Genomic DNA, 403,811 nt, shown 5'->3' on the forward strand with positions numbered 1-403,811 from the left:
GGCCCACCGGACCCCGGCCCTCCGCCCCACCCTCTCGAACACCCCCGCGAGAGCCCGTCAGTTGTGTGACCAACCGTCACCGCACGTGACGGTGGAGTCCCGCCCCAGCGTGTCGCACCGCCCCAGCTTCCGCAGCCGCCACGGCATTTGGCACTCTGTGTCCTCCGGGCGAGGGCCCAGGGGAGGGAAGACGACCATGAACACGATGCCGACCGGAGGTACCGACGTGCGGGCCGGCGACCCCCGCATCGGCTGGAGCGACAGCACCGAACCTCCCGCCCCCGCCCTGCTGCACCGCCGCGACGGCATCCTGCCCGCCGTCGCCGCCGCCCTCTCCGTACGCGGCGCCACCCTCACCGGCACCGCCGCCCGCGGCGACCAGCCGGCCCCCCTGCACCACCTCGTGCAGGACTTCCTCGACACCCTCACCAGCGGCCAGCGCGACCGCTTCACCGGACGGTGCGCCGAGACGATCCTCATCTCCCGGCACCTCACCGCGGCCGACGCCACCCGCAGCAGGCGCTCCGCCCGCCGCCCCATGACCAACGGCGAGGCCCGCAAGTCCCTGAAGCACGCCAAGCTCACCGCCCGCCGCATACGCGAGGACGGTGACCCGCTGCACGGCTCCTTCGCCACCCCCTGCCGCGCCTGCGCCGCCCTCAGCGCCCACTTCGGCGTCCGCATCGTCGACCCGGCCGGCACCGGCGACTGACCCCGCCCCGCCCCCGCCGGGCCCCCGAAGCCAGCTCACCAGCACGACGATCGACAGGGCAGATGCACTCCGACCGCACCTCATCCCCCAGGCCCACCGCACCCCACGGGCCGGGCGGCACCGCACCCCGCTTCCCCGGCGCCGTCGACAACGCGCTGCGCACCGCGGGCTGGCACCCCGGCCGCTGGGACATAAAGCAGGCCGAGATCTGGGCCGACACCCTGCGCGAACACCTCTCCCCCGCAGGACACCGGCACGCCGTCTTCCCCGCCGCCGTCGAAGCCTGGGCCGAGTTCGGCGGACTCCGCATCACCCCCACCGGCACCGGCCGGCAGATCGCGCCGGCCAACCTCCACCTCGACCCGCTCCAGGGCCTGCACCTCGCCCGCACCCTGGGCGACCTCGGCCGCGCGCTCGGCACCGAACTCAGCCCGCTCGGCGAGGAGACCGACACCGCCGCCCTCCTCGCCATCGACACTCAGGGCCGCGTCTACACCCTCGACCACACCGGCGACTGGTACCTCGGCCCCGACATCGACCACGCGCTGACCGCGCTCATCGCCGGCACCCAGCCCGCCCGCCTCACCACCGGCTGACCCCCGCGGCGCCCTTCACCGCGAACACCCAGCGGTTGGCGGCCAGCGCGTCGTCCGGCTCCGGCCGCGGGCCCCGCCCGTACCGGCGGACATGGTCGTACGGCGTCCCCACCTCGGTCCGCCAGCCCCGGCCCGCCAGATCCGCCGCCGAGTCCGGACGCGGATCGCCGTCGAACAGCGCCGGCAGATCCACCCCGAGCCGCTCCCGCGCCTCCGCGTACACCGGGCTGTCCCGCACCGCGCGGGCCTCCTTCAGCAGCTTCACCTCGTACCCGAGCATGCTGTCCGGCGCGCTCAACTCGTCGACGACCGCGACCAGTCGGCGTTCGGCGGCCGCCGGGAGATACAGCAGCAGCCCCTCCGCCAGCCACGCCGTCGGCAGCCCCGGCTCCAGACCGGCGCCGAGCAGCGCCGCCGCCCAGTCACCGCGCAGATCCACCGGCACCGGTACCCGCCCCGCCGACGGCACCGCGCCCGCCCGGGCCAGCACCCGCTCCTTGAAGCCGAGCACACCGGGGCGGTCCACCTCCCACACCGTGCTGCCCGACGGCCAGTCCAGACGGAAGGCCCGCGTGTCCAGGCCCGCCCCCAGCAGCACGAACTGCCGGATCCCGGCCCGCGCCGCCGACCGCAGCGCGTCGTCCAGCACCCGCGTCCGCAGCCCGAAGTACCGCGCCAGGCGCCCCCACACCGGATCGGCGTCCCCACGCGGCACCTCCTCCAAGGACACCGGCCAACGCGCCGACACCGGCGCCGCCCGCACGAAGCACTCCGCGTACGGGTCACGCGCCAGCGCGTCCGGACGGCGCGCCTCGATCGCCCGCGCCGCCGCCACCAGCAGCGCGGTCACCCCCACCCCCGCGTCCACTCCGAAGTCACCGGCACCGGACCGGCCTGCCGCACCGACGGTTGTGATGACCCCTCCTCGGTCGAAGGACACACGGCCCACAGCTCCGGATCCGCACGCGTCGTCAGCCGGGCCCCGTACACCCGCCGCATGAACGACAGGATCACCGGCTCCGGCAGATGCAACGGCGTTGTGCAGTCGGTCAGCACCGACACCTCGAAACCCTTCTGGAACGCCGTCCGCGCCGTCGAATCCACACACACATCGGTGAACACCCCCGCGAACACCAGCCGCACCACCTCCCGCTCCCGCGGGTACGCCTCGAACCCCTCCGCCAGGAACGCGTCGAAACACGCGTACTTGGTGAACACCCGCTCCCGCGCGGCCGGCACCACCCCGTGGAACTCCGCGCCCCTGCTCCCCGTCACGCACTTCGGCCGCCTGCCCCGCGCCCGGTCCCGCCACCGCCAGCTCGCTCCCTGATGCCCGACGTCCCCCAAGAACCGGACGAACACCACCTCCACCCCGGCCGCCCGCGCCTGGTCCACCACCCCGGCCGCGGCCCCCGCCGCATCCGCCAGCACCCCCGGATCGCTCCCATGACGGGCGGCGGCCGACGCATCGCAGAAATCGTTCTGCAGGTCGACCACCACCAGCACCACCCCCCTCACGCCCCCGCCACCAGCGCCTGCGCCCCCGCTCCCGGACCCGGCACCCCCAGCCCCGCCAGCACCCCGGCCACCACCTCACCCGTCGACGCCGAACCCCCCACGTCCGCCGTGCACACCCCCCGCGCCGACAGCCCCGCCAGCGCCCCCTCCACCGCGGCCACCGCCCCCGCACACCCCACGTGCCGCTCCGCCACGGCCGCCGCCGCCCGGATCGTCGCCACCGGATTCACCAGATCACGGCCCTCGAGATCGTCCGCCGAGCCGTGCACCGTCTGGAACTCCACCAGCCCCGCCACCCCCGGCAGCAGATGCACGTTCTCCGTGAACCGGCTCTCCTGCCGCTCACCCCCGAACCGGTCCAGCAGCACCACATGCATGATGTCCGCCCACTCGTTCCCCGCCACCACCACCGTCCTCGGCGGCAGCCCGTGCGCGATCAGATCCCGGTTCACCGTGTCCGGCTGGCACGACCGGATCTCCACCCCGTGCCGCTCCGCCGCCCGCCGCACCCAGTCGTCCAGCGCCCCGTCCAGCAGATGGAACTTGTACGCCATCACCACCCGCGCCGCCCCACCCCCCGGCCACACCAGCCGCGCCCGCGCCAACGCGCAGCCGATCACCTCGTTCGTGATCCCCTCGCTGAACTCCATCGTCCGCACCACACGCCCCGGCTCATGCCGGTTCTCCCCCGTGTAGAACCCCTGCGCCTGATCCCGCACCAGCAGCAGCTCCGGCGCCACCCCGCCCGGCGGACCCCCCAACCCGTCCACCTTCACCGCACGCAACCGCTGCCGCACCAGATACAACGACTGCGCGTTGACCGCCGTACGGAACACCGCCGAGACCCCCCGGCCCGCCAGCCCCCGACAGAACGCCTCGTACTGCGCCGCGTCCTCCTCGGTCAGCGCCGCGACCCGCTCCGGCGCCTCACCCCGCAGCGACACATACGAGTGGTAGACCCGCTCCGAACGCTCCACCCGCACCGGCACCCCCTACGCCCCCGCCAGATGCCCCAGCACCCGCTCGAAGACCCCGGCCACCTCCGCGCCCGTACCCCGCCCCAAGGCGAGCCCCACGACCGTCACCCCGGACCGCCCCTCTCCCCGACCGACCCGCCCCGCCCCCGCCTCACACCGCCGCGCCCACCAGGTGATCCCCCGGAATCCCCGCCTTGTCCGGCGCGTAGAAGTCCTCGATCCCCGCCACCCAGGTCGCCACCGCGATCCGGTCCTCCCCGTCCGGCCCGAACGCGTCGAACAGCGCGTCGATGTTCGGGCCCGCGAAACCGATCGCCCGCATCAGCGCCGTGAACAGCGGCCGCTCGATCACCCCGTCCCCGTCCGGATCACCCAGCGCCGCCAGCGCCTCCGCGAACTCCCGCACCGTCCCCGCGAACCGCTCCGGCGCCAGCACACACGCCCGGTACTCCTCCAGCGTGATCCGCCCGTCCCCGTTCGCGTCCAGCTCCCCCTCCAGCGTCTCCCAGTACCGCTGGAACGCCGCCGACATCCGCGCCCGCGCACCCTCCCCCGAACCCTCCGCCGCCGCCGTCACCCGCGACGCCATCAGCTCGAAGTCCTCCGGGTCCAGACGACCGTTGCCATCCGCGTCGAACAGCGAGAACACCAGCGTCACCCGGTCGATGGCCTCAGTACGCATGACCGACCAGACCCCTTCGTCGACTCGCCCCGAACCCCTCGGCACGCACCGACACACTGCGTCCCCGAAGCCCCCCGCATGCCGCACGCCGGCCACGTTCATCCAATGGGTGGATTCAGCACCTACCGAGGATTGGACGGCGAACACGACATGAGCGGCCACCGCGGAACCCGGCCCCTACGCGGCCGGAATCACCGCCGACACCCGGAAACCCCCCGCATCCGTCGGCCCCGACACGAACACACCGCCCAGCGCCACGACCCGCTCCCGCATCCCCAGCAGACCATTGCCGCCCGACGGCAGACCCGCCGACGCCGAGCCCGGCTCCGGCGGCGAATCGTTCTCCACCTGCATCGCGAGCTCCGCCGCCCGATGAGCGAGCCGCACATACGTCTTCGCACCCGCGGCGTGCTTGTGCACGTTCGTCAACGCCTCCTGCACCACCCGGTACGCGGTCTGCTCCACCTCCGCCGGATACGACCGCAGTTCCCCCTCCACCGACAGCGCCACCACCATCCCGGCCGCCGCCGACTGCCCCACCAGCTCCTCCAGCTCCGACAGACACGGCCCGTCCACCACGACCACCTCGGCCGCCGCCTTCGACGCCGCCTCCGCCGCCGCAGCCCCCACCGCGGCCAACGGCACCGGAACCGGCTCCGGCTCCACGCGCCGCCGCACCGCCTCCCCGGAATCCCCCGACCGCAGCACCCCGAGCATCTCCCGCAGCTCGGTCAGCGCCTGCCGGCCCATGTCCCCCACCAGCGCCGCGTTCCGCACCGCCTTCTCCGGGTCCTTGCGGGCCACCGCCTGCAACGCCGCCGCGTGCACCACCATCAGACTCACCCGGTGCGCCACCACGTCGTGCATCTCCCGCGCGATCCGCGTGCGCTCCTCGCTCCGCGCCCACTCCGCGCGCTCCTCCGCCCGCTCCGCGAGCAACTGCAGCTCCCGCTCCAGGCTGTCCGCCCGCTCCCGCAGGCTCTCCATCAGCCGGCGCCGGGCCCCCACGTACAGCCCCAGCAGCAGCGGAGGCGCCGTCAGACCCAGCGAGGTGGTCACCGCGGCGAACGGCACGAACCAGTCGCCCAGCGTCAGATCACCGCGCGCCATGTCCTGGCGCACCCGCACGAACGTCACGATCATCGTGCCCACCAGCGACATGCCCGCCAGCGCCACGATCACCCGGCGCGGCAGCTCGCACGCCGCCAGCGTGTACAGGCCGACGATGCCCATCAGGAAGCCCATCTGGGCGGGCGTCACCGCGATCGCCACCAGGACCACCGCGACCGGCCACTTCCGGCGCACCAACAGCACCGAACCCGCCAGCAGCCCGAACACGACACCGAGCCACACCGGCACGCCCGCGTCCCGCGCGAACGGCACACCCTCCGCGCCGCACTCCACCGCCGACGCCAGCCCCAGGCCGACGTCCAGCACCGCACCGCGCCGTCTCTCCCACCACCATGGGCCGGTCGGCGCCCTGGTGTGGTCTTCCCCCGTCGTGGTCATGCCCTCCAGCCTACGGGCGCTCCCGGTGGCATTTCCGGTGACTTTCTCCTACCCACCCGGACCACGGACCCCTCCGTCACTCGAACTACTGAACTCCGCCGTACGGGCCCCGGAGGCTCACATTCCGCCCGGACGATATGCAAATGGCACATTCACCAGGCAAAACCTCCAAGTACGCCGACTTCGAAGGCCTCCGCGCCCAGGCGGTCACCCTCCGCCGCCAGGGCATGAGCCTCCGCCAGATCCGCGACCACCTGAAGATCCACAACAACGACCTCCTCAACCGCCTCGTCCACGGCGAACCGGCCCCGGAGTGGACCAAGCGCCCCAACGCCAAGGACGACCTCCGGGAGCAGGCACGGGAACTCCGCCGCCAGGGCTGCACGTACGACCAGATCGAAGCGGCACTGGGTTGCTCGCGCAGCTCGGTGTCGCTGTGGGTGCGGGATCTGCCGAAGCCCGAGCCCCGGGACCCGACCGAGCAGGCGAAACTGGCCGCGCGGAAGAGGTGGGATCACGAGCTGGCCATCCGTGACGAGGAGCGCCGACGGACCAAGGAGGAGGCCCGACGGAGGGTCGGCGCGGTGTCGGAACGCGAGTTGTTCCTGGTCGGCGTCGGGCTCTACTGGGCGGAGGGGGCCAAGGACAAGCCGTACGACCGTCGCGAGAACGTCACGTTCGTCAACAGCGACCCCGGCATGATCACGACCTTCCTCGCCTGGCTCGACCTGCTGAGCGTGGAGCGCGAGCGGCTGCGCTTCACGGTGATGATCCACGAGACAGCGGACGTGCCGGGCGCCGAGCGGTTCTGGGCCGAGGTGGTCGACGCGGACCGCGCCGCCTTCAACAAGACCTCCCTCAAGAAGCACAACCCGAAGACCGTCCGGCGGAACACGGGCGAGGACTACCGGGGTTGCCTCGTGATCAAAGTCCTGAAAAGCGCAGACTTGTACCGTCGCATCGAGGGCGCCTGGTACGGCATAGTGGAGGCCGCGCGCGAAGCCGATCAATCAAATCGGACATAGCACGCTATTCATCCCGGATCGTCTAAGGGTAGGACAAACGGTTTTGGTCCGTTGAATGAGGGTTCGAATCCTTCTCCGGGAGCCCACAGCAGTCACCTTCGAGGTTCGGGTCCCGACCGGCACACCCCCGGCGGGACCCGCTCTCATGTCCGCCAAAAGGCCCCCCGGTATTCTGCCGCCAGTCACCACCTCTTCCCAGAGCCGAAAGGCAACCCCGTGAGCGCCATTCGCCCGGCAGCCGTCGTCGTTCTCGCAGCGGGTGAGGGCACCCGTATGAAGTCGGCCACACCGAAGGTCCTGCACCAGATCTGCGGCCGCTCCCTGGTCGGTCATGTGCTGGCCGCCTCCCGTGAGCTGGACCCCGCCGAGCTGGTGGTCGTCGTCGGCCACGCCCGTGAGCAGGTCGCCGCGCACCTCGCCGAGATCGACCCCGAGGTCCGCACGGCCGTGCAGGAGCAGCAGAACGGCACCGGGCACGCGGTGCGCATGGCGCTGGAGGAGCTGGGCGGCCCGGTGGAGGGCACCGTCGTGGTGGTCTGCGGCGACACCCCTCTGCTGACCGCGGACACCCTGGCGGCCCTCACCGCCACGCACCAGGCGGACGGCAACGCCGTGACCGTGCTGACCGCCGAGGTCCCGGACGCGACCGGTTACGGCCGGATCGTCCGGGACGGCGCGAGCGGCGCGGTGACCGCGATCGTGGAGCACAAGGACGCGACCGACGAGCAGCGGGCGATCGCCGAGATCAACAGCGGTGTGTTCGCGTTCGACGGCCGGCTGCTGGGGGACGCGCTGAAGCAGGTGCGCACCGACAACAGTCAGGGCGAGGAGTACCTGACCGATGTGCTGGGCATCCTGCGGGCGGCCGGGCACCGGGTGGGTGCGTCGGTGGCGGGTGACCACCGGGAGATCGCCGGGATCAACAACCGGGTGCAGCTCTCGGAGGCCCGCCGGACGCTGAACGACCGTCTGCTGACGGCCGCGATGCTGGATGGCGTGACCGTGGTGGACCCGGCGACGACGTGGGTGGACGTGACGGTCGGCTTCGGCCGGGACGCGGTGGTGCACCCGGGTACGCAGCTCACCGGTGCGACGCGGATCGGGGAGGGCGCGGAGGTCGGCCCGAACAGCCGTCTGAACGACACGGTGGTGGGCGTGGGCGCGCGCGTGGACAACACGGTGGCGGACGGCGCGGTGGTCGGCGAGGGCGCGACGGTGGGTCCGTACGCGTATCTGCGGCCCGGTACGCGGCTGGGTGTGCGGTCGAAGGTCGGTACGTACGTGGAGACGAAGAACGCGTCGATCGGTGAGGGGACGAAGGTTCCGCATCTGTCGTACGTGGGGGACGCGACGATCGGTGATTTCACGAACATCGGCGCGGCGAGTGTGTTCGTGAACTACGACGGTGAGAGCAAGCACCACACGACGGTGGGGTCGCATTGCAAGACCGGTTCGGACAACATGTTTGTGGCTCCTGTCACGGTCGGGGACGGCGCTTACACCGGCGCGGGGTCCGTGATCACGAAGGATGTGCCGCCCGGTGCGCTGGCCGTGGCCCGTGGTCAGCAGCGGAATATCGAGGGCTGGGTGGCTCGTAAGCGTCCGGGGAGCGCGTCCGCGAAGGCGGCGGAGGCGGCGTCCCGGCCGGGCGTGGACGAGGGCTGAGGGAAGGCTCGCCGGAAACGGTCGCGTCGAACACGGCGTACCGTGATAAGTGCACAACCGCACCCCTACCAGCCGATTCGGCCCTCTCGTGCCCCGTCGAGAGGTCGCTTGGCCGGCGGCTGGCTGAGAACCTCTGAGGAGACAGTGCTGTGACCGGGATCAAGACGACCGGCGTGAAGAAGATGATGTTCTTCTCCGGCCGCGCCCACCCCGAACTTGCCGAGGAGGTCGCTCACAAGCTCGGTGTGGGGGTCGTCCCCACCAAGGCGTTCGACTTCGCCAACGGTGAGATCTATGTGCGTTATCAGGAGTCGGCGCGTGGCGCGGACTGTTTCCTGATCCAGAGCCACACGGCGCCGATCAACAAGTGGATCATGGAGCAGTTGATCATGATCGACGCGCTGAAGCGGGCGTCGGCGCGCTCCATCACGGTGATCGTGCCGTTCTACGGGTACGCCCGGCAGGACAAGAAGCACCGTGGCCGTGAGCCGATCTCGGCGCGTCTGATCGCGGACCTGATGAAGACGGCGGGTGCGGACCGCATCCTGACCGTGGATCTGCACACGGACCAGATCCAGGGCTTCTTCGACGGTCCGGTGGACCACCTGTTCGCGCTGCCGCTGCTGGCGGACTACGTGGGCGCGAAGGTGGACCGGTCGAAGCTGACCGTGGTCTCCCCGGACGCGGGCCGGGTGCGGGTGGCCGACCGCTGGTGCGACCGGCTGGGTGCGCCGCTGGCGATCGTGCACAAGCGCCGGGACAAGGACGTGGCGAACCAGGTCACGGTGCACGAGGTCGTGGGTGATGTCGAGGGCCGTATCTGTGTCCTGGTGGACGACATGATCGACACCGGTGGCACGATCTGCGCGGCCGCGGACGCGCTGTTCGCGCACGGGGCCGAGGACGTCATCGTGACGGCGACGCACGGTGTGCTGTCGGGTCCGGCGGCGGACCGGCTGAAGAACTCGCGGGTGAGCGAGTTCGTGTTCACCGACACGCTGCCGACGCCGGGTGAGCTGGCGGCGGATCTGGACAAGATCACGGTGCTGTCGATCGCCGGGACGATCGCCAGCGCGGTGCGTGAGGTGTTCGAGGACGGTTCGGTGACGAGCCTCTTCGACGAGCAGTGAGGTTTCTGCAGGTCCTCTGAGGGGCGGCGGAAGATCCTTTTGGGCGCGGCCCCCTTGCCGAGTAGACTGCGACAGTTGCTCGGCGAGGGAGGCCGCGCCCGTGTTTCACGGGTGCCGGTTGTCCGTTATCGACGCGCTCTTCGTAGCAGGCCGTTCGTGGCCGGGTGACCACGTCCCATCTACCTGTACGAGGAGTGATCCGTATGTCCGAGGTCAAGCTCGCCGCCGAGTCCCGCACCGAGTTCGGCAAGGGTGCCGCCCGTCGCATCCGCCGTGAGAACAAGGTTCCCGGTGTCCTCTACGGCCACGGTTCCGAGCCGCTGCACCTGACCCTGCCGGGCCACGAGCTGCTGCTGGCGCTGCGTACGCCGAACGTCCTGATCGCCCTGGACATCGACGGCAAGACCAACGAGCTGGCGATCCCGAAGTCCGTGCAGCGCGACCCGCTGAAGGGCTTCCTGGAGCACGTCGACCTGCTGCTGGTCAAGCGTGGCGAGAAGGTCACCGTCGAGGTCCCGGTCGTCGCCGAGGGCGAGCTGGCCCCGGGCGGCAACCTGCTCGAGCACGTGCTGAACGCGCTGCCGGTCGAGGCCGAGGCCACCCACATCCCCGAGTCCGTGACGGTCTCCGTCGAGGGCCTGGAGGCCGGTGCCTCCGTCCACGCCAAGGACATCGAGCTCCCCAAGGGTGTCTCCCTGGCCGTCGAGGGCGACGCCGTCGTCCTCCAGGTCCTGGCCGCGCAGGCCGAGGAGCCGGCCGAGGAAGAGGCCGCCGCGGAGGGCGAAGAGTCCGCCGAGGCCTGAGCCGTACCGGCTTGAATCATCCGGCAGCCGTCGTCCCCGTTCTCCGGGGGCGGCGGCTGCCGCATATCGAGGAGAGATGGGTCGTTGAGTACCCCCGCGAACGCCCCTTGGCTGGTGGTCGGGCTCGGTAATCCGGGGCCGGAGTACGCGATGAACCGGCACAACGTCGGTTTCATGGCGGTGGATCTGCTCGCGGAGCGGATCGGCGGGAAGTTCAAGCGTGCCGGCAAGGCGCAGGCGCAGGTGCTGGAGGGCCGGATCGGTCCGGTGGGTCCGGCGAACCGGCGGGTGATCCTGGCCAAGCCGATGTCGTACATGAACCTGTCGGGCGGTCCGGTGAACGCGCTGCGGGACTTCTACAAGGTGCCGCTCTCCCAGGTGGTGGCGGTCCACGACGAGCTGGACATCGACTACGGTGCGCTGCGGCTGAAGCTGGGCGGCGGCGACAACGGGCACAACGGCCTGAAGTCGATGACGAAGGCGATGGGCCCCGACTACCACCGCGTCCGCTTCGGCATCGGCCGTCCGCCGGGCCGGATGCAGGTGGCGGACTTCGTGCTGAAGGACTTCGCCTCCGCCGAGCGCAAGGAACTGGACTACTTCGTGGACCGCGCGGCGGACGCGGTGGAGTGCCTGGTCACGGAGGGGCTGGAGCGGGCTCAGTCGGCGTACAACTCGTAGCGTCCGGGAGGTCGGCGGCACCTTGGAGTTGACCCGCCGTAGGGGTATGGCCAATGATCCCGGCCATGCCTGCTGCCTCCGCCACTTCCGCGCGTTCCGGCTCCGTCGTCCGGGTGGGCCGGGTCGTGGCCGCGGGGGTGTTCGCCGCGCTGATCGTGTTCGCCGGGGCCTGGGGGTCCTGGGGGAGCGCGCAGCACGCGATGCTGCCCAAGGGGCGCGAGCGGGGCACGCTGACGGTGACGGACTGTCTGCCGGAGCGGTGTGCGGGCACGTTCAAGCCGCTGTCGCCCGGCGCCACCGCGCGGCCCTCCGTCCGCATCGAGCGGTCGGTGGTGGTGCGCGAGGGGCACAGCTACGACGTCGTCCTGGAACCCGGTACGGACGTCGCCGTGCGCGCGGGCGTCTCCGGTGTGCTGCTGGCCTGGCTGCCGCTCGGCGGCGCGCTGCTGCTGGCCTCGGTGGTGGTCGCGGGCGGCATGCGGATGCCCCGGGCGGCCTGGGTGCTGGGCCTGGCGGGCGCGGGCCTGCTGACGGCGGCCTTCGTGCTGTCCTGAGATAGCCGTCCTGAGAAAGCCGTCCTGAGCCGTCCTGATACGCCGGTGCCCCCGGAGCCGACACGCTCCGGGGGCACCGCCGTACCGCCGCGGGTCAGCCGGTGTTGCGCAGACCCGCCGCGACGCCGTTGACGGTGAGCAACAGGGCGCGGCCCAGGGTCGGGTCCGGCTCCTCACCGGCGGCGGCCGCGTCGCGCTGGCGCTTGAGCAGCGCCACCTGGAGGTAGGAGATCGGGTCCAGGTAGGCGTCGCGGATGCTCAGGGTCTGCCGCAACTCGGGCTGTGCGTCCAGGAGCTGCTTCTCCCCGGTGATGCGCAGCACCTCGGCGACGGTCAGCTCGTGCTCGGCCCTGATGGTGTCGAAGACGTGCTTCAGCTCGTCGGGGACGAGCGTGTCCACGTAGTGCTGGGCGATGCGCAGGTCGGTCTTGGCGAGGGTCATCTCGACGTTGGAGATGAAGTTACGGAAGAAGTGCCACTGCTCGTGCATCTCACCGAGCACGGTGTCCAGACCGGCCTCGCGCAGGGCCTTCAGCCCGGAGCCGACGCCGAACCAGCCGGGGACGATCTGCCGGGACTGGGTCCAGCCGAACACCCACGGGATGGCCCGCAGTCCGTCCAGCGAGACGCCCGAGCCCGGGCGGCGCGAGGGCCGCGAGCCCAGGTGCAGCTCGGCGAGCTGGTCGACCGGCGTGGAGGCGAGGAAGTACGTCGGCAGGTCCGGGTCCTCGACGAGCCGGCGGTAGGCGGCGTGGGCGGCGTCGGAGACGACGTCCATGGCCGCGTCCCAGCGGGCGAGCGCCTCGTCGGACTGGCGGGGCGCGGTGTGCAGGGCGGACGCCTGGAGGGTGGCGGCGACCGTCAGCTCCAGGTTCTCCCGCGCGAGAGACGGGATCAGGTACTTGTCGGAGATGACCTCGCCCTGCTCGGTCACCTTGATCTCGCCCTCCAGGGTGCCCCAGGGCTGCGCGAGGATCGCGTCGTGCGAGGGGCCGCCACCGCGGCCGACGGTGCCGCCGCGGCCGTGGAAGAGGCGCAGCCGTACGCCGTAGCGGTGGGCGACGTCGCGCAGCCGGCGCTGGGCGCGGTGGATCTCCCACTGGCTGGTGGTGATGCCGCCGAACTTGGAGGAGTCGGAGTAGCCGAGCATGACCTCCTGGACGTCCCCGCGCAGCGCGACCAGGCGCCGGTAGGACGGGTCGGAGAGCATGTCCTCCAGGATGGTGTCGGCGGCCTTCAGCTCGTCGGTGGTCTCCAGCAGCGGCACGATGCCGATCTTCGCCCAGCCGGCGTGCAGGTCGAGCAGCCCGGCCTCGCGGGCCAGCACGGTCGCCGCGAACACGTCGTCGGCGCCCTGGCACATCGAGATGATGTACGACTCGACGACCTCGGGCCCGAAGACCTCCAGCGCCCGCTTGACGGTCTGGAAGACGCCGAGGGTCTTGGCGGCGGCCGCGTCGACCGGGGCCGGGCTCGGGGCGAGCGGGCGGCGCGAGCGCAGCTCCTTGGCGAGCAGCTTGGCCCGGTACTCGCGCGGCATGTCGGCGTAGCGCCAGGACTCCTCGCCGAGCCGGTCGAAGAGCTGGCCGAGGGCGTGGTGGTGGGCGTCGGCGTGCTCGCGGACGTCCATGGTGGCGAGCTGGAGGCCGAAGGCGGCCAGGGTGCGGATGACGCGGTCGATGCGGCCGTCGGCGAAGAGGGCGCCCCGGTGCTCGCGCAGGGAGGTCTGGATGATCCGCAGGTCGGCGAGGAGTTCGGCGGTGCCGAGGTAGTCCCGGCCCTCCTCGTGCGGGGTGTTGCGGGCCAGGCGCTGCTTGGTGTTCTCCAGCTTCTGCCGGATCGCGGTGGCCTTGAGCCGGTAGGGCTCCTCGGCGTTGAGCCGCTTGTAGCGGGGGCTGATCTCCGGCAGGCGCGCCAGGTCGGCCTCCAGGGAGTCCAGGAGTTCCCGGGTGGCACCCGTGTAGCGGATGGAGTTGGAGAGCAGGCCGCGGAGCTGGTCGATCATCTCCAGCGCGTCGTTGATGCCGTGCTCGTGCTGGAGGATCAGCACGTCCCAGGTGACCTGGGGGGTGACGTTGGGGTTGCCGTCGCGGTCGCCGCCGATCCAGGTGCCGAAGGTCAGCGGGCGGGTGTCGGGCGGCAGGGTGACGCCGACCCGCTCCAGCTCGGCGGTGAGGTCCTCCAGGACGTCCCCGACGGCGTCGGCGTGCAGCTCGTCCAGGTAGTAGATGGCGTTGCGGGCCTCGTCGGTGGGCTCGGGGCGGACCACGCGCAGTTCGTCGGTCTGCCAGACGAGGTCGATGTTCTCGGCGAGCCGTACGTCGTGGCGGCGGCGGTCGGAGTCGAGGACGGGGGTGTCCAGGAGTTCCGCGATCCGGCGCAGCTTGTTGAGGACCGAGCGGCGGGCGGCCTCGGTGGGGTGGGCGGTGAAGACCGGGCGCACGTTGAGGTTGCGGACGGTGTCCCGCAGGTGCTCGGGGTCGGCGTCCTTGAGCCGGTCGGCGGTGCGGGAGAGCAGACCGCCCTCGGTGGCCCGGCGGGCGCGCAGCTCGCGGCCGCGGTGCACCTGCTCGGTGACGTTGGCGAGGTGGAAGTAGGTGGAGAAGGCGCGCACCAGCTTGGCGGCGGTCTCCAGCTCGGTGCCGCGCAGCAGCTCGGCCGCGGCCTCGCCGTCCTCGCGGGTCAGGCGGCGGACCTTCTCGACCAGTTCCAGCAGCTCGGGGCCCTCCTGGCGGACGAGGGTCTCGCCCAGGAGATCACCCAGGCGCCGGATGTCGGCGCGCAGCGCCTGGCCGTTCGTGGTGGTCTGGTCGTCGACACTGCTCACAGGTGCGGCTCCTTGCGTGTTGAAGCTCATCCGGCGGGAACCCGGACACCCATCCATCACGCGGCAAAACGCCGCATACCGGCCGGAACGTCCGGGAAGTAAACAGAGCGGACCGCGCTGTCCGACCGTCTCCAAGGATAGGTGTCCCGGTGGACGCGCAGGATCTCGGGCTCTTGCCGCCGGCCGAACCGCTGACATACTTACGACGCCGTAGGTTACGGAACCGTAGGGACGTACCGTCCGTTCCGTACCTGTCCGGCACTCTCTCGACCCCCGCCCTCGACCCCACAGGGGACGCGCATGACCTCAAGTAGTTCCGATGTGATCGACGAAGTCCGCGCCGACGGCGCCACCGCCACGCTGGGCGGCGAACAGAAGCGCTCGATCGAACAGATCGCGCTCCTGGTGTTCATCGTCGTACCGTTCCTGGCCCTGCTGGCGGCCGTGCCGCTGGTGTGGGGCTGGGGGGTGAGCTGGCTCGACCTGGGCCTGCTGGTGTTCTTCTACTTCCTCGGGTGCCACGGCATCACGATCGGCTTCCACCGCTACTTCACCCACGGCTCCTTCAAGGCGAAGCGGCCGCTCAGGATCGCGCTGGCGATCATGGGGTCGATGGCGGTGGAGGGGCCGCTCGTGCGCTGGGTGGCCGACCACCGCAGGCACCACAAGTTCTCCGACGCCGAGGGCGACCCCCACTCGCCGTGGCGGTTCGGGGAGACGCTCCCCGCGCTGATGAAGGGCCTGTGGTGGGCCCACATCGCCTGGATGTTCGACGAGGAGCAGACCCCGCAGGAGAAGTACGCGCCGGACCTGGTCAGGGACCCGGCCATGCGGGCGATCTCCCGGCAGTTCGCGCTGTGGACGGCCGTCTCGCTGCTGCTGCCCCCGCTGATCGGCGGGCTGGCCACGATGTCCTGGTGGGGCGCCTTCACCGGGTTCTTCTGGGGTTCACTCGTCCGGGTGGCCCTGCTGCACCACGTGACGTGGTCGATCAACTCGATCTGTCACGCGGTGGGCAAGCGCCCGTTCAAGTCCCGCGACCGCTCGGGCAACGTGTGGTGGCTGGCCGTGCTGTCCTGCGGCGAGTCCTGGCACAACCTGCACCACGCCGACCCGACCTCCGCGCGGCACGGCGTGGAGCGCGGGCAGATCGATTCCTCGGCCCGGTTCATCCGCTGGTTCGAGAAGCTCGGCTGGGCCTATGACGTGCGCTGGCCGTCCCGCTCGCGCATCGATTCCCGCCGCACCGACGACGAGGGTTCCTCCCGGCGCGGGAAGGCTGCCGCGAAGGCGGCATGATTGACGGCGTGGCCACCGACTCCAGCAGCACCCCGAGCAACGACAAGACGCGGCGGACCCGCCGGACCCGGATGACCGGTGCGGAGCGCCGCCAGCAGTTGCTGGAGATCGGCCGGACCCTCTTCGCGGCGAAGGGCTTCGAGGGCACGTCGGTGGAGGAGATCGCGGCCAAGGCCGGGGTCTCCAAGCCGGTGGTGTACGAGCACTTCGGCGGCAAGGAGGGGCTGTACGCGGTCGTGGTGGACCGGGAGATGCGGTGCCTGCTCGACATGGTCACCGGCTCGCTGACCGCCGGCCACCCCCGTGAGCTGTGCGAGCAGGCCGCGTTCGCGCTGCTGGACTACATCGAGGAGTACACGGACGGTTTCCGCATCCTCGTCCGCGACTCCCCCATCCCGCAGTCCACGGGCTCCTTCGCCTCGCTGATCTCCGACATCGCCACCCAGGTGGAGGACATCCTGGGCCGCGAGTTCAAGAGCCGCGGCTTCGACTCCAAGCTCGCCCCGCTCTACGCCCAGGCCCTGGTCGGCATGGTCGCCCTCACCGGCCAGTGGTGGCTGGACGTCCGGCGCCCCAAGAAGGCCGAGGTCGCCGCCCACCTCGTCAACCTCGCCTGGCACGGCCTGGACGGCCTGGAACAGAAGCCCCGCCTGATAGGCCACCGCAAGAGCTAGCGGGTGTCTCGCCGATCAGACCGGGACATCCCCTGGGCCCCCTTCACCGCCACCGCGAACAGGCGCCGGAAAGGCAGGACCGTGCCGTGCGGGGCCGCCGGGTAGGCCTCGCGGAGCAGCTCGCGGTACTCGCCGACGAAGGCGTCCCGCGCTTCCGGGTCGTCGGCCAGCGCGGTCAGGGCGGGGCGCAGGCCGGTGCCCTTGACCCAGTCCAGGACCGGGTCGTCACCGGGGAGGACGTGCTGGTACGTGGTCTGCCAGACGTCGGTGGCGCAGCCCAGGCGGGCGAGGTGGTCCAGGTAGACACCGGGGGCGTGGACGGAGTCGGGGGCGCGCAGGACGCCGGCCAGGCGGGATGCCCAGCGGGGCGTGGCGGCGAGTTCGCGCATCAGGGTGTGCAGCGGGGCATCGGTGTTGTCCGGCACCTGGAAGGCGAGGACCCCGCCCGGCTTCAGCGCGCCGATCCAGTCCCCGAACCGGTTCAGGTGACCCGGCACCCACTGGAGGGTGGCGTTGGAGAACAGCAGGTCGTGCGGGCTCTCGGGCGTCCAGGTGCGGGCGTCGGCGGGGGCGAACTCCAGCGCGGGCTGCTCGGCGCGGGCGCGCTCCAGCATCTCGGGCGAGTTGTCGTACCCGGTGATCCGGGCGCCGGGCCAGCGTTCGGCGAGCAGCGCGGTGGCGTTGCCGGGACCGCAGCCGAGGTCGGCGATCCGGGGCCGCCCGGAGGGCAGGCCGGGGACGCGGGCCAGCAGATCCACGAACGGGCGCAGCCGGTGGCCGGAGTGACGGAGGTACTGGGCGGGGTCCCAGGAGGGCGTCGTCATGACAGCCACCTTCCCGAAGAGTTTCTCTCGATGTCAAGATACTCAGCTTCAAGAGACTTCACGTCGACACAACCACTACACTGATCTCCATGGAGGACGAGGTCGATCGGCTGGTCGCAGCGTGGCGCCGGGAGCGCCCTGACCTCGACGTGGAACCACTGGAAGTGCTGAGCCGGGTGAGCAGGCTGGCCCGGCACCTGGACCGCGCCCGACGGCTCGCCTTCTCCGAGCACCAGCTGGAGCCCTGGGAGTTCGACGTGCTGACCGCGCTGCGCCGCGCCGGCAACCCGTACCAGCTCTCCCCCGGCCAGTTGCTCACCCAGACGCTGGTCACCTCGGGCACGATGACCAACCGCATCGACCGGCTGGCCAAGAAGGGCCTCGTGGAGCGGCTGCCCGACCCCAGCGACCGGCGCGGGGTGCTGGTGCGGCTGACCGACACCGGCCGGGACCGCGCCGACGAGGCACTGGCGGGCCTGCTGGCCCAGGAGCGGGCCATCCTCGGCGAGCTGTCCCGTGCCCAGCGCGGCGAACTCGCCGGGCTGCTACGCCAGTTGACCGCCCCGTTCGACAACGTCCCCGGTTAGGTCGACCGGCCCCACCCCGGCCCGCCGGGCCAGCGCCACGGCGGCCAGCGTGGAGTGCACGCCCAGCTTGCCCAGCACGTTCTGCATATGGGTGCGGACGGTGTGCGGGGAGAGGAACAGCCGCTCCGCGACCGCCTTCCGGCCGAGCCCGGCGACCATGCAGCGCAGCACTTCCCGCTCGCGCGGGGTCAGCGACTGCACCAGCCGCTCGCTCTCGCTGCGGTGCTTGCGCGCCGCCGTCAGCTCCTTGAGCACGCCGGTGAGCAGCGCGGCCGGCAGATGCGTCTCGTCCCGCAGCACGCCCCTGATCACGGTGAGCAGCCGGGACAGCGAGCAGTCCTTGGCGACCCAGCCGGAGGCGCCCGCCTGGAGCGCGAGGGCGGCCCGGTGCGGGTCGTCCTTCTCGGCGAGCACCACCGTGCGCACCCCGGCCTGCGCCGAACGCACCCCGGCGACCAGCGAGATGCCGTCCACCAGACCGTCCGCGTCGCCCGCCTGCACCGGTACGGCCGCCCGCCCGCCGGGCAGGGCCCGGCCGAGGTCGGCGTCGACCAGCAGCACGTCGTAGCGGCGGCCCTCGGTGGCTGCGCGCTCCAGGCAGCGCAGCGCGGCCGGGCCGCTGCCCGCGGCGGACACGTCCACGTCGGGCTCGGCGGCCAGTGCCGCCGCCAGTGACTCGGCGAAGATGCGATGGTCGTCCACGACCAGCACTCGGATGCGAACCACGAAACCCCCTTCCCCAGGCTCCACTTGGAGCAGGGGTCACCCACGGCCCGGCAACGGCGCGGCGGCCGCCGTCGCGGAAACTGCTACCCCCGGCGCGGTCCCCGTACCCGCCCGTCCCACCCCCTGATCGGCCACCCGCCCCCACGGGGACCGCTCTTGGGGTCCCTCAGCGTACGGGCGGCTCCTGGCCAGGGGGAGCCGATTGACGGAACTGACCGGCCGTCGCGTTTATGGTGTGCCGCATGTTTCGGATCGAGACGGAAGTGGACAAGGACCGACGGGATCTGCTGCGCGCCCGGCTGCGGGACACCAACACGGCGGCCTCCCCGGTGCTGGCCGCGCTGCGCGGCTCGCCGGGCGACCGGCACACCCCACTCCACGTGTGGGTGCTGGACGAGGCGGGCGGACTCGCCGGGGGGCTGGTCGGGCACACCTGGGCGGGCTGGCTGCACGTCACGTATCTGTGGGTGGACGCCCGGTACCGGGGCGCGGGTCTCGGCTCCCGGCTGCTGGACGAGGCCGAGCGCGTCGCGCACACCGGCCGGGGCTGCGCGCGCGCCCGCGTGGAGACCTGGGACTTCCAGGCCCCGGCGTTCTACAAGGACCGCGGCTACGACGTGGTGTCCGTGATCCCCGACTACCCGCCGGGGATCACGGAGTACACACTGACCAAGCGGCTCGGCTGAGGCCGCCGGGCTCAGCCCAGGCGGCGGGCGCCCGGCGAGGGGACGGCCTCGAAGACGCGCGGGGCGGTGTGTCCGGCCGCCGCGAACGCCTCCTCCACCGCCTTGGTGAGGGTGTCCACCGCGGACGCCTCGGCCAGCGCGATCGCGGAGCCGCCGAAGCCGCCGCCGGTCATCCGGGCGCCGAGCGCGCCGGCGGCCAGTGCGGTGTCGACCGCGAGGTCCAGCTCCGGGCAGGAGATCCGGAAGTCGTCGCGCAGCGAGGCGTGGCCCTCGGTGAGGACCGGCCCGATGGCCCGGACGTCGCCCGAGGTCAGCAGCTCCACCACCCGCTCGACGCGCCGGTTCTCGGTGACGATGTGCCGCACCAGCCGGCGCACCTCCGCCGCGTCCTCCGCGGAGCCGAGCTGCTCCAGCGCCGCGTCCAGCCCGTCGTACGCCACGTCGCGCAGGGCGTCGACCCCGAGCAGAGCCGCGCCCTTCTCGCAGCCGGCCCGGCGCTTGCCGTACTCGCCGCCGCTGTGGGCGTGCTTGACCCGGGTGTCGACCACCAGCAGCCGCAGGCCCTCGGCGGCCAGGTCGAACGGGATCTGCCGCTGGGACAGGTCGCGGGTGTCCAGGAAGAGCGCGTGGCCCTCCTCGCAGCAGGCCGACGCGGTCTGGTCCATGATGCCGGTGGGCGCGCCGACGTAGACGTTCTCCGCGCGCTGGCACAGCCGGGCCAGCTTCCAGCGCGGCAGGTCCAGGCCGAACAGGTCGTCCAGCGCGAGCGCGATGACGACCTCCAGCGCGGCCGAGGACGACAGTCCGGCGCCGGTCGGCACGGTGGAGGCGAGGTGGACGTCGGCGCCGGTGACCGGGTGCCCGGCCTCGCGCAGCGCCCACACCACGCCCGCCGGGTACGCGGTCCAGTCGTCGTCGGTGCCCGGCGCGAGGCCGTCCAGGACGAGTTCGACGACCTCGCCCTCGACGTCGGCCGAGTGCAGCCGCAGAACGCCGTCGGTGCGGCGCGAGACGGCGGCGGTGACCTGGTGCGGCAGCGCGAACGGCATGACGAAGCCGTCGTTGTAGTCGGTGTGTTCGCCGATCAGGTTGACCCGGCCCGGCGCCGCCCACACCCCTTCCGGTGCCGCCCCGTACAGCTCGGTGAAGCGTTCCCGGACCTGCTGTGCCCCCACTAGTGCTCCCTCTGCGTGTCGCGCGCGAACTCCCAGGCGTCCGCGATGATCCCGGCGAGGTCCGCGCGGGACGGGTTCCACCCCAGTGTGGCGCGTGCGGTCTCGGCCGACGCCACCAGGACCGCCGGGTCGCCTGCCCGGCGCGGGGCGGTGACCTCGGGGATGGGGTGGCCGGTGACCTCACGGGCGGTCTCGACGACCTCGCGGACGGAGAAGCCGTTGCCGTTGCCGAGGTTGCAGATCAGGTGCTCGCCGGAGCGCGCGGCGCCGAGGGCGAGCAGATGGGCGTCGGCGAGGTCGGCGACGTGGATGTAGTCGCGTACGCAGGTGCCGTCGGGGGTCGGGTAGTCGTCGCCGTAGACGGAGATGGCCTCGCGGCGGCCCTGGGCGACCTGGAGGACGAGCGGGATGAGATGGGACTCGGGGTCGTGGCGCTCGCCGTACGGGCCGTAGGCACCGGCCACGTTGAAGTAGCGCAGGGAGACGGCGGCCAGGCCGTGGGCGTGCGCCTCGCTGGTGATCATGTGGTCGACGGCCAGCTTGGAGGCGCCGTAGGGGTTGGTCGGGCGGGTCGGGGCGGACTCCGGGATCGGGACCTCCTCGGGCTCGCCGTAGGTGGCGGCGGTGGAGGAGAAGACCAGCCGGTTCACGCCCGCCTCGCGCATGGCGGCGAGCAGGGCCATGGTGCCGCCGACGTTGTTCTCCCAGTACTTCTCCGGCTTCACCACCGACTCGCCGACCTGGGAGAAGGCGGCGAAGTGCAGCACCGCGTCGTAGGACGGGTCGAGCCACTTCGCGGCGTCGCGGATGTCGCCCTCGACGAAGGCGGCACCGGCGGGCACGCCCGCGCGGAAGCCGGTGGAGAGATTGTCGAGGACGGTGACCTCGTGCCCCGCCTCCAGCAGATGCTGGGCGACGACGCTGCCCACATAACCCGCGCCACCCGTCACCAGGTACTTCATGAACTCGCTACCTCTCGCAGTCGCTCGGCCGCGCGCTCCGGCGGCACGTCGTTGATGAAGACGCTCATGCCGGACTCGGAACCCGCGAGGAACTTCAGCTTGCCGGAAGTGCGGCGGATGGTGAAAAGCTCCAGGTGGAGCGCGAAGTCGTCGCGCGTCACCCCGTCGAAGCCGGGGAGGTCGCCGAACGGCGCCTGGTGCCAGGCCGCGATGTACGGCGTCGGCGCCACGGCCTCGTCGCCCTCCGCACCCTCCGGCCGCCCGAAGATCCGGTCGAAGCGCCGCAAGAGTTCCAGATAGACCTGGGGGAATTCTGTGCGCGCGGCCTCGTCCAGGGCGAGCAGGTCGGGCACCCGGCGCTTGGGGTAGAGGTGGACCTCGTAGGGCCAGTGCGCGGCGAACGGGACGAAGGCCGCCCAGTGTTCACTCTCCAGGACGACCCGGTCACCGGCGAGTTCGCGTTCCAGGACGGTGTCGAAGAGGTTCTCCCCGCCGGCCCCGGCCTTGTGGTCGGCGAGCGAGCGGAGCATCAGCGCGGTGCGCGGGGTGATGAACGGGTAGGCGTAGATCTGGCCGTGGGGGTGACCCAGCGTCACCCCGATCTCGGCGCCCCGGTTCTCGAAACAGAAGACCTGCTTGACGGAGGGCAGATGGGACAGCTCGGCGGTGCGGTCGGTCCACGCCTCCAGCACCAGCCGCGCCTGCTCGTCGGTGAGGGAGGCGAAGGACGCGTCGTGGTCGGAGGTGAAGCAGACGACCTCGCAGCGGCCGGAGTCCCCGGCGAGGGAGGGGAAACGGTTCTCGAACACGACCACGTCGTAGCCGGCGTCCGGGATCTCGCTGAGCCGCCCGTCCCGGCTGGGGCAGAGCGGGCACTCGTCGGCCGGAGGGTGGTAGGTGCGGCCCTGGCGGTGGGAGGCGACGGCCACGGAGTCGCCGAGCAGCGGGTCCCGGCGGATCTCGGAGGCGGTGACCGTGGGCTCCAGCGGACGCCGGTCCACCGCGTCGCGGACGGTGTCGTCCCGCAGGTCGTAGTAGACCAGCTCACGCCCGTCGGCCAGCCGGGTCGAGGTCTTCTTCACGCGGGACTCCTCGCTCTCACTCAACACAAACAAACATAACAAACCACAACCCGACAACGGACGGCACGATCACAATCGAACAAAGATCCCCAACAGAACTGTTCAAATAATGAACGCCGCGGCGTAGGTTCCGCTCTGGATCAGTTCGCGCAACGAAGCGAGTTCTCATGCAGACCCCCCCGACCGGACCCGCGCCCCTGGCGGCGGGCCCCAGCTATCTGGCGGCGGAGCTACGGCTCCCCACCAACTGGCTCGACTACACGATCCTGGCCATCTACTTCGTCGTGGTTCTCGGCATCGGCTTCGCGGCCCGCCGCTCGGTGAAGACCAGCCTGGACTTCTTCCTCTCCGGACGCTCGCTGCCCGCCTGGATCACCGGCCTCGCCTTCATCTCGGCGAACCTGGCGGCCACCGAGATCCTGGGCATGGCGGCCAACAGCGCCCAGTACGGCGCCTACACCGTGCACTGGTACTGGATCGGCGCCATCCCGGCCATGGTCTTCCTCGGCCTGGTGATGATGCCCTTCTACTACGGCAGCAAGGTCCGCTCGGTCCCCGAGTTCCTGCTGCTGCGCTTCGACAAGGCCGCCCACCTGCTCAGTTCGATCCTGTTCGCCTTCGCCGCCATCCTGATCGCGGGCGTGAACCTGTACGCCCTGGCGATCGTGGTGGAGGCCCTGCTCGGCTGGCCGCAGTGGGTGGCCATCGTGGTGGCGGGCGCCTTCGTGCTCGGCTACATCACGCTGGGCGGTCTCTCCTCGGCGATCTACAACGAGGTGCTCCAGTTCTTCGTGATCCTGGCCGCCCTCATCCCGATCACCGTCCTCGGCCTGAAGAAGGTCGGCGGCTGGGACGGCCTGACCCACAAGCTGGACGCGGCCCACGGCCACAACTTCACCACCGCCTGGGGCGGCACCGGCATCGGCAGCGCCAACCCGCTGGGTGCCAACTGGCTGACCATCGTGCTCGGTCTCGGCTTCGTGCTGTCCTTCGGCTACTGGACGACCAACTTCGCCGAGGTGCAGCGCGCGCTGTCCGCGAAGAACCTCTCCGCCTCCAAGCGCACCCCGCTGATCGCGGCCTACCCGAAGATCTTCATCGTCTTCCTGGTGATGATCCCCGGCCTGGTCGCCGCCGCCCTGGTCCCGAAGATCGGCCAGCCCGGCTCGGGGCTCCAGTACAACGACGCGATCCCCTATCTGATGCAGGAGCTGCTGCCCAACGGTGTGCTCGGCATCGCGGTCACCGGTCTGCTCGCCGCGTTCATGGCGGGCATGGCGGCCAACGTGTCGTCCTTCAACACGGTGTTCACCACCGACATCTGGGCCCGCTACGTGAAGCCGGGCCAGGAGGACGCCTACTACGTCCGCTTCGGCCGCTGGATCACCGTGATCGGTGTCGCCGCGTCGGTCGGTACGGCCTTCCTGGCGTCGTCGTTCTCCAACATCATGAGCTACCTCCAGACGCTGTTCTCCTTCTTCAACGTCCCGATGTTCGTGGTCTTCATCGTCGGCATGTTCTGGAAGCGCGCCTCGGCCAAGTCCGGCTTCTGGGGCCTGCTCGCCGGTACCGCGACCGCGATGGTGAACTACTTCGTGTTCTACAAGGAGGGCATCATCTCGATCCCCTCCGACCAGGGCGCCAACTTCGTCTCCGCCATCGCCGGCTTCGTCGCGGGCGCGGTCGTGATGGTCGCGGTGTCGCTGTTCACCAAGCCCAAGCCGGCCGAGGAACTCCAGGGCCTGGTCTACGGCACCACGTCGCCGGGCATGACCGAGGCACCCGCCGAGGGTGACGACGCCTGGTACCGCAAGCCCGCCCTGCTCGGCTGGGGCGCGGTCGTCCTGGCCGCCGCCTGCTACATCCCGTTCTCGTTCTGATCGCGGGAGGATGAGGAAACCATGACCGACGAATCCCCCCGCCCCGAGCACGGCGCGACCGAGCAGGACGTCCAGCGCGAGGTCACCGAGCTGGAGGGCAAGTCCGCCACCGCGGCCCGCATCTTCGACCTGCGGCGCATCATCGGCGGCCTGTTCGTGCTGTACGGCATCATCGTCACGATCACCGGCATCACCGACTCCCAGGCCGCGATCGACAAGGCCGAGGGCGTCAACATCAACCTGTGGACCGGCATCGGCATGCTGATCCTCGGTGTGTTCTTCCTGGCCTGGCTGAAGCTGCGGCCGACCCCGCCGCCGCTGCCCTCCGAAGACGCGGGCGACGAGGAGCCCGTGCACTAGGGCGTGACCGGGACGGAGCCGGAGCTGTGGGACTACAGCTCCGGCTCCGTCGTGTGCGGGGCCGCACCGGCACGGTCCAGCAGGCCGGTGCGGGCCGCGAGGGCGGCCGCCTCCAGCCGGGAGCCGACGCCCAGTTTCATCAGCACCCGCTGCACATGGGTACGGGCGGTGCTGGGCGCTATCCCCATGCCGGCCGCGATCAGCCGGGTGTCCTCGCCGTCGGCGACCCGGACCAGCACCTCCACCTCGCGCGGGGTGAGCAGCCTGAGCAGCCGCTGGCCCTCGTCGTCGGGCTGCACGGCCGGGTTCAGCAGCTCGGCGAAGGCGCCCTGGAGCAGCTGGGGGGCGACGGCGGCCTCACCGGCGCGGGCCTTCAGGATGGCCCGCTCGACCCCCTCGATGCGCTCGTCGTGCCGTACGTACCCGGCGGCGCCCGCCGCGAAGGCGGCCGCGATGCCGCGCGGGGACGGGACCGGGCCGAGGACCAGGACGGCCACCTGCGGGCGCTCCCGCTTGATGCGGGCCACCGGGTCGAACGCGCCCGGCTCGGCGGGTGCCGCGGTGCCCAGCAGGCACACCTCGGGGGCGCGCGATATCACCAGCTCGGCCGCGCCCGCGGCCGGCGCCGCCGCCGCGAGCACCCGGTGCCCGCGCAGCTTCAGCGCCGACGCCAACGCCTCCGCCAGCAGGCGGTGGTCGTCGACGACCATGAGCCGCACTCCCATAGAGCAACCCCCCAGTCCCTCCGATGTCCCGGAAGTTACACGCTCGGGGCGCCTGCCGTGCGGGCTTCGCTCAGTCGCGGGTGCCGAAGGCCACCACGCAGTTCTTGTCCTTGTCGAAGTTCCCGAGCGGCTTGGCCGCGTTCGGCGCCGCCATGAACAACCTGCCCTGGCTGTACCGGTACTCCGAGAAGCCGGGCTGGAGACCGGTCTGCAGGGCGCGGTCGGCCTGGTCGGCGGGCAGCTCCATCAGCGTCGTGGACTTGAAGCTCGCGCCGTCGATGCTGACGATCTGACCCCCCTTGTCGTACGGCGGGTTCTTGTACGCGATCAGGTTGCCGCCGTCCATGCGCAGCGGGAACAGCGTGTAGTCCTCGCCGGCCGCGGCGCGCTGCCCGGTCTGCCTGCCGGTGGCGAGGTCGAAGGCGACGACCTCGTTGGTGCGGCTGAGCTTGCTCTTGCCGCCGCTGCTGTGCGCCTTGGTCGCCAGGTACAGCTTGCCCTGGCCCGCGGCGACGCCCTTGCACTCCTCGACGAGGGTGATGGTGTCGCACTCGCCGTCGTAGGTGTCGCCCGAGACCGGGATACGGGCCAGCAGCCTGCCGGTGCGGTTGTCGATGGAGAAGTAGTCCGAGACCCCGCTGCCGCCGCTCGCGCTGTGCCCGGCGTCCGCGCCGACCACCAGCGGGTCGGTGGAGACGATGCCCGCGTACTCGATGCCGGCGCCCATCTTGTACTCGGAGATCACCTTGCCCGAGATGGGGTCGACGTTCTGGATGCTGAGGGTGCGGTTGCCGTACGCGCCGCACTTGCGGACCGCGACCAGCTTGGTGCCGCCGCCGTAGCCGACGTCGTCGCAGTCGTCGCCGGGCTTGGGCTGCCAGAGCACCTTGCCGGTGCCGATGTCGTAGGCCGCGCCGCCGTCGAGACCGCCGACCGCGACGGTCTTCCCGGCGACGGTGACGTTCTGGAACGTGGTGGCGAACTCACCGGTGCCGATCGACTTGGTCCACAGCTTGGTGCCGGCCCGGACGTCGATGCCCGCGACCTGGGTGCAGCCGGGGCGGCTGGTCTTGGTCGGCATCGAGGGCTGGTAGACGATGCCGGTGCGGCCGTCGGCGGTGACGTGCTCGGTGGCCGCGCAGACCGGGCCGGGGAGCTTGAGCGTCCACTTCTTGTGGCCGTCGGCCGGGTCGTACCCGGTGATCTCGGCGATGCCGCTCTTGGCGTAGACACCGGCGCTCAGCCAGGAGCCGGGCGTGGTGACGACGTTCTCCTCGGTCTTGGGCTGCGGGACCTTGAACAGGACGTCGGCGGCCGGGTTGTCCGGCACCTTCTCCTTGCCGCCGGCCGCGGTGCCGGTGCCGTCCTTGTCGCCCCCGGCGCGCGTGCTTCCGCCGCCTGTGTCGGAGGAACGGGAGTACCAGACGCCGGAGCCGATGATCAGGCCGATGGCGACGACGGCCGCGAGGATGATCAGCGCGATGGCGCGGTTCTCCCTGGCACGGACGTTGTCACCCGCCACGACCGTGGGCGGCTGAGCGGGGTAGCCGTAGCCCGGCTGCTGCGGTGCGGCGGGGTAGCCGTAGCCGGACTGCGGCTGCGGCGGGGCTGCCTGCGGGTAGCCGTAGGTCGGCTGCGGACCGGCCGGCGGGACGGCCGGGGTCGGCGGGGTGGGCGGCTGGTCCTGGGGCGGTCCTGCGGGCGGCTGGTCGCTCATCGTGGGGTACCTCGAAGCGGCTGGTGGGGACGGCGGGCGCGGCGGGGAGGAGGGCGTGGGCTACTTGCCGTAGGCCATCATCAGCTTCTCCTCGGAGTCGTCCTGGCCGCTCAGCCGGTTGGTGGCGATGAAGAAGCGGCCGCCGGACCAGACCGTGGTGGCGTCGAAGAAACCGTTCTCGATCTTCGCCGCGCCGTCCGGGTTCTGGAGCAGCGTGGTGGGCCGGTGCGCGCCGGAGCCGGTCGGGATGGACAGCACCCGGCCGCCCTGGGTGTAGGCCGCGTCGGCGTAGGCGATGAGGTTGCCGCCCTGGAGTCCGACCGGGGCCATCGGGCGGGCGAGCGGGGACTTCACCCGCCACTTCTCCTTGCCGTCGGCGAGGCCGATGGCGATGATCTCGTTCGCGCCGGTGGTGGACTCGGTGGGCAGGTACAGGGTCTTGGCGTCCACCGCGACGGCCTGGCAGTTCTGCAGGCCGCGGTCCAGGGAGAGGAAGCCGCAGCCGGGGGCGAACTTCTTGTCGACCTCGACCTCGGAGGTGAAGCGGCCGCGGCTGTCGAGGGTGGAGATGTTCCACGCCTTCTTGTCGCGGTTGGTCAGGTAGACGACCAGCGGGTTCAGGGAGAAGACGCGCTCGGCCCGCCAGCCCTTGGTGACGACACGGGTCCACTTCGCCTTGCCGGTGGCCGGGTCCAGTTCGCGGATCTCGTCGCGTTCCTTGGCGCCGCCCGCCCCGCAGGAGGCCACCTGGACCAGGCGCCCGCCGTCACCGGCGTATCCGGCCGGGTAGCAGTCCGTGCCGTACTTCTTGAGGTCGTACAGCTTCTTGCCGGTGGCCGCGTCGTAGGCGGTGCCCGACATGTCGCGGCCGGCCATCAGGGTCCTGCCGGCCAGCGTCAGCTCGATGCTGCGGGTGCTGTCGAACAGGGCGGAGCCGTCGGCGACCTGGGCGTGCCAGCCCTTCTTGCCGGTGTCCAGGTCGATCTGCTGGAGCTGGTTGCACTTGGCGCGGTCGGTGGTGCCGTTCATGTACGCGACGACGATCCTGCCGTCGGCGCCGGCGCGCTTGGTGACCGCGCAGACCTCGTGCGGCAGGGTGATCGCGGCCCAGGCGGGCGTGCCGTCCGCGACGCGGAAGCCGACGACCTCCTTGTACGCGGCCTTCACCGCGGTCTTCCCGGTGACCCAGAGGCCGGGAGCGTCCGCGCCGTTGCCGGGGGCGTCGGGGGCGGACTTGTACCAGAGGACCTTCGCCTCGCCGGGCTTGCGGCCCGCGTTGAGGTCCTCGGCGTCCGCGCGGCCGTCGCCTTCGCCGTCGCCGGTGTCGGCGGAGGGGGACGCGGTGGCGGAGTGCTCGGTGTCGCCGCTGGGGTGGGCGACGGGCTTGTCGTCGTCCCCACCGCCACTGGTGACGGCGTACACGGTGCCGCCGACGAGCAGCAGCGCGACGGCCACCGCCCCGGCTATCAGCGCGGTGCGCTTCTTGCCGCCGGGCGGCTTGCCGGGGGCACCGGGGTGCGGGTAGGTGCCGTAGGGGGCCTGCCCGTAGGGGCCGGGGGTCTGGCCGTAGGGACCGGGAGCCTGGCCGTAGGGACCGGGCTGGGCGTACGGGCCGGGGGCCTGCTGGGGGTAGCCGTAGCCGGGCTGCTGGGGAGCGCCGAACCCGCCTTGCGACGGCGGCTGTTGAGGCGCGCCGAAGCCCCCCTGCGGCTGGCCCTGCGGCGGCTGGCCCTGCGGTGGCTGATTCTGCGGCGGGCCGAAGCCGCCGTGCGGCGGCTGACCGGGCGGCGGCTGGCTCATCAGCGCTGCTCCCCCTCGTTCACTGATTTTTAGCCTACGAACCGCCTTTCTATCACCGACCGGCGACAGCACAGGGGCCCGCGCGGACCCCTGTGCCCAAGGGCGAACCACCCCGTGATGCGGCCGTTACGGACCCGCCGGTATGGCCGGATTCCGCCGTACGCGCTACGCGTCCTCCGCCAGCTCCAGCCAGCGCAGCTCCAGTTCCTCGCGCTCGCCGGCGAGTTCGCGCAGTTCCGCGTCGAGTTCGGCGACCTTGGCGAAGTCGGTGGCGTTGTCCGCGATCCGGGTGTGCAGCTTGGACTCCTTGTCGGAGATCTTGTCCAACTGCCGCTCGATCTTCTGGAGTTCCTTCTTCGCGGCCCGCTGGTCGGCGGCGCTCCTCTCCGTGGCGGCCGGGGCGGGCGCGGCGGCGGCCGAGCGCTGGGCGACGGCCTCCTCCATGCGCAGCCGGCGCTCCAGGTACTCGTCGATGCCGCGCGGCAGCATGCGCAGGGCGCCGTCGCCGAGGAGGGCGTACACCTTGTCGGTGGTGCGCTCGACGAAGAACCGGTCGTGGGAGATGACGACCATCGAGCCGGGCCAGCCGTCGAGGACGTCCTCCAGCTGGGTCAGGGTCTCGATGTCCAGGTCGTTGGTGGGCTCGTCGAGGAAGAGGACGTTGGGCTCGTCCATGAGCAGGCGCAGCAGCTGGAGCCTGCGGCGCTCACCGCCGGAGAGGTCGCCGACCGGCGTCCACTGCTTCTCCTTGGTGAAGCCGAACGTCTCGCAGAGCTGGCCCGCCGTCATCTCGCGGCCCTTGCCGAGATCGACGCGCTCGCGCACGCGCTGCACGGCCTCCAGCACCCGCCAGTTCGGATCGAGTTCGGCGACCTCCTGGGAGAGGTAGGCGAGCTTGACGGTCCTGCCGACGTTGACCTTGCCGCCCGCGGGCTGCTCCTCGCCGCCGGAGCGGGCGGCCTCGGCCATGGCCCGGAGCAGGGAGGTCTTGCCGGCGCCGTTGACACCGACCAGGCCGATGCGGTCGCCGGGGCCGAGCTGCCAGGTGACGTGCTTCAGCAGTTCCTTGGGGCCGGCGGTGACGCTTACGTCCTCCAGGTCGAAGACCGTCTTGCCGAGCCGGGAGGAGGCGAACTTCATCAGCTCGCTGCTGTCGCGGGGCGGCGGTACGTCCTTGATCAGCTCGTTGGCGGCCTCGACGCGGAAGCGGGGCTTGGAGGTGCGGGCGGGGGCGCCCCGGCGCAGCCAGGCCAGCTCCTTGCGGACCAGGTTCTGCCGCTTGGTCTCCTCGGTGGCGGCGATGCGCTCCCGCTCGGCACGGGCGAAGACGTAGTCGGAGTAGCCGCCCTCGTACTCGTACACCGTGCCGCGCTGGACGTCCCACATGCGGGTGCAGACCTGGTCCAGGAACCAGCGGTCGTGGGTGACGCAGACGAGTGCCGAGCGGCGCTCGCGCAGGTGCCGGGCGAGCCAGGCGATGCCCTCGACGTCGAGGTGGTTGGTGGGCTCGTCCAGGACGAGGAGGTCCTGCTCCTCGATCAGCAGCTTGGCGAGCGCGATCCGGCGCCGCTCACCGCCGGACAGCGGACCGATGACCGTGTCCAGCCCCTTGGGGAAGCCCGGCAGGTCCAGCCCGCCGAACAGCCCGGTGAGCACGTCCCTGACCTTGGCGTTGCCCGCCCACTCGTGGTCGGCCAGGTCACCGATGACCTCATGCCGGACGGTGGCCTCGGGGTCCAGCGAGTCGTGCTGGGTCAGCACCCCGATCCGCAGCCCCCCGGAGTGCGTGACCCGCCCGCTGTCGGCCTCCTCGACCTTGGCGAGCATCCGGATCAGCGTGGTCTTCCCGTCGCCGTTGCGCCCGACGACCCCGATCCGGTCCCCTTCCGACACACCGAGCGAGACGCCGTCCAGCAGGGCCCGCGTGCCGTAGACCTTGCTGACGTTCTCGACATTGACCAGATTGACGGCCATTTCACTCCTGTGCAGGGGGATCGATCAGCCTTCAAGCGTAGGCCCTGCCGGGTCGGGGGCGGGGCGCGCGGGTGCGGTCACTCTTTGTGATGACGTGATCGACGTTCGGCCGCTACCGTTGACCGCAGGCAGCAGGATCTCCGTTCATGGGAGGCACTATGACCGCCGAGTCCGTAGAGCACCGTCCGCACTGGCCGGTGCCGCCCAAGGACGGCTACACCGTGGACGACCTGTTCACACTGCCGGATCTCCCGCCGCACACAGAGCTGATCGACGGGAGCCTGGTTTTCGTGACCCCTCAACGGATCTTTCACTCCGACACGATCGACATGCTGATCCAGGGCTTGCGCCGGACCGTGCCGTCGGAGCTGAAGGTCAAACGAGAGATCACCGTGGTCCTCGACCGGCGCAACGCCCCCGAGCCGGATCTCTGCGTCGTACGCGCCGAGTCCGTCACGGATCGCCGCCAGACGCGATTCGAGGCTGCCGACGTCCTGCTCGCCGTGGAGGTGGTCTCCCCGGACTCCGAGGCGCGGGACCGTGACACCAAGCCGCACAAGTACGCCGCGGCGGGTATTCCCCATTTCTGGCTGGTGGAGATGGCCGGCGAGGACGACCACCCCGTGGTGCAGGTGTACGAGCGCGGCCAGGCCACCGGAACGTACGCCCTGACCGGCATCCACCACGCACAGGTCAAGCTGACCGCGCCCTACGGGATCGACATCGACCTGACGGAGATCGACCGCCTCTGAGGCTCAGAGAACCGTCGCCCCCGGCACCGGCCCGGCCGCCGTGCGGGTGGTGCGGCAGGTGCCGGAGTCCTCGAGGGTCTGGGCGACCCGGGTCGCGGTGGCCGCGTCCGGGACCAGGAAGGCCGTCGTCGGGCCTGAGCCGGAGACCAGGGTGGCCAGGGCGCCTGCGGTGCGGCCCATTTCCAGGGTGGCGGCCAGCTCCGGGTAGAGCGAGAGGGCGGCCGGCTGGAGGTCGTTGGTGAGGGCTGCTGCCAGGGCTTCCGGGTCGCCCTTCTCAAGGGCCGCCAGGAGGGCCGGGTCGGCCTCCGGGGCCGGGACGGCGTGGCCCTGCGTCAGGCGGTCGAACTCGCGGAACACCGCCGGAGTCGACAGACCCCGCTCGGCCATCGCGAACACCCAGTGGAAGGTGCCCCCGACCTCCAGCGGAGCCAGCTTCTCGCCGCGCCCGGTACCGAGCGCCGCGCCGCCGACCAGGCTGAAGGGGACGTCGCTGCCCAGCTCGGCGCAGATGTCGAGCAGCTCGGCACGCGTGGCGCCCGTACCCCACAGCGCGTCGCAGGCCACCAGCGCGCCCGCGCCGTCCGCGCTGCCGCCGGCCATGCCGCCCGCGACCGGGATGTCCTTGGCGATGTGGAGGTGCACGGCGGGCTCGACGCCCCGGCGTTCCGCGAGCGCCAGCGCGGCGCGAGCGGCCAGGTTGGTGCGGTCCAGGGGGACCGAGGCGGCGTCCGGCCCGGAGCAGGTGATGCGGAGCTCGTCGGCCGGGGTCACGGTGACCTCGTCGTGGAGGCCGACCGCGAGGAAGACGTTGGCCAGGTCGTGGAAGCCGTCGGGGCGGGCCGCGCCCACGCTGAGCTGGACGTTGACCTTGGCGGGGACCCGTACCGTGACGCTCACGCGCCCGCTCCCTTGTGCTCGGCGATCGCCGCGAACTCCTCGACCGTCAGCGCCTCGCCGCGCGCCTGCGGGGAGACCCCGGCGGCGACCAGCGCGGCCTCGGCGGCGGCGGCCGAACCGGCCCAGCCGGCGAGCGCGGCGCGCAGGGTCTTGCGGCGCTGGGCGAAGGCGGCGTCGACCACGGCGAAGACCTCCGCGCGGGTGGCCGACGTCTTGACCGGCTCGGTGCGCCGGACCAGCGAGACCAGGCCGCTGTCCACGTTCGGCGCGGGCCAGAACACGTTCCGCCCGATCGCCCCGGCCCGCTTGACCTCGGCGTACCAGTTGGCCTTGACCGAGGGCACGCCGTACACCTTGGAGCCGGGCGCGGCGGCGAGCCGGTCGGCGACCTCGGACTGGACCATCACCAGGGTGCGCTCGATGCTCGGGAAGGTGGCGAGCATGTGCAGCAGCACGGGGACGGCGACGTTGTAGGGCAGGTTGGCGACGAGCGCGGTCGGCGGCGGGCCGGGCAGCTCCTCGACGAGCATCGCGTCGGAGTGCACCAGCGCGAACCGGTCGGCGCGGTCGGGCATCCGGGCGGCGACGGTCGCGGGCAGCGCGGCGGCCAGCACGTCGTCGATCTCGACGGCGGTGACCCGGTCGGCCGCCTCCAGCAGGGCCAGGGTGAGGGAGCCGAGTCCCGGCCCGACCTCCACCACCACGTCGTCGGGGCGCACCCCGGCGGTGCGCACGATGCGGCGGACCGTGTTGGCGTCGATCACGAAGTTCTGGCCGCGCTGCTTGGTCGGCCGTACGCCGAGCACGGCCGCCAGTTCGCGGATGTCGGCGGGACCGAGGAGGGCGTCGGGGGTGGGGCTGCTCACGGGACTAAGGGTACGGGGCGGCACGGGCGCCGCCGCCCCGGCTCAGCCGCGCAGCCGCGCCCCGCAGTGCGGCCAGGGCGAGGTGCCGTGCCGCAGGTACAGGGTCCTGGCGCGCCGGGTCTGTTCCTCGGGCGGCGCGTCCTGGGGCCGTCCGCTGCCGCCGAGGCCGTGCCAGGTGGCGGTGTCGAACTGGTAGAGCCCGCCGTAGGTGCCCGACGGGTCGACGGCGTCGGCCCGGCCGCCGGACTCGCAGACGGCGAGCGCGTGCCAGTTCAGGCGGTCCGCGCCGGAGGCGGCGGCCGGGCGGGCCTTGGTGCCGACCCGGACGAGCTGCCGGCGCGGCTCGCGGACGACCTCGGAGTGCTCGCGGCGGGGGCGCTGCCGGACGCCGTTGACGGTGCGCAGCAGGTAGGTGGTGCGCCGCAGCCCCGGCCGCCCGGCCTGGTCGACGACCTCGGTGCCCTTCGGCAGCGTGGGGTCCTCGGTGCGGCGCACGGCGTACGGGATCTCCTCGTCGCGCGTCTCGTGGGTGCCGGTGATCCGCAGCACGGTGACGGTCTGCCCGTCACGCGGGAAGGAGGTGCCGGGCACGGAGGTGGTGTCCTCGCCGTGCAGGGTGATCCCGGCCTCGCGCAGTGCCTCGGCGACGGTGGCCGCGTTGGTGCGCAGGGTACGGGCGCGGCCGTCCGCCATGACGGTGACGCTGCGCTCGGTACGGACGTCCAGGGCGAGCCCGGCACGCCCGATGGGCAGCGAGCGGGACGCGGACAGGTACGCGCCCTCCGCCCGTACCCCGAGCTGCCTGAGCGCGCCGTCGACCGTGTCGGCGGTCGTCCACACCACGCGGCGCTCGCCGTCGATGGTGAGCCGGACCGGGAGGCCGTGGTGTACGGCGATCTCGTCGCCGTCGGCGAGCGGGGTGCCGGGGGCGGGCGCGACCACGTCGTGCGGGCCGACCCGGACGCCCTCCTCGGCGAGCAGGCCGGTGACGTCGTCGGCGAAGGTGTGCAGGGTGCGCGGGCGGCCGTCGACGGTCAGCTCGACCGCCTTGTCCTCGGCGACGAAGGCGGCGGTGCCCCCGGCGAGGAACGCGACGACGAGCGCCTGGGGCAGCAGCCGGCGCACCGGCGCCTCGGGCCGTTCGGCGGCCCGCCGTCTGCGCCCTGCCGGTCTCCCGCCCTGCTGTGCCTTACGGGGCGGGGGCACGGCCTCGCGGGCGGGCCGGTAGGTGTCGGGGCGCACGCCGTACGGCAGGGTCAGCGCGCTGTGCACCGACGGCACGGCCGGTTCGTCGCCGAGGGTGCCGTGGGGGCCGTACCGCTCGTACTGCTGGGTCACGCCGACACGCTCCAGGGGGCGTTGGCCGATCGGGCCCCCAGAACCTAGCGGAGCGGGCGTCACTCTCCAAAGCGACGCGACCACTCAGGGTCATGACTCGAACTGGCGCCTCAGTGAAGCCCCGGCACGCCTTCAGTACCCGAAGACGCGCGCGGTGTTGGTGCCGAGGGCGGCGGCGAGGGTGTCCTCGTCGGTGCCGCGTACGGCGGCCATGGCGCGCACGGTGACCGGGATCAGGTACGGGGCGTTGGGGCGGCCCCGGTAGGGCGCGGGGGTGAGGAAGGGTGCGTCGGTCTCCACCAGGACCAGCTCCAGCGGGGCCACGGCCAGGGCGTCCCGGAGGTTCTGGGCGTTCTTGAAGGTGACGTTGCCGGCGAAGGACATGTAGTAGCCCTCGCGGGCGCAGATCTCGGCCATGTCGGCGTCGCCGGAGTAGCAGTGGAAGACGGTGCGCTCGGGGGCGCCCTCCTCCTTCAGCACGCGCAGCACGTCGGCGTGGGCGTCGCGGTCGTGGATGACCAGGGTCTTGCCGTGCCGCTTGGCGATCTCGATGTGGGCGCGGAAGGACCGCTCCTGCGCGTCCTTGCCCTCGGGGCCGGTGCGGAAGAAGTCGAGGCCGGTCTCGCCGACGCCCTTGACCTGCGGGAGCGCGGCGAGCCGGTCGATCTCGGCGAGCGCCTCGTCGAGCGCGGCGTCCCCGCCCGGCTGCCGCGCTCCTTGCCGGGACCACCCGTCGGGGTCACCGTGCACGATGCGCGGTGCCTCATTCGGGTGCAGGGCGACCGTCGCGTGGACGCGCTCGTGCGCGGCGGCCGTCTCAGCGGCCCAGCGGGAGCCCGCCAGGTCGCAGCCGACCTGCACGACCGTGGTCACGCCGACCGACGCGGCCTTCGCCAGCCCCTCCTCGACGGTGCCGGACTGCATGTCGAGGTGGGTGTGCGAGTCGGCCACCTCGACGCCGAGGGGTGCGGGGAGCGGGGGCGGCGCGTTCTTGTCACCGGCGTTCGAAGGCATGCCCCGATCCTACGGAAGGGGCGCGCTAGCTCGCCCGGCGCTGGAAGGGATGCAGCAGGTCGGAGAGGTGCCAGTGGTGGGCCTCCGGCCCCGGCACCGGCTCCGGGACCGGTCGGCGCACGGAGGACACCTGTCCGGCGCGCATGATCCGTACGACGTGCCCGTCGCAGTTCTCGCACACCGGCCGGCTCAGCGGGGACGGCACGACGGCGCCCCCGACCACGTACCGGACGCACTCATGGCCCTCGGTGTCGGTGTGGTGCTCTATCGCGTACGACTGCTCCCAGCCGTGCCCGCAGCGCATACAGGCGAACGCGTACGACTCGTGAACGGCGGCGATCTGCCCGGCGACCTCACTCATGCCCAGCTCCTGCGGTCCACTGGCGCCCCCGGTACGGAGGCGGGGGACGGTTCCCGCCCCTTCGACCAGTGGACGCCCGCTCCGCCCCGAACGCACGCGACCTGTCGAGTGTTGGACCCCCCTTGGCCGACCCTTGCCGAACCGCTCCGCCGAAGCCCCCGATCCCTTTGCCCACCCGACCCCCCGTTTGCCCACCCATGGGGCGCACCCCGGCATACGCGCCGCGCGGGGGGCGCGGGGCCCGCTCAGCCCGCCGAGCGCTTCGACGCCACCACCGCGTCGAAGACGACCCGCTTGGGGAGGCCGGCCTCGGCGGCGACCGCCGCGATCGCCTCCTTGCGGCGTTCGCCGGCGTCCTCGCGGATGCGGACGCGGCGGACGAGTTCACCGGCGTCGAGTTCCTCGGGGCCGGACTCGGGGGCGCCCTCGACGACGACGGTGATCTCGCCGCGTACGCCCTCGGCGGCCCAGGCGGCCAGGTCACCGAGGGGGCCGCGCTTGACCTCCTCGTACGTCTTGGTCAGCTCGCGGCAGACGGCGGCCCGGCGGTCGGCGCCGAAGACCTCGGCCATCGCGGCGAGGGTGTCGTCCAGGCGGTGCGGGGCCTCGAAGTAGACGAGGGTGCGCCGCTCACCGGCGACCTCGCGCAGCCGGGACAGCCGCTCGCCGCCCTTGCGCGGCAGGAACCCCTCGAAGCAGAACCGGTCCACCGGCAGCCCGGACAGCGCGAGCGCGGTGAGCACGGCGGACGGCCCCGGCACGGCGGTGACCTTGATGTCGTGCTCGACGGCGGCCGCGACCAGCCGGTAGCCGGGGTCGGAGACCGACGGCATCCCCGCGTCCGTGACGAGGAGCACCCGCGCGCCCCCGCGCAGCTCCTCCACCAGCTCGGGGGTGCGCGCGGACTCGTTGCCCTCGAAGTACGAGACCACCCGGCCGCCCGGCGTCACCCCGAGAGCCTGGGTGAGGCGGCGCAGCCGCCGGGTGTCCTCGGCGGCGATCACGTCGGCCTCCGCCAGCTCCTTGGACAGCCGGGGCGGGGCGTCCGCGACGTCGCCGATGGGGGTACCTGCGAGGACAAGGGTTCCAGTCACGGGACCATCCTCCCAGGGGCGCCGGGCGGCACGGAAAACGATCGCGTCCCAATCGGTACCGCGCTTGCACGGGACTCACACGGCACGTTTCCCTACCATGGCGCGGTGACCAGTACCGCGTCCTCCACGGACCTCCGGCAGGGCCAGGCGCCGCCCGACGACGAGCGGCCCTCCTGGCAGCGGCGGCTGCGCCGATTCGGCTACGTACCTCCCGCGGGCGCCCCCGCGGCCGACGTACGGGACCGGCTCGTGCCGCCCTACGCGCAGCCCTCGCCGAGGGTGTGGCAGGTGCTGGGCTGCCCGCCGCATCTGGCGGACCGGATCACCCGCTGGTCGGGCTGGGGCGGGCCGCTGCTGGTGACGCTGCTCGCGGGCCTGCTGCGGTTCTGGCACCTGGGCAGCCCGCGCGCGGTGATATTCGACGAGACGTACTACGCCAAGGACGCCTGGGCGCTGGTCCACCGGGGCTTCGAGGTCAACTGGGACAAGAACGCCAACGACGCGGTCCTCGCCACCCACGGCCACCTCGCCGTCCCCACGGACGCGGCGTACGTGGTGCACCCGCCGGTCGGCAAGTACGTGATCGGCCTCGGCGAGCTGATCTTCGGGTTCGACCCGTTCGGCTGGCGGTTCATGACCGCGCTGCTCGGCACGCTGAGCGTGCTGCTGCTGTGCCGGATCGGCCGCCGGATGTTCCGCTCGACGTTCCTCGGCTGCCTGGCGGGCGGGCTGATGGCGGTGGACGGCCTGCACTTCGTGATGAGCCGGACCGCGCTGCTGGACGGCGTGCTGATGTTCTTCGTGGTCGCCGCCTTCGGCTGCCTGGTGGTGGACCGGGACCGCGCGCGGGAGAGACTCGCCGCCGCGCTCCCGGTCGGCCCGGACGGCATCGCCCGCCCGGACGCGCGCATCGCCGACACCTTCCGCTTCGGGTGGCGCCCCTGGCGCTGGGGCGCGGGCGTGATGCTGGGCCTAGCCTTGGGCACCAAGTGGAACGGCCTGTACATCCTGGCCGCGTTCTGCCTGATGGCGGTGTTGTGGGACGTGGGCGCCCGCAAGGTCGCCGGCGCCCGGCACCCGTACGAGGCGGTGCTGAAGTACGACACCGGGTTCGCCTTCCTGGCGACGGTGCCGGTGGCGATCGCGGTGTACACCGCCTCCTGGACCGGCTGGATCCTCTCCCCCACCGACGGCACGGGCGGCTACTTCCGCAACTGGGCCGCGACCGACGGCCGGGGCGGCTCCTGGACCTTCCTGCCGGACTGGCTGCGCAGCCTGTGGCACTACGAGCACGAGGTCTACAACTTCCACGTCCACCTGTCGTCCCCGCACACCTACCAGTCCAACCCGTGGAGCTGGATCGTGCTGGGCCGCCCGGTCTCGTTCTTCTACGAGTCCCCCGGCCCCGGCTCCGCCGGCTGCCCGATCGGCACCACCGACAAGTGCGCCCGCGAGGTCCTCGCCCTCGGCACCCCGATGCTCTGGTGGGCGGGGTGCGCGGCGATCCTCTACGTCCTGTGGCGCTGGGCCTTCCGCCGCGACTGGCGCGCCGGCGCCATCGCCTGCGGCGTCGCCGCCGGATACCTCCCCTGGTTCATGTACCAGGAACGCACGATCTTCCTCTTCTACGCGGTCGTCTTCGTCCCCTTCCTCTGCCTCGCGGTCGCCATGCTGGTCGGCGCGATCATCGGCCCCCCGCATTCCACCGACACCCGCCGAGTGATCGGCGCCACCGCCGCCGGCGTCCTGGTCCTCCTGATCGCCTGGAACTTCATCTACTTCTGGCCCCTCTACACCGGCCAGGCCATCCCCATCGGGTCCTGGCGGGGGCGGATGTGGCTGGACACGTGGGTGTAGCTGGGCAGACACGCTACGAGGGCACGGCCGCCGGCCGTGCCCTCGTGGTCGTTGTTGGTCATTGACGGTCAGTGCTGGCCGCCCTCGCACGGCCCAGGCACGGCCCAGAGGTGGCCCGTGGCAGATTTACAGCGGGCTCAGTCGTGGGCGGCCGGTCAGCTGGACGTGGCGGACGTGCCCGCGGCTGAGGTGGTCCGGATCCTGGTGGAGATCCTGACCAGCAATCCGGAGGATGTGGAGATGGCCCGGCCGGTGGTGCGGGCGGTCATGGAGAGCTGCGGGCCCGGCAGCAGTAGGCACAAACAGCAGCGCCCCCGCCGACTGCCACGGCGGGGGCGCTCGGGTGTCCGGGGGTGGTCAGTGAGCTCTTTCCAACCTGTCGGGCCAGGCCGTCCTCACCCTGCATCTGGCAAGCTCAGCCCGATGATGGAAAAGCCTCACTCCCTCAGTCCAGTCTTTTCCCCATGCGCGCTGAGAACTTCTCGGTGTCCTTTGTGTGCCACCACTCGAACAGGTGGGTTCGCACAAGCATCCCGAGGTAATTCAGGCTCTCTTCGGAGAGGTCTCCGCTCACCAAACTCGCTTCATAACCCTGGTAGTCAAGCGAGACTTCCCAGAGTTGCCCTGAGACGCTGACCTGGATTTCCAGAAGCAATTTAGGGAAGACAGACATCACCTTCACCTCAAGGACTTCAAGAGAGGTTCCTCCTCCCTCGCTCTGCAGTCCTGAAAGCCTTTGGGCGAGCGCTTCCCTTACTTGCTCCGGGGTGGCCATATGGGTCCTCTCAGCACTTTGCCTCTGCACTCGCTGACGCTGCAGCTACGGCCGGGGTTGTGTACTCTACCGTCGCCGTAATGATCCCCTGGGGTGTCAGACCGCCCGGCATCCCTCCAAGGGGGCCCTTGTTGACGACCACCTTGAAGTTCTTCCTCGGCGGCTTCGAGGAGCAACCAGTGCCCACCTTGTATCGGTAGTACACCCCGGCGGTCCTCTCGTAGCCGTTGAAGAGTGTGTCACTGATCTTGTTCTTGAAGCTGGTGCTCCAGCGTCCACGCTCAACTATGTGGTTGTAGCCCCAAGTTTTCGTTCCGCAGCGCAGAGGCATCTTACCCGGGCCGATGTAGAAGGTATAGGCGACCTTGGAGTAGTGCTGCGACTTGCAGGGGTTTGACGCGCTCGCCGTGGCTGCTGCGGGCACCTCGGTGGATGCATTCGCGGGTATAGGTGCGATTAGCAGGATAGCGGCCCCCGCTGCCGCGACGAACGTCGCGGTGGACCTGCGGAAATACATAGCGCGCACGTCTTCTCTTTTCGCTGCCGGATGCTTCTGCATGTCTTCTGTGAGCTTCCTTATGCTCTCCTTGTGAGATTTGTATTCGCAAGGAATCACGGCGTGACCATGTTCACGCTCCGGAGCGGAACCGATACTCTCAGCTGTTCATCTTGCCTAGAATGCCTGGTGCGCTCTGCCACCAGTCGACTTGTGAACCCGGCGGCGCGCAGGCGCTCAAACGCTACGGCCACGTCTTCGGGTACGGGCTGCTCGACCATGAACCCCTGTTGCGGGTAGATCATGAGCCGTTGCTGCGCGCCTGCCAACATGTCGATCACCAGGCGTGCGTCACCGATCGAGTCGATGTAGTCAGCCAAAGACATGGGTTTCGAGCAGTGCGGGAGAGAAGCGGATGTTCTCTCCCGCGTTCCGGGCCCGCGGTTCGACAAGGATGACATCGGCCGGCACCCCCAGTTCCATCGCCCGCTCCCGGTAGTGCTCAGCCTCACCACGCGGCATGCGGTCGCATGGTGAGGCTGGCCTCCTTGGCCACGCGCGCACGCGCGTAGACCTCCGCGCCCTCCGGCAGACCGTGCGCCTGAGCGACGGCGGCCGACGCCGGCACGCGGCTGACGGTCTGAGTCTGCTCACTTCGCTTGTACGTACGTCCGGACGCCACGCGGTCCGCTATGAACGCCACTTCATCGCCGTCTCGCCACTTGGCTTTGTCGTATCGCGCGATGCCGAGCCGCTTGAGCGGGGCCCGCCCACGGACGACCGTGCCGTGTCCACGTGACGACGTGACCAGCCCTTCGGCTTCCAACGCCTTGTAGGCCGCATGGACCGTGGACTTTGAGCTCCCGTCCGCTTCCACCAGGTCCCTGATCTGCGGCAACTGGGCACCGGGCGCGTACTCGACGTTCCGGATCTGTTCGGCCAGTCGGGCGGGAACACGCCAGGTTTCGCCACCCCCGCAGGGGCGCTGCCTGGGGGTTCTCGGAGCGCCACGGGAACGCGCCAGTCGAACGCCACCGGGCCCGCCACCGGCAAATTGGGGCGAACCCCCATATGCGCTGGGAGCCGGGGCGGTTGAGCGAGCGGGGGCGGGTGGGGTTTTCTCGTCTCAGAAGGCCCCGGGGGGAGAGCCTTCGTCACGGTCCCCGTACGCGTGGGGTCCGGCTCCGGTCACGCACCCCGGAGCCGGGCGGACGGGCGGGGACGGGGCGGGTCCGGGCGCACGCACGTCGTCCGGGCCCGCCCCTCGTGCGTGCGCCGTTCAACGTCTCCGTTCGGACAAGTATCGGAAACGACCGCCCCAACTGCCTGTGGAGCACATACAGTTCCGTCCGCACCAACTTTTGAACACGTTCAGGAATCCGGTGCGACCACGGGGACTTCACGGGGAGGAATCGCTTCATGGGCAAGGGAGTCAGAGTCGCGGTCATCAGCGGCGTGTGCGTGACGATGCTGGGCGGGGCCGGTTACGGCATGTACAACATCGCCTCGGCGCTGAACAGCACCGCCACCGGCGGCGTCAAGGCCTTACCGACCGGGCCGCCCAGCCGCGAGGAGGTCGAGCAGACCACCGCGAAGTTCTTCGCCGCCTGGGAGACGGGCCGGCCGGAGCAGGCGGCGAACCTCACCAACTTCCCCGAGGACGCCGAGTCGCTGCTGACGGCGTACGGCTCGGACGCGCACATTACCGACGTGCACATCACCCCCGGCAAGGCGAACGGGGACACGGTGCCCTTCGAGGTGCGGGCGACGGTGTCGTACGGGAAGGAGACCCGGCCGCTGGCGTACGCGAGCCGGCTGACCGTGGTGCGCGGGGTCAACTCGCACCGCCCGCTGGTCGACTGGGACCCCGCGCTGGTGCATCCGAAGCTGGCCAAGGGCGACTCGCTGACCGTCGAGGAGTCCGCCACCCCGCAGATCGACGCCGTGGACCGCGACGGCCAGGTGCTGACCAAGGAGAAGTACCCCTCCCTCGGCCCGGTACTGGACGAGCTGCGCAAGCGGTACGGGGACAGGACGGGCGGCCGGGCCGGGGTCGAGCTGGTGGTCCGGCACGAGGGCAGCGGCGCGGCCGACACCACACTGTTGACCCTGGTCAAGGGCAGGCCCGGCAAGCTGCGCACCACCCTCAGCGCGAGCGCCCAGGCGGCGGCCGAGGCGGCCGTGACCGACTACACCAACTCCTCGGTGGCGGCCGTACAGCCCAGCACCGGCGAGATCCTGGCCTTCGCCAACCACCGCGACGACGGCTTCAACGCCGCCTTCCTCGGCGAACTGGCCCCCGGTTCCACCATGAAGATCATCAGCGCCGCCACCCTCATCGACTCCGGCCTGACCTCGGCGAACGGCCCGGCGCCCTGCCCGCCGTCGGCCGTGTGGCAGAGCCAGACCTTCACCAACCTCACCGGCCTGGCGCCGAACGAGAACGCCACCCTCTCCGAGAGCTTCGCCCGTTCCTGCAACACCGCGTTCGTGAAGTTCGCGGACGAGGTGAAGGCGGACTCGCTGGCCACGGAGGCCGCGCAGCGGTTCGGCATCGGGCGCAACGACTGGAAGGTGGGTGTCCCCTCCTTCGACGGCCGGGTCCCCTCACCGGACGGCCCCGACCGGGCGGCCGGCCTGATCGGGCAGGGCCAGGTCCAGATGAGCCCGCTGAACATGGCGTCGGTCACGGCCACCGCGAAGACCGGCACCTTCCGGCAGCCGGTGATCGTCCCGCTGAGCCTGGACGGCCGCCGGCCCGCCACCGCGCGCGGGCTGGCGCCGGGTACGTCCCAGCAGTTGCGGGAGATGATGAACCGCACCGCGCGCAGTGGCACCGCGGCAGGCGTGATGGCCGGGCTGAGCGGGAACGTGGGGGCGAAGACCGGTTCGGCGGAGGTCGACGGGCAGTCACGGTCCAACAGCTGGTTCACCGGATACCGGGACGACATCGCGGCGGCCGCGATGACGGAGGACGGCGGGCATGGCATCGACGCCGCCGGTCCTATTGTCGCAAGAGTGCTACGGAGTGCGGGCTGAGATCGGCCGGGTCCGGGAGGACTCTAGGCTGTTGAGGTCGTTGGGGACGTGTGAGGGCTGCGGGGACCCCGGGGAGAGCGCGGAGGACTTGGGACTGTGGGCAAGAGAAGGCGTGCCGCCGAACGGCCGAAGCGGAAACCCGCCGTACTGGGCGGCATGATCGCCCTCGTCGTCGGCGGCGCCGGGTTCGGCCTCTACGCGCTGTACGGCGGCGGGGCGTCCGCCGAGGAGGCGTCCACGCTGTCCGACCACAAGAGCGTGAAGACCGGGCCGCCCAGCGCGGTGGAGGTCAAGACGGTCACCTCCCGCTTCCTGACGGCCTGGCAGCGGGGCCGTGTCGCCGAGGCGGCCGCCGCGACCGACGACGCCAAGGCCGCCACCGCGCTGCTCACCGGCTACACCAAGGACGCCCGCCTGCAGCACGTCACCCTCACCGCGGGCAGGGCGACCGGCGCGACGGTGCCCTTCTCCGTCAAGGCGACCGTCTCCTACCAGGGCGTCAGCAAGCCGCTGGCGTACCGGAGTTCGCTGACCGTGGTGCGGCGGGCGAGCGACGGCGCGGCCCTAGTCGGCTGGCAGCCCTCCGTGGTGCACCCGGAGCTGAAGGACGGCGACACCCTGGTCACCGGCGCGTCCGGCACCCCGCCGGTCAAGGCGCTGGACCGCACCGGCGGCGAGCTGACCGTGACCGCGTACCCCTCGCTGGGGTCGGTGCTGGACGGACTGCGGGAGAAGTACGGCAAGACGGCCGGCGGCAAGGCGGGCGTGGAGCTGCGCGTGGTGCGCGGCAAGGCGTCGGAGAAGGCCGGACTGTCGGACAAGACGCTGGTGGAGCTGAGCGAGGGCACGCCGGGCACGGTGAAGACCACGCTGGACCCCAGGTTCCAGGCGGCGGCCGAGCAGCAGGTGGCCAAGCGGGAGCAGGCGTCGGTGGTGGCGCTGCGCGCGTCGACCGGTGAGATCCTCGCGGTCGCCAACAGCGGCCACGGCTTCAACATCGGCTTCCAGGGCTCGCTCGCCCCCGGCTCCACCATGAAGGTGATCACCTCCTCGCTGCTGATCGAGAAGGGCCTGGCGGAGGCGGACAAGAAGCACCCCTGCCCGAAGACCTTCACCTTCGGCGGCTGGAAGTTCCACAACGACGACGACTTCGAGATCAAGAACGGCACCTTCAAGGCGAGCTTCGCCCGCTCCTGCAACACCGCCTTCATCAGCCAGGCGAAGAAGCTGAAGAACGACGACCTGACCAAGCAGGCCCAGCAGGTCTTCGGCCTCTCCCTGAACAACTGGTCGGTCGGCGTGCCCACGCTGGACGGCTCGGTGCCGGTGCAGTCGGCGGCGCAGATGGCGGCCTCCTTGATCGGGCAGGGCGGGGTGCGGATGAACCCGCTGAACATGGCCTCGGTGGCGGCGACGGTGAAGACCGGCACCTTCCACCAGCCGTACCTGGTCGCCCCGTCGGTGGACCACCGCACGCTGGCGACGGCGTCCCGCACGATGTCGGCGAAGACGCTGGGCCAGCTCCGCGAGCTGATGAACTTCACCGCCGCGTACGGCACGGCGGCCGAGGCGATGTCGGGGCTGGGTCCGGACTACGGCGCCAAGACCGGCTCGGCCGAGGTCGACAACCAGAAGAAGCCCAACGGCTGGTTCACCGCCTACCGGGGCGACCTCGCCTCGGCCGGTGTGGTGCAGGCGGGCGGCCATGGCGGCGACACGGCCGGCCCGATCGTCGCCACTCTGCTCAAGCTCGGGGGCTGATCAGTTCCGTACGGGCTCGGCCGTGTAGGTGCGCAGCAGGAACCGGGTCAGCGACTTCACGTCGAACTGGACCACGTCCACGCCCTGCGGGGAGTGGAACTCCAGGACCGCCTGCACGCGCCCGCACGGCCAGACCCGTACGTCCCCGCTCTCGACGGGGGTCCGCAGGCCGTCCTCCAGCAGGGACCGGGAGAAGGTCCACTCGGTGGGGCCGGGCAGGCCGACCTGGACGGAGAGGGGGTCGGCGTCGGGGTCGTAGCGGAGCACCACGCGTATCGCGTCGGGGTCGTCCTCCGCTTCGGTGACGATGTGGGCGTGTGTGTACTGCTCGACTACGGACATCGGGTCGCCCTCTCACGTTCAGTGACCGCAACAAAAGCCGCACAGCCGCTTCGTCTCTAATGTCGCATAATTTCCGATTTCCGCCCCTGGAGGCCGGACGGGAAGCGAGACCACCTCGCTCTTGCAAGGCATTCGCAACAAGCGCTTAAAATTGAACGGTGCATGTACCTGACGGATTCATCGACGCCCCCACCTCCGCTGTCACCGGGGTGGTCGCCGCAGGCGCCCTCGCGGTGAGCCTGCGCGGCGCCCGCCGCGAACTGGACGAGCGCACCGCGCCGCTGGCCGGCCTGGTCGCCGCGTTCATCTTCGCCGTACAGATGCTCAACTTCCCCGTGGCGGCCGGAACAAGCGGCCACCTGCTGGGCGGAGCGCTGGCCGCGATACTCGTCGGCCCCTATACGGCCGTGCTCTGCGTGTCGGTCGTGCTGCTCATGCAGGGCGTGCTGTTCGCGGACGGCGGGCTGACCGCGCTCGGCGTGAACATCACGGACATGGCCATCGTCACGACCGTGGTCGCGTACGCCGTCTTCAAGGCGCTGCTGGCGGTGCTGCCACGCTCCCGGCGCTCGATCACCGCCGCCTCCTTCGTCGCCGCCCTGCTCTCGGTACCCGCCGCGGCCGTCGTCTTCACGCTGATCTACGCGATCGGCGGCACCACCGACGTGTCCATCGTCAAGGTGGCCACCGCGATGATCGGCGTCCATGTGCTGATCGGCATCGGCGAGGCCGTGATCACCGCGCTCACCGTCGCCGCCGTCGTCGCGGTCCGCCCCGACCTCGTGTACGGCGCGCGCGGACTGCGGCAGAAGCTCCGGCTCCGGGTGAACGGCGAGCTGGTCGACGCCCCCGACGCCGCCCCGGTCCCGGCCGCCGCCCGCACCTCCCGGCGCACCGTGTGGATCACCGGCCTGGTGACCTCGCTGGTCCTCGCCGGGTTCGTCAGCTTCTACGCCTCCGCCGACCCGGACGGCCTGGAGAAGGTCGCCCACGACAAGGGCATCGACAAGAAGACCGAGCCGCACCACTCCTCGGACTCCCCGCTGGCCGACTACGGCGTCAAGGACGTGGCGAACGCCCGGCTGTCCGGGGGTCTCGCGGGCGTGATCGGCGTCGGCGTCACCGTCGTCGCGGGCAGCGCGGTCTTCTGGGCGGTGCGCCGCCGCCGCGACCACGACGCCTCTCCCGCGAACACGAGCTTCTGAGATGGGCGCCGGCCACGCCCACAAGCTCTACCGGCACGGACACTCCGCCGTCCACCGGCTGCCCCCGCACACCAAGCTGGCGGCCGTCTTCGCCTTCGTCGTGGTGGTGGTCTCCACCCCGCGCGAGGCGATGTGGGCGTTCGGGGTGTACGCGGTGCTGCTGGCCTGTGTCGCCCACCGGGCGCGGGTGCCCGCCGGGTTCCTGCTGAAGCGGCTGCTGATCGAGGTGCCGTTCGTCGCGTTCGCGGTGCTCATGCCGTTCGTCGCGGAGGGCGAGCGGGTGCACGTCCTCGGGCTCTCGCTGAGCGTCAACGGCCTGTGGGGCGCCTGGAACGTGCTGGCCAAGGGCACCCTGGGCGTCGCCGCGTCCGTGCTGCTCGCCGCCACCACCGACCTGCGCGAACTGCTGCTCGGGCTCCAGCGGCTGAAGCTGCCGCCGCTGCTGGTGCAGATCGCCTCCTTCATGATCCGCTACGGCGACGTCATCACCGACGAGATGCGCCGGATGCGGATCGCCCGCGAGTCCCGCGGCTTCGAGGCGCGGGGGGTACGGCACTGGGGGGTGCTCGCCAAGTCGGCGGGCGCGCTGTTCATCCGCTCCTACGAGCGTGGCGAGCGGGTGCATCTGGCCATGGTGAGCCGGGGTTACGCCGGGTCGATGCCGGTCATCGACGAGGTCACCGCCACCCGTGACCAGTGGCTGCGCGCGCTGGCCCTGCCCTGCTCCGCCCTCGTCGTCTGTCTGCTGGGATGGTTCCTGTGAGTACCGCACTGTCGCTGGAAGTCTCCGGCCTCGCCTTCGCCTACCCCGACGGCCACCAGGCCCTGTTCGGCGTCGACTTCACCGTCCCGCGCGGTGAACGGGTCGCGCTGCTCGGGCCGAACGGCGCGGGCAAGACCACGCTCGTGCTGCATCTGAACGGCATCCTGTCCGGCGGCACCGGCACGGTCACCGTGGCCGGACTCCCGGTCGGCAAGCGGCACATGGCCGAGATCCGGCAGAAGGTCGGCATCGTCTTCCAGGACCCCGACGACCAGCTCTTCATGCCGACCGTGCGGGAGGACGTGGCGTTCGGGCCTGCGGCGGCCGGGCTGAAGGGGGCCGCGCTGGAGGAGCGGGTGCGAACCGCGCTGGAGCAGGTCGGGATGGCGGAGTTCGCCGACCGGCCCCCGCACCATCTGTCCTTCGGGCAGCGGCGCCGGGTCGCGGTGGCGACGGTGCTGGCGATGCGGCCGGAGATCCTCGTCCTGGACGAGCCGTCCTCCAACCTCGACCCGGCCTCGCGGCGCGAACTGGCGGACATTCTGCGGGCGTTGGACGTCACGGTGCTGATGGTCACGCACGATCTGCCCTACGCCCTGGAGCTGTGCCCGCGTGCGCTGATCCTCAGTGACGGGGTGATCGCGGCCGACGGTCCCACGGGCAAGCTGCTCTCCGACGACGCGCTGATGCGGGCGCACCGGCTGGAGCTGCCGTTCGGGTTCGATCCGCGCACGGTGACGTCGGACGCGTAGGGCGTCGGAGCGTCGGGATCTGTCGGGGCCTGTCGGGCCCGTCGGGGCCGAGGAATCCAAGGCCGTACGGCCGTGTTTCACTCGTGAGTGCGGGCGAGGAAAGGGATACGGCGTGGATGTGCGTGTGAACGGCACGGTGGCCGAGGGCTTCGAGCCGGTGGCGGAGGCGTTCGCGGCGAACTTCGCCCGGCTCGGCGAGCGGGGCGCGGCCGTGGCCGTGTACCGGGACGGGCACCGGGTCGTCGACCTGTGGGCCGGCTCCCGTGACGTCGACGGCTCCGCCCCCTGGGAGCGCGGCACCGCGCAGATCGTGCGCTCCGCGACCAAGGGGGTCGCCGCCGCCGCGCTCCTGCTGCTGCACCAGCGGGGTCTGCTGGACCTGGACGCCCCGGTGGGCGCGTACTGGCCTGAGTTCAAGGCGGCGGGCAAGGAGCGCACCCTCGTACGCGACCTGCTCGCCCACCGGGCGGGCGTGCCGGTGCTGGACCGGCCGCTGACCCCCGCGGAGGCCGCCGACCCCGACCTCGGCGCCGCCGCCGTCGCCGCGCAGGCGCCGGTGTGGGAGCCGGGCACGGACCACGGGTACCACGCGCAGACGTACAGCTGGCTCACCGGTGAGCTGGTACGCCGGGTCGCAGGGCGTCCGGTCGGCGACTTCGTCGCGTCCGAGATCGCGGCGCCGGCCGGGGCGGACGTGTGGCTGGGGCTGCCTGCCTCTGAGCAGGCGCGGGTGGGACGGGTGGGGCCCGTCTCCGCGCCCGAGACGCCGGGTGCGCTGAAGGTGCGCCCCAAGCGGGCCGTGGCCGACGCCTACGCCGACCCCGCCTCCCTGACCCGGCGCGCCTTCGCCGCGATCACCCCGCTGCCGGACGAGAACGCGCCCGCCTACCGCTCGGCCGTCCGCCCCGCCTCCAACGGGATCGCCACGGCGGACGGGCTGGCCCGCGTGTACGCGTCCCTCATCGGCGAAGTGGACGGCGGTACCCGGCTGTTCACCCCGGAGACGGGGGAACTGGCCCGCGCCGAGGCGTCGGCGGGCCCGGACCGGGTGCTCGTGGTCGGCACCCGGTTCGGCCTCGGCTTCATGCTCCACGGCCCAGCGTCCCCCCTCCTGTCCCCCACCGCCTTCGGCCACCCCGGCCGAGGGGGCGCCCTCGCCTTCGCCGACCCCGCCTCCGGCGTCTCCTTCGGCTACGTCACCAATGGCTTCCAGGGCGGAGTGACGGCGGACCCGAGGGCCCAGGCACTGGTGCGGGCGGTGCGGAGTTCGCTGGGCTGAGCCCGGTCAGACGTGGATGGGGTGCGAGACGCGCCCGGAGTCCGCGTCGATCTCCTCGTGTGCCTTGGTCAGCAGGTTCATGGCCAGTTCGTTCAGGGCGCGGGCGCCGGCGATCTCCTCGCCGACCCTCGGCTGGTTGGAATCGACCCGGTGCCGGGTGGCGTGCCCGTTCGCCCGGACCTCACTGCCGTCCGCCAGCCGTACCAGCGCCACCGCGCGCGTGTGCTGGTCGTCCTCCTCGAACTCCAGCTCGATGTGCCAACCCACGGCGTTGTGCGTCATCCCAACCACCTCCGAAAACCACCGTGCCCCCTGCTTCCAGGGTGCGCCCGCCTCCGGCGAAGTTCACGTCGGCGCGTTCCCGCGGGGGGCCTGGCCGGGGATTGCGTCACCGGAGGCGGTACCGCATCACCTCCGCCGCCGGAGGCTCAGTCGGCGGTCTTCTCCTCGAAGCTCGCGAAGTAGGCCGCCGCCATGTCCTCGTCCCCGTGGCCCTGGGCGGCCGCGCGGGCGAAGCGGTTGGCGGTGGCTTCGGCGAGGTCGAGGCGGACGCCGCCCCGGTCGGCGGCGGAGGTGATGAGGCGGGCGTCCTTCTCGGCGGTGGTGACGGCGAAGGAGGCCGGGGTGAACTTGCCGTCCAGGATCAGGGCGGACTTGGCACGGAGGTAGCCCATGTCCAGCGGGCCGCCCTCGATGAGGTCGAAGAACGAGCGCGGGTCGACGCCGAGCGCCTGCGCGAGCGCCAGCACCTCTCCCGTGGCCGCGGTGACCGCGAGCACCCAGTTGTTGGCGACCAGCTTGAGCCTGCTCGCGCTGCCCTCCGCCCCGTCCTCGCCCGTCCACACCGTACGGGAACCGACCGCGTCGAAGACCGGCGCGAGGACTGCCCGCCCCGCCTCGGGCCCGGCGGCCAGCACGGTGAGCTGACCGTCCTCGGCGGGCTTGCGGGTGCCGAGCACGGGCGCGTCGTAGAACTCCAGCCCGTGCTCGCGGGCGAACGCGGCGAGGCGGCCGGTGAGTTCCGTCCCGGCGGTGGTGCTCTGCACCCACAGGGTGCCGGGGCGCAACGCGGACGCCGCCTCGCGCATCACGTCCAGCACGGTGTCACCGTCGTACAGCATGGTCAGCACGACGTCCGCGCCCTCGACCGCCTCGGCGGCCGTGCCGGTGACGCGGACGCCGTCCTTCGCGAGCGGCTCGGCCTTGGCGCGGGTGCGGTTCCAGGCGCGTACGGGGAGCCCGGCGGCGGCGAGGTTGCGGGCCATGGCGGCGCCCATGATGCCGGTGCCCAGCACGGCGACGGTCGGCCGGTCGGTGGCGGTCATACGGTGGCTCTCCTTCTCACGGGGTGCGGTCCCACGAGGCGCTGTCGATCATGCCCCTCGCCCCCATCCTGCCCGCAGACCCGGCCCGGCCCACCGTGGCACAGCCGGTCCCGCTCCTACCGGTTGAAGAATTCGACGACTTCCCGGGCGGTCGGCCTGCGGGCGGCTTCGGCGGACTCCTCGACGATGCGCGGGAACAGCACCCGCTCGTGCGCGGCGAGCGCGGCTTCCGGGTCGCCGGGGTGCGCGGCGATCGCCTCACCGAGTTCGGCCCCGTCCAGCATGGCGAGGTTGGCGCCCTCGCCGTTGGGGACGGAGAGGTGCGCGGCGTCGCCGACCAGGGTGACACCGGGCACGCGCTCCCAGCGGTGGCCAGGGGGAAGCGTGAAGTGGGGGCGCAGGACGGGCGGGGTGTCGGCGTCGGTGAGGAGCGCGGTGTACTCCGGCGCCCACCCCGCGTACTCCGCCGCGATCCGGGCGGTGGCCGCGGCGGCGTCGGTGAAGTCGACGCCGTCGAACCACTCCAGCGGGCGGGTGAGCACGGCGTAGGTGTGGATGGTCTCGCCGCTCTCCCGGTGCGCGATGATCGACTGGGCCTCCCAGTCCCGCTCGAACACGGCGAACGATCCGCCGCCGACCATCCTGGCGACGGCGGGATGCCGGGTCTCCACGTCGTAGAGGCAGGTCTCGACGAACGCCTCCCCCGCGTACTCCGGCACCGCGTCGGAGAGCAGCGGCCGGACCCGCGACCAGGCGCCGTCCGCGCCGACGAGGAGGTCGGCGGTGACGGAGGTGCCGTTGGCGAAGGTCACCTCGTGGCGCCCGTCGGCCAGGGTCCGGGTGCCGCTGACCTTGTGTCCCCAGCGGACGGTGCCCTCGGGCAGCGCGTCCAGCAGGATGCGCCGCAGCTCACCGCGCTGCACCTCGGGACGCCCGCCGGTGCCGTCGTCGGCCTTGTCGAGCAGCACGGTGCCGTCCCGGTCGATGAACCGCATCGCCTGCCGGCCCTCCAGCACGATGCCCTGGAACTCGTCCGTCAGGTCGGCCGCCTTGACGGCCAGCTGCCCGTTGTAGTCATGGATGTCGAGCATCCCGCCCTGGGTACGCGCGGCCGGCGAAGCCTCCGCCTCGTACACCGTGGACGCCATCCCGTGCACATGCAGCACCCGGGCCAGCGTCAGCCCCCCGAGACCCGCACCGATGATCGTGACGTGAGTGGACATGGTTTCTCCTCGCTGACGGTCCGCGCCGGGCGGCCACCCGACGAGCACCCCCAACCTCCCGACCCGCCCCGACACGCGGCCGACACCGGTCCGACAGCCCCGACAGCGGACCGACAGACTCAGCCGGCGTGCAGCATCAGCCCGATCCCCACCACCAGCAGACCCGCCGCCGCGATGCGCGGAGCGCCGAAGCGTTCCTTGAAGAAGAGGGCGCCGATGGCCGCGCCGACGATGATCGAGGATTCGCGGAGGGCGGCGACGGGGGCGAGGGGGGCGCGGGTCTGGGCCCACAGGACGAGGGCGTAGGCGGCGACGGAGAGGACCGCGCCGAGGAGGCCGAGCGTGGCGTACGGCTTGAGCTGGCGGACCATGTCACCGCGGACCCGGTAGTACATGTACGCGGGGATGAAGATCCCCTGGGCGGCCATCAGCCAGGCGATGTAGCCGAGGGGGGTCTCCGCGTGCCGTACGCCGATGCCGTCGAGGACGGTGTACACGGCGATGGTGAGCCCGGTGGCCACGGCGGCGCCGATGGCCTTCCAGTCCGGCCGCCGCCCCCGCAGCCCCCACAGGCTCACGCCGGTCAGCCCGACACAGGACACCGCGACCCCGGCCGCCGCCCATCCGCCGGGCACCTCGTGCGCGAACAGGGCGGCCAGCACGGTCACGACCAGCGGCGCGGTACCGCGCGCGATCGGGTACGCCTGCCCGAAGTCCCCGAGCCGGAAGGAGGTCATGAGCAGGGCGTAGTAGGCGACATGCACTCCGGCGGAGACGAGCAGATACGGCCACGCGGGCCCGGCCGGCCAGGGCGCGAACAGCGCCATCACCAGTCCGACGACCAGTCCGCCCCCGGCGATCAGCGTGAACCCGGTCAGCTTGTCGCTGATCCGGTGGGCGATGGCGTTCCACCCGGCGTGGGTGAACGCGGCCAGCAGGACAGCGGCAGTGACGAGCGGCGTCACCGGTCAGGACCAGTCGTCGTCATACCCGGCACGCTAACCGATCACTGAGTGGCCTGTACACGGGGTTTGCCCGGTGCGACCGCCCTGACGCCCGGCTCACGAAGGTCCGCCGTCGCTTCCCCGGCGAGCCCCACGGCGTGAAGACGGACGGCCGGTGGGGCGGGTGCCCCACCGGCCGTCCGTCTTCGAACACGGTCAGGCGCTGACCAGTTCCCGGTCCCCGTCCGGGTCGGAGTCCGTGCGAAGGCCTTCGCCCTCGACGTCCACGTTGGGCAGCGCGCGGTCCAGCCAGGCCGGGAGCCACCAGGCGCGGCGGCCGAGGAGGGCCAGGACGGCCGGGACGACGGCCATGCGGACGATGAAGGCGTCGAAGAAGACGGCGATGGCCAGGCCGAAGCCGATCATCTTGATCATCGCCTCGCTGGAGCCGATGAAGCCGGAGAAGACGGCGATCATGATGACGGCGGCCGCGGTGACGACGCGGGCGCTGTAGCGGAAGCCGGTGACGACCGCCTGGCCCGGGTTCTCCCCGTGGACGTACGCCTCACGCATCCGGGTCACGAGGAACACCTCGTAGTCCATGGCGAGTCCGAAGACCACGCCGACCATGAAGATCGGCATCATCGACATGACCGGCCCGGTCTGCTCGACGTTCATCAGGCCGGACAGCCAGCCCCACTGGAAGACCGCGACGACCGCGCCGAGGGCGGCCAGCACGCTGAGCAGGAAGCCGAGGGCCGCCTTCAGCGGGACCAGGATCGAGCGGAACACCACGATCAGCAGCAGGAAGGCGAGGCCGACGACCAGCGCGAGGTACGGCAGCAGCGCGTCGTTCAGCTTCTGCGACACGTCGATGTTCATCGCCGTGGCGCCGGTGACCAGCAGCTTCGCGTCCGTCGCGGAGGCGATCGACGCGCTCTTGCCCCGGATGGCGTGCACCAGGTCCTCGGTGGTGGCCGACGACGGCTGGGACTTCGGCACGACGGTGATGATCGCGGTGTCGCCCGCCTTGTTGGGCGCCGGCGGGGTGACCGTGACGACGTCCTTCAGGCCCTTGATCTCGTCGCCGACCTTGGCGAACGCGGCCTTCTTGTCGGTGCTGCCCTTGGCGTCGACGACAACCATCAGCGGGCCGTTGAAGCCGGGGCCGAAGCCGTCGGAGAGCAGGTCGTAGGCGCGGCGCTGGGTGGTGGAGACGGGCTGGGAGCCGTCGTCGGGGAGGCCCAGTTCGAGCGAGGCGGCCGGGACGGCGGCGGCGCCGAGGCCGACCACACCGAGCAGCAGCACGGTGACCGGGCGCCGGACCACGAAGCTCGCCCACCGGGTGCCCATGTTGGGACGGCCGGCCTTCTTGGCCGCGCGTCCCCCGCCGAGCAGCTTGCTCTTCTCGCCGGCCGGCTTGACCGTACGGCCCGCGTACCCGAGCAGCGCCGGGATCATGGTGAGCGCGATCAGCACCGCGATGGCGACCGTGCCCGCGGCGGCCACGCCCATCTTGGTCAGCATCGGGATGTTGACGACGGAGAGCCCGACCAGCGCGATGACGACGGTGAGGCCCGCGAAGACCACCGCCGAGCCCGCCGTACCGACGGCGCGGCCCGCGGCCTCCTCGCGGTCGCGGCCCTCGGCCAGTTCGGCGCGGTAGCGGGAGACGATGAAGAGGGCGTAGTCGATGCCGACCGCGAGGCCGATCATCGTGGCCAGGGTGGAGGTGGTGGAGCCCAGGTCGAGCGGGGTGGCCAGCGCGGTGATCGCGGAGACGCCGATGCCCACACCGATGATCGCGGTGAGCAGCGGCAGCCCGGCCGCGATGAGGGAGCCGAAGGTGATGACCAGGACGACGGCCGCGATGGCGATGCCGATGACCTCGCTGGACCCGGTCTCCGGCGCGGTGGTGAGCGCGTCGCCGCCGATCTCGACGGTCAGCCCGGCGTCCCGCGCGTGCCCGGCGCTCTCCTTGAGGGCGTCACGGGAGGAGTCCTCCAGCTCCATCCCGGAGACCTTGTACTTCACCGAGGCGTAGGCGATCGTGCCGTCCCGGCTGACCGCCTTGCCGGTGTAGGGGTCGGCGACGGAGGCGACCTCGGAGCCGGAGGCCAGCTCCTTGACCGTCTTCTCCACCGCGGCCTTGTTGCCGGCGTCGGTCATCTTCTGGCCCTCGGGCGCCTTGAAGACCACGCGGGCGGTGGCGCCGTCGGCGCTCATGCCGGGGAAGCGCTGCTCCAGCAGGTCGAAGGCGCGCTGCGCCTCGGTGCCCGGGATGGAGAAGGACGAGTTCCCGGCGGGCGGCGCGGAAGCGGCCCCCACCCCGGCGAGGGTGAGCAGCGCGACCCACAACAGGGCGACGAAGTGCCGTCGCCGGAAGGCGAATCGGCCGAGTTTGTACAGGTACGTGGCCACGAGGGCGTACTCCCGGTCAGGTCGTGAAAGGCATCTGGGCAGGAAAGGTCAGCCCGGCGACGTGAGCGGTGACGTCAGGAGGTGGGCTTGCTGGGGAGGGGGTCGGTCAGGTGGTGGGGACGCCGAGAGCGGGGAGGATCACGGCGTCGATGTAGGAGCTGAGGAAGTCCTGGGTGGGAGGCTGCTCGTCGATGAGCGCCCGGGTGGCGAACGCGCCGATCATCATGTGCACCACGAAGGGCAGTGCCGGGTTGTCCGGGGCCACTTCGCCCCGGTCCACGGCACGCGAGAGCATCCCGCGCAGCTCGGTCATCTCGGGCTCGATGACCTGCTCCCGGAACGCCTGCAGCAGGTCCGGGTTGGTGTGCGTGGCCATGGCCAGGCCCCGCATGAGGGCGGTGTTCTGCTCCATGGCGCAGTCGTCCTCGCGGTGCACGAGCGCCAGGAAGTCCCCGCGCAGCGAGCCGGTGTCCACGTCGGAGATCCGGCCGGGCTTGCTGTGCCGGATCGCGCGGGCGACCAGTTCGGCCTTGCCGCCCCACTGGCGGTAGAGCGTGGCCTTGCTGGAGCGGGTGCGGGCGGCGACGGCGTCCATGGTGAGGGCGTCGTAGCCGACCTCGCGGAGCAGGTCGAGGACCGCCTCGTACAGCTCGGCCGCCCGCTCGGGCGTGAGTCTGCTGCGACGCGCGGTGGCGGCGTCGGTCATCCGCCTCACCCTCTCCCGCTCATCCGGACGACATGGCTCGCGTACGGGACTCCGTACAGGATGAAGGTACCCCGTCCAGCTACGAAACGAAACCGTTTCGTACGCGTGCGGGGCGTGGCCTGCGTCACGGGCCACGGGTCCGCACGAGTTGCTGTGCCTCGCGCGCCGGAAAAGCATGGATGAGTGAGCTATCTGCGGCTTCCCCACATCAGTGACGATCTGCTGTGCTTCGTGGCCGAGGACGACCTCTGGCTGGCGCCGCTCGACGAACCGGGCCGCCCCTGGCGGCTCACCGCGGACCGCACCAAGGCCGGACACCCCCGCTTCTCGCCCGACGGCAAGCAGATCGCCTTCACGAGCTGGCGCAGCCTGGTGCCCGAGATCCACCTGGTGGACGTGGCCGGCGGCCCGGCGCGGCAGTTGACGTACTGGGGCAGCGCCGACACCCAGGTGTGCGGCTGGACGCCCCCCGACCAGCACGGCAGGAGCGACATCCTGGCCGTCGCCTCGCACGGCCAGCCCTTCTCCTACTTCACCTGGGCCCACAAGGTCGGCACCGACGGCAGTCCCGGCGGGCGGCTGCCCTGGGGCCCGGTCGGTGACATCCAGGTCGCGGACACCGCGGGCGAGCACCAGACCCTCCTCCTCACCGGCACGCCCCCGCACGAACCGGCGTCCTGGAAGCGGTACCGCGGCGGCGCGACGGGACGACTGTGGCTCCAGGGGCGACGGCTGCTGGAGGACATCGACGGCCAGCTCTCCTCCCCGATGTTCGTCGCCGGCCGCATCGTCTTCCTCTCCGACCACGAGGGCATCGGCAACCTGTACTCCGTCGCCCCGGACGGCACCGACCTGCGCCGTCACACCGACCACGACGCCTTCTACGCCCGGCACGCCGCGACCGACGGCGAGCGAGTGGTCTACCAGTGCGCCGGTGACCTCTGGATCGTGGAAGACCTCTCCCCCACCGGCACCCCGCGCAAGCTGGACATCGACCTGGGCGGCCCCGCTCCCGGCCGCCGTCCCTACCAGGTGCCCGCCGCGCACAACGTGGACGGCCTCTCGGTGGACGAGACCGGCCGGGCCAGCGCGGTCACCGTCCGGGGCAGCCTGTACTGGCTCACCCACCGCGACGGCCCGGCCCGCACCATCGCCGACACACCCGGCGTCCGGGTCCGGCTGCCGGAGATGCTGGGCTCGACCGGCCAGCTCGCCTACGTCACCGACGCCGAGGGCGAGGACGCGGTGGCCGTCGCCCAGCTCCCCCGCGCCACCGGCGGCCGCGAGCCCCGGCTGCTCGGCGAGGGCCGGCTCGGCCGGGTGCTGGAGCTGGTCTCCGACCCGGAGGGCGAACGGCTTGCGGTCGCCTCGCACGACGGCAGGCTGCTGCTGATCGACGTGGCGGAGGACGCCGAGAGCACCGAGGGGCGGGAACCCGGCACCGTCACCGAGCTGATCCGCTCCGACAACGGCCCCGTCCGCGACCTCGCCTTCTCCCCCGACGGCGCCTGGCTCACCTGGTCCCACCCCGGCATCGGCCGCTCCCTGCGCCAGATCAAGCTCGCCCGGATCAAGGACCGCCTGATCGTGGACGTCACCAACGGCCGGTTCGAGGACGAGAACCCGGCCTTCACCAGCGACGGCCGCTACCTCGCCTTCCTCTCCTGGCGCGGCTTCGACCCGGTGTACGACGTGCACACCGGCGACCTGTCCTTCCCGCTCGGCTGCCGCCCCTACCTGGTCCCGCTGAACTCGGCCACGCCCTCCCCGTTCGCGCTCAACCCCGAGGGCCGTCCGGCGGCGGGCGGGCTCGATCCGCTGGAGAACGGGTCCGGCGAGGGCGGCACGGTGACCGTGGAGGTGGAGGGGCTGGAGAACCGGGTCACGCCGTTCCCGGTGATGTCCTCCAAGTACTCGGCGCTGCGCCCGGTCGCGGGCGGCGGGCTGGTCTGGCTGCGCTGGCCGATCTCCGGCGCGCTGGGCGAGACCTTCGTCAACCCCGCCGACATCAGCGGGCGGCCCACGCTGGAACACTTCAACCTCAGCAAGGCGAAGAAGTCCGAACTGGTCGCCCACCTGGACTGGTTCGAGGTGAGCGGCGACGGCACCCGGCTGGTCGTGGTGGACGAGGGCGACCTGCGCGCGGTGCCCGCCACCGAGCCCGGCGACAGCGACACCACGGTGTGGATAGACCTGCGGCGCATCCTGCACGAGGTGGACCCCGCCGCCGAGTGGCGCGGCGCCTACGCCGAGGGCGGCCGGATCACCCGGGACTACTTCTGGGACCCCGGCATGTGCGGGATCGACTGGACGGCGATCCTGGATCAGTACCGCCCGCTGGTCGAACGGGTCGCCTCCCCCGACGAGTTCGCCGACCTGATGCGCGAGGTCCTCGGCGAACTGGGCACGTCGCACGCCTACGTCACCCCGGCCCGGCGCAACGAGGGCCCGCCGCACTACCAGCGCCGGCAGGGCCTCCTCGGCGCCAACTTCGTCTGCCGGAACGGCGCCTGGATGGTCGCCCGCATCCTCGACGGCGACTCCTCCGACTCCCGCGCCCGCTCTCCGCTGGCCGGCACCGGCATCCGCGCGGGCTCGGTGCTGACCCATGTCAACGGGCGCCCGGTGGACCCGGTGACCGGGCCCTACCCGCTGCTCGCGGGCTCCGGCGGCACCACCGTCGACCTCACCTTCACCCCGCCGCCGGGCGAGCCGGGCCCCGCCCGCCGGGTGGCCGTGGTCCCGCTGATCGACGACCGGTCGCTGCGCTACCAGGACTGGGTGGCCAAACGCCGCGAGGTGGTACGGGAGTTGAGCGGCGGCAAGTGCGGCTATCTGCACATCCCCGACATGGGCGGCTCCGGCTGGGCCCAGTTCAACCGGGATCTGCGCCTGGAGGTCTCCCGGCCCGCGCTGATCGTGGACGTGCGCGGCAACGCGGGCGGGAACATCAGCGAGCTGGTGATGGAGAAGCTGACCCGGAAAATCCTCGGCTGGGACCTCACCCGTAACGCCCAGCCGGTGTCGTACGCCTCCAACGCGCCGCGCGGGCCGGTGGTGGCGTTGGCGGACGAGGCGACGTCCTCCGACGGCGACATGATCACCGCCGCGATCAAGCTGCTGGGGCTCGGCCCGGTGGTCGGGCAGCGCACCTGGGGCGGCGTGGTCGGCATGACCGGCAGGCACCGGCTGGGTGACGGCACGGTGATCACGGTGCCGATGAACGCGGCCTGGTTCGAGGAGTACGGCTGGTCCGTGGAGAACCGGGGCGTCACCCCCGACCTGGAGGCGCTGCGCACCCCGCTGGACTGGGCCGAGGGCCGCTACGCGCAGCTCGACGACGCGGTGGGGCTGGCGCTGGACATGCTGGAGACGACCCCGGCCGCGGTGCCACCCGACTACAGCGACGTACCGGACCGCTCACGGCCGAAGCTGCCACCGCGCGAAGAGGGGTGAGGGGGCAAAAAAAGAGGGCGGGACCTCCCGCCACCAACAACGTATAGCGCAAGGGGGGCCTTGCGGCAAGGCCCCCCTCATGCCGCAGAATCGCTCGCCGAGCCCAGAACCTGCGGAAATGAGTGATCCACTACATGTGTGCGCTGCTGTCCGAGCGTGAACCCGCGCCGGAGTCCCGCGCGTTCGACCTCCCCGACCGGCTCGCCGCCAAGGCCGACCCGGCACTGATCGCCGCCGACGAGCGGCACTTCGCGGACATCGCCGCGAGCCTGGAGCAGACCGTCGCCGAGCTGTCCGCGAGCCTGGACGCCCTGCGCCGGGCGCCCGGCGGGGTGGGCCGGGAGGTGCTGGAGCGGGACCTGGAGATCCACCGGCTGACGGCCCGGCTGCGCGCCCTGCGCCGCTTCGGCCTCGACCTCTGCCTGGGCCACATCGTGCACGACGGCGACCCCGAGCCGGTCTACATCGGCCGGCTCGGCCTCACCGACAGCACCGGCCGCCGGCTGCTGATCGACTGGCGCTCCCCCGCCGCCGAACCGTTCTTCGCCGCGACCCACGCCCACCCGATGGGCCTTCTCCGCCGCCGCCGCTACCGCTGGACGCGGGGCCGGATCAGCGACTACTGGGACGAGGTGTTCACCGCCGAAGGTCTGGAGCACCACGCGGCGCTGGACGACCAGTCCGCGTTCATCGCCACCCTCGGCACCAACCGCTCGGAGCGGATGCGGGACGTGCTCGCCACCATCCAGGCCGACCAGGACGCCATCATCCGCGCCTCCTCGCGCGGCGCCCTCGTGGTGGACGGCGGCCCCGGCACCGGCAAGACCGTCGTCGCCCTGCACCGCTCCGCCTACCTGCTCCACTCCGACCCGCGTCTCGGACACCGACGGGGCGGCGTGCTGTTCGTCGGCCCGCACCAGCCCTACCTGAACTACGTCGCCGACGTGCTGCCGAGCCTGGGCGAGGAGGGGGTGCAGACCTGCACCGTGCGGGACCTGGTCGCCGAGGGCGCCACGGCGGGCGTCGAGGCGGACCCGGAGGTGGCCCGGCTGAAGTCCTCCGCGGACCTGGTGAAGGGCATCGAGAAGGCGGTGCGCTTCTACGAGACCCCGCCCACCGATCCGCTGACCGTCAGCACCCCCTGGGCCGAGCTGCACCTGACCGCGGCCGACTGGGCCGAGGCGTTCGAGGCGGCGGAGACGGGCGTCCCGCACAACGAGGCCCGCGACCTGATCTGGGAGGCGCTCGTCACGATCCTCCACGACCAGCTCGACAAGGACGTTCCGCAGCAGCTGTTCCGTCGCGCCCTCGCCTCCGACGGCGAGCTGACCGACACCCTCCGCCGCGCCTGGCCCCTGCTGGAGGCGGCCGACCTGGTCGGTGACCTGTGGACCGTCCCGGCGTACCTGCGGATGTGCGCCCCCTGGCTCACCCCCGACGAGGTACGCCTGTTGCGCCGCGCCGACCCGCAGGCGTGGACGGTGTCCGACCTGCCATTGCTGGACGCGGCCCGGCAGCGGCTGGGGGACCCGGAGACCTCGCGGAAGAAGCGCCGCCAGGCCGCCACGGTCGCCGTCGAGCGGGAGCGGATGGCCGCCGTCATCGACAGCGTGATCGCGGCCGACCCGGACGGCGAGGGCGCGGTGACGATGCTGCACGGGCAGGACCTCAAGGACAGCCTGGTCGACGAGGGCGCGCTGCCCGCCATCGAGGCGGACGCGCTGGCCGGGCCGTTCGCGCACATCGTGGTGGACGAGGCCCAGGAGCTGACCGACGCCGAGTGGCAGATGCTGCTCCTGCGCTGCCCGTCCCGGAGCTTCACCATCGTGGGCGACCGCGCCCAGGCCCGGCACGGCTTCACCGAGTCGTGGCGGGAGCGGCTCGCGCGGGCCGGCCTCGGCCGGGTGGAGGTGGCCTCGCTGAGCATCAACTACCGCACCCCCGAAGAGGTGATGACGGAGGCCGAGCCGGTGATCCGGGCCGCCATCCCGGACGCCAACGTGCCCACCTCGGTACGCGCGGCCGGCATCCCGGTCACCTACGGCTCGGTGTCCGGCCTTGACGCGGTGCTGCACGACTGGCTGGCCGAGAACGCGGAAGGCACCGCCTGCGTCATCGGCGATCCGGCGTTCAGGGAGCGCCCCCGCGTCCGGTCGCTCACCCCCGAGCTGGCGAAGGGGCTGGAGTTCGACCTGGTCGTACTGGTGGAGCCGGACGCCTTCGGCGAGGGCATCGAGGGCGCGGTGGACCGCTATGTGGCGATGACCCGCGCCACCCAGCGGCTGGTCGTGCTGAGCGGTACCTAGTCACGCGCCGGGGCGGGGCGCCCGGACGTGCCGGGCGCCCCGCCGTGGCTTTCGCCGGATCTGCCGCGTCAGGCGGTGTGGTCCGGGTCGAAGCGGTCCTCCATGTCCCGCATGCCGCCCTGGGCGCGGTCACGGTCCCGCATGCCGCCCTCGGCGCGGTCACGCTGGGGCTGGTGGGTGCGCTCCTGCTGGTCACGCCCCTGCGGGCCGCGCTGGCCGGCCTTCTCGCGCGCCTGGCCCGCCTTCTCCTTGGCCTGGCCGGCCTTCTCCTTGGCCTGGTCCTGCATCTTGCGGGACTTCTCCTGGAACTGGTCCTTCATACCCATGTGGGTTCACACTCCTGGTGAGAACGGTTTCGGCCCCGGTGGAGCCTCGACCAGATTCACACGGGCGAACACCCTGCGCATGTCGATCAGTTACGCTGCGTAGCGCGGGCCGCCTCGTCGGCCGCGCCGCCCGCGCCCACAAGCCCCGACCGCATCCCGGTCAGCCGGTCCGCGTACCTGCGCATCTCCCGCTGGCCGACGGTGCCGATGAGTGCCGGGAGGTAGCCGCGGATGCCCTGCATCCCGCGCAGCCACCACTGTCCGTACACGTGGGGCGACCGGCGCTCGATGCCGTCCACCAGCCGGTCGACGGCCGGGCCGAGCGGGTAGGTCTTGTTCGACGGCCAGGGCAGCCGCTGCCTCAACTCCCGCATCACGTCGTCCTGGTCGGCGCCGCGCACCATGTCGGTGTCGGTCCAGGACAGGTAGGCGACGCCCACCCGCACGCCCAGGTAGCCGACTTCGCCGCGCAGGCTGTGCGCGTACGCCTCCACGCCCGACTTGGAGGCGCAGTACGCCGTCATCATCGGCGCCGGGGTCATCGCGGCGAGGGAGGCGATCTGGAGCAGGTAGCCGCGGCTCTCGGTGAGCACCGGCAGGAAGGCGCGGGCGGTGACGGCCGAGCCGATGAGGTTGACCTCGATCACCCGCCGCCAGGCCACCGGATCGGAGTCGGCCAACGGACCGCCGGTCGCCACACCGGCGTTGGCCACCACGATGTCGACCTTGCCGAACCGCTCCTTCACCTCGGCGGCCACCCGGCTCATCGCCTCGTGGTCGGTGACATCGGCGTACCAGTGGGCGCTCTCGCCGTACAGCCGCTCGGAGACGGCCTTCAGCTCGTCCTCCTCCAGGCCGACGAGGGCCACCTTGGCGCCGCGCGCGGAGAGTTTGCGGGCCAGCAGCTCGCCGACGCCGCGTGCCGCACCGGTGACGACGGCCACCTGTCCTTCGAGACCGACCTTGCTCATGCGCCCTCCTCCAAGGTGACGGGGATGTTCCCCGTGACGTACATGGTGACGAGTTCCCGTATCCGGCCGGTCACCGCTTCCGGTGCCTCCACCGGGGTCATGTGCCCGATGCCGAACAGCTCGATGAATCCGGCGCAGTCGGGCAGCTCGGCGACGAGCGCGCGGGCGTGCGACGAGGGGGTGAGCCGGTCGGCGGTGCCGTGCAGCACGGCGGTGGGCACGGTCAACTGCCGTACTCCGTGGTCGAGATCGAGCCGGTCCAGCACCGCACCCCAGGCCTGCCGGGCGGTGCGCGGGCAGGCGTGCACGATCCGGGCGCAGGTGTCGACCAGGTGCGGGGCCGAACCGGGGCCCATGGTCGCGTACTTGAGGATCTTCCTGGCCAGGGGCGTGACCGGGCCGAGCGGCAGGGACGAGCCGAGGATGCGCCCGGTGAGCCAGGTGCGGACGCGTCCGGCGCGCAGCGGCACCACGCGCGCCTCGGCGGTGAGCCGTCCGCTGCCGGTGCTGCACAGCAGCACGGCGGCCGCGTGCTCCCGGAAGCGCGGGCGGCCCGAGGCGGACATGATCGTCATGCCGCCCATGGAGTGGCCGACGATCAGGGCGCGTTCACCGGGCGCGAGGGTGGCCGCGAGCACCGCTTCCAGGTCGTCCGCGAGCGCGTCGGTGGAGCACACCGGGCTGTACGGGCTCAGGCCGTGGCCGCGCTGGTCGTAGGTGATGACCCGGTGGTCTCGGGCCAGCTCCTCGGTCTGCGCGGCCCAGAAGGCGGTGGAGCAGGACCAGCCGTGGGAGAGGACGACCGGGGGCGCGCCCTCGGGTCCGTGCACCTCCACGTGCAGGCGGGCGCCGTTGGTGGAGGTGACCTCCAGGACGCGGCTCATGCGGTTGCCTCGCTCGGGACGGCGGTCGGCTTCGTGGTCTCGGGCGCGGGCTTGCGCAGCACCTCGTACTCGGTGAGGTCCACGCGGCGGGTGGCCTGGCGGAACTCGCTGGTGGTGCCGGGCCACACGGTGGTGTTGCGGCCGCCCGCGTCCAGGTACCAGCTCGTGCAGCCGCCGGTGTTCCAGACGGTGCGCTTCATCCGCTCCTGCACCCGGCGGTTCCAGCGGTCGACGGCGGCCGGGCGGGCGTCCAGCGCGGTGCGGCCGCCGAGGGTGTCGAGCTGGCGCATGTAGTCGGCCAGGTAGTTGAGCTGGGACTCGATCATCAGGATCATCGAGGAGTTGCCCAGGCCTGTGTTGGGCCCGATCACGCTCAGCCAGTTCGGGAACCCGGCCGCCGAGCCGCCGCGCAGCGCCTCCATGCCGCCCTTCCACGCCTCGGCGAGCGTGACGCCCCCGACACCGACCACGCGCTCGGCGATGGGCATGTCGGTGACGTGGAAGCCGGTGCCGAAGACGATCGCGTCGACCTCGGCCTCGGTGCCGTCGGCGGCGACCACGGTCGAGCCCCGGATCTCGGTGACCCCGCTCGCCACCACGTCCACGTTGGGCTGGGCGAGCGCCGGGTAGTACGTGCTGGACAGCAGGATGCGCTTGCAGCCGATGCGGTAGTCGGGGGTGAGCTTGGCGCGCAGGGCCGGGTCCTTGATGGCGCGGGTCATGTTGCGCCTGGCGAGCTGCTCGACCAGGCCGAGTTCGTCCGGGTGCTTGGTGAACGCCTGCACCTGGAGTTCACGGATCCCCCAGAGCAGCCCGCGCCGCAGCCGGGCGGTGAAGGGCAGCGCCTGGTGCAGCTTGCGCTCGGCGGTGCCGATGGCCCGGTCCATGCGGGGCATCACCCAGGGCGGGGTGCGCTGGAAGACGGTGAGCCTCCCGACCTCGGGCTGGATCGAGGGGACGATCTGGATCGCGGAGGCGCCGGTGCCGACCATGGCGACGCGCTTGCCGCGCAGGTCGAAGTCGTGGTCCCAGCGGGCGGAGTGGAACACCCGGCCGGGGAACGAGTCCAGCCCCGGGATGTCGGGGATCTTCGGGTCGGACAGCGGGCCGGTGGCGGAGACCACCACGTCGGCGGTGAGCGAGCCGCTCGCGGTCTCGATGTGCCAGCGCAGCTCGTCCTCGTCCCAGGTCATCAGCTTGACCTCGGAGTCGAAGCGCAGATGCGGGCGCAGCCCGAAGTCGTCGGCGACGCGCTCCAGGTAGGCCCGGATGTGCTCCTGCCCCGAGAAGGTGCGCGGCCAGTCGGGATTGGGGGCGAAGGAGAAGGAGTACAGGTGCGACGGCACGTCGCAGGCACAGCCCGGATAGCTGTTGTCCCGCCAGGTCCCGCCGACGCTGCCGGCCCGCTCCAGGACGACGAAGTCGGTGATCCCCTCCCGGCGCAGCCGCACGGCGGCCCCCAGCCCGCCGAACCCGGACCCGATCACCGCCACCCGTACATGCTCGTGCTCGGCCATCCCGACGCCTCCACGCATCCTCGGACTCTGCCAGTGAACACTGGCGCAATGGGACTGTAGAGCAGCTCCGTACTGAGCGGTAGGGGTCGCGGAAAGGAAAGTTACCGCCGGTACGCCATAGGCTGCGGACGTGGCAGAAGACGGCGGACACAGCGGCGGGCAGGCCGGCGGGCGCGAGTACCGCATGGAGGAGCTGGCGCGCATCGCCGGGATCACCGTGCGCACCCTGCGCTTCTACCGCGAGCGCAGACTGATCCCGCCGCCCCGCCGCGAGGGCCGTATCGCCTGGTACGACGACCATCACCTGGCCCGGCTGCGCACCATCGCGGCGCTGCTGGAGCGCGGGCACACACTGAACGGCATAGCCGAACTGGCCGAGGCGCTGGACAACGGCCGGGACGTGGCCGACCTGCTGGGCGTCGCCCCGCCCACCGAGGAGGAGCCGGTCCGGCTGACCCCGGAGGAGCTGGCGGCCCGCTTCGAGGGCGAGGTCACCCCGGAGAACCTGGCGGCCGCGATGACCCTCGGCTACGTCGGCACCGACGGCGACGAGATCGTGCACATCAGCCGACGCCTGCTGGACGTCTCCTCGGCACTGGTACGCGAGGGCATCCCGCTGGCCGAGGTCCTGACGGCCGCGGCCCGGGTCCGCGAGCACGCCGACGCCCTCGCGGCCCTCTTCGCCGACGTGATCGGCCGCCACGCCCCGGAGGACTCCCTGCAACGCCTGCGCCCGCTGGCCCGCAGCGTGGTGGAGGCGGAGCTGTCGCTGGCCATGGACCGGCGACTGAGCAAGCAGGACTAGGGCCCAGGGCCTGTCCGGCGGATCATGGCGCGAACGCGGGTTCTGGCACGCCCATCCGTGACGATCGGCACCACTGCTTCCCCGCCCCCTGATCCGCCGGACAGGGCCTAGCGCTCGTACACCACGGTGACCGGCGCGTGGTCGGACCAGCGCTCGGCGTGGGTGGCGGCGCGCTCGACCCAGCCCTTGACCGCCTTCGCGGCGAGGCCGGGGGTGGCCATGTGGTAGTCGATGCGCCAGCCGGAGTCGTTGTCGAAGGCGCGGCCCCGGTAGGACCACCAGCTGTAGGGGCCCTCGGTCCCGGGGTGCAGGGCGCGGACGACGTCCACGTACCCGCCGTCCCCGGGGCCGAGCACCCGGCTCAGCCACTCCCGCTCCTCGGGCAGGAAGCCGGAGTTCCTGACATTGCCACGCCAGTTCTTGAGGTCGGCCTGCTGGTGGGCGATGTTCCAGTCGCCGCAGACCAGGACCTCGCGGCCGTCGGCTGCGGCCCGCTCGCGCAGCTCCTTGAGGTGGGCGGAGAACTCGCCCATGAAGCGGACCTTCTCGTCCTGCCGCTCGGTGCCGACCTCGCCGGAGGGCAGGTACAGCGAGGCGACGGTCACACCGGGGAGGTCGGCCTCGACATAGCGGCCGGAGCCGTCGAACTCCGCCGAGCCGAAGCCGACCCGGACGCGGTCCGGCTCACGGCGCGTGTAGAGGGAGACGCCCGCGCGGCCCTTGGCGGCGGCGGGCGCGTGCACCACATGCCAGCCGTCGGGCTGCCGTACGTGCTCCGGGAGTTGCTGCGGCTCGGCGCGCACCTCCTGCAGGCAGACCACGTCCGCGGCAGTCTGCTCCAGCCACTCCACGAAGCCCTTCTTGGCGGCGGCCCGCAGTCCGTTCACATTCACCGAGGTCACAGTCAGCACCAGGGCACGATACCGGCACACTAATAAAGACCGACGCCCATTCGCCGCATAGAAGTACGATGCCCAGCATGATTATCCGCCGCGTTCGCTTCGACCACCCCGACGCCGTGAAGCTCAATGACGAGGTCCAGGCCGAGTACCACGTGCGCTACGGCGACGGCGGCGACGCCACGTCGCTCGATCCGGCCGACTTCGACCCGCCCAGAGGCGTGTACCTGATCGCGTACGACGCCGAGGACCGCCCGGTCGCCACCGGCGGCTGGCGCCGCCAGGACCTGAACGGGGAGGGCAACCAGGACGGCGACGCGGAGTTGAAGCGCATGTTCGTCATCGAGCAGATGCGCGGCCACGGCCTGGCCCGCCGCATCCTCGCCGAACTGGAGGCGGACGCCCGCGAGGCCGGCCGCACCCGCATGGTCCTGGAAACCGGCACCGAACAGCCCGAGGCCATCGCCCTCTACACCTCCAGCGGCTACACCCCGTGCACCAAGTTCGGCTACTACCGCCACCACGAGAACAGCCTTTGCTACGCGAAGCCGCTCGGGGCGCCGGGCGGCACCGACTGACCCGGCTCAGTGGCCTGTTGCCGCAGCACAGGCCACTGCTTCCCCCTGTGACGCGCCTGTGACGTGACGGCGATCACTCCACCGAAAGTCGGAACATACGATCAGCTCAGTAGCTGCCGCGCCTTTCGGCCCCACCTGACAGTGCAAGCGGATGCGACTCCCCCTCCTCATCATCCGGGTCCTTTCGTACCTTCTGGAGTCCTTCATGTCTTCGCTCGGTTTCCGACGCAACTCCGCCCTCCGCGCCGGTTTCGTCGCCGCCTCCCTCACCGCCACCGTCCTGCTGCCGGCCGGTGCCGCGTTCGCCGCCGACGGCACGACGGCGAGCCCGCGGGCCGCCACCCCGGCCCCGAGCGGCACGCCGGGCACGCAGGTCGGCACGCCGACCGCTACCACCAAGCCCAGCACGCCCGCCACCACGGCGGCCCCCACCGCGTCCGAGGGCCCGAACGGGCAGCAGGGCCCGGTCCTGACGAAGACCGTCGCGCTGAAGGGCGACCTGACGGCCAAGGTCTACAAGCACACCGACCAGGGCGGCTACTACTCGGCCACCGTCGTCTTCAGGGGCAGGACCCTCGGCGAGCTGCGTGCCGGGGGCAGCTTCGGCGCCCAGCAGATGAAGGTCTTCAACGGCATCAAGGTGACCCTGCGCGCGGACGGCACCATGACCTCCGCCGATGAGTACGTCGGCAACGGCGGTCAGGGCCCCGTCGTCCCGGTCCGCTGCGTCGTCACCGTGACGCGGAGCATCGGCGCCGGCACCGAGGCGCTGGTGACCATCAGCCCCACGGGTCCGTCGGTGCAGTTCCAGGGCGCCGGTGAGACCAGGCTGCTGCCGTACAGCCTGGACCGCCTGCACCCGAAGCTCCCGGCGAGCGCGGGCTTCCAGGCCGAGATCCTCGACCCGAACAGCACCCACCCCCGCCTGCGCACCAACATGGAGGGCGGCGGCCACCCGGCGACCGTCCAGGACTTCCCCAGGCTCCCGAGCGGCTGCAGCTTCCTCTACCCGACCACCTCCACGGGCTCCGCCGGCGGCAGCGCCACCGGTACCACCTCGGCCAACCAGACGACCGTCGTGCCCAAGGGCAGCGTCGCGGCCGGTTACGAGAGCACCGGGACGGGCAACGCCCCCGTGCTGATGGCGGTCGGCGGGGCCGCCGCCACCGGCGCCGCGGGCATCGGCTTCGTCGTCCTGCGTCGTCGCGGCACCTCGGTCGCCGGCCGGATCTGAAACGCCGTTCCCCCGGGTGCGGGCCCGCCGTCCTGAGCGGAGGCCCGCACCCGTCGTTCCGTCTGGAGTCAGCCTCATGCAGCGCCGTGCCATGACCGCCACGCTCACCCTCGCGCTCGGCCTCGCCCTGGCCGCCTGCGGCACGCAGGAGAGCACCGGGCACGCGGTCCCGCCCCCGCCCAGCCCCGTCTCCACCCCGGCCGCCGCGCCCGCCAAGCCGGCGGCGCCGATGGCCCGTTCGCTCCCGGTCCGGGTCACGATCCCCTCGGCGGGCGTCGACACCGGCCCGGTCCTGAAGCTGGGCCTCGCAGCCGACGGCACGGTGGAGGTGCCCTCCGTGGCACAGGCGAGCCGGATCGGCTGGTACTCCAAGGGCGTCACGCCCGGCGAGACCGGCCCCGCCGTCCTGATCGGCCACTACGACACCGTGAAGGGCCCGGCCGTGCTGCGGAACGTCGGGAGGATCAAGCAGGGTGCCCGGATCACGGTCGTCCGCGCCGACGGCTCCTCCGCCGTCTTCTCCGTCCGCACGGTCGAGCAGGTCGACAAGGACGCCTTCCCCACCGACAAGGTCTACGGCGACACGACCCGCCCCGAACTCCGCCTGATCACCTGCGGCGGAGCCATCGAGAACGGCCACCGCCCGGACAACATCATCATCTACGGCGACCTGGTGCCCGCCAAGGGCTGACAGTGCGAGGCTGACCCGATGACCCCGAACACCACACCGGAGTGGGAACAGCGGTGCGCGGCCCTGTGGGACGCCTTCGAGCAGACGGAGGCGGCCCAATTCCGCTCCCGGATGGCCGCGTTGACCGGCGAGCTGCCCACCGGCCACCCCGTGGCCGCCTTCGAACTCGCCTCCGCCTACGACGCCACCGACCTCGGCGAGGACGCCGTCCCCCTCTACCGCCGGGCCCTGGACACCGGCCTGCCCGAGGACCGCCGGCGCCAGGCCGTCATCCAGCTGGCCAGCACCCTGCGCACCCTCGGCCGGCCGGAGGCGGCCGCCGACCTGTTGCTCGCGGAGCGCGCCCACGCCTCGGACCACCTGGACGACGCGCTCACCGCGTTCCTCGCCCTGACCCTCATCGACCTCGGCCGCGAACGCGAGGCCGCCGCCCTCGCCCTGGGCGCCCTCGCACCCCACCTGCCGGCCTACCGGATCTCCGTCGCCCGGTACGCGGACGCGTTGACCGACCCGGCCTGACGGGCGGGAGAACCCGGAAACGACGAGACCCCGTCCGATCAGAAGATCGGACGGGGTCTCGTGAACTCTTCCCGAGCGGACTCGGGAGGAGCGTTACGTGGACCTGAGGGGATTTGAACCCCTGGCCCCCTCGATGCGAACGAGGTGCGCTACCGGACTGCGCCACAGGCCCTTGCAACGAGTGAAACTCTAGCATCCCGATCGGCGTGCTCGGAAATCCGCTCCGGGACTGGTCAGAGGGGTCACTCGTTGGCGGCGCGCGGCCGGTCGCCGTCCTCGTACTGGTCGAACAGCGGGGTGCGGCCCCGCTCGCGGGAGCGGCGGGCGGAGGCGCTGCGCCGGGCGTCGCCCCGCGCGTCCTCCGGGCGCTCCTCGGCCGCTGCCGGGTCGGCCGGCGGGACCTCGGGACGCTGGTCCGGGGTGACCGCGCTGGAGCGGGCCGAGCTCCAGGTGCCGGGGGCGCCCAGGTCCACGTCGGCGCTGGCGCGCGGGGCGACCGGCGCGGTCACGTACGTGGGCAGCGGCACCGGAACCGGGTCCCAGCTCTCGCCGTGGCCGGGGCGGCGCTGCCGCTCGCGCTGCTGGTCGACCCACTCGGCGTGGTCGGTCTGCTCGACCAGAGCGCGCCGGTCGGCGGCGAGGGCGGCGGACAGAGCGGGGTCGGTGTGCGGCCCCGCTCCCTCCTCCGGCTCGTCGGCGACGGCGGCCGCCTCGGCGGCCGTGCGGCGACGCGGCTGGCCGGCCCGCTCACGCAGCCGGGCGGCCGCGTCCTCGGCGCTCCGGCGGTCCATCTGGAAGGCGAACCGGCGCCGTTCCTGCCGGCGCAGATAGCCGATGTACGCACTGAGCAGCACGGCCGGCACGGCGGGCACCCACAGGAGGGCCAGGCCCCCCACCGCGGCGGCGATCGCGCCGAGGGTGAAGGCGAGGAACAGCAGCACGGTGGTGCGCCGTCTGCGGGCGAGCACCTTCGTGCGCTGGGCGCGCGCCGCGGCCGCCTGCGCCGAGGGCGCGCGCCGGGCGGGGACCTGTCCGGGTTCGGGTGCCTGGGCATTGCGGGACGGATGCGCCTGCGCGGAGGGCGACTTGGGGACCGGGGGGGCCGCCTGGTCGCGCGGGGCTTCCGCCCGCACCTGCCGCTCGGGCTCGGTGTCCGCCCGGACCTGACGGCGCGTCGGAGGCACGGCGAAGTCCCGGACGTCCACCGGGTCGGTGGCGACGTCCGGGTCACCGGCGTCCGGCTCCCCCTCCTGGGTGGAGCGCGCCCGCAGGTCCTTGGCGTACCGGCGCTCCATTCCCGCCCTTCCGGACAGCAGCCGGATGGCGGTACTGAAGCGTTCCGTCGGACGGGCCTCGTTCAGCTCGTCCTGCCTACGGAGCCACATCGGCACCAAGTAGGCGGCCCAGGCCCCGACGATGACTGCGTAGATGAGGCCGCTGCTGCTCACGACTCACACGGTAGAGGGATTTGCTCAAGGCCATCCGCCAATTGAGCCGGTGTGTCGCACGATCTGGCTGATATTTCCAGCTTTTTTTGCGACCGATGCGATCAGCGGACCGTCGAAGGGGGGAATTGAATGCCCGGAGACCGTACCGAGATGGTCACCCTGGGCATTAATTCGAACAGATATTCAATTTCCGGCGCTGTTCGCATTCCCCGGCTGTCCGGGCCGCGCCGCGCGGATGCGCCGCCAGCGGTCGACCAGGCCGCCGGGGACCTCCTCGGCGGTGAGCGCGTAGACCATGTGGTCCCGCCAGGCGCCGTCGATGTGCAGATAGCGCGGCCGCAGACCCTCCTCGCGGAAGCCGAGCTTCTCCACCACGCGCCGGCTGGGCCGGTTCTCCGGGCGGATGCAGACCTCCAGACGGTGCAGCCCCACCGCGCGGAAGCAGTGGTCGGACACGAGGGCGACGGCGGTCGGCATCACCCCGCGCCCGGCGACCGACTGGTCCACCCAGTAGCCGATGTGCGCGGAGCACATGGAACCCCAGGTGATCCCGGCGACCGTGAGCTGGCCCACCAGGCGCCCCTGGTACTCGATGACGAACGGCAGCATCCGGCCCGCCGTCGCCTCGGAGCGCAGGTGCCGGATCATCTGGCGGTAGGTGGGCCGGTGCGTGACCGGCCCGGTCGGGGTGGGCGGCGGGATGGTCGCCTCCCAGGGACGCAGCCAGTCCCGGTTGCGCCGGTTGACCTCACGCCAGGCACGCTGGTCGCGCACCCTTATCGGCCGCAGGACGACGTCGCCGTCCACCAGCACCACGGGCCAGGCTCTGCCGGTCAGCTCGCACCCCCGGCGCCCGTGTGGCCCGGTGCGTCGGGCCGGGGGTGGTCGCCGCCGCGGATCTGGTCGACGGCGTGCGTCAGCAGCGGCTCCAGCACGGCGAGTCCGTCGCGGACCCCGCCGCTCGAACCAGGCAGGTTCACGATCAGCGTGCCGCCCGCGACCCCGGCCAGGCCCCGCGAGAGCGCGGCGGTGGGCACCTTCTCGCGCCCGTACGCGCGGATCGCCTCGGCGATGCCCGGTACCTCGCGGTCGAGGACCGCGCGGGTGGCCTCGGGGGTGCGGTCGGTGGGCGAGATGCCGGTGCCGCCGGTGGTGACGACCGCGTCGTACCCGGCCGCCACGGCCGCGCGCAGGGCGGCCTCGACCGGGTCGCCGTCCGGGACCACCTGCGGGCCGTCCACGGTGAAGCCGAGGCGGGTGAGACCCTCGGCCACGGCCGGGCCGCCCTTGTCGGCGTAGACCCCGGCGGCGGCGCGGTTGGAGGCGGTGACGACCAGCGCGCGGTACGGGGTGCCGGTCACGCCCGGCTCCAGTGGCCGGACTTGCCGCCCGTCTTCTCCTCCACCCGCACGTCGGTGATGACGGCGCCCTTGTCGACCGCCTTCACCATGTCGACCACGGTGAGCGCGGCGACGGACACGGCGGTGAGGGCCTCCATCTCCACGCCGGTGCGGTCGGTGGTCTTCACGGTGGCCAGGATCTCCACGCCCTCGTCCGTGACGGCGAGGTCCAGCGTCACCCCCGAGACCGACAGCGGGTGGCAGAGCGGGATCAGGTCCGGGGTGCGCTTGGCGCCCATGATGCCCGCGATCCGGGCGGTGGCCAGGGCGTCGCCCTTGGGCACTCCCTCACCACGCAGCAGCTCGACCACGCGCGGGGACACGAGCACCCGGCCACTGGCACGGGCGGTGCGCGCGGTCACTTCCTTCCCGGATACGTCGACCATGCGGGCCGCGCCCGCTTCGTCGATGTGCGTCAGTCGGTCGTGCGTACTCATGGTGTGCGGTGCTTCCCGTTCGCGGCCCGCCGGCGCGGGCGATGCGCGGGCCTCCTGTGCGCGCCACGGTACCGCCAAGTGGGCTCGGGCACCGGACCGGGACCCGCTCACGGCCCCGCGCGGGGGCGGGGGAAGGTCAGCCGAGCAGGACGACCTCGACCTCGGTGCCGGGCTCGGCCTCCGTCACGTCCTCGGGGAGCACGATCAGCGCGTTGGCGTGGGCCAGCGCGGCGATCAGATGGGAGCCGCTGCCACCTACGGGGGTGACCTCGCCGTCCGCGTAGTTGCCGCGCAGGAACTGGCGGCGGCCCTCGGGCGAGCGCAGCGGCCCGTCCACCGTGAGGGTGGCCCGCGTGCGCGGCCGGTGGACCTCGGGAAGGCCCATCAGGGCGCGGATGACGGGGCGTACGAACAGCTCGAACGAGACGTACGACGACACCGGGTTGCCGGGCAGGGCCAGCAGCGGGATGTGGTCGGGGCCCACCGCGCCGAAGCCCTGGGACTTGCCGGGCTGCATGGCGAGCCTGCGGAAGTCGACCCCGCCGCCCTCCTCCTCGCCGACCTCGGTGAGCGCCTCCTTGACCACGTCGTACGCGCCGACGCTGACGCCGCCGGTGGTGACCAGCAGGTCGGCGCGGACCAACTGGTCCTCGATGGTGGAGCGCAGCACGTCCGCGTCGTCCGCGACCGCGCCGACCCGGTAGGCGATGGCACCCGCGTCCCGGGCGGCGGCGGTGAGGGCGAAACTGTTGGAGTCGAAGATCTGGCCGTGCTCCAACGGCTCGCCCGGCTGGACGAGTTCACTGCCGGTGGACATCACGACGACGCGCGGGCGCGGCCGCACCCGGACCGTGCCCCGGCCGATCGCGGCGAGCAGCGCGATCTGGGACGGCCCGAGGACCGTGCCCGCGGCGAGCGCCCGGTCACCGGCGCGTACGTCGCTGCCGCTGGGCCGGACATGGGCCCCCGTCCCGGCGGGCCGGAAGATCCGGACCTGGCCCTCGGCACCCTCGGGCGCCTGGGCGCGGGCGCGCATCCCGCTCGCCGGGCCGCCGCCGAGCCCGGCGTCCGTCCACTCGACGGGGACGACGGCCTCGGCGCCGGGCGGCAGCGGGGCGCCGGTCATGATGCGCGCGGCCTGGCCGGGGCCGACATGGACCGGGGCGGCGTCGCCGGCGGCGACGTCACCGACCACGTCCAGGGCCGCCGGGTACTCCTCGCTCGCACCGGTCACGTCCGTGACCCGTACCGCGTAACCGTCCATGGAGCTGTTGTCGAAGGGCGGCAGGGACACCGGCGCCACGACGTCGTCGACCAGCGCACAGCCCTGCGCGTCGGGGAGCTGGAGCTCGATGGGGTCGAGCGGGCGGACGGTGCTGAGAATGTCCTCCAGGTGCTCGTCCACCGACCACACGTGGTCCGGTCCGACGGGACGGTTCGCGGCGGTGCTCAACGTTCCTGCATCTCCTCGGCGACGAAACTGCGCAGCCAGGTCCTGAAGTCCGGGCCCAGGTCCTCACGTTCGCACGCGAGACGGACAATGGCACGCAGGTAGTCGGCACGGTCGCCGGTGTCATAGCGGCGGCCCTCGAAGACGACGCCGTGCACCGGACCGCCGACCTTCTCGTCCTCCGCGAGCTGCTGGAGGGCGTCGGTGAGCTGGATCTCGCCGCCCCGGCCGGGCTCGGTCTTGCGCAGTATGTCGAAGACGTGCGGGTCGAGGACGTAGCGGCCGATGATGGCGTAGTTGGACGGGGCCTCCGCCGGGTCGGGCTTCTCGACCAGGCCGGTCACCTTGACGACGTCGCCGTCCTCGGTGCTCTCCACGGCCGCGCAGCCGTAGAGGTGGATCTGCTCGGGGGCGACCTCCATGAGGGCGATCACGCTGCCGCCGTGCTGCTCCTGCACCTCGATCATGCGCTGGAGCAGGGGGTCGCGGGGGTCGATCAGGTCGTCGCCGAGGAGGACCGCGAAGGGCTCGTTGCCGACGTGCGGGGCGGCGCACAGCACGGCGTGGCCGAGGCCGCGGGGGTCGCCCTGGCGGACGTAGTGCATGGTGGCCAGGTCGCTGGACTCCTGGACCTTGGCGAGGCGGTCGGCGTCGCCCTTCTTGCCGAGAGCCGACTCCAGCTCGTAGTTGCGGTCGAAGTGGTCCTCCAGCGGACGCTTGTTGCGTCCGGTGACCATGAGGACGTCCTCGAGGCCCGCTGTCACCGCCTCCTCGACCACGTACTGGATGGCCGGCTTGTCCACGACGGGCAACATCTCCTTGGGCGTCGCCTTGGTCGCGGGCAGAAAGCGGGTACCCAGCCCGGCTGCCGGAATGACAGCCTTGCTGATCCTCGGGTGCAACTCAGTCATGCGCGCCACTCTAACCGGTGCCCTTGGGGGGAAATCCCCTGCTCCGCTTAGGTGAGCGTGATAATCGCGGACCGAAATGGAGGCGGCCACAGGTGGAATCCGACGAACGTGCGAACGACCCCGGGAAGAGGGGTCTACGGCGTGAACTCCTGGCGAACAGAAGGGGGTTGAGCGAGGAAGACCGTCTCGCCCATGAACGTGCCCTCGCCGCGCACGCCCTCGCCGTGCCCGAACTCGCCGCCGCCCGCACGGTCGCCGCCTACGTCTCGGTGGGCACCGAGCCCGGTACGGCAGCGCTCCTGGAGGCACTGCGCGAGCGCGGCACCCGCGTGTTGCTCCCGGTACTGCTCCCCGACGACGACCTCGACTGGGGCCCGTACACCGGACCCGGCTCGCTGGCTGTGGTCCGGCACGGCGGGCGGATGGAGCTGGCCGAGCCCGCCGGGCCGCGCCTCGGACCCGACGCGGTGACGGAGGCGGACGTGGTGCTGCTGCCGGGCCTCGCGGTGGACAGGCGCGGAATGCGGCTGGGGCGGGGCGGGGGGTCGTACGACCGGGTGCTCGCACGCCTGGAGCGCGCGGGCGCGCGTCCGGCGCTCGTGGTGCTGCTGTACGACACGGAGGTGGTGGCACGGGTGCCCGCCGAGGCGCACGACCGCCCGGTGCACGCCGTGGTGACCCCGGCCGGGGTACGCCGTTTCGCGCGCCCCTGAGCGCCCCTGATGCGCGAGAAGGCCCTCCACGCGCGCGTGGAGGGCCTTCATACGGTTGACGCTGTCAGCGACTCACGGCCGCAGGTTCAGCGTGTCCTTCGTGCTGCCGTCGACCGACTTGGCCGAGAAGGACCAGGGCAGCAGATCGCCCTCGGCCCACTTGTCGGTCTGGTCGGTGTAGTGGGCGTTGAAGGCGTGCCCGGAGGCGCCGCTGAGGTTGATCCAGCGGGACTTGTCGAGGTCGGCCAGGTTGACGACCATCCGCATCGACGGCACCCACACCACCCCGTAGCCCCCGGCGGCGTTCCAGCCGGTGGCGTTCACGGTGGCCTCGCCTCCGCTGAGCTTCCAGGGGCCGCGGTTGAGGGCGTACTGGAGCAACTCCGGGCCCTGAAGGCCGAGGGTCTGGTTCTTCAGGAACAGCCGGTGCAGGCGGCCCCAGCTCCAGGTGTCGATGTCCTTGCCGAGCTTGGCGGTCAGCTCCCAGCGGGCATCGATCATGGCGCGGGTGAACAGCTCGTCGCGGTTGTGGGCGGCCGGGCGGTTGCCCGACTTGGGCGCCTGCCACCACTGGCTGTCCGGCTTGTCCATGAGCGTGCGCACGACCTCGAACCAGCGGTCGCCGCCGTCCGGCTGCGCCTGGTCGGCGTCGCGCTGACCGCACTCGCGGACCTTGCTCCGGTCGTCCAGCGGGCCGGTGCTGCCGGCGCGCTCCACCCACAGGCACTGGTTCTTGGCGCGCAGCTCCTTGGGGAGCTTGTCGCCGAAGCCGAGCTTGAGGATGTTGCGCCACACGGCGTTGAAGTAGGCGGCCGCGGCCGAGTCGGCGTCCTGGGTGTAGTCCCAGCCCTCCAGCAGCTTCTGCGCCTTGCGGACCTCGGGGTCGTCCAGGTCCAGCTTCAGCAGCTTGGGCACCAGCAGCTTGGCGATCTCGCTGCTGTTGTCGAGCTGCATCTGGCGCATGTCGTCGGTGGAGACCTTGCCGCCGTCCTTGATCTTGGACTCGATCAGGTCGGCGATGCGCTGGCTGCGGGTGCCGTAACCCCAGTCGGTGGTCAGGGTGTACGGGTACTTGTCCTTGTCCACCACGGCCTGGTTGGCGGTGACGATGTAGCCGCGCTTCGGGTTGTACTCGTACGGCAGCTCGTCCTGGTCCAGGAAGCCGGTCCAGCGGTACTTGGAGTCCCAGCCCGGCGCCGGCACCGAGCCGTCGTCGCCCGTGGCGCGGGTGGGGATCCTGCCCGGCAGGGTGTAGCCGATGTTCTCGGAGTCGGCGTAGATCAGGTTCTGGGACGGCACGTCGAAGAGCGCGGCGGCCTTGCGGAAGCCGGTCCAGTCGGACGCCTTGTCCATGGCGAACACGGCGTCCATCGAGGTGCCGGGGTCGAGCGCGGTCCAGCGCAGCGCGATGCCGTAGCCGTCGCCGCGGTCGGGGGCGGCGGTGTCGACGCCGGCCTTGCGGCCGACCTCGACGAGCTCGTCGTCGCGGTCGGAGAGCAGCGGCATGCCGTCGGCGGTCTGGCGTACGACGATCTTCTTGGACGCGCCCCCGGCGACCTTGATGGTCTCCTCGCGGGTGCGGAAGGGGCGGACCTTGCCGTCGTAGAGGTAGCCGTCGCCGGAGATCTTCTCCAGGTAGAGGTCGCTGACGTCGACGCCGGAGTTGGTCATGCCCCAGGCGATGCTGCCGTTGTGGCCGATGACCACACCGGGCATGCCCGCGAAGGTGTAGCCCGCCACGTCGTACTGGCACTTGCTGGAGACGTTCCGGCAGTGCAGGCCCATCTGGTACCACACCGAGGGCAGCGACGCGGACAGGTGCGGGTCGTTGGCGAGCAGCGGCTTGCCGGTGATGGTGTGCGCGCCGGAGACGACCCAGGAGTTGGAGCCGATGCCCTGGCCGTTGACGCCGACGGCGGTGGGGAGGTCGTCGAGGACCCTGGTGAGGCCGGTGAGCTGGCCGGTGAGGCCGGTGCCGGTGCCTCCTGCGGTGCCGGTCGTGCCCTGGGTACCGGTACCTGTGCCGGTACCGGTGTTGCCCGTCGTACCCGTCGAACCCTGGGTGCCCTGCGTGCCCGTGCTGGTGCCCGACGGGGCGCCGTCCTGCTGGAAGGTCTTGCCCAGCGCGCTGTACTGGCCCTCACGCACGATCGGCTTGTTCCGGTCGTAGGGGTAGTCCGGGTACAGCTCGCGGATCTGCTGCGGGGTCAGGCGGCTGGTCATCAGGGCGCGGTCGGTCTCGTCGCGCATGTTGCCGCGCAGGTCCCAGGCCATCGCCTTCAGCCACGCGACGGAGTCGACCGGGGTCCACTCGGCGGGCTTGTAGTCGTTGGTGAACCCCAGGGCCGCGTACTCCAGGGAGATGTCCTGGCCGTCCTTGCCCTTGAGGTAGGCGTTGACACCCTTGGCGTACGCCTGGAGGTACTTCTTCGCGGAGGCCGACAGCTTGGTGTCGTACTCCTGCTTCGCCACCCGGTCCCAGCCAAGGGTGCGCAGGAACGCGTCGTTCTTGACCTGGCTCCTGCCGAACATCTCCGACAGGCGGCCGGAGGTGAGATGGCGGCGCACGTCCATCTCGTAGAACCGGTCCTGCGCCTGCACGTAGCCCTGGGCCATGAACAGGTCGGCGTCGGAGGAGGCGTAGATCTGCGGGATGCCGTAGCCGTCGCGCTTGACGTCGACGGGACCGGAGAGGCCCTCGAGCGTGACCGATCCCTTGGTCTGCGGGAAGGAGGCACGCACCGTGCTGATGGACCAGAACGCCCCGAAGGCTATGCCTCCGATGAGGGCCAGGACCAGCAGAATCACGACAAGTCGGGCTTTGCGCCCCTTCTTCCTGCCGGACGTGCCGGGCTTGTCACCCGATGTGGCGGTGGTGTTGGGGGGCATCGCTGTCCTTGCTGTCCTCACGCGAGCGGCAGGCGGGGCTGTGACTTTGAATGAGCGCTGGAGCAACCATAGGCGCAGGCCCCGGAACCACTTGACGCGGAGTCGGGAACCAGCGCGCACGGGCGTTCGATCTTGCCAACCCGAGCGTCAAGGAAACGTCAAGAGTTAGGTAAGGTAACGAAGTAGTCGGGTGCGGTCCGCCGCCCCTCGGTGTCTTGTGTACGCGAGCCCACGTGCGCCCCCGCGCGGGCCAAGGAAGGGATGCGCCGCTGACTGTCCACCACCTCAACCAGCTCCTGTTCGCCTGCTCGCTGGTGCTCCTGGTCGCGGTCGCGGCCGTGCGGATCTCCTCGCGCAGCGGGCTCCCCAGCCTGCTCGTCTACCTCGGGATCGGCGTCCTCATGGGCTCCGACGGCGTGGGGAACATCCACTTCGACAACGCCGAGCTGACCCAGGTCATCGGGTACGCGGCCCTGGTCGTGATCCTGGCCGAGGGCGGTCTCGGCACCAAGTGGAAGGAAGTGCGGCCGGTTCTGCCGGCCGCCTCCGTGCTGGCGACGGTGGGCGTCGCGGTGAGCGTCGGCGCGACGGCGGCGGGCGCGCACTACCTGGTCGGGCTGGGGTGGCGGCAGGCGTTCATCGTCGGCGCGGTGGTGTCCTCGACGGACGCGGCGGCCGTGTTCTCCGTCCTGCGCAAGATCCCGCTCCCCTCGCGGGTGGCGGGCACGCTGGAGGCGGAGTCCGGCTTCAACGACGCCCCGGTGGTCATCCTGGTCGTCGCCTTCTGCCAGGCCGGTCCGGTGGAGCACTGGTACATCCTGCTGGCCGAGATCGTGCTGGAGCTGGCCATCGGCGCCGCCCTGGGTCTCGCGGTGGGCTTCCTAGGCTCCTGGGGGCTCAGGCACGTCGCCCTGCCGGCCTCCGGTCTCTACCCGATCGCCGTCATGGCCATCGCCGTCACCGCGTACGCGGCCGGCGCGCTGGCCCACGGCAGTGGCTTCCTCGCCGTCTATCTGGCCTCCATGGTCCTGGGCAACGCCAAGCTGCCGCACTGGCCGGCCACGCGCGGGTTCGCGGAGGGGCTCGGCTGGATCGCGCAGATCGGCATGTTCGTCCTGCTCGGCCTGCTGGTGACCCCGCACGAGCTGGGCGACGACGTGGTGCCCGCGCTGATCATCGGACTGGTGCTGACCATGGCGGCCCGGCCGCTGAGCGTGGTGCTGAGCCTGACCCCGTTCCGGGTGCCGTGGCAGGAACAGGCGCTGATGTCCTGGGCGGGGCTGCGCGGCGCGGTCCCCATCATCCTGGCGACCATCCCCATGGTGAGCGGGGTCGAGGGCAGCCGCCGGCTGTTCAACATCGTCTTCGTGCTGGTCGTCGTCTACACCCTGGTCCAGGGCCCGACCCTGCCCTGGCTGGCCCGCAAGCTGCGGCTCGGCGAGGAGGGCGAGGCGTCCGACCTCGGCATCGAGTCGGCGCCGCTGGAGCGGCTGCGCGGCCATCTGCTCTCGCTCACCATCCCGGACGACTCCCGGATGAACGGCGTGGAGGTGGGCGAGCTGCGGCTGCCGCCGGGCGCCGCCGTCACGCTGGTCGTCCGGGACGGCAAGTCCTTCGTGCCCTCCCCCACGACCGTCCTGCGGCACGCCGACGAACTGCTGGTGGTGGCCACCGACCCGGTCCGCGACCAGGCCGAACGCCGGCTGCGCGCGGTCGCCCAGGGCGGCAAGCTGGCCGACTGGCTGGGCACCGGCGGCACGCAGCACCGGCACTGAGGGTGCTGGTTCTCACAGGTCGGGCGGCGGGGGCCGCCTGTACGATCAGGGCATCTGATCGAACCAACTCTGTCCGATTCGTCTGACGCAGAGCTGGCGCGACCGTATGGCGGCCGGACCTCAGCAGTTCCACCGGTATCTACCGCAGTTCCGCGCGCAAGAGGACGGCTCTCGGTGCCCCCCGCACGGGCGCGCTACCAGGCGGAAGAGAGGCACGGGCCGTGGCATCCACGGTCACCACCGAGCGGTCGGCGCGTCCGGGTTACGGGCAACTGCTGCGCACGAAGGGCGCGTGGACCTTCCTGGTCCCCGGCTTCGCGGCACGCCAGCCGTTCGCCATGCTCACCATCTCCATCGTGCTGCTGGTGCGGCACACCACCGGCTCGTACGGCGCCGCCGGTGCCGCCGCGGCCGTCACCGGGGTCTCCATGGCCCTGTTCGCGCCGTACAGCGGCCGTCTCGCGGACCGGTACGGCCAGCGGGCGGTGCTGATGCCCGGTGTCGTGCTGCACACGGCCGCGGGGCTCACCCTGACGGCGCTCGCGCTGGCGCACGCCCCCCTGTGGGCGCTGTTCGCGGCGGCGGTGCCGACCGGCGCCTCGGTGCCGCAGGTCGGCCCGATGGTCCGGGCCCGCTGGGGCACCCGGCTGAAGGGCTCGCCCCTGATGAGCACGGCGGCGGCCTTCGAGTCGGTCACCGACGAGCTGACCTTCGTCGTCGGCCCGCTGCTGGCGACCGCGCTGTGCACGGCCGTCACCCCGTCGGCGGGACTGGTCACCGAGGCCGCGCTGACTCTGATCGGCGGTCTGCTGTTCGCCGCCCAGCGGGGTACACAGCCGCCGGTGCCGCCGCGTGGCGAGGACACGGAGGACGCCGCGCACGCGCGCGTGTCCGCCCTCCGGGTGCCCGGCGTACGGGTGCTGATCGTGACGTTCCTCGGCATCGGCGCGGTCTTCGGCGGGATGCAGGTCTCGCTGGCCGCGTTCACCGAGTCCATCGGGGAGCCCGGTCTGAACGGCGTCCTCTATGGCGTCTTCGCCGCCGGAAACATGCTCTCCGGGGTGGTCTGCGGCGCGATCGCCTGGAAGTCGTCGCCCCGGCGCCGGCTGATGGCCGGGTACGCGGCGCTCGCGCTGGCCACCTCCGCGCTGTGGACGGTGCACTCGGTGCCGCTGCTGGCCGGGCTGGGTCTGCTGGTCGGCATGTGCATCGCGCCCTCGCTGATCACGGGGTACACCCTGGTGGAGGACCTGGTGCCGGTGGGCGCCCGGACGGAGGCGTTCACCTGGCTGACGGGCGCGGTGGCGCTGGGCCAGGCGGCCGCCGTCACGGTGGCGGGACAATGGGAGGACCGGCTGTGGGACGGCGCCGGGTTCCTGGTCCCGATGGCCGGGACCGTACCGGCGCTGGCGACGATCGTCGTCCTGCGTTCCCTGCTGGTGGCGCGGGCCCGGAACCGCACCGTGGCGCGTGGCGTCGGTCACCGCGAGCCGGTCACGGTGGACTGATCCACGGGAATGCGTCACTATGGAGCATCGTTAGCACTCATTGAGTGAGAGTGCCAGGAGGAAGACAGTGCCGACCTACCAGTACCAGTGCAAGGACTGCGGCGAAGGCCTCGAAGCGGTGCAGAAGTTCACCGACGACGCCCTGACCGAGTGCCCCAGCTGCGGTGGCCCCTTGAAGAAGGTGTTCTCCGCCGTCGGCATTGTCTTCAAGGGCTCCGGCTTCTACCGCAACGATTCCCGCGGTGCGTCGTCGAGCAGCAGCCCGGCCGCGAAGTCGTCTTCGTCGTCCTCGGACGCGAAGTCCTCGTCCTCGTCGTCGTCCACCTCGTCGTCGTCTTCTTCGACGTCGTCCTCGGCCGGCTCCGCCGCCTGAGAACCCCGCCTTCCCGGACCCTGCCGTCATCCGACGGCGGGGTCTTCGGCGTGGGTGCGCGCGGGTGATCCTGGTGGCCGGTTTCGGGGGCCCGTTAGGGTGCTGGGCATGGCGAACGCAGAGATCGGCGTAATCGGCGGGTCGGGCTTCTACTCGTTCCTGGACGACGTGACCGAGGTACAGGTGGACACCCCTTACGGGGCTCCCTCCGACTCCGTCTTCGTGGGCGAGGTCGCGGGCCGCCGGGTGGCCTTCCTGCCCCGGCACGGACGGGGGCACCACCTCCCGCCGCACCGCATCAATTACCGGGCCAACCTGTGGGCGCTGCGTTCGCTGGGCGTCCGGCAGGTCCTCGGACCGTGCGCGGTGGGCGGGCTGCGGCCGGAGTACGGGCCGGGCACGCTGCTGGTGCCGGACCAGATGGTCGACCGCACCAAGACGCGTCAGCAGACCTATTTCGACGGACTCCCGCTGCCGGACGGCACGGTGCCCAACGTGGTGCACGTGTCGCTGGCCGACCCCTACTGCCCGACCGGGCGGAGGGTGGCGCTGAAGGCGGCCCGTGGGCGGGACTGGACCCCGGTCGACGGCGGCACGCTGGTCGTGGTGGAGGGGCCGCGCTTCTCCACCCGCGCCGAGTCGCTGTGGCATCAGGCGCAGGGGTGGTCGGTGGTCGGGATGACCGGGCATCCGGAGGCGGCTCTCGCCCGTGAGCTGGAGCTCTGCTACACCTCGCTGACCCTGGTCACCGATCTCGACGCGGGTGCGGAGACCGGTGACGGGGTGTCCCACGACGAGGTGCTACGGGTGTTCGCGGCGAACGTGGACCGGCTGCGGGGGGTGCTGTTCGACGTGGTGGCGGGGTTGCCGGCCACGGGCGAGCGGGACTGTCTGTGTGTGGGGGCGCTCGGGGGGATGGACCCGGGGATTCCGTTGCCGTAGGTCTCCCGGGGCGGGGCTCCTTCCTCGTTCGGGTGACGGAGTTTTCCACAACCGGTGGATGATCCACGGGCTCCGGCGGGATTCCGCGGGGCGGGTCATCGTGGGGATCGCAGAGCGTTCCCTCGTCACAGGTGGTGATCCCGATGTCCGTGAACCCGAACACCGTCCCCGCTCCCGCTTTCCGTGTGCCACGCCCGCTGGGGACCGATGCCCCGGCGACCCGTGAGGTCCCTTTCTTCCCGCCCCTGCGGGTGCGGGGCGGTGGCGGACCGGCGGGACGGCTGGCGCGGTACCGGGGCCGGGCGGTCACCGCCGGGCTGGCGGTGACGGCGGCCGCGCTGGTCGCGGCCGGCCCCCGCTCCCCGGGCGGCGGTGCTCCGTCGGCCGAGCGGCCCCGAGGGCACCCCGCCGCCGGTCCGGTGCGGGGCCACGGGCCGGGTGAGCTGGTGCGGGCACCCGTGCGTATCGCCGACGCGGCCACGGTGCGGCTGCTGCGTCCCGGTGACCGGGTGGACGTGGTCGCGGCGGAGGAGCGGTCGGCGGCGGGGGGCGGGCCGGCGCGGGTGCTGGCGCGCGGGGCCCGGGTGGTCCGGCTGCCGGAGCTGCTGGAGCGCGTCCCGGGTGAGGGAAGCGTCACTGAGGGGGCGCTGGTCGTCCTCGCGGTTCCGCGTGCCACGGCGGCTCGGCTGGTGGGGGCGAATCCCATGGCCAGGCTGGCGGTGACGCTGTGGTGAGCCGTGGCGGCGGCATCTCCGGAAGCGTGCGGTCATATCGCTCGCTCGGGCGGCGGGATTGGACAGGGTGGCCGCATATTGACGTAGGTTGCGGAGCGCTCTGTTCCCCAGCCTGTGGACGCGACGAGGAGACTCACCGAGGTGAACGCGAAGAAGGAAGCGGCGAGCATTCTGGACGGCTTCAAGGCCTTCTTGATGCGCGGCAACGTCATCGATCTGGCGGTCGCGGTGGTCATCGGTGCCGCGTTCACCAACATCGTGAACTCGGTGGTGAAGGGCATCATCAACCCGCTGGTCGGGGCGATCGGCACCAAGAACCTGGACCACTACAGCTCGTGCCTGAAGGACCCCTGCAAGGTCGCGGCGGACGGCAGCGTCGAGAGCGGCGTGCCGATCATGTGGGGTTCGGTGGCCGGTGCGGCGCTCAGCTTCCTGATCACCGCCGCGGTCGTGTACTTCCTGATGGTGATGCCGATGTCGAAGTACCTGGCCCGGCAGGAGGCCCGCAAGCAGGCCCGCACGGGCAAGACCGAGCCGGAGCCGATCCCCGTGACCGAGCTGGAGGTCCTCCAGGACATCCGCGACCTGCTGATCGCCCAGCGCAGGGGCACGGTGGACGGCGTGGTCAAGCAGCAGCGCCCGGCCGGGCCGGACGTGCGTTAGCGGGAGCCCTCCGTACCGTTCAGAGGTGGTGGGGCGGCTTCTCGTCGAGGAAGCGCCTGAGGTCGGCGGCGCTGTCGCCGGCCGGACGCTCGCCCCACCCCCGGTCGGTGTCGTCCGAGGACTGCTGGTTCAGCGGGTCGTCGAAGACGAGCGCGGCCTTCGGGTCGCGCGGCTCGGGTGCGGGGGCGTCACTCATGTCTCCAGGGTACGGTCCGCCGCCCGGCACACTTCGGCGCCCGCCGAACGGACCCGTTCCTAGGCTCGTCCCCATGAGCAGTCACACGGCGATCGAGCCGAGCATCCTCTACTTCGGCACCCCGGTGGTGCTGCTGTCCACGGAGAACGAGGACGGCACCTTCAACCTCGCCCCCATGTCCTCGGCGTGGGCGCTGGGCCGCACGGTCGTCCTCGGCCTGGGCCGCGAGGGCCAGACCGCGAGCAACCTCCTCGCCCGCCCCGACCTGGTCATCAATCTCCCCGCCCCGCACCAGTGGCCCGCGGTGGAGCGCCTGGCCCCCCTGACCGGCCGCGACCCGGTCCCCCCGACGAAGGCGGCCGGCTGCCGCTTCGAACCGGCCAAGTTCGCCGCGGCGGGCCTTCGCGAAGAGCCCTCCCACACCGTCCGCCCGCCCCGCGTAGCCGAGTGCCCCCTCCACCTGGAGGCCCGCGCCGAACGCATCCGCCCCGACCTCTCCGGCGACTGCGTCATCGTCGAGACGACCGTCCTGAAAGTCCACGCGGCCCCCGAGTTGCTGATCCCCGGCACCCATCACATAGACCCCGCCGCCTGGAGCCCGCTGATCTACAACTTCCGCCACTACTTCGGCCTGGGCCCGGAACTGGGCAGTTCCTACCGCACGGAGACACCGCGCGCGGCCGGTGTCGGCTGAGAAGGGTGTACCGGGGGAGGTAGGGGAGGAAGAGGCGCAAGGGGGCGGAAAAGCCTTGGCGCGCACGGCATTTCGGTCGCCGACCGGGAACTCTTCGGCCGTGCCCGGCGTTTACCCCAGTACGTTTCTCGGTTCCCGGACACGATGTCCGACCGAGGGGCTACGGTATGCACCCACCAGGTGACATGCAGCGACGCCGGGAGACACCTTGAGCGTTCCGTACGAGACGGCGGAGTACGAGTCCGCCCAGTCGCCCGAGTCTCCGGAGGAGCACCTCGCGCGACTCCTCGGCCGTGCCCTGAACTCGTTCGAGCTGCCCGACGAGGTGATAAGAGACCTGGACTGCGCGCTGGCGCACGACAGTTCGCTGCACTCCGCGCACCACAGCGCGGGGCTGCACCGCGAGACGTACCGGCACACCTGGCTGCTCGCGGACGGCTCCGCCGTCACCCTCTGGGAGCTGGCGCACAACACCGCGCCGGGCGAGGAGGCCCAGCACGAGGTGTACCTCGACGAGGAGGAGCTGCACACCGCCACGGCCCGGCTGGCCCTGCCGTACGACACCTCGGACTTCGAGCTGCCGGTGCTGACCGAGCTGGGTGCGGTGCCCGAGCCCCGGCACGCGTACGTGGCGGACAACTCCCCCGACCACGCCCGCAGGCTGCTGCGCCGGGCGGAGAACCCGGACCGTCCCGGCAAGGAGCTGGCGGCGCTGCTGGCCACGGCGGAGGCGCACGAGATCACCCAGGCGTTCGGCCGTCCCGGCCGGACCGCGCGGGCCGGGGTGAGCTTCGCGCTGTACGAGCACGCGTTCCTGCTGCGGGACGGGCGGGAGGTCTCCCTGTGGGAGGTCGAGCACACCGCGACCCCCGACGGCCGTCACATGTGCGAGGTGTACACCACCCCGGAGGCGGCCCGCGAGGCCATGGAGCACCGCGCGGCCCGGCACGGCTGACGTCCCGGCACGGCTGACGGCCCCCGACGCACCGCGTCCCCCCGGCGAGTTCGCCGGGGGGACGCGACCGTGGGGACGGGGCCAGAGGATGCTCAGGCGGCCACCGGCTGCTCGCTCTCCTTCTCCCCCGCCGCCGCGCCCTCGGCCGAACCGGCGGCCGGGGTGCCCTGGGCCGGGTTGCGCATGCCCTTGAGGACCACCACCAGGGCGGTGCTGACGCAGACGCCCGCGGCGATGGCGAGGAGGTAGAGGAACGGGTTGCCGATCAGCGGGACCACGAAGATGCCGCCGTGCGGAGCGCGCAGCGTGGCGTCGAACATCATCGACAGCGCGCCGGTGACCGCGCCGCCCGCCATCGCGGACGGGATGACCCTGAGCGGGTCGGCCGCGGCGAAGGGGATCGCGCCCTCGGTGATGAAGGAGGCGCCCAGCACCCAGGCGGCCTTGCCGTTCTCGCGCTCGGCCGGGGTGAAGAGCTTGCCGCGCACGGTGGTGGCCAGGGCCATCGCCAGCGGCGGGACCATACCGGCGGCCATCACCGCGGCCATGATCTTCATCGCGGAGTCACTGGGACTGGCGACGGCGATCCCGGCGGTGGCGAAGGTGTAGGCCACCTTGTTGACCGGGCCGCCCAGGTCGAAGCACATCATCAGGCCGAGGAGGGCGCCGAGCAGGACGGCGTTGGTGCCGGTGAGGCCGTTCAGCCAGTCGGTCATGCCCTTCTGGGCGGCGGCGATGGGCTTGCCGATCACCACGAACATCAGGAAGCCGACGACCGCCGAGGAGATCAGCGGAATCACCACCACCGGCATGATGCCGCGCATGGCCGCCGGTATGTTCACCCGCTGGATCGCCAGCACCACACCACCGGCGATCAGACCGGCCGCGAGGCCGCCGAGGAAGCCCGCGTTGATGCTGAGCGAGATCGCGCCGCCGACGAAGCCGGGGACGAGGCCGGGCCGGTCGGCCATGCCGTAGGCGATGTACCCGGCGAGCACCGGGATCAGGAACTTGAACGCCATGCCGCCGATCTGGAACAGCAGCGCGCCCCAGCTGTCGGACTGGGTCCACACGAAGTGGTCCATGACGGAGGGCGCCTTGTTCACCGTCCAGCCGCCGATGGCGAAGCCCAGGGCGATGAGCAGACCGCCCGCCGCGACGAAGGGCACCATGTAACTGACGCCGGACATCAGCCACTTGCGCAGCTTGGTGCCGTAGCCCTCGGTGGAGTCCCCCGCGCGTTCGACGGGGGTAGTCGCCGCACCGGCGGGGGCGGTCTTCTCGCCGCGTTCGGCCTTGGCGCGGACCTCGGAGATGAGTTCGGCGGGGCGGTTGATGCCCGCCTTCACGCCGACGTCCACCGTGGGCTTGCCGGCGAACCGGTCCTTCTCGCGCACCGGCACGTCGTGGGCGAAGACCACGCCGTCCGCCGCCGCGATCACCGCCGGGTCGAGCCGGGTGAACCCCGCCGAGCCCTGCGTCTCGACGGTCACCTCGACGCCCGCCTCCCGGCCGGCGTTCTCCAGCGACTCGGCGGCCATGTAGGTGTGGGCGATGCCGGTGGGGCAGGAGGTGACGGCGACGACGCGGAACGGGCGCGCTTCCGTGGCCTCGGCCTCGGGGGTCTTCGGGGTCGTACTGCCCGCCGCGGCGCCGGCGGAGGCCGCCGCCGGCGCCGCGGCGGTGTCCTTGTCGGCCCCCGCGCCGGAGGCGGCCGCACGCTCGGCAGCCTCGGCCGGAGTCACGTCCCCGCGCACCAGCGCCGCCGCCGTCTCCGGGTCGGACACCCCCCGCAGCGCGTCCGTGAACTCGGCGTTCATGAGCTGCCGGGCCAGCGAGGAGAGGATCGTGAGGTGGGCGTCGTCCGCCCCGGCCGGGGCCGCGATCAGGAAGATCAGGTCGGCCGGGCCGTCCGCCGCGCCGAAGTCGATCCCGGCCGCGCTGCGCCCGAAGGCGAGCGTCGGCTCGGTGACGTGCTCACTGCGGCAGTGCGGGATGCCGATGCCGCCGTCGAGACCGGTCGGCATCTGGGCCTCACGGGCGGCCACGTCGGCGAGGAAGCCGTCCAGGTCGGTCACCCGCCCCGTCGCCACCATGCGCTCGGCGAGGGCACGCGCCGCCGCTTCCTTGCTCTCGGCGGACAGGTCGAGGTCGACCAGGTCCGCGGTGATCATCTCGCTCATCGCGGGCTCCTTTGCTCGCGTATCGCCCTGCTGTGTGGGGTGGGCGCACCGTGGATGGGGACGTGGGGATGGGGACAGGGGGCGGCGGACCACCGGAGCGGGCCGTGCACGACACCGGCTCTCATGACACCGGCTCCGTCAGCACGAGGTCGACCGGCACGTCCGACGTGACCGTGACCGAGGCGGGGTCCAGGTCGGCGGGCGTCGGCATCACGCTGCCCGGCAACTGCACCGCCGCGGCGCCGTGTGCCACGGCGGAGGCGAGGGCCTCCGGCCCACTCCCTCCGGCGATCAGGAACCCGGCGAGCGAGGAGTCCCCCGCACCGACATTGCTGCGGACGGCGGCCACGGGGGCGGTGCCGAACCAGGTGCCCTCGCCGTCCACCAGCAGTTGCCCGTCGGCGCCCAGGCTGGCCAGCACCGCGCGGGCGCCCATCGTCCGCAGTTCCTCGGCCGCCTTCACCGCGTCGCCCACGGTGACCAGCCGGCGGCCGACGGCGGCGGACAGTTCCTCGGCGTTGGGCTTGACCACGTCGGGCCGGGCCCCCAGCGCCTGGAGCAGGGCCGGTCCCGAGGTGTCCAGGGCGATGCGGGCGCCGCCGGAATGGGCGCGGGCGACGACGTCGGCGTACCAGGACGGGGCGAGGCCCAGCGGGAGGCTGCCGCAGCAGGCGATCCAGTGGGCGTCGGCCGAGTGCGTGCGCACGGCGGCGAGGAGCGACTCCTCCTCGGCCGGGGTCAGCTCCGGACCCGGCGCGTTGATCTTCGTCAGGACGCCGTCCGCCTCCGCGAGCGCGATGTTGGACCGGGTGGCCCCGGCGACCGGCACGGGTGCGACCTCGATGCCCTGGGCGTCGAGCAGCTCGGCGATCAGGGCGCCGGGCGCGCCGCCGAGGGGCAGGACGGCGAGGGTGCGCCTGCCGGCGGCGGCGACCGCCCGGGAGACGTTGACGCCCTTGCCGCCGGGATCCATGCGCTCGCCGGAGGCGCGGATGACCTCGCCGCGCTCCAGGACCGGGACCTCGTAGGTGCGGTCCAGGGACGGGTTGGGGGTGACGGTGAGGATCATGCGCGTACTACTTCCGTGCCGCCGCGCTCGATGACGGCCGCGTCTTCGGGGCTGAGCCCGCTGTCGGTGATCAGCAGATCCACGTCGCCCAGGTCGCCGAAGCGGGCGAAGTGCTCCTGCCCGTGCTTGGCGGAGTCCGCGAGCAGGACCACCCGGCGGGCCGCGGCCATGGCGGCGCGCTTGACGGCGGCCTCCGCCAGGTCGGGGGTGGTCAGACCGTGCTCGGCGGAGAAGCCGTTGGCGGCGATGAAGGCCACGTCGGCGCGGATCTCGCCGTAGGCGCGCAGGGCCCAGGCGTCGACGGCGGCGCGGGTGCGGTTGCGGACGCGGCCGCCGACCAGGTGGAGCTGGAGGCCGGGGTGGTCGGCGAGGCGGGCGGCGATCGGCAGGCTGTGGGTGACGGCGGTGAGCGTCGCCTCCAGCGGGATCGCGGCGGCCAGCCGGGCCACGGTGGTGCCGGCGTCGAGGATCACCGTGCCGTCGACGGGGAGTTCCGCGAGGGCCGCCTTGGCGATGCGGTCCTTCTCGTCGGCGGCGGTGGACTCGCGCTCGCTGAGGTCGGGCTCGAAGTCGAGACGGCCGGCCGGGATGGCGCCGCCGTGCACCCGGCGGACCAGGCCCGCGCGGTCGAGGGCCTTCAGGTCACGGCGGATGGTCTCCGCCGTCACCTGGAACACCTCGGCCAGCGACAGCACGTCCACCCGGCCGCCGTCACGGGCGAGCCGGAGGATCTCCTGCTGACGCTCCGGTGCGTACATGTCCGCCTGCCTCCGAACCTCGGCCCACCGTCCCGACCCATGCCCGAACGTGTGGTTTCACTGCGAGGCTACGCCCGGGTGTCCGCAAAGTAAACAGGCTCGGGCTTCATTCGGACATGAACGGAACTTCAGCAGGCGGACCCGGACACGCTCAGACCGTCACCAGCTCCCGCTCCTCAGCGGGCTCACTCCCGCCCTCCACATGCTGCGCGGGCCGCTTGGGCAGCGCCGACATCAGCAGGAAGATCACGCCCATGACCCCGGCCACCCACCACAGCGCGTGCTGGAAGGCGCCCACGAAGGCCGGACCGGCCTGCGCCGGGGTGATCCGGTCCGCGATCTGCCCGAAGAAGACGACCGACACCAGGCCGAGCCCGAGCGCGTTGCCCATCTGCTGCACGGTGTTGATCAGGCCGGAGGCCGATCCGGCGTGCTCGCGCGGCACCTCGGAGAGCACCGCGTCGGTCAGCGGGGCCACGATCAGACCCATGCCGGCGCCCATCACGACCAGCGGGAGCGCCATCTGCCATGAGGCGATGGCGAGGCCGTACCGGTCGGACTCCCAGATGTAGAGGAGCACGCCGAGCCCCATCGTCAGGGCGCCGGCCTGGAGCACCTTGCGCCCGAAGCGCGGCACGAGGAACTGCACGGACAGCGCGGCCGCCGTCGACACCGCGAGCGAGAAGGGCACCCCGGTCAGCCCGGCGCGCAGCACGCTCCAGCCGAGGCCGATCTGCATGTACAGCGTCCAGACCAGGAAGAAGACGCCGAGCGCGACCCCGAACACGGTCTGTACGGCGATCCCGGCGGCGAAGCTGCGCACCCGGAACAGGGACAGCTCGACCAGCGGGGAGCCGTCGCGGGCCGCCTTGCGCCGCTCGTAGGCGACCAGTGCGGCGAAGACCGGGAGCGAGCCCGCCATCAGCAGGTGGCCCCAGAGCGGCCAGCCGAGCTCGCGGCCCCGGGTGAGGGGGTAGAGCAGCATCAGCAGGCCCAGGGTGACCAGGGCGACGCCGACGAGGTCCAGCTTGAGGGCGCGGGGGGCGCGGGACTCGGAGATGAAGCGGCGGCCGAGCACCACGGCGGCGATGCCGACAGGCAGGTTGATCAGGAAGATGGGCCGCCACTGAAGGCCGAACAGGTTCCACTCGGTCAGCAGGGCGCCGAGCACCGGGCCGGAGACCGCGCCGAGGCCGACGACAGCGCCGAACAGCCCGAAGACCTTGCCGCGTTCGTGGGCGGGGAAGGTGGCGTGCACGATGGAGAGGACCTGCGGGACCATCATCGCGGCCATGCCGCCCTGCAGGATGCGGGCCGTGACCAGCATCGCCGGGTCGACCGCGAAGCCGCACAGCGCCGAGGCGAGGGTGAAGCCGCCGACGCCGAGCAGGAACAGCCGCCGGCGGCCGTGGATGTCACCGAGCCGTCCGCCGGTGATCAGACCGGCCGCGAACGCCAGCGCGTACCCCGCGGTGATCCACTGGATCTGGCTGAACGAGGCGCCCTCGTCCCGCTGGATGGAGGGGATGGCTATGTTCACGATCGTCACGTCGACGAGGTCCATGAAGGCCGCGGTCATCACGATGGCGAGCGCGATCCAGCGGCGCCGGTCCGCGCCGGAGGTCTGTTCCGTTGAGGTCATGTACGCCAAGCTAGTGAGCCAGTAGGACAGATCGTGTCCTAGATGTGCGGCATGCTCGGACCCATGACGACGGACACTCCGGCCCGGCTGCTGACGCTCCTGTCCCTCCTCCAGACCCCGCGCGAATGGCCCGGCGGGGAGCTGGCCGGCCGGCTCGGGGTCTCCCGCCGTACGGTCCGGCGCGACATCGACCGGCTGCGCGAGCTGGGCTATCCGGTGCAGGCCAGCAAGGGCGCGGAGGGCGGGTACCGGCTGGTCGCGGGCAAGGCGATGCCACCGCTGGTGCTGGACGACGAGGAGGCCGTCGCCATCGCGGTCGGCCTGCGCGCGGGTGCCGGGCACGCGGTGGAGGGGGTGGACGAGGCGTCGGTGCGGGCGCTGGCCAAGCTGGAGCAGGTGCTCCCGGTCCGGCTGCGCCGCCAGGTGGCCACCCTCCAGGCCGCGACCACCCCGCTGACCAGCGGCGACGGTCCCACCATCGCACCGGAGACGCTGACCGTGATGGCGTCCACGATCGCCGGCCACGAGCGGCTCCGCTTCGCCTACCGCGCCGGGGACGGCAGCGAGTCGCGCCGGCTGACCGAGCCGTACCGGCTGGTGTCCACCGGGCGGCGCTGGTACCTCGTCGCCTACGACCTCGACCGCGAGGACTGGCGCACCTTCCGGGTGGACCGGGTCGGCGACCCGTTCGCCACCGGCGCCCGCTTCACCCCGCGCGCACTTCCCTCCGGCGACGCGGCGGAATACCTGCGCCGCTCGATCCAACGACGCAACGACACCTGGGAGTTCACCGTCCGCTTCGCGGCCCCCGCCGACCGGATCGCGGCCCGCCTCCCCCACTGGTTCGGGGCCCCCGAACCGGACGGCCCGGACCACTGCCTCCTGCACGGCACCACCGGCGACCCGGTGGAGTGGCTGGCGGTCCGGCTGGCGATGACGGGGCACGGGTTCACGGTGCGGAGTCCGGACGCACTGGCCGAGGCGGTAAGGGAGTTGGGGTCACGGCTGCTCCGCGCCGTCCCTCAGCCCTGAGGCGCTTCCCAGGCGAAGTCGCCCAGGGCCACCAGGTTGCCCAGGGCCAGGGCGGCCGGGCCCGCCGGGCCGCTGGGCGGGGCCTCGGTGAGGGCCCAGGTCTCCACGGCGACCCGTACGGCCGCGCCCGCCACGGCTGCGGCGAAGCGGAGGTGGGGGGTGGCCGCCTCGGCAACGTTGTCGGTGTCGTCCTCGGCGGGCCTCAGCCGCGCGGCCAGCGCCTCGGCGAGTTCCGTCTCCGAGGCCTGGCAGACCTCCGCCCAGACCTTGCCGAGGGCCGGGCTGGTGTGGGCCATGCGGATCAGGGTGCGGGCCCACTCCCAGGCGGACGCGGAGACGCCGACACCGGGGGCGAGGGTGCGGTCGACGGCGTGCCGGAGGGCCTCGGGCAGGGTGAGGTGGGCCGGGGCCGCGCGGACGGACGCGGTCCAGAGCTGGGCGCCGGCCGCGTACAGCGGGGCCACCGCCTCTTCCTTGGAGGCGAAGTAGCGGTAGAACGTGCGCGGTGCGATGCCCGCCGCGTGCGCGATGTCCTCGGCGCGGGTGGCCCGCAGGCCCTGCCGGACGAAGAGGGTCGCGGCGGCGCGGGCGATCTCCATACGGGTCTCGGCCTTGCGGCGCTCGGTCAGGGAGGCCGCCGGAGAGGCCGGGTACGAACGCCTTCGGGCGGTGGTGCCGGTGTTGCCGGTGTTACGGGTGGTACGGGGGGTGCTCACCTCGGCAGGCTATGCCCCTGTGGCAGAATCTGCCATTCGGCGGGTCACCCCGTGGTTCAGGTGCGGGGTGGCCCGCTTTCCCGTGCCCGCCTCCCGGCACGCGGCCAGAAACTCGTACGGGCGGAAAAAAGCCGGGCCCCGGCGCCGGGGGGGGATGGCGCCGGAGCCCGGCCGGGAAGTCCCGACGCCGGGGGGGATGACGTCGGAACTGGTCGGTGGGCCCGCCCCGGAGGGCGGGCCTTACGTGGCGGTGGGGACGCCGCGCGGTACTCGGTGGGAGTGCGGTCCCCGGAGCCTGGACTCCGGTGCCCGCAAGGGTTGTTCCCGCGCCCGGAGGCGTTGAAGCGACGGGACCGCGCCATGTTGGCACCGCATTCCGCCACCGCGCGTGCCCCCACCCCTCGGGGTCCTACGCCGCCGCGTCGAACCCCGTGTCGTGGGCGAGCTTCTTGAGCTCCAGCAGAGCGTGCTTCTCTATCTGCCGGATGCGCTCGCGGGTCAGTCCGTGCTCCTTGCCGACCTCGGTGAGGGTCCGCTCGCGGCCGTCCTCGATGCCGTACCGCATCTTGATGATCGAGGCGGTGCGCTCGTCCAGGCGGCCGATCAGGTCGTCCAGCTCCTCGCGGCGCAGCAGGCTGAGCACCGACTGCTCGGGCGAGACCGCGGAGGTGTCCTCCAGCAGGTCGCCGAACTGGGTCTCGCCCTCGTCGTCCACCGCCATGTTCAGCGAGACCGGGTCGCGGGACCAGTCGAGCACGTCGATGACGCGCTCCGGCGTGGAGCCCAGCTCGGCGGCGATCTCCGCGGGCTCCGGGTCCCGGCCGTGCTCCCGGTTGAACTCGCGCTGCACCCGGCGGATGCGGCCCAGCTCCTCCACCAGGTGGACGGGGAGCCGGATGGTGCGGGACTGGTCGGCGATCGAGCGGGTGATGGCCTGGCGAATCCACCAGGTCGCGTACGTGGAGAACTTGAAGCCCTTGCGGTAGTCGAACTTCTCGACGGCGCGCACCAGGCCCGCGTTCCCCTCCTGGATCAGGTCGAGCAGGGGCAGCCCGCTGCGCGGGTAGCGCCGGGCGACGGCCACGACCAGGCGGAGGTTGGAGCGGATGAAGACGTCCTTGGCCCGCTCGCCCGCCTCGAACAGCTCCTCGAGCTCCTCGCGGGACGCCTGGGCGCCGGTCTTCTCCTGGCCGTCGAGGACCTGGCGCGCGAACACGCCCGCCTCGATCGTCTGGGACAGCTCGACTTCCTTGGCGGCGTCGAGCAGGGGCGTACGCGCGATCTCGTCGAGGTACATACCGACCAGGTCGCGGTCGGCGATCTCGCCGCCGCGCACGCGGACGCTGCTTGCCGAGTCTGCCGTCTGTCCCCCAGAGCCCGGAGCCTGGGAGGTGCCCCCATTGGCGGACTTACGACGGGCGACGGCGCGGGTTGCCATGCGTGCTCCCTTGCGGTGGTGGCTGGCAGGTGGTCCTGGCGAACGCTCGGCACTCCGGACCCTCCCTCGGGACTCTCCTCGGGTGCCCTGCATCCGTGGGAAACAACGACTGGAATCCGGACAGAATTCCCAACCCACCCTCCGGATTTTCTGATCATGCAGTACCCTGTCGGCCCACAGAGGGGGTGCGCATGCTGCCGAGCGGTACGGAAGTGCAGGTCAGACCCGGAACCGAGGCCGATCTCGACGCTCTGACCGCGCTGTACAACCACTATGTGACTGAGACGGCCATCACATTCGACCTGGCCCCCTTCACCCCCGTGGAGCGCCGCCCATGGCTGCTCTCCCACCCGGAAGACGGCCCGCACCGCCTCCTGGTTGCCACGGACACGGATTCCCGTCACGTCCTCGGCTACGCCACGTCGGGCCCCCACCGCCCCAAGGCCGCGTACGCCCCCTCGGTGGAGACCTCGGTCTATGTGGCCCCGGACGCGACCGGCCGGGGCGTGGGCACCCTGCTCTACGACGCCCTCTTCGCCGCGCTGGACGGGGAGGACGTGCACCGCGCCTTCGCCGGCATCACCCAGCCCAACGAGGCGTCGACCCGGCTGCACGAGCGCTTCGGCTTCCGGCACCTGGGCACGTTCGGCGAGGTCGGCCGCAAGTTCGGCCGCTACTGGGACGTGGCCTGGTACCAGAAGGACCTCAAGTCCGGCTGAGCCACCGGCGCGGTTTCAGCCGAACTGCACGGACCGCTTGGCCAGCCCCATCCAGAACCCGTCGATCACCGACCGGTGCGCGTCGGCGCCGGCCGCGCCGAGCGTGACGAACAGTGGCGCGAAATGTTCGGTCCGCGGGTGGGCGAGCCTTCCGGCCGGGGCCTTGGTCTCGAAGTCCAGCAGCGCGTCCCAGTCACCGGCGTCCAGCGCGGCCCGGCCCCAGTCGTCGAACTCGGCGGACCAGCCCGGCACGCCGGCGTGCCGGAGCGCGGCCAGGTTGTGGGTGAAGAAGCCGGAGCCGACGATCAGGACACCCTCGTCACGCAGCGGCGCGAGCCTGCGGCCGAGGTCCATCAGCCGGGCCGGGTCGAGGGTGGGCAGGGACACCTGGAGGACGGGGATGTCGGCCTCGGGGAACATCTCGACGAGCGGGACGTAGGCACCGTGGTCCAGGCCCCGGTCCGGGATGTCCTGGACGGGGGTACCGGGGGCGCGCAGCAGCTTGCGTACGGATTCGGCCAGTTCGGGGGCGCCGGGGGCGTCGTAGCGTACGCGGTAGTAGTGCTCGGGGAAGCCCCAGAAGTCGTAGACCAGCGGGGCGGTGTGGGTGGCGCCGAGGGCGAGGGGGGCCTCCTCCCAGTGGGCGGAGACCATCAGGATCGCCTTGGGGCGGGGCAGCCCGGCGGCCCAGGCGGCGAGCTGGCCGGGCCAGACGGGGTCGTCGGCGAGCGGCGGGGCGCCATGACTGAGGTAGAGGGCGGGCATGCGGTCGGGAGCGGACGGCTCGGCGGTGTGGTGCATGACGGCTCCTCCCACGGCGGGGTGCGCAGCTTTGCTTTAACTCTCAAGCATTACCCGGCCAGAGTACGCCCGACTAGTTCAAGTTTCAAGAAGGTGGCTCGTACAGTGGGAGACATGAACTCGGCATCCACCCCGGCGACGGCGCCGGCACCCGCTCACCGCTGGCTCACCGACGAGGAGCAGCGCGTCTGGCGGGCGTATCTGCACGCGACCACGCTGCTGGAGGACCACCTCGACCGGCAGCTCCAGCGCGACGCGGGCATGCCGCACGTCTACTACGGCCTGCTCGTCGGCCTGGCCGAGGCTCCGCGCCGCAGACTGCGGATGACCGAGCTGGCCCGGAATTCGAAGATCACCCGCTCCCGGCTCTCGCACGCGATCGCCCGGCTGGAGAAGAGCGGCTGGGTGCGCCGCGAGGACTGCCCCTCGGACAAGCGCGGCCAGTTCGCGGTGCTCACCGAGGAGGGTGCCGAGGTGCTGCGCCGTACCGCGCCCGGCCATGTCACCGCCGTACGGCAGGCGTTGTTCGACCGGCTGAGCCCGGCGCAGCAGAAGGCCCTCGGCGAGATCATGGAGATCGTCGCCGAGGGCCTTCAGCCGAGCGAGGCGGGTGCGGACCTGCCCTGGCTCCGCTGATTCCCGCCGGGGGGGTCGGTGCTAGTGCGCGACCACCGGCACCGGGATCTCGTCCTCGGCACCGTCACCGGAGGCCATCTTGACCGCGCCCGGCTTGCCCGCGTTGACCATGGTGAACGCGATCAGCGAGGCGACCGCCAGGATGCCGACGGCGAACCAGATGGCCGTGCTGTACCCGTGCACCATGCCCTGCAGCTTGACCAGCTGCTGCTGCGGCACCGCGCTCGCGGACGCGATGTGGTCCTTGATGTACGAGGTGGTCGCGGACGCGGCGATGGTGTTCAGCAGGGCGGTGCCGATCGCGCCGCCGACCTGCTGCGAGGTGTTGACCATGGCGGAGGCGACGCCCGCGTCCCGGGGCTCGACGCCCTGGGTCGCCAGCGACATCGCCGGCATGAACGCCGTACCCATGCCGAGGCCGAGCAGCACCATGGCGGGCAGCAGCAGGGCCGTGTAGGAGGAGCCGATCTCGAGCTGGGTCAGCAGCAGCATGCCGAGCGCGGCGAGCGCGAAGCCGGGGCCCATCAGCAGCCGGGCCGGGACCCGGATCATCAGACGGGCGCCGATCTGGGTGGAGCCGGTGATCATGCCCGCGACCATCGGCAGGAACGCGAAGCCGGTCTTGACCGGGGAGTAGCCCTTCACGACCTGGAGGTAGTAGGTCAGGAAGAGGAACAGGCCGAACATGCCGATGATGGCGAGACCGAGGGAGAGGTAGATGCCGCCCCGGCTGCGGTCGGCGACCACGCGCAGCGGCAGCAGCGGCGCCTTGACCCGCTGCTCGACCAGGACGAACGCCAGCAGCAGCACCACGGAGGCCACGAACATCGAGATGGTGACCGCGTCGCTCCAGCCGTCGGACTCGGCGCGGGTGAAGCCGTACACCAGGGAGACCAGGCCGAGCGTGGAGAGGACCACGCCGGGGATGTCGAGCGGGGAGCGGTTGCGGCCGCCCTCGGGCTCGCGGATCACGAACCAGGCACCGGCCGCGGCGACGATGGCGAACGGCACGTTGACGAAGAAGGTCCAGCGCCAGTCGAGGTACTCGGTGAGGAAGCCGCCGAGGATCAGGCCGACGGCACCGCCGCCGCCCGCGATGGCGCCGTAGATGCCGAACGCCTTGGCGCGCTCCTTGGCGTCGGTGAACATCACGGCCAGCAGGGAGAGCGCGGCCGGGGCGAGCAGGGCGCCGAAGACACCCTGGAGGGCGCGGGCGCCGAACATCATCACACCGGTGGTGGCGGCGCCGCCGAGCGCGGAGGCCGCGGCGAAGCCGGCGAGACCGAGCAGGAAGGCGCGCTTACGGCCCCACAGGTCGGCGATGCGGCCGCCGAACAGCAGCAGACCGCCGAAGGCGAGGGCGTAGGCGGTGACGACCCACTGCCGGTTGCCGTCGGATATGCCGAGGTCCTGCTGGGCGGAGGGCAGCGCGATGTTCACGATGGTGGCGTCGAGGACGACCATGAGCTGGGCCAGCGCGATGAAGACGAGCGCCTTCCAGCGGTTGGCGTCGCCCGCGGGCGCGGTGGCCAGCGGCGGCTTGGTGACTGCTTCGGACATGGGGGTACCCCGTTCGGGACTTCGGTCGGACGTGGCGGACATGCGGGGCACGGTCGTACGACGTCTCGTACGCGCACAGGGCGTGCGGGGCCCCACCGGCTCGCCCTCGTCGGCGGCCGGGTGGCATCAGGTGATTCCGGGGCGCGGGCCCGGCGGAGTCGTAGGTTGTGGTCGGTCGGGTCGGTCGGGTCAGGCCTGGCGGAGATCCTCCATGGTCACGGCCGTACCGGGCAGGACGGAGCGGGCCGGGGCCCGCAGCCCGTCGAGGAAGAGTTGCAGGTGGCGGTGGACGAACCGGTCGGCGTCGAAGCAGGCGGTACCGGCCGGGGGCCGGCTGAGCTGGGCGGCGGCGACCATCAGGTCACCGACACCGACGTCGGTACGGAGCTGTCCGGCCGCCTTGGCGCGGTCCATGACCTCGGCGATCAGTGCCTCCACCCGTTCCCGCGCCGCCTCCAGGTCGGGGTGGTTGCGGTCGAAGGTGCTGGAGACCATCGGGCACAGCGCGCTGATCCGCTCCTCGGCGGCGGCGTGCGCGAAGCGTTCCAGCGCGGCGAAGGCGTCGCCGGTCTCGGCCAGGGCGCACTTGGCGGCCTCGGCCGTGCGGTCCATGACGGAGCACAGGACCTCCCGGACCAGGGCGTCCCGGTCGGGAAAGTTGCGGTACAGGGTGGCGTTGCCGACGCCCGCGCGGCGGGCGATCTCGTCCAGCGGCACCTGGGGGCCGTGCTCGACGAACATCTCCCGTGCGGCGGTGATGATCCGCTCCCGGTTGCGGAGCGCGTCGGCACGGGGCCGGGGCGACGCCCTGCGGGCGGAGGGTGCGGTGCGCACGGCGGACACGGCGGGCTCCCCATCTGTACGGGTCGGGACGAACGGACTCTGAGCGTCCGGTGATCCGGGGAGAAGCTCCCCGTTTCGCGCGGACACAGGTCTAAACGGGGAAGCCCTCCCCGGTTATTTCCCTGCCAGAGGGTGACCTGGGTCACATCTTCATCCGGACGTCGCCGATCCCCGTTCGCCCGGTCGATCCACCCCCGACCGCAGGTGATTCACCCGTATTCCTGCCGAAATCCCACGATCGGTCTCTCCCAGCGCGCGACCCCGTCCGCGGCGACCCAGGGTGAGCCCAAGGGCGCAGCCGGATCACGGGGGCTGCCGTGGATCGGGAGGTCCGTGCATGCAGCCGCAGTCGCCCCGCCGCCCCATACGCCCGCGCCGGATACGCCTGCGCCGCGCTGCCGCTCTCGCCTCGGTGACCGTGCTGACCTTCGCGGTCAGCACCTCTGCGGGGTCCGGGCTGCTCGCGGCGCGCACCACCGCCGGGCCGGACGGCCTGATACGCACCGCCGCCCTGGCCCCCTGCATGATCCAGGCAGCGTCCGAGGTCCAGATGACCGAGGGCTTCCCCACCTCCACCGGCTACTCCCGCTCCACCGGTACCGTCCACGCCCTGACCCTGATGGTCGACTTCCCGGACACCCCCGGCGAGGGCAAGGCGATGGACCGCTTCCACGAGTTCTTCCCCAAGACCCAGGAATGGTTCGCCAAGGCGTCGTACGGCCGGCTCGACTACCGCGCCGAGACCCCGATCACCTCCTGGCTGCGGATGCCGAAGCCGTTCAAGGACTACGGCATAGAGCGCGGCGCCCCCTTCGACCCCGGCTACCGGCAGCTGGTGCGGGACATCGTCTCCGCCGCCGACCCGGAGGTGGACTTCCGCTCGTACGACCTGCTGAACGTGCTGGTCACCCCGAACGCCGGCCCCTCCGCCCTGGACACGGTCCTCTCCGTCACCTTCGCCGGCAACGGCGAGGCGCCGGTGGCCGACGGCACCCCGGTCGCCAACGCCTCCTTCGTCTACTCCCGCCAGGACGACGGCTCGGGCGCGTACGCGGACACGGGGTACCGGGTGCTGCCGCACGAGAACGGCCACACCTTCGGGCTGCCGGACCTGTACACGCAGGAGGGGGGCAGCGCGGTCGGGCACTGGGACATCATGAGCGAGGACTGGGGGGCCAACAACGACCTGCTCGGCTGGCACAAGTGGAAGCTGGGCTGGCTCCCGGCGTCCCAGGTGAGCTGCGCGACGGCCGCGGGGAGCGCGGACTACACCCTCTCCCCGCTCTCGGAGAAGTCCGGGGTGAAGCTGGTCATGGTCCCGCTGGACAACAGCACCGCGTACGCGGTGGAACTCCGCACCAAGGGCGGCAACGACGAGGCCGTCTGCAAGCCCGGCATTCTCGTCTACAAGGTCGACGCCTCCGTCGACACGGGCCGCGGCCCCATCACCGTCCACGACGCCCACCTCGACACCGGCGGCTGCACCCACAGCCCCAATGTCCACGCCGAACTCTCCGACGCCCCCTTCGCCCCCGGAGAGACCTTCAAGGACCCGGCGTCGGGCATCACCGTCCACGTGGTCGGCGCGGACCTGGACGGGAAGTACCGGGTACGGGTGACACGCACGCACGCGGCGAAGGGCACGACGGCTGCGGCGGGGCCGGTGCGACCGGGTCGGCGGTAGAGCCGCTTCAGGTGGAAGAACAAGCCATCCGTCCCAGCGCTTACTGAAGGCGGAGCTTCGACCAGGCAGCAGAATCCGGGTGAAAAATGGGCAGTACGCACGCACTCGGGGCCATGATCCAGCCATGTAGTCCCTTTACGGCACTCAATGCGATTGACCGCCACCAGTGCTTCATGGAGGATCTTTCCGAAACCCTCACCAGAGGAGAAACGGGGAGTTCATGAAGAAGTTTGGAAAGTCCATCGTTTTCGGTTTCGTGAGTGCCGCGCTCGCCGTTTGCAGTTTTTCCACCCCGGCGGTCGCATCCGGCTCCCAGGGTGACACCGCTGCCGGCAAGGCCGGCACGGAAGCCACCGCCGGCCTCACGGTCGGGCAGCCCGTCATCCACAAGCGCGGTGACGGCGTGAACCCGCCCGCGGAGCTGGGCAACCCCTCCGAATGGGGTGTGGTCAAGATCGAGCTCACGAATTCGGCCGTTCAGCCGTTGGCGAATACCTGCAAGACCGTCACGCACGGCAAGTGGTGCTATGGATACGAGCTGAATTCGGACGGGAAGAAGTGCTATTCGAACTACATCGCGAACGTGAAGCACAAGAGCACGGTTCGAGCCGATAACATCGACTACGGAAGCGGCTGGGTGGCGAAGGGGGACACTTCGTACGCTCACGTAACTGTGGCTCCCGTCACCACTTGCTATTCCTATTACGACAATGCATGACCGCGACCCCCGCGTTGCGGGGTGAAGTTCTTCTCCACAGCCGGGCGGCAAGTCGTCGGTGAGTGCCGCGAGGAAGATCGCGATATTCCTGACGACCGCCGCAATTCAATGCGCGAGCACGCTGCCCCGAGACCACCTGCCGAACCGCCGGGCAGACCTGCCACCAGAGGCGGGCCGCCGCCGAACCGTGACCCGCTACACTTGCCGCCATGGCGGCTCGGGCCCTCGCGCCCGTCCGCCACGGAGCTGTCGGAAACCAACCGTTTTCCGGCGGTTGTCCGCCTTCGTAGCTCAGGGGATAGAGCACCGCTCTCCTAAAGCGGGTGTCGCAGGTTCGAATCCTGCCGGGGGCACAGGGAAACACCAGGTCAGGAGCCCTTCCGTCCAGCGGACGGGAGGGCTCCTGCGCTTGCAGCACACATATGGCACACATGCCGTGCGCGCGGATGGTGGGGAGCTGTGCAGGATGCCCGACAAGGACGAGCTGGCCCGGCGCCGGTACGAGAAGCTGATCGACCGGCTGGAATCGATGATGCGGGCGTCTCTCAAGCCGCAGCTCCAGGGCTACCACGGTCAGCTGGACCTGAGCGGCGACGATCTTGCGGAGCTGAGCGACCTCAAGGACGTCCGGCATGCAGCTCGGGAAGCGGGACGTCGTCTCGGCTGGAAAACCACCACCCGTCTCGTCGGTGACCGGCTCTTCGTGCTGGATGAGCGGGAGGTACCCGAGGAGATCGAGCGGGTGGCCGGCGACGAGACCGCTGCTGCGATCGACCGAGCCCGGCAGGAGAGCCAGCGACCGCGCGAATGACCTGAGCCGAGGGTGACGCTAGGGGCCGCCCCACCCCGCTGAGCGGTGGGGCGGCCCCTTGTGTTGCGGCTCCCCGGCACGGATCAGACCCACATCACCCGGCATCGTCCTCCAGGGCGGCCACCTCCTCGGCGGCCTTGCGGGCTTTCTTCTCCGCCTTCTCCAGCTTGGCCTTCGCCTTGGCCAGTTGCTTGGAACGGCGCTTGTGCATCTTCTTCGAGACCTCGTCCAGGCGGTCGGGGAAGAGATGGCCATACGTGTCCAACGTCAGGGTCGCGGACTTATGGCCCAGCATCGTCTGTACGACGTTGACGTCCGCGCCGCTTGCGATGGCCAGCGAAGCCGCCGTGTGCCGCAGCTTGTGCGGGGTGACATTAAGGTGCCCCAGCCCGGCCTTCACGACCGCCGGCGCGAAGAACCGCTGACGGAAGTTACGGGCCCGCAGCGGTCCGCTCTGCGGGGCGGTGAAGAGCAACTCCTCGTCTCCCCGCCCCTGGACGTGGGGCTTCAGCTCCTCGGCCAGGAACCGCGGGATCGGTACGGACCGGCGCTCGTGGTTCTTGGGGGTGTCGAGGTAGAGCTTGCCGTTGTCCTCGGCGTATGCCTCGACGATGTGGGCCCGGCAGGCGTCGAGGTCGACGCGGCCCACCTTCAGGGCGGACGCCTCGCCCCAGCGCAGGCCGGTGTAGGCCAACAGCATGATGAACACTCGGTAGGCACCTGACGCGTTGGCCAGCGCGTCGACCTGCATGTCATCGAGGTAAACGTGGTCGGCCGGCGCCGCCTTCGGCAAGGGCACGCCGACAGCCGGGTTGACCGCCAGACGACGAGCCTTGACCGCGTAGCCGAGAACGCGGCTGAGGACGACGTACGCCTTGCGGACCGAGCGGGGGCTGAGCTTCCTGCCGCCGGTCGCCTCGCCGGACAGCAGGTCCGCGAGCCACTCGGCGATGTCCTCGAAGTGAATGCGGTCCAGCGGAGTGGTGCCCCACTTGGGGATCACATGGACGTCGAGGACGCCTCGGTATCGAGCCCGGGTGGAGCGCTTGAGGTGGATCTGCACGGCCAGCCAGGACTCCACCACCTCGGCGAGTTTCACGCGCGCGGCGGCAGGATCACGGTAGGAGCCGTCGTTGAGTCGGGACTCCGTCCTCGTCCGCTCGATCTCGGCGTCGACCTTGCGGGCGAAGGTCTTCATCTTCGGCTTGCCGTCGGGGCCGTACCAGCGCACGCGGTAGCGCCCCGGTGGCGTACGACCCGCCCGCTTGGCCTTCGCCACGGCCCCTGCATACGCCACGTGCCCTATGCGGTCCTCAATCCAGACTCGTGCCAACTAGCACCCCCTCCGGTCGTCGCTGGACGCCGAGGGGAGCGGCAGGAGCAGGGTCGTGGGAGGGGTACCGAGCGCGGTGGCTATGGCGACGAGGTCGTCGATGTCGCACCGGCGACGGCCGCGTTCGGTGCGGCTGAGCGCAGTATTGGTCATCGGGCGGCCCAGTGCGCTGCAACGGGCTGCGAGTTGGTGCTGAGTCAGCCCGCGTACGAGGCGTAGGCGCTCGATGGCGCGGGGGGTGTGAAGGCCGGCGGGGCCTATTTCTACAGGTCGGGTTGCCATGACAGTTAGCTGTAACTTGCGGCCGGGCGTTATGGCAAGAGTTGGTTCTTAAACTCTACAAAAGTCATCCCGGGACCGAGTGGCGTTCCTCTCATCGAATTCCGGCACATCATGAGCCGTTTCGTCGAGGACGCCGTGCTACCTTCCCATCGCGTCGCAAAGATGGGTGATTTAAGCAGGTATCAGCCGAACTATCCAGCGAGCCCTGCGAGTGGCATCTGGCCGCTCCGAGCTATCTCTGAGCTGCGGGGGTATCGGATTCCGGCACCTCTACCGACCGCTTCGCCGCAAAACATTTCATGTTCTGCGGGAGCGATTTCGGCAACCGGGGATACAGCCTTACTGTTCTCGTCTCACCGGCCACACCGAGAGAAGCAGTACAGAGTTTCAGAACCAACTCTGGACTTTTCTCCGGATGGTGTGGCTGTGTTGTCCAGGCACGTTGTCCAAGACCGAAAAGGAGCCCTGTGCCGAACCCTTCTCCCCGCAACACCAACGCCCTTGCCACCGCTGCGGCTGCCCAGCGCGGCCCGCTTGCCACCCCGGCGGAAGTCGCCGCATACCTCGGGGTGCCGGTGAAGACCCTCTACCAGTGGAAGTACCGGGGCGTCGGCCCCCACGTGCACAAGGTCGGCCGCCATCTGCGCTACCGCTGGCACGAAGTGGATGCCTGGGTCAACGCCCACTCCACGTACGACCTCACAGCCTGAAGCCGCCCTTCCAGGACAGCGAAACGGCCCTCGGCGTGCCACCGCCGAGAGCCGCAGAGTCCCTGCCCCGTCGCCCTTGAACGATCGAATCGGTGGGCCGGGCCTTGCCCGCCCGGCCCACCAGGAAGGAACGCCTGTGGACGAATCTACGTCTCCCACCACCCCCGCCGCATCCTCCATACCCGCCTTGCCACCCGTCGCCGGGCCCGGTGAGGCCCCCGCCGCGAGAAACCCCACCGCCGAGGACGACGAGCCAACGCAGGTCGGCGAAGGCGCGCAGCTGCTGGACGAGCTGCGGCAAGCGATCGCGCGGTACGTGATCCTGCCCAACAGTGACGCGTTGACCCTGTCACGCTGTGGGTGGCCGCCACGCACATCCAGCCTGCGCTGCAGCACGCGCCACGTCTCGCTGTGGTCGGACCGGCGAAGCGGTGCGGCAAGTCCCGCCTTCTGGATGTGATCACGGAGACGGTGCGTGACCCGCTGATCACGGTCAACACCAGCCCAGCGGTGGTCTTCCGTGCCATCGGTGACGATCCGCCCACCCTGCTGGTGGACGAGGCCGACACGATCTTCGGCAGCATCAAGGCCGCAGAGAAGAACGAGGAGCTGCGCGGTCTGCTCAACGTCGGCCACCAGCGCAACCGGCCCGCCCTGCGGATCTCCGGCCCGGAGCACAAGCCGCAGGCGTTCCCGACCTTCGCGATGGCCGCGCTCGCCGGCATCGGGGATCTGCCGGACACAGTGATGGACCGGGCGGTGGTGATCCGTATGCAGCGTCGCAAGGACGGCGAGCGGGTGGAGCAGTTCCGCTCCCGCCGCGACATTCCCGCTCTGCACGCCCTGCGTGACCGGCTGACCGCCTGGTTGCGCCCGCTGATGGACACCGCAGCGGATCTGGTGCCGCCGATGCCGGTGCAGGACCGGGCGGCGGACACCTGGGAGCCGCTGGTGGTCGTCGCCGAACTGGCAGGCGACTCCTGGCCGGAGCGAGCACGGGCAGCGTGCGTCGCGATGTGCGCGGCCGAGGTCGGCCAGGACGACGAGTCCAACGTGAAGACGCGACTGCTGAAGGACATCCGCCGTGTCTTCGCGGGCTACGGCGATCCGGACTCCGTGCGGACGCGGGACCTGCTGGAGGAGCTACTCAGGGACCAGGAGTCTCCATGGGCGGAGTACCGCAACACCGGTCTGACCCCGCGTTATCTGGGGATCCTACTGAAGGACTTCGGCATCCAGGCGGCCGTCCTCCGCTTCGAGGGCGGAAGGCAGGCCCGGGGCTTCACGCGCACGCAGTTCACCGATGCCTGGGCCCGCTACTGCCCCGAGGAGCGGCCACCCGGCGGCGGCGATGAGACCACACGTCATGGGTCGGCCGTACACCCGTAAACACCCGTCGCACACGTCGCACCGCAGGTCAGTCCCGTGACGGGTCCGGTAACTGTGACGGGTCCTCCCGTACCACCCCCGGCTCCCGTACTAGCCCTGACCAGGCATGCGACGGGTGCGACGGGTCCGCCCCCTTCCCCACCGGCAGCCCTGCCCTGTGGCTATGACAGCCGTCTCCCCCTGGAGTAACGCTTGCCCTCACGCACCACCCAAGCCCCCGTGTCGGCACTGACTGCCGCGATCCACCTCGGGGTCGCCCTGGTCGGCACGATCGGCTTCGCCCTGTCCTACGACGCCCTGCGGCAGATGGCCGTCGCCATCCACGTCCGCGGAGTCCTCACATACGCCTTCCCGCTGGTGATCGACGGGTTCATCGCCATCGGCGTCGCCGCCCTGCTCATCCTGCGCACCGCACCCTGGCGCTCACGCCTGTACGTCTGGGCACTCGTCGGGCTCGCCACGGTCACCAGCATCTGGGCCAACGCCCTGCACGCCATCCGCCTCAACCAGCAGGCACGCACCGCCGGACTGCACCTGGACGACCTCACCGTCGGCGCCCTGTCCGCCATCGCCCCTCTCGCGCTCGCCGGCGCGGTCCACCTCGACCTTGTCATCCGCCGCCACCCCACACCGCGCGCCCAAGAGGGTGCCGCCACAACAAGTGAAGCCGTCGGCCACAGCCACAATGGCAGACACAGTGCCGAGCCGCCTGCCCCTTCGGACGATGAGACCTCCCTGCCGATGAAGGTGCGGTGCTCGCCCGATATGGCCGAGCGCCCGGACGTGGCGGAGGCAGCAGTCAAGGTGCCGCAGGCCCCGAAGTCGCCCACCAAAGAAGGCGGCCACGAACGCGACGCCGCCTTCGACGAGCTGCTCGCTATCGCCCGCACCGCACCGCTGGGACGCGGGGACCGCGCCTCACGCCGCAATATCGAGGCGGCCATCCGCGCCGCTGGGTACCGCATCGGCAAGGACCGCCTGACCCAGATCAAGGACCACGTGCAGGCCGAACTCGACCAAGCCGCCCGCCAGCGGCAGGCCGAGCCCGACAAGGAACCCGTCGGCGCCCGCTGAGCCCGCAGGCACGCCCCTCACTCGCGCGTTCGACTCCTCCCGCTCATCCCCGCACAGCCCGGCGCGGGACGAGCGGTCTTGGAGCCATGGCCTCTTCCCCACCACGCACGGAGAACCACCCGATGCACGACTCGCACCACGAAGTCCCAAGCATGCCGCAGCAGATGACCACCACCGCCACCAGCGCAGCAAGGTATGACGTTGGACCGTCCAAGGGCCGGTCCAACGCGGAGACCTCCGCCCCGGGGGTGGAGGAGGACCTCGGGCACCAGGGGGTGCCCGAGGCGGATACGCTCGCGGCCACCGTCGACGAAGTCACCCTGCGTCGCGTTGCTCGCCGTCGTACCCGCGAACGCGTCCAGCGCAAGCAGCGTGTCGACGTCCGCTACAGCGTCGACGAGAAGACCCGGATCCTCGCCCGCGCCCGCCAGACGGGCATCGCCGGCGCCCACCTCGTCGGCGCCGTGATCGTGGCTTACCTCGACGGCGATCTCACCGTGGGCCTGGCCGGGCAGCGCACCCAGCTCGACGACTGTCTCGACAAGCTCGACGCCCTGCGGGCCGGAGTCGCCCGCATCGGCAACAACGTCAACCAGATCGCCCACCGCCTCAACACCGGAGACCATCCCCACCCTGTGGACGCCACCGTCCTCGCGCAGACCGAACGCACCCTGGACGCCGTCCGCGCCGCGATCGGCGACATCGCGCAGACCATGAACCACGCCGTCTCCGGCAAGGCGGCCCAGTGATCGCCAAGATCGGCAGCGGCAAGAGCACCACCGGCCTGATCCGATACCTGTTCGACACGAAGAAGGCCAAGGACCACACCGACCCGCACCTGGTCGCCTCCTGGGACGGCTTCGCTCCCGACCCCGGCCGCGCCGACGACTTCGACGCCACAAAGAAGCGCCTCGTGGCCGACCTCGACCTGCGCGTCAAACAAGCCCGCCGACTGGGCCGGGCACCCGACCGGCACGTGTGGCACTGCTCCGTACGTGCCGCCCCCGGCGACCGGCACCTCACCGACGCCGAGTGGGCGGACATCGCCCGCCGGATTGTGGCGGCCACCGGCATCGCGCCACAAGGCGACTTGGACGGGTGCCGGTGGGTCGCGGTCCGCCACGCCGACGACCACATCCACATCGCCGCCACCAAGGTCCGAGGCGACCTGCGCACCGCCCGCCACTGGAACGACTACCTGACGGCCGACAAGGAACTCGCCGCCATCGAGAAGGAATACGGCCTCCAGCGGGTTGTGCGCGGCGACCGCACCGCTGCCAAGCGCCCCACCCGCGCCGAGACGGAGAAGGCCCGCCGCGCTGGCACGACCAGGACCTCCCGCGAACGCCTGCGCACCACCGTCCGCCAGCTTGTGTCCATCGCCAGCAGCATGGAGGAGTTCCTCCACCTGCTCGGCGGCGTCGAAGGCGTCCTCGTCGATGTCCAGCGCTTCCCCTCCGGCGACGTACGCGGGTACAAGGTCGCCGTGGAAGGCGACACCAACGCCGCCGGTGAACCCGTCTGGTTCTCCGGCGCCAAACTCGCCCCCGACCTCTCCTATCCCAAGATCCGCGAACGCCTCACCGCCACCGGTATCGCAGGCGTCTTCACCGTCCTGGACGACCTCGCCGCCTTCCTCCGCTACATGCTTGACGGCTCCACGTCCCGCACCAGCGCAGGCTTCACGACCGCGTGGACCGCATGCTCCCTGACCATTCAGACCGGCGGGCTCCAGCCGGCCCGTGGACTGTTCTGGCACCCCGCCCCTGGTACGTCCGTGGAAGAGGACGTGTGGGTCCACTACGGCTTCACCGGCACAGGGATGTGGATCTCGCCTGCTCGGGGCCGGTGGGCAGTACTGCTGACCAACAAGCTCTACTACACCCGCGACCGCGCGCCACTGACCGATGTCCGCAACGCATTCCGCGCACTCGCCTTCATGTAGGGAACTGGACGAGGGCCGGGTTCTAGCCCAGACACCGATCCGAGAAGCCCCTCCATCTGCGGGAGCCGCCGGCACGGTCGTACCCGCTGACGGACGCCTCGCAAGCAACTACTATTCCGGCATTCGGGCTACGCCTGGGGGGCAGAGTGAGTCTGTGGGATGCTCGCGTCGCTGAAGCGCGATTCAATCGTCGCCGTGAAGCTCGCGAGAGGAGGTGAATCATGAGCTTCCCCGTAGACCTCACAGCGGCGCTCAGCGGCGCCTCGGTCGCACAGTTGCACAGCTGGCGACGTACCCACTTGCTGGAGCCGGAAGTGCAGGACAACCCGGTCCGCTACTCATTCCGCGACGTGGTGGCACTCCGCACGTTCGTATATCTACGCAGCAAACTGCCCCTGCAGCGCATCCGAAAGGCTATGGATCAGCTGCGCAAGTGGGACCTGACCGAGCATCCGGCTGCCTACAAGCTCGTCACTGAAGGAGATTCAGTCTTCCTCGTACAAGAGGAACGTGCCATCGACCTTGTCCGCCGGCCCGGTCAAGAGGTGATCTACAGCTTGGCCAACGTCTTCGCGCCCTTCGAAAACATGCAAGGACGTTCGGTCGCAGACTTCCGCCGTCCTCGGCCACACCTGGAGGTCAAGGAGAACCGGCTCGGAGGATGGCCGACCATCCAAGGGACACGCGTACCGTACGACGCTGTCGCCAAATTGGTCGCCGGAGGCGTCACGCCTGCCGAAGTACATCGTTTCTACCCGACCGTCGAAGTGTCCGGAGCGGCAGACGCAGCAGACTTCCACCAGGAGGTCGTGCAGATCGGCGGTCGCGCCGCATGAGGTTCTTCCTTGACGAGAACGAGACGCCGGCCATCCTGCCCCCTCTGAGCACAGTCTTCTTCCATCACGAGTTCCGCACCGCCCACGACGAGGGGCTGTCCGGGGTGATGGACACAGAACTCATACACGCAGTCAGTGATCGCGGCTTCGACGCGATCATGACGCAGGACCGCAACCAGCTGTCGAACCGGGACGAGCGCGACGCACTCATAGAGACCGGCCTCCACTGGATCGGCCATCGTCAACCGGACGCGGACGGCCTGCTGTACATCGTGACCTCCACGGCCGCCTACCTCGCGGCCATGCCGCACATCCTGGACGAGATAAGCAACGTCACGGGCGCCCACGCCTTCCACGTGCGCAACCTGCCCCTGCTGAAGGGCCAGCGCGTCACAGTCAGCCGCCTCAAGACCTGATCCTTCAGACGCCCTGTCGTCGGGGCAAGTCCGCCCGCGCGGCAGGCCGCCTACGGGAGGGCATTCGGTTCACCACGTCATAGGGGTGGAGGACAACGCTGGAGGTGGCCTTCACAAGCCGGGCCTGGCGCGAGCCCATGCGCTCGTACTCGCCGCAGAGCCCGGACCAGGGGACGGCCCGTGAGGTGATGCGGCCCTACCGTGCCGCGCGCCCGTCGAAGCAGCCGCTTCCGGTTGCGGCCGACGTACGGTTGAAGTACCGAGGGCATTACGCACTCCGGCCGTCCCGCCGGGTCGTCCTCGGCGAGAGACGAACCCCGGGCCGCCCCAGTGGTCGGCGCGGAGACGGGTCGGCATCATGTCCGCCGCGGTCGGAGCAACTCCGCGCAAGCTCATCATGGCAGGGGCCGCGCTGAGCACCCGTGCAGGTCCGCAACCCCGCCGAGGGGAGGCGTGATGACCTTTTCCCGGCTGGGCATCCATCGACGGAACCGAGGAGAACGGACGCTCGTCACGCTTGCCGGCGACATCGGGCCGGCCACGACGCCGCTGCTGCGGGCCGCAGTGGAGCAGTGTCTGCTGGACGGCGTCACCGAGATCGACATCGACCTGACCACGGTCGGCTCCTGCGACGCCAGGGGCTTGGACGTCCTCCTGTCGGCTTCACGACGCGCCAGCCGGGTCCACGCTCGCCTGCGGCTGCACCATCCGTGCGCTCAGATCGGCCGGCTCCTCGATGCCACCGGATCGAATTCGCTGCTCCTTACGGCCCCCGTGGGTCCCGTGCCGCCCGCCGCATCCGGCGACCTCGTGAGTACCGCGACGCGGGCGCCCGAGGACTCTGCTCGTCGGGTGGATCAGCCGGTCCTCAGGGACGGTATCCGCCTTCGCCGGCTGACCCGCTGGCAGGCAGAAGACATGCGCGAGGACATCGCTGACCTGGCTGCGGAGTCCGTCGCGGGCACCGTCGGAGAGGCGTACCACGACCGCGGAGACTTCCTGCACCGCTTGGCGGTCACTGCCCACCGCCCCGGTTTCGCCCTGCTGGTCGCCGAGACGACGGTGCTGGTCGGTTGCGCCTTCGGTTTTCCGGCGGGCTCTGACGGCTCCGACGGCCGGCAGGGCGGCGGAACGCTCCAAGACATCATCCAGCGGCTCACTTCCCAGGCACGGTTCGTCCTCCTCACCCAGGTCGTGGCCCATCCGCACGCTCAACACCGCGACATAGCCCGCCGGCTGCAAGGGCGTCTGCTCACAGACCTGCACTCCTCCCTCGGGGTCACCCTGCTGCATCCTGCCGACCAGGCAGGACAAGCCGCCTTCTCGTCCTGGGGCTGGCAGAACCTGGGTGAGGTCGTGGGGCTGCACGGCGCCGTCGCCCCCTGCGTGCTGACCTTGTCCACCGAAGGACAGCCCTTGGCCCGCCGGTGATGCGGCAGTGCGATGGCTGCGCGCCACACCGCCTGCCACAGCCGGGAGTAATCTGAGACATACCGACAACTTCCGGGCGCACGATCACGGCGGCGCCTTTCCCGGCGCGTGACACGACACGGGCAGCCGGAAACCCCACGGCCCGGAACGGGGGTCGCACGATGAACGCCATCACAAAGCCCGCCGAGGGTACGGCGCCAGGTGAAGGACACTCCTACCGCATGCCCTTGCCCCGGCTGCGACTCACGCCGGACGTCAGCCATGGCCCGCTGGACGGCGCATGGTGGCCGCGCTGCGACGCACTGGAACTGGAACTGCCCGTACTGGTCGGCTCCTTGGATCCGGGTATCGGCACCCTCACCCGCGTGACGGTGGGGACGGCCGCTTGGCCCGATGCCCCGCAGGAGGTGATGACACCCGGCCACGTGATCGAGGTGGTGCTGACCGATTCCGCCGCCGAGGCGCATGCCATCACCGTGGACTGCGGCACCGTGGGGCGCTGGGAACTGCTGGTGATCCCCCCGGACGAGTCGGCCCGAGTGGCCACCCGGCTGCTGGCCGCTGCCGCCCACCCCGCAAACCCCCTGTCGGCTCCGCGCCTGCTGGCACTCGCCGAGAGCGGCCTCGACGGACAGGACACATGGGAGTCGGAAGGAGGAGCCGGACCCAGGTGAGCAGCCCGGCCGGCTCCGCCCGACCGGCGGGCCCGGCATCCACGACCGCATGATGGAGCCATGGCACCGACAGATCCGTTGTCATCCCGGCCCGCCCCCGCCCGAAGCGTGACCGCGGAAGGTGAGGGGATGACAGCAGGACGGCGGCCGGACCGATCCGAAAGCCTCGGGGAAGCGCTCCTCGGCAAGATCCTCGACAGCGCGCACGAACTCCCGCCCCATCTCATCGGGCCCCTGGTCGCCGACGTGCTGGACCGGCTCGGTGGCCGCCGTCCGCAGGTGCTGTTGCAGGACTACGGCCAGTTGGTGCTCGTACCGCTGCCCGGTGAGGGACTCACCGGCGGGGAACCCCAGGTGATCGACGACTCCCAGGCGGGCTGCTGCTTTCTCGACGCCGTCGCTGTCGAGGTGCCTCAGGAGGACGGCGTCCGGGTCCATCTGCCCCTGCTGGACGGCGGTGACCAGGTGGGGGTCATGGCGGTGACGCTGGACAGCGTCGATGACGACGACCGTCGTCTGCTGCTCAGAATCTCCGGCCTGGTGGCCGACCTTCTGGTGACCAAGCACGGCTACTCCGACCTGTTCTTCGACGTCCGACGCGATGAGGGGATGAGCGTCGCCGCGGAGATCCAGTGGTCCCTGCTGCCACCGCTGGCCATGATCATGCCCCGGGTCGCCGTGGCCGGGATCCTGGAACCCGCCTACGACGTGGGCGGCGACAGCTTCGACTACGCGCTGAACGGCGACGTCCTCCACGTCGTCATGATCGACGCGATGGGACACGGGCTGGACGCGGCCACGATGGCCACCGTGGCCATCGGCGCCTACCGCCACGCCCGCCGCGCCGGCATCGGGCTGTCGGAGATCTACGACTTCATGGACCGCGCCGTGGCCGAGCAGTTCGGTCCCGACCACTTCGTCACCGCGCAGATGCTGCAGCTGGACACGACGACGGGGCGGGTGCAGTGGGTCAACGCCGGGCACCCGCCGCCGATCCTCGTCCGCGACCACCACGTCGCACAGCGTCTGGTCGCCCCGACGACCCTTCCCGTCGGCATGGGCGGTTCGGAGCCTCGGGTGAGCGAACTGGGGCTGATGCCCGGGGACCGAGTTCTCTGCTTCACCGACGGAGTGGTCGAGGAGCACAGGAGCGGCGGGGAGGAGTTCGGCGAGGACCAGCTGATCGACTGCGTGAACCAGCTGGAGAGGACCGGCCGCGGCATCCGGGCGGTGACGCGCGCCCTGTCCCACACGCTCAAGCGGGCGCGCGGCGGACAGACCAGCGACGACGCGACGCTGCTCATGGTGGAGTGGCGCCGCTGACCTCTCGTCCCCACCGTCCGTCACCGTCGAGCGGCGGCAGGTACCGCACATCCGTGCGGCCAGCGCCCCTCGCCGCCGGTGAACGCGGAGTAGTGTGGCCAGTACCGAGGGCATTTCGCACACCGGCTTCCACGCCGGGTCGTCCCCGGCGAAGGACGACAGCTGGGCCGCCGCACAGGTGGCCCGGAGACGGGTCCGCATCATGTCGGCGACCTTGTACCCCGCCATGCCGCACCCCGAGCCCGTCGTAGCGGCCCCGGCCGCGCGCCTCGCGCTGAAGACCGACGGCGCCTCCCGCGGGCTGCTGGACGGAGCCTGGTGGCCCCGGTCCCGGGACCTGCTCAGCGAACTGCCGGCGCTCACGAACGTGCTGGACCCCCTGTGGGGCCGCATCACCCGTATCGCCGTCAACCCGGAGCACTGGCCGGTCATCCCCCGCAAGATCCCCGTGAACAGGCACATCGTCAAGGCCGGCTGGTTCACGGCGGAGATCGACCCGCACAAGCTGCTGCTGCTCTCCTACGGCACCGGGCGCTTCGATCTCCTCGTCATCCCGCCCGGGACCGGGGCGGAGTCGGCGGCCCGGCTGATGGCAGCCGCGTCCGACCACGACGGCCCACCCCTGACCGCGAGCGCGCTCATCGCCGCGGACGCGGCCCGGCACCCCAGCGACCAGGCACTGGACCCGGACGAGGCATGGGAGTACGAGGGAGGCGCCTCGGCGGTGTCCGCGGCCGCCACCGGACAGACCGGTACGCCAGGACCTGCCGGCCGGCTGATCATCGGTAGGTGAGGTGGCCGCCATGAACGCCTCCCTGACGGCCATCGCTTTCCTGGTCCTCGTCGCAGTGGCGGCGTACGTGATCCACCGGCTCGGACTCCAGCACGCCGACAGGATCGCGGCGTACCGGTACAGCGCCCCCCGGCCCGGTCGCCGTGGTCGTGGGGCGCCCCAGCCGCACCCCGCACCACCATGGGTCGGCATCCGGGCGTCCGACCGGCCACCCGGCCGCCCCGCCCCACCACCCACCCGGCCCGCGGCGACGCGAGCCCGGGGCGTGGACGCGGGCTCTGGAGCACCCGAGGATCCGAGCATCTGAACCGAGGCGTCATGACTCTTCCACGGCTGAACATCTACCGGCACGACCGGGGCGCGCGGGCCCTGGTCACCCTGGCCGGTGTGATCGACCCCGTCACCGCGCCCCGGGTGCGCGCCGCTCTGGAGCAGTGTCTGCGGGACGGCATCACCCTCATCGACGTCGATCTGACCACCGTCGACCGCTGTGACGACAACGGCCCGCGCGTCTTCCTCGACGTGTCAGAGCATGCCGCCGAGGCCCAAGCGTTCCTCCTGCTGCACCACCCCTCCCCGCAGACCGAACGACTGCTCATGGACACGGGCTCCGATGGTCTGCTCTACCCGATGAGGCCGGGAGGGGCGCGCCCTCAGCGGGCCTGACGTCGACAGAAGCGCGCCAGGGAACGGGCCGCCGGACGGAGGCCGCGGGTGCGCCGGTCAAGCCGTACGCCGGTTGCGCCCCGCGCCGCCCCCTCAGCCCACAGGACCACGCCCGCTACCGGTGTCGAGGAGGATCTGTTCCGCGTCGCTGACGTTGTCCACCCGGACCGCCTGGGCCATCGCGGCACGGGCGGCATCCGGTGCGGCGTCGGGCGGGACGACCAGCAGCGAGAAGATGTCCCGGTCGCCCCGGGTGATCAGGACCGTGTCGTCACCGACCGGGAAGGAATCAACGCGCACCACGTGGTCGTCCACGACGACACGCGTCGGGAGACCCTCCCAGGCAACGGCATCCAGCCCCACACGGGACACGGGGCCGAGGTGGTCGACGAGGGCACTCAACAGGGCGGGCAGCTCGGCGCCGATGTCGCGCGAGCGCGGCCACCACGCGCCGTCGAGCACGCCTTTGCGTGATTCGGTCGTCTCCAGCCGGAGAAGCGCACATCCCGGCCGCACGGCCTCGTGGACGCCACTGGGCAGACGCCGGGGAACAGGTGGTGTATCCGAGCTGGTCATGATGACCACCCGTCTGTAGGGCCGGTGCGACGACGGGACTCCGCCCCGCAGCTGCCACGCTACTCCTGGCGCCACACGCACCGACGCCCGCAAGACCGCCCGCCCTCTCGCCCCGCCCCCGAGGGAACGGATCCAGCACACATGAGGTCGGGAAGCCCCGTGAACACTGGAGAACCACGGAGTGGTGTTTTCCCAGGCCAGAAGCACTCCACCCGACGTTTCCGCAGGTCACAGCCCCGCTCCAGGAAAACTCCTGAAGCGGGTGTCGCAGGTTCGAATCCTGCCGGGGGCACAGGGAAACACCTGTCCGGAGGCCCTTTCGCTCGATGAGCGGAAGGGCCTCCGCGCTTGCCCGGGTCACTTCTTCGCAGCGGCCCGCTTCACGCCCTTGCCTCTGCCGGCGCTCGTCGTGCCGCCGCGCCCGGGCTTCGCGGGCCCGGTCTTCCGCGTGACGGCCTCCTGCGCGGCCGCGGCCGGCGGCGACGGCGCCGCCCGCTTCCGGCCGGTCGGCCACTTGAACTCGATCTCCAGCTCGATCTCGCCGTTGCCGATCTCGATCTCCATCTCGCCCTGCAGGTCGTCGGGGACCCGCAGGCTCAGAGTTCCGGCGCCGAGATCCAGCTCGGCCTCCCCGCCTTCCCGCAGCGCGGTGGCGAGTGCCGTGAGCTGGTCGGCCGCCTCAAGGCGGGACAGCGGACGCTTCTGCTCGAACTTGAGGTCCTTCATGGCGACTCCCATCGCGGGCGAAGACCGGCCGGCCGCTGCCGGTACCGGCCTCCTCCGGCCGGTCGGGCTACTTCCAATCTCGTCTCACCGGGTTGACCCCGCACGTCGGGGCGCCATGCACGGGACCCGGATGCGTTCTACGGTTGTTGAGGGGCCCCGCATCCGTGCTTTCCGTCTCCGGCTCTCTCGGGCCCGGAACTCACCAGAAGGGCATGCGACATGTCCACCGCATCCGACACCCCGGTCCTGGACACCCTGGCCGCCATGACCGTCGACTCGATCGAGCGCTGCGAGCTGCCCCCGGACGCGCTCGTCCTCACGCGCATCGCCGCACTCGCCGCCTCCGACGCCCCGCCGATCTCCTACGCGGCCCACATCGGCCCCGCCCTCGACAGGGGCGTGACCGTGGAACAGTTGCAGGACGTCCTGGTCGCCATCGCGCCCATCGTGGGCACGGCACGCATCATGGCGGCAGCGGCCAACATCTCCACGGCACTCGACATCGCCATCGTCGTCGCCGAGGCCGAGATCGTGGCCCGGGGCTGAGAGCAGCCCCCTCCCCGGTCGAACGGGCCGGGCTCCGCGCCGACTTGTGCCGCGCGGGGCCGGTCCGTTCGCTGAAATACCGTAACTCCCGTGCCACTCGGCCCAGTTCACCCACCGTGTGGCTTGGCACGCCGGTTCATCCATGCCGCCACCACCGCGCCCGACAGGTTGTGCCAGACCGAGAAGACCGCCGCCGGCAGGGCTGTCAGGGGGGTGAAGTACGTCGCCGCCAGCGAGGCCGCCAGGCCCGAGTTCTGCATGCCGACCTCGAAGGCCATGGCCCGGCGGGCGGCGGGGTCGAGGCGGGCCAGGCGGGCGGCGCCGTAGCCCAGGGCGAGGCCGAAGGCGTTGTGGAGGACCACCGCGAGGAAGACGATGGCCGCCGCGGCCTTCAGGGCGGAGGCGCTCGCCGCCACCACGATCAGGACGATCACCGCCACGGTCCCGGCCGACAGCCAGGGCAGCGCGGGGAGGCCGCGGCGGATCACCGGGGCGGCGAGGCGGCGGATCAGGAGGCCGGCCACCACCGGGACCAGGACCGTCTTCAGGATGTCGACGACCATCGGCCCCGCCTCGACGTCCAGCATGTGCCCCGCGAGCAGCAGCACCAGGTACGGCGTGACCAGCGGAGCGAGCAGCGTGGAGACCGTCGCCACCGACATCGACAGGGCCACGTCGCCCTTGGCCAGGAACGTCACCACGTTGGACGCCGTTCCGCTCGGCGTGCAGCCGACCAGGATCACGCCCACGGCCAGGGCGGGCGGCAGGTCCAGCAGCTCGGCGATCGCCCAGCCGAGGCCCGGCATGATCACGTAGTGCGCCACCAGACCGAGCGCGACGGCCCAGGGACGCTTCACCACGCCCTGGAAGTCCTCCGACGTCATCGTCAGGCCCATGCAGAACATCACGACGCCGAGCAGATAGGGCACCGCCTCCCTGCCCCCCGCGAACGTCGACGGCATCAGCATCCCCAGGGCGCCCGCGGCCAGCACCAGCAGGGGGAAGACGGTCACAGCCCGTTTCGCCGTACGGTCGGCGTCCGCCGTACCGGCACCGTCAGTCTTCACCTCGGCCGGAACAACCTGGCCCTCTGAGTCCCGCACTTACCGCTCCCGCGTCCGCCGTCCTGTCCTGGCGGACCACAACCCGCCCGCCCGGTGATCGTGCCAGACGCGCCCCCGTCCGTGTAGGGCACACCTATCGCGGCTCCGCCCCCGCGCACCCCACGCACCGCGTGCTGGCCGGCCGGATCTCCAGTCGTTCCGCCGGGATCTCCACCCCGCAGCGCTCGCAGATGCCGTACCGGCCCTCGCGCAGGCGGACCAAGGCCTCGTCCAGGTGCTCCAGGTGCAGTCGGGCCTGGTTGAGGAGGGAGGAGACGTGGGCGCGTTCGAAGGCGGTGCTGGAGCCGTCCGGGTCGTGTTCGTCGTCGACGGCGACCAGGGCGTTCGCGTCGACGATGGACTGGAAATCCCTGGTCAGGGCGTCGATCTGGGTCAGGGTGGCAGCACGCTCCGCCGCGAGGCGTTCCTCGACGGCGGCGTTTTGCGGCATATGCGTCACCTATGCCTCAGCGTCCGCCTGGACGGCCGTATTCCGGGCCGGGCTGCGGTCCGCCAGCGCCAGTGCCAAGGTCACCGCCACCGACGCCCCCGCCATCGCCGTCATCCCCGTCGCGGGAGAGGTGACCTGCGCCAGCGACCCCGCCACCGCCGCACTCACCCCCTGCATGGTCAGCATCCCCGCCGAGTGCAGCCCCAGGGAGTGGCCCGAGAGGGCGTCCGGGGTCAGGGACATCAGCCGCTCCTGCTGGACCAGACTCGCACCGAATCCCACGGAGGCGACCGTCACGCACACGACAGCCACCGGCAGCGGAGGACGGGCCACGAAGGCCAGGTACGGCACGGCCAGCAACAGAAGCAGCGGTGTCGCCAGGTGCGCCCGGACCGCCGGAGGCAGCAGTCGGCCCACCGTCACGTCCCCCGCCAGCATCCCCACCGCCCCGCAGGCGAACAGCGTGCCCGCCGACTCGGGGGCGTAGGAGACGTACAGCGACTCGCAGCCGACGACCAGGCCGTTGGGGACCCAGAGGCCGAGGTAGGTGAGGCGGCGGGGGCGGGAGGACCAGAGGACGGCGTTGGTGTGCCAGGTCGCCGCGACGGACGGGCGGCCCGTGGTGCGCGGCGGGCGGGCGGTGAGGCCGAGGCGGAGGGTGAGGGCGGCGGCGAGGTACAGGGCGGCGGCGATCAGGAGGCACACGCGCGGGGAGATCGTGGCCAGGAGCAGGCCGCCGGTGGCGAAACCGACCGTCTGGGTCAGACCGTTGAGGATGTTGAAGAGGGAACGCCCGGGCAGGTAGCCGTCCTTGGTGAGGATCTCGTTCAGCAGCCCCCAGCGGACGCCGCCGCCCAGCGCGGCCACCAGACCCGACAGGAGGACCACGGCGAGGAGTACGCCGGGCGGCAGTCCCGGTACCGCCTGGAAGGCCGTGCCCGCCGCGAAGACCGCCGCGATGGCGGACAGCGCCGTACGCGGAGGCAGGCGGTCGGAGCCGGAGAGCAGGAAGGTCGCGCCGACGACCTGCGCCAGGGCCGGCCCGAACATGCTGAGCGCCGAGAGCAGCGGGGAACCGGTGGCCCGGTAGACGAGGGTGCCGAGCGCGAGTCCGCCCATCGTCGAAGCGGCGGTCTGGGCTGCGGCGGCGAGGAAGAGCGGGGTGAACTCCGGAGTGCGGAACAGGGATCGGTAGCTGGGCATGCGGGGAGTCTCGGCCGCACGCGGGGTGCTCGTTATTGTTTCGCCAGAGGGCGAAAGGTGGGGCGGGGCATGGGGTGGTGGCTGCTCGACGCGGACACGCTGGCGCGCAGCCGGTTCGTGATCTCCCCGCTCGCCGAGACCTTCGCGAGCCTCAAGCTGCTGCACGCGGCCACGCCCGCGCACCCCGGCGAGCGGGAGTGGCTGCGCGCCCATCTGCCCGCCTACCGGGCCCGGTTGGCGGCGGACCCCGTCACCGCACGGCTGATCCGCGCCGGTCTCGGCCGTAGCTGGATCGCCGACTTCCTCACCCCCACCCCGCGCGACGGCGAGACCTTCGCGGAGGAGGTCGGCCGGGTACGGGCCGCCCGCCCCGCCGACGCCCGCGCCCACCTGCTGCTCTCCCTCGCCGGCCCGCTGCCCGCCGTGCTGGAGCGGGACGACCTGCCCGAGCGGGCGGCCACGCTGCTGGAGTGGGTGTGGGAGGAGGCGGTACGGCCGGACTGGGAGCGGCGGAGAAGGGTGCTGGAGGCGGACGTGCTGGCGCGGACCGCGCGGATGGGGCGGGGTGGCTGGGCCGGGGTGCTGGACTCGCTGCGACCGGGGACGCGGTGGCTGGGTGAGAGCCGGTTCCAGGTCAACCTCCAGACCTACCCGCCCCGCGAGATCTCCGGCGCCGAACTCGTCCTCGTCCCGGTGACCCCGGTGCTGCAGGGCTGGGTGGCGTGGGAGGGGCGGGAGCGGTACGCGGTGATCTACCCGTGCGCCGGTGTTCTCGCCGGGCAGGCCGAGCGTCCGGTGCCCGCGAGCCTGGGCGCGCTGCTCGGGCCGGCCCGCGCGAGCGTGCTCACCCTGCTGGAGTCCCCCTTGAGCACCACCCAGCTCACCGCGCTGACCGGCCAGACGCTCGGCTCGGTCGGCCGCCATCTGAAGGTGCTGCGCGAGTCCGGCCTGATCACCCGCCGCCGCGCGGGCCGCTCGGTGCTGTACTCGCGCACGGCGGCCGGGGAGGTACTGGTGGAAGCCGGACGCACCGGCCCTGGCTAGGCTGCCCACCATGACGACCAGCGATCACACCTCCTCCCCCCTCGACGTCGAGATCGGTGCCCTTCAGGGCGGTTCCGCCGAGCTGGCCCGGTACGCCGGGCAGGCCGTGCTCGTCGTGAACGTGGCCTCCAAGTGCGGGCTGACCCCGCAGTACACGGGCCTGGAGCGGCTCCAGGAGCGGTTCGGCGGACAGGGCTTCACCGTGCTCGGCGTGCCGTGCAACCAGTTCATGGGCCAGGAGCCCGGCTCCGCCGACGAGATCGCGGAGTTCTGCTCGGCGACGTACGGCGTGACCTTCCCGCTCACCGAGAAGATCGACGTGAACGGCGAGGGCCGCCACCCCCTCTACGACCGCCTCACCGGCTTCGCCGACGCCGAGGGCCACACCGGCGACATCCGCTGGAACTTCGAGAAGTTCCTGATCGGCCGCGACGGCCAGGTCGTCGCCCGCTTCGCCCCGCAGACCGAGCCGGAGTCGGCGGAGGTCGTCTCCGCGATCGAGGCACAGCTCGGTTGACCTTGCCCCTGGGGCAGACGGGAGCGTCCCTCGCACCGGGCGGAGCAGCCGCCCGGTGACGGAGGAAGGCCCTGTGGACCCTCAACCCCTGCTGACCATCGGCGCGTTCGCCGCCCGGTCCCGGCTCTCGCCCAAGGCGCTTCGCCTGTACGCCCGCCTGGGCCTGCTCACCCCGGCCGAGGTGGACGAGGCCAGCGGCTACCGGTACTACCGGGCCGATCAGGTGGAGCGGGCCCGGCTGGTCGCCCTGCTGCGGCAGTTGGACATGCCGCTGGCCCGGATCGCCGAGGTGGTCGGCGCCGGGGGCACTGCGGCGGCTGGGCTGCTGGACGCCTACTGGGCGGACGTGGAGGCCCGGATCGCCGGGCAGCGCGCTCTCGCCGCCTACCTCCGTGGACGGCTGTCGGGAAGGACTTCCGAGATGGACGAGATGTTCGCGGTGGACGTGGTGGAGGTACCCGGGCAGGTGGTGCTCACCGAGTCCCGGCACACGCTGGCCGACGAGCTGCCCACCTGGATCGGCGCCTCGCTGGACCGGCTGGAAGCGGCCGCGCGGGACTGCGGAGGCGTGGCCGGGGCGCCGTACGTCGTCTACCACTCCGAGGTGTCGATGGAGAGCGACGGTCCCGCCGAGTCCTGCGTACCGGTGGCCGACGAGGCGGCGGCGCGGGCGTGGGCCGAGCGGCACGGCGCGCCGCGGGCCGTCCGGGTGCGAGTGGAGCCCGCGGGGCGGCTGGCGCGGACCCGGATCACCAAGGCGCAGGTGGCGCATCCGCAGATCCTGGCCGCTTTCGAGGCGGTGGAGCGGTGGGCCGCCGCCGAGGGGCTGACGGTGACCGGCCCCTGCCGCGAGGTGTACTTCGCCGACTGGGCGGCCGCCGGTCCCGGTGATCCGGTGTGCGACGTGTCGCTGCCCGTTCGCTGACGTGACGAAGCCCCCTCGGCAAGGACGGCGGGCCGGCCGAGAGGGCTTCGGGGTGGTGCGTGTGCTGTTGGTGAAGCATCGGTCAGGTGCTTCTACGCGTGGGGACCGGGGTCGGTCCGTTACGCCTTGACCGAGGCCACGAAGGCGTTCCACGCCGTGGCCGGGAAGGCCAGGACGGGCCCCGTGATGTCCTTGGAGTCGCGTACGGCGAGTTCGGCGGCGGTCGGCGACTTGACCTCGACGCAGGCGCCGTTGCCCGCGGAATAGGAGGACTTCATCCACGTCTCCGTCGCGCCCTGAATCAGTGCCATGTCCACTCCTGTTGCGAGTTGCGGTGGTGCGGTTCGCGCCAACCCATGCGAGCGATTGGCGTGATCGACGCTACCGGTCAACCCCCCTGCCCGCAGGGGCCGTTCACTCAAGCGGGTGGCATATTCCAAGCGAGCCGTCATGAGGGTGGGGCGACGGTGTACGATCCCTCGCCCCCCGTACCGCAGCCCCCGCGGGAACCCGGCCGGAGCCCTACTGGGCGAACCTCTTGGCCGCGTCCTGGATGAACTGCTGGGACCGCTCCACGGGGAGCGCCTGGGCCCGCAGGTGCTCGTACATCACGGCGTACTTCTGCACGTCCGGCGCCTTCTCCAGGTACAGGTCGCTGGTGACGCCCTCCAGGTAGACCACGCTGGAGTCGGCCGCGTCGGCGAACTCCAGGATGGCGTACTGGCCGTTGAGCCCCGGATGCGCGCCGACCTCGAAGGGGAGCACCTGCACGGTGACGTGCGGGAGGCTGGACAGCTCGATCAGGTGCTCTAGCTGCTCGCGCATGATGAGCTTGCTGCCGACCACCCGGTGCAGCGCGGCCTCGTCCAGCACCACCCACAGGCGCAGCGGGTTGCTGTCGTCGGTGACCCGCTCCTGCCTGCGCATGCGGACCTTGACGCGCTTCTCGATCTCGGCCGTGGAGGTCTCCGGCAGCGCGCCGCGCACCAGCGCCTCCGCGTACGCACGGGTCTGCAACAGGCCGGTGACCAGCTGGGGTTCGTACACCCGGAGCGACTGCACGTCGGTCTCCAGACCGATGTACACGCTGTACGGGATGTCGCCGAAGGTGTGCCACCAGCCCTGCTGGCGGGAGTCGCGGGCCATCTCCATCAGCGAGTCGACCACCCTCTGGTCCTGGACCTCGTAGACCCCGCACAGATCGCGGACATCGCGCTGGCTGATACTGCGGCGGCCGTTCTCCAGCCTGCTGATCTTCGACTGCGACACCAGCAGGCGGTCGGCGACCTCTTCGGCCGTCATGCCCTTGAGCTCACGGAGCTTGCGCAGCTCCTGGCCCAGCCGGCGCCGCCTGACAGTGGGATTCACATTGGACGCCACGGGATGCGCACCTCCGGCTGGCTGCCTGTATCTGACACTTTGTGTATCTGCTGTTGAGCAGACTGCCACCAAGGCGGTTTCCACCGCTGGGAAACGTCGGATATGCGGCGCCTGCCCGACAGTTCGGGGTACGCGCCGCCCGGCGGACTGGTATGGGGTGAAGCGGCGGAGCGGGGCGGGGGGACTTACGTCGGTCCACCCGTCCCGCTCTTCAAGTCGCCTACGGCCGACGGGGGTTGCCCTCGGCCAGGCCGTTCAGTGTGCCGCCGCGCGGGCCATCGTGCCGTGGTGCGGCTGCATCGGGACCCCGCGCGCGGGTTCCCCGGTCGCCCTGGCTCCCGGTCCGGCGGGCCGGCCGGCCGGAGCCTGGCCGCGCCTCGGCTGGGCGCCCACGCCGTTCTGCACGTCCATCACGGCGTGCGCCACCAGGCCGCCCATCGGGTCGTGCCGGATCAGGTCCCTGAGCCGGGATCGGGACGAGCGTCCCTCGTTCCCCGGGTACAGGTGCTTGCCCAGGCCGACCGCATGGGCCAGCGCGGCGAGCGCGGCGGTCCGTGGGTCCGGTGGCACGCCGGTGCGGATCGCGGAGTCGAGCCTTCCGCGGATCTCCCGGCTGATGGTGGTGTCCGTCGCCTGGTACCGCGTGGTCGGCAGCACGCCGCACATCTGGCCCGGTACGGCGGCCACCATGCCGCACCTTTCCAGGTGCGACAGATAGGTCTGGCGCAGGCCCAGCCGGGGCCCGCCTATCCAATGGACCGCCCGTACCGGAGCGCCGCGCCTTCGCAGCAGCTCCAACGCGCAGTCCAGAGTCGGATCTCCTGTCGGCCGTGGCACCACCACGGCGATACGATCCCCGTCTGGGGCTATCCGTCCGGCCAGCGCCAGCTCCACTAGCTGCGCACCGGCCAGACCGAGGTCGAGCGACTGCGGCTGCGCAGTGGTACCCGTGGCCGGGTCCAGTGCGAGCATCAGAAGCTCTTCCGGAAGTGTTCTGCGGCTCCTGCCCATCCATGCCTCCCCGCGTGGATGAATGACAGGGTGACGCCTCTCACATTCATCTGTCGAGAGCGCCTGCCTGGTTCGTGGGGGAACCGGCAGGTATGTCGTTCTCGTCTGCCACTACGGGCGAACCCCCACACAGGACACTGGTACATCGTTCGGACAGGCGCGCGAGGGCGCGTGCGGCGCATCAAGGAGGCATCGGTGGCGGGCGAGTCCCCCGACAGGTCGAAGCAGCACGAAGACTCCGTCGGTTCAGCGGGTTCCGTGGAGGACGAGGAACTCCGCGAGGCGGTCTCGGCGTGGGTACGGCCTCCCTCCGGGGGTTCGGCGAAGGGCAAGTCGGCTGTTTCCGGGGCGGGTTCGGCTGGCGCGGAGAAGGTTTCCGGCCAGTCGGGGAAGGGTGCCGCGGAGGAAGGTTCCGGCACCTCCGAGAGCACCGGGAGCGGTGCCGCAGCCGTACCTGACGACACGTTCGAGGACTCCCGCGAAGCCGGCTCCGCCGAGGGGGCGGAGAAGGACGACGCCGAGGACGGCACCGGGGTTTCCTCCTCCGAGGACGCCGAGGAGACCGCCTCCGGCTCCGCCGACGACTCCGGTAAGGGCACTGGCACTTCGGCTGCCGTGGACTCCGGGACGGATGCCTCCGCACCCGCCGCCAAGGGTGACTCGGAGTCCGCCCCCGAGGACGCGGATAAGGCTCCCGCCGAAGGCTCCCCCGTCCCGGCTGCCAAGGCCGCCAAGGCCGCCAAGGACGACACCGAGGACGCCCCGGCCGCCAAGACCGACGACGCCCCCAAGAGCGGCTCCGGGGCCGCCCCCGAGGGCGCGGGCAGGGCTCCCGCCGAAGGCTCCGCCGTCCCGGCTGCCGAGGCCGCCAAGGACGACACCGAGGACACCCCGGCCACCGAGACCGACGACGCCCCCAAGAGCGACTCCGGGGCCGCCCCCGAGGGCGCGGGCAAGGCTCCCGCCGAAGGCTCCCCCCTCCCGGCTTCCAAGGACGCCAAGGACGACACCGAGGACACCCCGGCCACCGAGACCGACGACGCCCCCAAGAGCGACTCCGGGGCCGCCCCCGAGGGCGCGGGCAAGGCTCCCGCCGAAGGCTCCCCCCTCCCGGCTTCCAAGGACGCTGAGGACGACACCCAGGACGCCCCGGCCGCCAAGACCGACGACTCCCCCAAGGGCGACTCCGGGGCCGCCGTCCTGGACGCCGAAGACACCCCCGCCAAGGACGACGACAGCACCTCCAGCACCGCCTCCAAGGACACCGGCAAGGCGGTCGCTGCGGGCGCCGCCGTCGCCGCCGCGAAGCACGACGCCGAGTCGGCCGACGAGGACGCCGCCGGGAAGGGCACCGGCACCCCGGCCTCCGAGGGCACCCCCGGCTCCGCCGAGGACGACAGGGGCAAGGGCGACGCCACGCCCGCCGCCGAGCCCAAGGGCACTCCCCTCCCCGCCCCCCGGGGCGATGCCAAGCCCGCCGCCAAGGCGCCCGGCAAGCCCGTGGACACCCCCACCACCGCGCTCAAGTCCCCTGTTGCCAGGAAGCCGCAGGTGGATCAGCCGACCACCATGCTCAAGGTCGGGGGGAAGGCGAAGCCCGCTCCCGCGGAGCAAGAGGCCGAGCGGACCAGCAAGTTCGTGGCGTTGAAGCCCGACCTCAAGGGGCCGTCGGCACGCGTCGAGGAGACGCGGGCCGTGCCGCAGGTCGGGCCGGAGCGGACGACGCAGCAGCCGTTGCCCCCGAAGCCGCCGCTGGACCTGCTGGCGGAGCTGACGAACACGCCGCCCCCGCCGGAGACCCCCGTACGCACGCTGGTGCGGCGGGTGAAGATCTGGACGCCGCTGGTGATCCTGCTGGTGGTGATCCTGGGCGTCGTCCAGGCGATGCGCGCCCTGCCGCAGCCCACGCTCGCGCTGACCGCGAAGGACAGCTACACCTTCGAGGGCGGCAAGCCGGACATCCCGTGGCCTGCGGACGGCCAGGCCGCGCTGGACGTGCAGGGCATCGGCTCGTTCGGCTCCTCCGGTTCCGGCAAGCCCGTGCCGATCGCCAGCGTGGCGAAGGTGATGACCGCGTACCTGATCCTGCGCGACCACCCGCTCAAGAGCGGTGCCGAGGGCCCGAAGATCTCGATCGACAAGCCGGCCCAGGACCAGTCGAAGGCGGGCCAGGAGTCCACCGTCGACGTCACGCAGGGTGACAAGATCACCCAGCGGGAGGCGCTGGAGGGTGTGCTGATCGCGTCCGCGAACAACGTGGCGCGCCTCCTCGCCCGCTGGGACGCCGGCTCGGAGAAGGCGTTCGTGGCGAAGATGAACGCCGCCGCCAAGGGCCTCGGCATGAGCGGGACGACGTACACCGACCCCTCGGGTCTGACGAACTCCACCGTCAGCACGGCCGCGGACCAGGTGAAGCTGGCCAAGGCGGCGATGCAGCAGCCCGTGTTCCGCGAGGTCGCGGCGATGATGTCGTACACCGACTACAAGGGCACGTACCACTCCAACTGGAACCAGCTCGTCGGACACAACAACGTCGTCGGCATCAAGACCGGCACCACCACCTCCGCCCTCGGCAACCTGGTCTTCGCCGCGAAGCAGGACGTCGGCGGCGAGACCCGGATGGTCATCGGCGCGGTGCTGCGGCAGCCGCCGGGCGGCCGGGAGAACACCATCCTCAGCGCCGCGCTGGACCACAGCGACGCGCTGATCCGGGCCGCTCAGGGCGCGCTGAAGTCGGAGACGGTGCTGAAGAAGGGCACAGTCGTCGGATACGTGGACGACGGTCTGGGCGGCCATACTCCCGTCGAGGTCACCGAGGACGTGAAGGCGGCCGGCTGGGCGGGTCTGAAGGTGCGGCTGTCCTTCACCTCGGGCACGATCCCGCACACCGCGAAGGCCGGTACCGAGGTCGGCTCGCTGACCGTGGGCGACGGCTCGTCGGCCGGTGCGGTGAAGGTGCCGGTGGCGCTCCGCGCGGACCTGGCCGAACCGGGCCTCGGAGCCAAGCTGACCCGCATCGGCTGACCCCCGCGCAGGCCCCCGTGACACCCGCCGTCCGCGCTCCCGCCTCGGGAGCCGGGCGGCGGGGTGCGTGCTAGCGTCACGAAACGGGGCAGGTCACCGAGGACCGCGCCAGGCCGCGCAGGGGGCCGAGAACGGAAGACGGGACACGGGGAGTGCCTGACGTGGCGACAACCGAGCCGAAGCGCGCCGAGAACGCCGAGCCGGACCCGGCGTCCGGCCCCCGGATACCCGGCCCGCCCGCGAAGAGCACGGCGAGCACCCTGAGCGCCCTCCGCGCCCGCGCGCGCAAGCACCCCGTGCTGTCGGTGACCCTGCTCGCGGGCGTCCTGCACGTCATCTGGTTCTTCACGTTCGCCAACAGCGGCGGCGACCTCGCGGCGCAGGACGCGTGGGCGGAGTTCGTCGGCCGGCACCCCGACTCGGCGTACAACCTCGCCTGGTACGGCGGCATGCACCCGGTGTCGTACAGCGTGGTCTCGCCGTATCTGATGTCCGTGCTCGGGGTGCGGACCACGATGATGATCGCCGGCACCGGCTCGGCGGCCCTGCTGACCATGATCCTGGTGCGCAGCCGGGCGGTGCGCAATCCGCTGTGGGCCGCGCTGGCCGGGGTGTTCGCGCTGCTGGGGAACGCCGTCTCGGGCCGGGTGACCTTCGGGCTCGGCACGCTGTTCGCGCTGGGCGCGGTGGCGGCGGTGTTCTGCTGGCCGTACGAGGGCCGGTACGAGCGCTGGGCCAAGCCGATGGCCGCGGCGCCGCTGGCGGCCCTGGCGGGCATCCTGGCGCTGCTCGGCGGGGCGGTGTCCGGCTGGGTGATGTACGCGCTGGCGGCGCTGTTCGCGGCGGGCGCGGTGGCGGTGGTGTGCTGCTGGCCGTACCGGGGGCGGTACAAGCGCTGGGCGAAGGCGCTGGCGGCGGCTCCGCTGGCCGCGCTGGCCACGATGGCGTCGCCGGTGGCGGGGCTGTTCGTGGGGCTGGTCGCGGTCGCGCTGTTCCTGCAGAAGCGGCGGCCGGGCGCGTTCGCGCTGGGGCTGGCGCCGGCGGCGGTGGTGGCCGCGTCGGCGTGGCTGTTCCCGTTCTCCGGGACGCAGCCGATGACGTTCGGCTCGGTGGTCATGCCGCTGCTGTACGGGCTGCTGTGCCTGTTCCTGGTGCCCAAGGAGTGGGTCACCGTCAGGCTGACGGCGGGTGTGTACAGCCTCAGCGTGATCCTGGTGTGGCTGATCAGTTCACAGATCGGGTCGAACATCTCGCGGCTGCCGATGCTGTTCGCGGGGGTGGCCCTGGTGGCCGCGCTGCCGTTCACCGCCCCCAGGTCGCGCCGCTGGTACGTGACGGTGCTGGCGTTCGCCGGGTTCGTCGGATGGATCGGGTTCAAGTCGGTGGACGACGTGATCCACACGACCCCGGCCGCGTCCTGGGCGCGTGAGCTGGCGCCGCTGGTGCACCAGTTGCAGCGGGTGGACGCGGAGAAGGGCCGGGTGGAGGTGATCCCGGCGCGCTCGCACCGGGAGGCGTCCGCGCTGGCGCCGTACGTGAACCTGGCGCGCGGCTGGAACCGCCAGGCCGACATGGAGCGCAACCCGCTCTTCTACGACGACACGCTCAACTCGGCGAACTACCACGAGTGGCTCCAGCGGTGGGCCGTGCGGTACGTGGTGCTGCCGAGGGTGGACGACCCGGACGGGGACGGGGGCCTGCGCGAGCGGGAGCTGGTGCTGCGCGGGATGCCGTACCTGGACCGGATCTGGAGCGACTCCAACTGGCAGCTCTACCGGGTGACGGACCCGGCGCCGATGGCCGAGCCGAACGCGGTGGTGCGGCGGGCGGAGCAGGGGGAGATGACGCTGGACGTGCGGGAGCCGGGGCGGATTCTGGTCCGGGTGCCGTACTCGCCGTGGCTGAGCGTGGTGGACGAGCACGGCAAGAGCCTGGCTCCGCCGCAGGAGACCGAGGAGTCCAAGCGGCGGCCGGAGGGCTCCCCGAAGTCGTTCGTGAATGTCAACGGCTGTCTGAAGGAGACCCCGGTGGACGCGTCCGGCGACCGGTGGACGGTGCTGCTGGCGCCGAGGGCGGGGACGTACCACCTGGCGGCGCCGTACCAGCTTCCGCGCGGGACGCACTGCCCGGACGAGCTGAAGTAACCTCGCTGTTCACATCTCTGAACGGAAGTCAGAGAACCGAACGATTTTACTTCTCCTTGACTCGACGCTTCCTTGCCGCGCGTCCATGTTCAAACCCAGAGTTCACATGCCTGACTGGCTGACGCCGGTGGCCGGACCCTGGGAGGGGAGACATGAACGGTCTCGACTGGGCGGTGCTGATCGGCTACTTCGGCGTGATGGTGGCGATCGGGTTCTGGTCGCACCGGCGGGTAGGCGACGTGGGGGACTTCTTCACCGCCGGGGGCCGGATGCCGTGGTGGCTGTCCGGCATCTCGCACCACATGTCGGGCTACAGCGCGGTGATGTTCACCGGGTACGCGGGGATCGCCTACACCTACGGGGTCACCTCGTACGTGACCTGGTCGTTCCCGATCGCGCTCGGCATCGCCATCGGCTCCCGGCTGTTCGCGCCGCGCATCAACCGGCTGCGGTCCCGGCTGGGGGTGTCCTCGCCGCTGGAGTACCTCAAGAACCGGTACGACCTCACCACCCAGCAGGCGCTGGCCTGGTCCGGGATGCTGCTGAAGATCGTGGACGTGGGCGCGAAGTGGGCGGCGATCGCCACCCTGCTGTCGGTGTTCACCGGGGCCTCGCTGAACCAGGGCATCCTCATCACCGGAGCGGTGACCGCCGTGTACTGCACGATCGGCGGGCTGTGGGCGGACGCGCTGACCGAACTCGGCCAGTTCGTCATCCAGCTGCTGGCCGGGGTGGCGATGTTCGTCGCGGTGGTGCTGAAGCTGGGCGACCGGGACATCGGTGTGTCCGGCGCCTTCGACGAGCCCGCGCTGCGCGGGCACGGGGAGCCGCTGGCGGGACCGTACGGGACGGTGTTCCTGCTGGCGTTCCTGTTCATCAAGCTCTTCGAGTACAACGGCGGGATGCTCAACCAGGCCCAGCGGTACATGGCGACGCGCACGCCCCGCGAGGCCGCCCGCTCCGCACGGCTCTCGGCGCTGCTGTGGCTGGTGTGGCCGGTGGTGCTGTTCTTCCCCATGTGGATGGCCCCGCTGCTGGTCCACGCCCAGAAGCCGGACGGCTCGGACGCGTACGCCCTGATGACCGAACAGCTCCTCCCCCACGGGCTGCTGGGTCTGGTCGTCGTCGGCTTCTTCTCGCACACCATGGCCATGTGCTCCTCCGACGCGAACGCCATCGCGGCGGTGTTCACGCGGGACGTGGCGCCGGTGCTGTCGCGGCGGGCACGGGGGTGGGGCGAGCGGGCCGGACTGCTGGCGGCGCGCGTGACGACGGTGGTCTTCCTCGGCCTGTCGATGGCGGTGGCGACCCAGGTCGACTCCCCCGCCTTCAAGGACATCATCACGGTGGTCATCAAGTGGGTGGCGGGCCTGATGGGCCCGATCGCCATCCCGATGATGCTGGGCCTGCTCCGCCCGTTCCGCCGCTCGGGCCCCACGGCCGCGCTGACGGCGTGGGCGGCGGGTCTGCTGGCCTTCTGGCTGGTCAACTACCCGATCGACTGGCAGGTGTCGGGCGGGGTTCCGCTCCAGTACCAGGTCTCGGTCCCGCTCGCGGTGTCCCTGGTCCTGTACGTCTGCGTCGGCTGGATCAAGCCGGAGGACACCCCGGAGCGCCTGGCGGTCATCGAGCGGGTGAACTCGGACGGCGGGGGCGCGGCAACCGTCCCGGCGCCGGGGCCCGCGGGGGACGACGTGGTGGGGGTACCGGGGAAGGACTGAGGACACCAGGCCCTCTCGCTCCGGGCGAGCCCCCTCAGGCGCGCGGGTAGCGGGCCAGCCAGCCCGGGGCCGAGCCGGCGGGGGTGTGGAGCGCGGGGCCCTGGGTCATTTCCAGGGCGAAGTCGTCGGCCAGTTCGAGGATGGTGGGGCGGCCCTCCAGGTCGGGGAGCCAGGCCGGAGGAAGGGCCGTCTCGCCGTGCAGGGCGCCCAGGAGGCCGCCGGTCAGCGTGCCCGCGGCGGCCGAGGGGCCCGGCTGGTTGACCGCCAGGCAGAGGCCGTGGCGGACGTCCTCGCCCACCAGGGCGCAGTAGACCGCGGCGGAGAGCAGGCCGTCCGCCATGCCCTCGCCCGCCAGTTCCGCCACGCGCGCCGGGCTGGGGAGGCCCTGGCGTACCGCGCCGAGGGCGCGTTGGAGGGCGGTCGTGACGGGCTCGTGGCCGGGGCGGGCGGTCAGGAGGGCGAGAGTGCTCTGGACGGCGCCGTCCAGGCTCTCGCCGCGCGCGAGGGCGTGCACGATGACCGCGTACGCGCCCGCCGAGAGGACCGCCACCGGGTGGCCGTGGGTCTGGGCGGCGCATTCCAGCGCGAGTTGGACGACGAGCTGGGGCTCCCAGCCGACCAGCAGGCCGAAGGGCGCCGAGCGGGCGACGGCCTCCGGGCCCGCCTCGCCGGGGTTCTTGGGACGCTCCAGCGTGCCCATCACGTCGTTGCCGAGGCCCAGCAGCAGGGCGCGGGTGGGGCCGCGGCGGGCGTACAGCCACTCCTCGCGGGCGAGCCAGCCGTCCTCCGCGCGGCGCTCGTCCGGGCCCCAGTCCCGCTGGGTGGCCGCCCAGCGCAGGTACGCCCGGTGCAGGTCGGTCGGCGGGTGCCAGGCGCCGGTGTCGCGGCGGACCTGGGCGCGGATCAGGCCGTCCACGGTGAAGAGGGTGAGCTGGGTGTGGTGCGAGACGGTGCCGCGTCTGCCCTGGCCGGGCGCGAGGTCGGTCAGCCCCTCGGGGCCGTGCGCGGTACGGATCGCGTCCAGGTCCAACGAGTCGACCGGTGCGCCGAGGGCGTCACCGATCGCGGCGCCCAGCAGAGTGCCCCGTACGCGGCCCCGGAAGTCCTGCTGTTCCGCACGGCCCCAGACGGCGCCGCTCGTCGCACCCACCCAGACCTCCTCGCGCCACCGTCCGCCCGCACGCCGGTCAGCACTGTAATGGACCCGGAACGGTCCGATCGGCGCCCCGATCGGTCTCCGCCGAACCCATACCGGCCAGGAACGGACGCTTCAGCTCCGCCCACACGGTCTTGGCCCCCGCGGGTGCCTCGACCACGCCCCACTGGTGCGCGTACGCGGCGACGATGCGCAATCCCCGGCCTCCCTCGGCCAGTTCGGCCGACTCCTCCGGCGGCCTCGGGCTCCGCTCACCCCGCGCATCGGTCACCTCGACACGGAGCGTGCCGTCGTCCCTCCGCAGCAGCTCCAACCGGAAGTCCCGCCCGCCGACCCGGCCGTGCAGCACCGCGTTGGCCGCCAGCTCGGCCACGACCTGCGTCGCCTCCTCGAACGGCATGCCCCACTCGTCCAGTTGCCGCTCCGCGAGAAGCCGGGCGAGCCGGGCACCTCTCCGCGTCGCGGACAACTGGATACGCAGCCGTGATTTCTCGTTCATGTCACCCAGAGTGGCCGCCTGTCCCTACGCTGAACAGTCACGACCACGGTACGCAGGGTGACTGTACGGGTGGGCGAGACAGCGGTACGGCTGGTACGAGCGAGAGGGGCGCCGGTGGAGGACGAGGAGGCCGAGGCCGTACTCCGGGCGGTGGGCCGCCAGATCAAGGCGTGGCGGGAAGCGGCGGGTATGACCCAGGTGGAGCTGGGCTCCGCCATCGGGTACGGCGAGGAAATGGTGTCCTCCGTGGAACGGGGTCGCCGCGTCCCCAAGCCGGACTTCCTGGACCGCACGGACGAGGTCGTGGGCGCGGGCGGCAAGGTGTCCGCGATGCAGGCGGACGTGGAGCGGGCGCGGTATCCGAAGAAGGTCCGGGACCTCGCCAACTTGGAGAGGGACACGACGGAACTGGGTGCCTACGCCGCCCTCCACGTGCATGGGCTGCTCCAAACACCCGAGTATGCGTACGCGTTGTACGCCATGCGGCGCCCCTCCTACACGGAAGAAGAGATCGAGCGACTCGTGGCCGCGCGGATGGCACGCAAGTCCCTCTTCGACCGCATCCCGTTCACTCAGATCACTTTCGTACAAGAAGAGGCGACGCTTCTGCGGCCGATCGGCGGCAAACTGGTCCTTCGGAAGCAACTCGAACACCTCGTTGAGATGAGCAAGTTGCGGCACGTGGAGATCCAGGTGATGCCCACTGCGTGCGAGGAGCACGCGGGAATGATGGGCTCGATCCAAGTGCTGAAACTCCGGAACGGCAAGACACTTGCGCACACCGAGGGGCAGTTGTACAGCCGCGTGATCAGCGACCCGAGGGAAGCTCAGGTGATGGAGATGCGCTATGGAATGATCCGGACGCAAGCGCTCACACCCCCAGCCTCGATGGCCCTCATCAAGGAAGTGCTGAAATGCGAGACATGACCGGCCTGGAGTGGTTCAAGAGCAGCTACAGCGGCAACGACGGCCCTGAATGCGTCGAAGTCGCCCTCACCCCCGACCACATCCACATCCGCGACTCCAAGACCCAGAACGGCCCTCAACTCGCCGTCCCGGCCGCCACCTGGACGGACTTCATCCGCGCACTCTGCGGAGCATGACATGACCGCCTTGGCGTGGTTCAAGAGCAGCTACAGCAGCAACGACGGGCCGGACTGCGTCGAGGTCGCCATGGCGTGGTTCAAGAGCAGTCACAGCGGGGCCAATGAGCCCGACTGCGTCGAAGTCGCCCTGACCCCCGACCACATCCACATCCGGGACTCCAAGACCACCGACGGCGACCAACTCACCGTCTCCGCCGACACCTGGACCTCCTTCCTCAGCCACGCGGGGCACCTCGTCTGAAAGGCGTTCCCCCTCGGCGTGGGTCGGGAAGAATTCCGGTCATGACCATGACCGATTCTGCGGCCCCCGCCGACTCCGCCCGTGCCGCCCGCTCGGGGCTGAGCCTCGCCGCCACCGTGCTCACCGGCGTGCTCGCGCTGTACATCGCCCTCGTCGCCCTGGGGAACATCACGGACTTCGGGACGAACCAGCAGTACGTGCGGCACGTCCTGGCGATGGACACCACGTTCAAGGACGACCACCTGATGTGGCGGGCGATCACCAGCACCGCCCTCCAGGACACCGCCTACGTGGCGATCATCGCGTGGGAGACGGTGGCGGCAGCCGTACTCGTGTGGGGCACCTGGCTGTGGGCCCGGCGGGACCACGCCCGCGCGCGCCGCTTCTCCACGTACGGCCTGCTGATGCTGATCCTGCTCTTCGGGGCCGGCTTCATCGCCATCGGGGGCGAGTGGTTCGCCATGTGGCAGTCCAAGACCTGGAACGGCGTGGACGCGGCGACCCGCGTCTTCCTGCTCAGCGGAGTCGCCCTGATCATCAACCACCTGCCGGCCCGCGACGAGCGGTAGCCGTCCGGCTATTCGACGACCGACACCTTCGTGCCGTAGTCACCGAAGGACCACAACGCGGCTCCGTCTTCCTTGTGGAGGCGGATGCCGCCGGTCCGGGCGCCGTTCGCCGGGGGCGGGGAGGAGCCGTCGAGGGCGTTGGAGAAGCCTATGTTCACGCCGGAGACGGCCGTGAAGTACACGATGTGCTCCACCTTCACGCCGTCCGAGCCGACCGTCGCGGCCGTGCGCGCGGTGATCGAGTACCGCCCCGGTTTCGGGTCCACCGTCCCCGCCCACACCGTGAACGTCCGCGCCGCCTGACCCGTCGCGTCCACCAGCCACACCCGGTGCGCCTGGACCGAGTAGACGATCCGCCGCCCCACCCCCGACGCCTCCGGCAGCGCGGGCGGGCCGGAGGGGGTCGGGGCGGTGGACGGGGTCGCGGAGGCCGAGGCCGTGGGGCGGGCGTGGGCCGCCGGGGCCGTGGGGCGCGGGCCGTGGTCGGCCTGGACGGCGAGGGCGACGACGGCGGCGGTCGCCGCGACCGTCAGTCCGGAGACCCAGGCCCACGAGGGCAGTCGGGCAGCCACGGGTACGCATCTCCTCCGCTGTGGGACCCCCTTCTCAGATCCGGGGTCGGATCATCGTACTCAGTCCACGAGCGGCAGCAGATCCGGCAGGTGCCCGTCCGACGCGCGGGCCGCGGCCCGCCGCTCCTCCGGCACCTCGCCGTACAGCGTGGTCCTCGGCTTCGCCGGCCGCCCGGCCGCCTCCGCGACCGCCTCCAGGTCCCGCACGGACTTGTAGGAGCCGTACGACGACCCCGCCATCCGGGAGATCGTCTCCTCCATCAGCGTGCCGCCCAGGTCGTTCGCGCCGGAGCGCAGCATCTCGGCCGCGCCCTCCGTGCCGAGCTTGACCCAGCTCGTCTGGATGTTGGGAATCCAGGGGTGCAGGAGGAGCCGGGCCATGGCGGTGACCGCGCGGTTGTCCCGCATGGTCGGGCCCGGGCGCGCGATGCCCGCGAGGTAGACCGGCGCGTTGGTGTGGATGAACGGCAGCGTCACGAACTCCGTGAAACCGCCCGTCCGCTGCTGGATTCCGGCCAGCGTGCGCAGGTGGCCCAGCCAGTGCCGGGGCTGGTCGACATGGCCGTACATCATCGTGGACGAGGAGCGGATGCCCAGCTCGTGCGCGGTGGTGATGACCTCGGTCCAGGTGGCCGTGGGCAGCTTGCCCTTGGTCAGCACCCAGCGCACCTCGTCGTCCAGGATCTCCGCCGCCGTGCCCGGTACCGAGTCGAGCCCGGCCTCCCTGGCCGCCGTCAGCCACTCCCGGATGGACATCCCGGTACGGGTCGCCCCGTTGACGACCTCCATCGGCGAGAAGGCGTGCACATGCATGCCGGGCACCCGCTTCTTCACCGCCCGCGCGATGTCGAAGTAGGCGGTGCCGGGCAGGTCCGGGTGGATGCCGCCCTGCATGCAGACCTCCACCGCGCCCACGTCCCATGCCTGCTGGGCACGGTCCGCGACCTGGTCCAGGGAGAGGGTGTAGGCGTCGGCGTCGGTGCGCCGCTGGGCGAAGGCGCAGAAACGGCAGCCGGTGTAGCAGACGTTGGTGAAGTTGATGTTCCTGGTGACGATGTACGTGACGTCGTCCCCGACCACCGCCTTGCGCACGTCGTCCGCGATCCGGCACACCGCGTCCAGCGCCGGGCCGTCCGCGTGCAGCAGCGCCAGCGCCTCCGCGTCGGTCAGCTTCGTCGGGTCGTCGGCGGCCGTGCGCAGGGCCTCGCGGACGTCGGTGTCGATGCGCTCGGGCACCATGCCGGGGGCGGCGGCCTCGCGCAGCTCGGCCCAGTCGCCGTACACCTCGTCGAAGTCGTCGCGCCGGTCGGAGGTGCGGCCCTCGGTGTCGATGGAGGCGTGCAGGTCGGTGCGGCCGGTGGCGGTGAAGACCTCCTCCGGCTCCTGCCAGGGCAGGCCCTCGGGGAGTACGCCGGGCCGGGCGAGGCCGGTCTCCGGGTCGGCCAGGGCGGCGACGTGCGGGCGCAGCCGGGGGTCCAGCCAGGGTTCGCCCCTGCGGACGAACTCGGGGTACACGCACAGCCGTTCCCGCAGCTCGAAGCCGGCCGCGCGGGACCGCTCGGTCAGCTCCTCGATCTGCGGCCAGGGGCGCTCGGGGTTGACGTGGTCGATGGTGAGCGGCGAGACCCCGCCCCAGTCGTCGATGCCGGCGCCGATCAGCCGCTCGTACTCGCTGTCGACCAGGTTGGGCGGGGCCTGGAGGCAGGCGGCGGGGCCCATGATGTGCCGGGCGACGGCGACGGTGGCGATCAGCTCGTCCAGCTCGGCGTCCGGCATCCCGCGCATCGCGGTGTCCGGCTTGGCGCGGAAGTTCTGGATGATCAGCTCCTGGACGCCGTGGTAGGCGCGGGAGACCTTGCGCAGCGCGAACAGCGACTCCGCGCGCTCCTCGTAGGTCTCCCCGATGCCGATCAGCAGCCCGGAGGTGAAGGGCACGGAGGAGCGGCCGGCGTCCTCCAGCACCCGCAGCCGTACGGCGGGTTCCTTGTCCGGGGAGCCGTGGTGCGGGCCGCCGGGCTCGGACCAGAGGCGCTCGGCGGTGGTCTCCAGCATCATGCCCATGCTCGGCGCGACCGGCTTGAGCCGCTGGAAGTCGGTCCAGCTCATGACACCGGGGTTGAGGTGGGGCAGCAGGCCGGTCTCCTCCAGGATGCGGATGGAGATGGCGCGGACGTAGGCGATCGTGTCGTCGTAGCCGTGCGCGTCGAGCCACTCGCGCGCCTCGGGCCAGCGGTCCTCGGGCTTGTCGCCGAGGGTGATGAGCGCTTCCTTGCAGCCGAGCGCGGCACCCTTGCGGGCGATGTCCAGCACCTCGTCCGGCGACATGAACATCCCGTGGCCGGCGCGGCGCAGCTTGCCGGGGACGGTGACGAAGGTGCAGTAGTGGCACTTGTCGCGGCACAGCCGGGTCAGCGGAATGAAGACGCTTTTCGAGTACGTGATGACTCCGGGCCGCCCCGCCGCGTCGAGTCCCGCGTCCCGTACCCGTGCGGCGGCGGCGGTGAGGTCCCCGAGGGCCTCGCCGCGGGCCTGGAGCAGCACCGCCGCCTCGGAGACGTCGAGGGCGACGCCGTCACGGGCACGTTTGAGGGCGCGACGCATGGAGTTCTCGGTGGGGCCGGTTCCGGGGGTCGCGGAAGTCGTCATTCCCTGAGCATACGTTCGGCGTGATCCACAACTACGGGTGCTTTTCGGGCGGGGCGGGCGGCACCCCTGCGGCACCATGCATGGCACCACGTGACACCACTCGGTGCCATGTGGTGCCAATAGGGGTTGCCATGGCGCCACAATGGTGCCAAGCTAACGCCATGGACCTCACCCCGTATGTCGACACTCTCCGCCGGGAACTCGCGGTGGCCGCCGAGGCCGGCGGCGAGGAGGCGCGCGAGCTGGCCGAGCGGCTCACCGCTCCGCTGGAGTCGGCGACCCGCCTGACCATGCTCCATGTGCTCTCCGCCGCGATGGACGAGATCACCCGCGAGCTGGCCCCCGGCTCGGTCGACGTACGGCTGCGCGGTCTGGACCCCGAGTTCGTCGTCACCACACCCCCGGCCGAGTCCGCTCCCGTGGAAGCGGCCCAAGTCGCGCCCCAGCCGGTCCCCGAGGCCGACGAGGGCGGCACCGCCCGCGTCAACCTCCGGCTCCCGGCGCACCTCAAGGCGCGCGCCGAGGAGGCGGCGGGCCGCGAGGGCCTGTCGGTCAACGCCTGGCTGGTGCGCGCCGTCTCGGCGGCGGTCGACGGCACCAGCCGGCCGCGCCCGGCGGAGAAGACCCGCACGATCGGCCAGAGCTTCACGGGCTGGGTGCGCTAGCCACACCCGCGCCACCGCTCCACTTCTCACCCACCTTCACGTCCCCCACCTGCGGGGACGACCTGACGAGCCAAGAGGACGGGACAGCCATGCCTTCTTTCGACACCCCTCAGCCCATCGCCGTCACCGCGCACATCGGCGCCGGTTCCCTCCGGCTCGCGGCCGGCGACCGCCCGGACACCGTGGTCGAGGTCGCGCCCCGTGACCCTGAGCGGGACAAGGACGTGCGGGCCGCTGAGCAGACCGAGGTCGGTTTCGCCGCCGGCGCCCTGACCGTCCGGACCCGCGAGCGGCTGCTCATCGGCCCCTCCGGTCTGGTCGACGTCACCGTCCACCTGCCCGCGGGCTCCTCCGCCGAGGTCACCGGCTCCTGGACCCAGGTGCTCGGCGAGGGCCGGCTGGGCGAGGTCCGGGTGAAGACCTCCACCGGCGACGTACGCCTCGACGCCACCGGCCCGCTGAAGCTGACCGTGGCCCACGGCTCGGTCACCGTGGACCGGGTCGACGGCGCCGCCGAGATCACCAGCAGCAGCGGCACCATCCGCGTCGGCACCATCGACGGCCCCGCCGTCCTGAAGAACACCAACGGCGCCACGGTCCTCGCGGCCGTCACCGGGGATCTCCGCGTCAGCGGAGCCAACGGCGGCATCGACATCGGCCGCACCGAGGCGTCCGTCACCGGCACCACGAGCAACGGCCCCCTGCGCGTCGCCGAAGTGGCGCGGGGCGAGGTCCAGTTGGAGACCGCGCACGGCTCCATCGAGATCGGCGTCCGCGAGGGCACCGCCGCCTGGCTCGACGTCAGCTCCGCCCACGGACAGGTGCGCAACGCGCTCACCTCCGCCGGGGCGCCGGAGCACACCGAGGACACGGTCAAGATCCACGCCCGCACCAACTGGGGCAACATCGACATCCTGCGCGCCCACGCCTGAGCACCGCCTCCCTCTTCCCACTCCAGCCCTCAGGAGGGCCCCATGCCTTCGCCTGTCATGCCCACGCCCAGAAAGCCCGCCGCCGGAACCCCCGCCGTCTCCGTCACCGGCCTGCGCAAGTCGTACGGCGACAAGACCGTGCTGGACGGCATCGACCTGCGCATCCCCGCCGGGACCGTGTTCGCCCTGCTCGGGCCGAACGGCGCCGGGAAGACCACCACCGTCCAGATCCTCTCCACCCTCGTCGCCCCCGACGGCGGCGAGGCCCGGATCGCGGGCCACGACATCACCACCGCACCGGACGGCGTGCGTTCCGCGATCGGTGTCACCGGCCAGTTCGCCGCGCTGGACGATCTGCTCACCGCCGAGGAGAACCTCCTCCTCATGGCCGACCTGCTCCGCCTCGGCAAGCGCGAAGGCCGGTCCCGGACCAGGGAGTTGCTGGAGCGGTTCGACATCGCGGACGTGGCGGGCAAACGGGCCGCGACCTTCTCCGGCGGCATGCGGCGCAGGCTCGACCTCGCCATGACCCTGGTCGGCGATCCGCAGGTGATCTTCCTGGACGAGCCGACGACCGGGCTCGACCCGCGCAGCCGCCGCACCATGTGGGACACCGTCCGCACGCTGGTCGCGGGCGGCACCACGGTCTTCCTCACCACCCAGTACCTGGAGGAGGCCGACCAGCTGGCCGACCGGATCGCCGTCCTCGACGGCGGCCGGATCGTCGCCGAGGGCACCGCCGACGAGCTGAAGGCCCGTATCCCCGGCGCCCACGTGCGGCTGCGGTTCACCGGACCCGACGAGTACGAGCGCGCGGCGGCGGCCTTCCCCGGCGCCGCGCGGGACGACGAGAACCTCGCCCTCCGGGTGGCCGGCGACGGCGGTCTGGACGCCCTGCGCGCCCTGCTGGACCGGCTCGACGCGGCCGGGGTGCGGGCGGCCGGGTTCTCCGTGCACACCCCCGACCTGGACGACGTGTTCCTCGCGCTCACCGGCCAGGGCACCACCGGCACCCCGCTCCACATCGACACCGACACCGACGTGACCGTCAAGGAGACCCAGCGATGAGCACCCTCGCCCACGCCGTGCACGACTCGACGACGATGCTGCGGCGCAACGTCAAGCACGCCGTCCGCTACCCGGCCGTCTCGCTCGGCAGCTCCATGCTGCCGATCCTGATGCTGCTGCTGTTCGTGTACGCCTTCGGGGGCGCGATCGGCGGCGGGATGGGCGGCGGCCGGGACGCCTACCTGGAGTACCTGGTCCCCGGTGTCGTCGTGATGGGGGTGGCGGCCGGGGCGATGTCGACCTCGATCGCGGTCTGCTCGGACATGACCGAGGGCATCATCAACCGCTTCCGCACCATGAACATCACCCGCTCGTCCTTCATGACCGGGCATGTCATCGGCAGCGTCCTCCAGACGATGGTCAGCCTGGTCCTGGTGATCGGGGTGGCGCTCGCCCTCGGGTTCCGGCCGGACGCGACCCCGCTGGAGTGGCTGGCGGCGGCCGGGTTCCTCGCGGCCGTCGCGTTCGCGGTGACCTGGCTGTCGGTGGCGCTCGGCCTGATCTCCAAGACCGTGGAGTCCGCCAGCAACAAGCCGCTGCTGGTGCAGTTCCTGCCCTTCCTGGGCTCCGCGTTCGTGCCGGCCGAGTCGATGTCGCCGGGGCTGCGCTGGTTCGCCGAGCACCAGCCCTTCACCCCGATGATCGAGACCCTGCGCGGTCTGCTCACCGGTTCGGCGATCGGGAACGACGGCTGGATCTCGCTCGCCTGGTGTGCGGGGATCGCCCTGGTCGGCTACCTCTGGTCCCGCTCGCTGTTCAACAGCACCACCAAGCACTGAGCCCACGAGGGCGGCGTCGAGTGTAAAAACTCTGTGGAGTCCCACGCGCCGCCTTGTGATCGGCGTCTCGCACGGCTGACGCAAGCGGCGTGCAGAAGGCAGACTGGCTGCGGAAGTTGGATTGCCTAGGGGGCGTCTTGTCGATCAGGGCGGATCAGGGAGCGGCGTCTGGTGCCGTGCGTCGCAAGGCGGAGGAGGGAGTCGATGCGGAGCATCGGCGACCGACGACAACGCGGCGAGGCGCGGTGCCAGACGCCGTGAGCCCGTCATGATCGACAAGACACCCCCTGGGGGCGAACGCATGGACGGTGGGCCGCCGGTGGCGGAGCAGCGGGTCTCCGGTTCCGCCGTGCTGCGGTTCGGCGTACTCGGGCCGGTGCGGGCCTGGCGCGGGGAAGCGCCGGTCCCCACCGGCTCTCCGCAGCAACGCGCCCTGCTCGCCGCTCTGTTGCTGCGGGAGGGCCGTACCGCCACGGCGGCCGAACTGATCGACGCGCTCTGGGGGACCGAACCGCCCCCCAGGGCGCTCGCGGCTGTCCGGACCTACGCGTCCCGGCTGCGCAAGGTGCTGGAACCCGGCGTCCTGGTCAGCGAGTCCAGCGGCTACGCCATCCGGACCCTCGCCCCGCTGGACCTCGTCGTCGCCCAGGAACTCGCCGCACAGGCCGAGAAGGCGCGCGGCGCGGGGGAGTTGGGCGAGGCGCGCCAGGCGCTGAACCGGGCGCTGGCGCTGTGGGACGGCGAGGCCCTGGCGGGCGTGCCCGGCCCGTACGCGGAGGCCCAGCGGGTGCGGCTGGAGGAGTGGCGGCTCGGGCTCCTGGAATCGCGGCTGGACATGGACCTGGAGCAGGGCAGTCACGCCGAGGCCGTCTCGGAGCTGACCGCGCTGACCGCCGAGCACCCGTTGCGCGAACGCTTCCGCGAGCTGCTGATGCTGGCCCTGTACCGCAGCGGCCGGCAGGCGGAGGCGCTGGCGGTGTACGCGGACACGCGGCGGCTGCTCGCCGATGAGCTGGGCGTGGACCCGCGTCCGGGGCTCAGCGACCTCCAGCAGCGCATCCTGCGGGCCGACCCGGCGCTCGCGGAGCCCTCGTCCGCCGCCGAGGAACCTCCCGTGGTCCTCGTACGCCCCGCCCAACTACCCGCCTCGGTGCCGGACTTCACCGGCCGGTCGGCGTTCGTGACCGAGCTGAGCGACGTGCTGGCGTCGGCCTCGGAGGCGGAGGGCCGGGTGATGGCGGTCTCCGCGCTGGCCGGGATCGGCGGCGTCGGCAAGACCACCCTCGCGGTGCACGTCGCCCACCGGGCCAGGGCCGCCTTCCCCGACGGCCAGCTCTACGTGGACCTCCAGGGGGCGGGCCCCCGCCCGGCCGAGCCGCAGACCGTGCTCGGCTCGTTCCTGCGGGCGCTCGGCACGGCGGACTCGGCGGTGCCGGAGTCGCTGGAGGAGCGGGCCGCGCTGTACCGGTCCGTGCTGGACGGGCGCCGGGTGCTGGTGCTGCTGGACAACGCCAAGGACGCGGCGCAGGTCAGACCGCTGCTGCCGGGCACCGAGGGGTGCGCGGCGCTGGTGACCTCGCGGGTGCGCATGGTCGGGCTCGCCGGGGCGCATCTGGTGGACCTGGACGTGATGTCGCCCGAGGAGGCGCTGGCGCTGTTCACCAAGATCGTGGGTGAGGAGCGGGTCGCGGCCGAGAGGAAGGCCGCGCTGGACGTGGTGGCCGCGTGCGGGTTCCTGCCGCTGGCCATCAGGATCGCCGCCTCCCGGCTCGCCGCCCGCCGCACCTGGACCACGTCGGTGCTCGCGGCCAAGCTGGCCGACGAGCGGCGCCGGCTGGACGAGCTGCAGGCGGGCGATCTCGCGGTCAAGGCCACCTTCGAGCTGGGCTACGGCCAGCTCGAACCCGCCCAGGCGCGGGCGTTCCGGCTGCTGGGCCTCGCCTACGGCCCCGACCTGTCGCTGGCGGCCGCCGCCGCGCTGCTGGACCTCGGCCCGGAGGACACCGAGGACCTGCTGGAGTCGCTGGTCGACACCTCGCTGCTGGAGTCGGCCGCCCCCGGCCGCTACCGCTTCCACGACCTCGTACGGCTCTACGCGCGAGCGTGCGCCGAGCGGGACGAGCACGAGCCCGGTGAGCGGGCCGCCGCGCTCTCCCGGCTGCTGGACTTCTACCTGGCCACCGCCGCGCGGGTGTACGCCATCGAGCGCCCCGGCGACCGGACCGTGGAGCACCTCCACCCCTACGACCACGAGGGGCTGTCCTTCGCCGGGCACCAGGACGCCCTGGACTGGCTGTACGCGGAGGCCGACTGCCTGCTGGCCTGTGTACGGCAGTCGGTGGCCCAGGGCAGCCTGCGGCGGGCGGTGGACCTGCTGATCGTCGCCAAGGACCTCGCCGAATCGGGCGCCAACGCCCACCAGTTCGGAGCGGCGGCCACCGTCGTCCGGGACGCCGCGGCCGAGGCCGGGAACGCGCTGGTGGAGGGCCGGGCGCGCACCACGCTGGCCCAGGTGCACATCAACGCGGGCCGGTTCGACGAGGCGGAGGCCGAGGCCGAGCGCGCCGTGGAGCTGGCCGGTGCGGCCGGGGACCCGTGGATCGACTGCAACGCCCCGAGCGAACGCGGGATCGTGGCCGCGTACCGCAGCCGGCACGCCGAGGCCGAGACCTACCTCCAGCGCACCCTCACCGCCTACCGCGCCGACGGCAACCTGCCGGGCGAGGCGAGCGCGCTGTGCAACCTGTCGCGGGTGCACCTGTCGATGGGCCGGGTGGACAGCGCGGTGGAGCTGGCCGAGTCCGGCGTCGCCGTCTACCGGCACCTGGGCCTCACCGTCCGTCTTGCCAACGGGAGTTACGCGCTCGGGCTGGCCCTCGCCGAGTCGGGGCGCGCGGAGGAGGCGGAGGCGCGGCTGTCCGAGGCGCTGACCATCTTCCGGGACAGCCGACAGCGGCTCTGGGAGGGCATGACGCTGTTCCGGCTCGCCGAAGTGCGGCTCGGCGAACGCCCGGCGGCCGCCGCGGCGCTGGCCGAGCAGTCCCTGTCGGTGCTGCTGCACGTGGGCGGCGACTGGCGCCGGGCGGGCGTCCTCACCGTGCTGGGCAAGTCCCTGGACGCGCTGGGCGAGACGGACCGGGCCCGCGCCTGCTGGACGGACGCGCTGAGCGTCTACGACCGGCTGGGCTCGGCGGAGGCGGCCTCCCTGCGGGAACTGCTGTCACCTGCGACCACCGGCTGAGGGCGGCCGCGCGGAAAATGCGCGGGACCCGGCGTTCATCGTTCGTTTATCGTGCCCGTGCAGTCTTCTCACAGCCGATTCGTCGTCACGGGGGCGGGCGGATCGGTAGTGCCGTCGGCCGCCCACGCGGTGGCCGGCTGTGACCGGGTCCGTCCGGAAGCCCTCGGGGGAGCGGCCGGGCGGCCCGGCCACAACAGCACACCTCAGAGCAACGGAGTACGCCGATGAGCGACGTCAAGAAGTCCGACGAAGTCACCACGCAGGAGAGCCACATCACGGGTGGGGGCGCCACTGCGGCGGCCGCCCCGGAGGTCGCTCCGCAGGAGAGCCACATCACCGGCGAGAAGACGGCCAAGGGCGACCTGGACGACGTCACCACGCTGGAGAGCCACATCACCGTGGGCGACCCGCGCTAGGCGGACCACACGCACGGGGGGCGTGCGCCGCGGCGGAGCGGAGGGGGAGCCGCCGCGGCTCACGCGGGAACACGGAACGGCCGGGTCGGGGGACCCGGCCGTTTCCGTGTCTCCGGGCGCCCCTCAGGCCGTGCGGGCCGTCCCGGTGCCCTTCTCCGCGTCCAGCGCGTACACGCACCGGTCCTTGCTGCACGCGTACACCACGCCGTCCTTGACGACCGGTGAGCCGGTGATCTCGCCACCGGTGGCGAGCTTCCAGCGCAGCCGGCCGTCGTCGGCCTTGAGGGTGTACAGCAGGTGGTCGGTGGAGCCGAAGTGGATGCGGCCCTCGGCGACCGAGGGGGCGCCCACCACGTCGCCGCCCGCCTGGAAGCGCCACTTGGGCGTGCCGGTGACCGCGTCCAGCGTGTACAGGCCCTTGCCGCTGCCGACGTGCACGTGCCCGGCCGCGACCAGCACCGGTTCCACCGAGGAGCGGGCCTCGGTGGCGATGCGCCAGCGGTCGCGGCCGTCGGTGGCGTCCAGGGCGTAGACGGTGCCGAGGTAGTCGGCGAGGTAGACCCCGCCGCCGGTGACCGCCGGGCCCGGCACGAAGGCGGGCGGGGACAGGAACACCGCAGGCGCCTCGAAGTGCCAGCGCACCCGGCCGGTCGACACCTCGATGGCGAGGACCCGGCTGCCCGCGCTGACGTACACATGGCCGTCCGCCGCCGGGGTCACCCGTACGGGGACACCGCCGCAGGACGCCGCGCGCCGATCGGGTAGGACCAGCGCTCGTCGCCCGTGCGGGCCTCCAGGGCGCGCAGCCGGGCGTCCTGCCAGACGTAGACCGTGCCGTCGTGCACGGCGGGGCCGGCCTCGGGCGACTCGAAGTCGGTCTGGCAGCCGGAGATCTCCCACAGCTTGCGCCCGGCCGCCGCCTCCCACGCCTGCACCCCGCCGCCGCGCGTACCGGTGACGACCGTGCCGTGGTCGGCGTGGAGCGAGTACACCCAGGCGTCCGTGGACAGCCGCCACAGGTCGGTGCCCTCGCGGGCGTCCAGCGCGAACAGGGTGGGGCCGTCGGAGGCGTGGATACGGCCGTCCGCGACCGCCATCGACCAGGCCACGTCCCGCGTCTTGAAGCGGCGCCGCCCGGTGGCCACGTCCAGGGCGTGCACCTCGAAGGAGGTGACGTAGACCAGGTCCCCGTCGACCGCCGGGGTGCCCCACACGTCGTTGGACATCCGGAACCGCCAGGGCCGCCAGCCCGCCGAGGTCTCCGGCAACTGCGGCGGCACCGGGGGTACGGCGGGGTCGGCGCCGTTGACGCCGGCGCGCGGCCGGGACCAGCTCGCCACCAGACCGGCCTCCGGCGGCGGCGCCTTCACGGCGGCCGCACGGGCGTCGGCGACGCGCGGTCCGGGCCCGATCGGCACCTCGAGACCGGCCAGCCGCACCGGCCCGGTGCCGGGCCCGCCGGACGGCACGGGGGCCGGGGAGGGCGCCGGGACGACCGGGTCGTAGGACGGCGGCGGGGGCACGGCCGGGCGGCCGGCGCCGCGCGGGCCGGGCGGCAGCGGGGCGGGCTTGGCGGGCGGACGGCCGCCCCGGCGGGACTCGATGAGCGCGACGGCCTTCTCCGGCAGCCAGGCGGAGGCGGTGCCGGAGTCGTCCGAGCCGGAGCCGAACAGATGCGGGGCGAGCTGGGCCTGGAGGTCGGCCGGGGAGGGTCTGCCGGGCGCCTCCATCTGCATGCACGCCTCGATCAGCGGACGCAGCTCGTCGGGCAGCCCGGTGATGTCCGGGCCCTCGCGCAGCAGCATGAACACCGTCTCGACCGGGTTGGCGCCGTGGAAGGGAGGGTGTCCGGTGGCGGCGAAGACCAGGGTGGAGCCGAGCGAGAACACGTCGCTGGCGCCGGTGACGCTGCGGGAGTCCTTGGCCTGCTCGGGAGACATGTAGGCGGGGGTGCCGACCGCGACGTTCGTCATCGTCAGCCGGGTGTTGGACACCCCGGAGGCGATGCCGAAGTCGATGACGCGGGGGCCGTCCTCCACCACCAGCACGTTGGACGGCTTCAGGTCGCGGTGGACCAGGCCCGCGCCGTGGATGGACTGGAGCGCCTCGGCCACGCCCGCCGCGAGCCAGCGCACCGCCTGGGCCGGGAGCGGCCCGCACTCGTTCACTATCTCCTCGAGCGAGGGCGCGGGGACGTACGCGGTGGCCAGCCAGGGCACCGCCGCGCGCGGGTCGGCGTCGACGACGGCGGCCGTGTAGAAGCCGGAGACCGCGCGGGCCGCCTCCACCTCGCGGGTGAAGCGGACCCGGAAGAGCTGGTCCTCGGCCAGCTCCGTGCGGACCGTCTTGATGGCCACCCGCCGCCCCGACGCCGAGCGCGCCAGATAGACCAGCCCCATGCCGCCGGCGCCCAGCCGGCCCAGCACCTCGAACGGCCCGATCCGCCGCGGATCGTGCTGCGTAAGCTGATCCACCACTTGCCTGCCACCTCCCCGTACGAGCCGCGTCTTCCGCCTTTGGACGCGACCGAAGTGCAGCGTCTCACCACCGCACCGCCCTGGCGGCACGCACCCCGATTCTTCCTGGCCGGGCGGCCGGTTGCGAACCCGGTGGCGAATCGGGGTGTCTCGTGCCCTATCCCGTCATTTCACCGCCCCCGCGGCGTCCCGTCACCGGGTCAGCAGCGCGAAGGACGCCCCTTGATTGTCCGTGACGACCGCCACCCGTCCGTACGACGCGTCGAAGGGCGGCACCTGGACCCGGCCGCCGAGCCGCCGGACGGTGGCGAGGGCGGCGTCGAGGTCGCCGACGCGGAAGTGCACGAGGAAGTGCGCGGGCATCTCGGCCGGGAAGACGTCGGTGATCAGGGCGCGGCCGAAGTCCGGTTCGGCGCCGGAGCCGAAGAGGGCCTCGTGGAAGAGGTCGCCGTAGAAGGTGTTCGCGGCGGCGGGTTCAGGGGTGTACAGCTCGGTCCACACGAAGGCGCCCGGCTCGCGGCGCCGTCCGAAGCCCCGGTGGCCGCCGGACTGCCACAGCCCGAACACCGCGCCCTGGGGGTCGGTGACCAGGGCGGCGGCGCCGAGGTCGGCCACGGCGAAGGGGCCGGAGATCAGGCGGCCCCCGGCATCGGTGATTCTCCGGGTCAGGGCGCGGGCGTCCGGGGTGGCGAAGTACACCGTCCACACGGTGGGCATCCGGCCGTCGGTCTTGGGCGCGAGCGAGGCGACCGGTTCGCCGTCCAGCCGGGCCCGGACGGAGGCGCCGGGGGCGTCCTCGTCGTCGAAGGTCCACCCGAACAGCTCGCCGTAGAACCGCTTGCCCGCCTCGACGTCGGGGAGCTGGGCGTCCACCCAGCAGGGGGTGCCCTCTCCGTACATCGATGCGCTGTTTTCGGCCATGTCGTCAAAGTAACCGGGACCCGCGCACCCCGCAGGACCAGGGAAAGCTCGCCTCAGCCGGGGTCGCACCCCATTTGCAGTCGGCCGAATCGCGCTCCTGCCCCCCGTCGGTAAGCTGACGGCATGACAGGACAAGTGCGTACCGTCGACGGCCGGGTGGCCGGCCGGCGTGGGCAGGCGACCCGGCAGAAGCTGCTCGACTGCCTCAGCGAGATGCTCAGCTCCTCCCCGTACCGAGATGTCAAGGTCATCGATGTCGCGCGGAAGGCGGGCACCTCGCCCGCGACCTTCTACCAGTACTTCCCGGACGTCGAGGGCGCCGTCCTGGAGATCGCCGACTCGATGGCCGCCGAGAGTGCCGAGCTGACCGAGCTGCTGGCGGGCCGGACCTGGACCGGCAAGGCCGGCTGGCAGACCGCGCAGGACCTGGTGGACGGCTTCCTGGACTTCTACCGGCGGCACGACGCGATCCTGCGCGTGGTCGACCTGGCGGCGGCCGAGGGCGACAAGCGGTTCAACAAGCTGCGGATGCGGATTCTCAACTCGGTGTACGGCTCCCTCTCCGAGGCGATCACCGAGCTGAAGTCCAAGGGACGGGTGGACAAGGACGTGAATCCGGCGGCGATCGCCGGTTCCCTCGTCACCATGCTGTCCTCGGTCGCGGCCCACCAGAAGGGCTTCACCGCCTGGGGCGTGAAGCAGGCCGAGATCAAACCGAACCTGGCACTGCTGATCTATCTGGGAGTCACCGGCAAGAAGCCCACGAAGTAGCGACCGGCACTCGCACCGGCCCCAAGTCCTGTCTGGCAGGCGGTGGTCCACCTCGGCGTGGACCACCGCCTGTCGCCGTGTCCGGGGACGGATACTCGGCGCATGGCACACGACGAACTCGACGGACTGCTGCGCTCCCTGAAGGTCTGGTCCCCGGACACCACGGAGCTGCGGCCCTTCGACCCGGACACCGCTCCTCCGACCCCGCTGCCCCTGTTCACCGCCTGGCTGGCCGACGCGGCGCGGGCGGGTCAGCCCGAGCCGCACGCCATGTCCCTGGCGACGGTGGACGAGGAGGGCCGTCCCGACGTGCGCGTCCTGCTGCTGCACGGCGCCGACGCCGACGGCTGGACCTTCGGCACCCACTCCACCAGCCGCAAGGGCCGCGACCTGATCGCCCACCCGTACGCCGCCCTCGCCTTCTACTGGCCCGCGCTGGGCCGCCAGGTCCGCGTCCGGGGCCCGGTCACGGCCGCCCCCGCCGAGGCCGCCCGGGCCGACCTCCAGGCCCGCTCCACCGGCGCCCTGGCCGCCGCCCTCACCGGCCGCCAGAGCGAGGAGCTGGACTCCCTGGACGACCTGCGCCGAGCCTCCGAGGCCGCCTGGTCCCACGCCCGCGAGCACCCCACCACCCCGGCCCCCACCTGGACCCTCTACCGCCTCCACCCCCGCTCGGTGGAGTTCTTCCAGGGCGACCCCGACCGCCGCCACGTCCGCCTGGAGTACCGCCGCACGGAATTCGGCTGGGAACGACGTCTGCTGTGGCCGTAAGTGGCGTCAGGCGGCCGGAACCGCCCGCGCGGTTCGGTCAACTGCCGGTCCCGGCGCACCATGTGACAGTCCTCGGTCCCCGACTCCCCCACACACATGGCGATTTGGTTCGCGGTGTGGGTGTTCCGGTGGGTTCTGTCCGCATGGCGTACACAGCCGTGATCAATCCGCAACCGATTCCGGTCTTGACCGAGACCCATCAATCGGGTGGGTGAATACGCTCGCGCTATGGCCGACTCGCGTCTCTCGTTCACGGACCTCTCCGCGACCCCCGCCGACCGTCCCGTCTATGTCGTCGGGGCGGGTCCGGGCGGGCTGGCGGTCGCGTACGCGCTGCGGGCGCGCGGGGTGCGGGCGGTGGTGCTGGAGAAGAGCGACCGTGTGGGGGCGTCCTGGCGGCGGCACTACGACCGGCTCCGGCTGCACACCACCCGGCGGCTGTCGGCGCTGCCGGGCCTCGCCATACCGCGCAGGTTCGGGCGGTGGGTGGCGCGGGACGACGTGGTCCGGTACCTGGAGAAGTACGCGGAGCACCATCAGCTGGAGATCGTCACCGGCGTCGAGGTGTTCCGGGTGGAGAAGGCCTCGGACGGCGCGGGCTGGCTGCTGCACGCCTCCGGCGGCCGCGAGCTGACCGGTGCCGCCGTGGTGGTCGCCACCGGCCACAACCACACCCCGCGCCTGCCGGAGTGGCCCGGCGCGGAGGGCTACGAGGGCGAGCTGCTGCACGCCTCGTCCTACCGGAACCCCAAGCCGTACGAGGGCCGGGACGTGCTGGTGGTCGGGGTCGGCAACACCGGGGCGGAGATCGCCGTCGACCTGGTGGCGGGCGGTGCCTCGCGGGTGCGGCTGGCGGTACGGACGGCGCCGCACATCGTGCGCCGCTCCACGGCCGGCTGGGCGGCCCAGTACACCGGCATCGTGGTGCGGCGGCTGCCGGTGCGGCTGGTGGACCGGCTCGCCCGGCCCATGGCCCGCCTCAGCACCCCTGACCTCTCCGAGCACGGCCTGCCGCGTCCGGAGACCGGGCTGTACAGCAGGGTCCGGCAGGGCGCGATCCCCGTGCAGGACGTCGGTCTGATCGACGCCGTGCGCACCGGCAAGGTGGAGATCGTCGCCGCCGTCGAGGGGTTCGAGGACGGCAAGGTGGCCCTCGCCGACGGCACCCGGATCGCGCCGGACGCGGTGATCGCGGCGACCGGGTACAGCCGGGGACTGGACTCCCTGGTGGGCCACCTGGGCGTACTGGACGAGCGCGGCCGCCCCACCGTCCACGGCGCCCGCACCCCCAAGGACGCCCCCGGCCTGTACTTCACCGGGTTCACCAACCCCATCAGCGGCATGTTCCGGGAACTGGCGATCGACGCGGAGAAGATCGCCAAGTCGGTTGCTCGGCACCTGCGTTAGGCACCTTTTCAAGCGACCGCCACGACCGGGGGCCGGCGCCGGATCACCAGCGACATCAGCGCCGCCGCCGCGCACAGCGACCCGGACGCGTACCAGACCATGTCGTAGCTGCCGAAGACGTCGCGGGCGAAGCCGCCGAGCCAGGCGATGACGGCCGCGCCGATCTGGTGCGAGGCCAGCACCCAGCCGAACACGATCGCGCTGTCCTCCCCGAACCGCTCCCGGCACAGCGCCAGGGTGGGCGGGACGGTGGCGACCCAGTCCAGGCCGTAGAAGACGATGAAGAACACCATCGGCAGATGCACGGCGGGCCCGAGCAGCATCGGCAGGAACAGCAGCGAGATGCCGCGCAGCGCGTAGTAGACGGCGAGCAGCCGCCGGGAGTCGAAGCGGTCGGTGAACCAGCCGGAGGCGATCGTGCCGAGCACGTCGAACACCCCGATCACCGCGAGCAGCGAGGCCGCCGCCGGTACCGGCATCCCGTGGTCGTGGGCGGCGGGCACGAAGTGGGTCTGGATCAGCCCGTTGGTGGACGCCCCGCAGATGGCGAAGCTGCCCGCGAGCAGCCAGAACTGCCCCGTCCGCACGGCGGAGGCCAGCACGGTGAGCGCGCGCCGCGCGGCCCCCGTCACCGGCGGCGGCTTGGGCACGAACTCGGTGGCTCCGTACGGCTTCAGGCCCACGTCGGCCGGATGGTCGCGCAGCAGCAGCCAGACGAACGGGACGACGGCGAGGGCGGCCAGCGCGACCGTGACGGCGGCCGGGCGCCAGTGGTGGTGCTCCACGATCCAGGACAGCAGGGGCAGGAAGATGAGCTGGCCGGAGGCGGACGCGGCGGTCAGGATGCCGCTGACCAGCCCGCGCCGCGACGTGAACCAGCGCCCGGTGACGGTCGCGGCGAACGCCAGCGCCATCGACCCCGAGCCCAGCCCGACGAACAGGCCCCAGCAGAGTATGAGTTGCCAGGGTGCCGTCATCCACACGGTCAGCCCGGCGCCGAGCGCGATCACGGTCAGCGCGACGGTGACGACCCGGCGGATGCCGAACCGGTCCATCAGCGCGGCGGCGAACGGCGCGGTGAGCCCGTAGAGCGCGAGGTTGACGGAGACGGCCGCGCCGATGGTGCCGCGCGACCAGCCGAACTCCGCGTGCAGCGGGTCGATCAGCAGGCCGGGCAGCGACCGGAAGGCGGCCGCGCCGATGATCGTGACGAAGGTGACGGCGGCGACGAACCAGGCGCGGTGCACACGCCGGCGGCGCGGTGCGTCCTGGACGGGGGCGGGTGCGGGACGGGTCTGAGTCACGTGCTCCAGAGTTCCGGCCCCGGCCGGACGCAGCGAGTGGCCCGAAGGACAGTGTTCGCTAGGATCGGGCCATGACCGCTGAGACCCCGCCGGTGGACGGCGAGTTCCGCCCGCACCGCGTCGCCGTCCTCGCCATGGACGGCCTGCTCCCCTTCGAACTCGGCATCCCCCACCGCATCTTCGGCCGCCCGGCCGACGCCCGGGGCAGACCGCTGTACGAGGTGGTGACCTGCTCGATCCGGCCACCCGGCCCGGTCGAGACCGCCGCCGACTTCGCGGTGGACGTACCGCACGGCCCGGAGGCGCTGGCGACGGCGGACACGGTGATCGTCCCGGCGTCCTACGAACTCGGCCCGGTCTTCGAGGAGGGACGGCTCACCCCCGAACTCGCCGCCGCCCTGGCCCGCGTCCGCCCCGGCACCCGCTTCGCCTCGATCTGCGTCGGGGGGTACGTCCTCGCCGCCGCCGGCCTGCTGGACGGGCGCCCGGCGACCACCCACTGGTCCCACGCCGACCGGTTCCAGGAGCTGTTCCCCGAGGTCCGGGTGGACGCCGACGTGCTGTTCATCGACGACGGCGACGTGCTCACCTCGGCGGGCGTCGCGGCCGGGATCGACCTGTGCCTGCACATGGTGCGCCGCGACCACGGCACGGCGGTCGCCAACGACGTGGCCCGCCGCATGGTCGTACCCCCGCACCGCGACGGCGGCCAGGCGCAGTACATACACCGCCCGCTGCCCGAACCGCAGTTGGCCACCACCACGGCCGCCCGTGCCTGGGCGCTCGGCCGGCTGCACGAACCGCTCCAGCTGCGGGACCTCGCCGAGCGGGAGGCGATGTCGGTACGGACCTTCACCCGGCGCTTCCGCGAGGAGGTCGGGGTGAGTCCGGGGCAGTGGCTCACCGCACAACGGGTCGAGCTGGCCCGGCAGTTGCTGGAGTCGACGGACCTCTCGGTCGACCAGGTCGCACGGGACGCGGGGTTCGGCACGGCGCAGTCGATGCGCCAGCATCTCCAGCAGGCGCTGGGTGTGACACCGACCGCCTACCGGCGCACCTTCCGCGCGGGAGCCGCCGCCGGGGCGGGATGAGTGCGGGCGGCGGACCGGCCGGCGGCGCGCCCCCCCCTTGCCCCCGTCACCACCGGCCGGTGCGACCCACACTCGACGAGGACTCACCCCCGCGTGCCCTCGCCGTCCCCTCGCGGCGAATCGCCGTCCCCAAGCCTCCGCAACGCGCGTACCACCCGTCAACACCGGTACGGCGATTCATGCCCTATGCCCACTTCACGCCGGGCGCGCACGGAAGCACACCCGGCGCACGCCCCCCTCGAGACGGGCGAACTCGGCTAGAACGCTTCGGAGAGGAGGTCCTCGTAGGCCGCCGGCTGGACCCCGCACGCCGGTGTCGCGCCCTCACGGGGCTGGGAGCATCGGTCCAGTTCGCACCAGATGCTCTTGCCCGCGCCCTCGGGGCTCCAGCCCCAGCGGTCGGCGAGACAGTCGACGAGGGCCAGACCCCGGCCGCCGGTGGCCTCGCGCCCGGCACAGCGCGGCACGGGCGCGCGTGAGCTGGCGTCGGCCACCTCCAGCCGTACCGTCACCGAGGCGGCGGGCTCCGCCCCGGCGGGCGTCACGGGCGGCGGGCCGCCGGGCAGCGACAGCCGCAGCAGCGCCGGGCGGCCGGTGTGCACCACCGCGTTGGTCACCAGCTCGGAGACGAGCAGGATCAGCGTCTCGGCCAGCGGCTCGTCGGCCGCTATGCCCAGCCCGGCGAGCCGCGACCGCGCCCACTTCCTCGCCCGCCCCACCTCTTCGGGGTCGGGCCGGATCTCCAGCGTCACTTGAAGCACCTGCACCGCTCACACCATCCGAACCGGCGGACACATGACCGCACGACGACCCGCCGCCGCGGTGCGAACCGCGACGAACCGCACGACGAGGGCCACGATCGTAGCCATTTTCTGCATGGCCAGAACAACGGCCAGAGCAAGCGTTACGGAACGTGATTCCCTTAGAAGACAGCATGGTTGACGTACAGTCACCCCAACAAGCGCTTCGGGCATATTCCCGCGCGAAGGAGTACTCGTGCGGCATACTGTGCGACGCATACGCCGGGAAGTCGAACAGGCGGCGCGCGGGGCCCTGCCGGGGGCACTCGCGGTCGCGGTCACTCGCATTCGACCCAAGGTACCCGAGGGGGCGTCCGACTCCGGGCCGTGACGAGTCACAGTCGGAGTACGGGATTCACTTCCACGCTGCGTGACCTGTTTTCGCCACGATCCGCGACATCCATGGCCATGAATCGTGGCACCGAGGGCGCTCACCTCGGCGGCGACGGCGCTCAGGCCGACAGCGATCCCGCCTCGTCGGCGGTGGCGGACTCGACGTCCGGGCGCACGTCGAAGAGGCGGCGCACCCCGAGCGCGCCGAGGACGCGGTTCACGTGCGAGCCGTCCTCCGCGCCCCGGTCGGGCAGGATCAGCCGCAGCCTGCCCTGGCAGGAGCGGATCAGCCGGCGGACCGCGATGAGCACACCGACCCCGCTGGAGTCGCAGAAGAAGACCTCGGAGAGATCGAGGACCAGGCTGTGGTTCCCCTCGGCGACCACGTCGTGCACCCGCTGCCGCAGCACGGGCGAGGTCACCAGGTCCAGTTCGCCGGCCACCTGGAGCACGGTCCACTCGCCCCGTTCGGTGCCGGTCACTTCGAAAGCCACGGCCACACCTCTCCGCTCGGCGGATCTTGCGGAACCACCCGGAAATGGAAGCAGTTCCTTCGGTTCTTTCCGCGCGGCTGCCCAGCGGCCGTTTCCCTGAAACACGGAACCGCAAACCGCGGAGGGATCGACAGAGGGCTTGTTTCGGTCACTGTCGATCGGGTTCGATCGTACTTCGATCGAAGGTGGGCCCGAGATAAGTGAAGACGGCGTGAAGAGACCCCTATCACCTGCGGCGCTGCCAGGGGCGCGCATTGACACAAAGGGGCGTGCACCGTCGGACGTGCCGACTACATTCGAGGGGTCGCCGGGCACATCCTGGAGACGGCGAGGGGAGGAACCGCATGCCCGCCAAGGACGTACCGCCCCGCTGGGACCGCACGATGCAGCAGCGGCTCGCGCGCGGTGAGGCCGCCGCCCTGGGCGAGCTGTACGACCGGTTCGCCTCCCTGGTGCAGGGCCTCGCGCACCGCGTGCTGAGCGACGACACGGCCGCCGCCGCCGTCACCCGCGACGTCTTCGCCCATGTCTGGGAGCACCCCGACACCTACGACCACCGGCAGGGACCTCTGCGTACCTGGATCGCCGCGACGACCCAGCGGCTGGCCGTACAGAAGCTGCGCGAGAGCGAGACGGCCGCGCTCGCCGGCGACTCCCCGGCGGAACTGGCCGCGCTGGAGAGCCGGGTGCGGCACGCCTCCGTCGCCGCCCGCGCCGACTACATCGTCCACTCGATGCCGCACCCGCTGCGGGCCGCGCTGGAACTCGCCTACTTCCAGCGGCGCGACTACCGCCAGGCCGCCACCGACCTCGGCGTCACCGAGGACGAGGCGCGCCGCCGGCTCCGCCTCGGTCTGCAACTGCTCTCCACCGCCCACGACATGGGGGCGCCGCCGGGACTCGGGGGTGCCCGGTGACCGACCCGCACCGCCTCACGGCGCCGGACGGACCTGCGGACGGGGCGGCCGAGCCCGTGCCCCCGCCCCGCTCCCCCGCCGGACCCGAGCGGCTCGACCTCCCGCACGAGGTGCTGCGCTCCCTGCTCGGCGCCTGGGCGCTGGCCGCCTGCTCGACGGCGGAGACGGACGCGGTGGAGGAGCACCTCGGCGAGTGCGGCGCCTGCGCCGACGAGGCGCGACGCCTGCGCGAGGCGGTCGGCCTGCTGCACCGCCCGGAGAGCCTGGAGGTCGACCCCACCCTGCGCAACCGGGTACTGGAGAACTGCCTGCGCCGCCGCCCGCCGCGCGTCCCGGTCCCCGACTGGGCGGCCTCGTACGACGCGGAGACCGCCCGCCTCGACGCGCTGCTGCGGGACTTCGGCGACGCCGAGTGGCACACACCGGTACGGCTGCGCTGGTTCGAGTCGGGCGTGCCCGCGACCCGCCGGACGACGGTCGCCGGAGTGATCGCGCACCTGCTGTCGGTCGACGGGATGGTGGCGACCGCGCTCGGCCTGGAGGACCCGCTGACCGACACCGTCGCCAAGGCGGAACCGGACGTACGGGGCGCGGCCGGGCCAGCGGGCCGGACCGAGGCGTTCTGGCGTGCCTCGCACTTCCCGCAGACCCGCGCGGTACGCGCCCGCTGGCGGGACCAGAGCCACCAACTGCTGCGCACGGTGTCCTTCACCGGCGGCGCGGGCGGATTCCCGGTGAGCTACGGCGACTTCACGCTGCCCCTGCGGGACGCGATGGTGGACCGCGCCTTCGAGTGCTGGGTGCACGCGGACGACATCGCCAAGGCGGTGGACTACCCCTACGAGCCGCCCGCCCCACGGCACTTGAGCCGCATGATCGAACTGGCGGCCCGCATGCTCCCGTTGGCAGTGGCCGCCCACCGCGGCACCTCCCCGCCCACCACCCCCGGCCGCAGCCTCCGCCTGGAGATCGAGGGCGCGGCAGGCGGCCAATGGCTGATCCCCCTGGACTCCCCCGCCGACCCGATCCCCGAACACGAGGTGGCTCACGTGGCCCTGGACGGAGTCGAATTCTGCCGCCTGGCAGCAGGCCACCTGACTCCCGAGGAAACGACAGCGGGCCAGAGGGGCGACAGGGAAGCGATCAGGGACGTCCTGACGGCGACAGCGTCACTGAGCCGGATGTAAGGGACCCAGGGGCGCGGGGAACTGCGCGACAAGCCACAACGAACCCGCACCCGCCAACTCGGCTACGCGAACACGACGGTCCGGCGCCCGTTGAGCAGAATCCTCCGCTCCGCATGCCACTTCACCGCCCGGGCCAACGCCTGACACTCCACGTCCCGCCCGATGGCCACCAGCTGGTCGGGCCGCAGCTCATGCCCCACCCGCTCGACCTCCTGCTCGATGATCGGCCCCTCGTCGAGATCCGCGGTCACGTAGTGCGCGGTGGCCCCGATCAGCTTCACTCCCCGCTCATGGGCCTGGTGGTAAGGCTTCGCCCCCTTGAAGCTGGGCAGGAACGAGTGGTGGATGTTGATGATCCGTCCGCTGAGCGCCTTGCAGAGATCGTCCGACAGCACCTGCATGTACCGCGCGAGAACCACCAGCTCGACCCCCTCCTCCCGCACCAGCTCCAGCAGCCGCGCCTCCGCCTGCGCCTTGGTGTCCCGCGTCACCGGGATGTGGTGGAAGGGGATGTTGTACGACCCCACCAGCTCCTCGAAGTCCGTGTGGTTGGACACCACGGCCGCGATCTCCACCGGCAGCGCCCCGGTGCCGGCCCGGAACAGCAGGTCGTTCAGGCAGTGCCCGAACTTGCTGACCATCAGCACGATCCGCATCTTCTGGTCGCCCCGGCTGATCTGCCAGTCCATGTGGAAGGAGTCACCGATCGCGGCGAAGCTCGCCCGCAGCTTCTCCAGCGTGACGTGGGCCTCCGCCGAGAAGTGGACGCGCATGAAGAACAGACCCGTGTCGTGATCGCCGAACTGCTGGCTGTCCTCGATGTTGCAGCCGGTCATGAAGAGGTAGCTCGACACGGCGTGCACGATGCCCTTTTTGTCCGGGCAGGAGAGGGTGAGGACGTACTGGTCCGCCAGGGTGTCGGCCGTGGCGGCGGCTCGGCTGGGCTGCTCGTTCATGCACTACACGATCTCACGCCGGGCAGCCCGGCCGGGGCCCGTGTCCGTCAGCCGGACGCCGGGCGGGTCCTCAGACGGCGGTGGTCAGGATGCGCAGCGCCTCCAGGCTGCGCGGGGCCGCCGCCGGGTCGTCGCCGTCGCTGGCGGCGAGGCGCAGATGGGCGTCCTGGGCGGCCCGTACCGCCTCCGGCCACTGCGGGTGCTCCAGGTAGACGGCGACCGGGGCGTCCGGGCCGACCTGGTGCATGATCCGCAGCACCCGCAGCACGGCGGTGTCCACCAGCGCCGCCTCCTGCGAGTCCCGGAAGATGGTGCCGACGTATTTCTCGGCCGACCAGTTGTCCAGCCAGGTGTCCTCGACCAGCCGGTAGACCGCGTCGGTGACGTCCCCGTACCCCTCCACGCCCGCGAGCCAGACGTCGCGCTGGAAGGCCGGGTCGGAGAGCATGTGCAGCGCGGAGCGCACGTTGCTGCGCCAGCGCCACCACGGCATGTCGTTAAGCGGCATGCCGCCCATGGTGGAGGAGCGACGGCCGCGACGGGAAGAGTTCTCCGAACCTTGCACGGTCATCGATCGTACGTTCCCCACAACATCGGCAACATCCGCCCCCGGTGTTCACCGTCGTGTCACCCACAGTCGACCGGACGTCACTCCCCGGTTGGCGATGTGCGGGAATCGTGGCGGCCCATGACCGGCAGGCGACACACCCCCGACAGCTCCCCCTCCTCCCCCCGGCCTCGGCGGGCCACCCGGTACGCGGGCGCGCTGGCCCTCTGTACCGCGCTGACCGCCGGCTGCGGGACCGTGCCCGGCACGGACGTCGGCGCCGGGGACGGCACGGTCCGGGTGATGACCTGGGCGCCGCAGAACACCAGCGCCACCAACAAGCCCGGCATGCCCGCGATGGCCCGCGCGTACGCGAAGTGGCTCAACAAGCAGGGCGGGGTCGGCGGCCGCACGCTCACCGTGCTGACCTGCAACGAGCACAACGACAGCGTGGGCGCCGCCAAGTGCGCCCGGCGCGCGGCGGCGGAGAACGTGGTCGCGGTCGTCGGCTCCTACAGCCAGTTCGGCGACTCCTTCCTCGCTCCGCTGGAGAGCGCGGGCATCCCCTACATCGGCGGCTACGGCGTCACCAGCGACGAGTTCACCGGCCCGTACTCCTACCCGGTCAACGGCGGCCAGCCCGCGCTGCTGGCGGGGCTCGGGGAGGCGCTCGCGGCGGGCTGCGGCCCGGTCGCGCTGGTGCGGCCGGACAGCATCGCCGGGGACCAGCTGCCCGCGCTGCTCGACTCGGGTCTGAAGGCGGGCGGCCACCCGGCGGCCACCGACCAGCTGGCCGCCGAGGACGCCACCGAGTACGGCGACCAGGCCGAGCGGGCCTTACGCGGCGCCACCGCCGACCCGGCGCGCAAGGGGTGCGTGGTGCCCGCGCTCGGGGACCGCACCGACACGTTCATGGACTCCTTCCGCCGTGCCCGCGCCGGCCACGCCCCGGTGCGCACGGCGACCGTGCTGGGCAGCGTCGACCAGACGGAGATCAACGCGACCGGCGGCGCCTCCGGCCCGTACGAGGGGGCGTACATCACGGGCTGGTACCCGGTGGCGTCCGATCCGCGCTGGAACCCGATGAAGCAGGTGATCAGCGAGGAGGCGTTCGGCGACAACAGCATCGACCCGGCCGACGCCGGGGTGCAGACCACCTGGATCGCCTACACCGTGCTGCGGGCCGCGCTGGAGCGGATCGGCGACGGCGACGTGACCCCGGACGCGGTGCGCCACACCCTGGACGACGGGCTGAAGGTGTCCACCGGCGGGCTGACCCCGACCCTGCACTGGCCGGACGAGACCCGGCTCGCGACGGTCGGCTTCCCGCGTCTGGTCAACGCCGACGTCACCCTCCAGGTGGTCCGGGAGGGCAGGCTGACCACCGTCCGGCGGGGCAGCACGGGGGCCGCCGCGGGCGGCGACATGACACGGACGCTGGAGAGCGCGGACGTGGGCTGACCCCCGGCCCGCGCCCGGACCTCAGAGCTGGGTCGGCTGGCGGGTGGTGAGCCCGTACTTGGTGGCGATGGCGTTCCAGAGCTCGGCCGCACGCTTCTTCTCGATCGTGGCCGTACCGCTGGCTTGGCCGGCCGCTCGGCCATGATCTGTGAGGCGGGCGTGGCCCTTGCCGCAGACCTTCTTGCTCTTGGCCTGAGCGGCCCACATCGCGTAGTGGTTGTCCGCCGAGGCCGACGCCTGCCACGCCTTGGTCAGCGCCGCGTTCAGCTCGGCGTTGTTCGGCAGCTTGTCCACGGACAGCTTGCCGAGCCGGGTGACCAGGTCGGCGCGCTGCTGGGCGGCGCCGCGCAGGTCGGCGGCGGCCTGGTCGAGGTTCTGGCACTGCCTGATGCGCTCGACCGCCTGGATCACGGTGGAGCGGCTGCTGCCGCTGTCGGCGAGCAGCTTGTCCAGCTCGGCCGCCTGCGGCTGGGCCGGGTCGGCGGCCGACGCGGACGGCGAGGGCTTCTCGCTGGCCGGGGTGGAGGAGGCGACCGGCCGGTTGTCGTCGCCGTCGTCACCGCCGCCGCTGAGCAGGGCGCCCGCGCCGATGCCGAGGACGACGATGCCGACGCCGACGGCCGCGATCAGCGGCACCCGCGAACCGGTACGGCCGCCACCGCGCCGTCCGCCGTCGTCGTCGTGGTCCATCGGCGGCCGGTAGGCGGGCTGAGCCGAGACCATGGGCGCCGGCGGACGCGGGTCCGGGGCCGGGACGCGCGGCATCTGCTGGGTCGAGCCCTGGGCGGCGCCGGCGCCGTACTGGGTGCCCCGGAAGAGGTTGTCGAACTCGGCGGGCGGCTGCCGGTCGGCGTCGTCGGCACCGGCCTGGTAGGGCGGGATGTACTGGGTGGCCGCCTCGTCCGGCCGCTGCTGCGGGTAGCCCTGACGGCCGTCGTTTCCGGTGGCCTCGGGCGGCAGCGCGCCCGACGCCACCGGAGGTATGTACTGCGTCGCGGCCTGGTCGGTGCCGCCGGAGGGGACCGGGGGAAGGTACTGGGTCGCGCCCTCGGGGCCCTGGCCAGCGCCGGGGCCCACCGGCGGCATGAACTGGGTGGCCGCCTCGTCCATCGGCGGCAGCGGCGCGGACTGCTGCGGATAGCCGTCGTTGCCGTACCCCTGGTGCTGCTGGGGGTAGGGCTGCGCGCCGCCGTAGCCCTGCGCGTCGTAGGCGGGGCCCTCGGGCGGCATCGGGCCGGGACCGGACGGCTGCTGCGGGGTCTGCCACTCCTGCGCGGCGGCCGGGGGCCAGCCCTGGCCCTGCTGGTGCTGGGGCTGCTGCTGGTCCTGGCCGGGGCCCCAGGAGCCGCCCCAGGGCTGGCCGCCCGGGGGTACCGCGGGTGTCCCCGTCATGCCCGGCAGCAGGGGCTCCCCTCCGTCGGAGGGCAGCACGATGCCTTCGTGCGCGGGTCGCGCCGAGGGCTCATCGCCCTGTCCACTCTGCGTCACCGGGACTCCTGCGATTGAAGGACGTTCGGAATCGTCGGCTCACGCTACCGGGTCCGCGGAGCCCGGTGCCACGCAGCTCAGCGCCCGAGTGCCCTTTCCCACAAGGGCACTCGGGCGCACCGACTGTTCAGGCGGCCTGCCGGACGTCGAGCCGCGCTCCGAACTCCCGCACCACCGCCTCGTCCCGGAAGGGCTGCAACCGCTGCTGGAGGTCCTCCAGGTACTCGGTGCCGCGCTCGGAGCGGAGCGTCTCCAGCAGCTCCACGGCCTTCATGCCGGTGCCGCACGCCTGCTCGATCTCGCGCTGCTGCACCTGGGCCGTGGCGAGGAGCACATAGCCGATGGCCCGGCGCCGGGCCCGCGAGACGGGGTGCCGCTCCAGCGCCTGCCGGGCGTATCTCGCGGCGGCCTCGGCCTGTCCGAGGTCACGGTGGCAGTGCGCCAACTCGTCGGCCAGATAGGCCTCGTCGAAGTGGGCGATCCACACCGGGTCGTCGCCGTGGGAGGCGTCCGCCCGCTCCAGCGCCGCGATGGCCCGCCCGGCGGACGCCTGTGCGGCGCGCACATCGCCCAGTACGGCGTGCCCGCGCGCCTCGGCCGCGTGGAACATCGACTCCGCGCGCGGGGTGACCCGGCCCCGGGCGCCCTCCTGGGCGGCGCGCGCCAACTGGGCGATCTCGCGCGGGTTTCCGAGTTCGGCGGCGAGGTGGCTCATGGAGGCGGCCAGTACATAACCGCCGTACCCCCGGTCCCCGGCCGCCTGCGCCAGGCGCAGCGACTGGATGTAGTACCGCTGGGCCAGGCCCGGCTGGCCGGTGTCGACCGCCATGTACCCGGCCAGCTCGGTCAACCGGGCCACGGCGGCGAAGAGTTCCCGCCCGACCGCCTCCCGGTAGGAGCCGGCGAGCAGGCCGGAGACCACGCTGTTGAGGTAGTGCACGACGACCGGGCGCACATGCCCGCTGCCGTACTGGTGGTCGAGGTCGACCAGCGCCTGGGTCATCGAGCGCACGGCCGCCACGTCGGCCTGGCCCACGCGCGGGCCCGCCTGCCGGGCCACCTGGGCGTCCGGCGCCGAGATCAGCCAGTCCCGGCTGGGCTCGACCAGGGCGGAGGCGGCGACCGAGGAGCCGGACAGGAAGTCGCGCCGCCCCACGTCGCTGCGCCACAGCTCGCAGACCTGCTCGATGGCCCCGAGGACCGTCGGGGAGAACTGCAGGCCCACGCCGGAGGCGAGGTTCTTGCCGTTGGCCATGCCGATCTCGTCGATCGTGACCGTACGGCCGAGCTTGCGGCCGAGCGCCTCCGCGATGATCGCCGGGGCGCGTCCGCGCGGCTGCTGGCCGCGCAGCCAGCGGGCCACGGAGGTCTTGTCGTAGCGCAGGTCGAGTCCGTGCTCGGCGCCGCACATGTTGACCCGCCGGGCCAGCCCCGCGTTCGAGCACCCCGCTTCCTGGATGAGTGCCTGCAGCCGTTCGTTCGGCTGCCTCGCCACTAGCGGCCTCGCGGCCATGCGCTACCCCCTGCGAACCCCTGGAGCGTGAAGATCACTGGTCGTTCCGGTCTGCAGATCACTTCCCAGTCGACATAACGTCAATGCGCGACATGTGCGGTTTGCCGGGGTAAAGCCGTCTCCCCCGCGCGCCCTGTGCCTACCCGCGCCGCCCGTTCGCCTCTCCCGCGCGCCCCCGCCCGTGCTCCCGTGCGCCCCGGCGACCGGGCCGGTGTGCCGCCCCGGCGCACGGCCGGGCCGTAACTCCGGGTGGACGCGGCAGTTGAGTGGGACGTGGACGAGACGACCGCGGGCCCCGAGACGGCCCGGATTCCGCGCCCGCGCGGGGGATCGCTGGTGGAGACCGCCGTTGCGTACGCCGAGGAGCGGCACTGGGACGTGCTGGCGGGCAGTTGGCTGGTGGACGCGGGCGGCGTCCGGTACTGCTCCTGCGGCGACACCGTCTGTCCCGCGCCCGGCGCGCACCCCACGCGCCCCGACTGGGCGACGCGCGCCACCGGCAGCCCGGCGGTCGTCCGGGAGATGTGGCGGGAGCAGCCCTCGGCGTCGATCCTGCTGCCGACCGGCCGCACCTTCGACGCGCTGTCCGTTCCGGAGAGCGCCGGGTTCCTGGCGCTGGCCCGGATGCGGCGCATGGATCTGAACCTCGGCCCGGTGACCCTCACCCCGGACCGGCGCATGCAGTTCCTCGTGCTGCCGGGCGGCGCGGCGAAGGCGCCGGAGCTGGTGCGGCAGGTCGGCTGGGCGGCGGCCGCGCGCGATCTGGTCGCGCTGGGCGACGGGCGGTACCTGGCGGCGCCGCCGACCCGGATCGGTTCACGGGGCGCGGTGCAGTGGGCGTGCCGCCCGACGCCGGCCAACCGGTGGCTGCCGGACGCGGAGGAACTGATCCCGCCGCTGGCGTACGCCTGCAACCAGGACTGCTGAGCACTGCCCGGGCTTCGCGGTTCCGCCGCACGGGTCCCCCGGCGAGGGCCGTCACCGTAGGGTTTCCGTCATGACGGAGGCAGCGGTACGGGTACGGGGACTCTGGAAGCAGTTCGGGCAGCATGTCGCGGTGGGCGGCATCGACCTCGATCTGCCGGCCGGGAAGTTCATCGGGCTGGTCGGCCCGAACGGGGCGGGCAAGACCACCACCCTGTCGATGGTCACCGGTCTGCTCCGGCCCGATCAGGGGTCCGTCGAGATCGTGGGGCACGACGTGTGGCAGGACCCGGTGGCGGTGAAGTCCCGGATCGGGGTGCTGCCGGAGGGACTGCGGCTGTTCGAGCGCCTGTCCGGGCGTGAACTGCTGGCCTACAGCGGGCGGTTGCGGGGGCTGCCGGGGGCGGAGGTGGACAAGCGGGCCACCCAGTTGCTGGACGTGCTGGACCTCGCCGGGTCGCAGCACAAGCTCGTCGTCGACTACTCGACCGGCATGCGCAAGAAGATCGGGCTCGCCGCGGCCCTGCTGCACAACCCCGAAGTGCTGTTCCTGGACGAGCCGTTCGAGGGCGTCGACCCGGTCTCCGCGCAGATCATCCGGGGTGTGCTGGAGCGGTACACCGCGTCCGGCGCGACCGTGGTGTTCTCCTCGCACGTGATGGAGCTGGTGGAGTCGCTGTGTGACTGGGTCGCGGTGCTGGCCGCCGGACGCATCCGGGCGACCGGGACGCTGGCGGAGGTGCGCGGGGAGCACCCGACCCTGCAGGCCGCGTTCCTGGAGCTGGTGGGCGCGAGCGGGCGGGACGCCGGGTCCGATCTGGACTGGCTCGGCGGCGGGGCGGTCCGATGACGACCGCGACGCCCGCCTCCGCGACCTCGGTACTGGTCCGGCTGAAGCTGTCCCTGCTGCGCAACGGGCTGCGCCAGTCCACGGGCCGGCGCGCCGCGTTCGTCGCCTCGGCGGTGCTCACCCTGGTCTTCGCGCTGCTGCAACTGCTGGGCTTCGTCGCCCTGCGCTTCCAGTCCCACCCGGAGTCCGTCGCCGTGCCCGGTGTGGCGGTGCTGGCGCTGGGCTGGGCGGTGATGCCGCTGTTCTTCCCCGGCGGCGACGAAACCCTCGACCCGACCCGCCTGGTCATGCTCCCCCTGCGGCCCCGGACGCTGGTACGGGGGCTGCTCGCGGCCTCGCTGGTCGGCATCGGCCCGGTGTTCACCCTGCTGGTGCTGGCGGGCTGCGGGCTGGCGCTGGCGCACGGAGCGGGCTGGGCCTTCGCGGTCGTGGGGGTCGCGCTGGCGCTGCTGACCTGCGTGGCGCTGGCGCGGGCGGTCGCCGCGGCCAACGTCCGCCTGCTGACCAGCCGCAAGGGCCGCGACCTTGCCGTACTGAGCGGGCTGGTCATCGCCATCGGCGCCCAGCTCGTCAACTTCGGTGCGCAGCGGCTCGGTTCGGGCGGACTCGGCCGACTCCGGCCGGTCGCCGACGTGCTGGCCTGGGTACCGCCCGCGTCCGCGCTGGGCGCGGTCCGCTCGGCGAGCGAGGGGTCGTACGGGGTGGCGCTGGCGCAACTCGCCCTGTGCGCAGTGCTTCTGGTGCTGCTGGTCGGGGCGTGGGCGCGGAGTCTGACCCGGCTGATGACCTCACCCGACGGTTCCACGCTCCAGGCGGCCGACGACGGTGGCCGTGACCGCGCCTCGGCGGGGCTTGCCCGGCTGCTGCCGGCCGGGCGCACGGGGGCCGTGATGGAGCGGACGCTGCGCTACATCTGGCGCGACCCGAAGACCAAGGCGGCGTGGGTGACCTCGCTGGCGATCGGACTGATCGTGCCGGTGTTCAACGCCATCCAGGGCACCGGCTCGCTGTACTTCGCGTGCTTCGCCTCCGGGATGCTCGGCATCCAGATGTACAACCAGTTCGGGCAGGACACCTCCGCGTTCTGGATGGTGGCGATGACCGTCTCCTCCCCGCGCGACGCCTACGCCGAGCTGCGCGGGCGGGCGCTGGCCCTGCTGCTGATCACCCTGCCGTACGCCACCCTCGTCACCGTGGTCACCACCGCGCTGCTGGGCGACTGGTCGCGCCTCCCCGAGGTGCTGGGCCTCTCCCTCGCCCTGCTCGGCGCCATGCTCGCCACCGGCGCCTGGACCTCGGCCCGCTCCCCCTACTCGATACCGCAGGAGGGCCACAAGAACGTCGCCCCCGGCCAGGCGGGCCTCGCCTGGATCTCCATCTTCGGCGGCATGGTCGCCTCGGCTCTGCTCTGCTCCCCGGTGATCGCGGCGACGATCTGGCTGAACATCAGCGACGGGGGCGCCCAGTGGTCCTGGCTGCTCCTCCCCGTGGGCGCCGCCTACGGGGCCGCCCTGACCCTGACGGGCCTCCGCCTGGCAGCCCCGAGAACGGCTGCCCGGCTCCCGGAGATCCTGGCAGCGGTCAGCAAGGGCTAGACGGCACCGGTTCGGCGGAGGGGGCTCGCCTCAGGAGGGCGAGTCCCCTCGCGCCCCGCCGACCGAATGCGGATCGCCCTTCAGGGTGTCCCCAAGTCACTCAGGAAGCCGTCCAGTACCCCCTGCCAGGCCGTCGGCTGGTCGTAGTGGGGGACGTGGCCCGCGTCGGGGATCTCGGCGTAGTGGCCGTCCGGGAGGACGCGGACCATTTCCTGGGCCTCGGCTCGGCCGAGTTCGCCGTCGAGGCCGCGGACGACGAGGGTGGGGCAGCGGACCTGGGTGAGTTCGTCCCAGTGGGCGTCGTGGACCCAGGTCTCGCGGGTGCGGAGCATGCGGTCGGGGTCGAAGAGGGGGCGCCAGCCGTCGGCGGACTCGTGCATGACCTCGGCGTAGAAGGCACCGCGCGCGGGGTCGGGACGTTCGAGGCGGGGATCGTCCTCGGCGAACCAGCGCCGGACGTCGGCGAGGGTGGCGAACGGCAGCGGCCAGGAGCGGAACCAGTCGGCCCACTCGGTCTGCGAGGCGGCGCCCAGCGCGGAGGCCCGCATGTCGCAGATGACGAGGCCGCGCACCAGGTCCGGACGGCGGGCGGCCAACTGCCAGGCGGTGAGCGCGCCCATCGCGTGGCCGACGAGGACGGCGGGGGCGAGGGCGAGCTGCTCCAGCGCGGCCTCGGCGTCCTCGACGTAGGCCTCGCGGGTGCAGGCTTCCAAGGGCGGCTGCGCGCTCTGCCCGTGCCCGCGCTGGTCGAGCGCGACCGCGCGGTACCGCCCGGCGAGCCCGCGCGCGGTGGACGCCCAGTGCGCGGCGCGCCCCATCAGCCCGTGGAGGAGTAAGACGCCCCGCGCGCCGGGCCCGGTCCCCTCCTTGGGCGGGTCCGCGAACTCCCACGCGGCCAGCCGCACCCCGCCCGCTCCTGTGACCTCGATACGTCGTGCCATAGACCTGGCACCCCCCAGCTCCGCCTGCTTCGTACCGTTGTACTGCCGCTGTCGCTGTCGTGTGTTTCGCCTGGTGCTGCCGTCGCAGATTATCGAAAACTCATTCGACACGGGCGTTCGCTCCGCCAACACCCCTCGTTCGAGTGACACCGTAAGAGGAATGATCGCCCCCGCCGAGGGGATCTTCTCTGGCGTGGGGGGCGGACCGCTCGGGGAAAAACGGTCCGGAGGGACTGACCCTGGGAGCTCGGGGCTCCGGGTCGGTACCGGGGAGGTGAGGCCCCGGCGCCGCGGCGGCGCCGGGGCCTCCTCACGGTCAGCGCTTGGCGACGAAGACGTGGGAGGCGACGTCGGAGGCCAGCTCGGCCGCCTCACCGCCGCTGCCCACCAGCACGCCACCCGCCGACTCGGTCACGCTCACCACCGAGCCGGGCTGCACACCCGCCCGCCGCAGCGTGTACATGAGCTGGGCGTCGGTCTGGATCGGCTCCCCGATCCGGCGCACCACGACCGTCTTGCCGTCCGAGCCGGGGTCCAGCTCCGCGAGCGAGACCATGCCCTCGTCCAGGAACGGGTCGGCGCCGTCCTTCTCGCCCAGTTCCTCCAGACCCGGGATGGGGTTGCCGTAGGGCGACTCGGTGGGGTGGCGCAGCAGCTCCAGCACGCGGCGCTCCACCGCCTCGCTCATCACGTGCTCCCAGCGGCACGCCTCCGCGTGCACCTGCTCCCACTCCAGCCCGATCACGTCCACGAGCAGACACTCGGCGAGCCGGTGCTTGCGCATCACGCGCGTGGCCAGCCTGCGGCCCTCGTCGGTCAGCTCCAGATGGCGATCGCTGGCCACGGACACCAGTCCGTCCCGCTCCATGCGCGCCACCGTCTGACTGACGGTCGGCCCGCTCTGGTCGAGCCGTTCCGCGATGCGGGCGCGCATGGGGACGACGCCTTCCTCTTCCAGTTCGAGGATGGTGCGGAGATACATCTCCGTGGTGTCGATCAGTCCGGACATACGTGCCCCTCGATTACTTTGCCGAAGAGCTCACCGCTCCCGGCGCGTGCGCTGGCCCAGAATCAATTCTGCCGGATACCACCGACAATCGTGCCGCGCCGGCGAAACAGCGGGAACCGGCCGCGCCTCGGCCGGGAAGCGCGGGCCGTATTGACACCGCGCTGGTCCGGACCGCACGGTGATCCGCGACATCGAGGCGCGAAGGGGCACCCGCATGAGCGACGGCACGCCGGCCGACCGGTTCCTGGACGCGGCGATCGGCCTGCTGCGGCGGGTGCGCGAGGAGGAGGCCGGGGCCATCGCCGCCGCCGGGACCCTGCTCGCGGACACGGTCGAGTCGGGCGGACGGCTCTTCGCCTTCGGCGCCGGACACTCCTCGCTCCCCGCGCAGGACGTCGTCTACCGCGCGGGCGGCCTCGCCCTGATGAACCTGCTCGCCGTGCCGGGCGTGGTCGGCATCGACGTCAGCCCGGCTGTCCTCGGCTCCGCCCTGGAGCGGGTGGACGGCCTCGCCTCCGCCGTGCTGGACAGTTCACCGCTGCGCGACGGCGACGCCCTGGTGATCATCTCCCTGTCCGGCCGCAACGCGCTGCCGGTGGAGATGGCCCGGCACGCGCGCGCCCTGGGCATCAAGGTCATCGGCGTCACCTCGGTCGCCTACGCCACCGGTACCGCCTCCCGGCACTCCTCGGGCACGTTCCTGAAGGACCACTGCGACCTCGTACTGGACTCCAAGATCGCGGTCGGGGACGCCGAGCTGACCCTCGACACCGTCCCGGCGCCCTTCGCGCCCGCCTCCACGGTGGTCACCTCGGCCCTGATGCAGTCCATGGTCGCGACGGCGGCGGCCGCTCTGGCCGACCGGGGCGTGGAGCCCCCGCTGCTGCGGTCGGGGAACGTGGACGGCGGGCACGACTGGAACGCCCGGATCATGGAGAAGTACGGCGACCGGATCTACTACCACCACTAGGGCCTCTCGTTTGGATCTTGCCGGGCTCGCGGGCCCTGGCACCGCGCCTCGCGGCGTTGTCGTCGGTTGCCATGGCTCCGCCATGTCGCCCTCCTCCGCCTTGCGATGCACGGCACCAGACCCCGCTCCCTGATCCGGCCTGATCCAAACGAAAGACCCTAGACCGCCGTCCCTCTGCCGCCGTCGGCGGTTCAGACCTGCCCGGCGCCCCGAACCGTGTCCGCCAGGTCCAGCGCCGCCGCGATGCGCGCGGCCACCTCTTCCGCGTACGTCGTGTCCGTGCGGTCGAAGCCGTCGCGGGACGTGCCGCGCAGGAAGGTCAGCACGCCCAGGGTCCGCCCCCGGCTGCGCAGCGGGGTGCACAGCGCGTGGGCGGTGTCGGCGGGCCAGTGCCGGGTGCGGGCCCACTCCCGCGAGCGCTCGGCCGGTACCCCGTTCACATCGGCGCGCACCGTGCCGCCCCGTTCGGTGCACCGGGGTGCCGGGTGGTCCGGGGCGTAGCGCACGGGCAGCCCGGTGTGGACGTCGGCGCCCGGTGTCCCGGCGGGCGTGGCGGCGAGCCGCTCCAGCCGTACGGTCTCCCCGCGCGAGTCCGTCAGCCGGTCCAGCAGGGCGTGGTCGGCGAAGCCGGCGAGGGCGAACTCCAGGTGGACGACGGCCGCCTCGGCGGGGTCCTCGCACTCGGCGGCGGCGCGGGCCGCGCGGTGCAGCTGGTTGCCGCGGAACCGCAGCAGGGACGCCTCGCGCTCCCCCAGCCGGGCCTCGGTGACGTCCTGGAAGAGCCAGCCGACCCCGAGCGGCACCGGTTCCTGCCCCAGCGGAGAGGCCAGCCGGACGAACCCGCTGCGCCAGCAGCGCCGCCGTTCCCCCTCGGCCGTGCGTACCGTCACCCACAGCTCGATCGGGCCGGGCGGGGCGCCCTCGGCCAGCACATGGGTGAGCGCGTTCTCCAGCTCCTCCACCCCCTGGGCGAGGAGTTCGCCGAGCGGCCGCCCGAGCGCGGCGGACCGGCCGACGCCCAGGGCCCGCGCGGCGTGCGCGTTGACGACGGCCGGTCGCAGGTCGGCGTCGATGAGGACGACTCCCCAGGACGCGTCCTCGAACAGGGCCTCGCTCAGCGCGATGGACCGCTCCAGGTCGATCTGGGTGTGCACCTCGCTGAACGCGCAGTACAGGCCCGCCGGGCGGCCGTCCGGGCCGCGTACGGCCGCCGACTGGGTGCGCACCAGGACCCGGCGGCCGTCCTTGGTGACGAGGGCGAACTCGTGGACCTGGCGGCCGGGGGCGCGCATCGCGGACCGCAGCCGCTCGCGCACCTCCGCGTCGTCGGCGCTGCGCACCGCCCAGCCGGCGAAACCGGGCCGGCCGACCGCCTCGGCGGCGCTCCAGCCGAGGATGCGCTCGGCCTCGCGGTTCCAGTGGGTGACGGTGCCGTCCGCGTCGAAGGCGCACAGGGCGGCGTCCATGCCGTCCAGCAAGGCGTTGAGCAGGTCGGCGCCGCCCGGTTCCTCCGGTCCCAGCTCGTCGGTGGTCCCACTGCGCCGGGAAGCACTCACCCTGGTCCCCCTTGCACGATCCGTCCGGCTGACGGCGTCGATGGTCATTCAACTCGACCGTGACCCAGCCCACACGCCGTTCCGCCAGATTGCGGCGGTGAAAATCACTTGAACCTCCGGTGCCCGGTTTTTTAGGCTGGCGGCACACGGAAGGGAGGTGGTTCGGCAGATGTATGGAAACCGGACGCGTGAGGTGGCTGCGGGCTAGCGGCCCGTCACCACACCGAGTGCGGTGCCGGACCAGTACGTGATCCAAGCGTGCGGCCGGCCCAATCCCAGGCAGTCACCCGACCCGCGAGTTCGCCGGCACGTCCGGCCGGCTCCCCCGCCGCACGGCGGAGGAACCAGAACTCGCGGGTCGTTCCGTGTTCACGGGCCCTCGCGGTTCACGGGCCCGTGCGCTCTCAAGGGCTCAGCCGTTCGGTCGCCCAGGAACCGTCCGGCAGGGCGGTGTACCGAAGCCGGTCGTGCAACCGGTTCTCCCGGCCCTGCCAGAACTCCACCGTCTCCGGCGCGACCCGGAACCCGCCCCAGCTCTCCGGCACCGGCACCTCCTTGCCCTCCGGGTACCGGGCGGCGAGTCCGGCGTAGGCGTCGTCCAGCACCTCGCGGGAGCCGATCACCGTGGACTGGGCGCTGGCCCAGGCTCCGAGCTGCGAGCCGTGCGGGCGGCTGCGGAAGTAGGCGGCGGTCTCCTCGCGGCTGGTGCGCCGGGCCACCCCGCAGACGATCACCTGGCGGGCGATGGGGTGCCAGGGGAAGAGCAGCGAGATGTACGGGTCACCGGCGAGGTCGCGGGCCTTGCGGGAGCCGTAGTTGGTGTAGAAGACGAAGCCGTCGCCGTCGTAGCCCTTCATCAGGACCGTGCGGGAGCTGGGGCGGCCGGTGGGGTCGACGGTCGAGACGACCATGGCGTTGGGCTCGTAGAGCGTGCCGAGGACGGAGGCGCGGGCCGCGTCCTTGAACCAGTGGGCGAACTGGTCCATCGGGTGCGCGGCGAGTTCCTCCATGCCGAGACCGTGCGCCCGGTACTGCTCGCGCATGAACGCGGGGTCCACGGCCGGGTCGGGCTTCGGGGTGAGATCGCGGTCGGTCACGCGGTCATCCTGCCGTATGGCACTAACGTGGCACTGAGTGCCGCAGGGTCTCCCCAAGCGTGGCACTCAGGGCTATCGTGCTGTTCCCGCCCCTCGTTCCGGGTGACCCCCGCGCGTATGGGGCAGTACCGGTGATGACCGCCACCCACCCACACCGAGGAGCCGCCTTATGTCCGCGTTCGTACCCGGACTAGAGGGAGTCGTCGCTTTCGAGACCGAGATCGCCGAGCCGGACAAGGAGGGCGGGTCGCTCCGCTACCGGGGCGTCGACATCGAGGACCTCGTCGGGCACGTCTCCTTCGGGAATGTGTGGGGGCTGCTGGTGGACGGCGCCTTCGCGCCGGGCCTGCCGGCGGCCGAGCCGTTCCCGATCCCCGTGCACTCCGGCGACATCCGGGTGGACGTGCAGTCCGCGCTCGCCATGCTGGCGCCGGTGTGGGGCCTCAAGCCGCTGCTGGACATCGACGCCGAGCAGGCCCGCGACGACCTCGCCCGCGCCGCCGTCATGGCGCTCTCCTACGTCGCCCAGTCCGCGCGCGGCCAGGGGCTGCCGATGGTGCCGCAGCGGGAGATCGACAAGGCCCGCACGGTCGTCGAGCGGTTCATGATCCGCTGGCGCGGCGAGCCCGACCCGAAGCATGTCGCGGCCGTCGACGCGTACTGGACCTCTGCCGCGGAGCACGGCATGAACGCGTCCACCTTCACCGCGCGGGTGATCGCCTCCACCGGGGCGGATGTCGCTGCCGCGCTGTCCGGGGCGGTGGGTGCGATGTCGGGGCCGCTGCACGGGGGTGCCCCCTCGCGCGTGCTGGGGATGATCGAGGAGATCGAGCGCACCGGTGACGCCGTCGGGTACGTGAAGAAGGCGCTGGACCGGGGCGAGCGGCTCATGGGGTTCGGGCACCGGGTGTACCGGGCCGAGGACCCTCGGGCGCGGGTGCTGCGGCGGACGGCGCGTGAACTGGGCGCTCCGCGGTTCGAGATCGCCGAGGCGCTGGAGAAGGCCGCGCTGGAGGAATTGCACAATCGGCGGCCGGATCGCGTGCTGGCCACCAACGTGGAGTTCTGGGCGGCCATTATGCTCGACTTCGCCGAAGTTCCCTCGCACATGTTCACTTCCATGTTCACGTGTGCGCGTACTGCCGGATGGTCGGCGCATATTCTTGAGCAGAAGCGCACGGGGCGACTGGTGCGGCCTTCTGCGGAGTACGTGGGGCCCGGGACTCGGAAGCCTTCTGATATTTCCGGGTTCGAGAACATCGCCCACTGAGTGGGGTGACTGGGGCGCGGAGAGCGGCTGATCCGCCGTTGGGGCTGGTCGCGCAGTTCCCCGCGCCCCTTAAAAGCAAAACCCCTTCACGCGGGGGTCAGCAGCGAGGCGTGGTGCTTCTCCGCCACCAAGGGGTGCGCTCGGAGTTTGCCCTTCAATTCGTTGTAGCCGTACTCCGCGAAGAGCGGGTTCGACGGGTCCGTGGATATGCCTCGGGCCTTTTCCGCGTGCGGGAAAGGTACCGGGGTTATTTTCGCGTCCAGGCTCGGGTTGTAGAAGAAGGGGACCGAGTAGCGTTCCGTGGCTGCGGGCGGGCTCACCACGCGGTGGTTGGTGGCCACCAGGTAGCCGTTGGTGGCGACTTCCAGGAGCTCACCGAGGTTGACGACGAAGGCGCCGTCCAGGGGCGGGACCTCGTGGAAGTTGCCGTCGGCGCGCTGGACCTGGAGGCCGCCGACCGTGTCCTGGAGGAGCAGGGTGAGGAAGCCGTAGTCCTTGTGGGCGCCGACGCCCTGGTCGGTGCCGTCGCCCGCGCTGCCGGGGTAGCGCACCAGCTTGAGGTGCGGGTGGGCGTGGGCGCCGAAGACCGGGTCGTAGAAGCCGGCCGGGGCGCCGATGGCGGTGAGCAGTTCGCGCAGCAGGCGCTGGGCGACCGCGCTGAGCCTCTCGATCCAGGCGAGCGCGGCCGTGCGCAGCTCGGGCAGGGCGGCGGGCCACTGGTTGGGGCCCTGGAGCCACCAGTACGGCGGCTCGCCGGGGCCGGGTACGCGGGCCGGGCGCTCGGCGCCGATGTCGAGCTGGTCGCGCCAGTCGCGGGCGCCGCCGGTGCGCTCGTCTCCGGTGCGGGTGTAGCCCCTGAAGTGCGGGGAGTTGACGTTGTCCAGGGCGAGCCGGTCGGCCTCGGGCAGCGCGAAGAAGGCCCGCATGGCCGAGGTCAGGGCATCGGTCTCGGCCTGCGTCACGCCGTGCCCGGTCAGCTGGAAGAAGCCCACGTCATGGGCGGCGCTGTGCAGCCGGGCGTGGAAGAGGGCCCGCTCCTGGGGACCGCGGTCGGCGGCCGAGAGGTCGATGATCGGGAGCTGGGCGTACGACGGGTCCGTCGTATGAGTCGTCATGGTGCGTCCGCGAGGTGTACGGGGCACGGGCAGCCGCGAGGGGTGTGGCGGCCCCCTGGTGCCGGACGAAGAGAGAAGAAGACGAGAAGAGGGGGCTGGATCAGGCGGAGCGCCGACAGCCCATGCTCGTGACGCGCACGTAGTCCACGTGGCGGCGCCGGACGAGCATCGGAAGCATGGGCCCAGAGTACTGCGGGCCTTCGATTTGCTGTGTGACGCGGGTCACGCCCTGGGTTCGGGGCTCAGCCGAGGGCGTCGTCCAGCAGTGCCGCCCACTGGGCCACGACCCGCTCGCGGCGGGCGGTGTCGTCGGTGAGCAGGGTGGCGAGGCCGAGGCCGCGGGCCATGTCGAGCAGCCCCTGCACGCTCTCGCGCACACCGGGCCGGGACTCGTCGGCGCCGAGGAGTTCCACGGCTATCCGGTGGCTCTCCCGGCCGACGCGGGCCTCCAGCTCGGTCACCCGGCCGCGCAGCTGCTCCTCGTTCGCGGCGGCCACCCAGAGCTGGAGCGCGGCCCTAAAGAGCGGCCCGGTGTAGAGGCCGACCAGGGCGGAGACGACGGCCCCGCGGTCGCCGGGGCCGTCCGGGTACAGGTCGCGCAGGGCGGTGGAGCGCCGTTCCGCGACGTACTCGACGGCGGCCGTGAAGAGGTCCTCCCGGGTGGGGAAGTGGTGCTGGGCCGCGCCCCGCGAGACGCCCGCGCGCTCGGCGACGACCGAGACCGTGGAGCCCGCCCAGCCGTGGTCGGCGAGGCAGGCCACGGCGGCCTCCAGCAGCCGCAGCCGGGTGGCCCGGCTGCGGTCCTGCTTGGGTACGCGGTCGCGTTCCGCCGTACTCACACCACCCATGCCGCATCCCGTCTTTCCAGGAAGGCCGTCATCCCCTCCCGCGCCTCGGGGGCGGAGAACAGCCGGGCCGAGAGCGCGGTGAACCGGTCCGCGTCCCGGTCGAACATCTCCAGCACCCTAGCCGTGAGCAGCTCCTTCGTCGCGGCCAGGGCCTGGGGCGAGGACCGGCGCAGGCCGTCCAGGACCGGGGCGAGGGCCTCGTCCACGTCGTCACCGGTGAACGTGAGCAGGCCGAGCCGTACCGCCTCGGCGGGGCCGAAGCGCTCGCCGGTGAGGTAGTAGCGGGCCAGCTCGCGCGGGTCGGCGCGCGGCAGCAGCGGCAGGGAGATCACGGCCGGGGCGACCCCGATGCGGACCTCGGTGAAGGCGAAGGTGGCCCCGGCGGATGAGACCGCGATGTCACAGGCGCCGACCAGCCCGAGCCCGCCCGCGCGGACATGTCCGGTGATCCGGGCGACCACCGGCTTCGGCAGCTCCACCAGCTGGCGCAGCAGCCCCATTAGGGCGTCCGGGTGGGGCGGTTCGCGCAGGTCGGCCCCGGCGCAGAAGGTGTTGCCGGTGTGGGTGAGCACGACGGCCCGGACACCGGGGTCCTCTGCGCAGTCGGCCAGAGCGCCGGCGAGTTCCGCCACCAGCGGCGCGGAGAGGGCGTTGCGGGTGTCCGGGGAGTCCAGGCTGAGCGTCTCCACGGCCCGGCGGCGGGTACGTCCGACGAGGGTCATGGGCGCAGCTCCCGGCGCAGGATCTTGCCGGAGGCGGCACGGGGCACCCCGTCGGTGAAGGTGACCCCGCGCACCCGCTTGTACGGCGCGACCCGCTCGCCCACGTACAGCATCACGTCGTTGGCGCTGAGGTCCGGCGCGGTGGACTGGCGGACGACGAAGGCGTGCGGGGCCTCGTTGCCGTCGTCGTTGACGACGCCGATCACGGCCGCGTCCGCGATGCCGGGGTGGGTGAGCAGCAGGGCCTCCAGTTCGGCCGGGGCCACCTGGAACCCCTTGTACTTGATGAGTTCCTTCACCCGGTCCACCACGAACAGCCAGCCCTCGTCGTCCACTTGGCCGACGTCGCCGGTGTGCAGCCAGCCGTCGGCGTCGATCATCGCGGCGGTGGCGTCGGGGCGGCCCAGGTAACCCTTCATGATCTGCGGGCCCCGGATCAGGATCTCGCCGCGTTCGCCGGGGCCGAGGTCCTTGCCGGGGTCGTCCAGGGAGACGATCCGCATCTCGGTGCCGGCGAGGAGTCTGCCGACCGTGCCGGGCGGGGCGTCGCGCAGGTGGGCGAGCGGGACGACATGGGTGCCGGGCGACAGCTCCGTCATGCCGTACGCCTGGCCCAGCGGCGGCAGCCCGAGCCGGTCGGCGCAGGCCGCGGCGAGGGCGGCGTCCAGCGGGGCGGCGGCACTGAGGACGTACCGCAGCGAGGAGAGGTCGTACCGGGCGACCGAGGGGTGCTTGGCGAGGGCGAGCACGATGGGCGGGGCGACGTACAGGCCGGTGATGCGGTGGGTCTCGATCGCCGCGAGGAAGGTGTCCAGCTCGAAGCGGGGCAGCACGACCACGGTGGCCCCCTTGCGCAGGGGCGCGTTCATCAGGGCGGTCAGGCCGTAGATGTGGAAGAAAGGCAGCACCGCGAGGATGCGTTCATCGGGCTCCACCGTGACGGCGGGCTCCAGTTGCGCGAGGTTGGTGGCGATCTGCCGGTGGGTGAGCATCACGCCCTTGGGCGTGCCGGTGGTCCCGGAGGAGTACGGCAGTACGGCGATGTCCTCGGCCGGATCGACCGCTACGTCCGGCTCGGGGGCGGTGGTGGCGAGCAGCTCGGTCAGCGAGCGGTGGCCGGGCGCCTGGTCGCAGACGAAGATCTCCCGTATCCCGCCCGCGAGTTCGGCCGCTCGGCGGGCGGTCGGCAGCAGTGGGGAGACGGTGATCATCCAGCGGGCCGAACTGTCCGCGAGCTGCTTGGCAAGCTCCTGGGGGGTGTGCAGCGGATGCGCGGTGGTGACGGTGGCGCCGGCGCGGGTGGCCGCGTAGAAGGCGAGCGGGAAGGCGATGGTGTTGGGACTGTGCAGGGCGAGTACGTCACCCTTGCGCACCCCGGCCTCCGCGAGCGCCGCCGCCAGTCTCCGGTGCAGGAGGCCGAGTTGGGCGTAGGTGATGGTAGTGCCGTCCACGCCGTCGACCAGCGCGGGCCGGTCTCCGTAGGCGGCGGCTCGGCCCAGGACGGCGTCATGGATGGCCTCTTCGACCGGTGGGACCTCGGCGTACGGGCTGTGGAACACGGTTCCTCCGAACGTCGCTCTCTCTAGTACGACTTGGGCAGGCCGAGGGTCTGGTGCGAGATGTAGTTGAGGATCATCTCCCGGCTCACCGGGGCGATCCGGGCCACCCGCGCGCCGATGATCAGCGAGGCGAGCCCGAACTCGCGGGTCAGACCGTTGCCGCCGAGGGTGTGCACGGCCTGGTCGACGGCCCGTACGCACGCCTCCCCCGCCGCGTACTTGGCCATGTTGGCCGCCTCGCCCGCGCCGATGTCGTCCCCGGCGTCGTAGAGGAGGGCCGCCTTCTGCATCATCAGCTTCGCCAGTTCCAGCTCGATGTGGGCCTGGGCGAGGGGATGCGCGATCGCCTGGTGGGCGCCGATCGGGGTCTTCCAGACGGTGCGCTCACGGGCGTACTCCAGCGCCTTGGCTACGGCGTACCGGCCCATCCCGATGGCGAACGCGGCCGTCATGATCCGCTCCGGGTTCAGTCCGGCGAAGAGCTGGAGCAGCCCGGCGTCCTCGTCGCCAACAAGGGCGTCGCCCGGCAGCCGTACGTCGTCCAGGACTAGTTCCCACTGCTTCTCGGCGGCGCTCAGCTCCATGTCGACCGGGCTGCGGGAGAAGCCCTCGGCGTCGCGCGGGACGATGAAGAGGCACGGCTTGAGCTTGCCGGTGCGGGCGTCCTCGGTGCGGCCGACGATCAGGACGGCGTCGGCGTGGTCCACCCCCGAGATGAAGACCTTCCGGCCGGTGAGCAGCCAGTCGTCGCCGTCCCGGCGTGCGGTGGTGGTGATGCGGTGGGAGTTGGAGCCGGCGTCGGGCTCGGTGATGCCGAAGGCCATCAGCTTCGTGCCGTCGGCGAGTCCGGGGAGCCAGGTGCGCTTCTGGTCCTCGGTGCCGAAGCGGGAGATCACTGTGCCGCAGATGGCCGGGGAGACAACCAGCATCAGGAGGGGGGCTCCCGAGGCGCCCAGCTCCTCCAGGACGAGGGAGAGTTCGGCTATGCCGCCGCCCCCGCCGCCGTACTCCTCCGGGAGGTTGACGCCGAGGTAGCCCAGCTTGGCCGCCTCTTGCCAGAGTTCGGTGGGGTAGCGGCCTTCTTCTATGACTCGGGTCATGTAGTCGCGGCCGTAACGCTTGCCCAGGGCGGAGACTGCTTCGCGGAGGGCCTGGTGTTCTTCGGATTCGATGAGGGTGGGCACTTCTGTCTCCTTCGGCTGCGGGTTGTCGGTGGCTGGTCGCGCTCACGCGGGGGTAGCCGCACATCTACGCGGCCCCGCGCCCCTCAAGAAGGCCGGACGGCTTCCACGACTGCCAGCAGGGCGCCCATCTCCACCTGGCGGCCTACTGCGGCTGGGAGGGCTGTGAGCGTGCCGTTGGTGGGGGCGGTGATCCGGTGTTCCATCTTCATCGCCTCCAGCCAGATCAGGGGCTGGCCCGCCTTGACCTCGGTGCCCTCGCTCAGGCCCTCCGCCACGCGGACGACCGTGCCGGGCATGGGGGCCAGGAGGGAACCGGGGGCGTGTTCGGTGGCGGGGTCGGGGAAGCGGGGCAGGGCGGTGAGGGCGGTGGCGTTCACGTGGACCTGGTCGCCGTAGCGGGCGATCTCGAACTTCCGCCGCACACCGTCCACTTCGAGGACGACCAGGTGCGGGGCAGCCTGCACCACGCGGACGCCGTCCGCCGCCAGGCCGGTGCGGGTGTGGCGGTAGGCGACCTCGTGCTCCTCCCCCGCCCGCTCGTACCGCTTCACCTGCGGGCCCGAGGGGACGTTGCGCCAGCCGCCGAAGCGGGAGCGGCCGTGGGCGTCGGCGAGGGCCGCGGCGAGCGGGGCGTACGGGTCGGGGGCGGGCTCGGTGAGGGCGGTGAGGTGGCGGTCGTAGAAACCGGTGTCCATGCGGGCTTCGGTGAACTCGGGGTGCCTCAGCGAGCGGACCAGCAGGTCGCGGTTGGTGACCGGGCCGTGCAGCGCGGTGCGCTCCAGGGCGCCGGCGAGCCTGCGGACCGCCTCGGTGCGGGTGGGGGCGTGTGCGACGACCTTGGCGAGCATCGGGTCGTAGTGCACGCCGATGGTGTCGCCGTCCGCGCAGCCGGTGTCGAGCCGTACGCCGTCCGGCACGGTGAAGCGGTGCAGGGTGCCGGTCTGCGGGGCCCAGCCGCGCGCGGGGTCCTCCGCGTACAGCCGGGCCTCGACGGCGTGTCCGTGCGCGGCCGGCTGCTCGGCGGGGAGGGCGTGCCCCTCGGCGACGCGGATCTGCTCGGCGACCAGGTCGACACCGAACACCGCCTCGGTGACGGGGTGTTCGACCTGGAGGCGGGTGTTCATCTCCAGGAAGTGGGCGCGGCCGTCGGCCACCAGGAACTCCACCGTGCCCGCGCCCTCGTAGGACACGGCACGCGTCGCCCGCTCGGCGAGCGCGTACAACTGCTCGGTGAGCGCGGGCGGCAGACCTGGCGCCGGGGCCTCCTCGATGACCTTCTGGTGCCTGCGCTGGAGCGAGCAGTCGCGGGTGCCGAGCGTCCACACCGTGCCGTGGGAGTCGGCGAGGACCTGCACCTCCACATGGCGGCCGTTCTCCAGGTACGGCTCCACGAACACCTCGCCGTCCCCGAAGGCGCTCGCCGCCTCCGCGCGGGCGTCCTCCAGCGCACCGGGCAGCGCGGCGAGGTCGCGTACCACGCGCATGCCGCGTCCGCCGCCGCCCGCGGCCGCCTTCACCAGGACGGGCAGGTCGGCCGGGCTGACGTCGTGTGCGTCGAGCGGGGCGAGGCCCATCAGTTCCTTGGCGCGGGTCTTGGACGCCATCGCCTCGATCGCCCCGGGCGGGGGCCCGATCCAGACGAGCCCGGCGTCCCGTACGGCGCGGGCGAAGTCGGCGTTCTCGGAGAGGAATCCGTAGCCGGGGTGCACGGCGTCCGCACCGGCCGCGAGGGCGGCCTTCACGATGAGATCGCCGCGCAGATACGTCTCGGCGGGCGCCGCACCCGGCAGCCGTACCGCTGTGTCGGCCACACGTGTGTGCAGCGCACCCTCGTCCGCGTCAGAGTGTATGGCGACGGTACGTATGCCCAGGTCGGCGCAGGTGCGGAAGATACGGCAGGCGATCTCGCCCCGGTTGGCGACGAGCAGGGTGGAAATCATGGGCCTCACATCCGGAAGACGCCGAAGCCGCCACGGGCGCCCTCGTAGGGAGCGGTGTGTATGGCGGACAGGCACATACCGAGGACGGTTCGGGTGTCGCGGGGATCGATGACGCCGTCGTCGTAGAGCCGCCCGGACAGGAACATGGGGAGCGACTCCGACTCGATCTGCCCCTCGACCATCGCGCGCAGGGCGGCGTCCCCCTCCTCGTCGTACGGCTGTCCCTTGGCCAGGGCCGACTGGCGGGCCACGATCGACAGCACGCCCGCGAGCTGCTGCGGGCCCATGACTGCCGACTTGGCGCTGGGCCAGGCGAAGAGGAAACGGGGGTCGTAGGCGCGGCCGCACATGCCGTAGTGGCCGGCGCCGTAGGACGCGCCCATGAGGACGGAGAGGTGCGGCACCGTGGAGTTGCTGACCGCGTTGATCATCATCGAGCCGTGCTTCACGATGCCGCCCTGCTCGTACTCCTTGCCGACCATGTAGCCGGTGGTGTTGTGCAGGAACAGCAGCGGGATGTCGCGCTGGTTGGCCAGCTGGATGAACTGCGCCGCCTTCTGCGACTCCTCGCTGAACAGCACCCCGCGCGCGTTGGCCAGGATGCCGACGGGGTAGCCGTGCAGCCCGGCCCAGCCGGTGACCAGGCTCGTGCCGTACAGCGGCTTGAACTCGTCGAAGTCGGAGGCGTCGACCAGGCGGGCGATCACCTCGCGCGGGTCGAAGGGGGTGCGCAGGTCGCCGGGGACGATGCCGAGCAGTTCCTCGGGGTCGTACTCGGGTGGCTCGGCGAAGTCCGGATCGGCGTACGCCTTGCGGTGGTTGAGCCGCGCGACCACCCTGCGCGCCTGCCGGATCGCGTCCCGCTCGTCCACCGCGAAGTGGTCGGCGAGGCCGGAGGTACGGGCGTGCATCTCGGCTCCGCCCAGCGACTCGTCGTCGCTCTCCTCGCCGGTCGCCATCTTCACCAGCGGCGGCCCTCCGAGGAACACCTTCGCGCGGTCCTTGACCATGATCACGTGGTCGGACATGCCCGGGATGTACGCGCCGCCCGCCGTGGAGTTGCCGAACACCACGGCCACGGTCGGGATGCCCTCGGCCGACAGCCGGGTCAGGTCCCGGAAGATCGCCCCGCCGGGGATGAAGATCTCCTTCTGCGAGGGCAGGTCGGCTCCGCCGGACTCGACCAGGCTGATGACGGGGAGGCGGTTGGCCCGCGCGATCTCGTTCGCCCGCAGGGCCTTCTTCAGGCTCCACGGGTTGCTCGCGCCGCCGCGCACGGTCGCGTCATTGGCGGTGATCAGGCACTCGGTTCCTTCGACCACGCCGATGCCGGTGACCAGGGAGGCGCCGACGGTGTACTCGCTGCCCCAGGCGGCGAGGGGGGACAGTTCCAGGAACGGCGTGTCGGGGTCGAGCAGCAGCTCGATCCGCTCACGGGCGAGCAGCTTGCCCCGCTTGCGGTGCCGGGCCACATATTTCTCGCCCCCGCCCGCGAGCGCCTTGGCGTGCTCCGTCTCCAGATCGGCGAGCTTGGCGAGCATGGCGTCGCGGTTGGCCTGGTGGTCGGGGGCGGTGGGGTCGAGGGAGGTTCGCAGGAGGGTCATGGGGTGCCTCCGGGGTGACGGGGGTCTCCGGGGTGGAGGGGCGGGGCGCCGGAGGGGCGCACGGTCCGGGGCGTCACAGGAGTTCCTCCGGGATGTCCAGGTGGCGGGAACGGAGCCACTCGGCCAGGGCCTTGGCCTGGGGGTCGAAGCGGTGCCGGGCGGCCACGCCGGCGCCGAGGATGCCGGCGACGACGAAGTTGAGGGCGCGGAGGTGGGGCAGGACATGCCGGGTGACCGGGAGTTCGCGGGCCTCGGGGATCAGCTCCCGGAAGCGCTCGACGGTCAGCTCGTGCGCGAGCCAGCGCCAGCCGTCGGCGGAGCGGGCCCAGACGCCGACGTTGGCGTCCCCACCCTTGTCCCCGCTACGGGCTCCGGCCACATGGCCTAGGGGGACACGGCGGGTGCTGCCCCCCTGGAGGGGCTCGGGCAGCTCGGGTTCGGGCACTTCGTGGAGCGGCAGCGTCTCCCGCGGCGCGCCCACATCGATACGGCGCCCATCGTGGAGGACGGCCACATGGTCAACGGCACCATGGGGTACGGCCACATGGTCGAACACCCCATAGGGCGAGCCCTTCCCCGGGGGCGCGAGCACATGGAAGCCGGGGTAACTGGCGAGCGCCAGCTCGATCGCGGCCCCGCTCAGCCCCCGCCCGACCACCTCGGGATCGGCGTCCCGTACGACGAGCCGGAGCAGCGCACTCGCTGTCTCCTCCGTCTCGGCGTTGGCCTGGTCGGTGCGGGCCAGCTCCCAACGCACCTCTTCCGGAGCCGCCTTGGCGAGCGCGACGTCCATCTGGTCGCGCACCAGCTCCGCCTTGGCCTCGATGTCGAGACCGGTGAGGACGAAGGCGACCTCGTTGCGGAAGCCCCCGAGCCGGTTCAGCCCGACCTTGAGCGTGGGCGGGGGCGCCTCACCGCGCACCCCCTCGATCCGCACCCGGTCCGGCCCGTCCTGGCGGAGCCGTACCGTGTCCAGCCGGGCGGTGACATCGGGCCCCGCGTACCGGGCACCCCCCGTCTCGTACAGCAACTGGGCCGTGACCGTACCGGTGTCGACGAAGCCGCCGGTCCCAGGATGCTTCGTCACGACACTGCTGCCGTCGGCGTGGATCTCGGCCAGCGGAAAGCCGGGACGTCGTACGTCACCGTCCTGGAAGAAGGCATAGTTGCCGCCCGTGACCTGGGTCCCGCACTCCAGCAGATGCCCGGCGACGACGGCCCCGGCGAGCTGGTCGTGGTCCCCCGGTCCCCACCCGAAGTGCGCGGCGGCGGGCCCGGTGACGAGCGCGGCGTCGGTCACCCGCCCGGTGATCACCACGTCGGCCCCGGCCCGCAGACACTCCGCGATACCGAAGCCGCCGAGGTAGGCGTGGGCGGCGAGGGTGCCGGGGTACGCGGCGGTGAGGTCGTCGCCCTCCACATGCGCGACCCGTACAGGTATCCCGAGCCGCTCCGCCAACTCCCTTACTTTCTCGGCAAGCCCGGCCGGATTGAGCCCGCCCGCGTTGGTGACGATCCGCACCCCGCGCTCGTGGGCGAGCCCGAGGCAGTCTTCGAGCCGGCGCGCGAAGGTGCGGGCGTACCCGGCGCCGGGGTCCTTCAGCCGGTCGCGGCCGAGGATGAGCATGGTCAGCTCGGCGAGATAGTCCCCGGTGAGTACGTCGACCTCGCCGCCGGTCAGCATCTCGCGCAGGGCGCTCGAGCGGTCGCCGTAGAAGCCGGAGAAGTTGCCGATACGGAGGGGGGTCACCGTCACCGGGCGGGCTCCTCGGGCGTGGCCTCCCCGGGCGCGGCTTCCTTGGGGTCGCGCCCGGCGCCGGGCGGGCCCGCGAAGGCCTGGGCGATGTCCAGCCAGCGGTCGGCGTCCGCGCCGACGGCGGTCAGGGCGAGGTCGGCGCGGTGGGCGCGCTGGGTGACGAGCAGGCAGAGATCGACCGCGGAGCCGGTGACCCGTTGCGCGGCGTCCTCGGGACCGTGGGTCCACAGCTCGCCCGAGGGGGCACGGACCTCGACGCGGAACTCGTCCTCCGGCGCGGGCAGTCCCCGTACCGCGAAGGCGAAGTTCCGGGCCCGCACACCGATGCGGACCACATGCCGGAGCCGGTCGGTGGGTGCACGCACCACACCCAGTGCGTCGGCCACGTCCTGGCCGTGGGCCCAGGTCTCCATGAGCCGGCCGGTGGCCATGGCGGCGGCCGACATGGGCGGCCCGAACCAGGGGAACCGGGTGTGCCGCGCGGCCGCCTCCCGCAGGGCGTGGTCCAACTCCTGCCGACCGTTCCGCCAGCGAGTGAGCAGTTCGGCGGGGCCGAGCCGGACGCCTTCCTCGGCGCCGTCGTCGACGAAGGTGCCGGGCGACGTGAGCGCCTGTTCGGCGAACTTCTGGAAGGCCGCCTGGTCGCTCATGGCGAGCAGGGCGGCTCGGTCGGTCCAGTGCAGATGGGCGATCTGGTGGGCGATGCTCCAGCGCGAAGCGGGCGTCGCGCGTGCCCACTCGCTCTCGGTCAACTCGGCCACGAGCAGGTCGAGTTCCCGGCTTTCCTCACGCAGGTCGTCGAAGACGGGCGTCGGATCGGACATGGGCAGGAGCATGGCAGCGGGGGCAGAAACAATCAAGCGTGCTTGCATTAATTCAAGGGGAGCGAGGTGCCGGAAATCAGGTGCGCCCGGAGCGTCTCCTCCGGCTAGGTTCACCGGATGCGCGTATTCACGGACCCCTCGGAACTGCGACGACTGGTGCGGGACGGGCTGGGGCCGGGGTGCCGGGTCACGGGTGTGGAGAGGCTGCGCGGTGGCTCGAAGAAGGGGGTGTACCGGTTGGCCCTGACCGGGGCGGGCGCCCCGCCGACCGTGATCGCCTACAGCTGGGCCCCACAGGAGAACTACTGGCCGAGTGTGCCGACGCCCCACGCCTCCGGCCTGGCGCCGTTCCTGTCCGCGCACCACACCCTTCAGGCAGCCGGTGTGCGCACCCCACACGTCCTGTACGTGTCCGAGCCCGACGACCTGGCCCTGGTGGAGGACATCCCCGGCGACACCCTGGAGGCGGCCTTCACCACCGACCCCGTCCGAGCGGCGAAGGCCCTGGGCGAGCTGGCCGTGGCCCTGGACCACATGGCCGCGCACACCTCTCCGGCGGACCACATCAGCGAGGACGTGGCCCTGACCCGAGCCCTCGACGACCTCGCCGAGTCAGCAGCCCGCGACCCGCGCATCGACGCGGCGACCCCGGCCCTGGCCAACCGCCTGCACGAACTGCACGCGGCGCTGGCCCCTCGCCCCACCTACTCCCTGGTCCACGGCGAACTCGGCCCCGACCACATCCTCCTCACCCCCGACGCCCACCCTGTCCTGATCGACATCGAGGCCCTCTCCCACTCCGACCCCGAACAGGAACACGCCTACCTGCGCCTGCGCTTCGGCCCCCACTACGCCCCCCTCTCCCGCCCCCTGGACCCCGCCCGCCTGTCCCTGCACACCCTCGCCCTCCACCTCTCCCTGGTCGCGGGCCCCCTCCGCCTGCTGGACGGCGACTTCCCCCACCGCGACGCCATGCGAGGAATCGCGGAACACAACACGCGGGAGGCCCTACGGCTGGTGGGGCCGGTGACCTGAGCCGGCGATCAGCCGCGGAGGCAGGCACTCCGAGCGGCAGGAGCGCGCTCCGGGCCGGACGTGAGCCGGCGACAGCCCCACGTCATCGAGCACTCCCGACACCCCCGCTCCGCGCACGGAGTGCCTACGCCTCCGGCGCCGGCGGTGCCACTCGCCGCGTCTGGGTACGCACCGCGCCGATGCTCGCCGCGATGACCAGCGCGATGGCGGCGGCCTGGGTCAGGGAGAGGGTCTGGTGCAGGACGAAGAAACCCGCGGTGGCCGCCACGGCCGGTTCCAGGCTCATCAGGATGGCGAAGGTCGGGGCGGGGAGGCGGCGGAGGGCGAGCAGTTCAAGGGTGTACGGGAGGACCGAGGAGAGCAGGGCCACTGCCGAACCGAGGGCGATGGTGGTGGGGTTCAGCAGCCGGGCGCCCGCGTCGACGATGCCCAGCGGGAGGAACACCAGCGCGGCCACACCCATCGCGAGGGCCAGTCCGTCGGCCTGGGGGAAGCGGCGCCCCGTACGGGCGCTGAAGATGATGTACGCCGCCCACATGACGCCCGCCGACAGGGCGAAGCCGACGCCCAGCGGGTCGAGTCCGCTGAAGCCTCCGCCGCCCAGCAGGAAGACGCCCGCCAGGGCGAGGGCCGCCCATACGGCGTTGATCGCGCGGCGGGAGGCGAAGACGGACAGGGCGAGCGGTCCGAGGACTTCCAGGGTGACCGCGAGACCCAGCGGGATACGGGCCACCGCCTGGTAGAAGAGGCCGTTCATCCCGGCCATGGTGAGACCAAAGACGATCACCGTGCCCCAGTCGGTACGGGAGTGCCCCCGCAGCCGGGGCCGGCACACCACCAGCAGCACGACGGCCGCCGCCACCAGGCGCAGCGTCACCACGCCGAGCGCGCCCGCGCGGGGCATCAGCGTCACCGCGAGCGCCCCGCCGAACTGGACCGATATCCCGCCCGCCAGCACCAGCCCGACCGGCCCCAGCGAGCCGAACCGGCCAGGGGAGTCCGGGGTGGCGGAGGTCTTGGCCGGGGTGGAGGTACGGACGGTGGTCACGGGCTGTCCTGGGGAGCGGCGGGAGTGGGCTTCATGCGTACACCTCGATGTACTTCCCGGTCCACGATAATGGACCTCCGTCAGGTGTGTGAACCCTTATGCCACTGTACGCAGCCGGTGTCCTGGATGCTGAGATCAAGGACCGGCGGGCCGGTGCCTCATCGGCGGGCCATGTACAGGTCGAACGCCTTGTGCAGCATCTTGTTCAGCGGGAAGTCCCACTCCCCCACGTACTCCGCCGCCTCGCCGCCCGCGCCGACCTTGAAGCGGAGCAGGCCGAGCAGGTGGTTGGACTCCTCCAGGGTGTCGGTGATGCCCCGGAAGTCGTAGACGTGCGCGCCCAGCTCATGGGCGTCGGACATCATCCGCCACTGCATGGCGTTGTTGGGCTGGACCTCCCGCTTGCGGGCGGTGGAGGCGCCGTACGAGTACCAGACGTGGCTGCCCACGATCAGCATCGTCGCCGCCGCCAGCACCTCCCCGTCGTGGTGGGCGAGGTACAGCCGCATGCGGTCGGGGTCCTCGTTGGCGAGCGCGGTCCACATCCGCTGGAAATAGGCCAATGGACGCGGGATGAAACGGTCGCGCTCGGCCGTCTCCCGGTACAGCTCGTAGAACACCGGCAGGTCGTCCGCCCCTCCGCGCACCACCTTCACGCCCGCCTTCTCGGCCTTCTTGATGTTGCGCCGCCACTGCTGGTTGAGCCCACCGTGGATCTCCTCCAGCGACCGCCCGGCGAACGGCACCTGGCACACGTACCGGGGCTGCCCCGCCGCGAAGCCCTCCTCCGCGTCCGGTTCGCTCTGCCGCCATCCCATACCGCGCAGCCGGTCGGCGAGGGCCTGGGCGCGCGGGTCCTGCCAGGTCGGCTCGGCGTCCCGGAGCCGGTGTGCGGCCGGGTCGGCGATGGCGGCCTTGACCGCCTCCGGGCTCCAGCGGCGGGCCACCACCGGCGGGCCCATCTTCACCGAGAACGCCCCCCGCGCCTTGAGGTGCGCCAGCATCGGTTCCAGCCAGCGCTCCAGGCCGTCCGCGTGCCAGTCGATCACCGGCCCCTCCGGCAGATACGCCAGATACCGCTTCACCTTGGGCAGCGGCCGCAGCAGCACCAGCCCCGCCCCCACGATCCGCCCTTCCTCGTCGAACCATCCCAGGCTCTCCGCCCGCCAGTCGGGCTTCACCTCCCCCCACGACGGCACCTGCATATGGCTGACCGAGGACCGCGAACCCACAAAGGCCAGGTGCTCGGTCCGGCTGACAGGGCGCAGGGTGAGGCTCATACGGAGGACTCCTTCGCGCAGGCAGATCCCGTCACCCTACGATCCGCACCGCCCGTCTCCGGGGCCGAACCACCGCCGACGTCCCGTATCCGCCACCCCTGCACGCAGCCCCTGCACACAGGGCACACCGCGAGCCGCCCCGTACTCCTCGGTCACTCCCGCCCCTCCCTCTCCAGCCCCTCCGCCAGTACCTCTGCCAGGTGCCGGGCACGTATCCCCGTCAGTTGCTCGATCTGGGTTCGGCAGGAGTAGCCGTCCGCCAGGACCGCCGCGTTCTCGGGGGCGGAGCGGAGGGCGGGGAGGAGCTGGTCTTCCGCGCAGGTGCGGGAGATCTCGAAGTGGTCCTTCTCGAAGCCGAAGTTGCCCGCCAGGCCGCAGCAGCCGCCGGTCAGGGAGCCGGTGAGGGCGGCGGAGGTGCGGAGGTCGCGGTCGGCGGTGTCGCCGAGGACGGCGTGCTGGTGGCAGTGGGTCTGGCCGGTGACGGGGCGGTCGAGGGCGGGCGGGGTCCAGTGGGGGGCGTGCCGGCGGAGGGTTTCCGCGAAGGTGCGGACGGCGGCGGCCAGACGGGGTGCGCGGGGGTCGTCGGGCAGGAGTTCGGGGAGGTCGGCGCGGAGGGCCGCCGCACAGCTCGGTTCCAGGACGACGACCGGGGCCCCGGCCTCCAGTACCGGTTCCATCAGGTCCAGCGTGCGGCGCAGCACCGCGCGGGCCCGGTCCAGGCGGCCGGTGGAGATGTAGGTGAGCCCGCAGCAGACCTGCGCGCGGCGCGCCCCGAGCAGCGTGGTCGGCGTGCGCGAGGTGCCGTCTCCCACCGGGCGCCTGCCGGGCAGCAGGGTCGGCGGCAGCGCCACCCGCAGCCCGGCCGACTCCAGCACCCGGACGGCGGCCCGCCCCACGGACGGCGACAGATGCTCGGTAAAAGTGTCCGGCCACAGCACGACCAGTTGTCCCGAGCCACCGGTCTCCGGCGCCGGTGGCCGCGCCCGCCACCACCGGCTGAACGTCCCCTCCGCCAGCCGGGGGATGTCCCGCTCCGGCGCGATACCGCCCACCCGCTTCCCCAGCCGGGCCAACGGCCCCACCGCGGCCAGCCGGTTCAGCAGCGGTGCCGCCCGCGCACGCGCCACCCACCGCAGCCACACCGGCAGCGAGCCCAGGCTGTAGTGGGCGGCCGGGCGCAGCCGGCCGGCGTAGTGGTGGTGCAGGAACTCCGCCTTGTAGGTGGCCATGTCGACGCCGACCGGGCAGTCCGAGCGGCAGCCCTTGCAGGACAGACAGAGGTCGAGGGCGTCCCGGACCTCGGCCGAACGCCAGCCGTCGGTGATGACCTCGCCGGCGAGCATCTCGTGCAGCAGCCGCGCCCGCCCCCGCGTGGAGTGCTCCTCCTCCCCCGTCGCCCGGAACGACGGGCACATCACCGCGGACCCGCCCACCGACTCCGTACGGCACTTGGCGACCCCGACGCACCGGCGGACGGCCGCGCGGAAGTCCCCGTCGTCGTGCGGGTAGCCGAAGGCGACGTCCACCGGGCGGCGGGGCAGCACCGCGAAGCGGAGGTTGTCGTCCAGCCGGGCCGGGCGGACCAGCATGCCGGGGTTGAGCAGGTCGTCGGGGTCCCACACCGCCTTGGCCCGCTCGAACAACGCCACCATTTCCGCGCCGTACATGCGCGGCAGCAGTTCCGCGCGGGCCTGCCCGTCGCCGTGCTCCCCGGACAGGGAGCCGCCGTGGGAGACCACCAGCCCGGCCTGTTCCTCGGAGAAGCGGCGGAACCGGCCCACCCCGGCCTCGGTGAGCAGGTCGAAGTCGATCCGGACGTGGACGCAGCCCTCCCCGAAGTGGCCGTAGGGAGCGCCGCGCAGGCCGTGGGCGGTGAGCAGGGCGCGGAAGTCGCGCAGGTAGGCGCCGAGCCGGGCCGGCGGTACCGCGCAGTCCTCCCAGCCGGGCCACGCCTCCGTCCCGTCCGGCATCCGGGTCGCCGTACCGCTCGCGTCCTCGCGCAGCCGCCACAGGCCGCGCTGGGCGACGGGGTCGGTCACCACCAGCGCGTCCACCGCGTCGGCCGTGCTCACGACGGCCTCCGCACGGGCCCGCGCCTCCGCCTCCGAGGCTCCGCCCGTCTCCACGAACAGCCACGCGCCGCCCTTGGGAAGCCCGATCGGCGCCCGGATCAGGTCGGCCGCCATGCCCTCCACGGTCAGCGGGCCGTGCGGCAGCAGACCGGGGGCAGCGTCGGCGGCGGCGCTCTCGTCGGCGTACCCCAGCACCGCCAGGGCGTGGACGGCCGACGCCTCCACCAGGTCCAGGACCGCCTCGGTGAGGACGCCGAGGGTGCCCTCGGAACCGCAGAAGGAGCGGGCCACGTCGGCGCCGTGCTCGGGGAGGAGGGCGTCCAGCGCGTACCCGGAGATACGGCGGGGCAGCTCGGGGAAGCCGGTGCGCAGGCGGGCCAACTCCCCCTCCACCAGCACCCGCAGACCCTCGGGTGCGCCGGACCAGCCCCGGCCCGGGCGCAGCCGTTCGCCGCGCGCGGTGAGTACGGACAGCTCGCGCACGCTGTCGGCGGTGGTGCCCCAGGCCACGGAGTGGGCGCCGCAGGAGTTGTTGCCGATCATGCCGCCGAGCGTGCAGCGGCCGTGCGTGGACGGGTCGGGGCCGAAGCGGAGGCCGTGCGGGGCGGCCGCCGCCTGCAGCCGGTCCAGCACCAGGCCCGGCTGGACCCTCGCCGTACGCCCGTCCGGGTCAAGCTCCAGCAGGCCGTTCATGTGCCGGGTGAAGTCCAGCACCACGCCGGCGCCCGTCGCCTGCCCGGCGATGGACGTACCCCCGCCCCGCGCGACCACCGGTGTCCCGCGCGCCCGGCACACCTCCAGCACGGCCGCCACGTCCTCGGCGTCCCGAGGGGCCACCACGCCCAGGGGGACCCGCCGGTAATTGGACGCGTCCATCGTCGTCAACGCCCGCGCCGTCGCGTCGAAGCGGACCTCGCCCCGCACGGCCCGCCGCAGCTCCGAAGCCAGCCCGCCGTCGTCAACGATCCCCATGGCCATTCCCCCGTCCGTCCGACCCCGTCGATCGGTCATGGCTCCAGCATGCATCCGATCACGCGACGTCATCAGAAGTTGTCCACAGACACCCCCCGCTCCTCAGCTCGTCGTACGACCGCACAAGTCCACGACCCGGAGGCGTCGTCTCATCCGACGGACACGGCTTCGTCCGGTTTCGCGCACCCGATACGCTCCGACACGTGGCCGACATCGAGATCCCCGCTGACATCAAGCCCGCCGACGGACGTTTCGGCGCGGGCCCCTCCAAGGTGCGGACGGAGGCGCTCGCCGCGCTCGCGGCGACCGGCAGTTCCCTGCTGGGCACCTCCCACCGGCAGGCCCCGGTCAAGAACCTGGTGGGCCAGGTCCGCGAAGGCATCAGCTCCCTGTTCTCCCTCCCGGACGGTTACGAGGTCGTCCTCGGCAACGGCGGCTCCACCGCGTTCTGGGACATCGCCACCCACGGGCTGATCGAGTCCAAGTCCCAGCACCTCAATTTCGGTGAGTTCTCCTCCAAGTTCGCCAAGGCGGCCAAGCTCGCCCCCTGGCTGGCCGAGCCGACCGTCATCGCCTCCGACCCCGGCACCCACCCGGAGCCGAGCGCCGAGGCGGGTGTGGACGTGTACGCGTTCACGCACAACGAGACCTCCACCGGTGTCGCCATGCCGATCAAGCGCGTGGCCGGTGCCGACGAGGGCTCGCTCGTCCTGGTGGACGCCACCTCCGGCGCGGGCGGCCTGCCGGTCGACGTCTCCGAGACGGACGTCTACTACTTCGCCCCGCAGAAGTCCTTCGCCTCCGACGGCGGCCTGTGGATCGGCGTGTTCTCCCCGGCGGCCATCGAGCGCGCCGAGCGGATCCACGCGTCCGGCCGGCACATTCCGGAGTTCTTCAGCCTGCCCACGGCGATCGACAACTCCCGCAAGAACCAGACGTACAACACCCCGGCGCTCGCCACGCTCTTCCTGCTCAACGAGCAGCTCGAGTGGCTGAACGGCCAGGGCGGCCTCGACTTCGCCACCGGCCGTACGAAGGACTCCTCGACCCGGCTGTACACCTGGGCGGAGGAGTCGAAGTACGCGACGCCGTTCGTCACCGACCCGGCCGAGCGGTCGCAGGTCATCGGCACGATCGACTTCGCCGACGAGATCGACGCGGCCGCGGTCGCCAAGGCGCTGCGCGCCAACGGCATCGTGGACACCGAGCCGTACCGCAAGCTCGGCCGCAACCAGCTCCGCGTCGCCATGTTCCCGGCGATCGACCCGGCCGATGTCGAGGCGCTCACCAAGTGCGTCGACTATGTCATCGAGCGGATCTGAAACCTGTAGATCCACGTGAGTGGGGGCGCCCGGTGGTGAACCGGGCGCCCTTTCCCGTACCCCGCGCTTGTCGCTGTCCCTAGCCCTTGCGCCGCATCCGCCGCATGCCGAACACCGCGGCGGCGCCGAGGGCGAGGAGGACGGCGCCCGTCTTGAGGCCGCCCCCGCCGCTCTTCTCCCCCGCGGCGGAACTCCCGCCCGTGGACGGTGACTCGGAGGCCACGGCGCCGCCCTCGGGTGCGTCCAGCGCCCTTACCTGGCTCTGCGCGCCCTCGCTGCCGTACATCAGCTTGGTGCCGTCGGCGGAGTAGCTGACGGACTCGCCCTGGCCCTGGAGGGGCACGTCCAGGCGGTCCAGCTTCTTGATCCGGCCGCCGTTCCAGTCGTAGGAGATGCCGCCGAAGTAGCCGCGTACGGCGAGCTGTCGGCCGTTCGGCGAGAAGGCGGCGTCGGTGGCCCACAGGTCGACGGGGGCGACCGGGCGGAAGATGTTCGCACCGGAGGACGACAGCTGGGCGGGGCCCTCGTACAGGTGGCCGCCGTCCTCGTTCTTGTCGATGATGTAGACGCGGCCGGTCTTGGGGTGGACGGCCAGCGACTCGGCGTCACGGGGGCCGTCGGAGTACTTCACCACGTACTGCGTGGCCGTGACCGTCTGGTCCTTCAGGGTCTTCGGCTCGGGCAGGCGGTAGATCCAGACATAGGGCCAGCGACCGTGGAAGTTGTCCCCGATGTCGCCGACGTAGATCTGGTTGTCCGGCCCGATGGAGATGGCCTCCACGTCACGCGGGGAGCCGATGCCGCGCAGGGTGAGCGTCGCGACGGTCTTGCCGGTGCGGCTGTCGACGGCGTAGAGGTAGGGGCCGTCGTCGCTGTCGTTGTGCGTCCAGTAGACGCCCGGGTGCAGGTGGGAGGCGGCCAGGCCGCTGGACTCGGTGATCCTGGAGTCCTCGATGGTGAACCCCCGGTCCCCGTCCGCGGCGTGGGCGGGCAGGGCGCAGGCACCCGCGAGCAGGGCCCCGGCGAGCAGGGCGAACGGTCGGCGCATGGTCCAAGACTGCCACCTGGCGCGGACGTTCAGTGGGGTGGTGGGCCTCACATCGGCCCCGGGTGCGGGCCTGTGCCGGGATCCGCCATCATGAGCGGATGCTCAGGTTCATGCCCGTAGGTGACTCCATGACGATCGGGAGCGCGGGCGAACACACGTGGCGTTACCGGCTGTGGCAGCACCTGCGGGGCACATACGGCGGCCCGTTCCAGATCGTCGGTCCCCGCGAGACGCTGTACGACCAGGCCACCGGGGAGCCCGACTCCTACGAGTACGCCGATCCCGACTTCCCGCGCGCCCATCTCGCCGGGTGGGGCGAGGGCTGGCAGCACATGGCTCCGCTGATCGGGGAGGCGGTGCGGGCGCACCGGGCCGACGTGCTGCTGGTCTCTCTGGGGCTGATCGACCTGGGTTTCTACACCAACGCGGAGCAGACGGTCGACAACGTGCGAGCGTTCGTGGCCGCGGCCCGTGAGGCGCGTCCGCGCGTACGGATGGTGCTGCTGCCGGTCATCCCGAACATACGCGCCCAGGAGGACGGCCCCTTCGCCGAACAGGTCGACCTCTTCAACACGCTCCTCGCCAAGACGACCGCCGACCTGGACGAACCCCGGTCCCCGCTGCTGCTGGCCTCGGCGCCGGAGGGCTGGGACATCCACACGGACACGTACGACGGCACGCACCCCAACGCCGGCGGCGAGCACCGGATCGCGGGGGCGTTCGCGGGGGCGATGCACGAGGCGTGGGGGCTGGGGGAGCCGTACGTGGCTTGAACGGACCGACCGGGTTCCGGCGTCTCCCGGTGACGGTGCGTATCGTTGAACCGCGCGGCTGCGCACAAGTGGGCAGCCGGGGAGGAGCGCCACGATGACCGTCCTCGACGACAGGACCGCGATGGCCGAGAGCGACACCGCACGCTTGGACGAGTGGTTCGAGCTGATGCCCGTCCCCGAAGGATTCCGGGCCGAGATCGTCGGGGGCTGCTTCCACATGGTGCCGCAGCGGAACACGCATTGGCAGATCATCCGTCGGGTCGTGCGGGCCCTGGAGAACAGGTTCGGACCGGACGTCATGGTGTTCTCGGACGTCCGCATCGATTTCCCCGGCCACCAGAACGGCTTCTGCCCGGATGTCGCCATGCTCAAGGACTCGGCGGAGCCGGACGAGACGGGGCACTGGCGCCACCAGGATGTCCAGTTCGTCTCCGAAGTCATCTCCCAGGGCACGGCCGCGAACGACTACGGCCCCAAGAGGACCGCTTACGCCGTCGCAGAGGTCCCCGTCTACCTCATCGCGGACCCCTACCAAGGGCGGTGCCACGTCTACACCGACCCCAAGGACGGCGAGTATGTCCGTGCCCTCGAGGTGAGGTTCGGCGGCGACATCGACCTCACCGGCACGACAGTCGACCTCGTCCTCAAAACCCACGACTTCCCGCGCGACTGACCCCCACCGCTTGCCTAGAGCGCGCTCCAAGACGTTGGCTAGGGGGGCATGAGGTACACGCAGCTTGGACGTACGGGACTGAAGGTCAGCCGGCTGGTGCTGGGGACCATGAACTTCGGACCGCAGACCGACGAGGCGGACAGCCACGCGATCATGGACGCGGCGCTGGACGCGGGCATCAACTACTTCGACACCGCGAACGTGTACGGCTGGGGCGAGAACAAGGGCCGTACCGAGGAGATCATCGGAAGCTGGTTCGCGAAGGGCGGCGAGCGGCGGGAGAAAACCGTCCTGGCCACCAAGGTTTACGGGAACATGGGCGCAGAAGGCGACGCCTGGCCCAACTACGACAAGCTCTCCGCGCTGAACATCCGCCGCGCGGTGGACGCCAGCCTGAAGCGGCTGCAGACCGACTACATCGACATCTACCAGTTCCACCACGTCGACCGGAACACCCCGTTCGAGGAGATCTGGCAGGCGGTCGACGTCCTGGTCACCCAGGGCAAGATCCTCTATGCCGGTTCCTCCAACTTCCCCGGCTACAAGATCGCCCAGGCCAACGAGACGGCCCTGCGCCGGGGGACCCTCGGTCTGGTCAGCGAACAGTGCCTGTACAACCTCGCCGAGCGCCGCGCCGAGATGGAGGTCATCCCGGCCGCCCAGGACTACGGGCTCGGCGTCATCCCCTGGTCGCCGCTGCAGGGCGGTCTGCTGGGCGGGGTCATCCGCAAGGAGGCCGAGCGCGGGCGCCGCGCCTCCGGCCGCGCGGCCGAGGCCCTCGCGGACACGGCCACGCGCAACCGGATCGAGGCGTACGAGGAACTGCTCGCCAAGCACGGCCTGGAGCCCGGCGAGGTCGCACTCGCCTGGCTGCTGACCCGGCCCGGCGTCACCGGCCCGATCGTCGGCCCGCGCACCCGGGAGCAGCTCGACTCGGCGCTGCGCGCGGTGGAGCTGGAGCTGAGCGAGGAGCTGCTGACCGGCCTGGACGAGATCTTCCCCGGCCCGGGCCCCGCCCCGGAGGCGTTCGCCTGGTAGCGGCAAGCGAAAGGCCGCTCCGTACGGGGTTCCCCGCGGAGCGGCCTTGGGCGGCAGCCGTCAGTGGACGGCCGCCGCCACGGCGACGACCACCAGCATCAGGACGAGCGCACCGGCCATGATCCGGTTCCGGATTTTCGGTTCCACGACGACGAGCCTAACGGGCCGCGCCCAGTGCCCAGCGGGCGACCGGGGAGTACCGGGGCTGCTCGCCGGGCACGCCGGAGGCCGGCAGGTGGCTGCGGACGAGGACCAGTTCGCCCACCGTCCAGGCGGTACCGGCGAATTCGGTGAGGGCGTCGGCGTAGGGCCGCAGTTCGGTGTCGCCCCTGCCCCGGGCCAGTGTGAGATGCGCCCGGTAGTGGCGGTGCTCCTCGCCGCCCACCCCGGCCCGGCGTCCGGCCGCCTGGGCCCGTCCGGCGAGTCTGCCCAGGGCGGTGAGGTCTCCGGAGGCTCCGGCCCACAGTGCCCTGCCCCGGCCGAAGCTGCCGCCTCCGGCGAGGGCCAGCGGGAACGGTGTGCTCCGTGCGGCCGCGCGCTCCAGCCGGCGTTCCAGCTCGGGCACGGTCTCCTCAGGGACCTCGCCGTAGAAGGCGAGCGTGAAGTGCCAGCCGTCCGGCTGGGTCCACCGCAGCGCGTCGGCCCCGGCCAGCCGCCGCAGCGCCCGCACCTCCCGGCCCAGTTCCTCCACGGCACCCGGGGGCGGAAGGACGGCGGCGAAGAGTCTCATCCCCACACGATCCCAGACGGGTACGCTGCCGCATCGTGACCGACGACGTCGAGACAGCGACAGCGGCCGCCCTGGCCGGCGCCGGAGTGGTGCGCGAGGGCTACGGCAAGGATCTGGCCCGGATCGACAAGGGCGCCGGGGACTTCGCCACGGCCGCCGACGTGGCGGCCGAGCGGGCCATCCTGGACGTCATCCGGGCGGCCTGGCCCCACGACGCGGTACTCGGCGAGGAGGGCGGCCGGCAGGGCGCCACCGACACCGGGCGCCTCTGGCTCGTCGACCCCCTGTGCGGCACCCTCAACTACGCCGTCGGCAACATGCTCGTCGCCGTCAACGTGGCCCTGCGCGACGGCCCCGCAGCCGTGGCGGACCCCTTCACCGGCGAGGTCTTCCGCACCGACGGCAAGACGGCCTGGCTCCACCACGAGGGCACCGACACCCCGCTGCGCCCCACGGCGGCGACCGCCCTGGTGGACGTCAACCTGGACCCGCCCTTCCCGAGCGCCCCCGGCTTCCGCGCCACGGCCCTGCTGGCGCACCCGGTGTTCATGGCGCGCTTCCGCCCCCGAGTGGTCTCCACGACCCTGGCCCTGACCTGGGTGGCAGCAGGCCGCCGAGCCGCGTACGTCACCGACGGCACGCACCTCTCCGACAGCGTCCACTTCGCCGCCGGAATCACCCTGTGCCGGGCTGCGGGCTGCGTGGTCACGGGCCTCGACGGCGCACCACTGGGCCAGGACACCCGAGGCCTGGTGGCAGCCGCGGACGCGGACACCCACAGCCTGTTGATGGCGATGCTCCGCGACGAGTCCTGACCGCCACCTCACCCGACCGAAGTCAGCTCCCCGCTCCCGCGCGGCACGCACCGCGGCGGACCGTCCGCCCGCCGCAGCCTCCCCAGACCGCCCGGCATCGGCGCGTCGCCGCCGCGCGGCACGACCGACAGAGGCGGCACCCGAGGCCGGGACGCGGCCGACCCGACGAACCCGGCCAGGTCACGCCCTCGGACCTCACGCCGCCGGCGTCAGCTCCTCGGTCCCCCTGGGCACGAACCGCAGATGCGGCCCCCGGTGCCAGGTGAGCCGGAGTCGGAGGTCGCCCTCGCGGGCCAGGAACAGGCCGATGACGGCGGCCGCCGCGGCCGACACCACGCCGCCCGCGACGAAGCCGAAGCGGGCGCCGTACGTGTCGGTGACCCAGCCGACGAGGGGGGCGCCGAGCGGGGTACCGCCCATGAAGACCATCATGAAGAGGGACATCACGCGGCCCCGCATGGCCGGGTCGGTGGACATCTGGACGGCGGTGTTGGCGGTGACGTTGACCGTGAGGCCGAAGGCGCCGATGGGGACCATCAGGAGGGCGAACAGCCAGTAGGAGGGCGCCAGCGCGGCGACGATCTCCACCGTGCCGAAGGCCAGCGCGGCCGCGACCAGCACCCGGAACCGGGCCGTACCGCGCCGCGCCGCGAGCAGGGCGCCGATCAGGGAGCCGACGGCCATCAGGGTGTTGAACAGGCTGTACGCACCGGCGCCGGCGTGGAACACGTCGTCGGCGAAGGCGGTGAGCCAGACGGGGAAGTTGAAGCCGAAGGTGCCGATGAACCCGACGAGCACGATGGGCCAGATCAGCTCCGGCCGCCCGGCGACATGCCGCAGCCCCTCCCGGAGCTGGCCCTTGCCGCGCGGGGCGCGGTCGACGGAGTGCAGCTCACGGGTGCGCATCAGCAGCAGCCCGGTGATGGGCGCGACGAAGGACAGCCCGTTGGCGAGGAACGCCCACCCGGTGCCCACCCCGGTGATCATCAGACCGGCGACGGCCGGACCGACCAGCCGGGCGGACTGGAAGTTGGCCGAATTCAGGCTGACCGCGTTCTGGAGCTGGCCGGGGCCGACCATCTCGGAGACGAAGGACTGCCGGGCCGGGTTGTCCACGACCGTGGCGAGACCGACCGCGAAGGCGGCGACGTACACGTGCCAGACCTGGACGTGTCCGGAGAGGGTGAGGGCGGCCAGCGCGAGGCCGGTGAGGGCCATCGCGGACTGGGTGAACAGCAGCGCGGGCCGCTTGGGCAGCCGGTCGACGAGGACACCGCCGTACAGGCCGAAGAGCAGCATCGGCAGGAACTGGAGCGCGGTGGTGATGCCGACGGCCGCCGAGGAGCCGGTGAGGCTCAACACCAGCCAGTCCTGGGCGATGCGCTGCATCCAGGTGCCGGTGTTGGAGACGACCTGACCGGCGAAGAACAGCCGGTAGTTCCGGACCTTCAGCGAGCTGAACATCGAGGTTCTGCCGGTGGCCCGGGTAGTGGTTGCCGGTGCGGGGACGGAAGCTGCTCCGGGTCCCGTACTCAAAAGGTCGCCTCCTGAAGCGATGCCGTGGCTACAGTTGCGCGAGCTTCTCCAGGACGGGGGCGGCGGCGCGCAGGGTGGCCCACTCGTCCTCGTCGAGGCCCTCGACCAGGCCGGCCAGGAACGCGTTGCGTTTGCGGCGGCTCTCGACGAGCATCGCCTCGGCCTGCTCGGTCCGGGTGACGACCTTCTGGCGCCGGTCCTCGGGATGCGGCTCGAGCCGGACCAGGCCCTTGGCCTCCAGAAGCGCGACGATGCGGGTCATCGAGGGCGGCTGGACGTGCTCCTTGCGCGCCAGCTCGCCCGGAGTGGCCTGTCCGCAGTTGGACAGCGTGCCCAGGACCGACATCTCGGTGGGGCTCAGCGACTCGTCGACGCGCTGGTGCTTGAGTCGACGGGACAGCCGCATCACGGCGGAGCGGAGGGAGTTCACGGCGGCCACGTCGTCGCCGTGGGTGAGGTCCGACATGTCTTTAGCCTAACTCATTACTCTCACTAAGGAACATCACCCCGCACGACACGGCTCGTGATGTCCGCCACTGTGTCCAACCATCACCCGTACGAGTGAGTCGGTTCCGAAAAGTGACCCATCGGGTGGCGGGATGTGGCGACCCTCGTACGCATGGGGACCAGTGTGCTCAGCCTGCGGATGGACGGGGAGCTGCTAGAGAGGCTCCGGGAACGCGCGGCGAAGAGAGGAATGAGCGTGCAGGACTATGTGATCCGCACGCTCGTCAGGGACGACTTCGACGAGCGGTTCCAGACCGCCGTCGACGAGACCGAGAAGTTCTACGGGGTCACATGAGACTCATGTGACCCCGCAGGAAACTCAGCCGTGCCCCGGTCAGGTCAGACCGAGGGCCGGCATCAGGTAGTAGAAGCCGAAGACGGCCGCGACCAGGTACATCGCCACCGGGATCTCCCGGGCGCGCCCGGCGGCCAGGCGGAGCACCACGAAGGTGATGAAGCCCATGCCGATGCCGTTGGTGATCGAGTAGGTGAACGGCATCATCACCATGGTCACGAAGGCCGGGATGGCGATGGTGAAGTCGTCCCAGTCGATCTCCCGGATCGAGCCCGCCAGGATCAGGAAGCCCACCGCGAGCAGCGCGGGCGTGGCGGCCTGGGACGGCACCATGGTTGCGACCGGGGTGAGGAACAGCGCGACACCGAAGAGGGCGCCGGTGACGACGTTGGCGAGACCCGTACGGGCGCCCTCGCCGACGCCCGCGGTGGACTCCACGAAGCAGGTGGTGGCCGAGGAGGAGCTGGCGCCGCCCGCCGCGACGGCGAGGCCGTCGATCAGCAGGACCTTGTTGATGCCCGGCATCTGGCCCTGGGCGTCGGTCAGCTTGGCCTCGTCGCTGACACCCATGATCGTGCCCATGGCGTCGAAGAAGCAGGACAGCAGGACGGTGAAGACGAAGAGGACGCCGGTCAGCACACCGACCTTGGCGAAGCCGCCGAACAGGCTGACCTGGCCGATCAGACCGAAGTCCGGCGTGGCGACCGGGTTGCCCGGCCACTTCGGGGTGGTCAGGCCCCAGGACGGCACCTTGGCGACCAGGTCGATGATCACCGCGAGCACGGTCATCGTCACGATGGAGATCAGGATCGCGCCCGGCACCTTGCGGACGATCAGCGCGAGCGTGAGCAGCACGCCCAGCACGAAGACCAGCACCGGCCAGCCGGTGAGGTGACCGCCCGTGCCGAGCTGGAGCGGGACGGTGGTCTGGGCGATGTCCGGGATACGGGTGACGAAGCCGGAGTCGACCAGGCCGATCAGCATGATGAACAGGCCGATACCGATGGCGATGGCCTTGCGCAGCCCGTAGGGCACCGCGTTCATCACGCGCTCACGCAGACCGGTGGCGACCAGCAGCATCACCACGAAGCCGGCGAGCACCACCATGCCCATCGCGTCCGGCCACGACATGCGCGGCGCGAGCTGGAGCGCGACGACCGTGTTGACGCCGAGCCCGGCCGCCAGCGCGATCGGGACGTTGCCGATCACGCCCATCAGCAGGGTGGTGAAGGCGGCGGTGACCGCCGTGGCCGTGACGAGCTGGCCGTTGTCCAGGTGGTGCCCGTACATGTCCTTGGCGCTGCCGAGGATGATCGGGTTCAGGACGATGATGTACGCCATCGCGAAGAACGTGGCGAAACCGCCCCGGATCTCCCGCGCGACGGAGCTGCCGCGCTCGGAGATCTTGAAGTAGCGGTCGACGGCGCCGGAGGAGGGCTTACCGCCCGGCTGTTCGGGGGTAGGAGCCTGGGCCGTGGCCGAGGTGGTCATGCGAGTCCTCTTCACCATTCAGGGTTCCCCCGAGCCCTTTTGGAGTTTCGTACGAACAGAAACAGTCAAAGACAAACCGCTTCAGTATGAACGTATGAAGCCTAGATCGCTATCTCCGCGCGTAGATATTCACCGAATGTCCGTGCGGCAGCGGGCTGCCGGGCGTGGTGTGGCGCCTCGTAAGCTGTGCCCATGACGAAGTGGACCCCCAAGCACGAAGCGCCGGAGCCCCTGGAGGGGCCCGTGGTCGCCACCATCACCGGCGGCACGATCGTGTGGTTCGTCCTCTTCCTGGTCCAGCTCCCCTTCTACGGCTGGTTCGAGGACCACGGCCATCTGTGGTGGCTGTGGACCTGTCTGGCCGGGGCCGGTCTCGGCCTGATCGGCATCTGGTACGTGCGCGGGCGGGACGCCGCGATCAAGCGGGCGGCCGCCGAGCGGGAGACCGTCCCCGCCGAGTGACCTCCGCGTCGAGTGACCTCCCGATCGACTGACCTCCGGGTCGTGCGGGACCCCTGGACGGAATGCGGATTCCGTGTTGTCATGCCCACTGCTGTCCGATGACAACGTTGTTTTCGCGCGCTGACAACGTTGCCTTGAACCGCCCCTGAGCACGTCCGGCCCACCACCTCAGAGGTTTCTGCATGACATGGACACGGCATATCGGCCGCCTCATGGCGGGGACACTGGCGGCGACCGCGCTGCTGGCCACCCCTGCCCACGCGCAGGCCGACCCGCCGACCCGGCTGACCGACCTCGTCAATCCGTTCATCGGCACCCAGAACGAGGGCAACACCTACCCCGGCGCGGCGGTGCCGTTCGGCATGGTGCAGCTCTCCCCCGACACCGGGCACAACACCGGCTACGACTACGCCCAGGACCATATCCGGGGCTTCTCCATGGTCCACCTCTCCGGTGTCGGCTGCGGCCTCGGCGGTGACCTCCCGGTGCTGCCCACCACGGGCGACGTCACCACCACCGACTACGCGAAGTACGCCGCGAGGTTCAGCCACGACGACGAGTCCGCGAGCCCCGGCTACTACCGCGTCGGTCTGGACTCCGGCATCGAGGCCGAGCTGACCGCGACCGCCCGCACCGGTGTGCAGCGCTACACCTTCCCGGCCACCGACAAGGCCAACGTCCTGCTCAACGCGGGCCAGTCGCTGCACACCAAGGTCGCCACCGAGGTCGAGATCCTGGACGACCACACCGTGCGCACCAGGCTCACCGGCCGCGGCTTCTGCCAGGACACGGTCCCCTACACGCTCTACACGGTCACCCGCTTCGACCGCCCCTTCACCGCCCACGGCACCTGGACCGGGTCCACGGTCACCGACGGCGCGAAGACCGGGGCGGACGGCGCGTATCTGCGGTTCGACACCCGCAAGGACCGCACGGTCGAGGCCACCACCGCGCTGTCCTACGTGGACGCGCGGGGCGCGCTCGGCAATCTGCGCGCCGAGGGCGGCCGGTCCTTCGACGCGGTGCGCGGCGCGGCCCAGCGGGCCTGGGAGGACCGGCTGGACGACGTACGGGCGCACGGCGGGAGCGACACGCTGCGCCGGACCTTCTACTCCTCGCTGTACCGGTCGTTCCTGGCGCCGAACATCGGCAGCGACACGGACGGCCGCTACACCGGCTGGGACCAGAAGATCCACCGCACCCGGGGCTTCACCTACTACCAGAACTGGTCGCTGTGGGACACCTACCGCACCCAGTCCCAGCTGCTCTCGCTGCTCGCGCCGCGTGAGGCGCGGGACATGGCGATCTCGGTGATCCGGATCGACGAGGAGAGCGGCTGGCTGCCCAAGTGGGGCTACGGCACGGTCGAGACCAACATCATGACCGGCGACCCGGTCACGCCGTTCCTGACCAACGCCTATCAGCAGGGCCTGCTGCACGGCTGGGAGGAGCGGGCCTACAGGGCGCTGAAGAAGAACGCGGACGGCGTGCCGCCCGCCGACTCGCCGGCCGTGGGCCGGGAGGCCAACCGGGAGTACCTCGCCGACGGCTTCGCCCCCTATGTGAAGAACCGCCCGCACGCCAAGCCCGGTGACTCGGACTACGACCACGGGGCGTCGGCCACGCTGGAGTACGCGCTCTCGGACGCGATGCTGTCCCGGATGGCCCGTGACCTCGGGCACCGCGCCGACGCGGACCGGTATGCGGCGCGGGCGCAGAACTACCGGAAGATCTTCGACCCCTCGACCGGCTTCTTCCGGGCCCGTGACGCCTCCGGCGCCTTCACCGGACCCGCCGACCCCGCGAAGAGCGAGGGCTTCCACGAGGGCACGTCCTGGCAGTACCAGTGGCTCGTGCCGCAGGACCTGCCCGGCATGGTGGACCTGGTCGGCGGCAAGCAGGCGGCCAACGACCGGCTCGACTCCTTCTTCGCCTACGGCCAGTTGACCGAGGACCCGGCGAAGACGGCCCGCGAGGTGTGGGTGAACGGGCCGTACGACTACTACAACGCGGACAAGTACAACCCGCAGAACGAGCCCGACCTGATCGCGCCCTACACCTACCTGTCCACCGGGCAGCCGTGGAAGACGACGGACGTGGTGCACGCGGCGCTGACCCTGTTCACGGACGGGCCGACCGGAATGACCGGAAACGACGACCTGGGCACGATGTCCGCCTGGAACGTGCTGTCGTCCATCGGCGTCTTCCCGGTCCAGCCCGGCTACGACACCTGGGGCCTGTCCACCCCGGTGTTCGACCGGGTCGACCTGACGCTGGACCGCCGGTACTACCCGCACGGCGCGCTCACCATCACCGCGCCCGGCACCTCGGCGGACACCCGGTACGTACAGGCGGCGCGGCTGGACGGCGCCGCGTACGGGCGGACGTATCTGACCACCGGGGCGCTGCGGACGCACCGTTCGCTGTCCTTCACGGTCGGGTCGACGCCCTCTTCGTGGGGCACCGGGGCCGACGCGGGGCCGCCCGCGCTGGGCTGATCCGGGGCCTGCTCCAGGCCCGATCAGGGGCGCCCCCGAGACGTGTGGGGGGCGCCCCTGGCGTTACCCGGAGATCGGGCCGCCCGGCAGGTGAAGCGGGGATTCCGCACGTAACGTCGGATGCATGACGCATATCGACGCGGGTGCCGGACTGGACCCCGTGCACCCGGTCGCGCCGCCCACCACGGGGCCGGCGGGCCTGACCCGCGCACAGGTCGCGGAGCGGGTGGCACGGGGGGAGGTCAACGACGTCCCGGTGCGCAGCAGCCGCTCGCTGGGCGAGATCGTGCGGGCGAACGTGTTCACCCGGTTCAACGCGATCATCGGTGTGCTGTGGGTGGTGACGCTGTTCGTCGCGCCGATCCAGGACAGCCTGTTCGGGTTCGTGATCCTCGCCAACACCGGGATCGGGATCGTGCAGGAGTGGCGGGCGAAGAAGACGCTGGACTCGCTGGCGGTGATCGGGGAGGCCCGGCCGACCGTGCGCCGGGACGGCAGAGCGGTGCGGGTGCCGACCAGCCGGATCGTGCTGGACGACCTGGTGGAGATCGGGCCCGGCGACAAGATCGTGGTGGACGGGGTGTGCGCCGAGGCCGACGGTCTGGAGGTGGACGAGTCCCTGCTGACCGGCGAGGCCGACCCGGTGGTCAAGCACCCCGGCGAGCAGGTGATGTCGGGCAGCTTCGTGGTCGCGGGCGGCGGGGCCTTCCAGGCGACCCGGGTGGGCCGGGAGGCGTACGCGGCCCAACTGGCCGAGGAGGCGTCCCGGTTCACGCTGGTCCACTCCGAGCTGCGCTCCGGCATCTCCACGATCCTGAAGTACGTGACCTGGATGATGGTCCCGGCCGCACTCGGCCTGGTCGTCACCCAGCTCGTGGTGAAGAGCAACGACTTCAAGGGCTCGGTGGCCCGGACCATCGGCGGGATCATCCCGATGGTCCCGGAGGGGCTGGTGCTGCTGACCTCGGTGGCCTTCGCCATCGGGGTGATCCGGCTGGGGCGCAAGCAGTGCCTGGTGCAGGAGCTGCCCGCGATCGAGGGCCTGGCCCGCGTGGACACCGTCTGCCTGGACAAGACCGGCACGCTCACCGAGGGCGGCATGGACGTGACCGGTCTGAAACCGCTGAACGGGGCGGACGAGGGCCGGGTGCGGGAGGTGCTGGCCGCGCTCGGGGCGTCCGATCCGCGTCCCAACGCCTCGCTCCAGGCCATCATCGACGCCTATCCGGACGGCCACGGGGACGCACGGCGCCCGGTGAGCACGCTGCCGTTCTCCTCGGCCCGCAAGTACAGCGGGGCCGCGTTCGAGGAGGGCGACGGCAAGGTCACCGGGTGGCTGCTGGGCGCGCCGGATGTTCTGCTCGCCCCCGACGACCCCGTGCTGGCGGAGACCGGCCGGCTGAACGAACAGGGGCTGCGGGTGCTGCTGCTGGCCCGCGCCGCCGGTGACCTGGACGGTCCCGATCCGGCGCGCGGGGCCCGGCCCGTGGCCCTGGTGGTGCTGGAGCAACGGCTGCGCCCGGACGCGGCGGAGACCCTGCGGTACTTCGCCGACCAGGACGTCCAAGCCAAGGTGATCTCCGGGGACAACGCGGTGTCGGTCGGCGCGGTCGCGCACAAGCTGGGGCTGTCCGGCAAGGCGGTGGACGCGCGGCGGCTGCCCGCCGACCCGGCCGGCCTGGCCAAGGCGGTGGACCGGGCCACGGTGTTCGGGCGGGTCACCCCGCAGCAGAAGCGGGAGATGGTCGGCGCGCTCCAGTCCGAGGGCCGCACCGTGGCGATGACCGGCGACGGGGTGAACGACGTACTGGCCCTGAAGGACGCCGACATCGGCGTCTCGATGGGCTCGGGCTCGGAGGCCACGCGCGCGGTGGCGCAGATCGTGCTGCTGAACAACAGCTTCGCCACGCTGCCCTCGGTGGTCGCGGAGGGCCGCCGGGTGATCGGCAACATCACGCGGGTGGCGACGCTGTTCCTGGTGAAGACGGTGTACTCGGTGCTGCTGGCGCTGCTGGTGGTGTGCTGGCAGGTGGAGTACCCGTTCCTGCCCCGGCATCTGACGCTGCTGTCCACGCTCACCATCGGCGTCCCGGCGTTCTTCCTGGCGCTGGCCCCGAACAAGGAGCGGGCGCGGCCGCACTTCGTGCGCCGGGTGATGCGGTACTCGGTACCGGGCGGGCTGCTGGCCGGGGTGGGGACCTTCGTGACGTATCTGCTGGCCCGGCACCACTACACGGGCGCGGGCGCGCTGTCCGCCGAGACCAGCGCGGCCACCCTGACCCTGTTCCTGATATCGATGTGGGTCCTCGCCATCGTCGCCCGCCCCTACACCTGGTGGCGGCTGGCCCTGGTGGCCGCGATGGGCGTCGCCTTCCTCTTCGTCCTGACCGTCCCCTGGCTCCAGGACTTCTTCGCCCTGCGCCTGGTCGGCAACGTCATGCCGTGGACGGCGGTCGGAGTGGCGGTGGTGGCGGCGGCCGCCCTGGAACTCGTGTGGAGATGGGTCGGCCGCCGCTTCCCGGTGTGAGGGTTACTGCACGTCCACCGCGTCGGCCGCGGAGGTGACGGCGGCCGTGGTGGAGACGCCCGCGTAGACGTAGCGGTAGGAGCCGTCGACCGAGGCGGTGACGGTGGTCTTCAGCTTGCCGTAGTAGTCCGTCGTGACGGTCTTCAGCGTGGTGTAGGTGGTGGAGCCCTTCTTGGCGAACTGCAGCTTCACCGACTGCGCCCCGTAGCCGTAGTACTTGTTGTAGTCCCAGCTCGCGCGGGTCAGGGCGCCGGTGACCGTGATGGTCTTGCCCTTCGCGACCGGCTCCGGGGAGGCGTTGGTGGTGAGCTTCGAGTAGCGCAGCAGGCTGGTGGTGGCCAGGCCGCCCGCGTCCTTGAAGCCGACCTTGCTGTAGTCGGGGCTGGAGGGGTTCTGCCCGTTGAAGGCCGTCGCCTCGGCGGCCACCGACCACTTGCCGGCGTCGGAGGAGGTCAGCTCGCCCTCGGCCGGGTAGATGTCGACGGTGCCGGTGCAGGTGAGCGTGGTGCTCGTGACGACCTTGCAGGTGGCGAAGTCGTCGCCCTCGACCGTGGCGGTCGGGTCGTCCAGCGAGCCCCGGTAGAGGTAGGCGTCGCTGTAGAAGTCGGCCGCGGTCGCGTTGACGTCGCTGCCATGGGTCAGCGTGTACGAGTAGGTCGCGCTGACCTTGTTGGTGGTGCCGACCTTGATCGACGAGGCGATCTTCAGGTTCGAGAAGCTGACGTTCATCGTGTACGGCGTGGCCGGTGCGGCGTGCGCGGCCGGAGCGGCGAAGGCCGAAAGAGCCAGGGCGCCGGTGACGGCAGCCACGGTGGCACGTATGCGCATGTGCGGTTCCCTCTGGGGGAGAAGTGATCGGTGAGTCGGTCGACTCGGGTGATCAGATCCGTGAGGGGTTCTGCTGGTTGTACGGGCGGGGCGTTTCTTGACCGGAATTTGCATACTCATTGCCTGGTCAAGGACCCCGCCCGCTCACCTCTCGCGCGCTACTGCCGGATTACTTCACGTCGACGAAGTCGGCGGTCGAGTCGATCGCCGGGGTGGTCGAGGTGCCCGCGAAGCTGTAGCGGAAGTAGCCGTCGGCGGACGCCTTGACGGTGGTCTTCAGGTTGCCCTTGGAGTCCGTCGTGACGGTCTTCAGCGTCGTGTAGGCGCTGGCGCCCTTCTTCTTGAACTGCAGCTTGACGGGCTGCTTGGTGTAGCCGTGGTACTTGTTGTCCTCCCAGTTGGCGCGGGTCAGGGCGCCGGTGACCGTGATGGTCCTGCCCTTCTTCACGGGCTCCGGGGAGGCGTTGACCGTCTGGCGGGAGTACCGCTGGAGCAGGGTGGAGCCGAGGCCGCCCTTGTCGGCGAGGCCGACCTTGGAGAGGTCCGGGTTCTCCTCGTCCTGGCCGTTGTAGGCGATGGCGAGCGCGCCGCCCTTCCAGCCACCGGCGTCGGAGTTCCACAGCTCGCCGTCGGCCGGGTAGATGTCGATCTTGCCGGTGCACTTCGCCGTGGTGTCCGTGACCACCTTGCAGGTGGCGGGCAGGTCACCGAACAGCATGTTGTCCGGGGTGTCGAACGAACCCTTGTAGAGGTACGGGCCGTTGAGGAAGTCGTCGGCCGTGATGTCGACGTCCGCGCCATGGGTCAGCGTGTAGGTGACCGTGGTGGCGACGTGGTTGGTGGTGCCGACCTTGACGGCCTTGGCCACCTTGAACTGCGAGAAGGTGACGTTCAGGTCGTACGGCGTGCCACCGCGGACACCCTTGACGCCCTGCTTGCCGGCGGCGGCGTGCGCCCCCTTGACGATCTTCACGGCCTCCGTGCGGTACGCGGAGGCGGCGCCGTCGGCGTGTGCGGCCGGGACGGCGAAGGCGGAGAGGGCCAGGGCGCCGGTCACGGCGGCCACTGAGGCGCGAATACGCATGTGCGTTCCCCTGTGTTGTGGGGCCCCGGTGGTCACCGCGTCCCGAGGAACGCGCGGGCCCGGTGAGACCCCTCTGATCGTGTGAGCCTGTTGGCTCACACGATCAGACGTGCGATTCGCAGGGGCGGTTGTGCGAATCTCGAAGATTCTGCGACCGATTCGTGAATCCCCAGTTCAAGCAGGGGGATTCAGTCGAACCAGCGGTCCCGCGCCAGTTCCTCCGTGCGGGACGGGTCCTCCAGGAGCGCGGCCACCTCGAAGCGGCGGGGCCACTGGCCGGAGGCCCAGGCGAGGCCGGCGGCGACGCCCTCCAGGGTGGCCGCGTGGAGCACGCCGTCGTCGGTGAGACGCCAGTCGATCTCGACACCGTCCACCACGAGTTCGTCGTGCTCGACATAGCCGGCCGGGGTGCCCCGACCGAGCAACACCCGCACCGCCTCCGGGACTTCGCGTTCGACACCCTCGGAGTCCACCGCACCGGTGACGGACTCGCTCAGCCGCCGCACCTGGAACAGCTCGGCCAGCGCGGCGGCCAGGGACGGCCGTACCGGCAGCAGCGGCACTCCGGAGGTGAAGGGCAGCAGGTCGGGCGAGTCGACGACCACCGCGTCCCGGGCGTCCACCACGACCGCGAGCCCGTCACGCACCGCCCGCAGCTCGTCGGGGAGGGTCACCTGCTCCGGGTCCAGGTCGGCCAGCGCGCTGTAGAGACCGTGCAGTTGGACCGGGCTGACCGGACGGTCGGGGTCCGCGAGCCGGTCGAGGAGTTCGGCGGCGCCGCCCGGCTCGTCCAGCAGCGCGGCCACCGAGGTGCGTACCCCGAGGGCGCGGAGGACCTGCTCGTCGTGGAAGCCGGTGGCGTCCGCCTCGTCGTACAGGCCGCGCAGCAGCGGGTCGCCGCCGGCGGCCAGCAGTCCCGCCGGGCGGCGGCCGTCGAGCACCGGGTGCCCGCGCAGCCACCAGGCGGTGTAGGGGCGTACGACCTCGTGGGTGCCGTCCGGGAGGAGGACGCGGACCGGCTGGACGACGGCGTCGCGCAGCGGGGGCTGGGCCAGCAGGGCGAGCGCCTCGGGCCAGCGGTCGTCGTCCACCAGGTCCAGGTCGCGCACGGCGACGAGTTCGGTGGCGACGGGCGGCACCGGGCTGTCGGGGAAGCGGTCGAGGATGTCCTCGGACCACACGTCGACGGCGTCCAGCAGCCCGGCGTCGTCGGGTTCGGCGAAGTCGCTGTCGCGGGGCTCCAGTTCGTCCGGGTCGAGGACCACGTCGGTGGCGCGGACCAGCGCGAAGTCGGCCAGCACCCCGCAGGCGGCCAGCGGCTGCCCGCCCCACTTCTCGGCCAGCTCGGCGTCCACGGCGGCGAGTTCGCCCTCGCGGATCACACGGGCGAACGGGCTGCCGGGCAGGACCAGTTCACCGGCGGGGGCGAGTTCGCCGTCCTCGTCGGGCAGGGCGAGCGCGCCGAGCCAGGGCTCGTCACCGGGCTCCAGGCCCGCGTCGCGGACCAACGCCAGGACGGTGTCCGCGAGTTCCTCGGCGTCCGGGGCGTCCTCCTCCCACATCACCCCGCCGCCGTCGTCCAGCGAGGCGGCGACGGCCGCGCGGACCTGCGGGGTGGTGAGTACCGCGCGCGGGGTGGCGGGCAGCGCCCCCAGCTTCTCCAGCAGCGGGTGGGCGGCGTCCGCGTGGGCCATCTTCAGGCCGAGCCGGCCCAGCACCTCGGCGTCCGGCGTGGTGGCGTCCGGGGCGGGCAGCAGCACCTGGCGGGGGCCGATCGTGGTCCGGCCGGTCCCGGCGAGCGGCACGGGCAGCCCGGACAGCCGCTCGGGGTCGACCCCGGCGAGACTGTCGTAGAGCCGCCACCACCACTCGGGCTCCTTCTCCAGACCGGCCAGCCGGTCCACGGCGTCGGCCAGCGGCAGCCGGGCCACACCGAGCGCGCGCAGCTCCGGGCGGCGCTCCAGGCCGGCGGGCAGCAGGGTCGGCAGCACCTCGGCGAGGACGCGCACGGTGTCCGCGCCCGCGCCCTCCACGATCTCGGCGTCCCTGGGGCGCAGCGCCTCGGGCAGCTCGTCGTCGTCCTGCGGGGGCAGCGCCGGGGGCAGGAACGCGGTGCGCGGCAGCCGGTCCAGCACGGCCTGGCGGAGCGCGCCGTCCAGCTCGCCCCTGCCGAGCGGGCCGGGGACGAGGTCGATGGCACCCTCGGTCACCGGGCGCCATCCGGCGAGGAGTTCGGTGTAAGCGTCGGCAGCGCGCTCCACCAGGAAGTCGGTGAGCGGGCCGGGCGCGGCGTGCCGGCGGGTGGTGTCCAGCGGGAAGGACGCGATGAGCACGCCGGGGAAGCCGAGGGGTTCGTCGCTGGGGGTGGGGGCGTGCAGCACGGGCGCGGTGCGGGGGCGTACCGGGCGGCCCTCGCCGTCCTCGGGCACGGCCCAGGTGAGCGACCAGTGCGGGCGCAGCCGTTCCTCGACCGGGCGGTCCGCGAGGAGGGCGGCGTCGAGCGGCCCGTGGGCGGCGACGGTGCGCCACCGGGTGGTCCCGTCGCGGGAGTCGTCCACGACGGTGACGGCGTCCTCGGTACGGCGGCGCAGGACGCGCGGCTCGCGTCCCTCCACCTCGATGACGACCTCTTCCAGGCCGGGCAGGGCGAGCAGCAGGGAGTCGTCCACGGCGTCGAGCAGCCGCTCCGCCAGGGAGGCGGCGGCCGCGTCGCGCAGCGGCAGGATGACGGCGGTGTCGTACGGGTCCGGCGCGGTGCCCTCGGCGGCGAACGGCAGCCTGAGCAGCGGGACGTGGCCGTCGCGGCGGCGCACCTCGTCGCCGAGGCCGGGGCTGTGCCGGGAGGTCTCGGCGGTCAGCTCACGGGCCTCGGCCAGCGACCAGCGGACCCCGCCGTGCCGGCCGACCAGCGCGGGCTCGTCGGTCACGGAGAGCACGGCCGCGAAGCCGACGCCGAACCGGCCGACGGTGGCGCGCTCGTCGTAGCGCTCCCGCTTGGCGGAGGCGCGCAGGGTGGACAGCGACTCGACTCCGGCGGCGTCCAGGGGCGCGCCGGTGTTGGCGGCGATCAGCACGCCGTCGCGGAGGGTGAGCCGGAGCCGTCCGGGCGTGTCCGCCCGGGCGGCGGCGTCGGCGGCGTTCTGGGCCAGCTCCACCACGAGCCGGTCGCGGTAGCCGCCGAGGACGAGGTCCTCCTCGGCGTTGGCGTCCTCACGGAAGCGGGCGGGGCTGGTGGCCCAGGCGTCGAGGACACCGCGGCGGAGACGGGCGGTGCCGAAGGGGTCGGCGCCCTCGGCCGCCGGCCGCACGTACTTGCTCACGTTCACTCTCCATCATCGACGTGAGTCCGAAGGTACAGCGACCTGGCGGTCCGTCCTTCGCGCGTACGCGCGGCGGGGTGCGCTACGAGTGACCCAGTTCCGCCGCCGCGTCGTCGCCCTCGGCCGGGACCGAGCCGGAGTCGGCGGCCGGACGGAGCGGGAACGGGTCGAGCCGGGTCTCGTCCACCACGGGCAGCGGCGGGCGGGGCGGGGTCGGCATGACGGCGGCCTCGGAGTGGGCGCCGCAGCCGTAGGACAGGGAGACCACGCGGCCGTCGGCCGGGGAGAACTCGTTGCCGCAGATGCCGAACGCCTGGCCCAGCGAGCCGCCGAGCGGGACGAGGAAACCGCAGGTCGCGCAGGTGGCGGGGGCGGCCTGGGCCATGGCGGTCTTCGAACCGAACGCCTCCTCCCAGCGGTCGGCGGCGACATGCAGGCCGTAACGGGACAGCACGCGGGCGCGGCGCATGCCCAGTTCCTCGGCGACCGAGGTGATCGAGCCACGCGCGGGCGGGCCGGCCTGGACGGCGGGGCTGCCGGGGGTCACCTCGGCGTCCTCGCGCTCGGCCACCTCGCTCAGGCCCCCGGCCAGCGCGGAGTTCGGCGGCGGCTCCTCCTCGCCGGAGAAACCGGGCTCCAGGCGCAGGTCCTCCTCGTCGGTGGGCAGGAGGTCGCCGGGGCCGAGGTCGCCGGGGCGCAGCCGCTCGCTCCACGGCACCCACTCGGGGGCGAGGAGGGCGTCAGGGCCGGGCAGCAGCACGACCTCGTCCAGGGTGACGATCTTGGCGCGGGAGGCACGGGCGACGGTGGCGGCCCAGCGCCAGCCCCGGTAGCCCGGTTCCTTGCACTCGAAGAAGTGGGTGACGACGCGGTCACCCTCCGACACGACGCCGAGGTGTTCACCGACGACACCGGGAGCGGCCGCTTCCTCCGCTGCGGTGCGCGCGAGGTCGATCGCCTCGGCGCACAGGCGGTCAGGGGTGCGGCTTCGCGTGGTCGCTGCGCTCACAGGTATCGCTTCTCTCCTACGCCGTCTACGAGTGCGGATGCACTCCGGCGGTGAAGCGGACGGAGCGGACCTGTGGGCCGCATCGACGTCCGCGTCCGATCACGCGCGGGCGCACCTCTGCCATCCATTCTGCGTTATGGCTGAGATACGCACGCTACCCCGTCGCCCGTGGTGGGGGACAGTCCGCGGCCACCCGGCGGGTTCCGGACAGGTGGATCTTCACGGGTCCGGGTCGACTCGCATGGCCGCAAACCGCCTATCGGACGGCCACTCGGGGCACTATGAAGCACGTGGCAGCCACGGACAGGGGGCGCGGTGGCGGCGGTTCGGGCCGCGTCGGCGGTGTCGTCCGCTCCGTCGGCCGTGCCCTGCACCTGCCGGTGACCGGCACGGCGCGCGGCATCCGGAAGGTCACGCACGCCCACGGTGCGGGCGAGTCGGGGCTCGGCAAGCTGATCGAGCTGCACGCGGTGAACGGTGCCGGGGACGTCCTGATCACCGTGGCGCTGGCCTCCACGGTCTTCTTCTCGGTGCCGACCGACGAGGCCCGTGGCCGGGTCGCGCTCTATCTCGCCATCACCATGGCGCCCTTCACCGTCCTCGCCCCCGTCATCGGCCCGCTGCTGGACCGGCTCCCGCACGGGCGGCGGGCCGCGATGGCCGGCGCGATGCTGGCCCGCGCGCTGCTCGCGCTGGTGCTGTCGGGGGCGGTGGCGAGCGGCGGCCTTGAGCTGTATCCGGCCGCGCTCGGGGTGCTGGTGGCGTCCAAGGCCTACGGGGTGGTGCGCAGCGCGGTCGTGCCCCGGCTGCTGCCGCCCGCGTTCTCCCTGGTCAAGGCCAACTCACGGGTCACGCTGGCGGGACTGCTGGCCACCGGGGTCGCGGCGCCGATCGGGGCCGGGCTCCAGATGGCCGGGGCCCCCTGGCCGCTGTACGGGGCCTTCGTGGTCTTCGTGGCCGGTACGTTCCTGTCCTTCTCGCTGCCCCGCACGGTGGACTCGGCCAAGGGCGAGGACGTGGCGCTGCTCGCGGCGGACGAACGGCATCTGCACGGGCCGCAGCGCCGACAACTGGCCAAGCGGCCGGGTCTGCGTACGGTCGGGCCCGCCGTGACCCACGCGCTGGGCGCCAACGCGGCGCTGCGCTGCCTCTCCGGGTTCCTGATCTTCTTCCTGGCGTTCCTGCTGCGCGAGCACCCGCTGGCCGGGCAGAGCGCGGCCGTCTCGCTGGGCATCGTCGGCGTGGCGGCGGGCGCGGGCAACGCGCTGGGTACGGCGGTGGGGGCGTGGCTGCGCTCCAAGGCGCCCGAGATCATCATCGTGACGGTGGTCGCCGTCGCCCTCGGCGCCGCCATCGTGGCCGCGGTGTTCTTCGGCGCCGTCCTGGTGGCCTGCCTCGCCGCCGTCGCCGGCTTCGCCCAGGCCCTCGGCAAGCTCTCCCTGGACGCCCTCATCCAGCGCGACGTCCCCGAAGCCGTCCGGACCTCCGCCTTCGCCCGCTCCGAGACCATCCTCCAGATGGCCTGGGTCTTCGGCGGCGCGGTGGGCATCGTCATGCCCCTCAACGGCACCCTCGGCCTGACGGTGGCCGCCGCCCTGGTCGCCCTGGGCTGGCTGACGACCCTGCGGGGGCTGCTCGCGGCCGCCCGGCACGGAGGGCGGACGCGGCCACGGGTGGCCTGACGGAGCGGACGTGTCGTACCCCACGTGGACTCCCCGCGAGGGGTGCCCGATAGCCTTCGGGCATGACCTCGCTGCAATCCGCCCCGCGACGCCGCCGGGCGCTCGCCGCCGCCGGTGCCGTTTCCGCCGGACTGCTCGTTCTCTCGGCCTGTGACAAGCCGACGCCCGTCTCCACGGTCACCGTCGGGGACAGCTCGGTCAGTTCCGAGGCGCTCTGCTACAACGGCGACAAGACGCTGACCGCCAAGTCCCTCGCGCAGTGCGCGAAGAAGGCCGGCGACGAGAAGACGATCACGGTGGACCCGGACGGCGACACCGTTCGCGTCGGCGTCGACCCGAAGATCGCGGACGCGGGCTGGGTGCTGCTGGTCAACGGCCGCCAGTTCACCGACGTCAGCAAGAAGACGTACAGCACCATCCCCGGCAGCGCGTTCTTCAACGCGCAGTACGGCACCCAGGGCAACACCAACACGCTGTCCATCCAGATGGGCACCGGTTCGTCGGCCAAGGGTCTGTGGAGCTACAAGCTCAAGAAGGCGACCTCCTGACGGAGGCTCCCGGTCCCGTGAACGCCCGTACGCGCGTCCTCGTCGCCACCGCCGTCCCGGCCGAACGGGACGCGGTGGCACGGGCGTTTCCGGGCGCGGCCGAAGAGGTACGGCTGCCCGGCGCGACGCTGCTGCGCACGGACGGCGGCCACGACCTGCTGGCCGCCGGTGTGGGCCCCGCCCTCGCCGCCGCCTCCACCGCCACCGCCCTGACCGCCGCCGCCCTCAGGGGCACCCCCTACGGTCTGGTCGTCTCGGCCGGGATCGGGGGCGGTTTCCAGCCGGAGGCCCCCGTCGGCTCGCTGGTCGTCGCGGACGCGATCACCGCGGCGGACCTCGGCGCCGAGACCCCGGACGGCTTCCTGCCGGTCACCGATCTCGGCTTCGGCACCGTCACCCATCTGCCGCCGATTTCACTCGTACGGGGAGTCGTCGAGGCCACCGGCGCCCGCCGCGGCACCGTGCTGACCGTCTCCACCGTGACCGGTACCGCCACCCGCGCCGCCGCCCTGCGCGAGCGTCACCCCGGCGCGCTGGCCGAGGGCATGGAGGGGTTCGGGGTCGCCGAGGCGGCCGCCGCGCACGGGGTGCCGGTGCTGGAGATCCGCGCGGTGTCCAACCCGGTCGGCCCCCGCGACCGCGCCGCCTGGCGCATCGGCGACGCGCTCGCCGCCCTCGCCGGGGCCTTCGGGAAGCTCGCGCCCGCACTGGAGAGTTGGAACACGCATGACGACTGAGCCCCTGCAGATCGCGTACTCGCCCTGCCCCAACGACACCTTCGTCTTCGACGCCGTCGCGCACGGCCGTGTCCCCGGCGCCCCCGCGCTGGACGTGACCTTCGCGGACATCGACATCACCAACGGCATGGCCGAGCGCGGCGAGTTCGACGTGCTGAAGGTGTCGTACGCCGTGCTGCCGTACGTCCTGGACGAGTACGCCCTGCTGCCCTGCGGCGGCGCGCTGGGCCGGGGCTGCGGGCCGCTGGTGCTGACGCGGGAGGCCGGTGCCGACCTGACGGGGCGCACCGTGGCGGTGCCGAGCGAGCGCTCGACGGCGTACCTGCTGTTCCGCCTCTGGGCCGCGGACACCCTCCCGGACGGGGTCGGGGAGATCGTGGTGATGCCGTTCCACGAGATCATGCCGGCCGTGCGGGACGGCAAGGTGGACGCCGGGCTCGTCATCCACGAGGCCCGCTTCACCTACCAGCAGTACGGGCTGCACAAGCTCGCGGACATGGGTGAGCACTGGGAGCGGACCACGGGGCTGCCGATCCCGCTCGGCGCGATCATCGCCAGGCGGTCGCTGGGCGCCGAAACGCTCCAGCGGCTCGCGGACGCCTTCCGCGCCTCGGTCCGGGCCGCGTGGGACGACCCGGAGGCGTCGCGCGGCTACGTCATGGAGCACGCCCAGGAGATGGACCCTGCCGTCGCCGACCAGCACATCGGGCTGTACGTCAACGAGTTCACCGCCGACCTCGGCGAGGACGGGTACGCGGCGATCCGGGGACTGCTGACGCGTGCGGCGGCCGAGGGCCTCGTACCGGCCCTCGGCCCTGAGGCGCTGGCGTTCCCTTGAGGGGCTGGTCAGACGTCGAGCTGGTCCGCCACGGCGCGGAGGAGGCCGGCGATCTTCTTCCCCGAGGTGCGCTCGGGGTAGCGGCCCTTCTCCAGCATCGGCGTGATGTTCTCCAGCAGGGTGGTGAGGTCCTGCACGATCGAGGCCAGCTCGTCCGGCTTCTTGCGCTGGGCGGCGGCCACGGACGGGGTCGGATCGAGCACGGTCACGGAGAGCGCCTGGTCACCGCGCTGGCCGGCCACGACGCCGAACTCCACGCGCTGTCCCGGCTTGAGCGCCTCGACTCCGGCGGGCAGGACCGAGGAATGGACGAAGACGTCGCCGCCGTCGTCGCGGGAGAGGAAGCCGAAGCCCTTCTCGCTGTTGAACCACTTGACCTTGCCGGTGGGCACGTCTGTCCTCGTCCTCGTACTCGTCGGGAAAAGCTCGGAAAGGGCTCGGTGTAGCACTGTGGCGGGTCGACCATGACCCGCCGACACCAAGGCTAATGGTCTTCGGGCGGGTGACAAGGTGCTCCCCGGTTGTTCTCTCGCGCAGGGAACTACCCTGGTCCGGTGCGTGACAAAACCCAAACGAATTCCGCCGGGCCGGGTGACGGACTGATCCGCGCCGGCGTCGTCATCTTCTTTCTCGGCGCCGTGGCCACGCTTGTCACGGTGGCCCCGCTCTTCCTCGGCAGCCATCCGTTCCCCACCTACATGTTCGGCCTGAGCATGCTGATGGCGGGCGGGTTCCTGGTGGCCGGGGCGGGGGTGCTCCGCTCGGTGGCGGCGGGCCGGCGCCAGGCACGGGGCGCTAGGCGCTGACCTTGGCTGCCTCTCTACGCGCGCGGCACCGGCCAGCGAGGTGGGCGGTATGTCCGCGTGCGCCGGGCATCGGCTGGCTGACGGTCCGTCGTGGCTGGTCGCGCAGTTCCCCGCGCCCCCTTGGGTCGGCACGGCCGACGTACCCCGGCTGCGGCTCGGCGCCCGGTCGGTGCGTTCCGGTGCGGCGAGGCATCGTCCAGCGGCGCTAGGTCGTCGCGCGGCAGACGCGAATGGCCGGGCAGGGCCTGCTAGGCCGACGTCACGTAGGTGTTCAGCCAGGTCGGGAAAGTGGTGAGGTCCGGGAGGACCACGTCGGCGCCCGCTGCGCGGAGTTCCTCCTCGCCGCACGGGCCCGTGGCCACCGCCACCGACAGGGCCTCCGCGGCGCGGGCTCCCCGGATGTCGCCGGTGTGGTCGCCCACGTAGATGTGCGCGCCGTGTTCGCGGAGGGCCCGGGCCTTGTCCTCGGCCCAGAGGTCACCGACCACGACATCGGGTTCGATGCCGAGGTGGGCGAGGTGGAGCTTGGCGTTGGGCTCGTACTTGGCGGTGACCACCAGGGTGCGGCCCCCGGCGGCGCGGACGGCGGCGACGGCCTCGCGGGCGCCGGTCAGGGCGAGGGTGGGGGCGATGGCGTACTCGGGGTACATAGACCGGTACAGGTCGGCCACGGCGGGGACGTCGGCGGCCGGGAACCAGTTCACCAGCTCCTGAGCGAGCGGCGGGCCGAGCCGCGTCACCGCGAGGTCGGCGTCCACGTACACCCCGGTCCGCTCCGACAGCGCGAGATAGCAGGCCCGGATGCCGGGCCGGGAGTCGATGAGCGTCATGTCGAGGTCGAAGCCGACGGTGGGCGCATACGCAGAGGACACGGCAGGCATGGCCGCCATTGTGCCCGGCCGGGGTCGCGGCGGGACGGGCCGGGTCCCGCTACCGCCTCCGCTGCGACCGCCAGAGCAGGAACAGCGCCGAACTCACCGCCGCCCCCCGCACCACCCACGGCCAGGTCCCGGCCAGCGCGTCGCCCATGTGCCCCTCGGCCACCGGCGTCCCCCAGTGCCCGGTGTTGCGCCCCCACAGGTAGGCCACCCCGGCCGCGAGGGCGAGCGCGGGCAGCACCAGTACCGCCCACTTGGTCTCGGCCGGGGTCAGCCGGCGGGAGCCGTAGGCGATGAGCCAGCCGAGGAGCAGCGCGTACCAGTTGCCCAGTACCGCCCCCGCCAGCAGCGCGGCGGCGCCCAGCAGCAGGAGCGGGTTGGTCCAGCCGGCCGACGGGAGCGGGACGAACCGCCGGAACCGGGAGGGCGGGACCACCTCGACGGGCTCCGCCACGACCTCCTTCGGCTTCACCTCCGCCTCTCGCCCGGGCTCCTTCGGCGGACGCCGCAGCATCTCCGGGATCTCCACCCCGCCGACGAACCCCGGCACCGAGTCCGCGGCCGCCGCGCCGAACGGCCCGTCCGCCACCCGCCACCAGTCGGGCCGGGTCAGCGACCGGCCGAGTTCGTCGGCGGACGCGAGATGCGGCGGTGCGGCCCCTTCGGCCGGTACGGCGGGTCCCGGCTCGGCCGGGCGCGGCCGGGGCACGGCGGCCCGCAGCCCCTTGAACCCCCTGGGCCTGCGCTCCGGCTTCTCCGGCTCCGGCTGCACGGGCACGGCGGTGGGCGGCGGCTGCGGCGCCGGGCCCTTCCCGCCCGCCGACCGCACCACGTCGTCCGGGCTGCCGAGCTGGTCCAGGATGCGGCGCACGGCGGCCGGGCTGTCCACCGTAGCGCGGGCCCGGTGCCGGTCGATCTCGTTGCGCAGCTCGGACACCAGCCGCATGCGCGTGGACGACGGCAACTGCCGCTGCTGCGCCACGTCCCCGACACGGCTCAGATACTCGTAGACGACCTGGTCGCTCTCGATCCCCAACGGAAACCCCTCCGGGGCGACGGCGGTGGAACCCCGTGGAGGAAGGTAGCGCAGACCGCCACCAATCGGCCCACGCGGGCGGAGCGGCCCTCCGGGACCCTCGGCCGCCGCTTGCCCCAGCCGCTAACGTGGGTCAGATGAGCCCCGAGGCATCCCCAGCCCCCCGGTCCCTCGCGGAGGCACTCCGCGCGCGGGACGACGCCTCGCTGGCCGCGCTGCTGCGCGACCGACCCGACCTCGTCGCGCCCGTCCCCACCGATCTCACCCAGCTCGCCACCCGCGCGGGCACCCGTGCCTCGGTGCTGCGCGCGCTGGAGCACCTGGACCGCTTCGCCCTGCAGACCGCGCAGGCGCTGGCGGTCGCGCCGGACCCGGCGACCTACGACACGCTGCACGGGCTGCTGGCCGGTGACGACGGCGACCCGGCCGTCACCGAGGCCCTCCCCGCCACCGTCGCCGCGCTGCGCCGGCAGGCCCTGATCTGGGGCGACGACGACCGGCTGCACCTGGTCCGCACCGCCCGCGAAGTCCTCGCGCCCTCCGCCCAGCACCCCTCCCCCACCGGGCTCGGCCCGACCGTGCGGGAGGCGACGTCGGGCATGTCGCCGGGGCGGGTGCAGCAGATCGTCAACGCGGCGGGGCTGCCCTCCACGCACGACCCGGTCTCCGCCGTCGCCGCGCTCACCGCCCTGTTCGCCGACCGGAAGCGGATGGACGCGCTGCTCGCCGGGGCCCCGGAGGCCGCCCGCGAGGTGCTGACCCGGCTGATGTGGGGGCCGCCGTACGGCCAGGTCACCGCCGACCCCGCCGCCCATCTGCGCTGGCTGCTCGACCGGGGCCTGCTGCTGCCGACCGCGCCCGGCACCGTCGTACTGCCCCGCGAGGTCGCGCTGCATCTGCGCGGCGGCCGGGCACACCGGGTGCCCGAGCCGGTGCCGCCCGCCGTGGAACCGTCCGTGGCCCACGCCCCGCCGATCGTGGACGCGACGGCCGCCGGGCAGGCGTACACCGCGCTCGCCACGGTCGAGGAACTGCTGAAGCACTGGGACCAGGGGGGTCCGGCCGTGCTCCGGGCGGGCGGGCTCAGCGTGCGCGACCTGAAGCGGACCGCCGTCGCCCTCGACGCGCCCGAACCGCTCGCCGCGTTCTGGATCGAGCTGGCCTACGCCGCCGGCCTGCTCGCCTCGGACGGCGCGGCCGACGAGCGGTACGCCCCCACCCCCGCCTACGACACCTGGCTGGAACGCCCCGTCGCCGAGCGCTGGGGCCGCCTCGCCGCCGCCTGGCTCGCCGCGACCCGCACCGCCGGGCTGGTCGGCGGCCGGGACATCAAGGACCGCGCCCTGTCCGCACTCGGTCCGGGCCTGGACCGCTCGGCCGCCCCCGAGGTACGCCACCGGGTGCTGACCCTGCTGGCCGACCTCCCCGCCGGGGTGGCACCGGCGCCGGAGGCGGTGCTGACCCGGCTGTCCTGGGAACGCCCCGTGCGCACCCCCCAGCGCGACGGCACCGAGGACCTCCGTGTCCGGCTGGCCCGCTGGACGCTGAGCGAGGCGGAACTCCTCGGCGTCACCGGCCGGGGCGCCCTCTCCAGCCACGGCCGGGCCCTGCTCGGCGCGGCCCCCGAGCCGGACGACACCCCCCTGTCCTCCGTCGAACAGCACACGGCCATCGCCGTCGGTCTCCTCGCACCCCTCCTCCCCGAACCCCTCGATCACGTCCTGCTCCAGGCCGACCTGACCGCGGTGGCCCCCGGCCCGCTGCTGCGCCCCCTGGCCGAGATGCTCGGAGTGCTCGCGGACGTGGAGTCCAAGGGCGGCGCGACCGTGTACCGGTTCACCCCCGCCTCCGTCCGCCGGGCTCTGGACGCCGGGCAGACCGCCGCGGACCTGCACGCCTTCCTCGCCCAGCACTCCCGCACCCCGGTACCGCAGCCGCTCACGTATCTCATCGACGACGTGGCCCGCAGGCACGGGCACCTCCGGGTGGGCGTCGCCTCCGCGTACGTCCGCTGCGACGACGACTCCGTGCTGAACGAGATCATCGCCGACAAGCGGGCCGCCGCCCTGCGGCTGCGCCGCCTCGCCCCGACCGTGCTGGCCGCGCCCTGCGACCCGGCGACCCTGCTGGAGGGCCTGCGCTCGCTGGGCTACGCGCCCGCCGCCGAGTCCGCCCAGGGCGATGTGCTGATCACCCGCGCCGACGCCCACCGCACCCCGCCGCGCACCGCGCCCGAGCCGGTGCCGGAGGGTCCGCCCGCCCCGGACAGCGTGCTGCTGACGGCCGCCGTCCGCGCCATCCGGGCCGGCGACCTGGCCGCCACCACCCCGCTGAAGGCGCCCGGCCCGCAGCCGGCCGGCGGCGAGCTACCCCGCACCAGTCCCGCCGACACCCTGGCCACCATGCAGGCGGCCGTCATGACCGGCGAGGCCGTGTGGATCGGCTATGTCAACGCCGACGGCGCCGCCAGTCAGCGCGTCGTCGCCCCCATCCGCGTGGAGGGCGGTTTCGTCACCGCCTACGACCACACCGCCGACGAGGTCCGCACCTACCCCCTGCACCGGATCACCGGGGTGGCCGAGCTGGCGGAGGACTGACCGCGAGGAGCAGCCCTCCGGCCCCCGTATCAGGCGCGCATCAGGCACACTGTAGGTTTGGCCGCGCGGAAGGATGGCCCACGTGAACGGTCCGCTGATCGTCCATACGGTCAGGTGCGATGCACACACTAACGGATAGGTCCGAAATGTGGAGTGGTCTACCTGGTCAGTGGGTGCGCAGGCCCGCCGAGGGATAGCGTCGACGTCGTCAAGGAGCGAACTCGGGTCATCCTTGGGCGGGGGCCGATGATCAGCGAGGAGCCATCACCATGCCTGCACGGCCTGCCCGAGAGTCGCGAACCGGCCATCGATCCAAGGCAAAGGACAACGTGGGACCGCGTAAGCCTTCCAAGGGGCACCACCGACCTCAGGAGCACCGCACGGCTTGCAGCGTTCGAGCCTTCAACCTTCCGACCCGTAGGAGCGGGCAGGCCGCCGGGCGGGGGCTCCATCTTCGTCTCAGCTGTCGCTAGTGACCGTAGTCAACGGCGCTCAGCTCCGGCTAGCGGCGGGGCCGCGCCTCCAACGAGCGTCGACAAGGTCGCACTCCTGTCCTCTCGGGCATACCCGGCACTGGCCGCATGTCTCCGCTTCCCTCCAACCTGGCCGGCGTCCGTCCCGAGCGGCGCTTGAGGACAGAAGGGGGTACGACGGCGATCGACCTCAGTTGGGGGGGACAACGAGGGTCGCAGGGATTGAGCAACTACATCATTCGCCCCTCTGTCGTCGCTCGCACCACCTAGCATGAAGTGCACCAGGGTGCGCGCTGTGGGTAGTTGGCGCCACTGGCGCCACACCCTCTGCCCCGAGCACTCCGGAGTAGCTGTTGACCGATCTTGCGAGTAGCCCCCTTCCCCTGGATGACGGTGGGCACGACGCCATCAAAGGGTTCGCATACCAGTTCGACAAGACCCTTCTTGAGATCATCAGGAGCCCGCGACAAAGGCTTCAGATCGAAGGCGCGCAAGATCTGAGTGGCGAGCACTATCACATGCAGATCAAGAACCGGTCCGGGAAATTCTATCTATCATCGATAGGCAAAGCGGTCCGAAAAATGTTTTCACAGTTTGAGATCAGCCGCCACCCCTCCTACATCTTGCATTGCCACTTTGCGGATCAAACCCCTGGCACCAGCCGATCGCTCAACACTGATGAACTGGATAATTTGCTCGCTGATCAGTTCCATACAGTCGATAAAGACTTGAAATTGCAGTTCCTGAAGTCCTTCTCCATCCATTTTTCAGAGGACTACGAAACACAGTTCAAGAACGTGTTGGATTGCATCACTTCCGAGCTTTCCGCTAAGGACTCCACGGAAGCACTCTCCTACCACGCGATTCTTCACGCATATCTGAGAAACCTGGTTTTGACGAAACCTCTAGGTTCTCGTTGGGTCGGGCTCAATGACTTGAAGGCAGCGGTCAAGGAGGCGCAAAGCGCCATCTTCACAGCCACCTACGTCACCTATTGCGGGTACGAGAAGTACCTGAAAATGGTTAGAAGGCAGTACCTTCCGCGACGCGTCAATGTCCCGAACATCGAGCGGCTATTTTCCTTTGAGTGCACCCAGGAGACTAACCCGCAAGACATTGCGGAGGCTGTACTACACATCTGCGAGAGGTACCGCATCGAGGAGAACTCTCCAGTCCCATATTTCACATTCCGCGGCAAGTTCGACGATCGCTCCGTAAAGGCAAGCCTGTGGGAGGCCGGAGCATACTTCAATGACGGGCGCGGATACCATGGTGGGAACTTTAGGATGGAAATCCTAACTAACCCTCCCTTCGGGGCCGCTCGTATCAAAATCGTGGAGCCAGTGCAACTGCATGACCTCATGACCGAGGTGAGATTTAAGGAGTTCCACGACTTCTTTCTAGTTGAGAAGACTGATTCTCCGATCCCGGTACCGCGTCCACATCACGTGTTTTTGGAATCTCATGGCGACCTGATCGAAGTATTCCGATAGGGCGGTCTAATGTCTAGCGCAGAAGTAATCGCTGTCTATCCTAACCGTATCAAGATCGCAGTCCACGACATTGGCGAACTCGCCGACGGCGATCCTGTTGAGGTCGGCTCATATCTAAAAATCTACGACAGCTTGCAGGGCGCCATTATGGCGATCATTGAGAGTTATTCGATCGAGCTTCGCCCCAGCAAGGAAGGAGGGGAAGACCGACAAAAGGTGTACGTCATCGAAGCAGTACCGCTTGGCTTCGTTGATGGTGACGGACGCTTCTCCCGTGGTGGCGGCGGGATCGCCATTCCGCCGAAAAAAGTATCAGTCGCCGTGAAGGATGAGGTCCAGCGCATCTATGACACAGTCGAAACGGAGAAGAGGTTTCATTTCGCTCAATTGGCGCAAGACATTTCGGTAGACGTCCCGGTTGATGGCGATAAGTTCTTCAGCCGCCATGTCGCGGTTGTAGGGTCCACCGGGTCGGGCAAATCTCATGCCATTGCAAGAATTATCCAGACTGCGACTCAGATTCGCGATGAGACTTACGGCGAGTACAGCCTAAATAACGCACACGTCGTGATCTTCGACATTCACTCTGAATACAAGACTGCATTTCCGGAGGCGAATCACCTTTCCGTTGAATCCCTCATTCTCCCCTACTGGCTGCTAAACGCCGAGGAGCTTCAGGATCTTTTTATCGAAAGCAACGAAGAACAGTCGCACAATCAGATCGCGGTTCTGAAGAAATCCATCACAGAGAATAAACGGACACACTTCAAAGGGTCGGAGGAGAAGCGCGATCTAATCCACTATGAGTCCCCCATCTTCTTTGAGATCAATGAGGTACTTGATGCAATTAGGGCGAAAAATGAACAACGTATTGCCACACCCGGGAAGACTACTGATCGGGCGGGCCCACTCTTCGGCAAGCTTGATAACTTCATCACGCGACTTGAGAACCGCGTTCTCGACAGGCGCCTAGATTTCCTGTTGGGGGACAGGGCAAAATCGGTGAACCTTGAATCCGTTCTCCGCCAGTTCACCGGATACAACCCCGATTCCCTTGCAAACGTAACGGTGATCGACCTCAGTGGCGTTCCGTTTGAGGTCCTCAGTATCACTGTCTCACTGGTGTCCCGATTGCTTTTTGACTACTCGTACTACTTCAAGAAACTCAATGCATCTTCCCAGGTGGAAACTCCGCTTCTGCTCGTATACGAAGAAGCTCACAAGTACGTGCCGAAGAGTGGACTGGCAAAGTTCAGCGCATCCAGAAACTCGATCGAGAGGATCGCCAAGGAGGGCAGGAAGTACGGCATTACTGCCGCTATCGTAAGCCAGAGGCCGGCTGAGATTTCGGAAACAATTTTCTCTCAGTGCAGCAACTTCCTCGCCATGCGGCTTACGAACCCAGAGGATCAGAATTACGTCAAACGTCTGTTGCCAGACTCTTTGGGCCCCCTGACCGAGTCTCTTCCCGTACTGAGCTCAGGCGAGGCTCTCTTGTTGGGTGACGCAGCAGTCATGCCGTCGAAGGTTGTGATGGAGCAGGCTCGCCCTGCCCCCTCTTCAAGTGACGTTAGGTACATGGCTGAGTGGATTAAGCCGTGGCAGGACGTTGAGTTCGTACGCGTGGTCGAGGACTGGCAGAAGTAGCTGGGACTGTCTTCTGAGTGCACAGGATGTCCCAGTAGTCACACTCGTAACCCTATGATTGACGACGCTCGGGCCTATCCCAGGTGCAGCCGTAAAGGCCGGCACTTCACAACTTGGTACTACGAAGCGGCAACGCGATGGCCGGAGGATAAGGTCAGCCGAGATAGGGCCGCTCACGGTGCTCCAAGAAATGTCGAATCCGGAGCTGCTGCGTGTGATGCATCGGCAGTTGATCGATTTCCTCCGGCTGGACGAACCTTAGCTCCGTGGACTCGTCCGAGATCGCGAGTCGGCCCCCGACCACTCGGGCTGTGAAGCAGACATTGAACTGGCGACGCACTTCACCGTCCGTATAGGCGATGACATGACGCGGGTCGGTGTACGTCCCGACGAGCCCGGTGATCTCCACGTCCAGGCCCGTTTCCTCCTTCACCTCCCGGATGGCGGTTCCCGGTAGCGAGTCGGTCATCTCCATGCCGCCGCCGGGCAGAGCCCAGAGATCGTTGTCTCGCCGGCGCTGTAGGAGAATGCGTCCTTCGTCGTCAGTGACCACTGCGGACGCCGCAACGACCAGACTGTTGGGCTTGGGAGCATCTGGATCGTCGTAGTACTCGGTTCGCGCCATGATCACCTTTCTTGGACTGGCGTCGCGGTCGCCCACACCGCAGTGAAGCTGTCAGCGTACTTATCGAACATGCCGCCTGACCCACTTCGGCGCAGGTGCCACACAGGAGCACCGTAGGCGTTCACGCCCCAGACATGGGCGTTGACCAGCGCCTGGTCATCCGCACGATAGATCGAGTTGTAGAGCGTGGTGGCGTGGGTCCGCACCTCGATGCCGGATACCCCGGCCAGGGGGCGATAGTGCATGAGGGCAAGTCGGCAGCGGGACTCGATCCCGTGACCGAACCTCTCTTCGGCGCCGCGCTGTTGGACATTCGCACTGTCCGGATCGCCGATCGCGATACGGACTGCACAACCGTCGGCAGCTCGCTCGCGCAACAGGTCATTCAGCCGCGGGTACGCCTCGTGCAGGAAGACGGCGGCGTACACCAACACGTCGATGTGCTCGCGGGCCTGGGTCAGCATGTCCACGAAGGTGGATACGGGGAGGTCCGCCCGCTGGTCGTAGAGGGCCACAAGTTCCGGACTGACGGCGCGGGCAGGGCGTGCCTGCCGGAGCGCGGGCCAAAGAGCGTACACGTCTTCTCCTAGTATTTCCGCTGTCAGCATGGCTGCGGCACGACGCGGTGTGCGCCCCAAGTTGACCCATCTTTCAACGGACTTGGGATCAACCTCGACCTTGTTCGCAAGGGCGGCGTACGTCCAGCCGCCGGCGGCCATGGCAGCACGTAGCCTCTCGTTCGGCATCCCAATCTCTCCTAACACTCGGGGACGGCACCAGGGACGTTCTACACGACGCGGGACGTCCCGAAGTGGGTTTTGTCGGAGGTTCCAACGTCCTGCTGAGCGGCGGAATGCTCATCCTCATGGCGAGCAACCAGCAGACCAGACCAGGCATTGGTGCATTGGCGAAGGACACTGCCAGTGGACGTATCGGCGTCGTCATGGGTGAGGTCGGTGCCCGGGTGCAGATAAGGCCCATGGGCGGCGGGATCGAGTGGGATGCCATGCCGGACAACGTGGTGGCGCCGACAGCGCGGGAGGAACTGAGCGCGCGTCTTGCCATCAGGAACGGCAACAGCCGCGACGGCCTGTGATGCGCGCCATCGGTCGGTACGCGGGGGTTTTGTTCATCGTCTTGATCAGTGGGTCCTGTGGCCTGGTGATCGGCATGGCCCTCGGTATCAGCCAGTAGACCGGACGCCCCGGACGGGGTGCCACCTTCCTTGGCTCCCCCTTCCCCGTTCGGGGCCGGCCTTCCATCCCCCGGTCGTCGTGGGACGTGCCTCGTCGACCGGTGTGGGCGCAAGTGCCAGAGCACAGCGACACTCAAGGAGTATTCGAATGACGACAACGGCCAACGACCAGAGGACCGGCCGCGCGATGGCTGGTGAGGAGCTGTTCGACAGCCTCACCCACTTCGTGGTCACCCACAGCGGACAGCCCCGCGAGCGCGCCGAGAGGATCGCGGACCAGGCCGTGGCCTTCGTGGTCACGGCCGCGACCGCCACCGTCCCCATGGTCCCGTCGGACGACGTGGACCTCGGGCTACACGCCCTCATCCTGCACACGAAGGACTACGCCGACCTGTGCGAGCGGTTCGCGGGCCGCTTCCTCCACCACAACCCCAAGCCGGGTGGCGGGGCGCGTAACCCGGAGAAGGTGGCCGCGTCCGCGCACGCGATGAAGGCGGCCGGGTTCATGGTCTTCGACGACCTGTGGACCGTGGACGGCACGAACCTCGCGCAGTGCGACTCCGACTGCGGCCGGCCGTACGGTCAGGCGTAGCGACACGACACCAGCGGCGCGGCCGGCCTCGATGGGGGGGGTCGGCCGCGCCGCCCGGAAGGAGAACCGACGTTGTCCGGGACATCCCCTGAACTGCCGATCGTCGTGCTCGACGCGCTCATGCCCACGACTCAGCGCCTGGTCCTCAACCGCCGGGGCTCCATGGTCTGGGAAGTCGAGAGCCATCGGGGCCACTACGCCGTGAAGGTCGGCTATCCGATCGAGGCAACGGCCGAATGGCCTGCCCAGCCCTGGACGGCACTCGCGCCCGCACGCGAAGGTGCGGTGTTGTATCGCCTGGGCCTACATGACTTCGCGTACGGCGAGTGGGACGGCGGTACCTGGAACTTCCAGCCGTGGCGGGAAGGACCGGACCTCTACCAGCTGTGGGAGCCCTGCCGTAAGCCGGGCTCGCGCATCGATCCGCACACGAGCGTCGCCCTGGGATGCGTGGAGGCGCTGGCCGAACTGCATGCCCAAGGATGGACGCACGGTGACGTGCAGCCCGCGCACTTCATCATCGGACCCGAGCAGACGCACCTGATCGATCTGGCCTTGGCGCGCGGTGGTTGGGTGCCCGAGGGTTACGACTTCCCGTTCCGCGGCTGCCTCGTCCACTACGAAGCCCCGGAGATCGCGCGCAGTGTGCTCGACACCGGAGAGGCGGAGCCCACCCAGGAAGCCGACATCTACGCGCTCGGCGCTTCCCTGCTCATCTCCGCCACGGGCTGGCGGGCAGTCGAGTACCCCGACGACGCACCGCGCCCTGTGCAGCGAAGGGCCGTGGCAGACGGCAAGCGACGGCCCGTCAAGGTGCGGGGTGAGCTGGGCGAACTGATCGAGGCCATGCTCAGCCACGCTCCCGAAGACAGGCCCACGATCTACGAGGTCGGCAAGGCCCTGAGCTGAAGCCAACGGTCGGCGGTCTGCGAAGGAGCGACCCACTGCGACTACCAACAAACAGAGACCGGACCACCCCTCAGCCTGGACAGCGTGCCGGGTGGTCCGGTCGTGGAAGCCCTGATCAGGACCCCGGTGCCGATGGTACCGGGGTGGTCGGCGTGCCCGAACGCGGGTGCGGCTGCAACCCCGTTACCCCCATGTGGAGTTCGAGAGGGTTCTTCTTGCAGAGCGGTCGGCCGTATCCCAGTCCTGACCTGCACCACCGAAAGTCAGCCACGGCGGCGGGCTCGCCGTACCAGCACCCGTCACGTATGTCTCCAGCAACCCCCCGCTGGCCTCAGCCATGCTTCATCCCATCGTCACGGCCCTCGTCCCGATCCCGGCCTGGGCGTTGCCGACGCGGCTGCCTGACGCATGGGCCTGCCTGCGGTCGTGAAGTCCAGCGGCTGCGAAGCGCGGACCGGTCGGGCGGCAGGGCCTCGCTTGGTAGGTGTCGGCCTGGTCCTGGTGCTCGGACTGGTCGGGTTGCTTCCTGCTCAGGCTGTCCGCCTCGGCATGGCTGCGCGCTGAGCGGGTCGCGGTAGGTGCTCGCGGGCGGCGTGGAAGCGCAAGTAGGGATCAAGGTCGCGGTTGGCGACCGGCGCACGGAGCCGCAGGACGGCTTCTGCTCCGGGCGGGCGCCGAGGGCGGAGTGGGCGTAGCCAAAGGCGGCATTCGACTGCCCCACTCAGCTGGGGCAAGGCTTGGTGTGCCAGAGCGTGTCCTGATACCAGTGGACGTCGTCGCCCACCTCAATTGGCTGCTTGCAGTGCGGGCACACGGGCGGCTCATCGTCCTGAGAACTGAAGAACGGCTTGCTGTAGTTGAAACTCTTCGGCACCTCGCGAGCGTACAGCTGCATGGCGTTCCTTGGGGGGCGTCCATCTCGTTCTCCCTGCAAACGAGCTGCACCCAACACAGAAAGCGGCGCCCCCACCTTGTCCGTCCGGTGGGGGCGCCGCTGCGTGTGTCCGGTGACGTCGGCGTCAGCCCTGGCTGCCAGTCGCCTCGGTCTCCCGTTCGCTCTCCTTCGCCGCTGCCGCCCGCCGCATGTGGCCCTCCTCGCCGAAGTACACCGACAGACGCGACGTGTCCAGCTTCTTGCCTCCACGCCTCGCGGGTGCCACCTCCACGTAGCCGCCCGCGTTCAACAGCAGATCTCGCTTGCCGGCCACGTCCGAGCGCTTCCACTGCTCGGCGTGCGTCTCGCCGGTCGGCTCCGCCTTCACGCCGCCCGGCTTCGCCGTTCGCTGCCTCTCCTTCAGGGTCGCCAGTCGCTCTTCCAGCTTGGCGTACTGCTCCGCGTACCGGATCGCTCCGTCGTCGCCTCTGAACAGGCCCCGGTCATAGCGATCCTTTTGCAGGTCGGCCAACGCTTCCTCGGCCTGCCTGATCTGCGGGCGGAAGTCTTCGCCCACCTCTTGGACCATCCGCATCACGGAAAGGTGCCCGTACTTCGCGAGGAACTGCTCGGTGACGTGCTCCTCGGTGGTTACCCCGGCCACGGTCGGCCCGTAGCACTTCACGCCCTGCTTCTCCTCCCTCTTGGCCGCCCGCTGGCGGTACTTCAGCGGGCCGATGCACCGGTACCGAAGCTGACCGTTGCGCCCGCTGAAGGTGTACATGCGCTCGCCGCAGACTCCGCAGTGCATGATGCCGCGCAGCAGCGACGTCCCCTCCCGGCGCTTCTCACCGGGGTTGGCACGGCGCTCCAACTCGTCCTGGAGCGTCTGCCAGGTGTCCATGTCGAGGATCGGCGGCCGGTTGACCAGCGGCAGGCCGTCCGTCCGCAGGATCGGCTTTCCGTCCTCGATGACCTGGCCGAGCAACTGGGGGTTGCCCAGCATGCTGCGCAGCGTGGTCGTGTACCACTGCTTGGAGTCGCTGCGCTTGCCCGTGGTCTGGCGTGAGGTGTGGCCGGGTGACGGGACGCCCTCCTTGTTGAGGTCGTTGATGATCTGCATGAGCGAGTCCTTGGCCAGGACCCGTTCCACGATCCGCTTGATCGTCTTGGCCTCGTCCTCGTTGACCGCGAGGACCTTGCCCGCCCCGTTGGGGTTGGGGACGACCATGTACCCGTACGGGACCCGACCGCCGGTGTAGCGGCCCTCTCGGCGCAGGTGTTCGTGCGCGCTGGACACCCGCATCCCGATGGTGTCGGACTCCAGCTCGGCGAAGACCGCGATCACCTTCGCCATGGCCCGGCCCATGGACGATGTAAGGTCGAGCGGCTCCGTCGCCGACGCGAGCGCGACGCTCTGGTGCTCGGCGAGTCTCATGATCTCCGCGAAGTCGACCGTGGAGCGCGCAAGCCGGTCGATCTTGAAGAACACGATCACGTCCAGCTCGGCGAGCCTGGTCAGGATGCGTTGCAGTCCCGGCCGGTCGAGCCCACGCGAGAAGCCCGAGACATCAATGTCTTCCTCGGCGGCTACGACCTCCCAGCCGCGTGCCTCGCACAACGCCTCACAGGCCGCGCGCTGGCGTTCTGGCGAAGTCGTCTCGTCGGTTTCGCGCGATAGGCGAACATAGATAGCGGCGCGCATCCCCGGCGCGCTGGCCGGGACGCCCTTCCGGCGTCGGGCACGGGGCATAGCCCGTGCTGTGACAGGCGTTAGTTCTGTCATGAGACGACCCTATCTCCGGAGGTACGTGTGTCCTGCCTGATCGTCCAGTCCGACAAGACCCTGCTCCTGGAAGTCGACCACGAGCGGGCCGACGAATGCCGTCGGGCCATCGCGCCCTTCGCGGAGCTGGAACGGGCCCCGGAGCACATCCACACCTACCGGCTCACCCCGCTCGGCCTGTGGAACGCGCGGGCCGCGGGGCACGACGCCGAGCAGGTCGTCGACGCGCTGGTGCAGTACAGCCGGTATCCCGTGCCGCACGCCCTGCTGGTCGACATCGCCGAGACCATGGACCGGTACGGCCGGCTCACCCTGAGCAAGCACCCGGCGCACGGGCTGGTCCTCACCACCACCGACCGGCCGGTGCTGGAGGAGATCCTGCGCTCCAAGCGGGTCACCCCGCTGGTCGGCAACCGCATCGACCCGGACACCGTGGCCGTGCACCCCTCCGAGCGGGGGCAGATCAAGCAGACCCTGCTCAAGCTGGGCTGGCCCGCCGAGGACCTCGCCGGATACGTGGACGGCGAGGCGCACCCGATCGACCTGCGCGAGGACGGCTGGGCGCTGCGTCCCTACCAGAAGCAGGCCGTGGAGAACTTCTGGCACGGCGGCAGCGGTGTCGTGGTGCTGCCCTGCGGTGCGGGCAAGACGCTGGTCGGCGCCGGGGCGATGGCGCAGGCCGGGTCGACCACGCTGATCCTGGTCACCAACACCGTCTCCGCCCGGCAGTGGAAGCACGAGCTGGTGAAGCGGACCTCGCTGACCGAGGACGAGATCGGCGAGTACAGCGGCACCAAGAAGGAGATCCGGCCGGTCACCATCGCGACCTATCAGGTGCTGACCACCCGCCGGAAGGGTGTCTACCCGCACCTCGAACTCTTCGACTCCCGTGACTGGGGCCTGATCGTCTACGACGAGGTCCATCTGCTGCCCGCTCCCGTCTTCAAGTTCACCGCCGATCTCCAGGCCCGCCGCCGCCTCGGTCTGACCGCGACCCTGGTGCGTGAGGACGGCCGCGAGTCCGATGTGTTCTCCCTGATCGGGCCCAAGCGGTTCGACGCGCCGTGGAAGGAGATCGAGGCGCAGGGCTATATCGCGCCCGCCGACTGCGTCGAGGTCCGGGTGAACCTCACCGACTCCGAGCGGCTCGCCTACGCCACCGCCGAGACCGAGGACAAGTACCGCTTCTGTGCCACCACCGCGACCAAGCGGAAGGTCACGGAGGCGATCGTGCGCCGGTTCGCCGGGCAGCAGGTCCTCGTGATCGGCCAGTACATCGACCAGTTGGACGAGCTGGGCGAGCATCTGAACGCGCCCGTGATCAAGGGCGAGACCTCCAACGCGCAGCGGGAGAAGCTCTTCGACGCCTTCCGCGAGGGCGAGATCAGCGTGCTGGTCGTCTCCAAGGTCGCCAACTTCTCCATCGACCTGCCCGAGGCCACCGTCGCCATCCAGGTGTCCGGCACCTTCGGCTCCCGGCAGGAGGAGGCCCAGCGGCTCGGCCGGGTGCTGCGGCCCAAGGCGGACGGCCACCGGGCGCACTTCTACTCGGTCGTCGCCCGCGACACGATCGACCAGGACTTCGCGGCCCACCGCCAGCGCTTCCTCGCGGAGCAGGGCTACGCCTACCGGATCGTCGACGCCGACGAGATCCTCGCGGAGGGGACGGCGGAGGGCACGAAGGAGAACTAGGAGCCGGCTACGGGTCCCCGAGGGCGCCCCCGTATCTGCGGTGGACGCCCGCCTCCTCGCCGTACTCGCCGAGTATGACCACGCCGAAGGCGGCCTGCGCGTAGACCTTGATCGCGCGCAGGGCCTCGCCCAGGATGTGCCGGTGGTCGCCGCCGGCCACCGCGGTGGCTCCGGACGGACGGGGTGGGGCGGGGTGAAGGGTCGCTGCGCTCATGTCTCCATGGTGTGACTTCCGGAACAAGTCCGGAATACACCCACGGGCCGGTTCTCGAAGCGGTTCCTCTGCACCCGTGGGTGGAGCCCGCCCCTACACCCCTCCGCCCAAACCCCCTAGGGGTAGGTGCTCAGGACCCGTCGGCGTGCACGGCGTAGACGTACCGCTTCCCCGCGTACTCGCTCAGGTTCCAGATCACCGACTCGGCGAACGACCAGCCCGACGCGCCGCTGGTGTGGTAGCTGAGGTCCTCGCAGCCGATGGCCAGGTTGCACACCGTGCTCGCGGTCGAGGCGCCCGAGGTGAAGGTGCGCAGCGCCCCCGCGCCGGAGGGGCCGTTGCTCACCGAGAGATAGTGCTTGCTGTTGCGGGAGACGACGCCCTGGATCTTCTTCTGGGCGACCGTGACCGCCTCGCTCGGCGTGCCCGAGGACAGCGAGCGGTCGGTGTAGTCGAGGTTCCAGCGCACGACCTTCGGCGTGGTGGTCGGCGCGCCCGTACCGGTCCACGAGGTGCCCGAGTAGTCGACCGCGCCGTCCTCGGAGTACTCGCTCACCACGAGGCTGTCCGGGGTGCTGGCCCGGTCGAGGCCGATCGCCGAGTAGCGCAGGTACTTGCCGGTGTTGTCGTACGCGCCGCTCTGCGGGAGCACGTAGGAGTAGCCGTAGCCGTAGTAGGTGCCGTCGACCAGGCCGCAGGAGTCGGTCTGGGTGGTGTCGACCTGGAAGAGGGTGTCGAGGTCGAAGACCCTGAGGCCCTTGTAGGTGTCGACGACGTACAGCAGGTTGCCGTACCAGAGGATGCCGCCGGCGTGCTTGCGTATGGGGTTGAAGGAGAACTCGCCGGTGGCCGTCTTCACCGGCTCGACCAGCAGGACGTGACGGTAGGTGGGCGCGGAGGCGGAGTTGTAGTTGACGAAGGTGAGCCGCAGGCCCTTGTCGAGGGGGTAGTTGTCGGTGCCGTTGTCGTCCGGGTCGGTCTCGAAGTACCAGGAGACCAGGACGGCCTTGTTGCTGCCGCCGTCGGGGTAGACACCGTTGCCGTAGGCGTCGGCGCTGGTGGTGACGCCCTGCGGAATCCAGTAGTCGACGTCCTGGTCGCCGCTGTCCCAGGTGAAGCCGGCCGCGAACGCCTGGGACGTGCCCGGCGCGCTGGTGAGGCGGGTGGCCTTGCGGTTGGTGTCGGCGAGGACGGCGGTCGCGTCCACCTTGGTGAGCGCGGCCGCCAGACCCGCGTTCAGGTCGGCGAACTCCCCGTAGGAGTTGCCCGTACGGGGGGTGAGGGCGAACTGCGCCGGGTCGATGGTCGCGGCGTGCGCGACGGAGGGGGTGAGGACGGCCCCGGCCGCTCCGGCGAACGGTGCGGCGGCGATTCCCCGGAGGATACTTCTGCGCGTCATGGACATGGCGGCGAACGTATGTCCTGCATGATCAGCCGCACAAGCACGTGCGTTCGGCTTCGGAGCGGGTCCGGGCCGGATTCGGACGCGCCCGGATATTCATTGGCCCCGCCCCGCCCGCCCCGCCTACAATCTCCGCTCTTGCCCGCCTCCCCTCGGAGTGCCGCCGCCCGGCCGGTAACCGGACGGCACCCTTCAAGGCCGTATCCGGCCTCGTGACCACGCAGCAGGTACAACCGGAGGCACTCCCTTGTCCGCGACCGCACCCGACCCGCTCGACGACCCCCGCGCCCCCCTGACCCGCGAACGCACCCACCTGGCCGACTCACGGGCCGCCCTGCGCGCCATGCGGGAGGACGTGGAGGCGCTGGACATCAAGGACGTCGCCGCGAACTGGGTCAACGCACAGGTGCTGACCCGCCAGATCGACGAACGGATCAAGGCGCTGGCCGACCTCAGCGACACCCCGCTGTTCTTCGGCCGGCTCGACTACCTGCACGCGCCGGGAGCGGAGCAGGCCGAAGGGGCCGAGGGCGAGCGGTTCTACATCGGGCGCCGGCATGTGCACGACGCGGACGGCGACCCCATGGTCATCGACTGGCGCGCCCCGGTGTCGCAGCCGTTCTACCGGGCGTCCAAGAAGGACCCGATGGACGTCGGGCTGCGCCGCCGCTTCGGCTACACCGGCGGCGAGCTGACCGCGTACGAGGACGAGCGCCTGTCGGACCCCTCGGAGACGGCGGCCACCAGCAAGCTGCTCCAGCAGGAGATCGAGCGGCCGCGCGTCGGCCCGATGCGGGACATCGTCGCCACCATCCAGCCGGAGCAGGACGAGATCGTCCGCAGCGGGCTGGGCGGCACGGTGTGTGTGCAGGGAGGTCCCGGTACGGGCAAGACGGCGGTCGGTCTGCACCGGGTCGCCTATCTGCTCTACGCGCACCGGGAACGGCTCGCCCGCACCGGCACCCTGGTCATCGGGCCGAACCGGTCCTTCCTCCACTACATCGAGCAAGTGCTGCCCGCGCTGGGCGAGTTGAGCGTGCAGCAGGCCACCGTGGACGATCTCGTGGCCCATGTCGAGGTGCGTGGCACGGACGAGGCGCGGGCCGCCGTGCTCAAGGGCGACGCCCGGATGGCCGAGGTGCTGCGCCGGGCGCTGTACGCGCAGGTCACGATGCCGACCGAACCGGTCATGGTGGTGCGCGGCTCGCGCCGCTGGCGGGTCCCGGCGTACGAACTGGAGGAGATCGTGCGCGAGTTGCTGAGCCGCGAGATCCGGTACGGCGCCGCGCGCGAGGCGTTGCCGCAGCGGATCGCGCACGCGGTGCTGGTGCAGATGGAGCGGGCCGGGGAGGCGCCGGACGACCGGGTGCAGGACGCGGTCGCGCGCCACAGCGCGGTCAAGGCCGCCGTGAAGGCCGTCTGGCCGCCGGCCGATCCGGCCAAGCTGGTGCTGCGGCTGCTGTCCGACGGGGAGTTCCTCGCCGAGCACGCGGCCGGAATCCTGGACGAGGACGAGCAGAAGGCCGTGCTCTGGGCCAAGCCGGTGCGGAGCGTGAAGTCGGCCAAGTGGTCCTCCGCCGACGCGGTGCTGATCGACGAGGCGGCCGACCTGATCCAGCGCACGCACTCGCTGGGCCATGTCGTCCTGGACGAGGCGCAGGACCTCTCGCCCATGCAGTACCGCGCGGTCGGCCGCCGCTGCACCACCGGCAGCGCCACCGTCCTCGGTGACCTCGCGCAGGGCACGACCCCCTGGGCGACCCGGAGTTGGGAGGAGGCGCTGGCCCATCTCGGCAAGAGCGAGGGCGTGATCGAGGAACTGACGGCCGGTTTCCGCGTCCCCACGGACGTGATCACGTACGCCTCCCGGCTGCTCCCCCACATCGCACCCGGCCTCACCCCGGTCGCCTCCGTCCGTGAGAACCCCGGCTTCTTCGAGGTGCGCGCGGTGGACGGGGTGGCCGACGTGGTCCACGCCTGCGAGGAGTTGCTGCGCCACGAGGGCTCGACGGGGCTGATCGCCGCCGACGCCCGCGTGCCCGCCCTCGCCGAGGCCCTGACGGCGGCCGGGATCGGTTTCCTCGCGCCCGGCGAGGAGACCACCGAGGAGACCCGGCTGACCCTGGTCCCGGCCTCGCTCGCCAAGGGCCTGGAGTACGACTACGTGGTACTGGACGAGCCGCGGGCGGTGGTGGACGGCGAGCCCGACGAACGCACGGGCCTGCGGCGGCTGTACGTGGCACTGACCCGAGCGGTCTCCGGGCTCATCGTGGCACACACCGGGCCGCTGCCCGAGCAGCTCGCGGGCCGGGCGGCTGGGTAGGGCGCCGAGTCCGTCCCCCGCCATGTCCGCCGTACCCGATGCCCGCCGCTCCTTCGTTGTCAGCGCCTGCTGCCATGTGGTGGGACTGACATCCCGGTGCGGTGGAGTGTCGGAGGCCGCGGGGGGCGAGGATCACCGCACGGTCCGGCTCGTACGCGTCTCCTCGCGCCCCTTGGGGGATCACGCGCCCCGAGCCGCCCCTACGGCTCCAGCCCCCTCCGCCCCTCGCCGGACGCGAAACCCAGCCACGTGTGCCGGTTGCCCGCCCAGCACCAGCCGACCTTGGGGGCGTCGCGCCGCTCGCGTCCGTCCCGGCCGGTGCCGTTGCTGATCCAGAGTGCCGGGGTGCGGGCGTCCAGCGTGCCCTTGGGCTTGCGCAGCCGGGAGCCGATGGTCATGAAGCAGTGATTGCGCTCCAGCACGTCCGGCCGCTGGAGCACCCAGTGGATGCCCTCGGTCAGCAGCAGCGGCGTACGGGACGCGGCGGTGAGCGCCGGAAGTGCCTCGTCCGGGCTCCAGTTGGCCATGTCGTCGCCCCGGTCGACCCCGCTGACCAGGTACAGCGGGGTGTCGGGCAGGTCGATGGTGTCGAGCGGCGCGAAGAGGTCGACGTCGGTCATGTCGGTGACGACGAACCCGGCCCTGTCCCGGCGCCGGAGCAGCGGCGCGAGTACGGAGGCGGGGGCGAGGTCGGGACGGACGGCGAGGAGGAAGTCGCCGTCCCCGGCCCCCTCCGCCGCCGCCCGGACCTCGGCGGCCGACAGTCCCGCGATCTCGTGCACCCCCAGCTCGATCAGCCGCTCGGCCTGCGTACTCAGCGGGGTGAAGGTCTGCGTGGTCTCGGACACGATGCTCCCAACGACAGCGGTGTGTACGGGCGCAGGCCCAACGAACCGCCCGCCCGGAACATTCCCGGCAGGGCCGCCTACTCCCCGTCGAGCATCCCCCGCCACACCCCGACGGCGTCGGCGCACACCGGGCCGGCCCACCCCTGCGGGCGGGCCGCGCCACCGATGTGGAAGGCGTCGATACCGGCGGACCGCAACTCCGGCACGTGCTCCAGCCGGAGCCCCCCGCCGACCATGATGCGCGGCTCGTACCCCGGCGTGCCGGTGTGCGCGGCCTCGGCCGTCAGCGTGTCCAGCCCCTCGTCCACACCCGTCGCCGCGCCCGCCGTGAGGAAGGTGTCCAGACCCGGCAGCCCGCTGAGCCGCTTGCGCAGCGCGTCGCGGTCGGCGGCGCGGTCGATCGCCCGGTGGAAGGTCCAGGGGCAGCCGTCCAGCGCGTCGACGACCCGTTCGACCGCCGCGAGGTCCACGTCCCCGTCCGGGTCGAGGAAGCCGAGGACGAACTGGTCGGCGCCCGCCGCCCGCAGTTCGGCGGCCGTGCCGGTCAGCCGGCCGAGGTCGCCCGCCGCGAACCCGTCCGACAGCCGCAGCATCACGCGCAGGTCGATCGTGACGGCGGCGCGGATCGCGGCCACCACGGCGGGGTCGGGGCTGAGCCCGTCCGCCGCCATGTCGGTGACCAGTTCCAGCCGGTCCGCGCCTCCCGCCTGGGCGGCGACCGCGTCCTCGACCCCGAGGGCGATCACCTCCAGGACCGCACGCTTGCTCATGGCACCCCAATTCCGACGCGGCTACAGGTCTAGTCCAATTCCAGGGTACGCCCCGCCCCCGATCACCGGAACAATGGACACATGGCCGACGCAGACACCGCAGCAGACCTCGGGCTCCGCTTCGCCCGCGCCCTCGAAGCCGCCCGCGCACCGGGCGGGGGCCCGGACCCCGCGCCGTACGCCGGGAACCTGATCGCCCGCTGGGAGGAGCCGCAGCGGCGCTATCACACGCTCGCCCACCTCACGGCGGTCCTCGACCGGGTCGACGCGCTGGCGGAGTACGCCGACGACCCCGACCTCGTACGGCTGGCGGCCTGGTTCCACGACGCGGTGTACCTGCCGGACCGGTCGGAGAACGAGGAGCGCTCCGCGCGGCTGGCCGAGCGGGCGCTGACCGAGGCCGGGGTGCCGGAGGCGAAGGTCGCGGAGGTGGCCCGGCTGGTGCGGCTCACCGTCGGCCACGACCCGGCCGAGGGCGACCGGAACGGGCAGGTGCTGTGCGACGCCGACCTGGCGATCCTCGCCTCGGCGCCGTCCGCGTACGCCGCCTACACGGCCGAGATCCGCGAGGAGTACCACTTCGTGCCCAACGACGCCTTCCACGAGGGGCGTTCGGCGGTACTGCGCCAACTCCTGGACCTGCCAAGGCTGTTCCACACCCCCTACGGGTCGGAGCACTGGGAGGCGACCGCCCGCTGGAACCTCGCGGGAGAGCTGGAAATGCTGTCGACCTGACTCCGGGCTCACCCCTAGGGTGCCGTCCATGCGAGCGATGAGCGGGGACCAGGTGACCGAGGCCGTGCGCGGCTGTGTGACGACGCTGCGCGCGGCCGTCGACCGCGACTGGACGGCCGTCCGCGCCGGAGGCGTGGAGTGGGACTGCCACGTCACCGCCCTGCACGTCGCCGAGTGCCTCCTCGCCTACGCCGGCAACCTCGTCGGCCACGCGCGGGACGCGTACGTACCTTTCGAGATGCGCCTGGAGGACGGCACCGGCAACGACGGCCTGCTGCACGTCCTGGAGACCACCGGCGCCCTGCTCGCCGCCGCGGTGAACACCGCCCCGCCCGGCGACCGGGCCTTCCACCCGTATCCGTTCCGCAGCGCCGACCGCGAGGGTTTCGCCGCGATGGGCGTGGCCGAAGTGCTGCTGCACACCTACGACATGGCGCAGGGCCTCGGGCTGGAGTACACACCCGCCGAGAGTCTCGCCGAAGGCGTGCTCACCTGCATCTTCCCGCACGTCCAGCCGGGCCCGGAAGCCTGGCCGACGCTGCTGTGGGCCACCGGCCGGGGCGAGCTGGCGGGCCGCCCGGCGGTGGACAACTGGCGCTGGCGCAACAACCTCGTCATCCCCGCCGACCGCCTGACCCTCACCGGTCTGCGCCCGGCCGCCGCCCGCGACCTCCGCCTGGGCGGCGACGGCGGCTTCACCTGGCTCGGCGGTGCCCCCTACGAGGGCACCCGCGAGGCCGCCGGCTTCCTGGTCAAGGCGTACGAAGCGGGCGTCCACAGCCCCGAGTTCGGCGTCTTCACCCTGGTCCGCACCGAGGACGGCCTCGCCGTCGGCGGCATCGGCTTCCACGGCACCCCCGACTCCGAGGGCCGCGTCGAAATCGGCTACGACCTCGTCCCCGAGGCCCGCGGCCAGGGCTACGCGACAGAAGCGCTCCGCGCCCTGACGGAATGGGCCTTCGCCCGCGACGACGTCCACCGGATCGTGGCCACCGTCCACCCCGACAACCCCGCCTCCGAACGCGTCCTCGCCCGCGCGGGCTTCCACCGAGCCGACCCGGAACAGGAGGAGAGGGCCCGCACGGAACACGGCATGGAAAGCGGCCTACGACTGTTCGTGCACGAGGGCTGACCACCCCACCCACGAACCGTCCCGCATGATCACCCGCCCCCGCAGCTCCGGTACGCCCCGCCAGGCCCGCACGGTCGTCGGCTCGACGCGCAGGTAGACGTGGGGGGTCTCCTCCGTGCGGGGGTCCCAGGCGAACTTGGCTGTGAAGGCTTCGGCGGCTTCCGGGGGTGCATCGGCAGCCGGGTACAGCCGCGCCGTTCCTTGCAGGAGCACCACGTCGGTGGTGTCCGGCAACGACAGGCGCACTCGGGGCTCTTCGCGGATGTTGCGGGCCGTCGCGGAGGTCGCGTTCGTGCACATCCAGAGGGCCGCGCCGTCCCAGGCGAACCAGAGCGGTACCTGGTGGGGGCCTTGGGTGGGGTGGGAGGTGGAGAGCCAGAGGTCACGCTCGGTGCCGAGCCTGGTCAGGGTGTCGCGTACGCGCTCGGCCGGGTCGCGGGGAGTGATCTGCGTGGCGTGCATGGGGGTCGACCCTAGGCAGCGCGGCCAAGGGGCACATCGGGCGGTGGTCCTAGGACCCCTTGCGTCGTCTCAGCCCCGCCGCGTGCAGCAGGCGGACCACGTCCCGGCTGCGGACCTCCACCGCGCCCGCGGCGACCGCGTCGGCGTAGCGGTGGGAGGGGATGTCGTAGTGGTCGCGTTCGAAGGCGCGTGGGGGGACGCCGAGGGTCGCGGCGAAGAGGTGCAGCTCGTCGTAGGAGACGTCGCTGATCAGGTGGGACCACAGGCGGCCGTGGCCGGGCCAGGTGGGTGGGTCGATGTAGACGGTCACGCGGGGCCGGCCGTCACTTGGGGGTGTTCCCGTCCAGCGCCTTGGCGAGGGAGCCGACCGGGGCGACGTCCACGCCGGACTCGTGGCAGACCCAGTGCGGGTCGGGGCCCAACTCCGGTTCCACGTCCAGCGCGTGCGGGTCGCCCGTGGCGCACACCGGGCACAGCGGCCAGCGGCCCTTCCGTTCCAGCAGCGCGTCCTGCACGTCCTGCGCGACCAGGCCGGAGACGAAGGCGGCGCCCTCGGGCCACTGCTCCACCCACCAGCGGCGCTGCGCGAGCGACTCCTCCACCAGCGAGACCACGTCCGCCTCGGCCACGTCACCGGCCATGAGGTCGGCGAGCACCAGCGCACGGGCCGCGTGCAAGGCCTGTTCGAGCGAGCTGAGATTGGCGGCGTCGTCCATGCACCCATTGTGCGCACTCTTGCCCCGCCGGCCGAACCGGAAATATCTTTCAGGGGTGACCCAGGACGTGAAGGAAACTTTCGGGAGTCCCGGCGGCTCGCTCGCCGCCAAGGTGCGCACCCTCACGCCGTCCATGACGCGGTCCATGCAGCGCGTGGCGGATGCCGTGGCCGGCGACCCGGCGGGCTGCGCCGCCCTCACCGTCACCGGGCTCGCGGAGCTGACCGGCACCAGCGAGGCCACGGTCGTCCGCACCGCCCGCATCCTCGGTTACCCCGGCTACCGCGACCTGCGGCTCGCCCTCGCCGGGCTCGCGGCCCGGCAGGAGTCCGGAAGCGCGCCCGCGATCACCACGGACATCGCGGTGGACGACCCGCTCACCGACGTGATCGCCAAGCTGGCCTACGAGGAGCAGCAGACCCTCGCCGACACCGCCGCCGGACTGGACACCGCCCAGCTCGGCGCGGCCGTCACCGCGCTGGCCGCCGCCCGCCGTACGGACGTGTACGGCATAGGGGCGTCCGGCCTGGTCGCGCAGGACCTCACCCAGAAACTGCTGCGCATCGGGCTGGTCGCGCACGCGCCGGGCGACCCGCACCTCGCGGTGACCAACGCGGTGCAGCTCCGCGCGGGGGACGTCGCCGTCGCCATCACCCACTCGGGCTCGACCGGTGACGTCATAGAACCGCTGCGCACCGCCTTCGAGCGCGGCGCGACCACCATCGCCGTCACCGGCCGCCCCGACTCGCCCGTCACCCAGTACGCCGACCACGTGCTGACCACCGCCACGTCCCGCGAGAGCGAGCTGCGGCCCGCCGCGATGTCCTCCCGTACGGGTCAACTCCTGGTGGTGGACTGTCTGTTCGTGGGCGTGGCGCAGCGGACGTACGAGAGCGCGGCCCCCGCCCTGGCCGCGTCCTACGAGGCGCTGGCCCACCGGCACCGCAGCGCGACGCGTTAGCTTTCTCGAAGGCGTCTCCGCCAGCTTTCTTCGTTCGGACCCGACCGGAAAGAGCCGCATCAGATGACCGACTCCCCTCACCTCCAGAGCGAGCTGGCCACCCTGACCACCGAGGCGTTCCGGCCGGAGCTGGCCGGGATCGACCAACTGCCCACGCTGGACATCGCCCGGCTGATGAACGGCGAGGACACCGGCGTCCCGGCGGCCGTCGCCGCCCGTCTGCCCGAGATCGCCGCCGCCGTCGACGCCGTCGCCGCCCGCATGGAGCGCGGCGGCCGCCTCGTCTACGCCGGTGCCGGTACGGCCGGACGGCTCGGCGTGCTGGACGCCTCCGAGTGCCCGCCCACCTTCAACACCGCCCCCGGCCAGGTCGTCGGGCTCATCGCGGGCGGACCGGGCGCGCTGGTGAACTCCGTGGAGGGCGCGGAGGACTCCCCCGGCCTGGCCCGCGCCGACCTGGACGCGCTGAAGCTGACCCCGGACGACTCGGTGGTCGGCGTCTCCGCGTCCGGGCGTACCCCGTACGCGATCGGCGCGGTCGAGCACGCCCGCGCGGCCGGCGCCCTGACGGTGGGCCTCTCCTGCAACGCGAACAGCGCCCTCGCGGCCGCCGCCGAGCACGGCATCGAGGTGGTCGTCGGGCCCGAACTCCTCACCGGCTCGACCCGCCTGAAGGCAGGCACGGCCCAGAAGCTGGTCCTGAACATGCTGTCGACGATCACGATGATCCGCCTCGGCAAGACCTACGGAAACCTGATGGTCGACGTCCGCGCCTCCAACGCCAAGCTCCGCGCCCGCTCGCGGCGGATCGTGGCGCAGGCGACCGGGGCGCCGGACGCGGAGATCGAGAGCGCCCTGAGGGAGGCGGACGGCGAGGTGAAGACGGCGATCCTGATCATCCTGGCGGGGGTGGACGGGAGTACGGCGACGCGTCTGCTGGAGGAGTCCGACGGCAGGCTGCGGGCGGCACTGAAGAAGGCGGGGGCGTAGGGGCGACGCGTACCGCCTTCCGGAGGAGTCCCGCGCGCCGGACCGGCCAGGGTGGCGCAGGCTCGGCAGCGTGCGTAACGACACCGCCACCGCCACCGCCGTCCTCGCCCTGACGGGCGGTCCCGCCAACGTCCGTCACGTCACCCACTGCCTCACCCGGCTCCGGCTCACCGTCGCCGACCCGGTCGCCGTGGACGAGGAGTCGCTGCGCGCGCTGCCGGGCGTGCTCGGGGTGATCGGGGCGGGGACACCGTCGCTTCAGGTGGTGCTGGGGCCGGGAGTGGTGGACACGGTCACGGCGGAGGTGGAGCGGCAGCTCGCGACGGGGGCGCGCGACGGGGGCGTACGGACGGGGGCGGACGCCGTGGAAACGGACAAGGGGTCCCACCCCTCGCCCACCGACCTCCCGCGGAAGGGGCCCCTCGCCGCCTCCCTCCGCCGCATCGCCAACGTCTTCGTCCCCCTCATCCCCGCCCTCATCGGCTGCGGCATCATCGCCGGCGTGGGCGGCCTGCTCACGAACACCGGCCGGCTCCCCGGCCTCACCCCGGCCCTGGCCGCCATCGCCTCCGGGTTCATGGCCCTGATCGCGGTTTTCGTGGGCTATCAGACCGCGAAGGAGTTCGGCGGCACCCCCATCCTGGGCGGTGCCGTGGCCGCGGTGATCGTCTATCCGGGCGTCGCGAAGGTGACCGCGTTCGGCGTGCACCTCTCCCCCGGCCAGGGCGGGGTCCTCGGCGCACTCGCCGCCGCCCTGCTCGCGACCCGGATCGAGAAGTGGTGCCGGGGACGCCTGCCCGGCGCGCTGGACGTCCTGCTCACCCCCACCGTCACCGTCCTGGTCGCGGGCCTCGCCACCCTGTACGGCCTGATGTACGCGGCCGGAGCCGTGGCGAGCGCGATCGGCACCGGCGCGAACTGGCTGCTCACCACCACCGGCGCGTTCGCGGGCCTGATCCTCGGCGGACTGTTCCTCCCGCTGGTGATGCTCGGCCTGCACCAGGCCCTGATCCCCATCCACACCACCCTGATCGAGCAACAGGGCTACACGGTCCTCCTCCCCCTGCTGGCCATGGCCGGCGCGGGCCAGGTCGGCGGCGCGCTCGCGGTGTACGTACGCCTGCGCCACGACACGACCCTGCGCGCCACGATCCGCTCGGCCCTCCCGGCGGGCCTGCTGGGCGTGGGCGAGCCCCTGATCTACGGCGTCTCCCTCCCCCTGGGCCGCCCGTTCGTCACCGCCTGCGCGGGCGGGGCGGCGGGCGGCGGATTCGTCGGGTTCTTCGCCATGCTCGGCGAGAAGGTCGGCGCCACCGCCATCGGCCCCTCCGGCTGGGCCCTCTTCCCCCTCCTCACCGGCAACCAGGGCCCGGCCCCGGCCGTCGCCATCTACGCGGGCGGCCTCCTGACGGCATACGCGGTGGGCTTCGCGGCGACCCTCGCCTTCGGCTTCCCGAGAGGTACGGCCAGAAGCCCGGCCCCACCGGCCACTGACCGCACACCGGCGGGCTCGGCGTGACGCTGCCCCGGCAGGCGTACGCGACGGGGCCTTCGCGGCAATCCTCGCCCTCCCAGCGGGTACGACCCCGCCGGCCACCGGTCGAACACCCGCCGGCTCCGCGTGACGCCCGCTCCTCCCCCTCGTTGCCCCAGACATGAAGAAGCTGCTGCTAGCCGCCCTCGCCGTCGCCGCGTCCTCCGCCGCCCTGGCCACCCCCGCCCACGCCGCCTCCGCCGACGACCGGTGGACGGCCGAGGACACCACCGCCTGCGCGGCCGGCCTCACCGTGACCCCGGTGGTCAAGGCGGTCTCCCCGCTCCCGCTGGCCGAGCAGGCCCCCGCGTGCGGCAAGGGGAGCCTGCTGCACCACGGCTAGGAGTACTGCGCGAGCTGGATCAGATTGCCGCAGGTGTCGTCCAGTACCGCGACGGTCACCGGCCCCGCCGCCACCGGCTCCTGGGTGAAGCGCACCCCGAGCCCGCGCAGCCGCTCGTACTCGGCGCGCACGTCGTCCACGGCGAAGGAGGTGGCCGGGATGCCGTCGCCGCGCAGGGCGGTGGTGTACGGCTTGGCCGCGGGGTGGACGTCCGGCTCCAGCAGCAGCTCGGTGCCGTCGGGCTGCTCGGGCGAGACCACGGTCAGCCACCGGTACTCGCCGAGCGGCACGTCGGCCTTCCTCACGAAGCCCAGCACCTCGGTGTAGAAGCGCAGCGCCTTCTCCTGGTCGTCGACGAACACGCTGGCCAGGTTGATCCTCACGGGGTGCCCTCCAGAAGGGGTCGCGGAAACGTACTGCGGCCCGATCCTCGCGCATCCGGAGACCCGGCGCGCGGGTGAGAAGCTGGAGGCATGAATCACGCCCAGCTCACCGCGCTAGGCCGCGCCCTCCGGCTCGTCGGGGAGCACGGGGAGGCGCTGTCCGCCGACACCCCGGACTCCCGGCTGCACGAGGTCAAGGCCGATCTGCGCCGCGCGCTGGACCTGCTGGACGAGAGTGTCTCGGCCGGCGCCCCCACCACCCGCTGCGCGGAGCACCCGCAGGGCCCGGTGGACGAGAGCGCGCCGGACCTGTGCCTGCTGTGCGAGACCCGCAGGAGGGCCGCCCGCCGGGCGGAGTACGGCGGCCAGGGCCGCGGCCCGGAGGCCCCCGCGACCGCCCCCTCCCGGTACGGCGTCCGCGCCGACCGCCCCCAGCCCCAGCAGCGCTGGCTGCCCGAGGCGTGGAACGGCCGCGAGTGGCAGCTCTGCGGCACCCCGCGAAGGGACCGCCGCGAGGCGGAGGCGTACCTGGCCGCCGCCCGCCGGGGTTCGCGCCCGGCGATGGCCTACCGCCTGGTCCACGAGTTCACCGACTACGAGGTGCTCCGCGTCTGGGGCACCCCCGCCCAGGTGGACATCGAACCGATGGGCAACCTGTAGCCGGAGGCAGCAGCATGGACCAGCAGCTCAACATGGTGACCCTGGGCGTCGAGGACCTGGCGGCGAGCCGCCGCTTCTACAGCGAGGGGCTCGGCTGGACCCCGCTGCTGGACCTGGACGAGGTGGTCTTCTACCAGGTCGGCAAGGGCGTGGCGCTGGCCCTGTTCCCCCTGGCCGACCTGGCCGCCGACACGGGCGCCCCGGCCACCCCCGGCACCCCCTTCACCCTCGCCCAAAACCTCGGCTCCCCCGCCGAGGTCGACGCGGCCGTGGCCCGCGCCCGCGAGGCCGGGGCGAAGGTCCTGAAGGAGCCCCGGCGGGCGGCCTTCGGCGGCTACCACGCCTACGTCACCGACCCGGACGGCCACCGCTGGGAGATCTGCCACAACCCCGGCTGGTCGGTGGCCAAGGACGGCACGGTACGGCTGGCGGCGGTGGACCCGGAGACCTGAAGGACGAGGGCAGCGCAAAGGCGCCGGGCGGGAGTTCACCCACCCGGCGCCTCACGAGCAGAGCCTCAGCTGAGCGAGCCCAGCGAGGTGGCGTCGTACGGCTTCAGCTCGTCGAACCGGCCGGACAGCACCTTCGCGGCCCACTCCGGGTCCTGGAGCAGCGCGCGGCCGATGGCGACCATGTCGTACTCCTCGCGCTCGAAGCCGTCGAGGAGGTCGTCGATGCCCTTGAGCGGGGAGCCCTCGCCCTGGAACGCGCCCGTGAAGTCGCCGTCCAGGCCGACCGAGCCGACGGTGATGACCGGCTTGCCGGTGATCTTCTTGGTCCAGCCGGCCAGGTTGAGGTCGGAGCCCTCGAACTCGGGGAGCCAGTAGCGGCGGGTGGAGGCGTGGAAGACGTCGGCACCGGCGGCGGAGATCGGGGCGAGGATCGCCTCCAGCTCCTCCGGGGTCTCGGCGAGACGCGCGGTGTAGTCCTGCTGCTTCCACTGCGAGTAGCGGAAGATGACCGGGAACTCGGCGGACACGCGCTCGCGCACGGCCGCGACGACCTCCGCGGCGAACTGCGCGCGGGCGACCGGGTCACCGCCGTAGCCGTCGGTACGGCGGTTGGTGCCCTCCCACAGGAACTGGTCCAGCAGGTAGCCGTGGGCGCCGTGGATCTCGACCCCGTCGAAGCCGATGCGCTCGGCGTCGGCGGCGGCCTGCGCGAAGGCGCCGATCACGTCGTCGATGTCGGACTGCGTCATGGCCTGGCCCTTGGCCTCGGCACCGGCCTTGTGCACGCCGGACGGGCCCATGGCGGGAGCGTCCGCGAACGGCGGCTCGCCCTGCCGGCGGACCATGCCGATGTGCCAGAGCTGCGGGACGATCGTGCCGCCCGCCGCGTGCACCTCACGCGCGACCTTCTCCCAGCCCGCGAGCTGCTCCTCGCCGTGGAAGCGCGGCACGCTGTCGCTCTGGCCGGCCGAGTCGTGCCCGACGTACGTACCCTCGGTGACGATCAGGCCGACGCCGTTCGCGGCACGGCGGGAGTAGTACGACACCACGTCCTCACCGGGGATGCCGCCCGGGGAGAACATCCGGGTCATCGGCGCCATCGCGATCCGGTTCGGCACGGCGAGGCCGTTGAGCGTGATCGGGCGGGACAGGAGCTGGGCCGCGCGGCTGGCGGCGGACGTCGTGACGGTCACGTGTGGGGCTCCTCGGAGAACGGTGTCGGGTAGACCGGCTGGTATGTGTGCACGCAATGGTGCACCTAGTGAAACAACTGGTCCACTCGGCTCCGCATTCCGCCCCGCCGGACCGGGTCCGTGTGACCCCCGCCACGCCCGCCCCTCAGCCCAGCTCGACCCGCCGCCGGGCGTCCCGGTTCAACAGCCGGACGCGCTCGCGGAGCACGTCGGCGGGGGCGGCTTCGCCGACGTGCTCCGGCGGTACGTCCCACTCCCGGCCGCCACCGAGGGGCCGTAACTGAACCCGCCCGCCGACCTGCCCCATGACCTCACCGACCCGCCCGTCCCGCACATCGAGGGCATACGACCCCAGGACCCGCCCCTCCTCGTCACCCACCCGCCCGCTCCGCGAGCACGGCGGCGAGACGGGCGGCGACGTCGAGGTTGCAACTCCCGAGGTCCACGAGGGTGTTGCGCCCGCCGTAGATTTCGGTCACGGGGTCGACGCGAAGCGAGGGCAGCACGATGCCCGCCTCGCGCAGGGCGGTACGCAGCCGCTCGACCGCCTGGTCAGCCGTATCCGTCATGTGCGTTTCCTCCACGCTGAGTGTTCCTGTTCTGCACACAGAGTGGCGGCACCGCTTCTAGCCTGGCCACACAGGCAGTGCCAACAACCTCACCTGTGGGACAGGGGGCAGCGATGCCAGGCCCGAAGGACCTCGACCCGTCGTCGTCACCACGAGCGATGATCGGGGCGGAGTTGCGCCACGCGCGGGAGCGGAAGGGGTTGAGCCAGGAGCAGTTGGGCCAGGTCCTCTTCGTGAGCGGCTCGTTCATCGGCCAACTGGAGGCCGGGACGCGGCGGATGCAGCCGGAGTACGCGCGGCTGCTGGACGAGGCGCTGGACACGGGCGACTTCTTCGCACGGAACTGCGTCGCGGCGGCCAAGTCGAAGTACCCGGAACACTTCGCCGAGGCGGCGGAAGCGGAAGCGCAGGCCACGGCGATCAAGGAGTACTCACCTCTGCTGATCCCCGGACTGCTCCAGACCCCCGAGTACGCACGAGCCGTATTCCGCGCCTACCGCCCGACGGAGCCTGACCGCCAACTCGATGAGCTGGTCTCGGTTCGCATGAGCCGGGCGACCCTCCTCGACGATCCAACAGACCTGGTGTTGTGGGTGGTGGTGGATGAAGCAGCGCTGCGTCGCGTGACGGGCGGACGGACGGTGATGGCGGAGGCCGTGCGGCACCTGGCCGACACCTCCCGGCAGCACCGCGCGATCGTGCAAGTCCTGCCGTTCGAGGCCGGTGCCCACACGGCGATGGAGGGTCCCATCAGGCTGATGGACTTCGCGGACGCTCCACCGGTGGTGTACTTCGAAGGGGTGGGCACCGGCCGACTGGAGGACGACCCGACCACCGTCAGGCAACGCCAGCGCACCTTCGAGTTGCTCACGGCCTGCGCCCTCTCACCAGCCAAGTCCCTTGTTCTCCTTGATGCGGTGGCACAGGATTACGCGCATGAGAAACACCCCTGAGCCCGGCCCGCACCCCGCCACCTGGCGCAAGTCGACGTACAGCGGCGGCAGTGGCGGCAACTGCCTGGAGGTGATCGACACCCACCCAGCCCTCATCCCGGTCCGCGACTCCAAGGCGCCGCACGGCCCGACGCTCGCGTTCCGGCGACAGGCGTGGGCCGCGTTCGTGGAGAACCTCAAGGCCGGCTGAGGTGGGGGCCGCCGCCTCCGAGGCGCGAGCGGTGAACTCCGAGCCCTCTTAAGACGCCGTTTCTGATGGCGGACCGTTGGCCGCTCGAAACGGGTGGTCTGCCTGAAGGGCTGCTCGTACGGTGGCTCGGTGTGCTTCTACGCCATGACCTACTACAAGCTGCACTACGCGTGCGTCTCGTGCCGTGTCAGCTTCAAGCAGCATGCCTGTCCGCCACGGGAGCACCTGTGCCCCAACTGTGCTCGGCCCCTCATTTGCGCTGGTCATGACTTCGCCCCTCCGCCCAGGCGTGATGTCCGCGGGTGGTCTGTGGTGGCTGCGGTGCTGAGGGAAGGGCTGCGCTACGAGGGGCGATCGGCCTGCGGGTGCGGCAAGGAGCCCAAGTACCGCCCGCGGACAAGAGCCGAACTGCGGGTGCGTCAGATCATTGCCACAAGGGACGGGCTTCCGTTGTCCGAGACATTTTCCCGACCGGACCCTCTGAGTCCGTCGGCCGGCTGACCTCGCATCTCAGCGTGTCAGGCCCGTGGCCGGCCGCCGCCAAGCGGCCCGCCGACAAGCCGGCGGGCCGCTCCTGCCGCAGCGTCGGGACGCTGCCGCTGTCAGTGAGCCGCGGTGAAGGCCACGCCTGTCGTGACACCCTCGGGGGTGGCGACAGCCAGGAGGTCCGAGGCGACGGAGGCGATCGGCGTCTCGATGCAGAGGCCGCCGGAGCCGGCGACCGCGAGACCGCCGGAGACGTTGTCCAGGTCGGCGTCGGAGATTTCGGTGGTCGCGACCTGGGGGACGGAGTTCATTGCGCGCGGTTCCCTTCGAATGAGCACTCTGAATGGCAGCGTTCGCTCGCTCGACTTCCGGGAGCGGTGCCGGAATTCTTTTTTTCGCGAGTCGTCGCTACGCGAAGAATCAAAGCAGGTCGATCATGAGGCGGCCAGCCGCCAGGGTCCCGGACGGGACGCGGATCGGAATGGGTCTTCACCGGTGTGACCACGTTATGACCGAACACATCGAATTCTCCACATGCCCTGCTGAGCAGGTGCGGACACGGTGCTTGCCGCCGTCGCCCAGAACGGTTACGGATTCGCCGAAGCCAGCGCCTTCCGGCCTTTTCATGACGGTTATTCAGGTTGGATATGACCTCACGGTGAACGGTGTGAGGGTTCATCGGATTTTCCGCGTCCGGACGTCAGATACGTGAGGTACACCCCTCTGCCGCAGTCGGACGCCTTCCGCAGGGTCCAGCGGCCCCGGACGGTGGCGGAGGAGAAATCCGACTCGGCGTCGTCCTCCTCCACTTCGCCCTCCTCGGGGGTGTAACCGGCCTCGGGGAGCCGCTTGTGCAGGAAGGCCAGGGTGGTGTCGAAGCCGTCGCGGACGACGGTGGCGACGACGAGCCGGCCGCCGGTGCGGTGCTCCACCGAGGTCACGATCGCGCCGTGGGGCACCGGTAGGTCCGCCGGGAACTCCTTGGGGAGCGGGAGCGGCGGTGAGGCGGCGGTGGGGCAGCCGCCGGGCGCGGGGCCGGCCGCGCGCCCGGCCGGCGGAGCGGTCGCCCGCTCCGCCGCGTACGGCGTCGCCCCCGGGTGCTCGGCGTGCGTGCCCGCCGAGCACCCGGTGACCGCGGCCAGACCTAGGACGGCTCCCGCCAGTACGGCAGCCGAGGGCGACGGCTTCATCTAGTGGTTTCCTCCGGATTTCTTGCGCTTGCCGGCGGCCACGGCGTCGTACGCGCCGTAGAGCGTGCCGCCGGAGGACTGGCGGGCGATGGAGGCCAGCGCGTCGTAGTTCTGCGCACCTCCGGTCGCGCAGGTGCCGGTGCAGCCGTCGGCGTAGGCGGCGAGCACGCGGCCCCGGGCGTCGGTGGTGACGTCGATGAAGTCCAGCAGATTGCGGTCCTCGCCGCAGGTGGTGCCGCCCGTGCAGATCGACCCCTTCTGGACGGGGTCGGTGGGGGTGGCGTCGGCGGTGACCCAGGACTGGCCGCCGTCGTAGGTAGTGGCCACATACAGGTGCCACACGCCCTGGAAGGCCGTGTCCTGGTAGTTGCCGCCCGTGGTGGTGCCGAGGAAGGCGAAGGAGGCGCGGTTGTCGTCGCCCGCGGTCACGGCCGGGAAGACGACGTTCTTGATACCGAGGGCCGCGCCGACGTTCTGGTCGTACAGCCACGTCCTGCCCTTGTCGTGGCTGACGGCGATACGCGGCGTGCCGTCGCTGTTCTGGTAGCCCATGTAGACGGTCCCGCCGGCCCCGATGCCCACGCTCGGGTCCGAGTCACCGGGGGTGCTGGACGGGTTGTGGCGGACGGTCCAGGTCAGCCCGTCGTCCTCGGAGACGGCCACGGCCTGATGGCCGCCGCAGCCCTTGTTGGGCACGTACACCGTGCCGTCCGGGGCGACCTTCACATGCCCGTGCAGGCCGCCGCAGTCCAGCAGCGAGTACATCGGAACCGCGGGCCCGTACGTCAGTCCGCCGTCCCGGCTGACCGCGCAGGAGGCGTCGGCGATGTCCTGGGAGCAGTAGTAGACGGCGTCCGGGTACGCGGTGAGGCCGCCTGGTGTGCCCGCGGCGAAGGGGCCGCCGCCGATGGTCTGGTGGTCCACGCCGGAGTTGACGCCCGAGCCGCCCGTCGGCGTCCACGTCTCGCCGTCGTCATCGGTGTAGCAGGTCAGCGCGGTCTTGCCGGCGAGCTGCGACTCGAAGGTGCGGTGGGTGGCCGGGTCCGTGAAGAGGATCGGGTCGAGGCTGGTGGTGCTGCCCTGGGGGCAGCCGTTGGCCGCGTTCGCGCTCTTGTCCTGCCAGGTGGCGGTACCGGAACCGTCGTAGGTGACCTTGAGCGTCGACGTGTTCGCCTGGAACATCACGGCGCCGCTCGCCCGGTCGACGCCGATCGAGGGTTCACCGGCGTTGTGCGCGTCCGTTATGCCCTCGGGGGCCGTGGAGTTCGCGTACGCCGGCGGTGTGGCCGTGCTCGGCGGCGGGTCGGCCGGCGGGGTGATCAGGCTCGCGGTGCCGGTGAAGCTGCCGCCGAGCGGCGCGTAGGGCACCACGCGCACGGTGTACCACCCCGACACCGCCGGGAGCAGCACGGTCTCGGGATCGCTGGAGGAGGCCGAGGCGGCCACCTCTCTGCCGTTGGCGTCGAGGACGTACAGGTCGAAGTCGGCGGCGGAGTCCGGCCATCGGACGTCGATGCGCAGGCTGTGACCGGCGTCGTAGCCCGCGGGGACCGACACCTTCAGGGCGTAGTCGTCGCAGGGTTGCGCGGCCCCGCAGCTCACCGCGCCGGCGGTGCCGGAGACGTTGGGGACGGCGAAGGGGCCGGCGCTCCAGGTGGTCGTGGGCGCGGTGTCGCTGACCGATCCGGAGGACGGGGTGGCGGCGTCGGCGGACCCGCTCGGCAGGGTTCCGGCGACGAGCGCCAGGAGCCCGACGGTGAGACGCCCCAGCGACCGCGGGGGGTGGTGGCGACGGAGTGCGGAGAGGAGGGCCACAGGTACCTCGACTTTCGCGAGTCGGACGGAGGGTGGTGGTGTGCGGCGGTGAGGGAGGTGCCTGCGGTGCCTCCGCAGGCACCTCCAGGGCGCTTGCGGAGGCCTGGTCAGAGGGGTCAGAGGGCGTCCACGGCGCTCACCTTCCAGCCGTCGGAGGTGCGAGTGAGCGTCATGCGCACCCGGTTCAGGTCCAGCCGGGGCTGCGGGACCTGGGTGCTCCGGGTGACCTGGTTGACGAAGAGCAGGACGACGGCCCGGTCCGGTGCGGCCGACACGACGGAGGCCGCCGGGGCGCCGCCGTCGGCGGGGGTGGCCACGGTCGCCTTCACCACGCCGTGGTACTTCGTCGCGGTCGGCGCGACCGCCGCCTTGGTGGTCTTGCCGTACTGGTCGCGGAAGTGCCCGGTCAGCAGGGCGCGGGCCCGGGAGAAGTCCCGGTCCAGGTGCCGGTAGTCGTACGACAGCACGACCGGTGCCGCCTTCAGCGCGGTCGCGACGGCCTCGCCGCGGGCCTGCTCCGTCTGCCGCCCCTGCCGGTACTGCCACCCGAGCACGGCGGCCGCGGCCAGGGCCGCCACGAGGACGGCGCCCAGCACCGCGGTGAGCACGCGCCGCCCGGTCGTGCGCGGGGGCGCACCGTCCTCCGGATCCTCCTCGAACAACTCGAAGGACTCGAACGACTCGGGCTCCGGCGGGTCCTCCCAGCCGTTCGCCGGGGGCTCGACGAGCAGGGTGCGCCCGGCGGGCGTCCGCTCCTCCTCGCGGGCGCCGCGCTCGGGGCGCGCGGGCCGCCCGGTGCGCTTGGCCGCCGCGCGGGCGGCGGCGGTCATGGTGCGGCGGGCCGGTGAGCCGGTGCCGCGGGTACGGGCGGTCTGATGCGCCACGGTGTCTCTCCTCATCGATGGACTCACGGATGGTCAGCCCACGAACGCGACGTCGGACGTCAGCCAGCGGCCGGACACGCGCGCGAGGTCGAGCTGGAGCCGGTAGGTGCGCGCCTGGCCCTGGGGCGCGGCGGAGTTGGTCACCTTGCTGTCGGCGACGACCAGGACCCGGGCCGAGCGCGCGTCGGACCGCACGATGCCCGCTTCCAGGATCTGGCCCTCGGAGACCGACTTGTTCTGCGCGACCAGCTTCGTCAGTTGCGCGGTCTGCGCGGCGAACTCCTTCTTGAACTCGCCGGTGGCGCCCTTCAGCACGTTGCCGCTGTCCCGGTCGTAGTGCCGGTAGTCGAGCGAGGTGAAGTTGAGTGCCGACTGGCGGGCCGCCGCCAGGATGTCCTGGCGGCGCTGTTCCGCCGCGTGCTGGTCGGACAGCTTCACACCCAGCCAGACACCGGGCACGGTCGTCAGCACCGTCGCGGCGGCGAGCCCCGCCGACAGCAGCCTCATGCGTGCGCCTCTCCCGCCATCGGTCCCACGAGCAGCCATTGCCACGACTCCTTTCCGAACACGGTCTGTTCTCCGCCCGTCGAGCCGATCTCGACGGGTGTTCCGTCCGGGCCGATGGGGGTCCCTCCCTGCTCGAGCGCAGCCGAGAGCTTGGGGGAGGTGCCGGTCTCCGGGTCGTACGGGGCCACGAACGCGGCCCGGTCGGCGCCGTGCCGGCCGGTCGTCGCGCCGGGCGCGTTCTGCGCCCCTCGCACCGAGGTCTTGCTGCCGCGCGGTGCCGTGCAGCGCGCGTCGGTGTTCGCCGGGCGCGTGCTGGTGTCGGCGGGGTCGCGCCGCTGGGTGCCGTAGCCCTGGGTGCACGCGGGCGGGTCGCCCGCGTTCACGACCATTCCGAAGTGGGTGGTGCCGTCGCCGGGAATGACCGTGTAGCTGCCCGCGACCGTGAGCGGCAGCGTGACCAGGGCCTGTTCGATGCCGGGCAGCCGGGCCACGGTGACCTGCCCGCCGCTGACGAGGTTGGCCAGCAGGACCGGCACGTGCGGCCGCGTGGACCTCAGCAGGGAGTCGACCTGCTGCGCGGCGGGCGGCGTGTTGCCGATCAGCCGGCGCAGATCGCCGTCGCTCGACTTCAACTGCGCCGTGAGGGTGGCGAGGTCGCGGGAGAAGGACTTGATGGCCGAGCCCTTGTCGGCCTGGGTCTTGAGCACCTTCCGGGAGTCCTCGATCAGCGAGACCGTCTGGGGCAGCGACTCGGAGGCCGACTCGACCAGCGCGTCGCCGGAGTCCACCAGCCGGCTCAGGTTCGGCCCGGTGCCGGCGAACGCCTTGCCCAGTTCGTCGACGGTGACCCGGAGGTCGTCCTTGCCGACCGAGTTGACCAGCCGGTCGAGGCTGAGGACCAGGTCGGTGACCGGCAGCGGGGTCCGGGTGCGGCTGCGCGGGATCGGGGTGCCGTCCTTGAGGTACGGCCCGCCGGACCGCCGCGGCTGGAGGTCGACGTACTGCTCGCCCACCGCCGAGCGGTCGGCGACCACCGCGAGCGTGTCGGCCGGGATCCGCGGGGCGCCGTCCTCGATCCTGAGCGCCACCGAGATCCCCGACCGGGTCAGCCGCAGGTCGCCCACGCGGCCCACGGGCACGCCCCGGTAGGTGACCTCGGCGCCGGAGAAGATGCCCCCGGACTCGGCGAAGTCGGCGCGCACGGTGTATCCGCGGTGCAGGACGTCGTCCACCAGGCCCGTGTACCGGGCGCCGACGTACGACACCCCGAGGGCGGTGACGGTCGCGAAGGCGAGCAGCTGGGCCTTGACCGTACGTGTGATCACGGCAGCATCCCCTTCAGCATCAGCTCGGCCAGGCCGGTGTCGACGCCCGGCGGGAGGCGGCGCGAGCCGCTCCCGGTGCCGTAGGCGGCGGTGCACACCGGCGGGCACAGCAGAGAGCTGCCGGCGGAGGGCGTCGCGGGCGCCGAGGGCACGGGCGGGGTGGACGGCAGCGGCGGGGCCGACGGCAGGGGCGGGACGGACGGAAGGGACGGCAGGGGGACGGGAGTGGGGACGGGGGGAAGGTGCGGTGTCCCGGGGGTCGGGGACTTCCCGCCCTTGCCGGGCTTGCCGGTGACGTTGCCGTAGAGGTCCGCCAGGTCGAGGTCGGCGGTGATCTTCAGGTTGACGTAGTCGCCCTTGACGGCGTCCGTCGCGTTGCGCGGGAACGGGTAGGTGGTGAGGATCTCCAGGGAGCCGGGCAGGTCGTCGCCCGCCTTGTTCAGCTCCTGGAGGATGGGCTGGAGCTTCTTCAGGTTGGCGACGGTGTCGTCGCGGGAGGCGTTCACCACCCTGGTGCCGGTCCTGCCGAGCCCGGAGAGGGCGGTGAGCATCTTCGTCAGGTCCTTGCGCTGGTCGGCGAGGACCTTCAGGGCGGGCGGCACGGTGTCGACGGCCAGGGCGATCGTCTTCTTCTCCTTCTTCAGCCGCTTGGCGAGCCGGTCGACGCCCTTCAGCGCGCGCACGATCTCCGCCCGCTGGCCGTCGAGGCCGCCGAGGAAGGTGTCGAGTTGCTTCAGCAGGGACCTGACCCGGTCCTCGCGACCGCCGAGGGCCTTGTTCAGCTCGACGGTGATCGTCTTCAGCTGGGCCACCCCGCCGCCGTTGAGCAGCGCCGAGAGCGCCGACAGCACCTCCTCGACCTCCGGGTTGCGGCCGCTGCGGGACAGCGGGATGCGGTCGCCGTCGCGGAGCCGTCCGACGGGCCGCGTGCCGGCCGACGGGGACAGGGCGACGTACTTCTCGCCGAGCATGCTGGTCTGCCGCAGGTCGGCGGCCGCGTTGCCGGGCAGCTTCACCGAGTCGGCGATCCTGAGCCGCACGCGGGCGTGCCAGCCGTCCAGTTCCACCTTCTCGACCGCGCCGACGGTGACGTTGTCGACCTTGACCGCCGACTGCGGCACGAGGTCCAGGACGTCCCGGAAGTCGACGGTGACGTGGTATGCGTGGCCGTCCGAGGCGGCGCCGCCGGGGAGCGGGACGTCGTACCAGCCGTTGAACTCGCAGCCGGTCAGCAGCAGCGAGCCGACCGTCGTCCAGGCGGCCGTCCGCGCCTTGCGCCGCGCGCTCATGCCGATGCTCCCAGGATGCCGCCGAGGGTCTTGTCGGCCGTGCCCGTCGACGCGGGCGCCGACGGGATGTCGGGGAGCGAGTCGAGGAGTTTCTTCAGGCCGGCGCAGTTGTCGTGGTCCTCGCCGGTCGTCTTCAGGATCGAGCAGAGGAGGGAGGGCGGATCCTGCGGGGTCTGCGCGTTGTCGCGGGTGTCGAGGGTGCCGGCGGCGGGGTTGTAGGCGTTCTGCAGGTTCGACAGGCCCGTGGGGGCGACGGTCAACAGCTCCTCCAGAGCTTTCCGTTGGGTGACGAGGACCTTGGTGACCTTGGCCAGGCCCCGCACGTCCGAGGTCAGCGCCTTCTTGTTGCCTTTCACGAAGCCGGACACGTCGCCGAGCGCGGCGGCCAGGTACTTCAGCGCGGCCGCGAGGTCCTTGCGCTCCCCGGCGAGTTGCCCGGCCACGTCGGCGAGGTCGGTGTTGAACGACCGCACACGGGCGTCGTCCGCCGCCAGCGCGGCCGTGAACACCTGGAGGTTCCGCACGGTCCCGAACAGGTCGCCGCGCCCGTCGGACAGCGTGGTGACCGCCTGGGACAGGTCCTCCACGGTCTGGTTGAGGTCCTTGCCCTGCCCGCGGAGGTTGTCCGCGCTCACCCCGAGCAGCCGGGACAGCGAGCCCTTCTTGTTGGCGCCGTTCGAGCCGAGCGCGTCGGCGGTGGTGTGCAGGCTGTCGAAGATCCGGTCCAGTTCGACGGGGACGGCCGCCCGGGACTGGGGGATGACGTCTCCGTCCCGCAGCACCGCGCCCTTGCGGTACACCGGCAGCAGCTGCACGTAACGGTCGCTGACGACCGAGGAGTTCACGATGGCGGCCTGTGCGCCGGCCGGCACCTTGCGGCCCCGGTCGTACTCCAGCTCGACCCGCACCCGGCCGCCCTCCGGCGTGATCTTCCTGACCTCGCCGATGCGGACGCCGAGGACGCGGACGTCGGAGCCGGGGTAGATGCCGACGGTGCGCGGGAAGTACGCCGTGACGCGGACGGGGCCGGGGCCCGGCCACAGGACGGCGGCCAGGCCGACGAGGAGCGCGAGCGCGGTGAACAGGGCCAGGAGTCTGCGGGTCATCGGGTGCCTCCTGTCCGCGGCGTGACCGGGGCGGCGACCAGGTTCTGGATGTAGGAGTCGAACCAGCGGCCGTTGCCGAGGGTGTTGGTGAAGAGCCGTACGTAGGGGGCGAGCAGCCGGACGCTGCGGTCGAGACTCGCCTGGTTTCGTTCGAGCATCGTCACGAAGGTGTCGAGGTTCTTCAGCGCGGGTCCGATCTCCTTGCTGTTGTCGTCGACCAGGCCGGACAGCTCGATGCCGAGCAGCGCGGAGCTCTTGAGCAGCTGGTGGATGGCCGCGCGCCGCCTGTCGATCTCCTTGAACAGGGCGTCACCGTCCTTCACCAGCGCGGAGAAGTCCTTCGTGTGGCCGGCCAGCACCTTGGTGACTCCGTTCGCGTGGTCGAGGAGTCCGCGCAGCGCCTCGTCGCGGGCGGCGACGGTCCGGGAGATCCGCGCGAGCCCCTTGATCGACGCCCGCACCTCCCCGGGGGAGTCCTGGAAGGTGACGGAGATCGTGTCCAGTGCCTTCGCGAGCCGGTCCGTGTCGACCTCCTCGGTGGTGGTCGTCAGGTCGCTGAAGGCCTGGACGACGTCGTACGCCGACACGGTCCGCCGGAGCGGGATCTCGCTGCCGGGGTTCAACTGGCCGGGCCCCTTCGGGTACAGGGCCAGGTACTTCGCGCCGAGGATCGTCTTGACCCGGATCGCCGCGCCCGTGTCGGTGCCGAACGCGGGACGGTCCTTCACCTTGAAGGTCACCTTGACGTGGTCGCCGTCCAGGTCGACGCCCTTGACCTTGCCGACCTTGACCCCGGCGATCCGTACCTCGTCGCCCGGCTTGAGCCCGCTGGCCTCGGAGAACGCCGCGCTGTAGGTGTCGCCGCCGCCGATCAGCGGCAGGTTGTCGGCGTTGAAGGCGGCGACGGTGAGCAGCGCGAGGACGGTGAGGCCGACCGCGCCGACGACGACCGGGTTCCTCCCCCGGCTACCGCTGGGAGGTGCCCCCACGCGGAAGGGCTTCGGGCGCGGGCGCTGGAGCCGGATCCTGGGCAGCTTCGGCGGCAGGACGCGCACCTTCACCAGGGGCTCGCGGCGGGGTGCGCGCCTGGGCAGCAGCCGAGGGAGTTTCGGCAGCCGCGGTGGCAGGACCCGCACCTTCCCCAGCGGCTCGGGACGGGGTGCGCGCCTGGGCAGCAGCCGGGGAAGCCTCGGCAGCTTCGGCGGCAGGACCCGCACCTTCACCAGCGGCTCGGGACGGCGGGCGTCGCGCCGCCTGACGCGCCTGCTCATCCGCCGCACCTCGCCCGCGCCACGTGCAGCTCCGGGGTGATCACCTGCTTGGTCTTCGGCAGCACGATCCGGCCGTCGAAGTCACAGAGGTAGAAGTTGAACCACGAGCCGTACGAGGCGGTCCCCGTCAGCTTCTCGAGCTTGTTCGGCAGCCGTTTCAGGACGCCCTCCACGGTGTTCTCGTTCTTGTTCAGCGTTCCGGTGAGATCGCCGAGCCCGGCGATGTCGTCCTTCAGCGGTGGACGCGCGTCCTTCAGCAGCCCCGCCGTGACGTCCGTGAGGTCGCCGATGCTCACCAGAGACGCCCCGATGGGCTTGCGGTCGGCGGACAGCCCCGAGATCACCCGGCGCAGCTGCGTGAGCAGCCCGGAGAAACGGGAGCCGCGCTCGTCGAGCGTCTGCAGGACGGTGTTGAGGTTGTCGATCACCGACCCGATGAGCTTGTCCCGGTCGGCGAGGGTGCTGGTGAGCGACGCCGTGTGCGCGAGCAGGCTGTTCACCGTGCCGCCCTCGCCCTGGAGGGTCTGGACGATTTCGGTGGCGAGCTGGTTGACGTCGCTCGGGCTGAGCGCGGCGAACAGCGGCTTGAAGCCGTTCAGCAGGGCGTTGAGGTCCAGCGCCGGCTGGGTCCGGGACAGCGGGATGGTGCCGCCCGGCCGCAGCCGGGCGGTGGCGTCGCCGGCGCCCCCGGTGAGCGCGATGTACCGCTGCCCGACCAGGTTGCGGTAGCGGACGACGGCGTGGGTCGCGGCGAGCAGCGGCCGGTCCGTGCTGACGGTGAACGTGACCTCCGCCAGGGTCCGGTCCTTGATCCGGATTCCCTGGACCTCTCCCACCCGCACTCCGGCCACCCGGATGTCGTCGCCGGTCTCCAGCCCGGTGACGTCGGTGAACACCGCGTGGTACGTGTCCTTGGGGGTGAAGGAGATGTTGACGATGGTGGCGGCGAGCAGCGCCGTCGCCGCGATCGTGACCAGCGCGAAGAGGCTGAACTTGACCAGCGGGGCGGCGGTCTGCCGGGCTCCTGACCTGCTCATGCGACACTCACCGCCGTCCCGCGCGCGAGCGGCCCGAACAGCAGGGTCGCCACGGGCGGTACCCGGTCCGCGGGGACGCCCATGACGGGAGCCACGAGCGAGCCGACGGCCCGTTGCTCGGCCCGGGTGGCGGACACGCCGGCGCCTGCGGGCTGTGCGCCGCCGGAGCCCGCGGCCGACGTCCCGTCGTGTAGGTGGGGCTTCGGTCCGGGCACCTGTGGATGCGGCAGGCCGCGGCAGTCGGGGCCGGACCGCTCGCCGTACACCGGCTCCTCACCGGGCCGGTACGCCCCCTGCGGCCGGACGACCTCGAGGGTGATCCGCATCTCGCCGCCCCGGAACGCGTCCTCGGACGCCTTCTCCTGCCGGACCAGGCCCTGGAACAGGCAGGGGTACTCCGGTGAGTAGCGGGCGAACAGCTCCAGCGTGGGGCGGGAGACCCGGCCCAGGGTGATCAGCCGGTCGCCGTTCTCGGACAGGAAGTCGTTCGCCGTGCCCGCCACGGTGGCGGTCGCGCGCAGGGCCGATGCCAACTGGTCCTTCTTCTCGGTGATCGTCCGGCTGGTGGTGACCGTGTTGCGCAGGATCCGCATCAGGTCGGGCGCGGCGTCGCCGTACACCTCGGCGACGTCCGCGAACCGCGTGATGTCCTCCTTGAGGGAAGGCACGTGCGGGTTGAGGCGGCGCAGATAGCCCTCGACCCGGGTGAGGTTGCCGCCGATCCGGTCGCCGCGGCCCTCCAGCGCGGTGGCGAACGCCGAGAGGGTGGCGTCGAGTTCGCCCGGCCGGACCGTGCGCAGCAGCGGCAGCAGGTCGTTCATCAGCTGCTGCACCTCGATGCCGACCTTGGTGCGGTCCTGGGTGATGACGTCGCCCGCGCGGATGGACCGGGCCGGCTGCACGGCGCCGACGGGAGCGACCAGGTCGACGTACTTCTCGCCGAACAGCGTCTTGGGCAGCAGCCGCGCGTGCACGTCCGAGGGGATGTACGACACGTACTGCGGCTTGAGCGCGATGTCGAGGGTCGCCTTCGTGCCGTCGGCGTGCACCGCGCGCACCTCGCCGACCAGCAGCCCGCGCAGCTTGACGTCGGCGCGCGGGTCGAGCTGGTTGCCGAGGGTGTCGGCCTCCAGGGTGACGGGCACGACGGAGGTGAACGCCTGCTGGTAGACGGCCACCGCGAGCGACAGCAGCAGCGCGACCACGGTGAGGAACGCGATGCCGTACAGCCTGAGCCTCGTTCTGTGCGTGCGCACCGCTCTCACCCCGCTATCCGTACGGTCGTGTTGGCGCCCCAGATGGCGAGGCTCAGGAAGAAGTCCAGGACGTTGACGGCGACGATCGAGGTCCGCACCGCCCGGCCCACCGCGACGCCGACACCGGCCGGGCCGCCGCTCGCGTGGTAGCCGTAGTAGCAGTGCACCAGGATGATCAGCACGGCGAAGACGATCACCTTGCCGAAGGACCAGAACACGTCGACGGGCGGCAGGTACTGGTGGAAGTAGTGGTCGTACGTGCCGGTCGACTGCCCGTAGTAGCCGGTGGTGATGGTGCGGGCGGCCAGGTACGAGGACAGCAGCCCGACCACGTACAGCGGGATCACCGCGACGAAGCCGGCGATCATCCGCGTCGTCACCAGGAACGGCAGCGAGGGGACGCCCATCACCTCCAGCGCGTCGGTCTCCTCGCTGATCCGCATCGCACCGAGCTGCGCGGTGAACCCGGCGCCGACGGTCGCGGACAGGGCGAGCCCGGCCACCAGCGGGGCGATCTCCCGGGTGTTGAAGTACGCCGACAGGAACGCCACGAAGTTGGAGGTGCCGAGCTGGTTGAGGGCCGCGTAACCCTGGAGGCCGACCTCGGTGCCGGTGAAGAAGGACAGGAACGCGATCACGCCGACCGTGCCACCGACGACGGCGAGCGCGCCGCGCCCGAAGCTCACCTCGGCGAGCAGCCGCAGGATCTCCTTCTTGTAGCGGCGCAGGGTGCGGCCCGTCCAGGCCAGGGAGCGTCCGTAGAAGGACAGTTGCGTCCCCAGCTCTTCGAGTGAGCGCAGGGGGCGGTCGAGGACGTCTCTCGGTCTCATCGGCTAACCCCTCTGCGGGACGACCTGGAAGTACACGGCGGTCATCACGAAGTTGGTCACGAACAGCAACATGAAGGTGATCACCACGGACTGGTTGACGGCGTCACCCACGCCCTTCGGGCCGCCCTGCGCCGTCAGCCCCTTGTACGAGGCGACGATCGCCGCGATGGCCCCGAACACCAGCGCCTTGATCTCCGCCGCCCACAGGTCGGACAGCTGGGCGAGGGTGGTGAAGGACGCCAGGTAGGCGCCGGGCGTGCCGTGCTGGAGGACGACGTTGAAGAAGTAGCCGCCCGCGACACCGACCACCGAGACGAGGCCGTTGAGCAGTACGGCCACGGCCATCGACGCCAGCACCCGCGGTACGACGAGCCGGTGGATCGGGTCGATGCCGAGGACCTGCATCGCGTCGATCTCGTCCCGGATCTTGCGTGCTCCGAGGTCCGCGCAGATGGCCGTGCCGCCCGCGCCCGCGATCAGCAGCGCCGTGACGATCGGCGAGGCCTCCCGCAGCACGGCCAGCACGGACGCGGCCCCGGAGAAGGACTGGGCGCCCAACTGCCGGGTCAGGCTGCCGATCTGCAGGGCGATGACCGCCCCGAAGGGGATCGAGACCAGGGCCGTCGGCAGGATCGTGACACTGGCGACGAACCACGCCTGCTGGATGAACTCTCGCGCCTGGAAGGGCCGTCGGGGCAGGGACCGGACGACGTCCAGCGCCATCGCGAACAGGTTGCCCGATTGGCGGAGGGCACCCGTCGGGGAGAGCCTCATGGGCTCGTCACCTCCGCCCCGTGCAGTTCCGCCTCGCGTCTGGCGATCGCCTCCCAGCGGGGCGGACGGGTGATGCCGGGGCCGGGCAGCAGGCGGGGAGCCGGCGCGCCGGCCGGGCCGTCCTCGTCGATCTGGGCCAGCTCCTGCTCGACCTGGGCCGCGTCCTTCTCCTCCGCCATGCCGATCGGCCCCTGCATCCGGCCGTTCAGGAACTGCCGTACGACGGGCTCGTCGCTGGCCAGCAGCTTCTCGCGGGGCCCGAACATGACCAGCTCGCGCCGGAACAACAGCCCGATGTTGTCCGGGACCTGGCGGGCCGAGGCGATGTCGTGGGTGACGATCAGGAAGGTCGCGTCGATCTGTGCGTTGAGGTCGACGATGAGCTGGTTGAGGTAGGCCACGCGGACCGGGTCCAGGCCCGAGTCCGGCTCGTCGAACAGGATGATCTCCGGGTCGAGGACCAGGGCGCGGGCGAGTCCGGCCCGCTTGCGCATGCCGCCGGAGATCTCGCCGGGCAGCTTCCCCTCGGCGCCGAGCAGCCCGACCATGTCCATCTTCTCGAGGACGATCCGCCTGATCTCGCTCTCGGACTTACGGGTGTGCTCGCGCAGCGGGAAGGCGATGTTGTCGTAGAGGTTCATCGAGCCGAACAGCGCGCCGTCCTGGAACAGCACGCCGAACAGCTTCCGCACCTCGTACAGGTCGCGCTCGCGGAGCCTGGTGATGTCCCGGCCCTGGATCGTGATGGAGCCCCGATCCGGCTTCAGCAGCCCCACGAGCGTCTTGAGGAACACCGACTTGCCCGTCCCCGAGGGGCCGAGCATCACCGAGACCTCCCCGGCGGGCAGGGTCAGCGAGACGTCCTGCCAGATGACCTGGTGGCCGAAGGACTTGGTCAGCCCTTCCACACAGATCTCGACACCCATCCGGTCACACCCTTCGCCCGTGGAGCAGCTCCGACATCTGCTCTACGGGGAGGGAAGGGGCGTCCGTCGCTGCGGACGGGGATTTTTTTACGGCCGCGTGTACGGGGTGCTACGGCAGCGTCGGCGAAGGCGTGCGCGAAGGCGTCCCCAGGGTGGGGACGGAGAGCGGGGCGGCGGGGAGGACGGAGGCCGTGGGAAGCGACGGGACCGACGGGAGCGACGGGACGGCCGACTTCGTCGGCAGGTCCGGCACCGCGGTCGGCAGGTCCGGCGCGGCGGCCGTCAGGCCCGGCACCTCGGGCACCTGGGGAACCCGCGGCACCGACAGCTTCGTGAGCGCGGACGCGGACACGTCGGGCAGGGACGGCACCTTCGGCATCCCCGGTGCCTCGGACCCCGGCAGCAGAGACGTTTCTCCGGTGAGTGAGGGCGTCCGGCCCCGGTCCCCCGGCGCCGAGGGGGAGGTGGCGAGCGTCCTAGGGGCGCGCCCCTGGCCCGTGGCCTCGCCGTCCAGGACCTGCGCGGGGCCGGACACGGCCGGCCACGGCGCCGGACCGTTCCCGTCTCCGCCCCCGCCGAGCGCGTACGGCAGCACGAACCCCGCCACCACCAGGGTCGCCGCCGTCGAGGTGACCGCGACCGCCTGCGCATGGCCGCCGCCGCGCAGCCGCCCGCGCCCGACCAGGAACAGCACCAGCCCGAGCGTCCCGGCCAGCGAGGCGCGCAGCGTCCGCCGGGCCCGGGCGAGCAGCGACTCGACGGTCCGGTAGCTGAGCCCCATCCGCACCGCGACCTGGCTCACGTCCAGGTCCTCGGACCTCAGCCGGAGCGCCTCCGCCTGCCGGGCGGGCAGCTCACCGCTGCGCACGGCGAGCCACTTGGCCTCGGCCCGGTCGCACACCGCCTCCTCGACGGGTACCGGGCCGGGCGCGACGAGTGTGGGGCGACTGCCCACCTCGGCCTCGCGGTTGACCTGCCGGTGCCGGTCGACGCACAGCCGCATCGTCACCGTCGTCAGCCAGGCGCCGAGCCGCTCGTCGTCCAGGTCCGGGCGCTCCGCGGCGCGCAGCATCGCCTCGTGCACGGCGTCCTCGGCGTCCTCCTGGCTCATGGATCGCCGCCGGGCCACCTTGAGCAGTTGCTCACGATGGCTCCACATGCGCTGCCAACGCTCGTCGGCGGCCGCTGTGTCCGCAGGCACGTCCGTCGCCATGAGGGCCCCTTCGCACCACCCGCCGGTCCTGTACTTCCGACGGTGGCGACATTACCGCCGAGTAGTGGCAGTTGTGGAGGGGGCGGCGCCCCTCGTGTTCTAGCCGTGGCCGGTGGCCAGCTGCCCCGCGCCGGGCAGGACACCGCCGCCGGGCAGCGTGAGGGTCGGTCCGGGGACCGGAACCAGCGGCGTCCCGGACGCCTTCGGGAGACCGGCCGTGGGGGACGGGCCGGGAGCGGGTGGGGTGGGCGGCGCCGTCGGCGTGCGCGAGGGACCAGGGGCCGGCTTCCGGTCGTCCGACGGCTTCGACGGCGAAGGCTTCGACGGCGAGGGCTTCGACGGCGAGGGCTTCGGCTTCTTCGGGCCGGACGGCTCCGGCCGGTCCGAGGGGGATCCGCCGGACGCGTCCGGCACCACGCGATGCCCGGTCAGGTAGTACGCGTACCAGGCCTTGACGGTGTGCAGATAGGCGTCCGAGTGGTTGTAGCCGAGGATCGCCCGGTCCAGATCGGCGGGGTTCGACAGGTTCCGGCCGCCCGCGCACAGGTAGCGGCCGGCGGCGAGCGCCGCGTCGTAGACGTTGTTCGGATCCCTGCGTCCGTCGCCGTTGCCGTCCGCTCCCCAGCGGGCCCAGGTGGACGGGATGAACTGCATCGGGCCGACCGCGCGGTCGTACACCGCGTCCCCGTCGTACGCGCCGCCGTCGGTGTCCGCGACGGCGGCGAAGGCGCCACCCGTCAGGCGCGGGCCGAGGATGGGCGTCACGGTCGTACCGTCCCGGGTCACCCGGCCGCCCCGTGCCTGTCCGGACTCCACCTGCCCGATCGCGGCGAGCAGTTGCCAGCGCAGCCGGCAGCCCGGCGCACTGCGCGCCAGCTCCGCCTCGGCGCGCCGGTACGCGGCGAACACGCTCGCGGGCAGGGCACCGCCGCCGCCCGTCGCCTCCTGTGCCGGGCGGCCCTCCTTCCGCGTCCGCAGCGGGGGCAGGCCGGTGCGGTACGGGGTGTCCCCCGACACGGTGGGGCCGTGCTCGGCCGGTGCCGTGCTCCGCGCGGGCTGCGCGGCCTCGGCCGAGACCGCTCGCGGCGCCTGCGACGCGGTCAGCACGGCCATCGCCAGCGCCGCTGTCGCCGTAGCCCTGGCGCCCTTCAGTGCTCCCTTGAGTGCACGCGCTGTCACTGTGCAGTCCCCTCCCTGGGCGAGTCCGTCGTCTGCTCTACGCGGCCGGAGGGCTGGTCCGTCGCACGGAAGCGGCGGAATCGGGCGGGCGCTCCTGAGGGAGCGGGCACGGTGGCCGCGAAGGACGGCTGGTCCACCGGGAGTCCGGCGATGCGGGTGCGCCACCTCACCGCCACCGACGTGGTGTTCGCCTGTGACCCGTCACAGCGTCCACCAGCAATACAGCCGCAGCCCAGCGGCATGAGCACGCCTGGCCAGACCGGCCAGTGCCTCCACGACCCCCGTGGCCGTCGCGGCATCGAGTCCGGTCGCCGAGCCGGACGCCACCCATGCCTCGGCCGCACGCACGGCGTCCTCCGCCGAGACGGAGACCAGGGCGTCGCGCAGGGTGTCCGACACGGTCAGCACGAAGGGGCTGTCCACCTCGGCGGACGACAGCAACTGCCCGACCCGCGGCCGCGCGCCGGCCTCTTCATGACTGCACCCCGTCATGACGGCTTCGAGCCCGACGATGGCATCGACCGGGTCGACGTCCTTGAGGAAGACCACGTCCAGCCCGACACGCGCCGGACCACCACCCTCGATCACGGCGAGCGCGGACACGTCATCGGCGGCGGAGAAGTAATCAGCGTCCGGCACACGCGGATTCTGACATGATCACCGCCAATTGCCCTCACCGCTCACGCCGACTCCCGCACCACCAGCTCCGGCTCGAAGATCAGCGACGCAGGCTCACTCCGCACCCCCCGGACATGCTCGTCCAGGAGCTGCGCCATCGCCGCGGCCATCTCCTCCACCGGTTGCCGCACGGTGGTCAGGGGTGGGCGGCAGCTCAGGGCCGCGCTGGAGTCGTCGAAGCCGACCACCGCGACGTCGTCCGGGACGCGGCGGCCGTGTTCGCGCAGGACCTGGCAGGCGCCCTGGGCCATGAGGTCGTTGGCGGCGAACACGCCGTCCAGGCCGGGGTGTTCGGCCAGCAGGGCGGCCATCGCGGACGCACCCGTGTCGAGGGTGAAGCCCCCCTCGGCGACCGGGACGCACGGATACCCCCGGCGGGCCATCGTGTCGCGGAACCCGGCGAGCCGCTCCCGGCTGGCGGCGACGTCGAGGGGGCCGGTGACGGTGCCGATGCGGCGGCAGCCGCGCGCCAGGAGGTGTTCGGCCGCGAGGGCCGCCCCGTCCCGGTGGGCGAGGTCGACATAGCTGAGGGGGACGGGGCGGGAGGGGCGGGCGAAGAGGACGGCGGGGAGGCCGGCGTCGGCGAGGAGGGCGGGCAGTGGGTCGTCGGCGTGGGTGGAGACGACGAGGGCGCCGTCGGCACTGCCCTGGCGCAGGTCGGTCAGCACCTGGCGGCGGGTGTCCGCGGACTCGGCGAACATCAGGAGCGGGTGCATGGAGCGCGGGCGGAGGTACCCGACGACACCGCTGACCACCCGCCCGAAGAAGGGGTCGGCGAACACGCGCGTCGCGACCGCGTTGTGCACCTCCTCCGGGGTGTCCCCCGCACCCGACACCACCAGGGCCACCGTCTGGCTGCGCCGGGTCACCAGCGAGCGGGCGGCCCGGTTGGGCGCGTATCCCGTCCGCTCGACGGCCCGGCGCACCGTCTCCTGGATGGCGGGGTCGACGTTGCGGACGCCGTTGATGACCCGCGAGACGGTCGCGCGGGAGACTCCCGCCTCCTGCGCGACGTCCTCCAGCGTGGGGGCGTCTCTGCTCATCTCGGCACCCTAGCGGCCCTCCCGCGTGCCGGGACAGAGTGCTCCTGGCCCGTCGGCCGGTTCAGCCGTAGACCCCGAACTCGTAGAGCGAGTACCCCCAACCGGTGCCCCGCGCGGTCCCGTTGACCCGCACATAGCGCCCTGCCCCGGAGACGTCGAGGTCGTCGACGCCGCCGTTGCCGTCGGTGACGGCGCGGACGGTGGTCCAGTTCTGCCCGTCGTCCGAGGTCTGCACGGTGTAGGCCCGCGCGTAGGACGTCTCCCACACCAACTGCACGTGCCGGAAGGAGGTGCGGGTGCCGAGGTCGACGCGGAGCCACTGGGGGTCGCTCCAGTCGCTGGCCCATCGGGTGGCGAGGTTGCCGTCCACGGCGCCCGCGGCCGTGCAGGGGCAGTCCCCGCCGCCCGTCTGGGCCGAGGAGGCGGTCGCCGGCTTGCCCCGGGCGAGGTTCGTCCCCGACGGGACGGGCGGCACCACCCGGAAGGACCGGGTCTCGACGCCCACGTTGCCCTTGCCGTCCTTGGCCTTCACATAGATCTTCCAGACCCCCGGCCGGTCCGGCGCCGTGACCCGCAGCCGGCCCCCGCCCAGGTTGGTCGCGGGCAGCGTGACGAGCTGCTTGCTCTGGTCGATGTAGTTGCTGTTGTCCTGCACCTCGTACGTGATCGGGTCGCCGTCGGGATCGGTGACCTTGACCGCGAGGGTGAGGTCACCGCCCGCCGGAACCTTGGCCGCGTCGCCCTCGATGCTCAGGTCGGAGATGACCGGCGGGGTGTTGTCCCGCGAGGTGTCCGCTCCGTACGCCCGCTTCACGGCGTAGTACGACAGCCGCTTCTCCCCGGCGGGCAGCAGGTTGAACCAGATGCCGCCGAAGTCGTACTCGGTGCCGTAGTGGAACATCGTGGCGCCGAGCGCGACACCCCGGTGCCCGGTGACGCAGTTCCAGGCCCGCGTGTACCCGTCGGCCTTGGCCCGGTCGGTGGGCTCGGCGGGGACGCCGTTCGCGTCGTCGGGCACCTCCCACTCCCCGGCCGGACCGGTCTCGGTCACGATGTAGGGCTTGGTGTAACCGCCCTGTTCCCAGGCCGCCTTGACGTCGCACACCGCGTTGTAGGCGTTGACGGCGTAGAGGTCGAGGTCGGGCGCGTTCTTCTTGTAGTACGGCCAGGCGCCGGTCCACGCGTCGGTGGAGGTGACCGGGTGGTTGGGGTCGACGGCGTGGATCTTCTTGGTGATGTCGTTGACGAGCGTGGTGTACGCGTCCCGCTGGCGCTCCAGCTCGGCGCCGCTGTAGCAGTTCTGCAGGCCGAGCACGGACTCGTTGCCGACGTTCCACATCAGGACGCCGGGGTTGTCCTTGTAGGTGGCCGCCCACTGCGGGAACTCGGTGAGCACCTGGTTCTTGTAGGCGGTGTCCGTCAGGTAGTTCACGCAGCCGCCGCTGCCGGGGCCACCTCCCGGCTGCAGCCAGAACCCGGCGATCACTTTGATGCCCTGGGCCGCGGCGGCGTCGAAGAGCGGTTTGCTGGAGGCGTCGGTGCCCCAGGTGCGGACGGTGTTGACGCCCATCGACTTCAGGTCGGGCAGGTAGCGCGATGCGTCGGCGGTGGACGGCCCCCAGGTGAGGCCCTTGATCTGGTACGGGCTGCCGTCGACGGTCAGTTGCCAGTTGGCCTGCGAGCCGGTGACCCTGACGACGGAGCCGGCGGCGTGCGCGGGCGGGGCGGGCAGCGCGACGAGGGCTCCGGCGGCGAGCAGGCCCGCCGTGAGAGGTGCCGTGACACGGGATGCGGTCATGAGTGTCCGTCCGGTGTGCGGGTGGGGGGATGGAGCCGGGGTCCCGCCGGCCGGGCCGTGTACCGGCCGGCGGGAGAGGTGCACGGACTCAGGGGAGCCGGTAGTTCGCGTCGAGGGCGGCGCCCGCCTCGGGGTGCGTCTGGTCGTAGCCCCGGGCGTCGCACTGGAGGGCACCGACGACGCAGTGGTCCACGAGCGCCTTCAGGGTCGGCGCGTCCCACGCGTTGAAGAAGTCGTAGTGGAACGAGTAGCCCGCCCCGCTCGACAGCTTGACCTGGCTCATGTCCCCGTTGACCGGGAAGGCCATCTTGAACTCGATCATCGGCAGGGCGACGGGGTGGTCGTCCGGGCAGATGTTGTTGTTCGTGCCGGGGTTGACCACCGGGTACGCCATGTGGCTCTGGTGGTTCGGGGTATCCAGGTACTTGCCGTCCCAGCAACTGGGCGCCTGGAAGCGGATGTTGAGCTGGACGTCGGCCCGGTTCGGGCACTGGGCGGGGATGTCGGTGTTGAAGTAGCTGTCACCGCACTCCCAGCCCTCCACGAAACCGCGGTGGGCGCGGAACTCGGCCGCCGACTGCATCGGGCTGCCGACGACGAAGCGCAGCCCCTTCGGGAAGGGCCGCACGCTGGTGTAGTCGGTGACGCCCGCCTTGTAGTAGATGGTCTGCGGGCCGACCGGCAGCACCGGTGTACCGCCCTTGAGCAGGGTCGGCATCCAGTAGGCCGACTTGTCGCCGGGGGCCTTGCAGGTGGTGCCGCCCGCGTCGAGCGAGGCGGTGGTGCTGGCCGCGTTCGTGGTGGTGTTGCCCATGAACGTGTGGTCGTGCGACTTGCCCGGCTGGCCCGGGTAGACGATCGGGTCGTCGGGGCGGGTGTGGGTCACCGAGCAGTTCGCCTGGAACTCGTGGAAGTAGCGGTGCGGCGGCTCGGCCTTGGAGGGGACGACCCCGGTCACCGGCGGGTTCGCCGGGATGTACCCGTCGCCGTCCGGGTCCTCCGGCGAGGACTGCGTGGAGACGGGCATCGCATGAGCCGCGTGGACCGGCCCTGCCGCGGGGTCGGCGCTCACCGCCACGCCGGCCAGGCCGAGCGAGGTGAGGACCAGTGCGCTGGACACCAGTAATCCTGAGACGATCTTCGATCTCCGTGCCATGGAGACCTCCTGCCACGTCGATGGGGACGGTGGGGGTCGGGCGGCCGGGACCGGCGAGGGGGACGACGCCGTCCGCGACCGTCCGCGTGACGGTCCATCACATAAGCCGTGGAATCCGGGAGAGCGCTCTCCCGTCGTGGAGTGTTGTGGCGGTCGCGCGGGGGTGTCAAGGGAGGCGGCGGAAACCGGTGCGCCCGCACAGACGCCGAAGGGCGGCACCCCCCGTGAGGGAGGTGCCGCCCTGGCGAAGGACGGTTGATCCGCGAGGATCAGAAGTCCATGTCACCGCCCGGCATGCCGCCCGGAGCGGCCGCGGCGGCCTTCTCCGGCTTGTCGGCGATGACGGCCTCGGTGGTGAGGAAGAGCGCGGCGATGGAGGCCGCGTTCTGCAGCGCGGAGCGCGTGACCTTCGCCGGGTCGATGATGCCCTCGGCGATCATGTCGACGTACTCGCCGGTCGCGGCGTTCAGGCCGTTGCCGACGGGGAGGTTGCGGACCTTCTCCACGACGACGCCGCCCTCGAGACCGCCGTTGACGGCGATCTGCTTCAGCGGGGCCTCCAGCGCGAGCTTGACCGCGTTGGCACCGGTCGCCTCGTCGCCCGAGAGCTCCAGCTTCTCGAAGACCTGGCCGGCCTGGAGCAGGGCCACGCCACCACCGGCGACGATGCCCTCCTCGACGGCCGCCTTGGCGTTGCGCACGGCGTCCTCGATGCGGTGCTTGCGCTCCTTGAGCTCCACCTCGGTGGCGGCACCGGCCTTGATGACCGCCACGCCGCCCGCGAGCTTCGCCAGGCGCTCCTGGAGCTTCTCGCGGTCGTAGTCCGAGTCGGAGTTCTCGATCTCGGCGCGGATCTGGTTCACGCGGCCCTGCACCTGCTCCGAGGAGCCGGCGCCGTCCACGATCGTGGTCTCGTCCTTGGTGACGACGACCTTGCGGGCGCGGCCCAGCAGGTCCAGGGAGGCGTTCTCCAGCTTGAGACCGACCTCCTCGGAGATGACCTCGCCACCGGTGAGGATGGCGATGTCGCCGAGCATGGCCTTGCGGCGGTCGCCGAAGCCCGGAGCCTTGACGGCGACGGACTTGAAGGTGCCGCGGATCTTGTTGACCACCAGGGTCGACAGGGCCTCGCCCTCGACGTCCTCGGCGATGATCAGCAGGGGCTTGCCCGACTGCATGACCTTCTCCAGCAGCGGGAGCAGGTCCTTGACCGAGGAGATCTTGGAGTTGGCGATGAGGATGTACGGGTCCTCGAGCACCGCCTCCATGCGCTCCATGTCGGTCGCGAAGTAGGCGGAGATGTAGCCCTTGTCGAAGCGCATGCCCTCGGTGAGCTCGAGCTCCAGACCGAAGGTGTTGCTCTCCTCGACGGTGATGACGCCTTCCTTGCCGACCTTGTCCATCGCCTCGGCGATGAGCTCGCCGATCTGGGTGTCGGCGGCGGAGATGGAGGCGGTGGAGGCGATCTGCTCCTTGGTCTCCACGTCCTTGGCCTGCTCGAGCAGGGCGGCGGAGACAGCCTCGACGGCCTTCTCGATACCGCGCTTGAGGGCCATCGGGTTGGCGCCGGCGGCTACGTTGCGCAGGCCTTCCTTGACCAGGGCCTGGGCCAGCACGGTCGCGGTGGTCGTACCGTCGCCGGCGACGTCGTCCGTCTTCTTGGCGACTTCCTTGACCAGCTCGGCGCCGATCTTCTCGTACGGGTCCTCGAGCTCGATCTCCTTGGCGATGGAGACACCATCGTTGGTGATCGTGGGGGCGCCCCACTTCTTCTCGAGGACGACGTTGCGGCCCTTGGGGCCGAGCGTCACCTTGACGGCGTCCGCGAGCTGGTTCATGCCGCGCTCGAGGCCGCGCCGCGCCTCCTCGTCGAACGCGATGATCTTGGCCATGTGAAGTGGTCCCTCCAGGACTGGGGGTGATTCCTTCGGACCGCGCCCGCGCCCGCGACGGACGGCTCGCCGGCCTCGTGGTTCCTTGCCCCACCCGGCCTGCGGGCCTCACCGACCCGGTCCTTCGTTGTCACTCTCACCTTCAGAGTGCTAACGCAATGATTAGCACTCACCCAGGGCGAGTGCAAGCGCCTTCGGGGGATCAGGAGGGGACTTAACAGGACGAAGGGCCCGCACCCTGTACGGGTACGGGCCCTGCGCTCAGCTGGAGACGTTCAGGCGGTGACGCGAACCATGTCGGCCTGCGGGCCCTTCTGACCCTGCGAGATCTCGAACTCGACCCGCTGACCCTCTTCCAGGCTGCGGTAGCCGTCCATCTGAATCGCGCTGTAGTGGACGAAGACGTCCGCACCACCGTCGACCGCGATGAAGCCGTACCCCTTCTCCGCGTTGAACCACTTGACGGTGCCCTGAGCCATGGCTAACTCCCCTATTACTGGCCCTTGCGCAGATCCACACCTCGTGAACCTGGGTCAGACCTCGCCCCCCAATCGGTCGGGGGCGTGCGCCGGAACGCGTCGACCGCGGCTGAATGTATCTGTCCAACTGCCGTCTGCAACAGGTCAATCGGACGAGAATTCTGGACGGACACAGTCCGGAATCTGCCGCAACTTCGGCCGAATTCGGGGCAAGTCGGGCCCCATAAATGCAACAAATGCCGCACATTACCCGCGCATTTTGGCTGCTTCTTGTCGGGCCGACGGCATCAATCAAGGATGCCCGGTCCGCGGGACCGGGAGCGCGTTCCCCAACTCTACCGCGCTCAATCACGCAGAATGGCCCCCTCCGTTTCTCTTGCGGAGAGGGCCATTACCGAGGGTAAATTTCAGCCGCCGGCGACCGCCGGAATGATGGAGACACCCGCGCCGTCGGGCGTGGCGGTCTGAAGTCCGCCCTCGAAACGCACGTCGTCGTCATTGACGTAGACATTCACGAACCGGCGCAGCCTGCCCTGGTCGTCCAGGACGCGTGCGGCAATGCCCTGGTGGTGCTTCTCCAGATCCTCGATGACCTCCGCGAGCGTGCCGCCTTCGGCGGCGACCTCGGCCTGCCCGCCGGTGTAGGTGCGCAGGATGGTCGGGATGCGAACGGTCACGCTCATGCGAGGCCAGCCTCTCGGAAGGAGTCCAGGTTCGGGCGGATGGTCGCGGTCAGACCGGTGCCGGCGACCGCGTCCAGGGTCTTGAGGCCGTCGCCGGTGTTGAGGACGACGGTGGTGAGCGAGGGGTCCAGCGCGCCGGACTCGATCAGCTTGCGGGTGACACCGACCGTCACCCCGCCCGCCGTCTCGGCGAAGATGCCCTCGGTGCGGGCCAGCAGCTTGATGGCGTCCACGATCTGCGGGTCCGTCACGTCCTCCACCGCCCCGCCGGTGCGGCGCGCGATGTCCAGCACGTACGGCCCGTCGGCCGGGTTGCCGATGGCGAGGGACTTGGCGATGGTGTCCGGCTTCTGCGGCCGCACCACGTCGTGGCCCGCCTTGAACGCGGCCGACACCGGCGAGCAGCCCTCAGCCTGGGCGCCGAAGATCTTGTACGGCTTGTCCTCGACCAGGCCGAGCGCGATCAGCTCCTTCAGCCCCTTGTCGATCTTGGTGAGCTGGGAGCCGGAGGCGATCGGCACCACGAGCTGGTCCGGCAGCTTCCAGCCGAGCTGCTCGCAGATCTCGTACGCCAGCGTCTTGGAGCCCTCGGCGTAGTACGGCCGCAGGTTGACGTTGACGAAGCCCCAGCCCTCGCCGGCCGGGTCGCCGATCAGCTCGGAGCAGAAGCGGTTCACGTCGTCGTAGTTGCCCTCGATGCCGACCAGCTCACCGCCGTAGACCGCGGCCATGACGACCTTGCCCTGCTCCAGGTCGTGCGGGATGAACACGCAGGAGCGCAGGCCCGCGCGGGCGGCGGCGGCGCCGACCGCGCCGGCCAGGTTGCCGGTGGAGGAGCAGGAGAGGGTGGTGAAGCCGAAGGCACGGGCGGCCTCCAGCGCCTGGGCGACGACGCGGTCCTTGAAGGAGTGCGTCGGGTTGCCGGAGTCGTCCTTCACGAACAGCCCGCCGGTGACGCCGAGTTCACGCGCCAGGCGGTCGGCCTTGACCAGCGGGGTCCAGCCGGGGTTGAGGTTCGGCTTGTCGGCCACGTCGGCGGGGACGGGCAGCAGCGGGGCGTAGCGCCAGATGTTCGCGGGGCCGGACTCGATGCGGGCCCGGAGCTTGTCGGTGTCGTACGCGGAGAAGTCGTAGGCGATCTCCAGCGGCCCGAAGCACTCCTCGCAGGCGAAGACGGGACCGAGCGGGACGCGGTGTCCGCACTCCCGACAGCTCAGGGCGGCGGCGGGTCCGAGATCGACGGTGGGGGTGGCGACAGTCTGCACAGCCATGGAGGCGAGGCCCTTTCTCCTCATCTTCCTCACGACGCATCTCGCCGTGAGACGGATTTGGCACCTTCCCTAGCCGGGAGCCTCGCGCGTGCCGCGGTGTGTCGCGCACGGGAGACCGGCTGGAGGGTTGCCGGGGCTTCATCGGGCCGTATCCCTCTGCCCCTCTGGATGAGCGGTATTCGGTTGTGAACGCCGTCCGACCTCGACATGCGATGGTCATCGGCGTTGTTCAAGACTGTAACCGAAGGCCAGGAGAGTTGAAGGTGTCGTCCGAACCGCGAGATGGATCAGGCAGTGAGGAGCCGCAGACCATGATGGAAGAAACCGAGCGCTGGCTGGCCACCCACTCCTGGTCCGTGGCCGACCGCCCGCTGCACCGCGTGCTGGCCGCCAAGCAGCGGTCCGGACAGCAGGTCTCCGTGGTGCTGCCCGCGCTGAACGAGGAGGCGACGGTCGGCGAGATCGTCTCCGTGATCCGCCACGACCTGGTCTTCCAGGCGCCGCTGGTGGACGAGATAGTCGTGGTGGACTCCGGGTCCACCGACCGCACCGCCGAGGTGGCCGCCGCCGCGGGCGCGCGGGTGGTGCACCGGGACGAGATCCTGCCCCGGCTGCCCGCCGTGCCCGGCAAGGGCGACGTGCTGTGGCGCTCCCTGCTGGCGACCAGCGGCGACATCGTCGCCTTCGTGGACGCCGACCTGCGCGAGTTCTCCTCCGACTTCGTGCTCGGCATCGTCGGCCCGCTGCTCACCGATCCGGGGATCGACCTGGTCAAAGCGATGTACGACCGCCCGCTGGGCGGTGCCGCCGGGCAGGGCGGCCGGGTGACCGAGCTGATGGCGCGCCCGCTGCTGAACATGCACTGGCCGCAGCTCGCCGGGTTCGTGCAGCCGCTCGGCGGGGAGTACGCGGCCCGGCGCTCCCTGCTCGAGCGGCTGCCCTTCCCGGTGGGGTACGGGGTCGAGCTGGGCATGCTGGTGGACTCGCTGCATCTGGTCGGGCTGGACGCGCTGGCCCAGGTGGACGTGGGCGTGCGCAAGCACCGGCACCAGGACGGGCAGGCGCTCGGCCGGATGGCCGCCGCGATCTACCGCACCGCGCAGCTCCGGCTCGCGCGCGGGCATCTGGTGCGGCCGGCGCTGACCCAGTTCGAGCGGGGGGTGAGCGGGTTCGAGCCGCGTACGTACTCGGTGGACACCGAGGAGCGGCCGCCGATGGCGGAGATCGCGGAGTACGCGGCACGGGAAGTGGCGTGAGCGGGCTGTATACGGTCCGGCTCGCCGGTCGCGCGTACGTTTGAGCGTTTGTGGGCCGGGCTAGGTTGAGGCCATGGCTACGCAGGGTGCTGAGGTGCTGGTCGCGTCCAATCGCGGCCCGGTTTCGTACACGGTGGGTCCGGACGGGTCCTTGAGTTCCCGCCGGGGCGGCGGCGGTCTCGTCTCGGGGCTGTCGGCGATCGGTCCGGACACGGACGCGGTGTGGGTGTGTGCCGCGCTCGGGGACGGCGACCGGGAGGCGGTGCGGCGCGCGGACGGCGGACTGCTTCCCGCCGAGGACACCGGCGGGCAGCGGGTGCGGATGCTGGACATCGACGCCGAGGTCTACGCCGACGCGTACAACGGGATCGCCAACTCCGCGCTGTGGTTCGTGCACCACATGATGTACCAGACGCCTCTGGAGCCGGTGTTCGACGCGGAGTTCCGCCGGCAGTGGGACGCGTACCGGGCCTACAACCAGGCGTTCGCGGAGGCGCTGGCCGAGGAGGCGGCGCCGGGGGCGGCGGTCCTGATCCAGGACTACCACCTGGCGCTGGCCCCCCGGATGCTGCGCAAGCTCCGGCCCGACCTGCGCATCGGCCACTTCTCGCACACCCCCTGGGCGCCGCCGGACTACTTCCGTCTGCTCCCCGACGACGTCGCGGCCGAGCTGCTCACCGGCATCCTGGGCGCCGACCGGGCGGCCTTCCTGACCCGGCGCTGGGCGGACGCGTTCACCGACTGCTGCCACGCGGTCCTGGGTCCGGGCATTCCCTCGGGTACGGAGATCGGGGTGCACGGGCTCGGCGCGGACGCGGAGTTCCTGCGGGAGCGGGCGCACCGGGCCGACGTGGACGAGCGGATGGCGGTGCTGCGGGAGCAGATCGGCGAGGGGCGCCGGTCGATCGTCCGGGTGGACCGCACCGAGCTGTCCAAGAACATCGTGCGGGGTCTGCTGGCGTACCGCCGCCTCCTGGAGGACCACCCCGAGTGGCGCGAACGCGTGGTCCACGTCGCCTTCGCCTACCCCTCCCGGCAGGACCTCGCCCTGTACCGCTCCTACATGGATGAGGTACGCCGGGTCGCGGAGCAGATCAACTCCGAGTACGGCACGGCCGGCTGGACCCCGGTCATGCTCCACCTCGACGACGACTTCGCCCGTTCCCTCGCCGCCTACCGCCTCGCCGACGTGGCCCTGGTGAACCCCATCCGCGACGGCATGAACCTGGTCGCCAAGGAGGTCCCGGTCGTCTCGGACGAGGGCGTGGCCCTGGTCCTGTCCCGCGAGGCGGGCGCCTACGAGGAACTCTCCGAGCACGCCATCACGGTCAACCCGTACGACGTCGTCGGCACGGCCGAGGCCCTCCACGAGGCCCTGACCCTCCCGGACGCCGCCCGAGCCGAACGCTCCAAGCACCTGTCCGACGCGGCCACGGCCCTGCCCCCCACCAAGTGGTTCCTGGACCAGCTGAACGCGCTGCGGGGGTGAAGGCCGTTGGGAAAAGCGCCCTTGCATGGCCTCATCCCCGACGGGGATGAGGCCATGGGTGTCACTCGGTGTGGGTAGCCAGGGCGTTCAGCAGGTCCACCACGCCCTCCGGGCCGTCCACCACCAGGTCGGCGCGTTCCGCCAGTTCCGTCACCTCGCTGCTGCCGCTGCACACCAGGAGGGACGGGGTGCCCTCGGAGCGGAGTTTTTCGAGGGCCGCGAAGGCGGGGAGGTCGCCGAGGTCGTCGCCGGCGTAGAGGACGGACTCGGCGCCGGTGGCGCGGAGGTGGTCGAGGAGGGCTACGCCCTTGTCCATGCCGGGCGGGCGGAGTTCGAGGACGAGGCGGCCGGGTTCGACGATGAGGCCGTGGCGGGTGGCGAGGTCGGTGAGGGGGGCCCGGAGGGTCTCGAAGGCGGCCTCGGGGTCCTCGGCGCGGCGGGTGTGGACGGCGACCGCGCGGCCCTTCTCCTCGATCCAGGTTCCGGGCCAGGCGCCGGCCCGGTCCAGGACGCCCGGCAGCTCCGCGCGGACCGCGGCGATGCCGGGGTGCGGGGCGGGCGCGGTGACGGTGCCGGTCGCGGCGTCCCAGCGCTCGGCGCCGTAGTGGCCGAGGACGACGAGGTGCTCCAGACCGGGGACCCCGGCGAAGCCGCCGTTGCGGACCGCGACCCCGGCCGGCCGGCCGGTGACCACGGCGACCGAGGCCACCTTCGGCGCCAGCACCGCCAGCGCGGGCACCGCGCCGGGGTGGGCGCGGGCCTGGTCGGGGTCGGCCACGATGGGGGCCAGCGTGCCGTCGAAGTCGAGGCCGATCACGGCGGTGCGGGGCCGCTGGAGCAGCGCCCGCAGGCCGTCGCGGCCCGCCTGGGTCACCGGTACCGGCAGCGTGCTGTCGTCGGCGGTGTTGTCAGGGTTGCCCATAGGGCGACACTATCCGCGCCGGGCCGCCCTCACGCCTGTCGAAAAGAGGCTCTACCGTTCCGACCTTCGCGCCTCGCGGACCCGCCGCAGCCGGTTGACCGTCACCGGGTCGTGCCGGAGGGCGCGCTCGTCGTCCAGCAGGGCGTTGAGGAGCTGGTAGTAGCGGACCGGCGCCAGCCCGAGCTGCTCGCGGATGGCGCGCTCCTTCGCGCCGGGGCCGGGAAAGCCCCGGCTCTCCAGCGCGAGGATCGCCTTCTCACGGCTGCCGAGTTCCATGCCGGCAACCGTAACCCCGGCCACTGACAGCGGGCTCAGCCCTGGGACTGGGCCGTGCTGTCGGCGGCCGTGGCGGCGGCCTGGAGCCGGGTGAGCACGCCCGCGGGGCTGCCGTCGGGAGAGACCGCCTGCCCGATGTCCTGCTTCACGGCCGCGCTGACCGCCGCCCAGGAGGTCTTGTTCACCGGGTACTGCTCCGCGCTCGGCAACTGCTCCAGGAACGCGTGCAGCGGCGCGTCGGACTTCGCGTCCGACTGGCTCATCGCCTCGGAGGCGGAGGTGGTGACGGGCAGCAGACCGTACTTGCGGGAGAAGTCGAGTACGTTCTTCTGCTCGTACACGAAGTCCAGGAAGCTGCCGATCTGGCGGGCGTGGCCGTTCTGCTTGAAGGCCAGCATCCAGTCGGTGACACCCATCGCGGCCCGGGCCCGCCCGGTGCGGCCCGGCATCGGGACCATGCCGAACTTCACGCCCTTCGCCTCGGCCTGCCGGATCAGCGTGGGGTGGCCGTTGAGCATGCCGACCTGCCCGTCCGCGAACGCGGCGAACGCGGCGGCCCGGTTGAGCCGGCCGGGGGCGACGGGCCCGGTGAGCCCCTTGCCCACCAGGTCGTCCTTGAGCCAGGTGAACGTCTCCCCGTTCAGCGCGGAGTCGATCGTGTAGGTGCCGATGTCGTCGGTGTAGCCGCTGCCGCCGCTGAGCAGCCACTGCATGGTCTCGGCCTGCGCCTCCTCCGGGCCGAGCGGCAGCGCGAACGGGTACTTCACGCCCTTGGCCTTGAGCGCCTCGGCGTCGGAGGCCAGCTCGTCCCAGGTGGTGGGCGGGGTGATGCTGGCCTGCTGGAACAGCGACTTGTTGTAGAAGAGGACGCGCGTGGAGGCCGCGAACGGCATCGCGTACGGCGTGTGGTTCCAGTCCCCCGCGTCGGCGAGCTGCGGCACGAAGTCGGCCTGCGTGCCGATGGAGAGCGTGTCGGACATCGGGTACAGCTTCCCGGCGGCCGCGTAGTCGGCGTACGCGCCGATCTGGGCCATGTCGGGGGCGTTCCCGGAGTCGACCATCTCCTTGACCTTGGCGTCGACGTCGTTCCAGGAGTAGACGCTGACCTGGACCTTCACATCGGGGTGCGTCGCCTCGTAGGCGTCGACCAGCGCGGCCCAGTACTTCTTGGAGCTGTTGGCGGGGGAGTCGCCGTAGTCGGCGGCGACCAGCTTGAGGGTGGTGTCCGAGGAGCCCGTGCTCCCACAGCCGCCGAGCATCGCCGTCATGCCCAGTGCGGACACCACCGCGATCGTTCCTGCCGTACGCCGACGCACCCTCAAAGCCCCTGTCCCCTTGGTCAGACCATTCGATTTCGAACGCATAAGGTCTACACCACGTGAGTGGACTAGACCTTTCTCGGGTCGGCGGGTCACACTGGGCCGGTGAGACATGTCATCGCCCTGGACGTGGGCGGTACCTCGATGAAGGCCGCGCTCGTCGGCGAGGACGGCGCGGTGCTGCACCGCGCCCGCCGCGCGACGGGCCGCGAGGGCGGACCGGACGCGGTCGTCGACAACCTCCTCGCCTTCGCCGCCGACCTGCGCGCGCACGGCGCCGAGCACCTCGGCGCCCCCGCGCTCGCGGCCGGCGTCGCCGTCCCCGGCACCGTCGACGAGGCGAACGGCACCGCCCTGTACTCGGCCAACCTCGGCTGGCGCGACGTACCGCTGCGCGCGCTGCTCACCGAGCGGCTCGGCATGCCCGTCGCCCTCGGCCACGACGTGCGCACCGGCGGCCTCGCCGAGGGCCGCGCCGGGGCCGGCCGGGGCGCCGACCGCTTCCTGTTCGTCGCGCTGGGCACCGGCATCGCCGGGGCGATCGGCCTGGCCGGCGGTGTCGAGGCGGGCGCGAACGGCTTCGCCGGGGAGATCGGCCACATCGTGGTACGCCCCGGCGGCCGCCCCTGCCCGTGCGGCCAGACCGGCTGCCTGGAGCGGTACGCCTCCGCCGCCGCCGTCGGCACCGCCTGGGCGGCGGCGAGCGGACGCGCGGACGCGGACGCCGTCGACTGTGCGCGGGCCGTCGCCGCCGGGGACCCGGACGCGGCCCGCGTCTGGACCGAGGCGGTCGACGCGCTCGCGGACGGCCTCGTCACCGCGCTCACCCTGCTCGACCCCGGCACACTGATCGTCGGCGGTGGGCTCGCCGAGGCCGGTGACGTGCTGTTCCGGCCGCTCGGCACGGCGATCGGGCGCCGGATCACCTTCCAGGGCACGCCCGTCCTCGTCCCGGCCTCGCTCGGCGACGGCGCCGGTTGCCTGGGCGCGGCGCTGCTGGCCCAGGACCTGCTCCAGCACATCCCCCAGACCACGGAGGTACGCACCTGATGGCCGACAACAGCGCACGCCCGCTGGTGCTCACCGGCGGCACCGTGGTGCTGCCCACCGGCGAGGTGCCCGGCGGCCGGGTCGCCGTCGACGGCCGCCGGATCGCGGAGCGCGCGCCCGAGGGCGCCGACGTGCTCGACGTGACCGGGCACTGGGTGGTCCCCGGCTTCGTGGACCTGCACAACCACGGCGGCGGCGGCGCGGCCTTCTCCGGCGGCGCCGAGGACGCGCTCACCGCCGTCCGCACGCACCGCGAGCACGGCACCACCACGCTGGTCGCCTCCACCGTCACCGACGACCTGGACGTACTGGGCCGCCAGGCCGGGATGCTGGCCGAACTGGCCGAGCAGGGCGACATCGCGGGTGTCCACTTCGAGGGGCCGTTCATCTCCCCGTGCCGCAAGGGCGCGCACTCCGAGGCGCTGCTGCGGGACCCGGACCCGGCCGAGGTCCGCAAGCTGGTCGACGCCGCGCGCGGCCACGCGAAGATGGTCACCCTCGCCACCGAGCTGCCGGGCGGCCTGGACTCCGTACGCCTCCTCGCCGAGCAAGGGGTGATCGCGGCCGTCGGGCACACCGACGCGAGCTACGAGCAGACGGTCGCCGCCATCGACGCGGGCGCCACCGTCGCCACCCACCTCTTCAACGCGATGCCCCCCATCGGCCACCGAGCTCCCGGCCCGATCACCGCGCTGCTGGAGGACGGCCGGGTCACCGTCGAGCTGATCAACGACGGCACCCATCTGCACCCGGCCGCACTGCAGTTGGCCTTCCACCACGCGGGTGCCGAACGCGTCGCCTTCATCACGGACGCGATGGACGCGGCGGGCTCCGGCGACGGCCGCTATCTGCTCGGCCCGCTGGAGGTCGAGGTGCGCGACGGCGTGGCCCGGCTGGTGGAGGGCGGCTCGATCGCGGGCTCCACGCTGACCCTGGACCGCGCCTTCCGGCGGGCGGTCACCGTGGACGGCCTCCCGGTCACGGACGTGGTCAAGGCGCTGTCCGCCAACCCGGCCCGGCTGCTCGGCATGGCGGACCGGGTCGGCTCGCTGGAGCCCGGCAAGGACGCCGACCTCGTGCTGCTGGACGGCGACTTCGCGCTCAAGGGCGTCATGCGCCGGGGCGAATGGGTGATCACGCCCCAACTGCCCTGATCCGTACCCGGCTTCGTCAGACGGCGTCCGTCCCCCAACTGGGCCGGACGCCGTCTCTTTGGCATGATCGGGGCCCCGGAAACCGAGGCGTACGAACCATCGAGGGAGGTCGGACCGGGTGATCCTGACGGTCACGCTGAACACCGCTCTCGACATCACGTACCGCGTGACATCGCTGCGGCCGCACGCCGAGCACCGGGTGTCGGAGGTCGTGGAGCGGCCCGGCGGCAAGGGCGTCAACGTGGCCCGCGTGCTCGCCGCGCTCGGGTACGCGGTGACGGTCGCCGGTTTCGCGGGCGGCCCGACCGGCCAGGTGCTGCGCCAGCGGCTCGCGGCCGCGCCGGGGATCACCGACGCGCTGGTGCCGGTCACCGGCCCGACCCGCCGCACGGTCGCCGTGGTGGACGAACTCACCGGTGACACAACCCAGTTGAACGAGCCCGGCCCGCACATCGGCGCCGCCGAATGGGCCGCCTTCCTGCGCGCCTACGACACTCTCCTCGCGGACGCCCGGGCGGTCGCCCTCTGCGGCAGCCTGCCACCGGGCGTGCCGGTGGGCGCGTACGCGGGGCTGATACGGGTGGCCCGGTCGGCCGGGGTGCCGGTGCTGCTGGACACGGGCGGGGAGCCGCTGCGGCGCGGGATCGCCGCCCGGCCCGACATCGTCAAGCCCAACGCGGCCGAACTGGCCGAACTCACCGGCTCCCACGAGCCGGCCCGCGCCACCCGCGACGCCCGCCGCCGGGGCGCCCAGTCGGTGGTCGCCTCACTGGGCCCGGACGGCCTGCTGGCCGCGACCCCCGAGGGCCACTGGCGCGCCGCCCCGCCCGCCCGGCTGCGCGGCAACCCGACCGGCGCGGGCGACGCGGCGGTGGCGGGCCTGCTGTCGGGCCTGGTCGACGGCCTCCCCTGGCCCGCCCGCCTCACCCGCGCCACCGCCCTCTCGGCGGCGGCCGTACTGGCGCCCACGGCTGGGGAGTTCGACCCGGCGGACTACGAACGGCTGCTGGCCGCGGCCACGGTGACGGACGAGGAATCGGCGGCGTAAGAGCCGTTACCGGCTACCGCCAGCCCTTTTCCAGCCAGAACTGGTCCAGGTTGACGTCGCACTGGTTGCCGCTGCCGCACGAGATGCTGATCGTGTTCGAGCCCTTCTGGAGCTGGAGGTTGGCCCAGGTGTGGGTCCAGCCGCGCTCCCAGTCGCCCTCGGGGGCGTGGGCGAAGTTCGACATGTTCAGCGGGCGGTTCTGCGAGGTGCCGTTGATCGTCAGCGTGGTGTTGGCGTCCTTGCCCGGCACGCCGTAGTTGACGTTCAGCGTGTACTTGCCCGGCTTCGGCACGTCCACCGTCCAGGTCACCGACGCGCCGACGTGGTTCAGGCCGCCCACGTAGGAGCCGCCCGCCGACTTGGCGCCCTTGATGTCGGAGGCCGGGGCGGCTCCGCCCGCGAGCTGCACCGAGTCGTCGACCGCGTCGGCCTTCGGCAGCTCGCCGGCCTCGCCGGTGCTGGTCGCCCCCGCGCTCGGCGGGGCCTCCTGCGACTGGGTCGGGGAGGCGTCCGCCTGGTTGCCGCCCTTGTCGTCGTCGGAGTTGCCGTTGAGCATCGCGATGCCGATGCCGATCACGACCGCCGCGACCACCGCGATGGCGCCGATCAGCAGGCCCTTGGTGTTCGGCCCGCGCCGCCCGCCGCCACCGCCGCCGTGCGACGCCTGCCGGGAGGTGGGAGCACCGCCGGGCATCGTCTCCGGCGCCTGGTAGTGGGCCGCGGTCGTCTGCCCGTAGCCACCCTGCTGCGACGGGGCGGTCTGCTGCGCTTGGCCGTACTGGCGCTCACCGACCGGGCGCACCCTGTTGACCGCGTTGGGATAGCCGTAACCACCGGACGGCGGCTGGGCCCCCCGGGCCTGGCCGTCGGCGTACAGGTAGCCGAACGGGTCGTCTTCCTCGGGCTTGCTCGCGCCGTTGTCGCCGGGCGTCATCCCTGGGTACTCCTCAACAAGTGCGGGCGGGCGGGGTACGGGGTTGGAATGGCGAGCCTACCCTCCCGCACACCCCGATTCGCTCGGACGGGGGACCCCCGAACGGGCGCCCGAAGCGCGGAGCCCAGCACTGTCAGCGCACTGACCTGCGTTTCACCCGGCACGCCGATGCTGTTTGGGACGAGATCGTTTCTCAACGTACATCCGCTCGTCGGCGGACTTCAGCACTTCGTCGGCCGTCATCCCGCAGTGCGCCCAGCCGATGCCGAAGCTGGCGCCCACCCGGACCGCCCGGCCCTCGGCCCGGATCGGCTGGATGATCTCGTTGCGCAGCCGCACCGCGAGGTCGGCGGCGTCGGCCTGGCCGAGACCGTCGGCGAGGATCACGAACTCGTCGCCGCCGAGCCGGGCCACGGTGTCGCCGTCCCGCAGTCCCGCGCTGAGCCGGCGGGCCACCTCGATGAGGACCGCGTCGCCCGCGTTGTGCCCGAAGCGGTCGTTGATCGACTTGAAGCCGTCCAGGTCGCAGAAGAGGACCGCGAGCCCCTTGGTGCCGTCGTCGGGGCCCTGCTGGGGGGCGACGGCGTGCACATGGTGGTCGAACGTGTCGTACGCCTCCGGGCCCGGCGGGAAGTCGAAGCCGTGGGCGTCGCCGGAGCCGGCCGGGTGGCCGTAGGCGGCGTCCAGGGAGTCCAGGGCGTCGGGGTGGGCCGGGCGGCGGCACAGCCGGGCGGCGAGCCGGGAGCGCAGCTCGGCGGAGTTGGGCAGCCCGGTCAGGGAGTCGTGGGAGGCGCGGTGGGCGAGCTGGAGCTCACGGCGCTTGCGCTCCTCTATGTCCTCGACGTGGGTCAGCAGGAAGCGCGGGCCGTCGGCCGCGTCCGCGACCACGGAGTTGCGCAGCGACACCCATACATAGCTGCCGTCGCGCCGGGCGAGCCGCAGCTCGGCCCGTCCGCCCTCGGCGGAGGTGCGCATCAGGGTGCCGATGTCCTCGGGGTGGACGAGGTCGGAGAAGGAGTAGCGGCGCATCGCGGAGGCGGGCCGGCCGAGCAGGCGGCACAGGGCGTCGTTGGTGCGCAGGATGCGGCCGTGCTGGTCGCCGCCCATCTCGGCGATGGCCATGCCCGAGGGGGCGTATTCGAACGCCTGACGGAAGGATTCCTCACTGGCCCGCAGGGCCTGCTGGTCGCGTTCCAGACGGACCAGGGCGCGCTGCATGTTGGCGCGGAGGTGGGCGTTGCTGATCGCGATGGCGGCCTGGAAGGCGTACATCTGCAGGGCCTCGCGGCCCCAGGCGCCGGGGCGCCGGCCGGTGAGGGGGCGGTCGACGGATATGACGCCCAGCAGTCCGCCGCGAGCGCTCCCCTGGGCGCCGGGGGCGTACATCGGGGCGAAGAGGCGGTCGCCGGGGTGCCACTCGTCGGGAAAGCGGGGCGAGGGGCCCTCGGTGTACCACTGGGGGACGTCGTCGTCGTCCAGGACCCAGCCCTCGGTGTGGGGTATGAACACCAGGTCGCCCCAGAGTTCGCCCATGCCCAGGCGGCGGTCCCAGGACTCGCGGGAGCCGGTGCGGCCGGTGATGAGGGCCTCGGCGGCGGAGTTGCCGGACACGGCGGCGACGACCAGGTCTCCGTCGGGGCGCACAAGGTTGACGCAGGCCATCTCGTAGCCGAGGGCGGAGACCGCGCCGTCCGCGACGATCTGAAGGGTGTCGGCCTGGCTGCGCGCGGTGTTCATCTCGGCCATGACCTGGTGAAGCTGACGCAGTGACGTCAGAGGGACGTACGGCTCCTGATCGGTCTCCATGCTCGCCCTCCCCCTGCTGTCCACAGGCTTTCCGCCACTGAATCACAGCGCGCTGCTCACTCGGTACACAGGGTCAACAATTCCGCACTCCTTGTGACTCAAGTCACAGAAGAAGTTGAACAATTGAGTGCAGTTTCCGCACTTTCCCGTTGCGTTCTCCGATCGCAAAGGCTGCGAAGTTGCGCATATGCCGCTGGCCGGTCCGGGCGGTCCTTCCGCCACAGGTCCGGTCCTTTGGTCCTAGGTCCGGGTTACGCCGGAGGCCCGATGCGGCGGACGCGGGCGGCCGATTAGCGTTTGCGGTGTGCTGAACCCTCCCTCCCCCACCGCCGCGGCCGCTTCTGTGCATGCTGAAGGGGTGAGCGACGACGAGTTCCGGGCGGCGATGTCCCGGCTGGCCGCGGGCGTGGTCCTGGTGACCGCGCAGGAACCGCCGCTGGACCCCGACGACCCGTACGCGCCGGGCGGCGAGGACGCGGGCATGACGGCCACGGCCTTCATGTCGGTCTCGCTGGACCCGCCGCTGGTGCTGGTCAGTCTGCGCACCGGCTCCCGGATGGACGACCTGCTGGACGAGCAGCCGCTCTGGGCGGTGTCCGTCCTCGCCGAGCACCAGCGGCAGATCGCGGGGCGATTCGCCATGAAGGGCCGGGTCAGCGACCGCCTCCTCTTCGCCGACCTCGCCTGCGACCGCGGCGAGGCCACGGGCGCCCCCCTGATCCCCGACGCCCTGGCCACCCTGGAGTGCCGGACCGAGCAGCGCGTCGAGGCCGGCGACCACACCCTCGTCATCGGCCGCGTCCTGACGGCCCGCGTCCCGAGCGCGGAGGGCGGCCCCCTGCTGTACTACCGGGGGCGGTACCGGCACTTGGGCTGAGCGCAACCGGCCGGGGGCCGGCGGATGTCCCCTCCCGCATGACCGTCGCCCTCTACATCGCCGCGCTCTGGGCCCCGCTGCTGATGCCCTGTCTGGCCGCCCCGTCGGCCGTGGCCCTGGCCGTACGCATCCGCACACGCACCTGGGGCCGTGCCTGGTACGCCCCGGACACCGCTCCCAGCTTCTTACTGGCCCTCATGACCGCCGCCGCGGCCTTCGGCCTCTTCGGCTACGGGGTGGCGTGCGGCTTCTACATCCTCGACCCGGACCAGATGTGTGCGGCACAGGGCGTGCCCGGCGACCGGATCGTCACGCACGAGACCCTGCCCGTCAGCGCTCAGTGCGTCACCGAGGCGGGCGCGGCGACGGAACTGGTCCCGTCCTGGGTGAACCCGACGATCTGCCTCTGCCTGCTGGTGTGCGCGGCGTCCGTCACCGCGGGGGCCGCGTCGTTGCTGCGCCGTAGAGAGATGGTGCCCGCGGACCCCGCTTCGTAGGGTGCGCGCATGTCGCCCCGTCTTGCCGAGGTCACACCGGTGAACCTCGAGACCGCCCTGGCCATCCGGGTGCGTCCCGATCAGGAGCACGCCGTCGAACCGGTCGCACACTCGCTGGCGGAGGCGTACGTGCGCCCCGCCGGGGTGGCCTGGCCGCGGCTGATTCTCGACGGGGACAGGGCGGTCGGGTTCCTGATGGCCTTTGTGGACATCGACTGGCGCGCGGACGGCGGGAGCCTGCGGCGCTCCGGGCTGTGGCGGCTGAACATCGACGCGGGCCAACAGGGCAAGGGGTACGGCCGGTTCGCCGTGGAGTCGGTCGCCGCCGAGCTGCGGCGGCGCGGGTGCGGGGAGCTGTACGTCACCTGGCATCCCGGCGCGGACGGGCCCGGCGAGTTCTACCGGCGGCTCGGCTTCCGTACGACCGACGAGACGAGCGGGGGCCAGACGGTCGGGGTGCTCGACCTGGGCTAACCCCAGTCCCGGCCGGAGCGGCCGCGCTTGGTGTCGGCGCGCTGCTTCTTCTCCCTGAGCCGGCGTTCGTTGATGCCGCGTGGGATGCGGGTGGGGCGGCGGGGCTTGGGCGGGGGTGCGGTGGCCTCGGCGAGGAGGGCGGCGAGGCGTACGGCGGCGGTCTCCCGGTTGCGCCACTGCGAGCGGTGCTCGGAGGACCGTACGACGATCACACCGTCCACCAGGCGCCCGGCCAGGCGTTCGAGCGCGCGTTCCTTCCACACGGGGGGCAGTGCCTCGGTGCGGGCGAGGTCGAAGCGCAGCTCCACCTGGGAGTCGCTGGTGTTGACGTGCTGGCCGCCGGGCCCGGAAGACCGCGAGAAACGCCAGTTCAGCTCGGCCTCGGGAAGCGAGACCGAGCCGCGGATGAGATAGGGCCCGGACATGCGTCCCATGTTCCCGGCTCCGGGCACTCCGAGTCACCCCGATTTCCGGCGCGCCTGCCGACGGCGGCGGAGCAGCTCGGTAAAAAAGGTAAAGCGGGGCGGAACCTGAGGCACCCCTCCCGCCGTTCTACCCGGTGACGTAGCTTCGTCGGCACAGATACTCAAAAGGGAAGGGACTCCCGATCATGGCTGTAAGCCTGTCCAAGGGTGGCAACGTCTCGCTCACCAAGGAGGCACCGGGCCTGACCGCCGTCACCGTGGGCCTCGGCTGGGACGTCCGCACCACCACCGGCACGGACTTCGACCTGGACGCCTCCGCCATCGCGGTCAACGGCCAGGGCAAGGTCTACTCCGACCAGCACTTCGTCTTCTTCAACAACAAGCAGACGCCGGACAGCTCCATCGTCCACACCGGTGACAACCGCACGGGCGAGGGCGCGGGCGACGACGAGGCGATCAACGTCAACCTTGCCGCCCTCCCGGCCGACGTGGAGAAGATCGTCTTCCCGGTCTCCATCTACGACGCCGAGAACCGCGGCCAGAACTTCGGCCAGGTCCGCAACGCCTACATCCGCATCGTCAACCAGGCGGGCGGCGCGGAGATCGCCCGCTACGACCTCTCCGAGGACGCGGCCACCGAGACCGCCATGGTCTTCGGCGAGCTGTACCGCAACGGTGCGGAGTGGAAGTTCCGTGCCGTCGGCCAGGGTTACGCCTCCGGCCTGGTCGGCATCGCCCAGGACTTCGGCGTGAACGTCTGAGAGCGGTTGCCGCCCGGCTCCGGGGTCTGCCCCGGGGCCGGGTCACCGAATTCCCCCGGCTGAGGCGGGCGCGCGCGTTAGCGTGCGGCGGGTGATCCTCGAACCCGTGCCCGCCGGGGGCGTTCCGCCCGTGCTCGGCGAACTGACGGCGCTGTACGCCTCCCAGCGGGCGTTCCACACGCTCAGCGGGGAGTTCCCCGACCCGGCGGACATCCGGCCGGAGCAGGTCGCGCAGGCGGTCGCGGGCGAACTGGCCCACCCCGACGGGGAGGTGCTGCTCGCCCGGGTGGAGGGTCGGCTGGTCGCGGTCGTGAACACGCTGGCCCGTCACCCCGATCCGGCCGATCCCGACCCGTGGATCGGGCTGCTCCTGGTCGATGCCGCTCAGCAGGGCAAGGGGTACGGCCGCCAAGCCGCCGAACTGACCGAGGCCCGCTTCCGCGCGGCCGGCCGCCAGGCAGTCCGCCTCGCCGTCCTCGACGGCAACCACGCCGGCCTGGCCTTCTGGAAGTCCCTCGGCTACACACCCCTCGCCCACCGCCACGACCGCGCCCTGAACCGCCCCTGCACAGTCCTGCGCAAGCCGCTGCGCACGCCGAGGCAGGCCGCGCGTACCGCCGTGGTCGACCCGGAGGGCGCCGTGTTCCTCTTCCGGTACGACAACTCCGAGGTCGGCGTCCACTGGGCACTGCCCGGCGGCGGGCTCGAACCAGGCGAGACCCCCCGCGAGGGCGCCGCGCGGGAACTGGCCGAGGAGACCGGCTGGACCGACCTCGTCCCCGGCCCCCTGCTGTGCACGTGGGAACACGACTTCACCCGCGCCGGTGTCCCCGTCCGCCAGCACGAGCACATCTACGTCACCCCCGGCCCCCGCCGCGACCCCACCGCCTCCGCCCGCGCCGCCCACTTGGCCGAGGGCATCCTGGGCGGTCGCTGGTGGACCCCCGCCGGACTGGCCGCCCCCGCCGAGCCCGTATGGCCGCCGGACCTGGGCCGGCTGCTGGCCGAGCGGGCACGCTGAGCCCCCGGCGTGGGACCATCTGACGTGCTCGACATCGGCTACGCGCTCTCCAACCGCTTTCCGGACCCCCCGCAGACGGACTACCGGCGGGCGGACGTCCGGGCGCTCAGGCACGATCTGTTCTGCGGGGACGTCTACCTCGCGGACACCAAGTCGGACCGGGAGTTGTCCACAGCCTGGGGATGGGTGCCGGTGCTGGACTTCGCGTGGGCGTTGTGCGACATCGCGGAGCAGCTGGACAAGGACCCGATGGGCTCGCGTGCCGCCCGCCCGCAGCGCGCGGAGCTGGACTTCACCGAGTCCACCGACCGCATGCTGTTCGAGCGCCGCTTCGGCTGGGTGGACATCGAGTCGGACTGGATGCCCGCCGAGGAACCCCCGCTGAGCTTCTCGCACGCCGAGTTCCGCCGCGAGGCCCGCGACTTCCTGCACGACGTGATCGCGGACCTGACCGACATGCACGAGGACCTCGCCGAGAACCCCGCGATCTGGACCCTCCAGGCCCGCTACCCCCGTATCTCGTGACCCTCGCTACCCCTCCACCCTGATCCCCAGCTCCGCCGCCAGCAGCGGAGCGAGGTCCAGCAGCTGCCCGGTGCCGATCAGCGCGCCCGAGAGCCGGTCCAGCCCACGGGTGATCTCCAGCGGAGCCGCCCCCCGCAGATCGACGTCCTTCAGCGTGGCGCGGGAGAGGTCGGCGGACTTCAGGGCGCAGTCGACGAACTCCACCCGCTCCAGCCGGGCCCCGCCGAAGTCGGGCTCCACCAGCACGCAGGACTCGAAGACCACGTCCTTCAGCCGCGCCTCCCGCAGGTTGAGGAAGTCGAGCTTGCCCCCGCGCACCACGACCCGCTCCAGCACCGCCCCGTGCAGCTGGGCGCCCCCGAGCCGGGGCGAGCGGAACTCCACGTCCCGGAAGGTGGCCTCGGCGAGCTGCGTACCCACCCCCCGCACCCCGTCGAGCACCGAGTCCAGCACCCGCGCCCGCCCGAGCCCGGTCTCGTCCAGCACGCACCCGGTGAGCGCGCAGTCCATGAACCGGGAGCCCCCGCCCTGCTGTCCCGACAGGTCGGCCTCCTGGAACTCCACCCCGTCGTAGTCCCCGTCCCGCTCCAGTTCCAGCTCCGCCCAGGGGGTCAGGGGCGGCAGCCGCAACTCCGGGCGCCGCGCACCCCTCACCGCCGTACCGCCGCCGCCCGTACCCGTCGCTCGCCTCGTCGCCATGCGCCCATGCTGCACCCCCGCACTGACACCGCCTTGACCTCGAGCGCCCTTGAGGTCGGAGAGTGGGCCTTCCGGAAGCGGAGGAATATCAACCAGGGGGTCCCATGCACGCCGTCCGTCTGTACGCCTTCGGGCCCGCCGAGAACCTGACGTACGAGAAGACCGACGACCCCGCCCCCGGCCCCGGCCAGGTGCGGATCGCGGTCGCGGCGGCCGGGGTGCATCTGCTGGACACGGCCCTGCGGGAGGGGCGGCAGGGGCCGTTGCCCGGGCTGCCCGCGCTGCCGAGCGTGCCCGGCCGGGAGGTCGCCGGGGTGGTGGACGCGCTCGGGGAGGGCGTGGACGGGGCGTGGCTCGGCAGCCGGGTCGTCGCCCACCTCGGCTTCGCCCCCGGCGGGTACGCCGAACTCGCCGTCACCGACGCGACCCGGCTGCACCCGGTGCCGGAGGGCCTGGGCTTCGCCGAGGCCGTCGCCATGATCGGCACCGGCCGCACCGCGCTCGGCATCGCCGGCTTCGCGGAGCCGGGCCCGGAGTCGGTGGTGGTCGTACCGGCGGCGGCCGGCGGCATCGGCACCCTGCTCGTGCAGCACGCGCGGAACGCCGGGGCGACGGTGGCCGGCCTGGCGGGCGGCGCCGGGAAGACCGCACGGGTACGGGCGAACGGCGCCCACCTCGCCGTGGACTACACCCGCCCCGGCTGGCCCGCCGAGGTCCGGGCGCGGCTGGCCGGACGGGAGGCCACGCTCCTCTACGACGGGGTCGGCGGCGAGGTCGCCCGCGAGGCCGTCGCCCTGCTCGGTCCGGGCGGCCGGCACCTGGTCTTCGGCTGGTCCGCCGAGGGCATCGGGGACGGGGCACGGGGCCACTTCGTGGACGGGGTCTCCGAGTCCGTGCTCGGCCCGGAGATGCTCCGGCGCGGCGGCGGCCTGCGCGCCCTGGAGGAGCGGGCCCTCGCCGAGGCCGCGGCGGGACGGCTGCGCCCGGCCGTCACCCGGTTCCCCCTCGCCGAGGCGGCCGCCGCGCACCGCGCGCTCCAGACGCGCGGGACGGTCGGGAAGGTGGTGCTCGAACCATGAGGAACCGTTACGGCGCCGGGCGGCGCGGGCCCTCCGACGCGGATGCGACCCGCCCCGATACGTGGTCTTCTGGCCAGATGAGCATCGGCCGAACGGGTGAGCGCGGTCCGGTCCCCGCCGAAGCCGATCCCCGCCGCTGGTGGGGCCTTGTCGTGATCGCGCTGGCCCAGTTGATGGTGGTGCTGGACGCGACGATCGTGAACATCGCCCTTCCCTCCGCGCAAGCCGCCCTGCACATGTCCGACGGCAACCGGCAGTGGGTGATCACGGCCTACACGCTCGCCTTCGGCGGGCTTCTGCTGCTGGGCGGGCGGATCGCGGACCTGGTGGGGCGCAAGCGCACTTTCGTCATCGGCCTGATCGGCTTCGCGCTGGCCTCCGCGCTGGGCGGCGCGGCGGCAAGTTCCGGAATGCTCTTCGGCGCCCGCGCGCTCCAGGGCGTGTTCGCCGCCGTCCTCGCGCCGTCCGCGCTGTCCCTGCTGACCACGACGTTCACCGACCCGCGCGAACGCGGCAAGGCGTTCGGGATCTACGGCGCGCTCGCGGGCAGCGGCTCGGCGATCGGGTTCATCCTGGGCGGCCTGCTCACGGAGTACCTGAACTGGCGCTGGTGCCTGTACGTCAACGTGCCGATCGCGATCATCGCCGTCCTCGGCGCCTTCGCCCTGCTGCACGACCGGCCCGGCCACGGCGGCACCGCCCGGCTCGACGTGCCCGGCGCGGTGCTCGGCTGCGGGGGGCTGGTGGCCGTCGTGTACGGGTTCAGCGAGGCCGAGCCGCGCGGCTGGACCGATCCGCTGGTGCTGGCGCTGTTCGCGGTGGGGATCGTGCTGCTGGCGGTGTTCGTGTGGTGGCAGAACCGGGCGCCGGACCCGCTGCTGCCGCTGCACATCGTGCGGGACCGGAACCGTGCGGGGTGCTTCCTCACCATGCTGCTCGCGGTGATCGGCATGTTCGGGCTGTTCCTGTTCATGACCTACTACCTCCAGGTCATCCTCGGCTACTCCCCCGTCCGGGCGGGCCTCGCCTTCCTGCCGCTGACCGCCGCGATCATCATCGGGTCGACCCAGATATCCGCCCGCCTGCTGAACCGGGTGGCGCCGCGCCTGCTGATGGTGCCGGGCATGCTGCTGGCCTGCGGGGGGCTGCTGCTGCTCACGCGGATGACGGTGCACTCGTCGTACACCTCGGAGATCCTGCCCGCGCTGCTGCTGCTCGGGCTCGGCATGGGCCTCACCTTCATGCCGGTGTTCGCCACCGCCACGGCCGGGGTGGCGCCTCGCGACTCCGGGGTCACCTCGGCGACCGTCAACACCGCCCAGCAGGTCGGCGGCTCCATCGGTACGGCCCTGCTCAACACCGTCGCCACCACCAGCGCCGCCGCGTATGTCACCGCCCACCTGCGCGGCCCGGCCGACCGCGCCACCGTGGTACCGGCGGGCGTGGTGCACGGCTACACGGTGGCCATCTCGTGGGCGGCCGCGGTCATGCTGCTGGCCGCCGTGGTGGCGGGCCTGATGGTCACGGCGAAGCCGCCCCGGCACGGGGTGCCCGGAAAGGCGCAGGTGCGGGAGTCGGTCGGCTGAGCGGGCCAGGTCCGTCAGCGCCGGCAAGTCAGCCGGACGGCGCGGCCGGGCTCCGGAACGGCTTCCACGTACTCCCCCGGTCCCGCACCAGCGGATAACAGGCCAGCCCGATCAGCGCGGCCAGGGCGTGCCCGACGTCGGTGAAGGTCCGGCCGCCGGCCAGGGGGACGGTGTAAACGGCGAGCAGCACGGCGAGGTACGCGTACTTCCAGGGCGCCGCGATCCGGTACGTCAGCACCCCCATGACCCCCGCGAGGGCGTAACTGACCCCGATGTCCAGTGTGTTCACGGCCGAGGCGGGAGCATGCCCGTCGTTTATCGCCCTCAGCAGCGCCAGCTCACTGATCAGCGTCGCCAGCACATGCGCGGCCACACACACCACGACCCACCGAGCCGTCCCCACCCACCGCTCCACCTGTGCGTGGAACACGCTGTACGCCGCCACATACGGCAGCCAGTGCCCCCCGTCGATCCACATCCCGCTCGTGATCAGCACCCGCACCGGGTTCTGCGACAACTCATGGATGTTCGTGGACCGCTGCCGCAGAAACTCCTTCTCGAACTCGGGCGACATGTGGTGCAGAGCCACAGTGGTGAAAAACAGAATGGCAAGCCACACATAGGTGCCGGGCGCTGACCGCACGTAGGCCACCACCGCTCGCCCCAACCCGGCACCCCGTCTCACACCGGTCAGTATGGTCACCCACGTGCCCACCCCGCCCTCCGACCGTCCTGCCCTGACCCGCCGGGCAGACCGCTTCCTGACCCACTGGTCCCTGCGCGCCGACGGCCCGCACCTGTCCGGCATCGCGGCCTTGGTCCTCCCGGTGACCGCCGCCGACGGCACCCCGGCGGCGCTGAAGGTCCAGCACCTGGACGAGGAGTGCGCGGGCGAGGCGACGGCCCTGCTCACCTGGGCCGGAGACGGCGCCGTACGCCTGCTGGCGCACGACCCGCCCACCGGCACCCTCCTGCTGGAACGGCTGGACGAGCACCGCCCCCTCTCCGCGCTCCCCGACACCCGCGAGGCGGTCGACGTCCTGGGCGCACTGCTGGCCCGGCTCACCGCCCACCCCGCCCCGCCGGGACTGCGCCGACTGGGTGACATCGCGCGCGGGATGACGGCCCGCCTCCCGCGAGCCCTCCGCGCGGAGGCCGATCCCGGCACCCGGCGTCTGCTGCGGGACTGCGCGGCCGCTCTGGGCGAGGTCGCGGACGAGCCCGGTGACCGGCTGCTGCACTGGGACCTCCACTACGGCAACGTCCTCGCAGCGGCCCGCGCGCCCTGGCTGGCCATCGACCCCAAGCCGCTGGCCGGCGACCCCGGCTTCGAGCTGCTCCCCGCGCTCGCCAACCGGTACGACCCCTCGGACACCCGCCGCCGCTTCGACGCGCTGACCGCCGCCCTGGGGCTGGACCGGGAACGGGCGCGGGCCTGGACGCTGGCCCGCGTGCTCCAGAACCGGCTGTGGCAGCTGGAGGAGGGCCGGGCCGGGCGGCCCCGGGACGACGTAAGGCTCGCCGTGGGGCGGGCGTTGCGAGCCCTTTGACAGACACGCCCCCGGACGGACCATCGCATGGGATACCGGATTAAGCGGTCATACCGTACGCGGTATGAAGAGATGTCACCTCGCATATCTCGCCTGTGGCGCGGCGCTCGTGAGCGCGGGAGTGGGGGCGGTCCCGGCGGCCGCCACTCACCAGACCCTCGTGGTCCGGCCGGGCGAGTCGATTCAGAAGGCCGTCGACGCCGCGCGGGCCGGGGACACCGTGCTGGTGCTCCCCGGTACCTACCACGAGAGCGTGCTGATCAGCACGGACCGCGTCACGCTGCGCGGTGTGGGCGCCCGTACGGTCGTCAAGCCCGCCGCCGTCAAGACCGGCAAGGACGCCAACGGCTGCGCCAAGGACGGCAGCGGCATCTGCGTCCTCGGCACCAAGAAGAAGAACGTCGAGGGCGTCACCGTCGCGGACCTCACCGTCACCGGCTTCACCCACGCCGGGGTCTTCGGCATGGCGACCGACCGCATGACGGTCCGCCATGTGCACGCCGTCGGCAACGACACCTGGGGCATCGCCCAGGAGCGCTCCACGCGCGGCGTGTTCCGCGAGAACGTCGCCGAGCGCAACGGTGACGCCGGAATCTTCCTCGCCAACACCATCAAGGAGGAGGCGGGCGCGTACGACGCCGGACGGACCCTCGTCGAGCACAACCGCCTCAGCGACAACCGCATCGGCGTCACCGTCCGCCGCCTGCGCAACGTGAACGTCCAGTACAACGGCATCCGCGGCAACTGCGCCGGTGTCTTCGTCGTGGGCGACGAGAACACCCCGAAGGCCGGTCACCTGACCGTCGCCCGCAACCGGGTCCTGGAGAACAACAAGTCCTGCCCGAAGACCCAGCGCCTTGCCGCCCTCCAGGGCTCCGGCATCGTGCTGACCGGCGTCGAGCAGACCCGCGTGACCGGCAACTACGTGCGCGGCAACGCCGGCAAGTCCCCGTTCTCCGGCGGCATCGTGCTCTTCAGGAGCATGGTCGGCGCCACCGGCGACAACAACCGCGTCGACGGCAACACGCTGTCGGCCAACGCCCCCGCGGACCTGGTGAACACCGACACGGGCAAGGGCAACAGCTTCACGCGCAACTCCTGCCGGGCCTCAAAGCCCGCGGGCCTGTGCTGACCGCCCGCCCGCTGCCCATCGATGACCGAAGAAGGCCGAAGAACGAGAGAGGGCAGCAGATGACGACCGCTGAGACAGCCCCACCGCCCCCCATGCGCCTGCGCGAGCTGGTGTTCGGGGCGGCCTGCGCCGCCGCCGTCCGGGCCGCCGCCCGGCTCGGCGTGGCGGACGCCCTCGGTGACGACCCCAAGCCCGTGGAGGACCTGGCGGCCTCGGTGAAGGCCGAGCCCAAGCCGCTGCGCCGGCTGCTGCGCGCCCTGTCCTGCTACGGCGTCTTCGCCGAGCGCCCGGACGGCACCTTCGCGCACACCGACATGTCCCGCCTGCTGCGCGAGGACGACCCCAACAGCCTCCGCGCCATCGCCCTGTGGTGCACCGAGCCGTGGACCTGGGATGCCTGGCCCAGGCTGGACGAGGCCGTGCGCACCGGGGAGAACGTCGTGGAGTCCCTCTACGGCAAGGAGTTCTTCACCTACCTCAACGAGGACGCCCCCGAGTCCGCGGACGTCTTCAACCAGGCCATGACCCGCTCCAGCGAGCAGTCGGCCCGCGAGGTCGCCGCCCTGCTCGACCTGTCCGGCGCCTCCTCGGTGGCGGACCTCGGCGGCGGCCAGGGCCATGTGGTGGCCTGCCTGCTGGACAAGTACCCGACGATGCGAGGCAGCCTGCTGGACCTGCCCCGCGTGGTCGAGAACGCCCTGCCCCGGCTGCGTACCGGCGACCTCGCCGACCGTGCCGAGATCGTGCCCGGCGACGTGCGCGCCTCGGTCCCGGTGAAGGCCGACGTCTACGTCATCAAGAACATCCTGGAGTGGGACGACGAGAGCACCGCCCGGCTGCTCGGCAACGTCACCGCCGCGGGCGGCCCCGGCACCCGCGTCATCGTCATCGAGAACCTGGTGGACGACACCCCCTCGATGCGCTTCAGCACCGCGATGGACCTGCTGCTCCTGCTGAACGTGGGCGGCGCCAAGCACACCACCGAGTCCATGGTCGGCCGGCTCACCTCGGCGGGCCTGGTCGTGGACGACATCCGTCCGGTCAACCCGTACCTGCACGCCTTCGAGTGCCACGTCGCCGGCTGACGCGGTCCCCGTACGGCAGAACCGGCCGACGGGCCCGCGACGCTGCGGGCCCGGCGGCCGGTGGTCTTCTTCAGGGGAGCCGGACGGCTAGTCGCGCTCCCACACGTAGAAGCGCTCCGCCATCGCGTCCTTCGGGGAGCGCCAGGTCTCCGGGTCGTACGCGCTGACGTACGCCGACAGGCGCTCGCTGATCCCGCGGAACTCCGGGTGGCCGGCCACCTTGGCGATGGCCGGGGCCGGGTCGCTGTCCGACTCGACGAGGTGCATGTACACATCGCCGAACTGGAACAGGCTGCGGCGGCGCACCCCGACGAGGTGCGGCAGCTCGCCCCGGTCCGACTCCGCGAAGATCTTGGCGATGTCCCGGGCCGAGCCCGGTGCCATCCGGGCCACGATCAGTCCCTGGTGCATGGCAGGTGTCCTCTTCTCCCGCTCGCCGGTCAGTCGGCCAGCGCCGGGGCGGGGCGGTCCCCGGCGGCCTGCTGGATCTTGTCCCGGATGAGCGCCATCTGGACCTTGGAGTTGCGGTTGATGTTGTCGGTCATCCAGTCGTCGTCGACCGGCGCCTCGGGCTTCATGGCGAAGTCCTGCGTCCACACCATCCGGGTGCCGCCGGGCACCTCCTCGTAGGCCCAGTGGATGTCCATGTGGGCGAAGGGGCCCGTCTCCACGCGGCGGGCGCGGACGGTGCGGTTCTCACGGTCCGGCTCGCGCTCGGAGACCCAGCTCCACACGGTGCCGTTGTCGTCCGGGTGCATGGTGAGCCGGAACGTCGTCTTGCGGCCCTCACGCTTGAGGACCTCGACGGACGCGTACTCGCTGAACAGCTGCGGCCAGTTCTCCAGGTCGTTGGTCATGTCCCAGACCAGGTCGAGCGGAGCGGCGATGGTGATCTCGTTCCGGGTGTGTCCGGCCATGTCAGGCTCCTGCCATCAGTGCACTGTTGACGAGGTCGAGGAACGCCTGCGGCGTCTTGCAGCGCTCGGCGTCCGGGGGCATCGGGGTACCGTGCCGGTTCTCCAGCTCGCCGACGATGCCCAGCAGGCCGAGCGAGTCGAGCCCCAGCGTCTCGAAGGGGGTGGCGGGCTGCTTCCGCAGCAGTTCCGGTGCGACGGTGATGCCCGCCGCCTTCTTCATGAGGGCGGCCAGTTCTTCTTCGGTGATCTGCACGTTCATGCCGTTCTCTCCTTTGCTGTTCGCCTACCGGTCGCCGTGCCGCAGCACCAGCGCCGAGTTCGACCCCATGAGGCCCCGGCTGAGGACCAGTGCCGTGCGCGGCTCGGCCACGCGGGCGCTCCCGGTCACGAGGTCCAGGTCGTGGCAGACGTCCACCACGTTCGGCGTCGGCGGGATCAGGCCGTGCTCCATCGCCAGCACCGCCGCCGACACGTCCAGCACCGGTGCCGCGCAGTAGCCGCGGCCGATACCGGTCTTCGGTGCCGTCACCGGCACCCGGCGCCCGTGGTCACCGAGCGCGTCCACCAGCGCCAGCGCCTCGGCACGGTCCGCCTCCGGCACCCCGAGGGCGTCGGCGAAGACCATGTCGACCTCCTCCGGGGCGCAGCCGGCTTCCGCCAGCGCGTTCCGGACGGCCTGCGCCAGCCCCTCGCGGGACTCCTCCCAGCGGGAGGCTCCGGTGAACGTCGCCGCGTGTCCCGCGACGTACGCCCGGACCTCGGCCCCGCGCTCCCGCGCGGACCGCTCCGCCTCGACGACGAGCATCGCCCCGCCCTCGGCGGGCACGAACCCGCACGCCGCGTCGGTGAAGGGGCGGTACGCGCGCGCCGGGTCGCTCTCCCCGCTCAGCTCCCCGTACCCGAGCTGGCAGACCACCGAGTACGGCGCGAGGGGCGCCTCGGTGGAGCCGGCCACCATCACATCGGTGCCCCGGCGGACCGCGCGGGCGGCGTGCGCGAGGGCGTCCAGACCGCCCGCCTCGTCGGAGGCGACCACCGAGCAGGGCCCCTTGAGGCCGCGCCGGATGGAGATCTGGCCGGTGCTGGCCGCGTAGAACCAGGCGATGGACTGGTACGGGCCGACGAACCGGCTGCCCTTGCCCCACAACTGCTGGAGCTCGCGCTGGCCGAACTCGCCGCCGCCGGAGCCGGAGGCGGTGACCACCCCGATGGAGTAGGGGTCCGCCGCGGTGTCCGCCTGGCCCAGGCGGGCGTCCTCCAGGGCCAGGTCCGCCGCCGCCATGGCGAAGTGCGTGAAGCGGTCGGTCTGCACCAGGAAGCGTTCCTCGACCACGGCCGGGTCGAACGCGCGGACCTCGCCCGCCACCTTCAGCGGCAGGTCCTGGCAGCCCTCACGGGTCACCCGGTCCAGGACGCTGATGCCCTCCTGGGTGGACTTCCAGAAGGTCTCGGTGCTGATGCCGTTCGGCGCGACCACCCCGATACCGGTGACGGCCGCACGCCGTTCCTCGGTTGCGCTCATCGTGTCCTCACTCCCTCGGCCGGGTCAGGATCACCGCGGACTGGAAACCGCCGAACCCGCTGCCCACGGAGAGCACGCCGTTCAGCTTCCGCTCCCGGGCCTCCCGCGGGACGTAGTCCAGGTCGCACTCGGGGTCGGGGGTCTCGTAGTTCGCGGTCGGCGGGACGGCCTGCTTGGCAAGCGCCAGCACACACGCCACCACCTCGATGGCACCGATCGCCCCTAGGGAGTGCCCCACCATCGACTTGATGGAGCTCATCGGGGTGTCGTAGGCGTGCTGCCCGAGGGCCCGCTTCACCGCGGCCGTCTCGTGGCGGTCGTTCTGCCGGGTGCCGGAACCGTGCGCGTTGACGTAGTCGATCGCGGTGGGGTCGATCCGGGCCTGGTCCATGGCGGTCTCGATCGCGCGGGCCATCTCCAGGCCCTCGGGGGTCAGACCGGTCATGTGGTACGCGTTGCCGAACGTGGCGTACCCGCTCAGCTCGCAGTACACGTGCGCACCGCGGGCCCGGGCGTGCTCCAGCTCCTCGAGCACCAGCACCGCGCCGCCCTCGCCCATGACGAACCCGTCACGGTTGTTGTCGAAGGGGCGGGAGGCGTGCGCCGGGTCGTCGTTGTTCGGGGACGTCGCCTTGATCGCGTCGAAGCACGCCATCGTGATCGGGGATATCGGCGAGTCGGAGGCACCGGCCAGGCAGATGTCCGCCCGGCCCTCCTGCACGGTGTGGAAGGCGTACCCGACGGCGTCCAGGCCCGAGGTGCAGCCCGTGGACACCGTCTGCACCGGGCCCCGCGCGCCGAACCGCTCGGCCACCGACGAGGCGACCGTGCTGGGCGAGAACGCCCGGTGCAGTTCGGGCCGGGCCTGGGTGTGGTCCACATCCCAGCGCTGGCCACCATGGCTGACCAGCACATAGTCGTTCTCCAGCCGGGTGGTGCCGCCGACCGCGGTGCCGACCGACACCGCGATCCGCCACGGGTCCTCGGCCGCGAGGTCGAGTCCTGAGTCGTGCACCGCCTCGTCGCCGGCCACCAGCGCGAACTGGATGTACCGGTCCGCCCGCTGCACCTGCTCGGCGTCGAGCCCGTAGGCCGCCGGGTCGAAGTCGCACTCGGCGGCGATCCGGGAACGCAGCCCCGAGGGGTCGAAGAAGGTGATGCCGCGCGTCGCGGTCCGGCCGTTGGACAGCAGGTCCCAGAACGCGGGCGTACCGATCCCGCCCGGAGCCACGATGCCTATGCCCGTGACCGCCACCCGCCGGGTCATGAGCGCACCTGGTCCCGGCCGGCGGCCACGGCACCACCGGCCTCGGTCACCACGGCGGCGGCCCCGATGACGTCCGTCTCCTCGGTGTCCACGTGACCGAGCTGCGGGCGCGGGGCCAGCGGACCCAGGTGGAAGACGAGGCGGGCCTCCTCGTCACCCACGTTGCGGAAGCGGTGCCGCATGTGGGCGGGGATCATCAGGCCCTGCTCCGGCTTGAGGGGGTGCGCCTCACCGTCGAGGTCCACCTCCAGCCGGCCGCAGATCACGTACACGAACTCCTCGGAGTACGGGTGGTAGTGCTCACCGATGCGGTCACCGGGCTGCACGATGGCCACGCCCATGAAACCGCTGGTGGAGCCGACCGTCGCCGGGGTCAGCATGGCGCGCAGGTCGCCGCCGCGCCGGGTGTTGTGCTCGGTGTCCTTAAGGTCGATGATCTTGGGACGGTGTTGGATCACAGCTTCCTCCGTGGGATGTGCCTTCGGCGGTTGCGGGGGGAGAGGCGGCCACCGGATCAGGCGTCCGAGGCGCGGCGGTCGGTGACGAGGTCCATCCGGGCGGCGTCGCCGTCCAGCAGCGCGCGCAGCTCGGATGCCGCGGCCGCGTCGGCGGGCAGCGCGTCCACGCTGTTGCCGCGCACGTCCACCAGGCGCACCACCACGTCGTCGCGCTGGAAGACCGTGCTGCGCAGCACCGCGCTCGCCGGGTCGCCGGCCGCGCGCTGGTCGTGCTGGGAGAGCAGCTCGGCCAGCCGCATGCCCTGGCCGGCACGGGCCGGGTAGAACAGCGCGAGGCGGTTGCCCTCCACCTGCTCGTCGGCGACCACGTGGTGCACCGCGGGGAGCGCCGCACGGGTGAAGAACATCCGGGCCGACTCCTGGTCGTTCAGGTCCCGGTCCTGTTCCAGATAGGGGTTGATGGCCTCCTCGACCGCCCGCACCTCGGGCTGGCGGGCCACGTGCCGCAGCGCCGCGAGCAGGTCGCCGCGCACCTCGATGGCCCGCACCACCCGGTTGCCCTGCATGAACAGCGAAGTCCGCAGCAGCTGCGTGGTGTCGTCCACGCGGGCCTTCGGCGAGGCGTAGTCCGCGAGGATGGCCGCGACCTTCTTCTCGGTGCCGGGCTTCACGGTGAAGGTGAGCGCGTGCCGGATGACTCCGTCACCGATGCGCGGGTGCTCCTGGAGGCGGCGGCCGGGGGCGGACTCGGCGGGGACCGCCGGGCCGCCCGTCTCGCGGACGATGTGGAAGCGCAGCGAGCGGGTGTCGCGCACGCAGGAGTGCAGCGGCTCCACCATGTGCACGTGCTCCTCGCTGTTCACCCAGGTGAGGAACGGCGGGGCGCTCTCCCACTCGCTGGTGATGAGCCACTGCGAGGGGTTCTCGATGGACTGGCAGAGCTGGTCGCTGACGTGACCGGGCACCTGGGTGACCTGGGAGCAGAGCTGCTCGTACGCCTCCAGGAACTGCTGCTGCGCGCCGTCGTACACGTCGACCAGGAGGACGACCCGCAGCGGGGAGCCGTCGAACACGGACTGGGATACACGCCTGGACACCTCGCGTGCCGGCGTTTCTGAGGGACGTTCAGACGTGGTGGTCATCCTGCACACATCTCCTTCGCGGGGCAGAACCGGTTGCCTGCCTTGGATCGGGCCCGGCAGCGTTCCTTGATCCTGTGCCGGGCTCCACGAGCCCGCGACTCCTGTGAACCACGTGGGTGATTGGGCACGCGGAGGTGCCGCCACCGGGAAGGAAGAGTCACGAGCACCCCGCGCGCCCACCCCCAGCCACTGGAGGCTTCGATGCATCAGAAAGCCGACCACCGGGTCCCCGTCCTCATCGTGGGCGGCTCACTGGTGGGCCTGTCCATGTCCGTGTTCCTGGGCCGTCTCGGTGTGCGGCACATGCTCGTCGAGCGGCATTCCGGGACCTCGGTCCACCCGCGCGGACGCGGCAACAACGTCCGCACGATGGAGCTGTTCCGGGTCGCCGGGGTGGAGCCCGACATCAAGGCGGCCGCCTCACTCCTCGCCGACAACCACGGCATCCTCCAGACGCCCACCCTCGTGGGTGACGCCGGGGAGTGGCTGTTCCGGAACATCGACCCGGGCGGCGGTCTGGCGAAGTTCAGCCCCACCGCCTGGTGCCTGTGCAGCCAGAACGACCTGGAGCCGGTCCTGCTGGACAGCGCGCGTGAACTCGGCGGCGACCTGAAGTACTTCCACCAGATGGAGTCCTTCGAGCAGGACGCCGACGGAGTGACGGCGACGGTCCTCGACCGGAACACCGGGGACCGGTTCACCGTCCGCGCGGACTACCTCGTCGCCGCCGACGGCCCGCGCAGTCCCGTACGGCGTGCCCTCGGCATCGGGCAGAGCGGGCCCGGTGACCTGTTCGCCAACGTCAGCGTCACCTTCCGGTCCAGCGCGCTGGCCGACGTGGTCGGCGACCGGCGCTTCATCTGCTGCTACCTCACCCACCCGGACGCGGACGGCGCGCTGCTGCCCGTGGACAACAAGGAGAACTGGGTCTTCCACGCGCCCTGGCACCCCGAGCGCGGCGAGACCCTGGACGACTTCACCGAGGAGCGGCTGCGCGACCACATCCGCCGCGCGGTCGGGGTGGAAGAACTCGACGTGAAGATCACCGGTATGGCCTCCTGGCGTGCCGCCGAACGCGTCGCTGACCTCTACTCCTCGGGGCGGGTCTTCCTCGCCGGCGACTCCGCCCACGAGATGTCCCCGACCGGGGCTTTCGGTTCCAACACCGGTATCCAGGACGCCCACAACCTCGCCTGGAAGCTGTCCGCGGTGCTCTCCGGCTGGGCCGGCCCCGGCCTGCTGGAGTCCTACGGTGCCGAGCGCCGCCCGGTCGCGGCCGCGACCAGCGCCCGCGCCTCGGCCCGCTCCGTCGAGCACAGCCACCCCGGCTTCGCCCCGGCCCCCGGGGTGGGCGGCGCCAAGCGCGGCGGCATCCTCAACGTGGTCCTCGGCTACCGCTACCCGGCCGGCGCGGTCCTCGGCGCCGACCCCTACGCCGAGGTCGTCCCGGACGACCTCGCCCTCGACGGCCGCCCCGGCAGCCGGGCCCCCCACCTCTGGCTCCGCCGGGGCGGCCTGCGGCTGTCCACCCTCGACCTGTACGAGCGCTCGATGGTCCTCCTCACCGACGCCCCCGACGACGCGGGCTGGTACGCGGCGGCCCGCCGCGTCGCGGCGGAGGACGGCGTCGCCCTCGACGCCTACCGCGTCGGCCCCGGCCCGGACGCCGACCTCACCTACGACACCGAGGGCTCCGACTGGGCGAAGGCCCATGGCACCACCGCCGACGGCGCGGTCCTCATCCGCCCCGACGGCTTCGTCGCCTGGCGCGCCACCAGCGCGGCGGCGGACCCGGACACGGTCCTCCGCGAGGCCCTGACGTCCTTGCTGATGCCGGCCTGACCCCCGGGAACCACGAAGGCCGCCCACACCTCGAGGTGCGGGCGGCCTTCGCCGTGCGGAGCCCCCTGTCGGATTCGAACCGACGACCTACGCATTACAAGTGCGTTGCTCTGGCCGGACTGAGCTAAGGAGGCGGGGGCCGGTGGGCCCGTGTGTGTGCAGTGTACCCATGCGGGGGTGTGGGGCGGTGGGGGAAATTCGAGGGCGCCCGGGTACTGACAGGGCAGGTCGGGGACGGGTACGGTCCTGCCAGTTCACCTGGGTGAACCAATGAACCACCTTCCTACAACGGATCGTCCGGCACGTTCCTGCCGGTAGAAGGGGGCCCCTCACCATGGCCACTGTCACGTTCGACAAGGCGACCCGGATCTATCCGGGCTCCACCAAGCCCGCCGTCGACGCGCTGGAGATCGCGATCGAGGACGGCGAGTTCCTCGTCCTCGTCGGCCCGTCCGGCTGCGGCAAGTCCACCTCGCTCCGCATGCTCGCGGGGCTCGAGGACGTCAACGGCGGCGCCATCCGCATCGGTGACCGCGACGTCACCCACCTGCCGCCCAAGGACCGGGACATCGCCATGGTGTTCCAGAACTACGCCCTCTACCCCCACATGACGGTCGCCGACAACATGGGCTTCGCCCTGAAGATCGCGGGCGTCAACAAGGCGGAGATCCGGGCGAAGGTCGAGGAGGCCGCCAAGATCCTCGACCTCACCGAGTACCTGGACCGCAAGCCCAAGGCGCTCTCCGGCGGTCAGCGCCAGCGTGTCGCCATGGGCCGCGCGATCGTCCGCGAGCCGCAGGTCTTCCTCATGGACGAGCCGCTGTCCAACCTGGACGCCAAGCTGCGCGTCTCCACCCGTACCCAGATCGCCTCCCTCCAGCGGCGCCTGGGCATCACCACCGTCTACGTCACCCACGACCAGGTCGAGGCCATGACGATGGGCGACCGGGTGGCCGTGCTCAAGGACGGGCTGCTCCAGCAGGTCGACACCCCGCGCAACATGTACGACCGCCCCGCCAACCTCTTCGTGGCCGGCTTCATCGGCTCCCCCGCGATGAACCTGGTCGAGGTGCCGATCACCGACGGCGGTGTGAAGTTCGGCAACAGTGTGGTGCCGGTCAGCCGGGACGCGCTCTCGGCCGCCGCCGACCGGGGCGACACCACCGTGACGGTCGGCGTCCGCCCCGAGCACTTCGACGTGGTCGAGCTGGGCGGCGGCGCGGCGGCCACCACGCTGACCAAGGACAGCGCCGACGCCCCGGCCGGCCTCGCCGTCTCGGTGAACGTCGTCGAGGAGCTGGGCGCCGACGGGTACGTGTACGGCGCCGTCGAGGTCGACGGTGACGTGCGGGACCTCGTCGTCCGGGTGAACGGGCGTCAGGTGCCGGAGAAGGGCTCCACGCTGCACGTCGTGCCGCGGCCGGGCGAGATCCACGTGTTCTCGACCTCCACGGGCGAGCGTCTCTCCGACTGACCGGGGAACACAGGCAGTTCACAGGGAGGGGGTCCTGCGGGGCCCCCTCCCGCCGTACCCGGCACGGTTTGGCGGATATCCCGGCACACGGATCAATTCGGGCGCCCGGCGTCAACCCCTTACCCAGAAAGCAGCCCGGCTTCATCCCCCGTAAGGGTGACTAAATGTCGCCAAATAAGCACCGGGCGCTACCCTCACTCGCGTGACGCACTCCACCATCCCTCAGACGCGACGCGGCCACCGGGGCGGCCCTGCCCGCCGGATCGGCCGCACTCTCGCCCTCGTCCTGCCCGTCGTCCTGGTGCTCTCCGGCACCCTCGCGGTCACGCGGGTCAACTGGACCGGGGACTCCGAAGGCTCCGTGCTCACCGCCTCGGACGTCGCCCAGGCCCCCGCGAAGACCGGCACCGCCCGTACGGTCACCGCCAAGAAGGCGGCGCCCCAGGACGTCCTGCGCGACCGGCTGCTGACCGAGCTTCAGGACAAGAACCCCGGCGTGGTCCTCACCCACCTCCAGCAGGCGGTCAACGGCCACCCCGCGCTCGCCGAGCACTGCACCTCCATCGCCCGCACCCTGGGCCGGGCCGCGGTCCGTCTCTACGGCGCCTCCCGGGCCCAGTCCTACGCCCGCCCGGTGTGCGACACGTCCTTCGCGACGGGTGTGCTGGCGGCACACAGCTGATCCGCACATAGCTGACCGGCACATAGCTGACCCGCACACAGCGGGTCGACACATGGCTGACCGGCCCATGGCCGACCGGCCCATGGTTGACCGGCACACCCAAGCGGCCCTGTCGCGCCCCTGTACCCCGGCGGGGCGCCACGTACAGTTCGGGGCATGACCCATCCGAACGTCGCTGCGCGCCCCACCCAAGCCGTTGTCCTGGCCGGGGGCCAGGGGTCCCGGCTGCGCCCCTACACGGACGACCGGCCCAAGCCGATGGTCGAGATTCCCGGCACGGGCACCCCGATCATCGGCCACCAGCTCAACTGGCTGGCCGAAGAGGGCGTCACGGACGTGGTGGTCTCCTGCGGCCACCTCGCCGAGGTCCTCCAGAAGTGGCTGGCCACGGCCGAGCTGCCGCTGTCCGTCACCACCGTCGTGGAGACCGAGCCGCTCGGCCGGGGCGGCGGCCTGAAGTACGCCGCCGCGCACCTCCCTCGCCCCGACCGGCCCTGGTACGCCACCAACGGCGACATCTGGACCCGCTTCTCCCTGCGGGACATGGCCGACTTCCACACCGAGCGGGACGCGGTCGCCACCCTCGCGCTGGCCCGGCCGCGCATCCCCTGGGGCGCCGTGCGCACGGACGGCTTCGGGCACATCACCGACTTCATCGAGGCCCCGCCGTCCACCGTCGAGATCAACGCCGGTGTGTACGTCTTCTCCCCCGAGTTCCGCGACCTGCTGCCCGACCGGGGCGACCACGAGCGGGCGACGTTCCCCCGCCTGGCCCGCGAGCGCAAGCTCGCCGGGTTCCCGCTGCCCCAGGGCTCCTACTGGCGGGCCATCGACACCGTCAAGGACCTGACCGAGGCCGCCAAGGAGCTGGACGCCGGCCGCGCCTGACGAGCACACACCGAAGGGCCCCGTACCTCACCGCGAGGTACGGGGCCCTTGGCGTGCCGCAGGGGGTCAGTTGCCGAACAGACCGCCCACCAGCCCGGGCTGACCGGTGGAGGAGCCACCCGCGTCACTGCCCCCGCCCGGCTGTGTGCCGCCGCCCGAAGTGCCCGAGCCGGTGCCGCCGGTCGCCGTACCGCCCGCGCTGCTCGGCCCCGCCGTGGTGCTCGGGGCACCGCCCCCGCCCCCGGTGGTCGGGGTGGTCCGCCGGGGCGGAGCCTGTCCCGTGGTGCCCTGGGTCTGGCTGGGCGCGGCAGGAGCCGTACCGGCCGTACGGCCCGCTCCGGGAGTACCGGCCGCGCCGGACGGGCTCGCGCCCGCCGAGGCGCCGCCCGTGGGCGTGCTGGACGCCGAGGGGCTGGCCTGCCCGCGCGGAGCACCGGGCTCCGAGGGCAGCGGCGAACCGGGCTGGTTGTTGCGCGGCGCCTCACCCGGACCGGGCACGACCACCCGGCTGGACTCGCGCACCGCACCGCCGAGCAGCGAGCCGGTCAGCAGGGTCAGCCCCACGGTGACGGCCGTGATCAGCGCGCCCCGGCGCAGCACGTACCGGCGCAGGTCCCAGATGGCGGCGCGCGGGCCCAGTGTGCGCCAGGCGCTGCCCGCGAGCCTGCCGTCCACGGAGTACACCGGGGCGCCCGCGATGACCAGCGGGGACCAGGCGGCCAGGTAGATGATGTCGGGCGCGTCGTACGCCGGGACCGTCTTCCAGCTCACGGTGACGATGAGCGCGGCCGAGAGCAGCGCGCCCACCACCGCGGCGACCCGCTGCCAGCAGCCCAGGATGGTCAGCACACCGACCACGACCTGGAGGAAGGCGATGACCAGTCCGGAGCCCACCGGGTGGTGCAGCGCGAACTGGCGCAGCGGCTCCGCCACGTCCCACGGGTGCAGGGTGTTGAGCCACTTGACCATGGAGCCGCGCTCGCCGCCGTCGAAGTAGACGGGGTCGCACAGCTTGCCCATGCCGGCGTAGATCGAGATGAAGCCGAGGAAGACGCGCAGCGGGAGCAGCACCACACCGAGGTTCATCCGGCGGCCGGGGTAGTACGCGTGCCGCGCCGGGTCGTCGCCGCGCCGGGCCGCCCGTGAGCCGGAGGGCCGGAGGGCCGGCTCGTCGGGGTCGAACTCGTCGCCGCCGTACGGCGGTTCGTCGTACGGGGGCTCGTCGTAGGCGCTGCCGACCGGGCGCATGTGGGGCAGCAGGCGGGTGCCGCCGTCGGGGCTGGTGCGCTGGTGGCCGAGGACGGGGGTCTCGACGGTCGGGTCGAGCCGGTCGTAGGCGTCCGCGTAGCCGGTGTGGTCCGGGTCGAGGCGCGGGATCACCTGGGTGGCGCCGGCCGGTTCGTCGGGGTGGCGCACGCTGCTGCCCCGGACGGCCTGGAGCAGGCGGTGGGTGCCGGTGTCGTCGGGCGCGGACCGGCCGCTCCAGACGACCGGACGGCGCCGGCCCGCGGCCCCGCCCGCCGGACCCGCGGCGGACATGCGCGCGGGGTCCTGAGCGCTCAGGCTCCGGGCGATTCTCGGGGACTGGGTTCGCCTGCCCGCCGTCCCCAACTGCACGCGAAAGCTGGCGTGATTGACGATGACCTGCGCCGGATCGCTCGGCACCTTCACCATGCTCAGCGCGGGAGCGTCGTCGAAGCCCGACGAGCGGTCCCCCGTGGGAGTGCGGGGTGTTCTGGTGTCCACACTCATCTAACCGAGTGACGCCGAGTTAGGACACTGCTTTGACCGGCCCGATGTGTCCGGGCCGCGTCAAAGTCGTCGTGAACGCCGGTCATCCCCCGGAATTACCGCATCCGGGGGAATTGCCGAACGGTCGTTCAGGAGCGGCGGCGGGACGCCTCGTACAGCACGACACCGGCGGCGACACCGGCGTTGAGGGACTCCGCGCCACCCGGCATGGGGATGCGGACGCGGTGGTCGCAGGTCTCGCCGACCAGGCGGGACAGGCCCTTGCCCTCGCTGCCGACCACGATGACGACCGGGCCGGACAGCGCCGCCAGGTCGCCCACCTCGGCCTCCCCGTCGGCGGCCAGGCCGACCACGGTGATCCCGGCCTTCTTGTACTGCTCCAGGGTCCGGGTGAGGTTGGTGGCACGGGCGACCGGCGTACGGGCGGCCGCACCGGCCGACGACTTCCAGGCACCGGCGCTCATGCCGGCCGAGCGGCGCTCGGGCACGACCACACCGTGACCGCCGAAGGCGGAGACGGAGCGGACGACGGCGCCGAGGTTGCGCGGGTCGGTGACGCCGTCGAGGGCGACGATCAGCGGGTCCTCGCCCTTGTCGTAGGCGCCGGCGGGCAGGTCCTCGGGGTGCGCGTACTCGTACGGCGGAACCTGGAGGACGAGGCCCTGGTGGTTCAGGCCGTTGGTCATCCGGTCCAGCTCGGGGCGCGGGGCCTCCATGAGGTGGATGTTGCCGCGCTCGGCGGCGAGCTGGAGGGCCTCGCGGACGCGCTCGTCGTTGTCGATGAACTGCTGGACGTAGAGCATCGTGGCGGGCACGCCGTCACGCAGCGCCTCGTACACCGGGTTGCGGCCGACGACCAGCTCGGAGGAGGAGCGGCCGGCGCCCTTGCGCTGCTGCGGGCGGCCCTGGGCGCGGCGGACCTTGGCGGCGGCGGCACGCTGCTTGGCGTGACCCTTGCGCATCTCGGCCGGGGGCGTGGGGCCCTTGCCCTCCAGGCCACGGCGCCGCTGGCCGCCGCTGCCGACCTGGGCACCCTTCTTGCCTGACATGCGGCGGTTGTTCGCCATGAGTTACCCGTCTCCGTAAGCGTTCGTACGTATGTATGCAGTGTGCCGCCCGGATCGCCGGGCGGCACACTCGATCAAGCCGTGTGGCTAGCGCGGGCCGAGGCTCCAGCGCGGGCCGTGCGGGCTGTCCTCGACGACCAGGCCGGACTGGCCGAGCTGGTCGCGGATGGCGTCGGCGGTGGCCCAGTCCTTGCGGCCGCGCGCGGACTCGCGCTGCTCCAGGACGAGCCGGACGAGGCTGTCCACCACACCGTGGAGGTCTTCGCCGCGCTCGCCGCCCTCACCGGCCCACTCGGGGTCCAGCGGGTCGAGTCCGAGGACGCCGAGCATGGCGCGCACCTCGGCGAGGCGGGCGACGGCCGCCTCCTTGTCGTCGGCGGCCAGCGCGCTGTTGCCCTGGCGGACCGTGGTGTGCACGACGGCGAGCGCCTGCGGCACGCCCAGGTCGTCGTCCATCGCCTCGGCGAAGGCCGGCGGGACCTCGGTGGCCGGTTCGACCTCGCCCCCGGCCTTCTCCAGCGCGCGCTGCACGAAGCCCTCGATGCGGGCGAACGCCACCTCGGCCTCGCGCAGCGACTCCTCGCTGTACTCGATCATCGAGCGGTAGTGCGGGGTGCCGAGGTAGTAGCGCAGGACGATGGGACGCCACTGCTTGACCATCTCGGAGACCAGCACGCTGTTGCCCAGCGACTTGGACATCTTGTCGCCCGCCATGGTCACCCAGGCGTTGTGCACCCAGTACCGGGCGAAGTCGTCGCCGAACGCCTTGGCCTGGGCGATCTCGTTCTCGTGGTGCGGGAAGATCAGGTCCAGGCCGCCGCCGTGGATGTCGAAGACGGTGCCGAGGTATTTGTGCGCCATGGCCGAGCACTCCAGGTGCCAGCCGGGGCGGCCGGGCCCCCAGGGCGTCGGCCAGCTCGGCTCGCCCGGCTTGACCGCCTTCCACATGGCGAAGTCGCGCGGGTCCCGCTTGCCGGTCTCGCCCTCGCCGGACGGCTGGAGCAGGTTGTCCAGCTCCTGGCGGGACAGCTCCAGGTAGTCGTCGAAGGAGCGCACGTCGAAGTAGACGTTGCCGTCGGCCTCGTAGGCGTGGCCGCGCTCGATGAGGCCCTGCATCATCTCGATCATCTCGGTGATGTGGCCGGTGGCGCGGGGCTCGTAGGTGGGCGGCAGGCAGCCGAGCGCGGCGTAGGCGTCGTTGAACGCCCGCTCGTTCTCGTACCCGATGGCCCACCAGGGGCGCTTCTGCTCGTGGGCCTTGTTGATGATCTTGTCGTCGATGTCCGTGACGTTGCGGATGAACGTCACGTCGTAGCCGCGGTACTCGAACCAGCGGCGCATGATGTCGAAGTTCAGGCCCGAGCGGATGTGCCCGATGTGCGGTGCCGCCTGCACGGTGGCGCCACACAGGTAGATCGAGACGCAGCCCGGCTGGACCGGGGTGAAGTCGCGGATCTGCCGGGCGCTGGTGTCGTACAGGCGAATGGTCACCACACCAGGGTAGTGGGAGCGGGGCCGTGCGATGCCACCGGACGGTGACATCGCCGCTCCGTGCTGTCCCCTGCGGGTCCGCTAGAGGCTGCCGACCACCTTGCGCGGGGTGATGCGGACGACGACACGCTCGGCGTCGTCGGCGGAGGCCGGGTTGAACTCGGCGTACTTCTTGCCGGTGTACTTCAGCGACAGCTCGTCGATGAGGGCCTGGCCACCCTCGGTGGTCAGCTCGGCGGTGCCGCGGATCTCGGCGTACTCGTAGGGGTTATCCGGGTCCATGACGACCACGGTGGCCCGCGGGTCGCGCCGGAGGTTCTTCTCCTTGCGCCGGCCGACCGTGGTGGAGATCAGGACGTCGTCCCCGTCCCGCTTCACCCACACCGGTGACATCTGCGGACTGCCGTCGGGCTGGACGGTGCCGACGACGATGAACACGGGCGTGTCCAGCAGGGACTTGAGCCGGTCGGACAGCGCTGCGGACATGAAGATCCTCCTCGATCGACGATGGCTGTGCGGGTACCCTCGCACGCCCCTACGACACGCGCACCACGAGCGCCGTGGCGACCGCCATCAGCCCCTCCTCCCGGCCGGGGAAACCGAGCCCGTCGGTGGTCGCGCCGGAGACGGAGACCGGTGCCCCGGCGGCGGCGCTGAGGATCCGCTGCGCCTCGTCCCGCCGCTTGCCGATCTTCGGGCGCGGCCCGACGACCTGCACCGCCACATTGCCGATGGCGAAGCCGGCGTCCCGCACGATCCGGGCCGCCTCGGTGAGCAGGACGACCCCGGAGGCGCCGGACCACTCGGGCCGGCCGGTGCCGAAGTGCTGCCCAAGGTCACCGAGGCCGGCGGCGGAGAACAGCGCGTTGCAGGCGGCGTGCGCGACCACGTCGGCGTCGGAGTGCCCGGCCAGGCCCGGCCCGGCGTCCTCCCACTTCAGCCCGGCGCACCACAGCTCGCGGCCGTCCTCGAAGGCGTGGATGTCGGTGCCGATGCCCACCTGGGGCAGCGCGGGGATCTCAGAAGCCATCGTTGAGCCTCCTGCGGGTGAGGACCGCCTCGGCGAGGACGAGGTCCAGCGGCCGGGTCACCTTGAACGCCTCCTCGTGACCGGTCACGGTCACGACCCGCTCGCCCAGCCGCTCGACCATGCTCGCGTCGTCGGTGACGTCCTCGGTGACCGTCTCGTGGGCGCGGACCAGCGTGGCCCGGTCGAAGCCCTGCGGAGTCTGTACGGCGCGCAGCCGGGCCCGGACGGGGGTGCCGAGCACCGGCTCGGGCTCGCCGGGGACGGCCGCGGGCTCGACCTCCTTGACCGTGTCGGCCAGCGGCAGCGCCGGGACCACGGCCGGGGCGCCGTCGCACACCGCCTCGACAACCGTGTCCACGGTGTCGACGGGGACGAGGGGGCGGGCGGCGTCGTGCACCAGGACGACGTCGTAGGCGGGGGGCAGGGCGTCCAGGCCCAGGCGGACCGACTCCTGGCGGCTCTCCCCGCCGGGCACGACCAGGAAGTCCGTGCGCTCGGGCAGCGCGTGCGCGTCCAGCAGCGACTTGACCTCGGCGGCGCCGTCCGGCGGGGCGACGACGACCACCAGGGAGACGTGCCGGGAGGCGGCCAGGGCCCGGATCGCGTGGATCAGCATGGGCGTGCCGTTCAGCGCGCGGAGCGCCTTGGGGGCGCCCGGACCGAGGCGTACGCCCCGGCCGGCGGCGGGGATCACGGCGGCGACACGGCTGTCCTGGCGCGGCTCGGCGGGCGCGGGACGCGATTCGTCAGACATCGGTTCCTGTCAGGTTTGTGTGCTCGGGACCGGTGGGTATGGCCTGGAGGAGCGCCGGGCGCGACGCCTTGACCGGACCCTTTCCGTGAACCGCGGTCGAGCCGTCCACTCCCGGATGCGAGAACGACACAGGGGGCTGAACGACAGGGGCAGTGCACGGGGGGAGGCATGCGGGGACGAATATGCCGCAGCGCCCGGCGACAGGGTGAGTGTCATCGGGCACCACGGCATTTTTGCTGCGCTGGACGTGAAGGCGGGCGGGGCCACGCCGCCCGCTCCGTGTCAGGAGGCGAGTACCTCGTCGAGCAGCGCCTCGGCCTTGTCCTCGTTGGTGTTCTCCGCGAGGGCCAGCTCGCTCACCAGGATCTGGCGGGCCTTGGCGAGCATGCGCTTCTCACCGGCGGAGAGTCCGCGCTCGCGCTCGCGGCGCCACAGGTCACGCACGACTTCCGCGACCTTGATGACGTCGCCGGAGGCGAGCTTCTCCAGATTTGCCTTGTAGCGGCGCGACCAGTTCGTGGGCTCCTCGGCGTACGGCGCGCGCAGCACCTCGAAGACCCGGTCGAGACCGTCCTGACCGACCACATCACGCACGCCGACGAACTCCGCATTGTCCGCTGGCACACGTACCGTCAGGTCGCCCTGGGCGACCTTCAGCACCAAGTAGGTCTTGTCCACGCCTTTGATCTGACGAGTTTCGATTGCCTCGATCAGCGCGGCCCCGTGATGGGGATAGACCACGGTGTCGCCAACCTTGAACGTCATGTGACAGGTACCCCTTCCGTGGCTATCCAGGGTAACACGGATACGGCGTCTTCTGAATGGCGTTTTCGCAGGTCAGGGCATATCTCGGGGCTTGACAACAGTAACCGGAACGTGCTGCGGGCCACCTGAGGGACCGGGTATTCGCAGGTGGGAGCCACTCTGCGTGCAGAGTGAAACATCTACGTCACACGCCCCAGGGAGCCGCCACGATTGGTTGAATGTCCCGGTTTGGGCGCTTCCAAGCGTGCGACTTCCGCTCCTTCGTTCGATGACCGGAGTCGGGTACGAGACGATTCCGGAATTGATCACGCCACCGGGCGGTGATCAATTCCGGACACGCGCGTATTCCTTCACGGAAATGCCGCGCGGAGTGTCGCGGAGTGTCACCGGGATGCCGTCAACGGCGTCGTACGGCGTTATCCGAACGACGGACGGGAAGCTCGTGGCCGGTGATCAGCGGGGTGCCCGGTACCCCCAGCGGGAGGGAAGCGGGGCAGTTGGGGAGGGTCGGGTGCGGCGGCGCGTGAACGGCTCGGTAGCCTGAGGGCGCTGACAGATCCTTAGGGCGGCTTTACAGGACAGCCGCCCCTGTGCGTTCAAGGAGTTGCCGCCGCCGTGAGCAGCAGCCTTCGACGCGGCGCCCTCGCCGCATCCGCCCTCGCGTTCTCGATCGCCTCGCTCGCCGCCTGCGGCGCCGGCAACAACGCCCAGACCCTGGAGATCCGGCCGGACAACGCCGAGACCAGCGTCGGGGCCATCAAGGTGCAGAACGCCCTGATCATCACCCAGCCCGACGCCAAGGCCGACGGCCCGGCCGCCATCGCCGCCACGCTGTTCAACGGCGGCTCGACCGACCAGGACCTCCAGTCGATCGCCGTCGACGGCAGCAACGAGAAGGTCGAGCTGAAGCCCGCCAAGGGCGGAAGTCTCACCGTCCCGGCCCACGGCCGCCTCGTCATCGGCGGCAAGGGCAACGCCTCCGCCATGCTGCCCAGCGGCCGCGAGGCGGTCCAGAACGGCAACGCGCAGAAGGTCACCTTCACCTTCAGCAAGACCGGTGCGGTCAGCCTGCGCGCCTTCGTCGTCCCGGCGACCAGCTACTTCAGCGACTGGGGTCCGAGCGAGGTGCCGTCCGCGCCGGCCGCCGCGACCTCCTCGCCGTCCGACAGCCCCTCCGCGGACGACAAGCCGGCGGGCGACAAGGCCGGCTCGTCCGCCTCCGCCCAGGCGTCCTCCCCGAGCGACTCCGCGTCGGCGTCCGCGGGGCAGTGAGCACGTACGCGTGACTTAAGGGGGCTCCCGGCCGGGAGCCCCCTTAAGTCACGTACGGACCGCTCTCGCGGCCTACGGCTCGAACTTGTAGCCCAGCCCGCGCACCGTCACCAGATAGCGCGGCGCGCCCGGGTCCGGTTCGATCTTGGCGCGCAGCCGCTTCACATGGACGTCGAGGGTCTTGGTGTCGCCCACGTAGTCGGCGCCCCACACCCGGTCGATGAGCTGCATCCGGGTCAGCACCCGGCCGGCGTTGCGCAGCAGCATCTCCAGCAGGTCGAACTCCTTCAGCGGCAGGTCGATCTTGGCCCCGGACACCGTCACCACATGGCGGTCGACGTCCATCCGGACCGGCCCGGCCTCCAGCGCCGCCGGGGTGACCTCCTCCGGCTCGCCGCGCCGGCGCAGCACCGCGCGGATACGGGCGACCAGCTCGCGCGAGGAGAAGGGCTTGGTGACGTAGTCGTCGGCCCCTATCTCCAGGCCGACGACCTTGTCGATCTCGCTGTCCTTGGCGGTCACCATGATCACCGGGACGTTGGAGCGGCCGCGCAACTGGCGGCACACCTCGGTGCCGGGCAGCCCCGGCAGCATCAGGTCCAGCAGCACCAGGTCGGCGCCGTTGCGTTCGAACTCGTCCAGGCCGTCGGGGCCGGTCGCGGCGACGGCGACCTCGAAACCCTCCTTGCGCAGCATGTACGACAGGGCGTCGGAGAAGGACTCCTCGTCCTCGACGACGAGCACTCGGGTCACGGAAGGACCTCCGGGGAGGGAAGCGAAGCGTACGGGGACTGATCGGCGGGACCGGACGCGTCGTCGAGTCCGGGGTGCCTGGCCGCGCGGTCGCGGGCGACGCCCGCCTCCGGCAGCCGCAGGGTGAAGGTGGAGCCCTGGCCCTCGGCGCTCCAGACCGAGACCTCGCCGCCGTGCGAGGCGACCACGTGCTTGACGATGGCGAGGCCGAGGCCGGTGCCGCCGGTGGCGCGCGAGCGGGCCGGGTCGACGCGGTAGAAGCGCTCGAAGATGCGCTCCTTGTCCTTGTCGGAGATGCCGATGCCCTGGTCGGTGACGGCGAGCTCGATCAGCTCGCCGCCCGGGGCGGAGATCCGGCGGGCGGAGATGCCGACGCGGGTGTGGGCCGGGGAGTAGTTGACCGCGTTCTCGACCAGGTTGCCGAGGGCCGCGGCGAGCTGGCCGCGGTTGCCCCATACGTGCAGGCCGGCCCGTACCGCGCCGGGCGGGTCCTGGATGGCGGTGGCCATGACGATCTGCTTCGTACCGGCCTGGTGGCGGCAGCGGTCGACGGCCTCGGCGACCAGCTCCTCCACGCGCACCGGCTCGGCGTCCTCCAGCGGGTCGTCGTTCTGCACCCGCGAGAGGTCGATCAGCTCCTGGACGAGGTTGGTCAGCCGGGTGGCCTCGATCTGCATCCGCCCGGCGAAGCGCTGGACCGCGTCGGGCTCGTCGGAGGCGTCCATGACCGCCTCGGAGAGCAGGGAGAGAGCTCCTACGGGGGTCTTCAGCTCGTGGCTCACATTGGCCACGAAGTCACGGCGTACCGCCTCGATGCGGCGGGCGTCGGTCAGGTCCTCGACCAGCAGCAGCACCAGCCGGGAGCCGAGCGGGGCCACGCGGGCGGACACGGCCAGGGCCTCGCCCCGTCCGGTGCCGCGCCGGGGCAGGTCCAGCTCGACCTGTCGTATCTCCCCGTCGCGCCGGGTGTCGCGCGCCATCTGGAGCATCGGCTCCACGGCGAGCTTGCCGCCCCGGACGAGGCCGAGGGCGTACGCGGCGGAGCTGGCCTTGACCACGGCGTCGGCCTCGTCGAGGACGACCGCGGAGGAGCTGAGCACCGACAGCACGGTGTCCACGCCGGGCGGAAGCACCTCGTCGGTGTGCAGGGAGGTACGGGTGGGGCGCTTCTGGTCGCGTTCGCTCCAGCGGAACGCCAGCATGGCGATGACACCGGTGAGTACACCGGCGATCGCCGCCGCTGCGGCGACCGCCGCGTTCACGTCCATGTCACCAGGTTAGGCATGGCGTCCACCCTGGCCACAGCCACCGTCGTGCGACCTCGGGCACTCGTCGCCCAGAGTTCACCTTCCATCCAGTGACGGTTCATTCGGGAGGGCGGAAACGGACGCGTACAGGACGGAACGTGGGAGCGTGGGGTTCGCACCGGCCACGGGCCTGGACCCCCGACGACACGTAGTAGGAGAGGGAACCTGATGCGGGACGCGTACCACGAGGAACTGGACTCGATCGGCGACGGTCTGGTGGAGATGGCCCGGCTGGTCGGCTCCGCCATCGGGCGCGCCACCACCGCCATCCTGGACGCCGACCTGAAGCTGGCCGAGAGCGTGATCGAGGCCGACCAGCGGGTCGACGAACTGCAGCACGAACTGGAGGCGCGGGCGATAGCCCTGCTTGCGCGGCAGCAGCCGGTGGCGACGGACCTGCGCATCGTCGTCACCTCGCTGCGGATGTCGGCCGACCTGGAGCGCTCGGGCGACCTCGCCCAGCACGTGGCCAAGCTGACCCGGCTGCGGTTCCCCGAGCGCGCGGTCCCGCAGGACCTGCACGCCACCATCCTGGAGATGGGCCAGCTCGCGCAGCGCCTCATGGCGAAGGCGGCGGAGGTCATCATCACCAAGGACGTCGACCTCGCGCTCCAGCTGGAGCAGGACGACGACGACATGGACCTCCTCCACCGCACCCTCTTCCAGCACCTCATCGACGACCGCTGGAAGCACGGCATCGAGACGGCGGTCGACGTCACCCTCCTCGGCCGCTACTACGAGCGCTACGCGGACCACGCGGTGTCCGTCGCGAAGCGCGTCGTGTACCTGGTGACGGGCGAACACGCGGACGAGATCCAGCAGGAGGGCACAGCGGGCTGAGCCGCCCGCTTTTGAGTACGGGTGCTCATGTGCGGCCCCGCCTGGCGGCCGCACGCTGCCTCCATGACGGAAACCCGCCCGGCCCTAAGACGCCGGTTCCCCTGGTCGCGCCGGACCCGCCCGGGCGTGGACCTCGCCCTGGCGATCCCCCTGTTCCTGCTGGAGACCGGCTGGGTGGTGCTGGACGCGATATACGGCGCCGGCCTGGAGGTGTGGGCGGCGCAGGGCGAACAGGCGCGGATCGACGCGGCGGAACTGGCGTTCATGGAACGGCTGCGGGTGCTGCAGATCGCGGCGCTCGTCCTGGTCGTACTCGCGGCGGTCTTCCGCGCCCGCTGGACGGTGATCGCCCACCTGCTGCTGGCCCTCCTGCTGGGCGGCGCGCTGGCGGGCGAGCGGCATGAATGGGAGAAGAGCCACTCGTCACCGGGGTGTGTGCGTTACAGCGCGGGTTGCTGAGCGAGCGGCCTGCTCCTGGGGCGCCGGCGCAGGCCGCCCGTGCGGCACCATGGCCCGTTATGACCCACCCCACCCCCTGGCACCGGCCCATGCTCCCCCGCCCCAGTGCCGAACGGCACCGTACGGCCACCGTCCTGGAGCTGTTCTTCGACCTCTGTTTCGTCACCGCGGTGGCCCAGACCGCCGCGGCCTTCGAGCACGAGCTCGCCGCCGGGAAGCTCGGCCACGGGGTCCTGGGCTACGTGCTCGTGTTCTTCGCCATCTGGTGGGCGTGGATGAACTTCACGTGGTTCGCCTCGGCGTACGACACGGACGACGTGCCGTACCGCCTGCTCACGCTGCTCCAGATCGCCGGGGCGCTGGTGCTGGCGGCGGGGGCGTCGAAGGCGCTGGAGGAGTACGACTTCACGGTCATCACGTACGGGTACGTCGTGATGCGGCTGGCCATGGTGAGCCAGTGGCTGCGCGCCGCCCACAGTGACCCCGAGCGGCGGCGGACGTGTCTGCGGTACGCGGTCGGCATTCTTGTCGCACAGATCGGCTGGGTCGCACGGCTGTGGCTGCCGGACGACGCCGGGCTGCCGTCCTTCCTCGTGCTCGTCGTCGCCGAACTCGCCGTCCCCGCCTGGGCGGAGCGCGCCGGCCAGACCACCTGGCACCCGCACCACATCGCCGAGCGGTACGGCCTGTTCACCCTGATCGTCCTCGGCGAGTCCATCACCGCGGCGACCGGCACCGTCCGCGCCGCCCTCGACACCGAGGTCTCCCTCGGCGACATCGCCCCACTCGCGGTCGGCGGCGTCCTCACCGTCTTCGCCATGTGGTGGCTGTACTTCACCCAGAGCGCGGCCGGGAAACTCAACTCCCTTGGTACGGCGCTCCGCTGGGGCTACGGCCACTACGTCGTCTACGCCTCCGCAGCGGCCGTCGCCGCCGGGCTCGCCGTCGAGATCGCACACCTCACGGGGCACGCGCACCTCGACCGGCCGGTGGTCGCGGCGGCCTACACGGTGCCGGTCGCGCTGTACGTCGCGGTGCTGCGGCTGCTGCACCGGGGCTCGGCCAAGTTCGGTGCCCTGGACGTCATCTGGGCGGCGGGCGTCCTAGCTGTCCTCGCGGTCACCTTCACCCCGAGCCCGGTACTGGCCACGGGGTGCGTGATGTCGGTGCTCGTGGCGGCGGTGGTCACGGTGACGCACCGCGCCGGACGCCCGGCCGGCGCGTGAACCGGCCTCGACATCGCTCAGACCTGGAGCGGTACCGGGTGCACCTCGTCCGGCTTGTGTCCGGCGCGTTCGTGGATGCGCTGGACCGCCTCGGCCGAGGGGGCCTCGGACAGGCAGTAGACCGTGCCGGATTCCGGGTCCGCCCAGGCGGCCTCGAAGTGCACGTTCTCCTCATGCTCGATGGCGAGGTCGGCCTGGTGGGCCTGGGCCAGCTGGTCGGCCGTGATGCCTTCCATACCGTGGTGGACGTCCATGAACCTGGTCATGGTCACACCTCCTTGCGGTGTCCCTCTCCCCATGCTGGGCCCGCACGTCCCCGTATGGCTACTCGTTCCGTGATCCGTACACGACGAGGGGGCCCCGGAGCTCCGGAGCCCCTCCACCGCCGCCTCCCTCAGCCGCACTGGCAGGGCGCGCCCTGCTGGCAGCCGCAGCCGCACCCCGAGCCGCAGCCGCAGGCGGCCACCAACGGCAGGCTTCGGATCTGGGCGGGCTGTTCGCCGTCGCGGTCCTGGGTGGGGTCGGTCGTGGTGCTCGGGGATTCGGGCATGGGTCCTCCTCGACACGGGGGCCAGGTGCCCCCGCCCATTCCATGCCCGCTCCCCTGGGCGCATCAACGGCGCACGGATGCGCCCGCACGCCGCGAATCACCACCACGAGCCCCCTCCGACCTCGCCACGGCGCGGTGTCCGCGGCAGCCGACCAACGCGCGGCCGGCTTCCGGGGGTTCGGGTGGGAGCCTGGCTCAGCGCTTCAGGGCGCCCGAGCGGGGGAACACCCGCAGGCAGGAGCCTGGACCGTGCCGCCTTACTTCTTGCGGCGCCTGCTCACCGTCTTCTTCAGGCGCGGGGTCCCGCACCGCGAACGGCCGCTACCCGGCGCCGCCCGGGCCCGCGGGTGTGGACAGCAGGATGTCGTACTCCCTGGGCAGCTGGGCGGTCGCGTCGCGGAACTCCTGGTCTCCGACCGCTTCCCTCAGGGTGGCCAGGACCGCGCGGATCCCGGCCTCCGCGAGGTCGTGGGGCACTTCCGCGCGGTCCGCCACACGCCGGACGAACGAGTTGGCCCCGTAGCCCTTCGCCATCTCCTCGTCCGTGCGCAGCCAGCTCTTCAGCGGCTCCGGCAGCGGCTCCGCGAGGTCCTGGGCCTCTCCCCCGCTGATCCGGTCGGCCAGCACCTCGAAGGTGGCGCGTGTGAGGGTTTCCGCGACGTCGGGGGAGACGCCCGCCCGCTCGGCTGTCTTCGCCAGGAATGCCTCGTACTCCATGCGACCCTGCCCCAGTCGTCGTCAGGCCGTCCGCCGGCGTGATCACCAACAGATCCAGTCAAACCCATACCTGTCGCCTCGGCCACTGGGCGGGAGCGGCACCGATCACGCCGTGACGCGGGCGGCCCATGAGTTCCTGCAGGTCAGCCATATGCCCCGCGGAGGGAAAGGCCTGCCGGTTGCTGCCCCATGCCCGGCGGGGTCCACTGGGTAGAGGGCCTCATCCGGAAAGGGGCTGTTCCATGGAACGCCAGGCAAAGGACCCCACAGCGCGGGTGGCCGCCCGCGGCCGAGTGCTACAGGCGGTGCCGTCGTGACCGCCCGGGTCGAGTGCGTGGTGACGACCGGCGTCCTGGCCGGGCCGGACGCCGATGCCACGCCGATGGAGAACAACGTGTGGATCGTCGGTGACGACGAGCAGGCCATGGTGGTCGACGCCGCACACGAGCCGGACGTCATCGCCAGGGCGCTCGGCGACCGCCGCGTGGTGGCGATCGCGTGCACCCACGCACACAGCGGACACGTCGACGCGGCGGTGGCTCTGTCGGACCACACCGGCGCTCCGATCATGCTGCACCCGGACGACCTGGAGCTGTGGCGCCGCAGCTATCCCAGCCGTGTCCCCGACGAGGAACTCGTCGACGGCCGGGTGATCGACGTCGCCGGGACCACCCTGACGGTCCGCCACACTCCGGGCCACACGCCGGGATCGGTGAGTCTGTACGACCCGGCGCTGCACAGCGTCTTCACCGGGGACATGCTGTTCTCGCGCGGCCCTGGAACCATCGGGCCGGAGGACTCCGACTTCCAGGCGATGATCCAGTCGATCCGCGAGCGCCTCGTCACGCTGCCCCCCGAGACGGTGGTGTGCCCGGGGCACGGCGACATCACCACGGTCGGCGAGGTGGGCGAGCGCGTGGAGGACTGGCTCCACCGCATCGAGTGAGAGCGCGAGGTCCAGGAAGCCGAAGAGGGCAGCGGGCGTCGTCCGTCGGCCCGACCACCCGGTTGTCTCCAGACGCGTGGAGCAGAACGGGACCGACGGCGAGAAGGAAGATCGTGATGCCAACCGACACCGGGCTCCTCAACACCGACGACAAGCACCTGGAGGAGCTCTTTCGCAAGAGTCCTGCGGGTGAGATCCCCAAAGGCCCGATGGAAGGTCTGGCGATCTTGCCTGGGGCGGGACCTTCGGGGGCACGGTTGCTCGCCCGGCTGGTGTATCTGTTCTTGTGGCGGGGCAAAGTCTTCAGCCCCGACGGCTACCTCAGCAATCGGCTCTTCCCGCTGGACATGCTGTCCATCATTGCCATGGTCGGGCCGGGCCCCAGCCGGCTTGACGACCAGGAGTGCATCGTCATCGACTACTCCCACACGTCGCTGCTGTTCGGGGGTGTGCGCGATGAGCTCCGCCAGGTCGACCCACACCTGTACTTGGGTCTGATCTGGCTGTTCGGCCGCAAGATCGGATGGTTCACGCTGCGCAACCCGAACAGCGGCAACGGACAGAACGGATCGCGCGAACCCGGGGCGCTGTGATCACGACCGTCACGAGGGCCGCCGTCGTGAGCGGTCTCTTCGGAAAGTCGCGACATTCGGTTGATGGGTCGGACTCCGCCTGTGGACGCAGGTTCTGACACGAGCCGACATGACGAAGGGCGCCGACCTTGCTTCCCCCGACCATTCACCCCCGCAGATCTGCACTCGGCGTTGCTCGCGGCGTTGGGAAAGCCAAGTCCCGCCGGCATCTTCCAGGCATCGTCCTGGCCGCATCGGCCACCATGGCACTGGCCCTGACGGGGCTCCCCGCAACCACGCCTCCCGCTACGCCGGCCCCCTTGCACGGCACAGCCACCAGCGCGGGAAAGGCGCTGTCCCACGCCGATGTCACGCTCTTCGCCGGAGACCGGCACGGCACTCGGGAACTGGGACGCGCCACCACCGACGCCAACGGAACCTTCCAGATCCGGCCCAGCCGGCGTACGGGCTCGGTGCTGTATGTCGAGGCGGTACCCGCCGGCGACCGGTCGTTGCGTCTGCGCTCCGTCGTGGGAGTCGGCCCCGGCGGTGGTGTGCCGCAGCGCTTCGAATCCGCTGTCACGGTCAACGAATTCACCACCGTCGCCACCACCTACGCACTGGCCCAGTTCACCCGCCAGCGCGGCATCACTGGGCCTAGCCCCGGCCTGGAGAACGCCGCGGCAACGTCCTACAACCTCGCTAATCCCGCTTCGGGCAGACCCGGCAAAGTCATTACGGACCGTAACAATGGCACCAAGAACGACACTCTGGCCACCCTTGGCACCCTGGCCAATCTCGTCTCCCTCTGTGCGCCGGGAGCGGACACCGGGCGGTGCCAGGACATGCTGCGCCTGGCAACACCGCAGCACGGGAAAACTCCGGGTGACACGGCGCAGGCCGTGCTCAACCTCGCCCACAACCCGAGACTGGCCACGGGCAAGCTGTACGCCCTGGCGGGCCGGGCACATACCTACGCCCCGGCGCTCACCGCGGCACCGGCGGCCTGGATCCTGGCCCTGCACTACGTCGCCCCCGACGTCTACGCCCCCGGCCGGATGGCCATCGACGCCAAGGGCAACGTCTGGGCCTCCAACAACTGGCTGCCCGGAACGCGAAACCCCAGCCCCTACGTCACCGTGCAGGACCCGGTGGGTAACCCCACCCTGAACAGCCCCATCAGCGGCGGCGGCATGAAGGCAGGTGCCTGGGGCATCGCCATCGACCACGATGGCTCCGTATGGGTGCCCAGCTACGGCGGCGATGCCATGTCGAAGTACTCGTCGACCGGAAAGCCGTTGTCGCCCCCCACAGGATTCAGGAACGGCGACCTGAACCACCCCCAGGGCACCGCCGTCGACCAGAAGGGCAACATCTGGATCGCCAACTTCTACGGCCTGAAGGGCAACCGCGGCCAGGGAAGCGTGATCGTCTATCCACACGGTGACCCGTCAAAAGCGATCACCATCAAAGGCGGCGGCCTCGACCACCCGTTCTCCATCCAGATCGACGGCTACGGCCGGGCCTGGGTCAGCAACGCCCGCCTCAACGGAGCAAAACTCCTGGAGACACGCGTACCCAAGGGCCACGCCGGCGGGAGTGTCACCGTGATCGGCCCCGACTTCAAGCCGACCTCGTTCTCGCCCATCAAGGACAACTCACTCGACTGGCCCCTCGCACTCGCCGTCGACTCCAAGAACAACGTCTGGGTCCCCAGCTTCGTCAGCAACTCGGTCACCAAAATTGGGCCGAGCGGAAAGATCACAGGCGAGTACAGACTGCCGACCACGATCGCACCATGGTCCGTGGCCATCGACGGATCCGACCGTGTATGGATCGCCGGCTTCGGCGCCCCCTCCGTCTCCGTCCTGTGCGGCGTGAACACCAGTGCTTGCCCGCCCGGCTCCTCCACCGGCTCCCTGCTGACGCCGCCCCACGGATACCGCAGCAACTCCATCCAGCACCTCACCGCCATTCAGCTCGATCAGTCCGGCAACGTCTGGCTGGCCAACAACTGGTCCAAACTCGTCCCACCCACCGGTGGCACCGGCCTGGTCGAACTCATCGGAGCCGCCACACCCGTCTGCACACCCCTGACCCCGGTACCCGCACGACCAGCAACGACCAGTTCAACCGCCTGCCCCGCCCAGACCAGCACGCAGCCCAGGTGACAACGGCCCAGTGATACCGCTGTCGGGCGTGCCAGGTCGGTGGAGCGATTTCGGCCCGGCGCTGCTTTGGCGCGAGGGATCACGGCCGCGGCCGCTACCTGGCGGCCGAAATGCCACGGCTGTCGGCTACCGGTCAGTGACCTGCCGGGGAAGCGGCTGACGGCCGAGGTCGGCGACGACGGCAGTGTCCGGCTGACAGCTTGCCCGACCTGCCGCAACGCGCCGGCCACGGGGGAAGTGGGGCCGCTCTCGTCGCTGCGCCGACTTGGTCCGGGATATCTGGCACAGGCTGGGGGTACCCGCCTCGCAGCATGGCCCCTGGCCGAGTCCGGTACGCGGTGAAGCAACGGAGAACCAGATGAAGGTCCGCCAATCAGCAGCCCCGCCGACGCCAGTGCCGGTTCCAGCGGATGAGCAGCCCGCCGAAGTCCTCTCCGGCCGCTACCGGTTGGGCGCCAGAATCGGATCGGGAGGCATGGCCGACGTGTACGAGGGCGTTGACACGCGCCTTCGGCGGTCCGTGGCCGTCAAGGTGTTCCGGCCCGGCCCGGACCCGCAGACGGAGGACCGCCTCACCGCGGAGGCCGTGCTTCTGGCCCGCCTGCAGCACCCGGGACTGGTCACTGTCTACGACGCCGGCCGCCACGACGACCGCACCTACCTGGTCATGCAACTGATCAAGGGCCCCACGCTGCGCAGCCTTTTGGCGTGTGGAGCGCTGCCTGAGCGGCGTGTGGTGGATGTGGGCGCCGCCCTCGCGCGGGTGCTGGCCTATGTCCACCGGGCCGGCGTCGTGCACCGGGACATCAAACCGTCGAACATCCTCCTCGACTCGGCCGGTGCTCCTCACCTGGCTGATTTCGGCATCGCGCGCCTGGCCAATGCCACCCGCCAAACGGCATCGGACGTGCTGATAGGCACCGCCGCCTATCTGGCACCGGAGCAGGTTCAGGGCAGGCGGATCGGACCGACCGCCGACGTCTACGCGCTCGGCCTGGTTCTGCTGGAATGCTTGAAAGGCGAACTGGAGTACCCGGGCACGCCGTTGGAAGCGACAGTCGCCCGCCTGCACCGCCCACCCGAAGTCCCCACCTGGCTCCCCTCGGAACTCGCGGCCCTGCTGCGGGCCATGACCGCCCAGGACCCCGAGGCCCGGCCGGACGCCGAGCAGTGCGCGCAAGCCCTCGCCTCCGGGCACGCCGGACCTGATCCATACCCCCTTCCGCTCTCGGCGCCCTCCGAGGCGGGCCTTCCGACGCCGCTGGCCGCTCACCCCGGACCGAAGGAGCACATACGCTCTCAGGAGGGGGCAGTCACCCGACGCGACCTCCCCGGCGGCACTCGCCGCAGCCGTCGCCTGGCAGCGGGCACGGCCCTGGCCCTCTCCGTGGCCCTGGGCGCGACTCTTGCCGTCACTTCGAGCACCAGCGGAAGCGACGACCGGGAAGCAGCGAGGCCCGCCGAAACTCCCGCGCACCCGTCCTCCGGTACAGCGTCTGCCAAGAGCGGGCCCGGCGCCCTCCCGCCCACCCGATCGCACGGCGCTCAGTCCCCCTCCAGGGGATTCGGTGCGTCCCACCCTGCGGCTGCGGCAACCGGATCCCATGCCCAGCCCGTCTCCAGGACCCCCGGCGCTTCTTATCCGGCGGTTGCCCCGAACTCGAGCCGCAGCGCCTCTGCACCGCCCGCGAACTCTGGGCCGCCCGGATCGGCGTCAGTGCCGCCAGGATCCGCGCCGACCTCAGCCGGGGCCGCCGGCTCAAGCCGGACGACACCTGCGACGCCGCCAACCGCCGGCACGGCGTCCCCATCACCAAGGCCCTCGCAGGACGGCGCCGCTACCAGCACACCGCCCAGCCCAAGCCCGACGCAGTAGAGGCCAGGCACGCGTGTGCCTCGCTGTGCCCCCGCCAGCCTGAGCCACGCTGTCGGCCGTCGACCAGCACAAGCCGCTACGACGGAAGCGGGTACGTGGCACCTTGCGTGATGACCTCTCCGTCCCGAAGGAACTTGCGCGGGTGGCCGACCATGGGTCGGTGGGCCTCTCACGTGCTGCGAGCGCCCACAGCCGTCCGCGCTCGTCCGCCGCTGTGCGTCGGCGTTGTCACGCAGTCAGACACTCGCCCGGGGTGCGACCCGGCGCTTAGAAGATGCAGGACGGTCTCGTGGGAGACGATCACGCCGCGCTCGAGCATCGGCTCCTCGACCTCGCGGAACGACAGCGGGAAGCGGAAGTACAGCCACACGCAGTGCGCGGTGATCTCGACCGGGTACCGGTGCCCCTTGTGCAACGGCGGCGTACCGCCCACGGACCACCCCCTCCACCATGATCAACCCGGCGTAGCGGCTCAGTGCTGTCCGGGCCCAGTCTGTGGAGGCACCTGGGAAGGCCACGGGTTGGGTGGAGCAGCGGGGGCAGGGGGTGTTTGCCCTGACCCGAAGGGCGCCGCACCAAGGGGCGTTGGTGCGAACGAGGCCGGGACGGCTGACGGCGAAGCCTCGACCGAGCGTCCCTTGCGGGCCCCCACCACGACGGAAACGCCCGCGATCTCCAGAGCGATCCCGGCCATACCGAGGAGGATCGGAGTGTGCAGGCCGTCCTCGGTGCCGCAGATCTGCACCGGTTCCTGCCCTATTTTCGTGGCCCGGCACTGCCACCCTGTGGCGTCGTCCATGTCCCATAGGGCGGCATAGGCGAGTAGGGCAAAGCCGGAGAGCATCAGGGCGATCTGCAAGGTGCGGGCTATCGGTGACATGGTCAGTCACCATAGCGGCCAGGGTGCGCTCTTCGGGCACTGTCACATTGGCTGGAGTCGCGCATCGCCTTCGACACCGAAGGGCGACCCGTGGAGGTCTGCGACACGGTGATGGCGGCCGACGCGTACGTCCTCTCCTACCAGCTACCGGCGACCTGATCGCACGGGCTGCGGTACATCTCTAGGAGGTCGGCTTGTCCTCGTCCTCCGGGGTGGGAGACGCGAACATGTGGCCGATGTTGTTCCACATGAAGCCCTCCGACCAGTCGGACTTGCCTGCGGCCCAGCTGAGGAGTGCTTGCAGAACCTTGTCCTGCGAGACCGTCAGCGTCTGGAAGTGCTCCGCGGGCACGCCGTCGCGGTACTCGAGTTGGTAAGTGTTGTTGTCGCGAAACCAGACCTGGATATACCAGTCGCCCTCGCGCCCCTCGTCCCGCCGCTCCAAGGTCAAGTGCGGGTTGTTGCGTTGAAGGTTGGCGAGCATGGTTCCGATGGCCGGCTTCGAGGGCCGCTTCACCTGGTAGCCACGGCCAGTCGTCGCAATCAGCATGGCTGGATTCTGGCGGGCGGGTCTGACAGTAGGGCGGGGCCCCCTGAACTCGTACACACCGACACGCACGCGCTGCGCCACTTCTACGCCTCGGTGCTCCTGGACGCGGGCGAGAACATCAAGGCCCTCGCCGAGTACCTCCGCCACTCGGACCCTGGACTGACTCTCCGCGTGTACGCGCACCTCATGCCGTCAAGCCAGGAGCGGACCCGCAAGGCCGTGGCCGCTGTCTTCGACGCCGCCAAAAACGATGCGACATGACGTCTGAGGGCTCGTACGCTCCCGACTGGGGAAGGGCAGGGAGAGCAGTGGCCGACGAGTACTTCATGCTGGTGTGCGACGACGTGCCTCATGACGTGGTGCTCACCGATCCTGGCGTCCGCGTGATGGACGTCGTCCAGGTCGTGCGTCGGCTGACGGGGCTGAGCCTGTGGCGCAGCAAGGTTCTGACGACGCAGAGTCCCACCGTCATTCTCGCCGGCGTGCCCCAGGAAGACGCGGTGGCAGCCGTCTCCGCCCTCCGCGATGTGGGAGCTCAGGCAGGGGCGAGAGAACAGCCGGAGCCAGGCTTCCTGAAGCACTGAGCACGGCCCGATCAACCAGCTGACGGCCCAGAGACGGCCCAGAGGCAGCAACAAGCCCCCTACTCGCGGAGAACCCGCAGGTAGGGGGCTTCTTCGTGGGCGCTTACTTCTTCTTGCCCTGGTTCTTGACCGCCTCGATCGCGGCCTTGGCCGCCTCCGGGTCGAGGTACTTGCCGCCGGGGGTGACCGGCTTGAAGTCGGCGTCCAGCTCGTAGTAGAGCGGGATGCCCGTCGGGATGTTCAGGCCCGCGATGTCCTCGTCCGAGATGCCGTCGAGGTGCTTGACGAGGGCGCGGAGGCTGTTGCCGTGGGCGGCGACGAGGACCGTCTTGCCGTCGATGAGGTCGGGGACGATGTCGTCGTACCAGTAGGGGAGCATGCGGACGACGACGTCCTTGAGGCACTCCGTCTGGGGGCGCAGCTCCGGCGGGAGGTCCGCGTAACGGGGGTCGTTGAACTGCGAGTACTCCGCGTCGCGGGGGAGCGGCGGCGGCGGGGTGTCGTAGGAGCGGCGCCAGAGCATGAACTGCTCCTCGCCGAACTCGGCCAGCGTCTCCGCCTTGTTCTTGCCCTGGAGGGCGCCGTAGTGGCGCTCGTTCAGGCGCCAGCTCCGGTGCACCGGAATCCAGAGGCGGTCCGCGGCCTCCAGCGAGAGCTGGGCCGTGCGGATCGCGCGCTTCTGGAGGGACGTGTGGACCACGTCGGGCAGGAGATCGGCGTCCTTCAGCAGCTCGCCACCGCGTACCGCCTCCTTCTCGCCCTTCTCGTTGAGGTTGACGTCCACCCAGCCGGTGAACAGGTTCTTCGCGTTCCACTCGCTCTCGCCGTGGCGGAGGAGGATCAGCTTGTACGGTGCGTCGGCCATGCCTCAGAGCGTAATCCACCCCCAGGACGGGTCGCCGCGCCGCCGACGGTTGACGGCTTCTGTTAATTGAGTGGCCTCCGACAACCCGCGTGAGTAAGTTCCAGTTACCGCACGCGCCACTTACCGGGGGGTCCCGTCATGTCCACCGCCGCACCGGGCCGGCTGATCGCCGCCGCCCGGTCCTCCGTCTCCGGGCTCCCCCGCGCCTTCTGGTGGCTGTGGGCCAGCACGCTGGTCAACCGGCTCGGCGCGTTCGTCGCCACCTTCATGGCGCTCTACCTCACCCTCGACCGCGGCTACTCCGCCTCCTTCGCCGGCCTCGTCGCCGCCCTGCACGGCCTCGGCGGGGTCGTCTCCTCGCTCGGCGCCGGGGTGATGGCGGACCGGCTCGGCCGACGGCCCACCCTGCTGATCGCGCAGGTCGGCACCGCGATCTCCGTCGCACTGCTCGGCTTCATGCACGACCCCGTCGCCATCGCGGCCGTCGCCTTCCTGGTCGGCGCCGCCAACAACGCCTCCCGGCCCGCCGTGCAGGCGATGATGGCGGACATCGTGCGGCCCGAGGACCGCGTACGGGCGTTCTCGCTGAACTACTGGGCGCTGAACCTCGGCTTCGCGGTCTCCTCCGTCGCCGCCGGTTTCATCGCCGAGTTCAGTTATCTCGCCGGGTTCCTCATCGAGGCCGGGATGACGCTGGCCTGCGCGGTCCTCGTCTTCCTCAAGCTCCCCGAGTCCCGGCCCGCGCCCGCCGCCAAGGAGGCCGGGGAGCCGAGGACCGGCCTCGGTACGGTGCTGCGCGACCGGCGCTACATGGCGGTCGTCGGCCTGTCCTTCCTCGTCGCCCTCCTCTTCATGCAGGGCTCGGTCGGCCTGCCGGTCGCGATGGGGCAGGCCGGGTTCTCCCCCGCCGACTACGGCACCGCCATCGCCGTCAACGGCGTCCTGATCGTCGCCCTCCAGATCCCGGTCACCCGCTTCATCGAGCACCGCGACCCGCGCCGTCTGCTGGTCATTTCCTCGCTGCTCGCGGGCTACGGCTTCGGGCTCACCGCCTTCGCCGGCTCGCTGGGCGTCTTCGCGCTCACCGTCTGCGTGTGGACCCTCGCGGAGATCGTCAACGCGCCGACCCAGACCGGCCTCGTCGTCCGCCTCTCCCCCGTCCACGGCCGCGGCCGCTACCAGGGCGTCTACAGCCTCTCCTGGTCCGTCGCCGCCCTGGTCGCCCCCCTGATGTCCGGCACGGTCATCGACCACCTCGGCGCCAAGTGGCTCTGGGGCGCGTGCGCGGTCATCGGCACGGTGGCGGGCCTGGGGTACGCGGTGCTGATGCGGGGGCTGCCGGCGGAGGAGGCGGAGGTGGCGGGCGCGCCTGCTTCGGCGGAGTCCCGGCCCGCCGTGGAGAAGGCGGCCTGACCTGCGGGGCCCCACGAAGCGGCTCGCGGATGCGCCGCGCTGCTGATGCGGGCTCTGGCAGCGGGGCCGCCACGGCCGGGGGGCGCCCGGCTCCACGGGTACCACTCGCTGCCGAAGCGCGGTCCTGCCCGCGCCCGAGGTCGCGGGCGCCCACCCCGTCCGGCCTACGGATGCATCCTCGCCCCCTTCACCACCTTGTCCACCCCGCCCTTGGGCCCGTACACCGCCAGCCCCACCAGATCCAGGTCGGCCGTCGGCACGGCCCGGACCGCCGCGCGGTTGTCCGTGTCGTTGCCCGTCGAGAAGAGGTCGGCCGTGAAGATCGCGCGGGGCAGGGCCCGGCTCAGGGTCCGGGTGTGGGCCGCCTTCAATACCTCCTTCGTCGCCTCGAAGACCAGTACCGGCTGGCGGAACATCGGGAGGTAGGCGATCCCGTCGGCGTCCTCGTACGGTGCGCCGATCACCTCGGGCACCTGGCTGCCCAGGCCGCTGACCAGGAACGACGTGACGTTAAGGCGCTGCCAGGGAACGAGGTCGTCGCGGAGGAGTACGGCGATCTTGGTGTCGAAACGCAGGGGCTGTTCGTCCATGCCCCGAGACTGCCGACCACGCCCCGCCCGGGTCTTGTACGTTTCTTGCGTGGCCGCTGACCAGCCGGAAGTCTCCGCGTGGCGCCCCTCGGTACCGGGGGTCGTGGAGGTCTTCCACGCCCGGTTCACCGAGTACGCGTACCCGATGCACGTGCACGACGCCTGGACGCTGCTGATCGTGGACGACGGCGCCGTACGGTACGACCTCGACCGGCACGAGCACGGCACCCCGCGCGACACCGTCAGCCTGCTGCCCCCGCACGTCCCGCACAACGGCTCCCCCGCCACCCCGCACGGCTTCCGCAAGCGGGTGCTGTACCTGGACGGCAGCCGGCTCAGCCATGATCTGATCGGCCCCGCCGTCGACCAGCCCGACCTGAGGGACCCTGATCTGCGCAAGCGGGTGGGCCAGTTGCACCGCGCCCTCGCCAGCCCCGGGGACGAACTGGCCGCGGAGAGCGGGCTCGTGCTCGTCGGTGACCGCCTCAGGGACCATCTGCGTCACCGCGATCCCGAACCCCCGCGCCCCGACCCACTGTTGGCCCGTCGGCTCCGTGAACTCCTCGACGAGCACCTCACCGACGGCCTCACCCTCACCGCGGCGGCGGCACTGCTGCACGCCCATCCCGCCCACCTGGTACGGGCGTTCGGCGCCGCGTACGGCATCGCCCCGCACCGCTACCTGACCTCGCGAAGGGTCGGCAGGGCCAGGCGGCTGCTGCTGGACGGGCTGGCGCCGGGCGAGGTGGCGGTGGCGTCCGGCTTCTACGACCAGGCCCATCTGACGCGGCACTTCAAGAAGTTGGTCGGGGTCACACCGGGCCGCTACCGCAACGGCGCCTGAGCCGGGCTCAGTCGCGTTCGATCAGGTGCGTGAAGGCGTCCAGGTTGCGCGTGGACTCCCCGCGCGAGACGCGCCACGCGTGCTCGCGGCGGATCGCGGAGGCGTACCCCAGTTCCAGCAGGGTGTTGAAGGCGCCGTCGGCCGCTTCGAGGATCTGGCCGAGCAGGCGGTCGACCTCCTCGGGGGTGACGGCGGCGAGCGGGAGGCGGGCGGTGACATAGACGTCGCCGAGCCGGTCGACCGCGTAACTCACGCCGTACAGCTTGAGGTTGCGCTCCAGGAGCCAGCGGTGGACGCCCGCCTCGTTCTCGTCGGGGTGCCGGATGACGAAGGCGTTGACCGAGAGGGTGTGGCGGCCCACCAGCAGCGAGACGGTGGTGGAGAGCTTGGCGGTGCCCGGGAGTTTGACCACGTAGGAGCCCGGTTCGGGGTTCTCCCACTCCAGCTCGGCGTCCTTCAGCGCGTCCTCGAGGGTGCGCGCGGCCCGTTCCGTCGCCTCGGTGTCAGCCATGCTGCGAGCGTACGCGACGGCGGTGGGACTGGGTCGCGGCCGCGTACACGTCGGCGGTGGCGGCGGCGGAGGCGTCCCAGCCGAAGCCGAGGGCGTGCCGGGCGGCGGCGGCGCCCATGCGGTCGGGCAGCCCGGGGTCGTCGGCGAAGCGGCGCAGCACGCGCGCGTAGTCGGCGGGGTCGTGGCCCTGGACGAGGAAGCCGGTCTCGCCGTCGCGCACGGCCACCGGCAGGCCGCCGACGGAGGCGGCGATGACCGGCGTGCCGGCCGCCTGCGCCTCGATGGCGACGAGCCCGAAGGACTCGCTGTAGGACGGCATGACCAGCACGGACGCGGCCCGGAACCATTCGGCGAGTTGCTCCTGCCCGACCGGCGGCCGGAACCGTACGACGTCCGCGATGCCGAGCCGCGCGGCGAGCTTCTGCAGTCCCTCCGGCTTGGCGAGCCCGCTGCCGCTGGGGCCGCCGACGACGGGGACGACGATGTTCCGGCGCAGCTCGGGGCGCTCGTCCAGCAGGTGGGCGACGGCGCGGAGCAGCACGTCGGGGGCCTTGAGGGGCTGTATGCGGCCCGCGAAGAGCGGTATGAGCGCGTCCTGGGGCAGGCCGAGGCGGGCGCGGGCGGCGGCGCGGCCGTCGAGCGGGCGGAAGCGGTCGAGATTGACGCCGGGGTGGACGACGGCGACCTTCGCGGGGTCGGCCTCGTAGTGCCGGACCAGCTCCGCGGCCTCCTCGGCGGTGTTGGCGATGAGGCGGCGGGCGGCGGAGACGATCTGGGTCTCGCCGATGACGCGGGCGGCGGGCTCGGGGGTGTCGCCGGTGGCCAGGCTGGCGTTCTTGACCTTGGCCATGGTGTGCATGGCGTGCACCAGGGGGACGCCCCAGCGCTGGGCGGCGAGCCAGCCGACGTGGCCGGAGAGCCAGTAGTGGGAGTGGACGAGGTCGTAGTAGCCGGGGCGGTGGCCGGCCCACGCCTGCATCACACCGTGGGTGAAGGCACAGAGCTGGGCGGGCAGCTCCTCCTTGGCCAGGCCCTCGTAGGGGCCCGCGTCGACGTGCCGGACGAGGACGCCGGGGGCCAGCTCGACCTTGGGAGCGAGGTCTTTGGAGGTGGCCCGCGTGAAGATCTCGACCTCGATGCTGAGGGCGGCCAGCCGCTGGGCCAGCTCCACGATGTAGACGTTCATCCCGCCCGCGTCGCCGGTGCCGGGCTGGTGGAGCGGCGAGGTGTGGACGGAGAGCATGGCGACCCTGCGTGGCCTGCGGTGCAGCCTCAGCCGCGGGGCGGTCGCCGGGGAGCGACGCCCGAGCCTGCTGACGTACTGGCTCACTGGGCTTCCTCCTCGCTCGGGCATGCCTGCCAGAGGACCGTCCGAGTCCTCCGAGGGGTGCAACAGCGGAGGGGGTTCTTCCCATTTCCCGATCAAGCGGTTTTACCCAATCATGACCCACACTCGCTCAACCGTTCGGCCGGAGGTCGCCAGCTCGCCCGCTTACCCTCATAGACATGGCATCCCGCACGACCCGCCCCGTAGGCACGGTGACGCGCGGGACGACCAACCCCAACCGGCTGCGCCGCATGGACCGCTGGATCGCAGCCACGCACGGCGCCGAACTGCTGCGCGCGGCCGATCCGCTGGCCATCGACCTCGGGTACGGGGCCGCGCCCTGGACCGCCGTCGAGCTGCTCGGCAGGCTCCGTACGGTCGCCCCGCACGCGCGCGTGGTCGGCGTGGAGATCGAACCGGAGCGGGTCGCGGCGGCGAAGCCGTACGAGCGCGAGGGGCTCACCTTCCGGCACGGCGGCTTCGAGATCCCGGTGCCCGGCCGGCCGCTGCTGATCCGGGCCGCCAATGTGCTGCGGCAGTACGACGAGGAGCAGGTCGCGGCCGTGTGGCGGGGGCTGTGCGCGCGGCTGGCTCCGGCGGGCGACGGCTCGCGCGGCGGGCTGCTGGTGGAGGGCACCTGTGACGAGATCGGGCGGCGGCACGTCTGGGTCGCGCTCGGTCCCGAGGGGCCGCGCACGGTCACCTTCGCCACCCGGCTCGGCTCGCTGGAGCGCCCCTCCGACCTGGCCGAACGGCTGCCGAAGGCGCTGATCCACCGCAATGTGCCGGGCGAGCCGGTGCACGCCTTCCTGCGCGACTTCGACCGCGCCTGGGCCGCCGCCGCGCCCTACGCCTCCTACGGCGCCCGCCAGCGCTGGCTGCGCACGGTCCGGGATCTGCGGGCCGACTGGCCGGTGACGGACGGGCCGGCGCGCTGGCGGCAGGGGGAAGTGACCCTGGCGTGGGAGGCGTTGGCGCCGCGCTGACGCCGTTTCACCTGACGTCGGGTCACCTGTTCGAGGGAATCGCAGGGACTCCGGGATCTGGAGGGAACGATCTCCGGGTCCGGCACGTCAGACGGGCGGGAAGATCGCGGGGAGGCGTGAGGCGCCGGGGGATGTACGACTTCGTACGACCTCTGTCACTTCGCGCGGGATCGTGGCACGATCCTGCGGACGGACCGTAAGTTACTGACGGTAAATCAGCTTGGGGGGACTGTTATGGGTAGGGGCAAGCGCGGGCTGCTCGCCGCCGCCGTGACCGTGGTGTGCGCGGTGACCGTACTGGCGGTGCCGGGTACGGCGTTCGCATCGGTACCGGCGGCACCTGCCGACCCCTCCCCGGTGCCATCCGCGACCGCGACCCCCGCGACCCCTGCGCCCGCCGTCCCGCCGGCCCCCGTACCCGACGCCGAGCTGGAGAAGGTCCGCGCGCGGCTCGACGGGCTGTACCACGACGCGGCCGTCGCCACCGACGCCTACAACGCGGCCGAGGAGAAGACGCGGAAGCAGTCCGTCCAGCTCGCCCGGCTGGAGAAGCGGACCGACGCGGCCCGGAAGAAGCTGGCCGAGCTGAAGGACCAGGCGGGCGCCGCCGCGCGGGCCCAGTACCGGGACAGCGGGATGCCGCCGATGGCGCGGTTCCTGCTCAGCGACAACCCGGAGCACTTCGCGGACGGCGCCGGCACCCTGCTGAACGGCGCACGGGCCACCAAGAAGCTGATCGCCGAGACGGACCGCGTCGAGCGGGAGCTGAAGCGCGACACCGACGACGCGGCCGCGCGCTGGAAGAAGCTGGAGCGGGACCGCAAGGACAAGGCCGCCGCCCGGAAGACGGTCCAGGCGCGGATCAAGGACGCCGAGAAGCTCGAGTCGCGGCTGGAGAAGAAGGAGAAGGAGCGGCTGGCCGAGCTGGAGCGGCAGGCCGCCCGCAAGGCGCAGACCGCCTGGCTGGACACCGGCGTCCTGAAGAAGAAGGCCGACACGGCGAGCGCCACCGACACCGCCACCTCCGCCGGGGCCAAGGCCGTCGCCTTCGCCACCGCCCAGCTCGGCAAGCCGTACGTCTGGGGAGCCGAGGGCCCCGACTCCTTCGACTGCTCCGGCCTGACCTCCCAGGCCTGGGCCGACGCGGGCACGCTGATCCCGCGCACCTCCCAGGAGCAGTGGAAGCAGCTCACCCACGTGGACGTGACGGAGATGCGCCCGGGTGACCTGATCATCTACTTCGCCGACGCCACCCACGTCGGGATGTACGTGGGCGACGGCAAGGTGATCCACGCCCCGCGACCGGGCCGTACGGTCACCGTCGCGGGCGCGGGCACCATGCCGATCCTGGGGGTCGTACGCCCGGACGCGTGAGCGGCGCCACACCCCGCCCCCTGTGACCAACGGCACGCGGGCGGGCTGGAACCAAGTGAGCTTCGTCATCCCGCGCCCCCTGTCACCCCGTCCAACTGCCGTACGGGCTGGGGCATATGACGGCGGTCTACGCGATACGGACGCCGCGCGTCCCATTCCATCGGAGCGGCCGATGCCGCTAGGGTCACCCGACGGCGTTACGAGGACCCTCGGCGCCGCCGTGCCCTCGGGGGGAGGGAAGGAAACCAGGACATGCCCGTACCCGTACCGCGGCAGAGAGCGGTCCCGGCCGCCGAGTGCGGTCCGGCGCAGGTCTCGGCCGTAGCCCTCGCCGAAGAGGCGCACCGAGACACCGCCGCCCTCGGCGCGGCGCTCACCGTGCTCCTCGTCGAGGACGACCCGTCCGGCGCGCTCGTCCCCGAGCTGCGGGACTCGGCCGGCCGGCCGATCCGCGTACGTACCGCCCGCAACCTCACCGAGGCGGGGCGGCTGCTCACCCCCGACGTCAACTGCATCCTGCTCGACCTCGCCCTCCCGGCCGCCGGCTGCGCCGACACCGAGGACGGCGACGAGCTGGCCGTGCTCCGTCAGGTGCTGGAGCTGGCGCCGCGGCACGCCGTGATCGCGCTGACCGCCTCCGGCGACGCCGAGCGCGGCGCGGAGGCCGTGCGCGTGGGCGCCCAGGACTATCTCTTCCGCGACGAGCTGGACAGCCGGCTGCTGAGCCGGGCGATCCGGTACGCCGTGGAGCGCAAGCGTTCCGACACCGCCGAGCGGCGGCTGGCGGAAGGCCGGCTGCGCGCGCAGGAGAACCGCCGCCTGGAGCGCGGGCTGCTGCCGACGCCGCTGCTGGAGGGCGCCGCGCTGCGGTTCGCCGCGCGCTACCGCCCCGGCCGCTCGCGCGCGCTGCTCGGCGGCGACTTCTACGACGCGGTCCGCACCCCGGACGGCACCGTGCACGCCATGATCGGCGACGTCTGCGGCCACGGCCCGGACGAGGCCGCGCTCGGCGTGGAGCTGCGGATCGCCTGGCGGGCGCTGACCCTGGCGGGGCTGTGCGGGGACGAGCTGCTGGGCACGCTGCAGGAGGTGCTGGAACACGAGCGCTCGGACGAGGAGATCTTCGCGACCCTCTGCACGGTGGACATCGCGCCCGACGGCCGCCGCGCGGGCCTCTGCCTCGCCGGGCACCCCGCCCCGCTGCTGATCCGCCCCGGAGCGACCCCGGTCCCCCGCCTGCTCCCGTTCGACAACAACGGCCCCGCCCTCGGGCTCCTCCCCGGCGCCCGCTGGCCCCGCACCCAGGTCGAGCTGGGCGCCGAGTGGAGCCTCATGCTCTACACCGACGGCCTCATAGAAGGCCGCACCTCCCCCGGCGGCCCCCGCCTCGGCCAGGACGGCATGCTCGACATGATCCACCGCCTGCTCTCCGAGGGCTTGCGCGGAGAGGAGCTCCTCCGGGCCGCGGTCAGCGAAGTCCGCCACCTGAACGGCGACGAACTGACGGACGACGTCGCGGTGGTCCTGCTGGACCGGGTGGCGTAGAGGCTGCACGCGGAGGGGCGGCGCTCGCCGCCCGGACGTCCACGCCGGCCAAGCCCTGCTCGCGCCGCTCAGCACATGCTCGGGCAGCCGCGCGGGCCGGAGCTCAGCCCCCGCCGACCGGTCGCGGGCCCCCCGGCGCTCGTCCCAGGCCGGCGGAGCCGCCAGCGCACCCGGCCGGCCGCAGGCGGAAGCCCTGGGCCCGGCGGGCCGACTCGGCTGAGCCGGCGGAGCCGTCAGCGGCCGCCGTTGTACGGGCCGTACGGGCCGTCGCTGCTGCTGCCGCCCCGGCCCTTGCCCCGGCCCCAGCCACCTCGGTTGCCACCGGTGAGGGCCTTGACCGCGGGACGGACGTCGACGAGGTAGACGATGCTGGCGACGGCGCCCGCGGCCGGGAGGATGGACAGGATCGAGAAGAGGTAGCTGACCACGAGGGCGATGCCCAGGATGACCAGCCAGAAGACCTTGGTCTGCTTGCCCGCCGCGCGGAACGCGTCCTCCCGTCGGAAGGCCGCGTCGAAGAGTGCGAACGCGGCCAGTGCCATGAGGACGATCTTCAGGAGTCCCATGAACCCCGCGAAGCCCAGCATCAGCATGTTGCCCACCGCTCCTTGCCTTCTGAATCGCTGCCGTCACGCTACCCGCAGAACGGGCCGGGCACCCCGATGGTGCCCGGCCCGTACCTCACACGCCGTCCGCCGTCACTTGGCCGGCGGGGTCGGCTTCTTCGGCTGAGGAGCCTTGCGGGCGGCGGCCGGAGCCGGCTTCTGCGCCACGGCCGGGTCGGGCTTGGCGACGGCCGGACCGGTGACACCGGCGGCACCGGCGCCCGGCTTCGGGGTCTCCTTGACCACGCCCGGCTCCGGCTGGCCCTCGACCGCGATGGCGAGCTCCTCGATCTCCTCGGCGGCTTCGCCGCGCCAGGTCTTCACGGCCTGCTCGCCGTGCTCGGCGACCTTCTCGTACGCCTCACGCGCCTTGACGGCGTACTCGGCGGCCACGCCGACACCGCGCAGGGCGAGGTCCTGGGCCTGCTCACCGACCTTCTTCAGGTCGACGTCGAGGTTGCCGATGAAGCCGTTGACCTTGGTCTGGATGGTCTCCTGCGCCTCCTTGGCGCGGGCGGTGGCCCGCTCCTGCACGACCTTGGGGTCGGTCCCGCGGACCTGCTCGATCCGGGCCGGGGCCTGGGCGCGCAGCTGCTCGACCAGCGAAGGCACCTTCCGGACCTGCCGGATGGCGAGATCGGCGGTACCGGCGGCGAAGTAGAGCGGAGTCGGGTCGCTGAAAGTCTTGCGCAGGTCGTCGGTGATGGCCATGGTGAAGGTCCTCCCGGATTCGCGTTCGGCTGAGGTAGGTGTGGTCCGCGTGCGGTGGCCGGAGCCCTGGTCCGGCTTCATCCGGCCGTCCGCCGCGGACCGGCATCATTGCCGGGGGTGTCGCTGGGCTGCGCTTCCGTACCGTCGGACTCCTCGGGTCGTACGGGGCCTTCGCCACCGAGTCCGTTCTCCTTGCGGAAGGACTCGTAGATCTGGAGCAGGACCTGCTTCTGCCGTTCGTTGAGCGAGGGGTCGGCGAGGATGACGGCGCGCGTCTCGACCTCGTCCCGGTCCCGCTCGGCGTCGAGGATGCCCGCGCGGACGTACAGCGTCTCGGCGGAGATCCGCAGCGCCTTGGCGACCTGCTGCAACACCTCCGCGCTGGGCTTGCGCAGCCCGCGCTCGATCTGGCTCAGGTACGGATTCGACACCCCGGCGGCATCGGCGAGCTGCCGCAGCGAGAGCTGGGCGTGCCGCCGCTGCTCGCGCAGATACTCACCGAGATTGCCGACGTTGAGCGATGCCATGCCTCCACCATGCCCACTCTCGCTAACTATTGCAAGCACCTGCTTGCAAAAGTGTTGTGACCGGGGTGTGAGGGGAGGGTTTCAGTCGATATTGCCCTGTCTCGGCTGTCCCATCGCTGCTACGCCGCTGGGAACCTCACCCGCACCGCCACCACGTCCCCCGCCGCGTCCAGGTCCGCCGACACGGGGAAGCAGCCGTCGCCGCATGTCGTCATCGCGCACAGGACTCGCGCCGGGCCGAGGTCCAGCGTGCCGGACTCGTGCTCGGAGGTGCGGAGCCGGCGCATGATCTGCCAGTGGTGGGAGTGGGGGCGGCGCGCGAGTCTAGGGGCGGCCGGTCGGCCGGGGCCTGGCGGGAAACCGCCCGCCCACTCCCCCGGGTGCGGAAGCATGAAGCATGCGGTCAAGTGGCTGGTATCTCACCGAAGACGTCGAAGACTTCCTCGCCCGTGCCGGAGGGTTTCTCCGGGCGCGGCCCGCGGAGCATGTCATGCAGCTCACGTGGGCCGACAGGGTGCGCACACGGGGGCGGGGGGCGTTCGAGCGGGCGCCCGTCTTCGGGGTGCTGGAGGAGGAGGGCCAGGTCAGCGGGACCTTCTACCATCTGCCGCCCCGCGCCCTCGGCCTCTCCCCGCTCACCCCCGCGCAGGCCGACAGCCTCGCCGCCCGCCTCGCGGACCTCGGGCACTCACCGACCTCCGTCGGCGCGGACCACGACACCGCCACCGCCTTCGCCGAGGCGTGGCAGCGGCACACCGGCGCGACGCCGAAGCTCCGCGATGTACGGGTCCGCCTGTACCGGCTCGGCACCCTCACCCCGCCCGACCCGCATCCGGAGGGCCGGGCCCGTGTCCTCGGTGAGGGGGATCTGGACCAAGCCGTCTTCTGGTGCGGGGAGTTCGCCAAGGCTGTCGGGGAGGACGTGACCGTCAGCGCCGAGACCTGGCCGAGCACGCGGTACGCCGACAAGCGGTACACCCTCTGGGAGACCCCGGACGGCACCCCCGTCTCCATCGCCGGCATGAACCCGCTCATCGGCGGCCAGATCCAGGTGGACATCGTCTACACCCCGGCCCACCTGCGCGGCCACGGCTACGCCGCCGCCGTCTCCGCAGAGGTCAGCCGCGCCGCGCTGGCCGCCGGCGCCCAGGAGGTCGTCCTCTTCGCCGACCAGTCCAACCCCACCAGCAACGCCCTCTACCGACGCCTCGGCTACCGCCCGTTGAGCGACTGGTCGGGGTACGACTTCGTCGCTGCCGGCTGAGCGCACTCCCGGCCGGGCCCGGCCGGCGTCAACCCGGCCGGCCCGGTGACCGCTCAGCCTGTGCGGGCGGCCTCCGGTTCCGCGACGCGGACCTCGGCGGGCGTCCGCAGGCTCCGCACCTGCGGAGGTAACCACGGCCCCGCACCCTGCGCCCGCCGGGCCGGCTCCTTCGCGGCCTTCGAAGTACTGGTCATCTTCTGGTCTCCAGGAACTCCTGGAGGCTGTTCGCCATGAGGTCGAACTGCCCGGTCACGGAGGGGCTGGTGGCCTGCCAGACGCGGCCGGAGCCGGAGAGGGCGCAGGGGTGGCCGTCGGCCGTCGCGGCGAAGATCAGGGCCGGCTGCTCACCCGGGATCTCGATCTCGCCGTGCTCGCGGAACAGGGCGGCGACGGTCGCGGGCGGGTGGACGGAGTGGCCGTCGGGGAGGCGGGCCTCGGCCAGCACCCAGTACAGCGTGGTCAGGTCCGACGGGATCGGGGTGAGGTCCACGAGGGCGGCTGTCGCCCGGTGGCTCTCGTCCGTCGCCCGGACCACGGTCGCCCCTCCCCGCGCGCACCAGGCCCGCACCCACCGCGCGTCGAGCCGCTCCTCAGCCGCGCCCATGGCCACCCCCGGTCCACAGCGCCAGGTCGCTGCTCGTGGCGACCGCGAGGGTGCGGCCCGTGGGGGAGAAGCCGGCCGCGCGGAACTCGGAGTACGTGGAGTGGAAGATGTGCCACCAGGTTCCGCCCGGTGGACCGGCGTTGACTCCACCGTCCGCCGAGAGGAGGACCCGGGCGTGGGGCCAGTCCGGGCTGACCACGCTCATGGTCCAGCCCGTGCCCGAGCCGCTGTGCAGACCGCCGCCGAAAAGACCTGCGATGCGAATCGGGGTGCCCGCGACCGGACCGAGGCCGGGGCAGGTGAGGTCGGGTGACAGATCCGGGGTGTCCGTCTCGGGGTCCGGGTCGTGGTCGCGGGCGAGGCGCTCGCCGGTGACCGCGTCGAAGAGGCCGTGCCCGCTGCTGGAGACCACCATCACCAGGTCGTGCCCGGTCTCCGGGTGCACGGCGAAGCCGATGCCGAGCAGCCCACCTACCCCGACGAGCCCCTCCCCCACCGGCCGCCACGGCGACGGCGCCGGCATCACGGGCGCGGCGAGATACCGGTCCCGAAGTGCCCGCCGGTACTCCGTGCTCATGGCGCCCCGTACCGCAGGCCATCCAGCAGCAACCCCACCATCCGCCCCGTGTGCCCGTCGTCGTCCTGGGCCGGGAGGGTCAGGTTGGCGACGGCTCGGAGGAGGTCGTTGGGGTCGGTGTCGGTGCGGATCTCGCCGGACTCGGCCGCGGCGCCGAGCAGATCTTCCAGGGCCGGTACCAGGCGGAGCTGGAAGTAGGACGGCAGGCTGTCGTAGGCCGGGTCGCCGGAGTGGAGGGCGGCGCTCAGGCCGCGCTTGGTGGCGATGAAGTGGGTGAAGCGGAGGAGCCAGAGGCGCAGGGCCTCTACGGGGGCGTGGCCGGCGGCGAGGGCGGGCGCGGTGTCGGCGCAGGCGTCGACCTCGTGGCGGAAGACGGCCGCGATGAGGTCGGAGCGCTGCGGGAAGTGCCGGTAGAGGGTGCCCGCGCCGACGCCCGCGCGAGCGGTGATCTGCCGTACGGGCGCGTCCACTCCGGACTCGGCGAACACCTCGGCGGCGGCCGTGAGCAGCGTGTCGATGCTGCGCCGCGCGTCGGCCCTCAGGCGCGGCCGGGACGGCTCGGCGTCGGTCATGGCAGACCTCCACTTGCTAACCGGAACAGCGTTCCGTATCGTTCTTCCCGGAACACCGTTCCGTTTTCGTGAGCGTAACGCGCCGCGGCGGGCCCTGGCCACCGCGGATTGGAGGAGACTCATGAAGTACCGCACACTGGGCCGGACCGGCATGAAGGTCAGCCCCTACTGCCTGGGCGCGATGATGTTCGGCGCCGTCGGCAACCCCGACCACGACGATTCCGTACGCATGATCCACAAGGCGCTGGACGCCGGGATCAACTTCATCGACACCGCCGACATGTACTCCTACGGGGAGTCGGAGGAGATCGTCGGCAAGGCGCTGAAGGGGCGGCGGGATTCCGTCGTGCTCGCCACCAAGGCGCGGCTGCCCATGAACTCCGACGGCGTCGACCCCAACATGCAGGGCGCGTCCCGGCGTTGGCTGACGCGGGCGCTGGACGACTCGCTGCGCCGGCTCGGCACGGACCACGTGGACCTCTTCCAGATCCACCGCCCCGACCCGGACACCGACATCGAGGAGACCCTCTCCGCCCTCACCGACCTGGTGCGCGCGGGCAAGGTCCGCGCGATCGGCACCTCCAGCTACCCGGCCTCCGACATCGTCGAGGCGCAGTGGGTCGCCGAACACCACCGGCTCCAGCGGTTCCGTACCGAGCAGCCGACGTATTCGCTGCTCAACCGGGGTGTCGAGCGCGAGGTGCTGCCGGTGTGCGAGCGGTACGGCATGGGGACGCTGATCTACAGCCCGCTGGCCGGGGGCATGCTCACCGGGCGCTACCGCAAGGACCAGCCCGCCGACACCCACCGCTCCACCTACGGCTTCCGGTATCTGCGCGACGAGCGGCGGCTGGACACCGTGGAGCGGCTGATCCCGGTCGCCGAGGAGGCCGGTGTCTCGCTGACCCACCTCGCGCTGGCCTTCGTGATCAGCCACCCCGGCGTCACCTCCGCGATCATCGGCCCGCGCACGACGGAGCAGCTCGACGATCTGCTCGCCGGCGACAAGGTCACGCTGTCCGACGAGATCCTGGACCGCATCGACGCGGTCGTCCCGCCCGGTACGGACGTCGGCGCCCTCGACATGGAGTACGCCCCGCCCGCGATCACCGAGGCGCACCTGCGGCGCCGGTGGGCCGGGGAGCGGTCGGCCGCGTGAGGGTCAGTACGACGGGTTCCTGCTCAGCCACTCCCGCAGGGTGGTGAAGTCGGCCGGGGTCAGCCCGTAGTCGTGGTCCACGCGGTGCAGCAGGGCCGGGGCGGGGTGGTGGACGGCGACGTAGGCCCGGTCGGCCTCGGTGATCTCGTCGTCGATCCAGATGAACGGACGGCCCGCCGCGAACTTCACCAGCGGGCGCGTCTTCCAGTGGGTCAGCGCGGGCGGCTCCTCCTCGTCCGGCCACGGCACCACGGGCAACCGGGGCAGCCCCAGCCACGGCCCGACCACCGTGTTCGCGTCGTCCATCCAGGTCGACGCCCACACCAGCTCGCACCCCAGCTCCAGCAGCCTGGCGCCGAGCCGGGGATCGACCCGCCCGAGCAGCGGATGCCCACCCGTGCCGCCGCCCCGCTCGAACTCCGGGTACGCGCCGCCGGGGGCGCCGAAGGGGATGAGCGGACCGTCGATGTCGAGAAAGAGCAGCATCACCCCTCAGCATCGGGCATGCGCGCACCTCCAGCCAGAAAGACCGGCGCGAGTGCGCGCCCGCGCTCACTCCCCCTGCGCCGCGTGCCACCGCGCCAGCGCCTCCGCCACCCGCCCCACGTCCGGCACCTCCACCACACCCAGCGGGCGCGCCCCCCTCACCAGGATCTCCCGGAGCTTCACGGCGAGGGCGGTGGCCGGGGGCGCGGCGGGGTCCTCCAGCGCCAGGGCCGAGCGGATGACGTCCGTGAAGACGGACTGGGCGCGCTTGTAGGCGAGCAGGGGTGTCAGGTCGTCCGTCCAGCCGCGCACGCTCAGTGGGCGGACCGCGCGGACGGTCGTGTGCCAGCGGGCGGCGATCTCGCGGGACTGGGCGGCCGGGTAGCGCATGAGGTGGAGGTGGGTGGCGAGGTCGTACAGGGGGTCGCCGACCATGGCCAGTTCCCAGTCGATGGTCCACAGGCGGTCGACCGGGTCGACGATGAAGTTCTCGCGGTGCAGGTCGGCGTGGAGGAGACAGAAGGGGCGCCGGGACAGCCCGTGCACATGGGCCCGCAGATGCTTGAACGAGGTCTCGGTGAGGCCGAGTTCGGCGAAGAGACGCTCGAAGCGGTCGAGGTTTCGGCGGTAGACGCGGTGCTCGGTGAAGTGGACGAGGCGTTCCAGGAAGCCGTCGCTGTCGCCGTCCGCGGGGCGGTCCTCGGCGGCGCAGCTCCGCTCGGCGGTGACGTCGGCCGGGCCGATCGCGGCGAGCCTGCCGAACAGCTCGGTGATCTGGCGGCACAGCGCCTCCGGCACCTCGGTGCCGGAGGGGTGGAGCGCGCCGAGCGTGGCGCCCTCGATGAACCGCATCAGCCGCAGCCCGCCGACCTCCACCAGGCCGGGGACGCGCGGCACGCGGTCGCCCAGCGCGGTGAGCAGGCGTTCCTCCGAGGCGAAGCAGCGCCGGTCGAACCAGAGCAGCCCGTCGCGGGGCTCCCGGCACTTCCACCGCCCCGGATGCAGCCGTGCGGCCTCACCGGCCAGCGGGAAGACGTACGTCTCGTGGTGGTAGCCCTGGAGCGGACCCTCGACCACCTTCTCGTCGCCGCTGGCCCCGGCCGCGTTCAGCCGGGCAATCGAAACCGTTTCGGGGGACATGGCCCGTTCTCTCGCCGTGCGCCCTGCCGAAAGGGGCGGAAGTGGCAGCACGGTACCGCCTCGGGAGCGGGTCCCGGCCCCACGACTCCGGTCCGGTTCCCCCGGACCGGGGACAGAGCGCACACACGTGCCCGCAAGCTACCCGCGCAAAGCCAGCAGCACGGGCTCCAGGGAGGTGAGGACCGTGTCGGCGCCCGCGGCGCGGAGTTGCTTGGCCCGGCGCTCACCGCTCGCGTAGCCGAGGAAGCGGACCCCCGCCCGCTCGGCGGCGACGAGGTCGGTGGGCGAGTCCCCGATCATCAGCGCGGACTCGGGGGCGGCGCCCAGGGCGGCGAGGGCCCGGTTGAGGCAGTGCGGGTCGGGCTTGAGGCGGTGCAGGTCGGCGGTACGGCCGTAGATGTGCGGGGCGAAGCAGCCGGTCAGGCCGCGTCCGGCGAGGTAGGCGTGGACCACGCGCGGGGAGTTGTTGGTGGTGACGGCCAGCCGGGAGCCGACGGCGGACCAGGTGCGGATCAGCGGGTCGGCGTACGCGGTCGGCAGGGCCGAGGCGGCGGCCAGCAACTCGTCCTGGGTCAGGCGTTCCTCCAGCTCGGCGACCAGGTCGCTGCCGGGGTGGCGGCGGTCCACCGCGCGCAGCACCACCTGCGGGTCAAGCGTCTCCCGCTCGTCCTCGGTGAGCAGCCCGCGCAGTCCGCGTCCGGCCAGCCACTCCACCAGCCCGGCCGCCACCCGCTCGGCGCGGTGCCGGGCGAAGAGGCGGCAGACCGGGCCGTCGAAGTCCCAGAGGACGACTCGCGCGCCGATCAGTTCGCGTAGCTTCTCGATCCCCTGGTCGCTCTTTTCCTCGACCGTTTCGGTCGCCATCAGCTCATGCTGCGTCGTTTCCGGCGTCTTGGAAGTCACTAGGAGAGTGTCAGGTCCGTCGTGATGGTTTCCCAGAGGGCGTCGAACCACTTCTGCGACTGTTCCACGAAGGAGGCGTCCCGTTGACCCGACCGCTTCTCGAAGGAGAACAGCATCGACTCCGAGCCGAGGGTGTCGAACATCTCCAGGGTGCCGGTGTCGGTGGGCTCCTCGCGCCGGGTGACCATGTAGTACGCGTACAGCGCCTCCGCGCCGTTGAGCAGGTACAGCTTGGCCGGCGGGGTGAAGGGCAGCGCGCGGAAGGTGACGTGGACGTCGATGTCGTGCGTGGCGCGCAGGGCGTTGAGGTTGTACTGGAGCACCTGCCCCTGGGCGTTGCGCATCGCCAGCCAGCGCCGGTGCACCGGGTCAGCGTCGTCCCCCCCGGGGTCCACCGGGACCGGGAAGGCGAGGCTGATGTCCCGCGAGGGCAGCAGGACGCGGACGTCGATGCGCTCGGGGCGCACCCGGCCCTCGTGGATCAGCCGCAGCGGCTCGCCGAGCGCGGGGATCAGGCTCTGCGCGGTGAGGCAGACGGCGTCCACGCGGACGTGGGGCGCGGTGAACGCCTCCGCCAGCCGGTGGGCGAGGGCGACCATTGTGGGCTGGGGGCCGTCCTGGGCGGGGGCGGGCTCCGCGACGCGCGGCGGGCTGCCCTTGGTGACGCCGGTGAGCAGACCCTCGTCGTGCAGCAGGCGCAGCGCCTGGCGGACCGCGCCGCGCTCCACGCCGAACTCCTCGGCCAGCTCGGCCTGGGTGGGCAGCCGCTCGCCCGCCCTCAGCTCGCCGGCGCGGATGCGGGCGCGCAGGGCGTCGGCGATCTCCTGGGCGGTGAACCGTCTGCCGCTCACTGCCACGTTCTCCTGGGTCACGACCAAACGGTACAACCTCAGTTCATCTACGGGCAGTTGTCGGCAAGTAGCTGCCAAGTGCGGACCACCGGGCAAGAGTTGGCCGCCAACTCGGCTACCCCAGCACCAGATCCGAGCTGATCGTCTCCCACAGCGCGTCGAACCAGAGCCGGGACTGCGTCACGAACTCGGTGTCCCGCTCCCCCGCCCCCCGCGCGAAGGCGAACAGCATCGACCGGGTGCCCTCGGCGTCGTACAGCGTCAGGTGCTCCGGGCCGATGTCCCGCTCGCGCCGGGCCAGCGTGTAGTACGCGAACAGCGCCTCGGAGCCGTTGAGCAGGTACAGCTTGACCGGTGGCGTGAAGGGGAGCGCGCGGAAGCGGACCCGGACGTCGATGCCGTGCGTGGCGCGCAGCGCGAGCAGGTTGTGCCGGAGCACCTGGCCCTGGGCGTTGCGCTGGGCCAGCCAGCGCCGGTGCAGCAGAGCGGTGTCGGCGGCGTCCACCGGCGCGGGGAAGGCGAGGGCGATGTCGCGGCTCGGCAGCAGCAGCCGTACGTCGATCTTGGCCGGTTTCAGCCCTCCCGCGTGGATCTGGCGCAGCGGTTCCCCGATGGCGAGGGTGAGCGAGACGGAGGTCAGGCAGAGGGCGTCCACGCGGACGTGCGGGACCGCGAAGGCGGCCGCGACGCGGGGCGCGAGGCCCGCCATCGTGGGCTGCGGCGGCGCGGCCGGGCCCACCGCGCCGGGCGGGACGGCCACCGTGGCCGGGCTGCCCTGCGACGATCCGGCGAGCAGCCGCTCCACACGCAGGATGCGCAGCGCCTCGCGGACCGTGCCGCGCTCGACCCCGAACTCCTCGGCCAGCTCCGCCTGGGTGGGCAGCCGCTCGCCGGGGCGCAGTACGCCGGTGTCGATACGGGTGCGCAGGGTGTCGGCCACCACGCGAGAGGTGACGCGTGAGGGGTGTGACCGTGGTGACCTCTTCCGCCCAGTGGCGGAGACGTGTTCCGGGTCCACGGATAAAGGCTACAACTTCCCGCCATCTTGCGGCAGTTCGCGGGATGATGGTTATGAGCCGCTTCCACGCGGCTATAACTACAGTGAAGTTGGCAGCCAACTTGACCGACATGGCCGAGCTTTCCGGCGGTTGGCCGACCGGGCTCCCCTCCGGAGGGGAGCCGGGAGCCCGGCAGGGGGCGGCCACGGGAGCGCACAGCCACAACTGAACACCCGCACAGCCACAACCGAACAGCGTCAGCGCACAGCCACAACCGAACAGCACGCTACGGATGAACGGCCGCCGGCACGGCAGGAGACGACCGGGGTCGGGTCAGAAGGAGTCCGGGCACCACGGGCGCACGGACGTGCGGAACAGGGCGTCGGCCGCACGGGCGGCGCCCTCCCGCTCCTCCTGGACCCGCCCCAGCGCCGCCAGCCGTGCCGTCGAGCCGTCTCCGAGCCACACCGTGGCCAGCTCGGCCACCGGCAGGGTCAGATCGGCGGACGCGCCGCCCGCCGGGGTGCAGGACGCGCCCTCGGGGGACGCCTCCAGCCGGTACCGGCCGCCCGCCGTGCCGTCCTCGTCCAGCACCTGAAGCACCAGCGACCCGGAGTGCTCGTAGCTCCGCGCCTCCAGCGCCCGCGCGACGTCCAGCAGCCGGACCCAGAGCCAGTCCGTGTGCGTCTCGACCCGGGCCGCGCGCACGTCGGGCAGCAGGAAGGGGAGCAGGGAGTCCGGGGCCCGCCAGCCGCTCTTGACGTGGGCGATCCAGTCGATCGAGCACAGATAGCGCCACAGCGCGGCCTCGGCCGCCGGGGTCGCGGCGGTCAGCCAGTCCACCTTGGCCGTGTTGTCCGGCTGCTGCCCCTCCCACTTGGCCTCGCAGCGGTACGACACCAGGCCCTCGACCTCGCCGGAGGCCGACCGGTACACCGCGTAGAACGGCTCGGTCCAGTCCTGGCCGAAGCGGGCGACGCCGGTACGGGCGTCCCACCACAGCTCGTCCCGCCCGATCGCGCCCGGCGTCACCGCGCGCACCCGCTCGGACAGCTTCGGGCCCAGCGCGCGCACCTCGGCGCCGTCCACCAGGTCGATCCGGGCACCGTCCGCCGGGCCCGCCCAGCGCGGGTCGAGACCCGAACGGCCCACGTCCACCGTCCAGTTGGTCGCCCAGGTCGCGGGGCCGAAGCCGTGCTTGCCGTAGATCGGGTACTCGGCGGCGACCAACGTGGCGATCACGTCCCCGCGCTCCCGCGCCGCCGCCAGGTCCTCGCGCATCATGCGCGTGAGCAGGCCGCGGCGGCGGTGGGTCGGGGAGACGGTGACGTTGGAGACGGCGTTGGAGGGGACGTACGCGCCGCCGACCGCGGTGACCTCCTGCGCGAAGGAGCGGAAGGTGCCCACGCAGCGTGCACCGTCGAAGGCGCCGAGCAGCCGGCCCGGCTCGAACTGCCGCAGCCTCGCCGCCCGTTGCTCCGGGGTGAGCACGGGGTCCTGGAGAAAACCGGTGTCCAGGGCGCGGTGCCAGTTGTCGAACTCGTCCTGGGCCACGGGGCGTACGTCGATCATGGTGCCACGGTAGGCGCGGGACGGGGCGTGTGTCGCGCGTATTTCCCGCGCCCGGGTCCGCTCAGGCCAGCAGGTCGTCCACCTGGGCCTCGCCCGCCCGGTACCGGCGCGCGATCTCGCCCCCGCAGTCGTCGGCGGTGCGCTGGAGGCCCTGGCGGCGGTGGGAGATCTCCTGCTCGTACCGGGTCAGCCGGCCCATCGCGTCCGCCAGTTCGGCGTCCGTGCGGGCGGTGAGGTCGGACAGCTCGACCTCGGCCAGCATCTCCGCCGCGAGTTTGCCGTACTCCTCGCTGTGCGGGGTGCCGAGGGTGACGTGGCGGGCGGAGGAGCGGTGGCGGGCCGGGGCGTCGGCCAGGATCTCCGACAGCCGCTCCACCACCGACCCGTCCACCGGCGCCGGTACACGCTCCCCGCCCCGGCGGACCAGCTCGGCGCGCAGGATGTCGATCCGGCCCTGGAGCAGCCGCCGGACGTAGCTCAGATCGGCCTCCTCCCGCTGGGCGTCCCGGCGCAGGGCGCGCAGCTCGGGCAGGCTCAGCGGGGCCAGGACGCCCGCAGCGGGCTCCTCTGGCGGCGGACTCGGCGGGCTCTCGGCGCGCTGCGTGGGCGGCCGGTGCGTGACCGGACCACTGGTGCTCGGTGTGCTCATGTGCGGTGGACCGTCCCCTCGACCGGCGTGTGGGAAGCATCGTGCCACCCCCGGTGGCCGCTATGTGACCGACTGCCCCCGAACGGCCCTGGATGGGGGGTATTGATCGGTTGTGGACCCCCCGGACCGAGGCACCCCGGGCCGCACGGCATGATGGGGCGCATGCGTGCGGTGGTGCAACGGGTGGACGGCGCGAGCGTCGTCGTGGACGGCGAGACGGTGGGCGCGATCGAGGGCGAGGGCCTGTGCGTCCTGGTCGGCGTGACCCACGAGGACACCAAGGAGAAGGCGGCCCAGCTGGCCCGCAAACTCTGGTCGGTACGCATGCTCTCCGACGAGCGGTCGTGCAGCGACATCGACGCCCCGCTGCTGGTCATCAGCCAGTTCACCCTCTACGGCGACGCCCGCAAGGGCCGCCGCCCCACCTGGAACGCGGCCGCCCCCGGCCCGGTCGCCGAACCGCTGGTGGACGAGGTCGTCGCCCAGCTCCGCGCCCTCGGCGCCACGGTGGCCACGGGCCGCTTCGGAGCCAGGATGCGGGTCTCCCTGGTGAACGACGGCCCCTTCACGATCCTGCTCGACATCTAGTCCTGCTCGACATCCGGGGGGGGGACACCCGCTGGATGTCCTAGTCCTCGTCGAGGAGCCGGCGCCAGATGCGGGTGCGGTGCAGCACGTAGAAGGAGCCCAGCAGAACCAGGGCCTGCAGTCCGATGGCGAGCAGCCAGAAGTCGTCCCTGGTCTCCAGCTTGTCGGTCAGAAAGGTGAAGTTCATGCCGAAGAACCCGGTGAGGAACGACAGCGGCAGAAAGATCACCGATACGATCGCCAGCCGGTTGATCACACCGTTCTGCTCACCCGCGACGAGCGAGGAGTAGCTGGCGAACGATCGGCGGGTGGCCTCCTGGAGCGACTCGATGTCGGCCAGCACCAGCCGCCCCGCCGTCTGGAACTCCCGGGCGGAGCGCTGCCGCTCCTCGGGAAAGGAGGGGTTGATCATCCGCCGGGTGAGGACCGCGTCGGTCACCTGGAGGAAAGGCAGCAGGGCGTGGTGCAGCCGGGCGGAGCGCCGGCGCAGTCGCGCCAGGGACTGGAGCTGCTCGGCCCTGCGGTCCTCGAACATCTCGTCCTCGAGTTCCTCGGTCTCCAGCAGGTTCCGCACCGCGGACAGCCGGAATGTCGCCAGGGCTTCCTGGAGCACGATGAAGAGCATGTGCACCGGGTCGACCGGCCGCTCGTGCCGCAGCCCCTGGGCGATCTTGTGGGCGAGGTCCCCCTGGCCGTGGTGCGCGGTGGCCAGGAAGCGCTCGGTGACCACGACGTGCACATGCCTGATCGCGTCCCCCTGCACCACGGGAACCACGAAACCGGCCCGGTCACCCAGGAAGTCGGCCCGCGCCGGTTCTCCGGTCCGGCCGAACCAGTCCAGCTCCTCGGCATCGAGCCCCAGCCGGGCGGCGAGTGGCACCGACGCGGCGTCCGGCGGCAGTTCGACGTCGACGAGGAGCAGGGAATCCGCGGCCAGCCGCTCCCTGGCGCCGGCGAAGTCCGTACGGGTGACGGTCACCTCCGGCATCGACACCACCGTTACAGTCATCGCTCCGCCGTCGCTCCCGGGCCCTGTGCCTGCAGCCTCTCCGTCCGGCGGCGTCCCCGCAACCGCGGCCACCCCTGCGCGCCGTGGTGGGCGCCGGACGGATGACGGCCGCGCGGAGGCGGCGCAGGCCTCCTGCCCCGCGAGGGCTCAGCACCCAGGCGTACGCCCGCGGCCCGAGCGCGGTACGGGCACGGGTCTGCCGCTCACCTACGGCTCGACCACCGTCTCCTGCGCAGCCGCCGTGTCCCCGGCCAGGAGCCGCGCGTCGGTGGGGACGTTGCGCTTGATGACGGCCAGGGCGACCGGGCCGAGTTCGTGATGACGTACGGACGTGGTCACCTGGCCGATCTTGCGGCCGTCGGGGCCGTCGTCCGCGAGGCGGATCTCGGTGCCGGGCGGGGGGAGGTGGACGTCGCTGCCGTCGAGGTGGAGGAAGACCAGGCGGCGCGGCGGCTTGCCGAGGTTCTGCACGCGGGCGACCGTCTCCTGGCCCCGGTAGCAGCCCTTCTGGAGGTGCACGGCGGTGCCGATCCAGCCCAGCTCGTGCGGGATCGTACGGTGGTCGGTCTCGAAGCCGAGGCGGGGCCGGTGCTGCTCCACCCGGAGCGCCTCGTGGGCGAGGAGACCGGCGGCCGGGCCGGAGCGGGCGGCGAACTCCTCCAACTGCTCGCGCGGCAGGAAGAGATCACGGCCGTACGGCGTCTCACGGACCACCGCGCCCTCGGGGACCTCGGTGATGGAGCCGGCGGGGAGGTGGACCACCGCGATGTCGGCGGTGCGGTCGGCGACCTCGACGCGGTAGAAGAACTTCATCGACTCCAGGTAGGCGATCAGCGCCTGCTGGGTGCCGGGCTCGACATGCGCCCACACGGTCGTACCGTCGTCCACCAGGTACAGGGCGTGCTCGATGTGCCCGTTGGCGGAGAGGACCAGCGCCTCGGTGGCCTCACCGGCCGGCAGGTCGCTGACGGCTTGAGTCAGCAGCAGATGCAGCCAGCTCAGCCGGTCCGCGCCGGTCACGGCGACGACGCCCCGGTGGGAGAGGTCGACGAAACCGGTGCCGTCGGCGAGGGCGCGCTGCTCGCGGAACAGGTCGCCGTAGTGGGCGGCGACGCCTTCGTCCACGCCCTCGGCGGGAACGGCGCCGGGCAGGGACAGCAGGGGGCTCTTCATACGGGCCAGCCTACGACGGGGTGGTTGAACTCTTCAGGGCGCAGTCCCCGCACCGGCCGAAGATCGCGAAGTGCTTCATGTCGGTGTCGAACCCGAACTGCTCGCGCAGCCGCGCGGTGAAGTCCGCGGCGACCTCCACGTCCGCCTCGATCACGTTCTCGCAGTCCCGGCAGACCAGGTGGAGATGGTGGTGGCGGTCGGCGAGGTGGTAGGTGGGCGCGCCGTGGCCGAGGTGGGCGTGGCTGACCAGGCCCAGCTCCTCCAGGAGCTCCAGCGTGCGGTACACGGTGGAGATGTTGACCCCGGAGGCGGTCTTCCGGACCTCGACGAGGATGTCGTCCGGCGTCGCGTGCTCCAGGGAGTCCACGGCTTCGAGCACGAGTTGCCGCTGCGGCGTCAGCCGGTAGCCGCGCTGCCTGAGATCACTCTTCCAGTCGGTGCTCACCACACTGGAAGTGTAGGGCCGCCGGGCCGGACGCCCCGCTCGGACGGAACGCCGGCCAGGTTCGGCTCGGGCCTACTTGAAGAACGCGATGCCGTCGTCCGGCATGTCCTCGGGGAGGTCCTTCGCCCAGCGCTCGACGTCCTCGGGGGTGACGGCCTTCTTGAGCTGGGCCGACATGTAGGGGCGCAGCTCGACCTCGGGGGTCTGCTTCTCGCCGACCCACATGAGGTCGCCCTTGACGTAGCCGTACAGCCGCTTGCCGCCGGTGTACGCCGGGGACTCCGGGGTGCGGGCGACCGCGTCGGTGACCAGGTCGATCTGGGGCTTCTTGTCCGCCAGCTCGCCGTACCAGATCTCCACCACGCCGTCGTCACGGGTCATCGTGACGGTGATCTTGCGCTCGGCGTCGATCCGCCAGAAGCCGGCCTCGGACTCCAGCGGGCGGACCTTGTTGCCCTCGTTGTCGAGGACCCAGGTACGGGACTGGTACTCCAGGAAGTCCCGGCCGTCGTGGGCGAAGGTCACCTCCTGGCCGAAGTTGCACTTCTCGGAGCCGGGGAAGTCGTGGACCCCCGCACCCGCCCAGTTGCCCAGCAGAAAGGCGAGGGGGACGAGGTCCTTGTGCAGGTCAGACGGGATCTCGATCATGAGCGGCCGTTCCTGTCGGTCTTGGGGCGGTGCTTCAGCGCTGGCCCTGGTACAGCTTCTTCACGGTCAGCCCGGCGAAGGCGATCACGCCGACGCAGACCAGGACCAGCAGCAGTTCGAAGAAGATCTCCACGGGTGTGCTCCTTGAGCGGAAGTGAACGTACGACAGAGCCGCGCCCAGCTTACGCGGCCGGGGTCGGAGTCTCCTGGCGAGGTCCGGCTGCGGACGCCGGGAGCCGCGCGGGGCCCGCATTACGATCGCCGCATGGCGAACAAGCTCGTGATCAAGGTGACCTCCGGGGCCGATGCGCCGGAGCGGTGTTCTCAGGCGTTCACCGTGGCGGCGGTGGCCGTGGCGAGTGGGGTGGAGGTGTCGGTGTGGCTGACCGGGGAGTCGGCGTGGTTCGCGCTGCCGGGGCGGGCGGCGGAGTTCGAGCTGCCGCACGCGGCGCCGTTGCAGGACCTGCTGGAGTCGGTGCTCTCGGCGGGGCGGGTCACGCTGTGCACGCAGTGCGCGGTGCGGCGGGACATCGGTGAGGCGGACGTCATCGAGGGCGTACGGATCGCCGGGGCGCAGGTCTTCGTGCAGGAGGTCATGGCGGACGGCACGCAGGCCCTCGTCTACTGATCATCCGCCTGCCGGAATCGGCGCACGCTGAGGCTCGGGACCATCGTGAGGCCGCCGACGTGCGGCGGGCCGCGGAGTTCTGGCGGCGGGCTCTGGGGTACGTCCCGCGCGACGGCGCGGTGGACGAGGGCTGGACCGTGCTGATTCCGGCCGAAGGGCAGGGGCCCCTCATCGCCCTCGGCCGGAGCACCTCGCCGGTGGGGGATAAGCCCCGCGTGCACCTGGATCTGTACGTCGAGGACCGGGCGGAGCGGGAGGCCGAGGCGGCCCGGCTGACCGGTCTGGGCGCCGAGCGCGTCGCGTGAGAGCTGTACCCCGCCGACCCCGACTTCGCGGTGCTCGCCGACCCCGAGGGCAACCGCTTCTGCGTGATCGGCGCCGGCCACCCCCCAACCCCCTAGGGTCTTTCGTTTGGATCAGGCCGGATCAGGGAGCGGGGTCTGGTGCCGTGCATCGCAAGGCGGAGGAGGGCGACATGGCGGAGCCATGGCAACCGACGACAACGCCGCGAGGCGCGGTGCCAGACCCCGCGAGCCCGGCAAGATCCAAACGAGAGGCCCTAGGGGCGCGGGCGCTTCTTGCCGTCCAGCTCGTCCCACCAGTCGTCGGACTCGGGGTCCCCGGAAGGGGCGTCCCACCACCGGTCCTCCGGCCCGCGCCGGTTCGCGACCATCGCGGCCACCGGCGGGATCACCATGGCGAACAGGCACATCCCGACCGCCGCGGGGACGGACCAGATCCGGACCACCGCCCAGGCGAGGACGAAGAGGACGACGCAGACCCCCATCATCACGAAGTACCAGCGACGCCGCCGTGCGTACATGAGTCCAGAGTAGGGCCGGACAGCCGGAAGGGCCGCGCCCCAGGTGTCCAACCCGGTGGGCGCGGCCCCTGCCCCGGCCGCGAGCGTCCGCGTACGTCTCAGACGGCGATGGCGACCTCGGCCAGACCGCCCGGCTGGGCGACGACCGTGCGGTCGGCGGTGCCGCCGGGCACCAGGGCGCGTACGGTCCACGTGCCCTCGGCCGCGTAGAAGCGGAACTGCCCCGTGGCGGAGGTGGGGACCTCCGCGGTGAACTCGCCCGTCGAGTCCAGCAGGCGGACATAGCCCGTCACCGGCTCGCCGTCCCGCGTCACCTGCCCCTGGATGGTGGTCTCACCGGGCTTGATCGTCGAGGCGTCCGGGCCGCCGGCCTTCGCTCCACACATGGCTTTCTCCGTAAGGGGTCTGACCAGAAGGTCGGTCGGGGTTTGCTTGCTTGACTTACTTGGCTGCGCCCAGCTCGATCGGCACGCCGACCAGCGAGCCGTACTCGGTCCAGGAACCGTCGTAGTTCTTGACGTTCTCCACGCCCAGCAGCTCGTGCAGCACGAACCAGGTGAGCGCCGAGCGCTCGCCGATGCGGCAGTAGGCGATGGTGTCCTTGGCGAGGTCGACGCCCTCCGCCGCGTACAGCTCCTTCAGCTCCTCGTCGGACTTCAAGGTGCCGTCGTCGTTGGCGTTCTTCGACCACGGGATGTTGCGGGCGCTCGGCACGTGGCCGGGGCGCTGGGACTGCTCCTGCGGGAGGTGGGCCGGGGCGAGCAGCTTGCCGGAGAACTCGTCGGGCGAGCGCACGTCGACCAGGTTCTGGTTGCCGATCGCGGCCACCACGTCGTCGCGGAAGGCGCGGATCGCGGTGTTCTGCGGCTTGGCCTTGTAGTCGGTCTTCGGCCGCTCGGGCACCTCGTCACCGGGGACCAGCTCGCGGGCGTCCAGCTCCCACTTCTTGCGGCCGCCGTCGAGGAGCTTGACGTTGTCGTGGCCGTACAGCTTGAAGTACCAGTACGCGTAGGACGCGAACCAGTTGTTGTTGCCGCCGTAGAGGACGACCAGGGTGTCGTTGCCGATGCCCTTCTCCGACAGGAGCTTCTCGAAGCCCTCCTGGTCGATGAAGTCACGGCGGACCGGGTCCTGGAGGTCCTTGGTCCAGTCGACGCGGATCGCGTTGCGGATGTGGTTCTTCTCGTAGGCGGACGTGTCCTCGTCCACCTCCACGAGGGCGATGGTCGGGTCGTCGAGGTGCTCCTGCACCCAGTCGGCGTCGACCAGGACGTCGCTGCGGCTCATGCTTTTTCTCCTCCGGGGCAGTCACGGTGGCGTGCGGTGAGAGGGGTGCGCGCGCATACGGGTGCGGCGGCGCACGAATGCCCTTCCAGCAGGGCGGCATGGAGATGCGGGAGTGCGGTGACTTCCGCTCAGAAGGGGCGACAGAGCATGGCGGCAACGCGGCACAGGTCCACTGCCCGCCGCTTCGTGAGATCCGCCTGTCGCTTCATGCCGTCGATCGTAAGGAGATCCGGGCGCACGTGTCACCGGCGTGTCGAATGATGAGACGCCATCGTCCGGATATTGGACGCAGCCGAGGCGTCCGGCAACAGGAGAAGCGCCCCGGCGCCCGGCTTCCGGGCCTGAGGGCGCTCCTCCCGGTCTTCACGTCCGCCGCACATCTGCGGTACGGACACCGCGTCTCGTCACTCGGACGGATGTACGACGCTCCGGCGGGGTCCTACCCGGCCAGCTTCAGGTCCGAACCCGTCACGCCGATCCGCACCCCGTCCGCCGTGGCCCGCACGCTGCTCACCGCGATGCCGCCCGGCAACTTGTCCAGGGCCTGCTGGAAGTCGGTGATCTGGCGGAAGGTGCCGTCCGCCAGGTTGGCGCCCGCGATGACCGGCAGCGCGTCCGCGTGCACCGAGACCTTGCCGCCCTTGACGTCGAGGGAACTGAGCACCGGAATGGTCCGCTGGATGCCGAGCGCCGGGATGCCGAGCTTCACCGAGACCTTGATCTTGCCGTCGCCGCCGTCGCCGAGGCCGGTGATCCGGGCGGTGATGCCGGGCGCCAGCTCGGTCGGCTCGGTCTTGGCGGCCTGCATGAGCTGGTCGTAGGCGATGGTCGCGGAACCGGTGCCTGTCCTGGCGGTGGCCGAGGAGTAGTCGCCGGAGAACTTCACGTCCTTCACGTCGGCCTTGAGGTCGTCGATACGGATCGTGCGGCCTTCGGTGCCGGTGGGCACCGGATACGACGGGATGCCCAGCTCCACCTCGTCCAGCGAGCCGGAGGCCACCTGGGTGAGGAACGGGAAGCCCTTGATGTCCACGTCCGGCGTCGAGGCGAGGTTCTCCCGCGCCCTCACCCGGTCCGCGACCTCGCCCTCGGCGAAGTGCACCGCCACGCGGTCCGCGATCACGAAGAGCCCGCCGAGGATCACGACGAGGATCAGAAGTATTCGCAGGGCCCGCATGTTCTCCCCAAAGGTCGGCGGCTCGGTTCCGGCGCCGCCACCGTAGCCCCGCCGGAGCCGCTCGGACGGAAATTGTGGATCACCTGTGACGGGCCCACGCCGTACTGCGGCTTTTCCCGCGTTTACCCCCGGCGGGTTCAGGAAACCCCGGCCGGAAATCGCTCCCGGCCGGGGCGGGGCCGGTCAGCCGAAGACGCGGCCCAGGAGCCAGACCGCCGGGGCGGCCGCGGCGAGGGGGAGGGCCACGCCCGCGGTGAAGTGGACGAAGCGGGAGGGGTAGTCGTAAGCAGCGACTCGGTGGCCGATGAGGGCGCAGACCGCCGCGCCCGCGCCGAGGGCCGCGCCCTGCGAGCCGAGGTCGGTCAGGCCGCCGACGGCGAAGCCGGCGCCCGCCCCCACCAGGAGGGCGAAGACGACCGACACCGGGGTGGGCATGGGCAGCGCGCGGGCCAGGACGGCGACCGCGACGGCCGCCGCGCCGACCGACACCGCGGCCGGGGCGGCGCCCAGGTAGCCGGTGGCGAGGATGGCGAGCGCCGAGGAGGCGACCGTGGCCATCAGGCCGTACATCCGCTCGTCCGGCGAGGCGTGCGAGCGGAGCTGGAGGACCAGGGCCAGCAGGACCCAGATGCCGAGCGGGCCGAGGATCGCCACCGGCGCCTGCTCGCGGCCCGCCGCCAGCACGGCCACGTCGGCGACCAGGCCGCCGAGGAAGGCCAGCGCGATGCCCTGCCGGGCGGGCCACATGCCGTTCAGCCGGAACCAGCCGGCCGCCGTCACGGCCTGGAGCAGCACCAGCGGCACCACCAGGGCGTACGAGCCGAGCGGCGCCGCCACCGCGAGCAGGGAGCCGAGCAGCGCGGTGAGCGCGGCGGGCTGGATGCCGGGCTCGATGACCGGCGAACGGCCCTCGAGCCGGGCCCGCTGCGCGTCGGTGATCCGGGCGTTCCCGGCGAGGGTGGCGGGACCGAAGGCGGGCTCGGGCTCCGGCACCGGCGCGGGGGCCTGCTGGTACGGCTGCTCGGCCACCGGCACCCGCGCGTGGTTCTGGGTGTCCCAGGTCTGCCCCTGCCACTGCTGGGCCGCGCCCTGCTGGGCCCCGTAGGGCTCGGCGTAGGGGTTCGGGAACTGCGGCTGCTCCGGTTGGGGGGCCCAGTTGCCGGGGGTCCGCTGCTGCCCGTAGGGGTCGTACCCCGAGTACGGGCCGCCCTCGTACGACTGCTGGTCGCTCAACGCCTCATCCTCCTGCGAACGGCGGGAGCACCTCGACCGTGCCGCCCTCGGCCAGCCGTACCGTCTCATGCGCGCGGGTCCCGACGGGAGCGCCGTCGACGAGGAACGCGCACCTGCGCAGCACGCGGGTGAGTTCGCCGGGGTGCCGTTCACGCACGCAGGCCAGCGCCTCGGCGAGCGTCGCGGCGTCGTACGGTTCGTCGGCGGTGCCGGCCGCGGCCTTGGCGGCGGCCCAGTAGCGCACCGTGACCTTGGGCATCTCGTTCCTCATCGGACAGCGGAAACAACAAATACAAATAAAGACGGTGCCGCCAAGGCTAGTCCGTCCCCCGCCCGGTGCGCGCCCGCGCCCAGCGGCCGATCCGGGCCAGCAGCTCCTCCCCGGCCGCGTTCTCCGCGTGGCCCATCCCCGGCTCCAGCCAGAGTTCGCCCGCCTCCCCGGCCGCGTCCGCGAGCATCCGGGGGTGGTCGAGCGGGAAGTAGCCGTCGCTGTCGCCGTGCACCACCAGCAGCGGGACCGGCGCCAGCCGGGCGGCCGCCTCCACCGGGGAGAGCGGCACGGGGTCCCAGTCGCGGTGGTGGATGCGGGTGCGGAAGCCGTACCGGCCGACCAGCCGGCCCGAGGGGCGGGTGACCAGCCAGTGCAGCCGGCGCATCGGCGCGGTGCCCCGGTAGTACCAGCGGGCGGGCGAGCTGACCGAGACCACCGCGTCGACCGTGCCGGGGTTCAGCGCCGCGTGCCGCAGCACCACCGAGCCGCCCATGGAGAAGCCGACGGTCACCACGCGCGCGTGCCCGAAGCCGCGCGCCCAGTCCACGGCGGCCGTCAGGTCCAGGACCTCCCGGTCGCCCACCGTGGAGCGCCCGCCGGAGGCGCCGTGGCCCCGGAAGGAGAAGGTCACCACCGCCCCGTACGCGGCCAGCGCGCGGGCCACCCGGCGCACGTGCGGCCGGTCCACGTCCCCCGTGAAGCCGTGGGCGACCACGAAGACCACCCCGGCCGGGCCCGTTTCGTATACGGCGGGTCCGGGATCGTATACGGAATCGACGGCGATTCCGTCGGCCGTACGCAGAAAAGTCCGGACACCGGGGCCTTGACCCGTCTCGGAGTTCGGACGAATGGTGGAACGTGTCGCATGACCCGCCGGACCGTTGCTCATGTGGGCTATTCTGCTGGGCAGAGGACTCGGGCAGTGAAGCCCCCGAGTCCTTTTGTGCTTTCGGTACCGCACCGGAGGCGTCCTCGCAGGGACCGAGGAGGAACCAGACGTATGAGTTCGCTGCTGCTCCTGACCAACGCCCTCCAGCCGTCGACGGAGGTGCTTCCCGCTCTCGGCCTGCTGCTGCACAACGTGCGGGTCGCCCCGGCGGAGGGTCCCGCACTCGTCGACACCCCCGGTGCCGACGTCATCCTCGTCGACGGCCGCCGGGACCTCCCGCAGGTGCGCAGCCTGTGTCAGCTGCTGCGCTCCACCGGGCCGGGCTGTCCGCTCGTCCTGGTGGTCACCGAGGGCGGGCTCGCCGCCGTCACCGCCGACTGGGGCATCGACGACGTCCTGCTGGACACCGCGGGCCCGGCCGAGGTCGAGGCCCGGCTCCGGCTCGCGATGGGCCGCCAGCAGCTCGTCACCGACGACTCCCCCATGGAGATCCGCAACGGCGACCTCTCCGTGGACGAGGCCACCTACTCCGCGAAACTCAAGGGCCGGGTGCTCGACCTGACCTTCAAGGAGTTCGAGCTGCTGAAGTACCTGGCCCAGCACCCCGGCCGCGTCTTCACCCGCGCCCAGCTCCTCCAGGAGGTCTGGGGCTACGACTACTTCGGCGGCACCCGCACCGTGGACGTGCACGTACGGCGGCTGCGGGCCAAGCTCGGCCCGGAGCACGAGTCGCTGATCGGCACCGTCCGCAATGTGGGATACCGCTTCGTCACCCCGGAGAAGCCCGACCGGGCCGCCGAGGAGGCCCGTGCCGAGGCCCGGCGGGCCGCGTCCGGGCGGGCAAAGGCGGCGGAAGGGGACGCCTCCACCCTCCGCGAGGACAGCGGAGTCGCGGCGGACGCTTAAAGCCGCCGCCGCCGGGGTAGTGCCAGGGCACCCCCGGCTGCCTCCGGCCCGCGGTCCACGCCACGAATGCCCTGCCCAGAGCGGGTCAATCCGCGTAGACTCCGCGCGTGGCGAAGGTGACTCGGGATGATGTGGCACGGCTGGCGGGGACCTCCACCGCCGTGGTCAGCTATGTCATCAACAACGGACCCCGGCCGGTCGCCCCGGCCACGCGCGAGCGTGTCCTCGCGGCCATCCAGGAGCTGGGGTACCGCCCGGACCGGGTGGCCCAGGCGATGGCCTCGCGCCGTACCGACCTGATAGGTCTGATCATCCCGGACGCCCGCCAGCCCTTCTTCGGGGAGATGGCGCACGCGGTCGAACAGGCCGCCTCCGAGCGCGGGAAGATGGTCCTGGTCGGGAACACCGACTACATCGCCGAGCGCGAGGTTCACTATCTGCGGGCCTTCCTCGGCATGCGGGTCTCCGGTCTCATCCTCGTCTCGCACGCGCTGAACGACCAGGCCGCCGCCGAGATCGAGGCGTGGGACGCCCGCGTGGTGCTGCTGCACGAGCGCCCGGAGGCCATCGACGACGTCGCCGTCACCACCGACGACCTCGGCGGCGCCCAGCTCGCCGTCCGCCACCTGCTGGAGCACGGGTACGAGTACGTGGCCTGCATGGGCGGCACCGCCGACACCCCGGCCGTGGGCGACCCGGTCTCCGACCACGTCCAGGGCTGGCGCCGGGCGATGTCCGAGGCGGGCCTGTCCACCGAGGGCCGCCTCTTCGAGGCCGCGTACAACCGTTACGACGCCTACAAGGCGGCGCTGGAGATCCTGGCCGGACCGCACAGACCGCCCGCGATCTTCTGCTCCACCGACGACCAGGCCATCGGCGTGCTCCGGGCAGCCCGCGAGCTGCGGCTGGACGTGCCGGGCGAGCTGGCGGTGGCCGGGTTCGACGACATCAAGGAGGCGGCGCTCGCCGACCCGCCGCTGACCACGGTGGCCTCCGACCGTCCGGCGATGGCCCGCGCGGCGGTCGACCTGGTCCTGGACGACGGTCTGCGCGTGGCGGGCTCCCGCCGGGAGCGGCTGAAGACCTTCCCGTCCCGCCTCCAGGTCCGCGCCAGCTGCGGCTGCGGTAGCTGAAACCGCAGGTCAGCGGGGTCTCATAGGAACCGAAGGCGGTTCTGCCGGGCTTCTCAGCCGGGCCTCACGAAGCTCTCATGGTCGCGGGACATGCTCCTCGTATGACCGAGAGCACGCGCCGCAGCGGCGGCCACGAGGACGAGCACCCCGAGGGAACTCCCGCACAGCCGTACGCGGCCTTTCCCACGGCCGGTGCGCACCCCGAGTGGCCGCCCCCGCCGGCCCACGCCCCCACCGCGGGGCCGGGGGCCGGGCACCGGCGCCAGCGTCCCGGTGGTCCGGTCACGCTGCTCGCGGCGGTCGCGCTGGTCGCGGCCGCGGTCGGCGGAGGCACCGCCTACGCCTTCCAGCAGCTCACCGGGCACGGCACCACCGCCACCGACACGGCCACCCCGGTGGTCGCGGCCGGCAAGAAGGGAGACGTGGCGAACATCGCCTCGGCGCTCACCCCGAGTGTGGTCGAGGTCAACGCGACCCTCGCGAACGGCTCGTCCACCGGCTCCGGCGTGATCGTCAGCGGCCAGGGCGAGATCGTCACCAACAACCACGTCGTCTCCGGTGCCTCCTCGGTGAAGGTGCGCACCAGCGACGGCACCAGCCGCACCGCCCGCGTGGTCGGCACCGACAGCTCCAAGGACCTGGCGCTGCTGAAGGTGGAGGGCGCCTCGGGGCTCAAGGCGGCGCCGCTCGGCACCTCTTCGGGCGTCAAGGTCGGTGACACGGTCGTGGCGATCGGCTCCCCCGAGGGGCTGACCTCCACCGTGACCAGCGGCATCGTCTCCGCGCTCGACCGGGACGTGACCGTCTCCACCGACGAGAGCCAGGGCGGACAGGGACAGGACGGCGGCGAGCAGTGGCCGTTCCAGTTCGGCGGCCGCCAGTTCAACGGCGACACCGGCTCCGCCACCACCACCTACAAGGCCATCCAGACCGACGCCTCACTCAACCCCGGCAACTCCGGCGGCGCCCTCATCGACGCCTCCGGCCGGGTGATCGGGATCAACTCCGCCATGTACTCCTCGGGTTCCCGGGCTTCCTCGTCCTCGGGCGCGGGCAGCATCGGACTCGGCTTCGCCATCCCCGTCGACACCGTCAAGGCCGACCTGGCGAAGCTCCGGGCGGGTTCCACGAGCTGACAGCACGTACCCGAGCACCACCGCAGTACCGAGCAGCAGGGAGAACGTCATGATCAAGCGCGTCTCGCACCAGGCCCCTGTCTCCGGACCGGCGAACGTCGCCGTCGCCCTCGAGGTGGCGCACGAGCTGCACACCCCCGACCCCAGCCCCCGCCTGCCCGAGCTGCCCAGCCCCGCGCCCCAGCTCATGGGTCTGCGCACCTCCGCCGCCCGCCCGCACCGCCGCAAGGTGCCGCTGAACCGCCTCACCGCCCTGACCCGGCTCACCCCGGCCGGGGTGTGACCCCCGGGCCTCGGACGCGGCGGAGCCGAAACGTGCGAGGCTGAGAACCGCCCGTCCACGCCCCACCGCACCCACGAGGTACCGCCAGCGATGAGCCCCGCCGAAGGCGACCGTGACCCCCAGCGCATCCTGATCGTCGACGACGAACCGGCCGTACGCGAGGCCCTCGAACGCAGCCTCGCCTTCGAGGGGTACGACACCCGGGTCGCCGTCGACGGAGCGGACGCCCTGGAGCAGGCCGGGGACTACCGGCCCGACCTGGTCGTGCTGGACATCCAGATGCCCCGGATGGACGGCCTGACCGCCGCCCGCCGCATCCGGAACACCGGGGACACCACCCCCATCCTGATGCTGACGGCCCGGGACACGGTCGGGGACCGGGTCACCGGCCTGGACGCCGGGGCCGACGACTATCTGGTCAAGCCCTTCGAGCTGGACGAGCTGTTCGCCCGCATCAGGGCCCTGCTGCGGCGCAGCTCGTACGCGGGAAGCGTGTCCGCCGAGGCCCGCGAGGACGAGGCGCTCACCTTCGGCGACCTGCGGATGGACCTCGCCACCCGCGAGGTACGGCGGGGCGAGCGGCCGGTGGAGCTGACCCGTACGGAGTTCACCCTGCTGGAGATGTTCATGGCGCACCCGCGCCAGGTGCTCACCCGTGAGCAGATCCTCAAGGCGGTGTGGGGCTTCGACTTCGAGCCCTCCTCCAACTCCCTCGACGTGTACGTGATGTACCTGCGCCGCAAGACCGAGGCGGGCGGCGAGCCCCGGCTCGTGCACACCGTCCGGGGCGTCGGGTACGTCCTGCGGCAGGGCGGCGCCGAGTGAGAAGGCTGATGCGGCACTACCGGGCGCTGCCGATCCGGGCGAGGCTCGCGATGCTGGTCGCGGCGGCCGTCGCCTTCGCGGTGGCCGCGGTCTCGGTGACCTGCTGGTTCATCGTGCAGGGCAAGCTCTACGCCGAGATGGACGAGCGGCTGCAGAGCCTCGGCCGCCCGCTCAGCCCCGACCAGGTGACCACGCTGCTGCTGACCTGTCCGCAGTCACCCGGCGCGGACGAGGGGCCGCCCTCGTTCCTCTACCTCCAGATCGTCACCGCCCAGGGCAAGACCTGCGTCACCCCGTTCTCCGAGGGCACGGTGAAGACCACCCCCGCGGACGTGGCCGCCGCCCGGCACGCCACCCTCGGCCGGCGCACCCTGCGCGACGGCGTCGACTCCAAGGGCGACGACGTACGGGTCATGACCAACGCCGTTCCGGTCGGCGGGGCACCAGGGGCGCAGCCGTACCCGGAGGTCGCCGTGATGGTGGCCCTCTCACTGAAGGACACCCAGCGCACCCTGAGCGACCTGGCGCTGATCCTGCTGCTCGTCTCCGGGATCGGGGTGGTGGGCGCGGGCGTGGCCGGGCTCGCGGTGGCGCGGGCCGGGCTGCGGCCGGTGGACAAGCTGACCGAGGCGGTCGAGCACGTGGCCCGCACCGAGGACCTGGCCGTCCGCATCCCGGTGGCCGACGACAGCGACGACGAGGTGGCCCGGCTCTCCCGGTCCTTCAACTCGATGACGACCGCGCTGGCCGGGTCCCGGGACCTCCAGCAGCAGTTGATCGCGGACGCCGGGCACGAGCTGCGCACCCCGCTCACCTCGCTGCGCACCAACATCGAGCTGCTGACCCGCAGCGAGGAGACCGGCCGCCCGATCCCGGCCGCCGACCGCAAGGCACTGCTGGCCTCGGTGAAGGCACAGATGACCGAACTGGCCGCGCTGATCGGTGACTTGCAGGAGCTGTCCCGCGCCGAGGGGCAGCGCGGGGAGCGGGTCCAGGTGTTCTCCTTCCAGGAGACCGTCGAGGAGGCGCTGCGCCGGGCCCGGCTGCGCGGACCGGAGCTGACGATCACGGCCGGCCTGGAGCCCTGGTTCGTCCGGGCGGAGCCCTCCGCGCTGGAGCGGGCGGTGGTCAACATCCTGGACAACGCGGTGAAGTTCAGCCCCGAGGGCGGCAAGGTCGAGGTCCGGTTGACCGACGGCGTGCTGACCGTACGGGACCACGGTCCGGGCATCCCGGCCGATGAGCTCCCGTACGTCTTCGACCGGTTCTGGCGCTCCCCCAGCGCCCGCGCGCTGCCCGGCTCGGGACTCGGCCTGTCCATCGTGGCCCGTACGGTCCAGCAGGCGGGCGGCGAGGTCACGCTCGACCGCGCCCCGGACGGCGGCACGGTCGCCACCGTCCGCCTGCCGGGCGCGCCGACGCCCCCTCCGCAGACGCACGAGGAGGGCTAGGGCAGGCGCTAGCGGGCGCGCTCCACCCGGCGTTCGTCCCACACCGGTTCCGGGGTCTCACGGACCTGGCCGTCGGAGCCGAAGACCAGGAAGCGGTCGAAGGAGCGGGCGAACCAGCGGTCGTGGGTGACGGCCAGCACGGTCCCCTCGTAAGCCTCCAGGGCCTCCTGGAGGGCCTCGGCGCTCTCCAGGTCGAGGTTGTCGGTGGGCTCGTCCAGCAGCAGGGCGGTGGTGCCGGCGAGTTCCAGCAGCAGGATCTGGAGCCGGGCCTGCTGGCCGCCGGAGAGCCGCTCGAAGTTCTGCTCGGCCTGTCGGTCCAGGCCATAGCGGCGCAGGATCGACATGGCCGGGCCGCGTGCCTGGGAGTGCTCGGACCACAGAATGTCCAGCAGGGTGCGGCCGACCAGCTCGGGGTGGGCGTGGGTCTGCGCGAAGTGACCCGGCACCACCCGCGCGCCGAGCTTCCACAGCCCGGTGTGCGTGATGTCCGCCCCGGCCAGCAGACGCAGGAAGTGGGACTTGCCGGAGCCGTTGGAGCCGAGGACCGCGACCCGCTCGCCGTAGAAGACCTCCAGGTCGAACGGTTTCATCAGCCCGGTCAGCTCCAGCGCCTCGCAGGTGATCGCGCGCACGCCGGTACGGCCGCCGCGCAGCCGCATCCGGATGTCCTGCTCCTTGGGCGGCTCGGGGGGCGGCCCGGCCTCCTCGAACTTGCGCAGCCGGGTCTGCGCGGCCGCGTACCGCGAGGCCATCTCGTGGCTGACCGAGGCCGCCTGCTGGAGGGTGACCACCAGCTTCTTGAGCTGGGCGTGCTTCTCCGCCCACCGCCTGCGCAGCTCCTCGAAGCGGGCGAAGCGCTCGCGGCGGGCGTCGTGGTAGGTGGCGAAGCCGCCGCCGTGCACCCAGACGTCGGCGCCGCCCTCGGCGGGCTCCACGCTGACGATCCGCTCGGCACAGCGGGCGAGCAGTTCCCGGTCGTGCGAGATGAACAGCACGGTCTTGCGGGTGGCCCGGATCTGCTCCTCCAGCCAGCGCTTGCCGGGCACGTCCAGGTAGTTGTCCGGCTCGTCCAGCAGCAGCACCTCGTCGTGGCCCCGGAAGAAGTACTCCAGCACCAGCCGCTTCTGCTCACCGCCGGAGAGGGTGTTCACCTGGCGCCACTGGGCCTGGTCGTAGGGGATGCCGAGGGCGGCCGTGGTGCACATGTCCCACAGGGTCTCCGTCTCGTACCCCTGGGCCTCGGCCCAGTCGGAGAGGGCCTGGGCGTACGCCATCTGCGCGGCCTCGTCGTCCACGGTCATGATCGCGTGCTCGGCCTCGTCGACCGCCTTCGCGGCCGTGCGGATGCGCTTGGGGGCGACGGAGACGAGGAGGTCGCGGACGGTCGACTCGTCCCGGACGCCCCCGACGAACTGGGGCATCACCCCGAGGCCGCCGCTGACGCTCACCTTGCCGCCGTGCGCGTCGAGTTCGCCCGCGATGATCCTGAGCAGCGTCGTCTTGCCCGCGCCGTTCGGGCCGACCAGCGCGACGGCCGAGCCCTCGCCGACGCGGAACGACACATCACCGAGCAGCGCCCGCCCGTCCGGCAGGTAGTACTCGAGATGCGCGACGTCCAGATGTCCCATGGCCCGCATTCTCCCCGCTCGACCCCGCCGGACGGAAACGGATTCCGCGCGCACCCGGCGCCGGCCGCGCGCGCCGTACCCTCGTACGCATGAGCAGCGACGACTTCGTACGGTCCTTCCCCGCCCGCTCCATCGAGACGCACGCCGCACTCACGCCGGGTCAGGCCGAGGCCGTGCTCGCACTCCTCGCCGAGTCCGCCCGCGCGGACGGACAGCAGCCGGTGTCCGAGCAGGGCCGGCTGCAACTGCGCGGCGGCGCCCGGCCGGGCGTCTCCCATCTGCTGCTGCACGCCGGGGACGAACTGGTCGGCTATGCCCAGCTGGAGGACACCGACCCGGTGGAGGCCCCCGCCGCCGAGCTGGTCGTGCGGCCCTCCCACCGGGGACGCGGGCACGGACGGGCGCTCGGTACCGCCCTGCTGGCCGCCTCCGGCAAGCGGCTGCGGGTCTGGGCGCACGGCGGCCACCCGGCGGCCCGGCACCTCGCGCAGGTGCTCGGCCTGACCCTGTTCCGCGAACTGCGTCAGATGCGAAGGCCGTTGACCGGCCTGGAGCTGCCCGACCCGGTGCTGCCCCGGGGCGTGACGGTACGGGCCTTCGAGCCGGGCCGGGACGAGGAGGCGTGGCTCGAGGTCAACGCGGCGGCGTTCGCCCACCACCCGGAGCAGGGGTCGCTGACCCGGCGCGACCTGGACGACCGGGAGAGCGAGGCGTGGTTCGACCCGGCGGGGTTCTTCCTGGCCGAGCAGGACGGCGAGCTGGTCGGCTTCCACTGGACCAAGGCGCACGCCGAGGAGGGGCTCGGCGAGGTGTACGTGGTCGGCGTGCGCCCCGGGCGCCAGGGCGGCGGCCTCGGCAAGGCGCTCACCACGATCGGCCTGCGCCACCTGGCCGGGCGCGGCCTGCCCACCGCGATGCTCTACGTCGACGCGGACAACAAGGCGGCGGTGTCGGTGTACGAGCGACTGGGCTTCACCACCCACGAGACGGACCTGATGTACCGCACGGAGACGTGAACCCTCCCTGACATGCGATGAGTTGAGGGGCGTCCGGGCTTGACGGGCGCCCCTCTTCTGCACCACCCTTCCACTACTCAATTAGTGAAAGGGTGGTTCAGCGCATGGTCGAATACCGCATCGACCGGCACAGCGGGGTCGCCACCTACGTCCAGATCGTCCAGCAGACCAAACAGGCCCTCCGCCTCGGACTGCTGCGCCCCGGCGACCAACTGCCCACCGCCCGCGAGGTCGTGGAGGCCACCGCCATCAACCCCAACACCGTCCTGAAGGCGTACCGCGAGCTGGAGCGGGAGGGGCTGGTGGAGGCGCGGCGCGGGATGGGCACCTTCGTCCGCCGCACGCTCGGCGCCGCCCCGGCCGACTCCCCGCTGCGGGGCGAGCTGGAGGAGTGGGCGGGGCGGGCGGTCGCGGCCGGATGGGACCGGGACGACATGGCGGCCCTCTTCACGGCCGTCCTCGACAAGAGCTTCCAGGGAGAGCGTTCATGAGCGACACCGCGATCGAGGCCACCGGCCTCGGCAGACGGTACGGACGGCGCGGCGCCTGGGCGCTGCGCGACTGCGCGTTCCGGCTGCCCGCCGGGCGCGTGTGTGCCGTGGTGGGCCCCAACGGGGCGGGAAAGAGCACCCTGTTCGCCCTCGCCGCGGGTCTCATGGCGCCCACCGAGGGCGAGTTGCGGGTCCTGGGCACCTCTCCGGCCGACGCCCGGCCCCGCGTGGGCTACGTCGCGCAGGCCAAGCCGCTGTATCCGCAGCTCACTGTCGCGGAGACGCTGCGCATGGGCGCCGACCTCAACCCCGGCCGCTGGGACGCGGCCGGCGCGGAGCGGATCGTCGCCGGCGGCGACCTCGACCCCGGTACCCGGATACGGTCCCTCTCCGGCGGCCAGCGCACCCGCGTCGCGCTCGCCCTCGCGCTGGGCAAGCGGCCCGAACTGCTGCTGCTGGACGAGCCGATGGCCGACCTCGACCCGCTCGCCCGGCACGATCTGATGGGCGTGCTGATGGGCACAGCCGCCGAGCACGGCACCACCATCGCGATGTCCTCCCATGTCGTCGCCGAGGTGGAGGAGTCCTGCGACCACCTGCTGCTCATCGGCTCCGGCCGGGTGCGGCTGGCCGGGGACATCGACGACCTGCTCGCGGCCCACCTCCGTGTCGCCGGTTCCGCCGAGACCGACGGTCTGACCGGGCACACGGTGGTCGAGTCCCGTACCACCGGGCGCCAGCTCTCCGCGCTGATCCGGCCGGCGGGGCCGGTGTCGGGCGACTGGCGCACCGAGGCGCCCACCCTGGAGGACCTGGTCCTCGCCCACCTGCGGAGCCCGGGAGCGCCCGCGCTCACCTTGACCGAGGAGTACGCCGCGTGAGCACCCTTTCCGTCACAGCAGCCCCCGCACATCCGCGTCAGGCCCGCTGGACGTTTCTTCTGCACCGGTGGGCGCTGGCCGTCTGGGTCACCCTGGTGGTGGCGATCAGTGGGCTGCTGCTGTGGGCGGCGGGCCCCCTCGCGGACGAGTCGGACCGCGCCTGGCACCGGCTGGACGCGTGCCGTCGGCTCAGCAGGTGCGTCGTCGACACGGGCTCGTACTCCACCACGTACACGTTCCTGACCTACGCCATGATCCTCCTGCCGTTCGTCGTGGCCGCGTGGGCGGGCGCCACGCTGACCGCGCGGGAGCTGGAGTCGGGCACGGCGCTGATGGCCTGGACCCAGAGCGTCAGTCCGGTGCGCTGGCTGGCGGTCCGGCTGACGCTGCCCGCGGTGGTGCTCACGGTGGGCGCGAGCCTGCTGGTGGCCCTGCACCGGTTCGCGTGGGAGGCGCCCGAGGAGCGCACGGGCAACCGCCCCACGTGGTGGGTACCCTTCACCTTCCATGCCAACGGCCCCACGATCGTCACCGCCTGCCTGACCGCCCTCGCCGTGGGTACGCTGACCGGCCTGCTGGTCCGCCGCACCCTGCCCGCCCTCGGCGTCAGTGTGGCCGCCTCGGTGCTGCTGCTCGGCGGCGCCCACTGGCTCATGCCCCACCTCCGGACGTCCGTGACCGAGGTGGGACCGTTCCAGGACGGCTACCCCGACCTTTACACCGGCGTCGAGCTCTCCCACGGCCTGGTCACCCGCACCGGAGCGCACATCCCCACCCCGGAGTGCCAGGCGACCAGCATGGACGTCTGCCGGCGGATCTATGAGCAGCGCGGCGGCACCGGGTTCTACACCACCTTCCACCCCGCCTCCCACTTCTGGCCGCTCCAGCTCACCACCAGCGCCCTGCTGCTGGTCGTGACCGCGCTGCTCACCGCCGCCTCCTTCGTGGTGCTGCGCCGCCGTACCGGCTGACCGACGGGGGCGGTCCCTGGGGGCCGCCCCCCGATTTCCCGGACGTCATGTGCCCGTAACCCTTGATTCAGAACCGCTTGCGACCCTCGGGCGATGGAACCCGTGGCCCCCCACTTTCAGCCGCGGCCCGAGGGGGCCGGGGGTGGCGCGTCCGTTCCCGCGGATCACTTGAAAACAGACGCTGCCGTAACGCCCCTGGCGCGGAAGAATGGGTTCATGAGTCAGCGAGAAGCCCAGGTACCGGCCCACCCGTCCCCCGACGCCACCCTGCGGCCGCAGCCCCCCGTGGGCTCGATCGCCGCCCACCGGCCGCACACGGTCGCGGCGGCCGTCTCCGACCTGGAACCCGATCTCGACGCCGACCTCGACGTGTACGAGGAGCGGGCCACGGACGGCGCCCCGCTGCCCCAGGGCCGCTTCCTGGACCGGGAGCGCAGCTGGCTCGCCTTCAACGAGCGCGTGCTGGAGCTGGCCGAGGACCCCACCACCCCGCTGCTGGAGCGTGCCAACTTCCTCGCGATCTTCGCCAGCAACCTGGACGAGTTCTTCATGGTCCGGGTGGCCGGTCTGAAGCGGCGTATCGCCACCGGGGTCGCCACCCGCTCCGCCTCCGGGCTCCAGCCCCGCGAGGTGCTGGAGATGATCTGGGCCCGCTCGCGCGAGCTGATGGCGCGGCACGCCGCCTGCTACCACGAGGACGTCGCCCCCGCGCTCGCGGAGGAGGGCATCCACCTGGTCCGCTGGAGCGAGCTGACCGACAAGGAGCAGGCCCGCCTGTTCACCCTGTTCCGGCACCAGATCTTCCCGGTGCTGACCCCGCTCGCCGTGGACCCCGCGCACCCCTTCCCCTACATCTCCGGCCTCTCGCTGAACCTGGCCGTCGTCGTGCGGAACCCGGTCAGCGGCCACAAGCACTTCGCGCGGGTGAAGGTGCCTCCGCTGCTGTCCCGCTTCCTGGAGAGCAGCCCCGGCCGTTTCGTCCCGCTGGAGGACGTGATCGGGGCGCACCTGGAGGAGCTGTTCCCCGGCATGGAGGTGCTGGAGCACCATGCCTTCCGGCTCACCCGCAACGAGGACCTGGAGGTCGAGGAGGACGACGCGGAGAACCTGCTCCAGGCGCTGGAGAAGGAACTCATGCGGCGCCGCTTCGGGCCCCCGGTGCGCCTGGAGGTCGAGGAGGACATCGACCGGGAGGTGCTGGACCTCCTGGTGCGCGAGCTGAAGATCTCCGAGGCCGAGGTCTACCCGCTGCCCGGCCCGCTCGACCTCACCGGTCTCTTCCGCATCCACGGCCTGGACCGCCCGGAGCTGAAGTACCGCAAGTTCGTCGCGGGCACCCACCGGGACCTCGCCGAGGTGGAGTCCGCCTCCGCGCCGGACATCTTCGCCGCGCTGCGCCAGCGGGACGTGCTGCTGCACCACCCGTACGACTCCTTCTCCACCTCGGTGCAGGCGTTCCTGGAGCAGGCCGCGCAGGACCCCGACGTGCTGGCGATCAAGCAGACGCTGTACCGCACCTCCGGCGACTCGCCGATAGTGGACGCGCTGATCGACGCGGCCGAGTCCGGCAAGCAGGTCCTCGTCCTGGTCGAGATCAAGGCCCGCTTCGACGAGCACGCCAACATCAAGTGGGCGCGCAAGCTGGAGGAGGCGGGCTGCCACGTCGTCTACGGCCTGGTCGGGCTGAAGACGCACTGCAAGCTGTCGCTCGTGGTCCGCCAGGAGGGCGAGACCCTGCGCCGCTACTGCCACGTCGGTACCGGCAACTACCACCCGAAGACGGCCCGGCTGTACGAGGACCTCGGGCTGCTCACCGCCGACCCGCAGGTCGGCGCGGACCTCTCCGACCTCTTCAACCGGCTCTCCGGCTACTCCCGCCGCGAGACCTACCGCCGGCTGCTGGTCGCCCCCAAGTCCCTGCGCGACGGCCTCATATCGCGCATCGACAAGGAGATCCAGCACCACCGCGCGGGCCGCCCGGCCTTCGTCAAGATCAAGGTCAACTCCATGGTCGACGAGGCCGTCATCGACGCCTGCTACCGGGCCTCCCAGGCGGGCGTACCGGTCGACATCTGGGTGCGCGGCATCTGCGCGGTACGGCCCGGTGTCGAGGGACTCTCGGAGAACATCCGGGTCCGCTCGATCCTCGGCCGGTTCCTGGAGCACTCCCGCGTGTTCGCCTTCGGCAACGGCGGCGAGCCCGAAGTCTGGTTCGGCAGCGCCGACATGATGCACCGCAACCTCGACCGCCGGATCGAGGCGCTGGTCCGGGTGACCGACCCCGGCCACCGGGCGTCCCTCAACCGCTTGCTGGACACCGGCATGTCCGACACCACCGCCTCCTGGCACCTGGGCCCCGACGGCGAGTGGACCCGGCACGCGGTGGACGCCGACGGAAACCCCCTGCGCAACATACAGGAGATGCTCATTGACGCCCGGAGGCGCCGGCGTGGCACCACGACACCCTGACCGTCCCCACCCGGAGACCGTCCCGGCGGGGGCCGTCCCCGCCGGGAAGGACCCCGCCGGGGACGACCTCGCCGCGTATCTGAGGGCGCAGGCGACGGAGTTCCTGCGCGCGCTGCGGGCCCAGCGGGAGCACGGGAACGGGGCCGGGGCCGAGGGCGCCGCCGACGCGGGGCGGGCGCTGCGCCGCTCCGCCCGCCGGATCAGCGCCGCCCTGCACACCTTCCGGACCCTGCTCGACCCCGCCTGGGCCGACTCGATGCGGCCCGAACTTGCCTGGGTGTCGGGCACCTTGGCCCTGGAACACGCACAAGAGGCCCGGCTGGACCGCCTGTTGCTCGCACTGCACCGGCTCTCCGGATCAACTCCGGCGCCGGTACGGGCGGTGGTGCACGCGGGTGCCCCGGCACCGGCCGCCGAGCGGGGCAGTCTCACCGTGGGCGCCGCCAAGGCGGGGGCGCTGCTGGAACGCCGGCTCACCCTGGCGCGGACGCGTGCCCACTCCGCCGCGCTGGAGGCGCTGGGCTCCGCCCGCTTCCACGCCGTCGCCGACCGGGTCGCCCTGCTGGCCAGCGACGTGCCGCTGGCGCCGGGCGCCGCGACCGCCGGCCTGGGGCCGCTGGCCGCCGCCGCCGAGGACCGCCTCGCCGGTGCCGTCTCCGTGCTGCCCCTGGTCACCGCCGGGGACCCCTACAACGCGCAGGCCCTGGTCCACGGCCTCTCCCCCGACCCCGCCCCGCACCCCCAGGACGGCCCCTGGCACCAGGTCCGGCTCCTGCTCCGCCTGCACCGCTACGCCCGCGAGATCCCGCGCACCGCCCCCGCCGACCCCCGCCTCCGCCCCGCCGCCGAGGCCCTCACCCGCCACCGCGACGCCGCCGAAGCCGCCGCCGAAGCCGCCCAGGCCGCCCGCACCCCGCGGATCGCCCCCGCCACCGCCTACGCCCTCGGCGTCCTCCACGCCGACCAGCGCCACGAGGTCGAAGCCGCGAGATTCGCCTTCCAGCAGACCTGGCAGTCCTGACCCCGAGGAGCCCCCGTGCCCACCGGCCCCCACGCGCTCCCCAAGCTCATCCGTGCCGCCGGCTGTGTGCTCTGGCGCCGGGCCCCCGGCACCGGTGCCCTGGAGGTGTGCCTCGTGCACCGGCCCCGGTACGACGACTGGTCGCATCCCAAGGGCAAGCTCAAGCGCGGGGAGTCCGCGGAGGCGGCGGCCGTGCGGGAGGTCGGGGAGGAGACGGGGTTCGCGGCCGAGCTGGGGGCCGAGCTGCCGACGCTGCGGTATCCGGTGGACGGGCGCCCCAAGCAGGTGCGGTACTGGGCCGCCGAGGCCGTCTCCGGGGCGTTCGTACCCAACTCCGAGGTCGACCAGGTGGTGTGGCTGGCGCCCGCCGAGGCGCGTACCAGGATCAGCCACCCCCGCGACCGCGACCTGCTCGACGCCCTCACCCACCGGCTCGAACACCACTGAAAGCGCGGGCAAAAAGACCGCGGCGCTCACGCTCCCCCGAGGTGCCCCTCCGCGTCCGTCCGCGCCTGGCTGCGCGCCCGCCGGGCCGGACCCCGCCAGCCGCAACTGCACCGCGCCACGCAGAAGCGCCCCTGCTCGGTCGTCTCCGTACGGTGTTCCCGCGCCCCCTCGGGGCCCTCCTCAGACGCCACGGCGCCACGCTACCGGCCGCGCCCTGGGGCGTTCGCGCGCCCCCTCCCGCCTCCTCGGGGGCCGGTCGGCGCGTGACGGCACTCCCTACCGGTCGTTAACCGGAACGACAGGGGGCCAGTGACGGACATAACCGGCTGGGGGTAAGGCAGGCCATGGATCGGCGGCAGCACACGCGCGCGGGCAGGACCGGCGTCGCGGTGGGGATCATGGGACTCACGGTCGGGCTCGGGGCGGGCGCCTCGGGGTGTTCCGGCAGCGGAGTCACCGCCGAGGGGGTGAACGGCGCGGGCGGCGAGCCGGTGGCCGTGCTCCGGCAGGCCGCCGACACCCTGCGCGCGGCGGGCACCGCCCGGGCCACCACCTCCATGGAGATGGCCACCGGCGGCACCCGGGTCACCATCCGGGGCCGGGGCGTCTACGACTTCCGGCGCCGCCTCGGTGCACTGACCGTGGTCCTCCCGGCGGACCCCACCGGCACCCCGGAGCACCGGCCCATCACCGAACTCCTCACCCCCGGCGCCCTGTTCATGAAGAACCGGGGCGCGGGCGTGCCCGCGGACAAGTGGGTGCGGATGGAGGCGGCCACGGCCTCCGACGGCAACCTGGTCACCGGCGGCGCGACCGACCCGTACGCCGCCGCCGAGGTGCTGCGCGGGACCCGTAGCGCGGCGTACGTGGGCCGCACCAGCGTGGGCGGCACCGCCGTACGGCACTACCGGGGCACCGCCGACCTGGCGGGCGCGGCCCGCGCGGCCTCGGCGGACAGCCGGGCGCCGCTCGCGGCGGCGGCGAAAGGGTTCGCCACGGCCGAGGTTCCGTTCGACGCGTATCTGGACGACGAGGGCCGCATCCGCAAGCTCCGTCAGCGCTTCAGCTTCGTCAACGGACGGCAGGCGGCGGCCGTGGCCGTGGCCTCCATCACTCTGCTGCACGCTTTCGGCACCGCCGTCGACGTGACGCTCCCGCGCGAGGCCGACATCTACGCGGGCCGCCTCGCGGAGGGGCAGGGGGCCCCGGCGGACTAGCCCGTCCGTGCCATGCGCGGCGCGTGGGGCGATCCCTACTCTAGGAAGCCGGTACCGGCAGGCAGGACCAAGAGGAAGAGGTGACGCGCGTGGCTCCGGTCGGCGGTACGGCGGTGCAGGACCACGTGGCCCTCGCCGAGATAGAGCTGTGCGGCGAGCTGATCATCGCCGCCTCGGCCGCCGAGGACCGGCTGAGCCTGGCGAGCATAGACGAGGTGCTCCGGGTCACCGAGGAGCGCGGAGCCGCCGCCTGACTCAGGTGCGCAGCAGACGGCCGATGGCCTTCGTCGCCTCGTCCACCTTCGCGTCGATCTCCCCGCCGCCCTTGAGGGCCGCGTCCGCGACGCAGTGCCGCAGGTGCTCCTCCAGCAGCTGGAGCGCGAAGGACTGCAGCGCCTTGGTGGAGGCGGACACCTGGGTGAGCACGTCGATGCAGTACATGTCCTCCTCCACCATCCGCTGGAGCCCCCGGATCTGGCCCTCGATCCGGCGCAGCCGCTTGAGGTGCTCGTCCTTCTGGTGGTGGTAACCGTGCGTGGCGCCGGCTTCGGTCGTCGTCATCGCGGGCCTCCATCTCGGGACGGGCGGGGACACATACCCCTGGTGGGTATATGGTAGCGAATTTCGCGGGGTAGTGGACCGGTCGAAGGTCCCCCGTGCCGAGCACTGTGCCCGATGGGCGACACTGGGGGATGGCCCGATAGCCGTGGCCGGATGATGCGCCTAGCATCAGCCTGACCGAAACCAAAGCACCCCGAGGACCACACGTGCGCTTTCGTCTGACCCCCAGGGAGACGAGCTTCTACGACATGTTCGCCGCGTCCGCGGACAACATCGTCACCGGCTCGAAGCTCCTGATGGAACTGCTCGGGGCGGACTCCTCCGCCCGAGCCGAGATCGCAGAGCGTATGCGGGCCGCGGAACACGCCGGTGACGACGCCACGCACGCGATCTTCCACCAGCTCAACTCCTCCTTCATCACGCCGTTCGACCGCGAGGACATCTACAACCTCGCCTCGTCGCTCGACGACATCATGGACTTCATGGAGGAGGCCGTCGACCTGGTCGTCCTCTACAACATCGAGGAGCTGCCGAAGGGCGTCGAGCAGCAGATCGAGGTGCTGGCGCGGGCCGCGGTGCTGACGGCGGAGGCCATGCCGAACCTGCGCACCATGTCGAACCTCACCGAGTACTGGATCGAGGTCAACCGGCTGGAGAACCAGGCCGACCAGATCCACCGCAAGCTGCTCGCCCAGCTCTTCAACGGCAAGTACGACGCGATCGAGGTGCTGAAGCTCAAGCAGGTCGTGGACGTGCTGGAAGAGGCGGCGGACGCCTTCGAACACGTGGCGAACACGGTGGAGACCATCGCCGTCAAGGAGTCCTGAGGCGTCGATGGACACCTTCGCTCTGATCGTGACCGTCGCGGTCGCGCTCGGTTTCACGTACACCAACGGCTTCCACGACTCCGCGAACGCGATCGCCACCTCGGTGTCGACGCGCGCGCTGACCCCGCGCGCCGCGCTGGCGATGGCGGCCGTGATGAACCTCGCCGGTGCCTTCCTCGGCTCCGGCGTCGCCAAGACCGTCTCCGAGGGCCTGATCGAGACCCCGCACGGCTCCAGAGGGATGGCCATCCTCTTCGCCGCGCTGATCGGCGCGATCGTCTGGAACCTCGCCACCTGGTACTTCGGCCTGCCCTCGTCCTCCTCCCACGCGCTGTTCGGCGGCATGGTGGGCGCGGCGCTGGCGGGCGGCATCGACGTGCTGTGGAGCGGGGTGGTCGAGAAGATCGTCATCCCGATGTTCCTCTCCCCGGTGGTCGGTCTCATCGGCGGCTATCTGGTGATGACGGCCATCCTGTGGCTGTTCCGCAACGCCAACCCGCACAAGGCCAAGCGCGGTTTCCGCATAGCCCAGACGGTGTCGGCGGCGGGCATGGCGCTCGGCCACGGCCTCCAGGACGCGCAGAAGACCATGGGTGTCGTGGTGCTCGCCCTGGTCATCTCCGGCAACGAGACCTTCGGCGACCCGATCCCGGTCTGGGTCAAGATCGCCTGTGCGCTGATGCTCTCGCTGGGCACCTACGCGGGCGGCTGGCGCATCATGCGCACCCTCGGCCGCAAGATCATCGAGCTGGACCCGCCGCAGGGCTTCGCCGCCGAGGCGACCGGCGCCTCGATCATGTTCACCACGGCGTTCCTGTTCAAGGCGCCGATCTCCACTACCCATGTCATCACCTCGGCGATCATGGGTGTGGGCGCGACCAAGCGGGTCAACGCGGTCCGCTGGGGCGTCGCCAAGAACATCGTGCTCGGCTGGTTCATCACCATGCCGGCCGCCGCGCTGGTCGCTGCGGGCGCCTTCGAGCTGGTCAACCTGGCCGTGCTGTAGAACCCCGCGCAGGAGAAAGGGCCCGCCCCCGGACTACCGGGAGCGGGCCCTTCTCACATCCCCGCGGTGGCACCGCCATGCAGCACCGCGAGGGGCTCGGCGGCTCAGCCGAAGCGGCCGGAGATGTAGTCCTCCGTGGCCTGGACCGACGGGTTGGAGAAGATCCGCTCGGTGTCGTCGATCTCCACCAGCCGGCCCGGCTGCCCCACCCCGGCCAGGTTGAAGAAGGCCGTACGGTCCGAGACGCGCGCCGCCTGCTGCATGTTGTGCGTCACGATGACGATCGTGAACCGCTCCTTCAGCTCGCCGATCAGGTCCTCGATCGCGAGCGTGGAGATCGGGTCGAGCGCGGAGCACGGCTCGTCCATCAGCAGCACCCGCGGCTCGACGGCGATGGCCCGCGCGATGCACAGCCGCTGCTGCTGGCCGCCGGAGAGGCCGGAGCCGGGCTTGTTCAGCCGGTCCTTGACCTCGTTCCACAGGTTGGCGCCGCGCAGCGACTTCTCCACCACGTCGTCCAGCTCGCTCTTGCGGTAGCCGCCGTTCAGGCGCAGGCCCGCCGCCACGTTCTCGAATATCGACATCGTGGGGAACGGGTTCGGGCGCTGGAACACCATGCCGACCTCGCGCCGCACCGACACCGGGTCGACCCCGCTGCCGTACAGGTCCTCGTCGTCCAGCAGCACCTTGCCCTCGACGCGGCCGCCGGGGGTCACCTCGTGCATGCGGTTCAGGGTGCGCAGGAACGTCGACTTGCCGCAGCCGGAGGGGCCGATGAACGCCGTCACCGAACGCGGTTCCACGGTCATCGAGATGTCCTCGATCGCCTTGTGGGCGCCGTAGAAGGCGGTGAGTCCGCTCACATCGATTCGCTTGGCCATTGCTTCACTTCCAGTCGGTCACTGAGGAGGGCCGCGTCAGCGACCGGTCTTGGGGGCCTTCCAGCGGGCGATGCCGCGGGCCACCAGGTTGAGGATCATCACGAACGCGATCAGCGTCAGCGAAGCGGCCCAGGCACGGTCGTAGGCCGCGCCCGCGCCCGCGCTCTGCGCATACTGCTGGTAGATGTACAGCGGCAGCGACGCCTGGGCGCCCTCGAAGGGGTTGGCGTTGATGAAGGGGTTGCCGAACACCAGCAGCAGCACCGGGGCGGTCTCCCCCGCGATCCGGGCGACGGCCAGCATGACGCCGGTCGTGATGCCGCCGAGCGAGGTCGGCAGGACCACCTTGAGGATGGTCCGCCACTTCGGGATGCCGAGCGCCAGGGACGCCTCGCGCAGTTCGTTCGGGACGAGCTTCAGCATCTCCTCGGTGGAGCGCACCACCACCGGCATCATCAGGATCGCCAGGGCCAGCGAACCGGCGAACCCGAAGGGCTGGAGGTCGAGGATCAGCATCAGGCTGAGGATGAACAGGCCCGCGACGATGGACGGGATGCCCGTCATCACGTCGACGAAGAAGGTCACCGCCAGAGCGAGCCGGCCCCGGCCGTACTCCACCAGGTAGATCGCGGTGAGCACACCGATGGGTGCGCCGATCGCGGTGGCGAGGCCCACCTGCTCCAGGCTGCCGAGGATGGCGTGGTAGATGCCGCCACCGGGCTCGGAGTCGGCGACCAGGCCCATGGAGTGGCTGAGGAAGTAGCCGTCGAGGACCTTCACACCGCGCGAGACGGTCGTCCAGACCAGCGACACCAGCGGCACCACGGCCAGCAGGAAGGCCACCCAGACCAGCGCGGTGGCGACCCGGTCCTTGGCCTGCCGGCGGCCCTCCGCACGGGCGGCGACCCCGTAGGTGCCGAGGACGAACAGCAGTGCGGCGATCAGGCCCCACTGGACGTGGCTGGTGAGGCCGGCCACCAGACCGATGCCCACGGCCAGGGCGACCGACCCGGCCGCGACGGCCCACAGGGACCACTTCGGCAGCCCGGCGCCGCGCCGCACACCGGCGCCGTCACGGGGAGTAAGTGCGGTGCTCATGCGTTGGCCCCCGAGTACTCCTTGCGGCGGGCGATGATCGCGCGGGCCGCGCCGTTGACCAGCAGGGTGATGACGAACAGGACCAGACCGGAGGCGATCAGCGCGTCCCGGCCCTGCACGGACGCCTCACCGAACTTGGAGGCGATGTTCTGGGCGAAGGTGCCGCCGCCGGGGTCGAGGAGGCTGGCCTGGATGTCGTAGCTCGGGGAGAGCACGGTGGCCACGGCCATCGTCTCGCCGAGCGCGCGGCCGAGGCCGAGCATCGCGGCCGAGATCACACCGGAGCGCCCGAAGGGCAGCACCGCCATGCGGACGACCTCCCAGCGGGTGGCGCCGAGGGCCAGCGCGGCCTCCTCGTGCATCCGGGGCACCTGGCGGAAGACCTCGCGGCTCACGTTGGTGATGATCGGCAGGATCATGATCGCCAGCAGGATGCCGACGGTGAGCATCGCGCGCGGGGCGCCGCCGTTCCAGGCGAAGATCCCGGTCCAGCCGAGGAACTGGTCCAGCCAGCCGTACAGGCCCTGCATGTGCGGGACGAGGATCAGGGCGCCCCACAGGCCGTAGACGATCGAGGGCACGGCGGCGAGCAGGTCGATCACATAGGCGATCGGGCCGCTCAGCCGGCGCGGGGCGTAGTGGGTGAGGAACAGCGCGATGGCCACCGCGATGGGCAGGGCCAGTGCCATGGCGACGACCGAGGAGACGACCGTGCCGAAGGCCAGCACCGCGATGCCGAAGACCGGCGGGTCGGTGTTGGTGTTCCACTCGAAGGTGGTCAGGAAGTTGCCGTCGTCGGCGCTGATCGCCAGACACGCCCGGTAGGTGAGGAAGACCGCGATCGCGGCCATGACCACCAGCAGGAGGATGCCCGAGCCGCGCGAGAGGGCCAGGAAGATCCGGTCGCCGGGGCGGGTCACGCCCCGGGCGGTCCGCCGCTCGCCGGCGTCGGGCCGGGGGGCGGAGGGGGGTACGTCGGTTGTCGTCGATATGTCCATCGGGTTCTCCGGTCTGCTGAGCCGCGCGGGGCGGCTCGGGCGGCGGTGCACCGGACGGTGCGCCCGGCCCCGCGGGGCGGGACCGGTGCGCACACTCGGGATCGGGTCAGCTCAAGGAGGCGACGGTGGTGCGGACCTTGGCGATGATCTCTTCGGGGATCGGCGCGTAGTCGTTCTGCGACAGCACCTTCTGGCCGTCCTCGCTGGCGAGGTAGGTCAGGAACGCCTTGGTCGCGGGCAGCGTCTCGGGCTTGTTGCCCTTGTCGCAGACGATCTCGTACGTGACCAGGGTGATCGGGTAGGCGCCCTCGGCCTTGGTGTTGTAGTCCAGCTTCAGCGCGAGGTCCTTGCCCGTGCCGACGACCTTGGCGGCCGCGATGTCGGCGGTGGCGGAGTCGGTGGAGGGCTTCACCGGGGTCTTGGCACCGGTGGCGATGGCCACGGTGGTCATGTCCTTGGCGTAGGACAGCTCGAAGTAGCCGATCGCGCCCTGGTTCTGCTTGACGCCCTGGGCCACACCGGACGACCCGGAGGCCGCCTGGCCGCCCTTGGCCTGCCACGCCTTGCCGCCCTCGTACTTCCAGTTGTCCGGGGTGGTGGCGATCAGGTACTTGGTGAAGTTGTCCGTGGTGCCGGAGTCCTCGGAGCGGTGGAACGGCTGGATCTTCAGATCGGGCAGCTTCGCCGAGGGGTTCAGCTTCTTGATCGCCGGGTCGTTCCACTTCTGGATCTTGCTGTCGAAGATCTTGGCGAGCGTCGGGGCGTCCAGCACCAGGTTGTCCACGCCGGGCACGTTGTAGCCGAGCGCGATCGGGCCGCCGACCATCGGCAGGTCGATGCCCTGGCCGCCCTTGCAGACCTTCTTGGAGGCGACGACCTCTTCCGGCTTCAGCGCGGAGTCGGAGCCGGCGAAGGCGATCTGGCCCTGGTTGAACGAGGTGACACCGGCACCGGAGCCGGCGCCCTTGTAGTTGATCTGGACGCCGCACGACTGGGAGAAGTTCTTCACCCACGCGTCGATCGCGTTCTTCTGGGCCGAGGACCCGTCGGCCAGGAGCTGGCCCTTGGCGCCGTCGCACTTGATCGAACCGGCGGCGGCCGACGACGACGAGCCGTTGCCCGTCTTCGTGCCCGTGTCGTCGGAACCGCACGCCGTCAGGGCCAGGGCACCGGAGACGGCGACCGCACCGAGCGAGAGGGCGCGCAGCCGGTTCTTGCGCTGAAGCTTCACGTTCGGAAGTTCCTTCCAGGAGCCGCCGCGAGGGGCGGCGTGCGACGTTGGGTGGTACGCGAGTGCATCCTGTCCGCACTCCGTACCGGCTACGGCCGAAATTAGGCAGAACAGGTGAAGCCGCCGATGGCCCGAAGTGAACGAGGGGTGAACCCCTGCCGTCGGCCTGGTGAGGTGACGGAACGCTCACGGCCAGGACACGCGGAGGTCCCGGCGGCGGCCCGCGTCTGACGCGTTCTCGCCCCTGTCCGGAACCCCGGCCCCCCGGGCACCGTCTGGTTCCCCGAAGGGTCACCGCAGGGGCGAGGGGACGGCGAGCGACATGGACCGGCGGACGTTTCTCACGGGCGGCGCCACCGCCCTCACCGCACTCACCGCCTGCGCACCCGCAGGCGCCTCCGCCCGGCCGGGACCTTCCTGGTCGCGGGTGGCCACCACCATGACAACGGCGTCCGCGAAGGCCGCCGCCGACTGGACCGCCCTCGCCCGCGACCTCGACGGCACCCTGGTCCGCCCCGGCGACGCCTCCTGGGCCCCGGCCCGCCGCCTCTACAACACCCGCTTCGACTCCCTGCGCCCGGCCGCCGTCGCCTACGCGGCCCACGCGGCCGACATCCGCACCCTGCTGGCGTACGCCCGTGCCCACCGGATCAAGGTGGCGATCCGCAACGGCGGCCACTCCTACGCCGGTTACTCCTCCGGCGACGGCCGCCTGATCGTCGACGTGTCCGCCCTGAACCGGGTGAGCGCCTCGGGCGGGCACGCCGTGGTGGGGGCGGGGGCCAAGCTGATCGACGTGTACCGGACGCTGGGGGCCAAGGGCGCGACCATACCGGCCGGTTCCTGCCCGACGGTCGGGATATCCGGGCTGGTGCTCGGCGGCGGCCACGGTGTCGCCTCCCGCGCCTACGGCCTGACCTGCGACAGCCTCACCCAGGCCACCCTGGTCACGGCGGACGGCCGCACCCGCACGGCCAACGCCCATGAGAACGCGGACCTGTTCTGGGCGCTGCGCGGGGCGGGCAACGGAAACTTCGGCGTCGTCACCGAGCTGCGCTTCACCACCCACCGCGCCCCGCAGGCCGTCACCGCCTCGCTGCGCTGGCCCTGGGCGAAGGCGGCGGCCGTGCTGAAGGCGTGGCAGGAGTGGGGGCCCGCCCAGCCGGACGAGATCTGGTCCGCCCTGCACCTGGAACGTGCCGGGACCCGCACCCCGACCGTCTCCCTCTCCTGCTTCTCCATGGGCTCCAGGAGCGACCTGGAGAACGCGGTGGACCGCCTCGCCCACCGCGCGGGCGCCGACGCCTCCGCCGTCTCCCTGCGCAACCACGGCTACGAGGAGGCGATGGAGATATACGCCGGCTGCTCCGCCTTCGCCACCGACGCCCAGTGCCATCTGCCGGGCACCACCCCCGGCCGCTCCCCGCGCGGCGCCCTGCACCGCGAGACCTACGCGGCCCGCTCCGACTTCTTCGACCGCTCGCTGTCCGCGGCCGGCGTCGCGACCCTGCTGAAGCGGGTCGGCGCGATGTCCGGCGGCGCGGGCAGCGTGGCGCTCACCGCGCTGGGCGGCGCCGTCAACCGGGTCTCGCCCACCGCCACCGCCTTCGTGCACCGCCGCTCCCGGATGCTGGCCCAGTACCTCGCCTCCTGGGACGCGGGCGCCTCCGGCTCGGCCGCCCGCTCCTGGCTGGACGCCACCCACACCGCGATGCGTCCCCACGCCTCGGGCGCCGCCTACCAGAACTACACCGACGCCGCCCTGACCGACTGGCGCCGCGCCTACTACGGCAGCGCGGGCACCCGGCTCGCCGAGGTGAAGAAGCGGTACGACCCGGACCGGTTCTTCGGGTACGCGCAGGGACTGTGACACGGCGGAAGGCCGCGGCGATGGAGCCGCGGCCTTCTCCTCAGGTCCTGGAAGCCGCCTACGCGGCCAGGTCCTTCTCCCCCGACCCCGCCGGCTCCCGGCCGCCGGAGAACAGCGCGTCCCCGCGCTCACCGCCCACCGGACGGGCGCTCACCAGCCGTCCCGCGCGCGGCGAGCGGGCGATGGCCCGCACCAGCGGGGTCAGCAGCGCCGTGGCGGGCGGGGAGAGCAGCAGCGCGACCGCCGTACCGAGGGCGAATCCGCCGATCACGTCGGTCGGGTAGTGCACGCCCATGAAGACCCGGCAGAAGCCCTCCAGGAGGGCGAGCGCGATACCGGCGATGCCGAAGCGGCGGTTGGCGACGAAGAGGCCGACCCCGATCGCCATGGTGATCGTCGCGTGGTCGCTGACGAAGGAGTAGTCGCTCTTGCCCGCGATCAGGACGTCGAGCCCCTGGTGGTCCATGAAGGGGCGGGGCCGCTCCACGAAGCCCCGGATGGGCACGTTCACCAGCACGGCCACGGCCGCCGCCAGCGGCGCCCAGACCAGCGCGGCCACCGAGGACACCGCGTCCGGACCGCCCCGGCGCCGGACCGTCAGCCAGCAGCCGATGACCAGCAGGATCATGGCCACCGGGAGTCCGTACTCGCCGACGAACTCCATGACCCGGTCGAACCAGTGCGGGGCGGCCTTCGCCAGGCCGTTGATGTCGTAGAGCAGCTCGACGTCGGGGTTCGATCCGGATTCGGCGAGTACAGCCATGGTGCTGCGGCCCCTTCGTCGTCTTACCGGACGCACCCAGTGTGCGTCGCGCCAACCCCCCCGTGGGTCGTAGATCCGCTTCCGCTGCACTGGCGCACTGACGTCTGCTCGGCTACGTGAACAGGAACGCACAGCCCCCGCCCATACGTTCCACCCTCCACCGAATGATCACTCAGACGTTATCGAAGAGAAACCCGTACGCGCAGCTCAGGGGGTGGGTTCACACTCCGCTACACATGCGTGGGGAGCGCTTTCGCGCCATCCTCGGTGACCCTCGTGGCACCGAAGTAGTCACCGCCGTCGATCGGGTCGAACCGGATCACCGCACCCGTGCGCGGCGCGTCGATCATGTACCCGCCGCCCACGTAGATGCCCACGTGGTGGATGGCCCGCGAGTCGGTCGGATCGTGCGAGAAGAACACCAGGTCGCCGGGGAGCAGTTCGTTCCGCGCCGGATGCGGACCCGCGTTGTACTGGTCGTTCGCCACACGCGGCAGCTTGATCCCGACCTTGTCGTACGACGCCTGGGTCAGCCCCGAGCAGTCGAACCGCCCGCTCTGCGCGGCCGTACCCGTGCCGCCCCACAGATACGGGGTGCCGAGCTTGCTCTGCGCGTAGGCGATGGCCCCGGCCGCCTGCCGGGAGGGGTCGACGCGGGTGACGGGCGCGGCGAAGCTTTTCGCCAGCGTCGTGATCGTCTTCACGTAGTTCCGGGTCTCCCGGTACGGCGGCACGCCCCCGTACCGGATGACCGCGTACGCGCCCGCGTTGTAGGCGGCCAGCATGTTGGCCGAGACGTCACCGGGAACATCCTTGACGTACTTGGCCAGTTCGCAGTCGTAGGAGGCCGCCGACGGGATCGCGTCGTCCGGGTCCCACACGTCCCGGTCCCCGTCGCCGTCTCCGTCCACCCCGTGGGTGGCCCAGGTGCCGGGGATGAACTGCGCTATCCCCTGCGCCTTCGCGGGGCTGCGCGCACCGGGGTTGAACCCGCTCTCCTGGTACAACTGGGCAGCCAGCAGGGCCGGGTTGATGGCAGGACAGAGGTTGCCCCACCTCTGCACGAGCGTCTGGTACGCCGCCGGGACGGCACCCTTGGCCAGCCCGACACCGCCGGCGGCGGCCCCGCCCGCGAGGTTCCCCGCGACGATGTACACCCCGACGACGAGCAGCATCACGAAGCTCAGGCCGAGTCCGATCGCGGCGCCCCCGGCCACCCATACTTTGCGCACGGGTCAACTTTCCCCCATGAAGGGCCGGTTCAAGGCCGCTTTGCCCGCGTGGCCGACACTCAGGCCAACAATTCGGCCTATCCGCGACCGTTCAGACGCTCTTTCAGCTCACGGTCGCCGTCCGGTACAGCGCGGCCGCCGCGCGCCCCAGCACCACGCTGTAGGAGACGTCCGCCGTCGACCCGCCCCGCTGGTGCCCGCCGAGCACCCCGACCACCTGCCCGGACCCGTTCAGCCACGGGCTCCCGCTGGTCCCGCCGGTGAAGCCGGGGCAGTGCACCCGCTGCTGGGTCAGGCCGCGCGCCACCGGCCGGTCGGTGCACATCACCGGCGTCTCGCGGGCGTCCGGCAGCCCGAAGAGCGTGACGGCACCCGCGCCGGCCACGGTCCCGGTGACGAACCGGTTGCCGCCGACCGCGTCCTCGACCCGCCGGCCGTCCACCTCACCGACGTGCGCGAAGGCCACGTCGCTGTCCTCGTCCTTGTCCGCCGTCCACCCCGCCGGCAGCACCCACTCCCCCACCGGCCACATCCCGTACGGCGCCCGGCCGTTGCGGTAGCCCGGCGCGAAGAACAGCTTGCCGTCGGCATGGGTGATGCAGTGCGCGGCGGTGACCAGCAGATCATGGGCGGGACTGTGCACCACCGAGGCGGTGCAGAAGTGACCGCGCTCCGGCCGGCCCGCGGCGTCCGCGCCGAACAGCGCGCCCACCCGGGCGGTCCGCGCGTCGGCGGGCGCGGTGACGGTCACCTCGAGCGGGCCGCGCCCGTCGTCGGCGGCCGCGACGGAGGCCGAGGTGAGGGCGAGCATCACGACCGCGCCGAGCAGGGCGGGCCGCGAGGTGACCGGGTTGCGTGCGCTGCGCTTCATCAGTCCTCACTCTGTCCCCCCAGGGTGAGAAACCTGCCCGGCCGTCGCTGAGATTTTCCTGTGAACCGCTCCCGGTACACACCCGCCGTCGGCCGGAGTGCCGTCCAACCTACCGGCGCCGGTCACACTCCGCCCGCTCTGCGGTCACACCCTGTCAACACCGCTGGTCGCGGGCGCCGTGAGCCCCCAGGTGACGCCGGTCAGCTCCTCGGAGAGCGTCCACAGCCGCCGGGCCGCCTCGGGGTCGCTCGCCGCCGCGCTCCGGCCGACCAGCGCGGGGGCGCCGCGCATCTCGCCGAGGCCGCCGGGGCCGACGTAGGACGCGCCGGGCAGGTCCTGGGTGGCCGCGTACAGGGTGGGCAGGGAGCCGCCCTTGTCGTCCTGGGCGAACACCTTGTTGCCGACGCCCATGAAGAGGCGGGCCAGCGGGTTCGCGGCATGGCTCTGGAGGTTGGTCGCCGCGTAGCCGGGGTGGGCGGCGAGGGCGCGCACCCCGGACCCCGCCTCGGTGAGGCGCCGCTGGAGTTCCAGGGTGAACAGGAGGTTGGCCAGCTTGGACTGGGCGTAGGCGCGGGTCGGGGTGTAGCGGCCGCGCAGATTGACGTCGTCGAAGCTGATCCGGCCGTCCCCGCCCCGGTGCAGCCCGGAGGAGACGGTCACCACGCGGTCGGTGAGGTACGGCAGCAGCAGGTTGGTCAGGGCGAAGTGCCCGAGGTGGTTGGTGCCGAACTGGGTCTCGAAGCCCTGCTTCGTCCGTCCCTCGGGGAGCATCATCACGCCCGCGTTGTTGACCAGCAGGTCCAGCGGGCGGTCCCAGCCGGCCGCGAACTCTCGTACCGAGTCCAGGTCCGCCAGGTCCAGCCGGCGCACCTCGGTGCTGCCGCTCACCCGGCCCGCCGCGGCGGCGCCGCGCGCCAGGTCCCGCACGGCGAACACCACATGAGCCCCCGCCCGCGCCAGCGCGGCGGCGGCCATGAAGCCGATCCCGCTGTTGGCACCGGTCACCACGGCCGTACGGCCGCTCAGATCCGGCAGAAGGTCCACATTCCACTGGCGCGCCGTGCGCGCTTCACTCGTCTCGGCCATGACCTCAATGTAGGCAACGCCAACAATGATGTCAACGACAACAATGCAGACGCCGTCAACAAAGCTGGCGCCGACAACATCGGGATATCATGACCCCCATGCCGCGCATCCCCACCAGCCGCCCGTACCACCACGGCGACCTGCGCGCCGCCCTGCTCCAGAGCGCCGAGCGCACCCTGCGCGAGAAGGGGGCCGCCGCCCTCTCCCTGCGCGAGCTGGCCCGCGCCACCGGCGTCAGCCACGCCGCCCCCGGCCGCCACTTCAAGGACAAGCAGGCCCTCCTCGACGCCCTCGCCCTCGCCGGCTACGAGCGCCTGAACCAGGCCCTCACCGCCGCGGCCGCCGACACCCCCGAGGCGGACTTCGAGCAGCGCCTGACCGCTCTCGCGCGGGCCTACCTCGGCTTCGCCGTCGAGAACCCGGAGCTGCTGGAGCTGATGTTCGCGCGCAAGCACGAACCCGACAGCTCCGGCCGGCTCGCCGCCGCCGTCGACCAGTCCCTCGGCTCCCTCACCCGCACCTTCGCCCGCGCGCAGGAACGCGGCGAGATCGTCCAGGGCGACCCCGAGCGCGTCACCCTGGTCGCCGCCGCAAGCCTGCACGGCCTCGCCGCCCTCATCGCCGGCTGCGCGCTGGACGCCGAGGAGGCCATGGCCGGTCTCGACACCCACGTCCACCTGTTGCTGCACGGGCTCAAACCGCGCTGACGGCGCGTGAGAACATCGTCTCGACGTCTCACCCGACCGGCCGTCAGAGACCGTGCGGGAGACGGAAGGGCCGTAAGAGAGCCCAACGACGTAACCACGCCACAGGTTTCGCACCCGCGTCATTGCCCGGCGTGACCTGCCGTGATACACAGAGTGACCATACGCGCCAAATGTACGAGACCCGCCTGTGAATGCCGCCAAGTCGACATACGACGGCGACGTTGTCGGCGACAATGAGACCTGACCTCTGCACACCGCAGAGGAGCGGCACAACTACCCACCAGGGGCGGTGACTTACATGCTCTTTGCGGCCGACAAGGGAGACATCAACACCATCATCGGCGGAATCGCTCCGGACTGGGGGCCTTTCGGCAGCCTGGGCAACGAAGCGAAGGTGATGATCGAGGTCGTGATGGCCGTCGCCATCCTTCTCTGCCTCGGCATCGCCATCTGGGGCGCGGCCAAACAGCGCATCGGCGCCACCGCGCTGCGGGACACCTTCAGCGCGGAACAGGGCAAGGGACTCATCATCGCGGGCCTCACCGGGGTCTTCATCATCGGCTCCCTCGGCACGCTGTTCACCATCGTATACGGCATGGCCGTCTGACGCCCGGACTCGAGGTCGCGTTTCCCTGATGTCCAGTCACCACACCGCGCCCGCGCGAGGACCCGCCCGGCTACCGTCGTATGAACACGAGGCGGAGAGGGCGGACGCGGCATGAGCACCTCAGGCGAACACGGTTACCCCGAAACCGGGCACACCCGCACCCACCTGCCCGGCGGCGACCCCTACGGCGGCGCCCCCCGCCGCACCCCCCGCTCCTCCTCCCGCAGCCTCATCACCGTCGTCGGCGTCGTCGTCCTCCTCATCGCAGCCATCGCCTTCGCCAACCGCGACAACTCCGCTTCGCCGACGGACGGCTCCCCCAAGGGGGCCGCCCACCCCCCAGCGGCCCCCACCGCCGCCTCCGGCCACACCCCGGTCCCCACCACCGAGAACGGCATCCCCACCCACTTCCCCCACACCCAGCAGGGGGCAGAGAGCGCGGCGGCGAACTACGCGGTGGCACTGGGGTCTGCGGAGATGTTCAACAAGGACAAGCGCGACTCCGTACTTCAGACCGTCATGGCCCCGTCCAGAGTGACGAGTTCAAAGGCAGAGATGGACAAGGCGTACACCTCCGCCTTCAATCAGAGCCTCGGTCTGAGCGCGGACGGTGCCGCCCCGGCGGGTTCCACCTTCGTCTCGCGCACGAGCCCGATCGGCACCAAGGTGACCGAGCCCGGTGACGACACCGCCACGGTCGCGGTCTGGTGCAGCGGGCTGTTGGGGCTGGCCGGAGCCAAGTCCACCAACCCGGTCACCAACAGCTGGTTCACCATCACGATGAAACTCCAGTGGGCAGCCGGTGACTGGAAGATCATCACGCATTCCCAGCAGGAAGGACCCGCACCGGTCCCCGGTGACGACAAGGCTTCCAGCGCGGACGACATGTCGAAGACGGTCGAGGAGTACGGAGGGTTCACCTATGCGCGCTGATCGCCGCGTACTCACCTTGACCGGCATTGTCGGAGCCGTCCAAGTCGCGGCCGTCCTCACGGCCACCCGCGCCTTCGCGGCACCCAGCCCCAAGCCCACGAAGAGCAACGACCCCTGCGACCTGATCCACGGCGCGGCCCGCGACTTCTGCGACAAAGACAGCGGCGGCGGAGGCAGCGCCCGCAAGGGTCTTACCACCGACAACCCCCTCACCTCCTCGCTCGACCCCCTCGCCTCGCTCGCCAAGGGGTGCGCGGACGCGGCCTCGTGGACGATCGGGAAGCTGAGCGACGCGGTGAAGGAGACGGCGAACGTCGACTTCACGAACCCGAAGTTCCTCCAGCAGTACGCCGTCGTCTTCGCCGCCTCCACGATCCTCACCCTCGTCCTGTGGCTCCTGGCCGTGGCCAAACGAGCGGTGCGGGGCGTCCCCCTCACCACCGCCATCTCCGAAGCCGTCGGCTTCCTCTGGCTCACGGTCCTGGCCTCCGCCTTCACCCCCCTGATCCTCTACACCGTCGTCTCCGCGGCGGACGGCGTCACCGACGTCCTGGCGAAGGCCACAGGAGACCAGGCCGACACGTTCTTCGGCACCTTCTCCGGCGCCCTGGAGAAGGGCGACGACATCGGCGGCGGCCCCATCATGCTGATCGTCGTCTCCCTCGTCAGCATCCTCGCCGCAGGCGTCCTCTGGCTCGAACTCGTCATCCGCGCCGCCCTGCTGTACGTAGGCGCCCTCCTCGGCACCGTCGTCTACGCGGGCCTCGTCGACAAGAACCTGTGGGGCCACGTCCGCCGCTGGGCAGGCATCATGATCGCCGTCATCATGGTCAAACCGGTCATCGTCATCGTCCTCGGCCTCGCCGGCGCCCTCTCCGGCGACAGCGGCCCCGACGCCTTCGGCGCCGTCGTCTCCGGCCTCTCGATCATCCTGCTCGCCATCTTCGCCAGCGCGATGATCTACCGCTTCGTCCCCGGCTTCGGCGACGAGATCGCCGGCTCCCGCAACAACCGCATCATGCAGGGCGCCGAAGGCAAGGCCGCCGCCGTCATCAGCTCCCCCGCCACCCTCGTCGCCCAGGGCATCAAGACCCACAGCACCCGCGCCGACAGCAACACGGGCGGCGGCGGACAGGGCGCGAGCACCCCCCGTCCCGCCAACCCCGCCTCCGGCGGCGTCGCCGCCCACAGCGGCCGCACCCCGCAGAACGCCCCCGCCGCGGCCCCCGCGCCCCGGGCACCCAGCCCGGTCAACACCCCGCACGCAGGCAACACCCGCAACAGCAGCACCAACCGCTCTGGAGGTGAAGGGCGTTGACGACCGAGGCCCACCTGTCCCATCCGGTCTCGCCCCGCCGCACGTATCTCATCGGCCGCGCCCGGCCCAACGCGATCATCGGCCGCAACCGCGAGTCCGGCGAGATCGCGCTGATCGTCGTCGGCGCCTTCCTCGGCATGATGTGCGGCCTCCTCGTACCCGCCCTCCCCCTGCGCATCGCGCTCCTCAGCGGCCTCCCGATGCTCGCGGTCGCCGCGGTCTACGTGCCGTACAAGCGCCGCACCTTCTACAAGTGGTTCGAGATCAACCGCTCCTACAAGCGCACCGTCAAGCGCGAGGCCGTCTACCGCTCCCCCGTGATGGAGGCCGGCATCCGCCTCGACGGCCGCGAGGTCGAGATCGGCCCGCCCCCCGGCATCGGCCGCATCACCTGGCTCGCCGCGCCCTTCGGCCCCGACGAGATCGCCGTACTGCTGCACGCCGACCGCAAGACCGTCACCGCCGCCATCGAGATCGAGGGCCCCGGCGTCGGCCTGCGCGACTCCGAGGACCAGGAAGCCCTCGTCGACCGCTTCGGCACCCTCCTCAAGCACGTGGCGAACGGCGACGGCTTCGTCAACCGCATCCAGATGCTCGCCCGCACGCTGCCCGCCGACCCCGACGCCCACGCCAAGGACGTCGTCCTGCGCGGTGACGGCCGCTCCCCCGAGTGGCTCCAGCGGTCCTACGACCAGCTCCAGTCCATGGTGTCCACCAGCAGCGAGCAGCACCGTGCCTACCTGGTCGCCTGCATGAGCTACAGCCGCGACCTGGCCGCCGAGGCGCACGCCATGGCCCGCGCCGCCCGCCCCCAGGCCGGCCGCAAACTCGACCGCGACGCCGGACTCGCCATCGTCATGGCCCGCGAGCTGACCGACATCTGCTCCCGCCTCCAGGAAGCCGACATCCGGGTCCGCCAGCCCCTCGGACAGGGCCGCCTCTCCTCCCTGATCCACTCCATGTACGACCCGGACCACCCCATCGACCACATCCAGGCCATGACCCAGCGCAACGCCTGGCCCGCCGAGCTGAACGCCATGGAGCCCACCTACCTCCAGGCCAAGACCCGCGAGTCCACCACCCGCGCCCCCTGGTGCCACGCCACCGCCTGGGTGAAGGAGTGGCCGATGACCCCCGTCGGCGTCAACTTCCTCGCCCCCCTCCTCGTCCACACCCCGGACGTGATCCGCACCGTCGCCGTCACCATGGACCTCGAACCCACCGAGGTCGCCATCGAGCGCATGCTGACGGAGAAGACCAACGACGAGGCCGAGGCGTCCCGCGCCGCCAAGATGAACCGCACCGTCGACCCGCGCGACGTCGCCGCCCACTCCCGCCTCGACCAGCGCGGCGAGGACCTCGCCAGCGGAGCCGCCGGCGTCAACCTCGTCGGCTACATCACCGTCTCCGCCCGCTCCCCCGAGGCGCTCAACCGCGACAAGCGCACGATCCGCGCCTCGGCGGGCAAGTCGTACCTGAAGCTGGAGTGGTGCGACCGCGAGCACCACCGCGCGTTCGTGAACACCCTCCCGTTCGCCACCGGCATCCGAAGGTAGAGGCTCTCCATGCGAGATCCGCTGTCCGTCCTCACCGACGCCTTCACGTCCTTCCTCTTCGGGAAGGTCGAGACCACCCGCCTCCCGGTGCGCACCTCCACCGGGCAGGCCCAGGCGGTCTACCTGCCGACGGCCGCCCCCGGCCTCGGCGACTCAGGCGTCATCATCGGCCGCGAGGTCTACTCCGGGAAGGGCTACATCTACGACCCCTTCCAGCTCTACGGCCAGCAGCTCCCGGCCCCGCACTGGCTCGTCCTCGGCGAGTCCGGCAACGGCAAGTCGGCGCTGGAGAAGACGTACGTACTGCGCCAGCTCCGCTTCAAGGACCGCCAGGTCGTCGTCCTGGACGCCCAGGGCGAGGACGGGGTCGGCGAATGGAACCTCATCGCGGAGGAGCTGGGGATAACCCCCATCCGGCTCGACCCGACCGCCGCGCTCAACCACGGCATCCGGCTCAACCCGCTCGACCCCGCGATCACCACCACCGGCCAGCTCGCGCTGCTCCGCACGATCATCGAGGTCGCGCTCGGCCACGGCCTGGACGAACGCTCAGGCTTCGCCCTCAAGGTCGCGCACTCCTACGTCAACGAGACCATCGTCGACCGCCAGCCCGTCCTCACCGACATCGTCGAGCAGCTCCGCCACCCCGAGCCGGAGTCCGCCGAGGCGATGAACGTCGCCATAGACGACGTACGGGCCTGGGGCCTGGACGTCGCCCTGGTGATCGACCGGCTGGTCGACGGCGACCTGCGCGGCATGTTCGACGGCCCGACCACGGTCGGCATCGACCTGGACGCCCCGCTGATCGTCTTCGACCTCTCGCACATCGACCGCAACTCCATCGCCATGCCCATCCTGATGGCGATCGTCGGCGTGTGGCTGGAGCACACCTGGATCAGGCCCGACCGCAAGAAACGCATCTTCCTGGTCGAGGAAGCCTGGCACATCATCAACAGCCCGTTCGTGGCCCAGCTGTTCCAGCGGCTGCTGAAGTTCGGCCGGCGCCTCGGCCTGTCCTTCGTCGCCGTCGTCCACCACCTCTCCGACGTGGTCGACGGCGCGGCGGCGAAGGAGGCGGCCGCGATCCTCAAGATGGCCTCCACCAGGACGATCTACGCCCAGAAGGCCGATGAGGCCAGAGCGACCGGCCGGGTCCTCGGCCTGCCCCGCTGGGCCGTGGAGATCATCCCGACGCTCACCCCCGGCATCGCGGTCTGGGACGTCAACGGCAACGTCCAGGTGGTCAAACACCTGGTCACCGAGACCGAACGCCCCCTGGTCTTCACGGACCGCGCGATGACCGAGTCCTCCGCCGACCTCGACGACGCCCTGCGCGCCGCCGAACTGGAGGCCGAGCAGCGGGCCGCTGCCTTCGTGGAACAGCACGTGGGCGACTCCGAGTCGACGGTGGCGTAGGGAGAGCACGTGCGAGCGGACGAGCGGGGCGGCGGCCGGGACGCCGGACGCGCGGGCGAGGGCGGCGGGATTCCGGACGGCCTCCTGGTCGGCCTGCTCGCCTTCCTCCTCGGCATGACGGTCCTGGTGTGGACGGCCACCGGCCTCGCGGCCCTCTTCGCGCGGGGCACCTGGCCGGCCCCGCTGGCCTTCACCCGCACCCCGCTGGCCATACGCCACCTCGTCGCCCAGCCGCACGACATCGCCGGCGCCTGGGCGGGCACCCCGCCCGCTCAGCTCCCCGGCTGGGGCCTCTTCTGGGGCCTGTTCATCGGCCAGTTGCTGATCCTGCTGGTCCTGACGGTCTTCGTCCTCGGCACGGTGGCCCGCTGGCGCGCGGGGCGGGTGCGCAGGCTCGCGCGGCCTGCGGAGGCGCCTGTGGCGGAGAAGGCGGTACCGGAACCGTGGATCGAGCAGCCGGTCTTCGCGGCGCCGCCACCTCCGGTCGTCTTGCAGCAACCCCAGCCCGTCGTGGAGCAGCCCGCGCCGGTCGTGGAGCAGGTTCCGGGGCCCCAGGGCCCCCTCCTCTACGGCACCCCCGAGACCCGCCGCATCTCCGCGCTCACGGCCCTCCAGGACGCCCCCGGCCCCGCAGTGGTCGTCACCTCCAACCCGGCCCTCTGGGCGGAGACCAAGGACGCGCGGGCCAAGCTCGGCCCCGTCCTCCTCTACGACCCCACCCACCGCTGCGACACCCCGGCCCGCCTGCACTGGTCGCCCACGGCCGGCTGCGAGGACCGCCCCACCGCACTGAGCCGGGCCACGGCGCTCCTCGCCCCCGTCCGGCCCACGGCCCGTATCGACCAGGCCGTCACCGACACCGCCACCACCCTGCTGCGCAGCTTCCTGCACGCCGCCGCGCTGGACGGCCGCACCATCCGCCACGTCCACCGCTGGACCCAGGGCACCCAGCTCCAGGACGCGGTACGCACCCTGCGCACCCACCCCAAGGCGGCCCCCGGCTCCGCGGGCGAGCTGGAGGCGGCCCTCACCTCGCACCCGGAGCGCCGCGACATCGCCCAGGAGTTGACCAGCCGGGCGCTCTCCGCCCTCCTCACGGTCAACATCCGCGAATCGTGCACCCCCCACCGAACCGACACGCTCACCCTGGATTCCTTCGTCGACGAAGGGGGCACGCTCTATGTGGTCGGTGAACCCATCGAGGACCCCAGGACTCGGCCGGGCGCGATGCCCCTGCTGACGGCCCTCGTCTCGAGCGTGGTCGAGCACGGCCGGCGCATGGCCGAACGGTCATCCTCCGGTCGGCTCGACCCACCACTCACCCTGATCCTGGACGACGTGGCGGCCGTCGCCCCCCTCCCGCAGCTGCCCGAGCTGCTCACCAGCGGCCCCGCCGAGGGCCTGCCGACGCTGGCCCTGCTCCGCTCCCGTGAACAGGCCCGCGCCCGCTGGCCCCACGAGGACCTACCGGTCTAGCGCGAACTCCAGCTCCCGCTCGTCCTCGTTCTTCGAGAAGGACACCACGAGCCCGGTCGGCTTGAACCCCGCCCGCAGATAGGCCCCCTGCGCCCGCGGATTGTCGGCATGCACAAAGAGCCGCACCCGCTCCGCCCCCTGCTCCCACGCCCAGGCCAAACCGGCGTCCAGCAACTCCTGGATCAGCCCGTTCCCCCGGTGCTCGGGCCGCACGAACACCCCGACGACATGCCCCTGCCGCCGCTCGACCGCATACCCGGCCCAGTCCTCGGACCCGGCCTCCTCCAGCAACACGGTCACCGACCCGGCCCACTCCCCACCGGGCGCCTCGGCGATGAACTGCCGCACCCCACTCCCCTGCGCGGCCCGCTCCTGCCAGAACGCGTCCGGCCGTGCGGCAGCCACCTCATAGGTCTCCAGGAACGCGAGATGAGCGACCGGGTCCCGCAGCGCGTCCAGCCGCAACCGCTTCACCTCCTCCCACTCCTCAGCCCGCACAGCCCGCACCACATACCCCTGACCGCCCACAACTCCCATGCCCCCCACGGTAGTACGGCCTTACAGTGACCCCCATGACGTTTTTCTCCGACCGCCCGAACACAGCTCTCCTCGTCATCGACGTCCAGAACGGGGTCATGGCGGACGCCCACGACCGCGACCAGGTGATCGCGCGCATCAGCTCCCTGATCGACAAGGCCCGAACGGCCGACGTGCCCGTGATCTGGATTCAGCACTCGGACGAGGACCTGCCGCAGGACAGCACCCCGTGGCAGTACGTCCCGGAGCTGAAACGGCGCGACGACGAGCCCCTGGTCCACAAGAACTACGGGGACTCCTTCGAGGCCACGAACCTGGAGTCCGTACTCGAGGACCACAAGGTTGGCCGACTCGTCGTCGCGGGCGCCCAGACGGACATCTGCATCCGCTCGACGCTGCACGGCGCGATCACTCGGGGCTATGACGCCATCCTCGTCGCCGACGCCCACACGACCGAGGACCTGACCCAGTACGGCGCCCCGACCCCCGACAAGGTCATCGCCCACACCAACCTGTACTGGAAGTTCCACAGCGCACCGGGCCGCGAGGCCGGCGTCGTGGAAACGGCGGACGTCACTTTCTGAAAAAAGACCCTGAACGCAGAAAACCCCCGCACCAAAGGTGCGGGGGTTTCCCATAAAATTAGTTCGGCGGCGTCCTACTCTCCCACAGGGTCCCCCCTGCAGTACCATCGGCGCTGTGAGGCTTAGCTTCCGGGTTCGGAATGTAAC

At 71.7% G+C, this 403,811-nt stretch carries 391 protein-coding genes, 4 tRNA genes, 1 rRNA gene, 9 pseudogenes and 1 riboswitch; of the genes and pseudogenes, 187 read left to right on the plus strand and 218 right to left on the minus strand.

Translation table 11 applies throughout. The annotated features are described in order from the left end of the window. Positions 1–196: 196 nt before the first annotated feature. Positions 197–712, plus strand: coding sequence for a YwqJ-related putative deaminase (locus tag E5082_RS15165; RefSeq protein ID WP_086690239.1), 516 nt, complete (start codon positions 197–199; stop codon positions 710–712). Between the two features lie 62 nt (positions 713–774). Further along, a complete protein-coding gene (locus tag E5082_RS15170; protein WP_135791781.1) occupies positions 775–1,308 on the plus strand; it encodes an SUKH-3 domain-containing protein in 534 nt (177 codons plus the stop codon). On the opposite strand, the gene E5082_RS15175 is transcribed toward E5082_RS15170, so the two are convergent. From E5082_RS15175 to E5082_RS15195, 5 genes are all read right to left on the minus strand, one after another. After that, positions 1,295–2,176: an SAM-dependent methyltransferase gene (locus E5082_RS15175; protein WP_135791782.1), complete on the minus strand. Its 882-nt coding sequence runs from the start codon at positions 2,174–2,176 to the stop codon at positions 1,295–1,297. The genes E5082_RS15170 and E5082_RS15175 overlap by 14 nt on opposite strands. Next, positions 2,155–2,826, minus strand: a complete 672-nt coding sequence (locus E5082_RS15180) for a cysteine hydrolase family protein (RefSeq protein ID WP_208766241.1) — start codon at positions 2,824–2,826, stop codon at positions 2,155–2,157. Before E5082_RS15180 ends, E5082_RS15175 begins: the two co-directional genes overlap by 22 nt. Next, complete coding sequence (locus E5082_RS15185) at positions 2,823–3,809, minus strand: isocitrate/isopropylmalate family dehydrogenase (RefSeq protein WP_229918914.1); 987 nt, start codon at positions 3,807–3,809, stop codon at positions 2,823–2,825. The genes E5082_RS15180 and E5082_RS15185 overlap by 4 nt, the downstream gene beginning before the upstream one ends. A gap of 145 nt (positions 3,810–3,954) precedes the next feature. Beyond that, positions 3,955–4,485 carry an EF-hand domain-containing protein gene (locus E5082_RS15190; RefSeq protein ID WP_135791783.1) on the minus strand — a complete coding sequence of 177 codons (531 nt, stop codon included), beginning with the start codon at positions 4,483–4,485 and terminating at the stop codon, positions 3,955–3,957. 177 nt (positions 4,486–4,662) lie between these two features. Further along, positions 4,663–5,994 (minus strand): sensor histidine kinase, encoded by a 1,332-nt coding sequence (locus E5082_RS15195; protein WP_135791784.1) that lies wholly within the window; start codon positions 5,992–5,994, stop codon positions 4,663–4,665. 143 nt (positions 5,995–6,137) lie between these two features. On the opposite strand from E5082_RS15195, the gene E5082_RS15200 reads away from it, so the two are divergent. The 7 genes from E5082_RS15200 to E5082_RS15230 all read left to right on the plus strand — a co-directional run bounded on the left by E5082_RS15200 (position 6,138) and on the right by E5082_RS15230 (position 11,852). Beyond that, positions 6,138–7,019 carry a hypothetical protein gene (locus E5082_RS15200; RefSeq protein ID WP_135791785.1) on the plus strand — a complete coding sequence of 294 codons (882 nt, stop codon included), beginning with the start codon at positions 6,138–6,140 and terminating at the stop codon, positions 7,017–7,019. An 11-nt stretch (positions 7,020–7,030) separates the two neighbouring features. After that, positions 7,031–7,101 (plus strand) — tRNA-Gln (locus E5082_RS15205). Between the two features lie 134 nt (positions 7,102–7,235). Beyond that, positions 7,236–8,684, plus strand: coding sequence for a bifunctional UDP-N-acetylglucosamine diphosphorylase/glucosamine-1-phosphate N-acetyltransferase GlmU (gene glmU / locus E5082_RS15210; RefSeq protein ID WP_135791786.1), 1,449 nt, complete (start codon positions 7,236–7,238; stop codon positions 8,682–8,684). Positions 8,685–8,833: 149 nt separating this feature from the next. Continuing rightward, positions 8,834–9,814 carry a ribose-phosphate diphosphokinase gene (locus E5082_RS15215; protein ID WP_135791787.1) on the plus strand — a complete coding sequence of 327 codons (981 nt, stop codon included), beginning with the start codon at positions 8,834–8,836 and terminating at the stop codon, positions 9,812–9,814. Between the two features lie 203 nt (positions 9,815–10,017). Continuing rightward, positions 10,018–10,617, plus strand: coding sequence for a 50S ribosomal protein L25/general stress protein Ctc (locus E5082_RS15220; protein ID WP_135791788.1), 600 nt, complete (start codon positions 10,018–10,020; stop codon positions 10,615–10,617). 84 nt (positions 10,618–10,701) lie between these two features. After that, the gene (pth, locus tag E5082_RS15225) at positions 10,702–11,298 is read left to right on the plus strand and encodes an aminoacyl-tRNA hydrolase (protein ID WP_135791789.1); all 597 of its coding nucleotides are present in this window, start codon (positions 10,702–10,704) and stop codon (positions 11,296–11,298) included. A 65-nt stretch (positions 11,299–11,363) separates the two neighbouring features. Further along, positions 11,364–11,852, plus strand: a complete 489-nt coding sequence (locus E5082_RS15230) for a hypothetical protein (RefSeq protein WP_229918915.1) — start codon at positions 11,364–11,366, stop codon at positions 11,850–11,852. Between the two features lie 94 nt (positions 11,853–11,946). On the opposite strand, the gene ppc is transcribed toward E5082_RS15230, so the two are convergent. Continuing rightward, the gene (ppc, locus tag E5082_RS15235; RefSeq protein ID WP_135791791.1) at positions 11,947–14,679 is read right to left on the minus strand and encodes a phosphoenolpyruvate carboxylase; all 2,733 of its coding nucleotides are present in this window, start codon (positions 14,677–14,679) and stop codon (positions 11,947–11,949) included. A 300-nt stretch (positions 14,680–14,979) separates the two neighbouring features. Between ppc and E5082_RS15240 the strand changes: the two genes are divergently transcribed. After that, the gene (locus tag E5082_RS15240; RefSeq protein WP_135791792.1) at positions 14,980–15,978 is read left to right on the plus strand and encodes an acyl-CoA desaturase; all 999 of its coding nucleotides are present in this window, start codon (positions 14,980–14,982) and stop codon (positions 15,976–15,978) included. Next, a complete protein-coding gene (locus E5082_RS15245) occupies positions 15,975–16,652 on the plus strand; it encodes a TetR/AcrR family transcriptional regulator (protein WP_135791793.1) in 678 nt (225 codons plus the stop codon). The genes E5082_RS15240 and E5082_RS15245 overlap by 4 nt, the downstream gene beginning before the upstream one ends. Here E5082_RS15245 and E5082_RS15250 read toward each other — a convergent pair. After that, a complete protein-coding gene (locus E5082_RS15250; protein WP_135791794.1) occupies positions 16,649–17,476 on the minus strand; it encodes a trans-aconitate 2-methyltransferase in 828 nt (275 codons plus the stop codon). The genes E5082_RS15245 and E5082_RS15250 overlap by 4 nt on opposite strands. An 89-nt stretch (positions 17,477–17,565) precedes the next feature. On the opposite strand from E5082_RS15250, the gene tamR reads away from it, so the two are divergent. Next, positions 17,566–18,063, plus strand: a complete 498-nt coding sequence (gene tamR, locus E5082_RS15255; protein ID WP_135791795.1) for a MarR family transcriptional regulator TamR — start codon at positions 17,566–17,568, stop codon at positions 18,061–18,063. On the opposite strand, the gene E5082_RS15260 is transcribed toward tamR, so the two are convergent. Continuing rightward, positions 18,022–18,789 (minus strand): LuxR C-terminal-related transcriptional regulator, encoded by a 768-nt coding sequence (locus E5082_RS15260; RefSeq protein WP_135791796.1) that lies wholly within the window; start codon positions 18,787–18,789, stop codon positions 18,022–18,024. The genes tamR and E5082_RS15260 overlap by 42 nt on opposite strands. A 230-nt stretch (positions 18,790–19,019) precedes the next feature. On the opposite strand from E5082_RS15260, the gene E5082_RS15265 reads away from it, so the two are divergent. Next, on the plus strand, positions 19,020–19,475 hold the full coding sequence (locus tag E5082_RS15265) for a GNAT family N-acetyltransferase (RefSeq protein ID WP_135791797.1): 456 nt from the start codon (positions 19,020–19,022) through the stop codon (positions 19,473–19,475). Positions 19,476–19,486: 11 nt separating this feature from the next. On the opposite strand, the gene galK is transcribed toward E5082_RS15265, so the two are convergent. From galK to galT, 3 genes are read right to left on the minus strand one after another with little or no spacing between them, the layout of a single operon-like run. After that, positions 19,487–20,650: a galactokinase gene (gene galK, locus E5082_RS15270; protein WP_135791798.1), complete on the minus strand. Its 1,164-nt coding sequence runs from the start codon at positions 20,648–20,650 to the stop codon at positions 19,487–19,489. After that, positions 20,650–21,612, minus strand: coding sequence for a UDP-glucose 4-epimerase GalE (gene galE, locus E5082_RS15275; protein WP_086695029.1), 963 nt, complete (start codon positions 21,610–21,612; stop codon positions 20,650–20,652). Before galE ends, galK begins: the two co-directional genes overlap by 1 nt. Then, the gene (gene galT / locus E5082_RS15280; RefSeq protein WP_135791799.1) at positions 21,609–22,694 is read right to left on the minus strand and encodes a galactose-1-phosphate uridylyltransferase; all 1,086 of its coding nucleotides are present in this window, start codon (positions 22,692–22,694) and stop codon (positions 21,609–21,611) included. Before galT ends, galE begins: the two co-directional genes overlap by 4 nt. A gap of 167 nt (positions 22,695–22,861) precedes the next feature. Between galT and E5082_RS15285 the strand changes: the two genes are divergently transcribed. Both E5082_RS15285 and E5082_RS15290 read left to right on the plus strand, forming a co-directional pair. Then, on the plus strand, positions 22,862–24,574 hold the full coding sequence (locus E5082_RS15285) for a sodium:solute symporter family protein (protein ID WP_135791800.1): 1,713 nt from the start codon (positions 22,862–22,864) through the stop codon (positions 24,572–24,574). A 21-nt stretch (positions 24,575–24,595) separates the two neighbouring features. Beyond that, positions 24,596–24,934 (plus strand): hypothetical protein, encoded by a 339-nt coding sequence (locus E5082_RS15290; protein WP_135791801.1) that lies wholly within the window; start codon positions 24,596–24,598, stop codon positions 24,932–24,934. 32 nt (positions 24,935–24,966) lie between these two features. On the opposite strand, the gene E5082_RS15295 is transcribed toward E5082_RS15290, so the two are convergent. The 4 genes from E5082_RS15295 to E5082_RS15310 form a co-directional block, all read right to left on the minus strand. Continuing rightward, on the minus strand, positions 24,967–25,659 hold the full coding sequence (locus E5082_RS15295; RefSeq protein ID WP_030814646.1) for a helix-turn-helix transcriptional regulator: 693 nt from the start codon (positions 25,657–25,659) through the stop codon (positions 24,967–24,969). Positions 25,660–25,729: 70 nt separating this feature from the next. Continuing rightward, entirely contained in the window at positions 25,730–27,376 is a 1,647-nt protein-coding gene (locus E5082_RS15300) for an outer membrane protein assembly factor BamB family protein (RefSeq protein ID WP_135791802.1), read from the minus strand. A 60-nt stretch (positions 27,377–27,436) separates the two neighbouring features. Continuing rightward, positions 27,437–29,176: an outer membrane protein assembly factor BamB family protein gene (locus tag E5082_RS15305; RefSeq protein WP_135791803.1), complete on the minus strand. Its 1,740-nt coding sequence runs from the start codon at positions 29,174–29,176 to the stop codon at positions 27,437–27,439. 165 nt (positions 29,177–29,341) lie between these two features. Then, positions 29,342–31,150: an ABC-F family ATP-binding cassette domain-containing protein gene (locus E5082_RS15310; RefSeq protein ID WP_135791804.1), complete on the minus strand. Its 1,809-nt coding sequence runs from the start codon at positions 31,148–31,150 to the stop codon at positions 29,342–29,344. A 158-nt stretch (positions 31,151–31,308) separates the two neighbouring features. Between E5082_RS15310 and E5082_RS15315 the strand changes: the two genes are divergently transcribed. Continuing rightward, positions 31,309–31,902, plus strand: coding sequence for a Uma2 family endonuclease (locus E5082_RS15315; RefSeq protein ID WP_135792116.1), 594 nt, complete (start codon positions 31,309–31,311; stop codon positions 31,900–31,902). A gap of 3 nt (positions 31,903–31,905) precedes the next feature. Here the strand turns inward: E5082_RS15315 and E5082_RS15320 are convergent, their stop codons facing one another. The 6 genes from E5082_RS15320 to rsmI all read right to left on the minus strand — a co-directional run bounded on the left by E5082_RS15320 (position 31,906) and on the right by rsmI (position 37,472). Further along, positions 31,906–32,799 carry a 4-(cytidine 5'-diphospho)-2-C-methyl-D-erythritol kinase gene (locus tag E5082_RS15320; protein ID WP_135791805.1) on the minus strand — a complete coding sequence of 298 codons (894 nt, stop codon included), beginning with the start codon at positions 32,797–32,799 and terminating at the stop codon, positions 31,906–31,908. Continuing rightward, the gene (gene rsmA / locus E5082_RS15325; protein WP_135791806.1) at positions 32,796–33,665 is read right to left on the minus strand and encodes a 16S rRNA (adenine(1518)-N(6)/adenine(1519)-N(6))-dimethyltransferase RsmA; all 870 of its coding nucleotides are present in this window, start codon (positions 33,663–33,665) and stop codon (positions 32,796–32,798) included. Before rsmA ends, E5082_RS15320 begins: the two co-directional genes overlap by 4 nt. A gap of 42 nt (positions 33,666–33,707) precedes the next feature. After that, positions 33,708–35,003 (minus strand): resuscitation-promoting factor, encoded by a 1,296-nt coding sequence (locus tag E5082_RS15330; protein WP_308437546.1) that lies wholly within the window; start codon positions 35,001–35,003, stop codon positions 33,708–33,710. Between the two features lie 132 nt (positions 35,004–35,135). Then, positions 35,136–36,017: a TatD family hydrolase gene (locus E5082_RS15335; RefSeq protein ID WP_135791807.1), complete on the minus strand. Its 882-nt coding sequence runs from the start codon at positions 36,015–36,017 to the stop codon at positions 35,136–35,138. A 25-nt stretch (positions 36,018–36,042) separates the two neighbouring features. Beyond that, positions 36,043–36,378, minus strand: coding sequence for a hypothetical protein (locus tag E5082_RS15340; RefSeq protein ID WP_135791808.1), 336 nt, complete (start codon positions 36,376–36,378; stop codon positions 36,043–36,045). A gap of 245 nt (positions 36,379–36,623) precedes the next feature. Next, positions 36,624–37,472, minus strand: coding sequence for a 16S rRNA (cytidine(1402)-2'-O)-methyltransferase (gene rsmI, locus E5082_RS15345; protein WP_135791809.1), 849 nt, complete (start codon positions 37,470–37,472; stop codon positions 36,624–36,626). A 105-nt stretch (positions 37,473–37,577) separates the two neighbouring features. On the opposite strand from rsmI, the gene E5082_RS15350 reads away from it, so the two are divergent. Then, entirely contained in the window at positions 37,578–39,329 is a 1,752-nt protein-coding gene (locus tag E5082_RS15350; RefSeq protein ID WP_135791810.1) for a dolichyl-phosphate-mannose--protein mannosyltransferase, read from the plus strand. Between the two features lie 445 nt (positions 39,330–39,774). Here E5082_RS15350 and E5082_RS15355 read toward each other — a convergent pair whose 3' ends face one another. The 4 genes and pseudogenes from E5082_RS15355 to E5082_RS15370 all read right to left on the minus strand — a co-directional run. Next, a complete protein-coding gene (locus tag E5082_RS15355; RefSeq protein ID WP_135791811.1) occupies positions 39,775–40,104 on the minus strand; it encodes a hypothetical protein in 330 nt (109 codons plus the stop codon). A 10-nt stretch (positions 40,105–40,114) separates the two neighbouring features. Further along, positions 40,115–40,663 (minus strand): hypothetical protein, encoded by a 549-nt coding sequence (locus E5082_RS15360; RefSeq protein WP_135791812.1) that lies wholly within the window; start codon positions 40,661–40,663, stop codon positions 40,115–40,117. A gap of 53 nt (positions 40,664–40,716) precedes the next feature. After that, positions 40,717–41,128, minus strand: a pseudogene (locus E5082_RS15365) (hypothetical protein); the annotation flags it as partial. Between the two features lie 10 nt (positions 41,129–41,138). Further along, positions 41,139–41,624, minus strand: a pseudogene (locus tag E5082_RS15370) (GntR family transcriptional regulator); the annotation flags it as partial. Between the two features lie 395 nt (positions 41,625–42,019). Here E5082_RS15370 and E5082_RS15375 point away from each other — a divergent pair. Beyond that, positions 42,020–43,639, plus strand: coding sequence for a penicillin-binding transpeptidase domain-containing protein (locus tag E5082_RS15375; RefSeq protein WP_135791813.1), 1,620 nt, complete (start codon positions 42,020–42,022; stop codon positions 43,637–43,639). 96 nt (positions 43,640–43,735) lie between these two features. Beyond that, positions 43,736–45,400, plus strand: a complete 1,665-nt coding sequence (locus tag E5082_RS15380; RefSeq protein ID WP_135791814.1) for a penicillin-binding transpeptidase domain-containing protein — start codon at positions 43,736–43,738, stop codon at positions 45,398–45,400. Here E5082_RS15380 and E5082_RS15385 read toward each other — a convergent pair whose 3' ends face one another. Then, a complete protein-coding gene (locus E5082_RS15385) occupies positions 45,401–45,742 on the minus strand; it encodes an SsgA family sporulation/cell division regulator (protein ID WP_135791815.1) in 342 nt (113 codons plus the stop codon). Positions 45,743–45,900: 158 nt separating this feature from the next. Here E5082_RS15385 and E5082_RS15390 point away from each other — a divergent pair, with 158 nt between their 5' ends. The 4 genes from E5082_RS15390 (at position 45,901) to E5082_RS15405 (ending at position 49,741) form a co-directional block, all read left to right on the plus strand. Beyond that, a complete protein-coding gene (locus E5082_RS15390) occupies positions 45,901–46,947 on the plus strand; it encodes an energy-coupling factor ABC transporter permease (protein ID WP_135791816.1) in 1,047 nt (348 codons plus the stop codon). Between the two features lies 1 nt (position 46,948). Beyond that, entirely contained in the window at positions 46,949–47,710 is a 762-nt protein-coding gene (cbiQ, locus tag E5082_RS15395; RefSeq protein ID WP_086695016.1) for a cobalt ECF transporter T component CbiQ, read from the plus strand. Further along, positions 47,698–48,462: an energy-coupling factor ABC transporter ATP-binding protein gene (locus tag E5082_RS15400; protein WP_135791817.1), complete on the plus strand. Its 765-nt coding sequence runs from the start codon at positions 47,698–47,700 to the stop codon at positions 48,460–48,462. Before cbiQ ends, E5082_RS15400 begins: the two co-directional genes overlap by 13 nt. 118 nt (positions 48,463–48,580) lie before the next feature. Beyond that, entirely contained in the window at positions 48,581–49,741 is a 1,161-nt protein-coding gene (locus E5082_RS15405; RefSeq protein WP_135792118.1) for a serine hydrolase domain-containing protein, read from the plus strand. Between the two features lie 6 nt (positions 49,742–49,747). Here the strand turns inward: E5082_RS15405 and E5082_RS15410 are convergent, their stop codons facing one another. From E5082_RS15410 to E5082_RS15435, 6 genes and pseudogenes are all read right to left on the minus strand, one after another. After that, positions 49,748–50,023 carry a DUF1876 domain-containing protein gene (locus E5082_RS15410; protein WP_135791818.1) on the minus strand — a complete coding sequence of 92 codons (276 nt, stop codon included), beginning with the start codon at positions 50,021–50,023 and terminating at the stop codon, positions 49,748–49,750. Between the two features lie 146 nt (positions 50,024–50,169). Further along, positions 50,170–51,084 (minus strand): annotated as a pseudogene (locus E5082_RS15415) (NAD(P)-dependent oxidoreductase); the annotation flags it as partial. A gap of 98 nt (positions 51,085–51,182) precedes the next feature. After that, positions 51,183–52,289, minus strand: coding sequence for an FAD-dependent oxidoreductase (locus E5082_RS15420; RefSeq protein ID WP_135791820.1), 1,107 nt, complete (start codon positions 52,287–52,289; stop codon positions 51,183–51,185). A gap of 119 nt (positions 52,290–52,408) precedes the next feature. Further along, a complete protein-coding gene (locus E5082_RS15425; protein WP_135791821.1) occupies positions 52,409–53,254 on the minus strand; it encodes an EamA family transporter in 846 nt (281 codons plus the stop codon). A 195-nt stretch (positions 53,255–53,449) separates the two neighbouring features. Next, positions 53,450–55,654 carry an MMPL family transporter gene (locus E5082_RS15430; RefSeq protein ID WP_135791822.1) on the minus strand — a complete coding sequence of 735 codons (2,205 nt, stop codon included), beginning with the start codon at positions 55,652–55,654 and terminating at the stop codon, positions 53,450–53,452. Between the two features lie 106 nt (positions 55,655–55,760). Beyond that, a complete protein-coding gene (locus tag E5082_RS15435; protein ID WP_135791823.1) occupies positions 55,761–56,360 on the minus strand; it encodes a TetR/AcrR family transcriptional regulator in 600 nt (199 codons plus the stop codon). 183 nt (positions 56,361–56,543) lie between these two features. Between E5082_RS15435 and E5082_RS15440 the strand changes: the two genes are divergently transcribed. Beyond that, positions 56,544–59,816 (plus strand): S41 family peptidase, encoded by a 3,273-nt coding sequence (locus E5082_RS15440; protein ID WP_135791824.1) that lies wholly within the window; start codon positions 56,544–56,546, stop codon positions 59,814–59,816. A gap of 134 nt (positions 59,817–59,950) precedes the next feature. Beyond that, complete coding sequence (gene helR / locus E5082_RS15445; RefSeq protein ID WP_135792119.1) at positions 59,951–62,122, plus strand: RNA polymerase recycling motor ATPase HelR; 2,172 nt, start codon at positions 59,951–59,953, stop codon at positions 62,120–62,122. Positions 62,123–62,190: 68 nt separating this feature from the next. Here helR and E5082_RS15450 read toward each other — a convergent pair whose 3' ends face one another. From E5082_RS15450 to E5082_RS15465, 4 genes are all read right to left on the minus strand, one after another. Further along, positions 62,191–62,448, minus strand: coding sequence for a hypothetical protein (locus E5082_RS15450; RefSeq protein WP_135791825.1), 258 nt, complete (start codon positions 62,446–62,448; stop codon positions 62,191–62,193). A gap of 86 nt (positions 62,449–62,534) precedes the next feature. Next, complete coding sequence (locus E5082_RS15455) at positions 62,535–63,419, minus strand: SDR family oxidoreductase (RefSeq protein WP_135791826.1); 885 nt, start codon at positions 63,417–63,419, stop codon at positions 62,535–62,537. Then, positions 63,416–64,303 carry an alpha/beta fold hydrolase gene (locus E5082_RS15460; protein ID WP_135791827.1) on the minus strand — a complete coding sequence of 296 codons (888 nt, stop codon included), beginning with the start codon at positions 64,301–64,303 and terminating at the stop codon, positions 63,416–63,418. Before E5082_RS15460 ends, E5082_RS15455 begins: the two co-directional genes overlap by 4 nt. Beyond that, the gene (locus E5082_RS15465; protein ID WP_135791828.1) at positions 64,300–65,820 is read right to left on the minus strand and encodes a flavin-containing monooxygenase; all 1,521 of its coding nucleotides are present in this window, start codon (positions 65,818–65,820) and stop codon (positions 64,300–64,302) included. Before E5082_RS15465 ends, E5082_RS15460 begins: the two co-directional genes overlap by 4 nt. A gap of 184 nt (positions 65,821–66,004) precedes the next feature. On the opposite strand from E5082_RS15465, the gene E5082_RS15470 reads away from it, so the two are divergent. After that, a complete protein-coding gene (locus tag E5082_RS15470; protein ID WP_135792120.1) occupies positions 66,005–66,625 on the plus strand; it encodes a MerR family transcriptional regulator in 621 nt (206 codons plus the stop codon). 107 nt (positions 66,626–66,732) lie between these two features. Here the strand turns inward: E5082_RS15470 and E5082_RS15475 are convergent, their stop codons facing one another. Continuing rightward, positions 66,733–67,536: an exodeoxyribonuclease III gene (locus E5082_RS15475; protein WP_167514063.1), complete on the minus strand. Its 804-nt coding sequence runs from the start codon at positions 67,534–67,536 to the stop codon at positions 66,733–66,735. Positions 67,537–67,604: 68 nt separating this feature from the next. Between E5082_RS15475 and E5082_RS15480 the strand changes: the two genes are divergently transcribed. The 4 genes from E5082_RS15480 to E5082_RS15495 all read left to right on the plus strand — a co-directional run bounded on the left by E5082_RS15480 (position 67,605) and on the right by E5082_RS15495 (position 70,546). Next, the gene (locus E5082_RS15480) at positions 67,605–68,102 is read left to right on the plus strand and encodes a GNAT family N-acetyltransferase (RefSeq protein ID WP_135791830.1); all 498 of its coding nucleotides are present in this window, start codon (positions 67,605–67,607) and stop codon (positions 68,100–68,102) included. Between the two features lie 205 nt (positions 68,103–68,307). Continuing rightward, positions 68,308–69,336 (plus strand): hypothetical protein, encoded by a 1,029-nt coding sequence (locus E5082_RS15485; RefSeq protein WP_135791831.1) that lies wholly within the window; start codon positions 68,308–68,310, stop codon positions 69,334–69,336. Positions 69,337–69,412: 76 nt separating this feature from the next. Then, a complete protein-coding gene (locus E5082_RS15490) occupies positions 69,413–70,027 on the plus strand; it encodes a class F sortase (RefSeq protein ID WP_135791832.1) in 615 nt (204 codons plus the stop codon). 18 nt (positions 70,028–70,045) lie between these two features. Continuing rightward, positions 70,046–70,546, plus strand: a complete 501-nt coding sequence (locus E5082_RS15495) for a tetratricopeptide repeat protein (RefSeq protein WP_135791833.1) — start codon at positions 70,046–70,048, stop codon at positions 70,544–70,546. 98 nt (positions 70,547–70,644) lie between these two features. Here E5082_RS15495 and E5082_RS15500 read toward each other — a convergent pair. The 7 genes from E5082_RS15500 to galU all read right to left on the minus strand — a co-directional run bounded on the left by E5082_RS15500 (position 70,645) and on the right by galU (position 76,192). After that, a tRNA-Ala gene (locus E5082_RS15500) sits at positions 70,645–70,718 on the minus strand. Between the two features lie 70 nt (positions 70,719–70,788). Next, a complete protein-coding gene (sepX, locus tag E5082_RS15505; RefSeq protein ID WP_135791834.1) occupies positions 70,789–71,994 on the minus strand; it encodes a divisome protein SepX/GlpR in 1,206 nt (401 codons plus the stop codon). A 183-nt stretch (positions 71,995–72,177) separates the two neighbouring features. After that, positions 72,178–72,810, minus strand: a complete 633-nt coding sequence (locus E5082_RS15510) for a GNAT family N-acetyltransferase (protein ID WP_135791835.1) — start codon at positions 72,808–72,810, stop codon at positions 72,178–72,180. A gap of 17 nt (positions 72,811–72,827) precedes the next feature. After that, positions 72,828–73,355, minus strand: coding sequence for a MogA/MoaB family molybdenum cofactor biosynthesis protein (locus E5082_RS15515; RefSeq protein ID WP_167514064.1), 528 nt, complete (start codon positions 73,353–73,355; stop codon positions 72,828–72,830). Further along, on the minus strand, positions 73,352–73,831 hold the full coding sequence (gene moaC / locus E5082_RS15520; RefSeq protein ID WP_030814523.1) for a cyclic pyranopterin monophosphate synthase MoaC: 480 nt from the start codon (positions 73,829–73,831) through the stop codon (positions 73,352–73,354). Before moaC ends, E5082_RS15515 begins: the two co-directional genes overlap by 4 nt. Before the next feature lie 136 nt (positions 73,832–73,967). After that, positions 73,968–75,284, minus strand: coding sequence for a molybdotransferase-like divisome protein Glp (gene glp / locus E5082_RS15525; RefSeq protein ID WP_135791837.1), 1,317 nt, complete (start codon positions 75,282–75,284; stop codon positions 73,968–73,970). Further along, the gene (gene galU, locus E5082_RS15530; protein WP_135791838.1) at positions 75,281–76,192 is read right to left on the minus strand and encodes a UTP--glucose-1-phosphate uridylyltransferase GalU; all 912 of its coding nucleotides are present in this window, start codon (positions 76,190–76,192) and stop codon (positions 75,281–75,283) included. The genes glp and galU overlap by 4 nt, the downstream gene beginning before the upstream one ends. A gap of 92 nt (positions 76,193–76,284) precedes the next feature. Here galU and E5082_RS15535 point away from each other — a divergent pair, with 92 nt between their 5' ends. Then, complete coding sequence (locus tag E5082_RS15535; protein ID WP_135791839.1) at positions 76,285–76,905, plus strand: 5-formyltetrahydrofolate cyclo-ligase; 621 nt, start codon at positions 76,285–76,287, stop codon at positions 76,903–76,905. Between the two features lie 72 nt (positions 76,906–76,977). Here the strand turns inward: E5082_RS15535 and E5082_RS15540 are convergent, their stop codons facing one another. Beyond that, positions 76,978–79,794, minus strand: coding sequence for a penicillin acylase family protein (locus E5082_RS15540; protein WP_135791840.1), 2,817 nt, complete (start codon positions 79,792–79,794; stop codon positions 76,978–76,980). Between the two features lie 233 nt (positions 79,795–80,027). Here E5082_RS15540 and E5082_RS15545 point away from each other — a divergent pair, with 233 nt between their 5' ends. From E5082_RS15545 to mscL, 6 genes are all read left to right on the plus strand, one after another. Further along, the gene (locus E5082_RS15545) at positions 80,028–81,569 is read left to right on the plus strand and encodes a potassium/proton antiporter (RefSeq protein ID WP_229918917.1); all 1,542 of its coding nucleotides are present in this window, start codon (positions 80,028–80,030) and stop codon (positions 81,567–81,569) included. 221 nt (positions 81,570–81,790) lie between these two features. Further along, positions 81,791–83,077 carry an MFS transporter gene (locus E5082_RS15550; RefSeq protein ID WP_135791842.1) on the plus strand — a complete coding sequence of 429 codons (1,287 nt, stop codon included), beginning with the start codon at positions 81,791–81,793 and terminating at the stop codon, positions 83,075–83,077. A 67-nt stretch (positions 83,078–83,144) separates the two neighbouring features. Then, the gene (locus E5082_RS15555) at positions 83,145–83,450 is read left to right on the plus strand and encodes an FmdB family zinc ribbon protein (protein ID WP_135791843.1); all 306 of its coding nucleotides are present in this window, start codon (positions 83,145–83,147) and stop codon (positions 83,448–83,450) included. 108 nt (positions 83,451–83,558) lie between these two features. Beyond that, positions 83,559–84,392 carry an S-methyl-5'-thioadenosine phosphorylase gene (locus E5082_RS15560; RefSeq protein WP_135791844.1) on the plus strand — a complete coding sequence of 278 codons (834 nt, stop codon included), beginning with the start codon at positions 83,559–83,561 and terminating at the stop codon, positions 84,390–84,392. Between the two features lie 143 nt (positions 84,393–84,535). Beyond that, positions 84,536–85,126, plus strand: coding sequence for an RcpC/CpaB family pilus assembly protein (locus E5082_RS15565; protein ID WP_135791845.1), 591 nt, complete (start codon positions 84,536–84,538; stop codon positions 85,124–85,126). Between the two features lie 141 nt (positions 85,127–85,267). Beyond that, a complete protein-coding gene (gene mscL / locus E5082_RS15570) occupies positions 85,268–85,789 on the plus strand; it encodes a large conductance mechanosensitive channel protein MscL (protein WP_135791846.1) in 522 nt (173 codons plus the stop codon). A 19-nt stretch (positions 85,790–85,808) separates the two neighbouring features. On the opposite strand, the gene E5082_RS32380 is transcribed toward mscL, so the two are convergent. Beyond that, positions 85,809–85,985: a hypothetical protein gene (locus E5082_RS32380; RefSeq protein WP_086695572.1), complete on the minus strand. Its 177-nt coding sequence runs from the start codon at positions 85,983–85,985 to the stop codon at positions 85,809–85,811. Between the two features lie 73 nt (positions 85,986–86,058). Between E5082_RS32380 and E5082_RS15575 the strand changes: the two genes are divergently transcribed. Both E5082_RS15575 and E5082_RS15580 read left to right on the plus strand, forming a co-directional pair. Next, entirely contained in the window at positions 86,059–86,679 is a 621-nt protein-coding gene (locus E5082_RS15575; protein ID WP_135791847.1) for a flavin reductase family protein, read from the plus strand. Positions 86,680–86,887: 208 nt separating this feature from the next. Beyond that, positions 86,888–87,634, plus strand: coding sequence for a DUF6227 family protein (locus tag E5082_RS15580; protein WP_135791848.1), 747 nt, complete (start codon positions 86,888–86,890; stop codon positions 87,632–87,634). Positions 87,635–87,726: 92 nt separating this feature from the next. Here E5082_RS15580 and E5082_RS15585 read toward each other — a convergent pair whose 3' ends face one another. From E5082_RS15585 to E5082_RS15600, 4 genes are all read right to left on the minus strand, one after another. Further along, complete coding sequence (locus E5082_RS15585; protein ID WP_135791849.1) at positions 87,727–89,817, minus strand: PTS fructose transporter subunit IIABC; 2,091 nt, start codon at positions 89,815–89,817, stop codon at positions 87,727–87,729. Positions 89,818–89,938: 121 nt separating this feature from the next. Continuing rightward, positions 89,939–90,886 (minus strand): 1-phosphofructokinase, encoded by a 948-nt coding sequence (gene pfkB / locus E5082_RS15590; protein WP_135791850.1) that lies wholly within the window; start codon positions 90,884–90,886, stop codon positions 89,939–89,941. Further along, complete coding sequence (locus E5082_RS15595) at positions 90,883–91,644, minus strand: DeoR/GlpR family DNA-binding transcription regulator (RefSeq protein ID WP_135791851.1); 762 nt, start codon at positions 91,642–91,644, stop codon at positions 90,883–90,885. The genes pfkB and E5082_RS15595 overlap by 4 nt, the downstream gene beginning before the upstream one ends. Positions 91,645–91,795: 151 nt before the next feature. Next, the gene (locus E5082_RS15600; protein WP_135791852.1) at positions 91,796–93,286 is read right to left on the minus strand and encodes an MFS transporter; all 1,491 of its coding nucleotides are present in this window, start codon (positions 93,284–93,286) and stop codon (positions 91,796–91,798) included. A 63-nt stretch (positions 93,287–93,349) separates the two neighbouring features. Between E5082_RS15600 and E5082_RS15605 the strand changes: the two genes are divergently transcribed. Further along, positions 93,350–94,318 carry a helix-turn-helix transcriptional regulator gene (locus tag E5082_RS15605; RefSeq protein WP_135791853.1) on the plus strand — a complete coding sequence of 323 codons (969 nt, stop codon included), beginning with the start codon at positions 93,350–93,352 and terminating at the stop codon, positions 94,316–94,318. Here the strand turns inward: E5082_RS15605 and E5082_RS15610 are convergent. Together E5082_RS15610 and E5082_RS15615 are read right to left on the minus strand one after the other, a co-directional pair. Continuing rightward, positions 94,309–94,917, minus strand: coding sequence for a TetR/AcrR family transcriptional regulator (locus E5082_RS15610; RefSeq protein WP_135792121.1), 609 nt, complete (start codon positions 94,915–94,917; stop codon positions 94,309–94,311). The genes E5082_RS15605 and E5082_RS15610 overlap by 10 nt on opposite strands. Before the next feature lie 526 nt (positions 94,918–95,443). After that, positions 95,444–96,472, minus strand: a complete 1,029-nt coding sequence (locus tag E5082_RS15615) for a sigma-70 family RNA polymerase sigma factor (RefSeq protein ID WP_135791854.1) — start codon at positions 96,470–96,472, stop codon at positions 95,444–95,446. 191 nt (positions 96,473–96,663) lie between these two features. On the opposite strand from E5082_RS15615, the gene E5082_RS15620 reads away from it, so the two are divergent. Further along, positions 96,664–97,191, plus strand: a complete 528-nt coding sequence (locus tag E5082_RS15620) for a GNAT family N-acetyltransferase (protein WP_135791855.1) — start codon at positions 96,664–96,666, stop codon at positions 97,189–97,191. A 15-nt stretch (positions 97,192–97,206) separates the two neighbouring features. On the opposite strand, the gene E5082_RS15625 is transcribed toward E5082_RS15620, so the two are convergent. After that, positions 97,207–97,992, minus strand: coding sequence for a dioxygenase family protein (locus E5082_RS15625; protein WP_167514066.1), 786 nt, complete (start codon positions 97,990–97,992; stop codon positions 97,207–97,209). A 114-nt stretch (positions 97,993–98,106) separates the two neighbouring features. Here E5082_RS15625 and E5082_RS15630 point away from each other — a divergent pair, with 114 nt between their 5' ends. After that, positions 98,107–98,628, plus strand: a complete 522-nt coding sequence (locus tag E5082_RS15630; RefSeq protein ID WP_135791856.1) for a MarR family winged helix-turn-helix transcriptional regulator — start codon at positions 98,107–98,109, stop codon at positions 98,626–98,628. Positions 98,629–98,649: 21 nt separating this feature from the next. On the opposite strand, the gene E5082_RS15635 is transcribed toward E5082_RS15630, so the two are convergent. Together E5082_RS15635 and E5082_RS15640 are read right to left on the minus strand one after the other, a co-directional pair. Continuing rightward, positions 98,650–100,188 carry an MFS transporter gene (locus E5082_RS15635; protein WP_135791857.1) on the minus strand — a complete coding sequence of 513 codons (1,539 nt, stop codon included), beginning with the start codon at positions 100,186–100,188 and terminating at the stop codon, positions 98,650–98,652. 189 nt (positions 100,189–100,377) lie between these two features. Continuing rightward, on the minus strand, positions 100,378–101,022 hold the full coding sequence (locus E5082_RS15640) for a TetR/AcrR family transcriptional regulator (RefSeq protein WP_086693719.1): 645 nt from the start codon (positions 101,020–101,022) through the stop codon (positions 100,378–100,380). 346 nt (positions 101,023–101,368) lie between these two features. On the opposite strand from E5082_RS15640, the gene E5082_RS15645 reads away from it, so the two are divergent. From E5082_RS15645 to E5082_RS15660, 4 genes are all read left to right on the plus strand, one after another. Beyond that, the gene (locus E5082_RS15645; RefSeq protein ID WP_135791858.1) at positions 101,369–102,715 is read left to right on the plus strand and encodes a M6 family metalloprotease domain-containing protein; all 1,347 of its coding nucleotides are present in this window, start codon (positions 101,369–101,371) and stop codon (positions 102,713–102,715) included. A 220-nt stretch (positions 102,716–102,935) separates the two neighbouring features. Then, a complete protein-coding gene (locus E5082_RS15650) occupies positions 102,936–103,433 on the plus strand; it encodes a lactococcin 972 family bacteriocin (RefSeq protein ID WP_135791859.1) in 498 nt (165 codons plus the stop codon). 280 nt (positions 103,434–103,713) lie between these two features. After that, positions 103,714–103,786, plus strand: a tRNA-Arg gene (locus E5082_RS15655). Positions 103,787–103,899: 113 nt separating this feature from the next. After that, entirely contained in the window at positions 103,900–104,244 is a 345-nt protein-coding gene (locus tag E5082_RS15660; protein WP_135791860.1) for a hypothetical protein, read from the plus strand. 94 nt (positions 104,245–104,338) lie between these two features. Here E5082_RS15660 and E5082_RS15665 read toward each other — a convergent pair whose 3' ends face one another. Then, the gene (locus tag E5082_RS15665; protein ID WP_229918918.1) at positions 104,339–105,523 is read right to left on the minus strand and encodes a tyrosine-type recombinase/integrase; all 1,185 of its coding nucleotides are present in this window, start codon (positions 105,521–105,523) and stop codon (positions 104,339–104,341) included. Between the two features lie 54 nt (positions 105,524–105,577). Beyond that, entirely contained in the window at positions 105,578–105,859 is a 282-nt protein-coding gene (locus tag E5082_RS15670) for a helix-turn-helix domain-containing protein (RefSeq protein ID WP_135791861.1), read from the minus strand. A 467-nt stretch (positions 105,860–106,326) separates the two neighbouring features. On the opposite strand from E5082_RS15670, the gene E5082_RS15675 reads away from it, so the two are divergent. From E5082_RS15675 to E5082_RS15735, 12 genes and pseudogenes are all read left to right on the plus strand, one after another. After that, positions 106,327–106,569 (plus strand): helix-turn-helix domain-containing protein, encoded by a 243-nt coding sequence (locus tag E5082_RS15675; RefSeq protein WP_135791862.1) that lies wholly within the window; start codon positions 106,327–106,329, stop codon positions 106,567–106,569. A 136-nt stretch (positions 106,570–106,705) separates the two neighbouring features. Next, a pseudogene (locus E5082_RS15680) lies at positions 106,706–107,958 on the plus strand (DUF3631 domain-containing protein). A 219-nt stretch (positions 107,959–108,177) separates the two neighbouring features. Further along, entirely contained in the window at positions 108,178–109,032 is an 855-nt protein-coding gene (locus E5082_RS15685) for a DUF2637 domain-containing protein (RefSeq protein ID WP_135791863.1), read from the plus strand. Positions 109,033–109,154: 122 nt separating this feature from the next. Continuing rightward, positions 109,155–109,781, plus strand: a complete 627-nt coding sequence (locus E5082_RS15690) for a MobC family plasmid mobilization relaxosome protein (protein ID WP_135791864.1) — start codon at positions 109,155–109,157, stop codon at positions 109,779–109,781. Next, positions 109,778–110,977: a relaxase/mobilization nuclease domain-containing protein gene (locus E5082_RS15695; RefSeq protein ID WP_167514068.1), complete on the plus strand. Its 1,200-nt coding sequence runs from the start codon at positions 109,778–109,780 to the stop codon at positions 110,975–110,977. Before E5082_RS15690 ends, E5082_RS15695 begins: the two co-directional genes overlap by 4 nt. A gap of 221 nt (positions 110,978–111,198) precedes the next feature. Continuing rightward, positions 111,199–111,813, plus strand: a complete 615-nt coding sequence (locus E5082_RS15700; RefSeq protein WP_135791865.1) for a DUF433 domain-containing protein — start codon at positions 111,199–111,201, stop codon at positions 111,811–111,813. After that, positions 111,810–112,229, plus strand: coding sequence for a PIN-like domain-containing protein (locus E5082_RS15705; protein WP_135791866.1), 420 nt, complete (start codon positions 111,810–111,812; stop codon positions 112,227–112,229). The genes E5082_RS15700 and E5082_RS15705 overlap by 4 nt, the downstream gene beginning before the upstream one ends. A 456-nt stretch (positions 112,230–112,685) precedes the next feature. After that, positions 112,686–113,660 (plus strand): STAS domain-containing protein, encoded by a 975-nt coding sequence (locus tag E5082_RS15710; RefSeq protein WP_135791867.1) that lies wholly within the window; start codon positions 112,686–112,688, stop codon positions 113,658–113,660. 221 nt (positions 113,661–113,881) lie between these two features. Next, positions 113,882–114,334, plus strand: a complete 453-nt coding sequence (locus tag E5082_RS15715) for a DUF5994 family protein (RefSeq protein WP_135791868.1) — start codon at positions 113,882–113,884, stop codon at positions 114,332–114,334. A 129-nt stretch (positions 114,335–114,463) separates the two neighbouring features. Next, positions 114,464–115,657, plus strand: coding sequence for a PP2C family protein-serine/threonine phosphatase (locus E5082_RS15720; RefSeq protein ID WP_135791869.1), 1,194 nt, complete (start codon positions 114,464–114,466; stop codon positions 115,655–115,657). A gap of 94 nt (positions 115,658–115,751) precedes the next feature. Then, complete coding sequence (locus E5082_RS15725) at positions 115,752–116,450, plus strand: DUF5994 family protein (RefSeq protein ID WP_135791870.1); 699 nt, start codon at positions 115,752–115,754, stop codon at positions 116,448–116,450. Between the two features lie 318 nt (positions 116,451–116,768). Beyond that, on the plus strand, positions 116,769–117,116 hold the full coding sequence (locus E5082_RS15735) for an STAS domain-containing protein (protein ID WP_135791872.1): 348 nt from the start codon (positions 116,769–116,771) through the stop codon (positions 117,114–117,116). Positions 117,117–117,209: 93 nt separating this feature from the next. On the opposite strand, the gene E5082_RS15740 is transcribed toward E5082_RS15735, so the two are convergent. Beyond that, positions 117,210–117,692: a DUF5994 family protein gene (locus tag E5082_RS15740; protein WP_167514069.1), complete on the minus strand. Its 483-nt coding sequence runs from the start codon at positions 117,690–117,692 to the stop codon at positions 117,210–117,212. 357 nt (positions 117,693–118,049) lie between these two features. Then, positions 118,050–118,418 (minus strand): amphi-Trp domain-containing protein, encoded by a 369-nt coding sequence (locus tag E5082_RS15745; protein WP_135791874.1) that lies wholly within the window; start codon positions 118,416–118,418, stop codon positions 118,050–118,052. A 219-nt stretch (positions 118,419–118,637) separates the two neighbouring features. On the opposite strand from E5082_RS15745, the gene E5082_RS15750 reads away from it, so the two are divergent. Then, entirely contained in the window at positions 118,638–118,964 is a 327-nt protein-coding gene (locus E5082_RS15750) for a carboxymuconolactone decarboxylase family protein (RefSeq protein ID WP_135791875.1), read from the plus strand. Positions 118,965–119,071: 107 nt separating this feature from the next. Here E5082_RS15750 and E5082_RS15755 read toward each other — a convergent pair whose 3' ends face one another. From E5082_RS15755 to E5082_RS15765, 3 genes are all read right to left on the minus strand, one after another. Further along, the gene (locus tag E5082_RS15755; protein ID WP_229918936.1) at positions 119,072–120,031 is read right to left on the minus strand and encodes a bile acid:sodium symporter family protein; all 960 of its coding nucleotides are present in this window, start codon (positions 120,029–120,031) and stop codon (positions 119,072–119,074) included. A gap of 130 nt (positions 120,032–120,161) precedes the next feature. After that, positions 120,162–120,518 carry a TraR/DksA family transcriptional regulator gene (locus E5082_RS15760; RefSeq protein ID WP_135791876.1) on the minus strand — a complete coding sequence of 119 codons (357 nt, stop codon included), beginning with the start codon at positions 120,516–120,518 and terminating at the stop codon, positions 120,162–120,164. 9 nt (positions 120,519–120,527) lie between these two features. Next, a complete protein-coding gene (locus E5082_RS15765) occupies positions 120,528–121,721 on the minus strand; it encodes an MFS transporter (RefSeq protein ID WP_135791877.1) in 1,194 nt (397 codons plus the stop codon). 69 nt (positions 121,722–121,790) lie between these two features. On the opposite strand from E5082_RS15765, the gene E5082_RS15770 reads away from it, so the two are divergent. The 3 genes from E5082_RS15770 (at position 121,791) to E5082_RS15780 (ending at position 124,207) form a co-directional block, all read left to right on the plus strand. Then, positions 121,791–122,765, plus strand: coding sequence for an ArsR/SmtB family transcription factor (locus E5082_RS15770; protein ID WP_135791878.1), 975 nt, complete (start codon positions 121,791–121,793; stop codon positions 122,763–122,765). Positions 122,766–122,775: 10 nt separating this feature from the next. Further along, positions 122,776–123,282, plus strand: coding sequence for a glutathione peroxidase (locus tag E5082_RS15775; RefSeq protein WP_135791879.1), 507 nt, complete (start codon positions 122,776–122,778; stop codon positions 123,280–123,282). 73 nt (positions 123,283–123,355) lie between these two features. Next, positions 123,356–124,207: a MerR family transcriptional regulator gene (locus E5082_RS15780; protein ID WP_425276872.1), complete on the plus strand. Its 852-nt coding sequence runs from the start codon at positions 123,356–123,358 to the stop codon at positions 124,205–124,207. Positions 124,208–124,326: 119 nt separating this feature from the next. Here E5082_RS15780 and E5082_RS15785 read toward each other — a convergent pair whose 3' ends face one another. The 3 genes from E5082_RS15785 to E5082_RS15795 all read right to left on the minus strand — a co-directional run bounded on the left by E5082_RS15785 (position 124,327) and on the right by E5082_RS15795 (position 126,598). Next, positions 124,327–124,518, minus strand: a complete 192-nt coding sequence (locus E5082_RS15785; RefSeq protein WP_086694630.1) for a DUF397 domain-containing protein — start codon at positions 124,516–124,518, stop codon at positions 124,327–124,329. A 211-nt stretch (positions 124,519–124,729) separates the two neighbouring features. Beyond that, complete coding sequence (locus E5082_RS15790) at positions 124,730–125,587, minus strand: helix-turn-helix domain-containing protein (protein WP_135791881.1); 858 nt, start codon at positions 125,585–125,587, stop codon at positions 124,730–124,732. Positions 125,588–125,842: 255 nt separating this feature from the next. Beyond that, positions 125,843–126,598 (minus strand): GOLPH3/VPS74 family protein, encoded by a 756-nt coding sequence (locus E5082_RS15795; RefSeq protein WP_135791882.1) that lies wholly within the window; start codon positions 126,596–126,598, stop codon positions 125,843–125,845. A gap of 195 nt (positions 126,599–126,793) precedes the next feature. Here E5082_RS15795 and E5082_RS15800 point away from each other — a divergent pair, with 195 nt between their 5' ends. The 3 genes from E5082_RS15800 to E5082_RS15810 all read left to right on the plus strand — a co-directional run bounded on the left by E5082_RS15800 (position 126,794) and on the right by E5082_RS15810 (position 133,487). Beyond that, a complete protein-coding gene (locus E5082_RS15800; RefSeq protein ID WP_229918937.1) occupies positions 126,794–129,622 on the plus strand; it encodes a D-alanyl-D-alanine carboxypeptidase in 2,829 nt (942 codons plus the stop codon). 260 nt (positions 129,623–129,882) lie between these two features. After that, entirely contained in the window at positions 129,883–131,766 is a 1,884-nt protein-coding gene (locus E5082_RS15805; protein WP_373310076.1) for an MFS transporter, read from the plus strand. Positions 131,767–131,918: 152 nt separating this feature from the next. Beyond that, complete coding sequence (locus tag E5082_RS15810; protein ID WP_135791884.1) at positions 131,919–133,487, plus strand: sodium:solute symporter family protein; 1,569 nt, start codon at positions 131,919–131,921, stop codon at positions 133,485–133,487. Positions 133,488–133,521: 34 nt separating this feature from the next. On the opposite strand, the gene E5082_RS15815 is transcribed toward E5082_RS15810, so the two are convergent. Together E5082_RS15815 and E5082_RS15820 are read right to left on the minus strand one after the other, a co-directional pair. Then, on the minus strand, positions 133,522–134,637 hold the full coding sequence (locus tag E5082_RS15815) for an ADP-ribosylglycohydrolase family protein (RefSeq protein WP_135791885.1): 1,116 nt from the start codon (positions 134,635–134,637) through the stop codon (positions 133,522–133,524). A gap of 37 nt (positions 134,638–134,674) precedes the next feature. Further along, positions 134,675–135,142 (minus strand): ATP-binding protein, encoded by a 468-nt coding sequence (locus tag E5082_RS15820; protein ID WP_135791886.1) that lies wholly within the window; start codon positions 135,140–135,142, stop codon positions 134,675–134,677. Positions 135,143–135,256: 114 nt separating this feature from the next. On the opposite strand from E5082_RS15820, the gene E5082_RS15825 reads away from it, so the two are divergent. Genes E5082_RS15825 through E5082_RS15840 form a run of 4 tightly spaced genes read left to right on the plus strand, consistent with a single transcriptional unit; the run spans position 135,257 to position 137,058 of the window. Continuing rightward, on the plus strand, positions 135,257–136,069 hold the full coding sequence (locus E5082_RS15825) for a helix-turn-helix domain-containing protein (protein ID WP_135791887.1): 813 nt from the start codon (positions 135,257–135,259) through the stop codon (positions 136,067–136,069). Next, positions 136,057–136,245, plus strand: coding sequence for a DUF397 domain-containing protein (locus tag E5082_RS15830; RefSeq protein WP_135791888.1), 189 nt, complete (start codon positions 136,057–136,059; stop codon positions 136,243–136,245). The genes E5082_RS15825 and E5082_RS15830 overlap by 13 nt, the downstream gene beginning before the upstream one ends. Position 136,246: 1 nt before the next feature. After that, positions 136,247–136,489 (plus strand): DUF397 domain-containing protein, encoded by a 243-nt coding sequence (locus tag E5082_RS15835; protein WP_135791889.1) that lies wholly within the window; start codon positions 136,247–136,249, stop codon positions 136,487–136,489. Between the two features lie 41 nt (positions 136,490–136,530). Beyond that, entirely contained in the window at positions 136,531–137,058 is a 528-nt protein-coding gene (locus E5082_RS15840; protein ID WP_373310070.1) for a DUF2165 domain-containing protein, read from the plus strand. A gap of 8 nt (positions 137,059–137,066) precedes the next feature. On the opposite strand, the gene E5082_RS15845 is transcribed toward E5082_RS15840, so the two are convergent. Next, positions 137,067–137,630, minus strand: a complete 564-nt coding sequence (locus tag E5082_RS15845) for a hypothetical protein (RefSeq protein WP_135791890.1) — start codon at positions 137,628–137,630, stop codon at positions 137,067–137,069. A 60-nt stretch (positions 137,631–137,690) separates the two neighbouring features. Further along, positions 137,691–140,276 carry a bifunctional FO biosynthesis protein CofGH gene (locus E5082_RS15850; RefSeq protein WP_135791891.1) on the minus strand — a complete coding sequence of 862 codons (2,586 nt, stop codon included), beginning with the start codon at positions 140,274–140,276 and terminating at the stop codon, positions 137,691–137,693. 161 nt (positions 140,277–140,437) lie between these two features. On the opposite strand from E5082_RS15850, the gene E5082_RS15855 reads away from it, so the two are divergent. The 6 genes from E5082_RS15855 (at position 140,438) to E5082_RS15885 (ending at position 147,377) form a co-directional block, all read left to right on the plus strand. Then, entirely contained in the window at positions 140,438–140,941 is a 504-nt protein-coding gene (locus E5082_RS15855) for a toxin-antitoxin system HicB family antitoxin (RefSeq protein WP_135791892.1), read from the plus strand. A gap of 89 nt (positions 140,942–141,030) precedes the next feature. Continuing rightward, entirely contained in the window at positions 141,031–141,873 is an 843-nt protein-coding gene (locus E5082_RS15860) for a DUF4097 family beta strand repeat-containing protein (RefSeq protein ID WP_135791893.1), read from the plus strand. Positions 141,874–141,930: 57 nt separating this feature from the next. Then, positions 141,931–142,941, plus strand: a complete 1,011-nt coding sequence (locus E5082_RS15865) for an ATP-binding cassette domain-containing protein (protein WP_135792126.1) — start codon at positions 141,931–141,933, stop codon at positions 142,939–142,941. Beyond that, positions 142,938–143,720, plus strand: coding sequence for an ABC transporter permease (locus tag E5082_RS15870; RefSeq protein WP_135791894.1), 783 nt, complete (start codon positions 142,938–142,940; stop codon positions 143,718–143,720). Before E5082_RS15865 ends, E5082_RS15870 begins: the two co-directional genes overlap by 4 nt. 301 nt (positions 143,721–144,021) lie before the next feature. Beyond that, positions 144,022–146,961: an SARP-family global regulator AfsR gene (gene afsR / locus E5082_RS15880; protein WP_135791895.1), complete on the plus strand. Its 2,940-nt coding sequence runs from the start codon at positions 144,022–144,024 to the stop codon at positions 146,959–146,961. 224 nt (positions 146,962–147,185) lie between these two features. Beyond that, positions 147,186–147,377: a hypothetical protein gene (locus E5082_RS15885; protein ID WP_135791896.1), complete on the plus strand. Its 192-nt coding sequence runs from the start codon at positions 147,186–147,188 to the stop codon at positions 147,375–147,377. A gap of 123 nt (positions 147,378–147,500) precedes the next feature. Here the strand turns inward: E5082_RS15885 and afsK are convergent. Together afsK and kbpA are read right to left on the minus strand one after the other, a co-directional pair. Then, a pseudogene (gene afsK / locus E5082_RS15890) lies at positions 147,501–149,854 on the minus strand (protein serine/threonine kinase AfsK). A 192-nt stretch (positions 149,855–150,046) separates the two neighbouring features. After that, entirely contained in the window at positions 150,047–150,775 is a 729-nt protein-coding gene (gene kbpA, locus E5082_RS15895; protein WP_167514070.1) for an AfsK-binding protein KbpA, read from the minus strand. Between the two features lie 135 nt (positions 150,776–150,910). On the opposite strand from kbpA, the gene E5082_RS15900 reads away from it, so the two are divergent. The 3 genes from E5082_RS15900 (at position 150,911) to E5082_RS15910 (ending at position 153,724) form a co-directional block, all read left to right on the plus strand. Further along, positions 150,911–151,546: a TetR family transcriptional regulator gene (locus tag E5082_RS15900; protein WP_135792128.1), complete on the plus strand. Its 636-nt coding sequence runs from the start codon at positions 150,911–150,913 to the stop codon at positions 151,544–151,546. Positions 151,547–151,648: 102 nt separating this feature from the next. Then, on the plus strand, positions 151,649–152,317 hold the full coding sequence (locus E5082_RS15905; RefSeq protein WP_135791897.1) for a pyridoxine/pyridoxamine 5'-phosphate oxidase: 669 nt from the start codon (positions 151,649–151,651) through the stop codon (positions 152,315–152,317). A 228-nt stretch (positions 152,318–152,545) separates the two neighbouring features. Further along, on the plus strand, positions 152,546–153,724 hold the full coding sequence (locus E5082_RS15910) for a flavin-containing monooxygenase (protein WP_135791898.1): 1,179 nt from the start codon (positions 152,546–152,548) through the stop codon (positions 153,722–153,724). An 8-nt stretch (positions 153,725–153,732) separates the two neighbouring features. Here the strand turns inward: E5082_RS15910 and E5082_RS15915 are convergent, their stop codons facing one another. Continuing rightward, positions 153,733–155,028 (minus strand): MFS transporter, encoded by a 1,296-nt coding sequence (locus E5082_RS15915; RefSeq protein WP_135791899.1) that lies wholly within the window; start codon positions 155,026–155,028, stop codon positions 153,733–153,735. A gap of 71 nt (positions 155,029–155,099) precedes the next feature. Between E5082_RS15915 and E5082_RS15920 the strand changes: the two genes are divergently transcribed. Beyond that, the gene (locus E5082_RS15920) at positions 155,100–156,119 is read left to right on the plus strand and encodes a GlxA family transcriptional regulator (protein ID WP_135791900.1); all 1,020 of its coding nucleotides are present in this window, start codon (positions 155,100–155,102) and stop codon (positions 156,117–156,119) included. A gap of 257 nt (positions 156,120–156,376) precedes the next feature. Here the strand turns inward: E5082_RS15920 and E5082_RS15925 are convergent, their stop codons facing one another. Further along, on the minus strand, positions 156,377–156,871 hold the full coding sequence (locus tag E5082_RS15925) for an ATP-binding protein (RefSeq protein ID WP_167514071.1): 495 nt from the start codon (positions 156,869–156,871) through the stop codon (positions 156,377–156,379). A 500-nt stretch (positions 156,872–157,371) separates the two neighbouring features. Continuing rightward, the gene (locus E5082_RS15935) at positions 157,372–157,752 is read right to left on the minus strand and encodes an STAS domain-containing protein (RefSeq protein WP_135791903.1); all 381 of its coding nucleotides are present in this window, start codon (positions 157,750–157,752) and stop codon (positions 157,372–157,374) included. A gap of 338 nt (positions 157,753–158,090) precedes the next feature. Here E5082_RS15935 and E5082_RS32950 point away from each other — a divergent pair, with 338 nt between their 5' ends. Next, entirely contained in the window at positions 158,091–158,663 is a 573-nt protein-coding gene (locus E5082_RS32950; protein ID WP_135791904.1) for an RNA polymerase sigma factor, read from the plus strand. Then, on the plus strand, positions 158,660–159,850 hold the full coding sequence (locus E5082_RS15945) for a maleylpyruvate isomerase N-terminal domain-containing protein (RefSeq protein WP_135791905.1): 1,191 nt from the start codon (positions 158,660–158,662) through the stop codon (positions 159,848–159,850). Before E5082_RS32950 ends, E5082_RS15945 begins: the two co-directional genes overlap by 4 nt. 62 nt (positions 159,851–159,912) lie before the next feature. Here E5082_RS15945 and purU read toward each other — a convergent pair whose 3' ends face one another. Together purU and E5082_RS15955 are read right to left on the minus strand one after the other, a co-directional pair. Then, on the minus strand, positions 159,913–160,806 hold the full coding sequence (purU, locus tag E5082_RS15950) for a formyltetrahydrofolate deformylase (protein ID WP_135791906.1): 894 nt from the start codon (positions 160,804–160,806) through the stop codon (positions 159,913–159,915). A 70-nt stretch (positions 160,807–160,876) separates the two neighbouring features. Beyond that, entirely contained in the window at positions 160,877–161,377 is a 501-nt protein-coding gene (locus tag E5082_RS15955) for an SCO4402 family protein (protein WP_135791907.1), read from the minus strand. A 117-nt stretch (positions 161,378–161,494) separates the two neighbouring features. On the opposite strand from E5082_RS15955, the gene E5082_RS15960 reads away from it, so the two are divergent. Then, the gene (locus E5082_RS15960; RefSeq protein WP_167514072.1) at positions 161,495–162,814 is read left to right on the plus strand and encodes an ABC transporter substrate-binding protein; all 1,320 of its coding nucleotides are present in this window, start codon (positions 161,495–161,497) and stop codon (positions 162,812–162,814) included. 21 nt (positions 162,815–162,835) lie between these two features. Here the strand turns inward: E5082_RS15960 and E5082_RS15965 are convergent, their stop codons facing one another. Both E5082_RS15965 and E5082_RS15970 read right to left on the minus strand, forming a co-directional pair. Then, positions 162,836–164,302, minus strand: coding sequence for a hypothetical protein (locus tag E5082_RS15965; protein WP_135791908.1), 1,467 nt, complete (start codon positions 164,300–164,302; stop codon positions 162,836–162,838). A 127-nt stretch (positions 164,303–164,429) separates the two neighbouring features. After that, positions 164,430–165,815, minus strand: coding sequence for an NsdA family TPR-like regulatory protein (locus E5082_RS15970; RefSeq protein ID WP_135791909.1), 1,386 nt, complete (start codon positions 165,813–165,815; stop codon positions 164,430–164,432). 273 nt (positions 165,816–166,088) lie between these two features. Between E5082_RS15970 and E5082_RS15975 the strand changes: the two genes are divergently transcribed. The 3 genes from E5082_RS15975 to E5082_RS15985 all read left to right on the plus strand — a co-directional run bounded on the left by E5082_RS15975 (position 166,089) and on the right by E5082_RS15985 (position 169,184). Then, positions 166,089–166,742: a bifunctional DNA primase/polymerase gene (locus E5082_RS15975; RefSeq protein WP_135791910.1), complete on the plus strand. Its 654-nt coding sequence runs from the start codon at positions 166,089–166,091 to the stop codon at positions 166,740–166,742. 70 nt (positions 166,743–166,812) lie between these two features. Next, positions 166,813–167,589, plus strand: a complete 777-nt coding sequence (locus tag E5082_RS15980) for an ABC transporter ATP-binding protein (RefSeq protein ID WP_135791911.1) — start codon at positions 166,813–166,815, stop codon at positions 167,587–167,589. Beyond that, positions 167,586–169,184 carry a transporter gene (locus E5082_RS15985; protein WP_135791912.1) on the plus strand — a complete coding sequence of 533 codons (1,599 nt, stop codon included), beginning with the start codon at positions 167,586–167,588 and terminating at the stop codon, positions 169,182–169,184. Before E5082_RS15980 ends, E5082_RS15985 begins: the two co-directional genes overlap by 4 nt. Before the next feature lie 80 nt (positions 169,185–169,264). Here the strand turns inward: E5082_RS15985 and E5082_RS15990 are convergent, their stop codons facing one another. Together E5082_RS15990 and E5082_RS15995 are read right to left on the minus strand one after the other, a co-directional pair. Continuing rightward, on the minus strand, positions 169,265–170,125 hold the full coding sequence (locus tag E5082_RS15990) for an alpha/beta fold hydrolase (protein ID WP_135791913.1): 861 nt from the start codon (positions 170,123–170,125) through the stop codon (positions 169,265–169,267). A gap of 316 nt (positions 170,126–170,441) precedes the next feature. Next, the gene (locus E5082_RS15995) at positions 170,442–171,134 is read right to left on the minus strand and encodes an iron-dependent transcriptional repressor DtxR (RefSeq protein WP_086689846.1); all 693 of its coding nucleotides are present in this window, start codon (positions 171,132–171,134) and stop codon (positions 170,442–170,444) included. Positions 171,135–171,348: 214 nt separating this feature from the next. On the opposite strand from E5082_RS15995, the gene E5082_RS16000 reads away from it, so the two are divergent. Continuing rightward, a complete protein-coding gene (locus tag E5082_RS16000; RefSeq protein WP_135791914.1) occupies positions 171,349–172,104 on the plus strand; it encodes an SIS domain-containing protein in 756 nt (251 codons plus the stop codon). Positions 172,105–172,295: 191 nt separating this feature from the next. Here the strand turns inward: E5082_RS16000 and E5082_RS16010 are convergent, their stop codons facing one another. Both E5082_RS16010 and pdxH read right to left on the minus strand, forming a co-directional pair. Next, complete coding sequence (locus tag E5082_RS16010) at positions 172,296–173,660, minus strand: PAS domain-containing protein (RefSeq protein WP_135791915.1); 1,365 nt, start codon at positions 173,658–173,660, stop codon at positions 172,296–172,298. A gap of 404 nt (positions 173,661–174,064) precedes the next feature. Next, entirely contained in the window at positions 174,065–174,757 is a 693-nt protein-coding gene (gene pdxH, locus E5082_RS16020; RefSeq protein ID WP_135791916.1) for a pyridoxamine 5'-phosphate oxidase, read from the minus strand. Between the two features lie 169 nt (positions 174,758–174,926). Between pdxH and E5082_RS16025 the strand changes: the two genes are divergently transcribed. Continuing rightward, positions 174,927–176,027, plus strand: coding sequence for a citrate synthase 2 (locus E5082_RS16025; RefSeq protein WP_030804770.1), 1,101 nt, complete (start codon positions 174,927–174,929; stop codon positions 176,025–176,027). A gap of 86 nt (positions 176,028–176,113) precedes the next feature. Here the strand turns inward: E5082_RS16025 and E5082_RS16030 are convergent, their stop codons facing one another. From E5082_RS16030 to E5082_RS16070, 9 genes are all read right to left on the minus strand, one after another. Then, positions 176,114–177,142, minus strand: a complete 1,029-nt coding sequence (locus E5082_RS16030; RefSeq protein ID WP_135791917.1) for an isopenicillin N synthase family dioxygenase — start codon at positions 177,140–177,142, stop codon at positions 176,114–176,116. A 242-nt stretch (positions 177,143–177,384) separates the two neighbouring features. Continuing rightward, complete coding sequence (locus E5082_RS16035; protein ID WP_135791918.1) at positions 177,385–177,990, minus strand: TetR/AcrR family transcriptional regulator; 606 nt, start codon at positions 177,988–177,990, stop codon at positions 177,385–177,387. Then, positions 177,978–178,712, minus strand: a complete 735-nt coding sequence (locus tag E5082_RS16040; RefSeq protein ID WP_135791919.1) for an enoyl-CoA hydratase family protein — start codon at positions 178,710–178,712, stop codon at positions 177,978–177,980. Before E5082_RS16040 ends, E5082_RS16035 begins: the two co-directional genes overlap by 13 nt. Further along, positions 178,709–180,271, minus strand: a complete 1,563-nt coding sequence (locus tag E5082_RS16045; RefSeq protein ID WP_135791920.1) for a 4-coumarate--CoA ligase family protein — start codon at positions 180,269–180,271, stop codon at positions 178,709–178,711. Before E5082_RS16045 ends, E5082_RS16040 begins: the two co-directional genes overlap by 4 nt. 23 nt (positions 180,272–180,294) lie before the next feature. Beyond that, entirely contained in the window at positions 180,295–181,455 is a 1,161-nt protein-coding gene (locus tag E5082_RS16050) for an acyl-CoA dehydrogenase family protein (protein ID WP_135791921.1), read from the minus strand. 83 nt (positions 181,456–181,538) lie between these two features. Next, complete coding sequence (locus E5082_RS16055; protein WP_135791922.1) at positions 181,539–183,395, minus strand: ATP-binding protein; 1,857 nt, start codon at positions 183,393–183,395, stop codon at positions 181,539–181,541. Positions 183,396–183,400: 5 nt separating this feature from the next. Beyond that, entirely contained in the window at positions 183,401–184,999 is a 1,599-nt protein-coding gene (locus tag E5082_RS16060; protein WP_135791923.1) for an acyl-CoA carboxylase subunit beta, read from the minus strand. A 73-nt stretch (positions 185,000–185,072) separates the two neighbouring features. Then, entirely contained in the window at positions 185,073–186,749 is a 1,677-nt protein-coding gene (locus E5082_RS16065) for an acyclic terpene utilization AtuA family protein (RefSeq protein WP_135792130.1), read from the minus strand. Between the two features lie 2 nt (positions 186,750–186,751). Then, on the minus strand, positions 186,752–187,579 hold the full coding sequence (locus E5082_RS16070; RefSeq protein WP_135791924.1) for a TIGR03084 family metal-binding protein: 828 nt from the start codon (positions 187,577–187,579) through the stop codon (positions 186,752–186,754). Between the two features lie 117 nt (positions 187,580–187,696). Between E5082_RS16070 and E5082_RS16075 the strand changes: the two genes are divergently transcribed. Beyond that, positions 187,697–188,614, plus strand: a complete 918-nt coding sequence (locus E5082_RS16075) for a phosphotransferase family protein (protein ID WP_135791925.1) — start codon at positions 187,697–187,699, stop codon at positions 188,612–188,614. Positions 188,615–188,738: 124 nt separating this feature from the next. Here E5082_RS16075 and E5082_RS16080 read toward each other — a convergent pair whose 3' ends face one another. The 3 genes from E5082_RS16080 to E5082_RS16090 all read right to left on the minus strand — a co-directional run bounded on the left by E5082_RS16080 (position 188,739) and on the right by E5082_RS16090 (position 193,986). Continuing rightward, complete coding sequence (locus tag E5082_RS16080; protein WP_135791926.1) at positions 188,739–189,662, minus strand: EamA family transporter; 924 nt, start codon at positions 189,660–189,662, stop codon at positions 188,739–188,741. A gap of 158 nt (positions 189,663–189,820) precedes the next feature. Beyond that, on the minus strand, positions 189,821–190,942 hold the full coding sequence (locus tag E5082_RS16085) for a lipid II:glycine glycyltransferase FemX (protein ID WP_135791927.1): 1,122 nt from the start codon (positions 190,940–190,942) through the stop codon (positions 189,821–189,823). A gap of 152 nt (positions 190,943–191,094) precedes the next feature. After that, entirely contained in the window at positions 191,095–193,986 is a 2,892-nt protein-coding gene (locus E5082_RS16090) for an FAD-binding and (Fe-S)-binding domain-containing protein (protein ID WP_229918920.1), read from the minus strand. 203 nt (positions 193,987–194,189) lie between these two features. Between E5082_RS16090 and serC the strand changes: the two genes are divergently transcribed. Next, positions 194,190–195,308, plus strand: coding sequence for a phosphoserine transaminase (gene serC / locus E5082_RS16095; protein WP_135791929.1), 1,119 nt, complete (start codon positions 194,190–194,192; stop codon positions 195,306–195,308). A gap of 79 nt (positions 195,309–195,387) precedes the next feature. On the opposite strand, the gene E5082_RS16100 is transcribed toward serC, so the two are convergent. Continuing rightward, positions 195,388–196,356 carry a WD40 repeat domain-containing protein gene (locus E5082_RS16100; protein WP_135791930.1) on the minus strand — a complete coding sequence of 323 codons (969 nt, stop codon included), beginning with the start codon at positions 196,354–196,356 and terminating at the stop codon, positions 195,388–195,390. A 98-nt stretch (positions 196,357–196,454) separates the two neighbouring features. On the opposite strand from E5082_RS16100, the gene E5082_RS16105 reads away from it, so the two are divergent. The 3 genes from E5082_RS16105 to E5082_RS16115 all read left to right on the plus strand — a co-directional run bounded on the left by E5082_RS16105 (position 196,455) and on the right by E5082_RS16115 (position 198,840). Beyond that, on the plus strand, positions 196,455–197,129 hold the full coding sequence (locus E5082_RS16105) for a GDSL-type esterase/lipase family protein (RefSeq protein WP_135791931.1): 675 nt from the start codon (positions 196,455–196,457) through the stop codon (positions 197,127–197,129). A 94-nt stretch (positions 197,130–197,223) separates the two neighbouring features. Beyond that, positions 197,224–197,802 (plus strand): Uma2 family endonuclease, encoded by a 579-nt coding sequence (locus E5082_RS16110; protein ID WP_135791932.1) that lies wholly within the window; start codon positions 197,224–197,226, stop codon positions 197,800–197,802. 48 nt (positions 197,803–197,850) lie between these two features. Further along, entirely contained in the window at positions 197,851–198,840 is a 990-nt protein-coding gene (locus E5082_RS16115) for an aldo/keto reductase (RefSeq protein ID WP_135791933.1), read from the plus strand. A 157-nt stretch (positions 198,841–198,997) separates the two neighbouring features. Here E5082_RS16115 and thpR read toward each other — a convergent pair whose 3' ends face one another. Then, positions 198,998–199,570 (minus strand): RNA 2',3'-cyclic phosphodiesterase, encoded by a 573-nt coding sequence (gene thpR / locus E5082_RS16120; RefSeq protein WP_135791934.1) that lies wholly within the window; start codon positions 199,568–199,570, stop codon positions 198,998–199,000. A gap of 35 nt (positions 199,571–199,605) precedes the next feature. Here thpR and E5082_RS16125 point away from each other — a divergent pair, with 35 nt between their 5' ends. Continuing rightward, a complete protein-coding gene (locus E5082_RS16125) occupies positions 199,606–200,385 on the plus strand; it encodes an inositol monophosphatase family protein (RefSeq protein ID WP_229918921.1) in 780 nt (259 codons plus the stop codon). Positions 200,386–200,580: 195 nt separating this feature from the next. Here the strand turns inward: E5082_RS16125 and E5082_RS16130 are convergent, their stop codons facing one another. Further along, positions 200,581–201,849, minus strand: a complete 1,269-nt coding sequence (locus E5082_RS16130; protein WP_135791936.1) for an MFS transporter — start codon at positions 201,847–201,849, stop codon at positions 200,581–200,583. A gap of 100 nt (positions 201,850–201,949) precedes the next feature. Then, a complete protein-coding gene (locus E5082_RS16135) occupies positions 201,950–202,387 on the minus strand; it encodes a MarR family winged helix-turn-helix transcriptional regulator (RefSeq protein ID WP_030804715.1) in 438 nt (145 codons plus the stop codon). 153 nt (positions 202,388–202,540) lie between these two features. Here E5082_RS16135 and E5082_RS16140 point away from each other — a divergent pair, with 153 nt between their 5' ends. After that, positions 202,541–202,723 (plus strand): ribbon-helix-helix protein, CopG family, encoded by a 183-nt coding sequence (locus E5082_RS16140; protein WP_086694930.1) that lies wholly within the window; start codon positions 202,541–202,543, stop codon positions 202,721–202,723. Between the two features lie 39 nt (positions 202,724–202,762). Here E5082_RS16140 and E5082_RS16145 read toward each other — a convergent pair whose 3' ends face one another. Continuing rightward, positions 202,763–204,214, minus strand: a complete 1,452-nt coding sequence (locus E5082_RS16145) for an NCS2 family permease (protein WP_135791937.1) — start codon at positions 204,212–204,214, stop codon at positions 202,763–202,765. A gap of 192 nt (positions 204,215–204,406) precedes the next feature. Here E5082_RS16145 and E5082_RS16150 point away from each other — a divergent pair, with 192 nt between their 5' ends. The 3 genes from E5082_RS16150 (at position 204,407) to E5082_RS16160 (ending at position 209,701) form a co-directional block, all read left to right on the plus strand. Beyond that, positions 204,407–204,676 carry a DUF2530 domain-containing protein gene (locus E5082_RS16150; RefSeq protein ID WP_135791938.1) on the plus strand — a complete coding sequence of 90 codons (270 nt, stop codon included), beginning with the start codon at positions 204,407–204,409 and terminating at the stop codon, positions 204,674–204,676. A 212-nt stretch (positions 204,677–204,888) separates the two neighbouring features. Then, a complete protein-coding gene (locus E5082_RS16155; RefSeq protein WP_373310071.1) occupies positions 204,889–207,174 on the plus strand; it encodes a GH92 family glycosyl hydrolase in 2,286 nt (761 codons plus the stop codon). Between the two features lie 124 nt (positions 207,175–207,298). Further along, complete coding sequence (locus tag E5082_RS16160; protein WP_135791940.1) at positions 207,299–209,701, plus strand: HAD-IC family P-type ATPase; 2,403 nt, start codon at positions 207,299–207,301, stop codon at positions 209,699–209,701. 3 nt (positions 209,702–209,704) lie between these two features. Here the strand turns inward: E5082_RS16160 and E5082_RS16165 are convergent, their stop codons facing one another. From E5082_RS16165 to E5082_RS16180, 4 genes are all read right to left on the minus strand, one after another. Continuing rightward, a complete protein-coding gene (locus tag E5082_RS16165) occupies positions 209,705–210,529 on the minus strand; it encodes a hypothetical protein (RefSeq protein WP_135791941.1) in 825 nt (274 codons plus the stop codon). 169 nt (positions 210,530–210,698) lie between these two features. Next, positions 210,699–211,613, minus strand: a complete 915-nt coding sequence (locus E5082_RS16170; protein WP_135791942.1) for a hypothetical protein — start codon at positions 211,611–211,613, stop codon at positions 210,699–210,701. A 188-nt stretch (positions 211,614–211,801) separates the two neighbouring features. Next, positions 211,802–214,933, minus strand: coding sequence for a sacsin N-terminal ATP-binding-like domain-containing protein (locus tag E5082_RS16175; RefSeq protein ID WP_135791943.1), 3,132 nt, complete (start codon positions 214,931–214,933; stop codon positions 211,802–211,804). Between the two features lie 82 nt (positions 214,934–215,015). Beyond that, complete coding sequence (locus E5082_RS16180; RefSeq protein WP_135791944.1) at positions 215,016–215,942, minus strand: DUF3027 domain-containing protein; 927 nt, start codon at positions 215,940–215,942, stop codon at positions 215,016–215,018. Positions 215,943–216,223: 281 nt separating this feature from the next. Between E5082_RS16180 and E5082_RS16185 the strand changes: the two genes are divergently transcribed. The 4 genes from E5082_RS16185 to E5082_RS16200 all read left to right on the plus strand — a co-directional run bounded on the left by E5082_RS16185 (position 216,224) and on the right by E5082_RS16200 (position 219,747). Continuing rightward, complete coding sequence (locus E5082_RS16185; protein WP_135791945.1) at positions 216,224–217,624, plus strand: MFS transporter; 1,401 nt, start codon at positions 216,224–216,226, stop codon at positions 217,622–217,624. 62 nt (positions 217,625–217,686) lie between these two features. Then, a complete protein-coding gene (locus E5082_RS16190) occupies positions 217,687–218,172 on the plus strand; it encodes a DUF2771 domain-containing protein (protein ID WP_135791946.1) in 486 nt (161 codons plus the stop codon). Between the two features lie 17 nt (positions 218,173–218,189). Further along, a complete protein-coding gene (locus E5082_RS16195; RefSeq protein WP_135791947.1) occupies positions 218,190–218,909 on the plus strand; it encodes a futalosine hydrolase in 720 nt (239 codons plus the stop codon). Continuing rightward, a complete protein-coding gene (locus E5082_RS16200) occupies positions 218,899–219,747 on the plus strand; it encodes a 1,4-dihydroxy-6-naphtoate synthase (protein ID WP_135791948.1) in 849 nt (282 codons plus the stop codon). Before E5082_RS16195 ends, E5082_RS16200 begins: the two co-directional genes overlap by 11 nt. Positions 219,748–219,755: 8 nt before the next feature. On the opposite strand, the gene E5082_RS33430 is transcribed toward E5082_RS16200, so the two are convergent. Further along, entirely contained in the window at positions 219,756–220,139 is a 384-nt protein-coding gene (locus E5082_RS33430) for a cold-shock protein (RefSeq protein WP_086694554.1), read from the minus strand. Positions 220,140–220,301: 162 nt separating this feature from the next. On the opposite strand from E5082_RS33430, the gene E5082_RS16210 reads away from it, so the two are divergent. Then, the gene (locus E5082_RS16210) at positions 220,302–220,553 is read left to right on the plus strand and encodes a hypothetical protein (protein ID WP_135791949.1); all 252 of its coding nucleotides are present in this window, start codon (positions 220,302–220,304) and stop codon (positions 220,551–220,553) included. 248 nt (positions 220,554–220,801) lie between these two features. On the opposite strand, the gene E5082_RS16215 is transcribed toward E5082_RS16210, so the two are convergent. Then, on the minus strand, positions 220,802–221,434 hold the full coding sequence (locus E5082_RS16215) for an HAD family hydrolase (RefSeq protein ID WP_135791950.1): 633 nt from the start codon (positions 221,432–221,434) through the stop codon (positions 220,802–220,804). A gap of 49 nt (positions 221,435–221,483) precedes the next feature. After that, positions 221,484–222,467, minus strand: a complete 984-nt coding sequence (locus E5082_RS16220; RefSeq protein WP_135791951.1) for a hypothetical protein — start codon at positions 222,465–222,467, stop codon at positions 221,484–221,486. Between the two features lie 137 nt (positions 222,468–222,604). Between E5082_RS16220 and E5082_RS16225 the strand changes: the two genes are divergently transcribed. From E5082_RS16225 to E5082_RS16235, 3 genes are all read left to right on the plus strand, one after another. Then, positions 222,605–225,064 (plus strand): helicase C-terminal domain-containing protein, encoded by a 2,460-nt coding sequence (locus E5082_RS16225; RefSeq protein ID WP_135791952.1) that lies wholly within the window; start codon positions 222,605–222,607, stop codon positions 225,062–225,064. Positions 225,065–225,890: 826 nt separating this feature from the next. Next, complete coding sequence (locus E5082_RS16230; RefSeq protein ID WP_135791953.1) at positions 225,891–227,030, plus strand: hypothetical protein; 1,140 nt, start codon at positions 225,891–225,893, stop codon at positions 227,028–227,030. A gap of 9 nt (positions 227,031–227,039) precedes the next feature. After that, complete coding sequence (locus E5082_RS16235) at positions 227,040–228,677, plus strand: ATP-binding protein (protein WP_135791954.1); 1,638 nt, start codon at positions 227,040–227,042, stop codon at positions 228,675–228,677. Positions 228,678–228,831: 154 nt separating this feature from the next. Here E5082_RS16235 and E5082_RS16240 read toward each other — a convergent pair whose 3' ends face one another. Continuing rightward, complete coding sequence (locus E5082_RS16240; RefSeq protein ID WP_135791955.1) at positions 228,832–229,302, minus strand: NUDIX domain-containing protein; 471 nt, start codon at positions 229,300–229,302, stop codon at positions 228,832–228,834. Positions 229,303–229,304: 2 nt separating this feature from the next. Then, positions 229,305–230,048, minus strand: a complete 744-nt coding sequence (locus E5082_RS16245) for a helix-turn-helix domain-containing protein (RefSeq protein WP_135791956.1) — start codon at positions 230,046–230,048, stop codon at positions 229,305–229,307. A gap of 119 nt (positions 230,049–230,167) precedes the next feature. Here E5082_RS16245 and E5082_RS16250 point away from each other — a divergent pair, with 119 nt between their 5' ends. From E5082_RS16250 to E5082_RS16260, 3 genes are all read left to right on the plus strand, one after another. Beyond that, complete coding sequence (locus E5082_RS16250; RefSeq protein WP_229918922.1) at positions 230,168–230,398, plus strand: hypothetical protein; 231 nt, start codon at positions 230,168–230,170, stop codon at positions 230,396–230,398. A gap of 247 nt (positions 230,399–230,645) precedes the next feature. Further along, the gene (locus tag E5082_RS16255; protein WP_135791957.1) at positions 230,646–231,089 is read left to right on the plus strand and encodes a glycine-rich domain-containing protein; all 444 of its coding nucleotides are present in this window, start codon (positions 230,646–230,648) and stop codon (positions 231,087–231,089) included. Between the two features lie 72 nt (positions 231,090–231,161). Then, positions 231,162–231,998, plus strand: a complete 837-nt coding sequence (locus tag E5082_RS16260; RefSeq protein ID WP_135791958.1) for a protein kinase domain-containing protein — start codon at positions 231,162–231,164, stop codon at positions 231,996–231,998. Between the two features lie 721 nt (positions 231,999–232,719). Here E5082_RS16260 and E5082_RS32385 read toward each other — a convergent pair. Further along, a complete protein-coding gene (locus tag E5082_RS32385; RefSeq protein WP_167514073.1) occupies positions 232,720–232,893 on the minus strand; it encodes a hypothetical protein in 174 nt (57 codons plus the stop codon). 124 nt (positions 232,894–233,017) lie between these two features. Beyond that, the gene (locus E5082_RS16265; RefSeq protein ID WP_135791959.1) at positions 233,018–234,658 is read right to left on the minus strand and encodes a recombinase family protein; all 1,641 of its coding nucleotides are present in this window, start codon (positions 234,656–234,658) and stop codon (positions 233,018–233,020) included. 27 nt (positions 234,659–234,685) lie between these two features. On the opposite strand from E5082_RS16265, the gene E5082_RS16270 reads away from it, so the two are divergent. Then, positions 234,686–236,350, plus strand: a complete 1,665-nt coding sequence (locus E5082_RS16270; protein WP_135791960.1) for a DNA repair helicase XPB — start codon at positions 234,686–234,688, stop codon at positions 236,348–236,350. Between the two features lie 7 nt (positions 236,351–236,357). On the opposite strand, the gene E5082_RS16275 is transcribed toward E5082_RS16270, so the two are convergent. After that, a complete protein-coding gene (locus E5082_RS16275) occupies positions 236,358–236,564 on the minus strand; it encodes a hypothetical protein (RefSeq protein WP_135791961.1) in 207 nt (68 codons plus the stop codon). 130 nt (positions 236,565–236,694) lie between these two features. After that, on the minus strand, positions 236,695–237,963 hold the full coding sequence (locus E5082_RS16280) for a hypothetical protein (protein ID WP_135791962.1): 1,269 nt from the start codon (positions 237,961–237,963) through the stop codon (positions 236,695–236,697). A gap of 250 nt (positions 237,964–238,213) precedes the next feature. Here E5082_RS16280 and E5082_RS16285 point away from each other — a divergent pair, with 250 nt between their 5' ends. Beyond that, on the plus strand, positions 238,214–240,289 hold the full coding sequence (locus tag E5082_RS16285; RefSeq protein ID WP_135791963.1) for a HelD family protein: 2,076 nt from the start codon (positions 238,214–238,216) through the stop codon (positions 240,287–240,289). A gap of 200 nt (positions 240,290–240,489) precedes the next feature. On the opposite strand, the gene E5082_RS16290 is transcribed toward E5082_RS16285, so the two are convergent. Further along, positions 240,490–241,137, minus strand: coding sequence for a DUF5701 family protein (locus E5082_RS16290; RefSeq protein ID WP_135791964.1), 648 nt, complete (start codon positions 241,135–241,137; stop codon positions 240,490–240,492). A gap of 77 nt (positions 241,138–241,214) precedes the next feature. Continuing rightward, entirely contained in the window at positions 241,215–241,907 is a 693-nt protein-coding gene (locus E5082_RS16295; RefSeq protein ID WP_135791965.1) for a copper homeostasis protein CutC, read from the minus strand. Between the two features lie 81 nt (positions 241,908–241,988). Here E5082_RS16295 and E5082_RS16300 point away from each other — a divergent pair, with 81 nt between their 5' ends. Further along, the gene (locus E5082_RS16300) at positions 241,989–242,642 is read left to right on the plus strand and encodes an HD domain-containing protein (RefSeq protein ID WP_135791966.1); all 654 of its coding nucleotides are present in this window, start codon (positions 241,989–241,991) and stop codon (positions 242,640–242,642) included. Between the two features lie 28 nt (positions 242,643–242,670). Continuing rightward, positions 242,671–243,774 carry a GNAT family N-acetyltransferase gene (locus E5082_RS16305; protein WP_373310072.1) on the plus strand — a complete coding sequence of 368 codons (1,104 nt, stop codon included), beginning with the start codon at positions 242,671–242,673 and terminating at the stop codon, positions 243,772–243,774. Here E5082_RS16305 and E5082_RS16310 read toward each other — a convergent pair. Genes E5082_RS16310 through E5082_RS16320 form a run of 3 tightly spaced genes read right to left on the minus strand, consistent with a single transcriptional unit; the run spans position 243,748 to position 244,952 of the window. Continuing rightward, positions 243,748–244,236 (minus strand): pyridoxamine 5'-phosphate oxidase family protein, encoded by a 489-nt coding sequence (locus E5082_RS16310; RefSeq protein ID WP_135791967.1) that lies wholly within the window; start codon positions 244,234–244,236, stop codon positions 243,748–243,750. The two genes, E5082_RS16305 and E5082_RS16310, sit on opposite strands and share 27 nt — an antisense overlap. A gap of 49 nt (positions 244,237–244,285) precedes the next feature. Next, a complete protein-coding gene (locus tag E5082_RS16315; protein WP_086694898.1) occupies positions 244,286–244,546 on the minus strand; it encodes a DUF4031 domain-containing protein in 261 nt (86 codons plus the stop codon). A gap of 13 nt (positions 244,547–244,559) precedes the next feature. Further along, positions 244,560–244,952 carry a hypothetical protein gene (locus E5082_RS16320; protein ID WP_135791968.1) on the minus strand — a complete coding sequence of 131 codons (393 nt, stop codon included), beginning with the start codon at positions 244,950–244,952 and terminating at the stop codon, positions 244,560–244,562. A gap of 55 nt (positions 244,953–245,007) precedes the next feature. On the opposite strand from E5082_RS16320, the gene E5082_RS16325 reads away from it, so the two are divergent. The 4 genes from E5082_RS16325 to E5082_RS16340 all read left to right on the plus strand — a co-directional run bounded on the left by E5082_RS16325 (position 245,008) and on the right by E5082_RS16340 (position 248,780). Then, the gene (locus tag E5082_RS16325) at positions 245,008–245,913 is read left to right on the plus strand and encodes a MurR/RpiR family transcriptional regulator (protein WP_135791969.1); all 906 of its coding nucleotides are present in this window, start codon (positions 245,008–245,010) and stop codon (positions 245,911–245,913) included. 63 nt (positions 245,914–245,976) lie between these two features. Further along, on the plus strand, positions 245,977–246,903 hold the full coding sequence (murQ, locus tag E5082_RS16330) for an N-acetylmuramic acid 6-phosphate etherase (protein WP_135791970.1): 927 nt from the start codon (positions 245,977–245,979) through the stop codon (positions 246,901–246,903). 70 nt (positions 246,904–246,973) lie between these two features. After that, positions 246,974–248,422 carry a PTS transporter subunit EIIC gene (locus E5082_RS16335; protein WP_135791971.1) on the plus strand — a complete coding sequence of 483 codons (1,449 nt, stop codon included), beginning with the start codon at positions 246,974–246,976 and terminating at the stop codon, positions 248,420–248,422. Between the two features lie 136 nt (positions 248,423–248,558). Beyond that, complete coding sequence (locus E5082_RS16340; RefSeq protein ID WP_135791972.1) at positions 248,559–248,780, plus strand: hypothetical protein; 222 nt, start codon at positions 248,559–248,561, stop codon at positions 248,778–248,780. Here E5082_RS16340 and E5082_RS16345 read toward each other — a convergent pair. After that, the gene (locus tag E5082_RS16345; RefSeq protein ID WP_135791973.1) at positions 248,777–249,163 is read right to left on the minus strand and encodes a VOC family protein; all 387 of its coding nucleotides are present in this window, start codon (positions 249,161–249,163) and stop codon (positions 248,777–248,779) included. The genes E5082_RS16340 and E5082_RS16345 overlap by 4 nt on opposite strands. A 90-nt stretch (positions 249,164–249,253) precedes the next feature. Between E5082_RS16345 and E5082_RS16350 the strand changes: the two genes are divergently transcribed. Both E5082_RS16350 and E5082_RS16355 read left to right on the plus strand, forming a co-directional pair. After that, a complete protein-coding gene (locus tag E5082_RS16350) occupies positions 249,254–249,823 on the plus strand; it encodes a hypothetical protein (RefSeq protein WP_135791974.1) in 570 nt (189 codons plus the stop codon). A 14-nt stretch (positions 249,824–249,837) separates the two neighbouring features. After that, positions 249,838–250,275, plus strand: coding sequence for a VOC family protein (locus E5082_RS16355; RefSeq protein WP_135791975.1), 438 nt, complete (start codon positions 249,838–249,840; stop codon positions 250,273–250,275). A 65-nt stretch (positions 250,276–250,340) separates the two neighbouring features. Here the strand turns inward: E5082_RS16355 and E5082_RS16360 are convergent, their stop codons facing one another. The 3 genes from E5082_RS16360 to E5082_RS16370 all read right to left on the minus strand — a co-directional run bounded on the left by E5082_RS16360 (position 250,341) and on the right by E5082_RS16370 (position 252,037). After that, positions 250,341–251,468 (minus strand): NADH:flavin oxidoreductase, encoded by a 1,128-nt coding sequence (locus tag E5082_RS16360; RefSeq protein ID WP_135791976.1) that lies wholly within the window; start codon positions 251,466–251,468, stop codon positions 250,341–250,343. A 145-nt stretch (positions 251,469–251,613) separates the two neighbouring features. Next, positions 251,614–251,847 carry a hypothetical protein gene (locus tag E5082_RS16365; protein ID WP_135791977.1) on the minus strand — a complete coding sequence of 78 codons (234 nt, stop codon included), beginning with the start codon at positions 251,845–251,847 and terminating at the stop codon, positions 251,614–251,616. Then, complete coding sequence (locus E5082_RS16370; RefSeq protein WP_135791978.1) at positions 251,840–252,037, minus strand: hypothetical protein; 198 nt, start codon at positions 252,035–252,037, stop codon at positions 251,840–251,842. The genes E5082_RS16365 and E5082_RS16370 overlap by 8 nt, the downstream gene beginning before the upstream one ends. Before the next feature lie 113 nt (positions 252,038–252,150). On the opposite strand from E5082_RS16370, the gene E5082_RS16375 reads away from it, so the two are divergent. Both E5082_RS16375 and E5082_RS16380 read left to right on the plus strand, forming a co-directional pair. Beyond that, the gene (locus E5082_RS16375; protein ID WP_135791979.1) at positions 252,151–252,990 is read left to right on the plus strand and encodes a helix-turn-helix domain-containing protein; all 840 of its coding nucleotides are present in this window, start codon (positions 252,151–252,153) and stop codon (positions 252,988–252,990) included. Next, positions 252,974–253,180, plus strand: coding sequence for a DUF397 domain-containing protein (locus E5082_RS16380; protein ID WP_135791980.1), 207 nt, complete (start codon positions 252,974–252,976; stop codon positions 253,178–253,180). Before E5082_RS16375 ends, E5082_RS16380 begins: the two co-directional genes overlap by 17 nt. A 602-nt stretch (positions 253,181–253,782) precedes the next feature. Here the strand turns inward: E5082_RS16380 and E5082_RS16390 are convergent. The 24 genes from E5082_RS16390 to thrC all read right to left on the minus strand — a co-directional run bounded on the left by E5082_RS16390 (position 253,783) and on the right by thrC (position 279,268). After that, positions 253,783–253,977 carry a hypothetical protein gene (locus E5082_RS16390; RefSeq protein WP_135791981.1) on the minus strand — a complete coding sequence of 65 codons (195 nt, stop codon included), beginning with the start codon at positions 253,975–253,977 and terminating at the stop codon, positions 253,783–253,785. A gap of 342 nt (positions 253,978–254,319) precedes the next feature. Next, entirely contained in the window at positions 254,320–254,856 is a 537-nt protein-coding gene (locus tag E5082_RS32390; RefSeq protein ID WP_167514075.1) for a hypothetical protein, read from the minus strand. Then, the gene (locus E5082_RS16400; RefSeq protein ID WP_135791982.1) at positions 254,857–256,671 is read right to left on the minus strand and encodes a sialidase family protein; all 1,815 of its coding nucleotides are present in this window, start codon (positions 256,669–256,671) and stop codon (positions 254,857–254,859) included. 116 nt (positions 256,672–256,787) lie between these two features. After that, a complete protein-coding gene (locus E5082_RS16405; protein ID WP_229918923.1) occupies positions 256,788–257,555 on the minus strand; it encodes a hypothetical protein in 768 nt (255 codons plus the stop codon). Between the two features lie 33 nt (positions 257,556–257,588). After that, a complete protein-coding gene (locus E5082_RS16410; protein WP_229918924.1) occupies positions 257,589–258,062 on the minus strand; it encodes a hypothetical protein in 474 nt (157 codons plus the stop codon). After that, entirely contained in the window at positions 258,059–259,387 is a 1,329-nt protein-coding gene (locus tag E5082_RS16415; RefSeq protein WP_135791985.1) for an MCE family protein, read from the minus strand. Before E5082_RS16415 ends, E5082_RS16410 begins: the two co-directional genes overlap by 4 nt. Next, positions 259,384–260,676: an MCE family protein gene (locus E5082_RS16420; RefSeq protein ID WP_135791986.1), complete on the minus strand. Its 1,293-nt coding sequence runs from the start codon at positions 260,674–260,676 to the stop codon at positions 259,384–259,386. Before E5082_RS16420 ends, E5082_RS16415 begins: the two co-directional genes overlap by 4 nt. Beyond that, positions 260,673–261,782: an MCE family protein gene (locus tag E5082_RS16425; RefSeq protein ID WP_190045338.1), complete on the minus strand. Its 1,110-nt coding sequence runs from the start codon at positions 261,780–261,782 to the stop codon at positions 260,673–260,675. Before E5082_RS16425 ends, E5082_RS16420 begins: the two co-directional genes overlap by 4 nt. After that, positions 261,779–262,807: an MCE family protein gene (locus E5082_RS16430; protein WP_190045344.1), complete on the minus strand. Its 1,029-nt coding sequence runs from the start codon at positions 262,805–262,807 to the stop codon at positions 261,779–261,781. The genes E5082_RS16425 and E5082_RS16430 overlap by 4 nt, the downstream gene beginning before the upstream one ends. A 242-nt stretch (positions 262,808–263,049) precedes the next feature. After that, positions 263,050–264,090, minus strand: a complete 1,041-nt coding sequence (locus tag E5082_RS16435) for an MCE family protein (RefSeq protein WP_135791987.1) — start codon at positions 264,088–264,090, stop codon at positions 263,050–263,052. Then, positions 264,087–265,346 (minus strand): MCE family protein, encoded by a 1,260-nt coding sequence (locus E5082_RS16440; RefSeq protein ID WP_373310073.1) that lies wholly within the window; start codon positions 265,344–265,346, stop codon positions 264,087–264,089. Before E5082_RS16440 ends, E5082_RS16435 begins: the two co-directional genes overlap by 4 nt. Positions 265,347–265,351: 5 nt before the next feature. After that, entirely contained in the window at positions 265,352–266,176 is an 825-nt protein-coding gene (locus E5082_RS16445) for an MlaE family ABC transporter permease (RefSeq protein WP_135791989.1), read from the minus strand. A 3-nt stretch (positions 266,177–266,179) separates the two neighbouring features. Beyond that, complete coding sequence (locus E5082_RS16450) at positions 266,180–266,950, minus strand: MlaE family ABC transporter permease (RefSeq protein WP_135791990.1); 771 nt, start codon at positions 266,948–266,950, stop codon at positions 266,180–266,182. Next, positions 266,947–267,876, minus strand: coding sequence for an ABC transporter ATP-binding protein (locus E5082_RS16455; protein WP_135791991.1), 930 nt, complete (start codon positions 267,874–267,876; stop codon positions 266,947–266,949). Before E5082_RS16455 ends, E5082_RS16450 begins: the two co-directional genes overlap by 4 nt. 109 nt (positions 267,877–267,985) lie before the next feature. Then, positions 267,986–269,089 carry a sigma-70 family RNA polymerase sigma factor gene (locus E5082_RS16460; RefSeq protein WP_135791992.1) on the minus strand — a complete coding sequence of 368 codons (1,104 nt, stop codon included), beginning with the start codon at positions 269,087–269,089 and terminating at the stop codon, positions 267,986–267,988. Positions 269,090–269,188: 99 nt separating this feature from the next. Further along, positions 269,189–270,268: a lytic transglycosylase domain-containing protein gene (locus E5082_RS16465; protein WP_308437553.1), complete on the minus strand. Its 1,080-nt coding sequence runs from the start codon at positions 270,266–270,268 to the stop codon at positions 269,189–269,191. A gap of 201 nt (positions 270,269–270,469) precedes the next feature. After that, positions 270,470–270,907, minus strand: coding sequence for a hypothetical protein (locus E5082_RS16470; RefSeq protein WP_135791993.1), 438 nt, complete (start codon positions 270,905–270,907; stop codon positions 270,470–270,472). A 41-nt stretch (positions 270,908–270,948) separates the two neighbouring features. After that, complete coding sequence (locus E5082_RS16475) at positions 270,949–271,989, minus strand: LacI family DNA-binding transcriptional regulator (RefSeq protein WP_135791994.1); 1,041 nt, start codon at positions 271,987–271,989, stop codon at positions 270,949–270,951. A 61-nt stretch (positions 271,990–272,050) separates the two neighbouring features. After that, positions 272,051–273,787 (minus strand): discoidin domain-containing protein, encoded by a 1,737-nt coding sequence (locus tag E5082_RS16480; protein WP_135791995.1) that lies wholly within the window; start codon positions 273,785–273,787, stop codon positions 272,051–272,053. Between the two features lie 88 nt (positions 273,788–273,875). After that, complete coding sequence (locus E5082_RS16485; RefSeq protein WP_135791996.1) at positions 273,876–274,943, minus strand: DUF1996 domain-containing protein; 1,068 nt, start codon at positions 274,941–274,943, stop codon at positions 273,876–273,878. Between the two features lie 269 nt (positions 274,944–275,212). Then, positions 275,213–276,835, minus strand: a complete 1,623-nt coding sequence (gene groL, locus E5082_RS16490) for a chaperonin GroEL (RefSeq protein ID WP_135791997.1) — start codon at positions 276,833–276,835, stop codon at positions 275,213–275,215. A 275-nt stretch (positions 276,836–277,110) separates the two neighbouring features. Then, entirely contained in the window at positions 277,111–277,314 is a 204-nt protein-coding gene (locus E5082_RS16495; protein ID WP_009189266.1) for a cold-shock protein, read from the minus strand. A 407-nt stretch (positions 277,315–277,721) separates the two neighbouring features. Continuing rightward, positions 277,722–277,997, minus strand: coding sequence for a MoaD/ThiS family protein (locus tag E5082_RS16500; protein ID WP_135791998.1), 276 nt, complete (start codon positions 277,995–277,997; stop codon positions 277,722–277,724). Further along, on the minus strand, positions 277,994–279,268 hold the full coding sequence (thrC, locus tag E5082_RS16505; RefSeq protein ID WP_135791999.1) for a threonine synthase: 1,275 nt from the start codon (positions 279,266–279,268) through the stop codon (positions 277,994–277,996). The genes E5082_RS16500 and thrC overlap by 4 nt, the downstream gene beginning before the upstream one ends. 17 nt (positions 279,269–279,285) lie before the next feature. Further along, positions 279,286–279,443, minus strand: a riboswitch (SAM riboswitch). A 136-nt stretch (positions 279,444–279,579) separates the two neighbouring features. Between thrC and E5082_RS16510 the strand changes: the two genes are divergently transcribed. Further along, the gene (locus E5082_RS16510) at positions 279,580–280,524 is read left to right on the plus strand and encodes a glucosyl-3-phosphoglycerate synthase (RefSeq protein WP_135792000.1); all 945 of its coding nucleotides are present in this window, start codon (positions 279,580–279,582) and stop codon (positions 280,522–280,524) included. Between the two features lie 73 nt (positions 280,525–280,597). Then, positions 280,598–282,013 carry an alpha,alpha-trehalose-phosphate synthase (UDP-forming) gene (locus E5082_RS16515; protein ID WP_135792001.1) on the plus strand — a complete coding sequence of 472 codons (1,416 nt, stop codon included), beginning with the start codon at positions 280,598–280,600 and terminating at the stop codon, positions 282,011–282,013. 61 nt (positions 282,014–282,074) lie between these two features. Here E5082_RS16515 and otsB read toward each other — a convergent pair whose 3' ends face one another. The 3 genes from otsB to E5082_RS16530 are packed head-to-tail and all read right to left on the minus strand — an operon-like array spanning position 282,075 to position 284,479. After that, complete coding sequence (otsB, locus tag E5082_RS16520) at positions 282,075–282,935, minus strand: trehalose-phosphatase (RefSeq protein ID WP_135792002.1); 861 nt, start codon at positions 282,933–282,935, stop codon at positions 282,075–282,077. A 51-nt stretch (positions 282,936–282,986) separates the two neighbouring features. Next, positions 282,987–283,211: a DUF3263 domain-containing protein gene (locus E5082_RS16525; protein ID WP_030804564.1), complete on the minus strand. Its 225-nt coding sequence runs from the start codon at positions 283,209–283,211 to the stop codon at positions 282,987–282,989. Between the two features lie 35 nt (positions 283,212–283,246). Further along, on the minus strand, positions 283,247–284,479 hold the full coding sequence (locus E5082_RS16530; RefSeq protein ID WP_444545213.1) for an ABC transporter substrate-binding protein: 1,233 nt from the start codon (positions 284,477–284,479) through the stop codon (positions 283,247–283,249). 156 nt (positions 284,480–284,635) lie between these two features. Here E5082_RS16530 and E5082_RS16535 point away from each other — a divergent pair, with 156 nt between their 5' ends. From E5082_RS16535 to E5082_RS16545, 3 genes are all read left to right on the plus strand, one after another. After that, the gene (locus E5082_RS16535; RefSeq protein ID WP_135792004.1) at positions 284,636–285,580 is read left to right on the plus strand and encodes an ROK family protein; all 945 of its coding nucleotides are present in this window, start codon (positions 284,636–284,638) and stop codon (positions 285,578–285,580) included. Further along, positions 285,580–286,734, plus strand: a complete 1,155-nt coding sequence (nagA, locus tag E5082_RS16540; protein ID WP_135792005.1) for an N-acetylglucosamine-6-phosphate deacetylase — start codon at positions 285,580–285,582, stop codon at positions 286,732–286,734. Before E5082_RS16535 ends, nagA begins: the two co-directional genes overlap by 1 nt. A gap of 118 nt (positions 286,735–286,852) precedes the next feature. After that, positions 286,853–287,782 carry a 1-phosphofructokinase family hexose kinase gene (locus E5082_RS16545; protein ID WP_135792006.1) on the plus strand — a complete coding sequence of 310 codons (930 nt, stop codon included), beginning with the start codon at positions 286,853–286,855 and terminating at the stop codon, positions 287,780–287,782. 13 nt (positions 287,783–287,795) lie between these two features. Here the strand turns inward: E5082_RS16545 and E5082_RS16550 are convergent, their stop codons facing one another. Continuing rightward, on the minus strand, positions 287,796–288,716 hold the full coding sequence (locus E5082_RS16550) for a CBM35 domain-containing protein (RefSeq protein WP_135792007.1): 921 nt from the start codon (positions 288,714–288,716) through the stop codon (positions 287,796–287,798). Between the two features lie 153 nt (positions 288,717–288,869). Further along, positions 288,870–290,522 (minus strand): diguanylate cyclase CdgB, encoded by a 1,653-nt coding sequence (gene cdgB / locus E5082_RS16555; RefSeq protein WP_135792008.1) that lies wholly within the window; start codon positions 290,520–290,522, stop codon positions 288,870–288,872. A 304-nt stretch (positions 290,523–290,826) separates the two neighbouring features. Here cdgB and E5082_RS16560 point away from each other — a divergent pair, with 304 nt between their 5' ends. The 3 genes from E5082_RS16560 to E5082_RS16570 are packed head-to-tail and all read left to right on the plus strand — an operon-like array spanning position 290,827 to position 292,370. Further along, positions 290,827–291,399: a flavin reductase family protein gene (locus E5082_RS16560; RefSeq protein WP_167514076.1), complete on the plus strand. Its 573-nt coding sequence runs from the start codon at positions 290,827–290,829 to the stop codon at positions 291,397–291,399. A gap of 38 nt (positions 291,400–291,437) precedes the next feature. Then, positions 291,438–291,896: a hypothetical protein gene (locus tag E5082_RS16565; protein WP_135792009.1), complete on the plus strand. Its 459-nt coding sequence runs from the start codon at positions 291,438–291,440 to the stop codon at positions 291,894–291,896. A gap of 9 nt (positions 291,897–291,905) precedes the next feature. After that, positions 291,906–292,370 carry a GNAT family N-acetyltransferase gene (locus E5082_RS16570; RefSeq protein ID WP_135792010.1) on the plus strand — a complete coding sequence of 155 codons (465 nt, stop codon included), beginning with the start codon at positions 291,906–291,908 and terminating at the stop codon, positions 292,368–292,370. On the opposite strand, the gene arfB is transcribed toward E5082_RS16570, so the two are convergent. Further along, positions 292,367–292,795 (minus strand): alternative ribosome rescue aminoacyl-tRNA hydrolase ArfB, encoded by a 429-nt coding sequence (gene arfB, locus E5082_RS16575; RefSeq protein ID WP_086695404.1) that lies wholly within the window; start codon positions 292,793–292,795, stop codon positions 292,367–292,369. The two genes, E5082_RS16570 and arfB, sit on opposite strands and share 4 nt — an antisense overlap. A 185-nt stretch (positions 292,796–292,980) precedes the next feature. Between arfB and E5082_RS16580 the strand changes: the two genes are divergently transcribed. The 3 genes from E5082_RS16580 (at position 292,981) to E5082_RS16590 (ending at position 295,102) form a co-directional block, all read left to right on the plus strand. Then, complete coding sequence (locus E5082_RS16580) at positions 292,981–293,556, plus strand: TerD family protein (RefSeq protein WP_030804536.1); 576 nt, start codon at positions 292,981–292,983, stop codon at positions 293,554–293,556. A 91-nt stretch (positions 293,557–293,647) separates the two neighbouring features. Next, positions 293,648–294,577 (plus strand): bifunctional GNAT family N-acetyltransferase/NUDIX hydrolase, encoded by a 930-nt coding sequence (locus E5082_RS16585; protein WP_135792011.1) that lies wholly within the window; start codon positions 293,648–293,650, stop codon positions 294,575–294,577. A 24-nt stretch (positions 294,578–294,601) separates the two neighbouring features. After that, a complete protein-coding gene (locus E5082_RS16590; protein ID WP_030804532.1) occupies positions 294,602–295,102 on the plus strand; it encodes a hypothetical protein in 501 nt (166 codons plus the stop codon). A 6-nt stretch (positions 295,103–295,108) separates the two neighbouring features. Here the strand turns inward: E5082_RS16590 and E5082_RS16595 are convergent, their stop codons facing one another. Further along, complete coding sequence (locus E5082_RS16595; RefSeq protein ID WP_135792012.1) at positions 295,109–295,801, minus strand: pentapeptide repeat-containing protein; 693 nt, start codon at positions 295,799–295,801, stop codon at positions 295,109–295,111. A gap of 104 nt (positions 295,802–295,905) precedes the next feature. On the opposite strand from E5082_RS16595, the gene E5082_RS16600 reads away from it, so the two are divergent. Continuing rightward, a complete protein-coding gene (locus E5082_RS16600; RefSeq protein WP_135792013.1) occupies positions 295,906–296,880 on the plus strand; it encodes an alcohol dehydrogenase catalytic domain-containing protein in 975 nt (324 codons plus the stop codon). A 77-nt stretch (positions 296,881–296,957) separates the two neighbouring features. Continuing rightward, positions 296,958–298,466 (plus strand): MFS transporter, encoded by a 1,509-nt coding sequence (locus E5082_RS16605; RefSeq protein WP_135792014.1) that lies wholly within the window; start codon positions 296,958–296,960, stop codon positions 298,464–298,466. A 28-nt stretch (positions 298,467–298,494) separates the two neighbouring features. On the opposite strand, the gene E5082_RS16610 is transcribed toward E5082_RS16605, so the two are convergent. Further along, entirely contained in the window at positions 298,495–299,151 is a 657-nt protein-coding gene (locus E5082_RS16610) for a rhomboid-like protein (protein WP_373310074.1), read from the minus strand. 10 nt (positions 299,152–299,161) lie between these two features. Between E5082_RS16610 and E5082_RS16615 the strand changes: the two genes are divergently transcribed. The 3 genes from E5082_RS16615 to E5082_RS16625 all read left to right on the plus strand — a co-directional run bounded on the left by E5082_RS16615 (position 299,162) and on the right by E5082_RS16625 (position 302,233). Further along, positions 299,162–300,016: an aminoglycoside phosphotransferase family protein gene (locus E5082_RS16615; protein ID WP_135792015.1), complete on the plus strand. Its 855-nt coding sequence runs from the start codon at positions 299,162–299,164 to the stop codon at positions 300,014–300,016. A gap of 64 nt (positions 300,017–300,080) precedes the next feature. After that, positions 300,081–301,148 (plus strand): right-handed parallel beta-helix repeat-containing protein, encoded by a 1,068-nt coding sequence (locus tag E5082_RS16620; RefSeq protein WP_135792016.1) that lies wholly within the window; start codon positions 300,081–300,083, stop codon positions 301,146–301,148. A 59-nt stretch (positions 301,149–301,207) separates the two neighbouring features. Beyond that, positions 301,208–302,233 (plus strand): methyltransferase, encoded by a 1,026-nt coding sequence (locus E5082_RS16625; RefSeq protein ID WP_135792017.1) that lies wholly within the window; start codon positions 301,208–301,210, stop codon positions 302,231–302,233. Between the two features lie 87 nt (positions 302,234–302,320). Here E5082_RS16625 and E5082_RS16630 read toward each other — a convergent pair whose 3' ends face one another. Genes E5082_RS16630 through E5082_RS16660 form a run of 7 tightly spaced genes read right to left on the minus strand, consistent with a single transcriptional unit; the run spans position 302,321 to position 307,539 of the window. Next, positions 302,321–302,644, minus strand: a complete 324-nt coding sequence (locus E5082_RS16630; protein ID WP_135792018.1) for a TcmI family type II polyketide cyclase — start codon at positions 302,642–302,644, stop codon at positions 302,321–302,323. Between the two features lie 29 nt (positions 302,645–302,673). Continuing rightward, positions 302,674–303,150: an SRPBCC family protein gene (locus E5082_RS16635; RefSeq protein ID WP_135792019.1), complete on the minus strand. Its 477-nt coding sequence runs from the start codon at positions 303,148–303,150 to the stop codon at positions 302,674–302,676. Between the two features lies 1 nt (position 303,151). Further along, entirely contained in the window at positions 303,152–303,409 is a 258-nt protein-coding gene (locus E5082_RS16640) for a phosphopantetheine-binding protein (RefSeq protein WP_135792020.1), read from the minus strand. 24 nt (positions 303,410–303,433) lie between these two features. After that, positions 303,434–304,672, minus strand: coding sequence for a ketosynthase chain-length factor (locus tag E5082_RS16645; RefSeq protein ID WP_135792021.1), 1,239 nt, complete (start codon positions 304,670–304,672; stop codon positions 303,434–303,436). A 7-nt stretch (positions 304,673–304,679) separates the two neighbouring features. After that, on the minus strand, positions 304,680–305,939 hold the full coding sequence (locus E5082_RS16650; RefSeq protein ID WP_130339064.1) for a beta-ketoacyl-[acyl-carrier-protein] synthase family protein: 1,260 nt from the start codon (positions 305,937–305,939) through the stop codon (positions 304,680–304,682). After that, a complete protein-coding gene (locus E5082_RS16655; RefSeq protein WP_229918926.1) occupies positions 305,936–306,397 on the minus strand; it encodes a cupin domain-containing protein in 462 nt (153 codons plus the stop codon). The genes E5082_RS16650 and E5082_RS16655 overlap by 4 nt, the downstream gene beginning before the upstream one ends. A gap of 56 nt (positions 306,398–306,453) precedes the next feature. Beyond that, a complete protein-coding gene (locus E5082_RS16660) occupies positions 306,454–307,539 on the minus strand; it encodes a SchA/CurD-like domain-containing protein (RefSeq protein ID WP_135792022.1) in 1,086 nt (361 codons plus the stop codon). Positions 307,540–307,740: 201 nt separating this feature from the next. On the opposite strand from E5082_RS16660, the gene E5082_RS16665 reads away from it, so the two are divergent. Beyond that, positions 307,741–309,381, plus strand: coding sequence for an FAD-dependent oxidoreductase (locus tag E5082_RS16665; protein WP_135792023.1), 1,641 nt, complete (start codon positions 307,741–307,743; stop codon positions 309,379–309,381). Between the two features lie 59 nt (positions 309,382–309,440). Here E5082_RS16665 and E5082_RS16670 read toward each other — a convergent pair. Then, positions 309,441–309,515: transfer RNA gene (locus E5082_RS16670), tRNA-Thr, on the minus strand. 200 nt (positions 309,516–309,715) lie between these two features. Here E5082_RS16670 and E5082_RS16675 point away from each other — a divergent pair. The 3 genes from E5082_RS16675 (at position 309,716) to E5082_RS16685 (ending at position 312,425) form a co-directional block, all read left to right on the plus strand. Then, positions 309,716–310,855, plus strand: a complete 1,140-nt coding sequence (locus E5082_RS16675) for an ABC transporter ATP-binding protein (protein WP_086694996.1) — start codon at positions 309,716–309,718, stop codon at positions 310,853–310,855. 202 nt (positions 310,856–311,057) lie between these two features. After that, a complete protein-coding gene (locus E5082_RS16680) occupies positions 311,058–311,537 on the plus strand; it encodes a hypothetical protein (RefSeq protein ID WP_135792024.1) in 480 nt (159 codons plus the stop codon). A 156-nt stretch (positions 311,538–311,693) separates the two neighbouring features. After that, positions 311,694–312,425, plus strand: a complete 732-nt coding sequence (locus E5082_RS16685) for a nucleotidyltransferase family protein (RefSeq protein WP_086694994.1) — start codon at positions 311,694–311,696, stop codon at positions 312,423–312,425. Between the two features lie 66 nt (positions 312,426–312,491). Here E5082_RS16685 and E5082_RS16690 read toward each other — a convergent pair whose 3' ends face one another. The 7 genes from E5082_RS16690 to E5082_RS16720 form a co-directional block, all read right to left on the minus strand. Further along, on the minus strand, positions 312,492–314,177 hold the full coding sequence (locus E5082_RS16690) for a DoxX family protein (protein WP_190045340.1): 1,686 nt from the start codon (positions 314,175–314,177) through the stop codon (positions 312,492–312,494). Positions 314,178–314,305: 128 nt separating this feature from the next. Next, complete coding sequence (gene rlmB, locus E5082_RS16695) at positions 314,306–315,244, minus strand: 23S rRNA (guanosine(2251)-2'-O)-methyltransferase RlmB (protein WP_135792025.1); 939 nt, start codon at positions 315,242–315,244, stop codon at positions 314,306–314,308. Positions 315,245–315,331: 87 nt separating this feature from the next. After that, on the minus strand, positions 315,332–316,735 hold the full coding sequence (cysS, locus tag E5082_RS16700; protein WP_135792026.1) for a cysteine--tRNA ligase: 1,404 nt from the start codon (positions 316,733–316,735) through the stop codon (positions 315,332–315,334). 81 nt (positions 316,736–316,816) lie between these two features. After that, positions 316,817–317,221, minus strand: coding sequence for a PPOX class F420-dependent oxidoreductase (locus tag E5082_RS16705; protein ID WP_135792027.1), 405 nt, complete (start codon positions 317,219–317,221; stop codon positions 316,817–316,819). A 49-nt stretch (positions 317,222–317,270) separates the two neighbouring features. Further along, a complete protein-coding gene (gene ispF, locus E5082_RS16710; RefSeq protein ID WP_135792028.1) occupies positions 317,271–317,765 on the minus strand; it encodes a 2-C-methyl-D-erythritol 2,4-cyclodiphosphate synthase in 495 nt (164 codons plus the stop codon). Next, positions 317,755–318,519 carry a 2-C-methyl-D-erythritol 4-phosphate cytidylyltransferase gene (ispD, locus tag E5082_RS16715; RefSeq protein ID WP_135792029.1) on the minus strand — a complete coding sequence of 255 codons (765 nt, stop codon included), beginning with the start codon at positions 318,517–318,519 and terminating at the stop codon, positions 317,755–317,757. Before ispD ends, ispF begins: the two co-directional genes overlap by 11 nt. A 282-nt stretch (positions 318,520–318,801) precedes the next feature. Further along, positions 318,802–319,284 carry a CarD family transcriptional regulator gene (locus E5082_RS16720; RefSeq protein ID WP_003953493.1) on the minus strand — a complete coding sequence of 161 codons (483 nt, stop codon included), beginning with the start codon at positions 319,282–319,284 and terminating at the stop codon, positions 318,802–318,804. 615 nt (positions 319,285–319,899) lie between these two features. On the opposite strand from E5082_RS16720, the gene E5082_RS16725 reads away from it, so the two are divergent. After that, entirely contained in the window at positions 319,900–320,556 is a 657-nt protein-coding gene (locus tag E5082_RS16725; protein WP_135792030.1) for a copper chaperone PCu(A)C, read from the plus strand. Positions 320,557–320,628: 72 nt separating this feature from the next. On the opposite strand, the gene phoP is transcribed toward E5082_RS16725, so the two are convergent. Then, on the minus strand, positions 320,629–321,300 hold the full coding sequence (gene phoP, locus E5082_RS16730) for a two-component system response regulator PhoP (protein WP_466522021.1): 672 nt from the start codon (positions 321,298–321,300) through the stop codon (positions 320,629–320,631). Positions 321,301–321,305: 5 nt separating this feature from the next. Next, entirely contained in the window at positions 321,306–322,577 is a 1,272-nt protein-coding gene (gene phoR / locus E5082_RS16735; protein ID WP_135792032.1) for a two-component system sensor histidine kinase PhoR, read from the minus strand. A 207-nt stretch (positions 322,578–322,784) separates the two neighbouring features. On the opposite strand from phoR, the gene phoU reads away from it, so the two are divergent. The 3 genes from phoU (at position 322,785) to E5082_RS16750 (ending at position 325,141) form a co-directional block, all read left to right on the plus strand. Then, the gene (phoU, locus tag E5082_RS16740; protein ID WP_135792033.1) at positions 322,785–323,456 is read left to right on the plus strand and encodes a phosphate signaling complex protein PhoU; all 672 of its coding nucleotides are present in this window, start codon (positions 322,785–322,787) and stop codon (positions 323,454–323,456) included. Between the two features lie 63 nt (positions 323,457–323,519). Continuing rightward, entirely contained in the window at positions 323,520–323,915 is a 396-nt protein-coding gene (locus tag E5082_RS16745; protein WP_229918927.1) for a DUF6234 family protein, read from the plus strand. Between the two features lie 59 nt (positions 323,916–323,974). Next, entirely contained in the window at positions 323,975–325,141 is a 1,167-nt protein-coding gene (locus E5082_RS16750) for a low temperature requirement protein A (protein ID WP_135792034.1), read from the plus strand. Positions 325,142–325,158: 17 nt separating this feature from the next. Here the strand turns inward: E5082_RS16750 and E5082_RS16755 are convergent, their stop codons facing one another. The 3 genes from E5082_RS16755 to E5082_RS16760 all read right to left on the minus strand — a co-directional run bounded on the left by E5082_RS16755 (position 325,159) and on the right by E5082_RS16760 (position 326,408). Beyond that, on the minus strand, positions 325,159–325,407 hold the full coding sequence (locus E5082_RS16755) for an SCO4226 family nickel-binding protein (RefSeq protein ID WP_135792035.1): 249 nt from the start codon (positions 325,405–325,407) through the stop codon (positions 325,159–325,161). A 128-nt stretch (positions 325,408–325,535) separates the two neighbouring features. Then, complete coding sequence (locus tag E5082_RS32395) at positions 325,536–325,691, minus strand: hypothetical protein (RefSeq protein WP_165425667.1); 156 nt, start codon at positions 325,689–325,691, stop codon at positions 325,536–325,538. 321 nt (positions 325,692–326,012) lie between these two features. Beyond that, entirely contained in the window at positions 326,013–326,408 is a 396-nt protein-coding gene (locus E5082_RS16760) for a DUF2267 domain-containing protein (RefSeq protein WP_135792036.1), read from the minus strand. 313 nt (positions 326,409–326,721) lie between these two features. On the opposite strand from E5082_RS16760, the gene E5082_RS16765 reads away from it, so the two are divergent. The 4 genes from E5082_RS16765 to E5082_RS16780 all read left to right on the plus strand — a co-directional run bounded on the left by E5082_RS16765 (position 326,722) and on the right by E5082_RS16780 (position 331,973). Further along, complete coding sequence (locus tag E5082_RS16765) at positions 326,722–327,354, plus strand: MBL fold metallo-hydrolase (RefSeq protein ID WP_135792037.1); 633 nt, start codon at positions 326,722–326,724, stop codon at positions 327,352–327,354. Between the two features lie 116 nt (positions 327,355–327,470). Further along, positions 327,471–327,947: a hypothetical protein gene (locus tag E5082_RS16770; protein WP_229918928.1), complete on the plus strand. Its 477-nt coding sequence runs from the start codon at positions 327,471–327,473 to the stop codon at positions 327,945–327,947. Between the two features lie 128 nt (positions 327,948–328,075). Beyond that, positions 328,076–330,097: a Vgb family protein gene (locus E5082_RS16775; RefSeq protein WP_244321599.1), complete on the plus strand. Its 2,022-nt coding sequence runs from the start codon at positions 328,076–328,078 to the stop codon at positions 330,095–330,097. A 358-nt stretch (positions 330,098–330,455) separates the two neighbouring features. Continuing rightward, positions 330,456–331,973 (plus strand): serine/threonine-protein kinase, encoded by a 1,518-nt coding sequence (locus E5082_RS16780; RefSeq protein WP_135792039.1) that lies wholly within the window; start codon positions 330,456–330,458, stop codon positions 331,971–331,973. 280 nt (positions 331,974–332,253) lie between these two features. Here the strand turns inward: E5082_RS16780 and E5082_RS16785 are convergent. Beyond that, positions 332,254–332,406, minus strand: a pseudogene (locus E5082_RS16785) (IS6 family transposase); the annotation flags it as partial. Between the two features lie 507 nt (positions 332,407–332,913). On the opposite strand from E5082_RS16785, the pseudogene E5082_RS16790 reads away from it, so the two are divergent. Next, a pseudogene (locus E5082_RS16790) lies at positions 332,914–333,012 on the plus strand (GntR family transcriptional regulator); the annotation flags it as partial. A 22-nt stretch (positions 333,013–333,034) separates the two neighbouring features. Here E5082_RS16790 and E5082_RS16795 read toward each other — a convergent pair. Next, positions 333,035–333,403, minus strand: coding sequence for a hypothetical protein (locus E5082_RS16795; RefSeq protein ID WP_229918929.1), 369 nt, complete (start codon positions 333,401–333,403; stop codon positions 333,035–333,037). Positions 333,404–333,469: 66 nt separating this feature from the next. On the opposite strand from E5082_RS16795, the pseudogene E5082_RS33570 reads away from it, so the two are divergent. Next, a pseudogene (locus tag E5082_RS33570) lies at positions 333,470–333,664 on the plus strand (site-specific integrase); the annotation flags it as partial. Positions 333,665–333,711: 47 nt separating this feature from the next. Next, positions 333,712–333,987 (plus strand): ribosomal protein L7/L12, encoded by a 276-nt coding sequence (locus E5082_RS16805; protein WP_135792041.1) that lies wholly within the window; start codon positions 333,712–333,714, stop codon positions 333,985–333,987. Positions 333,988–334,090: 103 nt separating this feature from the next. Here E5082_RS16805 and E5082_RS16810 read toward each other — a convergent pair whose 3' ends face one another. Next, positions 334,091–334,852: a phosphoglyceromutase gene (locus E5082_RS16810; RefSeq protein WP_135792042.1), complete on the minus strand. Its 762-nt coding sequence runs from the start codon at positions 334,850–334,852 to the stop codon at positions 334,091–334,093. 138 nt (positions 334,853–334,990) lie between these two features. Here E5082_RS16810 and E5082_RS16815 point away from each other — a divergent pair, with 138 nt between their 5' ends. Further along, positions 334,991–336,265, plus strand: coding sequence for an MDR family MFS transporter (locus E5082_RS16815; protein WP_135792043.1), 1,275 nt, complete (start codon positions 334,991–334,993; stop codon positions 336,263–336,265). 164 nt (positions 336,266–336,429) lie between these two features. Here E5082_RS16815 and E5082_RS16820 read toward each other — a convergent pair whose 3' ends face one another. Beyond that, positions 336,430–336,855, minus strand: coding sequence for a DUF2000 domain-containing protein (locus E5082_RS16820; RefSeq protein ID WP_135792044.1), 426 nt, complete (start codon positions 336,853–336,855; stop codon positions 336,430–336,432). On the opposite strand from E5082_RS16820, the gene E5082_RS16825 reads away from it, so the two are divergent. After that, positions 336,854–337,699, plus strand: a complete 846-nt coding sequence (locus tag E5082_RS16825; RefSeq protein WP_135792045.1) for an AraC family transcriptional regulator — start codon at positions 336,854–336,856, stop codon at positions 337,697–337,699. The genes E5082_RS16820 and E5082_RS16825 overlap by 2 nt on opposite strands. A gap of 7 nt (positions 337,700–337,706) precedes the next feature. On the opposite strand, the gene E5082_RS16830 is transcribed toward E5082_RS16825, so the two are convergent. Next, positions 337,707–338,210: a type III secretion system chaperone family protein gene (locus tag E5082_RS16830; RefSeq protein ID WP_030804386.1), complete on the minus strand. Its 504-nt coding sequence runs from the start codon at positions 338,208–338,210 to the stop codon at positions 337,707–337,709. Next, entirely contained in the window at positions 338,203–339,540 is a 1,338-nt protein-coding gene (gene mshA, locus E5082_RS16835; RefSeq protein WP_135792046.1) for a D-inositol-3-phosphate glycosyltransferase, read from the minus strand. Before mshA ends, E5082_RS16830 begins: the two co-directional genes overlap by 8 nt. A gap of 176 nt (positions 339,541–339,716) precedes the next feature. Here mshA and E5082_RS16840 point away from each other — a divergent pair, with 176 nt between their 5' ends. The 3 genes from E5082_RS16840 to E5082_RS16850 all read left to right on the plus strand — a co-directional run bounded on the left by E5082_RS16840 (position 339,717) and on the right by E5082_RS16850 (position 343,442). Further along, positions 339,717–340,523: a class I SAM-dependent methyltransferase gene (locus E5082_RS16840; RefSeq protein ID WP_135792047.1), complete on the plus strand. Its 807-nt coding sequence runs from the start codon at positions 339,717–339,719 to the stop codon at positions 340,521–340,523. A 234-nt stretch (positions 340,524–340,757) separates the two neighbouring features. Then, on the plus strand, positions 340,758–341,897 hold the full coding sequence (locus E5082_RS16845; RefSeq protein WP_135792048.1) for a C40 family peptidase: 1,140 nt from the start codon (positions 340,758–340,760) through the stop codon (positions 341,895–341,897). A gap of 252 nt (positions 341,898–342,149) precedes the next feature. Further along, a complete protein-coding gene (locus E5082_RS16850; protein WP_135792049.1) occupies positions 342,150–343,442 on the plus strand; it encodes a PP2C family protein-serine/threonine phosphatase in 1,293 nt (430 codons plus the stop codon). A gap of 233 nt (positions 343,443–343,675) precedes the next feature. On the opposite strand, the gene E5082_RS16855 is transcribed toward E5082_RS16850, so the two are convergent. The 4 genes from E5082_RS16855 to E5082_RS16870 all read right to left on the minus strand — a co-directional run bounded on the left by E5082_RS16855 (position 343,676) and on the right by E5082_RS16870 (position 345,677). After that, positions 343,676–344,035, minus strand: coding sequence for a DUF2516 family protein (locus E5082_RS16855; protein WP_167514085.1), 360 nt, complete (start codon positions 344,033–344,035; stop codon positions 343,676–343,678). Between the two features lie 105 nt (positions 344,036–344,140). Then, a complete protein-coding gene (locus E5082_RS16860) occupies positions 344,141–344,758 on the minus strand; it encodes a hypothetical protein (protein WP_135792051.1) in 618 nt (205 codons plus the stop codon). 77 nt (positions 344,759–344,835) lie between these two features. Continuing rightward, positions 344,836–345,285 carry a helix-turn-helix domain-containing protein gene (locus tag E5082_RS16865; RefSeq protein ID WP_135792052.1) on the minus strand — a complete coding sequence of 150 codons (450 nt, stop codon included), beginning with the start codon at positions 345,283–345,285 and terminating at the stop codon, positions 344,836–344,838. 119 nt (positions 345,286–345,404) lie between these two features. Further along, positions 345,405–345,677, minus strand: coding sequence for a hypothetical protein (locus E5082_RS16870; protein ID WP_135792053.1), 273 nt, complete (start codon positions 345,675–345,677; stop codon positions 345,405–345,407). Between the two features lie 5 nt (positions 345,678–345,682). Here E5082_RS16870 and E5082_RS16875 point away from each other — a divergent pair, with 5 nt between their 5' ends. After that, positions 345,683–346,549 carry a GNAT family N-acetyltransferase gene (locus tag E5082_RS16875; RefSeq protein WP_135792054.1) on the plus strand — a complete coding sequence of 289 codons (867 nt, stop codon included), beginning with the start codon at positions 345,683–345,685 and terminating at the stop codon, positions 346,547–346,549. A gap of 190 nt (positions 346,550–346,739) precedes the next feature. Here E5082_RS16875 and E5082_RS16880 read toward each other — a convergent pair whose 3' ends face one another. Genes E5082_RS16880 through E5082_RS16890 form a run of 3 tightly spaced genes read right to left on the minus strand, consistent with a single transcriptional unit; the run spans position 346,740 to position 348,302 of the window. Next, positions 346,740–347,153, minus strand: a complete 414-nt coding sequence (locus tag E5082_RS16880) for a hypothetical protein (protein ID WP_135792055.1) — start codon at positions 347,151–347,153, stop codon at positions 346,740–346,742. Next, positions 347,140–347,730: a hypothetical protein gene (locus E5082_RS16885; protein WP_135792056.1), complete on the minus strand. Its 591-nt coding sequence runs from the start codon at positions 347,728–347,730 to the stop codon at positions 347,140–347,142. The genes E5082_RS16880 and E5082_RS16885 overlap by 14 nt, the downstream gene beginning before the upstream one ends. Then, positions 347,727–348,302 carry a TetR/AcrR family transcriptional regulator gene (locus E5082_RS16890; RefSeq protein ID WP_135792057.1) on the minus strand — a complete coding sequence of 192 codons (576 nt, stop codon included), beginning with the start codon at positions 348,300–348,302 and terminating at the stop codon, positions 347,727–347,729. Before E5082_RS16890 ends, E5082_RS16885 begins: the two co-directional genes overlap by 4 nt. A gap of 121 nt (positions 348,303–348,423) precedes the next feature. Between E5082_RS16890 and E5082_RS16895 the strand changes: the two genes are divergently transcribed. Then, entirely contained in the window at positions 348,424–349,461 is a 1,038-nt protein-coding gene (locus tag E5082_RS16895) for an aldo/keto reductase (protein WP_135792058.1), read from the plus strand. A gap of 3 nt (positions 349,462–349,464) precedes the next feature. Here E5082_RS16895 and E5082_RS16900 read toward each other — a convergent pair whose 3' ends face one another. The 7 genes from E5082_RS16900 to E5082_RS16930 form a co-directional block, all read right to left on the minus strand. Continuing rightward, positions 349,465–349,947 (minus strand): HAD domain-containing protein, encoded by a 483-nt coding sequence (locus E5082_RS16900; protein WP_135792059.1) that lies wholly within the window; start codon positions 349,945–349,947, stop codon positions 349,465–349,467. A 66-nt stretch (positions 349,948–350,013) separates the two neighbouring features. Further along, positions 350,014–351,087, minus strand: a complete 1,074-nt coding sequence (locus E5082_RS16905) for a phosphotransferase family protein (protein ID WP_135792060.1) — start codon at positions 351,085–351,087, stop codon at positions 350,014–350,016. 138 nt (positions 351,088–351,225) lie between these two features. Next, positions 351,226–351,951 (minus strand): HAD family hydrolase, encoded by a 726-nt coding sequence (locus E5082_RS16910; RefSeq protein ID WP_135792061.1) that lies wholly within the window; start codon positions 351,949–351,951, stop codon positions 351,226–351,228. 38 nt (positions 351,952–351,989) lie between these two features. Beyond that, positions 351,990–352,868 (minus strand): GntR family transcriptional regulator, encoded by an 879-nt coding sequence (locus tag E5082_RS33440; RefSeq protein WP_190045341.1) that lies wholly within the window; start codon positions 352,866–352,868, stop codon positions 351,990–351,992. Positions 352,869–352,956: 88 nt separating this feature from the next. Next, positions 352,957–353,859 carry a winged helix-turn-helix domain-containing protein gene (locus E5082_RS16920; protein WP_135792062.1) on the minus strand — a complete coding sequence of 301 codons (903 nt, stop codon included), beginning with the start codon at positions 353,857–353,859 and terminating at the stop codon, positions 352,957–352,959. 313 nt (positions 353,860–354,172) lie between these two features. Next, the gene (locus tag E5082_RS16925; RefSeq protein ID WP_135792063.1) at positions 354,173–355,411 is read right to left on the minus strand and encodes a GNAT family N-acetyltransferase; all 1,239 of its coding nucleotides are present in this window, start codon (positions 355,409–355,411) and stop codon (positions 354,173–354,175) included. A 61-nt stretch (positions 355,412–355,472) separates the two neighbouring features. Next, entirely contained in the window at positions 355,473–356,060 is a 588-nt protein-coding gene (locus E5082_RS16930) for an RsiG family protein (RefSeq protein ID WP_135792064.1), read from the minus strand. 162 nt (positions 356,061–356,222) lie between these two features. Here E5082_RS16930 and dtd point away from each other — a divergent pair, with 162 nt between their 5' ends. Next, on the plus strand, positions 356,223–356,648 hold the full coding sequence (gene dtd, locus E5082_RS16935; protein WP_135792065.1) for a D-aminoacyl-tRNA deacylase: 426 nt from the start codon (positions 356,223–356,225) through the stop codon (positions 356,646–356,648). 40 nt (positions 356,649–356,688) lie between these two features. Here dtd and E5082_RS16940 read toward each other — a convergent pair whose 3' ends face one another. The 4 genes from E5082_RS16940 to E5082_RS16955 all read right to left on the minus strand — a co-directional run bounded on the left by E5082_RS16940 (position 356,689) and on the right by E5082_RS16955 (position 359,923). Continuing rightward, complete coding sequence (locus E5082_RS16940; RefSeq protein ID WP_229918930.1) at positions 356,689–357,657, minus strand: CorA family divalent cation transporter; 969 nt, start codon at positions 357,655–357,657, stop codon at positions 356,689–356,691. A gap of 207 nt (positions 357,658–357,864) precedes the next feature. Further along, positions 357,865–358,830: a CAF17-like 4Fe-4S cluster assembly/insertion protein YgfZ gene (ygfZ, locus tag E5082_RS16945; RefSeq protein ID WP_135792066.1), complete on the minus strand. Its 966-nt coding sequence runs from the start codon at positions 358,828–358,830 to the stop codon at positions 357,865–357,867. A 10-nt stretch (positions 358,831–358,840) separates the two neighbouring features. Further along, positions 358,841–359,278 carry a Fur family transcriptional regulator gene (locus tag E5082_RS16950; protein WP_135792067.1) on the minus strand — a complete coding sequence of 146 codons (438 nt, stop codon included), beginning with the start codon at positions 359,276–359,278 and terminating at the stop codon, positions 358,841–358,843. 69 nt (positions 359,279–359,347) lie between these two features. Next, positions 359,348–359,923 (minus strand): heme-binding beta-barrel domain-containing protein, encoded by a 576-nt coding sequence (locus E5082_RS16955; protein ID WP_135792068.1) that lies wholly within the window; start codon positions 359,921–359,923, stop codon positions 359,348–359,350. Positions 359,924–360,188: 265 nt separating this feature from the next. Between E5082_RS16955 and E5082_RS16965 the strand changes: the two genes are divergently transcribed. Next, positions 360,189–360,551 (plus strand): DsrE family protein, encoded by a 363-nt coding sequence (locus tag E5082_RS16965; RefSeq protein ID WP_135792069.1) that lies wholly within the window; start codon positions 360,189–360,191, stop codon positions 360,549–360,551. Positions 360,552–360,559: 8 nt separating this feature from the next. Next, positions 360,560–360,952 (plus strand): annotated as a pseudogene (locus E5082_RS16970) (VOC family protein). A gap of 158 nt (positions 360,953–361,110) precedes the next feature. On the opposite strand, the gene E5082_RS16975 reads toward E5082_RS16970, so the two are convergent. The 8 genes from E5082_RS16975 to E5082_RS17005 form a co-directional block, all read right to left on the minus strand. Next, positions 361,111–361,374: a DUF3099 domain-containing protein gene (locus E5082_RS16975; protein WP_086694124.1), complete on the minus strand. Its 264-nt coding sequence runs from the start codon at positions 361,372–361,374 to the stop codon at positions 361,111–361,113. 98 nt (positions 361,375–361,472) lie between these two features. Next, entirely contained in the window at positions 361,473–361,760 is a 288-nt protein-coding gene (locus E5082_RS16980; protein ID WP_031183962.1) for a DUF1416 domain-containing protein, read from the minus strand. A 55-nt stretch (positions 361,761–361,815) separates the two neighbouring features. After that, entirely contained in the window at positions 361,816–362,661 is an 846-nt protein-coding gene (locus E5082_RS16985; protein WP_135792070.1) for a sulfurtransferase, read from the minus strand. 128 nt (positions 362,662–362,789) lie between these two features. After that, positions 362,790–362,870, minus strand: coding sequence for an Ms5788A family Cys-rich leader peptide (locus E5082_RS33700; protein WP_350751515.1), 81 nt, complete (start codon positions 362,868–362,870; stop codon positions 362,790–362,792). A 230-nt stretch (positions 362,871–363,100) separates the two neighbouring features. Further along, on the minus strand, positions 363,101–363,838 hold the full coding sequence (locus E5082_RS16990; protein ID WP_135792071.1) for an LmeA family phospholipid-binding protein: 738 nt from the start codon (positions 363,836–363,838) through the stop codon (positions 363,101–363,103). Between the two features lie 183 nt (positions 363,839–364,021). After that, on the minus strand, positions 364,022–365,071 hold the full coding sequence (locus tag E5082_RS16995) for a hypothetical protein (RefSeq protein WP_135792072.1): 1,050 nt from the start codon (positions 365,069–365,071) through the stop codon (positions 364,022–364,024). Between the two features lie 4 nt (positions 365,072–365,075). Beyond that, positions 365,076–365,330 carry a MoaD/ThiS family protein gene (locus tag E5082_RS17000; RefSeq protein WP_086694121.1) on the minus strand — a complete coding sequence of 85 codons (255 nt, stop codon included), beginning with the start codon at positions 365,328–365,330 and terminating at the stop codon, positions 365,076–365,078. A 58-nt stretch (positions 365,331–365,388) separates the two neighbouring features. Continuing rightward, positions 365,389–366,231 (minus strand): alpha/beta hydrolase, encoded by an 843-nt coding sequence (locus E5082_RS17005; protein WP_135792073.1) that lies wholly within the window; start codon positions 366,229–366,231, stop codon positions 365,389–365,391. A gap of 111 nt (positions 366,232–366,342) precedes the next feature. Between E5082_RS17005 and E5082_RS17010 the strand changes: the two genes are divergently transcribed. The 6 genes from E5082_RS17010 to E5082_RS17035 all read left to right on the plus strand — a co-directional run bounded on the left by E5082_RS17010 (position 366,343) and on the right by E5082_RS17035 (position 371,965). Next, positions 366,343–367,137 carry a winged helix-turn-helix transcriptional regulator gene (locus E5082_RS17010; RefSeq protein ID WP_135792074.1) on the plus strand — a complete coding sequence of 265 codons (795 nt, stop codon included), beginning with the start codon at positions 366,343–366,345 and terminating at the stop codon, positions 367,135–367,137. Positions 367,138–367,244: 107 nt separating this feature from the next. Then, positions 367,245–368,270 carry a LacI family DNA-binding transcriptional regulator gene (locus E5082_RS17015; RefSeq protein ID WP_135792075.1) on the plus strand — a complete coding sequence of 342 codons (1,026 nt, stop codon included), beginning with the start codon at positions 367,245–367,247 and terminating at the stop codon, positions 368,268–368,270. Positions 368,271–368,371: 101 nt separating this feature from the next. After that, positions 368,372–369,406, plus strand: coding sequence for a S1C family serine protease (locus tag E5082_RS17020; protein ID WP_135792076.1), 1,035 nt, complete (start codon positions 368,372–368,374; stop codon positions 369,404–369,406). A 49-nt stretch (positions 369,407–369,455) separates the two neighbouring features. After that, complete coding sequence (locus tag E5082_RS17025; RefSeq protein ID WP_135792077.1) at positions 369,456–369,689, plus strand: hypothetical protein; 234 nt, start codon at positions 369,456–369,458, stop codon at positions 369,687–369,689. A gap of 90 nt (positions 369,690–369,779) precedes the next feature. Continuing rightward, positions 369,780–370,514, plus strand: a complete 735-nt coding sequence (locus E5082_RS17030; RefSeq protein WP_135792078.1) for a response regulator transcription factor — start codon at positions 369,780–369,782, stop codon at positions 370,512–370,514. A gap of 8 nt (positions 370,515–370,522) precedes the next feature. After that, positions 370,523–371,965, plus strand: coding sequence for a sensor histidine kinase (locus E5082_RS17035; protein WP_229918931.1), 1,443 nt, complete (start codon positions 370,523–370,525; stop codon positions 371,963–371,965). 8 nt (positions 371,966–371,973) lie between these two features. On the opposite strand, the gene E5082_RS17040 is transcribed toward E5082_RS17035, so the two are convergent. Continuing rightward, entirely contained in the window at positions 371,974–373,593 is a 1,620-nt protein-coding gene (locus E5082_RS17040) for an ABC-F family ATP-binding cassette domain-containing protein (RefSeq protein WP_135792080.1), read from the minus strand. A gap of 89 nt (positions 373,594–373,682) precedes the next feature. Here E5082_RS17040 and mshD point away from each other — a divergent pair, with 89 nt between their 5' ends. The 7 genes from mshD to E5082_RS17075 all read left to right on the plus strand — a co-directional run bounded on the left by mshD (position 373,683) and on the right by E5082_RS17075 (position 380,889). After that, on the plus strand, positions 373,683–374,609 hold the full coding sequence (gene mshD, locus E5082_RS17045) for a mycothiol synthase (RefSeq protein ID WP_135792081.1): 927 nt from the start codon (positions 373,683–373,685) through the stop codon (positions 374,607–374,609). A 104-nt stretch (positions 374,610–374,713) separates the two neighbouring features. Then, the gene (locus E5082_RS17050) at positions 374,714–375,100 is read left to right on the plus strand and encodes a GntR family transcriptional regulator (RefSeq protein WP_135792082.1); all 387 of its coding nucleotides are present in this window, start codon (positions 374,714–374,716) and stop codon (positions 375,098–375,100) included. Then, positions 375,097–375,981 carry an ABC transporter ATP-binding protein gene (locus E5082_RS17055; protein WP_135792083.1) on the plus strand — a complete coding sequence of 295 codons (885 nt, stop codon included), beginning with the start codon at positions 375,097–375,099 and terminating at the stop codon, positions 375,979–375,981. The genes E5082_RS17050 and E5082_RS17055 overlap by 4 nt, the downstream gene beginning before the upstream one ends. After that, the gene (locus E5082_RS17060; protein ID WP_135792084.1) at positions 375,978–376,952 is read left to right on the plus strand and encodes an ABC transporter permease; all 975 of its coding nucleotides are present in this window, start codon (positions 375,978–375,980) and stop codon (positions 376,950–376,952) included. The genes E5082_RS17055 and E5082_RS17060 overlap by 4 nt, the downstream gene beginning before the upstream one ends. Positions 376,953–377,168: 216 nt before the next feature. Beyond that, positions 377,169–379,421 carry an RNA degradosome polyphosphate kinase gene (locus E5082_RS17065; RefSeq protein ID WP_135792085.1) on the plus strand — a complete coding sequence of 751 codons (2,253 nt, stop codon included), beginning with the start codon at positions 377,169–377,171 and terminating at the stop codon, positions 379,419–379,421. Further along, positions 379,402–380,442 carry a CHAD domain-containing protein gene (locus tag E5082_RS17070; protein ID WP_373310075.1) on the plus strand — a complete coding sequence of 347 codons (1,041 nt, stop codon included), beginning with the start codon at positions 379,402–379,404 and terminating at the stop codon, positions 380,440–380,442. Before E5082_RS17065 ends, E5082_RS17070 begins: the two co-directional genes overlap by 20 nt. A 15-nt stretch (positions 380,443–380,457) precedes the next feature. Then, the gene (locus tag E5082_RS17075) at positions 380,458–380,889 is read left to right on the plus strand and encodes an NUDIX hydrolase (protein WP_135792087.1); all 432 of its coding nucleotides are present in this window, start codon (positions 380,458–380,460) and stop codon (positions 380,887–380,889) included. Between the two features lie 26 nt (positions 380,890–380,915). Here the strand turns inward: E5082_RS17075 and E5082_RS32400 are convergent, their stop codons facing one another. Continuing rightward, the gene (locus E5082_RS32400; protein WP_167513627.1) at positions 380,916–381,080 is read right to left on the minus strand and encodes a hypothetical protein; all 165 of its coding nucleotides are present in this window, start codon (positions 381,078–381,080) and stop codon (positions 380,916–380,918) included. Between the two features lie 153 nt (positions 381,081–381,233). On the opposite strand from E5082_RS32400, the gene E5082_RS17080 reads away from it, so the two are divergent. Together E5082_RS17080 and E5082_RS32405 are read left to right on the plus strand one after the other, a co-directional pair. Further along, a complete protein-coding gene (locus E5082_RS17080) occupies positions 381,234–382,106 on the plus strand; it encodes an SCO4651 family lipoprotein (protein ID WP_135792088.1) in 873 nt (290 codons plus the stop codon). Between the two features lie 80 nt (positions 382,107–382,186). Next, the gene (locus E5082_RS32405) at positions 382,187–382,360 is read left to right on the plus strand and encodes a hypothetical protein (RefSeq protein WP_158713917.1); all 174 of its coding nucleotides are present in this window, start codon (positions 382,187–382,189) and stop codon (positions 382,358–382,360) included. A gap of 1 nt (position 382,361) precedes the next feature. On the opposite strand, the gene E5082_RS17085 is transcribed toward E5082_RS32405, so the two are convergent. After that, positions 382,362–382,667, minus strand: coding sequence for a metal-sensitive transcriptional regulator (locus E5082_RS17085; protein ID WP_135792089.1), 306 nt, complete (start codon positions 382,665–382,667; stop codon positions 382,362–382,364). Positions 382,668–382,873: 206 nt separating this feature from the next. Between E5082_RS17085 and E5082_RS17090 the strand changes: the two genes are divergently transcribed. Together E5082_RS17090 and E5082_RS17095 are read left to right on the plus strand one after the other, a co-directional pair. Continuing rightward, entirely contained in the window at positions 382,874–383,494 is a 621-nt protein-coding gene (locus E5082_RS17090) for a DUF47 domain-containing protein (RefSeq protein ID WP_030804247.1), read from the plus strand. Between the two features lie 7 nt (positions 383,495–383,501). Next, positions 383,502–384,500 (plus strand): inorganic phosphate transporter, encoded by a 999-nt coding sequence (locus tag E5082_RS17095; protein WP_135792090.1) that lies wholly within the window; start codon positions 383,502–383,504, stop codon positions 384,498–384,500. A gap of 104 nt (positions 384,501–384,604) precedes the next feature. Here the strand turns inward: E5082_RS17095 and pstB are convergent, their stop codons facing one another. The 4 genes from pstB to pstS all read right to left on the minus strand — a co-directional run bounded on the left by pstB (position 384,605) and on the right by pstS (position 388,708). Further along, a complete protein-coding gene (pstB, locus tag E5082_RS17100) occupies positions 384,605–385,381 on the minus strand; it encodes a phosphate ABC transporter ATP-binding protein PstB (protein WP_086692639.1) in 777 nt (258 codons plus the stop codon). A gap of 36 nt (positions 385,382–385,417) precedes the next feature. Continuing rightward, entirely contained in the window at positions 385,418–386,479 is a 1,062-nt protein-coding gene (pstA, locus tag E5082_RS17105; protein WP_135792091.1) for a phosphate ABC transporter permease PstA, read from the minus strand. Further along, on the minus strand, positions 386,476–387,477 hold the full coding sequence (gene pstC, locus E5082_RS17110) for a phosphate ABC transporter permease subunit PstC (protein ID WP_135792092.1): 1,002 nt from the start codon (positions 387,475–387,477) through the stop codon (positions 386,476–386,478). The genes pstA and pstC overlap by 4 nt, the downstream gene beginning before the upstream one ends. 106 nt (positions 387,478–387,583) lie before the next feature. Further along, positions 387,584–388,708 carry a phosphate ABC transporter substrate-binding protein PstS gene (gene pstS / locus E5082_RS17115; protein ID WP_135792093.1) on the minus strand — a complete coding sequence of 375 codons (1,125 nt, stop codon included), beginning with the start codon at positions 388,706–388,708 and terminating at the stop codon, positions 387,584–387,586. 322 nt (positions 388,709–389,030) lie between these two features. Between pstS and E5082_RS17120 the strand changes: the two genes are divergently transcribed. Further along, on the plus strand, positions 389,031–390,578 hold the full coding sequence (locus E5082_RS17120) for an FAD-binding oxidoreductase (protein ID WP_135792094.1): 1,548 nt from the start codon (positions 389,031–389,033) through the stop codon (positions 390,576–390,578). Between the two features lie 58 nt (positions 390,579–390,636). Here E5082_RS17120 and E5082_RS17125 read toward each other — a convergent pair whose 3' ends face one another. The 4 genes from E5082_RS17125 to E5082_RS17140 form a co-directional block, all read right to left on the minus strand. Next, positions 390,637–391,341: a phosphatase PAP2 family protein gene (locus tag E5082_RS17125; protein ID WP_135792095.1), complete on the minus strand. Its 705-nt coding sequence runs from the start codon at positions 391,339–391,341 to the stop codon at positions 390,637–390,639. 230 nt (positions 391,342–391,571) lie between these two features. Then, positions 391,572–392,516, minus strand: a complete 945-nt coding sequence (locus E5082_RS17130) for a C40 family peptidase (protein WP_190045345.1) — start codon at positions 392,514–392,516, stop codon at positions 391,572–391,574. Positions 392,517–392,676: 160 nt separating this feature from the next. Then, positions 392,677–393,444 (minus strand): trypsin-like serine peptidase, encoded by a 768-nt coding sequence (locus E5082_RS17135; RefSeq protein WP_135792097.1) that lies wholly within the window; start codon positions 393,442–393,444, stop codon positions 392,677–392,679. Positions 393,445–393,588: 144 nt separating this feature from the next. Beyond that, entirely contained in the window at positions 393,589–394,530 is a 942-nt protein-coding gene (locus E5082_RS17140; protein ID WP_135792098.1) for an oxidoreductase, read from the minus strand. Positions 394,531–394,628: 98 nt separating this feature from the next. On the opposite strand from E5082_RS17140, the gene E5082_RS17145 reads away from it, so the two are divergent. From E5082_RS17145 to E5082_RS17175, 7 genes are all read left to right on the plus strand, one after another. Next, positions 394,629–395,237, plus strand: coding sequence for a TetR/AcrR family transcriptional regulator (locus E5082_RS17145; protein WP_135792099.1), 609 nt, complete (start codon positions 394,629–394,631; stop codon positions 395,235–395,237). Between the two features lie 298 nt (positions 395,238–395,535). Then, entirely contained in the window at positions 395,536–395,844 is a 309-nt protein-coding gene (locus tag E5082_RS17150) for a hypothetical protein (RefSeq protein WP_003991275.1), read from the plus strand. Positions 395,845–395,955: 111 nt separating this feature from the next. Next, the gene (locus E5082_RS17155) at positions 395,956–396,777 is read left to right on the plus strand and encodes a DUF8175 domain-containg protein (RefSeq protein WP_135792100.1); all 822 of its coding nucleotides are present in this window, start codon (positions 395,956–395,958) and stop codon (positions 396,775–396,777) included. Further along, positions 396,767–398,095, plus strand: a complete 1,329-nt coding sequence (locus E5082_RS17160) for a hypothetical protein (protein ID WP_135792101.1) — start codon at positions 396,767–396,769, stop codon at positions 398,093–398,095. The genes E5082_RS17155 and E5082_RS17160 overlap by 11 nt, the downstream gene beginning before the upstream one ends. Continuing rightward, the gene (locus tag E5082_RS17165) at positions 398,092–399,651 is read left to right on the plus strand and encodes an SCO6880 family protein (RefSeq protein WP_135792102.1); all 1,560 of its coding nucleotides are present in this window, start codon (positions 398,092–398,094) and stop codon (positions 399,649–399,651) included. Before E5082_RS17160 ends, E5082_RS17165 begins: the two co-directional genes overlap by 4 nt. 9 nt (positions 399,652–399,660) lie before the next feature. Continuing rightward, positions 399,661–401,067 (plus strand): ATP-binding protein, encoded by a 1,407-nt coding sequence (locus tag E5082_RS17170; protein ID WP_130339288.1) that lies wholly within the window; start codon positions 399,661–399,663, stop codon positions 401,065–401,067. 9 nt (positions 401,068–401,076) lie between these two features. After that, positions 401,077–402,543, plus strand: coding sequence for a P-loop NTPase family protein (locus E5082_RS17175; RefSeq protein WP_135792103.1), 1,467 nt, complete (start codon positions 401,077–401,079; stop codon positions 402,541–402,543). Here E5082_RS17175 and E5082_RS17180 read toward each other — a convergent pair. After that, positions 402,532–403,080, minus strand: coding sequence for a GNAT family N-acetyltransferase (locus E5082_RS17180; RefSeq protein ID WP_190045342.1), 549 nt, complete (start codon positions 403,078–403,080; stop codon positions 402,532–402,534). The two genes, E5082_RS17175 and E5082_RS17180, sit on opposite strands and share 12 nt — an antisense overlap. Before the next feature lie 35 nt (positions 403,081–403,115). Between E5082_RS17180 and E5082_RS17185 the strand changes: the two genes are divergently transcribed. Next, positions 403,116–403,664 carry an isochorismatase family protein gene (locus tag E5082_RS17185; RefSeq protein ID WP_135792104.1) on the plus strand — a complete coding sequence of 183 codons (549 nt, stop codon included), beginning with the start codon at positions 403,116–403,118 and terminating at the stop codon, positions 403,662–403,664. Between the two features lie 61 nt (positions 403,665–403,725). Here E5082_RS17185 and rrf read toward each other — a convergent pair. After that, a 5S ribosomal RNA gene (gene rrf, locus E5082_RS17190) occupies positions 403,726–403,811 on the minus strand; the annotation flags it as partial.

The organism is Streptomyces griseoluteus (assembly GCF_004784465.1).
In the GTDB taxonomy this organism is placed as follows: domain Bacteria; phylum Actinomycetota; class Actinomycetes; order Streptomycetales; family Streptomycetaceae; genus Streptomyces; species Streptomyces griseoluteus.

Bases quoted from the DNA above. Each gene is read 5' to 3' on its own strand.
- E5082_RS16170 (WP_135791942.1), bottom strand. From the start codon at position 211,613: ATGCGTATTCGCGCCTCAGTGGCCGCCGTGACCGGCGCCCTGGCCCTC.
- E5082_RS16750 (WP_135792034.1), top strand. From the start codon at position 323,975: ATGACCCACCCCACCCCCTGGCACCGGCCCATGCTCCCCCGCCCCAGT.
- E5082_RS17035 (WP_229918931.1), top strand. From the start codon at position 370,523: ATGCGGCACTACCGGGCGCTGCCGATCCGGGCGAGGCTCGCGATGCTG.
- E5082_RS33700 (WP_350751515.1), bottom strand. From the start codon at position 362,870: ATGAAGCGACAGGCGGATCTCACGAAGCGGCGGGCAGTGGACCTGTGC.
- E5082_RS15605 (WP_135791853.1), top strand. From the start codon at position 93,350: ATGACGACGGACACTCCGGCCCGGCTGCTGACGCTCCTGTCCCTCCTC.
- E5082_RS16110 (WP_135791932.1), top strand. From the start codon at position 197,224: ATGACCGTCCTCGACGACAGGACCGCGATGGCCGAGAGCGACACCGCA.
- E5082_RS17185 (WP_135792104.1), top strand. From the start codon at position 403,116: ATGACGTTTTTCTCCGACCGCCCGAACACAGCTCTCCTCGTCATCGAC.
- E5082_RS15230 (WP_229918915.1), top strand. From the start codon at position 11,364: ATGCCTGCTGCCTCCGCCACTTCCGCGCGTTCCGGCTCCGTCGTCCGG.
- E5082_RS16435 (WP_135791987.1), bottom strand. From the start codon at position 264,090: ATGAGCAGGTCAGGAGCCCGGCAGACCGCCGCCCCGCTGGTCAAGTTC.
- E5082_RS16685 (WP_086694994.1), top strand. From the start codon at position 311,694: ATGACCCATCCGAACGTCGCTGCGCGCCCCACCCAAGCCGTTGTCCTG.
- E5082_RS17120 (WP_135792094.1), top strand. From the start codon at position 389,031: ATGGACCGGCGGACGTTTCTCACGGGCGGCGCCACCGCCCTCACCGCA.
- E5082_RS15295 (WP_030814646.1), bottom strand. From the start codon at position 25,659: ATGGGAGTGCGGCTCATGGTCGTCGACGACCACCGCCTGCTGGCGGAG.
- E5082_RS16255 (WP_135791957.1), top strand. From the start codon at position 230,646: ATGACGACAACGGCCAACGACCAGAGGACCGGCCGCGCGATGGCTGGT.
- E5082_RS15465 (WP_135791828.1), bottom strand. From the start codon at position 65,820: ATGGCCGAGCACGAGCATGTACGGGTGGCGGTGATCGGGTCCGGGTTC.
- E5082_RS15745 (WP_135791874.1), bottom strand. From the start codon at position 118,418: ATGAAGGACCTCAAGTTCGAGCAGAAGCGTCCGCTGTCCCGCCTTGAG.
- E5082_RS15775 (WP_135791879.1), top strand. From the start codon at position 122,776: ATGACGACCAGCGATCACACCTCCTCCCCCCTCGACGTCGAGATCGGT.
- E5082_RS17065 (WP_135792085.1), top strand. From the start codon at position 377,169: ATGAGTCAGCGAGAAGCCCAGGTACCGGCCCACCCGTCCCCCGACGCC.
- E5082_RS15355 (WP_135791811.1), bottom strand. From the start codon at position 40,104: ATGGCCACCCCGGAGCAAGTAAGGGAAGCGCTCGCCCAAAGGCTTTCA.
- E5082_RS16745 (WP_229918927.1), top strand. From the start codon at position 323,520: ATGACGGAAACCCGCCCGGCCCTAAGACGCCGGTTCCCCTGGTCGCGC.
- E5082_RS16265 (WP_135791959.1), bottom strand. From the start codon at position 234,658: ATGACAGAACTAACGCCTGTCACAGCACGGGCTATGCCCCGTGCCCGA.
- E5082_RS17005 (WP_135792073.1), bottom strand. From the start codon at position 366,231: ATGAGCAACGGTCCGGCGGGTCATGCGACACGTTCCACCATTCGTCCG.
- E5082_RS16965 (WP_135792069.1), top strand. From the start codon at position 360,189: ATGGCGAACAAGCTCGTGATCAAGGTGACCTCCGGGGCCGATGCGCCG.
- pstC (WP_135792092.1), bottom strand. From the start codon at position 387,477: ATGGACATATCGACGACAACCGACGTACCCCCCTCCGCCCCCCGGCCC.
- E5082_RS32385 (WP_167514073.1), bottom strand. From the start codon at position 232,893: ATGCAGCTGTACGCTCGCGAGGTGCCGAAGAGTTTCAACTACAGCAAG.
- E5082_RS16690 (WP_190045340.1), bottom strand. From the start codon at position 314,177: ATGAGTGTGGACACCAGAACACCCCGCACTCCCACGGGGGACCGCTCG.
- E5082_RS16250 (WP_229918922.1), top strand. From the start codon at position 230,168: ATGGCGAGCAACCAGCAGACCAGACCAGGCATTGGTGCATTGGCGAAG.
- E5082_RS15560 (WP_135791844.1), top strand. From the start codon at position 83,559: ATGGCGAACGCAGAGATCGGCGTAATCGGCGGGTCGGGCTTCTACTCG.
- E5082_RS15305 (WP_135791803.1), bottom strand. From the start codon at position 29,176: ATGAGCCAGCCGCCGCCCGGTCAGCCGCCGCACGGCGGCTTCGGCCCG.
- moaC (WP_030814523.1), bottom strand. From the start codon at position 73,831: ATGAGTACGCACGACCGACTGACGCACATCGACGAAGCGGGCGCGGCC.
- E5082_RS15715 (WP_135791868.1), top strand. From the start codon at position 113,882: ATGCCCTTGCCCCGGCTGCGACTCACGCCGGACGTCAGCCATGGCCCG.
- E5082_RS15300 (WP_135791802.1), bottom strand. From the start codon at position 27,376: ATGAGCGACCAGCCGCCCGCAGGACCGCCCCAGGACCAGCCGCCCACC.
- E5082_RS17010 (WP_135792074.1), top strand. From the start codon at position 366,343: ATGAGTTCGCTGCTGCTCCTGACCAACGCCCTCCAGCCGTCGACGGAG.
- E5082_RS16525 (WP_030804564.1), bottom strand. From the start codon at position 283,211: ATGGAACTCGGCAGCCGTGAGAAGGCGATCCTCGCGCTGGAGAGCCGG.
- E5082_RS15310 (WP_135791804.1), bottom strand. From the start codon at position 31,150: ATGGCCGTCAATCTGGTCAATGTCGAGAACGTCAGCAAGGTCTACGGC.
- E5082_RS15710 (WP_135791867.1), top strand. From the start codon at position 112,686: ATGACCTTTTCCCGGCTGGGCATCCATCGACGGAACCGAGGAGAACGG.
- E5082_RS15740 (WP_167514069.1), bottom strand. From the start codon at position 117,692: ATGACCAGCTCGGATACACCACCTGTTCCCCGGCGTCTGCCCAGTGGC.
- E5082_RS16845 (WP_135792048.1), top strand. From the start codon at position 340,758: ATGGGTAGGGGCAAGCGCGGGCTGCTCGCCGCCGCCGTGACCGTGGTG.
- E5082_RS15585 (WP_135791849.1), bottom strand. From the start codon at position 89,817: ATGAGCGAGATGATCACCGCGGACCTGGTCGACCTCGACCTGTCCGCC.
- E5082_RS17170 (WP_130339288.1), top strand. From the start codon at position 399,661: ATGCGAGATCCGCTGTCCGTCCTCACCGACGCCTTCACGTCCTTCCTC.
- E5082_RS15220 (WP_135791788.1), top strand. From the start codon at position 10,018: ATGTCCGAGGTCAAGCTCGCCGCCGAGTCCCGCACCGAGTTCGGCAAG.
- E5082_RS17180 (WP_190045342.1), bottom strand. From the start codon at position 403,080: ATGGGAGTTGTGGGCGGTCAGGGGTATGTGGTGCGGGCTGTGCGGGCT.
- E5082_RS16860 (WP_135792051.1), bottom strand. From the start codon at position 344,758: ATGGCCATCACCGACGACCTGCGCAAGACTTTCAGCGACCCGACTCCG.
- E5082_RS16155 (WP_373310071.1), top strand. From the start codon at position 204,889: ATGGCGGGGACACTGGCGGCGACCGCGCTGCTGGCCACCCCTGCCCAC.
- E5082_RS15720 (WP_135791869.1), top strand. From the start codon at position 114,464: ATGACAGCAGGACGGCGGCCGGACCGATCCGAAAGCCTCGGGGAAGCG.
- E5082_RS16115 (WP_135791933.1), top strand. From the start codon at position 197,851: ATGAGGTACACGCAGCTTGGACGTACGGGACTGAAGGTCAGCCGGCTG.
- E5082_RS16460 (WP_135791992.1), bottom strand. From the start codon at position 269,089: ATGGCGACGGACGTGCCTGCGGACACAGCGGCCGCCGACGAGCGTTGG.
- E5082_RS15400 (WP_135791817.1), top strand. From the start codon at position 47,698: ATGGTTCCTGTGAGTACCGCACTGTCGCTGGAAGTCTCCGGCCTCGCC.
- E5082_RS15410 (WP_135791818.1), bottom strand. From the start codon at position 50,023: ATGACGCACAACGCCGTGGGTTGGCACATCGAGCTGGAGTTCGAGGAG.
- E5082_RS16105 (WP_135791931.1), top strand. From the start codon at position 196,455: ATGCTCAGGTTCATGCCCGTAGGTGACTCCATGACGATCGGGAGCGCG.
- E5082_RS16940 (WP_229918930.1), bottom strand. From the start codon at position 357,657: ATGACTGTAACGGTGGTGTCGATGCCGGAGGTGACCGTCACCCGTACG.
- E5082_RS15375 (WP_135791813.1), top strand. From the start codon at position 42,020: ATGGGCAAGGGAGTCAGAGTCGCGGTCATCAGCGGCGTGTGCGTGACG.
- E5082_RS17140 (WP_135792098.1), bottom strand. From the start codon at position 394,530: ATGGCCGAGACGAGTGAAGCGCGCACGGCGCGCCAGTGGAATGTGGAC.
- cdgB (WP_135792008.1), bottom strand. From the start codon at position 290,522: ATGGAGACCGATCAGGAGCCGTACGTCCCTCTGACGTCACTGCGTCAG.
- rlmB (WP_135792025.1), bottom strand. From the start codon at position 315,244: ATGGCGAACAACCGCCGCATGTCAGGCAAGAAGGGTGCCCAGGTCGGC.
- E5082_RS15245 (WP_135791793.1), top strand. From the start codon at position 15,975: ATGATTGACGGCGTGGCCACCGACTCCAGCAGCACCCCGAGCAACGAC.
- E5082_RS16615 (WP_135792015.1), top strand. From the start codon at position 299,162: ATGGTCACCCACGTGCCCACCCCGCCCTCCGACCGTCCTGCCCTGACC.
- E5082_RS16795 (WP_229918929.1), bottom strand. From the start codon at position 333,403: ATGCTGATTGCGACGACTGGCCGTGGCTACCAGGTGAAGCGGCCCTCG.
- E5082_RS15855 (WP_135791892.1), top strand. From the start codon at position 140,438: ATGGACCTCACCCCGTATGTCGACACTCTCCGCCGGGAACTCGCGGTG.
- E5082_RS15910 (WP_135791898.1), top strand. From the start codon at position 152,546: ATGGCCGACTCGCGTCTCTCGTTCACGGACCTCTCCGCGACCCCCGCC.
- E5082_RS16515 (WP_135792001.1), top strand. From the start codon at position 280,598: ATGGCTACGCAGGGTGCTGAGGTGCTGGTCGCGTCCAATCGCGGCCCG.
- E5082_RS15315 (WP_135792116.1), top strand. From the start codon at position 31,309: ATGACCGCCGAGTCCGTAGAGCACCGTCCGCACTGGCCGGTGCCGCCC.
- E5082_RS15595 (WP_135791851.1), bottom strand. From the start codon at position 91,644: ATGTACGCACCGGAGCGTCAGCAGGAGATCCTCCGGCTCGCCCGTGAC.
- E5082_RS16455 (WP_135791991.1), bottom strand. From the start codon at position 267,876: ATGGGTGTCGAGATCTGTGTGGAAGGGCTGACCAAGTCCTTCGGCCAC.
- E5082_RS15435 (WP_135791823.1), bottom strand. From the start codon at position 56,360: ATGACCGACGCCGCCACCGCGCGTCGCAGCAGACTCACGCCCGAGCGG.
- E5082_RS16850 (WP_135792049.1), top strand. From the start codon at position 342,150: ATGCCCGTACCCGTACCGCGGCAGAGAGCGGTCCCGGCCGCCGAGTGC.
- E5082_RS16530 (WP_444545213.1), bottom strand. From the start codon at position 284,479: ATGACGGCGATGCTCGGCGGCTGTGGGAGCACGGGCTCCTCGGACACC.
- E5082_RS16570 (WP_135792010.1), top strand. From the start codon at position 291,906: ATGTCGCCCCGTCTTGCCGAGGTCACACCGGTGAACCTCGAGACCGCC.
- E5082_RS16620 (WP_135792016.1), top strand. From the start codon at position 300,081: ATGAAGAGATGTCACCTCGCATATCTCGCCTGTGGCGCGGCGCTCGTG.
- E5082_RS17130 (WP_190045345.1), bottom strand. From the start codon at position 392,516: ATGCTGCTCGTCGTCGGGGTGTACATCGTCGCGGGGAACCTCGCGGGC.
- galE (WP_086695029.1), bottom strand. From the start codon at position 21,612: ATGAAGTACCTGGTGACGGGTGGCGCGGGTTATGTGGGCAGCGTCGTC.
- E5082_RS16905 (WP_135792060.1), bottom strand. From the start codon at position 351,087: ATGTCCCCCGAAACGGTTTCGATTGCCCGGCTGAACGCGGCCGGGGCC.
- E5082_RS16305 (WP_373310072.1), top strand. From the start codon at position 242,671: ATGCGAGCGATGAGCGGGGACCAGGTGACCGAGGCCGTGCGCGGCTGT.
- E5082_RS16075 (WP_135791925.1), top strand. From the start codon at position 187,697: ATGCGCGTATTCACGGACCCCTCGGAACTGCGACGACTGGTGCGGGAC.
- E5082_RS16900 (WP_135792059.1), bottom strand. From the start codon at position 349,947: ATGCTGCTCTTTCTCGACATCGACGGTCCGCTCATCCCCTTCGGCGCC.
- E5082_RS16070 (WP_135791924.1), bottom strand. From the start codon at position 187,579: ATGTCCGATCCGACGCCCGTCTTCGACGACCTGCGTGAGGAAAGCCGG.
- E5082_RS16025 (WP_030804770.1), top strand. From the start codon at position 174,927: ATGTCCGCGTTCGTACCCGGACTAGAGGGAGTCGTCGCTTTCGAGACC.
- E5082_RS16880 (WP_135792055.1), bottom strand. From the start codon at position 347,153: ATGGGCGCGGCTGAGGAGCGGCTCGACGCGCGGTGGGTGCGGGCCTGG.
- E5082_RS17160 (WP_135792101.1), top strand. From the start codon at position 396,767: ATGCGCGCTGATCGCCGCGTACTCACCTTGACCGGCATTGTCGGAGCC.
- E5082_RS15190 (WP_135791783.1), bottom strand. From the start codon at position 4,485: ATGCGTACTGAGGCCATCGACCGGGTGACGCTGGTGTTCTCGCTGTTC.
- E5082_RS16930 (WP_135792064.1), bottom strand. From the start codon at position 356,060: ATGAGCACACCGAGCACCAGTGGTCCGGTCACGCACCGGCCGCCCACG.
- arfB (WP_086695404.1), bottom strand. From the start codon at position 292,795: ATGTCCGGGCCCTATCTCATCCGCGGCTCGGTCTCGCTTCCCGAGGCC.
- E5082_RS16660 (WP_135792022.1), bottom strand. From the start codon at position 307,539: ATGACCACCACGTCTGAACGTCCCTCAGAAACGCCGGCACGCGAGGTG.
- E5082_RS15575 (WP_135791847.1), top strand. From the start codon at position 86,059: ATGAGCAGTCACACGGCGATCGAGCCGAGCATCCTCTACTTCGGCACC.
- E5082_RS16225 (WP_135791952.1), top strand. From the start codon at position 222,605: ATGAGCCCCGAGGCATCCCCAGCCCCCCGGTCCCTCGCGGAGGCACTC.
- E5082_RS17040 (WP_135792080.1), bottom strand. From the start codon at position 373,593: ATGGGACATCTGGACGTCGCGCATCTCGAGTACTACCTGCCGGACGGG.
- E5082_RS15480 (WP_135791830.1), top strand. From the start codon at position 67,605: ATGATTATCCGCCGCGTTCGCTTCGACCACCCCGACGCCGTGAAGCTC.
- dtd (WP_135792065.1), top strand. From the start codon at position 356,223: ATGCGTGCGGTGGTGCAACGGGTGGACGGCGCGAGCGTCGTCGTGGAC.
- E5082_RS15700 (WP_135791865.1), top strand. From the start codon at position 111,199: ATGAGCTTCCCCGTAGACCTCACAGCGGCGCTCAGCGGCGCCTCGGTC.
- E5082_RS16815 (WP_135792043.1), top strand. From the start codon at position 334,991: ATGTCCACCGCCGCACCGGGCCGGCTGATCGCCGCCGCCCGGTCCTCC.
- E5082_RS16085 (WP_135791927.1), bottom strand. From the start codon at position 190,942: ATGAGCCTCACCCTGCGCCCTGTCAGCCGGACCGAGCACCTGGCCTTT.
- E5082_RS15495 (WP_135791833.1), top strand. From the start codon at position 70,046: ATGACCCCGAACACCACACCGGAGTGGGAACAGCGGTGCGCGGCCCTG.
- E5082_RS16130 (WP_135791936.1), bottom strand. From the start codon at position 201,849: ATGTTCAGCTCGCTGAAGGTCCGGAACTACCGGCTGTTCTTCGCCGGT.
- E5082_RS15565 (WP_135791845.1), top strand. From the start codon at position 84,536: ATGTCCGTGAACCCGAACACCGTCCCCGCTCCCGCTTTCCGTGTGCCA.
- pstA (WP_135792091.1), bottom strand. From the start codon at position 386,479: ATGAGCACCGCACTTACTCCCCGTGACGGCGCCGGTGTGCGGCGCGGC.
- E5082_RS16600 (WP_135792013.1), top strand. From the start codon at position 295,906: ATGCACGCCGTCCGTCTGTACGCCTTCGGGCCCGCCGAGAACCTGACG.
- E5082_RS16060 (WP_135791923.1), bottom strand. From the start codon at position 184,999: ATGACCCTCCTGCGAACCTCCCTCGACCCCACCGCCCCCGACCACCAG.
- E5082_RS16320 (WP_135791968.1), bottom strand. From the start codon at position 244,952: ATGGACGACGCCGCCAATCTCAGCTCGCTCGAACAGGCCTTGCACGCG.
- E5082_RS16980 (WP_031183962.1), bottom strand. From the start codon at position 361,760: ATGTGTGGAGCGAAGGCCGGCGGCCCGGACGCCTCGACGATCAAGCCC.
- E5082_RS16495 (WP_009189266.1), bottom strand. From the start codon at position 277,314: ATGGCTCAGGGCACCGTCAAGTGGTTCAACGCGGAGAAGGGGTACGGC.
- E5082_RS15635 (WP_135791857.1), bottom strand. From the start codon at position 100,188: ATGTCCGAAGCAGTCACCAAGCCGCCGCTGGCCACCGCGCCCGCGGGC.
- E5082_RS15785 (WP_086694630.1), bottom strand. From the start codon at position 124,518: ATGGCACTGATTCAGGGCGCGACGGAGACGTGGATGAAGTCCTCCTAT.
- E5082_RS15620 (WP_135791855.1), top strand. From the start codon at position 96,664: ATGCTGCCGAGCGGTACGGAAGTGCAGGTCAGACCCGGAACCGAGGCC.
- E5082_RS16955 (WP_135792068.1), bottom strand. From the start codon at position 359,923: ATGATCGAGATCCCGTCTGACCTGCACAAGGACCTCGTCCCCCTCGCC.
- E5082_RS16895 (WP_135792058.1), top strand. From the start codon at position 348,424: ATGAAGTACCGCACACTGGGCCGGACCGGCATGAAGGTCAGCCCCTAC.
- E5082_RS16755 (WP_135792035.1), bottom strand. From the start codon at position 325,407: ATGACCAGGTTCATGGACGTCCACCACGGTATGGAAGGCATCACGGCC.
- E5082_RS17155 (WP_135792100.1), top strand. From the start codon at position 395,956: ATGAGCACCTCAGGCGAACACGGTTACCCCGAAACCGGGCACACCCGC.
- E5082_RS17055 (WP_135792083.1), top strand. From the start codon at position 375,097: ATGAGCGACACCGCGATCGAGGCCACCGGCCTCGGCAGACGGTACGGA.
- E5082_RS15470 (WP_135792120.1), top strand. From the start codon at position 66,005: ATGGAGGAGCTGGCGCGCATCGCCGGGATCACCGTGCGCACCCTGCGC.
- E5082_RS16770 (WP_229918928.1), top strand. From the start codon at position 327,471: ATGCCAACCGACACCGGGCTCCTCAACACCGACGACAAGCACCTGGAG.
- E5082_RS16780 (WP_135792039.1), top strand. From the start codon at position 330,456: ATGAAGGTCCGCCAATCAGCAGCCCCGCCGACGCCAGTGCCGGTTCCA.
- E5082_RS16510 (WP_135792000.1), top strand. From the start codon at position 279,580: ATGATGGAAGAAACCGAGCGCTGGCTGGCCACCCACTCCTGGTCCGTG.
- E5082_RS16500 (WP_135791998.1), bottom strand. From the start codon at position 277,997: ATGAGCGTGACCGTTCGCATCCCGACCATCCTGCGCACCTACACCGGC.
- E5082_RS17050 (WP_135792082.1), top strand. From the start codon at position 374,714: ATGGTCGAATACCGCATCGACCGGCACAGCGGGGTCGCCACCTACGTC.
- E5082_RS16645 (WP_135792021.1), bottom strand. From the start codon at position 304,672: ATGAGCGCAACCGAGGAACGGCGTGCGGCCGTCACCGGTATCGGGGTG.
- E5082_RS16705 (WP_135792027.1), bottom strand. From the start codon at position 317,221: ATGTCCGCAGCGCTGTCCGACCGGCTCAAGTCCCTGCTGGACACGCCC.
- E5082_RS15995 (WP_086689846.1), bottom strand. From the start codon at position 171,134: ATGTCCGGACTGATCGACACCACGGAGATGTATCTCCGCACCATCCTC.
- E5082_RS15980 (WP_135791911.1), top strand. From the start codon at position 166,813: ATGACGGAGGCAGCGGTACGGGTACGGGGACTCTGGAAGCAGTTCGGG.
- E5082_RS16810 (WP_135792042.1), bottom strand. From the start codon at position 334,852: ATGGCCGACGCACCGTACAAGCTGATCCTCCTCCGCCACGGCGAGAGC.
- E5082_RS15705 (WP_135791866.1), top strand. From the start codon at position 111,810: ATGAGGTTCTTCCTTGACGAGAACGAGACGCCGGCCATCCTGCCCCCT.
- E5082_RS16475 (WP_135791994.1), bottom strand. From the start codon at position 271,989: ATGAGCAGAGACGCCCCCACGCTGGAGGACGTCGCGCAGGAGGCGGGA.
- E5082_RS16985 (WP_135792070.1), bottom strand. From the start codon at position 362,661: ATGAGCCGCAGCGACGTCCTGGTCGACGCCGACTGGGTGCAGGAGCAC.
- E5082_RS15960 (WP_167514072.1), top strand. From the start codon at position 161,495: ATGACCGGCAGGCGACACACCCCCGACAGCTCCCCCTCCTCCCCCCGG.
- E5082_RS15690 (WP_135791864.1), top strand. From the start codon at position 109,155: ATGCACGACTCGCACCACGAAGTCCCAAGCATGCCGCAGCAGATGACC.
- E5082_RS16840 (WP_135792047.1), top strand. From the start codon at position 339,717: ATGGCATCCCGCACGACCCGCCCCGTAGGCACGGTGACGCGCGGGACG.
- E5082_RS15615 (WP_135791854.1), bottom strand. From the start codon at position 96,472: ATGGCAACCCGCGCCGTCGCCCGTCGTAAGTCCGCCAATGGGGGCACC.
- E5082_RS15165 (WP_086690239.1), top strand. From the start codon at position 197: ATGAACACGATGCCGACCGGAGGTACCGACGTGCGGGCCGGCGACCCC.
- E5082_RS16445 (WP_135791989.1), bottom strand. From the start codon at position 266,176: ATGAGACCGAGAGACGTCCTCGACCGCCCCCTGCGCTCACTCGAAGAG.
- E5082_RS15795 (WP_135791882.1), bottom strand. From the start codon at position 126,598: ATGGGCAGGAGCCGCAGAACACTTCCGGAAGAGCTTCTGATGCTCGCA.
- E5082_RS16140 (WP_086694930.1), top strand. From the start codon at position 202,541: ATGGGGACCAGTGTGCTCAGCCTGCGGATGGACGGGGAGCTGCTAGAG.
- E5082_RS16675 (WP_086694996.1), top strand. From the start codon at position 309,716: ATGGCCACTGTCACGTTCGACAAGGCGACCCGGATCTATCCGGGCTCC.
- E5082_RS17000 (WP_086694121.1), bottom strand. From the start codon at position 365,330: ATGCCCAAGGTCACGGTGCGCTACTGGGCCGCCGCCAAGGCCGCGGCC.
- E5082_RS32395 (WP_165425667.1), bottom strand. From the start codon at position 325,691: ATGCCCGAATCCCCGAGCACCACGACCGACCCCACCCAGGACCGCGAC.
- E5082_RS15240 (WP_135791792.1), top strand. From the start codon at position 14,980: ATGACCTCAAGTAGTTCCGATGTGATCGACGAAGTCCGCGCCGACGGC.
- E5082_RS15195 (WP_135791784.1), bottom strand. From the start codon at position 5,994: ATGACCACGACGGGGGAAGACCACACCAGGGCGCCGACCGGCCCATGG.
- E5082_RS16550 (WP_135792007.1), bottom strand. From the start codon at position 288,716: ATGACGCCCGGCGACAACGGCGCGAGCAAGCCCGAGGAAGACGACCCG.
- E5082_RS16190 (WP_135791946.1), top strand. From the start codon at position 217,687: ATGACCTCGCTGCAATCCGCCCCGCGACGCCGCCGGGCGCTCGCCGCC.
- E5082_RS16925 (WP_135792063.1), bottom strand. From the start codon at position 355,411: ATGATCGACGTACGCCCCGTGGCCCAGGACGAGTTCGACAACTGGCAC.
- E5082_RS15920 (WP_135791900.1), top strand. From the start codon at position 155,100: ATGACCGCTGAGACCCCGCCGGTGGACGGCGAGTTCCGCCCGCACCGC.
- E5082_RS15760 (WP_135791876.1), bottom strand. From the start codon at position 120,518: ATGCCGCAAAACGCCGCCGTCGAGGAACGCCTCGCGGCGGAGCGTGCT.
- E5082_RS16145 (WP_135791937.1), bottom strand. From the start codon at position 204,214: ATGACCACCTCGGCCACGGCCCAGGCTCCTACCCCCGAACAGCCGGGC.
- E5082_RS15840 (WP_373310070.1), top strand. From the start codon at position 136,531: ATGACCATGACCGATTCTGCGGCCCCCGCCGACTCCGCCCGTGCCGCC.
- E5082_RS16990 (WP_135792071.1), bottom strand. From the start codon at position 363,838: ATGCGGGCCCTGCGAATACTTCTGATCCTCGTCGTGATCCTCGGCGGG.
- E5082_RS16390 (WP_135791981.1), bottom strand. From the start codon at position 253,977: ATGAACTCCGTCCCCCAGGTCGCGACCACCGAAATCTCCGACGCCGAC.
- E5082_RS16055 (WP_135791922.1), bottom strand. From the start codon at position 183,395: ATGATTTCCACCCTGCTCGTCGCCAACCGGGGCGAGATCGCCTGCCGT.
- E5082_RS16350 (WP_135791974.1), top strand. From the start codon at position 249,254: ATGAATCACGCCCAGCTCACCGCGCTAGGCCGCGCCCTCCGGCTCGTC.
- E5082_RS15450 (WP_135791825.1), bottom strand. From the start codon at position 62,448: ATGGGTATGAAGGACCAGTTCCAGGAGAAGTCCCGCAAGATGCAGGAC.
- ispD (WP_135792029.1), bottom strand. From the start codon at position 318,519: ATGTCTGACGAATCGCGTCCCGCGCCCGCCGAGCCGCGCCAGGACAGC.
- E5082_RS16825 (WP_135792045.1), top strand. From the start codon at position 336,854: ATGCCCCGAGACTGCCGACCACGCCCCGCCCGGGTCTTGTACGTTTCT.
- E5082_RS15250 (WP_135791794.1), bottom strand. From the start codon at position 17,476: ATGACGACGCCCTCCTGGGACCCCGCCCAGTACCTCCGTCACTCCGGC.
- murQ (WP_135791970.1), top strand. From the start codon at position 245,977: ATGACCGACTCCCCTCACCTCCAGAGCGAGCTGGCCACCCTGACCACC.
- E5082_RS15990 (WP_135791913.1), bottom strand. From the start codon at position 170,125: ATGGCACGACGTATCGAGGTCACAGGAGCGGGCGGGGTGCGGCTGGCC.
- E5082_RS15750 (WP_135791875.1), top strand. From the start codon at position 118,638: ATGTCCACCGCATCCGACACCCCGGTCCTGGACACCCTGGCCGCCATG.
- E5082_RS16720 (WP_003953493.1), bottom strand. From the start codon at position 319,284: ATGACGTTCAAGGTTGGCGACACCGTGGTCTATCCCCATCACGGGGCC.
- purU (WP_135791906.1), bottom strand. From the start codon at position 160,806: ATGAACGAGCAGCCCAGCCGAGCCGCCGCCACGGCCGACACCCTGGCG.
- E5082_RS17085 (WP_135792089.1), bottom strand. From the start codon at position 382,667: ATGACGACGACCGAAGCCGGCGCCACGCACGGTTACCACCACCAGAAG.
- kbpA (WP_167514070.1), bottom strand. From the start codon at position 150,775: ATGGCCGAAAACAGCGCATCGATGTACGGAGAGGGCACCCCCTGCTGG.
- E5082_RS16275 (WP_135791961.1), bottom strand. From the start codon at position 236,564: ATGAGCGCAGCGACCCTTCACCCCGCCCCACCCCGTCCGTCCGGAGCC.
- E5082_RS16640 (WP_135792020.1), bottom strand. From the start codon at position 303,409: ATGAACGTGCAGATCACCGAAGAAGAACTGGCCGCCCTCATGAAGAAG.
- E5082_RS15835 (WP_135791889.1), top strand. From the start codon at position 136,247: ATGACCGCCTTGGCGTGGTTCAAGAGCAGCTACAGCAGCAACGACGGG.
- E5082_RS16340 (WP_135791972.1), top strand. From the start codon at position 248,559: ATGAAGAAGCTGCTGCTAGCCGCCCTCGCCGTCGCCGCGTCCTCCGCC.
- E5082_RS15660 (WP_135791860.1), top strand. From the start codon at position 103,900: ATGCCCGACAAGGACGAGCTGGCCCGGCGCCGGTACGAGAAGCTGATC.
- E5082_RS16635 (WP_135792019.1), bottom strand. From the start codon at position 303,150: ATGGCCGGACACACCCGGAACGAGATCACCATCGCCGCTCCGCTCGAC.
- E5082_RS16000 (WP_135791914.1), top strand. From the start codon at position 171,349: ATGAGCGACGGCACGCCGGCCGACCGGTTCCTGGACGCGGCGATCGGC.
- E5082_RS16245 (WP_135791956.1), bottom strand. From the start codon at position 230,048: ATGCCGAACGAGAGGCTACGTGCTGCCATGGCCGCCGGCGGCTGGACG.
- E5082_RS16090 (WP_229918920.1), bottom strand. From the start codon at position 193,986: ATGGGGATCGTTGACGACGGCGGGCTGGCTTCGGAGCTGCGGCGGGCC.
- E5082_RS16215 (WP_135791950.1), bottom strand. From the start codon at position 221,434: ATGCCTGCCGTGTCCTCTGCGTATGCGCCCACCGTCGGCTTCGACCTC.
- E5082_RS15650 (WP_135791859.1), top strand. From the start codon at position 102,936: ATGAAGAAGTTTGGAAAGTCCATCGTTTTCGGTTTCGTGAGTGCCGCG.
- mshD (WP_135792081.1), top strand. From the start codon at position 373,683: ATGAGCAGCGACGACTTCGTACGGTCCTTCCCCGCCCGCTCCATCGAG.
- E5082_RS16295 (WP_135791965.1), bottom strand. From the start codon at position 241,907: ATGAGCAAGCGTGCGGTCCTGGAGGTGATCGCCCTCGGGGTCGAGGAC.
- E5082_RS16665 (WP_135792023.1), top strand. From the start codon at position 307,741: ATGCATCAGAAAGCCGACCACCGGGTCCCCGTCCTCATCGTGGGCGGC.
- ygfZ (WP_135792066.1), bottom strand. From the start codon at position 358,830: ATGAAGAGCCCCCTGCTGTCCCTGCCCGGCGCCGTTCCCGCCGAGGGC.
- phoR (WP_135792032.1), bottom strand. From the start codon at position 322,577: ATGGACGTGAACGCGGCGGTCGCCGCAGCGGCGGCGATCGCCGGTGTA.
- E5082_RS15625 (WP_167514066.1), bottom strand. From the start codon at position 97,992: ATGCACCACACCGCCGAGCCGTCCGCTCCCGACCGCATGCCCGCCCTC.
- E5082_RS16890 (WP_135792057.1), bottom strand. From the start codon at position 348,302: ATGACCGACGCCGAGCCGTCCCGGCCGCGCCTGAGGGCCGACGCGCGG.
- E5082_RS15290 (WP_135791801.1), top strand. From the start codon at position 24,596: ATGACCGACGAATCCCCCCGCCCCGAGCACGGCGCGACCGAGCAGGAC.
- E5082_RS16280 (WP_135791962.1), bottom strand. From the start codon at position 237,963: ATGACGCGCAGAAGTATCCTCCGGGGAATCGCCGCCGCACCGTTCGCC.
- E5082_RS15540 (WP_135791840.1), bottom strand. From the start codon at position 79,794: ATGCCCCCCAACACCACCGCCACATCGGGTGACAAGCCCGGCACGTCC.
- afsR (WP_135791895.1), top strand. From the start codon at position 144,022: ATGGACGGTGGGCCGCCGGTGGCGGAGCAGCGGGTCTCCGGTTCCGCC.
- E5082_RS15885 (WP_135791896.1), top strand. From the start codon at position 147,186: ATGAGCGACGTCAAGAAGTCCGACGAAGTCACCACGCAGGAGAGCCAC.
- phoU (WP_135792033.1), top strand. From the start codon at position 322,785: ATGCGGGACGCGTACCACGAGGAACTGGACTCGATCGGCGACGGTCTG.
- E5082_RS15870 (WP_135791894.1), top strand. From the start codon at position 142,938: ATGAGCACCCTCGCCCACGCCGTGCACGACTCGACGACGATGCTGCGG.
- E5082_RS15460 (WP_135791827.1), bottom strand. From the start codon at position 64,303: ATGAGCCGCGTCCTGGAGGTCACCTCCACCAACGGCGCCCGCCTGCAC.
- E5082_RS16910 (WP_135792061.1), bottom strand. From the start codon at position 351,951: ATGGCGACCGAAACGGTCGAGGAAAAGAGCGACCAGGGGATCGAGAAG.
- E5082_RS15200 (WP_135791785.1), top strand. From the start codon at position 6,138: ATGGCACATTCACCAGGCAAAACCTCCAAGTACGCCGACTTCGAAGGC.
- otsB (WP_135792002.1), bottom strand. From the start codon at position 282,935: ATGGGCAACCCTGACAACACCGCCGACGACAGCACGCTGCCGGTACCG.
- E5082_RS15860 (WP_135791893.1), top strand. From the start codon at position 141,031: ATGCCTTCTTTCGACACCCCTCAGCCCATCGCCGTCACCGCGCACATC.
- groL (WP_135791997.1), bottom strand. From the start codon at position 276,835: ATGGCCAAGATCATCGCGTTCGACGAGGAGGCGCGGCGCGGCCTCGAG.
- E5082_RS15970 (WP_135791909.1), bottom strand. From the start codon at position 165,815: ATGGCCGCGAGGCCGCTAGTGGCGAGGCAGCCGAACGAACGGCTGCAG.
- E5082_RS15340 (WP_135791808.1), bottom strand. From the start codon at position 36,378: ATGAGTGAGGTCGCCGGGCAGATCGCCGCCGTTCACGAGTCGTACGCG.
- E5082_RS16580 (WP_030804536.1), top strand. From the start codon at position 292,981: ATGGCTGTAAGCCTGTCCAAGGGTGGCAACGTCTCGCTCACCAAGGAG.
- E5082_RS15170 (WP_135791781.1), top strand. From the start codon at position 775: ATGCACTCCGACCGCACCTCATCCCCCAGGCCCACCGCACCCCACGGG.
- E5082_RS17025 (WP_135792077.1), top strand. From the start codon at position 369,456: ATGATCAAGCGCGTCTCGCACCAGGCCCCTGTCTCCGGACCGGCGAAC.
- E5082_RS15735 (WP_135791872.1), top strand. From the start codon at position 116,769: ATGACTCTTCCACGGCTGAACATCTACCGGCACGACCGGGGCGCGCGG.
- E5082_RS16375 (WP_135791979.1), top strand. From the start codon at position 252,151: ATGCCAGGCCCGAAGGACCTCGACCCGTCGTCGTCACCACGAGCGATG.
- E5082_RS15670 (WP_135791861.1), bottom strand. From the start codon at position 105,859: ATGGCAACCCGACCTGTAGAAATAGGCCCCGCCGGCCTTCACACCCCC.
- E5082_RS15645 (WP_135791858.1), top strand. From the start codon at position 101,369: ATGCAGCCGCAGTCGCCCCGCCGCCCCATACGCCCGCGCCGGATACGC.
- cbiQ (WP_086695016.1), top strand. From the start codon at position 46,949: ATGGGCGCCGGCCACGCCCACAAGCTCTACCGGCACGGACACTCCGCC.
- E5082_RS15850 (WP_135791891.1), bottom strand. From the start codon at position 140,276: ATGACGACTTCCGCGACCCCCGGAACCGGCCCCACCGAGAACTCCATG.
- nagA (WP_135792005.1), top strand. From the start codon at position 285,580: ATGGCCGACAACAGCGCACGCCCGCTGGTGCTCACCGGCGGCACCGTG.
- E5082_RS15770 (WP_135791878.1), top strand. From the start codon at position 121,791: ATGGGGTGGTGGCTGCTCGACGCGGACACGCTGGCGCGCAGCCGGTTC.
- E5082_RS17020 (WP_135792076.1), top strand. From the start codon at position 368,372: ATGACCGAGAGCACGCGCCGCAGCGGCGGCCACGAGGACGAGCACCCC.
- galU (WP_135791838.1), bottom strand. From the start codon at position 76,192: ATGACTGAGTTGCACCCGAGGATCAGCAAGGCTGTCATTCCGGCAGCC.
- E5082_RS16035 (WP_135791918.1), bottom strand. From the start codon at position 177,990: ATGGGTGGTGTGAGTACGGCGGAACGCGACCGCGTACCCAAGCAGGAC.
- E5082_RS16865 (WP_135792052.1), bottom strand. From the start codon at position 345,285: ATGGCATCGCTCAACGTCGGCAATCTCGGTGAGTATCTGCGCGAGCAG.
- E5082_RS15810 (WP_135791884.1), top strand. From the start codon at position 131,919: ATGAACGGTCTCGACTGGGCGGTGCTGATCGGCTACTTCGGCGTGATG.
- E5082_RS15765 (WP_135791877.1), bottom strand. From the start codon at position 121,721: ATGCCCAGCTACCGATCCCTGTTCCGCACTCCGGAGTTCACCCCGCTC.
- E5082_RS15630 (WP_135791856.1), top strand. From the start codon at position 98,107: ATGAACTCGGCATCCACCCCGGCGACGGCGCCGGCACCCGCTCACCGC.
- helR (WP_135792119.1), top strand. From the start codon at position 59,951: ATGTGTGCGCTGCTGTCCGAGCGTGAACCCGCGCCGGAGTCCCGCGCG.
- E5082_RS15360 (WP_135791812.1), bottom strand. From the start codon at position 40,663: ATGCAGAAGCATCCGGCAGCGAAAAGAGAAGACGTGCGCGCTATGTAT.
- E5082_RS32390 (WP_167514075.1), bottom strand. From the start codon at position 254,856: ATGAAGCCGTCGCCCTCGGCTGCCGTACTGGCGGGAGCCGTCCTAGGT.
- E5082_RS16760 (WP_135792036.1), bottom strand. From the start codon at position 326,408: ATGGAGTACGAGGCATTCCTGGCGAAGACAGCCGAGCGGGCGGGCGTC.
- E5082_RS15820 (WP_135791886.1), bottom strand. From the start codon at position 135,142: ATGAACGAGAAATCACGGCTGCGTATCCAGTTGTCCGCGACGCGGAGA.
- E5082_RS15490 (WP_135791832.1), top strand. From the start codon at position 69,413: ATGCAGCGCCGTGCCATGACCGCCACGCTCACCCTCGCGCTCGGCCTC.
- E5082_RS17095 (WP_135792090.1), top strand. From the start codon at position 383,502: ATGGACACCTTCGCTCTGATCGTGACCGTCGCGGTCGCGCTCGGTTTC.
- E5082_RS15985 (WP_135791912.1), top strand. From the start codon at position 167,586: ATGACGACCGCGACGCCCGCCTCCGCGACCTCGGTACTGGTCCGGCTG.
- E5082_RS16870 (WP_135792053.1), bottom strand. From the start codon at position 345,677: ATGCTTCCGCACCCGGGGGAGTGGGCGGGCGGTTTCCCGCCAGGCCCC.
- E5082_RS15285 (WP_135791800.1), top strand. From the start codon at position 22,862: ATGCAGACCCCCCCGACCGGACCCGCGCCCCTGGCGGCGGGCCCCAGC.
- E5082_RS17030 (WP_135792078.1), top strand. From the start codon at position 369,780: ATGAGCCCCGCCGAAGGCGACCGTGACCCCCAGCGCATCCTGATCGTC.
- E5082_RS15905 (WP_135791897.1), top strand. From the start codon at position 151,649: ATGGCACACGACGAACTCGACGGACTGCTGCGCTCCCTGAAGGTCTGG.
- ispF (WP_135792028.1), bottom strand. From the start codon at position 317,765: ATGGCTTCTGAGATCCCCGCGCTGCCCCAGGTGGGCATCGGCACCGAC.
- E5082_RS16480 (WP_135791995.1), bottom strand. From the start codon at position 273,787: ATGACCGCATCCCGTGTCACGGCACCTCTCACGGCGGGCCTGCTCGCC.
- thrC (WP_135791999.1), bottom strand. From the start codon at position 279,268: ATGGCTGTGCAGACTGTCGCCACCCCCACCGTCGATCTCGGACCCGCC.
- E5082_RS15600 (WP_135791852.1), bottom strand. From the start codon at position 93,286: ATGACCTCAACGGAACAGACCTCCGGCGCGGACCGGCGCCGCTGGATC.
- E5082_RS15335 (WP_135791807.1), bottom strand. From the start codon at position 36,017: ATGCCTTCGAACGCCGGTGACAAGAACGCGCCGCCCCCGCTCCCCGCA.
- E5082_RS15485 (WP_135791831.1), top strand. From the start codon at position 68,308: ATGTCTTCGCTCGGTTTCCGACGCAACTCCGCCCTCCGCGCCGGTTTC.
- E5082_RS16630 (WP_135792018.1), bottom strand. From the start codon at position 302,644: ATGCACCAGGGACTGATCGTGGCCCGGATGGCACCGGGCTCGGCCCGG.
- E5082_RS16420 (WP_135791986.1), bottom strand. From the start codon at position 260,676: ATGAGCGCGCGGCGCAAGGCGCGGACGGCCGCCTGGACGACGGTCGGC.
- E5082_RS16150 (WP_135791938.1), top strand. From the start codon at position 204,407: ATGACGAAGTGGACCCCCAAGCACGAAGCGCCGGAGCCCCTGGAGGGG.
- E5082_RS16975 (WP_086694124.1), bottom strand. From the start codon at position 361,374: ATGTACGCACGGCGGCGTCGCTGGTACTTCGTGATGATGGGGGTCTGC.
- E5082_RS16310 (WP_135791967.1), bottom strand. From the start codon at position 244,236: ATGCACGCCACGCAGATCACTCCCCGCGACCCGGCCGAGCGCGTACGC.
- E5082_RS16370 (WP_135791978.1), bottom strand. From the start codon at position 252,037: ATGACGGATACGGCTGACCAGGCGGTCGAGCGGCTGCGTACCGCCCTG.
- E5082_RS16425 (WP_190045338.1), bottom strand. From the start codon at position 261,782: ATGACCCGCAGACTCCTGGCCCTGTTCACCGCGCTCGCGCTCCTCGTC.
- E5082_RS16885 (WP_135792056.1), bottom strand. From the start codon at position 347,730: ATGAGCACGGAGTACCGGCGGGCACTTCGGGACCGGTATCTCGCCGCG.
- E5082_RS16410 (WP_229918924.1), bottom strand. From the start codon at position 258,062: ATGAGGCTGCTGTCGGCGGGGCTCGCCGCCGCGACGGTGCTGACGACC.
- E5082_RS15385 (WP_135791815.1), bottom strand. From the start codon at position 45,742: ATGTCCGTAGTCGAGCAGTACACACACGCCCACATCGTCACCGAAGCG.
- E5082_RS16030 (WP_135791917.1), bottom strand. From the start codon at position 177,142: ATGACGACTCATACGACGGACCCGTCGTACGCCCAGCTCCCGATCATC.
- E5082_RS16820 (WP_135792044.1), bottom strand. From the start codon at position 336,855: ATGGACGAACAGCCCCTGCGTTTCGACACCAAGATCGCCGTACTCCTC.
- E5082_RS16355 (WP_135791975.1), top strand. From the start codon at position 249,838: ATGGACCAGCAGCTCAACATGGTGACCCTGGGCGTCGAGGACCTGGCG.
- E5082_RS16830 (WP_030804386.1), bottom strand. From the start codon at position 338,210: ATGGCTGACACCGAGGCGACGGAACGGGCCGCGCGCACCCTCGAGGAC.
- E5082_RS16650 (WP_130339064.1), bottom strand. From the start codon at position 305,939: ATGACCCGGCGGGTGGCGGTCACGGGCATAGGCATCGTGGCTCCGGGC.
- E5082_RS16625 (WP_135792017.1), top strand. From the start codon at position 301,208: ATGACGACCGCTGAGACAGCCCCACCGCCCCCCATGCGCCTGCGCGAG.
- E5082_RS17125 (WP_135792095.1), bottom strand. From the start codon at position 391,341: ATGGCTGTACTCGCCGAATCCGGATCGAACCCCGACGTCGAGCTGCTC.
- pstB (WP_086692639.1), bottom strand. From the start codon at position 385,381: ATGGCCAAGCGAATCGATGTGAGCGGACTCACCGCCTTCTACGGCGCC.
- E5082_RS16565 (WP_135792009.1), top strand. From the start codon at position 291,438: ATGACCGTCGCCCTCTACATCGCCGCGCTCTGGGCCCCGCTGCTGATG.
- E5082_RS15610 (WP_135792121.1), bottom strand. From the start codon at position 94,917: ATGGAGATCGCCCGCGCCGCCGCGACCCTCTTCGTCCGGCAGGGCCTG.
- E5082_RS16160 (WP_135791940.1), top strand. From the start codon at position 207,299: ATGACGCATATCGACGCGGGTGCCGGACTGGACCCCGTGCACCCGGTC.
- E5082_RS16605 (WP_135792014.1), top strand. From the start codon at position 296,958: ATGAGCATCGGCCGAACGGGTGAGCGCGGTCCGGTCCCCGCCGAAGCC.
- E5082_RS16240 (WP_135791955.1), bottom strand. From the start codon at position 229,302: ATGGCGCGAACCGAGTACTACGACGATCCAGATGCTCCCAAGCCCAAC.
- E5082_RS16235 (WP_135791954.1), top strand. From the start codon at position 227,040: ATGTCTAGCGCAGAAGTAATCGCTGTCTATCCTAACCGTATCAAGATC.
- E5082_RS32380 (WP_086695572.1), bottom strand. From the start codon at position 85,985: ATGAGTGACGCCCCCGCACCCGAGCCGCGCGACCCGAAGGCCGCGCTC.
- thpR (WP_135791934.1), bottom strand. From the start codon at position 199,570: ATGAGACTCTTCGCCGCCGTCCTTCCGCCCCCGGGTGCCGTGGAGGAA.
- E5082_RS17080 (WP_135792088.1), top strand. From the start codon at position 381,234: ATGGATCGGCGGCAGCACACGCGCGCGGGCAGGACCGGCGTCGCGGTG.
- E5082_RS16200 (WP_135791948.1), top strand. From the start codon at position 218,899: ATGACGACTGAGCCCCTGCAGATCGCGTACTCGCCCTGCCCCAACGAC.
- E5082_RS16875 (WP_135792054.1), top strand. From the start codon at position 345,683: ATGCGGTCAAGTGGCTGGTATCTCACCGAAGACGTCGAAGACTTCCTC.
- E5082_RS15420 (WP_135791820.1), bottom strand. From the start codon at position 52,289: ATGTCCACTCACGTCACGATCATCGGTGCGGGTCTCGGGGGGCTGACG.
- E5082_RS15455 (WP_135791826.1), bottom strand. From the start codon at position 63,419: ATGAGCAAGGTCGGTCTCGAAGGACAGGTGGCCGTCGTCACCGGTGCG.
- E5082_RS16300 (WP_135791966.1), top strand. From the start codon at position 241,989: ATGGCCGACGCAGACACCGCAGCAGACCTCGGGCTCCGCTTCGCCCGC.
- E5082_RS17150 (WP_003991275.1), top strand. From the start codon at position 395,536: ATGCTCTTTGCGGCCGACAAGGGAGACATCAACACCATCATCGGCGGA.
- pfkB (WP_135791850.1), bottom strand. From the start codon at position 90,886: ATGATCCTCACCGTCACCCCCAACCCGTCCCTGGACCGCACCTACGAG.
- E5082_RS16380 (WP_135791980.1), top strand. From the start codon at position 252,974: ATGAGAAACACCCCTGAGCCCGGCCCGCACCCCGCCACCTGGCGCAAG.
- E5082_RS16595 (WP_135792012.1), bottom strand. From the start codon at position 295,801: ATGGCGACGAGGCGAGCGACGGGTACGGGCGGCGGCGGTACGGCGGTG.
- E5082_RS16165 (WP_135791941.1), bottom strand. From the start codon at position 210,529: ATGCGCATACGTGCCACCGTGGCTGCCGTCACCGGCGCCCTGGCTCTT.
- E5082_RS32950 (WP_135791904.1), top strand. From the start codon at position 158,091: ATGCCCGCCAAGGACGTACCGCCCCGCTGGGACCGCACGATGCAGCAG.
- E5082_RS16040 (WP_135791919.1), bottom strand. From the start codon at position 178,712: ATGACCCTCGTCGGACGTACCCGCCGCCGGGCCGTGGAGACGCTCAGC.
- E5082_RS16185 (WP_135791945.1), top strand. From the start codon at position 216,224: ATGAAGCACGTGGCAGCCACGGACAGGGGGCGCGGTGGCGGCGGTTCG.
- E5082_RS17135 (WP_135792097.1), bottom strand. From the start codon at position 393,444: ATGAAGCGCAGCGCACGCAACCCGGTCACCTCGCGGCCCGCCCTGCTC.
- E5082_RS16855 (WP_167514085.1), bottom strand. From the start codon at position 344,035: ATGCTGATGCTGGGCTTCGCGGGGTTCATGGGACTCCTGAAGATCGTC.
- E5082_RS15830 (WP_135791888.1), top strand. From the start codon at position 136,057: ATGCGAGACATGACCGGCCTGGAGTGGTTCAAGAGCAGCTACAGCGGC.
- E5082_RS17145 (WP_135792099.1), top strand. From the start codon at position 394,629: ATGCCGCGCATCCCCACCAGCCGCCCGTACCACCACGGCGACCTGCGC.
- E5082_RS16100 (WP_135791930.1), bottom strand. From the start codon at position 196,356: ATGCGCCGACCGTTCGCCCTGCTCGCCGGGGCCCTGCTCGCGGGTGCC.
- E5082_RS15955 (WP_135791907.1), bottom strand. From the start codon at position 161,377: ATGACCGTGCAAGGTTCGGAGAACTCTTCCCGTCGCGGCCGTCGCTCC.
- E5082_RS15865 (WP_135792126.1), top strand. From the start codon at position 141,931: ATGCCCACGCCCAGAAAGCCCGCCGCCGGAACCCCCGCCGTCTCCGTC.
- E5082_RS15265 (WP_135791797.1), top strand. From the start codon at position 19,020: ATGGTGTGCCGCATGTTTCGGATCGAGACGGAAGTGGACAAGGACCGA.
- E5082_RS16485 (WP_135791996.1), bottom strand. From the start codon at position 274,943: ATGGCACGGAGATCGAAGATCGTCTCAGGATTACTGGTGTCCAGCGCA.
- E5082_RS16450 (WP_135791990.1), bottom strand. From the start codon at position 266,950: ATGAGGCTCTCCCCGACGGGTGCCCTCCGCCAATCGGGCAACCTGTTC.
- E5082_RS16135 (WP_030804715.1), bottom strand. From the start codon at position 202,387: ATGTCGGACCTCACCCACGGCGACGACGTGGCCGCCGTGAACTCCCTC.
- tamR (WP_135791795.1), top strand. From the start codon at position 17,566: ATGGAGGACGAGGTCGATCGGCTGGTCGCAGCGTGGCGCCGGGAGCGC.